The organism is Micromonospora sp. LH3U1 (assembly GCF_028475105.1).
In the GTDB taxonomy this organism is placed as follows: Bacteria; Actinomycetota; Actinomycetes; order Mycobacteriales; family Micromonosporaceae; genus Micromonospora.
Window position 1 is genome coordinate 5242806 of record NZ_CP116936.1, and the last position, 457596, is coordinate 5700401.

A 457596-nucleotide genomic window follows, 5' to 3' on the forward strand; every position below is an offset into this window, starting at 1 on the left:
GTACGCGAACCCGCGGTCGGGCGCGTCCAACTGCAGCGACGAGACACCCAGGTCGAACAGGATCCCGTCGATGCCCGGATAGCCCAGCCGGTCCAACACGTCGGGCAGCTCGTCGTAGACGGCGTGCTCCAGGTGCACCCGGTCGGCGAACCGGGCCAGCCGGACCCGTGCGTGAGCGAGCGCCTCGGTGTCCCGGTCGAGCCCGATCAGGACCGTCTCCGGGTGCGCCTCCAGCACCGCCTCGGCGTGCCCGGCCAGACCGAGCGTCGCGTCGACGTGGACCGTCCGGCCGCCTCGACCCAGCGCGGGGGCCAGTAGCTCGAGACATCGCTCGAGCAGCACCGGCACGTGCGTGCCGCGCAACTCCCCCATGTTGACCCCCACTGGTTGAAACGTCCGTTCTCGTTGTGCGCCTGTCGTCAGACGGCGCTGCCGTCGTACTGCCAGATCCCCATCCGCTCCCGCCTGACACCGAACTCTCGCCCGATGACCGGATCGTGCGCCTGGCACCGGGGAAGGGATGCCAGGAACTCGAAAGCGGCTGGAGATCTCGCAGTACGTCGGGCGCCGTTCCGCCCTACAGACCGCCGGGCAGCACCCCCTCCTCGATGTCGGCGAAGTCGTCTTCGCTCTCGGCGAGGTAGGTCTCCCAGGCGACCTTGTCCCAGATCTCCACCCGCGTGCTCGCGCCGATGACCACCAACTCGCGGTCCAGCGCGGCGTACGCCCGCAGGTGGGCAGGAATTGTCACCCGACCCTGCTTGTCCGGAACCTCGTCGTGCGCGCTGGCGAAGAAGACCCGGCTGTAGGCCCGGGCCGCCTTGTGCGTCATCGGCTGCGCGCGCAACTGCTCCGCGATCCGCTGGAACTCAGGGGTCGGGAAAACGTAGAGACAGCGCTCCTGTCCTTTGGTGACCACGACACCCCCCGCCAGCTCATCCCGGAACTTGGCCGGAAGGATCAACCGGCCCTTTTCGTCCAGGCGCGGAGTGTGGGTGCCGAGAAACATCGGCCCTACCCCCTCGCCCTTGAGCGGCGTTCGCGGCGCCGCTGACCCCCCGGGCCGGTGAGCCCTCCCGGCCTCACCATTGGTCCCCACTCTACTCCACTTCCCTCCACCCGCAACCAGATTCGCCCGCGTGGCGCGTCCGATGCGAGGGCAAAACCGCACGTCACAAGGGGTGGAGTGGAGTGGAGGGCCAGGGCGCCCCTCCGGCGTGGTCCGCTTTCCGACATAGATCGACTCCGTCCGGGGGACGTCCACCCAGCCACCCGCGCAGGCACCACGGCCGAACGGTTCACCGTCGGCGGCGATCTGGTGGGGCGGGCGGTCCGGTAACCTCGCTCGCGTGACGGACGCGAAAATGCCCCTACGGGCCAAGGTGGCCAGCTCCGTGTCCCGGACCGCCGCGGCGCTCTCCCGAGCGGCCGGCCGTGGCGACGGTTCGGTGATCGGCGGGTGGATCGGCCTGAAGATCGACCCGGACCTGCTGGCCCACCTGTCGGCCGGGCGTGCGATCGCGCTCGTCTCCGGCACCAACGGCAAGACCACCACCACCCGGTTGACCTCCGCCGCAGTCGGCGTGCTCGGCCGGGTCGCCACCAACTCGTTCGGCGCCAACATGCCCAGCGGGCACACCTCGGCGCTGGCCAAGGCCGGCAGCACCCCGTACGCGGTGCTGGAGGTGGACGAGCACTACCTCGCTCAGGTGCTGGAGGCGACCGAGCCACACGTGGTCGCGCTGCTGAACCTCTCCCGCGACCAGCTCGACCGCGCCAAGGAGGTCGCCATGATGGCGCAGCTCTGGCGCGCGGCGCTGGTCCGGCACACCAACGTGCGGGTGGTGGCCAACGCCGACGACCCGCTGGTGGTGTGGGCCGCCACCCCGCCGGGCGACCCCGCCCGGGGCATCAACCCGCCGCACGTGACGTGGTTCAGTGCCGGCCAGCGCTGGCACGACGACTCCTGGGTCTGCCCGGAGTGCGGCTCCACGATCCAGCGCTCCGGCGAGCAGTGGTGGTGCACCGGCTGCCCGCTGCGCCGACCGGAGCCGCACTGGGTCGTCGAGGACGAAGGGGTGCTCGACCCCACCGGCGCCTGGCACAAGGTCTCCCTCCAACTGCCAGGCAAGGTCAACCTCGGCAACGCGGCGACCGCGCTGGCGGTGGCCGCCGAGTTCGGCGTCCGCCCGGTCGACGCGGTGTCCCGCCTCGGCATCGTCACCTCGGTGGCCGGCCGCTACGCGCAGGTCGACAAGGACGGGCGCAACATCCGGCTGCTGCTGGCCAAGAACCCGGCCAGCTGGCTGGAGGCGTTCGACATGGCCGACGACGCGCCGACCCTGCTCTCCATCAACGCGCGCGACCCCGACGGTCTGGACACCTCCTGGCTCTACGACGTCGACTTCGCCCCGCTCCGCGGCCGGCAGGTGTTGATCACCGGTGACCGGGCATACGACCTGGCGGTCCGGCTGGACGTCAACGACGTGCCGTTCCAGCACGTACGCACCTTCGACGATGCGCTCCGGTCGGTCCCGCCAGGGCGGTTGGAGGTCATCGCGAACTACACCGCGTTCCAGGACATCCGAGCGGAGTTGGACCGTGTCATCTGAGAGCCTGCGCATCGTCTGGATCTACCCCGACCTGCTCTCCACCTACGGCGACCGGGGCAACGCCCTGATCCTCGCCCGTCGGGCGCGCCAACGCGGCATGCCGGTGGAGGTGCTGGAGGTCCGCTCCGACCAGCAACTGCCCGCGACCGCCGACATCTACCTGGTCGGCGGCGGCGAGGACGGCCCGCAGGCGCTGGGCGCCCAGCGCCTGCTCGCCGACGGCGGTCTGCACCGGGCGGTCGCCCAGGGTTCGGTGGTGTTCGGCGTCTGCGCCGGCTACCAGCTGCTCGGCACCTCCTTCTTCGCCAAGGGCGTGCAGTGCCGCGGCCTGGAGCTGCTCGACCTCCAGTCCGACCGGGGCGAGAGCCGGGCCGTCGGCGAGTTGGCCGGTGAGATCGACCCCCGGCTGGGCCTGCCCCCGCTGACCGGTTTCGAGAACCACGGCGGCCGCACCCACCTCGGTCCGGAGGTCTCCCCGCTGGCCCGGGTCACCGCCGGGGTGGGCAACGACGGCGCCACCGAGGGCGCGTGGCGCGGCAAGCTGCTGGGCACCTACTCGCACGGTCCGGCGCTGGCCCGCAACCCGGCCCTTGCCGACCTGCTGCTGCGCTGGGCCACCGGGGCACACCAGCTCCCGCCGCTGGACGACACCTGGTCGGACCGGCTCCGCAACGAGCGCCGCTCCGCAGTGGCCGCCGCCCGGGCATGACCCGAGCCGTCCGGCGGCTGCGCCAGCAGCCGTCGGTCGCCCGGTTCGCCCTGCTCGTGCTGCTGATCGGCTGCTGCGGGCTGCTGCTGCTCCTGGCACCCCGGCCGGATCCGGATCAGCTGCCGTTGTTGGCCGACCGACTGGGCGACCTCGCCCCGGTGGCGGCGATCCTCGGCGGCGCGTTGCTGCTGGTCGCGCTGGTCCCCCGGACCTTCATCACACTCGCGGCGGGCGCGATCTTCGGCCCGCTGGAGGGCGCCGCGTACGCCCTGGGCGCCGCACTCGTGGCCGCGGCGATCGGGTTCACGGTCGGCCGGCTGCTCGGCCGGGAGTTCGTCGCCGAACGGGTCCGTGGTCGCCTGGCCCGCCTCGATGGCTGGTTCGCCCGGCAGAGCGTGCTCGGCGTGATCACCGTCCGGCTGCTGCCGATCGCCGGCTTCGGGCTGGTCAGCTACGGCTACGGCACGACCGGCGCACGGGTGCTGCCGTTCCTGACCGGCAGCGTGATCGCGTCCGCGCCGACCGCCTTCGGCTATGCGGCGATCGGCGCGGCGGTCAGCTCCCCCGGCCACATCAACTGGTACGCCGCCGCCCCGGCCAGCTTCGGCCTGATCGCCAGCCTGGTGCTCGTACACCAGTGGTGGCGCGCCGAGCGCCGCCGCCGTCGGCTGCCGGTCTGACCGTGCCCGAGCCGACCGACGGCCCCGCCGAGGTGCCACTCACCGGCGGTTTCATCGCCGACGTGGTTCGGGTCGGCGACACGGTACGACGTACCCCGCCCGCCAACCTGGACTTCGTCGGCGCGTTGCTGCACCACTTGGCCGGGGTGGGCGCGGACCTCGCGCCCCGCCACCTGGGCGTCGACGCACGCGGACGGCAGATGCTCGGCTACGTCGCGGGGCGGGTGCCGTGGCGGGATCGGGAGGATCCGGCGTTCTTCGCCGACCCCGCGCCTGTCGCCAAAGAACACGGTGTTCGGGACTTCCCTGCCGGGCCACTTGCCGGTGGCCTTCCTCGACTGGGACCTGGCCGCGCCGGGCCGCCGGATCGAGGACATAGCCTTCGCGGGCTGGCACTGGGCGGCGTTGGGCGAGGGTGCCGATCCGGCCGAGCTGGGCCGGCCCCGCACCCCGCACCCCCGCCCGGGTCGATCATGGAGTTGTGGTGGGGGATCAAACCCCTGTCGAGGGGCGAACCGGGCACCACAACTCCATGATCGACGCTAACAAGGGCGAGCGGGGGTCAGAGGACGACGGAGACCATCCGGCCCTTCACGACGATGACCTTGCGGGGGTCCTTGCCGGCCAGGGCGGCGGCCACCGCGTCCAGGGCCGCCGCGCGGACGGTCTCCTCGGAGGCGTCGGCGGGAACCTCGATGCGGCCACGGACCTTGCCGTTGACCTGCACCGGGTAGGTCACCGTGTCGGCCACCAGCAGCGCCGGGTCGGCGGTCGGGAAGTCCGCGTACGTCAGCGAGGTGTCGTGGCCCAGCAGGCGCCACAGCTCCTCGGCCACGTGCGGGGCGAACGGCGCCACCATCAGCACCAGCGGCTCGGCCACCTCGCGGGGCGTGGCCGACAGCCGGGTCAGCCCGTTGGTCAGCTCGATCAGCTTGGCGATCGCGGTGTTGAACCGGATGGCGTCCATGTCGCCACGGACCCCGTCGATCACCTTGTGCAGCAGCCGGCGGGTCGCCTCGTCGGCCGGGTCCTCGGTGACCCGCAGCGCCCCGGTCTGCTCGTCGACGACGGCCCGCCAGACCCGCTGCAGGAACCGGTACGAGCCGACCACCGCCCTGGTCTCCCAGGGGCGGGACACCTCCAGCGGGCCCATCGACATCTCGTACACCCGGAAGGTGTCCGCACCGTACGCGGCGCACATGTCGTCGGGGGTCACCACGTTCTTCAGTGACTTGCCCATCTTGCCGTACTCGCGGTTGACCGCCAGGTCGCCCAGGTAGTAGGCGCCGTCGCGCTCGAAGACCTCCTCGGCCTGCACGTAGCTGCCGCGCGAGTCGGTGTACGCGTACGCCTGGATCATGCCCTGGTTGAACAGCTTGCGGAACGGCTCGAACGACGACACGTGCCCCAGGTCGAACAGCACCTTGTGCCAGAACCGCGCGTACAGCAGGTGCAGCACGGCGTGCTCAGCACCGCCGACGTACAGGTCGGTGCCCCCGCAGTCTCCCTCGCCGCGCGGGCCCATCCAGTACCGCTCGTTCTCCGCGTCGACGAACCGCTCGCTGTTGGTCGGGTCCAGGTAGCGCAGCTCGTACCAGCAGGAGCCGGCCCACTGCGGCATCACGTTGGTTTCCCGGGTGTAGCGCTTCGGCCCGTCACCCAGGTCCAGCTCGACCTCGACCCAGTCGCGCCGCCGGGACAGCGGGGTCTCCGGGTTGCTGTTCGCGTCGTCGGAGTCGAACGTCTTCGGGGAGAAGTCGTCCACCTCCGGCAGCTCGACCGGCAGCATCTCCTCGGGCAGGGCGATGGCCGCGCCGGTCTCGTCGTAGACGATCGGGAACGGCTCACCCCAGTAGCGCTGGCGGGAGAACAGCCAGTCGCGCAGCCGGTAGGTCACCGCGCCGGTGCCGTGCCCGTTCGCCTCCAGCCAGGCGATGATCGTCGCCTTGGCCTCGGTGACCCCCAGGCCGTTCAGGTCCAGGCCGCGCTCGGGCGCGGCGCTGTTGATCGCCGGGCCGTCCCCGGTGTACGCCTTGCCGTCGAAGCCCTCCGCCGGCTGCACGGTACGCAGGATGGGCAGCTCGAAGACCTCGGCGAACGCCCAGTCCCGCTCGTCCTGCGCCGGCACCGCCATGATCGCGCCGGTGCCGTAGCCGGCCAGCACGTAGTCGGCGATGAAGATCGGGATCTGACCGCCGGTGACCGGGTTGGTGGCGTACGCGCCGATGAAGACGCCGGTCTTCTCCTTGGTGTCGGACTGCCGCTCGACGTCGGTCTTGGCGGCCGCGGCCTTGCGGTACGCCTCGACGGCCTCCCGGGGGCTGGCGTGCCCGCCGGTCCAGGCGTCCCTCGTCTCGTCCGGCCAGGTGGCCGGCGCCAGCGCGTCGACCAGCGCGTGCTCGGGCGCCAGCACCATGTAGGTGGCACCGAAGACGGTGTCCGGTCGGGTCGTGAACACCCGCACCGGCTCCAGGGCGGTCGGGAAGTCGATGTGGGCGCCGGTGGAGCGGCCGATCCAGTTGCGCTGCATCAGCTTGATCGGCTCGGGCCAGTCCAGGGCGTCCAGGTCCTCGATCAGCCGGTCGCCGTACGCGGTGATCCGCATCATCCACTGCTTCAGGTTGCGCTTGAAGACCGGGAAGTTGCCCCGGTCGGAGCGACCGTCGGCGGTGACCTCCTCGTTGGCCAGCACGGTGCCCAGCCCCGGGCACCAGTTCACCGGGGCCTCGGAGACGTACGCCAATCGGTGGTCGTCGACGACCTGGCGGCGCTCGGCGACACTCAGCTCGGCCCAGGCGCGGCCGTCCGGGGTGGGTCGGTTACCGCCCTCGAACTCGGCGATCAGCTCGGCGATCGGGCGGGCCCGGCCCGCGTCGCGGTCGTACCAGGAGTTGAAGATCTGCAGGAAGATCCACTGGGTCCAGCGGTAGAAGTCGGTGTCGATGGTGGCCACCGAGCGGCGCTCGTCGTGCGCCAGGCCCAGCCGGCGCAGCTGCACCTTGTACCGCTCGATGTTCTGCTCGGTCGTGGTCCTGGGGTGGGTGCCGGTCTGCACCGCGTACTGCTCGGCGGGCAGGCCGAACGCGTCGAAGCCCATCGCGTGCAGCACGTTGCGACCGGCCATCCGCTGGTAGCGGGCGTAGCAGTCGGTGCCGATGTAGCCCAGCGGGTGGCCGACGTGCAGGCCGGCGCCGGACGGGTACGGGAACATGTCCAGCACGTACAGCTTTTCCGCGCCGGCGCGGGGGTGGGTCGGGTCGGCCAGCGGGCCGGTCGGGTTCGGTGCGTGGAAGGTGCCCTCGCGCGCCCAGATGTCCTGCCAACGATTCTCGATCTCGTCGGCCAGGGCCGCGGTGTACCGGAACGGGGGAATGTCGCCCGCCGGTGCGGCTGCCTCACTCATCGTCTCTCCTCGCTCGCTTCGCTTCGTCTCGGCACCACCGGGCCGGGCCGGCGGCGGGCACAAAAAAGCCCCTCGCGCAGGAGGGGCCGCCGTGCTGTCGCGCGTTCAGCGCATCAGCACGGCCCGGTAAGAAGCAGGAAGACTCCGGCCATGTTCGGCAGTGTACCCCGTCGGCGGCCCCGGCCCACCGACCCCCGCGATGGTCGAACCCGGTCCCCCGACCTGGCGAATATCGGTGCGTAACCGACGGACTACCTGCGGGGGTCGGCGATAACGACAAACATGGTTAGCCTGAGAGACCAGTGAGATTCCTGCGGCATACGAGGCTCGACGTCGCGAACCCAACGGCGGGTCCAGGTGCTCTTTAGAGAGCTGCCGTATTGGCGACGAGGAGGAGGCCCGTGACACAACAGACCTGGGACGAGGTGGGCGGCCTACTGCCGCACGACGAGTTCCGCGCCGCCAGCGAGGCCATCGTGACCAACATCGAGCAGGTCATCGAGGGTAAGACCGCCACCGTGCGGCTCGCCCTGGCCGTCCTGCTCGCCGAGGGCCACCTCCTGATCGAAGACGTCCCGGGTGTCGGCAAGACCAAGCTGGCCAAGGCCCTCGCGCGGTCCATCGACTGCACGGTGCGGCGGATCCAGTTCACCCCCGACCTACTGCCCAGCGACGTCACCGGGGTCAGCGTCTACAACCAGGAGACGCACGACTTCGAGTTCCGTCCCGGCGCCGTGTTCGCCAACCTGGTGGTCGGCGACGAGATCAACCGGGCCTCGCCGAAGACCCAGTCGGCGTTGCTGGAGTGCATGGAGGAGCGGCAGGTCACCGTCGACGGCGTGACGTACCAGCTGCAGACGCCATTCATGGTCATCGCCACCCAGAACCCGATCGAGATGGAGGGGACCTACCCGCTGCCCGAGGCGCAGCGCGACAGGTTCACGGCCCGCATCGCGATGGGTTACCCGGACGCCAACGCCGAGTTGGCCATGCTCGACGGGCACGGCGCCACCGACCCTCTGCACGAGCTGCGCGCGGTCTCCGACGCCGCGATCGTCCGGCAGCTCATCGCCACCGTCCGGCAGGTGCACGTCGCGGACGCGGTCAAGCAGTACGCGATCGACCTGGTCACCGCCACCCGCGAGGCACCCGACCTGCGGCTCGGCGCTTCCCCCCGGGCGACCCTGCAACTGCTGCGCACCGCCCGCGCGGTCGCCGCCCTGGAGGGCCGCGACTACGTCCTCCCCGACGATCTGCAGGCCCTGGCGGTGCCGGTGCTCGCGCACCGGATCATCCCGACCGCGGACGCGCAGCTCGCCCGACGCACCACCGACGCGATCGTCTCCGAGCTGGTGCACCGCCTGCCGCTGCCACACGACCGGCAGCGCAACCCGTACGACACTCGGCCCGCCACCGGCAACGGCAACGGCCGCGCCCCCTACGAGCCGCGGAGGCCATGACGTGCGTGCCGGGCTGCGCGGGCTGACCACCCGCGGGCGCTCCTTCCTCGCCGCGGCGGTCGCGGCGGCGATCTCGGCCGGCATCCTCGGCGAGAAGGACCTGCTCCGGGTGGCTGTGCTGTTGGCCATCCTGCCGTTGTTGGCCGCGGCCTACGTCGGGCGCAGCCGCTACAAGCTGGCCTGCAACCGTTCACTGGACCCGCACCGGGTTCCGGTCGGCGCCAACTCCCGGGTGGTGCTGCGCCTGCAGAACCTCTCCCGGCTGCCGACCGGCACCCTCCTCCTGGAGGACCGGCTGCCCTACGCGCTGGGCAGCCGACCCCGGGTGGTGTTGGAGCGGCTCGGCGCGCACCAGGCGACGTCCGTGGCGTACACCGTGCGGGCCGACGTGCGGGGCCGCTACGACGTGGGCCCGCTGGTGGTCCGGATGACCGACCCGTTCGGCCTGTGCGAGCTCACCCGGTCCTTCCCCAGCACCGACCACCTGACGGTCATCCCGCAGGTCACCCCACTGCCGTCGGTCCGGCTCCCCGGGGAGTACGCGGGCAGCGGCGACAGTCGGGCCCGCTCGGTGGCGGTGCACGGTGAGGACGACGCGGCGACCCGGGAATACCGGCGCGGAGACGACCTGCGCCGGGTGCACTGGAAGTCCACCGCACGTACCGGCGAGCTGATGGTGCGCCGCGAGGAGCAGCCGTGGGAGAGCCGGGCCACGGTCGTTCTGGACACCCGGGCGTACGGCCACCGTGGCGAGGGTCCGACGGCCAGTTTCGAGTGGGCCGTCTCCGCCGCCGCGAGCATCGCCGTCCACCTGCGGCAGGCCGGTTACAAGTTGCGCCTGGTCACCGGCTCGGGGGTCGATGTGGACGCCTCGGAGGCCGGCGGCGACGGGGCGCTACTCGACCACCTCGCGGAGGTCCGGCTGGATAAGCGCGCTGAGGTGACCGACCTCGTGCAGCGGGTCCGCCAGCGCTCCGACGGCGGTTTGATCATCGCTTTGTTCGGCACGGTGGGCGCGGCCGAGGCCGAGCTGTTGGCCGGGCTGCGGGGCAACGGCGCCACCTGCATCGGCTTCCTGCTGAACAGCTCCACCTGGCTCAGCCTGCCGGAGAAGGCCCGGGCCGAGGCGGAGCAGGCGCACGGCGCGGCAGTCCTCTCCATGCTGCAGAGCGGCTGGCGCGTGGTCGGCGTCGACCACGGGGCTCGACTGCCAGCGCTGTGGCCGCAGGCCGGCCGGGGCTCCCAGGGCTTCGCCCTGCGCGCCGCGCTGGCCGAGACGGTCGCCGGCGGCGTGCGATGAACGGAAGGTTCCCCTCATGAACGCCAGTCGGAACATCGGCCTGGTGGCGGCTGCGGCCACGCTGCTGGCCGCCGCGCCGCTGTCAGCCATCTTCCAGAGCTGGACCTGGTTGATCGAGTCCGTCATCGCGGTCGCCGTGGTGGCCGGGGTGGCCGCGCTGACCCGGCTCGCCCGGGCACCACTGTGGGGTCAGGTGCTGGGCATGCTGGCCGGCCTGGCGTTCGCCCTGACCTGGTTGTTCCCCAGCGGCGAGGAACTGCTCGCCGTCCTGCCCACGCCGGGCACGCTCGCGCACTTCGCGGATCTGCTGGCCGGCTCCATGCAGGACATGCGCTCGTACGGAGTCGAGGTCCCGGACACCGACCCGCTGCTGTTCATCGCCGTGCTCGGCGTCGGCGGGGTCGCCGTGCTGGTGGACGTACTGGCCGTGGGCCTGCGCCGGCCCGCGCTGGCGGGGCTGCCGATGCTCGCCATCTACTCGGTGCCGGTCGCCGTCTACGTGGACAGCGTCCCCGCGACGCCGTTCGTGGTGGGCGCCTCCGGTTACCTCTGGCTGCTGGTCACCGACAACGTCGACCGGGTGCGCCGATTCGGACGCCGGTTCACCGGTGACGGCCGCGACGTCGACGTGTGGGAGGCTTCGCCGCTGGCCTCCGCCGGCCGCAGGCTCGCGGTGGTCGGGGTGGCCCTGGCGGTGGTGCTTCCGCTGGCGGTGCCCGGCATGACCGGCGGGCTCCTCGACTCCCTCAGCCGCTCGCCGGGCAACGGCAGCGGCAACGGGTCCGGCTCGGGCGGCACGTCCGGTCGCATCGACCTGTTCGCCTCGCTCGCCGGCCAGCTCAACCAGTCCGAGGTTGCCGACCTGGTCAAGGTGACCACGTCCGAGCCGAACCCGTTCTACCTGCGCTACGCGGTCGCGGACGAGCTGCGCCCGAGTGGTTTCCAGGCCCGCAACCCGAGCGGCCGGCCGGCCAACCGGGACCTGCCGAACCCGGCCGAGCGGACCGGCCGGGGCGTGCAGCAGACCACCTACCGGGCGACCGTCGAGGTCACCAAGGGCCTGAGCATGTCGCTGATGCCGGTGTACGCCGAGCCGGTACGCACGGAGGACCTCAACGGCAACTGGCTCTACGACCCCAACCAGCAGGTCGTCTTCTCCAACCGGGAAAACTCCCGGGGCCGGAAGTACTCCTTCGACTACATGCGCTCGACATACTCTCCGGCGGCGCTGCGGGCCGCGCAACCGCTGCCGGCCGACCACCCGGTACGCCGGCAGATGACCGCCACCCCCGGGGCGGTGCCCGAGGTGGAGGAGTTGGTCAAGGGGTTGGTCCAGGACAAGCGCACCGACTACGACCGGGTGTTGGCGATCTACCAGCACTTCTCGGCGGACAACGGGTTCAGCTACCGGCTCAGCACCGAGAGCGGCAGCAGCGGGCAGGACATCGTCAACTTCCTGACCAACAAGGTCGGCTACTGCCAGCAGTACGCCGCCGCGATGGCCTGGCTGGTCCGCTCGGCCGGCATTCCGGCCCGGGTGGCGTTCGGTTTCACCAACGGCAGCAAGCGTGACGGTGACACCTTCACGCTGACCAACCTCAACCTGCACGCCTGGACCGAGGTCTACTTCGACGGGGTCGGCTGGGTGCCGTTCGACGCCACCCCGGCGTACGGGGTGCCGGGGTCCACCCGGTCGGCCTGGGCGCCGGACACTGACGCGCCGGAGCCGTCCACGCCGGGCACCGGCGTCACGGACAGCCCGGCGGGCACCGAAGAGTCGGCTGGTCCGGCCGGTCCGGACAACGCCGACCGTGACATCGACGACGGGCTCTCCCTCGGTGGAACGACGCCGGACGAGCAGCCGCCGGTCTGGCCCTGGTGGACGGCGGGCCTGTTGGCCCTGCTGATACTGCTCGCCGTACCCGCTCTGCGCCGGCTCGCGCTGCGCCGCCGACGAGGTGGCCAGGTGCCGAGCGCCGCAGTGGCCGCCGCCACCGTCGATGACGCCAGCGAGCCAGGAACCCGACTGGTGGTGGTTGGCGCGGACGCCAACCGTGCCCGCGCGGACGCGCACGCCGCCTGGGCGGAGCTGCTCGACACACTTGTGGACTTCCGGGTCCCGGTCGATCCGACCGAGACGCCCAGGGCGACCGCGGACCGGCTTGTCCGGGACACCCTCACCGACGACACCGCAGCGATCGGGTCGGCGCGGCTGCTCGGCCGGGCGGAGGAACGGGCCCGCTACGCGCGGGATCCGCTGACCGGTGAGCGGTTGCTTCCGGCGCTACGGGCGGTCCGTGGGGCGCTCGCCGCGCGGGCGGACCGGCGGACCCGCCTGCTCGCCGCCGTGTTGCCGCCGTCGGTGCTGCTGCGGTGGAGGACCACCCTGGCGGACACGTCCAGTCGAATGGTGGCGCTGACCGGGCGGACCCGGTACAGGCTGCTGCGCTGGAACCCCCGACGGCTGCTGGCCGATCGGGCGGCCCGCTGACCAACGCTCGTCCAGGTTTCGGGGCGGCGGTCCACCGACCGCCGCCCCGCCCGGCCGGTCCGGCCGGCGTACGCCTGGATCAAGTGATGCTTGGCAGGTCTGAGCGGCTGGCCATGACTACTTCTCATCGCCTGATCATGGAGGCGCGGCTGCACCACAAGCGCGGGCCGGGTGGCGGCGGGAGAGGGCGCGCGGATACGACGGAGGTCGCCCGGGGCTGTGCCCGGCGACCCGCTCGTCGCGGCGTACGGTCCCGCCTCAGGGGCGGGACCGGCTCAGCGGTGCCCCTCCGGGCGCTGCCGCCACCTGTCCTCCATGCGGTCCAGGATTGACGACCGGCGACCGGACCGGCCACCGCGGGGACGGCGACGACTCGTCGTGCCGCCCACCACGTGCAGGTCGGGTGACTGCGCCCGCCGGTGCGACTGCACCGCGAACGCGGCCGACGCCAGCATGACGACGAAGCCCGCCACCGCCAGCGGTGGAGTCTTGATCACCGCGCCATAGACCAGTAGAGCCAAGCCAGCGATTATGACGCCGGCGGCGACGAGCAGGCGACGCCGCGCATGGAAGCGCGGATCGCTGGCGCGCACGGCCGAGGCGAATTTGGGGTCCTCGGCAAGCGACCGCTCGATCTGCTCGAACAGCCGCTGCTCGTGCTCCGAGAGCGGCACGGCACTCCTCCCCGGTCACGTTGGTCGGGCCCACTCGGGCCGACAGACCGTGGCAGCCAACCGGCTGCTTACCCGCAAGTCTACGAGGGGGGTCGCGCGTCGGAAAGCGGGACGACCTACGGGTGGGGTGGATTTTCATTTCTACGGGGGTCACGGTCGCCCATCAGACTGGCCGGACCTATGACGGACCGCCCGAAACGGGCAGCAGCGGCGTCCGAGGCAGCTTCCGCTTCGCGCCAGCCACGCTCGGGCGCGCCGAGGGTGAGTTGGCGGTGGGCGCCCTGCGACGGGGCGAGCCCTTCCACCCGGACACCGACGAGTCGGATCCGCTCGCCGGGGTCCAAAGCGGTGTAAAGCGCCCAGACCGTGTCGAACATCTCGCGGGCGGTATCGGTGGGCACGTCGAGGGTGCGGGAGCGGCTGACGGTGCGGAAGTCGGCCAGCCGGACCTTCAGTGCGACCGTGCGACCGACCTGCCCGGAGCCTCGCAGCCGGACGCCGACCTTCGCGCTGAGCGCGAGCAGCGTTCGGCGGATCTCCAGCGGGTCGGCCACGTCGACGTCGAAGGTCACCTCGGCGCCGATCGACTTGTCGACGTGCTCGGAGCTGACCCGGCGCGGGTCCCGTCCCCAGGCCAGCTCGTGCAGGTGCGTCGCCGAGGCGGCACCGACCGCTCGGCGGAGCATGCCCACCGGCGCCTCGGCGAGGTCGCCGACGGTGGTCAGGCCGAGCCGGCGCAGCGCTTCGGCGGCGCGCTCCCCCACCCCCCACAGCGCGTCCACCGGCAGCGGGTGCAGGAAGTCGAGCACCTGCCCCGGGGGCACGACCAGCAGGCCGTCCGGCTTGGCCCGGGTGGAACCCAGCTTGGCCACGAACTTGCTCGGCGCCACCCCGACCGAGCAGGTCAGCGCCTGCTCGTCGGCGACCCGGCGGCGGATGAGCCGCGCGATGGTGGCCGGGGAGCCGAAGAGTCGGCGGGCACCGGTCACGTCGAGGAACGCCTCGTCGAGGGAGAGCGGCTCGACCAGCGGGGTGACGTCCTGGAAAATCTGCATGATCGCCCGGGAGGCGGCCGTGTACGCGGTGAAATCCGGTGGCAGGTAGACCGCGTGCGGGCAGCGGGCCCGGGCCTGACTGGTCGGCATCGCGCTGCGCACGCCGTACCGGCGGGCCTCGTAGCTGGCCGAGCTGACCACCCCGCGCGGCCCGACGCCGCCGACGACCACCGGCCGGCCGCGCAGCTCGGGTCGGCGGCGCACCTCGACGGCGGCGAAGAACGCGTCCATGTCGACGTGCAGGATCGGGCTGCCGGAGTCGTCGGCGTCGGGCCCGAAGCGCGGATCGTCGCCCCGGGGCAACGACTGACTGCGGCCCATCCCGGCAGATTAACCCGGGGGTACGACACCACCAGCCGTCGACGGGCCGGACCGTACGCCGGTCAGCCGCGCACGACCAGCAGCGGCACGGTCAGCTCGGCGGCGGTGTCCGACCCGTGGTACGCCACCAGTCGCGACGCCATCGGCCGCTCGGTGCGACTGGCCATGACCGCGTACGTGTCGTTGCAGGTCACCACCACGTCGCCGATCCGCCCCAGGTGCTCCTCGGGCACCGACCCGAACCAGCCGGTGGCCACCACCTCGTCGCGGGTGCGTACCCGCGCCGCGGCACCCAGCACCTCCGACCAGGCAGTCAGCACGTCGTCGACCGCGCCCGGCTCGACGTGCAGGTAGCGCACCCGGGCCTCACCGGCCACCAGCCGCACACCGGCGCGCAGTCGCGGATCGGTGTCCAGGTCGAAGCGGTGCGCGGCGGGAATGTCGAGCTGGCCGTGGTCGGCGGTCACCAGCAGTGCCGCGTCCGGGGGCAGCCCGTCGACCAGCCGGGCGAGCAGCGTGTCCACCTCGGTGGCGGCGATCCGCCAGGGCGCCGAGTCGACGCCGCTGACGTGGCCGTGCCGGTCCAGGTCGGCGTGGTAGCCGGAGACCAGGGTCGGCCCGGAGCCGGCGGCCAGCGCGGCCAGCATGGCGGTGGCCACCGCGTCCCCGCCGGCGGCGCCCCGGAAGTCGCCGCCCCGGTTGGCGGCCAGGGTCAGCCCACTGCCGCCGAACTCCGGCCGACTCACCACGGTCACCGTCACGCCGGCGGCGCGGGCCCGCTCCAACTGGGTGCGCACCGGCTGCCAGCGCAGTGGCGACGGGTCGGCGGCCCAGTCGGTGTGGGTGAGCACCCGGTCGGTGCCGGGCACCCGCACGGTGAAGCCGAGCACCCCGTGCGCGCCCGGCGCGACGCCGGTGCCCAGCGACACCAGACTGGTCGGGGTGGTGGACGGGAAACCGGCGATGAGCGGCCGGGCCACCGTCGCTGCGAGCCCGGCGAGGGTCGGCGCGTACGGCGCGGCGGTCGGCAACTGGTACCAACCGAGCCCGTCGACCAGCAGTACGGCGATCCGGCGCACCCCGGCCAACGCGGGGACGAGCCCGAGCGGGTCGGCGGATCCGGGTACGCCCAGAACGGCGAGCGCGCTGGGCAGCACGTCGGCGAGACGGCCGCCGCCGTGGTCCGGCCCGAGGACCTCCAGCGGCGCTGGCGCACCCCCGGCTCGGCGATCATGCCGGCCGGCGGGCGAACAGGTGCAGTTGGGCGGCCAGGTCCCGGTACGGCGGTTGGGCGGCCAGCGCACGTTCCAACTCGACCAGGGCGGCGGACTGCCCATCGGCGACCGCGGCCGGCAGCAGGTCGGCCAGCACGCGTACCCCGTGGATCTCCTCGACCACGAGCCCGGCGGCGCCGAGCAGCGCGGCGGCGCCGGGGGCGTCGTAACGCCGGCGCAGAGTGTCCCGCGGCCCGGCGGTGCCATCCGGATCGGCGGCGAGGGCGGCAGCGACGTCCAGGTGCCCGTTCATCGCGCGGCCCAGCACGGCGGCGGCCCGGCCGGCCACCAGCACACTGACCGCGCCGCCGGGACGCAGCGCGGTGGCCAGCGCGGCCACCACCGGCGTCGGGTCGTCGACCACTTCCAGCACGGCGTGGCACAGCACCAGGTCGACGCCGGCCGGCTCGACCAGGCCCGCGAGGGCGTCGCCGTCGCCCTGGACGGCGGCGATCCGGTCGGCCACCCCGGCCTCGGCGGCCCGGCGGGTGAGTGCGGCCAGCGCGTCGGGGCTGGCGTCGACCACGGTGACCCGATGCCCGGCGCGGGCCAGCGGGACGGCGAAACCGCCGGTGCCGCCGCCCACGTCCAGCACGGTCAGCTCGTCGCCGCCGCGCCGGTCCAACTCGGCGCGGAGCACCGACCAGATCACGGCGGTGCGGGGTGTCAGCGGGGGCCCGGCGAACCGGCCTCGGGTCTGCTCCACCCGTCGAGCCTAGTCACCCGGTCCATCCATCGTGCGGGCGTGTGGCGGGCGTACCCGCCACCCGTTCGATCGGCGCGCGGTGACGCGGTCGGTCAGGACTCGGTGCCCTCGACCTCGTCCTCCGCCCGGGACCGGCGCTCGTTGGCCACCGGACCGTTGGTCACCTCGTACTCGCGGGGGTCGGCGAGGTGCGACGGCACCCAACCGGCACCCAACCGGGTCCGTCGGGCGTTGGCGATTCCACCGGTGTACGCGTGATTCCCCATCACTGTCATTCCCCCTAAAACGAATCACGGGCCGCTCTGCCCGCTCGGGACGAGTCTCCCGCCCAACGCCGCAGGAAACCGTAATGTGGATCACTCTCTCAGCGGAAGTCACGGGAGGCGGGACTGACCGGTGGCTCGATGGCGTCCAGCCGATCGGCGACGAGGTTGGTCACTCCCTCGTGCCGCTGCAGCCGCCCCCGGACCACCAGTGCGGCGCTGGTCCGGGCGACCCGCCGGTAGCGCTGCCACAGCCCCGGCGAACAGGTGACGTTGAGCATCCCCGTCTCGTCCTCCAGGTTGAGGAAGGTGACCCCACCCGCGGTCGCCGGGCGCTGCCGGTGGGTGACGATGCCGCCGACCCGGATCCGTTGCCCGGGCTCCACCCGGCCGAGCCGGGCGATCGGCACCGCGTCGAGCACGTCGAGCTGACCCCGGATGAACCGGGCTGGGTGGCTCTCCGGCGACAGCCCGGTGGCCCACACGTCGGCGACCAAACGGTCCACCGCCTCCATTCCGGGCAGCGTGGGCGCCGCCGCGCCGGTCACCGTGCCGGGCAGCCGGCCCGGCCGGTCCTGGGCGGCCGCACCGGCGGCCCAGAGCGCCTGCCGCCGGGTCAGCCCGAAACAGGCGAAGGCGTCCGCGGTGGCCAGTGCCTCCAGTTGCGCGGCGGTGAGACCGACCCGCCGGGCCAGATCAGGCATGTCCCGGTACGGCCCACCGGCGGCGCGTTCGGCCTCGATCCGCTCGGCCACGTCAGGGCCGAGGGTACGCACGCCGGACAGCCCGAGTCGGACGACCGGCCCGCCCAGCCCCCAGGCGTGCGGCGGCTCCCCCGGCCCGCTGCCCCACCGGGTGTCCGGGGTGGACTCCAACACCGCCTTGGCCCCGCTGGCGTTGATGTCCGGCCGGCGCACCTCCACCCCGTGCCGGCGGGCGTCGTCGACCAGGGTCTGCGGTGAGTAGAAGCCCATCGGCTGGGCGTTGAGCAACGCGGCCAGGAACGGCGCCGGGTGGTAGCGCTTGAGCCAGGAACTGGCGTAGACCAGGTAGGCGAAGCTCATCGCGTGGCTCTCCGGGAAGCCGTAGCTGGCGAACGCGGTGAGCTTGCGGTAGACGTCGTCGGCCAGCTCGCCGGTGATGCCCCGCTCGGCCATCCCGACGTAGAGCCGGTCGGCGATGCGGGTCATCCGCTCGACCGACCGTTTGGCGCCCATCGCCCGGCGCAGCTGGTCGGCCTCGGCGGCGTCGAAGCCGGCCAGGTCGATGGCGAGCTGCATCAACTGCTCCTGGAACAGCGGCACACCCAGGGTCTTCTCCAGGGCGTTGCGCATCAGCGGGTGCGCGAAGGTCACCGGCTCCTGGCCGTTCTTGCGCCGGATGAACGGGTGCACCGAACCGCCCTGGATCGGGCCGGGCCGGATCAACGCCACCTCGACCACCAGGTCGTAGAACTCGCGGGGCTTGAGCCGGGGCAGGGTGGCCATCTGGGCACGGCTCTCCACCTGGAACACCCCGACCGAGTCGGCCCGGCAGAGCATGTCGTAGACCTCCGGGTCGTCCAGGGTCATGTCACCCAGGTCGAGCCTGGACCCGATCATGTCGTAGCCGTAGTGCAGGGCGGAGAGCATGCCGAGGCCGAGCAGGTCGAACTTGACCAGGCCCACCGCGGCGCAGTCGTCCTTGTCCCACTGGAGCACGCTGCGCCCGGGCATCCGCCCCCACTCCACCGGGCAGACCTCGATCACCGGCCGGTCGCAGATCACCATGCCGCCGGAGTGGATACCCAGGTGCCGTGGGAACGTCTGCAACTCGTTGGCGTACTCCACCACCTGCTCGGGGATGTTCTCGACGTCGACCGTGGCGACCGAGCCCCACCGGTCGATCTGCTTGCTCCAGGCGTCCTGCTGCCCCGGCGAGTAGCCGAACGCCTTGGCCACGTCCCGCACCGCCGACCGGGGCCGGTAGGAGATGACGTTGGCGACCTGGGCGGCGTGCTCCCGGCCGTAGCGGGTGTAGACGTGCTGGATCACCTCCTCCCGACGGTCGGACTCGATGTCCACGTCGATGTCCGGTGGGCCGTCCCGCTCCGGTGCGAGGAACCGCTCGAAGAGCAGCCGGTGCCGGACCGCGTCCACATTGGTGATCCGCAACGCGTAGCAGACCGCCGAGTTGGCCGCCGAACCCCGACCCTGGCAGTAGATGTCCTGGTCACGGCAGAACGTGACGATGTCGTAGACCACCAGGAAGTAGCCGGGGAAACCCAGCTCCTCGATCATGTTCAGCTCGTGGTCGAGTTGCGCGTACGCCGTCGGGTGCGCCTGCGGCGGCCCGTAGCGCTCCCGCGCCCCGTCGGCGGTCAGCTTCCGCAGCCAGCTCATCTCCGTGTGCCCCGGCGGCACCGGGTACGCCGGTAGCTGCGGCGCGACCAGTTGGAGGTCGAAGGCCAACTCGGCGCCGAACTCCGCGGCCCGCGCCACCGCCCCCGGGTACGCGGCGAACCGGGCCGCCATCTCCACGCCGCTGCGCAGGTGGGCGGTGGCCGCCGCGGGCAGCCAGCCGTCGATCTCGTCCAGGCTGCGTCGGGCCCGGACGGCGGCGACAGTGGTGGCCAGCCGACGCCGGCCAGGGCTGGCGTAGTGCACGTTGTTGCTGGCCACCGTCGGCAGCCCGGCAGCGGCGGCCAACTCGGCGAGCGCGTCGTTGCGGTCGGCGTCGACCGGGTGACCATGGTCGGTCAGCTCCACCGCCACCGTCTCCGCACCGAAGAGCGCGGTCAGCCGGTCCAACTCGCGGGCCGCCGCGTCCACCCCCTCGGTGAGCAGCGCCCCCGGCACGTGCCCCTTGCGGCAGCCGGTCAGCACCAGCACATGGTCGCGGAGCTCCTCGGCGACCTCTTCCAGCTCCCCGTAGACCGGGCGGCCCTTCTCCCCACCGCGCAGCTGGGCGCGAGCGATGGTGGTGGCCAGCCGGGCGTACCCCTCATGGCCGTGCGCGAGCACCAGCAGGTGCGCGCCGTGCGGGTCGGGTTCGCCGTTCTGCGGGCCGGGCAGCCCGAGGGAGAGCTCCGCGCCGAAGATGGTCGGCAGGCCCAGCGTACGAGCCGCCTCGGCGAAGCGGACCACCCCGTAGAAGCCGTCGTGGTCGGTGACGGCGAGCGCGGTGAGCCCCAGCCGGGCCGCCTCCTCGGCCAACTCCTCGGGGTGGCTGGCACCGTCGAGGAAGCTGAAGTTGGTGTGCGCGTGCAGCTCCGCGTAGGGCACCACACCGTCGGGACGGGTCAGCTCCGGCGGCTGGTACTGCTCGCGCCGACGGGTCCAGGCCGGCGAGTCCCCACCGTCGGCGTCCACGGCGAGTGGGTCCACCACGTGCAGGTGCCGCTCGCCCCGGCTCCCCCGATCGTCGCGGCTCCCCCAGTCGTCGCCAGGCCGTCCGGAGAGCACCCGTTCCAGCTCCGACCAGGGCATCTTCGGGTTGTGGAAGCTCACCAGCCCGCCCCCGGACCGACCACAACCGGCTTGATCCACTCGACATCATGAAAGTCGGGCTGTCCGAGGAGGTGGGATACCCCGACTTCCGGAATGTCGAGTCGATCATGGCCAGGGCGGCACCCGGCTGAACACTCAGTCATAGATCGCCTCCACCAGCCACTGCCCGGCCTCGACGGCGAGCAGCAGGGCGGTGCCATCGGCCAGGCAGACCTGGAACCGGGCCCGCCGCCGAGCCTCGGCGGGGGCCCACCACCGCTCGTCCACCGGCCACGGACCGACCCAGCCGACGATCTCCGCCGGCCGGCCGGTGCCGACCACCAGCCGGGCGGGCGGAGCACTCACCGCCAACCGCGCGCTGATCACCACCGCCTCGCCAGCGGCGTCGTGCACGGTCGCGGCGAGCGGGCTGGGCAGCACCACCGCCGGTGCGGGCGCGGCAGCCGACCCGGCCACGGCGGAACTTCGCCCCCACTGCGGCCAGCAGGCTGACCGGTGCCCGCAGGCCGACCGGCACCGACAGCCCGGTCGCCGCCCACCGCCCGGCCGCCGCCGGCAGCACGGTCAGCGCTGCCAGCCCGGTCAGCGCCCGCAGCCCGGTCGCCGCTGGCAGCCCGGCCGCCGCCGGCAGCCCGGCCGCCGCCCACAGCCCGGTCGCCGCCGGCAGCCCGGCCGGTGCCGGAAGCCCGGCCAGCGCTGACGGCCCGGTCGGCGCCGCTGGTGATCGGCTCGCCGGGCAGCGGTGGTGGGCCGGGGCGGGCGGGGAGGCGTTCGTCGCCCCACGGCACCAGTCGCACCTGGTCGGCCGGGGAGCGCCCACCCCCGAGCACCGCGGTGACCACCGCTTCCGGGCCGAGGATGCCCTGCACGCGGCTCAACGCCCGGTGCGCTCGTTCCCGCTCCTCGCCGGTCTCCCCCCACAGGCCGGCTTGTAGGCCGGCCTGGGCGATCACCCCGTCCGGGATCAGTCGCAGCCGGATGATGCCGGCCGTCGGTCGGGCCGGTCGGGCGCCGGTGCGGCCGTTGCTGCCGGAGAGCCAACCGTCGAGCTGCCAGCGCACCCGGTCGGCGATGGCCGCGGCGGTGAGCAGGCCATCGTGCCGCCACACCCGGTGCAGCTCCTGCCCGTGCTCGGTGACCGCCTCGATGCCGAGCCGGGTGCAGGCCAGCCCGTGCCCGGCCAGTCGTTCGTGTAGCTGCTCAGCCAGTGCCCGGGCCACGAACGCCGCCGCGTCGACCCGGTCGATCGGCTCGTCGTGCTCGGCGGTCACCGTCAGGTCGGCCGGCGGCTGCCGGACGGCGAGTGGGCGGTGGTCCCGCCCGGCGGCCAGCCGATGGGCCAGTGCACCGTCGAACCCGAACCGGGCCAGCACGTCGCCAGCCGGCAACGCGGCGAAGTCGCCGAGGGTACGCACACCCAGCCGGCGCAGCAGGTCGGCCAACGCCGACCGGCCGAGCGCCTCGACCGGCAGCCCGGCCAGGAACTCCGGTGTCCCGCCCGGTGCCACCACCCGACCGGCGCGGGCGGCCAACCCGGCCGCGAACACCCCGTCGGCGATGCCGACCTGACTCTCCACCAGGCACGACTGGGCGACGTGCTCGATGATCCGCTCGGCGGCCGCCTCCTCGCCGCCGAGGTAGCGGCTCGGCCCCCGGGCGGCCACCGCGCAGGCGCCCGGACGGACCACCTCGACGCCGGCGACCAACTCCTCCACCGCGGCGACCACCGGCTCGAACGCGCGGGCGTCCCGGCCTGGGTCGTACTCCACGACGGTGAGCTGCGGGCAGCGCCCTGCGCCTCCCGCTTGCGCAGCCCTCGACGCACCCCCTCGGCGCGGGCCCGCTCGGAGCAGGCGACCACCCGGTTGGCGTGCAGCACGGCGACCGGGCCGGTCGCCGGCACCCCGTCGACGATCTCGGCGGCGAGCACCGGCCAGTCCGGGCACCACAGCAGCAGAGCCCGTGCCGGCGAGCCGGTCACCGCAGCCCACCCGGGCCGGACTCGCACCTGACCGCCGATGTCACGCCGGACCGACCAGGGTGAGTGCGCTCTGGCGGGCGGTGTCGGTGCGGGCCCGGTCACCGGCTGGTGGCACCGGACGGGGCCGGCCGGCGAGCGGCGCGGCCGGGCGGCCCACGGTCGACGGCACCATGCGGGGGATCACCCGGGTCAGCTCGTCACCCGGGAGCCAGACCTTGATCTCCTTGGGTCGGGCGGCCGCCCCGCGCCCGCGCGCCGAGACGGTGACCTCCCGGCGACGCAGCCGCCCCCGGCCCTGCCCGAGCCCTTCCCAGACTCCACGGACCACCTGCAGTGTCACGTCCGCGCCGTCCCACCGGCCGTACGGGACGAGCACGCTGCCGCGCTGCCGGGCCCGGGCGGCCAACCGGGTGGCGACCGAGGCGGAGACCGAGGCCGGCACGGTGGTGACCACGACGTCCACCCCGTCGATCAGCGCGGCGACCACGGTGGCCCATTCGGGGCCGGGATTCGGCACCAGGGCCAGCCGGTCCAGGGCGATGCCCAGCTCGGCGGCCGCGCCCGCACCGAACGTCGGCACACCGACCACCGCACACCACGAGCCGGCCCGGGACGCCTCGGCGAGCAGGGCCAGCATCAGCGAGGTGCCACCGCTGCGCTGGGACTGGCCGGCGGCAACCGCGATGGTGCTGCCCCGGCGCAGGCCCCGGTTGGGCAACAGACCGGTCAGCTCGGGCACCACCGGCAGCACCCGGTGGCCGCCGACCGGGTCGGGTGCACTCGCCGGGCGCACCAGATCGGCCAGTGCGGCGGAACCGACCACCATGCGGCCCGCCATCGGACCAACCCCCCGTCGTTGCTGTGGTTCAGATCAGGACCGGCACGCCGTGCCACCGGCCGCCCGGCTCCCCGCGGGGCGGCCGGTGGCACGGCGGGATCATGCGGCGAGGCCGTCCAGGGCCGGTTGGTGGGCCACGCCGAGCGCGGTCTCCACCACCGTGACGAACTGTTCGGCAGCGCGGAGCAGATCGTCGGCCTCCCGGGCGCTGACCACACGGGGGATGCCGGCCTCGGCGGCGGCGCGCTTACTGGCCCCGGCGGCGAAGAACCGGGACCACTCGTCGAGCTCCGGAGCGACGGCGCAGAGGAGGACCCAGACGCTGGTGATCCGGTTGCGCCGACTCGGCGCGGGCCGGGCGCGGGCGGCGAGCAGGGCGGCCGCCGCGCGCAGCGCCGCCAGGTGGGCAGCCGCGTAGCGCAGACCGTCAGGTCGGGTCTGGCCGGCCTCGACCAGCCCGCGCCGGGCCAACGTGAGGAGCTGGGCGGGGGTGCGATGTGGCAGCACGTGCGCCGGCACCGTCGGTGCCTGAGCCGGGTTGGTCGGCATGGATGTCTCCTCCACGTGGCCGGGCGTCGACTCGGCGCGCTGGTGCCGCCGATGAGACGCCGAGGTCGGGTGGTGCGGAGGAAGACGCACCGGGTGTGGCCGGCCGGGTGTGGATGCTTCCCCACACCACACCCGGCCGGCGTACCGGCGGGGTCGTCGCCCGCCGCCCGGGGGTCGTGGGCGGCGGACGACGCTCCTGCCTGTCGGGACCAGGCTCGCGACTGCCCGGAAACCCAGGTGCGGCCCGCGGAGCCACACCGCCCGGAGCTGGCGCCGCGAAACGCCGCGCTCCGGCTGGTTGGAACGGGCGTTCGAGGCAATCGAACACTCGTTCTAACTGCTGCTGACAGTACACCTCCCCTCCGACGAAAATGCAACGTGTGACGCGCTGGGCTCGCCGGCCGGGTGAACCTGGGTGAACCGACACCGGCGGACCGGGAAGAATGACGACCATGCAGCCACACCCGAACGTACGAGCGGTGCAGGACGCGCTCACCGCCGCCGGCACGCTCGACGGCGCCGGTGAGCCCAGCACGGTCCGCCTGCTGCCCGACGCGGTGCACACCGCTGCGGTGGCCGCCGAGGCGCTCGGCGTCGAGGTCGGCCAGATCGCCAACTCGCTGATCTTCGACGCGGACGACACGCCGCTGCTCGTGCTCACCTCCGGCGCACACCGGGTCGACACCGCCGGCCTGGCGGCGTCGACCGGGGTCACCCGGCTGCGCCGGGCCACCCCGGAGTTCGTCCGAGCGCACACCGGGCAGCCGATCGGCGGGGTCGCCCCGCTCGGGCACCCGCACCCGCTGCGCACCCTGGTGGACACGGCGCTGGCGGCGTACCCCGAGATCTGGGCCGCGGGTGGCGTACCGCAGGCGGTCTTCCCGACCACCTACGCCGAGCTGCTGCGGGTCACCGCCGGCAGCCCGGCCGAGGTGGCGTGAGCACGGCTCCGGAGCTGGTCACGCTGCACGTGTGGCGGACCTCTCGCGGCGCGCTGCCCCGGGCGCTGACCCGGATGGCGGTGGACCCACGCCGGTTGCGCGCCCTCCCGGGCGTCCGGTTCGGCAAGCTGCTGGGCACCGGGACCGGCACCGACTTCGGGCCGAGGGACGCCGACCTGACCCGGTGGGCGGCGCTGACCGTCTGGGACTCCCCGCCGCGGCGGCCGGCTTCGACGACTCGTCGGTCGGGCGCGCCTGGGCACGCATCGCCCGCGCCCAGGTCCGGATCGACCTGCGCCCGCTGACCAGCCGGGGCGAGTGGTCCGGCCAGCGGCCGTTCGGCGACCCGTCGGGCGGCCGGGTCACCGGCCCGGTGCTGGCGCTGACCCGGGCTCGGCTGCGGGCCCGCCGGGCAGCCACCTTCTGGCGGGCGATCCCCCCGGTGGCCGCCGCCCTGCGCGACGCGCCCGGGCTGCTGGCCCGGTTCGGGGTCGGGGAGGCGCCGCTGGGTTGGCAGGGCACGGTGAGCGTGTGGCGCGATCCGACGGACCTGGTGGCGTTCGCGTACCGTCACCCGGAGCACCGGGCGGCGATCATGCGAACCCCCACCGCGGGCTGGTACGCCGAGGAGTTGTTCGCTCGGTTCGAGGTGCGCGACGTGGTCGGCGACCGGACTGTGCTCGGGTGGGTCGCCGACGGCGGCCCGGAAACGGTGAAGGGTGGAGGGGCATGAGGTTGGTGCGCTGGACGCCGGACGATCTCGTCCGGCGGCTGGACGACGTGGTGGCCGTCTACGGCGAGGCGATGGGATACCGCACCGACCTGCTGGAGGCCCGTCGCGGCTACATCGCCACCCATGTCCGCCGGCCGGGTTTCCGGGCGGTCGCCAGCCTGACCAGTGAGGGTCACCTCGCCGGATTCGGCTACGGCTACCTGGGCGCCTCCGGCCAGTGGTGGCACGACCAGGTGCACCGAGCATTGGACGCTCCGGCCCGTACGCGCTGGCTCACCCACTGCTTCGAGGTGGTCGAGCTGCATGTCCGGCCACCGGCGCAGGGGCACGGCCTGGGCACCGGCCAGCTGCGCGCGCTGCTCGGCATGGCCGAGGGCGACACCACGCTGCTGTCCACCCCGGAGGCCGACGAGCAGACCTCCCGGGCCTGGCGGTTGTACCGGCGATTCGGCTTCGTCGACGTGCTGCGCAGCTTCCACTTCCCCGGCGACGAGCGTCCATTCGGCGTACTCGGTCGGGACCTGCCGCTCGAGCCACCCGCGTCATGACCCGGCGGATCTCCTGGACGCTGCTCGCCGTCCTGGTGCTCGCCCAGATCTGCTACCCGCTCACCACCGGCGCCACCCGGGCCGGGCTCACCGTGGCCACCGTCGTTCTCGGTTGGCTGCTCTCGGTCGGCCACGCGCTGCTCAGCCGGGGTCCGCGCGTCGCGGCGGCGCTGGTCGCGGTGGCCACCGGCGGCGGGTTCGCGATCGAGGCGATCGGGGTGGCCACCGGTGTGCCGTTCGGCAGCTACGACTACTCCGGCGAGCTGGGCCCCAAGCTGGCCGGAGTGCCGCTGATCATTCCGCTGGCCTGGACCTGGATGGCCTGGCCGGCCTGGCTGGCGGCGGTCCGGCTGACCGGCGGCACCGGCTCGCCGGTCGGCAGCGGGTCACCGGTCGGTCGATGGGTGGGGAGGATCGCGCTGGCCACGGTGGGGCTGGCCGCCTGGGACCTCTTCCTCGATCCGCAGATGGTGGCTGAGGGCTACTGGGTCTGGCGGGACGCCACCCCGGCGTTGCCCGGCCTGCCCGGCATCCCGGTCAGCAACTATCTGGGCTGGCTGCTCTTCGCGGTGCTGATGATGAGCGCGCTGCGCCCGCTGGCCGGGCCGGCCGCCGAGCACACCGATCGGCGGGACCACCCGATGATCGCGCTCTACCTGTGGACGTACTTCTCCAGCATCCTGGCCCACGCGGTCTTCCTCGACCTACCCGCCTCGGCGCTCTGGGGCGCGGCCGGCATGTCGGTGACCGCCGTGCCGCTGGCGGTGGCCCTGCTGCGTGCCCGCCGGGGCCGTGACTCCGTTCGGGCGGACCACCAGCCGCACCGCCCCGGCGTCGACGCGACCCGATGATCGTCCTGCTCGCCCTGCTGATCGCCGTCGCCGCGTTGACCGGGCACACCTGGGTCAACGCCGCCCGTTGGCTGCGCCGGCCCACGGACCAGCCCGACGAGGTCGACGAGCCGGTCGCCGTGCTGCTGCCGCTGCGCGACGAGGCCGCCCGGGTCACTCCCTGCCTGCGCGCCCTGCTCGCCCAGCGCGGCGTGCCCGGCCTGCGCGTCGTCGTCCTCGACGACGGCTCCACCGACGGCACCGCCGACGTGGTCCGCGCGGTGGTCGGTGAGGACCCCCGGGTCACGCTGCTCACCGGGGTCGCCCCGCCGCCGGGCTGGCTGGGCAAGCCGCACGCCTGTTGGCAACTGGCCAACCGGGCCGACCCGGACGCCACCGCGCTGGTCTTCGTCGATGCCGACGTGGTGCTCGCCCCGCACGCCGTGGCGCGGCCGTCACCGAGCTGCGCGCCGCCCGCGCGACACTGCTGTCGCCGTACCCCGGATCGTGGTGGCGACGGCGGCCGACCGGCTGGTGCAGCCGCTGCTGCAGTGGCTCTGGCTGACCTTCCTGCCGCTGCGCGCGATGGAGCGCTCGCCGCGGCCGTCGCTGGCCGCGGCGGGCGGGCAGTTCCTGGTGGTGGACCGGGCCGGCTACACCGCCGCCGGCGGGCACGCCGCGGTCGCCGACAAGATCCTGGAGGACGTCGAGCTGGCCCGGGCGGTCAAACGGGCCGGTGGGCGGATCGCCCTGGCCGACGGCTCCCGGCTGGCCACCTGCCGGATGTACGACGACTGGCCGCAACTGCGCGACGGATACTCGAAGTCGCTCTGGGCGTCGTTCGGGCACCCGGGCGCCGCAGCGGCCGTGCTGGCGTCGCTGCTGCTGCTCTACACCGCCCCGCCGCTGATCGCGCTGGGGTTCGCATCGACAGCTCCCCGGGTGTCAATGGTTGCGCTCATCGCATACCTGCTCGGGGTGGCCGGGCGGGTGCTCACCGCACGAGCGACCGGGGGCCGGTGGTGGCCCGACGCACTCGCACACCCCGTGTCGGTCGTGGTCCTCGGTTGGTTGACCCTACGGTCGTACCATCTGCGAAAGCGGCGCCGCCTGACCTGGCGGGGCCGCCCGGTCAGCTAGGAGGCGCGGCATGGCGCGGATCGTGGTCGTCGGCGCCGGGGTGGGTGGCCTCGCCACCGCCGCCCGGCTGGCCTCCACCGGGCACCAGGTGACCGTCTTCGAGCGGGCCGACACGGTCGGTGGCAAGCTCGGCCGGTACGCGCACGACACCCCGGCCGGGTCGTTCCACTTCGACACCGGGCCGAGCCTGCTCACCCTGCCCGAGGTCTTCCAAGACCTGTTCGAGGCCACGGGGGCGAAGCTCGACGAATACCTGGACCTGGTCCCGCTGGACCCGATCGTCCGGCACGTCTTCCCCGGCGGTGGCCCGACGCTGGACTCGTGCGCCGACCCGGTGGAGTTCGCCGCCCGGATCGGGGCCGCCTTCGGTGACCGGGCGGCAGCCGACTGGCAGCGGCTGTGGCGTCGGGCCGCGCGGGTGTGGCACGCCTCTGAGCGGGACATCCTGCGCCGTACCGTCGACTCCCCCCGCGACCTCGCGTCGCTGGCCTGGCGCGTCGGCGACCTGGCCGCCATCGCCCCGGGCCGCACCCTGCGCGGATTGGGCCGTCGACACCTGTCCGACCCGCGGCTGCGGATGCTGCTGGACCGGTACGCCACCTACACCGGCGCCGACCCACGCCGGGCGCCGGCGGCGCTGGTCGCGGTCCCGTACGCCGAGCTGACCTTCGGCGGCTGGTATCTGCGCGGCGGGTTGGGCACCCTCGCCGACGCGCTGCTGACGCGCTGCCTGGACCTCGGCGTGGTCGTGCAGACCGACGCCACGGTCACCCGGATCGACGCCACCGGCGGTCGCGTGCACGGGGTACGCCTCGCCGGCGTCACCGCGCCGGTGCCCGCCGACGTGGTCGTGGCCAACGTGGACGCGCTCACCGTCTACCGTGACCTGCTGCCGCACCCCCGTCGGCTGGCCGGGCTGACCGACCGCAGCCTCGCCGGCTTCGTGCTGCTGCTCGGCGTCTCCGGCGACACCGGGCTGGCCCACCACAACGTCTTCTTCCCGGACGACTACGACGCGGAGTTCGACGCGATCTTCGGCGACCCCGGGCGTGGCGTACGGGCCCGGCCGGCAGCCGACCCGACGGTGTTCGTCACCGTGGCCGACGACCCGATGGTCCGCCCGGCCGGACATGAGGCGTGGTTCGTGCTGGTCAACGCCCCTCGGCAGGGCACCGCGGCAGGTGCGGTCGACTGGCGACGCCCAGGGCTGGCCGACGCGTACGCCGACCGGATCCTGGACGTGCTGGCACGGCGCGGCGTGGACGTGCGCGACCGGCTGCTGTTCCGCGAGATCCGCACCCCGGCCGACCTGGACGCGGCGACCGGGGCGCCAGGTGGCTCTATCTACGGCACCGCCGGCGGGCTGCTCCGCCCCGCCAACCGGGGCCCGGTGAACGGGCTGTGGCTGGTGGGCGGCTCCACCCACCCGGGCGGCGGGTTGCCGATGGTGACCCTCTCCGCGCAGATCGTCGCCGACGAGATCGGCCCCGCCTGGTAGGGCGGGCCGCTCAACAGGGCACGGACGCTCAGCCGGCGTCGATCAGGGCGCGCCGGATGCTGGAGAGCAGTTGCCCCAGGCCGAAACCGGCCAGCAGCACCCACACCGCGGTCGCCATGGTGATGGTGCCGGCGGCCAGGTCCGGCTCGATCAGCCCGGCCAACCCGGCGACCAGCAACCCGACCAGCGCCACCGAGACCCGGGTGGGGCGTTCACCCACGGTCACCGCACCGATGTCGCGCATGCCGGCGGCGACCGCCCGGGCTCGGACGTACTCGTGCAGCCAGGACAGCGCGCCGCCCGCGACGACCAGCGCACCCGGCGCGCCCACCAGCCAGAACGCCAGCAACCACGCCACCTCACCGAGCCGGTCGGCGACCGAGTCGTAGACGTAGCCGAGCCGGGTGGTGCGGCCGGTGGCGACCGCCACCGCGCCGTCCACGCTGTCCGCCACGGCGGCGAGCAGCACGAACAGCGCACCGAGGAACGGTCCGTTCCCCGGCCGGGTCACCAGCAACGGTACGCAGAAGCAGAGCAGCACCCCGGCCACGGTGACCGCCGTGGGGCTGACCCGCAGCCGGCCCAGCACATACCCGACGTGGTACGCGAACCGCAGCCAGGCGCGCACCACCGGCGCGGCGACCCGGGGGTCGAACCCGCCGTGCAACCGCGCCCACGCCGTGGCGTACTGATCCCAGTTCAGCTGTGTGCCCACCACGGATCAACCGTCATGCCGGGCATCAGGTGTCGCAGGCTCAACGTTCACACCCGCGCGCCGGCCTTCAGGTTCTGCCAGACCTCGCGGGTCGCGGTGGACCGGTTGAGGGTGATGAAGTGGATCCCCGGCACACCCTCGTCCAGCAGTCGGCGGCACATCTCACTGGCCTGCTCGATGCCGAGCAGGCGGACGGCCTCCGGGTCGTCGGCGACGCGTTCGAAGCGGGCCGCCAACGCCGGTGGGAACGGCGCACCGGACAGCTGCACGGACCGCTCGATGGTGCCGATCTGGGTCACCGGCATGACCCCGGCCAGGATCGGGGTGTCGCAGCCGGCGGCGGCCACCCGATCACGCAGCCGCAGGTAGTCGTCGGCGTCGAAGAACATCTGCGTGACCGCGAACTCGGCGCCGGCACGGCACTTGCGAACGAACTGCGCGGTGTCGCTGGCCACGTCGGGCGAGCGGGGGTGCTTGTACGGGAAGGCCGCCACGCCGACGCTGAAGTCGCCGGCATCGCGCACCAGGCGGACCAGGTCCTCGGCGTAGTCCACACCGTCGGGGTGGCGGATCCACTCACCGCCCGGGTCGCCCGGCGGGTCGCCGCGGACGGCCAGCACGTTACGCACTCCCACCCCGGCGAGCCGGCCGACCACGTGGCGCAGCTCGGCGACGGAGTGGTTGACCGCGGTCAGGTGGGCCATCGGCAGCAGGGTGGTCTCGGTGGCGATCCGCTCGGTCACCGCCACGGTGGTGTCCCGGGTCGAGCCGCCAGCGCCATACGTGATCGACACGAACGACGGGCGCAGCGACTCCAACTCGCGGATGGCCTGCCAGAGCAGCCGCTCCCCCGCCTCGGTCTTGGGCGGAAAGAACTCGAACGAGAAGGTCGGTTGGCGCTCACGGATGAGCTCCCCGATCGCCGGCTGCGGATTGGGGAGTACCGAGGGGAGACCGAGCGCCACGACCCGACTCTAGCGGGCAACGCCACCATGACCCAGACGCTTCCCACCCCGGCGGCCGATGTCGCCCTACGCGCCCAGGCCCGGCCGGCGGAAAGGCGTCGTACCCCCGGGGTAGGAATGGGTGGTGTGGGAGGGGCGGCGGGGGCGGCCCGGGTCCCGCGCGGGGGTCAGCAACCGAGCGGTGACGCCGGCCCCGCCCGGTCGGGCGGGTGGGTCGTCACCGCGCCGACGCCCGCCAGGAGGACCCATGACCCCGCCCGCATCGCCACGCCCAGCGCAGCTCGGGCCGCTGCTGGCCCGGCGCCGGCTGGCCCGTGGCTGGAGCCAGCAGCGCGCCGCCGCCGAGTTGTGTGCCGCCGCCGGGGTGCCGACGCTGAGCCGGCACGAGGTGTCCCGGTGGGAACGACAGCGACGCGTGCCCGGCGGGTTCTGGCTCGGCTGGCTCGCCGTCGTCCTGGACGTGCCGCTGGTGGCGCTCGCCGAGGCCGCCGCGGCCACCCGTCGGGCCGGCGCGACGCGAGCCACCGGACCGGGCCGCGTCCCGGTGGCCGGCACCCGACCGGCCGGGCGGACCGGCCCCGGCCGCACCGGTGGGACTACGCGTGGCGGTAGCGCGCGGGCTTCGGCGACCCGCTAGCGTCGAGGCGTGACCCACGCTGCTCCCGTGTCTCCCGTCGACCGTGCCGGCCTGCGGCAGCGGGTCGACAAAGCCCTCACCGAGTTCCTGGCCGGCCAACGTGTCCGGCTCGCCGCCGTGGACGACGCCCTGATCCCGGTGGCCGAGGCGATCGAGGCATTCGTGCTCGGCGGCGGCAAGCGGCTGCGTCCGGCATTCGCGTACTGGGGGTTCCGGGGCGCCGGTGGGGTGGACGGCGACCAGGTGCTCACGGCCCTGGCCGCACTGGAGTTCGTACAGGCCAGTGCCCTGATCCACGACGACCTGATGGACCGCTCCGACACCCGCCGCGGCGAGCCCGCGGTGCACCGGCGGTTCGCCACGCGGCACCGGGAGGCCGGCTGGGGCGGTGACCCGGACGGCTTCGGCGACGCCGCGGCCATCCTGCTCGGCGACCTCTGTCTGGTCTGGTCCGACGAGCTGCTGCACTCCTCGGGACTGGACCTGTGGTCGTTGGCCCGGGCCCGGCCGGTCTTCGACGAGATGCGCACCGAGGTCACCGTCGGGCAATATCTCGACGTGCTGACGCAGGTCACCGGCGACACCTCCGTGGAACGGGCCAGCAAGGTCGCCCGGTACAAGTCCGCGAAGTACACCGTCGAGCGTCCGATGCTGCTCGGGGCCGCGCTGGCCGACGCGACGGCCGACGTGCGGACGGCCTACTCGGCGTACGGGCTGCCGCTCGGCGAGGCGTTCCAGCTCCGCGACGACGTGCTGGGGGTCTTCGGTGACCCGGCGCTGACCGGTAAGCCGGCCGGGGACGACCTACGCGAGGGCAAGCGCACCTACCTGGTGGCGGCGGCCGTGGAGGCCACCGACGACGCGGGCCGCGAGCTGCTGCTCAGCCGGCTCGGCGACCCGGAGCTGGACGAACAGGGGGTGACCCGACTGCGCGAGTTGATCTCCGCGAGCGGGGCGCTGGCCCGCACCGAGCAGCGGATCGTCACGCTCACCGATGCCGCCCTGGCGGCACTGACCGCCGTCGACCTCGACACCGAGGCCCGCCAAGCCCTGGTAGACCTGGCCATAGCCGCAACCCGCCGAGCCGACTAACCCCCAACCCCACCCCCGGCCCCCGCGTTGATCATGAAGTTATTGCCACGACACGCCGAGCAAGCTGGCAATAACTTCATGATCGACGGGGGAAAGGGGGGCCGGGGTGGTTAGAAGCCCAGGGCTTGGGCTCGGCGCTTTACCTCTCGGGCCTGGTCGCCGGACAGGGCCGCGGCTGGGGTGGCGCCGGGAAGGGTTTCATCCGGCTCGTAGAGCCAGCGCAGGGCAGCCTCGTCGTCGTAGCCATTGTCGGCGAGCAGGTTGAGCACGCCGGGCAGGTGCTTGAGCACGGTCTGGTTGGCAACCAGGTCCATCGGGATCCGGCGGATGCCGTCGCGGCGGACCGCCAGCAACTCCCGGTCACGGATCATCTGGTGCACCTTGCTGATCGACACGTCGAGGCGCTCGGCGACGTCGGGCAGGGCCAGCCAGCCGGCCGGGTCGGTGGGTCCGGCGGGCTCCAGGCCGGGCGCGGCCTGGTCGGGTACGGGTTCGGTCACCCGACCACCCTGCCACGCCGCCACCGCGACGAGACACCGGCACCCCGGACGATCGATCGCGGCCCACTCTCGTGATCGCCGCTGACCAGCGGATGAGGGGCGGCAAGCGCAGCAGGACCGACCAATTCGGCGTACGGCTGTAGCATCCTGTTCAACCTTCACCCCTTGGACACATAGACTCCCTGCCGATGGACACACAGGTCGCCGACACGTTGCTGGGCTCGCTGATCGACGGGCGCTACCGCATTCGCGGTCGCGTGGCCCGTGGTGGCATGGCGACCGTATACACCGCCACCGACGAACGCCTTGAGCGCACCGTCGCTGTCAAGATCATCCACCCGACCCAGGCGCCCGAGGCTCGAGCCCGGATCGCCAACTTCGTGGCCCGGTTCACCGACGAGGCGAAGACCATCGCCCGGCTGACCCACCCAAACGTGGTGGCGGTCTACGACCAGGGCACGCACGCCGGTCTGCCGTACCTGGTGATGGAGTACGTCCGCGGCCGCACGCTGCGCGACGTGCTCGCCGAGCGACGCCGTCTCAACCCGGACGAGGCGCTGGCCATCGCCGAGCAGATGCTCGCCGCGATCGCCGCCGCGCACCGGGCCGGTCTCGTGCACCGCGACGTCAAGCCGGAAAACGTACTTGTCGCCGAGGCGCCTACCGGTGGCGTCACCAACCTTGTCGACAGCGTCGTCAAGGTGGCCGACTTCGGGCTGGCCCGGGCGGTCGAGGCTAGCGCCGACGAGGAGCAGGGCAACCAGCTCATGGCCACCGTGGCGTACGTCGCCCCGGAACTGGTCACCGAGGGCCGTGCCGACCCGCGCACCGACGTCTACTCGGCCGGCATCGTGCTGTTCGAGATGCTCACCGGCCGTGTGCCGTACGACGGGGACCGCCCGGTGGACGTCGCCTGGCAGCACGTCGACCGGGACGTACCGGTGCCCTCGACGCTGGTGCCCGGCCTTCCGCCGGTCCTCGACGATCTGGTGCAGCGGGCCACTCGGCGCAATCCCGGCGCGCGGCCCGCCGACGCCGGCGCACTGCTGGCCGAGGTTCAGGTGGCCCGGGATCGCCTGGGCGACGACAACACCCGCACCGCAGTGCTCCGCCCGGTGACCGACGACGCACCGCTCTCCCAGCCGACCATGGTGGTCGCGACGGTCCGCCCGTCCAACCGTCCGGCCTGGGCGCGGCTGCCCGAGGGGGCAGCAGCCAGGGGCCGGGTCGGCGTCGGGCCGCTCCGGAGCCGGCGGAGGGCCTGGGGGCCCGGCTCGCCGCGCTGCGCACCACGATGCTGAGCAACCCGCGCAATCGACTGGCCGTCGCGGCCGTGGTGGTGACGCTGGGCCTGGTGGCCGCCGTCGGGGGTTGGTGGTTTGGCGCCGGCCGTTACACGGACGCTCCGCAGCTGGTGAGCCTGAACAAGGCCGAGGCGCAGGCGCTGGCCGACCGCGCCGGGCTCGTCCTGAAGTACGGTGAGCCGCGCTTCGACGAGAAGGCCCCGAAGGACAGCGTGCTGGGGCAGAGCCCGGCGTCCGCCACCAAGATCGTCAAGGGTGGCACGATCACCCTGACCCTCTCTCTCGGCCCGGAGCGTTTCCCCGTGCCGGACGTGATCGGCAAGGAGTTCGAGCTCGCCGAAGCCGACCTGGTCAACGTGAAGCTGGTGGTGGCCAGGGGTGCCGCCCGCTACGACGACAGCCTGCCGGCCGGGGTCGTGGTGGACAGCTCCCCCAAGGTGGGCACCGAGGTCAAACCGGGTGCCAAGATCACCCTCATTCTGAGCCGGGGTCGAGCGCCGGTGACGGTGCCGAACCTGGTCGGCAAGAGCCTGACCGAGGCCCGGACCATCCTGGCCCAGCGCAACCTGGTGCTGGCGGAGACCTACAAGGACTCCGACAAGCCCAGGGACGAGATCCTCGGCCAGAGCCCGGCCGACGGCGCCGGCGTGGAGAAGGGCACCCAGGTCAAGCTGGACGTCAGCAAGGGCCCACCGCTGACCGTCATGCCCCGGGTGATCGACCTGCCCTGCCAGCAGGCCAAGCAGGTGTTGGAGAGCCAGGGCTTCCCGGTGACCATTGCGCTCAACCCGAACGCCGTGGTCCGGATCCAGGTCCCGGGCGAGAACTCGCAGGTGCCGCCGGGCACCCCGGTCGCCATCACGTGCTTCTGATGCCGGCGATCAACTCGCGGCCGGTTGGCGCGCACACTTCGACCTCCGGTGGGCTGGCGAAAGCCGCCCTGCCGTACGCCGACGCGACCGGCGCCCAGGTCGTTCAGGTCTACGTCTCCAACTCGCGGGGCTGGGCGCTGCCCAGCGGTGACCCCGTACAGGACGCCCTGTTCCGCGACGGCTGCGCCGAGCGGGGCATTCCGGCGTTCATCCACGCCTCGCTGCTGGTCAACCTCGGCTCGCCCACCCCGGCCACGGTCGAGAAGTCGGCGCAGACGCTGGCGCACGCGCTGCGTCGGGGCGTGGCGATCGGCGCGCAGGCGGTGGTGTTCCACGCGGGCAGCTCAGTGGACGAGGGGCACGCCGAGGCGGCGATGCGACAGGTCCGCCAGGAGTTGCTGCCGCTGCTCGACTGGGCCGCCGACGCCGGCGGACCGATGCTGCTGGTCGAGCCGAGCGCGGGCGGTGGCCGGTCACTCGCCTCCCGGGTGGAGCAGCTCGGGCCCTACCTGGACGCGGTGGACCGGCACCCCATGCTCGGAGTCTGCTTCGACACCTGCCACGCCTGGGCGGCCGGCCACGACCTGGCGGCCGAGGGCGGCATGACGGCGACCCTGGACACCCTGATCGACACGGTCGGCGCGGACCGGCTGCGGCTGATCCACGCCAACGACTCGAAGGATCTGTGCGGCTCGACCCGGGACCGGCACGAGAACATCGGCAAGGGCACCATCGGGGAGCCCGCCTTCGCCGAGCTGATGGCCCACCCCGCCACCGCCGGCGTCCCGATGGTCGTGGAAACCCCGAGCGAAAAGCACGTCGGCCACGCCACCGACATCACCACCCTCACCCGCCTAACCCCACCTGCCTAACCCCGCCCCCCTGCCCCCATGCACGTCCCCCACCTCCGGTGATCAAGAGGTTTGCGTCAGATTCCGGTCTCCGGATGACGCAAACCTCTTGATCACCGGGCTCGCAGAGGGGGTGGAGGGGCGGGGGCGGGGGCGGGGCGGGGGTGGGGTTAGGCCGCGGCGAGGATTCGGGGTAGGGCTGCGGCGGCGCGGTCGATGTCCGCGTCGGTGAGGCCCAGGTGGGTGACCAGTCGGGCGGTACGGGGGCCGAGCACCGAGATCAGTACGCCCTCGGCCCGCGCGGCGGCGGCCAGGGCACGCGCGTCCAGGGCGTGCTTGGTGAGGTCCAGCGCGACCAGGTTGGTGCGGACCGTGGTGGCCAGCACGCCGAACGGCGCGACCACCTCGGCGAGCCGGGCCGCCCGGGCGTGGTCGTCAGCCAGCCGGTCGACCTGGTGCGCGAGCGCGTACCGGCCGGCGGCGGCGAGGATGCCGGCCTGACGCATGCCGCCGCCCATCCGCTTGCGGATCATCCGAGCCCGTTCGATCTTCTCCGCGCTGCCCACCACCAGCGAGCCCACCGGCGCGCCGAGGCCCTTGGAGAGGCATACCGACAGCGTGTCGAAGAGCCGCCCGTACTCGATCAGGGGCACCCCGTCCGCGACGTGCGCGTGCCAGATCCGGGCGCCGTCGCAGTGCAGAGCGACGCCCGCGTCGTCGGCGACCCCGCGCAGATCCCGCAGGGTGGCCAGCGGAATCACCCCGCCGCCGCCGCGATTGTGGGTCTGCTCGACGGCGATCGCACGGGTGGGGACGGCGAAGTAGCCGTCCGGCCGGATCATCCCGGCCACCGTCTCCGGGTCGATGTCCGCGCCCACCGCAGGCCAGGTCCGCGAGGAAATCCCGCCGTACGCGGCCGCGGCACCAATCTCGTACGTGACCACGTGCGCGTCGGCGTCGCAGAGCAGCTCGTCGCCGGGCGACACCAGCAGTTGCAGGGCGATCTGGTTGGCCATCGACCCGCTCGGGGCGAACAGCGCCGCCTCGTGCCCGAACAGCGTGGCGACCTCGGCCTCCAACGCGTTGACGGTCGGATCCTCGCCGTAGACGTCGTCACCGACCTCGGCGGTGGCCATCGCCTCCCGCATCCCGGCGGTGGGTCGGGTCACCGTGTCGGACCTCAGGTCCACGAACAGGTCAGTCACAATCATCCTTTCCAGTGCCGACTGCGGGGCTCGCAAGCTCACTCCTCGCGTCAGCCACAATCATTCCTTCGGCTACCGACTGCGGGGCTCGCAAGCTCACTCCTCGCGTCAGCCACAATCATTCCTTCGGCTGCCGACTGCGGGGCTCGCAAGCTCACTCCTCGCGTCAGCCACGGAGCATCTCGGCTACGAGGAAAGCCAACTCCAACGACTGCTGGGTGTTCAATCGCGGGTCGCAGGCGGTTTCGTACCGGTCGGGCAGGTCCAGATCCTCGATGCCCTGGGCGCCGCCGAGGCATTCGGTGACGTCCTCGCCGGTCAACTCGACGTGCAGGCCACCGGGGTGAGTGTCCAGCCCCCGGTGCACCTCGAAGTAGCCCAGCACCTCGTCGACGATGCGGTCGAAATGCCGGGTCTTGTAGCCGTTGGACGACTCGTGCGTGTTGCCGTGCATCGGGTCGCACTGCCAGACCACCTTGGCGCCGGAGGCGGTGACCTTGGCGACGATCGGCGGCAGGGCGTCGCGCACCCGGTGGTTACCCATCCGGCTGATCAGGGTGAGCCGGCCGGGGATGTTGTCCGGGTTGAGCTTCTCGCACAGCTCGATCGCCTCGTCCGGGGAGGTGGTCGGGCCGAGCTTGACGCCGATCGGGTTGGCGATCCGGGAGATGAAGTCGATGTGCGCGCCGCTGATCTGCCGGGTGCGCTCGCCGATCCAGAGGAAGTGCCCGGAGAGCCCGTACGCCCGGCGGTCGGAGACCCGGGTGAGCGCCCGGTCGTACTCCAGGGCGAGGGCCTCGTGGGAGCAGTAGAGCGTGACGGTACGCAGCGCCTCGTCGTCGGTCATCCCACAGGCCCGGATGAAGGCCAGCGCCCGGTCGATCTCCCGGGCGATCGCCTCGTAGCGCTCCCCCGCCGGGGAGTTCTTCACGAAGCCCTTGTTCCAGTCGTGCACGGCGTGCAGGTCGGCGAGCCCGCCGGCGAGGTACGCCCGGAGCATGTTCATCGCCGCCGCCGAGTTGGCGTACGCCCGGATCATGCGCTGCGGGTCGGCGACCCGGGCGGCCGGGTCGGCCTCCAGCGAGTTGATCAGGTCGCCGCGGTAGGCGGGCAGGCCGCGGGCGTCGGTGGGCAGTGACCGGGGCTTCGTGTACTGGCCGGCGACCCGGGCGACCTTGACCACCGGCAGCGACGCGCCGTAGGTGAGCACGATCGCCATCTGGAGCAGGGTGCGGGCGTTGGCCAGCAGGTGGCTCTCGGTGTTGTCGACGAAGGTCTCGGCGCAGTCGCCGCCCTGGAGCAGGAACGCCTTGCCCTCGCAGACCAGGGCGAGCTTCTGCCGGAGTTGGTCCACCTCGTAGGGCGCGACGACCGACGGCACGGTGTCGAGCACCTTGCACACCTCGGCGACGGCCGCAGGGTCGGACCACGGCGGGATCTGCTCGCGGGGCAACTCCCGCCAGCGGTCCAGGCCGAGGGCGGCGTCCTCGGCGGAGTCGACGGTCGGACGGCTGGTCTGCAGGCCCGGGCTGCCCACCGCGGGATGGCTCAGCTGATGCCACTCATGGCGCATGACAGAAAGCGTACGGCGACCGGGGGTGTGCCCGGGCGGCGAGGGGGACGGTTCCGGCAGGTGGGAGATCAAGAGCCGGGCGCTGGTCAGGACGCGCGGGTGGGGACGACGCCGGTCGGCGTCGGGGCGGCGGGCGTGCCGCCCGGTGCCTCCCCGGCGATGCACCAGTCGCTTCCGTCGCGAGTGACGGTGAACACCAGCGGCCGGGCGACGGTCCGTTTGCCGGCGGTGACCGAGACCGAGACGCTGACCTCCTGCCCGAGCGGACCGGACCGGATGTCGGTGATGGCCGCCTCGGGCACCTGGAAGTGATCGGCGAAGTCGCCGTTGGGGCCGGTGGCACCCAGGTCGAAGCCGTCGTGCAGCAGAGCGCAGAGCTGGCTACGGCCGGCGGCGACGTCCTTGGCGGTCATCGCGTCGAGGTACGCCTGCACGCGCTCGCGGGAGCGGGTGGCGGCCTCCTCGGCGGGGGCTCGCTGGGGCTTGGCGGCGGGCTCATCCTTGGCATCGCCGCCGATTCCGCAGCCGACCAGGGCGACCGGCAGCAGCACCAGCCCGGCGGCGGTCGCCGCCAGCCTGCGGTGGGTCGGGCGCATGACCACCTCCGTCGACGGTGAGATCGAGACGTGCCGAGCCGCGAGTCTGCCACATCCCGCTGGCCCAGCCCAACGACGGCGGCCCGGCCGACGCTGGGCGTCGGCCGGGCCGGGGTCGTCACGGGCGGGGAGGGACGGTGCGGCCCCTCCCCGCCGTGTGGGTGGTGCGTCGGCCTTCGGCTCAGCCGAGACCGCCCTTGATGGCGCCAATGAGCTCGCCGTTGCCGGTGTCACCGGAGAGCTCCCAGAAGAACGCGCCACCGAGGCCCTGGTTGTTCGCGTACGTCATCTTGCCGTTGATGGTCGACGGGGTGTCGTAGCTCCACCAGTTGCTGCCGCACTTGGCGTACGCGGTGCCGCCGACCGTCCCGGTGGCCGGGCAGGTGTTCTTGAGGACCTTGTAGTCCTCGATGCCCGCCTCGTAGGTGCCCGGTGCCGCGCCGGTGGCGCTGCCACCCGGGGCGGCCTGGGTGACCCCGGTCCAGCCCCGGCCGTAGAAGCCGATGCCGAGCAGCAGCTTGTTGGCCGGTACGCCCTTGCTCTTGAGCTTCTGGATCGCCGCGTCCGAGTTGAAGCCCTGCTGCGGAATGCCGGTGTACGAGGTGAGCGGCGAGTGCGGTGCCGTCGGGCCCTGGGCGGCGAAGGCGCCGAAGTAGTCGTACGTCATCGGCATCAGCCAGTTGAGGCTGCCCATGGCCCCGGCGTAGTCGGTGGCGTCGATCTTGCCGCCGTTGCTGCCGTCCGCGGTGATCGCGGCGGTGACCAGGGCGTTGGAGCCGAACTTCGACCGCAGCGCGCCGACCACGTTCTTGAACGCGTTCGGACCGCTGGTGTCACAGCTCAGGCCGCAGGCGTTCGGGTACTCCCAGTCGACGTCGATGCCGTCGAAGACGTCCGACCAGCGCGGGTCCTCGACCAGGTTGTAGCAGCTCTCGGCGAACGCGGCCGGGTTCTGCGCGGCCTGGGTGAAGCCGCCGGACCAGGTCCAACCGCCGAACGACCAGATCACCTTGAGGTGCGGGTTCATCTGCTTGAGCTTGCGCAGCTGGTTGAAGCTGCCCCGTAGCGGCTGGTCCCAGGTGTCGGCGACGCCGTCCACGCTGTCCGCCGCCGTGTACGCCTTCTCGAAGTCGGCGTAGCTGTCGCCGATGGAGCAGCGGCCACCGGTGGTGTTGCCGAAGGCGTACAGGATGTGGGTCAGCTTGGCGGCGGAGCCGCTGGTCTGGATGTTCTTGACGTGGTAGTTGCGGGCGTAGACGCCCCACTCGGCGAAGTAACCGACGACCTTCTTGCCACCCGGGTTCGGCGGTGTGGTGGTCGGCGGTGGCGTGGTGGGCGGGGTGGTGGTGGGTGGCGTCGTAGTGGGCGGGGTGGTGGTCGGCGGCGTCGTGGTCGGCGGGGTGGTCGGGGTGCCGCCGCCGCACGGTGCGCCGTTGACGGTGCAGTTCAGCGGTGCCTTGAAGGCGCCGGTGCCGTTGTAGCCCCAGTTGAACGAGGCACCCGGGGCGAGCCCGCCGGCCCAGCTCTTCTTGACCGCGACGTAGTGGTTGCCGCTGCTGGTCACGTCGGCGTCCCAGGCGCTGCTGATGGTGGTGCCCGAGGGCAGGTCGAACTCGATGCGCCAGGTGTTGACCGTGGCACTCGACCCGTTGGTGACGGTCACCTTCGTTTCGTGACCGGTCCCCCAGTCCTGCGCCTTGGTGAACGTGGTGGTGACCGTGCCGGCGCCGAACGCGGTGGTCATCGGCACCGCGGCGACGGTCACGGCGACCACGGCACCGGCCCAGAGGGCCCGGCGGAGCGATCTTTTCATAAGGCGTCTCCCGAACTGTTAGGAAACTTTCCAAAAGCGATGGTGAGACGGTACTCACGCCGTCATCACTTCGTCAAGATGTCCATGTTTCGATTTCTTCTGGTGCATCTTGTGCGCGAGGCCCGCCCGCCCCCGAAACCCCGCCCAACCGGCGCGTAGCCTCGGTCCATGACCGTCTTCGACATCCCGATCGGCGCCCTCAACGGCGGCCCTGCCGAGCTGGCCCGCTACCGCGGCAAGGCGCTGCTGGTCGTCAACGTGGCTTCCCGCTGCGGCCTCACCCCCCAGTACGCCGGCCTCCAGACGCTCGCGGACTCCTACGCCGACCGTGGCCTGGTGGTGCTCGGCGTCCCCTGCAACCAGTTCGCTGGGCAGGAGCCGGGCAGTAGCGCCGAAATCAGCGACTTCTGCCAGGTCAACTACGGCGTGACCTTCCCGCTGACCGAGAAGGTCGACGTCAACGGCCCCGAGCGACACCCGCTCTACACCGCGCTGGTGGACGCCCCGGACGCCGACGGGCACACCGGAGACGTCCGGTGGAACTTCGAGAAGTTCCTGGTGGCCCCGGACGGCACGGTCGCCGCGCGCTTCGCCCCGACGGTCGAGCCCGCCGCCGACGAGCTGCGCGTCGCCATCGAAAAGGCGCTCCCCACCACCACCGCCTGAGGCTCACCCCGAGGCGTGTTGATCAAGAGGTTTGCGTCAGCCGAAGGCCCGCTCCAGACGCAAACCTCTTGATCAACGCGTCAACATGATCGTCGACCACCCGGACGAACCGCTCCTCACCGGAGAGTGGCACGTCGCTGGAGAGCCGGTCGACGACCAGCGTGCGCAGTACGTTGTGCAGGACCGGCTCGCGGCACAGCCAGGTGTCGGCGCCCGCGACGAAGGCCGCGAGATCCTCGGTGCGGCAGCGCACGGCACCGGTCCTCGTTCACGGCCAGCGCCCCGGCAACCGGAATAACCCACCACGTCGGTCGGGAATTCGTCGCGGATGGACGGAGTTGGGAACGAACATGACAACTGTGGGACTGATCGGCAGTGGCAACATCGGCAGCGCGTTGGCCCGACTGGCGGTGGACGCCGGCTACGACGTGGTGCTGAGCAACTCGCGCGGCCCGGAGACGCTGAAGGACCTCGTCGACGAGTTGGGCGAGCACGCCAGCGCCGGCACGGCACAGGACGCGGCGGCGGTCGGCGATCTGGTGGTGGTCACCGTGCCGTTGAAGGCGTACCGCGCGGTGCCCGTGGAGCCACTGGCCGGCAAGGTCGTCATCGACACCAACAACTACTACCCGCAGCGTGACGGGACCTTCCCCGAGTTGGACTCCAACGAGACCACCAGCAGCGAACTGCTCCAGCGGCACCTGCCGGGCGCCCGGGTGGTCAAGGTCTTCAACAACATCTACTTCAAGCACCTGGCCGCGCTCCCCCGGCCGTCCGGCGCGGCCGACCGCAGCGCCCTCGCGATCGCGGGCGACGACGCCGCCGCGAAGGCCGAGGTGACGGCCTTCCTGGACCGGATCGGCTACGACGCGGTCGACGTCGGGTCGCTGGCCGAGGGGTGGCGCTACCAGCCGGACACCCCGGCGTACGGCACGCTCTACTCCTCCGACCCGACCAACTGGGAGCACCCGGCCCAGGGCGACGCCGAGAAGGTACGCGCCGCCCTGGCCGCCGCGACCCGCTGAGCAACGCCGCTGCCCTCCCTGCGATCGCCTACCGGGCGCTCGCGCGGAGGGCGGCGGCGATTTCGTCCTCGGACGGGGTGAGGGCGGGCGGCGACAGCAGCGGAGCGGCGGGAAAAACATCGCCTCGGCAACTTGCGCCGCAGTCCCGTACACGGGACCCTGTTCTCTGGGTTGCCGCCCGCTCACCGAAAGTGCTTCCGGAGGCGACATGCACACGCTCCGTACCGCGCCCCGCCGGCTGCTGGCCGGCTCCGGCGCGCTCCTGCTCACCACCGCCCTCGCCGCCGCCGGCGCCCCGGTTCCGGCCAGTGCCGCGACCGGCGCGGGCACCGTCGGATACGTCCGGCTCGCCCACCTCTCCCCGGACACCCCGGCCGTCGACGTCTATCTGGCCGCGCCGGGCGCCGCGAAGCCGAGGGTCTTCCCCGGGGTCGGCTACGGCGTGGTCTCGGACTACCTGGAACTGGCACCCGGCCGATACGCGGTGGCGATGCGCGAGGCCGGCGCTCCCGCCAGCGATCCCCCGGTGCTCACCACCGAGGTCGCGGTGACCAGCGGCGAGGCGTACACGGTGGCCGGTGTCGGCCGGTACGCAGACCTGGGGCTGCGGGTGCTCAACGATGACCTCAGCACGCCCACGCAGGGCCGCGCCAAGGTGCGTGTCGTGCAGGCATCCGTGCGTACCCCCGTGCTCGACGTGGCCGCCGCCGACGGCCCGATGATCGCCGACGGCGTGCAGTTCGCGACGACGACCGAATACCAGGAGGTCGAGCCGGGCAGCTGGCGGCTCCGGTTGACGGGTGCCGGCGGGCCGAGCACCGACGCCGAGGTGCGGCTCAGCGGCGGCGCGGTCTACTCACTGCTGGTGCTCGACGCGAAGCAGGGCGGGCTCACCGCCGAACTGCGCCGCGACGCCGAGGGCGGCACCGTCGTCCCCGTCGGCGGGGTGGACACCGGCGCTGGCGGCACCGCGAGGGCCGGGCTCGGCGCGTACCCCCTGATGGCCGGCGGTTTGGCCGCGGCGGCCGTCGCGGTCACCCTGCTGTTGTGGCGCCGACGGCGGCGCACCACCTGGTGAACACCGGGCCCGACCCGTCGATCCGGCGGCACCGCGACCGCCGGGTGCCGCTGGTCGCGCTGGTCGCGGCAGGCGCGGCGGTCTGCCTGGCCGCCGGCACCGGGGTCGGGCTCGCCACCACCGGTGCCGCGCCGCCGGCGGCGAGCTGGCACCCCGGCTGCGCCGACGACTGCCCGTCGACGGCCGCCGCGCCCGCGCCACAGGGACCACCCACTCGGGTACGCGTACCGCGCATCGGCCTCGACTCCACGCTCACGGTGCTGGGCCTGGACCGCGCCGGTGCGCTGATCCCGCCGACCGACTTCGACACGGCTGGCTGGTACGGCGGTGGCCCGGCCCCCGGCGACACCGGCCCGGCCGTGCTCGCCGGGCACCTGGATTCGCGGCGCGGTCCGGCGGTCTTCGCCCGGCTCGGTGAGCTGCGGCCCGGCGACCGGGTCGAGGTGTGGCGCGGCGGACAGCGGTTGTCGTTCCGGGTGACCGGGTCGCTGCGTACCCGCAAGGATCAGTTCCCGACAGCCGTGGTCTACGGGCCGACGCCCGGCGCGGAGCTGCGCCTGGTCACCTGCGGCGGCGACTTCGACCGGCGGAGCGGGCACTACCGGGACAACGTGGTGGTTTTCGCGGTGACCGAGGCCGCGGGCTGATCACCTCGGGTTCAAGGAAGTCGGGGTGTCCGGCTCGCCGCATGCACCGGTTTCCGGGATCGCGAGTGGATCATCGGGTTAGCCTCACGACCGACGCCAGCATCGGCGTCAGAGCGGGCGGCGGCCGGCGAAGCCGCACTCGGCCCGGTGGTACCAGCGCACATCGGAGTCGCCCTCCAGCCAGCACCAGAGCACGGCGCGGCCGGCCCGCTCGCCGGGGAAGTCGAGCAGCACCGGGGCGATGCCCTTGACCTGGATGTCGTGCTGGTGCAGCTCGTCGACGACGGCATGCAGCCGGGCCTCCAGCGCCTTTACCTCAGCCAGCCCGCCGAGCGCGCTCACGCCGTGGTCGGCCAGGTCGGCGCGCAGCTCGGCCAGGTCGGCCCGGACCCGGATCAGCTCGTCGACACGCGGCTGCAGGGTGGCCACCAGGTGCCGGGCCTGGGCGAGTGTGAACACCGGGCCAGTATGCGGCACGCACGGCCCCGCGAAGCGCCCCGAACGCTCAGTCGGCCTGGGCCGCCAGCTCGCGGGCGCGATCCCGGGCAGCCTCCAGTGCGGCGAGCATCGCCGCCCGTACGCCGTGCTTCTCCAGCTCACGGATCGCGGAGATGGTGGTGCCGGCCGGCGAGGTGACCGCCTCGCGCAGCTTGACCGGGTGCTCGCCGGAATCGCGCAGCATCACCGCCGAACCGATCGCGGTCTGCACGATCAGCTCGTGTGCCACCTGCCGGGGTAGCCCGAGCAGGATCCCCGCGTCGATCATGGCCTCGACCAGCAGGTAGAAGTAGGCCGGACCGGAGCCGGAGAGCGCGGTGACCGCGTCCTGTTGTGACTCGGGCACCCGGATCGTCTGACCGAGGGGCTTGAACATCTCCTCGGCCAACGCGAGGTGCGCCCCGGTGGCGTACGCGCCTGCCGAGATCGCGGTCATCGCCTCGTCGACCAGCGCCGGGGTATTGGTCATCACCCGGACCACCGGGGTGCCATCGGGCAGCCGGCGGCTGAAGAAACTGGTGGGCAGACCGGCGCAGAGCGAAATGACGAGCTTGTCGGCCGGCACCTTGGGGCCGATCTCGTCGAGCAGCGCGGCGGCGTCCTGCGGCTTCACGGAGACCGCGAGCACCGCCGCCTCGTCCACCGCCGTCAGGTTGTCGACCACCCGTACGCCGTAGCGGGCGGTCAACTCCTCGGCGCGGGCTGGCCGGCGGGCGGTGGCCAGCAGTCGGTCCACCGGCCATCCCGAGCGCAGCAGCCCGGAGAGCATCAGCTCACCAATCTTGCCCGCGCCGATCACCGCAACGGTGTGCACCCCAGCTGCCATGTCGCCCGCACCCCTCCCTCACCCCGCCGATCTAGGGCGGATCGTCGTTAGTTGATCTCCCGAAACAGCGATATGCCCTAGATCGACGGGCGGTGGGCGGCGCGGCGCGGCGCGGCGGGCCCGCGGGGCCGGCGCGGCGCGCGGCGCGGCGCCGCGCCGGCGACCGTCGGTCAGCTGCCGAAGAAGACTTCGGCCTCGGCGTACCGCTCCAGCGGTACGGTCTTCAGCTCGCGGGTGGCCTCCGCGAGGGGCACCCGGACGATGTCGGTGCTCTGCATCGCGACCATCTTGCCCCAGTCGCCGTCGTTGACCGCGTCGATGGCCTGCAGGCCCAGGCGGGTGGCGAGCACCCGGTCGAAGGCGGTCGGGGTGCCACCGCGCTGGATGTGGCCCAGCACCACGGTGCGGGCCTCCTTGCCGGTCTTGGCCTCCAGCTGCTCGGCGAGCCACTGGCCGATGCCGCCGAGGCGGACGTGGCCGAACGAGTCCAGCTCCTGATTGGCGAGGACCATCTGGCCGTCCAGCGGCTGGGCGCCCTCGGCGACCACCACGATCGGGGCGTACTGGTGCTGGAAGCGCTTCTCGACGTAGCCGGCCACCTGCTCGACGTCGAACTGCCGCTCGGGCAGCAGGATCACGTTGGCGCCGCCGGCCAGGCCGGCGTGCAGGGCGATCCAACCGGCGTGCCGGCCCATCACCTCGACGACCAGGGTGCGGTGGTGGCTCTCCGCGGTGGTGTGCAGGCGGTCGATGGCCTCCATCGCGATGTTGACCGCGGTGTCGAAGCCGAAGGTGTAGTCGGTGGCACCGAGGTCGTTGTCGATCGTCTTCGGCACGCCGACCACGTGCACACCCAGCTCGTAGAGCTTGGTGGCCACGCCGAGGGTGTCCTCGCCGCCGATCGCGATCAGCGCGTCCACGCCCTGTGCGGCGAGGTTGTCCTTGATCCGCTCGACGCCGTTTTCGATCTTGAACGGGTTGGTCCGGGACGAGCCGAGGATGGTGCCGCCGCGGGGCAGGATGCCGCGGACGTCGGCGATGTCCAGGGGCCGGGAGAGACCCTCCAGCGGGCCCTTCCAGCCGTCCCGGAAGCCCACGAACTCGTGACCGTAAGTGGCGACGCCCTTGCGGACCACCGCCCGGATGACCGCATTGAGACCTGGGCAGTCGCCGCCGCCGGTGAGCACGCCGATACGCATGATCCGCTCATCCTCCTGGAGCATCAGGTAAAGCCCGATTTGCCCCAGGATATGTGTCAGGTCAGACCATCGGCGCCGTTGCCGGCCCGGGGCGGGCCGTCACTGCGCACTGTAGTCGGCCTGCCTGTGCGACGACAGCGCGCCCCGGGGCTACCCGCCCGATGACCGCTGCTCAGAAGGTCACCTCGCGGTTCTCGCCGGCCTTCGGCGGGTGTCCCGTGACCGCGGCCTTCGCGAAGCCGAGCAGGTTGACCATGGCGCTGCTCGCCGAGTCCCAGTACTCGGCGGAACTGGCGTGCACCTTGATCAGCGTGAGGCTGGGGGTGTCCAGCCCGTCAGGGAACCACGCCTTGAGCAACGGGCTCCACAGCCGCTCGGCCCGGGCTCGATCGAAGCCCTCGGTGGCGGTGCCGGAGATCGACACCCAGGCATTGTGCTTCTGGTCGGAGAAGGCGACGTTGACCTCCGGGTTGACCCGGAGCTGGCGGACCTTGGCCGAGTCGGCGGAGGCGAAGAACCACAACTCGCCGTCGAACTCGGCCTCCTGGAGCCCCATCGGCCGGCTCACCTGCCGCCCGTCCAAAGCGATCGTGGTGAGCATGCAGATCCGCGCGGCCCGGGCCAGTTCGGTGACCCGGGCGCGGGCCTCGTCGGCGCTGGTCGGCTGGTTGCTCATGGCACTCTCCCTCGGCTCGGCTGGTCGAACCGATGCCCGGGACAGAACCGGTCAAACCTACGACGGTGCGACCGCATTCAGCGGCTCGTCATCGCCCGCCACCGGGCCAGATTGTGCCGCGCGTCGACCAGTGCGTCGTGCCGGGCCGCGTCCGCGTCGGGCAAGGTCGGCCGACCACGGTCGTCCCAGAGCTGCCGCAGCTCCTTGGTGTAGCGGGGAATCTCCCGGGGCAGCGCCGGCATCGCACCCCAGAGCTGGGCGAGCACCACATGGTCGTACGCGGCGAACCATGCCCACAGCTCCAGTTGCTCGCCCGGCCGGTCGCGGATCGGCTCGACCAGGAAGTCGAACAGGTCGTCGCGGATGCGCTCGCGCGACCGCCAGGCCCGGTCCGCCGGGGAGGGCAGCTTGTCCAGCACGTTGCGACGGACCCAGGGCACGGCGCGGGAATCGTCGAACTCGGTGGAGACCGCGTAGAACTCGCGGCCGTACTCGTCGACGACACCGATCGAGACGAGGTCGACGGTGGTGCCGTCCTCGATGAACTCGCAGTCGTAGAAGTAGCGGTAGACCATTCCGCCCATCCTCGCCCACCGCCGCGCGGCGGTGACCGGCGGGGGCCGGCGGGACGGCACCGGCCCGGGCCAGCGATGACCCGCACGCCGACCGGGACGGACACCCGCAGAACGGTACGCCGCAGCTCGCGACGGTCACGGAAGTGCTTCGAGGGGTGTACAGCAAGCGACCGGACCGTCATGATCTGATGTGTACCGCTACCGGACGCCGAATCGGTGTCAGTTCACCTTGTCGGGGCCCATCAGGTTCGCCCGGTGAGCGAGTTTGTGGTCCATGACCGGGGAGGGGTTGGGCCGTGGAGGTTCGCCTGCCGGAGCCGGGTGACGCGCTCACGGGTGTCGAGATGTTCGCCGGGTTGGAGCCTGAGGTGCGGCAGCGGGTCATCGCCGCAGCCGTCCCGCGCACCTACCGCAAGGGTCAGTTGCTCTTCGTGGAGAACGACCCGGGCGAGTCGCTGATCGTGCTGCGCCGCGGCGCGGTGGCCGTCTTTCGCACCGCACCCACCGGCGAACGGGCCGTGCTGTCGGTAATCCGTCCACCGGACGTGCTCGGCGAGGTCTCCCTGCTCGACGCGTCCACCCGGTCCGCCTCCGCGGAGGCCATCGAGGACTGCGCGGCGCTCGCACTCTCCCGGGGCGCGTTCATGGAGCTGGTGCACTCCAACCCTCGCATCCTGGACGCGGTGATGCGCTCGCTGGGCGGGCTGATCCGCCGGCTGACCGAGCAGAACGCCGACCACGTCTTCCTCGACCTGCCCGGTCGGGTCGCCAAGACGCTGGTCCGGTTGGCGGGCGAGAGCCAGGCACCGATGATCACGATCGAGCTCAACCAGAGTCAACTGGCCGAGATGGCCGGTGGTTCCCGGCAGAGCGTCAACCAGGCGATCGGCTCGTTCGCCAGCCGTGGCTGGCTGCGTACCGAGGGGCGTCGGATCGTGGTGACCGACGTGGCCGCGCTGCGCCGCCGCGCCGGCATGAACGACCGCTGACCAATCCCGACCCGTCCCGGGTCCGCCGCCAACGCGGCACGCGCCGCGGGTGCCCGGACTTGCCGGCCGACCCGTCCCCCACGACCGCACGCACGGCTGCGCCGGCTACCGAAGGCAGCCGGCGTAACCGTTTTCGCGGGTCAGCGCGTCGGGCTCAGCGGGTCGGGCCGATTCAGCGGCTCGCGCCCGGCTGATAGCCGGGGCCGGCCCAGAAACCCGGTCCCGCCCAGAAACCCGGTCCCGCCCAGAAGCCGGGTCCCGCCCAGAAGCCCGGCCCTGCCCAGCCGCTCGTGGTCGTGGTCGTGGTCGTGGTTTCCATGTCGCCTCCCTGGTCGATGTGCGGTGCCTGTCTGCCGAGGACGCTACGGCGCGAAGCAGTGGTACAAAATGGGACAAATCGACATGAATCACTGGCTGAAGGGTGGTTGTTCGCCCTCCTGCCGCGCTGACAAGGTTGCCGCGCCCGTTCGCATCTCAGGGCCCCTGCCGACATATCAGCAGCAGTGAGGAGCCACCAGTCATGTCACTACTCCGCAGCAATGTCGGCTTTCGTCGGTACTGGTCCGCGCGCCTGGTGTCGTACGCCGGCGACCAGCTGGCCCGGACGGCGCTGCTGATCGCCGTCTACGACCGGCACGGCGGCGGCGCGGTTGCCCTGCTGCTCCTGGCGTCGACGGTGCCCCGGCTGCTCGGACCGTTGCTCGGTGCCTTGGCCGACCGGTTCGACCAACGCCGGCTCATGGTCGGCTGCGACACCGCCCAGGCGTTGACCTACCTCGCCGTTGCGCTGCTCGCGCCACCCCTGCCTGTACTACTGGCGCTGATCGCCGCAGCCACCACGGCCGCCACCGCGTTCACCCCGGCCGGTCGCAGTCTGCTGCCCCGCCTGGTCGAACGCGAGCACCTGCCGGCGGCGAACGCACAGCTCGCGACCGGCGTCAACATCGGGATCGCGGCCGGGCCGGCGATCGGCGGCCTACTACTGGCCACCCTCGGGCTGACCACCACGCTGCTCGTCGACGCGGCGACCTTCGTACTCTCCGCGTTGCTGATCAGCGGGGTCCGCACACTGTCGGCAACCGGGGTCAAGCGCCGGTCCGAGCCACTCCACCACGTGCTGCGCGACGGCCTCCGGGTGGTCCGAGGGCACGGCGTCGTCCGCGCCATCTCGGTCGGTTTCCTGATGATGGTGACGTTCGCCGCGCTGGACAATCTCGCGATCGTCCCCCTCGGACGCTCCGAACTGGGCGCGAGCGAGGTGACGATCGGTCTCCTGGCCACGGCCTACGGCGTCGGCATGGTGCTCGGACCGATGTGCCTCGCCCGAACCGGCGTCCGCATCCGAATGGACCTGGTCCTCTACGGCGCGTTGCTCGCGCTGGGCGCCGGAACGCTGGTCACCGGCCTCAGCCCGGTGATCGCGCTCGTGATAGCCGGTCAGGCGGTGGCCGGTGTCGGTGCGGGCTGGCACAACGTGGCCGCCGACACCCTCCTCCAGCAGAACGTGCCCGCCGACCGGTTGGGCGTGGTGTTCGGCACCGTCTACATGTTCCCGTACGGGGCGGAGGCAATGGCCTACGCCGTCGGCGCACCGCTGCTGGCGGCGGTCGGACCACGGTGGGTGCTGGTCATCTCGGGGTTGGGCGTCCTGGCCACCCTGGGCCTCATCGCACCTCTGCTCACCAGGGCCCTGGGGCTACGGCTGCCGACGCGGGGTCGGTTGGCGCCGGCCAACGGATGAGGTGCCAAAAGGGTGCGGCCGGCGGACCAACAGGCCCGCCGACCGCACCCGGCCGATCAGTTGTCCGTGGTGTCGGCCGGCGGCGCGCCCGGCCCCGGACCGATCTTCTTCGGGTCGGTCGGCTTACCAGCCGAGGACGTGCCCGACGAGGTGGTCGTGGTCTCCCCCGACCCGCCCGACTGGCCTTCAGGCTCTTCCACCATGCCCTGCTCCTCCAGCTCGGCGAGAGTGACCGCATCGACGTCGATCGTGTCGCCCGGAGCCCACAGCGTGCCACCCGGATCGGTCCACGAGGCGGACAGTCGCACCTGCACGGCACTCTCCCTGACATGAAACTTCCTGGTACGGAACACTAACCCCGACCGATCGATGACGTCGCCCGTCCGCACGTCGGGTACCCGACTGGCCAACCGGACGCGATACTGTCCTCTCTCGCCCACGGAGCTGAACATCGACCTCAGGTGTGGACACTGCGCACGCGCGGCCGGGCCGGACGACCGCTTCTGCGGCGGGTGTGGCCAGCCGCTCGCGGTCAACTGCGCGCACTGCGGGCACGCCAACAGCACCGAGGTCAACTTCTGCACCAGCTGCGGTCAACCGCTGCGCGACCACGTCGTCGTGGTGCAGGAGGACCGGCGCCAGGTCAGCGTGCTCTTCATCGACATCGTCGACTTCACCCGGTACGCGGAGCGGGCCGACCCGGAACAGGCCCACGGTCTGCAACAGACCTACTTCGGCACGGTGCGACGGATCGTGCACCAGTACGGCGGGGTGGTCGAGAAGTACATCGGCGACGCGGTGATGGCGCTGTTCGGCGCGCCGGTCGCCACCGACAACGATGCGCTGCGGTGTGTTCGCGCCGGCTTGGAGCTGCAACGCAGCCTGGCCCGCCAGCCCACCGGCCCGCAGCCACCGCTCGGCTTCCGGGTCGGCATCGCGACCGGCGAGGCCCTGGTCGACCTCTCGGCCACCCGTGACGGCGGTCAGGCCTTCGTCACCGGAGACGTGGTCAACACGGCGTCCCGGTTGCAGGCGTTCGCCCCGCCGGGTGGTGTCGTCGTCGACGAGAGCACCTGGTCGGCCACCCGGCACGAGATGGAGTACGCCGACCAACCAACCGTCACGCTGCGCGGCCGATCTGCGGTGAGCCGGATCTGGCTGGCCGTTCAGGTCCGGCCGCACCGGGATCCGAGTGCCTCCGAGCTGACTCCGATGGTGGACCGCGAGCACGAACGCGGCCTGCTGGTCAACGCGCTGCACCGGATGGTGACCGAGCGGACCTCCCAGTTGGTGACGGTGTTCGGCCCGGCCGGTCAGGGCAAGAGTCGGCTGCTGCGCGAGCTGGCACGGCACGCCAGCAGCCTGCCGGGACCACCGATCACCTGGCTCGTCGGGCAGTGCCCGCCATTCGGGGAGAACGTCACCTGGGCCGCGTTGGCGGACATCGTGAAAACCTGGGTGGGCGTGCCGGAGGTCGACGACCCGGCCGCCCTGCGCGAACGGCTGCGGGCCCGGCTGGGGCAGCTCGCCGATCCGCACGCGATCCGACTGGCCGAGGCGCTCGGGCCGCTGATCGGCGTACCCGGCGAGCGACTCACCCCCGGCGAGACCGAGGCCGCCTGGCGGCGGTTCCTGCTCGCCGTGGCTGGCACCGGTCCGACCGTGCTGGCCTTCGAGGACATGCACTGGGCGGACCAGGCGATGCTCGCCTTCGTCGAGCAGTTGGGCGCGACGGCGCGCGGCGTACCGCTGCTGGTCGTCGCGACCGCCCGGCCGGAGCTGCGGGAACGGCACCCGGCGTGGACCGGCACGATCAGCGGTGCGATGTCCATCTCGGTGCCGCCGATGCACGACACCGACATCGACACGCTCTACTCCCTGCTCCTCGGGCAGGCGACGCTGCCCTCCAGCTCGCGTACCCCGCTGATCGAGTTCGCCGACGGCAACCCGCTCTACGCCCAGGAGTACGCCCGGATGCTGCTGGACGGCGGCCTGCTCGACGCGGTCGGTTCGGCCGCCCGCCCCGACCTCGACGGTGGCGCGGAGATGCCCCGCACCGTGCAGGCGGTCATCGCCAACCGGCTCGACCTGCTGGACCCGGCCGACCGGGCGGTGCTCCAGGCCGCCGCCGTGGTCGGGGTGGTGTTCTGGGCCGCGCCGGTGGCGATGGCGTTGGGGCGGCCGGTGGAGTGGGTGGAGCGTGCGCTGGACCGCCTGCAACGTCGCGACCTGGTGTACGAGCAGAGCACGTCGACGATGCCCGGCCAGTCCGAGTACCGGTTCCGGCACATCCTGGTGCGGGATGTCTGCTACCAGCGGCTGCCCAGGGCCGAACGGGTGCTGCGCCACCAGCGCACCGCCGACTGGATGGCGCAGCTCGCCGACGGCCGACAGCACGACCTGGCCGAGGTGCTGGCCAACCACCGCTGGGCGGCACACGAGATCGCCCGGACCGTCGGGCTGGACACCGCCCCCTACGCCCCGGCGGCGCGGGCCGCGCTGCACCGGGCGGCCCGCCGGGCGTACGAGCTGCACGCGCTGGACACCGCCGCCGCGCTGGTCGGCCGGGCGCTGGCCCTGGACGTCGGACCGGACCCTGCGCTGGAGTTGTTCGACGCCGAGCTGGCGTTCTACCGCGACGGTGACGCGTTCCTGGTGGCTGGGGGCACAGAGACTCTGACCGGGCTGACCGAGCGACTCACCGCGGGCGGCGACCGGACGGGTGCGGCGCGCGCCTGGACGCTGCTCGCGACCGCCGCGTGGAGTCGAGCCGACCGGTCGGCGACCCTGCACTGCCTGGACCAGGCGATCGGCATCTACAGCGAGCTACCGGACAGCCAGGAGAAGGCGGGTGCCCTGCTGGAACTGGCGCGGGTGCACATGCTGAACGCGGAGACCGACCCGGCGTGCGCGGCGGCCCGGGCCGCGGCGACCCTCGCCGAGCGGCTTCAGCTGCGGGAGGTCCAGGCCAACGCGCGGATCACTCTGGCGGTCGCGCGCTATCTGGCCGGCTCCGCCTCGGCGTACCCGGAGCTGGCCGAGGTGACCGAGCACTGCCGGGTGGAGCGTCTGACCAGTCGGCGTCGGGCGGTGCAGAACCTGGCCTGGGCGTTGCAGGAGGAGGGCGACCTGGCCGGCTCTGCCCGGTTGGTCGACGAGCAGCTCACCCTCGACCTGGGCGGCGAGCACAGCCTGGCCACCAGCTTCGCCGACCAGTGGGCGCGGGCGTACTACGCGGGCGACTGGACGGCCGCACTGGCGATGGCGGCGGAGTCGACCCGTCGACCGACGGCGGAGTGGGACCTGCACATCGTGGCGGTCTCCGGCTGGATGCGCGGGCTGGCCGGCGCCGAGCCGGGCGGGGCAGCGGGTCCGGGCGGGGCGGGTGGGGATCTGGTCGAGCGGGCGCTAGTCGCGGCCCGCCGCAGCGGATTCCACCGGGTGCTGCGTTCCACCCTGGCGCACGCCGCGCTCTGCCGGGCGGTGCAGGGCCGCCGGGACGAGGCGATGGCGCTGCTGACCGAATTGGACGAGGACTGGCGACGGACCAGGATGATCCCGTTCGCGGAGTGGGTGCCGGCTGTCGGGCACGTCGCCGGGGTACTCGGCACCGACGCGGCCCGGCTGGTCCGGGAGATGCTCGACCGGGCGCCCCGGGTGACCCGGTGGGCCCATGCCGCCTGCCAGGTCGCCGACGCCACGTTGGCCCGGCACGCCGGGGACGCGCGTACCGCCGCGGGCTTGCTGCGGTCGGCGGCGGCGAGCTACGCCCGGATGACCGATGTGACCGACGAGATCATCACGATGGCTCTGGCGGTCGGCCCGCTGGCCGAGACCGACCCACCCGCCGCCGCGGCGGCGCGCGCCCGCCTGCACGATTTCGCCACCCGCCACCATGCCCCCACCCTGCTCCACCTGCCCTGATCTTGGGCTCGTGGTGCCCCGGGGTGGGACGGGGTCAGGCAGCGACGGGAGCGGGTTGGATCTTGAGCTTCTGCGCGTAGATGTCGACGTACTCCCGGCCGGAGAGCTCCATCAACTCGTACATGATTTCGTCGGTGACCGCGCGCTCGACGAACCGGTCGCCGGCCAGCCCGGCGTAGCGGGAGAAGTCCAGTGGCGGGCCGAACCGGATCCTCACCCGGTCGATCTTGGGGATGAGCTTGCCCGGCGGCTGGATCTCGTCGGCGTTGAGCATCGCCACCGGCACCACGACCGCGCCGCTCTCCAGGGCGAGCCGGGCCACCCCGGTCTTGCCCCGGTAGAGCCGCCCGTCCGGCGACCGGGTGCCCTCGGGGTAGATGCCGGCGACTCCCCCGGCGCGCAGCACCTGCAACTGGGTGTCCAGGGCGGCGCGGGCGGCCTGCCCACCGGAGCGGTCCACCGGGATCGTGCCGGTGCCGACGAAGAACATCCTGGTCAGCCAGCCCTTGATGCCCTTGCCGGTGAAGTATTCAGCCTTGGCCACGAAGGTGACCTTCCGGGCGGTGATCAAGGGTGTGAAGATCGAGTCGGAGAAGGAGAGGTGGTTGCTGGCCAGGATCACCGGACCGGTCGCCGGCACGTTGTGCAGGCCCTCCACCTGTGGACGGAAGATCAGCTTGAGCAGCGGACCGAGGATGACGTACTTCAACAGCCAGTAGAGCACCGGCGTCCTTTCCCAAAGTGTGCCCGCGACAGCGCCAGCCCGGGAACGCCGTCGTCGTCGACGAGCCTACGAAGCGCGGACTCTCACCACAACGGACGAAGCTCGGGAGCTGACGCATCGACCGGCGCCCGCACTCACCACCACAGCGCGTACTCGCCCAGCCCCTTCTTCCACTGTAGGTACTCGCGGTACAGCCGCTCCTCCCGCCTTCGCGTGGGCGTGCGCAGCACCCGGGCGGCGACGAGGAGCACGGCGCCGCCACCCAGCAGCAGATAGCCGAGGATCCGGTCGTGGAGATCCAATTCCTCATAATCACCAGCAGCCACGCCTGCCCCTCCCTGTCGATCGGTGGCAGTTCAGCAGGGCTGTGCTCGGCGTGGCGAGTCGCCCAGCTGCCAACGATCATCGACATCGCACTTGTCGCGCAAGAACGGACAAAGAAGCCCCGCCGCGACCTGCGGCGGCAGCCGTGACTTTGGAAGACGCGACACAACGCACTCCCGGAACCATGCCCGGACGTGTCACGATTCACGGGGCGTCTGCCGTCCGGCCCGGTCCGGCTCCGTCCGGCTTAGGCCGTCTGACTTCGGCTCCGTCGCCCGACGATCCGGCTCCGTACGGCTCCGTCGCCGCCCGTCCGGCTCCGTTCCCTAGCTCTGGGCCTAACGGCTAGGTGCGTCCTCAGATCAGCTCAAGCCCTGGTTGTAAATGTCGAGCACGACCTTCGTCACCTGAGCCAGGTTGTGCAGGTTCTCCGGAGCACCCTCCAACAGGTCCTTCGCGCGGCCGATCAACCCTTGGACCCAGCTCTTGTTCGGCGCAGCCTTCGCCGCCTCCCGCTCCAGGGCGGTGGCGACCTCCTCGTACTCGGGCTGCTGCTCGGGTGGGAGGAGCTGACCGAACTCGCGAAGGGCCTTCGCGAAGATCGCGAGCGCCTCGACCTGGTTGGTGTTGGTCTGGCTCTGGGCAACGTCCCGGTTCGCCACAGCGAGCTGGCCCTTGTTGTCGCCCATCACGGTGACGTTCACGCCCGCGCCGTCACCCCGGTTCAGGTAGTCCACGACCCCTCCGTACTGCTCGATGCACTCGGTCCCGGCCGGCTCGATGGTCGGGGTCTCGTCGGTCCCGCCCAACAGCCGCCGCTCCCGGAGGAACCGGACCGCCTCCACCAGGTCGGTCGCGCTGAACTGCGCTCCGTTGAACCAGCCATACGGGCTGCTGACGATCTCGGCAATGTCGGTCGGCTCGCCGTTCGCGTCCTGCTCGTATACCCACCGCAGAACCGCGTCCCGGCAGGCACTGCGACGGGCGCGGTTGTCCCTCCGACGCTCGACCCGCTGGGCGGCTTCGCGGTTCCCGACGTCCGTCAAGCTGATGCGTCGGATCATGCCAAACCGCCCCATCGACTTGGCTTCCTTGACGAGGTCGTCCTGAACCAGGGCATCGACCGCGACGTCCACCTGCGACTCGACCATGGGCAGGAACTCCTGGTTGCCGGTCTCCTCCACCAACTGGCTGATGGACGGCCACGCCCCCCGCTGCGCCTTCTGCAGCACGAACAGCCAGTCGAGGAGGAATCCGGCGACAAGGCCCAGTTCGGAGCCTGCGACGACCCCGAGGCCACCTCCACCGCCATCCGCGAGCCCGGCCCTGGCTGTCTCTGCGTTTATCGGCACTCGCACTGGCGTCTTCGCCACCTCCCGCTCGATCTCCTTCATCATCTTCCGGATGCCCTGCTTGTTGATCTTGAACCCGCTCGCCATGCCGGCCTCTCCGGATCGCTCGTGGTCATCGACCAGCACGGTACTGGCTGGGTACGACACCGCAGGCTCGTGACCTGAGCGACTCTCCGGGTTGGAGGAACATCGGCCTAAACGGGCAAGCCCTGCTGCCCGGCGGGGCGACAACAGCCGGCCGGAAACCGTGGGCGGCAGCTACTTGGAGTCGCGCCCCTCGGCCACGAACACACCCTTGCCCTGTCGGCCGTAGACCAGCCCACGGTCATGTAGCAGGCCAAACGCGCGATTGACGGTCGCCCACGAGACATGGTGTTCTTCGGATAGCTCCGAGGTGGACGGCAGTTTGTCGTGCGCCTTTAACTCGCCGGACCTGATCCGCTCGGTGATCAAGTCGGCGATCCGCCGGTACTCCGCCTGCTCGTAGGGCACGGCCCAGACACTAACCGTCAAACCCATCAGTTACCACAAGATCCGACTTAGGTCAAGCTTTGACTTAAGTCATAGTTAGATACAAGCTGTCGAGGAGGCCGCCGTGTTGCCGCAGGTCAGAGAGGTCCCGTTCCTCGTGCAGATCGCCGGGACCCGCATCGACGCCCACCGAGGACAACGGTGCCGGGAGTGCCACCCCGGCGGCTGGTGCCCCGGGTTGGCCATGGCCCGAGCGCAGATCGCCGCGTGGCGGAAGACCCGCCCATGGTGACCGGGTTGAAGGCCGGCGACCTGCTGCACATCGACCGCGCCGCGTCGGTCCAGTTCGCCATCCCGTTCCGGTTCCGGCTAATCAAGGTGCTGGCCGACCGGATCACCTACGACGGTTGGGTCTGGCTGGAGGGGTACCAGCTCGACAGCCGGGGCGAGGCGCTCGCCCGCCGGGAGTTGTTCGTCCGCAAGGAGGGGTTGCGGCTGTTGGCCGAGCCGCCGCCGCAGGGTCGGCCGGTTCCGGTGCGGGGGCGGGCGAACCAGGCCACCCACCGGCACCGGCAACCGGACCCGTCTCGGAAGCCCTCCCCCGCGCCGCGCCGCCCGACCCCGCCCTGACACCCCGCCGGGCGGCGGGAAGCCGCCGGGAGCCACGGGAGACCCCACGACGACCCCAACGGGGACACGGACCGGCCCCCGCCCTGCTGGAAGGAGCAGCAGGAGACGGGGGCCGGAGTCTGTGCCGGTCAGGAGGTCGCGTGCTGCGTACCCTCGACCGTCTTCGTGTGCGCCGCCCGGCCACGGGCATCCGCCGCGTCCTTGGTCGACCGCTCCCGGTCCAGCGCCCGACCGGCCGCCGCGACGTCCTCCGTCGGCTGGACCTTGCCCAGCGGGGTCGCCCTCGCCGAACGCTGACCTCCCCGAACAACCTTGCCCATGGTCACCACTCCTCGTCTTGGTCGTCTTGAACCCGGGCAGCCCGCGCCGCCCAACCCTCCGGCGGCGGCACCGGCTCCCGGTCGAGATTCCGCCCCACACGGCCACCCGCCTTCGTCAGCCACGGGGCGCGCGGGACCTCCGGCGCGTAACTGCCGGCCGGCTCCTTTGCCGCCGCCTCCCGCGCCCACTCCCGGCCGTCCTCGCTGCTGCCGAGCACCTGCCGCATCCCGCGCTCGTTCATCTCCAGGTCCCGGCGCAGCAACTCAGCCGGCGACGGGTGCAGCCGCTCCGTTTGCTCCTGCTGCCCGGCGATGTACCGCCGGACCATCGCCTCCTGCTCGCTCGGCGAGGGGACGTACCCGCTTCTGGTCATCGACACCGTTCAGCCCTCCTGCGGGGCAAGCGCCCACTCGGCCAGGCACTTGACCTGGCGCACCCCGGTCAGTTCGGTGCTCAGGCTGTTGATCTGTCGCGCTACGAACACGTCGGGGACCTCGCGCTCCTGGGCGCGGCGGTTCTCGCACTTCGGGTGCTGCAGCTCGGCCATCTTCGCCTCGACCAGGATCCGCACCTGGTGGGCGACGGCCAGCTCTGCCTGCAACTCCTGCTCTCGGGCGGTCGCCCAGCCCAGGGCGGCGGTCGCGTTGTCTTGCAAACTCATCTGCCTCGCCTCGTCCATATAGTTCGATTGGGTGTTGGGTTGGTTGCCCCTGGGCGACGTGGCGAGGGTGCGAGTCGGGCGGGCTCTGTTGAGCCGGGCCGACCGGCGTTCTGGGCACGGTCTGCGGTTCGGGCGGGGGCCGGTTGTCGTCGTCGCTGCGGGACCTCCGCCGGGCTGGGCGGTGGTGCGGCAACGCTCCGGGTCGACTTAACCGGGGTTCGCACGTCTGTGCTAATTCTACCGCAACATCGGGTTGGGACGCACGGGCCGAGCTGGTCACCGGCCCTGAGGTGGTGCGACGGTCACCGCCGCCGACTACCCGGGACGGTGTCGATCGAGTCGATGAACCCTGCAGGGCGGCGGGGTCGCTTCTTCGGTGGGGTCGGTGTGGGGTCTTCCGTGGCCTCCGGAGCCACAGGAACCGGCTCCCGGGGGTCAGGGCGGGTTCCGCCCGCCGAGCGCTCCGGAGCGGTCTCCCGACGCTTCGGCCTCACCGGCTCTGGCGCGGGCTGCGGCGGCTCCGCCGGAGTGCCCAACAGCGGCGACCACGCCAACCCGGCCCGCAGCTCCTGGTGCCGCTGCGTGACCGCCTGCTCCAGCTCGGCCAACTGTGCGGCGGACTCCCGAGCCGCCCGCTTCCGGGACGCCTCCGTGCACGGCCTCCTCGGCTCCACAAACGGCCCCGGGTCCGGACGGCCCTCCCGGACCGCCACCCGCCGCTGCGCCTCGTGCAACATCGTCATCAGCTCCCGCTCATCCGCCCGGCGGGTCGCCCACCAATCCGGGCAGGTCAACCCGCAGACGTTGTGCGTCGTGCGCCGCTTACCTGGCAGAACGAGCGCCACCGGGCACCTCCAGACCGTTCGCCTCGATCTCCAACGTCGCGATCATGTGCGACGGCCACTTCGCCCCGAGCAAATCGACGCGCTCCCGGTTGCACTGCAACACCAGCCGCAGCACGTTGGACCGCTCGCTCACCGTCAGATTCGGCAGGTCCAACAGGTCGTACGCGTATCGCCGCACCGTGTAGATCTGGTCTTCCGCCTCCCGCCGGACCTGCTCGGCCGTGTCCGACCCGACCCTCTGCAGCGCCTCCTGGTACCGGCGTTCGACCGTCCGCCGGCTGATGCCCATCTCCGCCGCGATCTGCTCGTACGTGACACCCCTGCGGCGCAGCTCCAACACCCGAAGCTCCTGCGTCGCGCGCTCCATTGCCGTCTTCGCAGCCACCTCGCCCCCTCTCAAGATCAACTTGCGCGTCAAGAAAACCACATCCAGACGTCACCGATGGGCACCCAGCACCCCGCCGTGCGGGGGCTCCTGACACGTCCGACCCGGTCTGACCTGCGGCGGAAGCCCCGTTGTTAGGGCAAGCACTAGGCCAAATCCTGCTCGGACCCGCCAGAGAGGGGCACCGACCAGGCCCCGGCCTGCGGCCTGCGAGAAGCCGGCAGCAAGTGCGGTCTACTCGGCGAGGTGCAGTTCTCGGGCTTCGAGGCTTCGTGCCCAGCCTTGTTGGGCGGCCCAGGCGGTGACTTGGTCAAGGTGTTCGCGGCGGATGATTGTCCAGGCGTGCCCGTGGTGGTCGATCGGCCCGTCGTTGACGTAGACGCCGTTGTCGAAGCACCAGCGGATGAGCTGGTGGCGGATTTTGAGTCGGTGCGTCCCAGGCTTGATGTTGATGCAGATGAGTTGGTTCGGGTCGTGGCCGGCGTCTGTTGCCCAGTCGGCCCAGTTGGTGAAGTCGACCCCTCGGACGTTGCCGATCTCTCCGTGCCAGCGGGGGTGGGGCGGTTCGATTTGCATGGGTTGTGGTCCTCCGGCTGGCCTATTCGACGGGGTCTGGCCGTGTGGTGCCGGCTGCTTGGGCGATGTGGTCGATGTTGACCGTGGGCTGGAGGGGCGAGGGCTTCCAGCCGGTGTGTTCCTGAATAAAGCCACCCTTGTCGGCCTGGCCAGGCCGCCAGAGCTTGTCGACTACGGGCAGCCGGGTCCACTGGAGGCGTTCGCGGCTCGTGGGGTCGATGGGCCAGGTGTAGTGGGTGAGGAAGTCGTCGTTGCCGCCGGGGTACAGCCGGCTGTCCCAGGTCTGGAAGGGGGCGGCTTCGGCGGTTCCCGGGCCGTGGACCGACCAGAGGATGCGGACGGTGTGGGGGTCTTGGCGGGCGTCGTTGCGCTGGTCGATGTAGTGCTTGATCCATTGATCCCAAAGTTCGGCGGCGGTGATCTCGCTGAGGAGATAGTCGCCGGTGATGGGGTCGCCTTCGAGTTCCCAATGCAGTTCCAGAGGGACGGTGCGGGTGTAGTTGTTGGGGTGGTAGGTGAATTGCCATTCGCGGTCGGGGTCGTACGTGGTCATCTCGTCTCGCTTTCTCGTGTCGGTTGGGTGCGAGGCTGCGCCTGGTCAGTGTCGCGTGAGTTGGGCGATCTGGTGGGCGAGGATCGCCAGTCGGGCTCGGAGGAAGTGGCTTTCTCGTGCTGGGGCGGGGGTGCGTGTTGGTCAGTAGTCGGGGTCGAGCTTGACGTTGACCTGCTGGGTCTGCGGTGTGAGGTATACGGGCTTGGCGGGGTCGACGGTGACGGTCCCGTTGGCGGTGCTGAATGCGACTCGTTGGCGGGTCCGGCCGGTGGGCTTGACGGCCAGTCTGCGGCGGTCGACGTACAGCTCGGCCTCGGTGACCACCCCGACGGGCAGGTCGCCTCCGGGGTTGGCGATGTGGGCGAGGTTGGCGGGGTGGAAGCCTTGGGTTTCCCAGCGGGTCCAGCCGTCGAGTTCGCAGATTTGATCGATGACGAACTGGTCGGCGGTGCGGTAGTTGCCGTCGTCGTCCTGGGTGGTGGTGGTCTCGGTCCTGCCGACGACCGTCCAGGCGCGGGGCTTGGCGTCCTTGCTGATTCGGGCGAGGCGCGAGGCGAGGTTTCCTACGACCAGTGCCAGTACGACCAGTGCCGGCTGGGGGGTGTCGTCGGTGCCGGTGTCGGTGGAGGTGAGCAGGAATTGGAAGGCGGGTTTGCCGTTGTAGTCGATCTTCCGGGGGTTGTTGGGGGTGCCTTCGAGGACGTGGAGGTTGGTGTCCATGGCTGGGTGTGCTCTTTTCTGGTCGGGTTTTTGGGGTTGGAGTTGTCTGGGCGGGCCAGGTGGGTTGGTGCGGCGCAAGCCATCGGGATCGGGTGGGTGGTGGGTGGGTGGGTTGTCGTTCTTAGACAACCCACCACCACCACTCCCCGTGGCGCGGTGGGTTGCAACCCACCGCAACCCACCGCAACCCACCGACCCACTTAGGTGGTGGGTGGGTGGAGGTGGTGCTTCTTGTTCGCTCCGATGATCTTCTTGAGCCGCCCGGCTTGGACGAGCCTGTCGGCCGCGCTGCGGACGGCCACCTTGTCGCCTCCGAGCCGGTCATGCAGCTCGTTCTTTCCGATCCCGGGCTCGGCGGTGACTGCCGCGATGATGCGGCCGTCGAGTTCGTCGTCTCGGGTCGCCGCGCGGCCGGTCCCCTCGCCCTCGGCGGTCAACCGGCGGGTCTGCTGGTCGAAGCTGAGCCGCTGCTCCTGGACTTTGACGTCTCGCCCGTCGGCCCACAGGAACCGGTGGTCGGTCTTGGTGTCCCGGGTTAGGACCCACCGGGCGTCGGCCCAGTCGTCTAGTCGGGTCGCCGCCCGCGCCCGTTCCTCGCCCCGTTGTTGCTCGGCTCGGCCGGTGTGCAGCGGCAGGATCAGCTCTCGGACGCCAGCCCGGTCCTTGATCACGTCCAGGGTGTCGAGGAACGCCCCGACGGCGGTGTTGTCGTTCTCTTCGCCGCAGCCGACGTACGCCCTGGCGAACGGGTCGACCACCCAGACGGTGACTTCCCGCTCGGACAGCCACCGGACGACCCAGTCTTCAACCTGCGGGCTGGTCAGCGGCAGGCGCTTCCCCCGCAGGTGCAGCGCGACCACCCGGTCGGGGTTCTCGATCTGCTGGTCCCGGAGCCACCGGCGGTACATCGGCTCGGCGACTTCGTAGTTGAAGATCGCGACCCGCCCGCCGTCGGGGTTGACCTGGTACTGACCGAGGAACGGCTGGTTGTCGACCAGGCTGCGGACCAGCTCATTGACCATGGTGGTCTTGCCGGTCTTGTACTGGGCGGTGAGGGTGACGTTTCCGTCGACGGGCATCAGCCGGTCGACCCGGTAGGTGACCTCGGGGTCGGGCAGTAGCAGCTCTTCGGCGAGGGTGCCGTGGCTGGCGGGCTCCCGCCAGGTCTGGGCGAACAGTTCGTCTCGCAGGAGCTTGTCCGCGTCCCGGTCGACCCGTTTGGTCTTGACCTTCTCCCGGACGACTTGGGCGTGCCGTTCCTGCTCCCGGGCGGCTTCCGCTGCGTCCCATACGGCTTGGGCTTCGGGGAGCAGGGCGGGCGGCTGGTTTGGGAACGACTCGGCCCACGACTCTCGCCCCTGCCGGCTGTTGGGGCTGGCAGCCCAACCGGTCCAGGCTCGGAAGAAGCGAAGGGTCTCGTCGGCGGTGCACCCGTCGTAGAAGCTCCACATCTGGGTTTGGTGCTGCCAGTCGTCGTCGGTCGCGTCGGGCCACTTCGTGAGGAATTGGGTCCGCTTCTCGGCAACCCACTCGTCTCGCTGGCGGTGCAGCTCGGAGTACCGCTCGGGTGCGAGCCCGAGCAGACCGTCCTCAGTCGACGTTTGTCCTGGTACAATTGATCTTGCCTCGGTTTCGCCTTGGTTGTCGTTCTGGGTGTTGTTCCAGTCAGCCCTCAGGTGGTCGTTACGGGATCCGGCCATCTGGGGGCTTTCTGCTGCCTGCGGTCGGTCCCGGCTCACTGGGCACCCCCGTCCGGGGTTTCGGTGGCCTCTCCGAGCGCCTGGAGTAGCGCGGCCCGGGTGACGACCAGCCGACGGCCGAGCCGCAGGACGGGGACCGGGAACGCACCTTGCCGGGCGAGGTCGTAGGACAGATCGCGGCCGATGCCGAAGCAACTGCCGGCGGTGCGCAGGTCGACGGTCACCGAGAAGTCGCGGACTTGGTCGATGGTGGGGACGGTGACGTTCACTCGGCCACCGCCTCGAACAGGTCGCCGACCTGGCAGTCGAGCACTTCGGCGAGCTGGAGCAGGACCGGCGGCTGCGGCGAGCGTTGGTTGTTCTCCCACCGGTTGACGTTGGTCCGTCGCGTCCCGAGCTTCTGTCCGAGACTGTCTTGCGTGTAGCCGGCGGTTTTCCGCCTGGCGCGTAGGTTCGCGCCGCTGAACACGTGTTTTGTTGCCATGGAGAGACCCCCGAGGTGTGGCTTCGGGAGCGTGCTTGCCGAGACTCCTGCGTCGTCCTTGGGTGACCGTCTTTGTGGTTCGGCGGGCAGCTCGACGTGGGGGTGTTGCTCTCGGCAGCGGCGTCCGTTCTCTGCAGGACGCTCTCTCTGGTCCGACGCTGGCGGGAGCCCGTTCGTTTGGGCTCGCCACTCTTTGGACCGCTGACGCTCAGTTCCTCGCCGGAACTGCTCCAAGTAAATCAGGCTGCACCGTTCCGGGACCATGTTCGCTAGGCCACGCACAGCGTGTGCCGCGCCGCGTGTTCTGTTCCACGTGAAACGGGCAAACCGCCCCCCTGCAGCGAGTGGTGTGGACCACAAACCGGCGAAACTTCTCCCCTATGTGACTCATCTGTATCTGCACAGGATTGTGTCCGGATGCGATCCAGTGGTGGGATTTTCCTGCGGGGCTCTTGTCGCCTACCCACCCTGGGCGGCAAGGGCTCCGCAAATAGAACCCAATTCGAGGAGCACCGAATGGACCCCACCGAACCGCGCAACGACGCCAAGGTGTGGCTTCTATTGCCCACCCCGATGAAGACCGACCTCGAACAGCTCGGCCAGCAGGACCGACGGCCGGTCAACTTCCTGATCCGCGAGGCGATCACCGAATACCTAAGCCGCCGCGACCAGGAGACCGCGAAGTGAAGGCCGAGCCGCGCGACTGGCTGGCCGAACGGGTCGCCGTCGCGCTCGCGCTGCGGCCCGAACCGCAGCCCACCCCGGCCAGGGCGGCAACGACCCCGCCCACCCCGACCGCCGGCCCCCGTCACAGGAGCAGCAGTTGACCAATCAGCAAGGCAAAGACCCCGCCGACGTTTGGTATCAGCCCGGCCGGCTACTGCCGAAATTCGTGGGCCGGGCCGGTCAGGCGTGCAAGGAGACGGATCCAAGCCTGTTTTTCCGTGCGGCCAAAGAGCACGCCGCGAAAGCGATCTGCAACACCACTCCCTGTCGGTGGAGGGCTGAGTGTCTGCAATTCGTCTTGGTGATGTCCCCTGACAGGGATCGGCACGGTGTTTGGGGCGGCACCACCCCTGCTGAACGGTACCTAATTCGACAGGGAAAGATCCAGCCTGGAGACGCTTGGTCGGGGGCCGTCGCACAAGACGAACTGGATAGCGCCCTGCGCAATGCGGAGATTGAAGTGCATTCCAACCCTGGTCAAAGCAGCTCCCCGCGCTTTGATAAGTCGGAGCGAGCAGCACAAGTTCGTCTCTGTGCCGAACTGCGCCAACAGGGTTTATCGGTTGCGGCGATCTCCGGGAAACTCGACCTCAATTATCGGCTCGTCCTCGTACGGCTGCAGGCCGCCAAAGAAGCCCAACAGGCACCAACCGCGCAGCCCCAATAGAAGACGGCCCCGGGACGGTGCACCACCACCAACCCGGGGCCTTGACCGCCTAACAGGAGGCGACCCGTGGACAACCTACCCACCAGCACGAACTACCCAGTCCCCCGCCACGAACCCGACCACCGGCTGTCGTACGGCCTGCTGCTCGACCTGCGGGTCGTCCTGCTGCGGCACGGCTACCCCGAACTGACCAGCGCCGACCTCGCGGAGCTGATGAACGCCATCGACAGCTTCGCCTACGGCCCCCGACCGGCAGCCGCCGAGTACGGGCACGACCAGGACACCCCCGCCGGGCAGCCCCTCCCGGCAGGAGTCGAAGGCACCCCGATCAACACCCGCAAGACAAGGAGGAACCAGCGGTGAACCGGCCGTTCGTGTACCGCCAGCAGAAGATCGCCGGGGTGTACCAGCGGTGCAACCGCGACTGCCCCGCCAACAGGTGCGCCGAGCACCGCTGGGCGTTCCACATCGAGCTGCCCGCCGGGCCAGACGGCCGCCGCCGGCAGGTCACCAAGGGCGGGTTCCAGACCGGCCGGGAGGCGATGAAAGCCCGCGAGGAGGTTGGGACCGCCGACCGGGACGGGAAGATCAGCGCGAACCCCCGGACGACCTTCGCTGGCTGGTCCGCCGAATGGTTGGCCGGGAAGATCGAACGGGGCGAGCTGAAACCGTCCAGCGCCCGAGCCCACACCGACGCCCTGCGGCTGCACCTGGTCCCCCAGCTCGGCCGGTACAAGCTGACCGAGCTGACCGGGTACCACCTGACCCGGGCGTACGGGGCGATCCTGCGGGACCGGCGGGCGCAGGTCGCGGAGGCGACCAAGGACGGCCGGAAGGTCCCCCCGTCGATCTCCCCCGCCAGCATCGTCCGGATGCACGGGGTGGTGTCGGGTTGCCTGCGCAGCGCGGAGAAAGCCGGGCTGGTCCCCCGGAACGTCGCCCCGCACGCGGAGCTGCCGACGTGGCGACCCACCGAGGTCCGCCCATGGACCCCCGACCAGGCCCGGCAGTTCCTCGACTGGCTCGACCGGCAGTCCGACCGCCTGGCCCCGTTGATCCACCTCGCAGTACACACGGGGCTGCGCCGGGGGGAGCTGCTCGCCCTCGGCTGGGCGGACGTCGACCTGGACACCGGGACAGCCCGGGTGTGGCGGCAGCGGGTGACCGTCGCCGGGGCAGTCTCGGTGGTCGACCACCCGAAGACCCGATCGGGTGAGCGGACCGTCCCGCTGTTCCCGGGGACGGTCGCCGTCCTGCGGCAGTGGCGGGCGCAGCAGAACCGAGAGCGGCTCGCCTGGGAAGGGGCTTGGAACGACCGGGGGTGGGTGTTCACCCACGAGGACGGGAAGCCGCTGTTCCCGGACACGGTCGGGCGGGTGTTCGCGAAGCGGGCTCGGCAGGCCGAGCTGCCGCCGCTGCGGTTCCACGACCTGCGGCACACGTTCGCGTCGATCGCGGCGGACGCGGGGGTGCCGATCGAGATGCTGTCGAAGGTGATGGGTCACGCGAACGTCCGGACGACCCTGCAGCTCTACGCCCACCTGTACCCGGAGACACACCGCCGGGTGGCCGATTTGGTGGGCGAAAAGCTCGCCAGCAGGGCCGCGACCGGCTAGTTCCCTAACGCTCCCCTAGCAAGAACGGACAAAGAGCCCCTGCCGTGACCAGCGGCAGGGGCTCTGACTTTGGAAGACGCGACACAACGCACTCCCGGAACCATGCCCTGACGTGTCACGATTCAGAGCACGGCGTGCGGACGGGCGCCGAGGGGCAGGGGCGGCCGCGCCGGAAGGCGCGTTAAAGGGGGATGTCCGGGTGTCAGCGGGTGGGGCCCGCCGGGGACGGCGGGACAACGGGCTCGACGCGAACGAGTACGCCGTCGTCGGCGACGTCGATCCGCGCGTCGGCGAGCACCTGCTCGACGTGCTGGCCGCCGGCGGGATCGCCGCCTACCTGCAGCCCTCCGCCGACCTCAACCCGGTGACCCGCACCACCACCGTTCCGGCCCGGCCGGTCGACCGGCTCTACGTCGACCGCTCGCACCTGACCACCGCACGGGACTACCTGACCCAACTCTCCGACGAGACCGCTCCGGAGCAGCCGCCAGCCCGCGACGAACCGGACATCGACGCCGAGTGGGCGCGGATCGTGGCGGGCTTCCACACCTCCGCCACGGTCGGCGAACGCCCCTGGCCGGCCTCGGAGGACGTGGACGAACGGGACACCCTCGACGAGCCGACCGCTGGTCCCTTGGCCCGCTCCGGGTCCGACGAGCCCGGTCCGACCGCCACCGACGTCCGCCGGCTACCGTCCGCGACCGACATCTCCGGGATTTCCGTCGGGCGTGGCACGCGGCCGGATGAGCCGTCGCTGCTGGACGGGCTGGACACGTTCGGCGCCGACCTGCCCGACGACGAGGACGACGAGGGATACCACCCGCCCCCGCCGCCTCCGCTGCCCCGCTTCAGCAAGTACGCCGTGGTCGGCGTGCTCGGTGTCGTCGTCGGGTTCGTGCTCTTCCTCTTCCCGTGGCTGGTCCCGGTGGACAAGTCGGCGGTCACCCTGTTCGGGTTCACCGGCATTCTGGCCGGCTTCGTCACGCTGATCTGGCGGCTGCGCCCCGGCGACGAGGACGACGACGACCCGGACAACGGCGCCGTCGTCTGAGGCCGGCCCGCATCCCGGGACAACAGCGACCCGCCGGGGCCGTAACAGTGGTGTAACTTACTGTCAGTAGGAATACCGCTGTACGTCACTTCCCCCGCTGACTGACCGGTTTTTCCTTGCTCGCGGCGGTCAGTCCTCTGCTGATCGGAATGCCCGAGATGCGACAGAGTTCCCTCGTGGTGGTGGCCAACCGCCTCCCCATCGACGACAGCCAGGCGCCCGACGGTGCCTGCGAGTGGCGCCGCAGCCCAGGTGGGCTGGTCAGCGCGCTGCACCCGCTCCTGCGGCACGCCCCGGCGACCTGGGTCGGCTGGGCCGGCGGCACCGGGCCGGCCCCCACCCTGCCGGACGTGGACGGCGTCCGGATGCACACCGTCGCGCTCAGCCCGGAAGACCTGCGCGACCACTACGAGGGATTCGCCAACGCCACCCTCTGGCCGCTCTACCACGACGCCGTGGAGCAACCGCAGCATCACCGCCGGTGGTGGGAGGCGTACCAGCGGGTCAACCAGCGCTTCGCCGAGGCGACCGCCGAGGTGGCCGAGCCGGGCGGCGTGGTCTGGGTGCAGGATTACCACCTGCACCTGGTGCCCGGCCAACTGCGGGCGCTCCGCCCGGACCTGCGCATCGGGTTCTTCCTGCACGTGCCGTTCCCACCGCCGGAGCTGTTCATGCAGCTGCCCCGCCGCGCCGAACTGCTGCGCGGCATGCTCGGCGCCGACCTGGTCGGCTTCCAGCGCGCCCAGGCGGCGCACAACTTCGCCCAACTGGTGACCAAGGTGCTGGAGCTGCCCGCCACCGACCGGCGCATCGGCATCGACGACCGGGTCGTCCGCATCGGCGCGTTCCCGGTCTCCATCGACACCGCCGAGATGGGCGCGCTCGCCGCCCGCCCGGACGTGGCCGCCCGGGCCCGCCGGCTACGTCAGGACCTCGGCGACCCCCGGCAGGTCATCCTCAGCGTGGACCGGATGGACTACACCAAGGGCATCGAGCAGCGGCTCAAGGCATACAGCGAACTGCTCGCCAACGGCGACGTCAAGGTCCGCGACACCGTGCTGGTGCAGGTCGCGATGCCGAGCCGGGAACGCGTCGGCCAATACCAGATCCTGCGGGAGCGGATCGAGCGCGAGGTGGGCCGGATCAACGGCGAGTTCGGCCGGGTCGGCGAGCCGGCGATCCACTATCTCACCCAGCCCTTCGACCGTGCCGAGCTGGCCGCGCTCTACCGCGTCGCCGACGTCATGGCGGTGACGCCGCTGCGCGACGGGATGAACCTCGTCGCCAAGGAGTACGTGGCCGCCCGGGTGGACGACACGGGCGCCCTGCTGCTCAGCGAGTTCGCCGGCACCGCCGCAGAGCTGTCCCAGGCGTACCTGGTCAACCCGCACGACCTGGAAGGACTCAAGCAGGGCCTCCGTGCGGCGCTGCGGGCCAGCCCGGCCGACATCACCGAACGGATGCAGGCCATGCGCGCCCACCTGCACCAGCACGACATCCGGGCCTGGGTCCGCTCCTACCTCCGCGCACTGGACGAGGGAGGTGCCCTGGTCCGCCTCCTGACCAGCACCGACGCCGACCCCGGTGACACCACCAGGGTGCCCCGACCGGCCACCCCGACCGGCAGCCCAGCCAGCCACCACACCAGCGGCTGACCTGGGCCGCCCGGTGGGTCAGTGCGCCGCGGGCTCCTTCTCCAGCCAGTCCAGGATCGCGTCGATCGGCTCGGCCCACCGCGCGTCCAGCATCAGGTCGTGGCCCATACCGGGAAAGAGCAGCGGGGCCGACCCATAGCGGCGGGCCACCCGGGTCAACGTCGACGCCGGCACCACCCGGTCATCCGGGCTGCCCAGCACCAGCACCGGCGGCTCGCCCACGGCCGGCTCGGCCTCCGGCTCACCCAGCAGGGCCCACTGCGCCCGCCGGCCCGCCCGACCGAGTCGTCCGACGTACCGCCGGGCCTCCTCGTCGGGCAACTCGCGGCTGAACAACTGCCCACGGTTGAGCCGGAGCGGCCCGCCGAACACCGCCGGCAGCGTGCCCGCCGGGTTGCGGCGCAGCGCCGCACCCAGCACTCCCCACCCACCGAAGACCGGCGCCACCAGCACCGCGCCGCGCGCCGGGTAGCGGGCCAACGCGTGCGCCACCACCAGGGCCCCGGCGCCGTGCCCCACCAGCACCGCCTGGCGCGGCAGGCCCGCGGCCACCTGGACCACGTCATGGGCGTACGCCCGGAGCGTCGCCTCCGGCGCCGGCTCGCTGCCACCGTGCCCGCGCAGGCTCACCGCGTACGCCGGGAAGCCCCGCGACGCGGCGTGACCCAACCAGTGCTCGGCGAACGCCCACGCGCCGTGCCCGAACCCGGGGACGAAGAGCAGCGGCGGGCGCCCCTCCTCCAGCTCGGGGGTGGCGCTGAGCACCTCCCGACGGGCCGGCCGGACCGGGCGGGACCACTCCCGGCCCCGCATGATCCGCAGCTCAGTCACTTGCCCTCCAGGTCGACCAGGGCGCGCTGGACGGCGCGCAGATAGTCGGCGTGGCCGACCTCGAACCAGTGCCGGCTGCTGTCCTTGACCTGCCCGGAGTAACGCTCCCCAGCCCGTTCGCGCACCCGCTGCGCGAACGCCGCGGCCCGCTCCGGTCGGTCCCGGCGGGCCCGCAGCAGTCGGGCGAAGAGCACCGTCTGCCAGTGCGACAGGGTGAACAAGCCGGAATCCGGCTGCACCAGGCCGGCGACCGCCAGCGTCGGATGCCCCGGGGTGAACGCGTTGAGCCACAGCGTGGGCCGGCCAGCCCCTGCGCTGTCACCGAACACCGACGCGTCGAGGAACTCGAAGCGCGGCAGGTAGCCGGTGGCGAAGATGACCACCTCGGGGTCGATCTCACGGCCGTCGGCCAACTCCACCGCGTACGGGTGGAACCGGGCGATGTCGGGTACCGGGCCGATCCCACCGTGGCCCACGTAGTAGACGAGCTGACTGTTCGCGATCGGGTGCGTCTCGTACACCCGGTGGTCCGGCTTGGGCAGGCCGAAACGGGTCAGGTCGCCGACGGTCAACCGCATCGTCCAGTGGTAGAGCCACTGCCGCACCCGCAGCGGCACGCGCAGCGCCAGCAGGGTGTCGTTCACCTGGTCGGCGGGGCGGCCGAGCACGTACTTGGGTGCGTACCAGTAGCCGCGCCGGGTGGAGTGCCAGCAGCGCGATGCCTGCTGGGCTGCCTCGACGGCGATGTCGCAGCCGGTGTTGCCGGCACCGACCACCAGCACCCGCTTGCCGCGCAGCTGCGCCGGGTCCTTGTAGGACGAGGCGTGCATGATCTCGCCGCGGAACTGCTCCAGCCCCTCGTAGCGAGGCAGCTTCGGGGACCAGTTGTGGCCGTTGGCGATCACCACGGCGGCGTACCGGGAGGTGCGCTCCGGGCCGTACCCGCCGGTGGAGCGGGTGGTCACGTCCCACCGCTCCCCCTCGGCGGGCTCAACCCGGATGACCTCGGTGCCGAACCAGATGTGCGAGCGCAGGTCGAAGTGGTCGGCGTACCGCTCGAAGTACGACAGCAGTTGGCTGTGGTGCGGGTAGTCCGGCCAGGAGTCCGGCATGGGGAAGTCGGGGAACTGGGTGAACGGCTTCGACGACAGCAGGTGGGTGCTGGCGTACACCGGGCTGCGGTCGTGCCGCCAGTTCCAGGCGCCGCCGACTCCCGTCTCCCGCTCGTAGCAGTCGACGCCGAACCCGTGCTCGCGCAGATTCTTGATGGCCGTCAGGCCGCTGGCCCCGGCCCCGATGACGCAGACCGTGTCGCCCCGGTCGGAGACCGGACGGCCGTCGCCGCTCTGCGCGGACGGGGTCGCCTCCGGGTCGGGCCGGCCGTGGTCGGTGGAGGTGGACACCGGGACATCTCCTTTTGTACGGCACGCGTGCCGGTCGCCGCGAAATCCTCTCCACAACCGAGCCGGATGTCCAGCCCTGACGCGGACAAATCGACGGTCGAACCGAGGTTGGGGGTCAGTCGGTGCTGGGCAGCAGCAGGTCGACCAGGACCGGAAAGTGGTCGCTGGCCCGGCGGGTCTGCGGAGTGTCCACCACGTCGTAGTCGACCACGGTGATCCGCGGGTCGACGAAGAGCGCGTCGATGCGCCGGCGCGGGTCGACGCAGGAGTAGGTGAGCCGGTCCGCCCGGTCGGCCGCCACGGCGGCGTCGGTCAACCCGCGCGACACGGTCGCCCACGCAGGCCCGTCCGGACCCTCGTTGAGGTCCGCACCGGCCAGCACCGGGCTGGTCGCCGCGTCCAGCCCACGCTTGAACTCGGCGGCCTGCGCCGGGCGCTCGGTCGGGTCGGTGGACAGGTGCGAGCCGGCGAGGGTGAACCGGGCGTCGCCGACCCGGCATTCGGCGTACGCGGCGCCGCGCAGATGCCGCCCGGGGGTCAGCGGGAAGCGCTGGCATCGGGTGTCCCGCACCTGGACCCGCAGGCTGGTCAGCAGCAGGTTGCCCAGCGCGGGCAGCCCGCCGGCGGCCACCACCAGGCCGAACGACTCGGCCAACGTGGCGGACTTCTGCCGCCACCGGAACCGGCGCGGCCCCTCCTGCACGATCACCACGTCCGGCGTCGCGGCCCGGACCACCGCCGCCAGCGCGGCGGTGTCGTCACGCTGGCTGTGGATGTTGTACGACACCACGCGCAGCGGCACGCCCGTACCCTGGCCCATCCCGGACCGCCTCAGAGCCGGCGGGCCAGATCGGCGGCGCCGATCACCCCGGCGCTGTTGCCCAGCTCGGCCGGGAGCACCTCGGCCACGGGCAGGCGACCGCGCTGGGCGAGCGCGTCGAGGTACGAGCGGCGGGTCGGGCCGAGCAGCAGGTCACCGGCGTCGATCACACCGCCGCCGACCACCAGGGTCTGCGGGTCGAGGATCTGCGCCATGTCGGCGAGGCTGGTGCCCAGCCATCGGCCGATCTGCGCGAACGCCTCGGCGGAGATCGGGTCGCCACCCTGCGCGGCGGCGGTCACCATCGGGCCGGTGATCGCCTCGGCCTCACCGCCGGCCAGGTCCAGCAGCGCGGCGGCCCGGTTGGGCTCCTGCCGGGCGCCGGCCCGGGCGAAGCGCACGAGGGCGCTGCCGCTGGCGTACTGCTCGATGCAGCCCAGCCGGCCGCAACCGCACTGGTGCCCGTCCGGCACGGCCAGCATGTGGCCCAGCTCCGCGGCGATGCCGTGCGCGCCCCGCATCAGCTCGCCGCCGAGGACGATGCCGCCGCCGACGCCGGTGCCGATGGTGAACATGATCATCGAGTCGTCGGCGTCGCGGGCCGCGCCGTAGCGGAACTCGGCCCAGGCGGCCACGTTCGCGTCGTTCTCCACGATCACGGGAAGACCGACCGCCGTGCTGACGTACTCGCGCAGCGGCTCATCCCGCCAGGCCAGGTTGGGGGCGAAGAGCACGGTCGAGCGGCTGGCGTCGATCCAACCGGCCGCGCCGATGCCGACGGCCTCGATCGTCCGCCCGGCAGCCAGCTCGCCGACCAGCTCGATGATGACGTCGCGGGTCTTGCCGACATCATCGGCGGGAGTGTCCCGTCGGGTCTGCACGAGGACCGTGCCGGTGTCGTCCACGACACCGCCGGCCACCTTCGTGCCACCGACGTCGACTCCGATGGTCAGCGTCACCGCTGCGGCTCCCCTCTGCTGTCCGGCCCGCGTCCCGGCAACGTGCCGGTCCGGGTCGGGATGTCCCGCGCTCAGGCGCCGTCGCCCGACGCTTCCGCGCCAGCGTCGTCGGGCACCCGCGATGCGGGCACCACGGGGCGGGTGGTCGGTGCCGGTGCGGTCGCCGACCCGGCCTCGTCGACGGGTGGTGCGGCGGCCGGGGCGAATGGGTTCGCCGTCCGGGTGGCGACCGACCAGACATCCCGCTCCGGCGCCGGCTGAGAATCATGCACGCTACGGGTGGCATCGCGCCACACGTGATCGTCGCCGGCTGCGGTGGACGGGGCGTTCCGGGCCGGCTCCGGAGGCGCATCGCCGGTGCTCGCGGCGGGTGCCGTCGGTGGCGGGGCGTTCGGTTCGGATGCCGGCTCGAATGGGCTCGTCGCGGGCGGCTCCGTCGGGGAGAACGCCCGGAGCAGGCTGGCGACGCCCGCCGCGAGGTCACCGGCGCCGGTCGCGAGGCGTTCGGCGAATTCCGGACTCGGGTCCCGCAACGCGGCGATGCCCCGACAGACCGGGCAGACGCAGCATTCGGCCGAACCGGTGGCGAAAGCACCACCGGTGCCGGGACGCCCGTCGGGGCCGGAACTGTGACCGAGGACACCGGCCAGCACCCCGCCCAACGAGCCCAACGCGCCGCCCGCCGAGCCTGCGGAGGCCAGTCGCGCCCCCGCGAGCAGGGTGGCGACCAACCGCTCCGCCTCTTCCCGGGCCGAACCCGGATCCGTTCCGCCCACCGTCGCTCCTCTACCGTGCCACCGGACACGTCACTGCGCCGCACCGGTTGCTTCTACCCGGCGCTTGAGCTGCTTCAACGCGGTGTCCATGATCATCTTCTCGGCCTTGCGCCGAAACATTCCGAGCATTCCCACCGACAGGTCGACCTCGAGCGTGTAGGTCACCGTGGTGCTGCCATCCGGGTTACCCACCAGGTCGTACGAACCGCGCTGGGTCTTCTGCATCTTCGAGGGGGCGACCAGGTGCCACTCGATGCGGGACACGTCCTCGGCGTACTCGTACGCGAGCACGTAGTCGTCGGCCATCACCCCGGCGTCGATGGTGAAGTGCACCTGGCTGGCGTAGCCGTCCTCGTACTCCTCGACGACCTCGGCGCGGCGCACCGCGTCGGTCCACTCCGGGTAGCGCGCGAAGTCGCAGATGACCGCCGTCACCCGATCCGGTGCGGCGCCGATGATGATCGACTGGGTGGAGGAGTCCGCCATGGGGGGAGGCTACCCGGCGGCTACCGCGCGCCCGCCGCGCCGCCCCAGCCACACCGACGGCGGGGCTCGGGACACGCCCATCGACCCCTGGGCCAGGCGCCCCGAAGCCCCACTGACCATCCTGCTTATCCCACCTGGACCACCGGCCGGGTAGGTTTCGACACAGCCGACGCCCCAGGTGGCGGCCGGCCCCGGCCAGTGCGAGCACGAAGGAGTGCAGGTGCGCGAGTTCTCCGTTCCCCCGATCGTCACCGTTGGCGACACGGCCAACCTCACCGATCCGGTCTGGGACAACGCCGAGGTCGCACCCGATACCGTCCAGTTCGCGCGCCCTACCCCGGGCACCGATGGCACCACCACCGTCTGGACCGAGGTGACCTGCCTGCAGTTCCGTGACGAGGTGGCCGCCGTGGCCCGCGGGCTGATCGCCGCCGGCATCGAACCGGGCGTCCGGGTCGGGCTGATGAGCCGTACCCGCTACGAGTGGACCCTGCTGGACTACGCCATCTGGGCCGTCGGCGCGGTCACCGTGCCGATCTACGAGACGTCCAGCGCCGAGCAGGCCGCGTGGATCCTCGCCGACTCCGGCGCGGTCGCCGTCGTGGTGGAGACCAGCGCCCACGCCGACCTCGTCGCCGGCGTCCGGGATCGGCTGCCCGAACTGGGCCACGTCTGGCAGATCGACCTCGGCGCGGTCGACGAGCTGGTCACGACCGGTGCGACGGTCGAGCTGGCCGAGGTCGAGCGGCGGCGCAAGGCCGTCCACGCCAGCGACCTGGCCACCATCATCTACACCAGCGGCACCACCGGCCGGCCCAAGGGCTGCGTGCTCACCCACCGCAACATGTACGCCGACATCGCCAACGCGGTGCCGGTGCTGCCGAACCTGTTCAACGCCGGCGCGTCCACCCTGCTGTTCCTGCCGCTGGCGCACGCCTTCGCCCGGCTCATCCAGATCGGCGTGGTGCAGGCCCGCGCCACCATGGCCCACTGCGCCGACACCAAGAACCTGGTCGGCGAGCTGCAGGAGTTCCGGCCCACCTTCGTGCTCTCCGTACCCCGGGTGTTCGAGAAGGTCTACAACGCGGCCAAGCAGAAGGCCGAGGCCGACGGCAAGGGCGGCATCTTCGCCCGCGCCGAGCAGGTCGCCATCTCGTACAGCGAGGCGCTGGAGACCCCGCGCGGACCCGGCCTGGCGCTACGCGTCCAGCACGCGGTCTTCGACCGGTTGGTCTACGGCAAGCTGCGTGCCGCGCTCGGCGGTCGGTGCCGGGACGCCATGTCCGGCGGCGCCCCGCTCGGTGCCCGGCTCGGTCACTTCTTCCGCGGCGTCGGGGTGACGATCCTGGAGGGCTACGGCCTGACCGAGACCTCCCCCGCCGCCGCCGCGAACCTGCCCTCCGGCACCCGGATCGGCACCGTCGGCCGCCCGCTGCCCGGCGTGACCGTACGGATCGAGGACGACGGCGAAATCCTGATCTCCGGGGAGCTGATCTTCCAGGGCTACTGGGGCAACGAGACGGCGACCGCCGAAGTGATCAGCAGCGACGGCTGGTTCCGTACCGGCGACCTGGGCCAGCTCGACTCCGACGGCTACCTGACCATCACCGGCCGCAAGAAGGAGCTGATCGTCACCGCCGGCGGCAAGAACGTCGCCCCTGCGGTGCTGGAGGACCTGGTCCGGGCACACCCGTTGATCAGTCAGTGTGTCGTGGTCGGTGACCGGAAGCCGTTCATCGGGGCGCTGGTCACCATCGACGAGGAAGCGCTGCCGGCCTGGCTGGAGAGTGCCGGGATGCCCGCCGGCACCTCCGTCGAGCAACTACGCGAACACGAGGGTCTCCGGAAGGAGATCCAGGCCGCGATCGACACCGCGAACCAGTCCGTCTCCAAGGCCGAGGCGATCAAGGTGTTCCGGGTCCTGCCCCGCGACTTCGCCGAGGCGACCGGCGAGCTGACCCCGTCGCTCAAGGTCAAGCGCCAGGTTGTCCACAAGACGTACGCGGCGGAGATCGCCGATATCTACCGAGGCTGACTACCATCCGTCACGTGCCCGCATCCACAGCCACCGCACCGCACCCGCATCCCCTCGCCGCGGCCGCCCGCCTGGTGATGCTGGCGCTGGTCGCCGTCCTCACCCTGTTCGCCACCCGCGATGTCGCCCAGCTGTGGTGGATCGCGCTGCTGGCGGTGGCCGGGCTCCCGTCCCTGCTGGCCCCGCAGCAGCGGCTGATCGCGCCGCTGAGCCGGGTGGCCGAGGTGGTCGTGCTCGGCCTGGCCGCGAGCCACGTGGCCGCGGTCGCGTCGATCGGCGGCACGGTGGACGGGCTCGGCGCCTCGGCGCTGCTGCCCTACCTGGCGGTCCCGGTGACCGTCACCGCGCTGCGCCGCCGCTTCCGTGAGGGCAGCGCCCTGCTCGCGGTCACCGCCGCGACCCTGCTGGTCAGCGGCGCGCTGACCGAGGTCGGCGGCGGGCTCCAGCTCGGCCAGCCGGGTTACCTCGCGGTCTGCGCGCAATGGCTGATCCTGGCGGCGCTGGGGCTCTACGCCGCCGGCACCCTGCACCGGGTGATGGCGGTCCGCAGTGAGGGCAAACCCCAGCCGTACGCCGAGGCCACCCGGCTGCTGACCCAGTTGCGGACGGTGGCCCGGCAGCTGCCCGGTGCCACCCTGGACCCGGGCGGTATCTCCGAGCACCTGCTGGAGGAGCTGCGCACGGTGGCCCGGGCGGACCGGGGCGCGGTGCTGTCGGCCAGCGGCGGTGGCCGGCTCGTGGTGCTCGCCCAGGCCGGCGTCGACCGGGTGGACTGGGAGACGACGCTGGACGCGGATTCGGCGATCGCCGACGCCTGGGCCAGCCAGCAGGCGCAGACCGCCGCGCGTTCACAGTCCCGCTCGCACCGCGGCGCCGACGTGTCCGCGCTGATCGTCCCGCTGGTCGCCGGAGTGCGCACCGTGGGGCTGGTGGTGCTGGAGGCGGACGTCGCGCACGCGTACCCGCCGCCGGTGGTGTCCCGGGTCACCGCGCTGACCCGCCCGGCCGCGCTGCGGCTGGAGGCGGCGCTGCTCTTCGACGAGGTGCGCTCGCTGGCCACCAACGAGGAGCGGCAGCGGCTGGCCCGGGAGATCCACGACGGGGTGGCGCAGGAGCTGGTGATGGTCGGCTACGGCATCGACAACGCCCTGGCCACAGTCTTCGACGACGCCGACGAGACCGCCGAGGCCCTGCGGACGCTGCGCGGTGAGGTGACCCGGGTGATCCAGGAGCTGCGACTGAGCCTCTTCGAGCTGCGCAGCGAGGTGGACCGCCAGGGCGGGCTGGCCGCGGCCATCGCCGAGTACGCGCGCACCGTGGGCGCGTCCGGCGGGCTGCGCGTGCACCTCTCGCTGGACGAGTCCACCGCCCGGCTGCCGGCTGCCACCGAGGCCGAGTTGCTGCGCATCGCGCAGGAGGCGGTGACCAACGCGCGCAAGCACGCCGGAGCCTCGAATCTGTGGGTCACGTGTGAGGTCGACCCCCCGTACGCGCAAATAGAAGTGTCGGATGACGGTCAGGGGATGGCTGACCAGCGCCCCGACGGACGGTACGGTCTTGCGATCATGGCCGAGAGGGCGGAACGTATCCGGGGCCGGTTGGAGATCAGACCGCGGCAACCCAGCGGCACGACCGTGGCGGTGGTTCTCGGCACCTCGTCCCGGCGCGATAACGTGCGCGACAGCGCAGCACCTGAAGGGAAGTAACCCGAGGATGACCACAAGTCCGACACCGGCCACCCGCACCAAGGTCCTCCTTGTCGACGATCATGACCTGATTCGCAAGGGCCTGCGGCACGCCTTCGAGCGCGACCGTCAGTTCGAGGTCGTCGGTGAGGCGGCCACGGCGGCGGAGGGCGTACGCCAGGCCGGCGCTCTGCAGCCGGACGTGGTGATCATGGATCTGCGGCTGCCCGACGGCAGCGGCCTGGAGGCCACTCGCGCGCTGCGCAAGTCCAGCGCGTCGATGGGCATCGTGGTGCTGACCATGTACGCCGGCGACGACCAGCTCTTCGGCGCTCTGGAGGCTGGTGCGAGTGCCTTCGTGCCGAAGACCGCCCCGGCCGACGAGGTCGTGGCCGCCGCACGGCACGCCGCCTCCTCCCCCAGCGCGTTCACCGCCGCCGACCTGGCCGAGGCGATGAAGCGTCGGCTCGCCCCGTCCGGCCCGCAGTTGTCTCCCCGGGAGGGGCAGGTGCTGCGGCTGCTCGCCGACGGGATGAGCGTGGCGGGCATCGCCAAGCAGCTGTTCGTCAGCGAGTCCACTGCCAAGACGCACATCTCCAAGCTCTACGAGAAGCTCGGAGCGGCCAACCGGGCCCAGGCCCTGATGACCGCGCTCCGGCTCGGCCTCCTCGAGGCACCGGACGCCCCGAAGTTCTGACCTGCCCCCGCTCGTCGAGCGGGACGTCGCGACCGACGGTCCGCGCCAGCTTCTCCCCGGCGCGGACCGTCGCGCATCGACCGACGCCGGCCGGTAACCTCTGGCGCGCTATGGTCTGGCGTGCGTGGCGGGTGCACAATACCCGCGCGGGCGACGGTGCCCGCCTCGCGGACTCGAGGGGTTGACGCATGCAGCGGCCGGACTGGGCACCCGACACCATCGACATCGAGCGCCCGAGCGTCGCGCGGATGTACGACTACTACCTCGGCGGCTCGCACAACTTCGCCGCCGACCGGGCCGCGGCGCAGGCGATGGTCGCGGCGGTGCCCGAGGCGCCGCTGATGGCCCAGGCCAACCGGGCGTTCCTGCGCCGGGCCGTGCACCACCTCGCCGAGGCCGGGATCCGGCAGTTCCTGGACATCGGCTCGGGCATCCCGACCGTCGGCAACGTGCACGAGATCGCCCAACGGCTCGACCCGCAGTCGCGAGTGGTCTATGTGGACGTCGACCCGGTGGCGGTGGCGCACAGCCGCGAGATCCTCACCGGCAACGAACGGGCGGTGGTGGTGCAGGAGGACCTGCGGCACCCGGAGGCGATCCTGGCCCACCCGGACGTCCGCAAGCTGCTCGACCTGAGCCAACCGGTGGCCGTGATGATCGTGGCCGTCCTGCACTTCGTTCCCGACGACGACCGACCGGCGGAGCTGCTGCGGACGCTGCGTGACGCGTTGGCCCCCGGCAGCTATCTGGTGCTGTCGCAGGCCAGCGACGACGGGCGCAGCGACGACGAACGCGTCGAGGCGGAGCGGGTCTACCGGCGTACCGACAACCCGCTGTCGGTACGCAGCCGGGCCGAGCTGACCGCACTCTTCGACGGGTTCGAGCTGCTCGACCCCGGCGTGGTCTGGGTGCCCCAGTGGCGACCGGACACTCCGGAGAGCGCGGAGGACGCCGAGCGCGCGGTCTTCATGGGCGGCGTCGGGCGACTCGGTGGCTGAGCCACCCGGGGCGACCTCCTACCCGGGCACGTTCGCCCGAGCCTGGGCGAAGGCGGTCTCCGGGACCAGCTACCTACCGATGACCCAGGCCCAGCTGGAGACCCTGCTGGACCGGCTCACCGGGCAACTGGCCGGCGCGTTGCTCACGGAGCCGTTCGACCTGCGCGCCGGTCATCGGGTCGGTGCCGAGTTGGTCGCCGCGCACATCGCCTCCGCAGAAGGGCTGGGTCGTACCGTCGAGGTCATCCAGCTCCGGTTGGTGCGCGACCTGGGGTTGGTGGCCGAGGAGGTCGAGGACCGGATGGCCCGGCTGCTGGCGGCCGTCGCCACGGGCTACGCCCGCGCGCTGCGCGACCGGACGCTCGACGAGCAGGAGTCGATCCGTCGGGCCGCGATGAGGGCCCGCACGCAGGCCGAACAGGCGCTGCGAGCCAGCGAGGCCCGGTTCCGGCATCAGGCCACCCACGACCCGCTCACCGGCCTGCCCAACCGGACGCTGTTCACCGAGCGGCTCACCGCGGCGCTCAACGAGCCCGGCCGAGGCGCGCAGCGGGTCGGGGTGTGCTTCCTGGACCTGGACCGCTTCAAGGTCGTCAACGACACCCTGGGGCACCAGGTGGGTGACCTGCTGCTGGTCACGGTCGCCGAACGGCTGAGCCAGGCCGTGGGCGAGCACCTGGTGGCCCGGCTCGGCGGGGACGAGTTCGTCATCCTGGTGCAATGCACCGGCGGCACCGACGACATGGTGGCGGTGGCCGAGACCGCGCTGGCCGCGATCCGGACACCGGCGCTGGTCGACGGGCACGAGCTGCAGATTTCGGCGAGCATCGGCATCGTCGAGCGCCAGGTGGCCGGCGCCAACCCCACCGACCTCATGCGCGCCGCCGACAGCACCCTGCACTGGGCCAAGTCCGCCGGCGGGTCGCGTTGGGCGCTCTACGACGCCGAGCGGAACCAACGGGAGCTGGCCCGGTACGCGCTCTCCGCGGCGATCCCGGCCGCGTTGGAACGGGGCGAGTTCTACCTCGACTACCAGCCGCTGACCTCGCTGCGCGACGGCAGCCTGGTCGGCGTCGAGGCGCTGGTCCGCTGGCGCCACCCGGAGCTGGGGGTGCTTCGACCGGACAGCTTCATCGGGTTGGCCGAGGAGACCGGCCTGATCGTGCAGCTGGGTGGCTGGGTGCTGGCCGAGGCGTGCCGCGAGGCGGAGGCCTGGTCGGCCGGCAGCGTGGCCGCGCCGTTCGTCAGCGTCAACCTGGCGGTACGCCAGGTGCACCGGCCCGGGCTGGTGCAGGAGGTCCGCGCGTTGCTGCGGCAGACCGGCCTACCGCCGGAGCGGCTGCAACTGGAGATCACCGAGAGCACGATGATGAGCACCGCCGAGGAGCCGGTACGCGCCCTGCGGGTCCTGGCCGACCTCGGCGTGCGGATCGCCATCGACGACTTCGGCACCGGCTACAGCAACCTGGCGTACCTGCGGGACCTGCCGGTGACCGAGCTGAAGGTGGCCGGGGAGTTCGTGGCCGGCCTGCGGTCGCCGTCGGTGGGCCGCACCGACGAGCGGATCCTCGCCTCGCTGGTCTCGCTGGCGCACGCGCTGGACCTGACGGTCACCGCCGAGGGCGTGGAAACCGCCGGGCAGGCCGAGCGACTGCGGGCGATCGGCTGCGACGCGGCCCAGGGCTGGCACTTCGGGCGGCCGGCCCCCGCCGACCGGATCCTGGCCCGCATCCGCTGAACGACGCACGACAACGTTCCGGCAAAGAGACGGTCCGTGCTCATTCAGGAATGGTCACACCGGACCGCTGCGCGTAGACAGCGTCTACGCCGTGCTGGTAGACAGCGTCTATGGACGTGGAGGCGGGTCTTCGGGCCCGACTGGTGTCCGTCGGGGTGGACCTCGTGCTGCGCGAGGGCCAGTCGGCGGTGTCGCTGCGGGAGATCGCCCGTCGCGCCGGTGTTTCGCACGGCGCACCGCGCCGCTACTTCCCCAACCACGTCGACCTGCTCTCCGCCATCGCCCGGGAGGGCTTCGCCGACCTCACCGCCCGCATCGAGGAGACGATGCGCGACGCCGGCCCGGACCCGCGTACCCGACTGGCCGCGCTGGCCCGGACGTACCTGGACTTCGCGGCGACCCACCGCGGCATGTTCGAGCTGATGTTCCGCCACGACCTGCTCGACAGCGGCCGGCTGCGGCTACGCGAGACGAGCCTGCCGCTGTTCGCCGTCCTGGCCGACCTGGTGGCCCAGGTACGCCGACCGACCGACGCGCCCGCACCGGTGCTCGCCGGAGCGCTCTGGGCCAACCTGCACGGCATCGCCCAGCTCTGGGCCTGGGGCAGCCTGCCGCTGGCCACCGGCGCCACCGACGACGACGCCCTGCTGCGCGCCGCGCTCGACGCCCATCTCGGCCCGACGCTCGACTGAACCCCGATCCCCGGAGAACACGTGCCCCTGCTGTACGACCTCACCAAGCTGACCGTCGGTGCCACACTGCGGTTGGGCTGGCAGCCCCGCGTGGAAGGGCTGGAGCATCTGCCCCAGCACAGCGGCGCGATCCTCGCCGGCAATCACCTGTCCGTCGCCGACGAGTTGTTCCTGGTCAGCGCGACGCCCCGACACGTCACCTTCTGGGCCAAGGCCGAATACTTCACCGGCCGCGGTCCAGTGGGCTGGCTCAACCGTCGGATCGTCGCCGGCATGGGCGCCATCCGGGTCGACCGCGCCGACGGCCGGGCCGCCCTGCGCGCCCTCGACGCCGCCGTACCGGTGCTGCGCGCCGGCGGCCTCGTCGCCGTCTACCCGGAGGGCACCCGCTCCCCGGACGGGCGGCTCTACCGGGGCCGCGTCGGGATGACCCGGCTGGCCCGCGACGCGGGGGTGCCGATCATCCCGGTCGGCGTGCTCGGCACCGCCGAGGTGCTGCCGGTCGACGCGCGGCTGCCCCGCCGGCACCCGGTCACCCTGCGGTTCGGCCCGCCGATCCCGGTCGCCGAACGGATCAACGGGCCACGCGACATCCGGACGGTCACCGACGAGGTGATGGCGGCGATCCAGAAGCTCACCGGCCAGGAGTACGTGCCGCACTACGCGCCGCCCCGGGAGAACCCCCGCTGAGCGCGGGCGGCGATCAGCCGGCGAGCAGCGCGGCCATCCGTTCCGCCTGCGCCTCCCAGCGCCACTCCCGCTCCACCCACGCCCGGCCCGCAGCGCCCAGTTGGCGAGCCAGGTCCCGGTCGGCGAGCAGCCGGGCGACCCGGTCGGCGAGCTGGGCGACGTCCCGGCCGCGTACGACGTAGCCGGTCTCCCCCTCGCGGACCGCGTCCGGTGCGCCCCCGGAATCACCGGCCACCACCGGCAGGCCGGTCGCCGAGGCCTCCAGGTAGACGATGCCCAGCCCCTCCACGTCGAGGCCACGGTTGCGGGTGCGGCACGGCATCGCGTAGACGTCGCCGGCCGCGTAGTGCGCCGGCAGTTCGGCCGACGGCACCGAGCCGGTGAACACCACGTCCCGTTCCACACCGGTCTGCCGGGCCAGCTTCTCCAGGGTCGCCCGGTACGGCCCGCCGCCGACGATCAGCAGCGCCGCGTCGGGCACCCGGCGGCGGATCTCCGGCAGCGCCCGGATCAGCATGTCCTGACCCTTGCGCGGCACCAGCCGGGACACGCAGACCACCACCGGCCGGTCGGTCAACCCGAGCCGGGCCCGGACCTGTTCACCGTCCACGGTCGGGTGGTAGGTGTCCACGTCGACCCCCGGCGCGAGCCGACGCAGCTCGGTCACCCCGTCCAGTACACGGGCCAACCGGCTACGGGTGTATTCGCCGAGATAGGTGGTGACGTCCACGCCCCGACCGATGCGCCGCAGCGCCGGCCGGGCGGCCGGCAGCGCCGCCCAACCGACCTCGTGGCCGTGGGTCTGCGCCACCACCCGGCGTACGCCGGCCCGACGTCGCAGGCCAGCGGCGAGCAGCCCGAGCGGGGCCGCCGCGCCGAACCACACCGTGTCGCAGTCGTACGCACGGGCCAGCCGCGCCGCCCGACGGGCGATCAACGGGGTGGGCAACAGCACCCTGGTGCGCTCCCGGATCACTTCGAACGGCTGGTCGGCGTCGAACTTCGCCGCCCCGCGCCAGTTCGACGCGTACACGACCACCGAACCGGGCGGTTGACGCACCGCGAGATTGTGCACGAAGGACTGGATCCCGCCCGGGCGGGGCGGAAAATCGTTGGTGATCAGCAGCGTGCGGCTCATCGGCCGGCCTCCCGGGCGTACGCGCGGGCAGCGGCCATCCGCTCCACGGTGGATGGATGCGAGGCCGAGTAGAGATATTCCCAGCGCGGCGGGTCCGGGTCACCGAGGTTGACCGAGCCGAGCCGGCGTTGCATCGACTCGAAGGCCACCGGGTCACGGGTGAGCGCGAGCGCATGCGCGTCGGCGCGCGCCTCCACCCGTCGGGACATCAGGGCCTGCACCGGCGTGGCGATCAGCCCGGCCACCGTGACCAGGGCGAGCAGCAACGGGAACGCGCGTGCTTCGGCGACCGAGTCGACGCCGGCCAACCGCAGCAGCGGCCCCCACGAGCCGAGCAGATAGAGCGCCACCACGGCGGCGGCGGCGCCCAGCGCCCCGGTCAGCGTGCCGACCGTGACGTCGGAGTCCTTGGCGTGCCCCAACTCGTGCGCCACCACGGCGGTGACCTCGGCCGGGGTCGCCTCGCGCAGCAGCGTGTCGTAGACCACCACCCGCCGGGTCGGCCCGAGACCGGAGACGTACGCGTTGACCGCCCTGGTGCGGCGGGAGGCGTCGGCGACCAGCACGTCGCGCACCGGCACCCCGTCGCGGGCGGCCATGCTCATCAGCTCGGTCCGCAGCGGGCCCTGCTCCAGCGGGGTGAACCGGTTGAACACCGGCTCCACCAGCACCGGCAGCACGAACGACAGGAGCACCACCAGCACGGCCGCACCGGCCGCGCCGAAGGCCCACCACCAGCGCGGTGCGAGACGGATGACCGCGTAGAAGCCGAACAGCGCCACCGCGCCGATCACCGCGCTGACCGCGTACGACTTGAGCAGGTCGACCGCCCAGCCGCTCCAGCCGTTGGTGCTCAGCCCGTAGCGGGTGAGCACGCTCTGCCGCCAGGCGGAGAACGGCAGGGTGAGCAGGTCGGCGACGAGCACCACGGCCAGCCCACCGAGCACCGCCTGCGCGGCCCAGTGCCCGCCGAAGGGCCGGCCCACCAGCTCGACCAGGCGGCTGCCCAGCGGGGTCAGCCCGAGCGCGAGGGCGATCAGCAGCCCCACGGCGAGCGCGGTATACCCGCCGGGGCGCAGCGCGGCCCGGAACTCCCGCCCCTTGGCCACCTGCTCGGACGGCAGGTCACCCAGCGCGGCGAGTTGGTCGGCCCGGGGCGCTGGCGGCCGGTGCCAGGGAATGAACAGCGCGGCGACCACCGCCAGCGCGACGGTCAACCCGGCCAGGGTCAGCAGCGCCCACCCGCGCGGGCTCACCCGGACACCGCCGTGCGGTACGCCTTCTCGCCGCTGCGGCGCGCACCGCCGCCGGTCGCACCGCCGCCCGTCCCACCGCCGACGAGTGCAGCGCCGCCGATCTCGCCGTCGTCCCGTCCTACCCCGCTCATCGCGCCGCCCTCCCGCCGTGACCGCTCATCCTATGGCCCGCGAGAAGCCCGCTTCCGGGCGCGGTGTCGCGCTCAGGCGACCCGGCGGACAGCACGGCGGCGAGCCGCGGCGGGACGTGCGGGCGCGGCCAGCACGTCCACGTCGAAGCCGGCACGGGCGAGCACCTCGATGGCCTCGACCTCTGCGGCGACCAGCCCGGACGCCGGGGACGTCTCGTCGAACAGGGCGGTGAGCGGGCAGCCGGAACAGCCGGCATCCCGCCTCGCGCACCCGTCGCAGTCGATGAGCATCACGCCTCCTGATCGGCTCGCGGTGCCCAGCCGGCGCACTGTCGTCGCCGACCGAACACCGTCGGTCACATCGACGCTAACCACCGGGTACGACAGAAACCCCGTCCGACCGGCCGTTTGGGGGCGAGATCGACTCCAGTTCAGCGATATCGGGGCATCCCCACCGGCCGGACACCCCGACATCATGGAACTCGTGTCGATCAACGCCGACGCGCGACGGTGTCAGGAGCGGGCGAGCCGCCGCAGCAGGGAGTCAGCACCCAGCGGATAGGCCCCGTGCCGGCGTACGCCGTCGGCGACCTCGCGGTCCGACGAGACCACGACCACCGGCCGCCCCGACGGCTCGGCGCGCACCAGCCGCCGGATCAGCTCGTCGGCGGTCTCGCCCTTGCGGGAGAAGAGCACCCGTACGCCGCGCGGCGCGGGTGGCAACCCGTGCATCCGCTCGGCGCCGTCGAAGACCACGGTGACCTCGTCGCCGGTCTGCGCGGCGATCCCGCCCAGCCCCGTGATCAGGCGTTTGCGCTGCTGCTCCAGGGACATCTCGCCGAAGCCGCGCTTGGTGACGTTGTAGCCGTCCACCACCAGATGCGCCCTGGGCAGGGCGAGCAGCTGGTCGAGCCGGGCCGGATCGTCGGTGTCCCGGGCACGCGCGGCCGGGCCGGCCGGGGCGGTGCCCGGCTGCTCGGCGAACGCCTCGGCCACGAAATCGGCGGGGAGCTTGTCGACCGGGTCGAGCGCCAGCTCCCGGCGGAGCCCGACGGCGGCCTGGCCGATGGTCTCCAACAGCAGCCAGAGCCGGGCGTCGTCGACGGAGCGCGCCTCCTTGGCGGTGGCGCGAGCCACCCCGGCCACCGACTCGGCCTCGGCCAGCCGGGCGCGGGCGCGGCGCAGTTCGGCGTCCACGTCGGCGCTGGCACGGGCGGCCCGGCCGCGCTCGGTAGCCAGCAGCTCGGTGGCCTTGCGCTCGCGGGCCTGAGTCTCCCGCAGGGTGCGAGTCACCTGGCGGGACTCCTCGCGGAGCTGGCCCAGCTCCTCACGGACGCGGGCCAGCTCGTCGCGGAGCTTCTCCGCCTCGACCCGGGCCACCGCCCGGTCGTGCTCGGCGCGGGTGGCCCGTTGCTCGGCCTCACGGACCAGCTCGGCGACGACGGCGCTGTCCGCCTCGGCGCGCACGGCGGCACCGCTCGCGTCGATCAGCTCCCGCCAGCCGCGCGGCCGGGCCAGGTAGGCCAGCGCGGCGACCTCCACCGGGTCGGCGGCGGCGGGCGCGGTGCCCTCGACGACGGCGGCCCCGAGGTCACCGGCGTCGGCCAGGACGCGGGCGGTGACCCGCTGCCGGAACAGCGGGTCGGCGGTGAGCTGGGCGGCGATGGCTGGCGCACCGAGCCGGGCCCGCCGGTTGGGAGCGAACTTGGCCACCCGGCGCAACGGCACCGGCACCTCGTCGGCGGGCAGGGTGGGCAGCACCGTGGCGGTCAGCGTCACGATCCGCTGCCGGACCGGCTCGGGCAGGGTCGGCTCCGGCTCGAAAGCCGGACCGTCGCCCACTGCGGTCGAGTCGGATGGGCTCGATGTCTCGCTGACTACGTTGTCGTCCGGGTTGCCCAGAGCACCGTCGAGCGCGACCGCATCCTCCTGCGGGAGGTGGTCGTCGTGCGGCTCGGTGAGGGGCATGTGGCAAGTCTCCCACCGCGACCGGGCCCACCGCCCGGTGAGTGAGCCGATCTCTCATCCTAGCCCCATGGTGACTGGTGAGACGGCTGCGACAGGAGTGTCGGACCGGGGCGCTAGCGTGCCGCCGATGGCACAGGCGGAGTACGTCCAGGAGTCCCTCGCTGGTCTCGACCCGGCGGTGGGTGGGGTGGACCCGGCGCTGCCGCTCTACGCGACCACCTTCGTGGTGGTCGACCTGGAGACCACCGGCGGCGCGCCGGACGGCGGCGGCATCACCGAGATCGGCGCGGTCAAGGTGCGCGGTGGCGAGCAGTTGGGCGTGCTGGCCACCCTGGTCAACCCGGGGCAGCCGATCCCGCCGTTTATCACCGTCCTGACCGGGATCACCCAGGCGATGCTCGTGCCGGCGCCGCCCATCGAGCAGGTGCTGCCGAGCTTCCTGGAGTTCATCGCCGACGCGGTGCTGGTGGCCCACAACGCCCCGTACGACGTGGGCTTCCTCAAGGCCGCCTGCGCGAAGCACGGCTACCGCTGGCCCAACCCGCGTGTGCTGGACACGGCGGCGCTCGCCCGTCGGGTGCTGACCCGCGACGAGGTGCCCAACCGCAAGCTCGGCACCCTGGCCGCCTACTTCCGCACCGCCACCCAGCCCACCCACCGTGCGTTGGACGACGCGAAGGCCACCGTCGACGTGCTGCACGGGCTGATCGGTCGGCTCGGCGGGCACCGGGTGGACACGGTCGGCGACGCCATCGAGTTCGCCCGGGCGGTCACCCCGACGCAACGCCGCAAACGGCACCTGGCCGAAGGGCTGCCCAAGGTCCCCGGGGTCTACATCTTCCGGGCCGCCGACGACCGGCCGCTCTACGTGGGCACCTCCGTCGACATCGCCACCCGGGTGCGCAGCTACTTCACCGCCGGGGAGAAGCGCGCCCGGATCTCCGAGATGCTGGCCGTGGCCGAACGGGTCGAGGCGGTGGAGTGCGCGCACTCGTTGGAGGCGGAGGTCCGCGAGCTGCGGATGATCGCCGCACACGCCCCGCCGTACAACCGGCGGTCGAAATACCCGGAGCGGATGGTCTGGATCAAGCTGACCGACGGTCCATATCCTCGGCTCTCGATCGTCCGCGACCTCTCCCCCACCGACACCGCGTACCTCGGGCCGTTCACCTCCCGCCGGGCCGCGGAGCTGGCCGCCGCCGGTTTCCACGACGCCGTACCGCTGCGCCAGTGCACGCACCGGCTCTCGCTGCGCACCGTCACGCCGGCCTGCGCGCTGGCCGAGCTGGGTCGCTGCCCGGCACCCTGCGAGCACAAGATCACCCCCCAGGAGTACGACGACAGCGCGGCCGCGCCCTTCCGCACCGCGACGGCCAGCGACCCGCAGCCGGTGGTGGACGCGCTGCTCGCCCGGATCGACGTGCTCTCCCGGGACCAGCGCTACGAGGACGCGGCGGTGGTCCGGTCCCGGTTGGCCGCGGTGCTGCGGGCCACCGTCCGGATGCAGCGGCTGGCCGCGCTGACCGGGATCGTCGAGCTGGCCGCGGCCCGGCCGGCCGCCCGAGGTGGCTGGGAGTTGGCGCTGGTGCGGCACGGCCGGCTGGCCGGCGCGGGGGTGTCCCCGCCGGGTGCCCACCCGCGGCCCACGCTGACCGCCATCCGGGCCACCGCCGAGACGGTGTCGGGCGGGCACGGCCCGGTGCCGGCGGCCACCGCCGAGGAGTCCGAGCGGATCCTGTCCTGGTTGGAACGACCGGAGACCCGACTGGTCGAGATGTCCTCCGGTTGGTCCTCCCCGGTGGGTGGCGCGGCGCGGTTCCGTGACCTGCTGGCGAAGGCCGAGAGCGGGGCGTCCCACCAACTCTCGACCGAACGCTCATGACCAACTGACCGATCGGACTACGTCGACTCGCTTAGGCTGTTAGAGAAGTGCAGTCCTGCCCGATTCGTGGGCCTGCTCCGTGCCGCCGGCCTTCGGCGACGCGGAGCCGGGGTGAGGAGGTGTCCCTCGTGGACGTCGACGCCGGACACGGCGCCGCCCTGGGGGGCGCCCTGCCGACGCAGCCGGGTGAGCTGCCGCTCGCCCGCCGGCTGCGGTCGTTGCTCAGCTGGCCGACCACCGACTCCGACCCCGTCACCCAGTTGGTTCGCACCCACCGGGGCATCCACGCCGGCACCGACCCCGCAGTGCTGCGACGTGCGTACACGATCGCGGAAAACATGCACCGCGGGCAGTTCCGCAAGAGCGGGGAACCGTACATCACCCACCCCCTCGCGGTGGCGCAGATCTGCGCCGAGCTGGGAATGGACACCACCACCCTGGTCGCGGCACTGCTGCACGACACCGTGGAGGACACCCGCTACACCCTCCAGGCGCTCTCCGAGGATTTCGGCGGCGAGGTGGCCCACCTGGTCGACGGGGTGACGAAGTTCGACAAGGCGTTCTACGGCAAGGCCGCCGAGGCGGAGACGATCCGCAAGATGATCGTCGCGGCCGCCAAGGACGTCCGGGTGCTGATCATCAAGTTGGCCGACCGGCTGCACAACATGCGCACCCTGGGGGTGCGCTCCGCGTCGTCGCGGGAACGGATCGCCCGCAAGACCCAGGAGGTGCTGGTCCCGCTCTGTGACCGGTTGGGCATCCAGACCCTCAAGCGCGAGCTGGACGACGTGGTGCTCATGCACCTGGAGCCCGACGAGCACGCCCGGCTGGCCCGGCACGTGCACGACCGGCCGGGATGGGACGCGTACCTCGACTCGGTGGTCACCCGGACCCGGGTGGCGCTGCGCCGCAGCCGGGTCGACGCGCAGGTCAGCCCCCGCCCCCGGCACCTCTACTCGATCTGGAAAGACACCATCGCCGGCGACCACGCCGCCCCGTACGATCTGCCCCGCATCGTGGTGGTCGTCGACGGCCCGGCCACCGACTGTTACGCGGCGCTGGGCGCGATCCACGGCACCTGGCGGCCGGTGCCCGGCCGCTTCAAGGACTTCATCGCCTCACCGAAGAACAACCTCTACCGCTCGCTGCACACCAGCGTCTGCGGCCCGCAGGACCGCACGGTGGAGGTGCTGATCCGCAACGAGGAGATGCACCGCTCGGCCGAGTACGGCATCGCCGCCGACTTCCGCTTTCCCCGCTCGGGGAGCAGCAGCGCAGCGGCGCGCGCCGAGCAGTTGGACTGGCTGCGCCGGGTGCTCGACTGGGAGCCGGCCGCCGCCGACCCGGCGCAGTTCCTCGAATCGCTGCGCTGCGACCTCGCCGAGGGCCAGATCCAGGTCTTCGCCGAGGGGCGCCAGGTCGTGCTGCCGGCCGGCGCCACGCCGGTCGACCTCGCCTACGAGCTGGGCAACGAACGGGGCGACCACTGCCTCGCCACGCGGATCAACGGTCGGCTGGCCCCGCTGAGCTCGGAGCTGGACGAGGGCGACGTGGTGGAGATCTTCACCGAGAACGACGGCGACAACGGCTTCGAGGCCGGTGTCGCGCCGCGTGGCCCCCGCCGGGAGTGGCTGAGCTTCGTCAAGTCGCCGCACGCGCAGATGCAGATCAACCGGTGGTTCGCCGAGCACACCGAGCCGGGCATCACGATCAGCGACAAGGTCCGCCTCGGTCGGGCCACCATCGGGCTCGCCCTGCGTCAACACAACCGGGGTCTCGCCAGCGACCTGCCGCTGCTGCGCCTCTCCGAGGAACTGGGCTACCCCGACCTGGAGACCCTGCTGGTCGCGGTCTTCGACCGGGTCATCGAACCGGACACCGTGGTACGCCAGCTCATCGACCTGGTCGACCACCGGCAGTGACCGGGCGGGCCCCAGCGCGTCCGAAGGACTTTCGTGACCACTAGCCTGGAGTCATGATCCCCCGCTCCCGCGCCACCGGTCGGGCCATCTTCTACCAGGCTTTCTACCGGATGCCTCTGCCGGTGCGTCGGCGCCTGGTCCGGATGGCCGTGCCCAAGTACATCGTCGGCGCGGTGACCCTGGTCCGCGACGCCGAGGCGACGGGCGCGGGTCGGTTGCTGATGCTGCGCCAGCCACCCGGCAAGGGCTGGTCACTCCCCGCCGGTCTGTTGGATCGCGGCGAGCCCCCGGTGGTGGGCGCGGCCCGCGAGCTGTTCGAGGAGTCCGGCGTCCGGCTCCCCCCGTCCCGGCTGCGTCCGGCGGTGCCGAACGCGATCGTGCACGCCAAGGGCTGGGTGGACATGGTCTTCGAGACGGAGGTGCCGGCGTCCAGCACCGAGCTGGCGGTCGACGGCGCGGAGGTCTTCGAGGCCGCGTGGCACCCCCTGGACGACCTGCCCAAGCTGACCTGGCCGACCGCCCGGCTGCTCGCCTACTACGACATCGGGCCGCTGGCCGGGCAGTTCCCTCCACCGGTCCCCGACAACCTGCCATGACCGGCGCGGCTGACGTGCCTGGGGAGCTGTGCGCGGTGGTGCTCGCCGCCGGCGAGGGCACCCGACTGCGCCCGCTCACCGAACGACTGCCCAAGGCCCTCTGCCCGGTGGGCAACGTGCCACTGCTGGACCGCGCGTTGACCCGGCTGGGCGGGCTCGGCCTGGCCGGCCCCGCCCGGGTCGCGGTCAACGCCTGCTACCTCGGCGAGCAGGTGGTCGCGCACGTCGGCGACCGCGCGCACCTGTCCGTCGAGCCGGGCGACCCGCTGGGCACCGCGGGCGGCGTGGCCAATCTGCGGGACTGGATCGACGGACGGCCGGTGCTGGTCGGCAACGCGGACGCGTACCTCGCCGACCCGGCGGCTCCGCCGGGGCCGGACGTGGCCGCCCTGCTCGACGGGTGGGACGGGCACACCGTACGCCTGCTCGGCCAGCCCGCCGCCGATCCGGCCGCACCGGGCACCTTCAGCGGGCACTACTTCACTGGCTTCTCGCTGCTGCCCTGGCGGCTGGTCCGCGACCTGCCGGCCGTCTTCTCCAACCTGGTCCGCGCCCTGTGGCGGCCGGCCGAGGCAGCCGGTGACCTGGAGGTGGTGCCCTACGCGGGCACCTTCTACGACACCGGCACCCCCGCCGACTATCTGGCTGCCAACCTGCACGCCGCAGCCGGCGGGGCCATCGTGGACCCGTCCGCCACGGTGACCGGTCGCTGCGTGGAGTCGGTGGTCGGCGCGGGTGCGCGGGTCAACGGTGACGTGTGGCGCACGGTGGTGTGGCCGGGCGCGACGGTGCGCGAGGGCGAGCGGCTGCGCGACGCGATCCGAGCCGGGGACGGCTGCACCGTACCCGCCGCCGCGCACGGCTGAGCCTCGACGGCTCCCGACTCCACGCCCGGGCGGAAACATCTAGCATGGGCGACGACGCCGACGAACGGAGAAATGCCCCGTGATCACCGCGATCGTGCTGATCGACTGCGCCACCGACGCGATCCCCGAGGTGGCGGAGACCCTGGCCAACCTTCCCGGCGTCAGCGAGGTCTACTCGGTGGCCGGGCACGTCGACCTCATCGCCATCGTCCGGGTCCGCGAGTTCGACCAGATCGCCCAGGTCATCGCGGGCAGCATCTCCAAGGTGCCGGGTGTGCTGAACACCGACTCGCACATCGCGTTCCGGGCGTACTCCCAGCACGACCTGGAGGAGGCGTTCGCGATCGGCCTGGCCAGCGCCGACTGACCCGCACGCACGGCGGCCGGTCCACCGCGCGGGTGGACCGGCCGTCTGCTGTCGTCGCTACGTCAGCTCTCGCTGGGAGCCGGCGTCTCGGTGGTGCCGCCGCCCGGAGCCGGCGACTCAGTGGTGCCGCCCGGAGCCGGCGACTCGGTGCCGGTGCCGCCCGGGGCCGGCGACTCAGTGCCGGTGCCGCCCGGGCTGGGCGTACCGCTGGCGCTGGTCTGCGGAACCGGGATGCCCAACTGGTTGGCGAGCTGCACCAACTCGTCGTAGTGCGCCTGCAGCGTCGGCAGAGCGGTCTGGGCCAACTGGACCACCGACTGCTCGGAGCCCTGCGAGATCTCCGTCTGGGTGGCCTGGATGGCCTGGACGTGGCCAGCCAACTCACTGGTCACCCAGAGCCGGTCGAATTCCGCGCCGCTGGCGTTGTTCAGCTTGTTGATGACCGCCTGCTGATCGGCACTGGGCTCGTTCGGCAGTTCCACCCCGAGCTGGGACGCGGTCTGCTGCACCGTCTGGTCCAGCTGGGTGTGGTCGGTCTTCAACATCGCGCCCAGGTCCTTGACCCCCTGGTCCTGACCCTTCTGCTGGGCCAGGTCACCAGCGGTGATCTCGAACAGGTTGACCTGGTGTACCGCCTGCAGGTACTGGGTGTCCTGCGTCGACGGCTGTGCCGCGGCCTGCGCGGCCGCAGCCGGCGCGACACCGACCAGTACCAGCGCGGCCAACAGGCCGAGGCGTTTGATACCCAACATGCTTCCCCCCCTTGAGACGTTGGACCGCACGGATACCCGGCTCACGGGGGTTATTCCTGCGATCGCCCGTCGCGCGGGGTCGACCGGTCCCGCCGTGACCGTCCGACTCCTGGTCGGATGGGCGGTGGGGACGGATACGACGTGGCGCCCGCCGGAATCCCGGCGGGCGCCACGTAACGGTGCGTTTGGGCGGTCAGCGGCGGCTCTCGCCGCTGCCGATCTCCTCGCGCTCGGGCCGGGCCTCGACGGGCGGGTGACCCGGCGAGACCGGCGCCTCGACCGGCTTCTCGATCGGGTAGAAGAAGCCCCGGATGGCCGGGCCGAGGGCCCCCAGCCGGTTCATCTTCTTCGGCACGACCCAGCCGACGTACTCCAGCTCGCCGTGACCGTCCGCGTGCCCGTTCGACGCGCTGAGCGGCTGGTGCACCTCGACGAACCGGCCGTCCGGCATGCGCCGGATGATGCCGGTCTCCACGCCGTGCGCGAGCACCTCCCGGTCGTGCTGCTGCAGACCCAGGCAGAGCCGGTACGTGACGTAGTACGCGATCGGTGGGAGCACCAGCAGACCGATCCGGCCAGCCCAGGTCATCGCGTTCAAGCTGATCTGGAACTTGTCGGCGATCACGTCATTGGCGCCGGTGAGCGTCAGCACGATGTAGAACGTGACGGCCATGGCGCCGACCGCGGTCCGGGCCGGGACGTCGCGGGGCCGCTGGAGCAGGTTGTGGCTCTTGCGGTCCTTGAGGTGCCGGGCTTCCAGGAACGGATACATCGTCGACAGGCCCACGAGGATGCCGGGCAGCACGACCGTCGGCCAGAACAGCGGCGGAATGACGTACCCGTCACCGAGCGGGATGTTGATCTCCCAGGCCGGCATGAGTCGGGTCGACCCGTCGAGGAACATGACGTACCAGTCGGGCTGGCTGGCGGCCGAGACCACCCACGCCTCGTACGGGCCGAACAGCCAGATCGGGTTGATCTGGAACAGACCGCCCATCAGCGCGATGACGCCGAAGACGACCATGAAGAAGCCGCCCTGCTTCAACGCGTACCGCGGGAACATCCGCTCGCCGACGACGTTGCCGTTGGTCCGGCCGGGGCCGGGCCACTGGGTGTGCTTCTGCTTGAAGACCAGCCCCAGGTGGACGCTGATCAGCGCAACCAGCAGACCCGGGATCAGCAGCACGTGGGCGATGAAGAACCGGCTGATGATGATCGTGCCCGGGAACTCGCCACCGAAGATGGACGAGGTGACCCAGGAACCGATCACCGGGATGGACAGCATGATCGCCGAGGCGATCCGCAGACCGGTGCCGGACAGGCCGTCGTCCGGCAGCGAGTAGCCGGTGAAGCCGGCCAGGAAGCCGACCCAGAACAGCAGCGAGCCGATGATCCAGTTGGTCTCGCGCGGCTTACGGAAGGCGCCGGTGAAGAAGACCCGCAGCATGTGCACGACGATCGCGGCCATGAACAGCAGCGCCGACCAGTGATGCATCTGTCGCATCACCAGACCGCCACGGACGTCGAACGACAGGTCCAGGCTGGAGGCGTACGCGGCGGACATCGGCGTGCCCTGCAACGGCGCGTAGCTGCCGTCGTAGACCACCTCGGTCATCGCCGGCTCGTAGAAGAGGGTCAGGAACACACCGGTCAGCAGCAGCACGACGAACGAGAACAGCGCGATCTCGCCAAGCAGGAAGGACCAGTGATCCGGGAAGACCTTGTTCAGCAGCTTGCGCAGCGGCGTGGCCACCTGGAAGCGGTCGTCCACTCCCACCGCGGCCTTGCCCGGCGTCGCCGCAAGGTCTAACTTTCGACGCTTCATGGCCGCTCCCAGAAATCAGGCCCAACGGTTTCGGTGTAGTCGGACTTCGCCACGAAGAAGCCCTCGGAGTCCACCTCGATCGGCAGCTGCGGCAACCGCCGGCTGGCGGGGCCGAAGATGGGCCGGGCGTTGTCGGTGATCAGGAACTGGGACTGGTGACACGGGCAGAGCAGCCGGTTGGTCTGCTGCTCGTAGAGGCTGGCCGGGCAACCGGCGTGCGTGCAGATCTTGGAGAACGCCGCGTAGTTGCCCCACATGAAGTCACCGTGGCCGACCCGCTCGTTGGCCCGACGCGACTCCTGCGCGTCGGAGTCCCGAAGGTGGATCAGCAGCGTCGGCGAATCGGCGTGCCTGTTGCTCACACCGTGCTCGATGCCGGGGAAGACGGTCAGCTGCCCACCGGCGCTGATGTCGGCCGGGCGGATCGGGCGACCGTCCTCGCGGACCAGGCGGATCCGCTCGCCGCCGTCGGCTGCGGCGAACCCGGTGGTGAACATCTGGTTGTTCTTGTGCGGCTGGGAGATCATGCCGCCGACCAGCGGCGCCGCCAGGACCGCGCCGACCGGCGCGAGACCGGCCAGCAGCGAGATACCCAGCAGCGGGCGACGCTTCACACCCAGCTCGTCAGCCATGTAGAGCATGGTCTGGCCGGTGATGGTGCGGCCTTCGGAGTCGACCTGGCCCTCGTGCCGGTCCTGGATCGAGACCTCCTTGGGCAGCAACTTCTTGCCCCAGGTCAGGATGCCGAAGCCGACGGCGAGCAGCGCCACGCCGAGGGTGAACCCGAGCAGCGGGGTGTAGAACTTGTCGCCGCCACGGCCCGGCTCGTACTGCCACGGCCACCAGATGTAGATGGCCAGGAAGGCCGTCGCGGCCAGACCGGTGATCAGGAAGAGCCCGGCGACCACCCGGGTCAGCCGACGCTCCGCCTTGGTGCCGGGTAGCACCTGCGGCTCGTAGTGGACGATCTCGATGTCGTCCCGACGCGCGCCCTCACGAACGATGTCGAACCGGGTCAGCTTGGGGTCGTTCACGTCGAGCGGCTCCGGACCCTGCGGGGTCTGGTGCTCGGTGTGGGTGCTCATGCCGTCACCTCGCTACGGGTGGCGCCGAGCGGCACCACAGCACTGAATCGGATGATCCGCTCGGTCACGACTTGCCCGCAATCCACAGGCTGGCGAAGACGAGCGCCACGATGCCAACCAGGAAGATCGCCAGGCCCTCGGTGGACGGGCCGTACCGCCCGAGGTTGAACCCACCCGGGTCCTGGTCGTGCTTCAGCGTCTCCTGGATGTAGGCGATGATGTCGGCCTTCTGCTCCGGCCGAAGCTGGTTGTCGCCGAACACCGGCATGTTCTGCGGGCCACTCAGCATCGCCGCGTAGATCTGACGGTCGGTCGCGGGGTGCAGGCTCGGGGCGAACTTGCCCGAGGAGAGCGCACCGCCGCCACCACCGAACGCGTGGCACTGCGAGCAGTTGATCCGGAACAGCTCACCGCCGGACGCGACGTTGCCGTCCTCGCCGAGATCGTCGCCGTCGGGCACGACCGGGCCGCCGCCAAGCTCCTGGATGTACTGGGCGAGCTGACGGGTCTGCTCGTCGGTGAAGACCGGGGGCTTGCGGTGTGCCTGGGCCTCCTGGCGGGCCAGCGGCATCCGCCCGGAGCTGACCTGGAACTCGACCGAGGCCGCGCCGACGCCGATCAGGCTCGGCCCGCGGCCCTCGACACCCTGGGCGTTGCGGCCGTGACAGGTCACGCAGCTCACGTCGAACAGCGCCTTGCCCTCGGCGGCGGCGCCGGTCAGCTGCGGGTTGTCCTGCGCCTGGGCACCCGGGGCGAAGACGGTGTAGGCGCCGCCGGCGAGCATCAGCGCGGCGATCAGCCGGACCGCGGCGCCCAGCCGGCGGCGGCCCCTGCTGCGCGCGGCGGGCCGCTCGCGCAACCGCGCGAGCAGACCGCGTCGGCGGTCGTTGTCAGAAGTCATGAGCGGTGTCCTTAACCGGTTGGACCTGTCTCAGGGGACGGAGCAGCAGCGCGGAATGTGACGCGCAAGATCACTGGAGCCAGTAGATCATGGCGTACAGCCCGATCCACACGACGTCGACGAAGTGCCAGTAGTACGACACGACGATCGCCGAGGTCGCCTGCGCCGGAGTGAACCGGCCCATGGTCGTGCGGACCATGAAGATGATGAAGGCGATCAGGCCGCCGGTCACGTGCAGGCCGTGGAAGCCGGTGGTCAGGTAGAACACCGACCCGTAACCGTCTCCGTTGATCTTGACGCCGTCGGCGACCAGGTGCCGGTACTCGTTCAGCTGGCCGAGCACGAAGATCAGGCCCATCACGAACGTGACGGTGAACCAGCGCCGCAGCGCGTGCACGTCGCCCTTCTCCGCCGCGAAGACGCCAAGCTGGCAGGTCACCGAGGACAGCACCAGGATCACCGTGAAGGTGGTCGCGTAGGGAATGTTCAGCGACTCGGTGTGCTTCTCCCACTGCTCCGGCGCAGCCGCGCGGATAGAGAAGTACATCGCGAACAACGCCGCGAAGAACATGAGTTCGCTGGAGAGCCACACGATCGTCCCGACGCTGACCATGTTCGGTCGGGTCAGAGAGTGGATCCGGCTCTTGTCAATGGCTGGGGCCGCAGTCACGCCGTCATTATTGCCCCTGACCGGGGCCGGCGATCAGCGGGGTGGCAAACCTGCGCCTTCCGTGGCCCGAGCGTCAGGGTCCGGTTCGCCTGGCCTAGCCTGAAAAGCGTGCTGCACGTCGATCCGATCTTCGCCGCCACCTCGGCCCCGCCGCCGTTCACCGTCGGCGCGGTGCTGACCGAGACCCGGCTGGACAGCTGGCTGGCCCTCGGCCTTGTGCTCGCTGCCGGCCTGTACCTCTACGGGGTACACCGTCTGCGCATACGTGGAGACCGCTGGCCGATCGCCCGTACCGTGTTCTTCATCGGCCCCGGGCTGGGCGGTATCGCGCTGGTCACGGTCAGCGGGCTGCACGCGTACGACACGGCGCTGTTGTCCGTGCACATGATCCAGCACATGGTGCTGTCGATGGTGGCGCCGATCTTCCTGGCGCTGGGCGCGCCGATGACCCTGGCCCTGCGCACGCTGCCGGTCGGGCCGCGTAAGCGCCTGCTCGCGATCGTGCACAGCCGCGTCGCCCGGGTCTACAGCTTCCCGCTGGTGGCGTTCGCCATCTTCGTGGTCAACCCGTTCGTCCTGTACTTCAGCGACCTGTACCGCTTCACCCTCGAGCACGCCTGGGCACACGAACTGGTGCACGCGCACTTCATCATGACCGGCTGCGTGTTCTTCTGGCCGCTGCTCGGCCTGGACCCGCTGCCCGGCCGCTGGCCGTACCCGGCGCGTGCGCTGCTGATGCTGCTGTCCGTGCCGTTCCACACCGTGCTCGGCCTCACCATCATGCAGAGCAGCACGCTCTTCGGCGGCGACTGGTACCCGTCCCTCAACCTCGGTTGGTCCGACCCCTGGGCGGACCAGGTGGTCGCCGGCGGCATCCTCTGGGCCGGCGGTGAGTTCGTCAGTGTGACCATGCTCGCGGTCCTGGTGGTCCAGTGGGTCAAACAGTCCGAACGCGAGGCCCGCCGGGTCGACCGCGAGCTGGATCGCCAGGAGGCCCGCGAGCGCGCCGCCGACGCCGCAGCCGCCTGAGCTGCCCGGACGGTACGCCCCGACGGGCGGCGACGGGCGGGATGTCAGCTACGTCACGCCGAACGGTACGATCGGCGGGCAGCTACGAGGTGGGAGTCAGTCCAGCATGAGCGATCGTCTTTGCACCGTCTTGCTCTACAGCGACGACCCGCAGGTCCGTGATCGGATGCGGATGGCCGTCGGCACCCGGCCCGCGCCCGGGCTGCAGATCGAGTTCGTCGACGCGTCGACCTACGCGGAGACCATCCGGCTGGTCGACGACTACGAGATCGACCTGCTGCTGCTCGACGGTGAGGCGAGCCCGGGCGGCGGCATCGGCATCGCCCGCCAGATCAAGGACGACCGGGACGACGCTCCCCCGACCTGCCTGGTGATCGCCCGCGCCGCCGACCGATGGCTCGCCGCGTACGCCGAGGTCGACGCGACGCTGGTGCACCCGCTCGACCCGGTGACCACCGGAGGCACGGTGGCCGAGCTGCTGCGGACGCACGCACCCGCCTGACGTCCCCACGCTCTCCGGCACCAACACGGCGCCGGACCAGTCGGCGCCGGTTCCAGCCCACCCGCACTTCGCACGCTCGGGAGGCCCGCCATGGGCGATCGGACCTGGCCGCACCTGCTCAACTCGCTGCTGCGCGGCGAGGAGCTGTCCACCGCCGACACCGCCTGGGCGATGGGCGAGATCATGGCCGGGTCGGCGGGCGCCGCGCAGGTCGCGGGCTTCGCGGTGGCGCTGCGGGCCAAGGGTGAGACATCGGCCGAGCTGGCTGGGCTGGTGGAGACGATGTTGAGCCGGGCCGTCCCGGTCGACCTCCCCGACGAGCTGCGGTCCACCGCACTGGACGTGGTGGGCACCGGCGGTGACCTCGCCCACACGGTCAACATCTCCACCATGGCCGCTCTGGTGGTGGCGGGTGCCGGCGTCCGCGTGGTCAAGCACGGCAACCGGGCGGCATCGTCCTCCTGCGGCACAGCCGACCTGTTGGAGTTCCTCGGCGTCCCGCTCGACCTCGATCCGGACGCGATCGTCCGCTGCGTCACCGAGGCGGGCATCGGGTTCTGCTTCGCGGCCCGGTTCCACCCGGGGATGCGGCACACCGGGCCGGTTCGCCGGGAGCTGGGCGTGCCCACCGTCTTCAACTTCCTCGGCCCGCTGACCAACCCGGCCCGGCCCCGTGCCGGCGCCGTCGGCTGCTTCGACCCGCGAATGGCCCCGGTGATGGCTGGCGTGTTCGCCGCCCGCGGTGACTCCGTCCTGGTGATGCGCGGCGAGGACGGGCTGGACGAGTTCACCACGGCCGCACCGACCCGGATCTGGGCGGCCCAGGGCGGCACCGTACGCGAGACCGTGCTGGACGCGATGGACCTGGGAGTACCCCGGGCCACCCTCGCGGACCTGCGGGGCGCTGACGCCGCGTACAACGCTGGGGTGGCCCGTCGTCTGCTGGCCGGCGAGAAGGGCCCGGTCCGCGACGCGGTGCTGGTCAACGCCGCGGCGGCGCTGGCCACGCAGGGCCCGCTCGACGGCGACCTGACCGAGGCGCTGCGCGCCGGTCTGGACCGCGCGGCCGAGTCGATCGACTCCGGCGCGGCCGCCGCGACCCTCGACCGCTGGATCGAGACCGCCACCACCGCCTGACCCACCGCTCCCTGACGCCGGCGTGGGCCGCCCGCGGGTGCCGGGGGTGGTCAGCTCGGAACCCGCGAATCTGCGGTGTTCGGAGGACCAGGATGCACCGGCATCAATGATGTCGAGTGGATCACCGGGGATCTGTCGGACCCGCGTGGAAAACTACAGCCGAGTAGTTCTCCGCTTCCGTTGTGCGCCACTGTCGCATCCGGGGGCGGTTCGTCTGGAGTTGAGAAGGAGACGCCCGTGTCGCACCGCGAGCTCTACTGCGACGTCTGCGAGGGCGTGGCACCGTTCGAGGCGCCGCCCTGCGTCGACGACCACGGCACCGACTGTCCCGAGCTGATCTGCACCGGCTGCGGCGCGGCCGTGGTGATCGCCACGTTCACCGTCCCCGTGACCCGGCTGGCCGAGCGCCGACGCCCCCAGCCCACCCGCCGCCACGCCGCCTGAGGCCCACCGAGCGCCCTGGGGCCTGGTCGGCCCCCGCACAACGACGAAGGCCCGCTCCCCCGGTGGGGATGCGGGCCTTCGAGGCGTACGGGCCGATCGCGACGGCGACCGGGCGGATCAGTGCTCGGCGGTACGCCGGGTGCCGGAGTAGTACTCGAACAGCAGACCGCACGCGGCGAAGATGACCGCCAACAGGCCGGCGCCGATCAGCCAGTACTGCCAGAACACCAGGCCGAGCGCGGCGAGCGCGGCGGCCAGCGCCAGACCGAACGGCCAGTAGCTGCCCGGGCTGAAGAAGCCGACCTCGCCAGCGCCGTCGGCGATCTCGGCGTCCGGGCGGTCCTCCGGGCGCAGGTCGATCCGGCGGGAGACGAACCAGAAGAAGCCACCGCACATCGAGCAGAGCAGGAAGGACAGCAGCAGGGCGACGGTGCCCACCCACTCGACGCCGCCCGACGCACCGTTCGTCCAGGCGCCGTAGAGGATGGTGGCACCGAGGAGGAACCCGGCGATGATCAGGAAGATACGCCACTCGGTCTTCATGCGGCTGCCTCAGCTTCCCGTGCGGGCCGGAACTTTGTCCGGGTTGAAGTTGTCCTGCGTCCGCCGGGTGTCGAACGGCTGCGTGGTCTCCGCGTACGGCTGCTCACCGATCTCGGCCAGCGCGTCCTGGGTGGACTTGCCGCCCTGCTTGGCAGCCAGGAACTTGTCGTAGTTCTCCGGCGAGACCACCCGCAGCTCGAAGTTCATGAACGCGTGGTAGCTGCCGCACAGCTCGGCGCAGCGCCCGACGTAGGCACCCTCGGCGTCCAGGCTGGAGACCTCGAAGACGTTGCGGATCTTGCCCGGCATCACGTCCCGCTTGAACAGCAGCTCCGGCACCCAGAACGAGTGGATGACGTCGCGGCTGGTCTCCTCGAACCGGATGGACCGGTTCGTCGGCAGCACCAGCACCGGGATGACCTCGCTGGTGCCCAGCGTCGACGCGGTGGTGCGGGCCTCCGGGCCCTGACCGTCGCGGTAGTTGAACTGCCAGTTCCACTTGAACGCGACGACCTCGACCGTGACGTCCGGGTTCTTGGACAACTTGTCGACGTCGGTCTGCACGATCGCCGTGTAGTAGAAGAGCACGGAGACGATCAGGATCGGCGCGATGGTGTAGAGGAACTCCATCGGCATGTTGTAGCGGGTCTGCACCGGCAGCGCGTTGCCACGCTTGCGGTACCGCACCACACACCAGAAGATCAGGCCCCACACGAAGATGCCGACCGCGAGCGCCGCGACACAGGAGGCGATCCACAGGTCGTACATCCGCTTGGACTCCGGCGAGATGCCGCCCTGCGGCCAGCCGAAGCCGTCGAACGCCTGTCCCACATCACAGCCCGTGAGCAGGACCAGCAACGCCACGCCACCGAGACCGAGCCCGGCCAACCGACCAGCACCACGCCCCCGGCGTCCACCGACCCCTGAGGAAGCGCTGTGCCGTACGGCCGACGGCCGTACCTCCGAACTCCTTGCGACCACCTGGTCCTGCCTCCCTAGCGCGCCGCGGTGCGTCTTTCGTCAGCACCGGCGGCAAAGGCGTCACCGACGGTCGCAGATTACTCGACCATGACGGACTCGACCGTGGTGGGGTCGCTGTCCACCCCCCATTGGGGGGAACCTGGCCATACCTCCGCGATAACGTAACGATCCGTGAGCGCGAGGAATGAACCGGGGTTGCGAGCCCCGCAGTCGCGAACAGAAGGTGGCACCGTGAGCGCATCCCCGGTCTACCTGGACGCGGCGACCGCCGCGCCGATGCACCCGGTCGCGCGGCAGGCGCTGCTGGCCGCGCTCGACGACGGCTGGGCCGACCCGGGCAAGCTCTACACCCAGGCCCGCCGGGCACGGCAACTGCTCGACGCCGCCCGCGAGGCCACCGCGCTGACGCTCGGCGTCCGCGCCGACGAGGTGTCCTTCACCCCCAGCGGTACGACCGCAGCCCACGGGGCGGTGCTCGGGGGTTTGGCGGGGCGGCGCCGGATCGGGTCGACGCTGGTGCACTCGGCGATCGAGCATTCGGCGGTGCTGCACGCCGCGGAGCGGCACGTCGCCGCTGGCGGGGCCGCCACTGCGGTGCCCGTCGACCGGTTGGGCCGGCTGGACCTGACCGCCTGGTCGGCCGCCGTTCGGGCCCCCGGAGTCGCACTGGCCGCACTGATCACCGCCAGTCACGAGGTGGGCACCGTGCAACCGGTCGCCGAGGCGGCCGCCACCTGCGCCGACGTGGGCGTGCCGCTCTACGTGGACGCCGCGCAGTCGGTCGGGCGGGTGCCCCTGCCGGCCGGCTGGTCGGTGCTCACCGCGAGCGCCCACAAGTGGGGCGGTCCACCCGGGGTGGGCGTGCTGGCGGTCCGTAAGGGGACCCGCTGGGAGTCACCCTGGCCGGCCGACGAGCGGGAGGGTGGGCGTACCCCGGGGTGGTGAACCTGCCCGCGGTGGTGGCGGCGGCGGCGAGCCTGCGGGCGGCGGCGGCCGACGCGGCGGCCGAGGCGACCCGGCTGGACCCGCTGGTGGACCGGATCCGGGCGCGGGTGGCGGCGGAGGTCCCCGACGTGGAGGTGGTCGGCGACCCGGTGCTCCGGCTGCCCCACCTGGTCACCTTCTCGTGCCTGTACGTCGACGGCGAGGCGCTGCTGCACGCACTGGACCGGCGGGGCTTCGCCGTGTCGTCCGGCTCGTCCTGCACCTCGTCCACGCTGCGCCCGTCGCACGTGCTGGAGGCGATGGGGGTGCTCTCGCACGGCAACGTCCGGGTCAGCCTGCATCGGGAGACGACCGAGGCGGACGTCGAGCGGTTCCTCACCGAACTGCCCGGGATCGTCGCCGAACTGCGCGCCGAGGCCGGGGTGGTGGGGCTGTGACGATGCCGGACGAGGTCATCGACTGCCGGGGGCAGCGCTGCCCGCTGCCCGTGATCGCGGCGGCGCGACGGATGCCCGAGGTGCCGGTCGGCACGGTGGTCCGGGTGCTGGCCGACGACCCGGCGGCGGCGGTCGACATTCCCGCCTGGTGCCGGATGCGCGGCCACGAGTACCTGGGTTCCGTCAACGGCCCCGAAGGCCCCGCCCACGACGTCCGCCGCACCCACTAACCCCACCCCACCCCCACCACCCCCAACCCCCGCCTCACCCCGGCGTCGATCATGGAGTTGTGGTGGGGGACGAAAGTCGCAGAAGGCGACTATCCGGCCACCACTACTCCATGATCGACGCGGTGGGTGGGGACTACGACGGGAGGAGGTGGGGGCGGATTTCGTCTGCCGCGGTGTCGCCGTAGGACTCGGCCAGCCGCTTGACGAACAGGTCGCGGCGGACGTCGTACTCCTGGGTCCCGACGGTTTCCAGGACCAGCGTGGCCAGCAACGAGCCGACCTGGGCGGCCCGCTCCAGGTCGACCCCCCAGGAGAGCGCGGTGAAGAAGCCGGCCCGGAAGCCGTCGCCCACGCCGGTCGGGTCGACAGCCCGGATCTCCCGCGCGATCGGTACGTGGATCGGGTCGATGCCACGTCCGGCGATCTCCACACCGTGCTTGCCCAGCGTGGTGACCCGCACCTTCACAAGATCCAGCAGCTGGTCGTCGCTCAGCCCGGCCTTGCTCTGCAACAGCGACTTCTCGTAGTCGTTGGTCATCAGGAACTCGGCGCCTTCGATCAGCGCCACCACGTCCTCGCCGCCCATCCGGGCGAGCTGCTGGGACGGGTCGGCGGCGAACGCGTACCCACGGGTGCGGCACTCGGCCGAATGCCGCAGCATCGCCTCGGGGTCGTTGGCGCCGACGAGCACCAGGTCCAGTCCGCCGAGCCGGTCGGCGACCGGGGCGAGCTCGATGTTGCGCGCCTCGCTCATCGCACCGGCGTAGAACGACGCGATCTGGCACATGTCCGTGTCCGTGGTGCAGACGAACCGGGCGGTGTGCGCCACCTCGCTGATGTGTACCGACTCGCAGTCCACGCCGTGGCGCTCCAGCCAGGAGCGGTAGTCGGCGAAGTCCGCCCCGACCGCACCGAGCAGCACCGGGCGCAGCCCGAGCTGACCCATCCCGAAGGAGATGTTCGCCGCCACGCCGCCGCGGCGGAGCACCAGGTCATCTACCAGAAAGGAGAGGGACACCTTGTGCAGTTGATCGGCGATGAGCTGGTCGGCGAAGCGTCCGGGGAAACTCATCAGGTGATCGGTGGCGATCGAGCCGGTGACGGCGATCTTCATGTCAACCCTCGGGGTCGGAGGCAGGGCGCGGTCAGCCTACCGGCCCGGCAACCCGACGGTCACCGCTCGGTCGGACAACGGCAATGAGCTCGCCACGGCCGCGCCGGGACCGCTCCCAACCGGCTCGACCCCCGACGGGTACGACGACGGGGCCGTCCCGAAGGACGGCCCCGTCTCCGCTGACGCGTGGTGTGTGACTCAGTTGAAGGAGTCACCGCAGGCGCAGGAGCTGCCCGCGTTGGGGTTGTCGATGGTGAAGCCCTGGGCGTCGATCCGGTCGGCGAAGTCGATCGTCGCGCCGGAAAGGTACGGGGCGCTCATCCGGTCGACGACGACCCCGACACCACCGAAGTCGGTGACGACATCACCGTCGAGCGAACGCTCGTCGAAGAAGAGCTGGTACCGCAGGCCGGAGCAGCCGCCCGGCTGCACGGCGACGCGGAGCCGCAGGTCGTCGCGGCCCTCCTGCTCGATCAGGGCCTTGACCTTCTGCGCCGCGACGTCGGTGAGGACGACGGAAGTAGGGGCCTGGGCCTCGGTCGACTCGGTCTGCGCTGGCGTGGTCACGTGGAAGTCTCCCTGCGCGGTTTGGGTCCGGACGCACTGGCCAACGCCGCGCGCCGTCCAGTGATTCCCGATTGTGTTCCTCCGCCGATGGTACGCCGCCCCGGCCGGGCTCACCCGCGTGCCGTGACCCCCGCCGCAGGTCGGCCCGGTCGCGGGCGGGGCCGACCGGGCTGTCGACGTACTCAGCGGCTCCACTGGCGGGCCAGCCGGGCGCCCAGCTCGCGTAAACCCTCCGCGGGCCGACTCATCGCGGCGTCGAGCCCGCCGCCCTCCTCACCGCCGAAGTGCTCGACCAGGCTGTACGCGTCGGTCACCCCGGCCGAGGCGGCCTCCCGCCGGCCGGTGCTCACCTGCCCGGCCACCACCACGCAGGGGACTCCCCGGTCGCGGGCGGCGCCGGCCACCCCGGCGACCACCTTGCCGCGCAGCGACTGGTGGTCGAACGACCCCTCACCGGTGATCACCAGGTCGGCGGTGTCCAGTGCGGCGTCCAGTCGGGTGGCCCGGGTGACGAGGCCGATCCCGGACTCGCAGCCGCCGCCCAGGGCGAGGATGGCCGCGCCGATGCCGCCGGCGGCCCCGCCTCCGGGGAGCGTGCCGAGCCCCGCCGGGCAGCCGGCCAGATCCCGTTCCAGCACCGCCGCGAAACGCTCCAGCGCGGCGTCGAGCAGCAGCACGTCAGCCCGGTCGGCGCCCTTCTGCGGGCCGAACACGTTGCTCGCGCCGTGCAGGCCAAGCAGTGGGTTGTCCACGTCGGTGGCCGCGACGAGCCGGACGCCACGCAGCCGGGGTGCGCCGTCCACCGCGTCGACCGCGGCGAGCGCCGCCCCGCCGTACGGCAGCGCGGCGCCCCCGAGTCGAGCGGGGTCACGCCCAGCGCGGCGAGCATTCCGGCTCCGGCGTCGTTGGTGCTGGAGCCGCCCAGCCCGATCACCACGGTGCGGGCACCGCTCTCCACAGCGGCGGCCACCAACAGGCCCAGCCCGTACGAGGTGGTGGTCTTCGGGTCGCGTTCGGTGGTGGAGAGCAGGTGCAGGCCGCACGCCTGCGCGCTCTCCAGGTAGGCGGTCGCGCCGTCGGCGGTGAGCAGGATCTCACCGGCCGCCGGCCGGCCCAGCGGGTCGACCGTCGACACCGGCACCCGCCGGCCGCCGAGGGCTTCGGCGAGCACCTCCACGAAGCCCGGCCCACCGTCGGCGAGCGGCCGGATCAGCAGGTCGTCCCCATCGGTGACGGTGCGCCAGCCGGCGGCCACCGCGGCGGCCACCTCCGGTGCGGGCAGGGTGCCGGCGAACTTGTCCGGGCAGAGCAGCACGCGCATGCGGAGCAGTGTGGCAGCCCACACCGATGGAAGCGGCGTCGCGCTCGCGCTGTGGGACCATGGGCTACGTGACTTCGACCTGGGTGGAACCCTCCAACACGGCGACGGCTCTGCTGCTGCTCGGCCGGGGTAGCGACCCCGACACCGAGCGTGGCGTCGAGTGTCCGGGCGACCTGCCGGCGCCCAGCGATCCGGATCTCGTGGCCCGCGCCACCGCCGCCAAGGCCAAGCTGGGGAGCAAGGTCTTCGTGCTGGGGCACCACTACCAGCGCGACGAGGTCATCCAGTTCGCCGACGTGACCGGTGACTCGTTCAAGCTGGCCCGGGAGGCCGCGGCCCGTCCGGACGCGGAATACATCGTCTTCTGCGGCGTGCACTTCATGGCCGAGAGCGCCGACATCCTCACCACCGCCGCCCAGCGGGTGATCCTGCCCGACCTCGCGGCGGGCTGCTCGATGGCGGACATGGCGGTCCTGGGCCAGGTCGAGGCCGCGTGGGACACCCTGACCGAGCTGGGCATCGCCGGTGCGACCGTCCCGGTGACGTACATGAACTCCTCGGCCGACATCAAGGGCTTCGTCGGCCGCAACGGCGGCGTGGTCTGCACCTCGTCCAACGCCAAGCGCGCCCTGGACTGGGCGTTCGAGCAGGGGTCGAAGGTGCTCTTCCTGCCCGACCAGCACCTGGGCCGCAACACGGCCGTGCTGGAGATGGGCCTGTCGCTGGACGACTGCGTGCTCTACGACCCGCACAAGCCCGGTGGCGGGCTCACACCGGAGCAGCTGCGCGACGCCAAGATGATCCTCTGGCGGGGGCACTGCTCGGTGCACGGCCGGTTCACGCTGGACAGCGTCAACGACGTACGCGAGCGGGTGCCCGGGGTGAACGTCCTGGTCCACCCGGAGTGCCGGCACGAGGTCGTCACCGCCTCCGACTACGTCGGCTCCACCGAATACATCATCAAGACGATCGAGGCGGCTCCCGCCGGCTCGGCGTGGGCACTCGGCACCGAGCTGAACCTGGTCCGCCGGCTCGCGCTGGCGCACCCGGACAAACAGATCACGTTCTTGGACAAGGCCGTCTGCTACTGCTCGACGATGAACCGGATCGATCTGCCGCACCTGGTCTGGGCTCTTGAGGAGCTGGTCGCGGGCCGGGTCGCCAACCAGATCACGGTGGACGCCGACACCGCGCACCACGCCCGGGTAGCGCTGGATCAGATGCTCGCTCTGCCCGGCGCGGACACCCCACCGCCGGCGGCGGCGTCCTGATCACGATCTGTAGCGCTCTTGGTACGCAAAAGTGCCGGATCACCGATTAATGCCGCACACGCCGATGTGACCGAGTCCTTTTTCGTCACCGAGGGCTATGCTGCCGGAGCGACGACACACGCGGGCCGTTTCGATATGGCCGCATCCGGGGTAGCGAGAAGGTTCAGGCACCCCACCAACAACACGGCAGCACCGACGCGCTGGAGGTTGCGTTGACCGACGACGTCCTGGTCGTTCACGGAGGCACTCCGCTCGAAGGGCGGATCCGCGTGCGCGGCGCGAAGAACCTGGTATCGAAGGCGATGGTCGCTGCGCTTCTCGGCGACAGCCCGAGCCGGCTGTTCGACGTGCCGAAGATCCGCGACGTCGAGGTGGTCCGGGGTCTGCTCGGTCTGCACGGCGTCAAGGTCACCGACGGCGCCGAGGACGGCGAGCTCGTCTTCGACCCGGCGAACGTGGAGAGCGCGAGCACCGACCAGATCAACGTGCACGCCGGTTCCAGCCGGATCCCGATCCTGTTCTGCGGCCCGCTGCTGCACCGGCTCGGGCACGCGTTCATCCCGGACCTGGGCGGCTGCCACATCGGCCCGCGCCCGATCGACTTCCACCTTCAGGCGCTGCGAGAGTTCGGTGCCACGGTCGAGAAGCGGCCGGAGGGTCTGCACCTGTCCGCGCCGAACGGGCTGCACGGCACGAAGTTCGCCCTGCCGTACCCGAGCGTCGGCGCCACCGAGCAGGTGCTGCTGACCGCGGTGATGGCCGAGGGCGTCACCGAGCTGCGTAACGCCGCGGTCGAGCCGGAGATCATCGACCTGATCTGCATCCTGCAGAAGATGGGCGCGATCATCAAGGTCCACACCGACCGGGTGATCGAGATCCAGGGCGTGCCGAAGCTGCACGGCTACACCCACCGGCCGATCCCGGACCGGATCGAGGCGGCGAGTTGGGCGGCCGCCGCGCTGGCCACCCGTGGCCACGTCGAGGTGCTGGGCGCGCAGCAGGCCGACATGATGACCTTCCTGAACGTCTTCCGCTCGGTCGGCGGCGAGTACGAGGTCACCGACGCGCGCGCGCCGAAGCTGGGCGACCCGGGCCAGGAGGGCGGCATCCGCTTCTGGCACCCGGGCGGTGAGCTGAACGCGGTGGCGCTGGAGACCGACGTGCACCCCGGCTTCATGACCGACTGGCAGCAGCCGCTGGTCGTGGCGCTCACCCAGGCCCGCGGCCTGTCGATCGTCCACGAGACGGTCTACGAGCAGCGGCTGGGCTACACCGAGGCACTGAACTCGATGGGCGCCAACATCCAGGTCTACCGGGACTGCCTCGGCGGCACCCCGTGCCGCTTCGGCCGGCGCAACTTCAAGCACTCCGCGGTGATCGCCGGGCCGAGCAAGCTGCACGCCGCCGACCTGGTCATCCCGGACCTGCGGGCCGGGTTCAGCCACCTGATCGCGGCGCTCGCGGCCGAGGGCACCTCCCGGGTGTACGGCGTCGACCTGATCAACCGGGGCTACGAGGACTTCGAGGCGAAGCTCGCCGACCTGGGCGCGCACACCGAGCGTCCGTAACCTCGATCGTCCTTCGTTCGCTGCGACAACTCCAGCTCGGCTGACGGCCATGATTCGGCCTCCGCGCCGCCAGGCGGCGCTCCGGACCGTAGGCCGGTCTGACGCCGCGCTGCGACCTGTAGCGGTCGGCCCGGTGCACCGCGATGTGCACCGGGCGCGAACCGTTGGCTACCCTTGCCGCGTGCCGTCGCTCTTTCGCCGCAAGTCCACTGACCTCGTCGACGAGGCTGCCACCTCCGTGACCTCCGAGGAGGCCGCCGAGCGTTCCCGGGGCTACACCCCGGCCAAGGGTCGGGAGACGCCGAAGCGGCCCACCGCCGGTCGCCGCCCGGCCGGCCCCAGCCGCCCCCTCACCAAGGAGGAGGAGCGGGAGCGTCGCCGCCAACTGCGCGCCGAGGCCGCGTCGGAGTTCCGCCGTGAGGGCGGTCCCCGCGACCGTGGCCCGGAGCGGCTGCTGGCCCGCAACGTGGTCGACTCCCGGCGTACCGTCGGCACCTGGTTCTTCGGCGGCGCGCTGATCGTGCTGATCGGGTCGAACGCGGCCATGCCGCCGGTGGTCCGGTTGATTTCCAACGTGCTCTGGGGCGCGCTGGCGCTGGGCGTGGTCATCGACTCGGTGCTGATCTGCCGCAAGATCAGCAAGCTGGTCCGGGAGCGCTTCCCGAAGTCGGACCAGCGGATGGGCTCGCTCTTCCTCTACGCGGTCATGCGGTCGATCACCTTCCGGCGGATGCGCGCTCCGGCCCCTCAGGTCAAGCTCGGCGCGAAGGTCTGACCCGACTCGGCGCGAGGGTCCCCCACGCACTGACCAAGATCCGCACAACATCAGGGATGATGCTGCCTCCAGCACGCCGGAGGGAGCAGTTTCCCCGGAGTTGTGCGGTTCTTGCTTGAGGCGATCGTGGCTGCTCCCGAGAGGGAAGCACCTCGGGAAGCACCCGAGCGCCAGTTGTTCGTTGTACCGTACGAATGGTTCACCATGCTGAACAGCTGGTGCTGTTCGTCAACCCGAACGCTGATCCGATGGAGCGATTGCATGCCTCCGGAACCCGCTGCCCCGCTGGCCACCATCGCCGCCGCTCTGCGCCGGGAGCGCGAACGGGTCGGCATCTCGCTGACCGAGCTCGCCCGCCGGGCCGGGGTGGCCAAGTCCACCCTCTCGCAACTGGAGTCGGGCACCGGCAACCCGAGCGTGGAGACGATCTGGGCGCTCGGCAAGGCACTCGGCGTGCCGTTCAGCCGGCTGGTGGAGCCCGTCGACGACGGCGTACGGGTGATCCGGGCAGGAGACGGGTCTCACGTCCGCTCCGAGCAGGCCGACTTCACCGGCACGCTGCTCAGCGCCGGCTCGGCACACCTACGCCGGGACGTCTATCTGATCAAGCTGGAACCGGGCGCGATCCGAGCCACGGACGGGCACACCCCCCGCAGTATCGAGCACGTGGTGGTGGCCGCCGGCCGACTGCGCGTAGGTCCCGAGACGGCCCCGGTCGAACTCGACCCGGGCGACTACGCCACATTCCCCGGTGACGCCCCACACCGCTACGAGGCGCTCACTCACGGTACGTTCGCCGTCCTCATCATGGAGCACCCCTGACCAGGGGCGGCGATCCCGCCCGAGTCGAGTCGTCGTCGACTGCGATATCGTCCGAGATGAGATTCGGTTATAGGGCCAAATGTCCGAAACCAATGGGATAACGTTTGCGCCGGTGGTCGGAGCCACAGTGGCGGTGAGCGAGCCCACGCCGTTACCCTCCATCCGCAGCCACGGCCTGCCGGAGCAGCAACCTGACCGGCACGCGAGGCCCCAGCGCGACAATTTGCAACGAGGTGACAACGCGTGAGCGAGCGGACGCGAGCCGGCCACCGGAGCGTGGCAGGCGGCGACCGGACGCCCGGCGGTCACCCGGCTGCGGCTGCGGCTAGCTCACCTTCGGCGACAATCGGCCGCGCGGCCGGGTGTGGCGACGGGCTCGGCGGATGAACGGCCGCTACACCGACCGGTGGCCAGACCCGAACGAACCATCCTGGGTGGTCGAACCGACCTCCGAGTGGCACCCCCAGTTCCCCGGCCAGCGCTACCCCGGCGACATCGGCATGCCCCACCAGCCGCCACCGCGCGGCCGGGCGACGGTGACCGGCCGAGCCGAGGTGCCGCCGCTCGCGCCCACCCGCTCGGACGGCACCTACCTCGGCCGCTCCTGGGCCGACGAACCGCCGGCAGAACCGGCACCCCACAGCCGGTCCTGGGTCGACGACGAGCCGGGCGAGGCACCCACCTACGGCCGGCCCCGGGGCGACGAACGCTCGGCCGACGCGTCCGCCTACGGCCGGCCCGACAGTGCCGACTCCCGCAACTACGACCACGAGCCGTACCGACGGCCACTACCCGAGCCGCCCCGCCGCGACGATCGCCGCTCCCCCGAGTCGGACCGGCGTACCGCCTGGTCCGACCGACGCCCCGCCGACGACCGGGGACCGGCGCGGGAGGCCGCCTGGCACCGGGACCAGCCCGCCACCGAGCGGTACGACAGCCGTCGTCCACGGCAGGAGCCCACCGAGCGGGATCGGGGTTACCTCGGCACGCCACCGGTCTCCCCCGCGCCCCGATCCGATTCCGGTTGGGTGCCGGAGCCGGACGATGCGCCGCACCGGCGCGGCACCCAGGAGCGACCGGCCGCCGGTTACGAGCGGCACCCCGGCGACGGATACGGCGTACGACCCACCCGCGACCACGACGGCCGGACAGCCGACGGAGCCGACCAGTGGGCGCCCGTGGACGGCCGCACGCGGTATCGCGCCGACGGGTACCCGGACCGGACCGCCGACGACGCCCGGAGCCCGGAGCGGCGCTATCGCGCGGACGAGGGGGTCGGCGCAGCACAGTCACCCAATGGTGGACGTCGGCGCCGGCCCGAGCCGGAGATGCCCGAACAGCCCCGCCGCGACGACGATCGACGTCGGCCCGACACCGACCCGCACCGGCAGCAGCCCCGTGAGGCTGCGGCCCGCGCCGAGGCGTACCCGGACCGGCGTCCCCGCGAGGAGGCCCGACCGGACGCGTACCGCGAGGACGGACCTCGTGACAACGGGTACCGCGAAGACGGACCTCGCGAGAACGGTCACCGCGAGCCTCGCCCGCAGCCTGGTCAGCGGCCCGACGGCAGCCTGCCCTGGCCGCCACCGGGTCCGGTGCGTCAGGACCGCACCCGGGAGCCGGGCCACCGCCCCGCGGATCCGCACCGCATCCCGGACCCACAGCGCGCGGCCGACCCACAGCGCGCCGCCGACCCGTACCGCAACGCGGAGCCGGGCATCCCGTCGCGGCCGGCCTCCCAGTCCGAGCGGCCGGCGGTCACTCCGGCCCGCTACGACGAGCGACCGGCGGCAACCCCCTCCCGGTACGACGAGCGACCGGTGCGCCCAGCCGCGACGGCTCCGCCAGCACCAGCCACGTCAGGCCGTGCCACCCCGGTCTCCCCGGAGCGACCGGTATCGCCGGCACCCGTCTCCCCCGCTGCGCCCGGCCGGGACCGACCGGTGTCGGCCGCCCCGGTCTCCCCTGCCTTCGACGTGCCCGTCTCGGGTCCACCTGCCGCACGCCTGCGGCTGGAGTACCTGCCCGCGCCGGTGGACCCGCCGATCTCCGACGAGCGGTCGGATGCCCCCCTGTCGCCGGGGCACGGGACGACTGCCGGCCCGGCGCCGACGACCGGGGCACACCCCACCGCACCGCCGCGTTACCCCGGTCCGGACACCGGGAGCCGCCCGGTGGACCAGCGACGCGGCGAGGAGCCGAGCCCGGACCGCCGCGGGGCGGCGACCCGCTGGGCACCACCGCGCCGACCGAACGCCGCCCGGTCTCGCCGGAACGCCCGCTCCCGCCAGACCGCCCGGCCTACCCGGACCCTTCGGCCTCGCCAGACCGTTCGGCTACGCCGGACCGGCCGAACTCGCCGGACCGCCCGCAGTCGCCGCAGCGCCCGCAGTCGTCGGAGCGGCTGGCCCCGACGGCGGACACACGCCCGTCGGTCGCGCCGCCGCCCGCCTGGCAGGTACCGGACCCGCCGGCGCCCCGCCCCGCCCCAGCGCCCTCGACTCCTGCGGCCCCGACCCCGGCGCCCTCGACCCCGGCGCCCTCGACCCCGGAGGCCCCGACCCCAGCGGCCTCGACCCCGGGGACCCAGCAGCCCTCGGTCGAGGACGTCGACCTGGCGCTCCCGCTGGCCCCTGGTACACCGCGCCGCTACGTACCCCCGCCGCCCTCGGAAGGCCCGGTGGCACCCCTTCACGAGCCGGACGCGGCTGCGGGTACCCGCGGGCCGGACGCGTGGTTCAGCCCCGCTCAGCCGGCCGATTCCGACCAGGACGAGCCAGCGTCGACCCGGCAGTCGTCCGACCAGGACGAGCCGCCGTCGGACCGGCAGTCGTCCGACTCGGCCGACGATGAGTCGACAGCCGGGGACCCCGATCTCTTCACCGCACCAGCCACGGTGGACTGGGAGCCGTCGACACCGACCGCCGACGTCCACCACGAGGTGGCCGACGAGCCCGCAAGCGGCTCCACACCTGTGGACGCCTTCGAGCCGGTGTCCGCGCCACCCGCACGCCCGATCTCCGGCGCCCCACGCAACTGGGCGGACGACCTGGTCGACGACGCAGAGCAAGACGACGCACAGCCAACTGTCGGGCCGGAATCGCTGGAGGAGAACCGGCCCATCTCCGGTGCATCTCCCATGGCGATGCCGCACCACCAGGCCGAAGCCGTCGCCGAGTTCGACCACCAGTTCAGCGCTGGTCCCGTGGAGGACACCGATCCGGTCGAGCACGACCCGACGGATGAGCCCGTGCCGTACGGATCGTCGGAGGCTGCGAGCGGTCCGAACACCGCAGGGCCGATGGACGGTTCGCGGGTCGACGACTGGTCGGTCGCCGCCGCGCTGCCAGCCCCACCCGTCACGTCCTACGACGACTACACCGACGACGCGGGCCATCCTGTCTCGGCAGCACCCGCCGCGGCCCCTCCGGTCTCCGCTCCCCCCGCACCGCCGGTCTCGGCACCGCCCGTAACGCCCATCTCCGCGCCGCCAGTCGCCGCAGCACCCGTCTCCGCGCCGCCCGCGCCGGCACAGCCGGCCTCCGTGGCACCCGTCTCCGCGCCGCCCGCGCCGGCACGGCCCGTGTCCGCGCCACCCGCCGCGGCTCCCGTCTCCGCACCACCGACCTCGTCGGCACCCATGTCGGCAGCGCCCGTGTCCGCGCCACCCGCGTCCACGCCACCGCCCGCCGCGGCTCCCGTCTCCGCACCACCGATCTCACCAGCACCCATGTCGGCAGCGCCCGTATCGGCGCCGCCGGTGTCCGCGCCGCCGGTGTCCGCGCCACCCGCGTCAGCGCCACCCGCGTCGGCGCCACCCGCGTCAGCGGTGCCGACGTCCGGGCCACCCGCGTCAGCGGTGCCGACGTCCGGGCCACCGGCCTCAGCCGTTCCCAATCCCAGGACCGGCTCGGGTGGTGAGAACGTGCCGGTGTCCGCACCACCCGGCGACGCTCCGCCCGTGGTGACCCGCCCGTCGCTGGCCGACCAGGGCGATCCGGAGCAGGTCCTCGCGGCGTACCGCTGGCGGTTGGACCCGGTCACCCTGCGCGAGGAGCTGACGGAGCCGGACGACCTGCGGGCCATCCGGCGGCGACTGACCGCGAAGTTGGGCTCGGCAGCCGACAACCGTGCCCGGGCCCGGTTGCTCAGCCTGCGCGCGGTGGCCTCGCGGATCCTCGGCGACCTGGACGACGCGCTGGCCGACGGTCGGCTCGCCCTCACCTACGCCGAGGCGACCGGCGAGCTGCGCCGGACCGCGCTGGCCCAGGCCCGGCTGGCCCACGTCCTGCGCTGGCGCGGCGACTTCGCCGAGGCCGACCAGCTCTTCGCCCAGGCCAACTCGGTCGAGCTGCCCGACCGGTTGCGGGCCGCACTACACGAGCACGCCGGGCGGTCGTGTTACGACCAGGGACGACTCATGGACGCCTGCCAGCACTTCGAGCAGGCGCTCGACCTGCGCGGTGCCGCCGACGCCGAACTGCTGGACCGGATCCGGGTGGCCCTCGACGCGGTCACCGCGCGGGCCACGGCCGATGGCTTCGGGCCGTACCGCCGGGGTCGTGACGAGGTGCTCGAACGCGACCGACCCCCGCTGCCGGACCGGGACGGGCCGCTGTGGGGTTACACCGGCCCGAACGACGAGCTGGTCATCCCCGCCCGGTACGCCGAGGCGCAGCCGTTCCACGACGGGTTGGCCTGGGTCCGCCGGCCGGACACCGACCGGTGGTCGCTGATCAATCTGCTCGGTACGACGGTGATCCCGCCGTCCTACCGGGCGGCGCGCCCCTTCAGCGACGGCCTGGCCTGGGTGGTCGGCGAGGGCGGTTGGACGGCGATCGACGCGACCGGCGCGGTGCAGGTCGCACCCAACTTCGCTGACGTACGACCGTTCCGCCGCGGGTTGGCCGCAGTACGGCGCGAGGGGTGGGGGGCGGTCGACCGGACCGGCCGGATCGTCGTGCCCACCCGCTACCACGGGTTCGTCACGGAGTTGGCCGACGGCCAGCAGATCGACGGTTTCACCGACGAGGGGCTCGCCGTGGTCGACGTGGCCGGCCGCCGCGGCGTACTGGACCGCACCGGCGCGGTGCTGGTCCCGCCGACACATCCGATGCTGGTCATCCACCCGGTGGCGTTCCTGGTCGGCAGCGGGACCGGGCGGTGGGGCGCGTTGGACCGGCGCGGCGAGCCGCTCATCGACCTGGTGCACCGCGATCGCGCCGAGGTGCTGGCCGAGATCGACCGGCTACTCACCGACGCCAACCCGGTGCTCTGAGCGGCCGATCAGCGCTGTTAATCCGCCAGGGCTAGGGTCGGTACATGGAATTCCGACACCTGGGCCGTTCCGGCCTGATGGTCAGCGAGATCTCGTACGGCAACTGGATCACCCACGGTTCGCAGGTCGAGGAGGACGCCGCGTTCGCGTGCGTCCGGGCCGCTCTCGACGCGGGGATCACCACCTTCGACACCGCCGACGTGTACGCCGGCACCCGGGCCGAGGACGTGCTCGGCAGGGCGTTGCAGAACGAGCGCCGCGAAGGCCTGGAGATCTTCACCAAGGTCTACTGGCCGACCGGGCCGGGCCGTAACGACCGTGGCCTGTCCCGCAAGCACATCATGGAGTCGATCAACGGCTCGCTGCGCCGGCTGCGCACCGACTACGTGGACCTCTACCAGGCCCACCGCTACGACAACAGCACCCCGCTGGAAGAGACGATGGAGGCATTCGCCGACGTCGTCCACGCCGGCAAGGCGCACTACATCGGCGTCTCCGAGTGGACCGCCGCGCAGCTGCGCGCCGCCCACCCGCTCGCCCGGGAGCTGCACATCCCGCTGGTCTCCAACCAACCGCAGTATTCGCTGCTCTGGCGGGTCATCGAGGCCGAGGTCGTGCCGGCCAGCGAGGAGCTGGGCATCGGGCAGATCGTCTGGTCGCCGATGGCGCAGGGCGTGCTCTCCGGCAAGTACCTGCCGGGGCAACCGCCGCCGGCCGGCTCCCGCGCCACCGACGAGAAGTCGGGTGCGGGCTTCATCTCCCGGTTCATGAACGACGACGTGCTCACCCGGGTCCAGCAGCTCAAGCCCCTCGCCGAGCAGGCCGGGCTCAGCATGGCCCAGCTCGCCGTGGCGTGGGTGTTGCAGAACCCGAACGTCTCGTCGGCGATCATCGGCGCGTCCCGCCCGGAGCAGGTGCACGACAACGTGAAGGCGGCCGGGGTGAAGCTCGACGCCGAGCTGCTCAAGGCGATCGACGAGATCGTCGAGCCGGTCATCGAGCGGGACCCGGCGAAGACCGAGTCCCCCGCGCAGCGCCCGTAGCGCTCAACCCCCGACCTCGTCGATCTAGGGCATATCGCTGCCAATGGAGATCAACAAGCGGCGATAAGCCCTAGATCGACGGGGCGTTGGGGTGGCGGGAGGGGGACGCGGGCGGGGGCGCGGGCGGGGGCGCGGGCGGGGGCGGGGGCGGGGGCGGGGGTTAGCTCTGCCAGAAGCGGATTAGGTCTAGGCCGGTGGCGTAGAGCCACGAGGGCAGGCCGAGCACGTCACCGACCGCGAAGACCCCGTCGAAGAACCAGCCACCGACTCGCGGATTCCAGAGCAGCGCGAAGAGCAGAATGAAGCCGTACGGGGCGAACAGGTCGTACATCTTGCGCCACTGCGGGTTGAGCCACGGCTGAATCATGTTGCCGCCGTCCAGGCCCGGCACCGGCAGCAGGTTCAGCACACTCGCGGTGAGCTGCAGGAAGGCGAGCAGCGCCACCCCGGCCCAGAACTCCACCGGGCCACCCGACTGGGTGCCGATCCGCACCGCCGCCACCAACACCAGCGTGAACAACACGTTGGTCGCCGGGCCGGCGAGGCTGACCAGGGTGTGCCGAAGTCGGCCCGGGATGGCGTGCCGGTCCACCCAGACCGCGCCGCCGGGCAGGCCGATGCCGCCGAGCAGCACCACCACCACCGGCAGCACGATCGACAGCAGCGGGTGGGTGTATTTCAACGGGTTGAGCGTCAGGTAGCCGCGGTGGGCGATGTCCCGGTCGCCGGCCCGGTAGGCCACCACCGCGTGGGCGTACTCGTGCAGGCAGAGCGACACCAGCCAGCCGGACACCACGAACAGGAACACGTTGAACCGGGCGTTGCCGTAACCGTTCCAGGCCAGCACCCCGCTGACCGCGAAGAGGGCGACCAGGCCGAGGAAGACCGGGCTGGGCCGGAACGCCGCCTTGGGTACGCCGAGGACCAGCCCGTCGGCGCCCGGCCGGTCGTAGGCCATCACTCGGCCGTGGGCAGCAGGCTCATCCGGTACTCCACCCGGTCGTCCTCCACGAGCGCGACCGAGGTGATGCCGGACGCCGCGAGCTCCCGCCAGGACTGACCGATCCAGGATTCGGCGTCGGCCTGGCTGCCGAACGACTCCGCCGGTCCCTCGACCGTCTGACCGTCCGTGCCCTCGTACCGCCAGCTCCACGCCATGCCGCGTCTCCCCTCGCCGCTGAAGTCCCCGTGGGACGAACCCTCGCCAGCGTAGTCGGCCCGGCGCGTAACGGCCGCTCGCTCGCCCCCGGAGGGGCCCACGGGTGGATCAATCCGTTGGTGCCGGCCGGTACGGTGGCTCGGTGCTGACTCGGGGAGTACTGCTCGGCGACCGCTATCGGCTGGGCGAGCGGGTGGCGACGGGCGGGATGGGCGCGGTCTGGCGCGGCACGGACGTGCTGCTGGAACGCGAGGTCGCCGTGAAGGTGCTGCTGCCGTCGCTGGTCGCCGACCCCGAGTTCACCGCCCGGTTCCGGGCCGAGGCGCGGATGCTTGCCGCGCTGCGGCATCCCGGCGTGGTCCCGGTGCACGACGTGGGGCAGGCCGCGCTCGCCGACGGCAGCCAGGTCGACTACCTGGTGATGGAGTACGTCGAGGGCGAGCCGTTGTCCGCCCGGGTGCGCGCGGCGGGGCGGCTGGATCCGGCCACCGCCATGTCGGTGCTGGCCCAGGCCGCGGACGCGCTGCACACCGCCCACCTCGCCGGCATCGTGCACCGGGACGTGAAGCCGGGCAACCTGCTGGTCAAGGCGGACGGCAGTGTGGTGTTGGTCGACTTCGGCATCGCCCGGTCCCGCACCATGGCCGGGCTCACCGCCGCGAACATGGTGCTCGGCACCGCGTCGTACATGTCCCCCGAGCAGGCCACCGGGCAGCCGGTGTCGGCCGCCACCGACGTCTACGCGCTCGGCGCGGTGGCGTATTTCTGTCTCGCCGGTCAGCCGCCCTTCCACGGCGACAACCCCCTTGCGGTGGCGCTGCGGCACGCCCAGGAGGAGCCGGCGCCACTGCCGCAGGACACCCCACCTGCGATCGCCGCCGTGGTCGCCCGCGCGCTGGCCAAGCGTCCGGCTGACCGGTTCGGCAGTGCCGCTGAGCTGGCCGCTGCCGCCGCCGATGCCCGCGACTCGACCCTCGCGAGCATCCCGGCCTCCGCCCGCCCACCGTGGGCGATGGCCGCCCCCACCCCCGGGACGCCCTCGGCCCTTCCGGCCACCCCGGCCGCTACGCCGCCCGCCCCGACCTCCGCGCCGCCGGCCGCACCGACGCCCTCGGCCGGACCGAGGCCGACCGGGCAGCCCGCGCCGATCGGGGCCGCCGCCGTGCGCGCGTCGGCCGGATTCGCGGCCTCGCCGATGACCGGGCCGGGGTCGACCCGGAAGGACGTGTTCCGGGAGGGGTCGTCCGGCCGACGCCGGCGACTGCTGGTCGGGGCCGGCGCGGTCGCTCTCGTGGCGCTGATCGCCGTGGCCGTGGCGGCTCTGCGGCCCGGCCGGGAGCCGGGTGGGACGGACCGTCCACCGGCTCTGGCCGGCGAATCGGCGGCGGCCCCGGACGACGTCGCGCTGGACGCCGGCGATGCGAGCACCTCGGGCCCCCGCCCAGCGGTATCCCGGGGGCCAGCCGCACCGCGTCCGCCGCGCCGACCGGCTCCGGCGGCCGGACCGACGCGCCGACCGACGACCCGGACCCACGTACCACGACGCCGGGCAGCACACCGACCGGGAAGGCCAGCAGCCGACCGACGCCCACCGGAAGCACGGCCGGCCGGCCCAACCCGTACACGGCGGCGCAGGCGTGCGGCAGCGGCTACCAGGTGATCGACTCGGCGACGCTGACCGGCGGTGACGGCCACCGCAGGGGCCGGGTCTTCCTGATGTACCACTCGGGTACCGGCAACAACTGCGTGGTCACCCTCAAGGACGCCGCGGTCGGCACGAAGTCGGCGGCGTCGGCGTACCTGGAGGTGCAGGGGCGGGCCCGCAGCACCGACAGCGGGTCCTTCGACTACTACGCCGGGCCGGTGCGGGTCAGCGCCGCCGGGGCGTGCGTGAAGTGGGGCGGCGGAACCGGCGGGGTCAGTTACGGCAGCGGATTCGAACACTGCGACTGAACGACGACGAGCACCGGGCCGGCAGGCACCGCAACCCCGGGCGGCCTTAAGGTACGGGCATGTCCGTAGACGGGTGGAACACGGTCCTGGTGCTCGGCGGTATCCGGTCCGGCAAGTCCGAGTTCGCCGAGTCCCTGGTCACCGACGCGCCGGTGGTCCGCTATATCGCCACCGCGCCGGAAGGCGACCCGGAGGACACCGAGTGGGCGACCCGGCTGGCGGCGCACCGCGCCCGGCGGCCCGGCAGCTGGACCACCGAGGAGACCGCCGCGGAGCCACGCCGGCTGGCCGACGTGCTCGAGTCCGCCGAGCCCAACGAGACGCTGCTCGTGGACGACCTGGGCGGCTGGGTCACGGTGCTGCTCGACCCGGATCACCAGCCCGCCGACGACCTGGCGACGATCGCCGAGCTGGCCGAGGCGATTCGCACCTGCTCGGCGCGGGTGGTGCTGGTGAGCCCCGAGGTGGGGCTGTCGCTGGTGCCGACCACTCCGCTGGGCCGGGCGTTCACCGACGCGCTGGGCGCGGCCAACCGCGCGGTCGCCGACGCCTGCGACGCGGTGGCGCTGGTGGTCGCCGGTCAGCCGGTCTGGCTGAAGCCGGTCGCCACCGCGACCGAGCCGGCGGCCCCCGCGACCGCTACCGCGACCGCACGGGCCGGAGCGAGCCTGGCCGACGCCGAGCCCACCCCCGAGGTGCAGCTACCCGACGTGCTGACCCACACGCCGCCGGCCATCCCGAACCAGGAGCCCGGCAACCCCTGGGCCGCGCCGACCATGGCACTGCCGATGGTGGCCACCGGGCTGGTCATCCAGCCGGGCATGGAGCTGCCGATGCCCGACGAGTACGCGGGCCCGCAGGCCGTGGACCGACTGGCCACGCTCGACATACCGGGCGCCGGGCTGGGCGTGCTGGACCGGGTGGTCGGCTTCGCCGCCACCACCCAGGGCACCTCGACCCCCCAGGCCTGGGGTTCGGTGCGGGTGCTGCTGCTGCACGGCGACCACGCCGGCGGAGCGTCGGCCGGCACCGTCGCCGGTGAGTCGGCACGCCGGGCCGCGCAGGCCCGCGCCGGCCGGGGCGTGTTGGCGCGGCTGGCCGCCGAGAGTGGCGCCAGCCTGCAGGTGGTGGACACTCCGGCTGCCGCGCCGATGGAGGACCAGCCGGCGCTCTCGCTCAAGCAGGTGGAGTCCGCGCTGCGCTACGGCTGGAGGCTGGCCGAGCAGGCCGCCGACGCCGGCGTACAACTGCTGGTGCTGGGGGCGTGCGGAGCCGGCACCGAGGCGGCGGCCGCGGCGGTGCTCGCGGCGACCGCGGGCGCCGAGCCGCCCGCCGTGCTGGGCCGGGTGATCTCCGACTCCGGCGAAATCGACGACGCGGCGTGGATGATCCGCTGCGCGGCGGTACGCGATGCCCTGCACCGCACCCGCCGCTCGTCGCGCGGCGCGAAGGACATCCTGGCCGAGTTGGGCGGCGGCGACGTGGCGGTGGCCACCGGTGTGCTGCTCGGCGCCACCGCCCGCCGGTTGCCGGTGCTGCTCGACGGACCGGTCGGGGTGGCCGCCGGCATGGTCAGCCGCGACCTGGCCGGGCAGGCACGGCACTGGTGCCTGCTCGCCGACCACGGCGGGCACCCGGCGGTGCGGCTCGCCGCCGACGTGCTCGGTCTCACCCCGCTGCTCGACCTGCGGCTGGATCTCGGCGAGGGCGCGAACGCGCTGGCCGCGCTCCCGCTGCTGCGCTCGGTGCTGGCGCTGGCCGCGGCGCTGCCGGTCCACCCGTCGCTCGGCGGCGACGAGGACCCGGACCCGGCCGCCGACGAACCGGAGTCCACCGACCCGAGTTACGCCGACCCAGATTTCGCCGACCCAGATTTCGCTGAGCCCGACTTCGCCGAGCCCGAGCCGGCCGGGCCGGGTCCGGCCAGCACCGGCGGGGACGAGCAGCCGGCCTCGGGCTGGCGTGTCGGCTGAGTCACGGTTCCTCGCGGGAACCCGGCTGGCGGTCACCACGTTCACCACGCTGCCGGTACGCGCCGGACGCATCGACCGCCCGGTTGCCGGCACCGCGATGGCACTCGCCCCGGTGGTCGGCGCCCTACTCGGCACCCTGCTGGCCGGTGTGCTGCTGCTGGCCGGCGCGTTCGCTCCCCCGCTGGTGGCGGCCGGCGTGACGGTCGGCGCCGCCGCGCTGTGCACCCGAGGGCTGCACCTGGACGGGCTGGCCGACACCGTGGACGCGCTCGGCTCGTACCGGCGGGGTGCTGCCGCTCTGGAGATCATGAAGAAGCCGGACGTCGGCCCGTTCGGGGTGGTCGCTTTGGTGGTCGTACTCCTGGTGCAGGCGGCGGCGCTCGCCGACCTGGCGGGGCGGTCCTGGCCGGCGTGTCTCGCGGCGGTGGTCGCGGCAACCGCCGCCGGACGGTTCGGCGTCACGGTGGCCTGCCGGCGGGGAGTGCCGGCGGCCCGGCCGGACGGTCTCGGCGCGCTGGTGGCCGGCACGGTCGGCCCGGTGGCACTGGCCGCGGGCGCGGTCGCCGTCGCGCTGCTGGCGGTGCCCGCGGTGCCGGGCCGCCCGTGGCAGGGGCCGCTGGCCGTCGCCGTCGCGCTCGCCGTCGCGCTACCGCTGCTCACCCATGTGGTACGCCGGCTCGGCGGGATAACCGGGGACGTCCTCGGCGCGACCGTCGAGGTGGTCACCACGCTGGTCTACCTGGGTCTGGTGCTGTCCGGCTGAACCGGGCGCGGCGGGCCGGGTAGCGTTCGGCTCGACAGCACCGGCGCGGCCACCGGGGGAACCCAGCATGCTCATCACGGACGACTTCCTGCCCGTACCGGTGCCGGAGTCGCTCAGCGCGACCTACCTGGTGCCGATGACGGGGCTGCCGAAGGTCAGCGCGAAGACCGCGGTGGCGGCCCTGACCGGTCGGCTGGCGGAGCCGGTGCACGGGCTGGCCCGGCAGATGCTGGACAGCCCGCTGATGAGCGTCGACACCCGGTCGATCACCGAGTTCCCCGAGCTGCCGCCGGACCTGCTCACCGCGTTCGGCGCCACCGAGGAGCAGTTGGCCCGGCTGGCGGCGGCGACCCACCTGGTGGTGGTGCAGGCCGAGTACCGGCCCGGCTGGCCGCCCGCGCACGAGTGGGCGGCCCGAGCGGTCGCGGCTGCCGTGGCGGAATCCGTCGACAGCGACGTGGTGGACGTCTTCGGCCTGCAGTTCCTCGATCCGGCGACCGCGCTGCGCTCACTCCCCGACGAGCAGGGCCGCATCCGGCTGGTCGACTGGGTGCTGGTGCCGTACTCCTCGGACACCGAGGGGCTGTGGTTCACCACCAAGGGGCTGCGCCGCTTCGGGCTGCTGGAGTTGCAGACCCAGGGGGTGCCCGACCACCTCACCCGCGCCTGGGGTGCGGTGATGACCGGGGCGGCACGGCGGCTGCTGCGGGACTGGACCGACGGGCTCACCGGCGAGGAGGTGCCGGCGTTCGTGCAGCTGCCGGTGCTGGCCACGGTCACCGGGCACGACATCGCGGTGGCGTACGGCAACCCGGAACAGCACGGCGCCACCGCCCCGGTGCTGCTGCGCCTGGAACTGGACCCGGCGACCGACCCGGAGGCCGACTCGTTCCTCAGCCTGCGCCCGCCGGCCGGGCACCCCGGTCCCGACGGGCGGTACTACGCAGCCGCCTGCGCGACCCTGTTCTCCGGGATCCAGCCGGACGTGCGCTACGCCCGCTCCGGCGACGCGATGAGCCAGGCGGTCGCCACCGCCCGAGCGGCGCTGGATGACGCGCGGGTCCGGTTCGTCGCCGGCCACCTCCCCGCGGAGTCGCAGCTGGTGGTCAAGTACGGCCTGCCCGGCGACGACGGCCCGGAGTACGTCTGGGCGGGCGTCACCTCGTGGGAGGCCCCGGAGCGGATCATCGGCGTGAGCGCCAGCGACGCCGCCACCGACGCGACGGTCCGGATCGGCGCCCCGGTCGTGGTGGCACCGTCCGACGTGGTCGACTGGGCGGTCCTGGACGCCACCGGCGTCATCGAGGGCGGCTGGACCCAAGCCGTCCTAGATTCCGGCGAACCCCCCACCCCAACCCCCTAACCCCCAACCCCACCCCCTCCCCCGCCGCCCCCGTTGCCGCCGCCCCCGTTGATCATGAAGTTATTGCCATGACACGCCGACGGCCGTGGCGATAACTTCATGATCAACGCAGGGGTGGGGTCGGGGGCCGGGGGCCGGGGGCGGGGTGGGTGGGGGCCGGAGGGCGGGGTTACTTCACTGAGGGGTTTACGAACGGGGGTTTCGTGAGCTGGAGGGGGGCTCGGCGTCCGCGGATGTCGATCTCGACCACGTCGCCGTCGGCCAGCTTCGCGTCGGTGTCGAGCAGGGCCAGCGCCACGCCCTGCTTGCGGGTCGGTGAGAAGGTGCCGCTGGTCACCGTGCCTACCTGGGCGTCGCCGACGTGCAGGGTCATCCCGGGCCGCGGAATGGCCCGGTCGACGGCCACCAGGCCGCGCAGCGTACGCCGGGGGCCGGCGGCCTTCTCGGCGAGCAGCGCGTCGCGGCCCCAGAAGGCCGGCTTGTCCCAGCCGACCGCCCAGCCGGAACGGGCCTGCACCGGGCTGATGTCCAGGGAGAGGTCCTGCCCGTGCAGCGGGTAACCCATCTCGGTGCGCAGCGTGTCCCGGGCGGCCAGCCCGCAGGCCCGCAGCTCGAACGCCGCACCGGCGGCGAAGAGCGCGTCCCAGACGGTCACCGCGTGCTCCGCCGGCACCACCAGCTCGTAGCCCAGCTCGCCGGTGTAGCCGGTACGGCAGACGGTCAGCTCCACCCCGCTCAGGCTCGCGGCGGAGAAGCTCATGTAGCCGTGCTCGGTGGGCAGGTCGAGGGCGGTCAGCAACTCGGCCGAGCGCGGGCCCTGCACGGCCAGCACGGCGTACGCCTCGTGCTCGTCGGTGACGGTGACCTGCGCGGGCGCGGCGGCGCGCAACCGGCGCACCACCTCGGCGGTGTTCGCCGCGTTCGGGATGAGGAACACGTGGTCGTCGGCGTACAGGTAGGCGATGATGTCGTCCACCACACCGCCGGTGGCGTCGTCGCAGCAGAGCGTGTACTGCGCCCGGCCCGGGCCGATCCGGCCCAGGTCGTTGCTGAGGCAGGCGTTGACGAAGTCGGCCGCGCCGGGGCCACTCACCCGGGCCTTGCCCAGGTGCGACACGTCGAAGACCCCGACCGCGGTACGCACCGCGGTGTGCTCCTTGAGCACACCGCCGCCGGCGTACTCCAGCGGCATCTCCCAGCCCCCGAAGGGGGCGAACTTGGCGCCGGCGGCGATGTGCCGCTCGTGCAGCGGGGAACGGCGCAGCCGGGTCGCGGCAGCGTCGGAGGTCACTTCGGTCATGGGTGGCAACTTACCGGGGGCAACCTTGCTGGTTAGCATCGGCGGGAGCCCGTTGGCGCCGTCGGCGGGACAGCCATGACGTCCGGCGGGTAGGTTCCGCCGGAGACCTTCACCGCTGGTACGCGACGCCGCGACCGGCCCGGCCCGCCCGGAGTAGCTTCAGTGACTTCACCCCGCACCACCAACCTGAGCCTGGTCGACACCGACCCGGCCGAGCTCGCCGTCGACGCGATCGTGATCGGCGTGCACAGTCAGACCGGAGAGCAGGGCGCCACCAGCGGCCTCGCCGGCACCTTGCTGCTCGCCAGCGGCGCGGAGAGCATCGCCGTCGCGTTCGACGGCAAGCTGACCGAGACCCTGGCGCTGCTCGGCGCGACCGGTGCGCCGGGTGAGGTCATCAAGCTGGCCACGCTGGGCACCGTGACCGCCCCGCTGGTCGCCGCTGTCGGGCTCGGCCCGGAGCCGTCGGGCGCTGCCCCGGCGCCGGAGACGCTGCGCCGGGCCGCCGGTGCGGCGATCCGGGCTCTGGCGGGCGCGCCGAAGGTCGCGCTGGCCATGCCGCTGCCGGACGACGCGGACTCGTCGGCCGCGCTGCGCGCGGTCGCCGAGGGTGCGCTGCTCGGCGGGTACCGGTTCGCCGGCTACAAGACCCGCCCCCAGCCGACCCGGCGGGAGCCGGTGACCGAGGTGCTCATCGCGGTGCCGGACGCCGCCGACGCGGGCGCCCAGTCGGAGGTCACCCGGGCGCAGGTCGTGGCGGGCGCGGTCCGGCTCAGCCGGGACTGGGTGAACACCGCGCCGAACGAGCTGCGTCCGCCGTCGTTCGCCGACGCGGTCGCCGGTGCTGCCCGTGACGCGGGCCTCGGCGTCGAGGTGCTGGACGAGGCGGCGCTGGCCGCCGGTGGGTACGGCGGCATCGTCGCGGTCGGGCAGGGTTCGGAGGCCCCGCCGCGGCTGGTGAAGCTCACCTACACCCCGCAGGGCGGCGGCAACGGCAAGCGGGTCGCGCTGGTCGGCAAGGGGATCACCTTCGACACCGGCGGCATCTCGATCAAGCCTGCGCAGGGCATGTGGGAGATGAAGTCCGACATGGCGGGCGCCGCAGCGGTGGGCGCAGCCATGCTGGCGATCGCCGCGCTGAAGCCGACGGTGGCGGTCAGCGCCTACCTGCCGATGGCGGAGAACATGCCGTCGGGCACCAGCTACCGGCCGGGTGACGTGATCACCATGTTCAACGGCAAGCGGGTCGAGGTGCTCAACACCGACGCCGAGGGCCGGATGATCCTGGGTGACGCCATCGCCCGCGCCTGCGAGGACGGCACCGACTACCTGTTCGAGACCTCCACCCTGACCGGCGGCCAGGTAATCGCGCTGGGCAAGCGCGTGGCCGGCGTGATGGGCACTCCGGAGCTGTGCGACCGGGTGCAGGTGGCCGGCAACGCGGTCGGCGAGCCGGCGTGGCCGATGCCGCTGCCGGACGACGTCCGTAAGGGCATGGAGTCCGATGTGGCGGACATCTCGCAGGTCAACGCCGGGATGGACCGGGCCGGTCACATGCTGCAGGGCGGGGTGTTCCTGCGCGAGTTCGTGACCGACGACGTCGCCTGGGCGCACATCGACATCGCGGGGCCGGGTTACCACTCCGGCGAGCCGACCGGCTACTGGACCAAGGGCGGCACCGGCGTCCCGGTCCGCACCCTGGTGCAGTTGGTCGAGGACGTCGCCGCCAACGGCTGACGGACGTGCGGAGGGCCCCGGCGTTGACGCCGGGGCCCCTCCTTGTGTCTCAGTGCCGCTCGGGTCGACGCTTGCGGCGCTCGTTGAAGTCGCGCATCCGCTGCGGGTAGCCCATCAGCCGGACGTCGTACACCGGGATGCCCATCCGGTACGCGAAGCGTCGGGCGCCGTCCGGGCCGTCGATGCGTCGGCGGGTCCACTCCCCGTCGTCGGCGATCAGGATGACCGTGGTCTCCGTGACCGTCGTCCGGGGCTCGATGTACGCCTCGACGCCGCGCCGGCTCCGGATGAAGTTCTCCAGATGGTCCAGGTCGCCCCGATCGGCCGCACGGTCATGGCTCGGCACAGCCGCCTGTTTGCGGCGCCGGAACAACCCCACCGGACCTCTCCCCCATGCTCCGTCATCGACAACGGTGCCAAGGGTACGTGTCGATGACGTGTCGTTGGGCACCTCAGTACGCAGCCTGTGCCCAGTGGTGACAAGATGACCGAGGTGGGGTGTGTCCCTGTTACACCTCTGTGACCCCCGATGCAGCGACGCGACCTGGGAGTTGGACGTGAGCGAGCCGAACGAAGCGACCTTCGACATCGTCATTCTCGGAGGTGGCAGCGGCGGCTACGCGACGGCCCTGCGCGCCGCCCAGTTGGACCTCTCCGTCGCGCTGATCGAGAAGGGCAAGCTCGGCGGGACCTGCCTGCACAACGGCTGCATCCCGACGAAGGCTCTGCTGCACGCGGCCGAGATCGCCGACCAGGCCCGCGAGTCGGAGCAGTTCGGTGTGAAGGCCGAGCTGATCGGCATCGACATGGCCGGGGTCAACTCGTACAAGGACGGCGTGGTCTCCCGCCTGTACAAGGGTCTGCAGGGCCTGGTGGGCGGCTCGAAGAACATCACCTTCGTCGCGGGCGCCGGCAAGCTGGTCGACAAGAACGTCGTCGAGGTGGCCGGCAAGCGCTACACCGGGCGCAACGTGGTCCTGGCCTCCGGCTCGTACGCGAAGAGCCTGCCCGGCCTGGAGGTCGATGGCGAGCGGATCATCACCAGCGACCACGCGCTCACGATGGACCGGGTGCCGTCGTCGGTGATCGTGCTGGGTGGCGGCGTGATCGGCGTCGAGTTCGCCAGTGTGTGGAAGTCCTTCGGTGTGGACGTGACGATCGTCGAGGCGCTGCCTCGGCTGGTCGCCGCCGAGGACGAGGAGTCGTCGAAGGCGCTGGAGCGGGCGTTCCGCAAGCGGAAGATCAACTTCAAGGTCGGCAAGCCGTTCGAGAAGGTCGAGAAGACCGAGAGCGGAGTCAAGCTCACCATCCAGGGCGGCGACACCGTCGAGGCCGAGCTGCTGCTCGTCGCCGTCGGCCGCGGCCCGAACACCGCCAACCTCGGGTACGAGGAGCAGGGCGTCAAGATGGACCGCGGCTACGTGCTGACCGACGAGCGGCTGCGCACCAGCGTGCCGAACGTCTACGCGGTCGGCGACATCGTGCCCGGCCTCCAGCTCGCACACCGGGGCTTCCAGCAGGGCATCTTCGTCGCCGAGGAGATCGCCGGCCAGACCCCCGCCGTGATCGACGAGGTTGGCATCCCGCGGGTCACCTACTGCGACCCGGAGCTGGCGTCGGTGGGTCTCACCGAGGCGAAGGCCAAGGAGCAGTACGGCGCCGACAAGGTCCAGTCGTACAACTACCCGCTCGGTGGTAACGGCAAGAGCCAGATCCTCAAGACCACCGGCTTCGTGAAGCTGGTCCGAGTGGCCGACGGCCCGGTGGTCGGCGTACACATGGTCGGCGCCCGGGTGGGTGAGCTGATTGGTGAGGCGCAGCTCATCTACAACTGGGAGGCCTACCCGGCGGAGGTCGCCCAGCTCGTGCACGCCCACCCCACCCAGAACGAGGCCCTGGGCGAGGCGCACCTGGCCCTCGCCGGTAAGCCGCTGCACTCGCACGCCTGATCATCCAACCGCGGCGTCCGGCGACGGGCGAAGATCCCACCAGGGGAATGAAGGAGTCTCAGAAAATGCCGGTATCGGTCACCATGCCCCGGCTCGGCGAGAGCGTCACCGAGGGCACCGTCACTCGCTGGCTCAAGCAGGAGGGCGACACGGTCGAGGTCGACGAGCCGCTGCTCGAGGTCTCGACCGACAAGGTCGACACCGAGATCCCGTCGCCTGCGGCGGGCGTGCTGAGCCGGATCGTCGTCGGTGAGGACGAGACTGCCGAGGTCGGCAGCGAGCTGGCCGTCATCTCCGGTGAGGGCGAGTCGACCGGCGGTGGCGAGGCCGCCCCGCAGGAGCAGGCTCCGGCCGAGTCGGTCGAGCCGGCCGCGGAGCCGACGGCCGCCGCCGAGGGCACCGCCGACCAGGTGGCCCAGGACGAGGCCCCGGCCGAGGCACCGGCTCCGGCCGCCGCCTCGTCGGGCGAGGGCACCCCGGTGAAGATGCCGGCCCTGGGTGAGAGCGTCACCGAGGGTACGGTCACTCGCTGGCTCAAGCAGGTCGGCGAGACCATCGAGGTCGACGAGCCGCTGCTGGAGGTGTCCACCGACAAGGTGGACACCGAGATCCCGTCGCCGGTCGCCGGCACTGTGCTGGAGATCAAGGTCGCCGAGGACGAGACCGCCGCGGTCGGCGCCGACCTGGCGATCATCGGCGTTGCCGGCGCTGCCCCCGCCCAGGCGAAGCCCGAGCCGAAGCCCGAGCCCCAGGCGGAGGCCAAGCCGGCGCCCAAGGCCGAGCCGAAGCCGGAGCCGAAGGTCGAGGAGCCGACGCCGGGCATGTCGTACAACGAGCCGGCCGCGGAGACCGAGAGCTCGTCGCAGCCGGTGAAGACCGAGCAGGCCTCGCAGCCGGCCGCGCCGGCCTCGACGCCGCCGCGCCCGTCCGCCCCGGCCCAGGGTGGCGGCGAGGAAGCCGCCGGTTACGTGACCCCGCTGGTGCGCAAGCTGGCCAGTGAGCACGGCGTCGACCTGTCCTCGCTCAACGGCACCGGCGTTGGTGGCCGGATCCGCAAGCAGGACGTCCTCGACGCGGCCGAGAAGGCGAAGGCGGCCAAGGCCGCACCGGCTCCGGCGGCCGCTCCCGCCGCCACGGCGGCCCCGGCCACGCCGGCCGCCAAGCCGCAGCCGAGCGGCAAGCGGGGCACCACCGAGAAGCTGCCCCGCATCCGCAAGGCCATCGCCAAGCGGTTGCACGAGTCGCTGCACGAGATGGCGCAGCTGACCACGGTGGTCGAGGTGGACGTCACCAGGATTGCCAAGCTGCGGGCCCAGGCGAAGGATTCGTTCCTGCAGCGGCACGGCGTGAAGCTGTCCTTCCTGCCGTTCTTCGCCCTCGCCGCCATCGAGGCGCTCCAGACGCACCCGATCGTCCAGGCCAGCATGGACCTGGAAGGTGGCACGATCACCTACCCGGCCGCCGAGCACCTGGGCATCGCCGTGGACACCGAGCGGGGTCTGCTGACGCCGGTCATCCACAACGCCGGCGACCTCAACCTCGGCGGCATCGCCAAGCGGGTCGCCGACCTGGCCGAGCGGACCCGGACCAACAAGATCAGCCCGGACGAGCTGGCCGGGGCGACCTTCACGCTGACCAACACGGGCAGCCGGGGCGCGCTCTTCGACACCCCGATCGTGCCGTCGCCCCAGTCGGCGATGCTCGGCACCGGTGCCGTGGTCAAGCGGCCGGTCGTGGTCAACGACCCGGAGCTGGGCGAGGTCGTCGCGGTCCGGTCGATGGTCTACCTGGCCATGTCCTACGACCACCGGCTGATCGACGGCGCCGACGCCGCTCGCTTCCTGACCACGGTCAAGGAGCGGCTGGAGGCCGGCAACTTCGAGTCGGAGCTGGGCCTGGCCTGATCCTGCGCAACGCCGAAGGGCGCCCCGGTCGTCGACCGGGGCGCCCTTCGTTTGCGATCCTCAGCCCTTCAACAGCGCGGTCGAGACCTCCCAGAGTCGCTCGGCGGCCTCCGGGTCCAGCGCGTACTCCGCGACGCCCGTGCGCGCGTCGGGCCGGGCGGGGGCGGCTTCCTGACAGTCCTCGAAGTAGCGCCCGCCCACGCCGTCGAGCAGCGGCGACGCGGCGACCAGCACCGAGGTCGCGGCACCCTGCTCGACGGTCTTCCAGGCCGCCGCGTTGCCCGCGCGTACGCGGTTGAGCTCCTCTTCGCTGACGTAGCGCTGCAGGTTGGTCTGGATCGCGCCGGGCATCAGCGCGTTGGCCGTGATGCCGTCGTCGGCCCAGCGCCGGGTCGCCTCGACCGCGAACAGCACGTTGGCCGTCTTGGACTGCCCGTACGCCTGCCACGGCTCGTACTCCCGGCGGTCGTACTGGATGTCCTCGAAGACCACCGGTGAGCGCAGGTGGGCGGCGGAACTGACTGAGACGATCCGGGCCCCGTCGCCGGCGGCGAGTGCCGGGCGCAGCCCGGTGGCGAGCGCGAAGTGCCCCAGGTGGTTGGTGGCGAACTGCATCTCCCAGCCCTGCGGGGTGCGGGACAGGGGTGCGGCCATGATGCCGGCGTTGTTGACCAGGACGTGCAGCGGGCCGTCCCAGTTGGCGACGAAGTCCGCGACTGAGTCCTGGTCGGCGAGGTCGAGCGGGGCGACCAGGACACGGTCGTTGCCGGTGGTGCCGGTGATGTCGTCGGCGGCCTTCTGGCCGGCGTCGGTGTTACGGACCGCCAGGGTCACCTCCGCACCGGCGCTGGCCAGGGCGCGGGCGGTTTCCACGCCGATGCCGGACGAGCCGCCGGTGACGATGACCCGCCGCCCGACGAGGTCCACGCCCTGGATCACGTCCATGGCCGTGGAGTGATGGGCGAACGAGGTGCTGATCGGGTTGCTCGGCGTCATTGTCCATCCTTGTCCGGGGTGGGGCGGACCGACCGGCCCGCCGCTGGTGGCCGTAGTCCAGGTGTTTTCCCGACCCGGGCCGGAGGTAACGCTGCACACCGCCGCCATCGCCGTTCGAGCCTCCGACCAGCCCGGACACTGCCAGAGTGGGACCGTGGGCGGCTACCGGCGGGGTGGACAACTGGGACCGGCCGTCCCGATCGCTCCCGGCGCCCGGGTGGACAAGTTCGAGGTCTTCTTCGACCTGGTCTTCGTCTTCTCGTTCTTCATCATCACCCGGGCGACCGCCGCGAACATCTCCGGCCGGCAGTTGCTGCACGCCGGCCTGGTGCTCGCCGTGCTCTGGTGGATCTGGGTGGTGCACAGCCTCGTCGCCACCCGGGTACGGCTCGGCGAGGGCTACGTCCCGGTGCTCATGGTGATCGCGATGGCCGCGCTGTTCGCGTTCGCGCTGGCGCTGCCGCAGGCGTTCAGCGACCCGAAGGGGAGCGCCGCCGGCCCGATGCTGGTGGCCGTCAGCTACGTCGTCGTCCGGGCCGTCCACATGATCCTCTATCAGCATGTGGTGCGGGACAGCCCGCAGGAGCGCCGGCAACTGCGGCGGTTCGCCCCGGAGCTGGCGGTGAGCATCGTGCTGCTGCTGGCCGCCGCGCTGATCCCGCCGCAGATCACCGACCCTGACCAGGCCGCCATGGTCCGCGACGGGCTGTGGATCGCCGTGGTGGTGGTGCAGTACGCCACCGGTTTCATCGTCGGCACCTGGGGCTGGGGGGTGACCAGCGCCGAACATTGGACGGAGCGCTACGACCTCATTCTGATCATCGCGCTGGGTGAGTCCGTGATCTCCACGGGCGTGGGCGGCAACCTGCTCGGCAAGCCGGTCACCTGGCCGGCGGTGGCGGCCGCCACGCTCGGCATCGTGGTCACCGCCGCCCTGTGGTGGGCGCACTTCGACTTCATCGGGCCGGCCGCCCGGATCGCCCTGCACGCGGCGGAGGGCGGCCCCCGGGTGGCGATGGCTCGGGATGCGTACGCGTACTGCTACCTGCCGATGATCGCCGGGGTGATCCTCTTCTCCATCGGTAACGAGGAGGTCCTGCACAAGATCACCGACCCGGCCGGCGGGATCACCGAACGGGTCGAGGGCCCGGCCGTGCCGATGCTCTTCGGCGGGTTGATCTGCTATTTCATCGTCAATATGTTGTTCCAGCTGCGGACCCTGCACACCGTCAGCTGGACCCGCGTCGGCGTCATCGTGGTGCTCACGGTGGCCCTCCCGATCGGTCAGCACCTGCCGGCGCTGGGCGCGCTCACCCTCGCGACCGTGATCTGCGTGGGGCTGGTGGCCGTCGAGGTGCTGGTGATGTCGAGTTCCCGGCACGCGCTGCGGGCCGCCGTCTTCGAGGAACGGACCACCCACGAGGCCCACGAGGCCGCCTGGCGTGCGCGCTGGCACAACGTCCCGGAGCCCGACGAGCCGACCACGCCGTGACCCGTCGGGGTAGACTCCGGCGCAGCGTCGCGGTGCACCCGGCACGAAGGCCGCCGTGGGCATGGAGGCGCGGGGACAGCATGGGATAAACGTGCACCCAACCGGTTCACCGGCCGGCCGGCTCGCCGCCGTCGGCAATCAGATGATCGAGATCCACCTCTGGCTCAGCGCGGAACTGGCCCGGCTCAGGGCAAGCCTCGACACCGCGGGCGGCGCCCTCCCGTTCCGCGATCTGCGGGCGCACTGCCTGACCTTCTGCACCGCACTCGGCCGACACCACACCGGCGAGGACGCGGGCGCATTCCGCTTACTCGCCGAGCAGGTGCCCGAGTTGCGCCCGGTCATCGAAAACCTGATCACTGATCACGAGGTGGTGGCGGGGATCCTGGAGCGGGTCGAGGCGCTGCTGGCCGGTGACATGGCGGTGCCACTCGCCCAGGTGCGCGCCGAGCTGGACGGGTTGGCGGCCCTGCTGGAGTCGCACTTCCGCTACGAGGAGAAGCGGCTGGTCACCGCGCTGAACGCGCTCACCGGTCGATCCGGGACGGCCGAGGAACTCCTCGGCCTGACCGCGCCGCCGCACGTCACCGGCTGACGGCCGTCCTGGTTCAGGTGCCGGCCCGGGTGGCCGCCGTGGCCTGCTCGGCCTCCGGCGCCGGGTCGGTACCAGGCAGCCCTTCGTAGAAGCGGATCTTCTCCCGGAGGTGGTCGTACTGGCGCTGGAGCAGGCGCATCTGCTCCTCGACCCGCGCCGCGTGGTGTTGCAACAACTCGCGCCGCTCGTCGCCGGTGTGCTCGCCCTCGCGGGCGAGTTGCGCGTAGCGGCACATGTGGGCAATCGGCATCCCGGTGTCGCGCAGGCAGCGGAAGAGCAGCAGCCAGCTCAGGTCGTCGTCGGTGAAGACCCGCTGCCCGCCCGCCGTGCGGCCCACGTCGGCGAGCAGACCGATCTTCTCGTAGTACCGCAGGGTGTCGAGGCTGAAGCCGCTGCGGCGGGCGGCCTCCGAGGGGGCGTAACCGCTCATGTCCCGAGATGATAGTGCTTGACCTGGAGCGCACTCCAGGTTGGAGGCTGGTCGCCATGACGACGACACGGACGCTGGGACGCAGCGGCATCGAGGTGAGCGCGATCGGGATGGGGTGCTGGGCCATCGGCGGCCCGCTCTGGGGTGACGACGGACAGCCGTTCGGCTGGGGCGAGGTGGACGACGACGAGTCGATTCGCACCATCCACCGGGCGCTCGACCTCGGGGTGAACCTGTTCGACACGGCCAGCAACTACGGTGCCGGGCACAGCGAGCGGATCCTGGGTCGGGCCCTGGCCGGACGGCGGGACAGCGCGGTGATCGCCACCAAGTTCGGCAACGTCAGCGAGGAAACCACCCGGCGGGCACTCGGCACCGACACCAGCCCGGCCTTCGCGGTGCGCAGCCTGGAGGATTCGCTGCGCCGGCTCGACACCGACTACGTCGACCTGTACCAACTGCACCTCAACGCACTGCCGGTGCCCGCCGCGCTCGATCTGGTCGGCACCCTGGAGGACCTGGTCGACCAGGGCAAGATCCGAGCGTACGGCTGGAGCACCGACGACCCGGCCTCGGCGGAGGCGTTCGCGGCTGCCGGCCCGCACTGCGCCGCGATCCAGCACGACGAGTCGGTGCTGCGCGACAACGCGGCGGTGCTGGCGGTCTGCGACAGCCACAACCTGGCCAGCCTCAACCGTGGCCCGCTGGCGATGGGACTGCTCACCGGGTCGACCCGGACGGTTGGCGCGGACGACGTGCGCGGCCGGGCACCGGAGTGGCTGGAGTGGTTCACCGACGGGCGGCCGACGCCGCGCTGGGCGGCCCGCGTCGAACAGGTCCGCAGGGCGCTCACCGAGGACGGGCGCACGCTCGCGCAGGGTGCGCTGGGCTGGTTGCTGGCACGCAGTCCGCGTACCGTGCCGATCCCCGGCCTGCGCACGGTGGCCCAGGCGGAGGAGAACCTGGCCACCCTGTCACTGGGCCCCCTGAGCCCCGAGTCCTACGCCGAGGTCGAGCGCCTCCTAGCAGACCTACGCCCGGCCCACGCGGCCTGACCCCCACCCACTCCCGCCGATCTTGCAGTTGCTGTCCCGACAGAACGGACTTGGCTGGGCAGAACGGCGACACGAAGTGCAAGATCGGCGAGGAGTGGGGTCGGGGCGCGTCCGGGGGCAGCGTTTTGCACGAAGATGGGGGTATGCGGATCCTTCTGGCCGGCGCGTCCGGCTTTCTTGGCACCCGATTGGGCGACCGGCTTGCGGCGGACGGGCACCAGGTCACCCGGCTGGTCCGTCGGCCGCCGCGCAGCCCACAGGAGCGGCAGTGGGACCCGGCCGCCGCCCAGCTCGACCCGGCCGTGGTCGCCGAGGCCGACGCGGTGGTCAACCTGGCCGGTGCGGGCGTCGGCGACAAGCGCTGGAACGACGACTACCGGCGGTTGATTCGCACCAGCCGGGTGGACAGCACCACCACACTGGCGACCACCCTCGCGGGGCTTCCCGCCGCCGACCGACCCCGGGCGCTGCTCAACTCCTCGGCCGTGGGTTGGTACGGCAACACCGGCGACCGGGTGGTCGAGGAGGACGCGCCGGCCGGCGAGGGCTTCCTGGCCGACGTCTGCCGGGTGTGGGAGGCCGCGACCCGACCGGCCGAGGACGCCGGGGTACGCGTGATCCGCCTGCGCACCGGCCTGCCGCTGCACCGCGACGGCGGGCTGCTCAAACCGCAGTTGCTCCCGTTCAAGCTGGGCATCGCGGGCCGGTTGGGCAGCGGCCGGCAGTGGCTGCCCTGGATCTCGATGGTCGACTGGCTGGACGCGATCCGCTTCCTACTGGACCACGACGACATCGCCGGCCCGGTCAACGTGGTGGGGCCGAACCCCGTCACCAACGCCGAGTTCACCCGCGAGTTGGCCCGGCAGCTGCACCGGCCGGCGATCATCCCGATTCCCGCGCTGGCGCTCAAGGTGGCTCTCGGCGGCTTCGCCCACGAGGCCCTCACCAGCACCAGAGTCCTGCCCAACGTCCTAACCCGAGCCAACTACCCCTACCACCACCCGACCCTCCCCGAGGCCCTCCAGGCGGCCCTCAACCCGCGCTGACCCCCGTCGATCATGAAGTTATTGCCACTCGCCCCGGCGTGTCGTGGCAATACCTTCATGATCAACAAGGGTCGGCGCGGGGTGGGGCGGGGGTGGGGTCAGCAGCCGATCACCCAGTAGTTGGGGGCGGTCTGCTTGAGGGCGCTGGTGTAGAAGGTGTTGTAGAGGCCCATCCGCTGGTTGGAGCCGTTCGCGTAGGCGTAGCCACCCGACTGGTACGCCCGACCGGCGATGACGTGCGCGTAGTTGCTGGCGGTCACGCAGGTCGGCGGCGTGGTCGGGGTTGGCGTGGGGGTCGGGGTCGGGGTGGCCGTCGGAGTGGGGGTCGGCGTGGCGGTCGGGGTTGGGGTTGGGGTTGGGTTGGTGCCGCCGCCGTTCAGGCCGAAGAAGAGCGCGTCACGGTACGTCGAGCAGATGGTGTCCAGGAAGTAGGCGCCGGCGGTGCCGCACTGTTCGGCTCCGGAACCCGGGTCGACCGGCGTGCCGTGGCCCATCCCGGAGACCCGGTAGAGCCGCACGTCGTCGTTGCCGTACACCTCGAGGCTCGTGTTGCCCGGCAGCGACGAGGTGCTGCTCGGCGTCTGCGACACGCCCCGCACGTTGGTCCACTGGTCGCGGGACTCGGTGCCGTTGAGCGGGACGACCGTGGTGTCCGAGGTGCCGTGCCAGATGGCCACCCGGGGCCGCGGGCCGGTATAGCCGGAGTACGCGCCACGGACCAGGTCACCCCAGGCGGCCGGGGTCTTGTCCGCGCCCGGACTCATGCAGCTGAACGCGTTGACCATGCTGGTGGCGCAGCGGTACGGGATCCCCGCGATGATCGATCCAGCGGCGAAGACGTCCGGGTAGGTGGCCAGCATGACCGCGCTCATCGCCCCGCCCGCGGAGAGACCGCTGACGAAGACCCGGGATCCGTTCACCCCGAAGTTCGCCTTGGCGTGGTCGACCATCTGCTTGATCGACAGCGCCTCGCCCTGGCCCCGGGCGGTGTCTCCCGCCTCGAAGAAGTTGAAGCAGGAGTTGGCGTTGTTGCCGGAGGGCTGCTGGGCAACGATCAGGGCGAACTTCCACTGGTCGGCGTACTTCTGCCAGCCGGAGTTGGCGAAGTAGCCAGAGGCGTTCTGTGTGCACCCGTGCAGCAGGACGACGGCCGGGGAGTTGGCCGGCAGGCTGTCCGGCCGGTAGGCGTACATGGCGAGGTTGCCCGGGTTGGAGCCGAACCCGGTGACCTGGGTGAGGGTGGCGGCCTGGGCGGGTGCGGCGATGGCGACCGCGCCGGTTACGGCGAGGGCGAGCCCGGCGACCGCGCCGACAAGCCGGGTGAGGGTGGACGAGGAGCGGCGCACGGCGGCCTCCTGAGGGGGCAGACTGTGAACTGGGTCACGGTCGAATTGCCGAGACGTTACGACGATGTGTCGCCCCTATGACATGGGGCACACTCACACATCTACGGCTGCCGTTGTGTACGCCAAGCCATCGACGCCGTGGAGGGGACCACTCCCCTACCTCAGGCGATAACAGGGGTCCCCTCCTTGCATGTATGACCGGCCCGTCCAGGTCCGGTTGGTAACGTCCGCTGCGTGCCGTCCTCCCCGTCTCTGGCCACCGGGCCCGCACCCGCGTCACCGCCACGCGTCGTCCGGGACCGCCGGGCCGACCTGATCGTCGCGCTGGTGGCGCTCGCACTCGCCGTCTGGGTGACCAGTGGGCTGTGGCGGGACCCGAACACCCGGACCATCACCGTCAACTCCAGCGACCAGGCGCTCTTCGAGTGGCTGCTGGCCTTCGGCGGGCACGCGGTCACCCACGGGGACAACCCGTTCTTCACCTACCTGATCAACGTCCCGGACGGCGTGAACCTCGCGGTCAACACCTCGATCACGGTGTACGCGGTGGTCTTCGCCCCGCTCACGTACCTGATCGGGCCACCGGCGACGTTCCTGGTGATCCTCACCCTGAACCTGCTCGCCACCGCGCTGGTCTGGTACTGGCTGCTCTCCCGGCACCTGGTCCGCAGCCGGCTCGCCGCCGGGGTCGGCGCCCTGTTCATCGCCTACTCCCCCGGCATGGTCTCGCACGCCAACGCCCACCTGAACTGGACCGCCGGCTGGCTGGTGCCGTTGCTGATCTGGCGGCTGTTCGCGCTGCGCCGGTCAGGGCACTGGCTCCGCGACGGAGTGATCCTCGGCGTGCTGGTCGCGGTGGCCTTCTCGATCGCCGCCGAAGGACTCTTCTTCACCGCCGTGGCGCTCGGGGTGTTCCTCGCCGTCTGGGCGCTGCACCCGGCCAACCGGGCCGAGGCCCGCGCCGCGCTGCCCACCTTCCTGCGCGGACTCGGGGTGACCGCCGTGGTGGCCGGCGTGCTGCTGTCGTACCCGCTGTGGCTGCACTTCGCCGGGCCGCAGCGGTTCCACGGCACCGGCTTCGACCCGGTGATCCACTCCGAGGACATCGCCGCGTTCGCCGCCTTCCCGCGCCGCTCGCTGGCCGGCGAGGCGGGGCTCGGTACCTCGCTGGCGCCGAACCCGACCGAGGAGAACTCGTTCTTCGGTATCCCGCTGCTGGTACTCACCGTGGTCTGCTTCGTCGCGCTCTGGCGGCGGGCCGACGCGGGCCGCCGGGCGACCCTCTGGGCGCTGGGCGTCCTCGCGCTGATCTTCACGGTGCTCTCCTTCGGCCCGGTCGCCAAGGTCGACGGACGACGCACCGACCTGCCCATGCCGTTCGACCTGCTCGGACAGCTACCAGTGGTGAACGCCGCGCTGCCGGCCCGGCTGGCGCTGGTGGTCGCGCCGGTGATCGGGCTGCTGCTGGCGTACGCCGTCGACCAGTTGCGCGCCGCACCGCCCCGGCACCGCTCCACGGAGCTGGCCTGGCTGCTCGGGTTCGCGGTGGCCCTGGTGCCGCTGCTGCCCACCCCGCTGCTCACCGACGAGCGGGAGCCCATCCCGCAGTTCATCACCTCCGGCACGTGGCGGGACTACGTCTCACCGGACGGCGTGCTCACCCCCGTGCCGATGCCCGTGGACATCTACCCGGACGGCCAGCGCTGGCAGGCGTACGCGTTGTCGCACCGCCAGGGCGAGTTCAAGATTCCCGGCGGTTTCTTCCTCGGTCCCGGCGGGCCGGACGGGCGCGGCCGGATCGGCCCGGTGCCGCGCACGCTGAGCGCGCTCATGGACCAGGCCGGTCGTACCGGGTTGGTGCCGATCGTCACCGACGGGACCATCCGGGAGGTCCAGTCGGACCTGCGGCACTGGCGGATCGAGACGGTGGTGCTCGCCGACCAGGTGCACGGCGCGAAGTTCGAGATCGACGAGGAGGCGGTCCGGCGCACCGCCACCGCCCTGTTCGGCGAGCCGCAGCGGGTCGACGACGTCTGGCTCTGGCGCATTCCACCCGCTGACCAATAGGCCGCGGCGCGATCGACCGGGGCATCGTGGCCGGCCCTCGTCGCGTCTAATGGGGTGATGCGAGAGACGGGCCGGCGACTGCGGTGCGGCGCTGCGGTCGGCGTCGCGCTGGCGCTCGTGGCGCTCAGCGCGCCAGCCGCCACGGCCGCCGACAGCACCACCGCGGGCAGCACCACCGCCGACAGCACGACCGGCGGCGACACGACCGGCGCGGTGCCGTCCCGGTTGCACGATCCGTGGCTGTGGCAGGCCACCGTCGGGCAGCGCCCGACCGGCCCGGCCGCGTTGGTCTTCTTCACCAGCCGCACCCGCTTCCTGGAGTCGACCGGTGTGCTGGTCGGCCGGGACGGCGGTTACCGGCTGATCCCGCTGCATGTCGCCGAGGACCATGGGCTGCTCTCCTCCGACGGGCGCCACTACCTGCGGCCGTCCGGTGAGCTGCTGGACCTCACCACCGGCCAGCAGCGCCGCACGATCCACACCGGGATGCGGCCGCTGGCCTGGTCGCCGGACGGGCAGCGGGTCCTGAGCACCCGCAGCAACGACGATTCGGTGATCAGCTTCGGGCCGGACAACCAGCAGCTCAACGATCCCGAGAAGCCCGACGATCTGCTCGTCGTCGACCCGTACCGGGGCACCGAGCAGGTGGTCGCCGCCGGCACCTTCGCCTCGCACGCCGCTGCGGCCTGGTCACCCGACGGTGACGTGCTGGCGGTGGCCGGTCCGCCCGACGTGCCCGCGTCAGTCGCCGAGCGACAGCGGCTGGTGGTCGTCGACCCGGACGGCGGTGACCCCCGCTGGCAGGTCGACCTGGGCGACCGGCGGATGCTGGCCGGCCCGGCCGCCTGGCACCCGGACGGCCGGCGGATCGCGCTTCTCGCCTTCGATGGCTGCGCCGGGCCGACGTGCACGGTCGAGCAGGCGGCTGCACGCACCATGCGGATCGAGTTCCTGGACGCCACCACCGGCCAAGCCGTCGGTCAGCCGCTGCCGGTCGACGCCTCGACAAGCCGGATCGTCGGCTGGCGCGGCGACGACCCGGTGGTGCAGCAGGTGAGCGGGACGGGACGGGACGAGGACCGGCGGGCCATCCTCGCCGCGCTGCCGGCTGGTGGCGACCGCGAGGTGCTGGTGACCGCGCCGGTCGGGTCGACCGACCTGGCGGTGCCGGGTGACCTGCTGGCCCGGGCCGCGTTCGGTGGTCCGGAGCGCCGGCCGTCGCCGTTCGCCGCCCCGCTCTGGTTCTACCTGGCGCTGGCCGTGCCGACGCTGCTCGCCGTCGCCCTCCTCGTTCGCCGCGTGCGTCGTCGCCGGGGTTCCGCAACGACCCCGGACACCGGCCTGGCGCCGCGCGCCTGAAGCCGGCCCACCAGGTGCCACCAGGCCCTCGTGAGGCGGCTCACCAGGGATCATCGTCGGTAGCGGGACTAGGCTGGAGGCCGTGACGACGACGACCCCCGGCCTGACGGCCGTCCGTGCCGGCCTGCTCGACTACCAGGCCGCCTGGGACGAGCAGCGGCGCCTGCACGAGTCGGTGGTGGCTGGCGAGCGCGGCGACACCGTGCTGCTGCTGGAGCACCCGAGCGTCTACACCGCGGGCAAGCGCACCGAGCCGTGGGACCGGCCGTCGGACGGCACCCCGGTCGTCGACGTGGACCGCGGCGGCAAGATCACCTGGCATGGGCCGGGTCAGCTCGTTGGTTACCCGATCCTGCGGCTGCCTGACCCGGTGGACGTGGTCGCCTACGTACGCCGCACGGAAGAGCTGCTGATCGACGTGTGCGCCGAGTTCGGGCTGGCCGCCGGCCGGGTCGAGGGGCGCAGCGGGGTCTGGGTGCCCGAGGACGACCGAGGGCCGGCCCGCAAGGTGGCCGCCATCGGCATCCGGGTGGCCCGGGGCGTCTCCCTGCACGGCTTCTCGATCAACTGCGACTGCGACCTGACGTACTTCGACCGGATCGTGCCGTGCGGCATCCGCGACGCTGGCGTCACCTCGCTCACCGCCGAGCTGAACCGCCCGATCACCGTCGCCGACGTGCTCCCGGTAGTCGAGCGCCAACTGTCCACCCTCGTCGCGCTCTGAGCACCGCCCCAACCGCGTCGATCTAGGGACTATCGTCGTTGATTGACCTCTGGACGCTGCCATCTTCCCTAGATCGACGCGTTGGGGGGGCGCGGGGGCGGGGCGGGGGGCGGGGGCGCGGGGGCGGGGTGGGGTTAGGGGGTTAGGCGGTTTAGGTCGCGGGGGAAGGCTGTTACCTCGCGGATGTTGGTTGCGCCTAGTAGGCGGGCTACGAAGCGTTCCAGGCCGATGGCGAAGCCTCCGTGTGGCGGCATGCCGTGCCGGAACGCGTCCAGGTACCCGGCGTACGGCTCGACCGGCTCACCCCGGGCGGCCAACGCCGCCAGGTAGTCGGCGTGCCGGTGCAGCCGCTGCCCGCCGGTGACCAGCTCCAGGCCACGGAAGAGCAGGTCGAAACCGTTCGAGTACGCCGGCCGCGCCGGGTCCGGGTGGGTGTAGAACGGTCGCTTCGCCATCGGGTAGCCGGTGACGAAGAGGAAGTCCGACCCGTGTTCGCGGCGAGCCCACTCGCCCAACGCCCGTTCGTGGGCGGGTGCCAGGTCCGGTTCGTCGGCGGGCGCCCCGGCGATCGTCAGCGCCTCGGCGAAGTGCACCGCCGGGATCTCCGCCGGCACCTCCGGCGGTACGACGTCGAGCGTTGCCAGGGCGGTGCCGGCTCGCTCGCCCACCGTGGCCAGCATCCCGGCCAGGGTGTCACGCAGCACGCGCATCACGTCGCGGTGGTCGGCGACGAAGCCCAGTTCGGCGTCGAGCGACGTGTACTGCGCGAGGTGCCGGACGGTGTCGTGTGGCTCGGCCCGGAAGACCGGCCCCACCTCGTAGACCCGTTCGAAGACGCCGACCATCAACTGCTTGTAGAACTGCGGCGACTGGGCCAGGTACGCGGGCCGACCGAACCAGTCCAACGCGAACACGTTCGCCCCGCTCTCGGTGGAGGAACTGACCACCTTCGGAGTGTGGATCTCCACGAAGTCGTGGGCGTCGAGGGTGGCTCGGAACCCGGCCACCGCCGCCGCCGAGATCCGCAGCGCGGCCGACCGGGTGGGGTGCCGCAGCGCGGCCGGCGCGTTGTCGAGTTGGGTGGGCAGGCTCGCGGTGAGCGCGGGCCGGTACAGGTCGAACGGTGGCGGCACGGCGGGCGGGCCAAGTGGACGTACCGTCGGGTCGGTCAGCTCGACCCCGGCGGGCGCCGTGCCGTTCGCGGTGACCGTCGCGGTGACCTCGACGACCGTCTCCTCGGTGAGTTTCTCCAGCTCGGCGCGGACGGCCGGGTCGGTGACGACCACCTGGGCCAGGCCGGCGGCGTCCCGCACGATCAGGAACGCCACCGACTTGAGCAGTCGTCGGCGGTGCACCCAGCCGGCGATCCGCACGGTGGCACCGACCTGGGTGGGCAGTTGGTGGGACAGGGTTCGTTGCATGGCGGGTTGCTCCTCGGTTGATCGCCACGCCTTCGCCGCCCTGGGGAAGCGATGCGTCGCATCAGCCCCAGGGAGGTGTGGGCGAGCGGGAACCTCGCGGTGCCACCACACCTTCGCTCCCGCCGGAGCGGGAGCCTCGTTCGTCGCCTGATGACCGGGGCCAACCGGGCGGGCTCTACTAGGCGTTGCTGCCGTTCTGCCCGCAGCTCGGGAGGGTCTTCACGCACCGGCACCAGACCGCCTCTCAGCACCGGCGGCTCTCTGCACTGGCGGGTCGGCGCGCTACTCGGCTCCGTCGTCGCTGTTGGCGGTGACCGTAGCACCGGACCCGTCGCGTGTGACGCCGAATTTCAACAGCCCGGTGTCCGGCGTCACAACGTCTGGGGCGTGACGCCGGTCGCCCGACGCACATAGACGATGGCCGTCGGGCGTAGGCTCGTTTTCGTGACGATCGAGCACTCCGCGCCGACGACCGGCCAGGCAGCGCGCACCGCAACGGCCGCCCCCGAGGGGCGGCGTCTGCTGCGGATCGAGGCGCGCAACGCCGAGACGCCGATCGAGCGCAAACCGCCGTGGATCAAGGTCAAGGCCAAGATGGGGCCGGAGTACACCCAACTGCGCGGGCTCGTCTCGCGTGAGGGGCTGCACACCGTCTGCCAGGAGGCCGGCTGCCCCAACATCTACGAGTGTTGGGAAGACCGGGAGGCGACCTTCCTCATCGGTGGCGACCAGTGCACCCGGCGCTGCGACTTCTGCCAGATCGACACCGGCAAGCCGGCCGAGTTCGACGCCGACGAGCCGCGCCGCGTCGCCGAGTCGGTGGTCTCGATGGGGCTGCGCTACGCCACCATCACCGGCGTCGCCCGTGACGACCTGCCCGACGGCGGCGCCTGGCTGTACGCCGAGACCGTCCGACAGATCCACGCCCTGCAGCCCGGCTGCGGCGTCGAGCTGCTGATCCCGGACTTCAACGCCGTCCCCGAGCAGTTGGCCGAGGTCTTCGGCTCCCGCCCCGAGGTGCTGGCCCACAACGTGGAGACCGTGCCGCGCATCTTCAAGCGCATCCGGCCGGCGTTCCGCTACGACCGCTCTCTGGACGTGATCCGGCAGGCTCGCGCCGACGGCCTGGTCACCAAGAGCAACCTCATCCTGGGCATGGGCGAGGAGCGGGCCGAGGTCTCGCAGGCGCTGCGCGACCTGCACGACGCCGGCTGCGAGCTGATCACCATCACGCAGTACCTGCGCCCCACCCCCCGGCACCACCCGGTGACCCGCTGGGTCAAGCCGGAGGAGTTCGTGGAGCTGCGTGAGGAGGCCGAGGAGATCGGCTTCGCCGGGGTGATGAGCGGGCCGCTGGTGCGTTCGTCGTACCGGGCCGGCCGGCTCTACCAGCAGGCCCTCGACGCCCGCGCCGCCACCTCGGTCGCCACCGCCGGCTGACTCCGCCGGCAGCGCCGCACGGCCGTTCGCCGTCCGGGTGCCATGATCCTGTGATGACCGTCGGCGTACGCCAGCAGCCGCGCGGCGCGGACCCCCGCGCCCGCGGCCCGGCGTGCGTCCCGGGTTGGTCGGCTGGCTCACCGGGTTGGCCATGCTCGCCGGGGTGGGTTACCGGCTCTGGCTGCTGGGTCACGCCGCGCCGTCCACGAACAGCGACGAGGCCACCATGGGGTTGGCCGCGCTGCACATCGCCCGGGGTGAGGGCTTCCCGGTCTGGTTCTACGGCCAGCAGTACATGGGCACCCTGGAGGCGTACCTGGCCGCGCCGGTGTTCGCCCTTGCCGGCGGGCCTTCGCTGTTCGGTCTGCGGCTGCCCACGCTGGCGCTGTACGTGCTGTTCCTGCTGCTGTCCTGGCAGTTGACGCTGCGGCTGACCGGGGACCGTTGGTTCGGGCTGCTGGTGGTGACGCTGCTGGCCCTCGGCTCCGACCGCGTCATCAAGAACCAGCTGATCGCTGGCGGCGGCTACCCCGAGATGAACGCGGCCGGCGTGGCGCTGGCCCTACTCGCCGTGGACCTGGCCTCCGGCCGGCCGGGGTGGCGGCTGGCGCGCTGGGCGGCGTGGGGGTTCCTGGCCGGCCTGATGCTCTGGGTCGACCCGCTGGTGCTGCCGTACGTCGTGGCGACCGGGGCGGTGCTCGTCGGGTTCTGCCGTCGGGAGCTGCGCGGGGTGGCCGGGGCGCTGCTCGGGGCGGCCGCCGTGCTGGGTGCGGCTCCGCTGCTGCTGCACAGCCTGGTCGACGGGCGGAACCCGCTGCACGCGGTGCTCGCCGCCAGCGGTGCGAACACCACCGTGGGCTGGGCGGACCGGCTGCACGGTGGCCTGCTGCTCGGCCCTCCGCTGGGCATGGGCTTCTGCGCGCCCGGGCAGTGCGCCACCTGGCAGCTGTGGTGGGCGCTCGCCCTGCCGCTGCTGCTTGCCGTCGCCGCAGCCACCGCCTGGCGGGCGACCCGCCGGCCGCCTGCCTCCCCGGCCAACCCCACCAGCCCGGCCGACCCCACCGCCCCGGACGTCCCAGCGGGCCGTGCGCCCCGGGTGGGGGCGGCGATCCGGCTGGCGCTCGTGCTCGCCGCGGTGGCCACCCTCGGCGCGTACACGGTGAGCAGTGCCGCCGGGCTCACCCCGGTGGAGAGTTCCCGCTACCTGTCCTGCCTGCTCATCTCCCTGCCGGCGCTGCTCTGGCCGGTGTGGACGGCGGCCCGACACGGTCTGCGGTCGTCGGCGACCGACCGACGCGGGTGGACGCTGGCCCGGCCGGTCGCGCTGGCCTTGCTCGCCGCCACGCTGGGCACCGCCGCCCTCGCCACCTGGCAGGCAGCGGAGACCGCCCCGGCGGCGCGGGCCGCCGAGGCCCGACACACCGAGCTGGTGAGCACCCTGCGTCAGCTCGGCGTACGGCACGTGCGCGCCGGCTACTGGACCTGCAACCGGCTCACCTTCGCCAGTGCGGAGCGGGTGGTCTGCGCGGTCGTCGACGACACGCTGCGCCCCGGTTTCGACCGCTACCCCGCGTACCGGCGGGAGGTGGACGGGGCAGCGGCACCGGCCTGGGTCGCACCGGCCGGCTCGCCGCTGGCGAACGCGCTCGACGAGCGGCAGCGCGCCACGCCGGGCAGCCTGGACCTTGTCACGATCGACGGCTGGCGGATCTACCTGTCGAGGTGAGCTGGTCAGCGGGCGCGGCGAGCAGGCCGAGGCGGTGCGCCAGGGCGGCGGCCTCCACCCGGTTGGTCACGCCCAGCTTCGCGATGATCCGGGACACGTGCACGCTGGCCGTCTTCGGGGAGATGAACAACTGCTCGGCGATCCGGCTGTTGCTGTGCCCCTCGGCGACAAGCCGCAGCACCTCCTGCTCCCGAGCGGTCAACAGATCGACGCCGGCCCCGCCCTGACCGGCGGTGCGCAGACCGACCCGCTTCGCCAGGGTGGCGGCTGCCTCGGCGAGGGGCACCGCACCCAGCCGCCGGCCGATCTCGGCGGCCTCGGTGACCGCCGCCGCCGTCTCGTCGCGCTCCCCGGCGGCGGCGGCGGTCTCAGCGAGCGTCAGCAACGCGCGGCCCAGCGGGTGCGGCTGCCCGTCGGCCCGCCAGGCATCGACCGCCGCGCGCCACGCCGGCAGCGCCTGGTCGCCGACCGCGAGCAGTGCGGCAACCTCGGCCGCGTGCGCCCGTGCCGCCGGGTGCCGGACGGGCAGGTCGGTGGCGAGCGCCGCCACGGCGGCTGCCAGCTCCTGGTCCCGCACCCGGGCTGCGGTACGCGCGGCGGCGTTGAGCAACGGCCAGCCCTCGCGCGGCAGCTGCGGCAGGCTCTTGTCGGCCACTGCGACACGGGCCGCCCGGATCGCTTCGACCTTGTCGTCGGCGACCAGCGCCGCCTCGATCGCCAGCTCGTGCAGGGGCAACCGGTGGTTCGGCCACAGGTAGGGCCGGCCGAGGAAGGCGAGCGCCCGGTCGACCAGCTCGTCGGCGCCCGGGTGGGCGCGGGCCAGCCGCAGCCCGGCGCCGAGCTGGAGCCAGTGCAGCACGGTGACGCCGGACAGGTCGATCCGGGCCGCTTCCGCGAAGACCGCCTCGGCCTCGTCCCACCGACCCAGCGCGATCAGCGCCTCGGCCCGGTTGGACAGCAGGTACGCCCCGGTGGAGCGGCTGATCCCCACCCGCCGCGCCTCCGCCACGCCGGCCTCGGCCGCCTCGGCGGACTCGGCGTAGCGGCCCAACTCACAGAGCACGTCCGACTGGAACACCTTGGCGAGCACCAGCGCCGACGTGTCCCCCGCCGCCCGGGCGACTGCCTCGGCCTCGCCCAGCTCGGCCAGCCCGCGCTCCCGCTCGTGGTGGCAGAGCAGGGCGATCCGCGTCGGAAGCAGGACCAGCTCCTCGCCGAGCGCCTCGGCGTCCGTGCTCGCCTCGGCGGCCACCCGGGCCGCCTGCTCAGGATCGATCTTGACCAGGTGGGCGGCGATGTCGGCAAGCAGCCGGACCCGCTCCACGCTGGCCGGGCCACGGGCCGCCAGCCGGTACGCCTCATCCAGCTCGCGGCTGCCGTCACTCTTGCCGAGCAACGCCAGCAGTCGACCCCGCTGGTCCAGCAGGCGTGCGGCGCGCAGCGGCGCGGCATCGGCGTCCACCTCGGCCAGGCCGGCCCGGGTCAGGGTGATCGCCCGGCTGAAGTCGCCGGCGGTGACCGCGGCGTCCAGTGTCTGCTCCAGCAACGCCAGGTGATCCATGCCGAGCAGGGCTGCGGCGTCGGGCACCAGCTCCCACAGCTCCAGCGCCCGCTCCAGCAGCCGGCGCTGCTCGGCGTACGCGTACCGGTCAGCGGCGGCGCAGGCCGCGGCTTGCGCGGCGACGAGGGCACGCGGGTGGTGGTGCGCGGCGTACCAGTGGTGGGCGATCTCGGCCGGGGCCCGGCCGGCGGCGACCAGGTGCGGCTGGGCCTCGATGGCGGCGGCGAAGCGGGCGTGCAGCCGGGCGTGTTCGCCGGGCAGCAACTCGTCGTGCACGGCCTCGCGGACCAGCGCGTGCCGGAACTCGTAGTCACCGTCCCGATCGGCCACCACCAACTGGGCGGCGACGGCGGCGCGCAGTGCGTCCTCCAGCTCGGCCTCGGGGAGCCCGGCGACCTCGGCGATCAGGTCGTGGGCGAAACGGGTGCCGCCGGCGGCGGCGATCCGCAGCACCCGCTGGGCCGGTTCGGGGAGCCGGTCCACTCGGGCCAGCAGCAGGTCGCGCAGCGTTTCGGGGAGCGCGGCGCAGCCGATCGGGCCACCGGCGACGGCCAACTCCTCGATGAAGAAGGGATTGCCCTGGGTGCGGTCATGGATGTCGTCGACGGCACGGGCGGGCGGCTCGGCGCCGAGCAGGTCGGCGAGGATCGCGCTGGTGCCGTCGCGGTCCAGGCGGCCCAGCTCGACCCGCTCCACGCCGCGGGCCCGATCCAGTTCGGCGAGGAACGGGCGCAGCGGGTGCCCGCGCTGCAACTCGTCGGTGCGGTAGGTGCACACCAGCAGCAGCCGGCCCGGCCGGGCCACCCGGACCAGGAAGCCGATCAGGTCGCGGGTGGAGCGGTCGGCCCAGTGCAGATCCTCGATGATCAGCACCAGCGGACGAGCATCGGCGAGCCGTTGGAAAAGCTCGGCGACCAGGTCGAACAGGTAGCCGCGTGGGGCGTCGCCGACCGGCACGGCGCGCGGTGCGGCCAGCGCCGCGGACGCCCGGCCCAGCTCCGGCAGCAGCGGGGCGAACTCCGCCTCGTAGCCGGCGAAGACCTCGGGGCCGTCGGCGCGCAGCACCGCGCGGAGTGCGGCAGCGAACGGGGCGAACGGCAGGCCCGCCTCGCCCAGCTCCAGGCACTGGCCGACCAGCACCCGCGCTGCGCCGTCGGTGGCCCGGCCGGCGAACTCGTCCAGCAGACGGGTCTTACCCACGCCTGCCTCGCCACCGACCAGCACGGTGGTGGGCTCCCCCGCACGTGCCCGGCCCAGCGCGTCCCGCAACGCCGCGATCTCAGGATGGCGGCCGACGAGGACGGAGCTGGCAGCGCGTACGGTCACGGGGTCGAGCATGCCACGACGGCTCCCCACGCCGGCCCCGCCGATCGGCCGGTGGCCGGGCGGCGGGGCGGGCTCGACTCGACCGGCCAGCGCGGCGGGCGCGGTCACCGGCTGGTGTCGTTGGTGCGGGCGGTCTGCTTGCGCCGGCCGAGCCAACCGCGGCCGGCGGGACGCGGCAGCGACCGGGCGAGCCGTTCCGCGGCCGCCTCGGCGCGCAGCTCGGCGGCGTGGGTACGGTGCAGGGAGAGCAGGAAGTCTGCGTCGTTGCCGAACATGTCGGGCTCCTTCGTGGCGTCGTCGTCTTCTGCTGACGACTCTTCGCGCGAAGGCCCCACCCGGGCATGGGCACGGCGCCTCATCTTCCTGACCGCCGCCCTCCTTACGCGCCCCGTCCGGGCGGGTACGGCGACGTAAGGTACTCAGCTACCCGGGCACCCGGACGCGGATCAACGGGGCGAGCGGCGACCACTAGACTCTGCGGCATGGCAAAGCCCCAGGAGAAGGTCTCGTTCGGCCAGCGGCTGAAGCAGATCGGGATGGTGTTCCAGTTCACCGCCAAGCAGGACCGGTGGTTCGCGCCGTTGGTCGCCGCCGCGGTGCTCCTCCCGCTCGCCCTCACCGTGGTCGCGGTCATCCTCTGGGGCTGGATCTGGCTGCCGCTGGGCATCCTGTTCATCCTGCTCGCGGTGCTGATCGTGCTCAACCTACGGTCCAACAAGGCGATGATGAACGCCGCCGAGGGGCAGCCCGGCGCGGCGGCGCAGATCATGGAGAACATGCGCGGCGACTGGCGGGTCACCCCGGCCGTCAGCTCGACCACCCAGATGGACATGGTCCACCTGGTGATTGGCCGCGCGGGCGTGATCCTGCTGGCCGAGGGCAACCCGCAGCGGGTGCGCGGCCTGCTCGGGCAGGAGAAGCGCCGGCTGTCCAAGGTGATCGGCTCCGCTCCCCTGCACGACTACGTGATCGGGCAGGAGGAGGGCGAGCTGCCGATCCGCAAGCTGCGGACGACGCTCCTGCGCCTGCCCCGCGCGCTCTCCGGCAAGGACGTCAACTCGCTGGACAAGCGACTCAAGGCGCTCACCGCCCGGCCGCAGATGCCCAAGGGCGCGATCCCGAAGAACATGCGGCCGCCGGGCGCCTCCCGCCAGTCGCGGGGCCGCTGACCCCTCTGGCGTACGCCTGAAAAGAGCCGGACCCGCGCGGGTCCGGCTCTTTCTCGTTGTTCGGCGGGCTCAGCCGCGCGGCGCGTCGACGATGACCGAGTCGGCGAGCCGGTCGTGCAGGCCGCGACGGTGCTCGTCCATGATCAGTGCGGGGACGACAAGGGCCAGCAGCAGGCCCCGGATCAGCCCCCGGAGCACGCCGATCCGGCCACCGTCGTGCCAGTTCACGCAGCGGACCTTCGTGATGTACATGCCCGGCGTCTGGGCGAACAGGCCGAGGAAGATGCCGTACTCCAGGACCAGCACCAGCACCGGCGCCCAGCCGTCGCGTACCGGGTCGGCGAAGAAGTTGGACACCAGCAGGCAGAGCACCCAGTCGATGATCAGCGCCCCGAACCGCCGACCGAGGGTCGGCGGAGTGAAGGTGGGGTCTGTTGCCGGCGCTGCCGTTGCGTGCGGATTGGTCACAGCGGTCAAGGGTATCCGCGCCGGGATGAGGGCTTGCCAGGTGCCGCCGCCACTGCGTGCCGATTCAGGCCAAAGGCATCAGATGTCATTAGACTGGCACAGTCGGTACGGCCTTCGCGGCGGGCCGAGGGCGTGGACAGGGGCGTCGCTGACGCTCCGCGAGGGACGTAACACGGCAGAAACAACGGAGACACGGCCGGGCAACCGCTTGGCCATAGCGTCGCCAGAAGCCTAGCCACCCCGTGGACGTGCCAGGAGGATGTGTGTTCGCCAATCCCGAGGAACTGCTGCGATACCTCAAGAACGAGGACGTGAAGTTCGTCGACGTTCGTTTCTGTGACCTGCCCGGCGTGATGCAGCACTTCAACCTGCCGGTCGAGTCCGTCAACGACGACCTCTTCACCGACGGCCTCGCGTTCGACGGTTCGTCGATCCGCGGTTTCCAGGCGATCCACGAGTCGGACATGCTCCTGCTCCCGGACGTCGCCACCGCGTTCATCGACCCGTTCCGCGCGCAGAAGACGCTCGCGCTCAACTTCTTCATCCACGACCCGTTCACCCGCGAGGCCTACAGCCGCGACCCGCGCAACGTGGCGAAGAAGGCCGAGGCGTACCTGGCGGCGAGCGGCATCGCCGACACCGCCTACTTCGGCGCCGAGGCGGAGTTCTACATCTTCGACTCGATCCGCCACGAGACCTCGGCGCATCAGTCGTTCTACTACATCGACTCGATCGAGGGCGCCTGGAACACCGGGCGCGAGGAGCCGGGCGGCAACCGCGGCTACAAGACCGCGTACAAGGGCGGCTACTTCCCCGTTCCGCCGGTCGACCACTACGCCGACCTGCGTGACTCGATCGTGCGCCGGCTCGTCGACACCGGCTTCAACGTGGAGCGCTCGCACCACGAGGTGGGCACCGCCGGTCAGTCCGAGATCAACTACCGGTTCTCGACCCTGCTGCACGCCGGTGACCAGCTCCAGCTCTTCAAGTACATCGTGAAGAACGAGGCCTGGGCCAACGGCAAGACCGCGACCTTCATGCCCAAGCCGCTGTTCGGCGACAACGGTTCCGGCATGCACACCCACCAGAGCCTCTGGCTCAATGGTGAGCCGCTCTTCTACGACGAGACCGGCTACGCGGGTCTGTCCGACATGGCCCGCTGGTACATCGGCGGTCTGCTGCACCACGCGCCGTCGCTGCTGGCCTTCACCAACCCGACGGTCAACTCGTACCGTCGCCTGGTGCCGGGCTTCGAGGCGCCGGTCAACCTGGTCTACTCGCAGCGCAACCGCTCCGCCTGCACCCGCATTCCGGTGACCGGCAGCAACCCGAAGGCCAAGCGCGTCGAGTTCCGCGTTCCGGACCCGTCGGCCAACGTCTACCTGGCCTTCTCGGCCATGATGATGGCCGGCCTGGACGGCATCAAGAGCAAGATCGAGCCGCCGACGCCGATCGACAAGGACCTGTACGACCTCCCGCCGGAGGAGTGGGGCGACGTCAAGCAGGTGCCGGGCTCGCTGTCGGCCGTGCTCGACTCGCTCGAGGCCGACCACGACTACCTGCTCGACGGCGGCGTCTTCACCCCGGACCTGATCTCCACCTGGGTGGACTGGAAGCGCGCCAACGAGGTCGACCCGGTGCGCCTGCGCCCGACCCCGCACGAGTTCGCCATGTACTACGACTGCTGAGCACTCTTCACCACCGGCCGGGCCGGCTCCGCGATTCGCGGAGCCGGCCCGGTCCGCGTTCACGCCCCAAGCCCCAAGATCGTGCTCGATCCTGGATGTAGTGGTGTCCGGCACGGGAGATGCCACTACATCCGGGTTCGAGCACGATCTTCGGTTCCGAAGCCCGGTGATCATGAAGCTAGCCGGACGTTTAGTCCCATTTGTCACCCGTCAACCTTGATCGACGGGGTTCGACCCGGAGGCGCCGAGGCGCGGAGGAGCACGGTCAGGAGCAGCGCGGTCATCACCACCGCACCGGGGGCCTTCGTGAAGCGGGCCAGGTTCGTGCCGTCGGGCAGGGCGAGGAAGGCCGCCACCGCCGCCGGCAGCACGAACCAGGTCGCCCTGATGGCGGTGAGTGCGAGCAGCGCCAGGGGCCAGGTCGCGTACCAGGGGTGGAAGACCGGGGACAGGACGACGGTGGCGACCAGCGCCAGCGCCGCCCCCTGCAACGCCACCCGTGGCCTGCGCTGCCCGGCGTCGTTGAAGGCGCGCAGCGCCCGCCAGGCCCGCCACCAGAGCACCACCAGCGCGCCGACGAGCAGGACCAGCGCGACCGTCCGGGCCACCGGCACCGCCCGGGGTCCCGGCCGACCAGCGCGCCGGCGTAGTCCACGACCAGGCCAACGGCGGTGGGCGGCGACGTCCACTGCTCCGAGTCACCGCTGTGGGTCAGCCCGCCCACCCAGCCGAACCCGAGGCCGGACAACGCCGAGGTGACGAGCAACGCGGCGAGCAGCCCGCCGGCCAGCCAGCCGCCGTCGCGCAGCAGCGCCCGTACGGTGTAGCGACCGTGCACCGCGGCCAGCGCGGCGAAGGGCGCCACCACCACAGCGCTGGCCTTGACCGTCACGGCCAGCCCGAGCAGCGCCCCGGCGACCAGCAACGCTGACGGCCGGCCCGGTCGGCGGACCACGACCAGCAGCCCACACAGCAGCAGACCCAGCATCACGGCGTCGTTGTGCGCCCCGGCCACCAGGTGCACCCCGACCAGCGGGCCGGCAAGCGCCAGCCACGCCGCACGCCGGGTCGGCACCCCGCCGGCCCGCGCCAACCCGGGCAGGCAGAACGCAGCCAGCAGCAGCCCCGCCACGGCGATCACGCGCAGCAGCACGACCGTGCCGGTGAGCCCGCCCCCGAGGCCGACCGCGAGTGCTGCGAGCAGCACGAACACCGGCCCGTACGGTGCCGGGGTGTCCCGCCAGATCGGTGCCACCGCGTCCACCCACGGGCAGCCCGCCGCCGCCACTCCCACCGCGTACGGGTCGACGCCATGCGCGTACGTCCAGCCCTGGCAGGCGTACGAGTAGACGTCCCGGCTGCCCAGCGGCGGCGCGACCAGCAGCGGCAGCGCCCACAGCCCGGCGGTGGCGTACGCCCAGCGGGTCGACGGGGCGCCCGCGCGCAACGACCACCATGCCCCGACCAGCAGTGCGGTGCCGACCAGCCAGGAGGTCAGCGTCGCCGGGCCGCCCGGGGCTCGCCAGATCGACACCGGTGTCGCGCCGAGCGGGGCGTCGGGCAGTGCCCCGCCGAGGTACCCGGCCACGGTGAGCAGGACCGCGCCGGCCAGTCCCCCGTACCGGGCGGAGCGAGCCAACCGCGGACCAGGCGGCAGCGGACCAGAAGGCGGACCAGGCGGCGCGCCGGGAGCGGTCACCGGCGCACCTTCCCTCAGTCGGCGGCGACCGGCTGACGGGCCGCCCGAGCCGACCGTATCAACCGGATGACCAGCACGATCACCAACAGCGTCATCAGTGGGGCCCCGACGGTCTTGGTGTAGCGGGGCAGCCCGGTGCCGTCGGGCAGCACCAGGAACGACGAGACCAGGGCGACCAGGCTGAACCACCCGGTCCGCCGGGCGGTGGCCGCCAGCACCGCGAGGGGCCAGATCCAGTACCAGGGGTGGAACAGTGGCGCGAGGGCGACCGTGGCGGCCAACGCCAGGGCGGCGTACCAGAGCGGCTCCCGGGTGCGGGCCCGCCACCAGAGCCAGACCAGCAGCAACGCCAGCACGGCCATGCCGATCCCCCGGGTGACCGGCAGCGCGTCGATGTTTCCGCCGAAGGGCACCGCGAGGTAGCCGATGGTCTGCCCGACGGCGGTGGACGGTGAGGTCCAGGCGATCACGTCGCCGCCTCGGGCCAGCCCGCCGACCCAGCCGAAGTCCAGCCCGGCCGCGAAGGTCACCCCGACCACGACGGCTACCGCGCCGCCGACCACCCATCCGCCGTACCGGAGCAGAGCCCGGATCGAGTATCCGCCGACGATCGCCGCCAGCGCCGCGAACGGGACCACGACCAGCGCCGTCACCTTGATCCCGGCGGCGAGGCCGAGCAGCGCGCCGCCGGCGAGCAGCGGTCCGGGGCGGCCGGGCCGGGAGGCGATCACCGCCAGCCCGGCGACCAGCAGGCCGACCATCAGTGCGTCGTTGTGCGCGCCGGAGACCAGGTGTACGGCGACCAGGGGGCAGCCGAGCGCCAACCAGATCGCCCGACCCGCGGGGACGCCGGTCCGCCGGGCCAGCACCGGCAGGCTGACCGCGGTCAGCGCGACCCCGGCCACCGCGATCACCCGGAACGCCACGATCGCGCCGGTGAGCGAGCCCGTGGCGGTGACCACCGCGCCGGAGAGCGCCACGAACAGCGGCCCGTACGGTGCCGGGGTGTCCCGCCAGATGTACGAGATGGTGTCCAGCCAGGGGCAGGGCAGTGCGGAGACGCCCTGCTCGTACGGGTTGATCCCGGCCGCGTAGCTGGCGCCCTGACAGGCGTACGCGTAGACGTCGCGGCTCGCCAGCGGCGGCGCGATCAGCACCGGCAGCAGCCAGAGCCCGACGGTGATCAGCGCCCAGCGGGTCGACGGCACCGTGTCGCGCAGCGACCACCAGGCGTAGGCCATCAGCGCGGTGCCGACCAGCCAGGCGGCGATGACCAGCGGCCCGTTCGGGCCCTGCCAGATGCTGACCGGGGTGGGGCGCAGGGGTGACCCGGGTAGGGCGCCGCCGAGGAACGCGGCGACGGCGAGCAGCGCCGAGCCCGCCAGTCCGATCCAACGCGCGAGGTGGTGAGGCACGCCGGACATGCTGCCAGTACGGTGGTCGCGGTACGGAGGTGGGCATGCGGCGCAGTCGGGTGGTGGCGATGGCCACCGGTTCCGCCGCCGTGCTCGGCGCGCTCTGGCTGGCTCTGCCGCTGATGGGCTCGGACCTCGCCGCGCAGGTCGCCCGGGCGGACTTCTTCGCCGCCCACGGTGCGGCGCCGGTGGATCTGCGCTGGTACGGCGGGGTGCAGCAGTTCGGCTACAGCTTGGTGTCGCAGCCGGTGATGGCGCTGCTCGGCGTACGGGTGACCGGTGCTCTGGCGCTGGTGGCGTCGGCAGCCGCGCTGGCCGCGCTGTTGACCCGCAGCGCAGTCCCCCGGCCGCTGCTGGGCAGCCTGGTCGGGGTGGTCACACTGGCCGGCAACCTGGTCTCCGGCCGGGTCACCTACGCCCTGGGTGTGGCGTTCGGGCTGGCGGCCCTCCTCGCGCTCGGTCGGGGCGTACCCCCGGGTCGACGGCTCGGGCTGGCCGCCCTCGCCGCGCTGCTGGCTTCGGCGACGAGCCCGGTGGCCGGCCTGTTCGTCGGTCTCGTGGGTGTCGCGTTGCTGCTCACCCGCCGGTACGCCGATGGTCTGGCGCTCGGGGTCGCGGCGGCCGTGCCGCTGGCCGCGACCGCGCTGCTCTTCGGCGACGGCGGCTGGATGAACATCAGTCGCACGGACACGCTGCGCGCGGTGCTGACAAGTCTGGTGGTGGCCGTACTCGTCGCGTACCGGCCGGTGCGGTTCGGCGCGCTGCTCTCCGCGGTGGGGGTGCTCACCGCCGCCCTGGTGCACACGCCGGTGGGGTTGAACGCCACCCGGCTGGTCACGATGTTCGCGCTGCCGCTGCTGGCCGCGGCTGCCTGCCCGCCGGCCTGGCTGGCCCGCCGGGCGGCACGAACGACCCGTTCCCGGCTGGTCGGCGGCGTCGGCCTGACCGCGCTGCTGGTGGCGGTCTGCGTCTGGCAACCGCCGGTGGTCCCCGCCGACCTGCGCGGCATCGGCGATCCGACCAGCGCGCCCGGCTACCACGCGCCGCTGAGGACGTTCCTGGCCGGGCAACGGCTCACCGGCCGGGTCGAGGTGCCGCCGACGCGCAACTACTGGGAGGCGGCCCGGCTCGGTGAGGTGCCGCTGGCCCGGGGTTGGCTGCGGCAGGCCGACATCGACCGCAACCCGCTGTTCTTCACGACCGTGCCCGGTGCCTCAGGCACCGGCGTATCGCTGAACCCGACCACCTACCGGGAGTGGCTGGCCGAGAACGCCGTGCAGTACGTGGCGCTGCCGGACGCCCCGCTGTCCTGGGTGGGGCGGGCCGAGGCGGAGCTGGTCGAGGGCGGCCTGCCGTACCTGACGCCGGTCTGGTCCGGCCCGCACTGGCGGGTCTGGGCGGTGCTCGACCCGACACCGCTGGTCGCCGCCCCCGCCGAGCTGGTCCGCGTCGACGGAGCGACGGTGACCTTCCGCGCCCCGAGCGGGGGCCCGGTGGCGGTCCGGGTCCGGCACAGTCGTTGGCTGACCGCGTCCGGTGGCGCCACCGTCGCCGCCGCCGGTGACTGGACCACCGTCACGGTCCCCCGCCCCGGCGAATACACGCTCGGCAGCTGACGCCCCTACGCCTCCAGCACGCGTTGCGCGGCGGCGCGCGAGCGGCGGGCGGTGCGCAGGTATTCGTCGAGGAACTCCCCCGGGTCGTCCCGGCCGAGCAGCCGGACCACGCCGGCCAGTTCCACCCCGTGCCGGGGCAGTTGGTCGCCGGCCCGGCCCCGGACCAGCATCAACGCGTTGCGGACCTGCGCGGCCAGGGACCAACCGGCGGCCATCTCCGCGGCGTCCGCCGGGTCGATCAGGCCGGCCCGCTCGGCGGCCGCGAGAGCGTCGAGGGTACGCGTGCCGCGTAGCTCCGGGACAGCACCCGCGTGTCGGAGCTGGACGAGCTGCACCGCCCACTCCACGTCGGCGAGCCCTCCGCGACCCAGCTTGGTGTGGGTGGCCGGGTCGGCGCCACGGGGCAGCCGCTCATTCTCCACCCGGGCCTTGATCCGCCGAATCTCGACGACCTGCTCGCGGGTCAACCCGTCGGCCGGGTAGCGCACCGGCTCGATCATCGCCTCGAACTCGGCGCCCAGGTCGGCGTCGCCGCAGACGAACCGGGCGCGCAGCAGCGCCTGCGCCTCCCACACCCGCGACCAGCGGGCGTAGTACTGCGCGTACGCGGCGAGGCTGCGGACCAGCGGACCCTGCCGGCCTTCCGGGCGCAGGTCGGCGTCGACGCCCAGTGGCGGATCGGGGGCGGGCACGCCGAGCAGTCGGCGCAGCTCCTCGGCGATCGCACGAGCGGCGGCGCTGGCGGCGCTCTCGCTCGCCCCGGCGGGCGGGTCGTAGACGAACAGCACGTCGGCGTCGGAGAGGTAGTTCGACTCGTACCCGCCGAGCCGTCCCATGCCGATCACCGCGAACCGCAGCCCGGGCATCACCGGCTGACTGGTCTGGGCGGCGCGCAACGCGGCGGCCAGGGTGGCATCGGTGACGTCGGCGAGCGCCGTACCGACCTCGGTGATGTCGGCCAGCCCGGGAGTGGGCCGGTTCGCGCCGTCCGGCCGGGTGGGGGTGGGGGTGGGCGCGAGCGCGCCCGCCCGGCAGAGCACGTCGGCGCAGGCCACCCGCACCAGCTCCCGACGTCGCAACGCGCGCACCGCGCGGGTGGCCTCGACCGGGTCGGTGTGCCGGGCCGCCGCCGCGAGGAACCCCTCCCGCAACACCTCGCGGGAGCGCGGCACCAGCTCGTTCTCCTCGGCCAGCAGCCGCAGCGCCTCCGGGTCGCGGGCGAGCAGGTCGGCGACGTACCGGGACAGGGCGAGGACCCGGGCCAGCCGACGGGCGACCGGGCCGCCGTCGCGCAGCAGCCGCAGATACCAGGGGGTGCTGCCCAGTTTGTCGGAGACCTTCCGGTAGTTGAGCAGCCCCCGGTCCGGCTCCGGCGCGTCGGCGAACTCGCTGAGCAGCACCGGCAGCAGGGTCCGCTGGATCGCCGCCGTGCGACTCACCCCGCCGGTGAGTGCCTGTAGGTGGCGCAACGCCCCGGCCGGGTCGGCGAAGCCGAGGATCTCCAACCGGTGCCGGGCCGCCTCCGGGGTGAGGCGCAGCCCGTCGGCCGGCACCCGGGCCACCGACTCCAGCAGCGGCCGGTAGAGCAGTTTGGCGTGCAGCCGGCGTACCTCGGCGGCGTGGGTGACCCACTCGGCCCGGAAGCTCTCCACGGCGCTGCGCCCCGGCGTTGCCGTGAAACCCAACGCGGCGGCGAGCCAGCGCAACGCGCCCGGCTCGGCGGGCACGGTGTGCGTACGACGCAGGCCCTGCAGTTGGAGCCGGTGCTCGACGCTGCGCAGGAAGCGGTAGCCGCGCAGCAGCGCCTCTCCGTCTGCCCGACCGACGTAGCCACCGGCGACGAGCGCGCGCAGCGCCGGGATGGTGCCGGGCGCGCGCAGCGTCTCGTCACCGCGGCCGTGCACGAGTTGCAGCAACTGGACGGCGAACTCGATGTCCCGCAGCCCGCCGGGGCCGCGCTTGATTTCGCGCTCCAACTCCTTCGGCGGGATGTGGTCGATGATCCGGCGCCGCATGGCGCGGACGTCCTCGACCGCCTCGGGCCGCTCGGCCGCCCGCCAGACCAGCGGCGCGAGCTCGTCGATCCACTCCTGGGCCAGCGGCAGGTCACCGGCGGCCGGGCGGGCCTTCAGCAGCGCCTGGAACTCCCAGGTGCGCGCCCACCGGCGGTAGTAGGCCAGGTGGCTGGCGAGGGTCCGCACCAGCGGGCCACGATTACCCTCGGGGCGCAGCGCGGCGTCCACCGGCCAGGCCACCAGCCCACAGATGTGGATCAGCCGGGTCGCCACCAGGGTCGCGGCGGACAGGTCGGCGTCCTCGGCGGCCACGAAGATGACGTCCACGTCGGAGACGTAGTTCAACTCGCCGCCGCCGCACTTGCCCATCGCCACGACCGCGAGCCGGGGCCGCTCGGTGCCCTCCGCCAGCTCCGCGACGGCGATCTCGTACGCCGCGGCCAGCGTCGCGTCGGCCAGCGCGGAGAGCGCGGCCATGGTCTGCTCCAGGCCGCGCCCGCCGGTCAGGTCGGCCGCCGCGATCCGCAGCAACGCCAACCGGTACGCGGTCCGCAGCACCGCCACCGGGTTGCCACCGTCGGTCGGCTCCAGCCGCCCCTCGGCGATCGGCGCGAGCCCGTCCGGGGCGGTACGCAGCGTCGAGGAGTGCTCGGGATGGGCCACCAGGTGATCGCCGAGGGCCGACGAGGCGCCGAGCACCGCGATCAGCCGCCGCCGCAGCCCCGGGTCGGTGTGCAGCTCCGCCAACAGCCCTGGCCCGGCGGTAACGCCGTCGGTGCGGCGTTCGGTGCCGCCGCTGGTGCGGCGTTCAGCCTCGACGATGCGGTGCAGCTGACGCAGCGCCAGATCCGGGTCGGCGGCCCGGGACAGGGCGGCGAGCAGTTCGGCGGCCACCTCGTCGACCGGCTCCTGCTCGACCGGCTGCCACAGGCGCAGCCCGTCCGGGCCGAGCAGGTCCGCGGCGCGCCCGCCGTCGTCGCCGTCGGCGGTGCCGAAGCCGTACCGGGCGAGTCGGCCCGGCGCCCTGCTCGGCCGGCTCATCAGTGCCCGAGCAACGGCAGGCCGCGCCGCGTCGTGCTGTCGTCCAGCTCGCCGAGGGCCAGCGCGGCGAACCGGGCGGCGAACGGCTGCCAGACCTCCTCGACGTCGGCCAGCACCGAGGCGCAGGCCGCGACGACCAGCTCCGGGTCGTAGCCCAGCTCGGCGAGCTGGGTCGAGTCGGTGGCCCAGTCGGCGATCATCGCGGCGTCGCACTCGATGTGGAACTGCAACCCCCATGCCCGGTCGCCGAGCCGGAACGCCTGGTGCGGGTAGCGGGTGGACGCGGCCAGCAGCGTGGCGCCCCGGGGCAGCTCGGTGATCTCGTCGGAGTGCCACTGGAGCACGTCCGGGATCAACGGCACGTACCGGAACAACGGGTCACCCTCGGCGGCGTCACGCCGGCCGACCACACCGGGGCCGATCTCCGGCCCGGACGGACTCCGCTCGACCAGCCCGGCGTGCGCGGTCGCGAGCAGCTGCGCGCCCAGGCAGACGGCCAGGGTGGGCACCCGGTACCGGACCGCCTTGCGCAGCAGGCCCTCCACGGCGGGGAACCAGGGTGCGCCGGGCGAGCCGTCCGGCAGCGGGTACGCCTGTTGGTCGCCGCCGAGCACCACCAGCGCCGCGTACCCCTCCAGGTCGGCGGGGAGCTCGTCGCCGGCGTGCGGGCGAACCACCCACAGCTCCAGCCCAGCCTCGGTCAGCCACTCACCCAGCCGGCGCGCATCGTCCGTCGGGTCGTTCTCGATCACCAGCGCGGTTGCCACCCGTCGAGGCTAGCCGGTGCACCACGTGGTGCCACGCCCCGCCACAGGCCCGCGCCGCCGTGGTGCTCGTTAGGCTCTGCGGTTGTGATCAGCGAGGACACCCCCGCCGTCCGCCCGCCCGTGCTGCGCCCGGGTGACACGGTGCTGCTGGTGTCGCCGTCGGGGCCGACCTCGCCGGAGCGGGTGGCCCGGGGCATGGAGTTGCTCATCGGTTGGGGTCTGCGGCCGGTGCCGGCCCCGAACGCGTACGCCCGCCACGGCTACCTCGCCGGCACCGACGAGCTGCGCGCCGCCGACCTGAACGCGGCGTTCGCCGACCCGAAGGTACGCGGGGTGATCTGCACCCGGGGCGGATACGGCGCCCAGCGGATCGTGGACGCCATCGACATGGCCGCCGTGCGCCGCGACCCCAAGGTGGTGGCCGGCTTCTCGGACATCACCGCGTTGCAGTTCGCATTGTGGCGGGGTGCCCGGCTGGCCGGGGTGCACGGCCCGGGGGCGGCCTGGCGGGACGAGCGGACCCCGCTGCGCTCCGCCGAGTCCCTGCACGCGGCGCTGATGACGACCGAGCCGGTGTCGGTCGCCGCGGTGCCCACCGAGGACACCTTCGGCGTACGCGTCCCGGGTCGCGCCACCGGCACCCTGCTCGGCGGCAACCTGTGCATGATCGCCGCGTCGATCGGTACGCCGGACCTGCCCGACCTGACCGGTGCGGTGCTGTTGATCGAGGACGTGCAGGAGCCCCCGTACAAGGTCGATCGGATGCTCACCCACCTGCGCCGGGCCGGAGCGCTGGACGGGCTGGCCGGGGTGGCGGTCGGGCAGTTCACCAACTGCGGCGACGGCTGGGACACCACGATCGCCGACGTACTCACCGAACGCCTGGGCGACCTGGGCGTACCGGTGCTCGGCGGCCTGCCGATCGGTCACGGCCCCAACCAGCTAACCGTCCCGGTAGGCACCCAAGCCACCCTGGACACCACCACCGCCACCCTCTCCGTAACCCCAGCCGTCCGGTAACCCCAGCCGTCCGGTGCCCCCCCCCCCCCGCCGTCCGGTGCCCCCGGTGATCAAGAGGTTTGCGTCATTCCCGGGCGGGATCCTGACGCAAACCTCTTGATCAACTAGCCGGGGTGGGGGTGAGGGTGGGGGTGAGGCGGGCGACTGGGCCGATCTCCAGGGCGGCCCAGACCACACCGTCGGGGGCGACCGTGATGCCGTGCGGCTCGGCGGCCGGGGTGGGCAGGTCGTAGCCGTCGATCCGTCCGGCGTGGTCGAGGTGGCCGATCCGGTTGGCACCCCACTCGGTGAACCAGGCGCCGCCGGCCGGGTCGGCCACGATCGCGTGCGGGCGGGCCGCCCGGTCCGGTAACGGGAACTCGGCCACCTCGCCGTCCGAGGTGATCCGGCCGAGCTGACCGGCGGCGATTTCCACGAACCAGAGCGCGCCGTCACCGCCGAGGGTGATGCCGACCGGGCCGGCGCTCTCGGTGGGCAGCGGGTGCAGGGTCACCGCGCCGGCGAGGTCGATCCGACCGATCGCGTTCGCCTGGTTGAGGGTGAACCAGAGCGCCTGGTCCGGGCCCGCGGTGATCATCGAGGGCATACCGCCGGTCACCGGCAGCGGGAACGCGGTGACCGCGCCGTCGGTGTCCACCCGGCCGATCGTGTCGGAGGTCATTCCGGCGTACCAGAGTGCGCCGTCGGGGCCGACCGCGATGCCGCCCGGCCCGGTGCCGGCCGGCAGGGCGACCGTTCGCTGTTCGCCGTCGACGCTGATCCGGCCGATCCGGTCGTCCCCGGAGCGGGTGAACCAGAGGGCGCCGTCCGGTCCGCTGGTGATGATCAGCGGTCGGCCGCCGGCCGGATCCAGCGGGTAGGTCCGCACCGCGCCGTCGGGAGCCAACCGGGCGATCGCACCGGCGTGGACCAGCGTCAGCCAGAGCGCGCCGTCGGGGCCGACCGTGACGCCGTACGGACCGGCGCCCGCTGCGGCGAGCGGGATCTCACGAATCTCGGCGGTTGTCACGAGGCGTGATCCTTTCGTCGGGGGGTTTTCCACCCTGCCCGCACAAACGACGACGTTGCAACCGGTTTGTCCGGCTGCCGGTCTGGAATTGTCAGCCCGCTGACAGGGTCGCCATGGGCTCCACCCAGACTTCCCGGTCACTGTCGGTGACGTCATCGCAGCACCAACGACAACCTGGAGGACCGATGTTCCGCACGATGTCGAAGAAGCACCTGCTGGCCAGCGTGGCTGCCGCCGGTGTGCTCGGCGTGGGGATCGCCGCCCCCACGATGGCGTTCGCCGCTGACGGGGGCACCCCGACGCCGAGCGCCAGCAGCAGCGAGCAGCCGCAGCAGCAGGACCGGCAGACCGACAAGAAGGGCGACCGGCAGGGCGAGTTCGCCGAGTCGCTCGCCAAGGAGTTGGGCGTTCCCACCGAGAAGGTGACCGCCGCGCTGGAGAAGCTGCGTGAGCAGCACAAGCCGGCCGACCGGCCGGAGCGCCCGTCCGCCGAGGACCGCCAGGCCGCCCTCAAGGAGCGGCTGGACCAGGCGGTCAAGGACGGCAAGATCACTCAGGAGCAGGCCGACGCCATCACCGCTGCCAGCGAGGCCGGCGTCCTCACCGGCCCGGGCGGCAAGGGTGGCCCGGGTGAGAAGGGTGGCCCCGGTCACAAGGGTGGCCCGGGTGGCCACGCTGACAAGGGTGGCGCCGACGGTCAGGGTGCCCCGCAGGGCTCCGACCAGCAGGACGCTCCCGAGGCCACGCCCAGCGAGTGACCCACGGCGGTCCCGCCCCGGCGGATCCGCTTGATCCACTCCGTTCCGCGCGATGGGGCGGTGTCCACGACATGTGGGCACCGCCCCATCCGTCGTCTGGAGTCGATCAGACCGGGATGAGCGGCGGCCACCGATCCCCACCGAGACGCGGCGGTCCGTCGTCCCCGTCAGCCCTGGGTGGGTGGCGGCGTGAACACGCCCAGGTGATTCCCGGCCGGATCGAGCAGGTGGGCGAGCGTGAGCCCGCTCGGCGCGGTGCGTACCGGCACCAGCACCTTGCCGCCGGCCGCCTCGGCCCGGCGGCAGGTCTCTGCCACGTCGGCGACTTCCGCGTAGAACACCGCGTAATTGGGCGACGTCCCGTCGGTGCCCCGGATCGCTCCACCGATCCCGGTGTCGCCACCGGCCCCGGTGACGCGGTAGGACCCGCCGTTGGCCGAGCCCTGCTCCTCGAAGGTCCAGCCGAACAGCTCGCCGTAGAACCGTTCCGCCTCGTCCGGCTGGTTGGTGCCGATCTCGAACCAGGTGATGGGCGTCGTGGACATCTGCTGCCTCCAGAGTTTCCCCGGCCGGTCGTTCGGCCGTCGTCTGGAGCAGTCTCGGGGTCGTCCGCGACACCGTCCTGTCGGTGTTTCCGGATTACCTGACGGGGTCGGTGCCGGCAGGCCCAGGGCCGACAAGGCCCGGCCCAGGGCCGACACGCCCCGGCCCGGGGCCGTCGCACCGGTGCGGCTCAGACCAGGCTCAGCGGCCGCACCCGCTCGGCCGGGATGTCGAGATCCGTCGGGCGGAACTCCCGGACCACCACGTCGGGCAGCGCCTGGACGCTCTGGATCCGGTCGGTACGAAAGCACCGCAGCTCGTCGCGGAGCCGGCACCAGGCGAGCAGGTACCAGTGTCGTGGGTTGCCGAGGTAGCCGAGCGGCTCGACGTCACGAACCGAGTCGGTGCCGGCGCGGTCGGCGTACCGGATGCGCAGCACCCGCCGCGCGGCGACCGCGTCGGCGACGGTGGCCGGGACGGGCGTGGCCGGCCCGTCGCCGACCAGGTGCACGCGGCCGGCGAGCCGGTGCGCCTCGGCGGCGTCGGCGGCCGGCAGCACGGCCACCAGTTTGCGCAGCGCGGTGGCACCCGGCCCGGCGAACGGCGTGCCGGCGAGCCGATGCAACGCGACGGCCATCGCCACCGCCTCGGCGGCGGTCAGGTTGACCGGCGGCAGGGTGCGGGCGCGGTCCAGCACGTAGCCGCCGGTGCGCCCGGACTCGGCCCAGATCGGCACGCCGGACTCCTGTAACGCGCCGAGGTCCCGTTCGATGGTCCGACTGCTCACCTCGAAGCGCGCGGCCAGCCAGCGGGCGCTGCGCGGCCGTGGCGACACCGCCCGCAACTCCTCGACCAGCGCGTAGAGACGGTCCGTGCGGTTCATGCCCGGCACGCTACGGCCGGGGTACGACGGACCGGGGTGCGACGAGCGCGCTCAGGCGATGCAGGCGCAGACGATCAGCGCGGCACCGAAGTGGGTGGCGGCGCTCACCCGGGCCGCCGGGTGCGGCTCGGGCGAGCAGATGACCTCGCCGAGCTTGCCCGGGGTGAGCAGGTCCAGCACCACAAAGGCCAGCGCCATGATGGCCAACCCGACCAGCCCGAACACCACGGTGGAGGCGAGCCCTCTGCCGAAGTCGCTGTAGCTGGTCAGGATCGCGGTGAACACGATCCCGGCGATGCCGAGCTGGTTGGCGGCGAGCAGCAGCCCCGCGTTGGCGTTGCGGTCCACCCAGATCAGGTCCCGCAACCGGCCCGGGGTCAGCAGGTCGACCAACCCGAACCCGGCCGCCATGAGCCCGACGCCCACGATCCCGAACACGACGCTCTGCCAGGCACCGCTGAGCAGATCCTCCAGCACCGACTTGCCTCCCGACTCTCCGCCCGGAGGGGGTACCGGCGCGGTGATCGAGACGATAGCGGCAGCGCGCAACCGCGTCAGCCCCTGCGGCTACAGCGCCAGGTAGCGCTGCCGCTCGTACGGGGTGACCTCGCGGCGGTACTGCTCCCACTCGGCCCGCTTGTTGCGCAGGAAGAAGTCGAAGACGTGCTCGCCGAGCACCTCGGCGACAAGTTCGGAACCGGACATCACGTCGATCGCCTCGGCGAGGTTCTCCGGCAGCGCTTCGTAGCCCATGGCGCGTCGCTCGGCGCTGGTCAGCGACCAGACGTCGTCCTCGGCACCCGGCGGCAGCTCGTACCCCTCCTCGATGCCCTTCATGCCGGCGCCGAGCAGCACCGCGAAGGCGAGGTACGGGTTGGCCGCCGAGTCCAGTGAACGGACCTCGACCCGGGCCGAGTTGGGCTTGCCGTAGGCGGGAACCCGGACCAGCGCGGACCGGTTCAGGTGACCCCAGCAGACGTACGCCGGGCTCTCGGTGATCCGGTCCGGCAGGGCCTGCGGGAAGAGCCGCTTGTACGAGTTGACCCACTGGTTGGTGACCGCGGTGTATTCCCGAGCGTGCACCAGCAGGCCGGCGATGAACGACTTCGCCACCTTGGAGAGCTTCATCGGGTCGCCGCCGTCGTGGAAGGCGTTGCGCTCCCCCTCGAACAGCGACAGGTGGGTGTGCATCCCGCTGCCCGGCTGGTCGGTGAACGGCTTCGGCATGAAGCTGGCCTGCACTCCGGTGGAGAGCGCGACCTCCTTGACCACGTGCCGGAAGGTCATGATGTTGTCGGCGGTGGTCAGCGCGTCGGCGTAGCGCAGGTCGATCTCCTGCTGGCCGGGTGCGACCTCGTGGTGGCTGAACTCCACCGAGATGCCGATCCGCTCCAGCGCGAGCACGCCCTGGCGGCGAAAGTCCCGAGCCACGGCGTGCGTGGTGTGCTCGAAGTAGCCGCCGGTGTCGACCGGGGTGGGCACCGAGCCGTCCTGCGGACCGTTCTCCAGCAGGAAGAATTCGATTTCGGGGTGGGTGTAGAAGGTGAAGCCCTTTTCGGCGGCCTTGGACAGCGCGCGGCGCAGCACGTGCCGGGGGTCGGCCCAGGAGGGACCGCCGTCGGGCAGCAGGATGTCGCAGAACATCCGGGCGCTCTCGCCGCTGACCCCGCCCTCGAAGGGAAAGACCTGGAAGGTGGTCGGGTCGGGCATGGCCACCATGTCCGATTCGAAGACCCGGGCGAAGCCCTCGATGGCCGAGCCGTCGAAGCCGATGCCCTCCTCGAAGGCCGCCTCCAACTCGGCGGGCGCCACCGACACGCTCTTGAGCGTGCCCAGCACGTCGGTGAACCACAGCCGGACGAACCGGATGTCCCGCTCTTCCAGCGTCCGGAGGACGAACTCCTGCTGACGGTCCACTTCCCCAACCCCTCGCGACACTCTTCTGTCCGCCTTGGCCGGGCTGCGCCCGACCTGATCGCCCAGTGTTCCCGGGCCTGGTTACGCAGACGTTACGCGAACTCCCGCCGGCCGTCCCCTCGCGTCCCGCCCCGCGAGCGCGTGCCCCTGCCACCCGACGAACGCCTGCCACCGCAGCGTGGCGGCCATCTCGTCCGAGGGTACGGATTCTCCCGAGGAGGCTGGGGCAAGATGAGGACATGCCCACCCTGCGTCTCGCCCTGTCCCAGGTCAATCCGAGCGTCGGCGACCTCGCCGGAAACGCCGACCTGGTCCGCAGCTGGACTCGCCAGGCCGCCGATGCCGGTGCCCAGTTGGTGCTCTTCCCGGAGATGATGGTGACCGGGTACCCGGTCGAGGACCTGGTCTTCCGGCGCTCCTTCGTCGCCGGGTCCCGGGCCGCCGTGGAGCGGCTCGCGGCCGACCTCGCCGCGGACGGCCTCGGCGACCTGCCGGTCGTGGTCGGCTACCTGGACGCCGACGGACCGCCGCAGGTCAGCGGGGATGCCGAGCCCGGCCGGGGCGCCCGTAACGCCGCCGCGCTGCTGCACCGGGGCGCCGTGGCCGCCCGCTACTTCAAGCACCACCTGCCCAACTACGGTGTCTTCGACGAGGATCGCTACTTCGTCCCCGGTGACGCCCTGACCGTGGTGCGGATCGGCGGGGTGGACGTCGCGCTCACCATCTGCGAGGACCTGTGGCAGGCCGGCGGTCCGTTCGCCGCCGCCCGGCAGGCCGGCGTCGGCCTGGTGGTCAACATCAACGGTTCGCCGTACGAGCTGAACAAGGACGACGTCCGGCTGCCGCTGGTCCGCCGCCGGGCCGCCGAGGCGAACGCGGCCATCGCGTACGTCAACATGATCGGCGGCCAGGACGAGCTGGTCTTCGAGGGCGACTCGATGATCGTCACCGCCGACGGCGAGCTGCTCACCCGCGCCCCGCAGTTCGTCGAACACCTGCTCGTGCACGACGTCGAGCTGCCGGCCGCCACCACACCGCCGACCACGGAGGCCGTCGCGGACGGCATGCGGGTCGTGCGCAGCACACTGGACGGCATTCCCCCCACGCCGTCCGGCCCGGCCGCCAACGGCGGGCTGATCGAGCCGGTGGCCGACGAGGCCGAGGTGTGGCAGGCACTGGTGCTCGGCCTGCGCGACTACGTCAACAAGAACCGGTTCCCGTCGGTGGTGCTCGGTCTCTCCGGCGGCATCGACTCGGCGGTGGTGGCCGCGCTGGCCGTCGACGCCCTGGGGCCGGACCGGGTGGTCGGGGTGTCGCTGCCCAGCCAGCACTCCTCCGAGCACTCGCGGGAGGACGCCGCCGACATGGCCAAGCGCACCGGCCTGGATTACCGCGTCGAGCCGATCCAGCCGATGGTGGACGGCTTCCTGGCCAACCTGTCGCTGTCCGGGGTGGCCGTGGAGAACCTGCAGGCCCGGGTTCGTGGCGTGATCCTGATGGCGCTGTCGAACCAGGAGGGCCACCTGGTGCTGACCACCGGCAACAAGAGCGAGCTGGCGGTCGGCTACTCCACCCTGTACGGCGACTCGGTGGGCGGCTTCAACCCCGTCAAGGACGTCTGGAAGACGCTGATCTGGCGGCTCGCGAAGTGGCGCAACACGGACGCTGCCCGGCGTGGTGAGACCGCCCCGATCCCGGAGAACTCCATCGGCAAGCCGCCGAGCGCCGAGCTGAGCCCGGGCCAACTGGACAGCGACAGTCTGCCCGAGTACGACGTACTGGACCCGATCCTGATCGGCTACGTCGACGGTGACCTCGGCCGCGACGGGCTGGTCGAGTCGGGTCACGACCCGGCAGTGGTGGACAAGGTGCTGCGGCTGGTGGATACCGCCGAGTACAAGCGACGGCAGTCGGCACCGGGCACGAAGATCTCCATGAAGGCGTTCGGCCGGGACCGCCGTCTGCCGATCACCAACCGGTGGCGCGAGCACGGCTGAGCCGTACACCTGGGGGTGCCGGGTCGGTGGCGCGGCCCGGCACCGTCTCGCGGCGGCCTCGCCGGGGGTGGAGTGACATCTTGCACTGGGCCCTGCCGTCACCCCGTCTCGCGGTGCGACGATCGCGACAGAACCCGGGGACCGCGCAGGCGGCCTCGAGGAAGGGAGACAGAGATGGTGGAGTCCACTCCGAACGAGGTGACCGCGTTGTACGGCGGCCCGGCCACCCGACGGGTCCGCACCCGCGACCTGATCGCCGCCAAGGAGCGCGGCGAACGGTGGCCGATGCTCACGTCGTACGACCAGTACACGGCGTCGATCTTCGACCAGGCCGGCGTCCCGGTGCTGCTGGTCGGCGACTCGGCCGCGAACAACGTGTTCGGCTACGAGACGACCCTGCCGGTGACCGCCGACGAGTTGCTCCCGCTGGTGCGAGCCGTGGTGCGGGCGACCCGGCAGGCCCTGGTCGTCGGTGACCTGCCGTTCGGCTCGTACGAGGAGGGCCCGGCCCAGGCGCTGCGCACCGCCGTCCGGTTCATGAAGGAGGGCGGCTGCCACGCGGTGAAACTGGAGGGCGGCCGCCGTTGCGCCGCGCAGATCGCCGCGATCGTCGGTGCCGGCATTCCGGTGATGGCGCACATCGGCTTCACCCCGCAGAGCGAGCACACCCTGGGCGGTTACCGCGTGCAGGGCCGGGGCGACACGGCCGACGAGGTGCTCGCCGACGCGCGGGCGGTGACGGAGGCGGGCGCGTTCGCGGTGGTGCTGGAAATGGTGCCCGGCGAGGTGGCCAAGCGCATCACCCACGAACTGCCGATCCCCACGGTGGGCATCGGCGCCGGCCCGGACACCGACGCGCAGGTGCTGGTCTGGCAGGACATGGCCGGGCTGCGTACCGGTAAGGCGCCACGCTTCGTCAAGCGGTACGCGGACCTGGCCGGTGCCCTCACCGACGCCACCCGTCGTTTCGCCGACGAGGTCAGGGACGGCGAATTCCCGGCCGCCGAACACACCTTCTAGTACGCAGAGCAGCTTGATCGACTCGGTCTTGCCAATATCGGGGTGTCCCAGTGCCAGGGACACCCCGATATCAAGGAAACGGAGTCGATCAGCGGACCTGATCAGAGGTCGGTGACGCGGATGCCGGCGTGTGCCTTGTAGCGCTTGTTGATGGCGATCAGGTTGGCGGTGAACGCCTCGATCTGGTGGGCGTTGCGCAACCGTCCGGCGTAGATGCCGCGCATCCCGGGGATCCGGGCGGCGAGCGCGCCGACCACGTCGACCAGCTCGCGGTCCTCGGTGCAGATCAGCACGTCCAGGTCGATCCGGTCGACTTCGGGGTCGGCCAGCAGCGGCGCACTGACGTGGTTGAACGCCGCGCAGACCCGGGAGTCGGGCAGCAACGCGGCGGCCTGCTGGACGGCGCTGCCTTCGGCGACGGTCAGCGCGTACGGGCCCTGCTTGTCGAAGCCGAGCGGGTTGACGCAGTCGACGACGATCCGGCCGGCGAGCGGCTCGGCGAGGGCGGCGACGGTGGCCGCGTGCCCATCCCACGGCACCGCGATGATGACCACGTCGCTGCGTCGGGCCACCTCATCGTTGGCAGCACCGGTGACGCTGCCGTCGGCCGGCACCCCGGGCAGGGCGGCGATCTCAGCCGCGGACTCGGCGGCCCGCTCAGCGGACCGGGAGCCGATCAGCACCGTCTGCCCGGCCCGCGCGAACCGGTAGGCGAGGCCCCGCCCCTGGTCGCCGGTGCCTCCGATGATGCCGACCGTCAGCCCGGACACGTCGGGCAGCGTGCTCGCGTCGTATGCCATGGGTTCATCCTCGCAAACCGCCCGGCCGGCAGCAGCGCCGAGCGCTGTGACAATCCCCGCTGCCGCCGGCTGACCGCGCGCCCATCAGCGAGGAACCGGCAGCCGGTGCGGCGGACCACAACCCGCAGAGAGCCAGAACGCGCAGCAGACCAGAGCCGGTCGTTGCGTCAGGCCAGCTCGAACAGGACCGTGCGGGCCGTCGGGTCGGCGGTGACGAGTCGGACCCGGACCCGTTCGCCGAGCGGGAGTTGGCCGAGGCAGCGGCCGCGTACCGGCGGGGCGTCCAGTGCGACGGTGCCGCCGGGCGGTCGGGGGCGGGACCGGCCGTTGGGCGGGGCGTCGACGTCGAGCACGGCCGCGTCGAAGGTCTCGCCCACCCGGTCCGCCAGCAGCACCGCCTCGGCCAGCTCGACGGCACCCCTCGCGGCCGCCGAGGCGGTCCGGTCGGTGCTCGCCATCACCTCGGGCAGCCGGGGCAGCGCGGAGCGGGCCCAGTCGGGCACCGGCTGGCCCGCGTACAGGGCCAGGCATACCTCGGTGGCATACCGGTCGGCCAGGCGCCGCAACGGCGCCGTGACGTGGGCGTACGCGGCCGCCACGCCACCGTGCTCCGGTTGCTCCGGCGTCGTCCCGTCGAAGGCGGTGTACGCGGCGCCGCGCATCAGCTCGGCGGCCTGGTCGATGAACGCGGCGGCGCGCGGCTGGGCGGCGTCCAGACCGGCGATCACCTGACCCGGGCCGACATCGTCCGGCCAGTGCACGCCCAGCGGCGCGGCGGCGGCCCGTAGTCGCTGCACCGCCTCCGGTTTCGGCGCCGGCATCGTACGCAGCACGCCGATCCCGCCGGCCAGCATGATGTCGGCGGCGGCCATCCCGGTCAGCAGGGAGATCTGGGCGTTGTATTCCTCCATCGGCACCGGCGCGCGCAGCACCAGCCGCCAGCCCTCGCCGTCGGGCTCCAGATCCTGCTCGGGCAGCGGCAGGTTGATGGCTCCGCGCCGCAACCCTCGGGCGGTCAGTCGGTCGCCGATCTCGGGCAGCAGCGCGATCGGGTCGGGTAGCCGCCCGGCGCCGGCTGCCGCCTGCACGCCGGTGTAGTCGAGTTTGGCCCGGCTACGGACCAGGGCGCGTTCCAGCTCGACGGCCACCGTGGCACCGTCGGCGTCCAGGTCGATGGTCCAGATCACGGCGGCCCGGTCGTCGTCGGGCAGCAGACTGGCAGCGCCCTCACTGAGCGTCCGTGGATGCAGCGGCACGTTCCCGTCGGGCAGGTAGATGGTCTGCCCTCGCCGCCAGGTCTCCGCCTCCAGCGCGCCGCCCGGAGTCACGTGCGCCGCGACGTCGGCGATCGCGTAAAGCACCCGGTAACCCCCACCTGGGCGGCGGGCGAGGTGCATCGCCTGGTCCAGGTCGCGGGAGCTGGCCGGGTCAACCGTGACGAACGGTACGTCGGTGCGGTCGACGGGCGGCTGCGGCAGTGCCGCAGCCGCCTCGTCGGCCTCACGCTGGGCGTCGGTCGGGAAATCCTCGGACAGGCCGAGCTCGCGGCGCAGAGCGCCGAAGTCGATGCGGGGCGCGAGTACGCGTCGGATGACCACGGGGTCAATCCTGACAGTGCCGCGGGTGATCCGCTTCCGGTGACCGGCCGAGAAATCCGCCCGACCCACCACCCGGACGGGCCGGCGTGACCCGCCCTCTCAGCCGGTCGCCTTTCGAGCGGCGCTGCGCGCACCCCGGGGGCGGTGGCCCGTGCGGCGACCGGGCGGGCCGGCGACTTGCGGGCGGTCACCTTGCGGGCCGGGGCCTTGGCCGCGACGGTCTTCTTCGCCGGGGCCTTCTTCGCGGCGGCCTTGCGCGCGGTGGTCGACGAGGTGCCCGTCACCTTCGCGGCCGGGGCCTTCTTCGCGGCGGCCTTGCGGACACCGCCGCTGGGGCGGGTGGACGCGGTCTTCTTCGCCGTCGTCTTCTTCGCCGGTGCCTTCTTGGCCGGTGCCTTCTTGGCGGTCGTCTTCGTCGCGGCCGTCTTCTTCACCGCTGTCTTCTTGACGGGGGACGTCCTGGTCGCGGTCTTGCGCGCTGGCGCCTTCGCCGCGGCAGTGGTCTTCTTCGCCGCCGAGGTCGTGGTCTTCTTGGCCGCGCTCACTGTCTTCTTCGCCGTACCGGTGGTCTTCTTCGCGGCGGCGGTGGTCTTCTTCGCGGCGGACGCCGGGGTCCGCTTGGCGCTGGCGGTCGTCTTGCGGGTGGCGGCCGAGGTCTTCGCCGGCGCCTTCTTGGCCGCGGTGGACGCCTTGGTGGTGGCCTTGGTCGTCGCCTTCTTCGCGGGGGCCTTCGTGGCCGCCGTGGTGGTCTTCTTCGCCGGGGCGCGCCCCGCGCCGCCGGCGGCCTTCCTGGCCGGGGCCTTCGCCGCAGCCGCAGCCGCAGTGGACTTGCGGACGGGGGTGGTCCGGCTCGCCGCAGTGTTCCGCTCCGCCGCGGCGGTCTTCTTCGCGGTGGTGCGTCGGGCGGCCGGGCGGGTGGTGGCCTGCTGTGTCTCGGCCATCGTGGTTCCCTCCTTGGGGACGTGCTCTCGCGTGCGTCCTCGCGGAGCACGAAATACCTCGGCGCGGGCCGTCCCGCGCCGCCTACTTGTCCTCCCCGGCCCAACGAGCGTCCTCGGCATCCCACGCCTCGTTCCGCTCCTGCACTCGCTGCAGGGCGTTCTCCGCGTCGGCCGCCGAGTCGTACGGGCCGAGAACGTGCTTCGCCGGGCACACGTTGGCGTCCGTCTCGACCCGGTGGTGCCGGGTGCACCAGTAGAACTGCCCACTACGTCCGCTGTCGCTCATGGGAATCACTGTGCACCGCGAACCGACCGGCCGCCACCGGATCGCACAAGTCGCCGACCCTCTCCACAGTAGAGCTGGTTACGGCGTCCCGGGCCGGAACACCAAAAGAAGCCCAGGTCGGGATACTTCGCTCGCCAGCCGTCGGCTGCACGGCCACTTCCGGCGTGGGGTCGCGGCCTATGATCGCCGGATGGCGATACCGGACTACATCGTGGGGATGCGCAAACACGTCGGCCCGGAACTGCTCTGGCTGCCCAGCGTCAGCGCTGTGGTCCGCAACGACGCCGGTGAGCTGTTGCTCGGCCAGCGTGCCGACGACGGGCGTTGGTCGGTGATCAGCGGGTTCGTCGAGCCGGGCGAGCAGCCGGCCACGGCGCTGGTCCGTGAGGTGCAGGAGGAAACCGGCCTGGACGTCGCGCCGGTACGGCTGTCCAGCGCTGTCTCGCACCCGCACACCTACCCCAACGGGGACCGCTGCGAATACCTCAACCTGGGCTTCCTGTGCAGGGTGGTGGCCGGCACCGCCCGGGTCAACGACGACGAGTCGCTGGCCGTGGGGTGGTTCTCGTTGGACCGGCTGCCCGAGCTGGACAAGCACGCCCTGCTGGTCATCGCGTACGCGTTGCGCGAGAACCAGGTGACCGGGTACCTGGAGCCGGGCACGACGTGGGACGACGTACCCAGCTGAGCTGCACGGATCAGACCGGGGTCGGGGTTGGCGCGAGGGCGACCGGCGCGGAGGGCGCCGACCGGGCCGCCCGAATGGTGTACGCGAGCGCGTAGGGCATGCACGCCAGGTAGAGCATGGGTTCCGCCAGCACGTGGTTGGTGATGATTCCGAAGATCTCCCACGGGATGGTGGGCCGGGGTAGGCCGATGTTCCAGTCCGTCCAGGCGGCGAGGAGCCACAGCGGCGCGGTGATCCAGTCGACGCTGTGCAATGGCGTCGGGCCGACGACCGGGCCGGCGCGACTGCCCGCCGAGATGGCGTCGACAACAGCGAGAATCACCGCGAGGTCGGCGGCGGCGAGTGCGCCGAGGACACCCACCCACCAGGCTGCGCGGAGGCGATTCCGGGCGGCGAGGCTCGCCGCGGCCCAGAGCGCCAGCGTCAGGCCGGCCAACCAGAGCAGCAGTCCGGGTACGGTGGCGGCCAGCTCGTCCGGGTAGAGGACGTACAGGAACACGACTGCGGCCGCCCCGATGGGGAGCACCACGCCGAGCGCGATGCGTAGCGGGCCGTCGAGTGCGGTGTGCCGGGCCCAGCGCGCGGCGAACACCGCCAGCAGCACCGCCAAGCCGACGGTGAACGCCGTCCAGATCGGCTTCTGCGCCCGCTCCGACCCACTCACTCCGGTCAGCCAGACCTGGATCGGGGACAACGCGTAGGCGCCGCCGACCACGATCCCGATGCAGGCGAGCGGGGACAGCAGCAACGCGGCCGCGGTGCGGCGGGCCCGCCGGTGCATCATCGTGCGGTCGACAAGCGGGGCGCCAGCCCGGCTGACGGCGAGGCTCACCGCGAAGCCGACCATCTTGGTCCGGCGGCCACTCTCGGCGAGTACGTGCAGCTCGGCGGCCCACTCGCGGCGCAGGTCGTCGCGGACGTCGGCCGGCCAGCGGCGCGCGGCCATCTCCAGCAGCAACTCGGCGGCCCGGCGGGTCACCATGCTGGCGCCCCGGTCGGCTCGGTGCCGCCCCACGAGGGACGACCGTCGGGGATCGCGGCACGCAGGTCGGCGAGCGTCCGGCGGGCCTGCGCCACCCCTTCAGCCGTGAGCCGGTAGTAGCGGCGGGCCGGCCGGCCAGCCGCCACGGGATCGATCGCCTCCCAGTCGGCGGCCAGCCAGCCGGCCCCCCGCAGCCGGTGCAGCACCGGATAGAGGGTGCCGCTGGGCAGGCCGGTCAAACGCATCAGGTCCAGCCCGTAGCGCTGCTCGTCGGGCTCGGCGAGCAGCGCCGCGAGCACCTTCGCGACCGGAATGGTGATCCGCATCCGGCCACTGTATCGGAACTCTACATAGGGGTGGGGACCCTTTCGACAGGAATCCACAGCTCGGCGTCCGCCTCGGTGCCGTCCGCGGACACCCGGACCCGGGAGATCTCCGGTCCAGGTCGGCTGCGGTACGGGTTGGACGGAAACCACTGGGTGAACACGTCACGCCACAGGTACTGCACCGCCTGCGGGAACGCGCCCGACGTGGTGAACACTGCCCACGACCCGGCCTGCACCGGCAGCGCGTCCAGGTCCTCCGGTGGCGCGGCGCCGGTCACCACCCCGTGCCAGTAGTCCAGCTCCGTACCCTCCTCCCGACTGCCGGCGAGGTTGTCGCTGACGTTGACGATCCCCTTCGGCTCCTGGTCCGAGAGCGCCTCGATCCGCCCGGTCGTCTCCTTGCCGATGCTCCGGATGAACGCGACGATCGCCGGGTTCATCCCCTCGTGCACCAGCGGGACCCGGGCCTTACGCCCCACCAGCGTGAACGCGTCCTTGCCGACGATTCGGTACTCCATGCTGCCGCTCCCTTCGACGGTGAGTCGGAAGGACATCCGGGGCTGGGCGCGCAGCGCTGCCCCCGTACGCCGAGCCTCTCCGGGCCCCACGCCGTGCACGGCGTGGAACGCCCGGGCGAACGCCTCCGCCGACCCGTAGCCGTAGTGCACCGCGACGTCGAGCAACGTCCGCTCCCCCGCCAGCACGTCCGCACCAGCGACGGTCAGCCGACGTCGACGGATGTACTCCGACAGCGGGATGCCGGCCAGCGCGGAGAACAGCCGCCGGAAGTGGTACTCCGACGTCAACGCGATCCGCGCCAGCTCGGCCACCTCGATCCGCTGATCGAGGTGCCGCTCGATGTACGCCATGGCTTCGTTCAGCCGTTCCAGCACCCGGGCCTCCTTCCCTTTCGAGCGCAACGCTAGGCGGCGGGGCCTCCCGTGCACCCGACATCCGGTGCCCACAACAGTCGGGTCGACGCCCGACTCGACGCAGCGCCGATGTCGTAGCCTGGCGGACTTTGCTTCTTCAGGAGGTTGACGTGGCCGAGTATCCGCAGGACGTCGTGCAGCGCGTCAGTCCTGGCGAGGACATCAATCTGCACGTGTGGCCGCAGGGTGCGCCCGAACCGGTCCGGCACCGGCTCTTCCGCGACTGGCTGCGCTCGCATCCGCACGACCGGGAGCTGTACGCCGCGACCAAGCGACGCCTCGCGCGCGACACCGCGCACCGGCCCCGCGACTACAGCCTGGCGAAGAACGACGTCATCGACGACATCTACGCGCGCATCTTCGCCGCTTGAGGCCAGCCGGCGGTCACGCGTAAATCTTGGACAGTTTCCGTTATCCGGGCGGGCTCAACCGGTGGTTGCAACACTGAGTAGCTGGGTCATCTTCTCACCTGGGGTGGCCCAGCCTAGGGTCATGCGGGGGCGGTCGTTGAGTTCGTCGGCGACGTGGTCGAGGCCGGCTTGGTCGATGGTGGTGAAGTCGAATTGGCCTTTGGGGAAGTACTGGCGCAGCAGTCCGTTGGTGTTTTCGTTGCTGCCGCGTTGCCAGGGACTGTGTGGGTCGCAGAAGTAGACCGGGCAGTCGGTGGCGATGGTGAAGTCACGGTGTCGGGCCATCTCGACGCCCTGGTCCCAGGTTAGCGAGGCTCGTAACCGTTGCGGGAGCCAGGTCATCGCGGCGGCCAGCTGAGACACGACGTGTTCGGAGACCTTGCCCTCGGGCAGCCCGACCAGGATCACGAACCGGGTAGCGCGTTCCACCAACGTGGCGATCGCGGAACCACCGCACCCACCCCGACGGACTCCTTCGAGCAGGTCACCCTCCCAATGCCCCGGCACCGCCCGGTCGGCGACCTCGGCCGGCCGGTCAGCGATGCGCAGGTTCACCCAGGGCCGAGCCGAACGCACCGCCCCAGCGCTCGCTGCCCGACGGCGGCGAGCGGCGCGACCCGATCGCAACGCCACCTGCCGCGTCAACTCCGCGCGTAGATTGCCCCGCGCCTGCAGGTAGATCGCCTGGTAAATCGTCTCGTGCGACACCCACATCTCCGGCGTGTCCGGGAACTGCGCCCGCAGGCGGGCACTGATCTGCTGCGGCGAACGACGTCGCCGCAGCATATCCAGCACTATCTGACGCAACGGCCCGTCACCAGCCAACCGCGGCACCCGCCCGGAGCGGTTATGCCGCAGAAACGACGCCCACTGCGCCATCGACGGCTGATACCGCTGCCCGTAGCGCTCGAACCGGCCTACCTCCCGCGAGATCGTCGACACCGACCGCTCCAACCTGCGCGCGATCGACCGCAACGACTCATTCGCAGCCCGACCCAACCCGATCTGTTCCCGCTCCAGCGGGCTCAACCTCGACGCCATAACCACCCCAACGAAGATCACCGAAGGGTGTTGCAACCACCGGTTGAGCCCGCCCCGCTAACGGAAACTGTCCAAGATCCGGCGGTGGGCCGTGTCGCTGGAGTTGATCCGCCAACCGTTAGGGCGTCCACGCCTCAGCGGGGCGGCTGCTGCATGATCCAGGTGGGCACGGGCTCCGCCAGGGAGTGCACCACCTCCCAACCGGCACGGCGGTACAGCTCGACGTTGGCCGGGTTGCTCGTCTCCAGGATCGCCGGCAGACCATCCGCGGCGGCGCGATCCAGCCCGGCCCTCATGACGGCGCGACCCCACCCGCGTCCGGCGCTGTCAGGGTGCGTGCCCAGGATGCCGAGGTACCAGAACGGAAACGCTGGCAGTGCAGCGTGCACCGCCTCGTCGTAGCCCTGAACCCGGCCCAGCACATCGGCGGGGTAACGAGCGGCGAGACCACCGTCCGGCGATCCGTGGCCGTTTGCCGGTGGCTCCCAGACGGCAACCGAGGCACCCCCACCGATCGTCCAGATCGACGACTTGTGCACCCGCTTGTCGAAGAGGTGCCCGAAGAAGGCCGCGGCGTACCGGGGGTAGGTCTCCTCGTCGGGAAACAGGTATCGCAGGACGGGATCCTTGACGAACGCGGCGACCAGCGAACCCACCACCGCCGGACGATCCGCTGGGGTGGCGATGGTGATCTCGGGCGTTGTCACAGCAGTCGACACTATCGCGGGCCGACGCCTTGACCCTGACACGGTGGCAGGATGAAGAATCGTCTCGTGAATGTCGACGACTACCGGCAACACTCCCCGTACAGCGACCCCGGCCGGCATGCGGCACTGCTCGATGCGGTGCCCACCGACATCGCCACCGTGGCGGCGACCGCCCGGAACGTGATCGTCCACTACCGCGCCGGGGGCGTCGACCTGCCCAGCGACCGGCTCGACGAGGTGAACTGCCGCTGGGTGGACCGCATCCTCGACACCGACCAGTCCCGCTTTCCCCTGCCACTCAGCGCCGAGCGTCCGGCCGCCGACCGGGTGGCCGGCTGCTGTCGGGACCACACGCTGCTCTCGGTCGCGGTGCTCCGCCAGCACGACATTCCCAGCCGCAGCCGGGTCGGCTTCGCCTCCTACTTCACGCCCGGCTGGCACCACGATCACGTGCTGGTGGAGCACTGGAACGGCGAACGCTGGGTCTGGGCCGACCCGGAGATCGACCCGGCCGGCGACTGGCGGTTCGACGGCTACGACATCGACCCGACGGCAGGGCTCTTCGACTCGGCAGCGCGGGTGTGGTTGGCGTACCGGGCCGGGACGATCGACCCCGACGTCTACGGCGTGGCCCCGGAATCGCCAATCCGCGGCGCCTGGTTCATCTACGACTACGTCCTGCACGAGCTCGCCCATCGGCAGAAGGACGAACTGCTGCTGTGGGACGGCTTCGGCGCGATGCCCGATGACTTCGCGGACGCCGACCTCACGCTCGTCGACGAGATCGCCGCCCTGCTGCTCGCCGCCGACGACGGCGACGAGGCCGCGGAGAAGGCGCTCTCCGACCGGTACGCGACCGACACCCGCCTACGCCCCGGCGCTCAGATACGCACCATCTCACCGTTCTCGGGCACCGTCAGCACGATTGACCTGCGCCGCTGATCGGGTCTATCCGAAGGTGAAGGCGTACGCCGCGGCGCCGGGCTCACCGAACGTGATCTCCAGGGTCCGCTCACGGACCGCGTCGTGCTGGCGGACCAGCTGGTAGAGGCGGCCGTCCTGGAGTACGCCGTTGCCGTCCTCGTCGACGTCGACGCCGTGGGACGGGCCGGGAGCGTCGCCGTCGAGAAGCACGCGGAACGGGATCGACTGTCCCGCCCCGGGAGCCAGCACGAGATGCGCGTCGCGGGCGTGGAACCGGAAGGCGATGCGGCCGCCAGCCCGGTCGAGCACGACGTTCTCTGCCCCGATCGTCCACTCGCCCGCCAGGGCCCACTGGTTGAGGCCCAGGCTCCCCGGCAGCTCGTAGGCGCGGCGTTCGTCGAGCGCGGCGCCGTTCGGCGACGCGAAGTGTTCGCCGCGACTGAAACCGAGGTACGTCTCGGGCGTACGCAGGTTGTTCCAGTCGGCCTCTGCCTCCGGGCCGAGACCTTTCACGGCAACGGGTTCGCGCTCGATGCCGAGCAACTGCTGGAGTACGCGCTCGGACTGTTCGTAGCGCCCCTCGCCGAAGTGCTCGTCGCGGATGACACCGTCGGTGTCGACGAAGTAGAGCGCCGGCCAGTAGTGGTTGTCGAAGGCGCGCCAGATCGCGTAGTCGTTGTCGACCGCGATCGGGTAGTCGATCGATCGCACCGCGATCGCCCGGCGCACCCAGTCGACCTCGTGCTCGAACGGGAACTCCGGCGTGTGCACCCCGACGACGACGAGCCCGTCGTCGCGGTAGGCCTGCGACCAGGCGCGGACGTACGGCTCCTGGCGCAGCCAGTTGATGCACGTCAGCGTCCAGAAGTTCACGAGGACGACGCGGCCGCGCAGGTCGGCGGGGCCGAGTGGCTCGGAGTTGAGCCACTCGGCCGCCCCGTCGAGCGGGGGCAGGTGCACGGCCATCTAGCGGAGTGACCGGAAGGCGGTGCGAAGCTCTTCGGAGAAGATCTTCGGCTGCTCCCAGGCCGCGAAGTGCCCGCCCTTGTCGAGCTTGTTGTAGTAGATGAGGTTGGGGTACGCCTGCTCGGCCCAGCTCTGCGGCGCCTCGTAGAGCTCGTCGGGAAAGACGCTCACGGCGACCGGGACGTTCACGCCCTTGGCGGCGAAGAACGAGAGCTTGTTCTCCGCATACAGACGGGACGCGGAAATCGCGGTGTTCGTCAGCCAGTAGAGCGAGATGTTGTCCAGGATGTCGTCCCGGGTGAGACCTGCGGTCGCTCCGTCGAAGACCTGCGCGATCAGGGCCAAACTTTTCGCGTCATGGTCGAGCAGGAAGGACGCCAGTCCGACCGGAGAGTCCGCCAGCCCGGTCAGCGTCTGCGGACGCGTCGCCATCATGAGGGCATAGGCGACGTGCTTCCAGACGTAGTTGACCTCCTCGGCCGCTCGCATCTCGTCGTCGGACAGACCGGATGGCAGGGAACCCATGGCGTTGTTCGCGCCGGTGGTGTCGCCTTGGAACAAGGCGTCGATCTCGGGTGGGACCGCGCCCGCCATGTTGGTGTGAATGCCGAGCAGTTCCGGAGGCGCCTGCACCCCCATCTGATCCACGACGACCGCACCCCAGTCGCCGCCCTGCGCGACGAACCGCGAGTAGCCGAGACGCTTCATCAGCTCGGTCCAGGCGGTCGCGATCTTCTCCGGGTTCCAGCCCGACGAGGTCGGCTTGCCCGAGAAGCCATGGCCGGGCAGCGACGGAATCACCAGGTGGAAGGCATCCGACGCGCTCCCGCCGTGTGCGGTGGGATCGGTGAGCGGCTCGATGATTTTCATCTGCTCGATGATCGACCCGGGCCACCCGTGGGTGACGATGAGCGGCAGCGCGTCCTCATGCTTCGAGCGAACGTGGATGAAGTGGATGTCCACCCCGTCGATGGTGGTCATGAACTGCGGTACGGCGTTCATTCTCGCCTCGACCTTGCGCCAGTCGTACTCGTTCTCCCAATAGCGGGCGACGGCCTGAATCGTCGCGAGTGGCACGCCCTGCGACTGGTCGTCAACGGTTTCTTTTTCCGGCCAGCGCGTGGCCGCGATGCGTCTCTTCAGGTCATCAAGGTCGGCCTGAGGAACTTCGACCGTGAACGGGCGAATCTCCGTGGTGCCTGGACGAGTCTTGGTCTTGACAGCCATGCGTGTTTCCCTCCGTCTAGGTTTGCGCCTCGCGAGGAGAAATCATGGGGTGAAGACACTGCCCGGACTTATGTGCCAATTCGAGATGGGCACGCCGCCGCCATATCTCGGAGCCTAGAACGCCGTACCCCCGAGGCGTGGCGATACGAGCAGCCCTCATTGCTCAGGTCCGGGAGCCGCGACGGCCTGCTCGGCGTCTCGGCTGACCTGCTCCCAACCCGCCCACGTGTCCATCCGTCGGCGGGAGATGTCGAACGCCAGGTCGTACACCATGCTGCCGAGCAGAAGCCGCAGCGGCGGGTCATCGCTGTCGACGAGTCGCAGCAGTGCCTCGGCGGCCAGCCGGGGTTCGCTGTCGATCGAGCCTTCCGCCCACTGTCGCTCCAGGTCGGCGCGGAGCGGCGCGTAGGCCTCCAGCGGGGTGGTGGCGCTCATGCTGGTGTAAAGGTCGGTCCAGTATCCGCCCGGCTGCACGATGCTGAGCTTGACGTCGAAGGCCGCCGCCTCCATCGCCAAGGCCTCACTCATGCCTTCCAGGGCGAACTTGCTCGCGCTGTAGATGCCGGTGCTCGGGAAGCCACCGAGCGCGGCGATGCTGGAAACCTGCACGATGTGGCCGGACCGTTGGGCGCGCAGGTGCGGCAGCACGGCTTGGCTGACCCACAGCGCACCGAAGAGGTTGACCTCGAACTGGGCTCGTGCCTCTGCCTCGGTGAACTCCTCGATCATGCCCATGGACAGGGTGCCGGCGTTGTTGACGACGATGTCGAGCCGTCCGAAGTGCTCGACCGCGGTGGCCACGGCGGCGATGACCGCCGCCCGGTCGGTCACGTCGAGGGTCAGGGCCAGCAGCCGGTCACCGTGCCGCTCGTCGAAGTCGTCCTGGGCGATGGTGCGGGCCGCGGCGACCACCCGGTCACCACGGTCGAGCGCGGCGTCGGCGAATGCGCGGCCCAGACCGCGGCTGGCGCCGGTGATGAGCCAGGTCCGTGGGACAGCGTCAGGTGAGGTGCGCATGTAGGGGTCTCCCTTTCGTCTGATCCGAGACGAGACGGTCCGTCTCGCTATGGAAGGAGATTAGGACGCCCCACGCTCACCGTCAAGACGAGACGGTTCGTCTCGCCACTGGTAGGGTGAGCCCCCATGACGCCCAACACGGCCCGCCGGAGAGAGACCTCTCGACGCGCCATCCTCACCGCGGCCTTCGAACTGCTCCAAGAGATCGGGTACGCGAAGGTCAGCATCGAGGGCATCGCCGCGCGCGCCGGGGTCGGCAAACAGACCATCTACCGCTGGTGGCCGTCCAAGGGCGCGGTCATCTTCGACGCCTTCCTCATGCTCAGCGAGGCTACCGAGGGTGGGCCGCCGACACTGCCGGACACCGGCGACCTGGCAGCCGACCTGACCCTGGTGCTCCGCGCCACGGTCGAGGAGATGAACGATCCCCGGTACGAGCAACCGATGCGCGCGCTGGCCACCGAGATCGCACACGATCCCGAGCTGGCAGCCGCCTACGCCGAACGGTTGGACGGGCCGCTGAAGGAGGCCAAACGGCAGCGCCTGCGCAGCGCCCAACAGGCCGGGCAACTCGCCGAGGACATCGACCTCGATGTGGCGGTGGACCTGATCTGGGGACCCGTGCTCAACCGATGGCTCCACCGCAGCGGGCCGCTCACCGCCGAATACACCGACCTCGTCGTCACCACCGCCCTCAGCGGGTTGCGCCCCCGCCGTTCGGGCGATTGAACCGACGACGAGAGGCCACGGCGCTAGCGAGAGGTACTCCTGCACGTCAGAGATAGAGGCTTTCACCTTCTTTGGTTCTGACTTCGTCCGACTGCTCAGGGCATGCCCGCATATCGCAGTGGGAGTGGCGGTCGTGGCCGTCGCCACGCCACGTAGGTCATGATGGCGAACGCGATCAGCAGTACCACCGCGATGAGGATGATGGACCATCCGGATCGATCGCCGGCCTCGCGCACTCTCAGGCAAGGGTCGCTCTTCGCGTAGTGAACGCGGATGCGCTCACCCGACGTCACGGCACTGTTCGCATCGACCGTCACGCGCATGCGCGGTGAGCACCAACGCAAAGATCAGCCCGAACGCCGAGAACACCCGCAGGAAGCTTCGGCTTGGCCGTCGACGGTCCACAGTCGGACTCTAGAAGGAACGCCGTTCATCCAGGTGGAGCGGCGGTTAGCCAACCCGCCCCGCCCCGCCCCGCCCCCGCCCCGTCGATCATGGAGTTGTGGTGGGCGACAAAGCAACCGCCATAGCGCCAAAATGGGCACCACGCCTCCATGATCGACGCGGGCCGGCCCGTCCCTTTCCGCGATCTTGCACTTGCTGCCTCGACGTAGGGGACATTTCACGCATCTCGGCGACCGAACCTGCAAGATCGGCGGGGTGCGGCGTTCTTGGGGTGGTGAAGCTTGTGCCGTGGCCGCGCGTCTGATCGACGCGCCCCTTGACCACGCTTCAACCGCCCTAACCGAAACGGAGTTGACTCTAGGAGGGATCCACAACTGGTTCCCGGTGACGGCATCGGGGTCGCCTGGCAACGGACGGCCGCCGAAGCGAGGGTCCCCGCGTCACGCCACGTCATGTCATCCTGACCGAATGCGAGTCGCCTCGATTCACACGTACCCGGTGAAGGGGTGCCGCCGGATGGACCGCGACACGGCGCGTGTCGAGCCGTGGGGCCTGGACGGCGACCGACGGTGGCTGATCGTGGACGACCACGGGGTCGGCCTGACCCAGCGCCAGCACCGGGAGCTGGTGACGATGCGGGCGGTGTCACGGCCAGGCGGGCTGACCCTGGACGCGCCGGGGATGACCCCGCTCGATCTGGCCGAACCGACCGGCGGCGAGGCGATCCAGGTCCGGGTCTACCGGGGGCGGTGGCCCGCACCGGTACGCGCCGCCGGCCCCGAGGCGGACGACTGGCTCAACCGGCTGTTGGGGCGTACCGCCCGGCTGGTCTGGCTCGGTGACCCCACCGGCAACCTCGTTCCCTGGCAGGTTGCGGCTGGCGCCGGCGCCGAGCTGAGCTTCGCCGACGGCAGTCCGCTGCTGCTGGCCAACACCGCGTCGCTGGACGCGTTCAACGACTGGTTGCGGGAGTCGGGCAGCACCGAGGGGCCGCTGCCGATGATCCAGTTCCGCCCCAACGTGGTGGTCAGCGGTGCCGCGCCGTGGGCCGAGGGCGAGTGGGTCGGCCGGCGGATCAGGATCGGCGGGGCCATGTTCCACGGCGGCATCGAGTGTGGCCGCTGTCTGGTCGCGACGATCAACCAGGAGACCGGGGAACGGGGGCGGGAGCCGCTGTGGATGCTCGCCGAACGGCGCAACGTCGGCAAGAAGCTTCTCTTCGGTCTCCAGATGTTGGTGCGGACCGAAGCGGACGGACCTACCGGCGAAGGTCGTACGGTCAGCGTCGGTGACACCGTGGAGGTGTTGGACTGACCGGAACGGCCCACTCGGACGTTGTTGCACTGCTGTAGGTGGTGCGGCAACATGAGGCGCCGTGACGGCACCAGGCACGGATTCCGAGAACGACACCCCGGCCGGCGACAGCGGTACGCACCGGCCGAATCGGCGGATCCGACACTGGTTGGCCGGTGCCGGGGTCGCTGCCCTGGCCGCCGTACTCGGCATCACCCTCGCCGTGCGCTCCGGCGCCACCCCGGCCTGCGCTGCCCCACCGACGGGAAACACCGTCCACAAGGCAAAGGCCAGCTTCTACGACGCCGGCCGCTCGGGCGGCAACTGCTCCTTCCCGAGCCCACCGGCGGACCGGCTCTACGTGGCCCTCGGCTCGTCGGCGTACTCCGGGGCCGCGGCCTGCGGCAGCTACCTGGACGTGACCGGCCCGAAGGGCACCGTCCGAGTCATGGTCATGGACCAGTGCGCCGGGTGCGGGCCCGGCAAGATCGACCTCTCCGACGAGGCGTTCGCCAAGATTGCCGACCGGGCGCAGGGCATAGCGCAGGTGACGTACCGGGCGGTGGTGAGTCCGCCGCTCGACGGAGGGCTCACCTTCCGGATGAAGGCGGGCGCGTCTCAGTGGTGGTTCGCGGTGCAGGTGGGCAACCACGGCAACCCGCTCCGCTCGGTCGAGGCGCAGGGGCCGGGCGGCGGCTTCCGCAAGGCGGCCCGCCAGAACGACAACTACTGGACCGTCGAGGGCGGGCTCGGCCCCGGGCCCTACAGCATCAAGGTCACCGACGTTTACGGGCGACAGGCAACCGCCGCCACCATCCGGATGATCGCGAAGCAGGTCCAACCCAGCACGGTCTTCCTCACCGCCCCTACGCCCAGCAGTTCACCCTCGGCCCCGCCGACCCCCACCATCGCGCCCTCGCCGACCCCGGCGGAGTCGGTCGCCCCGGCGACCACCGTCGAAGCCCGCGCTGGTGCCGCCCCGCTCAACGCCCACCGCTGCTGACCCAGCCCTAGTCAGGGCGAGTGAACCGGCACGGAAACCTAGAGTCGATGTGGCCGGCGAGGCCTGCGGGTCAGGGACAACCACCCGAGGAACCTGGCGTGCATCGTGGGAGAGCGTCCGGAATGAGGCGCTACCACGCCGGCAGTCGAGACGGCAGCTGACCCAGCCTGATCAGCGGCGCCGGCCCGGGTCGCGACGATGCCGTTGAGCTTGAACGGCACGACACCACCGCCAGGCCTCGGCCCTCGCACCCGCCGTACCATCCCACGATGATCTCGGACACCTTCGTTACGCGCGGCGGGCTCACCTACGTTGACCGCCGCGACTTCACCCGAGGCGACACTCTCAGCGCTGTCCGACGACTGGCCTGGCCGACGGTAAAGCTCCACGCCGACGACAGCACGCTGACCTTCTCGTCGCGTACCGGCTCGGACACCTTGCAACACGCCCAGGTGACCGCACTGCCGCACCGACCGTTTCACGGACGGTTCCCTCTGCCGGCGTCCGCCGTTTCTTTGGAGGTCGAAGGACGCGACCAGGTCCTGCTCTTCTGGACTCCCTGCGTGGGCGCGGTACTGCGTGAACTCGCCGAGTTGGGCTGGGACGCCGAAGACCCTGGGCACTAAGGTCGCAGCCTTGATCGAGGCTGCGACCTGGTGGGCGACGGACGAGTCGACCTGTACGCCGGATTCTGTGCGCGGCGCGTACCCCTAAGGGTTTGCGCCGGCGGCGGCCATCCATCTCGGCCTGCCGTTGCCGGCAGGCTCTAGCGGCCTACCCGCAGACATCGGGCGGGCAGCCCTCAAGCGTCTGCGCCGGGTCGTCATCTTGCGGTGACGGCCCTTGCTTGGCCTTGCTCCGGGCGGGGTTTACCGAGCCACCCCGGTCACCCGGGGTGCTGGTGGGCTCTTACCCCACCGTTTCACCCTTACCGTCCCCGATGGGGTCGGCGGTCTGTTTTCTGTGGCACTGTCCCGCGGGTCGCCCCGGGTTGCCGTTAACAACCACCCTGCCCTGTGGAGTCCGGACGTTCCTCGGCGGCGGGCCGAAGCCCGCCGACGCGACCGCCCGGTCGACTCGTCCGTCGCGCTCCCATCCTAACGACGGGGTCTCCGCCGGTATTGCCGCCCCGCCTGGGCAAGATCGCGCAGCTCAAGGGCGGTAGGTCCGGCGGATTCGCCGCACGAGGCGGGGGCTAGCCTCGTGGGGCTATGGATCTCTCCCACGCCGCGCTGCTGCTCGCCGCCGGTCTCGCCGCTGGCACGGTCAACGCGGTAGCCGGTGGCGGTTCTCTGATCACCTTTCCGGCGCTGATCGCGGTCGGGTTGCCCCCGGTTCCGGCGAACGTCAGCAACTCGGTCGCCGTCTTCCCCGGGTACCTGGCCAGCGTGGCAGGCAGCCGGCAGGACCTCCCGCGCCCGCGCGCGTTGGCCACGCTGGTGCCCACCACCATCGTCGGCACGATCCTCGGGGCGCTGCTGCTGCTGGCCACCCCGGCCCGCGCGTTCGAGCTCGTCGTACCGTTTCTGGTTCTCGGCGCGACCGCGGTCCTGGCCTTCCAGGACCCGCTGCGCCGGCTGGTCGGTCACCCCCGGGACCTGTCCCCCCGCCGACGGACGGTCGCGGTGCAGACGATGGTCGCGCTCGGTGCGGTGTACGGCGGGTACTTCGGTGCGGCGCTCGGGGTGATGCTGGTCGCCGGACTGGCCCTGGTGCTGGACGCGACCCTGGCGCGGGTGAGCGCGATCAAGAATCTGCTCTCCGCGGTGGTGGGGTTCACCACGCTGGTGGTGTTCGCCCTGTTCGGCCCGGTGAACTGGGCGGCCGTCGCGGTGGTCGCGCCGGCCACGCTGATCGGTGGGTACGCCGGCGCCCGGCTGGTCCGCCGGCTGCCGTCGGTGGTGCTCAAGGCGGTCATCGTGGTGTTCGGCACGGCGATCGGGCTCTACCTGCTCTGGCGCGCCTTCAGCTGAGCCCGCCCGACGCCCCGCGCGGGCGCAGGGGCGAGGAGGCCGGGTCAGTACGTCTCGCCTACCGGCTCGTGCTCGGTGTTGGAGGCGGCGCGGTTCCAGCGGGACCAGAGCACCCGCTCGCCGTAGCCGGCGGCCATCAGGTGCGCGAAGGCCAGGTAGACCAGCACGCCGACGGCGAGCACCCCGAAGCCGACCCAGAACGGCAGCGACAGTGACTGCTCGGCGAGCTTGCCGGAGATGATCGGTGCCGGTGCGGCCGCACCCCAGCGGACCAGGTTGAACGCGCCGGTGGCGACGCGCCGGTCGCTGGAGCCGAGGCCGAGCGCCAGGTCGGTGAGGTTGGCGTTGGCCAGTCCCATGCAGAGCCCGGAGAGCACCAGCACCACGAGCGCCTCCGCGGTGCTGGTGGAGGTGGCGAAGAGAACCATGCAGACCAGCAGCCCGGCGATGGCCACACCGACGGTCTGCACCGCGCCGATCCGGTGGGCCAGCCGGTGGCCGATCACCAGGATGCCGGTGGCCAGGCCGAGACCCCAGCCGGTGAACGCCAGCCCCAGCGGGATGATGTCCAGGCCCAGGAAGAGCGGCGTGTAGCCGAGCACCACGAAGAACACGAAGTTGTACGCGCCGGTCACCGCGCAGAGGGCGATGAACGCCGGCCGGCGGTAGGTGGCGAAGATCTGGCCGACGCGTACCGGGGCCTGGCGGTTGGTGGGCTCGCGGAGCTTGCGGGAGGCCACGCCGAGGGCGAGGACCATGAAGACGCCGCAGACGAAGAACGGCAGCCGCCAGCTGATCTCGCCGAGCAGGCCGCCGATCAGCGGGCCGACGGCGAAGCCGAGGCCGAGAGCGGTCTCGAAGAGGCCGACCACCCATTCCCGGTCGACGGCCAGGTTGACCAGCACCACCATGGCGGTGGCGAAGAACATCGCGTTGCCCAGACCCCAGACGCCGCGCAGCACGGACAGCTGCACGATGTTGTTGCTGAACGAGGCGAGGATCGCGGCCAGGCCGACCACGGAGACACCGGTGATGAGGACCGGCTTGAAGCCGAACCGGCCGCTCGCCAGCGTCGCCGGGATCATGCCAAGGGCCATGACCGCGATGTACGCGGTGAACAGCAACTCGACCTGCCAGGCGGTGACCCCGATCGCGTCACCGATGGCCGGCAGGATCGGGTCGACGACGGCAATGCCGGCGATGGCGAGGAAGGCCACCAGCGTGGTGGCGTAGATGGCACTGCGGTTCGGTTCGGAACGCCGATCCACTCCGACTCCTCAACTAGCTGTATCATGCAGGTAATCACCCTGTATCGTACAGCTATGACCGATGACCACGAGCGCACCCTCGGCCAGATCGAGACGGAGGTGGCCCTGCTGATGCGCCTCGGCGAGGCGACCCGGCGGGCCACCGGCAGCGCCGAGCACCGGGTGCTCGACCGGGCGGCGTACGTGATCCTGCGCCACCTGGACACCGCCGGCCCGCAGAACGTCTCCGCACTCGCCGCCCGGCTCAACCTGGACGGCTCGACCGTGACCCGGCAGGTGTCCGCGCTACAGCGGGACGGCCTGATCACCCGTACCCCGGACCCGTCCGACGGACGAGGCACGGTCATCTCCCCCACCACCGCCGGCCTGCAACGGATGACCGCGGTGCGGGCCGCGCGGACCCGGCTCTACGGCGAGATGCTCGGCGACTGGCCCGCCGAGGACCGGGAGACCCTCGCGCTGATGCTGCGCCGCCTAAACGAAGCCCTAGAGTCCCGCAACCGCCCCCACTAACCCCCTGCCCCCTGTCCCCTCCCTCCCCGCGCCCTCCCCGTCGTCGATCTAGGGCAAATCGATGCTCGTGGAGATCCACAAACGACTGTTTGCCCTAGATCGACGAGGGGAGAGGGCGGGGGGCGGCGGGCGGGGGCGGGGGCGGGCGGGCGGGGGCAGGGGCGGGCGGGGGCGGGCGGGGGCGGGCGGGGGCGGGCGGGGGCGGGGGCGGGTTAGGCGACTGGCTCTCGGGTTGCGTTGGCGTCGCGATCGGTGCCGGGGGTGACTCGGGGGTCGCCTTCGTCGGCGAAGTAGTCGTCCGGTGTGGTGCCGTCGACCCCTTCGGCCACCTTGCCGGCCCGCAGCGCGAGCGTCACCAGCGCCGCGACGGCCAGGTTGACCAGCACCGCAACGATGCCGACGTAGATCGTCCTGGCGGTGTCGAACCCGAACTCCGACAGCGGGAACGCGGAGCCACCGAAGTGCTTCCGGGTCGGGCTGGCCACCTGGTAGAGCATCCACATACCCAGCCCCATGCCGGCCGCCCAACCGACGATCAACCCGGTGCGGTGGAACCAGCGGGTGTAGAGGCCCAGCGCCACCGCCGGCAGCGTCTGAAGGATGATCACGCCACCGATCAGCTGGAGGTCGATGGAGAACTGCGGGTCGAGGAACACGATGCAGGCCACGGCACCGACCTTCACCACCAGTGAGGTGATCTTCGAGACGTTGGCCTCCTGGGCCGGGGAGGCGTCCCGCTTCAGGTACTCCTTGTAGATGTTGCGGGTGAACAGGTTCGCCGCCGCGATCGACATGATGGCTGCGGGCACCAGCGCGCCGATGCCGATCGCCGCGTACGCGACACCGGCGAACCAGTCCGGGAACTGCTGGTCGAAGAGCAGTGGAACGACCGTGTTGTTGTCCACACTGCCGGCCGATGCCCCGGACAGGGGCTTCACGCCGGCCGCGATGGCCATGTAGCCGAGCAGCGCGATCAGCCCGAGCAGCAGGCTGTACGCCGGCAGCGCCGACATGTTCCGCTTGATCACGTCGCGGTTCCGGCTGGCCAGCACACCGGTGATGCTGTGCGGGTAGAGGAAGAGCGCCAACGCCGACCCGAGCGCCAACGTGACGTACTGAAGCTGGTTGTTGCCGTTGAGCAGGATGCCGTCGTTCGGGTTGGGTGAGGCGTCGAACTTCGCGTCGGCGGCGGCGAAGATGTCACCCCAGCCGCCCAGCTTGTACGGCAGGTAGATGATCGCCACCAGGATGACGATGTAGATCAGGATGTCCTTGACGAACGCGATCAGCGCCGGCGCGCGCAGCCCCGACTGGTACGTGTAGGCGGCCAGGATGGCGAACGCGATGATGATCGGCAGGTGCCGGGCCAGCACGTTGTCGCCGGTGACCCCCATCGTCTTGAGCACCGCCTCGATGCCGATCAGCTGCAACGCGATGTACGGCATGGTGGCGACGATGCCGGTGATCGCGATCAGCAGCGCCAGCACCGGCGAGTCGAAGCGCTTGCGGACGAAGTCGGCCGGCGTGACGAACCCGTGCCGGTGTGACACCGACCAGAGCCGGACCAACACCAGGAAGACCAACGGATAGATCACGATGGTGTACGGCACGGCGAAGAACCCGGCCGCTCCGGCTCCGAACATGAGCGCCGGCACCGCCACGAAGGTGTACGCGGTGTAGAGGTCACCGCCGACCAGGAACCAGGTGATCCAGCCGCCGAAGCTGCGCCCGCCCAGTCCCCACTCGTCCAGGTGCCCCATGTCCTTCGGGGCGCGCCAGCGGGCGGCCACGAACCCCATTCCGCTGACCAGGAGGAACAGCGCGGAGAAGACGATGATCTCGGTGAGATGGTCACGCCACATCAGCGGCCACCCCGCTTCTTCGTCATCTGGTAGACCAGCGTCGTGGTGGCGACGCCGAGCAGGATGTACGCCAGTTGCAGCCAGTAGTAGCGCGGGAACCCGAAGACCCGGGGCGAGTCGCCATTGAAGAAGACCGGGATCAGCGGCACCACGATGGGGATGAAGAGCAACCAGTTCCAGGGGCTGTGGTCCTTAGCCCTGGTCGGCGCCGTGGTGGGCGCCTCCGGTTCCGGTGCAGCCATCTGACACACCTCCGGGGAGTCGTGACTCTCGATGTAACGGCCGGAGGCTACGACTTTGTGACGGCCGTCACGCGACCCGCGCGGAGGGTGCTGCGCCGAACGGCCGACCGGCTGCGCCAAACGGCGCGGCCGACCAGCCGGGCAGGTGATCTCAGATGCGCCGGCTCAGAGCGCGGCGAGGTGGGCGGTGTCGTTGACCGTGCGGACGGCGACGCCGCCGTCGGGCCACATGTCGAGCACCGAGATGCCGGCCGCGTCCAGGAAGAGCCGATGCAGGAACCCGTCGCCGGCGGCGAGCGCGTCGCGCAGCACCAGCTTGATCGGCGAGACGTGCGAGACGACCACCACGGTCTCCCCGGGGTACGCGGTGAGGAGCCCCGCTATGACGCGGTGTGCGCGTTCGGCGACGTGGGTGAACGACTCCCCGCCCGGCGGGGCGATCCGGGGTGAGGCGAGCCAGGCGTCCATCTCCCCCGGCCACTGCTGGCGTACCTCGGTGAAGGTACGCCCCTCCCACTGGCCGAAGTCGCACTCGATCAGGTCGTCCTCGGTGCGGACCGGCACGTCACCGAGCGCCCCGGCGATCGCCGCCGCGGTGGTCGTACACCGGGACAGCGGTGAGCTGAGCACGGCCGCGACGGAGGGTGCCAGCGCGGCCACCCGAGCACCGGTGGCCCGGGCCTGGGCCCGGCCAGTCGCGGAGAGCGGCACGTCGCCGCGGCCGGAGTAGCGGCGCTGCTCGGTGTACTCGGTTTCGCCGTGCCGGACCAGGATCAGGCGCGTGGCGGTGAAGCTCGGCCGCGGCTCCCACGAGGCCGGCGCGGTCGCCGGGTCGCTGCCGGTCGCGGGCGTCGCCGGGGGCTGACCCGTGGCCGGCGTTGCCGGAGGGCGACCGGCGGCGGCGTCCATGGCGGCGTTGGCGAGCGCGTCGGCGTGCCGGTTCTCCTCGCGGGGGATCCAGGTGAACCGGACCGCCGTGAACCGGCCCACCAGCCCGGCGGCCTGGGCGGCGAGGGGTCGCAGGCCGGGGTGCTTGATCTGCCACCGGCCGCACATCTGCTCGACCACCAGCTTGGAGTCCATCCGGACGTCCACCTCGGCGGCACCCAGCTCGGCGGCGGCGGTCAGCCCGGCGATCAGCCCTTGGTACTCGGCGACGTTGTTGGTCGCCGTGCCCAGCGACTCGGCGCGCTCGGCGAGCACCTCACCGGTCTGCGGGTCGCGCACCACAGCGCCGTAGCCGGCGGGGCCGGGGTTGCCCCGGGATCCGCCGTCGGCCTCGACGGCGACCACGCGCGGCGCCACGACCTACAGACCCGACTCGTTGGTGCGGACCATGATCCGTCGGCAGTCCTCGCAGCGGACCACGTCGTCCGGGGCGGCTTTGCGGATCCGGGCCAGGTCGGCACCGGACAGCTCCAGCCGGCACCCACCGCAGCGGTGCGCCGTGAGGAGCGCGGCACCCAGGCCGGTATCCGCGCGGATCTTGTCGTAGAGGGTGACCAGGTCGCTCGGGAGATCGGCGGCGAGCGGCTGACGGGCCCCCCGCTTGAACTCCTCGTCCTTGGCGATCTCGGCCATCGCCTCGTCGCGGCGCTGCTCGGTCGCGGCCCGCTTGTCCCGGGTGTCGGCCAGCCGCTGCTCCACGCCGTCCAGTACGCCCTGCGCGGTCTCCCGCTGCTCCATCAGCTCCAGCTCGGCGTCCTCCAGGTCGCCCTGGCGCCGGTTCAGCGAGACCAGTTCGTGCTGGAGCGCCTCCAACTCCCGGGCCGGTCCGGTGCCGGCCGCCAGCCGGTTCTCGTCCTTCTCCTTACGGGCCCGGACCTGCTCGACGTCCTTCTCCAACCGGGCGATGTCCCGGTCCAGGTCGTCGACCGCCACCTGGGCGCGGACCCGCTCGTCCTCCAGCGACGACAACTCCCGGGCCAGCGACTCCAGCTCGGCCCGCTCGGCAAGCGTTCGCCGACGGTGGGCGAGCTGTGCGAGGTTGGTGTCGATCGCCTGGAGGTCGAGCAGGCGGCGCTGCACCTGAGGGTCAGCCTTCACGGTCGGGCTCCTTGTCGTCCACAACTGGTGCGGCGGCGTGCACGGTCCACGGGTCGGTGTCCAGGTCGGACACCAGCGTCTCGACGCCCAGCGCCTCCCGGAGGAGGGCGGCCAGGTCGTCCAGCCACGGTCGTTCGGTCGCCCAGTGGGCGGCGTCGATCAGGGCGGGACCATCGGCGGCGAGGTGCTCGCCGGCCGGGTGGTGCCGCAGGTCGGCGGTGAGGAACGCGTCCACCCCGGCGGCGGTCGCGGCGCCGAGGAAGCTGTCCCCCGACCCGCCGCTGACGGCGAGGGTACGAACCATACGCCCGGGGTCCCCCGCGGCGCGAACTCCCCAGGACGTGACGGGGAGCACGGCGGCGGCGTGCCGGGTCAGCTCGGCGAGGGTCATCGGCCGGGGTAGCTCGCCGACCCGACCGAAACCCCGGTCGTCGCCGTGAGCGGGTGAGCCGGGCGCGGGTCGCTGCAGTGGGCGCAGCCCGGTGAGCCCGAATCGGGCGGCCAGGGCGTCGGAGACGCCCGGGGAGGCCACGTCGGCGTTGGTGTGTGCCGCGTAGAGCGCCACCCCGGCCCGGATCAGCTGGTGGATGATCCGGCCTTTGAAGGTCGTCGGCGCGACCGACGAGACCCCGCGAAGCAGCAGCGGGTGATGCGAAACGATCATGTCCACATCGGCGGCCAGCGCCTCGGCGACCGTCTCGGGCACCACGTCGACCACACAGAGCACCCGGCGGACCGGCGCGGCCGGCTCGCCGAGCACCAGGCCCACCCGGTCCCACTCCTCCGCCCAGACCGGCGGATAGCGCCGCTCCAGCTCGGCCACCACGTCGATCACCGTGGGGGCGGATCCGCTTATGCTCACGGCGGGCCAGCTTACCGGCGTGAGGGCTGCCGGGCGGTGACGCCCGGCCCGGCCGCGTCGAGCGGAAGCCCCACCGGGAACGCTAGGCGGCGCTCCAGGAAACGGCGTGCAGCGCGGCCAGCGGCATCGCCCACGGGAAGGCGTGCAGGTGCTGCTCCCCTGTTCCCGGCGGATGCAGGGCGATCACGTCATCACCGAAGAGCACCGTGATGCCCCACTCGGCCAGCCGTGCCACCCCGGCACGAAACGCCGGGTGACAGGCCATCGCGGCGTTCGTGTAGGGCACCGCCACGATGGGGACTCCCTTGCCCTGCGCCTCGACCAGCAGCCCGAGCGCGAGGGTGTCGGTGATCCCGACCGCCCACTTGTTGACCGTGTTGACGGTGGCCGGGCAGACGATCATGGCGTCGGCGGGCGGCAGGACGTCCGGGTCACCGGGGTTCTTGTAGTGCGTCCGCACCGGGTGGCCGGTCTGCCGCAGCAGGGCCGACTGGTCGACGAACTTGGCGCCGTCCGGCGTGGTGACCACGCAGACGTCCCAACCATCCTGTTGGGCAAGGTCGACCAGACGGCCGACGTGCCGTGCCAGCGGCGAACCGCAGGCGATGACATAGAGCACCTCGCGGTGCCCGCTGGTGCGCGGTGAACCGGCCATCAAACCGGCTCCGCGCTCATACCCCTACTCCCATGTGCTCAGCCAACTCCGCTACCGGAGAAGGCGGCGCACCACGTGTGCGACGGAGGATGTCCGACATCACCTCGTGCGCGATCGGCCGGCAGCGGATCTCCGACGGGGCGAGTCGATCACCTAGGAGCAGCATCTCGCCGGCGTTCGCCACGTCGCCTATCTGGGCGTACCCGCGAGCGATGTCGAGCAGGTGGTGGGCGCGGCGTTCGGGCAGCAACGCGTTGAACGAGGGTTCCGCGATGCGCAGGTGGTGCACCTCCACGGCCCGACCCCCGTCACCCAGCTCCACCGCGGCAGCGGCCCGGTGCAGTTCGACATTGGTCGGGCCGAACGACGTCCAGTAGTGGTTGTAGTCGCCGCCGAGCAGCGTGGCGGCCTCCTGCGCACAGTTGATCAGGTCGTCGACGCTGGCGGAGTCGCCGATGCGGGACGCCGCCATCGCACCCTGGAGCAGCAGCATCCCGTAGACGGAGAGCCGGGCCGCGGAAACCTCGTTGCTCCCGCCCGGTGCCAGGCGGTTGGCGATCTGAACGTTCAGCTCCAGCGCCGGACGGGCCCGACCCATCGCGACCAGGGCGTTGCACACCCGGGTGGTGGCGATGCCGGCCAGCAGTGGGTCGTCGGCCCGCTGGGCAACCGCCATCGACCGGTCCGCGGCCAACCAGGCGAGCTCGCACTCGCCGAGCTTGCGCAGCACCGAGGAGGCGATCTGGTAGACCTGCCCGAGAAGGTGGGCCGCCTCCGCGGCCTGCTCGCCGCCGTAGGCGGCGTCGGCCGCCTGGGCATCCCGGAGCAGCTTGGGTAGCGCCCGGGTGAGCATTCCGTAGCGGCCGTACTGGTAGGTGAGCCAGGCGTGGTTGACGGCCTTGCGCATGTCGTCGAGCGGCGGCGGGCACGGAGCCGCGTCGAAGTACGCGCTCATCGAGTCGTAGCGTTCCAGCGCCGCCCGGATCTCCTGCACCTCGACCTGGTCGATGCAGTTCAGCGCGTCGGTGCGGCGCTCCGGGTCCTTACCCATGAGGAGTTGCACGTCCATTTGGAGGATGTCGGCGATCTCGTACAGGACGGAGAACTTGTCCAACCGGCGGACGCCGCGTTCGACCTTGTCCACCCAGCTCTTCGACTTGCCCAGCCGGTCCGCGAAGACCTGCTGCGACATCTTGCGTCGCCCCCGCCAATAGGCCACTCGCCGTCCTATGGGTAGCTCGTCCATCTCCCCATTCCTCCCCCTGCCGCCAGCGACCTATCGAGTCGGGGCGATGTCCACGGGTGCGGCAGCCTTCGTTCAGTTTCAGGTTTTCGCTGGTCGCACAGGATGTACGTCAGCCGTACAGCCAGTCCTCGTACTTTTCGTGCAAGTTGCACGAGCCGTTCGTCAACCTCAACGATTGTGGGTTACGGCAGTGACGGTGCTCGACATGCGACCTGGCGACCGCCGGGCCCGACGAGGGGAGATGGCACACATGTGGGGGAACGTCGGACCGCGCGTGGCCGAACTGTCGCCGCTGGAACGGGTCCGGCTGCGCCGGGTCGCCATGCGGTACGCCGCACACGGGTGGGAGGTGACTCCGGGTGCCTGCCTGGCCCGCAGCCGCTTCGTCTGCGGCCGGGCCGGCTGTCCCACTGTGGGCTGCCACCCCGCCCTGGAAAACTGGGAGTTCGCTGCCAGCGCCGACCCGTCCCGGGTGGCCACCTGGTGGCGGAACCGCCCACACGGGGTGCTGCTGCCCACCGGGCGGGCCTTCGACGTGCTGGAGGTGCCGGCCCACCTCGGCCGACACGTGCTCGACGCGGTGCAGATCCACCCGGCCGGCACCGGCGTACGCGGGCCGGTGCTGGTCACTCCCACCGGGCGGTGGATGTTCCTGGTCCGCCCCGGCGACCCGCTCCGACCGGAGCTGGAGCACTGCTTCCACGTGGTCCGGCACGGGCCGGGCTCGTGGATCCCCGCGCCGCCCACCCGGCTGCCGGAGGGAACGGTCCGCTGGGCGGTCGCTCCCGAGCAGGCCCGCTGGCAACTTCCGGATTCGTACCTGGTGCAGAACACGTTGATCGGGGCGCTGCGCGCCAGCGGGGTGACGCTCGCCCCCGACCTGCTCCCCGGTCACCTGCCACTGCCCCGACGAGGCATGTGAGACAGGCCCGGTCGACGATTCCATCCGGTGCCCGACAGCGTCGCCGGGGCGCCGGTCCTCGTTGACAGGGAGACGGCGCGAACGCGCGCCACGAACGGGGGAACGATGTCCACCAACGACAGAGCGCCTCATCCCGGCGGCACCGAACCGCCCCGGCGCAGCCACCCACGGCACCGCTGGGCCGGCACCCGGCCCTCCGGCTCGCGCCCCGGCCGCCCACGCCCCACGGGCTCCCGCCCGGCCGGCACCAACCGCCCGCTCCGCTAGTCCAGCCCCCTCACCCTCGCGATCTTGCACTTGCTGCCTCGACAATTCTCGTGAGAAGGGGCGAAAGAGCGACCGAAACTGCAAGATCGCGGGCAGTACGCGGGGTTTGCTAGTCCGTTTGTGGGAGGTCGGTGGAGTAATGCTGGCGGGCGTTGTCGGTGATCACGGCGTACGTGTGGCCGTCGAGGCGGTCCAACCAACCGAGGCCGCTGGTGCCCATGGCCAGGGCGGCGGTGGCGTACGCGTCGGCCACCCCGAGGTCGGTGCCGACCACGGTCACCGAGCGCAACCCGGTGGCCGGGGCGCCCCGACGCGGATCCACCACGTGCCGGCCCCGTTCGTAGACGCCGGACGTGGCCACGGCCAGGTCGGTCCCGGCCAGCACCAGGCAGGTCGCCATCGGGTCCCACGGGTGTTGGATGCCGATCCGCCACGGCTCTCGCGACGGGGAGAGGCCACGCACCCGCACGTCGCCGCCAGCGTTCACGAAGTGGTTCGCCGCGCCAGCGGCGAGCAGCCGGTCCGAGGCGACCTGAGCCGCCCAGCCCTTGACGAACCCGGACGGGTCGAGCCGGCCGGTGGCGTACGCGTCGAAGAACCCGTCGGTGGCGCCCCACAGGTCGGCGCAGGCCTCCAGCACGAACCGCAGGTCCGGTGACGCCTCGGAGAGCAACACCTCGCCCCGGTCGAAGCGGCACACCTCGCTGTCCGTCTTGTACGTACTGAACCGCGCGTCGACCGCACGCATCCAGGCGAAGACCTCATCGGCCAACTCGTGCAGGCGTTCCGGTGGCAGGTCGTCGGCGATGTCCAGGCTGATCGTCGTACCCATGATGTGTTCGACCCGGCGTAGCCCGGGTCGGGTCATCGCGGCCGGCACGTCAGAATGCCTCCTCGATCGCCGCCCGCAGGGACTGCTTGTAGGCGTTGCTGGTCGCGGTGGCACCGGAGACGGTGCTGAGGTTGGCGCTCTGCTTCGTCACCACCTCGCCGCCGGCACCCTCGTACTTGCGACGGACGTCGCTGCTGTGGAATTCGGACTCGCCCTCGTTGGGCATCTGCACCGCGTTGGCCTCGATGATCCGGTTACCCGAGACCACGATCTGCACCTGCACCTCCCCGCGTTCGGCTCCGGTGTTGTCGACCGCCGTGACCGGTGGCCCGGTGAACCGGCGGGTCGTCGGCTGGGGTGCCTTGGTGGTGCGTGGCGCGCTGGGGGCCTTCGTGGTGGTGCTGGTGCCCGACGGGCGCGGGGTGCTCTTGGTCGGTTTGGGCGATGCGGGCGCCTTCCCGGTCACCGACGGCGTCGGTTCCGCCCCGGCCGGGTCGGCCCCGGGGGCGGCATTCGGGTCGACATCCTGCGGGGTGGGGTTGACCGGCTGGGCGGTGGGCAGGTTCTGGGCGACCTGGTTGGTAGCCGGGGAGCCCTTGAACACCACCAGCGCGGTGGTGCTGGCGGCGAGGCCGGTGATCGCGAGCAACGCGCGACGCATGGGATGCCCTTCCTACAACTCGAACGTGGCCAGGTGGATCTGCCGGCGGGGTACGCCGGCCCGGCGCAGCGCGCGCACCGACTGCTCCACGAGCCCGGGCGGCCCGCACAGGTAGACGTCGCGCCGGGCCACGTCGGGCACCAGTTGACGTAACCCGTCCGGGCTCATCAGTTGACGGGGGCCGGGGTCGTCGCGGGAGCCGATGACGTACCAGACCGAGGTGTCGCGCTCCTGGGCCAGCCAGTCCAGCTCACGGCTGAGCAGCACGTCGGCCGGGGTACTGGCCCGGTAGATCAGGGCGGCGCCCGGCGGCAACTCCTCCAACATGGCCCGGATCGGCGTGATGCCGCTGCCACCGGCGATCAGCAGCGTGCGCTCGCGGACCCGGTGCGCGGCGGTGAAGGTCCCCGACGGGCCCACCGCCCAGACCCGGGTGCCGGGCTCCAGGTCACGCAGGTCCCCCGTATGCGTGCCGACCACCTTCACCGTGATCCGTAGCCAGCGACCGTTCGCGGCGGCCGAGACGGAGAACGGGTGCGACTGCCACCAGCAGCCCCGGGTGAGGAAGCGCCAGCGGAAGTGCTGACCGCCGAGCATCGCCAGCCGGTCCAGCCGCTCGCCCGTGAGGTAGATGGAGATGGTGTCCGGGCTCTCCGCGACCACGTCGGCGACCCGCAGCCGGTGCCGCAGGTTGAACGCCAACGGCGCGATCACCCGACCCCAGAGCAGGGCGGCGACCACCAGCACGTACAGGGCGATCCAACCGGTGCGCACCGGGCCGGGCTTGTACAACTGGGTGCCGTTGCTGAACTGGTGCCCGAAGCCGAGCAGCAGTACCAGGTAGCTGGACCGGTGCAGCAGGTGCCACAACTCGTAGGGCAGTGCCCGCCGGATCGCGCGGATGCTGCTGAAGCCGATCACCATCATGATGCCGGCGGCGACGAACGCCGAGACCATGTCCTCGTAGTCGCCGAGCAGCGTGCCGACCTCGGCGAGGATCGAGTGTTTCCGCAGGTCCGCGTAGCCAACGAGGATCAGCGACAGGTGCGCCAGCACGGCGACCAGCAGGGTGGCACCGACGTCGCGGTGCCAGCGGCTCAGGTGTTCGCCGCCGATCCACCGCTCCAACACCGGCAGTCGGCTCATCATCAGCACCTGCACCAGCAGCAGGTAGCCGGCGACCAGGCCGGCGATCCGCCCCGCCGAGATCACGGTGATCGCGGTGGTCTTCAGCGAGCCGGCGGGGGTGTCCAGCCACCACGGCAACACGCTGGCGAGCAGGCCGACCAGGAGCAGCACGGCCAGCAGCCGTCGGCCGCCGGGTCCGCGCCGGTCCGGGATCTGCGGGGGTACGGGCGCAGCCGACCGGCCGCCGTGCCGGGACGAGGTCCCGGTACGACGGCCGGCGGAGTGGGTGTGCGAATGCGTCACGCGTACAGCTTCATCGGGGCGTACTTCTGGCGGGGGAAGACCTTGTCGACCTCCGCGTTGGTGAGCCCGAAGCGGCCCTGAGCCACCGCGCCGTAGACGTTGAACATGTTGTTGTACTCCGGCACGTCACCGGAGTCGAGCTTGTCCAGGCCGTTCCAGGTGCCGAGCAGCGAGCCGGCCAGCTTCTTGCCGGAGAGCAGGGTGACCACCCCGCCGTGCCCGTGGTCGGTGCCGCCGCCGTTGGAGCGGACCCGGCGGCCGAACTCGCTGGACACCATGATCGTCACGTCGGCGGCCTGCGGGCCGAGGTCGGTGAAGAAGGCGGCCATCGCGCTGGCCAGCTCGTTCAACCGACGGTGCAGTTGGCCGCCGTCACGGGTGCCCTGGTTCTCGTGGGTGTCGTAACCACCCATGCCGACGGTGGCGACCCGGACGTTGGCACCACCCTTGATCAGCTGGGCGAGTTGCTGGAACGCGTTGCCGACGCCCTCGTACTTGACGCCCGCGGCGGCCTGGTACGGCTTGGCGGCCAGCTTCTGGGCGGTGGTCAACGCGCCCATGCCCTCCTGCACGGCCTCCTCGACCGGGTGGTTGATCCCGGTGAAGAGCCCCTTGATGGCCTTCTCGGTGGCGGCCCGGAACCGGTCGTCACCGTTGAGCCGCAGCGAACCGACGTTGTTCAGCGACAGCGCGCCGTTGTTGCCCACCAGCGAGCGGGGCAGCGTGCTGCCGATGCCGACGCTGCGGAACGCGGTGCCCTTGCCCAGGTTGTCGACCAGGCCGTCCAGCCAGCCCCGGCCGCCGGTCTCGTTGGGCAGCCCGCCCAGGTTGCAGGCGTCCGCGGCCTGGAAGTGGCTGCGCGAGAGCCGCTCGTCGGAGACCGCTGGGATGAAGCCCAGCTGACCGGCCGTGAGCCACTTCTCGAGGGGCTTGAACGCGCTGGTCAGCTTGAAGCCGCGGCCCAGGGCCAGCGAGTCGTTGCCGAGCAGCAGGTCGGGGCGGTCCTTGTTGAGCACCGCGTCGTTGTCCGGCGCGATCAGGCTCAGCCCGTCCAGCCCGCCGTAGAGGAAGACGTGGATCAGGGTGCCGGTCTTGGTCGCCGCGAACGACGCCGACGTGGTGACGAACTGGGCGGTGGCGAGGGCGGTGGCGGTCGCCGCTGCACCGGCGACGAAGGTCCGCCGGGTGACGCCGCGACCGTCCTGCTGCGCCTCCTCCAGGTTCTCCAGAGTGCGGTAGCGGTCGAACTCGGCGGCGTTCTCGGCGGCCACGATGTCGGCCTCCGCGCGCAGCAGCGCCTCGGCCGGGTTGTCGGCCAGCCGCCGCACGTCGGGGCATTCGGGGTGCAGGGGGAAAGAGTTGTACACAGTCTTCTCCATCGGGTGCCTCACCTGAGGTGGTGCTGGGGGGAAGCGAGGATCGCCCGCGCGACGGCGGTGATGGCCCCGTTGAACGTGGCGTCGACCTTGGCGGTCGCCGGCACGCCGGCCACGCCGAGGATCAGGTTCTTCTCCCGCGTGCTCAGCTTCTGGCCCACCAGGCGCAGGGAGAGCGCGTCCACGTACGCCCCGGCGGTGGCCGGCGGCTTGCCGACCAGCTTCTCCGGTGCCGTGTACGTGAAGGCGGTTCGGTAGCCGGCGAGGATCTCGCCCGCCTCGTTCCAGCCGTTGACCATGGTGCCGGCGGAGGTCCAGGCGATGTAGACGTCCGGGTAGCCGTCCGGGGTGGGCTGACCCATCGGGAAGTGGCCCATCTCGCGCAGCTTGTCGTGGATCTGCCGCAGGCCCCGGGCGTACGGCGTGCGCTTGCTGTCGCCGTTGTTGTGCTTCGGCGACGGGTCCGGCGAGACGCCCAGGGTGCGGTACGTGGCGGCCATGTACTCCATCGGCCGGCGCACCTTCTGGCCCACACCGGCCCAGAACTCCGAGGAGCAGAACAGCGTCATCAGTACCGGCTTGATCATGCCCTTGTTGGCCGTGTACGTCTTGGCCAGCCGGTCCACCAGAGACTTCGGCGGGGTGTCCGAGACGAACCGGGTCGCGAGGCTCTGCGCCACGTACTTCGCGGTCGACGGGTGCACCGCGATGTAGGTGATGTACGCGTCGATCGCCTTGTCCATGGCCGCCGCGACCTTCGCCACCGCGGCCTTGTCTCCCTGCTTCGGCAGGGTGAACGCGTTCGCGTGGGTGAAGCCGAGGATCTTCACCTTGCCGATGTAGTGCTGGAAGGGATTGAGGACGTACTCACCCTTGTCGTTGACGCCGCGGCCGGTCTGCAGCATGGCCGCCTGCCGGACGTCCGGCTCCTTGTAGCCGCCGTCGACGCCGACCGAGTAGAGCTCGAGGTTCTCCCGGGCGAGGTTCTCGTTGATCGCGTCCTTGCGGGAGTCCTTCTGGTTCAGGTAGATCAGCAGCGCGGGGTGCTTGTTCGCGGCGATCAGCATCTCCGGGTAGCTGCCCAGCGCGTGCTTACGGATGACGTCCTGGTCGAACGAGTTGCGGTACACCTCGCCGCCGTCGAAGTCGGAGGCGACGTGCAGGAAGTCGTTCCAGAAGTCGACCATCACCTCGAACAGCTGGCGCTTGGACCAGATCTGCCGGGCGATGGTGGCGTCGATCATCTCCCGCTCCGGCTGCGCGCCCTGGTCGTTGAGCTGGTCCCGCTGGTCGCGCAGCTGCTGCACGGTGAGTTTCTGGGTGGGCAGTTCGGCGAGCTTCAGCTCGGCCTTGCTCGGCTCGATCTTGTCCGGTTCCATCTGGGCACGGATCCAGGCGTCGATGCCCTGCTTCTTGATGTCGGCGACGACTGCGGGGGTCGCCCCGAAGGTGGCCCGCCGGGCCAGATGCAGGATCGGGTCCTTGGCCAGCACCGTCTTCACGGTCACCTGGGTCGCCGCCGCGGCAGCGGCGGGGCCGGAGAAGGTCCGTCCGCCGGCCGGCGCGTTCTTCTTCAGCGCCTCGCCGGCCCGGGAGCCCATGTAGCTCTCGTTCTGCTCGGTGTACGTGCGCACCGTGCTGGGCTGCTGGCCACTGGGCCGCGCCGCGGTGCCGTCGGTCACCGTGCTGCCGGTAGCGTCGCCAGCCGCCTCGTCACCGAAGAGACCGCGGATCTGCGGGGTCATGGCGAGCGCCGCGCCACCGGCGACGACAGCGGCGGTGCCGCCGAGGGCCACCAGCGCCTTGCGCCGGCCGACCTTGCGACCCGACTCGTCGTCATCGTCCAAGGTGGGCAGTCCGGTGCCGGCGGGCCGCGCCGGAGCTGGACGGCCGAGACCCTCCGGGCCGACCCACTGCGGCCCGCGCGGGGCTGGGGCTGGCTGCCCGGCGTGCGCGTAACCGTCGCCGTACTGCTCGCGCGGGTCGGCCTGCGCCGGGTGGCCGCCCTGGTAGGGGTTGGGCGAGTCGTACCCGTAGGGCGCGGCCGCGTTTGGTTCGGCGTAGTCGTCCGCGCTGTGGTGCTGGCGTCCGTCCCAACCGCGGTCGTCCCGCGGTCGGCGTGGTGGCACATTCTGGTCGGCCATGTACCAATCCCGATTTCTGATGAGCGCCGGAAGCTGCGACCGGGCAGGTGCGGCAGGTGCGGCGACTGTTGCCTGAGGGGGTTGCTACGGCAAAGTAACCAAGGCCCCACGGGGCTTCAAGGTGGGCTGAACACCCCCGTGAGGGCACTTAAGACAGCGCTCAGTGCGGCGTCGGCGGCGGGTCGGGAGCCGGCGGCGTGCGCGGACCTTCCCAGCAGGGCGTACGCGCGGCAGCCGGGCACGGATCGGACCTCGCCGCCTTACGCGACACGTTCCGCGCTGTTCACCACCACAGGCAAACTTAAGGTTCCAGTAAGCCGGACATGAGGTGTCCTCGCGTGGAGGAAAGTAGCAGCAGCGGGTGAGCGTTAGCCCCCACCGCAGCGGGTATGCCGCCGAACCGCTGGACGCGTGAGGGGAAGGCAGCGCCATGCTCAGCAAAGAGGATCAGCGCAGATTCGACCAGATCACCCGTCAGCTCCGGGAGAGTGACCCGGCCTTCTTTGCCAGACTGGACCATCGGGTCCGAGCCCGCAGGGGCCGCTACCTGATGTTGTTGACCATCGTGCTGTGGGCGTCGCTGCCAGCGATAGCCGTGTTCGCCGGTCGACTGACCGGCGCGATCTGCGCGGTGGTGCTGGTGGCCAACGCCGCGATCATGTGGCGGTTCCGCCGCCGCTGGACGTGACGGCTCACCGTTCGGCCGGACCAAACGCCCGGTACGCGCGGCGCAACCGTTCGAGTAGTCCCGGCCCGCCGATGGCCGGGGCTGGCGCCCCAAGTTGGCGTAGCAGCAGGTCCGGGCCGGTCACCAGTCGTGGTGGCCGATCGGGCAGCGGCACCGGTGGCATCCAGAAGCGGTCCGCCGCCTCCGCCAGCGGTGTCGCCGACAGCCCGACGAGGGCACGGGCCGCGCCGACCGGCGCCACCACATCCACGGTTGAGCCACGACCGTCCGAATCGGACGGAGGATCGACGGGTTGGGGTGGCAGGGCGACGCCGGTGGCCTCGACCCGCCGGGCGCGGAGCTCGTCGAGCAGCTCCGCGCGGGACCGACCTCGCCAGTGCAACAGCTCGAACGGGTCCGCGTCGAACGCTTCGGCCAGCAGGTAGAACGTCGCCGCGAGGTGCTTGCAGGGCACCGCGAAGTCGGGGCAGTTGCACCGCTGGGTCAGCTCGTCCACGCCGGCTGGGAAAAGCGGCGCGCCGACGGCGACGAACAACTCCTCCAATTCGTCGGGAAGGTCCCCGGCGAGCAACCGGGCGCTGAAGAACGCCTGCCCGGCCAGCTCCGCCTCGATTCGGGACCAGAGCGCGGCCGGAAACGGCTCCAGCGCGATGGACACCTGGTACGGCTGCGGCCGGGAACCCTGCACCACGGCGCTGACCCGTCCGGGTGTGATGCCGAGCGTGAGCACCTGACCGGCCCGTGCGTACGAGCGGCCCCGGGTCAGCCGGGTGCCGAGCGCGAACGACTCCAGCACCTCCAGGAAACGCCGGGACCACCAGGAACGGCCAATCGCACCCCGGGCGCTGCGTGCCCGCAGACCCCCGTCGACCCGGCGGGGGCGCCCGTAGTCGGCGAACCGGTCCGTGCTCACGCCAGCGCTCCGTTCGCTCACTACTCCACCACCGCCCCGGCCTCCAGGGCGAACAGCTCACGCAACTGGCCGGTGGACAACTCGGTGATCCACTGCTCGCCGGTGCCGACCACCCGCTCGGCGAGGCTGCGCTTGTCCGCGATCATCGCGGCCACCTTCTCCTCCACCGTGCCGGCGCAGACGAACTTGCGGACCTGCACCCGTCGGTGCTGCCCGATCCGGAACGCCCGGTCGGTGGCCTGGTCCTCCACCGCCGGGTTCCACCACCGGTCCACGTGCACCACGTGATTGGCGGCGGTCAGCGTGAGCCCGGTGCCGCCGGCCTTGAGCGACAGGACGAACAGCGGCGGCCCGTCCGCCGACTGGAAACGCTGCACCATGGCGTCCCGCTCGGCCTTGCCGAGGCCACCGTGCAGGAACAGCACCTCCCGGCCGAACCGCGCCGACAGGTGACCGCGCAGCATCGCACCGAACTCGGCGTACTGCGTGAACAGCAGCGCCCGCTCCCCCGCCGCCAGCACCTCTTCCAGGATCTCGGTCAGCCGAGACAGCTTGCCGGAGCGGCCCTCCAGCGGCGAGCCGTCGCGCAGCAGCTGAGCGGGGTGGTTGCAGACCTGCTTGAGCCGGGTCATGGTGGCCAGCACCAGGCCGCGTCGCTCGATGCCGTCGCTGGTCTCGATCCGGGCGAGCATGTCGTCGACCACCACCCGGTACAGGGCGGCCTGCTCGGCGGTGAGGTTGCAGAGCACCTCCATCTCGAGCTTCTCCGGCAGGTCCGAGATGATCGACGAATCGGTCTTGAGTCGGCGCAACACGAACGGGCCGGTGATCCGGCGTAGCCGCTCGGCAGCCTCGGCATCGCCGTGCCGCTCGATGGGCTCGGCGAACCGCTTGCGGAACGTCGCAGCCGGCCCGAGCAGGCCCGGGTTGGCGAACTGCATGATCGACCACAGGTCGGCGAGCCGGTTCTCCACTGGCGTACCGGTCACCGCCACCCGCTGCCGGGCGGGCAACGCACGGACCGCCTCGGCCTGCCGGGTCGACGCGTTCTTGATCGCCTGCGCCTCGTCCACCACCACCCGATGCCAGTCGATGCCGGCCAGGTCGGCGGCATCGCGGGCCGCCACCGAGTAGGTGGTGAGGACCAGGTCCGCGCCGTGCGCGGCCGCGGTGAACTCCTTCCCCCGCGCCCGCTCCGCACCATGGTGTACGTGCACACGCAGCCCCGGGGTGAACCGCGCCGCCTCCCGCTGCCAGTTGCCGACCAGCGACATCGGACAGACCAGCAGGGTCGGTCCGGCCTCCGGTGGATCCCCGGCCAGCAGCGCGAGCAGTTGCACGGTCTTGCCCAACCCCATGTCGTCGGCGAGCACGCCACCCAGGCCGAGCGAGCGCAGGAAAGCCAGCCAGGCCAACCCACGCTGCTGGTACGGCCGCAACGTCCCCTGGAAGCCCGGCGGCGGATCGAGCGGAGTGAGGCGTCGCTCGACCGCACCGGCGAGCAGGTCGCCCAGCGCCCCGTCGGCGGTCACCTCCAGCACCGGCAGTGCTCCGGTGGCCTCGCCGTCGGCCAGGCCCAGGCGCAGCAGGTCGGCGACGCTCAGCTCGCCGGTGGAGCGGAGCAGACGCAGACCGGCGGCGAGCCGCCCCGGGTCCAGTTCCACCCACCGGCCGCGTAGCCGCACCAGCGGGGTCTTCAACTCGGCCAACGCCGCCAACTCGTCGGCGGACAGCGGCTGGTCACCGAGCGCGATCTCCCAGCGGTAGTCGACCAGGGCGTCCAGACCAACACCGGCCTCGGCGCCGCCCACCGTGCCCGGCGCGGTGCGACTGCGGGCACGCAACCGTGCGCCGAGCCGCGCCGACGGGCGCTGCCACCAGGAGGGCAGCAGCACCCCGAAGCCGGCCGCGTGCAGCACCGGGGCACCCTCACTGAGGAACCGGTGAGCCCCCTCGACGTCGAGTTCCATCGCCTCGGGCGCGGCGGTGCGCAGCGCGGCGTCCAGGTCCGGCCAGAGCCGGCTGGCCCGGCCCAACTCGGCGAGCAGCGTCTCCTGCGGGCTGGTCGTACGGCCGACCAGCCCACCGAGCGTCTGCGGAGCCCGCCAGACCTGCCCGGCGTCGACGTGCAGGCCGGGCTCGTCGGCCGCCTGCAACCCGAACTCCAGCCGCCAGCGCGCCCCGCCGGTCGGCTCGACCACCACCGGCGACATGTCGCCGGGCACCGGGCGGGTGGCCAGGATCGGTTCGGTGACCTCGTCGGGAGCCGGTTCCACCAGGCGGAAACTGGCCCGCACGGGGCCACCGGCAGCGTCGCGCTGCCACACGTCCAGTTCGGCTTCGAGGGTGGCCAACGCCGCCGGGTCGACGGTGAAGTCCCGCTGCGGGCCGGCGAGCGCGGCCAACCACGCCGGCGCCGGGCCACCCGGCCGCAGCCCTCGGGCCAGCGTCGTGGTCGCCAGAGCTGCCCGCGCGGCAGCGTCGGTCAGCGCGTCGAGCGCATCCGCAACCACCTCGGCGGCGGTCAACTCGGTGCCGGTCAACCCGTCAGTCGCCAGCGCGGCGGTGGGTGGGCTGATCACGTCCAGCGGGGCGCTCGCGGTGGGTTGCACGGCAGCGGCCGGCACGATGACGGCTCGGGCGGCCGGTGGCAGGGCCAGCGCCAGCGACCGCGCCCAGCCGGCGTCGGTGCCGGTCAGCAGGGGACGCCAGACCGCCCGCGCCAGCACCTGCGCGCCGCCGCCCGACGCCGCCACGGCCACCGGCGTCGCGCTCGCCGAGGTCGTGCTTGCCGGGGTCGTGCGGGCTGGAGTCGTGCTTGCTGGAGTCGTGCTTGCCGGGGTCGTGCTTGCTGGAGTCGCGCGGGCTGGGGTTGTGCGGACGCCGGGGAGTACGCGGCCACGGATCACCAGGTCGGCGGCGAAGTCGGCCAACTCGGCGAAGTGGCGCAGGGTCGCCCCGGGCGCCGCCGGGAGTTCGTCCAGGGCGCGCAGCAGCGACAGCGCGTCGTCCGGGGCGTACACCAGCACGGGGACCCGCCACCCGGCCAGGGTGAGCCGGCCGCGGGCCGCAGGTGCGACGGCGGTCCGGATCAGCTCCGGCGAGTCCGTCGGCGCGCCGGACCGGGTGGGCAGGGTGAGCAGCGCGGTGGCGGGGCGGGCCGGCTCGGCGGCGTCGGCGAGGACGGCGGCCAGGTCGGCGTGCCCGGCGGCGAAGGGGTGCGGACGGTCCCGGGGCGCCCGGCCGGAACGGGCCCGCGCGGCGCTGTCCTCAGCCCAGAGGGCGGCGCTGTCCTCAGCCCAGAGGGCGGCGCTGTCCTCAGCCCAGAGGGCAAGGCCGCCGGCCGAGCCGTCGCAGGGCAACCACAGCCCGTGGATGACCAGCACCTGCTCCCCCTCGTCGCCGCCCGCGCCCAGGATAGGCGGCCCCGCCGACCAACCAACCCATCACACCCACACCCACATCCCACAACCCGGCCCCCCGCGCGCCCCCCGCGCGTCCCCCTGCGCGATCTTGCAGTTCGAGTCGGAGATGCGTGATTATTTGCCCCTTATGTCGGGGCAGAAAGTGCAAGATCGCGGGGTGACGGCTTACAGCGCGCCGGTCGAGCCGTCGGTCAGCTCACGGAGGATGTCGGCGTGACCGGCGTGGCGGGCCGTCTCCTCGATCAGGTGCACGAGGATCCAGCGCAGCGACACCTCGCCGAGCTGCGGGTGCGGCACCACATGGTCGAGGTCGAAGCTCGCGGCGACCGCCCGGGACCGGACGCAGGCCCGCTCGTACGCCTCGGTGAGCCGGGCAACGCTGTCCTCGTCGCCGAGCGTGAAGTGCGCCGCCGCGTCCTCGTCCGAGGTCAGGTAGACATCGCCGGGCTCGGGAGCCAGCAGGGTCGGGAACCAGTTCCGCTCGACCATGGTCAGGTGCTTGACCAGCCCGGCGAGCGTGGTCGCCGAGGGCACCAGCCGGCGGCCGGCGTCGGCGTCGGAGAGACCGCGCAGCTTGCGCAGCAGCACGGCCCGGTGGAAGTCGAGGAACGAGTCCAGTACGGCGCGCTCGTCACCGGTGCGGGCGAGCACCGGACCGAGCGTCGGATCAATCGTCTGCTCCATCTGCCGACCCTAGTCACGGACCGGGTCACCCCGCTGCCCCGCTATCCCCTGCGGGCGGGCGGCACGACGGGCAGGATGGGCGCATGGCTTCATCCGTGCAGATCCTTCTCGTCGGCGGCACGGCGGACGGGCAGACCATCACCGTCGAACTGGACAGCAACGGCCGTCCGCCGCTGACGCACCATCACCTCGGCTCGGGTGGGCTGGCCGACGCGCAGATCTACGAGCTAGAGACCGCCCGCGAAGAGGCCCGCGAGTGGCGCTACCGGTGGACCGGCCCGGCGGTGTGACCGCCTGACTCAGACCCGGATGAGGGTCTGACTGCGCAGGCTCTCCAACACGCCGCGGGTGACCTCCGAGGTGCCCCGCGCCTGCTCGCACACCTCTGCCACCCGTCGGGCGGTGGCCTCGGCACGTTGCTCCCGCTCGTCCCAGAGCCGGTCGACCTCGGCCAGCAGCGGCCCCTCGACCTCCCGCTCCACGCCGCGTAGCGCCGGCACGCCGAGCCGCTGGGCCAGGTCGAAGACCTTGCCGGCGTACGGCAGGGGCAGGAACGGTGTGCCGACCATCGCCGCGAAGATCAGGAAGTGCAGGCGCATGCCGACGGCCAGGTCGAAGTGGCGCATCAGCCCGAGCACCTGCTGCGGTGAGTAGGTGCCGTGCAGGATCCGGCCCCGCTCCGCGGCGACCATGTGTGACAGCACGCCGTGGGCGTGCCGGATGTCGTCCCGCTCCATCGGTACGAACAGCACGTACGCGTCGATCCGATGCACCAGGAAGTCACCGATCTGGGCCAGCAGCCGGTGGTAGCCGTCCACGTCGAGCCGTTCGGCGGCCCGCCCCGGCTCCCGCACGCTTATCCCGACCAGCCGCTTACCGACCGGCACACCCTCCTCGGCCAGCAGGTGAGCCGGGAAGTCCTCCGGCTGCAAGAGAAACGCCGGGTCCGCGGTGACCGTGATCGGGTTGAGCAGGCCGGCCTCCTCCAGCACCATCCGAGACTCCTGGTCACGGACGGTCACCTGAGTCGCGCCGGAGAGCGTCTCCCGGACCATGCCGGTGTCCACCGCGTCGCTGAGCGGCCCGACCCCCACCGCGTACGTGATCAGGGGCAGGCCACGCTCCTGAGCGACCCGGACCACCCGCAGGTAGCGGCGGGCCTCCCGGTCGTACAGGATGCCGCCGCCGCCCAGGATGAGCAGGTCGAGCTGGGCGAGGACCAGGGCCGAGTCGGTACGGCTGACGCCCTCCCAGGGCACCGCCTCGACGTCCGGGTGAGCGGCCCGGGTGTGCTCCGGGTTGCGGGAGAAGACGATGATCCGAGCATTCGGTTCCTGCGTACGCAGATCGGTGAGCAGGCCGGTGAGGATCGCCTCGTCGCCGAGGTTTCGCCCACCGTACGAGCCGAGCACACCAATGGTCAGTCCGTTGCCGTGCGTCATCCGTCGCTCCTCCCCAGGTGCGGTCCGCGCCGGTTTCCCGCTGGGCAGGTGAACAGTCCTACCGGGGGGACTGTCCTGGATCGGGTTGCCGGCTCAGGCCGCCGGGTCGATTCGCTTCGCCATCTGCTGTGCGGTGACCTCGAAGCCCAGGCTCCGGTAGAGCCCGATCGCCACGGTGTTCGTACCGAAGACGTTCAGACCCAGCTCGGGCACCTTGAGCTGGGCAAGTTCGGCCTCGATGAGCTGGATCATCCGACGTGCGTGCCCGCGTCCCCGGTGCGCCGAGTGCACCTCGATGTTGTGGATCCAGGCGCGCTGGGAGCCGGCAGTGTCCGTCGCGCCGGCCGTCCCGGGCACGGTCACCCAGATCCAGCCGACCTCGGTGTCGTCGACCCGGCCCACCCGCAGCAGCACCCCCTCGGTCGCCACGCCCGCCGGCAGCAGCTCCCGTAGCTGGCTTGCCGACCGCTCCCGGGCCGCCTCCAGGGTCAACCCCCGGGCCGCCGCCAGGTCCTCGGCGTACCCCTGCTCCAGCGACCCCAGCAGCCGGGCCAGCTCCTGTGCCGTCATCGGCGTCAGCGTCAACTCCACCGCGTCTTCCCCTTCGTCGTTGCCAGCGGGTAGTGCAGCACGACCGACCCGGACACGGCAACGGAATCCTCGCGCCCCATCATCGCCGGGCCGGGCGGGGACGGAGGGGCGGGGAAATTGGTTGTCCGGCGGGGCGGGGTAGGGGCACCGTGGCGGGATGGTGGAGCGGGCTGCGGGCCGTATCGGATGGGCGGACCTGCCGGAGCGGGTCCGGGCGTCGGTGCAGGACATCATCGGCGATCGGGTCGTCGAGGCGGTGTCCCAGCCGGGCGGCTACTCGCCCGGCACGGCGGACCGGGTCCGCACCGCGACCGGCTTGCGGGCGTTCGTCAAGGCGATCAGCCCGGCGCAGAACCCGGACAGCCCCACCATGCACCGCGCGGAGGCCCGCACCGCCGCCGCGCTGCCGGTCTCGGCACCGACGCCCCGACTGCTGGGCTGTCACGACGACGGCGAGTGGGTGGCGCTGGTCTTCTCCGACGTGGACGGTCGGCACCCGGCCACCCCGTGGGCGGCCGACGAACTGACCCGCGTGCTGAATGCCCTGGAGGTGATGGCCACCGCGCTCACCCCGAGCCCGGTGACGCACGTGCCGACCGCCGCCGAGCGACTGGCCTGGGACTTCGCCGGCTGGCACCGGATCGCCGCCGACCCACCGGACGTGCTGGACCACTGGGCCCGGGAGCACCTGGACCAGCTGGGTGCCGCCGCCGACCAGGGCATCGCGGCGTTGACCGGTGACACGCTCTGCCACGCGGACGTACGGGCCGACAACCTGCTGCTCGACGCGACCGGCACGGTCACCGTCGTCGACTGGCCGTGGGCCTGCCGGGGGCCGGCCTGGCTGGACACCGCGCTGTTGCTGGTCAACGTCCGGCTGCACGGCGGGCACGACACCGAGGCGCTGCTGCGTCGGCTACCCCTCACCGCCGAGGTCGACCCGATCGCGCTCACCGGGGTGTACGCCGGGCTGGCCGGGTTCTTCGCCGACAGCGCTCGCCGCCCGCCGCCGCCCGGCATCCCCACCGTCCGCGCGTTCCAGCAGGCCCAAGCCGACGCCCTGCTCCCCTGGCTGGCCGCCCGCCTCCGTTGACGCGCCGGGTTGGTCAGCGTGCCGTCGGCGCCGACTCCAACTGGCGGGCCAACTGCGCCAGGTCGTCGAGGCGCAGGTCGCCATCGAACCCCTTCAGCGCCGCGGTCATCGCGCCGGCCGCGCGCCCGGCCCGCAGGCCGACCTCGGCGTCCTCGACGACCAGGCACCGCGCCACGGGTACGTCCAGCAGTGCGGCGGCCCGCAGGTAACCCTCCGGGTCCGGCTTGCCGACGCTCACGTCCTCCACCGTGACCAGCACCGGCGCAACGATGCCGGCGGCACCGAGCCGGGCCTCGGCCAGCCGGGCGTCGGCACTGGTCACCACCGCCCAGGGCAGCCCCAACCGGGCCAGCGTGGCCAGCAGTTCGTGCGCCCCGAGGGTGGCCGACACATCGGACAGGTCGTCGTACTGCAACGCGAGCTGCCGTGCCGCCGCAGCGGCGACCGTGGTGTCGTCGAGCGCGGGCAGCAGCCGGCGAATGGTCTGGTCGGCGGGTCTGCCATGCGCGATCGCCAACGCCGCAGCAGGATCGACGGCGTACTCGGCGGCCCACCGCGCCCAGGCCCGCTCGACCGCGGCGTCGGAGTCGACCAGGGTGCCATCCATGTCGAACAGCACCGCGCCAATGCCTGCCAGTTCCACGATCACGCTCCCCGCCGCTCGTCAGACGACAATGAGAACAAATCCACCGCGTCGACCGCTCCCCCACCCCCAAGATCTGAGCAACTTCGGGGATCCTGCTGTCTCGCCCGCCGCTGAGGCAGCAACATCCCTGACGTTGCCCGGATCTTGACTCCCGCGCGGGTCCACGGGCGATCGCGGATATCGGACCTGGGGGTGGGAACGAGGGGTCCGATAGCCGCCAGACAGGGAGGTCGGCGCGGCCACATGATCGTTTGCATGACGACACTCAACGACAAGGTCGCCCTCGTGACCGGTGGGTCCCGGGGCATCGGGGCCGGCATCGCACTGCGCCTGGCACAGGACGGGGCCGACGTGGCGCTGACCTACCGGCAGGACGCCGAGCGGGCCGCGACCGTGGTGAAGCAGATCGAGGCGCTGGGCCGCAGAGCGCTGGCAATCCAGGCGGACGGCGCCGACCCGACCGCCGTGCGGAGCGCGGTCGACCAGGCGGCCGCCACACTCGGTCGGCTGGACATCCTGGTGAACAATGCAGCGGTCTTCCTGGTCGGCGCCATCGACGAGCTCGGCTCGGCAGAGATGGAGCAGACGATCGCCGTGAACATCCGGGCACCGTACGTCGCCGTCCAGGCGGCACTGCGGCACCTGGGCGAAGGCGGACGGATCATCAGCATTGGCAGCAACGTCGGTGAACGGGCGGTCTTTCCCGGGCTGGCGCTCTACTCCATGAGCAAAACCGCACTGGTCGGGCTGACCCGGGGCCTGGCCCGCGAGCTGGGCCCACGGGACATCACCGTCAACCTGGTCAACCCCGGGCCCACCGACACTGACGCCAACCCGGCGGACGGGCCGAACGCGGCGGCCATCAGCGGATTCACCGCCGTCGGCCGGTACGCTCGCCCCGCCGACATCGCGGCCACCGTCGCGCATCTGGCCAGCCCCGAGGCCGGCTACGTGACCGGCGCGGTGGTCAATGTGGACGGCGGTTTCACCAGCTGAGCAGACCGGGCGGCGCCGCCGAACCATCCGGCGCCGCCCGGCCTCAACCGCCTGCCGGCTGCCCGTGGCCGCCCCCGCTCGTCGGCGTCAGGCAGCGCGATCCAACACCGGGCGTACAGGCGACGTGGCCGTCGGGGCGTAGCAGGACGCACGGAACACCCAGTACCCAAGTGGGATCGCCGAGGTAATCGACCCGGTCCGGACCAGCCGCCGACGGTCAGGCGTTCGGTGCGGTCCAGCAGCAGGCCACGTCCGCGATGCAGCAGACCGTAGAAGTGGCCCTGTTTCACGTCGATGTCGCGCAGGCGGCGGCCGAGCAGGTCGGGGCCTGCGCCGAAGTCGTAGCGGATGCCGATCGCGGTGGCCCTGTTCTCGAACCCTCGAGTGGCCGCCAGCCAGCGCTTGCCGGGGCCGTCTACGGTGCCGGGCATGTCCCTTCGCGCGGCACGCCTACTGAGCTGGCCCTTCGTCGTGGCCGCGCTCGTCCTGCGGGTCTGCCTCGAGCTGTGGTTCAAGCCGGTGACCTGGCGGATCGATCCGAGCGGCGTCGCCTTCCTGGCCTGGGCGGCCGCCCTGGCCGCCTGTTTCCTGGTGCCCTGGGTCGGTCATGCCCTGCTCACCAGAGGGGTCCGCCAGCGGCCGGCGACCTGGGAGGTGGCGGTCGGGTCGAAGAGCTTCGTCGCGTCGGCCAGCCCGCGCTGGACCGGCCCCTGGTCGATCCTCCTCGGCTGGCTGGCCGGCGGCGCCGTGCTGACCGAACGGGTCCCGGGCGAGGAGCGCGTGCGGCTCGCCGAGATACCCGGCACCGTCGCGATGAGCATCGCCATCCCGGCCGTCGTCCTGGCGGGCACCGCGGCGGTGCTGCTGCTGAACCGGCCGCGACTGACCCTTGCCCCCAACGGCATCACCAAGCAGGGACTGACCCGACGCACCTTTCTCCGCTGGGACCGACTGCTCCCCGGCGGCCCACCGCCACCCCGGGGCACCGCGAACGTCACCCTCCAGCGGCACCCGGCGACGCCGGGCGGGCCACCCGTCCCGTCTCTCCTGCCGACGGTCTCACTACACGTGGATCCGGCCTTCCTCGCAGACACGATCCGCCACTACGTCGAGCACCCCGAGCACCGGTCGGCCATCGGCACGCGACACGAGCTGGACCGACTCCGCGAGGCCCTGACCTGAGCGCGGCCGATCGCGGCGCTGGTGCTGAAGATGAAGGGTGGGCGCGGCAGGTTTCGAACCTGCGACCCCCCGCTTGTAAGGCGGGTGCTCTCCCACTGAGCTACGCGCCCGGATCGCCCGTGTGGCGGGCCGGTGGCTGGCAAGCTTACCTTGCTCGCCGCCGGCCCGGTCGCACGGCGTACTCCGGTCAGACGGTCGCTTCGGCGATGGCCTTGCGCCAGCCCTGCTGGTCGCGGGCCTCGCCCGGGCCGTTCATCTCGGCGAAGCGGACCACACCGGTCTTGTCGATGACGAAGGTGCCCCGGTTGGCGAAGCCGGCGACGTCGTTGAAGACCCCGTACGCCTGGGCGACGGCACCGTGCGGCCAGAAGTCGGCCAGCATGGGGAACTGGTAGCCCTCACGGTCGGCCCAGATCTTGTGGCTGTAGGCCGAGTCGACGCTGACCGTCAGCACCTGGACGTCGTCGTTCACGTACTCGTCGAGGTTGTCCCGCACCTCGCTCAGCTCGCCCTGGCAGGTGCCGGTGAAGGCGAGCGGGTAGAAGACCAGCAGCACGGTGCGCTTGCCCCGGAAGTCCGAGAGCCGGACCTCCTGGTTGTTCTGGTCCTTCAGCACGAAGTCCGGCGCCTCGGCACCAACCTCGATCGGCATGCGAACTCTCCTCGGTCGAGTCGGGGAAACGGCACGAGCCTGCCACCCGGCGGTACGTACCGCCGGGCGCGCGAAGCGGCGCGGGCTACTTCTTGGCCTTGGCCCCTCGGCGCAGCACCAGACGTGCGCCGCTCCAGTCCCGGCCGGCGTTGACGGTCGAGGTCTGCTGAAGGCCGGCGGTGGGCGCGGACTCCGCGACCTCACTCGGCTCGACGTGCCCGTCACGCCCCGCCTTCGGGGTGAGCAGCCACACGACCCCGTTGTCGGCCAGCGGGCCGAGGGCATCGACGAGAAGCTCGAAAAGGTCACCGTCGCCGTCGCGGTACCAGACCAGCACCGCGTCGACCACCTCGTCGGTGTCCTCGTCGACCAGCTCTCCACAGCGGTCGGTCAGGGCGTCCCGGAGATCCTGGTCGACGTCGTCGTCGTACCCCATCTCCATGACGACCATCCCCGGTTCCATTCCGAACCGGTCCGCCAGGCTGCGTACCCCGTCGGCGGCCTGACCAGCGGTCGCGCTCACTGTCGCGTGCCTCCTCATCTCGTCCCTGCTCGCGGCGTCGGTGCGACGCCGTCAGGCAGAGTCCACACAGTTGTGCGTCCCCGCGCAAGTGGCGCACCGGGTGGAACGGAATTTACCGTGCCAGCAGCGTACGGGCACCGTCGGTAATGGCTTCCGCGGAGACCAGAACCTGACGTGCTGCCGGACCTAATGGTACAAACGAGTCAACTCCCGCTACTCGCCGCGCCGCACCGACATATCCGGCGTCGACCAGCGCGGCGATCACGCCCTCGCCGACCCCGCCGGAGCGGCGCGTCTCGTCCACGACCAGCACCCGGCCCGTCGCCGAGGACTCTCGGATGATGTCGGCCACCGGCAGCGGGGCCAGCCAGCGCAGGTCCACCACCCGGGTGCCCACCCCCTCCTCGGCGAGGACGGCGGCGGCCCGCAGCGACATCCGCACCCCGTTACCGAAGGTGATGATGGTCAGGTCGTCGGCCGAACCGACCTGGTAGACCCGGGCGCGGCCGATCGGCACGTGCCCCGCCACCCACGAGCCCGGCTCGGGATAGCCGGCCAACCACTCCCCGTCGCCATCGGCGTACAGGTCACGGGTGTGGTAGAGCGCGATCGGTTCCAGGAACACGCAGACGCTGCCGTCCACCGCCGCGCTGGCCAGGCAGGTCCGCAGCATGGGCGCGGCGTCGTCCGGCCGCGCCGGCACCGCGACCACCAGACCGGGCACATCCCGGAGTACGGCCACCGAGTTGTCGTTGTGGAAGTGCCCGCCGAACCCCTCCTGGTACGCCAGCCCGGCCACCCGCACCACCATCGGGTTGCGGAACGCCCCCTGCGAGAAGAACTGCATGGTGGCCGCCTCGCCGCGCAACTGGTCCTCGGCGTTGTGCAGGTACGCCAGGTACTGGATCTCCGGCACCGGCAGCATCCCGGCCAGCCCGGCGCCGAGGCCCAGCCCGAGAACCGACGTCTCGTCGAGCAGGGTGTCGAAGACCCGGGCCGGCCCGAAGCGGTCGCGCAACCCCTTCGTGACCCCGTACACACCGCCCTTGGCGGCCACGTCCTCACCGAAGATCGCCATCTGCGAGTGGTCGAGCATCCCGTCGGCGAGCGCCGCGTTGATGCTCTGCGCCAGGGTCATCGGACCGGCCAGCTCCGGCGGCTTGCCGCCGAACGCCTCCGCCCGGGCACCCGCGCCCGGCCCGCTGGCCCGCGCCGCAGCGTCGGCCACCGCCCGCGCCACCCGCACCGGACGCCGGGGCGCGAGCGCCGACACCACGTCGGCCGCGGAGGTCAGCTTCGGCTCGCCCAGCACCTCCTCGGCCAGCCGGCGTACCTGCCAGCCGGTCTCGTCGTACCGGGCCAGCAACTCCTCGCCGGTCGCCACGCCGGCGTCGACGAGCAGCCGCGCGGTGGCGGCCACCGGGTCCCGGTCCAGGTCGTCGGCCAGTTCAGCCGGGCTGCGGTACGCCGACTCCGCGTCCGCCCCGGCATGCCCCATCAGCCGTACGGTGCGCAGGTGCAGCACCGCCGGCCGCCGGTTCCGGCGTACCCAGGCCGCGGCTTCAGCCGCCAGCGCGTACGTCTGCACCGGGTCGGCCCCGTCCGCACTCAGGTAGCGAATGCCCGGCTTGGCCCGCAGGGTCGCCTCGACCCAGCCCTCCGGCGAGCGGACGCTGATGCCCAGCCCGTTGTCCTCGCAGACGAAGAGCACCGGGATGCGCAGCCCGGCGTGGTCGTACCAGCCTGCGGTGTTGAAGGCGGCGGTGGCGGTGGCGTGGTTGACCGAGGCGTCGCCGAAGGAGCAGACCACGATCGCGTCCGGTGGCCACGGGGCGTGCGCTGCGCCCGCCCCGCTGCCGGCCCGCATCCCGGTCCCGGTACGCCGCCCGGCGCTGTCCATCCGGCGTAGCCGCTCCACGGCCAGCCCCATCCCGACCGCGCGGGGCAGGTGCGAGGCGATGGTGGAGGTGGTCGGCACGATGGCAAGGTCGGCCCGGCCGAACACCTTGTGCCGGCCGCCGGCGATCGGATCCTGACTGGAGGCGACCATCCCGCGCAGCACGTCCCGGGCCGCGTCCGCGTACGCCGCGAAGCCACCGGCGGTCGGCGCGGCCAGGGCCGACTCAGACTCGGACGGCTCGGATTCGGACGGCTCGGATTCGGACGGCTCAGACCCGGACGGCTCGGGTCCGGACGGCTTGGGCTCGGACGGCTCGGATTCGGACGGCTCGGGTCCGGACGGCTCAGGCCCGGACGGCTCGGATTCGGACGGCTCAGGCCCGGACGGCTCGCCGTTGTCGGTCGGTGCCGGGTCGGTGGCGGCCTGCGCGGCGCGGAGGCAGTAGAAGGCGCCGGAGCGGTAGTGCAGCAGCGCCGGATCGGTGGGGCGCAGCGCGGCGGCGACCGCGGCGTTGCCCTCATGCCCGGCCGAGCCGATGGTGTAGAAACCCTCCCCGAAACTGCGCAGCCAGCGGCCGGCCAGGTCGAGCTGCCGGCTTGTCACCTGCGCGTCGAACAGGTCCAGCGCCTGCGCGCCGGTCAGTAGGGCGTCATCGGTGACCGGGTCGGCGGGGTCGCGCCGCCGCTCAGCGGCGGGCAGCGCCGCCAGCGTCTCCCGGAACCGGTCGTCGAGGTCTTGCGGGGTGGTCACGTCGGACAGCATTACCGACGGGAGCCCTGGTCGCCCAGTGGGACACGACCGGCGCGGGTCGACTCACTCCGGCCCGCAGGGCTCCGGACAGCCACCGTCGGACACCTTCCAGACCAGGTCACGAAGGGTGTTCAGCTCCCGGTCGGTCAGCCCGGAAAGGAGTCGAGAGTCGGACATCACTTCGACAACCCGGTCCCGCACACCGCGACCTTTCCCCGTCACGACCAACGTCTTCTGCCGACGGTCCGCCGGGTCGGTGCGACGCTCGACCAGCCCGGCCTGCTCCAGCTTGTCGACGAGCACCGTCACGTTCGACCGGTCGCAGCTCAGCCGCTCGGCGAGGTCGCGGGCCGGCAGCGGGTGGTCCGGGTCCAGCTCGTGCAACGCCCGGGCCGCCGCCGGGGTGAGCCCCAACTCGGCGAACTCGGAGCCCTGCCGGTGTCGCAGGGCTGCGGTCACGTGCGCCATCCGGCGCACCACATCGGCGGCGAGACCGACTCGATCCCCCGGTCCACCTGCTGCGGAACCCACCTCCTGCGTCACGGCCACATCGTACGCAGCACACCACAACGCACGGTTCCTTCAGCTCAGCGATCGGGTTCGGTCACGGCGACAGGCCCCGCCCCACGCACGCCCCACCTCCGCGCGGCCCACCCCAGGCGCGCCCTGCCCCCGTCGATCTAGGGCATATTGTCGCTCATAGAGATCAACTGACGGCAATATGCCCTAGATCAGCGGGGCGGGGGCGGGGGCGGGCGGGGGCGGGGGCGGGGGCGGGGGCGGGAGGGCGGGTCAGCCGGGGAGGAAGGAGAAGCGGACCTGGCGGGTCGGGTTGTCGCGGTTGGTGTCGACCAGGCAGATCGACTGCCAGGTGCCCAGCGCCAGCTGCCCGCCGAGCACCGGCAGCGTGGCGTACGGCGGGACGAACGCCGGCAGCACGTGGTCGCGGCCGTGGCCGGGCGAGCCGTGTCGGTGCCGCCAGCGGTCCTTGGTGGGGAGCAGGTCGTCCAGCGCGCTGAGCAGGTCATCGTCGGAGCCCGACCCGGTTTCGATGATCGCCAGGCCGGCCGTGGCGTGCGGCACGAAGACGTGCAGCAGGCCGTCGCCCTCACCGGAGACGAACTGTTGGGCCTCTGCGGTGATGTCCCGGACGGTCGGCCGGGACCCGGTCTGAACGGTGATCACGTCGCTGCGCATACGTCGCATTCTGCCGCAGTGCGGGGTCAGGAGCCGCCGCCACCGCCACCGGAGTCGCCACCTCCGCCACCGCCGGAGTCGCCACCGCCTCCGGACCAGTCCCAGCCGCCCGAGTCGCTCCCGTAGTACGTCGACGGGCTGCTGGTGTCCGCGTGCCTGCGGCGCTGGCCGGGCACGGGCCGAGCCCTCCGGCCAGACGGAGCCCGCAGGCCCCCGCGCAACCGGGCCGCGCCGAATGCCACGGCGGCCAGACCGAGGATGATGATCGGGAGTGCGGCGGGATCACCCGACAGCAGCACCCGCGTCGCGGGGATCGCCACGAGCACCCCGACCGTCAGAAGCACGCCGCCGACAACCACTCGTCGCCCGTTCATGCCACCACGGTAGGGAGCTCGATCAAGAGCAGAGGCGGGCCGTAGCGCTAAGTTACCGACGGGTACCTGTGTTCAGCATCGCGTCCGGGGGACCTAGACGTGACGACGGGTGCCAGCAGGGGGCAGGATGGCGCTAGAGACCTATCCCACACACAACCGAGGGAACGCCTGTGGCTACGGAACGCAAGCGCCCGGTGATCAGCGACGGCCTACCGAGCCAGCTTCCGGACATCGACCCTGAAGAAACCAGCGAATGGGTCGAGTCGCTTGATGGAGTCATCGACGAACGCGGTGCCAAACGCGCCCGTTACGTCATGCTGCGCCTGTTGGAGCGGGCCCGTGAGCGCCAGGTCGGCGTTCCGCCCCTGACCACCACCGACTACATCAACACCATCCCGTCGGAGCGCGAACCGTGGTTCCCGGGTGACGAGCACGTCGAGCGGCGGATCCGGGCGTACGTCCGGTGGAACGCCGCCATGCTGGTGCACCGGGCGCAGCGCCCGGAGATCGGCGTCGGCGGGCACATCTCCACCTTCGCCAGCTCGGCGTCGCTCTACGAGGTGGGCTTCAACCACTTCTTCCGGGGCAAGAACCACCCGGGCGGCGGGGACCACATCTTCTACCAGGGTCACGCCTCCCCCGGCATGTACGCGCGGGCGTTCCTGGAGGGCCGGCTCAGCGAGCACCAGCTCGACGGGTTCCGCCAGGAGCTGTCGCACCCCGGTGGTGGGCTGCCCTCGTACCCGCACCCGCGGCTGATGCCGGACTTCTGGGAGTTCCCCACCGTCTCGATGGGTCTCGGCGGTCTGAACGCGATCTACCAGGCCCGGTTCAACCGGTACCTGCAGCACCGCGGCATCAAGGACACCTCGCAGCAGCACGTCTGGGCGTTCCTGGGCGACGGCGAGATGGACGAGCCGGAGACGCTGGGCGCCATCGGCCTGGCTGCCCGCGAGGAGCTGGACAACCTCACCTTCGTGATCAACTGCAACCTCCAGCGGCTGGATGGCCCGGTCCGGGGCAACGGCAAGGTCATGCAGGAGCTGGAGTCGTTCTTCCGGGGTGCCGGCTGGAACGTGATCAAGGTGGTCTGGGGCCGCGAGTGGGATCCGCTGCTCGCCGCGGACACCGACGGCGCGCTGGTCAACCTCATGAACACCACGACCGACGGCGACTACCAGACCTACAAGGCGGAGTCGGGCGCGTACGTGCGGGAGCACTTCTTCGGCCGTGACGCGCGTACGCGCAAGATGGTCGACCCGCTCAGCGACGACGAGATCTGGAACCTCAAGCGGGGTGGGCACGACTACCGCAAGCTCTACGCGGCCTACAAGGCGGCCACCGAGCACACCGGTCAGCCGACCGTCATCCTGGCGAAGACGATCAAGGGCTGGACGCTCGGCTCGCACTTCGAGGGCCGCAACGCGACCCACCAGATGAAGAAGCTGACGCTGGAGGATCTGAAGACCTTCCGCGACCGGCTCTACCTGGACATCCCGGACTCGGCGCTGGAGGACAACCCCTACCTGCCGCCGTACTACAACCCGGGTGAGAAGTCCGAGGAGATCCAGTACCTCAGGGAGCGGCGCGAGCAGCTCGGCGGGTACCTGCCGACCCGGCGGACCAGCACCAAGCGGCTGGCCATCCCCGGTCCGGAGCGGTTCGCCGACGTCAAGCGCGGCTCGGGCAAGCAGAAGGTGGCCACCACGATGGCCTTCGTCCGCCTGCTCAAGGACGTCATGAAGGACAAGGAGTTCGGCAAGCGTTGGGTGCCGATCATCCCGGACGAGGCCCGCACCTTCGGCCTCGACTCGATCTTCCCGACCGCGAAGATCTACTCGCCGCACGGCCAGCGCTACACCTCGGTCGACCGGGAGCTGTTCCTGTCGTACAAGGAGTCGACCACCGGGCAGATCCTGCACGAGGGGATCAACGAGGCCGGCTCGGTCGCCTCGTTCACCGCGGCCGGCTCGGCGTACGCCACCCACGACGAGCCGATGATCCCGATGTACATCTTCTACTCGATGTTCGGGTTCCAGCGGACCGCCGACGGGCTGTGGGCGGCCGCCGACCAGATGGCGCGGGGCTTCCTGCTCGGGGCGACCGCGGGGCGCACCACGCTCAACGGTGAGGGCCTGCAGCACGAGGACGGCCACTCGATGCTGATCGCCGCCACCAACCCGGCGGTGGTCGCGTACGACCCGGCGTTCTCGTTCGAGATCGCGCACATCCTGGAGCAGGGCCTGCACCGGATGTATGGGGACGCGCAGGAGAACGTCTTCTACTACCTGACGGTCTACAACGAGCCGATCCTGCAGCCGGCCGAGCCGGCCGGGGTGGACGTGGAGGGCCTGCTCAAGGGCATCTACCGCTACTCCCCGGCACCGCAGGTCGACGGCCCGAAGGCCAACGTGCTCGCCTCCGGCACCGGCATGCAGTGGGCGCTCAAGGCCCAGCAGTTGCTCGCCCAGGACTGGGGGGTGGCCGCCGACGTCTGGTCGGTGACCTCCTGGACCGAGCTGCGCCGCGACGCGGTGGAGGCCGAGGAATACAACCTCCTCAACCCGGGCGCCGAGGCGAAGGTTCCGTACATCCAGCAGAAGCTGGCCGATGCGGACGGGCCGAAGGTCGCGGTCAGCGACTGGATGCGGGCGGTGCCTGACCTCATCTCCCGCTGGGTGCCCGGCGACTACACGTCGCTCGGCACGGACGGCTTCGGCATGTCGGACACCCGGCACGCGCTGCGCCGGCACTTCCACGTCGACGCCGAGTCGATCGTGGTGGCCACGCTGCGGCAGCTCGCCCGCAGCGGCGCGGTGGCGGTGACCGTGCCGGCCGAGGCCGCCAAGAAGTACGCGATCGACGACGTCAACGCCGCCCCGGTCGGCGAGACCGGCGGCGACAGCTGACCCAGCACGACGAGGAAGGGCCCGGCGCACCCGCGCCGGGCCCTTTTCGGTACGACCACCACACCACACCTGCTCCGAAGAGCGGGTGGGCGGAAGCGGCGGTGGCCCCGGGTCCCTGGCGGGGATCCGGACCACCGCCGTCGCGGGTGACGCCGGGAGGATGGGCGCTCGTCAGCCGACGGCGGCCAGGTCGGTGAGCCGGGCCAGCGAGTCCTCCAGGTCGGCGCCGACCCGACGCAGTCCGAGGCGCAGCATGGCCGCCTTGACCGGGCCGGCCGGCCAGCGGACCACGATGAGCCGCACGATGGTGCCGCCCTCCTCCTCGTCGGAGGTGAGCTGGACGTAGATCTCGGTGCGCGCCTCCGCCCGAGCACCGGCCCCCCTGGCCCGCTCCCGCCAGCCGATCAGCGTCGGCTCCTGGTAGGCGATCACCTCGGCCTCATGCGCCGAGCCGCGCCCCGCCTGGACCAGTTGTCGCCGCCCGAAGCCCTCTCCCGAGAGCACTTCGGCCGCGCGGACCCCCGCCAGCCAGGCCGGCAACTGCTCGGCCCGCTGGACGACATCCCAGACCACTTCCATTGGCGCCGCCACGTGCGCACTGCGTTCAACGAGGATCATTTCCGTCTTTCCTCCGGTGAGGACATCCCACGATATCGGCACTCTATGCGTTAAATCGGACTTACCAGGACGGGTTCGGAAAAAGACACGCCGATCAACCATTGCGGATTGCGCCATACCGGCCTATGGCGCATTCATCGAGAGCGCCCTAAAGTCCCGAGCACGTTTCACGTTGACCGGGAGGGCGCATGTCGACCGCACCGATGCCCCAGTTCCCCACCGGCTTCCGCTGGGGCGCCTCCACCTCGGCCCACCAGATCGAGGGCGCCACCACAGCCGACGGACGCGGTCCGTCCATCTGGGACACCTTCGCGCACTCCCCCGACCGGATCAGCGACGGCAGCAGCGGCGAGGTGGCCTGCGACCACTACCACCGGCACACCGAGGACGTCGCGCTGCTGGCCGGGTTGGGTGTCTCCGCGTACCGGTTCTCCATCGCCTGGCCCCGGGTCCAGCCGACCGGCGCCGGCCCGGCCAACGCGGCCGGCCTGGACTTCTACGACCGCCTGGTGGACGAGTTGCTGGCCGCCGGCGTCGACCCGGTGGCCACCCTCTACCACTGGGACCTGCCGCAACCCCTCGAAGACGCCGGCGGCTGGCTGCACCGCGACACCGCCGCCCGCTTCGCCGACTACGCCGATAAGACCGCCGCCCGGCTCGGCGACCGGGTCCGGCTCTGGATCACCCTCAACGAGCCGTTCATCCACATGAGCCTCGGCTACGGCATGGGCGTGCACGCCCCCGGCCGGATGCTGCTCTTCGACGCCTTCCCGGTCGCCCACCACCAACTGCTCGGGCACGGGCTCGCCGTCGCCGCGCTGCGGGCCCACACCGCCAGCCCGGTGGCGATCGCCAACAACTACTCGCCCGTGCGGGTGCTCGGCGACCGCGACGCCGACCGGGCCGCCGGGGAGGCGTACCAGGCGCTGCACAACCGGCTCTTCACCGACCCGCTGCTCGGCCGCGGCTACCCGGAGCTGCCTGGCTTCGACCCGAGCGTCGTCCACCCCGGCGACCTCGACACGATCGCCGCACCGATCGACGTGCTCGGGGTCAACTACTACAACCCCACCGGCGTACGGGCCGCCGAGGAGGGCTCGCCACTGCCGTTCGACCTGGTGCCGCTGGACGGCTATCCGCGGACCGCCTTCGACTGGCCGGTGGCCCCCGACGGGCTGCACGAGCTGCTCGGCTGGCTGCGCGACACGTACGGGGACGCACTGCCGCCCATCGAGATCACCGAGAGCGGCTGCGCGTACGACGACGCACCGGACGCGGACGGGCAGGTGGCCGATCCGGAGCGGATCGCGTACCTCGACGGGCACCTGCGGGCGGTCCGGGACGCCATCGACGACGGGGTGGACGTGCGCGGGTACTTCGTCTGGTCGCTGCTGGACAACTGGGAGTGGGCCGAGGGGTTCACCAAGCGCTTCGGCCTGGTACACGTCGACTACGCCACCCAGACCCGTACGCCGAAGTCCTCGTACACCTGGCTGCGGGGCGTGATCGCGGCCTCCCGGGACGGGTCGGCGCGGTGACCACCCTCGACCCGACGCCGGCGTCGCTGCCGGCCGCGCTCGCCGATCCAACCGTGCCGGTACGACGCGGCTGGATCGGGTTGATCTTCGCGGCCAACCTCGGGGTCTGGATGGCGTTCTTCACGCCCATCCAGGTGCTGCTGCCGCAGCAGATCGAGCAGATCGCGCCCGGCGACAAGGAGAACATGCTGGCCGTGGTCACCGGCCTGGGCGCGTTGGCCGCGGTGCTGGCCAACCCGCTCGCGGGCGCACTGTCGGACCGGACCTGCCTGCGGATCGCCGGACGGGAGTTCGGCCGCCGGCACGTCTGGACCGCGGGCGGGGCCGTGCTCGGCGCGGCGGCCCTGGTGTTGCTGGCCCAACAGCGGACCATCCTCGGGGTCGCCCTCGGCTGGGTCGCCGCCCAGGTCTGCTTCAACGCGATGCTGGCCAGCCTCAGCGCCGCCATCCCGGACCGGGTCCCGGTGACCCAGCGCGGCGGTGTCTCGGGTTGGGTGGGCATCCCGCAGGCGCTCGGGCTGGTGCTCGGCGCGGTACTGGTCACCGCCGTGGTCACCGGCAACGCCGCCGGCTACCTGGCCATCGCCGTGGCCATCCTGCTGCTGTCGCTGCCGTTCGCCCTGTTCACCGCCGACGAACCGCTGCCGCGTACGCACCGACCGGCGCTGCGGACGCGGGCGCTGCTGGCCTCGATGTGGATCAGCCCGCGTCGGCACCCGGACTTCGCCTGGGCCTGGATCACCCGGTTCCTGGTCCAGCTCGGCAACGCGCTGGGCACCCTCTACCTGCTGTACTTCCTCACCGACGGGGTGCACCACCCCGATCCCGAGGCCGGCCTGCTGGTGCTGATCCTGCTCTACACGCTCGGCATGATGCTGACGGCGGTGATCGCCGGCCGATTGTCGGACCGTTCCGGGCGCCGCAAGATCTACGTGATCGTCTCCGGGCTGATCATGGCGGTGGCGGCGCTGCTGCTCGCGGTCGCACCGGTCTGGCCGATGGCGATCGTCGCGGCGCTGCTGCTCGGCGCCGGCTACGGCGTCTACCTCGCGGTGGACGCCGCGTTGATCACCCAGGTGCTGCCCCGGGCCACCGACCGGGCCAAGGACCTCGGCGTCATCAACATCGCCAACTCGGCGCCGCAGGTGCTCGGCCCGGCGCTCTCCGCCCCGCTCGTGGTGTACCTGGGCGGTTACCCCACGCTCTACGCGGTCACCGCCGTCGTCACCCTGATCGGCAGCGCCCTGGTCGTCAAGATCCGCTCGGTCCCCTGAGTCTGCGGGCCATGGCGGCAGGGGGGCCTGAGGGAATCCGGTCGACGGTCGCCGTAGGCTGGGGACGTGACAGTCCGTGTGCGTTTCGCCCCTTCCCCGACCGGTATGTTCCACGTCGGCGGCGCCCGCTCGGCGCTGCAGAACTGGATCTACGCCAAGCAGCAGGGCGGCGTGTTCGTGCTGCGCATCGAGGACACCGACGCGGCGCGCAACAAGCCCGAATGGACCGAGGGCATCCTCTCCGCGCTGGACTGGATCGGCATCTCCCGGGGCAGCTACGAGGGCCCGTACTTCCAGTCGGCGAACGCCGGCGAGCACCGGGCCGCCGCCGCCCGCCTCCACGACTCGGGCCGCGCCTACTACTGCGACTGCACCCGCGAGGACGTGCAGGCCCGCACCGGCTCGCAGTACCAGGGCTACGACGGCTACCACCGCGACCGTGGCCTCGGGCCCGGCCCGGGGCACGCGCTTCGCTTCCGTACGCCCGACGAGGGCGTGACCGTGGTGGTCGACCTGATCCGCGGTGAGCCCACCTTCGAGAACAAGCTCATCGAGGACTTCGTCATCGCCCGGGGCGACGGCTCGCCGGTCTTCCTGCTGGCCAACGTCGTCGACGACATGACCATGGGGATCACCCACGTGATCCGGGCCGAGGAGCACCTGCCCAACACCCCCAAGCAGCAGCTGCTCTGGGAAGCCCTCGGGGTCAAGCCGCCGATCTGGGCGCACGTGCCGGTGGTGGTCAACGAGAAGCGGCAGAAGCTCTCGAAGCGCCGGGACAAGGTCGCCCTGGAGGCGTACCGCGACGAGGGTTACCTCGCCGGCGCGATGCGCAACTACCTCATGCTGCTCGGCTGGGCACCCTCCGGGGACCGGGAGATCGTTCCCTGGTCGGTCATCGAGGACGAGTTCCGGCTGGACGAGGTCAACCTCTCCTCGGCGTTCTTCGACGAGAAGAAGCTGCGCGCGTTCAACGGTGAATACATTCGCGCGCTGCCGGTGGCCGAGTTCATCGACGCCTGCCAGCCGTGGCTGACCGGCTCCGGGACCATCGCGCCGCCGCCGTGGCAGCCGGAGGAGTTCGACGCCGACGCGTTCGCCGCGGTCGCCGCGCTGGCCCAGACCCGGATCACGGTGCTCAGCGAGATCGTGCCGAACGTCGACTTCCTCTTCCTGGCCTCGCCGCTGATCGACGAGGCCGCCTGGGCCAAGACGATGAAGGACGGCTCCGCCGAGCTGCTGGACGCCGCCGTCGCGGCGTTCGAGACGCTGGAGTCCTGGGATGCCGAGTCACTGAAGTCGACGCTGGAGGCGGTCGGCGCCGAGCGTGGCCTCAAGCTCGGCAAGACGCAGGCGCCGGTCCGGGTCGCGGTCACCGGCCGCACGGTGGGCCTGCCGCTGTTCGAGTCGCTGGAGGTGCTCGGTCGCGAGCGCACCCTGACCCGGATGCGCGCCGCCCGGCTCCGCCTGGTCTGACCGCAGGCAGGGCGGAGAGTCGGGCCCCGACGACCCCTCCGCACAGCCTTTGCTCTGCTTCACTCCAGGCAACACCGACCGTTCGAATATCGGACGGTCGGTGTTGCCTGCGTTGAAGCAGAGCAAAGGGCGGCACGAGAGCCGCCGGTGAGTCACCGCGCAACGCCCGCCGCTCAGCCGCGGGCGGAGCGGCGGCGGAGCACGAGGCCGGCCCCGAGGGCGGCGAGCAACACCAGGCCGCCGAGCGCCCAGAGCAACCAGCGACCGCCGGAGTCGGACTGCTCCCGCGCCACCGGCACAGTGGACGTCGTCGGGCTGCCGGGGGTCGCCGACGCAGGCCCGGCAGAGGGTGAGCCGGTGGCTGACGCGCCGGCCGAGGGCGGCCCGGCCTGGCCGGTGTCGTCAGTGGCCGACGGCGAGGCGGACGGGTCGGCGGCGGTGCCTGTGGTGAGGGTGAACCGCACCTCACCCTTCACCGGGTGCCCGTCGGTGGACGCGAGCTGGTAGCCGACGATGTAGAGCCCTGCCGCAGCCGGCTTGAACGGCACGCGCACGCGACTGCCGTCGAATGCCGGCGGGCCGCCAGCGACCACATTGTCCGGCCCCGTTATTGTGATCTTCGTCGTAGCCGGTGCCGGCTTGGCCAGGAACCGCAGCTCGATCCGGGCGGGTGCCGTCGCCACTCGGGCACCGTCGCGCGGGTCGCTGCCGGTCAGCGAGTTGTGCGCGGCGGCCGGTGTCGCCGGCATCAGAAACGACACACCGAACGCCACGCCGAGCACCACTGGCACGACCCGGGCCGTACGTGTAACCCTGCCCCCCATGAACCCCTCCGTAAGGGTACGATCCGCCCGCTGATCAAACGGCTCCTCATTAGTCGAGCAGAGATCGCAGATAGTTCCAATTACTGTTCGACAAGCTGCAACTTATCGACGTTTTGCGGAGTCTGTAGGTAGTGAGCCCGACCATCCGGTCGGCGCCGCACCGGTGGACCGGTCCGGACGTCACAACGAAGCCATCCATCGAACGGGGCGAGGAGGCGGGATGGTCCGACAGATGAGGCGGTTGGCCGCCGTGCTGGCGGGGGCGCTGGCGGCGGCACTACTATCGATCGGCAGCGCAGGCACGGCCTCGGCGGCACCGAAGCCGGCACCCGCCGGAGTGGACATCACCGGCGTGGGGTTGTCCGAGCCGCTGCGGCTGCGCGCGGACACACAGCCCGCGCACGTGGGCGCGGTCATCGACCAGGTCAACTTCCTCGCACGCATCGGCACGCCGACCGGCCCGAAGCCGGCCGACCTCGGTCCGAAGTACACGGTCGTCGTGCTCGCCGGTGAGACGCCGAAGCAGACGTACGACCTCTATCCCAAGGCGGCCGGTGGCCCGCGGATCTACCGGCCGGCGAAGCAGCCGGACACCCGAAAGACCAGCGCCGGTTGGTTCCTCGGTCGGCTCAGCATGTCCGAGACCCTGCGCACCGCCGGTGTGCCGCTGGAGCGGCAGTTCGACACCGTCAGCGGCGGCGTGGGCGGCGGCGAACGGGTGCTCCCGGAGGACACGCTCGACCCCGCGAAGGACCTCGACGAGGCACTCGGCGACTTGCAGCGCCTGCTGCTGCTCAACGTCGGGGTGATGCTGACGATCACGGTTGGCCTCGCCGGGATCGCCCTGCTGATCCGCCGACGCACCCGCTGACCTGTCCCACCGCTGACCTGCTCCGGGTCGGCGATGGGGCATCAGCCGTGCCGGCCTCGCGGATCGTTCTCTCGCGCGACGGTGGTCAGCACCAGCGGCGCGGTGGGCGCTCCCGCCTGGTGGCCCGCGGACGCGGCCGGACCGGGCCGTGCCGGTGCGCCCCGGCCCAGCCGGGAAGTTCGCTCAGGCAACCAGCCGGGACGTCTGTGCCGTGCTCGGCGAGGGCTGCGGGCTCGGCGGAGCGCTGGCGCGGGAGCGTGGTCTCCTCGTCGGTCCGGCCGACGAGCGGCTCCACCGGGTGCGACGGCGCACCGCCGACCGGCCGGCGGTGCTTGCCAGCCGCCTGCGGGTCGTGGTGTCCCGGCCGGCAGGGCTCCCCCTGGGCGCAGCCCTGCTCGGCCTCCCCGTGCGCCATTCCCGGTCTCCTCACGCTCGCCTCACCCCCGGGTGCTCCCCCCGACGTGCCCTGTCACCGTACTGGCCGGGACCGACGGGCCGCGCGCAGCGTACCTGCGGTCAGGACCGGCCAACCCACGACGAACGCGGTGAGTGCGGGATCCGGTTGCGCAGTTCACAGCTTCTTTTCGCGTCGTTCACCCGGAGGGTCGCGCTTGGGGGTCGCGGCGGTCAGCGAGTCCGGTGGGCCTCCAGGTCCGCCCGACTGAAGAGCGCCCGCAGCGCCACCCCGTGTCCGGCGAGCGCCTCCGCGCCGCCCTCGGCCCGGTCGATGACGCACAGGGCGTGCTCCACCCGCGCACCCAGGTCGCGTAGCTGGCCGGTGGAGATGACGACCTGGCCGCCGGAGGTGACGACGTCCTCGACCACCAGCACCCGCCGGCCGACCAACTCCGCCCCCTCGGCCAGCCGGGCCGTCCCGTACGGCTTCGCGGTCTTGCGGACGAAGGCGCAGGGCAGCCCGGTGTGCCGGCCGAGCGCGGTCACCACCGGGATCCCGCCCATCTCCAGCCCGGCCAGCACCTCGGTGTCCGTCGGGACCAGGGGCGTCAACTGGGCGGCCACCCGGTCCAGCAGGCGGGGATCCGCCTCGAAGCGGTACTTGTCGAAGTACTCGTCGGCGGTCCGGCCGGAGCGGAGCACGAACGTGCCGGTCAGCCGGCAGGTCGCGTCGATCTCGCGAGCCAGCGCGGCCCGGGTTTCCACATCAGTCATGATGATCATTCTCGCGCTTCCGGGACACGGTGCGCGTACGCCTTTCGGCGCATGTCGACGCCGTCGGGCTCCTCCTCCGGTCGGTGTCCGGGCGTCTGCGGCTGTGGTGGGATCGTGGGATGCGACCGCCAGCCTGGCTCGGCTCCGGCACCCTTGCCCGCGACCTCGCGCTCGCTGGCGCGTCGCTCGCCGGCGGCCTGGTGCTGTACGCCCTGGGTTGGCAACCGCAGATTCGTCCGAACGCGGACGCGCCGTCGGCGCTGTTCCTGCCCCCGCTGCTGGCGATGTGTGTGGCCGTGGGCCTGCGCAGAGTCGCCCCACGCACCAGCCTGGCCACAGGCACCGGGGCGCTGGTCGTGGACATCGCGCTCGGCGGCTCCCTGGGGACGATCCTGATCTACACCCAGGTGCTCTACGACGCCTGCGTGTACGGCCCGCCACGTCTGTGGCGGTGGTTGCTGCGGGTGACCATCGGGCTGAGCCTGGTCGGCGCGGTCGTCGGCGTACTCGTCTTCGGCCAGTGGCGCGGGGTCGCCGTCGGGGTGCCGGTGGTGCTGGCCGGGCTGCTGCCGGTCCTGACCGGAATCAGCGTGCGGCAGTACCGCGACCAGGCCGCCGCCGAGCGGGCGCGGGCCGAGCAGACCGCCCGGCTGGTCGAGTTGGATCGCAGGCAGGCGGTCAGCGCCGAGCGGGCCCGGATGGCCCGGGAGCTGCACGACGTGGTCGCCAACCACCTCAGCGCGGTGGCCATCCACGCCACCGCGGTGCTGTCCGTACCCGGGCTCGATCGCGGCCAGGTCGAGTCGGCGTTGCGGGTGATCCGGGAGAGCAGCGTGCAGGGCCTGACGGAGATGCGGCAGATGATCGAGCTGCTGCGCGAGCCCGGGACCAGCGGTGGGTCGGCGACGGCGGGCGACGGCGCGGCGATGTCGGAGGCGGTCACCGCGCGGCTCGCCGAGGCGGACAGGTTGGTCGAGCGGATCAGGGCCGCCGGTCTCGCGGTGCGGGTCCGCACCGATGGCACGCCGGGTCCCCTGCCGGTGGGGGTGGACCTCGCCGCGTACCGGATCGTGCAGGAGTCGCTGACCAACGCGCTCAAGCACGGCACGGGTGAGGCGGAGCTGACGATCGCGTACCAGCCGGCGGAGGTGGTGCTGACGGTGGAGAACCCGGTGCGCCGGGGCGGGGCCGGGTTGCCGGGCGCCGGGGCCGGGCTGATCGGGATGCGGGAGCGGACCACGCTGCTGGCCGGTCGGTTCACCGCCGGGCCGCGGGACGGCCGCTGGCGGGTCCGGGCCGCACTACCCACCGGGGAGGGGCGGTGACCGGGCCGGCGGGGTCACCGAGCGACGCGCTCGCGGCGACGGTACGGGTGGTGCTCGCGGACGACCAACCGGCGGTACGAGCCGGACTGGCCCTGATCCTGGGCGGTTCGCCGGGCCTCGAAGTGGTCGGCGAGGCGGCCGACGGTGACGAGGCGGTACGGCTGTGTCGGGAGTTGCGTCCGGACGTGGCGGTCCTGGACGTACGCATGCCCCGTCGGGACGGGATCTCCGCGACGCGGGCGATCGTCACCGACGGGCTCGCCGACGTGCTGGTGCTCACCACCTTCGACCTCGACGAGTACGTCTTCGGCGCGTTGCGCGCCGGCGCGGCCGGGTTCCTGCTCAAGGACACCGACGCCGATGGTCTGGTCAGCGCGGTGCGTACGGTGGCGCGTGGCGACGGCTTCATCGCCCCCGCGGTGACCCGCCGGTTGATCGCCGCCTTCGCGGCCACCGCGCCGGGCGCGTCGGCGGGCACCCGGGCGGCGCTGGGCACACTCACCCCGCGCGAGCGTGACGTGCTGGCCTGCCTCGGCCTGGGCCTGTCCAACCAACAGATCGCCGATCGACTGGTGCTCGCGGAGAGCACCACCAAGACGCACGTGAGCCGGATCCTGGCGAAGCTGGACCTGCGCAGCCGGGTGCAGGCCGCGATCCTGGCCCAGGAGTTGGGCCTGCCCACTCCCCCGGAACCCTGAGCGGGGTCGGCGGGCCCGCCGACCGTGGCGCGCGCTCCGGCCCAGCTGACCGGTGCCGACGTGGTTGGCCTGCTCACGACGTGTCAGGCTAGGGCGGTGAGCGCGCCGAGCGGTGGAGAGCTGTCGGCCACGCTGCGCCGGATCGAGCGTTCGGCGGGGGCGTTGGCCACCTCCAGCGTGGCCCGGATGGACGAGACGCTGCCGTGGTTCCGGGCACTGCCGGCCGACCAGCGCTCCTGGGTGATGCTGGTGGCACAGGCGGGCGCCCGGTCGCTGGTGCAGTGGCTGCGCGATGGCGGCGGCACGGCGGACAGCACCCAGGAGGTCTCGGACGAGGTCTTCGCCGCCGCCCCGCAGGCGCTGGCCCGGTCGATCACCCTCCAGCAGACCGTGGCGCTGATCAAGGTGACCATCGACGTGGTCGAGGAGCAGGTGTCGCACCTGGCCGCGGAGGGCGAGGAGCAGCAACTGCGCGAGGCGGTGCTGCGCTTCTCCCGGGAGATCGCGTTCTCCGCCGCCCGGGTGTACGCGCGGGCGGCCGAGTCACGCGGCGCGTGGGACGCCCGGTTGCAGGCCCTGCTGGTCGACGCGCTGCTGCGCGGTGACTCGCCGGACGTGCTGGCCAGTCGGGCCGCCGCGCTCGGCTGGGCGGATGCGCCGCCGGTGGCGGTGGCGGTCGGCCGATCGCCCGGCGGGGAGGTCTCCGCGGTGCTGCACGTGGTCTACCGGCAGGCCCGCCGGATCGGCGTGGAGGTGATCGGCGGGGTGCACGGTGACCGTCTGGTGATCGTGCTGGGTGGCGCGGCGGACCCGCTGACCGCCACCGCCAAGCTGCTGAGCGCATTCGGGGACGGCCCGGTGGTGGTCGGTCCGGCCGTACCCAGCCTGGACGAGGCGACCGAGTCGGCGCGGGCCGCGCTGTCCGGTTTCCGGGCGGCGCCGGCCTGGCCCGGTGCTCCTCGGCCGGTGCCGGCCGGGGAGCTGTTGCCGGAGCGTGCCCTCGCTGGCGACGCCGAGGCCCGTCGGCGGCTGCGGCACGACGTGTACGCGACGCTGGTGCGCGCCGGCGGCGAGCTGCTGGCGACCCTGGACGCGTTCCTGGCCGCCGGTGGCACGCTGGAGAGCGCCGCCCGGGCGCTGTTCGTGCACCCGAACACGGTGCGTTACCGGTTGCGTCGGATCGCCGAGGTGACCGGGTTCTCGCCGTTGTCTCCCCGGGACGCGTTCGCCCTCCAGGTCGCGCTGACCGTCGGTCGGTTGGATCCGGTTGCCCCGCTCACCTCGCCTGTCCCGACTCAGACAATGACCCCGGCCAACCGGAAAACCACCCAAATTGAGGATGATCCCCGCCGATCTTTGTAGGAAACCTCCAAAGGTCCTAGTGTGGTTTGGTCGGAGGCGGCACAGCGTTACCCGCGCGTATCCAGGAGAGTCATAGGCGTGCTCGCCGTACTTAGTCCCGGCCAGGGTTCTCAGAAACCCGGCTTCCTGACCCCCTGGCTCGACCTGACCGGCACTGAGGCGCGGCTGCGCGAGTGGTCGGCGTTGGCCGGGGTCGACCTGATGCATCTGGGCACCGCCGCCGACGCCGACGAGATCAAGGACACCGCCCGCACCCAGCCGTTGCTGGTCGCCGCGGCGTTGCTCGCGGCCGAACACCTGCCGCTGGACGGCGTCACGCTCGCCGCCGGGCACAGCGTCGGCGAGTTGGGCGCCGCCGCCCTGGCCGGTGTGCTGTCGGCGGAAGCCGCGATCACCCTCGCCGGCGTCCGCGGCCGGGAGATGGCCGCCGCCTGCGCGCTGGAGCCGACCGGAATGGCCGCGGTGCTCGGCGGCGACCCCGACGAGGTGCTCGCCGCGATCGAGAAGCACAACCTTTACCCGGCCAACCGCAACGGCGCCGGGCAGATCGTCGCCGCCGGTGCGCTGGACGGGCTCGACAAGCTCGCCGCCGAGCCGCCCACCCGGACCCGGATCATCCGTCTCCAGGTGGCTGGCGCGTTCCACACCCCGTACATGGCCCCTGCCGAGACCGCGCTCGCCGCGGCCGCCGCCGGGATCACTCCCGCCGACCCGGCCCGGACCCTGCTGTCGAACCTCGACGGCACCGCGGTCGACAACGGCCCCGACCTGGTGCGGCGCCTCGTCCGCCAGGTCACCGCGCCGGTGCGCTGGGATCTGTGCATGCGTACGCTGGCCGACCTCGGGGTCACCGGCGTGATCGAGCTGCCACCGGCCGGCACCCTCGCCGGGCTGGTAAAGCGGGAACTCAAGGGCGACGGCGCCCCGGAGATCGTCACCCTGAACACCCCGGACGACCTGCCGGCCGCACGGGACCTGATCGCCCGCATCGGAGGTCGCTCATGACTGGCAGTCGCATCGTCTCGATGGGGCACTACCAGCCCTCCCGGGTGGTGACCAACGACGACATCGCTCAGCTCGTCGACACCAACGACGAGTGGATCCGGGACCGGGTCGGCATCGTCAGCCGGCGGATCGCCGACAGCGAGACGGTGGCCGACATGGCTGCTGCCGCTGCCGGCAAGGCACTGGCCAACTCGGGCCTGACCGCCGCCGACATCGACCTGGTCGTGGTCGCCACCTGCTCCTCCATCGACCGCAGCCCCAACGTGGCCTGCCGGGTCGCCGCCAAGCTGGGCATCACCGCGCCGGGCGCGTTCGACGTCAACACCGCCTGCTCGGGCTTCGCGTACGCGCTGGGCATCGTCGACCACGCCATCCGGGCCGGTGCGTCGCGCAACGCGCTCGTCATCGGCGCGGAGAAGCTCTCCGACTTCACCGACTGGACCGACCGCTCCACCTGCATCATCTTCGCGGACGGCGCCGGCGCCGCGGTGGTCACCGCCGCCGCCGACGACGAGCCGGCCGGGATCGGCCCGGTGGTGTGGGGTTCGGCGCCGGAGAAGAGCGACGCGGTCCGCATCGAGGGCTGGCGCCCGTACATCCAGCAGGAGGGGCAGTCGGTGTTCCGCTGGGCCACCACGGCGATCGCGCCGCTGGCCCTACAGGCGTGCGAGCGGGCCGGCGTCGACCCGTCGGAGCTGGCCGCGTTCGTGCCGCACCAGGCCAACGCCCGGATCATCGACGGCATCGCCAAGCGGCTCAACATCCCCAACGCGATCATCGCGAAGGACATCGTCGAGTCCGGCAACACCTCCGCCGCGAGCGTGCCGCTGGCCCTGTCCAAGCTGGTCGAGCGCCGGGAGGTGCCCTCGGGCGCACCGGTGCTGCTGTTCGGCTTCGGCGGCGGCCTGACCTACGCCGGGCAGGTCGTCCGCTGCCCCTGATGACCCCCTCGGACGCGCATGCGTCGAGGAGTGACGGTCGGCGACGCCGCCCGTCGGACAACCCCCGATGAAAGGAACCAACCGCAATGACCCGTGACGAGATCACCACCGGCCTCGCCGAGATCCTCGAAGAGGTTGCCGGAGTGAACCCGGACGACGTGGCCGAGGGGAAGTCCTTCACCGACGACCTCGATGTCGACTCGCTCTCCATGGTGGAGGTCGTGGTGGCCGCCGAGGAGAAGTTCGGTGTCAAGATCCCGGACAACGAGGTGCAGAACCTCAAGACCGTCGGTGACGCTGTCAGCTACATCGCGGCGCAGTCCTGATCATGAGTCGTCCTGACGTCGTCGTCACCGGGCTCGGCGCGACGACCCCGCTTGGCGGGGACGTCGCGTCGACCTGGGACGCCATGCTCGCCGGCCGCTCCGGGGTGAGTGCCCTCACCCAGGAGTGGGCCGAGCAACTGCCGGTCCGGATCGCCGCCCAGTTGGCGGTGGAGCCGTCCGAGGTGCTGGACCGGGTCCGACTGCGCCGACTGGACCGTTCCGAGGCGATCGCGATCATCGCGGCGCAGCAGGCGTGGGCGGACGCCGGCCTCGCCGGCTCCGACCTCGACGGGGAGCGGCTGGCCGTCAGCGTCGGCTCCGGCATCGGCGGTGCCACCACCCTGCTCGCCCAGGACGACATCCTCGAGGCGTCCGGGCCACGGCGGGTCTCCCCGCACACCATCCCGATGCTGATGCCGAACGGTCCGGCCGCCTGGGTCGGGCTGGAGCTGGGCGCCAAGGCCGGCGTGCACTCGGTCGCCAGCGCCTGCGCCACCGGCGCCGAGGCGATCGCCCTCGGCCTGGACATCATCCGCTCCGGCCGTGCCGACGTGGTGGTGGCCGGCGGCACCGAGGCGGTCATCCACCCGCTGCCGATCGCCGGCTTCAGCTCGATGCGGGCCATGTCGACCCGCAACGACGATCCGGAGCGCGCTTCCCGCCCGTGGGACCGGGGCCGCGACGGCTTCGTCCTCGGTGAGGGCGCCGGCATCCTGGTGCTGGAGCGGGCCGAGCACGCCGCAGCCCGGGGCGCCCGGGTGTACGCGCGCCTCGCCGGTGCCGGCATCACCTCCGACGCGTACGACATCGTGCAGCCGCACGCCGAGGGCGAGGGCGCCATCCGGGCCATCGCCAAGGCGATCGCGGACGCGGGTGTGGCCAAGCAGGACATCGTGCACGTCAACGCGCACGCCACCTCGACCCCGGTCGGGGACATGCTGGAGATCGGCGCGCTGCACAAGGCGCTCGGTGACCACCCGGTGCTGGCCGCGACGAAGTCGATGACCGGTCACCTGCTCGGTGCGGCCGGCGCACTGGAGTCGATCGCCACCATCCTGGCGATCCGCGACGGTGTCGTCCCTCCGACGATCAACCTCGACGACCCGGAGCCCGGCCTCACCCTGGAGGTCGCCGCGCACAAGCCCCGCCACATGGATATTCCGGCCGCGTTGAACAACGCGTTCGGCTTCGGCGGCCACAACGTGGCACTCGTCTTCGCCCGGCCCTGAGAGCCGGGGACGACTCGCGGGAGGACCGCTGACGGTCCCGCTCTGGACGTAGGGCCTCTCCTCACCGAGGAGGGGCCCTACGTCCGTTCAGGCTCTGTTGCGGGGGTGCTGCTTCGCGGTGCGCTCGTTGCCGTGGCGGTAGTTGCCCGTCCAGCGGGCCATCACCAATTGCGGGTCGTCGTCGACCTCGGCCAGGAACTCTGCTGCCCGAGCACCGCGCAGGGTGCCGGCCACCCGCCCGTGGTGGGTGATCACCACCGTGCCGTCGGCCCGTTCCACGTGCCGGAATCCTTCTGCCGCTCCCATCCGTGGAGGTTCTCAGACCGACCGGGGGCGAGGCGACCCGATTTTGGTTCGGCGCGAACGTGATCCCGATTGACGTCGGGACACCGCACGGCTTAGATGGGCCGACTGAAGATCGACTGACGGGGATCGACACTATGGACACTCGTACCCGCGTTGCCGTGTCGGCGGCGCTCACCCTCGGCCTGCTGGCCGGCTGCGGCGACGATGCCGACGCCCCCGCCGGGCGTACGGCCGGCAGCCCGACCCCGCAGGCCACGGGCGAGCCGTGGTACGACGAGGAGGCCTCCGCCTCGCCCAGCGGCACGACCGGTGGAACGGGCTCGCCCTGCCCGGTACCGGTGTCGTTTCCGCTGGCCGACGGGTGGACGGCGAAGGTGGTCGAGCCTCCCAAGGGCGAGCTGGCCGAGCTCGTCGGCGAGGCGCTCACCAAGCGTGGCGGCACCACTGTGCGCTGCGAGGTGGACGGCCGGAAGGCCGGCGGCGGATTCCTGCGGATCTGGGCGGCCGATGCGCCAGCGGTCGCGCCGCGCGCCGCGCTGGAGGGTTTCGCCACCGGGACCGAGGAGACGGTCAGTGGCCAGCAGTTCCGGGACCTCCGGGCCGGCGCCTTCGACGCCACGGAGATCACCTGGTTGACCACCAGCTCGTTGACCGAGGAGACGTCGCGGAGCTGGGCGCTGGCCGTCCAGTCGGCGGGGCAGACGCTGGTCTTCACGGTCGACGAGGGCCTGATCACCGAACGGACCGACGTGCTGCCGGCGTACCGGCTCGCGGTGCAGGGGCTCGCGACCGCCGGCTGAGGTCACCCGGAGTGCGGCGGGGTCAGCTGCTGGGGCAGGTCGTCGCGGGCAGGCCGGGCACGGTAACCGGGGACCGGCCGCCCGGCCGGGCCTTGCCGGCCAGCACGGCGGCAAGACCGGTCATCGACGCCTGGCTGGAGGAGTACGTGGCCAGCAACGTCGGTGACTTCGCTCCGGCCAGCACGTACGGGGTGTCCATGGCGACCGTGACCGCCGCGTCGGCGCGCAGGTCGCTGGCGCCGTCGCCGTAGCCCACCAGGTGCACGATCGTGCCGCCGCTGGGCTTGACCGGCACCCCGGCGGCGGTCAGTGCGGCGGTGAGCGCGGCCCGGGTGCCGTCCCGACCGGCGGAGGAGGTGACGGTGACCGGCCCAGGTACGGCGCCACCGCAGGTGCCCCGCAGCACGGTGACGGCGGCGGCGGCCAGCGCGTCGGCCGCCGCGCGGTGGGCCGGGGTGTTGAGCGTGGACATCTGCGCCGGCGGAAGTTCCGCGAGCCGGAACTTCATGGTCAGCACCCGGGTGACCGCCTCGACCAGCCGGGTCCGGGGCAGTGAGCCGCCGCGCAGCGCGGCGAGCAGCCCGTCGTACGCCTGACCGACGTTCGGGGTCATCAGGATGAGGTCGTTACCGGCGTTCAGCGCGCGCACCGCCGCCTCGCCGGGAGCCCACTGCTTCGCGGGCGGCATGTTCATCCCGTCGGTGATCACCACGCCCTTGAAGCCGAGCTGGCCGCGCAGCACGTCGGTGAGCAGCTTGTGCGAGAAGGTCGCCGGGGTGCCCGGGTCGATCGCGCGTGCGTCCAGGTGACCGGACATCACCGCCATCGCCCCGGCGTCGATCCCGGCGGTGAACGGCGGCCAGGCACCGCTCTGCAACGCCGCGGCGGACTGGGTGAGCACCGGCAGATCCTGGTGCGAGTCGTCGGCGCTGTGGCCGTGCCCGGGGAAGTGCTTCAGGGTGGCCGCGACTCCCACCGCCTGGAGGCCACGGACGGCGCCGCCCACCTGCACGGCGGCCTGCTTCGGGTCGGCGCCGTACGACCGGGAGCCGATCACGGTGCTGCGGGTGGCCAGCACGTCGGCCACCGGGGCGAAGTCGACGTTGATCCCCATCGCGGCCAGCTCGGTGCCGGCAGCCCGCCAGGCGGCCTCGGTGAGCTTCGGGTCGCCGGCCGCGCCCGCCGCGAGGGCGCTGGGCAGCACGGTGACGCCGTCGGTCACGCGGGTGACGACGCCGTACTCCTGGTCGGTGCCGATCAGGAGTGGCGCGGGGCCGGTGGCGAGCCGGCCGGCGGCGGCACGCAGCCCGGTGGTGAGCTCGTGCACCTGCTTCGGATTGTCGACGTTCGTGGTCTCCTGGTTGCCCTTGGTCGGGTCGTCGGCGCTGAAGCCGACCAGGATCAGGCCACCCAGCCGGTACTTGGTGATCATGTCGGTGGGGGTGTCGACCCCGGCGAGCGCCTGGTTACCGGCCGCCGAGCCGGCGGAGACCTTCGTCGCCGAGTCGCCGTAGGCGTACGGCATCAGCACCTGGCCGGCCAGGTCTTCGTCGGACAGCGTGGCGACCAGCGCGGCGGCACGGGCGGCGGGGTCGGCTGCCGGCGGCGCGGCGGAAGTGCTCGGGCCGGCGGAGGTGCCGGACGGGCTCGGCGTCGGTGTGGGGCGGTCCGGGGAACCCGAGCAGCCGGCGACGAGCAGGACGGTCAGGGCGGCGACAGCGACACGGGCTCGCCACGGGCGATTCGGCACGCCGTCTATCCCACCAGTTCCCCCTTATCGGGGCAACTTGACCCTACCGCCCGTGCATCCACAAGGGCGGCATGCGGGCAGGTGGCCGACCCGCGCACATCCGGATCAGCCGACCCGGGTGAGCAAGGTCACCGGGGCGCCGTCACCGGCGTACCGGTAGGGCTCCAGGTCAGCGTCCCACGCCGTGCCGAGGGCCTTGTCCACGGCATGTGCCAACGCCTCCGGGGCCCGGGAGGCGGCCATCAGCGCCCGGAGCCGGTCCTCGCCGAGCTGGATGTCGCCGGCCACACCGACGGTGGCCCGGAACAGGCCACGCGCGGGCACGTACATGAAGCGCTCACCGTCGGCGCCGGGACTCGGCTCCTCGGTGACCTCGAAACGGATCATGGGCCACTGCCGTAGGGCAGCAGCCAGCTCGGCGCCCGTTCCCGGACGACCGGTCCACCCGCACTCGGCCCGGCGTGCGCCGGGGTCGACGGGCTGAGCCGTCCACTGCAGGTTGACCGGCGCGGCTAGGACGCGCGCGATCGCCCACTCGACGTGTGAGCACACGGCGAGCGGGGTTGAGTGGACGTATACGACGCCACGCGTTGGCACGGTGACCTCCCGGAGAGCGAGGTGCGTCTTCCCCTACGACCTCGTCCACCCAGGTGGTTGCTGCAACACATGATGACTCCTGTGACGCGTGGTGCGCCAGGGAATCGGAAAAAACGCCGGGTGGAATAGCCGGACGGGTGGTCGCCGTTACCTCTCAGGACACCGCGACGACCAGCATGATGTCGTGGTCATGTACAGTTCCATCGGCGGCTTATGCCGCGTTCCACCTTCGCGAGCCGAGTCAAGTCTGGCCCGCACACAGCCCCCGGACGTCCAGTCCTCCCGTACGTCTTGCAAGGAGTACCTCCGTGGCGAGCAACACCTCTAAGACCGCGCGCGCGTCCGTCCGGGCCGGCCAGGCTGGCCAGGGTGGCGCCCTCAGCGTGCTGGGCGAGTTCAAGTACCTCATTCCGCTCAACGGCGGCAAGCACGCCTACGTGCGGAACCTGACCAACGGCAAGACCGCGCACCTGCGCACGGACTCCGACGCCTTCGTCGAGGAGATCCGCGTGCTGGCCGCCGCCGGCCACGCCAACAAGATCCGGGCGGAGATCAACAACCTTGCTGCCACCCACCCGGGTGACGGCTGGGAGGCCACCGAGAAGCGCCTGGTCGCGGCCGGCGTCTTCGAGGGCTGAGCCTCTCCCCCACCGCATCATCTGAAACCGCCCGCCGGGAGTTCCCGGCGGGCGGTTTCGCGTCTGTGCGGGTTCACTGCCGGGTAGGTTCAGCCCGGTTCGAGCAGAGCGACCTCGCCGGTGGCCAGGTCGTAGAGGCCACCGACCACGGCCACCCGGCCGGCGGCTACCGGCCCGGCCAGCAGGTCATCCTCGCGCAGGGTGTGCACGGTGCGCCGGACGTGCCGGCGGATCGCCAGCGGGAGCACCGCCGGATCGTCGATCCCCGCCTCGGTCACCGCCGGGGCGATCTCGTCCACCAGGTGTGCCAGCGAGCCCCCGGGACGCCCCCCGGTGCGCAGCGCGTCCACCGCGGCACCCACCGCGCCGCACCGCTCGTGGCCGAGGACCATCACCAGCGGTACGCCGAGCTGACCGACCACGTACTCGATCGAACCGCACACCGCGCGATCGAGCACATGACCACCGGTACGGATCACGCAGATCGCACCGAAGGTCTGGTCGAAGATCGCTTCCAGCGGCACCCGGGAGTCGATGCAGCCGAGCACCACGGCGTACGGCTGCTGGTCGCCGGAGGCCGCGGCCGCGGCCGTGACGTCGTGCCCGTGCACCGGCTGGCCGCTGACGAACCGCCGATTGCCGGCGAGCAGATCGGCGAGCGCCGCGCGGGGCGTGCCGCCGGCCTGCCGCCCCTGTCCCGACGGCCCGGTCATGGGTGCTCCCGACGACCCCATGCCGTTCAGCTTGAACCGCCGCCGGCAGCCACGGGCGAGGTCGGGAATCTTGGCCAGGGCGCGATTGGCGAGGTGTCCTGGCGGGTAGCCGGTGTTACCACCGGGTATGCCGGTGCTGGTGGTGCCGGTCGACCCTGGGGAGGTGGCGATGCCGGAGCGGTTCGAGCTCGGTCTGCCGGACGGCGTGCGGCTCAACGTCGAGGCGACGGGACCGACGGACGCCCAGGTCACCGCCATCCTGTTGCACGGCTGGACGCTGGATGGGCGCGCCTGGCACCGGCAGGTCGACGCGCTGACCACGGCAGCTCTCGGCGGAACGGTGCGGGTCGTCACCTACGACGCGCGCGGGCACGGCCGGTCCAGCTGCATGGCGCTGCCCACGGCCACCCTGGCCCAGCTGGGCGACGACCTGGCCGCGGTGATCGACGCGGTGGCGCCGTCCGGTCCCCTGGTTCTGGTCGGGCATTCGATGGGCGGCATGACGATCATGGAGTACGCCCACCGCCACCCCGCGCACTTCGCCGCCCGTACGGCCGGACTGGTCTTCGTCTCGACCACCGCCGAAGGGCACACGCACACCGTCTACGGGCTCTCGCCGCGGATCGCCCGGCTGATCCGACTCGCCGAGACGACCGGTGCCGGCGTGCTGGCCCGGTGCGGCTCGTGGCGAGCACCCCGGGCGCTTTTGAACGCGTTGCGGCCGAGCATCCGATGGATGCTCTTCGGTGACCGCTGCGAGCCGGCCGACATCCGCCTGGTGACGTCGGCGGTGGCTCGTGCCTCACTGCGCTCGATCGGCGGGTTCCGCGCCTCCATCGGCACTCAGCACCGGCTGGACACTCTCGCCGCGTTGGCCCACCTGCCGGCCGCCGCGCTGGTCGGCGACCGGGACCGGCTGACCCCACCGCCGTGCGCCGAGTCGATCGCCGCGGCCCTGCCGGCCACGGACCTGACCGTGTGCCCCGGTGCCGGGCACATGCTGATGATGGAACGCCCGGACGAGGTCAACGCCGCGCTGACCGGCGTCCTGCGCCGCGTGCTCGCCGAACCGCCGTCCCACGTCCGTGGCGCCACCCCCGCCGGGACGGGTGCCTGACCACGTTCCCGCACCTCGGGCGCGGCCGGCCAGGCGCGGGGCCGTACCCTTCTGCGGTTGGCCCGCGCGGTTCCCGCCGCCTGCCAGCGACCTCTGAAGGAGCGTGCGTTGACCGACCAGACCGGCCTGGAGCAGGAGATTGCCGTCGAGCAACGACACCTCGACCGGGTGTACACCCGACTGGCCGAGTTACGGCAGTCGGCGGTCCGCGCCGAGCGCGACGGCTACCGGATGGCCCGGGTGGGCACGTTCGGTGCGCTGGTCGAGCGCGACGCGATGGTCTTCCACGCGGCGCAACGGCGACACACCCTGGACGCCGAGCACGAGGGGCTGGTCTTCGGCCGGCTGGACCTGCACGACCGTCAGGTGCTGCACGTCGGGCGACTCGGGATCCGTGACGAGGACGCCACCACGCTGGTCGTCGACTGGCGGGCGCCGGCCGCCGCCGCCTTCTACCAGGCCACCCCGGCGCAACCGCTGGACGTCGTGCGCCGCCGCACGATCCAGACCCGCGCCGAGCGGGTCACCCGGATCGAGGACGACCTGCTGGACCCGACGGCCGCCCCCGAGGGGATGACGGTCGTCGGCGACGGCGCGTTGCTGGCTACCCTGTCCAAGGCCACCGGCCGGGGCATGCGGGACATCGTGGCGACCATCCAGCGGGAGCAGGACGAGGCGATCCGCTCGCCCGGCTCCGGGGTGACGATCGTCGCGGGTGGCCCGGGCACCGGCAAGACCGCGGTCGCCCTGCACCGGGCCGCGTTCCTGCTCTACTCCGACCGCAGCCGGTACGCGGGCGGCGGCATCCTGGTGGTCGGCCCGTCCTCGGTCTTCGTCGAGTACATCGCCTCGGTGCTGCCGTCACTGGGTGAGGACACCGCCACCCTGCACTCGCTGGGCACCCTCTTTCCGGGGATGACCGCCACCCGCACCGACCCACCCCAGGTGGCGGCGGTGAAGGGCTCGCTGCGGATGCGGCAGGTGCTGGAGCGGGCTGCTCGCGACGCGGTGCCGGGGGGCCCGGGTGAGCTGCGGCTGCTCTACCGGGGCACGTTGCTGCGGCTGGACCGGGCCGCGCTGGACCGGATCCGGGACCGCGCCCTGCACCGGGGCGCCCGACGCAACGAGGTGCGCCGGGCCGGCTTCGACGGGGTGTTCGCCGCGCTCTGGGCGCAGGCCCGTGCGGTGGGGATCACTCGGCTGCCGGAGCAGCGGGCCTTCGAGGGCGAGATCGCCGAGCGGTCGGAGTTCCGGGAGTTCCTCAAGGCGTGGTGGCCGCGGCTGCACCCCCGGCACGTGCTCGACTGGCTGGCCCGGCCGGACCGGCTGCGCCGCTACGCCGGGGGGATCCTCTCCTCCGCGGAGATCCGGCTGCTCACCGCCGCGTACCAGGACCTGGACTCGGCCGGGCTGACCATCGCCGACATCGCGCTGCTGGACGAGCTGGACGCGCTGCTCGGTAAGCCGGCGCAGCCGGCCAAGTCCCGGCGCGACCCGTTCCAGCTTGCTGGCGGCGTCCGCGAGTTGAGCACCTTGGGCGAGCGGCAGCGGGCTGCCCGCGCGGCGGCCCGGGAGCGCCCGGCGGACTACCGGGACTACGCGCACGTGGTGGTGGACGAGGCGCAGGACGTCTCACCGATGCAGTGGCGGATGGTTGGTCGACGTGGCCGCCTGGCCTCCTGGACCGTGGTGGGCGACCCCGCGCAGACCGCGTGGACCGGCGATCCGGAGGAGCTGAACCGGGCTCGCGACCAGGCGTTGGGCCGGCGCAAGCGGCACGATTTCACGCTCACCACCAACTACCGCAACTCGTCGGAGATCTTCGCGGTGGCGGCGGCGGAGATCCGCCGGATCTACCCTGACCTGCCGCTGCCGAGCGCCGTCCGCTCCACCGGGGTCGATCCGGTCGAGCTGGTGGTGCCCGCGACGGGGTTGGAGACCGCGACCGTGGAGGCGGCCGCCGGCCTGCTGACCGAGGTGGAGGGCACCGTCGGGGTGATCACGCCGGTCCCCCGCCGCGACGAGGTCGCCGGTTGGCTCGACGCGCTCGGCGCATCGAGGCTGCAGGTGGTGACCAGCCTGGAGGCCAAGGGCATGGAGTACGACGGGGTGGTGCTGGTCGCCCCGAGCGAGATCCGGGCGGATCCGGGCGCCGGGGTGCGCACCCTGTACGTGGCGCTCTCCCGGGCCACTCAGCGACTCACCACCATCGACCCGATCGGCTGATCCGCGCCAGATGGCCTGGTCGGGAGCGGTCGACCCCACACTTGCATACATAGCGATGTGAGCATACATTTGACCGTGTCCCGACTGGCGGCGGAAGGTGGACCTCGTGGGCGCAGGTCATGACCACCACCATGCGTCGGTCGCCAATGCCGCACACCAGCACCGGGGCCGACTCTGGGCGGCTTTCGGGCTGCTCGCCGCCCTGATGGTGGTCGAGGCGGTCGCCGCGCTGCACACCGGCTCACTCGCCCTGCTCTCCGACGCCGGGCACATGTTCACCGACGTGCTCGGCATCGGGATGGCGCTCGCCGCGATCACCGCGACACGGCGGGCCACCACCGACCCGCAGCGCACCTTCGGGCTCTACCGACTCGAGGTGCTCGCCGCGCTGGCCAACGCCGTCCTGCTCTCCGGCGTCGCGGTCTACGTGGTGATCGAGGCGATCCGCCGCTTCGGCGACCCGCACGAGGTCATCGCCGGCCCGATGCTCGTGGTGGCCGTGCTCGGTCTGCTCGCGAACGTCGTCGCCTTCGCCCTGCTCCGCGCCGGAGCCCGGGAGAGCATCAACCTCCAAGGCGCCTACCTGGAGGTGCTCGGCGACCTGCTCGGCTCGCTCGGCGTCATCGGCGCGGCGCTTCTCATCACCATCACCGACTGGTGGTGGGCCGACCCACTTGTCGCGGTCGCCATCGGCGCGTTCATCCTGCCGCGTACCTGGCGGCTGGCACGTGCCGCCGTCCGCATCCTGGTGCAGGCCGCACCGGAGCATCTTCAGGTGACCGCCGTACACGACCGGTTGGCCGCGGTCCCCGGTGTCGTCGAGGTGCACGACCTGCACGTGTGGACGCTCACCTCGGGCATGGACGTGGCCTCCGCACACCTGACCATGGCACCCGGCGCGGAGGTCGGCGCGGTGCTCACCGCGGCGCGTACGGCCTTGCACGACGACTTCCGGATCGAGCACGCGACGTTGCAGATCGAGCCCGGCGCGGCCTCCGGCGCCTGCGGCTCGATCGAGTGGTAGCAGTAATTCATCGTGACGACGCACGCACCGTCCGTCACATTGGCTGCAGCGGCCCCACCGGCAACGGTAGGCTCGGTCCCGGCCTCCACCAGGCGGCGCCTCCCGGCGCCGGTGGCGGTCGCCGCCTAATCACCCGAGAGGGCGAACCGGGGAACCATGTTCCTGGGGTGCATCCGCGTCAGCGGTAGGGATCTTCCGTCCCGAACCCGTCAGCTAACCCGGTCGGCGGCTAACGGAAGGACATGCGCAGTGGCACCAGCACGACCACCCGCCGCCCGCCTGGCGGCCCTGATCGTCGCGATGTTCGCCCTCGGCGTCGCGCTCCCGGCCGGCACCGCCTCGGCCGCTCCCCCGACCGGCCTGCGGGCCGCCGCACCCGACTCGGACGAAGAGGGCGGCACCCCGGCGCTGCGAGCCCAACTCGATGCGGCCAGCAAGGGCTATCTGGACGCGAAGCGCGCCCTGGACACCTCCGTGCAGCGGCAGCAGCAGCTCGCCACCCAACTGAAGACCATCGAGGTCGAGCTCGCCCAGCGCAACGGCAAGGTGGGCGAGATCGCCGACGTGGCGTACCGCACCGGCCGTCTCGGCGCGATGTCGGCGCTGCTCAACAGCAACACCCCGGAGGGCTTCATGGACCGGGCCGCCGCCCTGGACGCGGTGGCCGCCAACGAGGACCGGGTGCTGCGTGATCTGCTCGCCACGAAGGACCAGTCCAACCGCACCCGGGTCGCCCTGGACGGCGAGATCAACGAACAGCGCAAGCAGGTCACGGTGATGGCCAAGCGCAAGGAGCAGGCCGAGCGGGCACTGACCGTGGCCACCACACCCAAGCCGCAGACCACCACCGACACCGGCTCCAACCGGGGCACCTCCGCCGCCAACGCGACGGCGGCCCCGCGCAACTCCGACGGCTCCTGGCCGTCGGAGTCGTGCAGCATCAACGACCCCACGCCGGCCAGCGGCTGCGTCACCCCGCGCACCCTGCACGCGCTCAACCAGGCCAAGGCCGCCGGGTTCACCCGGTACGTCTCCTGCCACCGCCCCAGCGGCTCCGGCGAACACCCGAAGGGCCGGGCCTGCGACTTCGCGGCGCAGAAGAGCGGCTTCGGCGGGAACGCCACCGGCGGCGACAAGACGTACGGCAACAACCTGGCCGCGTACTTCATCCGCAACGCCGACCGGCTCGCCGTGCTGTACGTGATCTGGTACCGGCAGATCTGGCTGCCCAGCAGCGGGTGGAAGTCGTACAGCGGGGCGGGCGGCACCCCGTCCACCGACCACACCAACCACGTGCACCTGTCGGTCTACTGACCCCACCCGCGTGCTGCCGGTGAGTCAGCAGGATGACTCACCGGCATCACGTTGTGGAGACCCACAGCAGGAACACGATCGTCACGACAACCCCGGCGACCGCGACCAGACCGGCCACCACAGCCGCCCGAGGAGAGTTGCGCCCACGCAGCTCGAAGGCCGTAGTGATGGTGAAGAGCAACGCGAATATCTCGAACGCGGCGAGCCAGAGAAGTCCGAGGAAGCTCAGCAGGCCCTCGACCATGTCGCGGCCACGAAAGATCAGCAAGCCGCCGTATGCCGCGCTCACCCAACACAACGTCGCCAGGCCCGCCAACACGTACGCAGCTCGATAGGAGACGGGGGCGGGACGGCCATCCCCCGGTCTCACAAGGGGTATCCCTTCGGGATCGTCGGGCGGGGTCAATGGGTGAGGCGTCGGCGAGGGGGTCATACGCGGACGCTAGCCGGGTCGCTGTGCCCCGGGAATCGGTCGACAGGGCTCGCGGCTACGTCGCCGGGCGTACCCCTGATGTCGCTGGCGGTCGGACGACCCGGCAGCAATCGGCGGGCAGCATCGCGGTATGCCTCGGATCCCACCCACGGCCCGCAAGGGGCTGCTCACCCTGCACCTGGTCACCTCGCTCGGCTGGCTCGGCGCCGACCTGGTGCTGCTCACCCTCGGCATCGCCGTGCAGCGTGGCGCCGACCCGGCGGTGGTCTACCCGGTCGCGGCACTGGTCGGCACCAGGCTGTTCGCGCCGCTGAGTGTGCTGGTCTGGCTGATCGGTGTCGCCAGCGCGCTGCTCACCCCGTGGGGCCTGGTGCGCTACCGCTGGGTGCTGGTCAAGCTGGTGCTCACCACGGTGATGGTCGGGCTGGTGCTGTTCCTGCTCACCCCGAATCTGCGGCACGCCGGTGTGTTGGGGGCCGCGCTGCCCGCGCGGGATCGCGCCGACCTGGTGATCGCACCGGCGGTGTCGACCAGCCTGATGATCATCGCGACGGTGCTGTCCACCTACAAGCCGTGGGGCCGGCGTCCCGCCGCGCGAGCCGCCCTCGCGAGCCGTGATCGCGCTGCAACCAGGATGTAGTGGCCTCCTGGCGCCCACAGGCCACTACATCCACGATCGAGCACGATCATGACGCGGGGTGCGGGGTGCGGGGTGCGGGGTGCGGGACGGTCAGGCCGGGGGCGGGGGGTCGCCGGAGCGGTCGAGGGCCGCGCCGAGCCGGGTGGCCAGGGCGAGGTGAGCGACGCGGGCCTGACGGAACGCGTACCGGAACAGTGGGGTCGGCGCGGTCAGGGTGATCTCGACGTCGATGCGGACCAGTCCGTCCGGCTCGGGGCGCAGTCGGGTGTGGTTGCGCACCGTGGTGGACGGCCACTGGCGGGCCACCGTGACGATCTCGTCGTCCTCGCTGACCAGAACGTCCGCGTGGTAGGTGGTGCGGAAGCGCACTGGGCCGGCCGCCAACCGGTCGTTGATCGTGTAGCTGGCCCGGGCGCCGGGTCGAGGCGGAAGTCGGCGGACCCGGACGATCAGTGGGTGCAGCTCACCCTGCCGGGTCAGGTCGCTGAGCATCGCCGCCGCCTCGGCCGTCGAGCACCGGGCCTGGACGGTGTAGCTGAAGGTATCGCTGCTGAGCACACCGTCTCCCGCCGTCGATGGTCGCACGATCGTCCCGTACCGATGTCTGGCTGGCAACGCCCGGCGGCAGCCAACGTCCGGACGAACCCGGTTCGATGAGATGCGTGCCGCAAAATGTCCCATTAGTGTCGGTTGGTGAGGAATCACCCGACCATGCTGGAGGGCGGACATGAACGGTGACGACCGGTGAGCGGGCACGTGATGGTCTTCGCGCCCACTCCGCAGCTGACGGTGACCGTGGACCAGCCGAACGACCACCCCGAGCTGCACCTGCACCCCGGCGGGCAGGGCGTCTGGCAGGCCCGGATGGTGATGTCACTCGGTGTCGACGTGGTCCTCTGCGCGGCCCTCGGCGGCGAGATCGGTCAGGTGTTGGAGCCGCTACTGGTCAGCGAGGGCGTCGACCTCAAGGTGGTGGTCCGTGACTCCGGCAGCGGCGGGTACGTGCACGACCGCCGGGACGGTTCCCGGCAGGAGATCGCCGACGTGCCCGGGCAGCCGCTGAGCCGGCACGAGCTCGACGAGCTGTACAACCTGGCCCTCGGCGAGGGCCTGCGGGCCGAGGTGAGCATCCTCAGTGGGCCGAACGAGCCGTGGCTCGTCCCGGCCGACCTGTACCGGCGCTTCGCCGCCGACCTCGGCGCCAACGGTGGCCGGGTGGTGGTCGACCTCTCCGGTGATCACCTCGGCTCGGCGCTGGAGAGTGGCGTGTTCTTCCTCAAGGTGAGCCACGAGGAGCTGATCCGCGACGGCCACGCCCGCAGCGCCGACAGCCTGGAGCTGACCCGAGTGATGTACGAACTGCACGCGGCCGGCGCCGAGACGGTGGTGGTGAGCCGGGCCGACCAGCCGGCGCTGGCGCTCATCGACGGGGAGCTGTTCGAGGTCCAGATGCCCCGGTTGGAGGCCGCCGACCCGCGCGGCGCGGGCGACTCGATGACCGCCGGGGTGGCAGCCGTCGTGGCCAGAGGCGGCGACATCCGGACCGCCATCCGGACCGGCGCTGCCGCCGGCGCGCTGAACGTGACCCGGCACGGCCTGGGCACCGGACGGTTGGACTCGATCACCGGCCTCGTGGACCGGGTCCGGCTGGTGCCGGCGGACAGCCGACCCCAGGAGCGGACCACCCCGGACGAGCTGGCCGACCGGGTGGTCGAACGATGACGCTGCGGGTGCTGATCACCAACGACGACGGGATCGCCGCGCCAGGCATCCAGGCGCTGGCCTGGGCGGCGACGCAGCGGGGCCTGGATGTGGTGGTCGCCGCGCCGTTGGAGGAGGCGAGCGGCACCAGCGCCGCGATGAGTGCCACGGAACGGGACGGTCGGGTCGTCGTGAACGACCACCCGCTGCCGGACCTGGCGGGCGTGCCGGCGTACGGGGTCGCCGGGTCCCCCGGCTTCATCACGCTGATCGCCCTGCATGGCGCGTTCGGCCCGCCGCCGTCGGTGGTGCTCTCCGGCATCAACCGTGGCGCCAACGCCGGCCGGGCGGTGCTGCACTCCGGGACGGTGGGCGCCGCGTTCACCGCCGCCACGAACGGCTGCCGGGCGATGGCGGTCTCACTCGACGTGCTCTCCGCAGGCGAGGCGACGGCCGCGAGCGGTGGCGCCGCGGTGGACGCCGCCGCCCGGGTACGCGACGCCGAGCGGCACTGGAGCACCGCCGCGCGGGTCGCCCTGGACCTGCTCCCCCGGTTGACGTCCGCGCCGATGGAGAGCGTGCTCAACGTGAACGCACCGGACCTGCCACACGGGCGGCTGCGGGGGGTGCGCCGGGGCACGCTGGCCAGCTTTGGTCAGGTGCAGATGGCGGTGGCCGAATCTGGCCACGGCTTCGTCCGTACCTCGCTACAGGAGCCGGGGCAGGCCGCACAGCCCGGCACGGACGTGGCGTTGCTGGCCGCCGGGTACGCGTCGGTGACGGCCATCCGGGCGGTCACCGAAGCGACCGACATCGACCTGACCGGGTTGGACGAGCAGCCCTGACGGGATGCCTGGCGCGCTCAGGCGCCGGGCAGCACCTCGGGTGTGGCGGCGCCGGCGAAGTAGGGCTCCGGGGCACCGAACAGACCGAGCAGGCCGGTCACCCAGAGCTGCCGGTGCACGAACCGGCTCGGCTCGGTGACCACCAGCTTGACGTCGCTGACCTCGGCCGTCTGGAACCCGGCAACCATGGCGCTGATGCCGACGGAGTCGATGAAGGTGACCAGCCTCATGTTGAGCTCGATGCGGAGCGGACGGCCTTTGGCCAGCACCTCCGCGATCGCCTCGCGCACCTCGTACGCTGTGTCGACGTCGATCTCGCCCCGCGGGGCGATCTCCACGACACCACCGGACAGAACCGACTTCACGATCGACAGGCTCACGCGAGCACCTCCACCCGCCCGTCCCCCGGGCGCCTCATCAGTACGCGGGCCGCGACCGAGAGTATTCCTCTGACGGCCTCGGTCGCCACCCCTCGGGATGAGCAATTCGCGGATCCGGGCCCACAAAGCCGCCCATATCCGGACTTTTCAGTATCTGATTACTCAACACTTTTCGTTATCTGACCTTCGACGATCGGTCGTGACCGACGCGCCGCCGGACCAGGGTAGCGGTCCGGACCCGGCCCGCCCGACAACCGACCCGCGACGGACGCCGGCCCCGTGTGCCATCGGCGTGTCGCCCCACGCGGCACCGCCCGGATCCACGACCACGGTTGCCAAGGACACATAGCATCGGGCCGGGACAGCCACCGTGACGGAGAGGATCTTCGATGATCAAGCGACTTGCTGGCCTGGCCGGCGTCGGTGTTCTGCTCGCCCTCGTACTGGCCTGCGGTTTCGGCGGTGGAGACGACGACGATGACGATGACGACGACTTCGCCCGGGGCGCCGCCGTGGTGGCGGTGCGCTGAGTTTCCGGTGAGCCGCCCGGGCTGTGTTTGCGCCCGGGCGGCCCGGGGCACTGCGGGGTAGGCGAACCGTGACGCGCTGAACAGACGCCGAAGTCCGAAGTGGCCCGCGGATTCGGCACCCAAGGAGGTAACCACGATGTTCGGAACCAACCTGCTGGACCGCCGCAGCAAGCCGGAGCGGATTGCGGACCAGGCGTGGGAGCACCTGATCTCCGCTGTCAGCTCCGCCGGAGACAGCGTGCGGGACACCGCCCGCTCGGCCCGTCGCAACAGCACCGACCTCGCCGACGGGGCGGGTGACCTGGTGGGCTCCGCCGCCGAGGAGGCGCGACGCCGTGCCTCGCTGGCCTTCGACGCGCTCGCCGGCCGTCAGCCGGCGCTGCCCTGGACGCTGCTGATCGGCGCCGCGCTCGTCGGCGCGGCGGTCGGCTGGGCCGTCGGCTCCGCCGCACGCGCCGCCGGCAGCCGGGACGACCGCGCCGTCGACGACGTGGAGTTCGTCGACGTCGACCGCCCCAGCTCCCCCGCAGTCTGAACGACTGCCCCGCAGCAACACAAAGGCCCCGCCCGACCCCCGGTCAGGCGGGGCCTTCCGCGCGCGGGCGCGCACCCGCTGCGGTGATCAAGAAGTCTCGGTCACCTGCGTCCGGTTATCTGACCGAATTCTCTTGATCACCGGGATGGGCTGAGTGGGCTGAGATGAGCTGGGTGGGCTGGGTGGGCTGGGGTTGGGGCCGGCCCGCCAGGTGCCGGACCCCTCAGGCAGCCCGGCGGGCCGGTGTTCGGGTGGCGATCCGGGCGCCACCGCTACGCTCGGATCAGCCGGCCGGCGACTCGTGCAGGTGAGGTGACCGCCACGTGTCGGCCCCGCCGTCGTACACGGAGGCTTGGTTCCTCTTCGGGTGGAGCCCCGGGGGACGGGGTCGACCCGGTGGTGCCGCCGTGGCCCGGGGGACGGGCGCGACGACGGGGACGGACGGAGCTGCCCTGGCTCCCACCACCCGACGCGACGGCTCCCGCGATCGAGGAACGTGTTTACGGTAACCGATCCCCGCCCGCCATGGAAGCGCTCCCATCACATTCGTGTTCATCCCCGTTTTTGCCAGAGCCGCCCAGGCCCGGCCGTGCCGTCACCCGTTCTGGGCGAGGACGGTTCACCCGGGGCGGCGGCAGGATCGGACCCCGGCGGACCTCCGGCCGCAGCCGCCACCCGGTCCGCCATCCACGCACCGGAGGAGGGGCAGATGGCCATCGCGGAGATCAGCCGCACCGACCAGGACATCCAGTCCGCCGTGCTCGACGAGCTGACCTGGGAACCGCGGGTGCAGCCGCACGAGATCGGCGTGACCGTCGCCGAGGGCGTCGTCACGCTGACCGGCCGGGTGGACAGCTACGCCAAGAAGTGGGCCGCCGAGCGGGCCACGCACCGGGTCGCCTGGGTCCGAGCGGTCGCCAACGACATCGCGGTGCAGTTGGCGAGCGGTGCTGAGCGCGCCGACCCCGACCTGGCCGCCGCGGCCAGCCACGCGCTGGAATGGGACGCGTTCGTGCCCATCGAGAAGCTTCAGGTCACCGTCTCGGCCGGCTGGGTGACGCTGCACGGCGACGTCGAGTGGGAGTACCAGCGCCGAGCCGCCGAACGGGCGGTCTGCCGGCTGACCGGCGTACGCGGGGTGAGCAACGGCATCACCGTTCGACCGGCCGCCGCGCCGGACGGCCGGAACCTGGCCGATCGGATCGTCGACGCCCTCGCCCGAGCCGGGGCGACCGAGGCGGAACGGATCAGCGTCCGGGTGCACGGCGACACCGCGGTGCTCGCCGGGTTGGTGCACTCGATGCCCGAACGGGCCGAAGTGGAGCAGGTGGCCTGGTCCGCGCCGGGCATCCGAGAGGTACAGAACCACATCGCGGTCGCCCCGGTGCTGCGCTGAGCGAGCGCGGAACCACCCGGGGTGGGTGAGCCGACCTCACCCACCCCGGGCGCAGGCTGGGGGCATGAGTGATCCGAACGGGCTGATCCAACCGGGGCACCCCGCGCCCGGTTTCACCCTGCCCGCCACCCCGGACGGGGGCCAGATCGGCCCCGAGCAGTTCCGTGGCCGGCCGGTCGTACTCGCCTTCTACCCCGCCGACTGGAGCCCCGTCTGCGGCGACCAGATGTCGCTCTACCAGTCGGCGGCACCCGTCTTCGCCCAGTACCAGGCGGTGGTGCTCGGCCTCTCGGTAGACAGCATCTGGTCACACCGGGCATTCGCGGAGAGCCGGGGCATCGAGTTCCCGCTGTTGGCCGACTTCGAGCCCAAGGGCGAGGTGGCCCGCCGCTACGGCGCGTACCTGCCGCAGGGTGAGGCGGCCCGCGCGCTGGTGGTGCTCGACCCGGCGGGGAAGGTGACCTGGAGCCACCTTTCCCCGCCCGACGTCAACCCGGGCGCCGACGGCATCTTCGACGCGCTGGACCAACTCGCCGCCGATCGGAAGGTGACGACCGGATGACCACGCCACTACAGGTCACCGCCCGACTTCGGGACCCGGTGACCACCGAGGACCACATCCGGGGACCGGCCGACGCGTCGGTGACCATCGTCGAGTACGGCGACTTCCAGTGCCAGTTCTGCGGCGCCGCGTACGCGAACCTGCACGAACTGCAGCGGCAGAGGGCCGACATTGTCCGACTGGTCTACCGCTACTTCCCGATCGCCAACGTGCACCCGTACGCCGAACGCGCCGCTGAGACGGCCGAGGCCGCCGCGGTCCGGGGTCGGTTCTGGGAGATGCACGACTGGCTCTACGAGCACCAGGACCAGCTCGACCCGGTGCATCTGTCGCTCGGTGTCGAGCAGGTCGGACTGGCGACGGAGGAGTTGAACGCCGAGGTGGAGAGCCATGCCCACGCGGACCGGGTGCGCCGCGACTTCGTGGGTGGGATCCGCAGCGGGGTGAACGGCACCCCCACCCTGTTCGTCAACGGCGTCCGGCACGAGGGCGGGTACGACCTGCCGGACCTGCTGGCTGCCGTGGACGCCGCGACCGACGCCTGACCGCCATCCCGCTCAGATCAGCCGCAACTCGCGCGCCCGCCGGACCGCTTCGCGCCGGCGGGTCGCGTCGAGTTTGCGGTAGATGTTGCGGACGTGGGTCTTCACCGTGTTGACCGAGAGGGACAGTTCGCTGGCGATCTCCACGTTGGACAGGATGCTCTGCAGGTAGCGCAGGATGGTCAGCTCCCGCTCGGTGAGCGGCTCGTCGAGCGTGCCCCTCGGCTCGGTGGCCGGGCGGGTGCTGCTCTGCCCGGCCGCTTGCACCAGGTCACTGACCAGCTCGAAGTGCGCGGTTCCGGCGTCCAGGTGCGCGGCCAGCAGGTCGCGTACCGGTGGTGCGGCGCGGGTGAAGACCCGCCGGCAGCCCTGTGGGCCGGCCAGGTCCAGCACCTGCTCCAGGATCCGCCCCGCCCGACGCCCATCCCCCGCCTGCTCGGCCAGCACCGCGTCCAGCAGGCCCGCGTCGAGGCGTACCGGGAGGGGCCAGGCCGTGGCCGCTGGCGCCTGCCAGCCCGGCAGGGTCCGCCCAGCGGCAGCGACTTCGCCCGCGAAAAGCTCCACCTTCGCCAACGTCACCGCGAGCACCGGATCGCTCCCACCGGCGGCGGTTCCGCTCAGCAGGTCGCGGGCGGTGTCCAGGTCGCCCCGCTCCGCACGCAGTTCGGCCTCGGCGGCCCGCAGCAGGCCGGCCAACTCGGCGGCGGACGGCCAGTCGGCCAGCGCCTCCCGGGCTCGGACGAGCAGCCGTTGGCCGGCCGCTGGATCGCTGGCATCGCGGTGCAACTGCGCCCGGCACAGCGCGGCGACCGCCGCCGCCACCGGTTCGCCGGGAACGGACAGCCACCCGTCGCCGACCTTGTCGTCGTTGCCGCCGCCGAGCGCCGGGCCGGCGAGGGCGAGGTTCGCCGCCGCCTCCTCGGGCTGGTCGCGCAGCAGCGCCACCAGGGCCAACGCCAGGTACGCGTAGGCGCAGTCGAGCCGACAGGACCAGCCCCGGCAGGGTGGCATGCCCAACGCGTCCCGGGCCGCCTGCTCGGCCGCCCGCAGCTCACCGCGTACGGCGAGCAGCAGCGCGGCGCGGCTGGCGCCGACCAGCTCGGTGCGGGGCCGGCCGGCCTCCCGCGCCGCCGCCCGGGCCCGAACGAACCGGGCGGCCGGCAGCGCGCCGTCGGCCAACTCGACCAGCCCCAGAGCGGTGCCAATAAACGCCCTCAGGTCCGCGTCATCGGCCGCGCCGCCTCCACCGGCCGTCGGGGCGGAACTCGTCGCCCCGGTCGGCGCGAAGTCCGGCACCCGGGTCGGTGTGGCGCCCGCCGGGCGGGTCCGCAGGAGTCGGGCGGCGGCGGCCCGGACCTCCGCCGGGTCGTCGGCGAGCCGGGCCACGGTCAACTCCAGCGCGGTGACCATCCGCAGGAATCGGTCCCGGCGCGGCACCGGCAGGCCCGCGGCGTGCTCGGCAGCCGCGCGCAGGTGGCCGGTGGCGGCCGGAAGATCGCCGACGTACGCGCGCTCGGCGGCGCAGGCCAACGCCACCTCCGGGTCGGCGCGGATCACCTCCGCCGGCGGGGCCATGGGCGCCGGGGCGTGCACCGGGTCGCGGTCGTACCGGGTCAGCTCCGGCCAGTGCGCGACGAACAGGTCGCCGGCCAGGTCCCATCGGCCGGCGGCCAGCGCATGCCGCAGACCGTCGGCCGGCCGACCCTCGCCCGTGAACCAGTGGGCGGCCCGTGTGTGCAGCTCGCGCAGTTCGTCGCTGGGCAGCCGGGCCAGGTCGGCGCGGAGCAGGTCGGCGAGCAGTGGCTCGCAGCGGTACCAGGGCGGGCGGGTGTCCTCCCGGTGCAGCAGACCACCGGTCCCGGCCAGGTCGGCCAGCACCTGCCCGGCGTCCGCGCGGCCGGTCAGCGCCTCGGCCAGGTCGGCGCAGACGGTCTCGACGACGGCGGTTCGGCGCAGCAACTCCTCCTCGGCCGGGTCGAGCGTCGCGAGGACCTCCTCGTGCAGGTATCCGGCGATCTCCGGTTGGTCACCACCGAACTGCCCCACCCAGCGCTCCGGGTCGGCCTGCGCCCGCACCGCCAGTGCGGCGATGCGCAGCGGGGCTGGCCAGCCCCCGGTCCGATCCCGCAGCCGGTGCACGGCGGCCACCGGCAGCGCGGCGCCGTGCGCGGTGAGCAGGTCGGCCACCTCGTCGTCGGTGAACGCCAGCTCGTCCGGGCCGATCTCGGTCAGCTCACCGGCGAGGCGGAGTCGGTGCAGGGGCAGGTGCAGCCCGGCCCGCGCCCCGATCACCAGGTGTAGCCGCTGCTCGGCATGCCGCAGCAGGAACTCCAGGCCGGTCAGCGCTGCCGGGTCGGCGACCCGGTGCAGGTCGTCCAGGACCAGCAGCACCGGCCGGTCCGCAGCAGCGAGCGTGGCGGCCAGCAGCTCCAGCTGGTCGGGGCGCGGCGCCCGGTCGGGCACGGGGCCGTCCTCCGCCGAGCCGGTCGCCGAGCGCAGCGCCGCCGCGAGGTATGCCCAGAGCCGATCCCCGTCGTCGCCGGCCTCGACGGACACCCACGCCGAGACCGGGCCGGCCTCGGACGGAACGGACAGGTGGCCGGAGTCGGGCACGACCGCGCCCGGCTCGGCGTCAGTGGCGCTGCCGCCCAGCCGCACCCAGGAGGCGAGCAACGTGGTCTTGCCCCAGCCAGCGGGGGCGGTGAGCAGGGTGACCGGTCCGGCGCTGCCCTCGTCCAACCGGCGCAGCAGTCGAGGGCGGGCCACCACCGGCTCCGGCGGCACAGCCGGCGTCAGCCGGGACGCCAGCAGCGGTGGCTCCGCCGGGCGTCGTGGTGCGGTGTCGACCCGTACGCGATTCTGCTGTTCTGGCACCCAGCCCCACCCCCACCACACGTTCCGCCCCCGGTCGGCGAGCGGTTACCCGACGCGGGCCGGTTCACCCCTTCCGGGCGAGCACGCTTCACCCGGCCGCGACCGACGATCGGGGGACGTGAACCGGGAGGACGGGTGGGACCGATGGGACGGTTGGCGCGGGCGGGACCCGCCCTCGGCAACGCCGCGCTGAGCGGGGCGTTGCGGTTGCTGCGCGTACCCAGATGGGGCGACCGGACCGGCGCGGACGGCGACCCTGCCGCGCCGGCCCGCTGGGAGGTGGTGACGGTCGACCGGCCTCCGGAGCAGGTGCTCCCCGATGGCCGCTGGCCCGAACCGCTGCGCCGCCTGGACGGCGCGGTCGAGGTGCGGGCGCGGCCGGCGCCCGGCGACCGTGGCACCGAGCTGGCCGCCCGGCCACTGACCGGCGCCACTCCACCCACCGGGCTCGCCGCGCACCTGGTCGGCGACGACCCGGGTCTGCTGATCCGCCGGACGCTGCGCCAGATCAAGCAGCGGGTGGAGGCCGGCGAGGTGCTACGCGCGGACCGCTCCGCGCTGGACCGCCCCGAGGTCCGCGGGTGAGGGCGCTGTGCTGGGTGGCTGCCGGCGAGCTGGCGGTACGCGAGGTGCCCGACCCGGAGCTGCGCAACGAGCGTGACGTCATCGTCCGGGTACGGCGCAGCGCCACCTGCGGCGGGGACCTGCCGTTGCTGGCCGGCCAGGACCCGCTGCTGCGAGACGGCGACGTGCTCGGCGCCGAGTTCCTGGGTGAGGTGATCGAGGTCGGCCCCGCGGTCCGTCGGCACCGCCCCGGTGACCGTGTGGTCGTCGGCGCGAGCGTCGCCTGCGGTGGCTGCTGGTACTGCCACCAGGGCCTGCACTCCTGCTGCGACAACGCCCATGCCGACCCGGCGAGCGCCGACCCCGACTGGGGGCGCCCGGACGCCGGATGCTTCGGCCGACCCCGTGCGGCGGGCGGCTTCGCGGGCGGTCACGCCGAGTACGTGCGGGTGCCGTACGCCGACGTGAGCGCGTTCCAGGTGCCGGACGCGGTCGACGACGACCGGGCGCTGTTCGCCGCCGACGCGGCACCGACCGGGTGGCTGGCGGTCGAGTTGGGAGCGGTGCGGCCCGGTGACGTGGTGGCGATCTGGGGCGCCGGCGCGGTGGGCCAGTTGACCGCTCGGGCGGCGGTGCTGCGCGGCGCCGCCCGCGTGCTGGTGGTGGACCGGCACGAGGAGCGGTTACGGATGGCCGAGCGGCACTCTGGCGCGGAGCCGATCGACTACCGCCGTACCGACGTCGCGGCCGAGCTGCGCGACCGCAGCGGTGGGCGCGGACCGGACGTGTGCGTGGTGGCGGTTGGCCCGCCGGCCCGGTCGACGCACGACCGGTTCGGCGGCCACACCGCCGACCAACCGGACGCGGGACGTGAGGCCGTGCACGCCTGCCGCAAGAGCGGTGTGGTGGTGCTGCTCGGCGGGACGGACGGGTTCGTCGATGCCTTCCCCCTGGGCGTGGTGACCGACAGACGACTCACGCTGCGCGGGGCCCGCCGGCCGGACCTGCGGGACGTGCCGATGCTGCTGGACCGGATGGCCCGCGACGAGCTGCGCACCGAACACCTGGCCACCCACCGACTGCCGTTGGAGCACGGCCCCCAGGGGTACGCGCTGTTCCGGGACCGGGCGGACGGCTGCGTACGGGCCGTGTTCACGCCGTGACGCCCGACTCCTGACCACCCCATCGTCGGCGGTAGATGGCAGACTCCGGGGATGGCCGTGGAGCGAACGTACGACGTGGTGCTGTTCGGGGCGACCGGGTTCACCGGCGGTCTGACCGCTGAATACCTGGCCCGACACGCGCCGGCCGGGCTGCGCTGGGCGCTGGCCGGGCGCAATCCGGACCGCCTCGCCGCCGTACGGGGTCGGCTCGCCGCCATCGACCCGACGTTGGCCGATCTGCCGCTGCTCACCGCCGACGTGACCGACCCCGAGTCGCTGCGCGCGGTGGCGGACAGCGCCCGGGTGGTGGCCAGCACGGTCGGGCCGTACGTCCACCACGGGGAACCACTGGTCGCGGCCTGCGCCCGGGCCGGCACCGACTACCTGGACATCACCGGCGAGCCGGAGTTCGTCGACCTGATGTACGTGCGCCACCACGCCGAGGCGACCCGCACCGGCGCTCGGCTGGTGCACGCCTGCGGGTTCGACTCCATCCCGCACGACCTGGGCGTCTGGTTCACCGTCAAGCAACTGCCCGCCGACGTTCCGATCACCGTGGACGGTTATGTGCGCGCCGGTGGCCGGTTCTCCGCCGGCACCTACCATTCGGCGCTCACCGCGTTCTCCCGGACCGGGCAGGCCAGCCAGGCCGCCCGGGACCGCCGGGCGGTCGAGCCGCGCCCCACCGACCGGCGGGTCCGGGCGGTGCCCGGCCGGCTGGCCCGCTCGGCCGAGCTGGGCATCTGGACCGTGCCGCTGCCGACCATCGACCCGCAGGTGGTCCGCCGTTCGGCGGCGGCCCGCCCGGAGTACGGCCCGGACTTCCGCTACCGGCACTTCGCCGCGGTGAAACGGCTGCCCACCGTGCTGGCCGGCGCGGCCGGGCTCGGCGCGCTGATCGGGCTGGTGAAGCTGCCGCCCAGCCGACGCTGGCTGCTCGGCCGGCTCGCCTCCGGGCAGGGGCCCACCGCGCAGCAGCGGGCGGCGTCCTGGTTCCGGGTCCGGTTCGTCGGCACCGGCGGCGGGCGGCGGGTGGTCACCGAGGTCGCCGGCGGTGACCCCGGCTACGACGAGACGGCGAAGATGCTCGCCGAGTCGGCGCTCTGCCTGGCGCTGGACGAGCTGCCGCCGACGGCCGGACAGCTCACACCGGTCGCCGCGATGGGTGACGCGCTGCTCGACCGCCTCATTCGGGCCGGGCTCACCTTCCGGGTGCTCACGCAGGAGACGTCGGAGCGCTCGGCTTGACCCTCGACCGGGTCGAGGGGGCAGGATGCCCGGCGTGAGTGACCTGCACAGCATCGGCGAGCTGGCCCGGGCCAGTGGCCTGACCGTCAGCGCACTGCGCTTCTACGACTCGGCGGGGGTGCTGGAGCCGGCCCTGGTCGACCCGGTGACCGGTTACCGCTGGTACACCGACGAGCAGATCACCCCGGCCCGGTTGGTGGCCGGGCTGCGCCGGATCGGCATGCCGGTGCCGGAGATCGCCGCTGCGGTACGCGCCGAGCCGACGGCGGTGCACCAACTGCTCGACACACACCTGCGCCGGCTGGCCGACGGGCTCACCGACGCCCGCCGCGAGGTCGCCCGGCTCCGGGCCCTGGTGACCCCGACCCCGCCCGCCACCACCACGCTGCTGCTCTCCCCCGCCGGCCTGGCCGCCGCGCTCGACGCGGTGCGCTTCGCCGTCGGCGCCGACCCGGAGTTGCCGATGCTCTCCGGTGTGCTGCTCGACGTCGAACCGGACGGCGTCCGGCTCGTCGCCACCGACCGGTACCGGCTCGCGCTGGCTCGGGCCGGGGCGGACGTCGACGGTCCGCCGGTGCGGGTGTTCGTTCCCGTGGCCCTCATCGACCAGCTCCGGATGCTGCTCGACGCCGCCGACACCCGGCCGGTGCGGCTGACCGTGGCGGGCGCGGACCTGCTGGTGCTGGTGGCCGGCCGGACGCTGACCGGCACCGCACTGCCGTCCGACTTCCCGGACTACCGCCGACTGCTGCGCGAGGCCGTCGGTGACCGGCCGACAGCTCGCCGGATCCCGGTGGACGTAGCCGCGCTGAGCGCCGCGCTGGCCGACCCGGCGGCCCCCACGGTGTCCCGCGACCACGACGGCAAGCCACTGGCGGTCACCGTGCTCGGCCTCGACGACCAGGGCGGCCTGCGCCTGCTCCCCGCCGCCGACCTGACCACCGACGCGCTGCGGGTCGGGGTAGACGGCGGCTACCTGCTGGACGCCCTGAACGCGGCCGGCGCGCCCCAGCTGGTGCTGGAGCTGGACGGGCCGATCGCCCCGCTGGCCGTACGCCGCACGGACGACGCCGACACCTACTCCGTACTCATGCCGATCCGGCTCTGAACCGGGGCCGTCACTCCCCGTCCCGGGCCGAAAGGGGCGCGACGGTAGCATCTGGTGGTCCACCTGACCCCGGACGGAGGCATACGGAGCAGCATGCTCGACATGGAGTTGATCCGGAAGGATCGCGAGGCGGTGGCGACCGCGCTGGCGAAGCGTCTGGATCCCGCCGAGGTCACCCGGGCCCTGGACGAGATCCAGCGGCTCGACCAGGAACGCCGCACCCTGATTACGGAGATCGACGCCGAGCGGCAGCGCCGCAAGGCGGAGGCTCGGGCGTACGCGCAGGCGAAGCGCGCCGGCGAGGAGCCGCAGGTAGCCGCACCGGAGGCCGAGCGTAAGCAGCTCGCCGAACTGGAGTCCCAGTCGGACGAGGTGCAGGCGCGGCTGCGCACGGCGATGAGTGAGCTGCCCAACCTGCCTGCCGACGACGTCGTGGCCGGCGGCAAGGAAGCCAACCGGGTGGTGAAGACCTTCGGCGAGCCGCCGGTGATCGAGAAGGTCCGCGACCACGTGGAGCTGAGCCGCGCGCTGGGCCTGGTCGACTACGAGCGCGGGGTCAAGCTCGGTGGGTCCGGTTTCTGGATCTACACCGGCGTCGGTGCCCGGCTCGAGTGGGCGCTGCTCAACTACTTCATCGACCAGCACATCAAGGCCGGGTACGAGTTCCTGCTCCCGCCACACCTGCTGCTCGACTCGGCCGGCTTCGCCGCCGGTCAGTTCCCCAAGTTCTACGACGACGTCTACCACCTGGACCGGGAGTCCGCCCCGCGCGGGCAGTTCCTGCTTCCCACGTCGGAGACGGCGATCCTCGGCGCGTACCAGGACGAGATCCTGGAGACCCCGAAGCTGCCGCTGAAGGCTTTCGCATACACCCCGTGCTACCGGCGGGAGTCGGCCGGATCGCACTCGGACGAGCGCGGCACGGTGCGGGGGCACCAGTTCAACAAGGTGGAGATCTTCCAGTTCACTCTGCCGGAGCAGGCCGATGCGGCACTGGACGAGATGCTCGCCCACGCCGAGAGCCTGGTCGAGGGGCTGGGCCTGCACTACCAGTGCACCCTGCTCTCGGCCGGTGACGCCAGCGCGTCGATGAAGAAGACCCTCGACATCGAGGTGTGGATGCCGAGCACCGGCAAGTACAAGGAGGTGTCGTCGGTTTCCTGGGCCGGCGACTACCAGGCCCGTCGGGCGGCCATCCGCTACCGCGAGCCGGGCGGCAAGCAGACGCGCTTCGTGCACACCCTCAACGGCTCGGCGCTGGCCACCAGCCGGCTCTTCCCGGCTATCCTCGAGCAGTACCAGCAGGCCGACGGCAGTGTCCTGGTCCCCAAGGTTCTTCAAGACCGCCTAGGCACAGACCGCCTAACCCCGCGCTAGACCCGCCCGTCCTCGCCCGGCCTTCCGGCGTTCCGGCGTTCCGGCGTTGATCATGAAGTTATTGCCCCTCGCCTCGGCGTGTCAGGGCAATAACTTCATGATCAACAGGGCTGGGTGGGGGGTGGGGGCGAGAGCGCCTCACCAGGGCTGCTGTTAGTAGGAGGGTTGCCAGGGCTGCTAGCAGCGGTGTGGGGCCGATGGCGTCTAGGGCGTTGGCCAGGGTTTGTTGGAGCTGGGATGCCGTCTGGATGACCGGGTCCTGTAGGGCGTCGCGGCGGCCGGCGGCCAGTCGTAGCTCGTACCAGCCGTACCAGGCGACGTAACCGCCGGCGAGCAGCAGCACCAGGCCGCTGAGGCGGGGCACCAGCGCGCCGGCGACGCGCAGCCGGGCCACCAGTCCGTCGCGCAGCAGCGCCACGCCGAGCGCGGCGACCGCGACCACCAGGCCCATCCCGAGGGCGTACGCGCCGAACAGCGCCAACCCACGGGCGGTCGAGCCGGCCTGGAGGCTGGTCACCACGATGGCCAGGAACGGTGCGATGGCGCAGCCGAGCGACGCCAGCGCGTACGCCGCGCCGAACAACGCCATCGACGGCCAGGAACGCGTGAGCCGGGGCGCCCGTGCGGACCAGCCGGGGGCGGGCAGTCGCCGGCCGGCGAGCAGCCAACAGCCGGCCACCACCAGCAGCACGCCGAGCGCCACGGTCAGCCACGGCAGCCGGGGCCGCAGCCAGCCGGCCAGCGGCGCGAGCGCCAGGCCGAACGCGCCGAAGACCACCACGTACCCCAGGGTCAGCCCGGCCGCCGCAGTGAGCGCGCGCCCGACCGCGCCGCGGACGTCGGAGGCCCCGGCGACCAACAGCGAGAGGTACGCGGGCAGCAACGCGAAGCCGCACGGGTTGACCGCGCCGAGCATGCCTGCGGTCAGCGCGAGCAGCAGTGGGCCGGTCACGCCCCGGCCAGCGCGGAGACCCGGGCGGTGAGCGCCTCACCGTCCAGGAAGCCCTGGTGGACCACCTTGCCGTCCCGGTCGATGATCACGAAGATGCTCTGCTCGGTCACCTTGAACCGGCGCCAGAGCGCGCCCGCGCGGTCGTCGATCTGGGGCATCCCGGCGAGGTCGAACTCGGTGACGAACTCCTTCATGGCCTTCTGCTCGCCGAGCCCGGCGACGCCGACGATCGGCACGGTGTCCCGATACTGGGGCGCGATCTCGGCCACCGTCCACGCCTGACTGGCGCAGGTGGCGCACCACGGCGCCCAGAACCACAGCACCACGGGCCGGCCGGCGAACTGCGCCGCGTCGAACGCGGCGCCGGTGAGGGTGGTCCCGGTGAAGCGCAGAATGTCCGGGACCTGCGCCGGGGCTGCGCTCGGCGAGCCGGCCGGGGTGGCGGTGGCGGGTGCGGTGGCTTCCGGTGTGGCACCTGTCGTGGCCGGCGCGCTGCCGGCGACCGCCGGTGGTGAGGTGGCCGTACCGGTGCAGGAGACCGCGCCGAGCAGAGCGGCGGCCAGCGCCGCAGCGGTGGCGGCCCGACGGGCCGCACCAACCCGGGACGGTCGCCTCCGTGCGTGCCAGCTGCGCATCCGCGTCTCCGTTCCTGTTGGGGGTGCCCCTTCTTACTCGGCCTTGGCGAGTCGGAGAGCCAGCTCCGGGCACACCTTGACCGCCTTCAGCGCGCCCTCCCGCAGCCAGGTCGGCACGGGGGTGGTCGGGAAGGCGGGATATCCGTTCGCGTCGAGCCGGATGAAGTCTGGTACGACATGCGCGCAGAGGCCGTGCCCGTCGCAGCGCGACCAGTCGAGGGTGAGCTTCTGCGGGTTGAGGTCCGGTGCTCCGGGCAGCCCCATCACGCCCTTGACCCGCCGGCCACAGCCGTCGCCGGTGCTGTGCAGCCGCAGGTCGTCGGCGAAGACCTCGATCGCGGAGAGAGCGAACCGGGCGGTGCCGTCCGGGTGGCTGCACGCGCCCCGGCCCTTCACCTCGCCAGCGGCGGCCCGCACCACCTCGGCCGGCTGGCTGCCGGCCACGGCCAGGTCCACCGCGCGGGCCAGGTCCGGCAGGCCCATCTTGCACGGCCCGCACTGGCCGGCGGACTCGCCGGCGAGATAGCGCACCACCTGCGCGGCTTCACCGAGCGGGCAGGTGTCGGCGGCGAGCGGGATGATGATGCCCGCGCCGAGCGTGCCACCGACCGCGGCCAGGCCCTTGCGGGAGACATCGGCCTTCTCCGCCGCCTCCGGCGTGATCCACTTGCCGTGGTAGCCGCCCGTCAGGATGCCTGGCCCGTCCGGCACCTCGCACAGGTCGAGAACGTCGCGCAGCGGCATGCCGGCGGTGCACTCCACCACGGCCGGTCGCCCCGCCGCGCCGGTCACGGTGAGCAGCATGGTGCCGGGCTCGTCGTCGGTGCCGAGCGCCGCGTACTCGTACGGGCCGAGTCGTGCCCCGACGGCGAGTTGGGCGTACGTCTCGGCGTTGGACAGCAGGGTGGGCAGGCCGCTGACCCCGGAGTCGCTGGAACGCTTCTTGGTGCCGGGCGGGATGTGCGGCAGCCCGTTGATCCCGTTGACCAGCGCGCCGCCCTCGCCGGATATGAACCGGTGCGGCACGGTCACGATGGTGGTCGGCACCGGCATCCGGCGTTCCTCCAGCGCCTCCATCAGCGAGTCCCGGCCGACCCCGTCGTCGGCCACGCCGATCACGATCTCGTCGGCGTCCAACGCGTACGCGGCCAGCGCCGCACCGTCCAGGATCAGGTGCGGGGCGCGGGTCAGCAGCACCTTGTCCTTCCAGCTGGCCGGCTCTCCCTCGGTGGCGTTGACCACCACCACGGCCGCGAGGTCCTGCCGTTCGCAGGACTCCAGCACGGCGCGCAGTTTGCGGGCGAACGGGAAACCCGCCCCGCCCTTGCCCTTGAGCTGCATGCCTTCGGCGAGCCGGAGCAGTTGCGCCGGCTCCATCGGGCCGATCGGGCCGTGTACCTCCTCGTGTGCGGCCAGGTCGAGCCGACCGAAATCGGCGAAACCGGCGGTGAGCCGGGGCTCGCCCACGCAGGCGACCGGCGGCACGGCCGTCCGCATCACTTCGCCTCACCCCGCAGTCCAGCCCAGTACGCCCCGTCCACCGCGTCCGCGCTGGCCTTGCGGCGCTTGGCGGACCGGCCCTCGCCGGCGGCCCGCTTGGCGCGGCGGGACGCCAGGTCGACCAGGGTCGGGGTGTCGTCGACGGGTGGCGGCACCTCGTCCGGCACGTACCGGGCCGGCGGGCGCCAGTAGTCCGGCTCCTCCGGCAGGTCGTCCTCGACGCTGTGCCGGCCGCTGCCGCTGCGCGGCGTCGCGGAGATCGGCTCGGCGGAGACCGGGCCGGCCGAGATCGGCTCGGCGGCCTGCCACCGGCGCGGGCTGTCCCACGGCTCCTCGGGCTCGACCGTCCGCTGCGGCGGCGCCGAGTATTGGCTGCCGTCGTCCTCGTTGCGGGACCGGCGGCTGGACCGTTCGGCGACCGGCTCCTCGGCTCCTCGCCGCCCGGACGGAACAGCCTCGTCCCGGGTACGCGATCCGCGTCGCCGGGCCACCGGCTCCAACTCCTCCTCGTCGCGTCGACGGGTGCTGGTCTCCTCGGCGCTGCGGCCGGTCGAACGGCGGGCCGCGGGCTCTTCCTCACGTCGGCGTCGGCTGGGCCGGGTCGGCTCGACGAGGGAGCCGGGCTCGGGCACCACCGGGACGGTGAACCGGTCGGGGTCGCGCCGCCCGGCCGGCGCGGCCCACGTGGCGGTGGTGGTCTCCGCCCAGGCGGGACGCTTGTCCGCGTCGGCGTTGCGGCGTCGGCTCAGCCCGGCCAGCACCGGTTTGCCACGGCTCGCCTGGCCGGCCCGGCCGGCCATCGCCGCGTTCCGCACCGCGGCCTGGTGCTGCTCGCGGCTGCGCCGACCGATCGTGACCGAGAGCCGGACCAGCAGGGCCAGCACCACCAGCAGGATGCAGCCGAGGTAGCTGAGCACCACCCAGGACTTCGCGACCCGGCCGGCGTTGAGGCCGTGCAGCACGGCGAACGGCCAGGCCAGGTACGCGGTGGAGTGCAGCGTGCGCCACAGCCACTTCGGACCGACGCCGGCGAAGCGGGCTCGGATGATGCCGGTCCAGATCACGCTGACCATCAGCAGGGCGGCCACCGTGCCGAGCCCGACGTAGAGCCCTCGGCCGCCGACGAACGGCACCACCGCGTCGGTCGCCGCGGCCCGCCCCGTGGCGATCTTGGTGAGTACGTGGAAACCGAGCCCGGCGACGCCCAGCACGCCGGTGGCCCGGTGCGCCGACTGCATCAGCACCCGGTGCGAGATGCGCAGCACCAGCCGATCGGTGGCGAGCAGGCCGAGCATCACGGTGAGGCTCAACGCGACCAGGGAGATCACCCCGGCGAAGAACTCGGTGAAGAAAAAGCCGTACGCGTACGCCGTCTGGCCGGCACCGGTCAGCATGATCGCCGCCCAGAGCGCGGCGAGGACCGACGCGATCAGCAGGGCGGTCGCCGACCGCGACGGGGCGCGTACCCCCCGACTGCTGGCGCTGGTCCGGACGGTGGCCGCCTTCTGGTCCTGCTGTGCCCGGGCCATCTGCTCCTCGATCGTCTCGCGGCGGCGTACCACCGGCCGACCCCTTCTTCCTCATCCAGTACGGACCGGCGGGGCGTGCGGATCACCTGTGGGCGGAAATTTCTGGGCCGGAATCGAACCGAGTGGCGCCGACGTGCGTTGTAACCGCCCCCACGCGTCCGACGAGACAACGACAAATGTCCATGCATTGACAGTTGTTGCAACACGCTTGTAATATTTCGGCAAATTTCAGCATGGGTTGCAAGATTCGAGCAGCCCGGCGCTCCCCCGCACCGCCACCCCCACCCCCGCTCCCGTCAGGAGTCCCGATGCACCGACGTCGACGCGGGTCAGCGATCCTCGCCCTCGGCCTGATCGCCGGCCTACTCGTCCCCACCGCCGTGACGGCACCCCCGGCCGTCGCCGCCCCGTCCGGCAACAAGAAGGTCAACGTCCAGCTCTTCGAGTGGAACTGGCCCTCGGTGGCCAGCGAGTGCCAGAGCACGCTCGGCCCGAAGGGCTACGGCTACGTCCAGGTCTCGCCCCCGCAGGAACACGTGCGGGGCAACCAGTGGTGGCTGGCGTACCAGCCGGTCAGCTACCGGATCGAGTCCCGCAAGGGCACCCGGGCCCAGTTCCAGTCGATGGTGAACACCTGTCACGCCGCCGGGGTCAAGGTGATCGTCGACGCGGTGATCAACCACATGTCCGGTCAGGCCAACGGCGGCACCGGCTGGGCCGGCTCCTCCTACTCGCACTACGACTACCCGGGCATCTACCAGACGCAGGACTTCCACCACTGTGGGCGTAACGGCGGCGACGACATCGCCAACTACAACGACCGCTACGAGGTACAGAACTGCGAGTTGGTCAACCTCTCGGACCTGAAGACCGAGTCGGACTACGTCCGTACGAAGATCGCCTCATACCTCAACGACCTGCTCTCCCTGGGCGTGGACGGCTTCCGGCTGGACGCCAGCAAGCACATGCCGGCCGCCGACATCGCCGCGATCAAGGGCAAGCTCTCCCGCTCCGCGTACATCGTGCAGGAGGTCATCTACGGCGCTGGTGAGCCGATCCAGCCGACCGAGTACACCGGCATCGGTGACGTGCACGAGTTCCGCTACGGCAAGGACCTGGCCCGGGTGTTCCGCTCGGAGCGGCTGGCCTACCTGCGCAACTTCGGCGAAGGCTGGGGGCACCTGCCCACCGGGCCGGCCTCGGTGTTCGTCGACAACCACGACACCCAGCGCGACAGTGGCGGGGTGCTCACCTACAAGGATCGTGGGATCTACTCCCTGGCGAACGCGTTCATGCTGGCCTGGCCGTACGGCTCGCCGACCGTCATGTCCAGCTACACCTTCAGCAACCGGGATGCCGGCCCGCCGTCCGACGGTGCCAACAAGACGCTCAACGCCACCTGCTACTCGGGCTGGGAGTGTGAACACCGCTGGCCGGTGATCGCCAACATGGTCGGCTTCCGCAACGCCACCGAGGGCGCCGGTGTGGCCAACTGGTACGACAACGGCAACAACCACATCGCGTTCAGCCGTAGCGGCAAGGGTTTCATCACCGTCAACGACGAGGATGCCGCGGTGAACGGCCGCTCCTACTCAACGGGGCTGCCCGCAGGGCGGTACTGCGACGTCATCCACGGCACGTACGCGGGCGGCACGTGCAGCGGGCCGGTGATCACGGTGGACGGTGGCGGCTGGTTCGCGGCCAACGTGCCGGCACACGACGCCGTGGCCATCCACATCGGCGCACGGGTCTGAATCGGCTGGGGCCTCCGGTCGGCGGGTATCACCGAACCGGGGGCCCCGAACGATCCGCCACCATAGAGTGGTTTCGTGTCGTTTGACCGAAAGTCTCCGTACCGCCGCCGCGGCATCTGGGTGGCCGCCGCCATCGCCGTACCCGCGCTGCTGGTGACCGCGCTACTGGTCGGCCAGGCTCTCACCCCGAGTTCGACGGCCCCCGAAGACCGGGTCGTGGCAGCCGACCCGACCCCGAGCAGTGTCGAGCAGAACCCCGAGGAGCCGGTCCCCCCGGCCGCGCCCGCCCCCGCCGGGCTGCCGGTGGTCGAATACGAGCCCGCGCCCGGAGGGTTCCCCGCCGATCCGGCCACGATGGACACCACGCCGCTGACCGAGGGCGCGCACCCGACCAGGCGGATCGCCGCGTACGACGCGCCCGGTGGTCGTCCGCGAGCCTTCCTCGAACCGACGATCCGCGGTGTCGAGCTGACCATGCCGATCGCCGACCGGCGCGCCGGCTGGACGGCCGTCCTGCTGCCCTCGGCCAACCGGCGGCTCGCCTGGTTGCCCCCCGGTGGATTCGACACCGTGCCGCTGCGTGACCAGATCGTGGTGGAACGCAAGGTCCACCGGCTCACCTGGTACCGGGCCGGCAAGGCGGTGCGCTCCTGGGAGATCAGCCTCGGCCAGTCGGGGCAGGACACTCCGCTCGGGCGGACCTTCATCCTGGGCCGCACCCCACCACCGGAGGAGGTCTACGGCGGGGTGGACATCTACGCCCTCGGGTCGATCCCCGACGACCCGGAGTCGGTGCCGGCCGGGCTGCGCGGTGCGCACATCGGGGTGCACACCTGGCAGGACGACGACGACCTGGGCGAGAACGTCACCAACGGTTGTATCCGGCTGACCCGCACCGGCCAGCGGGAGCTGCTCGCCGAGGTCCGTCCCGGCAGCAGCCTGGTCGTGGTCGACCGACTGCCCACCCCGCCACCGACCGCCTGAGCGCCGGCACGCTAACGCACCGCGCTCACTCGCCGAGCAGCCAGCCGTTCTGCTCGGCGACCCGGATCGCGTCCGCCCGGTTGCGCGCACCGGTCTTACCGATCGCCGCCGAGAGATGGTTGCGCACCGTCCCCTCGGACAGATGCAGCGCCCTGGCCAGATCAGCGGCCGAGCCACCGCCCCGGGCCGTCCGCAGCACCTCGGCCTCCCGCTCGGTCAGCGGACTGATCCCGGCGGCCAGGGTCTCCGCCGCCAGCGTCGGGTCGACCACCCGCAGGCCGGCGTGCACTCGACGGACCGCATCGGCGAGCTGCCGGGCCGGGGTGTCCTTGACCACGAAGCCACCCGCGCCGGCCTCCATCGCCCGGCGCAGGTAGCCGGGCCGGCCGAAGGTGGTCACCACCAGCACCCGACACGTCGGCAGCGCGGCCCGCAGCGCGGCGGTGGCGGCGATCCCGTCCAGGCCGGGCATCTCCACGTCGAGCAGGGCGACGTCGGGGGCGCTGCGTCGGGCCTCGGGCACCACCTCGTCGCCCCGGCCGACCTCGGCCACCACGGTCAGGTCGTCCTCCAGCGAGAGCAGCGCGGCCAGCGCGCCCCGGACCAGCGCCTGGTCGTCGGCGAGCAGCAGCCGGATCTGCGTACCGGGGCCGCTCACCGGGACTCCGCCGGCACGAGCACCCGGAGCAGGAAGCCACTGCCGTCCGGCCGACGACCGACGCTCACCACGGCGTCCAGCTGCCGCGCCCGCTCACGCAGGCCGATCAACCCGTGCCCGCTGACGTCGGGAGTGGACGGACCGTGACCGTCGTCGCTCACCTCGACCCGGTCCGCGTATACCCGGACCGTGCAGCACCGCGCCCCGCTGTGCCGGACCACGTTGGTCACCCCCTCCCGAACCGCCCACCCGAACAACCGGTCCCACTCGGCCGGAAGGTCCGGCACCTCGGCCGGCAGGTCCGCCGCAATGCCTGCCGAGACCAACGCGGAACGGGCGCCGGCCAGCTCCGCGGCAACGCTGACCTCGCGGTACGCCCCAACCGTCTGCCGTACGTCGGCCAGCGCCGCGCGGGCCAGCCCCTCCACCTCGGCGATCTCGGCGGCGGCCCGGTCCCGGTCCACCTCGATCAGCCGCCCGGCCAACTCGGCCTTGATCGCCACCACGGTCAACGAGTGCCCGAGGATGTCGTGCAGATCGCGGGCGGCGCGGGCCCGCTCCTCGGCGACGGCGAGCCGGCCGATCTCCTGCTGGGCGGCCTGTAGCTGACTGTTGCGCTGCGCCAACTGCGACACCCCGAACATGGCGAACGAGGCGAGCAGCACCGCGAAGACGATCCCGCTCTCCGCCTGCCATCCCGTCACCAGCCAGGACGCGAGCGCGGGGGTCAGCGCGCAGAGCACCACGGCGGCCAACGCCTCCCACGGAGGCAGCAGGAACACCGCCGCCGCCGCTACGTAGACCAGGGTGGCCAGCCAGTCCCCGTCGGTGCCCGGGATGCTGGCCAGGCCCACCGCGAGCAGCAGCAGAAGCCCGGCCCGCGCCCGGCCCCCGGGGATCGGCAGCAGGGACTGGCGCAGCCGGCGGGCCCACTGGAACAGCAGCACGTAACCGATGCCGAAGGCGACAAGTGTCGTCACGCCCACGACCCGCCGCCAGGGTTGTGGCTGGTGCAGCGCGGTGGAGAGCGGCACGTTGAGGAAGAACAGCCACACGGTGGCCAGCAGCCAGCCGGTGTACCGCCAGTGGCGGTCCGCCGGCCGGCGCTGCCCCGTAGAGAGGTCCATCGGGTTCACGCTAGCGGTCCGGGCGGTCAGACCCGCGCGGTGTCCCGGCGGAACAGCCGCGCCGCGCCGACGCCGAAGACCAGCGCCCAGACGACGAGGTTGGCCACCGCCGCCATGCTCACGCCATCGCCGGTCAGTGGGGCGCGGGCCAGCACACCCATGCCGTACACCGGGGTGAACTTCGCGACCTGCTGAAGCACCTCCGGCAGCACCTCGACCGGGACGAACAGCCCGCCGAACATGGCCAGCACGGCCAGGATCGGGCCGATGAACTGCATGACGTTCTCGGCCGGCACCAGGTAGCCGATGAACAGACCGAAGGCGGCGAAGACCAGCGAGCCGATCCAGGCGGCGAGCCCGGACAGCAACCAGACGTAGACCGGGATGCGGACGCCGGCCGCAGCGCCCACCAGGAACTCGACGACGACCGCGAGCAGGCCGAGAGTCATCGCGGTGATCAGCTTCGTGGCCACGTACGCGGTCGGGCGCAGTGGGGTGAGCCGCAACTGGCGGCTCCAACCCAGCGCCCGCTCGGTGGCCACCGCGCCACCGGCGCTGGTGGTCGCCACCATGGCCGCGTAGACCGCCAGGCTGATCATGACGTACGCCGTCACCGGGCGGCCGTTGTCCAACAGCTGCCCGCCCTGTGGCAGGCCGAAGATGAGGAAGAAGACGCCCGGCATGATCAGCGTGAAGGCGAGGGTGCGGCGGTTCCGTAGCACCCGGCGAAGCTCGATGCGCAGGACGCCCGGTGCGAACCCACCCAGGGCAGGCAACCGACGGTCCGGCTCAACGGCACGGGTGGGGGTGGGGGTGGGGGTGGCCCGCAGGGTGGTCATCTCAGGCTCCGGTCTGCGCGGTGGTCAGGGCGAGGAAGGCGTCCTCGAGGTTGCGGGAGGTGATCTCCAGGTCCCGGGCGGCGGTCCGGGTGAGCAGGTGCCGGGCGATCGCGTCCGAGTCGCCGGTCCGCACGAGCACGCTGTCACCGCGTACCTCCACGGCGTCCACGCCGGGCAGCGCGGCGAGCGCGGCCTGGTCGGCGCCGGGCAGGGTGGCCCGCACCGTCCGGCCGGCGGCCAGGTTCTTGATCTCCGCGGTGGTGCCGTCGGCGACGATGCGCCCCTGCCGGACCAGCACGATCCGATCGGCGTACGCGTCCGCCTCGTCCAGGTAGTGGGTGGCGAAGATGACGGTCCGACCGTCCCCGGCGTCGCGGCGTAGGGCCTGCCAGAAGTCCCGGCGGCCCTCCACGTCCATGCCCGTGGTCGGCTCGTCGAGCACCATCAGGTCCGGGTCGGGCAGCAGGGCCAGCGCGAAGCGCAGCCGCTGCTGCTGGCCGCCCGAGCAGCGCCCGACCACCCGCCCGGCGATGTCGGCGATGCCGGCCCGCTCCAACACCTCGGCAGCCGGGCGGGTGTGCCGGTAGAAGTGCGCGGTCATCTCGACCGTCTCGCCCACTGTGAGGTCCTTGAGCAACCCGCCGGTCTGGAGTACGGCGGCGACCCGGCCCCGGGCCACCGCGTCGTCCGGGGTGCCGCCGAGGATGCGGACGGTGCCCGCGTCCGGGCGGGCCAGCCCGAGCAGCATGTCGATGGTGGTGGTCTTGCCCGCCCCGTTGGGGCCGAGGAAGGCCACCACCTCGCCGGGCTGCACCCGCAGGCTCAGCCCGTCGACTGCGGTGACCGCGCCGAAGGTCTTGGTGAGGCCGTCCAACTCGACAGCCAGATGGGTACTGGTCATGTCAACGATGCTCCGGTGGCGCGTACCCCGATGCCCGGAGCGGTCGTCACGTCCCCGCCGTGACATTTGTCAGGGGTCACCGCTCGACCGGCGAAGGAATTCCCCGCCCGGCAACGGGTACCCGCCGGGCCGAACGCCACGACACGGGGAGGACGCGATGGGTACCACGCCGCAGGGCCAGGTCGACACGGTCGTACTGATTCACGGGCTCTGGATGACCCCGCGCAGCTGGGAGGGGTGGGCCCAGCGGTACACCGAACGCGGCCTGCATGTCATCGCCCCCGCCTGGCCCGGCATGGACCGATCCGTGGAGCAGCTGCGCGACGATCCCAGCCCGATCGCCGAACAGAGCATCGCCACGATCGTCGCGCACTACGACAAGATCATCCGGGCGCTGCCACGACCCCCGATCATCATGGGGCACTCGTTCGGTGGCCTGTTCACCCAGATCCTCGTCGACCGGGGCCTCGGCGCGGCGGCGGTCGGGGTGCATCCCGCAGCGGTGAAGGGGGTGCTCAAGGTGCCGCTGAGCCAGTTGCGCTCAGGCTTCCCGATCCTGCGCAGCCCCGCCAACCGAAACAAGGCCGTCCCGTTCACCCCCGACGACTTCGCCTACACCTTCGGTAACGCGATGAGCCGCGAAGACTCCGACCGGGCCTGGCAGCGCTATGCCGTCCCCGGTGCCGGGCGGGTCTTCTTCGAGGGCGCCTTCGCCAATGTCGACCCGCGCTCACCGGCCCGCGTCGACGTCGGACGAAACGACCGGGCGCCGCTGCTGCTGATGACCGGCGAGCTCGACCACGTGGTGCCGCCGTCGGTGGTCCGCTCCAACGCGGGGCTCTACCAGAAGTCCCGGGCTCTCACCGCTTTCGAGGAGTTCCCCGGGCGGTCCCACTTCACCGTCGGGCAGGACGGCTGGGAGGGCATCGCCGACTACGCCCTGGACTGGGCGCTACGCGCGGCGGCACTGCCCCGAGATGTGACCATCGCCAGCGAAAGCCCTCGCCGCTGAACCGTCCCGAACCGAGTGCCCCTGGCCATCCTGGGCGAGACGGGCGTCAGCGCCCCTCGGCGACCGGCTCCTGCCATCGGTCACCGGTGTGGGTGTGCTGGCGTGGCGGCACCGCTGACCCGGGTTGTGGCGTGCTCAGCTTCCGCCAGAGGAACTCCAGCGTCAGCGCCCAGAGGAAGGCTCTCTGCTCGTTGTTCGCCGCTGCCCCGTGTCCACCATCGACGTTCTCGTAGTAGGACACCTCGTGGCCGTGATCGCGCAGCCGGGCCGCCATCTTGCGGGCGTGCCCGGGATGCACCCGGTCGTCTCTGGTCGAGGTGATGAGCAGGACCGGCGGGCACGACCGGTCACCGTGGATGTTGTGGTACGGCGAATAGTCGCGCAGGTACGCCCAGTCCGCCTCCCGATCCGGGTCACCGTATTCGGCCATCCAGGACGCGCCGGCCAGCAGCCGGTGGTACCGCCGCATGTCCAGCACCGGCACCTGCGCGACGACAGCGCCGAAGAGTGACGGGTAACGGGTCAGCATCACCCCCATCAGTAGGCCGCCGTTGCTGCCGCCCTCGATGCCGAGCTGCGCCGGTGTGGTGATGCCACGCCTCACCAGATCGGCCGCCACCGCCGCGAAGTCCTCGAACGCCCTGGGCCGGTTCTCCCGCAGCGCGGCCCGGTGCCACTCGGGGCCGTACTCCCCACCGCCCCGGATGTTCGCCACCGCGTACGTGCCGCCCCTCGCGAGCCATCCCCGACCGATGACGCCGCCGTACTGCGGGACCAGCGAATGCTCATACCCGCCGTAACCGGTGAGCAGCGTTGGGCCGCCGGGCGCGTCGGGGTCGCCCACGACGAAGTACGGCACCCGCGTGCCGTCTGCCGAGGTGGCGAAGAACTGACGAACGGTCAGGCCCTCGGCGGCGAACATGGCCGGTTCCCGCTTGAGGATCTCGACCGCCCCACCGATCTGTCCGAGCCGCAACGTCGCCGGTTGCAGGAACCCTTCCGAGGCGAGCAGGTAGGCATCACTGTGCTCCGGGTCGGTCGCCACGATTCGGCTGTGGTCGAGCTCCGGCACTCCCGCGAGCGGTTCCCGCTGCCAGCCAGTCTCGCCCGGCGTCAGCACCTCCAGTCGGCTTCTGACGTCGGCGAGGGTGCCCAGGATCAGATGGTTCCGGGTCCAGGAGTAGTAGCTGAGCGCCGTACGATCGTCCGGCCGGAACAGCACCGTCATCTCCCGGTCGCCGGTCAGGAACGCGTCGAACCGGGTCGCCAGCAGGGCACCGGGTGGATACGTGATTCCCCCAGCCACCCACGCCGACCGCAACCGGATCAACAACCAATCCCGGTGTACGTGCCAGCGGGCGTCCTCCGGCACCGAGATGCGGGTCAGCTCACCCGCCTCCGTCAGCAGGTAGTTTTCGCTGCGGTAGAAGTCCAGGAAGCGGCCCACGAAGTCGCGCTCGAACCCGGGCGTCGGGTCGTGCGAGGCGTACACGGCGATGTCGTCGGTTCGCGCCTCGTGGACGGTGGTGGCCTCGGCCAGGGCGATGCCGCGCCGCCACCGCTTCACCACCCGGGGGTAGCCGGATGCGGTCAGGGAGCCGGGCGCGAAGTCGGTGGCGACGTAGATGGTGTCGACGTCGATCCAGCAGACGCTGCTCTTCGCCTCAGGAAGCGTGAAGCCGTCCGCGACGAACTCACGGCGCCCGAGGTCGAACTCGCGCACCACGACCGCGTCCGCACCACCCCGGGAGAGGCTGACCAGGCAACGCTCATAACCGGGCCGCAGCACTGCCACAGTGCTCCAGATCCAGTTCTCGCCTTCCTCGGCTGCCAACGCGTCGACGTCGAGCAGCACGTCCCACTCCGGCTCGGGGCGGCGGTACTGGTCGAGCGTCGTCCGTCGCCAGATCCCGCGAGGATGCGCCCTGTCCCGCCAGAAGCCGTAGTAGAAGTCGTCCCCGCGCCAGCCCGGGTAGGGAATCCGATCCTCGGCGTCGAGCACCTCCCTGATCTCGGCCCGCAGACCCGCGAACGCCTCACCGGGGGTCAAGGTGGCGACGGCCTCCGCATTTCGGCTCCGAACCCACCGGGCGGCATTCGTACCATCAAGTTCTTCCAGCCAGAGGTACGGGTCATCGCCGGTGTCGGTCAGCCTCGCCACCCTCGTAACTATCCCGACGGGCGACCCGCATCCACCTTGAGATGTCAGCATGGCGACTCAGCCCGGGTTGATATCAAATTCGTGCCTGATTGATATCACCGACGCTGATCGCCCACCTGAGGAGGCACCGTGAGCCGGACGATCCTTGACGTAGATGACGAACTACTCGCCGAAGCCGGCCAGATCCTCGGAACCACGACGAAGAAGGCCACCGTCAACGCCGCCCTCAAGGCTGTCGTGGATCGGGAGAAGCGGCGGCAGTTCGCCGACTGGCTCAAGAGCGGAGGACTGCCCGATCTGACGGGCCCCGTCGAGACCGCCGAGCCGGACGCGGCGTGAACCACGAGCACTACCTGCTGGACAATTCGGCCCTCGCCCGCTGACCCAAGCGTCGAGTGGCTCCGGTGCTCGGTGAGCTCTCCGACCGAGGACTGCTCGCGGTGTGCGGGGCGGTCGAGATCGAGGTCATCCACAGCGCCCGCACTGCCAAGGATGCGCTGCGTGCCCGGTGGTTGATGGGCGGTTTCCGGTGGCTGTCGATGCCTGACGAGGTCTGGGATCGAGCGGTCGACGTGCACCTGCAGGCCCTGCACAAGGGCAACCATCGGGCCCTGTCCAGGGCGGATCTGCTGATCGCCGCCACCGCCGAGCGACACGGGGTCACCGTCCTGCACCACGACGGCGATTTCGACGTCATCAGCGCGATCACCGGACAACCCAGCGCCTGGATCGTCCCACCCGGCACCGCTGACTGATCACGCGGTAGCGCCCGACTCCTCGGCATGCCTGCGGCCTGGCGGGGTATGTCCGTGGGATGAGGGCCAGTTTCCGGCTTGGCCGGGTCGCGGGGGTGCCGGTCGGCGTCAACTGGAGCGTTCTGGTCATCTTCGCGTTGATCACGTGGGGGTTGGCCGCCAACCAGTTCCCCCGCTCGTACCCTGACCGCTCAGTGGTGGCGTACACCCTGGCTGGGCTGTCCGCTGCGGTGGTCTTCTTCCTTGGTCTGCTCGCCCACGAGGTGTCGCACGCGGTGGTGGCCAAGCGCAACGGGCTGACCGTCGACGGCATCACGCTCTGGTTGTTCGGCGGCGTGGCCGAGTTGCGGGGCGAGCCGCGAGACCCGGGCGCGGAGCTACGGATCGCGGGCGTCGGCCCGCTGGTCAGTCTGCTGATCGGGGCGTTCTTCGGTGCCATCGCCGCGCTGCTGGCGCTGGCCGGGCAGGACGGGCTGCTCTTCGGGGCGGTGGCGTGGCTGGCGGGCATCAACGTGCTGCTGGCCATCTTCAACGTGCTGCCGGCCGCACCCCTGGACGGCGGCCGGTTGCTGCGCGCCGCGGTGTGGAAGGCCACCGGTGACCGGACCCGGGCGTCCGTGGTCGCCGCCCGCGCCGGCTGGGTGCTGGGTGTGCTGCTGATCGGTCTCGGGCTGTGGCAGTTCCTGTCCGGGGTCGGTTTCGGTGGGCTCTGGCTGGCCCTGATCGGCTGGTTCCTGATCGGCGCCGCAGGGATGGAGGAGCGGCAGGCCCGCACCGGCAGTGCGCTGCGCGGTATTCGAGTGGGCGACGTGATGACCCCGCAGCCACAGACCGCCTCGGCGGAGATGACGGTCGCCGACTTCGTCGACCACTACCTGTTCGCGTACCGGCATTCGGCTCTGCCGTTGACCGAGGAGGGCCGGCCGACCGGCCTGGTCACCGTCGACCGGGTGCGGGGCGTACCGGCCGAGCGGCGGGCGTCGACGACGCTGGCCGAGGTGGCCTGCCGGGCCGACCAGCTGGTCCTCGCCGAGCCGGGGGAGCAACTCAACGACCTGCTCCCCCGGCTCAGCGAGTGTGCCGACGGCCGCGCCCTCGTGGTAACGGACGACGGCCGCCTGATGGGCATCATCTCCCCCAGCGACATCAGTCGCGCCGTCCAACGCAGCACCCTGCAACGCCCCACCCGATCCACCCCCACCCCACCCACCCCACCCCGTTGATCATGAAGTTATTGCGCCGACACGCCGCGCCGGGTGGCAATAACTTCATGATCACCAGTGGAGGGGCGGGGCGGGCGGAAGGGGCGGGGGCTGTGGTTAGGAGTGTGGGCAGGTGTCGCGGTATTCCTGGATGGTGGAGGCTTGGGGTGCGGGGCAGAGGAACTGCTCGTAGCGGGTGTCGTCGTCGACGAAGCGCTTCAGCCAGGAAATGCTGTACTTGGCGACCGTCACGTTCGACGACGTGGGCGCCGAGTGGCTCGCGTTGTTGAGCTCCAGGTACGCCTTGTCCAACGTGGACGGCAGGCTGGTGTAGAACGGCTCCGAGTGCGACGCCACCGGCGCCACCGAGTCGTTCTCCGCGCCGATCACCAGCGTCGGCACTCGTACGCCCGACCAGTTCTTGACGGAGTGCCAGCCGGTCAACGGAATCGCGGCCTGCAACTGCGGCCGTGAGTTCGCCGCCGAGAGGCTGCCGCCGCCGCCCATCGAGTGGCCCATCACGGCAAGCCGGTTGCGGTCGATCCGGGTTCCCACGCTGCTGTTGTTGGTCAGGTAGTCCAGGGCTGCCAGCAGTTGCGTGCCCCGGCTGGCCGGCTGGTCGTAGCGGGACAGCGTGTCGATCGTGATCACGACGAAGCCCTGCGAGGCAAGGCGCGGCCCGAGCCACGCCACGCTGGACTGGGTGGCGGTGTAGCCAGGTGAGATCGCCACCGCGCCGAAGGTGCCCTCGGCGGTGCTGGTCGGGTAGTAGACCGTTCCGCCGCGGAAGCCAGTGACGCTGGTGGCGGCGACGGTGCTCTGGGCGATGGCGAACGCGCCCCGGCTGGCCTCGATGCTGGCCACGGTGGGGGCAGGGCCGCGCTGATACGGGCTGGCGGCGGCATGAGCGGCCGGCGCGGCGCCCAGTCCGGCGCCGAGCACGACCAGGGCGAGCGCCCACCGCAGGCCACGATGAGTGCGGCGGCGGGCGACTGGGCCGGGGATGTTGGCGGGTACGAGTTGCATGTCTCGCTCCGAGGGGTGGAGCCGACGGTCCCGGGACGGGGACCGGTCAATGAGACCCATCGACATCGATCAGTGTCTGTCGAGGTGCGCCACCCCACCAATCCCACCCGACCCCTGCCATCGCGCTATGGCAGGGGTGGGTCAGCGGCGGAAAGGGGGTGGGTCAGCGGGGAAAGTAGCGGTCCAGCAGGTCGGTGCGGAACTTCCCGGTCGGGTCCAGGTGGGTCAGCAGGGCGGCGAAGTCGGCGTACCTCGGGTAGCGCGCGGCCAGCTCAGCCGGGTCGGTGACGAAGACCTTGCCCCAGTGCGGGCGGGGCGCGAACGGTGCCAGGCGCTCCTCCACCGCGGCCACCACCGGCAGCACGGCTGCGGTGTCGTCGATCCAGGTGAAGTGCAGCACGAAGCTGTCCCGCCGGTGGTTCGGGCTGAGCCACAGCTCGTCCGCCGCCACCGTACGCAGCTCGCACACCAGCAGGACCGGGGCGATCAGGTCCGCCAGGTCGTCCAGCGCGGCGAGCGCCTCGGCTGCCGCCGTACGCGCAAGGTGGTATTCGGACTGCAACTCGTCGCCGCTGCTCGGGGTGAAGCCGAGCTTGAAGTGCGGCAGACGCTCGTGCCACGGACCCGGCTCGCCGAGCTGCGGGGTGCAGTTCTCCGCCGGCATCCCGAGCACCGGGTGCCGTGGCTCGTCGGCGGCGGTGGTGCCGAGCCAGTCCGCCGAGGGCGGCGGCTGGTCCGTCACCTGCTTGCGCCACACCTCACGCAGCCGAGGCGTACGCCAGTCGGTGAAGACACTCACGCTGTACGCCGAGCCGAGCGCCTCGTCCAGCGCCTCCCGACGCAGGTCGAGTCGCACGTACTGGCGCAGCTCGAAGGCCGGCACCACGTCCAGGGTGACCCGGGTGACGAGGCCGAGCGCGCCGAGCCCGACCACCATGCCGGCGAAGGTGTCACCGTCGGCGTCGCGGTCGACCCGCAGCAGATCGCCGTCGGCGGTGACCAACTCCAGGCCGGCGACGGCGGTGGCCAGGTTGCCGTGGGTCTGGCCGGAGCCGTGGGTGGCGGTGGCCACCGCGCCGGCCACCGAGATGTGCGGCAGCGAGGCGAGGTTGGCCAGCGCGTACCCCTGGGTGTGCAGTTGTCGGGCGACGTCGCCGTAGCGCATCGCGCCGGTCACGGTGACCTGCCGACGCTCGTGGTCCACGTCGACCACCGGGGGCAGCCCGGCGAGGCTGACCAGGTCGCCGTCGGTGTCGCCGAAGCGGTTGAAGGAGTGACCGCTGCCCACCGCCCGGATCCGGGTGCTGCCCGCGACAAGTCGGCGCAGCTCGTCGACGGAGGTGGGTCGGTGGAACGCCTGCGCGGCGTACCGAACGTTGCCGGCCCAGTTGCGACGCGGAACGTCGGCCGCGGTGGCCGAGGTGGCGTTCTGTCCCTGCGCGGTCATGTGGCGGTCTCCCGATCCGTGGACTGGTGGTCGGCCAACGCGGCGACGAGGGCGTCCAGAACCGGATCCGTCTGTAGCCGGCCGTAGCCACGCTGGGCGACCGGCAGGCCGGCCGCGCAGACGCGTTCGATCTCCCCCCGGGCCGCCTGCCGGGTCTGCGCGTCCCCGGACACCAGGGCGTCCTGGCCGCGCCGGATCAGCTGGTCGATCCGGTCCATCTGGTAGCCGCGCAGACCGGTGGGCAGGTCCGGGTCGGCGAACGCGGCGCGGCGCAGAGCGGGCAGGTCGACGAAACGGCCTCCGGCGAGGCGGGTGAGCGCGGCGGACACCTGCTCGGGCTGTTCGCGGACCTGATCGAGGACGAGCAACTCGATGGCGGGGCGGCCGTCGAGCGGATGGCGGGCGGTCACCGGCTCAAGCGTCACACCCGGCACAGGGACCAGCAGCAGCCTCGGCCGTTGCGGATGGCCGTCGCGTCGGGGCGGCTCGTCGAGGACCAGCGCGTCGACCTCGGTCCAACGGATCACCCGGCGCAGGCCGGGCCGTCGGATGCTGAGCCCTTCCGCGCTGATCTCGAACCGGAACGGTCGCAGCGCGCTGACCAGTGCCACAACGCCGAGCGCGACAGCGCCCACGGCGATGATCGTCCGTAGCAGGGCGCCGTCGCTCGGCAGCGCCAGCAACACCACCCCACCGAGTACGCAGACCAGGGCGAGCACACGGGCGCCCCGACTCCGGCGCAATTCCACGCTCGGACCCCCGTTCATGACCGTGGCGTCGGTCCCAGCATCGTGCGCCAAAACGGGCAGGGAGGACACCGGTCGATCGGGCACGGTTGTTCTCGTCATCGTCGGGGAACCCTACGCTCATGAGCAGCTACCGTGATCCGGCCCTACGGGGCGACGTCTTCCCCTCCGAGGAGGAGCTGGACCCCACCGGCATCGGGGTCGAGCAGGCCAGCGCCCCGCCGGCCGGCGGGTTGCCGAGCCACCCGGCGCCCACGCCCGGGCCCCGACCCACACCGGCGCCCGCTCCGGCCCCGACGCCGGTGCCGGCACCCGGCCCGCCGCCGCGCGCACCCGGAGCGCAGTCGATCGTGACCTGGCACCTGGACGGCTCGGTGGAGGTGGTCACCGACCTCGACGGCGACGGCGTCGCCGACGTCGTCCAGATCGACGTGGACGGCGACGGAATTCCGGACATCACCTATGTGGACAGCGACGGGGACGGGCGGCTGGACACCGTGCTGGGTGACCCGAACGCGGTCGGGACGGGCACCCACCGGGCCTGACCGACGGTGCCGTCTTACGACCACCCAGCCAACTCAGAGCTTCGCCATCACCTCGGTGGCGACCAGCTCAAGGTGCTCCAGGTCGGTGAGGTCGAGCACCTGGAGATAGATCCGCTGGCTGCCGATCTCCGCGTACCGGCCAATGGCGTCCAGGACCTCGCCCGGCGTCCCGGCCAGGCCGTTCGCCCGCAACTCGTCCGGTTCGCGGCCGATGGCGGCGGCCCGGCGGGACACCTCGGCGTCGTCCCGACCACAGCAGAGCACCAGGGCGTTGGACCAGACCATCCCGGTCGGGTCCCGGCCGATCTCGACGCAGGCCGCGCGGACCCGATCGAACTGCGCCGCCGTGTCCGGCACCGAGGCGAACGGCAGGTTGAACTCGTCGGCGTAGCGGGCGGCCAGCCGAGGGGTGCGCTTCGGGCCCATCCCGCCGAGCAGGATGGGTGGACGCGGCTGCTGCACGGGCTTGGGCAGTGCGGGCGAATCGCTGACCGGGTAGTACCGACCGGCGTGCGCGAACCGCTCCCCCGCCGGCGTGGACCAGAGCCCGGTGATGACCGCGAGCTGCTCCTCCAGCCGGTCGAACCGCTCGGCCAGAGGCGGGAACGGAATGCCGTACGCGGTGTGCTCCTCGGCGTACCAGCCGGTGCCGATGCCCAGCTCCACCCTGCCGCCGCTCATCTGGTCGACCTGCGCCACGGTGATCGCCAGCGGGCCGGGCAGCCGGAAGGTGGCGGCGGTCATCAACGTGCCGAGCCGGATGCTGCTGGTGTCCCGGGCCAGGCCGGCGAGGGTGGTCCACGCGTCGGTGGGGCCGGGTTCGCCGGTCGCGTCACCCATCATCAGGTAGTGGTCTGACCGGAAGAACGCGCCGTAGCCAGCGTCCTCGGCGCACCGGGCGACGGCGAGCAACTGGTCGTAGGTGGCGCCCTGCTGGGGTTCGGTGAAGATCCGCAGTTCCATGATCCGAGCATAGGCAGCCGATCCGGGTGTCGAGCCCCGGACGAGAAGGCCCGCGACGCGTACGCCGAACGGCTCGGCGAGGGCTGACCGGCGACCCCCGGCCCGGGGGGCCGCCGGGGATGGATCAGACGTACGGCCGGGTGGCGTACGCGGAGCGGAGCGCGGCCAGTCCGACCGCCTTCGGCGTCAGGGTGCCCCATCCGGAGTTGAAGTAGTTGGTCCGCACGATCCGTGGCCCACGCTCGGCGTTGAGCTGGGCGATCGCCGCCGGCACGGTGGCGATCCAGGCCGGCTGGTTCGGGATCTCGGCCGACCTGACCCCCCACTCCGCGATGATCACGGGCCGGGACAGCGCCACCGGGCCGAGATCCGCCACCGCCCAGTCCTTGGTGCGCCGAAACCGGGCCAGCGCGGTGTGGCTGGCGTTGGTGCCGTACGCGTTCCACTGGAGGAAGTCGAGTCGGGCCATCAGCGACTCCGGGTGGGTACGCCGGAAGCAGTCCCGGTCGAAGCCGCCCAGCCCCACTGAGAAGGTCGTCGCGGCGGGCAACGTCCGCGCCTTGAACCACGTGAGGATGTAATTCATCGCCTGCACCGCCCGAGCATCCGACTCGGCCCAGGTGTACGCCTTGCCGTCCTCGGTGGTGCCGAACTCGTGGTCGGTGTCCAACTCCGAGGCGAGCTGGATGTTCACCCCGAAACCGAGCGTCCGGTACTGCGACAGGGCGCGGGCGAACAACCCGTCACACTGCCCGCTGATCACCTGGCCGTACCCGTACGCCCTCGGCCAGGTCGCACCGGTTCGCTGCTGGATGGTCATCGACGGCGCCGGCACGGTGTAGCTGGTGCCGTCCACCACGAAGCTCTGCGGCCCGAAGTTCGAGGAGCCGTAGTGCTTCAACTCCAGGACCATGTTCATCTGCACCCCGGCCTTACCCAGACTGATCAGCCAGGGCCGGTTGTAGCCGGGAAAGATGTAGCCGTCGGCGAAGCTGCGGTACTGGGTGAGCGACCGGAAGTTGCCCCCGGCCATGTCGGCGGTCGGGTCCGCGCCGCCGGACAGGTAGTAACCACCGAGCACCGGCTGGCTCAGGCTGTAGTCGGCGGTGGCCGTCGCGGTGTTTCCGGTGGCGTCGCGAACCTGGACGGTGACCCGGGGCATCACGCCACCGACCGATACACGGCCACGGCGCCGTTGTCGGAAACCCGGGTCCAGGTACGCCCGGAGTTGTCGCTGATGTTGATGGTGAGCGGGTCGATGATCGCGGTGACCTTGACCGGCGCGCTGCTGTTGCCCTGCGCGTCGGTGACCACGATGGTGACGGTCAGCGGTTTGGTGTCGGCGTCTGAGTAGGTGATGGTCAGCAGCATCTGGTCACCCGGCGCGAAGACGGATGCGTTCAAGGCTGCGGTTGCGGTGGGAGCGGCCATGTCGGGCCCTTTCTGGCTCGGTCGCCAGGGCGCGGCGCGCGGTTGAGCGACGCCGGACCCGGCGGGGTCCACAGTGCGAAAGGCCGGCGGGGCACGGGGACGGCAGGCACGGCCGGTGGGCGGCGTCGCCTGACTGGCGGCGGTGCTGACGTCCTTGTCCCGGTGGGCGGAGGCACCTCGGCGGGCGCCCGCGGAGGTGTCGGTGGCAGCCACGGCCTGTCGTACGCGTGATCGGCACGGCAGCTGTGCCGTGACCGCCGCGGCGTGGAGGCCGGACTGGGTGAGGGCGGCACCGGTGCGGACGATGGTGTCCCCGCCGGGCCGGAGGATCGGGATGTGGCCCGCCACCCGTCTACCTCCACCTGCCTCCAACAGTGCTCTACCAGGGGCTTTACCGTCTTGTCCGGTTCGTGACAGCGCCGCTGGCGGGCTCGACGCGGTGGACGACTGATCAACTCGGGTTCACTGATATCGCGCTATCCCCAGCACCCGCACACCCCGATATCAGCAATACCGAGTCGATCACCACTGCCCGGGCGCGACACCTCGACTCAGCGACGTCGGCGTGCCGCGTCGAGCAGAGCGGGCGGGGTGTCGAACTTCTCGTGTGCGGCAAGGTCGACGCCGGGTGCGACGATCGCATCGATCGCGTCGAGTACGTCGGCGGTGAGCACGGTGTCCGCGGCGGCGAGCTGGGTGTGCAGGTGGTCCATGGTGCGGGGGCCGATGATCGCGCTGGTCACGGCGGGGTGCGCGGTGACGAACCCCAGCGCGAGCTGGATCATGGTGAGGCCGGCCTCGTCGGCGACAGTGGCCAGTCGCTCGACAGCATCGAGCCTGGCCCGGTTGGCCGGGATGGTGGTGTCGAAGCGCTCGGGCAGGATCGCCGAGCGGCTGGTGGTGATCTCCCGGCCCGCGCGGACCGCGCCGGACAGCCAACCCGAGGCCAGCGGGCTCCACGCGAGGACGCCGAGGCCGTACTGCTCGGTCACGGGCAGGACGTGGGCCTCGATCCCGCGCTGGAGGATCGAGTAGCTGGGCTGCTCCGTGACGTAGCGGCTGAGGTGGTGCTCCCGCGCGGCCCACTCGGCCTGCACAAGGCGGTACGCGGGGAAGGTCGACGCGCCGAAGTAGCGGATCTTCCCCGCTCGCTGCAGATCGGTCAGCGCCGACAGGGTCTCCTCGTCGCTGGTGGTCGGGTCCCAACGGTGGATCTGGTAGAGGTCGACATGGTCGACGCCGAGGCGGCGAAGGCTGTTGTCCAACTCCGTGACCAGCCAGCGGCGCGAGCTACCCCGATGAGCGCGCTCGTCGCCCATGGGCATGCCCGCCTTCGTGGCCAGCACGACGTCGTCGCGGCGGCCGGCGATGGCCTTGCCGACCATTTCTTCCGACTCGCCCTGGCTGTACATGTCGGCGGTGTCGATCAGATTGATCCCGCCCTCCAACGCGGCGTCGACGATCGCCGTCACCTCATCCTGGGTGGTGCGCCCGAGCTTGCCGAAGTTCATCGCGCCGAGTACGAGTGTGCTGACCTGTACGCCGGTGCGACCCAAGGTGCGGTATTGCATGACTGTTCCTCCAGGAGACGGACGCGTGGTTTGGCTCTGGCCACCTGCTCTGACATCCTGAGCAAGTGGAACCATGTTCCGCTAACAACCATACGGAACATGGTTCCGTTTTGCCAACCTGAGTGATGGAGGTAGCGGCGCAGTGGTCGACAGCGACAGCGGACCAGGGCAGCCGGCCCCGCGGAAGCGGGCTGACGCCCGGCGCAACGAGGCGACACTGCTGGACGCCGCCGCCTCGACTTTCATCACCTCCGGCGTGGACGCGCCCGTGCGCGACATCGCCGCCAGGGCCGGCGTCGGTGTCGGGACGATCTACCGCCACTTCCCGACGCGCGCCGACCTCATCGTCGCCGTCTACCGACACCAGGTCGAGGCGTGCGCGGAGGCCGGCCCGGCACTGCTGGCCACCAGCGACACACCGCACGCCGCCCTGGCGCAATGGATCAACCTCTTCGTGGACTTCCTGGTCACCAAGCACGGCCTCGCCGAGGCGCTACAGTCCGACAACGCCGCCTTCGAGACGCTGCACGCCTACTTCCTGGACCGCCTCGTCCCCGCGTGCGCCCAACTGCTCGACGCCGCTGCCGCGGCGGGTGAGATTCGGGCCGACGTGACTGCCTTCGAGTTGCTGCGCGGCGTCGGCAACCTCTGCATCGGCGCGGCCGAACCCCGCTACGACGCGCGCCGCCTGGTCGGACTCCTCGTCGCCGGGCTGCGCTTCCGCTAGAGCCAACGCCATTCAGCTAGGGCGGCGAGGGGCGCTCCCAAGGGCCGGGTCAATCAGACGCGGAGATCTCGGCACGCCACGCCGATCTTGTAGTTTCGGTCGCCTAAATGTGCGAAATGTCCCCTACGTCGAGGCAGTAAGTGCAAGATCGCGGAAGGGCAGACCGTGCTGCGTGGGCTGCTGGAGCAGTGCGACCGCGATGGCACCCTGATCCGGCTGAACGTGTTGCAGGGCAGTCCGGCGCGGCGGTTGTACGAGCGGCACGGATTCACGCTTGAGACCGAGGATCCGGTCGACGTGTTCATGGTGCGCGAGCCGGCCCCCCAGCCGGAGCGCCCCGAGACAGGCGTGACGTCAATGTAATGTTGACACGTGACGTCGGAGCTGGCTCAGTTGGCGGACGTTCGCGCCGCCCGCGCCCGGCTGGACGAGCGGGAGCTGGAGCTCATCGACCGGGCGCGCCACGAAGGCGCGACGTGGGCGCAGATCGCGACGGCGCTGGGCCTCGGCAGCCGGCAGGCCGCGGAGCAGCGCCGGCAGCGCCTGGTGACGGCGCGATGGTCGCGACGACAGCACCTCGATCTCGACTTCGCACCGAGGATTGCGGCGCTGCGGACCGCCGTCGCCGACCTCGGGCGGTGGATCGCCGCGGACCGACGATGGGACAAGCGGTTTCGTCGAGCGGCGCTGGTGCGGAGCACGGTGCAGGCGGCACTGGATGCCGCCCCGGGCTCGCTGTACGCGTTGGCCCTGCATCTCGCCACCGATCTCGCCGAAGCGGGCGAGCGGCTGCCGGCGCCCGTCCGCGCCACCGCAGCGAAGATCCGCACTGCATTGTCAATCGATGATTGACAGGCATGCAGCAGCATTGCCTGCACCAGGCGCAAGCTTGAGGATATGAGTCAACCCGACTCAATCTGGAGAGCTCATGCGTCGCAACGCCGGACTGTTCGTGGCGATCTCACTGCTGTCCGGCTTCGGCGGCAGCGCCATGTCCCTGGTGGCTGGCATCTGGATCCTGGACCTCACCGGTTCCACCGGCCTCGCGGCACTCGCCGGGCTCTGCGTGTACACGCCGGTCCTCGCCGGTCCGTGGCTGGGCGGCCTGCTCGACCGGGCGCCCCGCCGCCCCCTGGTCATCGCCGTCAACCTCATGTTGGCCGCCACCCTGCTGGCACTCTTCGCGGTACGGGGTCCGGGGCAGACCTGGCTCATCTTCGCCGTCTCCGGTGCCTACGGCGTCAGCTACGTGCTGATCGACGCCGGCGAGACGGCGCTGCTGCCGTCCGCGTTGTCGCCGACGGAACTCGGCGACGTCAACGGGTGGCGCTCAAGCGCGCAGGAGGGCATGAAGCTCGTCGCTCCCCTGGCCGGGGCGGGCCTCTACGCATGGCGTGGCGGCCACGCGGTCGTCGTCCTCAGCGCGGCCATGCCGGTCCTGGTCGCCATTCTGTACGCGGCGGTGCGTCTGAACCGGACGCCACCCGACCAGCCGACACAGCGGCGCGGCGGCCTGCGTACCGCAATGTCTGTCGTGTTTGAACAGCGAGTGACGGGTGTGCCGATCGTGCTCGCGGCCGTGTCGATTGCCATGTCCGGTTTCACGACTGCGGCGATCTACGCGATCGTCGTCACGGACCTGCGCCTACCGACGACGTTTCTGGGTGTGCTGGCCAGCGCGCAGGGGGCCGGTTCCATCGTCGGTGGCCTGATCGTGGGCCGGCTCATCGCCCGACAGGGTCCCGTTGCTGTCGGCGTCGCCGGGACGGTGCTGTTCGCGGTCGGCTGCCTGGCACGTTGCCTGCCGTGGGTGCCGGCCACGGTGGTCGGCGCGGTGGTCGCCGGCGTCGGCCTGCCCTGGACCCTGGTCGCGGCGGTAACCGCTGTGCAGACGCACACACCGGCGGCGCTGCTGGGCCGGGTCTCCGCGACGGCCAACACCGCGATGTTCGGACCTCTCGTGCTGGCGATCCCCGTCGGCTCCGCGGCTGTCCACCTCGGCGCCCGCCCACCGCTCATCGCCGCGGCCGTGATCTGCCTGACGGCCGTGGCCGCTGTGTCCCGTCGCCCGCTGACACTCAGGAACGCCCACCGGACGGCAGGACGGGGTCCAGCGACCCGCTGAAGAGTTAACCGTCACTTGTCGCGTACCGGATGGGTTGCCTGGAACGCGAGCCTGCGGTCCGCGTCGGCGGCGATCCGGTCGAGGATGTCGTCCAGGTCCAGAAACACCGACCACCGCTCGCGGCCGGTGGCGTCGGCAAGGCAGTCCACGAGCAGCCCTTCCAGGTCGGTGACCCGCTTCCCCTTCCACACCTTGTCGGCCACGCTGACCAGCAGGTCGTCGACGCCGATGCCGTCCTGCTGCCAGGACGCGTGATTCCGCGCGAACCGGGCCAGCGATTCGACGACACCGTGCCGTAGCAGCAGGTCGTAGCCGGCGGGCTCGTGTGCGGAGCCGGGACCGGACAGCTCCTCCGGATGCCGGACCTTGCCGATGTCGTGGGTGGCGGCGCCGAAGAGCACCGCCTCGCGATTGAACGGGAGCTGCGGGAACCGATCCGCCATCGCCTCGGTGAGCTGCGCGGCGACGTCGTGCACGGCCCGCAGGTGCGCGGCCAGGCGCGGCGGCGCCTGCAGAGTCTCCAGCAGGGCCACGACCTGGTCAGGGAGGGGCCGTAGCGGCGGGTCTCCCGACGCGGTGAGGGCGCGGCGCAGGGGGTCGGACATCACCGCAGCAAGGGTACGACCACTCCGCCCTCGACAACTACTGGTCATCGAGTAATCAGCCGACGGTCGGTACGGGCAGGCAGCGCTGCGCTGTAGCGTGCGCCTCATGACGTTGACGCCGCTGTGCGTCCCTGCGCAGGGCTCTCTGTGATGCGCCGTCGCCGGCTCCTGGTCGCCGCGACTCTGGCTGTCGCACTGTGCGCCGGGTACCTGTCGACCACCACCCGCCATCGCCTCGACCACGGCAACTCGTGGTGGCACGGGGCCGACGCGAAGTCCCGTACCGAGGGGCCGACGACGGAGGTGCGATTCGCCTTCGATCCCGGCCGGCAGATCACGTTCGGCGCGACCATCCACAATCCCGGTCCGTGGCCGGTCACGCTCACCGGCATCGCGGTCGATGACGGTCCAGTGGACCAGCACATATTCACGATCGCACGCCTGGCGGTCAATCATGCCGACGAGGCCACCGCCGCCCTGTTCGACCCGGGTAGCGCGACACCGTTCCGGTCGACCACAGTGCCGGCGGGCACGGAGCTGCCGGTCTTCGTCACGATCACGATCCCGGACGTGGAGATGGCCCCCGATGGTGGGCTGTTCTTCGATGACCTCGCGGTCGACTACGCGGTGCTCGGACTGCCTCGTCACCAACGGGTACCGATGGGCTTCCGGCTGCTGGTCCACTCCGCGAGTGGCTATGTTCCCGTGAACTGAACCAGAATCGCCAGCTGGTTCGCTCGCGCTACGCTCCCCCGCACCACGAAAAGGGGTCCTTCGGTGAGACATCGACTACGGCAGGTCGCGATGGTGCTGCTCGGCGCAGTGCTGGTCGGCACGGTCGGCCTGAGCCTCGGCTCCTGGTACGGCGGCCGCGGCACAGCGCCGTTCGACACCGACCGAGCGCAGAGCATGGCGGCAGAGCTGTTCCCCGGCACCGAACCAACCGAGTCGAACATCGGCCGTAGCTACCTGTACGGCTTCCTGGCCCCCGACGACTTCGGCTCAGCGTTCGCGGTGTTCTACTACCGCGACACCGCCGACTGCGCGCACGTCGAATCGGTACGACGCAACGCCACGTCGCTGGGGTGGCAGGGCGGTCACCGGGTATCGGGCACGCCATGCGATGGCTGGCGGGCCGAGCGGGACGGGCTGACGGCCACGCTCACCCAGGGCGACCGCAGGGCGATACTGAGCTTCGCGCCAACTGCGCCCGACGGATACGTCGCCATCACGGTCGCTGCCACCGTCCTTGGTGCGGCGGTTGGTGCGGCGCTGTTCTGGCTGGTGGGACGGCAACGTCCACCCGTACCCAGGTTGGTTGGCACGCTGGTGACGATCGTTCTCCTTCCGGGCGTCGCCCTCACCTGGCGTGGCCTGATCCTGGATGGGTTGGCTGAGCCGGTGTGGCCGGTCTGGCGGGCCCTCGCTCCCCTGCTGGTGCCGCTGTCGCTCGTGCTGCTGCTGGTGGTGGGGCTGCTCATCCACGTGGGTCGACGGGACCCGAGCCGGGTTTCCCCACCGAGCACGAGTCGACTCTGAACCGTTCGCCGTTCGCGTGGATACTGTCGAACCATGCCGCTCAGTCCGGACGACGTCGAGCTGTTCGAGCACTCCAGGGCTCGCCTGGAGGCGATCGCCTATCGCCTGCTGGGCTCGGCGAGCGACGCTGAGGACGCCGTCCAGGACGCGTTCCTGCGCTGGCAGGCCGCCGACCGGGAGCGCGTCGAGACGCCCGAGGCGTGGCTGACGAAGGTGCTCACCAACCTGTGCCTCAACCAGTTGACCTCCGCACGGGCCCGGCGGGAGACCTATGTGGGCACGTGGCTGCCCGAGCCGATCCTCGCCGGAGACCGGATGCTCGGCCCGGTCGACACCGTCGAGCAGCGCGAATCGGTCTCGATAGCGGTACTCACCCTCATGGAGCGGCTGTCGGCCAAGGAGCGGGTGGTGTACGTGCTGCGGGAAGCCTTCGGCTACTCGCACGGTGAGATCGCGGAGATCCTCGGCGTCACCGAGTCGAGCTGCCAGCAGACCTACCGGCGCGCCAAACAGCATGTCGCCGGCGACCGTGCCCGCGCGGAGGTCGACGAGGCCGCCGCGCGGAGGATCGTCGCGGAGTTCCTGGCCGCCGCCACCAGCGGGGAGATCAACCGACTGGTCGAGTTGTTGAGCGACGACGTGACGAGCACCGGCGACGGCGGCGGCAAGATCCCGGCCCGGACCACGCCGGTCGTCGGCGCGCTGGCGGTGGCGAGGTTCCTGCGCGGCCTGTTCAAGCCGACCGACGTCAAGCGGAACGTCGCGGGCGGCAGCCCCGCCTTCTACGCCGAAGTCGTCAACGGCGGCCCTGCCGTGGTTGTCGTGATCGGCGGCCAGGTCTTCGGCGTCATGTCCCTGGAGGTGACGGCGGAGGGTGTCACGGCCGTCCAGAGCCAGGTCAACCCCGACAAGCTCGTACGGGCCACGCGCCAGTGGGCCGCCTCCGACCATGGGGAACCCCTGCTCCATGCCTGGTGACCCAGGTCATAGCCCACTTCTGTCAGGAATCGCGTCGCTGTCCGGTTCAGGAAGCGACCACCACCGAGACAGGAGTGCCACCATGAAGCACCGCATCGTCGTCCTCGGGGCCGGATACGCCGGGACCATCGCCGCCGGGCGCCTCGCCAGGCGACTCCACCCGGGAGACACCGAGATCACCATCGTCAACGCCGACGCTGATTTCGTCGAGCGGGTCCGCATGCACCAGCTCGCGACCGGACAGGACCTCCAGCGCCGAACGCTGAGCGACGTCTACGCGGGCACGGGAGTGCAGCTACGACTGGCACGGGTCACCGCCGTCGACACCGACCGCAGGGCCGTCGCGCTCGTCGACGAGCAGGGCACCGACGAGATCGCGTACGACACGCTCGTCTACGCCCTCGGCAGCACGTCCGCGGACCACGGCGTCCCCGGCGCCGTCGAGCACGCGTACGACATGGCAGGCAGGCCCTCGGCGCTTCGGTTGCGCGACCGCCTCGACCAGCTCGCGGCCGGCGGGACCGTGCTCGTCGGCGGCGGCGGCCTCACCGGCCTCGAAGCGGTCACCGAGATCGCCGAGGCCCGGCCGGACCTCGACGTCGCGATCGCCACCCGCGGCGGCCTCGGCGACTGGCTCAACGAGAAGGCGCAGCAGCACCTGCGCGGCGTCTGCGACCGGCTCGGCATCACCGTCCACGAGCACGCCGACATCGTGCGGGTCGAGGCGACCGGTGCGGTCACCGCCGACGACCGGGAGATCCCGGCCCAGGTGACGGTCTGGACGACCGGCTTCGCCGTCCACCCGATCGCCGCCGCCACGACCCTGGCGGTCGCGGAGACCGGGCAGATCATCGTCGACGCCACGATGCGCTCGGTCTCACACCCCGAGGTGTACGCGGTGGGCGACGCCGCACTCGCCGAGGGGCCGGGCGGCAAGCCACTGCGGATGTCCTGCGCCTCGGGGGTCCCGATGGCCTGGCAGGCCGCCGACGCCATCGCCGGGCGCCTGACCGGTCGGAAGATCCCCAAGGCCTCGCTGCGCTACTACAACCAGTGCATCAGCCTCGGCCGCCGCGACGGCATCATCCAGTACGTGACCGCCGACGACCGGGCCAAGCCGTCCCTGCTCACCGGGAAGCTGGCGGCCCGCTACAAGGAGGTCGTCTGCAGGGGCGCGGCCTGGGGGATCTCCCACCCGACGCTGTACCCGGTCCGCCGCCACCGCATCGGCGCGAACCGAACGAAGAGCCTCGCGGCCGCTTCCTGACGAAGCGCGCGCCAACCCTAGGCTGTCGCAATGGCATCGGAGCATGCAGTGATCGATCCTGCCGCCGGCCTGATGCCCTCGTTCCCGTCGCGCATCCCGTCCGCGATGAGGTCGTTGATGCGGGCTTGGGATGGTCCGCCGAAAGCGTGGAATCCCGCTCCGCGTCGACCGGGGAGGTCGCTGCGGAGCGGGATCGTCAGCGGCCTAACCGGCTAGAACCCGCCCCATTGTTGGGCCGAGCATTTCCAGGTCTTCCCGCCATTCTGCGAGACGCAGAACACGAGGATCTTGCCGAGGATCGGAAGGTTGAGGGTGAAGAGGTGGCCCTTGGTCTTCGCGTACACAACGGCGGACTTCTCGGCGATGTCGGCCAGCGCCCACCCGGGGTCCGGTCCGTCCAGGGTCGCCACCCGGCGCAGCGACTCGATGTCCTTGCCGTCGAGGAGCATCTTGATCTCTTCCGCCGAGGGTTCGCCGTCGCCGATCAGCGTCTCCACGGTGTACGGGCCGCCGACGGCGACACCATTGGCCTTCTCGAAGGCAGCCTTCGTCCCGCCCACCGTGGTGTCGCCAGCGAGGGTGAGGGTGAAGATCTGGTCCGGGTTTCGACGCGACAGGATGCATTCCCAGACGGATTTGCCCCCGGCGATGCACATGGTCAGGCACCAATCCCGGCCGTCGGGGGTGGACGAGGCGAAGAGCAGGGACGTCGCTGTCCCGCTGTCACCTCTGCCGTCGTACACCCCGTCGGCGAGGTCGGCCATGGTCGTGCCGAGGACGTCCCGGTTGCCCGGAATCGTGCCGACGACCTTGACACCGTCGACCTCTTTACCGGTGGCGAGCGCTTCGAGTTGGTCGCCGGTGAGGTTCCGCCCGCCGGTGTCGACGGCCAGCACCTTGTCCAGGTCGCCGACGGGCCGGCCGGTCAGGTCCTCGAACCGTTGAAGCATCGTCCCCGGAGCACCGGAATGGTCGGTGATCGTCGTCCGGGCCTCACCGTCGGCGGCCTGCGACGGGGCGTACGAAGCTGTCAGCCCGACGATCAGGGCGGTCGTGACGATGGTGGCGCGCCTGGTGATGTCCCGCAGAGCTGTCATCCTGTCCTCATCTCGGTGGTCGGTGTCGGCGGGGTCGGACGGGCTACCAACGACACGTGACCACGTCGCCCACGTCGTTTGGGGACCCCAGGTCGCAGTGGTCGTCGATCCACTCACCGATGTCGCCGATCGTGTCCACGATCCAGGCGAACACCGACTTGATCGCGCCCCAGAGGCTGAAGTAGACGACGGTCGACTCGGGTGTGCCGCCGGCCTCGTCGATGACGTCGTTCGTCGACATGGCGGCGTTCGGCTTCTCAATGATGTCCAGCACCCGTACGCCGGTGTTGTCCTTGCCGGCCAGCAGCGCCTCGACCTGCTCCGGGGTCCGCTCCTTGCCGTCGTCAACCGCCACGATCGCGCGGTCGATCAGCACCTCTCGGCTGCCGCTGACGGCCTGGGCGATGCCGGCGATCTCGCCCACCGTCAGGTCGTTGCCGAGCGCGGGGCCGGTGAACCGCCGGACCGACACGGCGCCGGCCGGGTTGATCTGGACCTCGTCGGCCGTGATCATGTCGTCCGCTCCGAAGGGCTCCCAGGCGAACGTCCACTGCCCGGCGACACAGCGGAACTGGCCGTGCACCCGGCCCTCAGGCTCGGTCTCGGTATGGACGATCCCACCGCGGTCGTCGACGTACTGGACCACACAGTCGGTGCCTTTTTTCGGCGGCTTGTCGGTCTGGGCCACGGCAGCGGAGGACATGGCCAGCACCGTCCCGCTGACCACCCCGATCACCGCGAGGCGGCGTGCCAAGCGACTCATCGAACGCTCCATTCCTAGCGAAGGAAACTGGTGCCCGAAGAGTGGCGGGCCGCGCTGAAGCGGCCCGGAAACCGCGCTGAAAGCGGGGTGCGTCAGCGGAGTCGAGTGGCGTCGAGCTGTTCGAGGTCGGAGCGGATCGAGTCGGCGTCGGCATCGCCGAGCTCGTCGAGGATCGTCAGGGCTCGGCACCACGCGGCGCGGGTGGCACCGAGGTCGGCGAGGGCCCGGTGGCTGCCGCCGAGATTGACGTACGTACTCGCTTCGGCGTACCGGTCGTTGACCTGGGTGAAGAGTTCGAGTGCGTGCTCATAGCAGGCGATCGCGCGCCGGTCGTCTCCGAGCTGGTGATGGGCGTGGCCGAGGCTGTCCCACGTATCGGCCTGTCCCTGGACGTCGTCCACCTCCTGGAGCATTCTCAGCGCCTCGCCGCACGATTCGAGGGCACGGTGGTAGTTGCCGAGCAGCGCTTCCTGCCAACCGACCGCGTTGAGGGTGTACCCCTGCCCGGCCTGGTTTCCAGTTCGCCGGAACAGGCTCAGTGCCCGCCGAGAGTGGTGGAGCGCCTGCTGGTGCTGGCCCTGCCGCTCCGCCAGCTGACCAAGGTTCAGGCAGGTGTGTGCCCGCCCGGCGTCGTCGCCAACGTCAGTGAACAGGTCGAGCGCGCGCCGCAGGTGGTCGTCGGCCTCGTCGTACCGGCGGAGTCGGGAGCAGGCGAGACCGAGACTGCGGTGCGCGTGTGCCTGCCCCGCCTGATCCCCGATGTAGGAGGCGGCGGCCAGAGCGATGCGTTGCGTGCCGAGCCAGTCCTGCCAGTGCCCTTGCCGGTGCAGGAAGCCGGCCATGGTCCAGGCGAGTTGCCAGGCGTGGCCCTCGAACCCGGACCGGGCCGCAAGCGGCACCGCGGCGAGCAGGACGGGGACCTCGGCGGCGAACCACGCCGCGGCGGCGGACCGGCTCTTGGGGCTTTCAGGCGTCACGCCCGCCCGGGGTGGCGAGAGGCTGATCTCGCTGAAGTGCGGGTGCAGTGCGAGGTCGGCGGCGTGTGCGGTGTGCAGGCAGTGGTCGAGCAGCCGGTGGACGGCGGCACGGCGGTCGGCCGGTGACTCAGCCTCGTCGGCGAGGCTGACGGCGTACGCGCGCAGCAGGTCGTGGAACGCGTAGCGCCCGTACGCGTGCTCGGTGAAGAGGTTCGCCCGGGTCAACTCGGAGAGCAGAGGATTGATCGTTTGCGGGGCGACGCCGGCCAGGCTGGCCACGGCCGGGGCGGAGACGTCCGGGCCGGGATGCAGGCTCAGCAGCCGGAACAGCTGGACCGCGGGTGGGCTGAGTGTCCGGCACGACCAGGAGAATACCGCCCGGACGTCGGTGGCCTCGTCGCCTCCGTGGAAGGCGTCCAGATCGCTCAGCTCACCGGCGACCGCGGCCAACGAGAAGTGCCGGTTGGTGGCGGCTCTGGCCGCGACGATGGCCAGGGCGATGGGCAGCCGCGCGCACCGGTCGGCGATGTCGTCGGCTGCGGCGGGCTCGGCGGCGACCTGGCGCGCCCCGAGCCGGCGGACCAGCATGTCGCGGGCTTCGTCAGGGCTCAGCAGGTCGAGGATCACCGGCTGGGCGCTTTCGGTGACGACCAGCGGGATGAGTGGGTCGCGGCTGGTGACGATCGCGAGGCAGTCGGGTGAGCCGGGCAGCAGTGGCCGGACCTGTTCCGCGTCGCGCGCGTTGTCCAGCACCACCAGCAGACGCTTGCCGGCCACCGCCGTGCGGTACAGGCTCACCATCATGTCGGGTTCGCTCGGCATCCGTGCCGCCGGAACGCCGAGCGCTTCCAGGAACCCGTGCAGCGCGCGCGCCGGTTCGGTCGGTGTGGCCGCCGGGTCGAAGCCGCGCAGGTTGACGTAGAGCTGCCCGTCGGGGAAGCGCTCGGCGGCGCGGTGCGCCCAATGCACGGCAAGCGCGGTCTTGCCGACTCCCGCGGTGCCGGAGACCACCACGGCACCGCCCCGGTCGACGAGCGCGTCAAGGGCGACGAGTTCCGCGACGCGCCCGGTAAACGTCGGTACGGAGGGAGGTAGCTGCGCCGCCACCGCCACCTGTGCCGCCGCAGCCGGGGCGGGCGCGGCGATCGCGGTGTCCTGGCGCAGGATGGCGCTTTCTAGATCCCGTAGCCGCGGACTGGGGTCGATGCCGAGGTTTTCACGAAGGGTGTCGCGCAGCCGCCGGTACGTGGCGACCGCTTCGCCCTGTCGGCCGTCGCGGTACAGGGCAAGCATCAGCTGTGCGTGCAGGTGCTCGTCGAAGGGGTGCTGCCGGACGAGCCGTTCCAACCCGGGGATGAGCCGAGAGTGCTCGCCGACGGACAGCCGGGCCTCGGCGAGCGCTCGGTCGACCTCCAACCGCAGGCGTGCCAGGTGTTCCGCCTGCTCCTCAAGCCAGGCAGACCCGGCCACGTCGGCCAGCGGCGGTCCACGCCACAGTGCCACCGCAGCCGTCAGATGATCCACCTGCTCGGTCCGGTCCGCCGACCGTCGGGCCAGTTCGAGGAGGCGCTCGACGGCCTGCACATCCGTGGACTCCGGCCCGGTGTTGAGCACATAACCGGGCTGGCGCGCCACGATCGAGCCGGGCTCGCCGAGCACCCCCCGTAGATAGGAGACGTGGCGCTGCAACGTGTTGGCCGCGGTGGCCGGTGGACGCTCGCCCCAGACCACATCAATGAGCCGGTCGACGCTGACCACCCGGCCCGCATGCAGCGCCAACGTCGCCAGCACCGCCTTGCGGCGCTGGCCGTTCACCGCCTGCGGACTGTCGGCGACAACCACCTCCACCGGTCCGAGCAGCCTGACGCGTACGCCCGTGCCAACCATCGAAATCACCGAATCAGGCTAAATCTCCAGCCCAGCAGGCTCGGTCTGTTCGTCGCGCAATGGACACGAGCCACGGCCAGCCCGGGTGACGGTGGACGTGGCAGGGACCCGCCGTCGTCGGCGTCGTCAGCCGGTGTACTTGCCGTTGCGGGTGTCCCCGACGTGCCGTCGGTAGCGGTGCACCGAACCCTCCTTGACCGCCTGCCAGTGGAAGGGCGCCACCTCGTAGTCATGGTGCTTGTAGTAATCACCGAACGACTTGTAGTAGATCCGGTGCCGGGCGTACCCGCCACAGCCGGCGAGGTAGCTGTAACTGCTGACATCAAGTTGCCCGCTCCGGTGGCCTATGCGCCTGGCAGCAGAGACGCCTCTCGACATCTCTCAACGCTTCCCCACCGTCCGTCGACCTCTTGCGGACTGGTGCAGACCGTTGACGGTCAGGAGGCGGCCGTGTGCCGAGCTGCGCTGGGGGCTCGATCCACTGTCACATCGGCACCGTCAGTTGGTCTGTCCGGTCGGTAGGTGCCGGCCGATGTAACCGACGTAGATGCAACCGCTCTGCGCCGTGTCATCGTGGTAGTGCATCCGAGGGCTGATCATCGCGAACTGAGCGATCTTGAAGTGCGCTCCCATGAAGATCTTGCCCACCTGCGCGACGGTAGTTGGCACGGGGAGCACACGCCGCTTCCGGAACGTCGTGTTGGTCCGGACCTCCTCGCTCTCGTCGCGGGCGTGCCGTCGCGTCGGCCACTCGTGGCAGCCATCCGGCGTGTGTTCAAGGAAGCCGTGCACGTCCCGGTCCCAGCGCCCGTCCGCCTTCGCGGCCGCGTAGTCCTGAAGCACCAACAACGCATCCCATGTCCTTGATGCCCAGGTCCCTAGCGGGTCTCTGCTGTCGAGATATTCAGCGTGGTCAGGATCGCCGGTGAACGCGACGTGCTCGAGCTTCGGCAGCCAACGGAGCAACTCGCCGAAGCTGTCCGGCCGGGCGACGTCTTCTTCGGCTGGCTGGGCCGTCCAGGCCACCTCGGCTTGCCCCATTGAGGTCAGCCGGCCGCGTAGCGTCCTTACGGTCTCCTCGGACCGGATCAGGAGGTCGACGTTGTCCCGGTTCTCGAGCTGCTCATCGTCCAGCTGCCATTTGACGTCGCGATGCGCCTTCTGCGTCTCATCGAGTTCGGTCTGAAGCTGCGCCAGTCGGGACGCGATGTCTTCCTGTGCCTCCTGCGAGGATCTGCCAACCTCGATCCAACGCACGATCTCGTCGACCCGGTCGACGGTCAGATCATCAATCCCTACCTTGACCTTCAGGTAGTCGAGCAACATGCCCTGCTGCACGTTGATGTCGTCCTGGCGATGATCACTCATCGGTACCTCGGCAGCCGTTGCCCGGGGTTGCGACGGTACGAGCGATGCCGGCTTCAGGCCCACATCGCCGAGCCGGTTGACCAACATGTCGTCGGCGATACGTTCCAGCATTCGATGTACCCGCGCCACCGATGCGTGCAACGGCTGTTCGAGAGCCTGAAGCTGGGCGTTGGAGGCGAGGACTCGTGCGAGCCGGGCCTGTTCGCCGTCGTCGGCGATCCGTTCGGCGCTCAGGACCCGGTGCCGTAGTCCGTCGACGACCGAGTCCGGCTGAACCTGCGAGCGATAGGTACGTAGCCGGCCGGGCAATACAACGTGGGCCTGGCCGAGCCGGTCGTTGAGCAACTGCGTGGCCTCGCCATCGAGCACGTAGCAAGAGGCCACGCCCGTGGTGAACCGGGTCAACGTCGCGATCCGGTTCGTCCACGGGACTGACGGCAGCGAGTCGTCGTTGCCTGCGACGAAGACGACACCTCGCCGGTCCGTGTCGATGAGCGCTCGGTAGACCTCGGCGACTTCGTCGCCGCGGATGACGATTGGCCGCGTCGTGAGGCGGGCGGCACCGTCCCAGGCGTCGATGATCTCGAGAGTCGGGGCAAGAAAGCGGGGGGTGCCGGCGCGGCGTGGGCGGCTGCGCGGGTCCTCACTATCGGGGTCGGGAGACTCGATGTCGACCCAGGCCCACGCCGCACGCTCCCTCGCGTTAGGCACATGTACGGTCAGCTGGGTGATCCACCGGCCGTCCGGCTTCGTCTCGACGATCCGTACGCGGGCTGACGTCGAGCCATCCTGTCCTTGGTGCTGCAGGAGAAGCGCCCTGACGTTGTCGCCGATGGTGGCCCACCGGTTTCCCTGGAGCGCGGACGGATCCCAGCCCTTGGGGTCCGCGATCCACCGGTCGAGTTGTTCTCGTACCAGCGGTAGCAGACGGTTCCGTTCGTGATGGGTCGTAAACACCGACCTGAATCCGAGCACTTGTGCCGTCCCGAGGGGTTTCGGCGAGGGGCGCAGCCGGAGGCCTCGCCGTACTCGCTCGATGCGGCCCTCGGCCCCTACTCGAGCACCTGATTCGGAGGTGGTGGTAGCGGAGGGGGTCGAGGGCGGCATCTGGACAAGGAGGGGTCGAACCGCTTGCTGATTGGCCTTGGTGGAGGCTGCGATCAGGGCGCGGATTCCAGGTCGTTGAGAAGAGCGTGTACAGGCGCCCAACACATCCGCACCGTGTCCAGGTCGGGCACGAGCCCGTATTCGATCTGGTGCCGGGGGTGGACGAAGTTGCGGTAGTCCCGCACCTTTTCCATAAAGTCCTTGGCGTCGGTCTGGACCCACTTCTGCTGATGTGCGTATTCGAGCAGGAGTTGCAGGCCGGCGCGTTCGGCCGGGATCCTCCGACCGTTACGGCCTGCGAGTCCATTGCTGCGGACGTTCTCGTCGCGGCCGGTCACCACGACGTGCAGCAGCCCTTCAACGAAACTACCGATTCCGATGATCGCCAGAGCGTAAGCACCGTTGTTCTGGCAGATCGATGCCTCGTCGGCGCGGGCCATGAGGATCTCGATATCAGCGGCCTTGCTGTTCGCGGTGAGTCGTCGCACTCGCTCGTGAAGGTCGGGCGGTGGCCCATACAGGGGCGTGTCGCCGGATTGGCTGAGCTGGCCGAGCACCGGGCGCCCACCGACATACGTGATGGTGAGCTGCTCGGGAGCCAGGATGCGATTCAGCTCCTGCGCGATTGGCTCTGCGGCTTCGACACCGCCGTCGTACTCGAGCGGATCACAGATGCGGCACAGCAACCGGTTGAGCGCGGCGGCGTCGTCGTCGACGTTGGAGATCAGCACCTCGATGAGCCAGGGCACTCGCGGCGAGCCGTCGTACTGCGGATTGCCAGGCCACCGGACCCGGTGCAAGAACCGCTCGACCTGTGATCCGGTCCGCTCGTACGGACCGTCGACGTCGCAGATCAGGCGAGCCACTCGTTCCAGAGTGAGCAGGTCGAGGGCGAGCATCAATACACCTCCCGGTCGGCGCGCTGCTGCGCGATGTCGAGTGCTTCGGTCAGACGTTGGAGGATGATCGAGCCCCGCTTGCGGAACCCGAGTTCAGTCATGGCTTCCTGCAGGCGCTCATCCCGGTCGCGCTGAAGCTGGTCGCTCACCAGCCAGGTGCAGATTCGCACCAGTTGGTCCCGCGTGTAATCGGTGATCTTGAGTCCGATCGGTACCTGAGGGCGTGGGCCACGACGCGACGCCGGGGGCGACGGTCGCTGGTTGACTCGCGGCGGAGCCGTTGGCGCGGGCGGAGCCTTCGTGGCGCGGTCAGCACGATCGACCGCCTGCTTCCATCTCGCCACGAGCCGGGCCGTCTGGCCTGCTGGGTCGACGTACCAGTCAGTCGACCAGATCCGGTGAAACTCCCATCCGAGCCGTTCCAGGTGCTGCTGACGCAGCCGATCACGATCCCGGGCGCTATGTGCTTCGTGGTACGAGTGTCCGTCGGTTTCGACGGCGAGCACCATGCGGCCGGGTTGATCCGGGTGAGCGAGTGCCAGGTCGATGCGGTAACCGGAGACGCCCCACTGCGGCACCGCGTTGATGCCCTCTTGCTGAATTGCCCTCAGCACGCTGCGTTCGAGGCCGTTGAGGTCGACCCCGGTGTGCTGTCGCCCGCCGACGTCGCCGCCGAGATCGACGAACTCCAGGTAGCGGCGGAGCAGCTCCGGCCCACGGTTCCTCGTCGCTGCGGTCTGGTTTGGGTCCATGTCGTGGTGCGAAAAGGCGCTGACGACAGTCATCCGACGCCGCGCGCGGGTGACCGCGACGTTGAGACGCCGTTCGCCGCCATCCTGATTGAGTGGTCCGAAACGAAGCGGAAGGCGGCCATCTTGGGTCTTGGCGTAGCCGATGCTCAGAATGATGGCGTCCCGCTCATCGCCCTGGACGTTCTCCAGGCTCTTGATGAAGAAGCGCTGACTCGCTGCCTGGTCCTGCGAGAAGAAGTCGTCGAGGTGCTCCTGCTCGCGGCGGCGGCTGCGGAGCGTTCCCTCGATGCGCAGAGCATGTTTCTGCCCCATGGTGATGACGCCGAGGCTCTCGTTCGGTCGCTGCTCGGCGTGCTCGAGGATGAGCTCGACAGCCCGGTTGACTTCTTCAGTCGAGGAGCCGCTCTGCCCGGGAGAGACGCGACCGTCCACCGTCTCCAGGCGCAGCGGGCTGTCGACCTGCACGCCGGGGAATGTCACGAGCGATCGGTCGTAGATCTCGATGTTTGAGAACGCGATCAGCCGCTCATCGCGACTGCGGTAGTGCCAGGTCAAGCGGTACCGGTCCGAGAGCATGCCGCTGAGGACGTCAAGAACAGACTCGTAGTCCTCAAGGCTCTCGTCGCCAGGATCCTCGTCCTCACCTGTTGGGGTCTGCTGGACGAGGCGTCGGAAGAACGGTGTGGGCGGGAGTTGCTTGGGGTCACCAGCCACCACGAGTTGCGCGCCTCGCATGATCGAGGCGACCGCGTCGTGCGGCTCGATCTGACTCGCCTCGTCGAAGACAACCACGTCGAATGATTGCGTGGCCGGCAGGATCCGGCTGACCACGAGTGGCGACATGGCCCAGCACGGAAACGCAGCGAGTAGCACCTCCGGGGCGCTGCCGAGCAGCTTCCGCAGGGGCAGGTGTCCCCGCTTCTTGGCGGCCTCCCGCCGGACGAGGTCATTCTGGTCGGGATGCGCATCCCGGGTCTTGCGTAGGTTCACGGCCACGTTGCGTCGGACGCGGCGGGCTGCCATCTCGATGTGCCGGCTGTCCGCGGCACGGTAGTCCTCGACCACCGCACCGTGCTGCTGTCCCACGAACTGACCGAGGTACGGGACCCGCATGCGCATCTCGTCGAGGACCACCTGCAACCAGGCACGCAGTAAGGTATCGGCTGCTTCATCGCTCTGGACGTGCCGCCTGGCCAGGTCATCGAGCAGGTGGGTCAAGCCCAGCGACCGAAAGATCTGCTGCTGCTTGTTCAGGTCGGGCATCAGAAACAGCGTTTCGCGGTCGGCATTCAACTCGGCGAGTGCGTTCGCCGCGATGGCGGTCGATCCACGGTCGAGACCGTCGATCCGGGCACATGCCGCCACTGCGGCGAGGTGGTTGCGCACCCGCGTGAAGGACGACATGCAGAGGTTGGCACCCGCCAGAGCGGTGGGTGCGCTGTCCTGACGGCTGAGCTTCCGCCAGCGCTCACGCTGGTCCACTGCGGCGAGCAGGCCCTCGTACATCTCGGATCGCTTCCGGGGAGCGGCTGGACAGGTCCGCCGCAGCTCACGGCGCAACTGAAACCGACGGAAGAGCCCGATCGGTTCGGGCCGACGGGGCCGGGAACGCCCTGGGGCCGTCGCGTAGACGTAGTCGTCCAGATCCGGGCCGAACACCTGCTCGCCGTAGCCGCCGATGGTGCGCTCGACTTCGCTGAGCAGGTCGAACAGGTTGGTCCAGGCGGCGAGGTCATCGGGTACGTCCAGCCCGGCCCCGTCGACCAACTCCCGGATCTGCCGCTGCGCACCCTGAAGGGCACCGGCCGCGAGTCCCTCCAGATGAACCAGCACCTTCCTGACGTCGTCCGGGGTGTGGATCGCGGCATTCGCCCATGGCGACTCCCTACGCCAAATCCGCAGGCCGCCACGATCCACGAACATCCGGAGGTCGTCCCGCGCGGACTCGATCACCGACCGATCGAGGTTTCGCAGCTCGGATGAGCGCAGGTTGTATCCACTCACGTCATACGAGGGTAGGGCGAGCATTTGCTCGATCACCTGGAAAGCGCTCATCCCCCAGGGCTGCCGCACCTCGTGCAGCTCGACTGGGTGCCGCTGTGCCGCAGCCCGCCGGCCGTGTAGTCGCCGATGCAGCTCGGTCGTTTCCACCGGCGGCTCGGCGCCGGCCTGAGCCAGGACGTTGGCGATGCGCTGTGCGACCTGACGCTTGTTGATTTTTCGCTCGTGCAGGTCGAACACCAGATTGTCGAGCCCGACATCGCCGAGGCGGTTCATAACCGCTTCGATTGCGGCCCGCTTCTCGGAGACGAACAGCACGCTGCGACCCATCGCGGCCATGTACGCGATGATGTTCGCGATCGTCTGGCTCTTTCCGGTGCCGGGCGGGCCCTCGATGACCACATTCCGACCGGATAGCACCGCGTCGATCGCCGCCTGCTGCGACGAGTCGGCGTCGTGGACCAAGAACTCCTTGGCCGGATCGATCCGGTCGGCGCTGGAGCTAGGCCCATGAGCTGGCTGGGTGCGCAACTGCTGCCGAGCGTCGCGGTCGCCCGCCATCGCACCGATCACCGAGTGCGATGCCAGCAGCTCGGCGGAGCTGCGCAGATCCTTCACCATCGCCAACTTGTCGAAACTGAAGACACCGGCGAGCACCGCAGGCTCGAGCCGAAGAGACAGGCCACTCGGCGCCACAGCTTTGGAGATGAGCTCGTAGGCGGCGCTCAACTGCTGGTCCGGGTCAACGATCTCGGTCAGCATCGCGTTCAGCTTGTCGCCGAGGGCGTTGACGTCTGCCTCCACGCCGTACTGCCGCTCCAGTGCGTACAGGAGGACGGGATTGATTTCGGGTGACTCGGACAGCTCCAGCGTGAAATCGCTCTCGGTCGCCGTCCGGGTGTCCAGCGCCAACTGCTGCAGGATCAGTGGCGCGCGCAGCGGTTGCATCGGAACGGACCCGCGGGTGTACGAGCCGACCATGCAGAGCAGACCGCGAGTCACCCACCCGGCCTGGATGCCCTGCTCCTCCTCCAGCTCGACAAGTTTCCGGCGAAGACTGCGGGCAGTGTTGCAGGCGGTGCTGTGGCGGTCTTGGTCCGGGAACAGTGTCCGCAGGCGAACCTTCTGGCCCCGAAGCAGCCCGGCGACCCCGTCGGCAGCCGCCTCTGCGAGATCGAGCGTGGTGGCTTGCCGCTCCTTGGAATAGAGCAGCGTATTGCGCGGGCCGAAGTCGATCAGTTGGTCTGCCCACCGGCCGGCGGCCTGCTGGACGAGGGTGAGCACATCCGGTTGGGTCAACAGCATCTCGTCTCCAAGTCAGTCGACGTACGGCAGTGCTGTTCCGCCGGGCCGTCGGCCCGAGGCAAAGCCCTCCAGGATAGGGCGCGTGAGGTCGGTCTATGGATCGGATTTCCGACAGCAGCGTCAACGGGACGACACCAGCCAGTAGCTTTCAGCTTCTTCTCGACGCCGCTGCGCTGTCGCATCAAGCAGGGTCACACGTCTTAGTGCTTCAGAGAGCCCCGATGCAAGTGGAGCCAACCCAAACACGTGGTAGCCGGGAGACGCCACGCCAGGCCGTCTGCGCGAAAAAGATCGAGTCACCGCCGATGATGGACAGAACCGCGATCAGGTATTGCTCTACGGGGCGTAGTGCAAAGGTCAGGGCGATCCAGTTGCATTGGATGCACAGCTTCCCCAAGGGCAGGCGCGTTAGCGAGGCGCAGCCATGCTGCCAGAAAGCTGCGAATGCTCGGGATGATTGCGGCCACACAGGCTTTCTGCGTGGCTAGTTCAACAGCTGCGTGTAAGCCGACGGCGACTCCTTGGTATGCGAGTGGCTCGGTTGATGCTTGCTGCTGGAATGCGCTAGGTCAGGAGCGTTGTCGGCTTGGCGACAGGCGTTTTGGCCGCTCGGCGCGCAGGATGCCACGGCAGCAGGCCCGGTCGAACCGGACAGTCTGGACGCCACAGCGGCAGGATTGAGTCAGCCGCCGAACGGGCCTGACCGGCATGCTCACCGCGCGGAAGGACCCAACCGAACCTCGCCCACCTGCGCATAAGGCCGAATGGTCGGAATATCGTCAAGGGGTCAATTCACAGTGAGAGCGACTCACATATGCCCCCACCCGCCGCGCGAGTCAGTCCGCGCGGCGTTCAAGCTGGACGCGTCCAATCGCGGAGTCGCACAGCTGCGCGATCCGCTGCTCGTCCACGTGTCGACGTCTTCCCAGTCGACTGTCTCGACCGCACCGGGAATGAGGCGGATCACGTCTGCTTCGGAGTCGACATAGATCCATCAACCAAGATCCGTCGGTCCGTGAAAAATTGTGGTGGAGGTCGGTTCGTCGCCGAGAACAAGCGTCTGCCCATCACCAACACTGCGCGGGCCGGGGCGGCGAGTCAGTGCGGCAGCTTGATGCTGCCGACGAACGCGTCCCAGGCGGCGATCTTGAAGCTCAGCATCCCGGCGTCGGGGGCCTTGGAGTCGCGGACGTCGACCGCGGCACCTCGTTCACGCACCTCCACGCACTGGCCGTTGTTGCCGGAGCGGCTCGACTTGCGCCAGGCGTTACGTTCCATGCGTACTCAGCTCCTTGATGAACTTGATCGACTCGGCGGGCGACCGCGCCAGCGTCTTCAGATTGTCGTACGCCGCCGACAGCCGCGCCAGGTCGCGGCTCGACTCAAGGAACAGCTCGCCGGCCAGGGTTTCGATGTAGCCCAATGGCGGCTCGTCCTGCTCGAAGCTGAGCAGGGCGAAGCCGCTGCTAATCGCCAGGTGGGCACCGGCTTCGAAGCGCAGCACCTGGATTGTCACGTTCGGCAGCCGGCTCAGCGTGACCAGGTGGTCGAGTTGCTCGCGCAGCACATCCGGGCCTCCGACCTCGGTGCGCAGTGATGCCTCGGAGAGGATGGCGTGCATCCGCAGCGGAGTCGGTTGCCGGCGCAGCACCTCCTGCCGGGTCATTCGGGCGGCAACCCGCTGGCCGATGGTCTCTGGGTCGGTCTCCCGGCCGATGACGTTGACCTCGCGGGCGTAGCTCTCGGTCTGCAGTAGACCGGGCACGAGCATCGGCTCGAAGTTCTTGAGCTCCACGGCCTCGGTCTCGTACGCGATGTAGGTGGCGTACTTGCCGCCGAGGCGCTGCCACCAGCCGTCCTCACGCAGACCGCGCGCCTGATCGAGCAGCGAGGTCCCCGGCTCCTCGTCAATCTTGACGCCGTACGCGACCAGCAGTTCCATGACGTCACCGACGCGAGGTCTGATCTCGCCCGACTCGATCCGACTGATCCGGGACGGTGAGCAGTCGACGATGTCGGCGGCTCCATCACCGGTCAGGCCCTTGGCTTCGCGGAGCTTGCGTAGCTCCCGGCCAAGTCTGCGGGAGCGCGGTGTCGCGGGCGTAAATCGAGGCATGTCGTGATTCTGCACCCACTCAGCGCTTCTACTTGCCTTGACTCACATGCTCGTGGTGTCGATCATGCGGAACTCCTTGCATTGCATCACATGATGCGCAACCCTGGCTACCGTCGGCCACGGAGCGTCACCGCAGCGTGCACGGCTGGCAGAGAGTCATGGGCGCGGCGACCCCCCGGCCTTCGGCTTCGTCAGAAAGCGAGCGTGCGCATGGTGTCCGAAGTCGTGTCGGTCGTGTTCGGCGGCTTGGTGCCGGGCTTCCTGTTCGGACTCCTCGCGTTCCGGGTCAAGTCCCGATGGTGTCCGAGCTGCGGGGCCAGCACTGAAGCCCTCCCACCGCCGACGGCGCGGAAGTGATGACCGGGCCTGGCCGGCGCAACGACAACGAGCCGCCGATCGGGCGGCGGATGGCGGAGCTGCGGATGCGTCGCGGAATGAGTCAGCAGGTCTTCGCCGACCGGATCCGCAAATCGAAGAGCTGGGTGGACAAAGTCGAGCGAGGGGTGCGTACCCTCGACCGACTCTCGGTGATCGAGACGGTCGCCGCAGCCCTCGGCGTCGCCCCAGACGTCCTGCTCGCGGGCAAGGTCGCGCGCGAGCCCGTCACCGACACCGGCGGCGACGTCGAACGCGTCCGAGCTGCGCTGGCCCGCCACGACATACCCGGCTCCGGCAACGACGGCCGGCCGGCGTCGTCGTTGGCTCAGCTCGACGACCAGGCGGGGTACGCGTGGGCGGCGTACCGTCACGGTCACCATCCCCGGGTGTTGCGACTGCTGCCCGACCTGCTCGATGCCAGCCGCCAGGTCTGCCACACGCAGACGGGAAACGCGTGCGCCGCCGCCCTGCTGGTGCGCGTGTACCGGCTCGCCGCCCAGGTGCTGGTCAAGGTCGGCGAGGCCGACCTGGCCTGGCTGGCCGCCGATCGGGCCATGAGCGCCGCCGCTGGCGACCCCTGGCGTGCCGGCCTCGCGACGATCTCTCTCGCGCAGGCACTGCGGGCTCTTTGCCAAGGCAGGTTGGCGATGACGGCGGCCGTCACGGCCGTGCACCAGCTCGACCTGGCACCGTCCCAGGTCTCCCGGCCGGACGGAACCGTCCTGACGGGAACCCTGCTGATCGAAGCCGCGCTCGCCGCCGCCGTTAGCGGAGACGCCAGCGCCGCGGGCGAACTCACCGAGCGCGTGGCTCACCTCGCCTGCGCTGACGGCGAGCGTCACCACGACGGCACCGCGTTCGGCCCCACCCCGGTCGACCTCGCCCGCGCCCTGGTCGCGATGTGGATCGGCGACCACCAACTGGCCGTTGTCATCCACCAACGGGCCACCAGCGGTAACGCCTGGCACCTACTGCCCGCCGAATACCGAGCCGCTCACCTGATCGACGTCACCCGCGCGCACCTCGACCTCGGCGACCCCCACGCCGCCGGCCGCGCCCTGGTCGCCGCCGACCGTATCGCCCCCATGGAGACGCGGATCCGCCCCGCCTCCCGGGCAGCACTCACCGCCGTGCTCCGCGCCGGCCCCACCGCAGCCGACGTGGCCCGCCTGGCCGCCACCATGGGACTGAGCGCAGCGTCACGCTGAACAGCCGCTACTCGGCACCGGATGAGTTCCGTCTCGTTGCCGGTGCGCCAGATCAGCCCTTCACCGCGCCTGCGGTGAGCCCTTCGGTTAGGAAGCGCTGCCCGAATGCGTACATGACCACCACGGGGATGCTGACGAGCAGCGACGCCGCGGCGAGTTGTCCTTGCGGCACGACGTCTCCAGCGATCATCGATTGCATCCCCACGGGGAGCGTCTTGTACTCGTCCTTCGTGATGAACACGAAGGCGAAGAGGAATTCGTTCCAGGCATTGGTCAGGGTGAAGAGCGCGACCGCCAGCAGCCCTGGCTTGGCGAGGGGCAGCACGACCCGGCCGAACGCCTGGACGCGAGTACAGCCGTCGACCAGCGCTGCCTCCTCCAGCTCGATGGGGATCGACGAGAAGTACCCCACCAGCAGCCAGGTGGCGAACGGCAGCGTGAAGGTCGGGTACGTCACCACCAGAGACCACAACGAGTCGGTGAGCCGCGCGCCGATGAGCATCTGGTACAACGGGATGAACAGCAGCGCGCCCGGCATCACGTAGGTGAGCAGCACCGTGACGGTAAAGCCCTGCGCCCCGCGGAATCGCAGCCGGGCCAGCGCGTAGCCGGCCAGGGCGGCGCAGACCAGTGCCACCGCCGTGGACGCCGCGGACACCAGCAGAGTGTTGAGGTACCAGCGGCCGAACGGCTGGTTGGCGAAGAGGGCACCGAACTGCTCCAGGGTCCACGGCGTTGGCCACAGGTCGTCGGTGCGCATGACGACCTGGCCCTCGGACTTGAAGGCCGTGACGGCGATCCAGTACAGCGGGCCCAGCACGAAGAGAAGCAACCCGGCCAGCGCGACCCAGGACCCCAGGCCCGACACCAGGGACGACGACCGACGACCGCCTCGCGACTGGAGGGTCGAGACCACCCGGCCGACCGCCGCCGCGATCAGCAGAATCACCCCGAGGACCACCGCCGCCTTCCAGAAGATCTGCGGCGATGCCCAGGCCAGCAGACCGGTGACCACCGCGGCGACGACCCACGGCAGCGCCTTCCGCGCCGTCGGAGCCCACCGCCGCGTTCCGATCCACCGCGCTGCCCGGCTTCTCCGAGGAAGTTTGATGTTGGTGTCCTGGCGCAACAACCGGACCAGGATGAACACCAGCCCGCCGATGATCGGCAGCATGACGAGCGTGACCGCAGCCCCCGCGCCATACTGCAACTGCAAGATCGCCTTCGAGTACGCGATGAGCACGTACGGCGCGGTTACGTCGCCCGGGCCGCCCTGGGTCAACAACCAGACGAGGTCGAAGTTGTTGAACGTCCAGATCGACGACAGGGTCACCGTCACGGTGATCACGTGGCGCAGTCCGGGCAGCGTCACGTTGGAGAACCGCTGCCACGACGAGGCTCCGTCGATGGTCGCCGCCTCGTACAGGTCCGCCGGGATGGCCTTCAGCCCCGCGAGGAAACACACGGTGAAGAACGGCACCCCCTTCCAGACGTTGACGAGGATCACCGACGGCATGGCCAGCGACGGGTCGGACAGCCAGCCCGCGGGCCAGCTGTCGACCAGGTGCGCGCTGGCCAGCAGCGGCCCGATCCCGGTAGCGGTGAGCAGAGTGTTGACGCTGCCGAAGATTGGGTCGAGCAGCGCGCGCCAGCTGAACGCCGTCACCACCGTCGGCACCACCCACGGCACCAGGAGCAACCCGGCCAGCACGGCCCGCCCACGGCGCCGATGGTGCAGCAGCAGGGCCGCGGACAGGCCCAGCACGACCTTGAAAACCTCGGCGTACGCGGTGAAGACGAACGAGTTCACCACGCCCGTGTGGAACTGCTCATCGCCGACGAGCGCGAGGTAGTTGTCCAGGCCGACGAACACGGCGTCCTGCCCGTGCCGTTCCGTGGTGCTGGTGATGATCGACCGGGCGATCGGCACGAGAACGAGACCGCCGACCAGCACGGCCATGGGCGCCAGGAACAGTGCCGCCAGCCGCCAGTCACGGCCCAGCCGTCGCTGGATCGCGGTGAGAGAGCCGGGTCCCGGCGGCGGGGAGTTCCTCGCCGCCGGGACCCGCGCAGGACGGACAGACCTCACTGCGGCAGCCCCTGCTGGTTGAAGATCTGCACCATCTTCGCGTGGGCGGCCGTCACGGCCTGCGCGGGCGCCGCGCCCTGGACGATCTGCTGCATCATGTCGGTGAGGACATAGGCCGCACCGACGGCCTGCTGGCCCGCACTGGCCTTCTGCGGGAAGGCCAGGCCGTTCGTCGTGGACAGCGGCAGCGACAGTTGGGTGATCTTGCGCAGCATGGGGAACGCCGGGTCGCCGCTGGTGAAGAACGGGTCGGCGTCCCAGACCTTCTCCCATGCGGGCATCACCAGGCCGGGCGCCTCCTTCGCCACCCCGAGCAGCGCGGGCGCGCTGACCAGGTACTGCGCCAGGAGCTTGGCGAGCGCGGGGTTCTTGGCACCCTTGAAGACAACGAAACCTTGAGACTGGCCGAGCAGCAAAGGCTTGTCGGTCGCCGGCCCGATGCAGTCGGAGAACACGTGGGTGTTTGCGTAGACCGGGTTCTTCTTGGTCCTGGAGTCCGCGTAGACGCTGAACTGGTTGCGGGTGTAACCGAGGACTCCAGCGAGCCAGTTCTCGTTGTTGCTGGTGTCGGTCCAGCTGGCCACCCCCGGCGGCAGCATCGGCTTGTACTTGGGATTGGTGTAGATGTCGCCCAGGAAGGTCACCGCCTGCACCGTCTCGGGCGAGTTGAACGTGACCTTCCTGCCGTCGTTCGAGGCGATCGACCCGCCGTAGGCGTTGATCAGTGCCTCGATCATGCCGTTGGCGTCACCGGACCGGTTCACCGTCATGCCCCAGCCGAACCGGCGTTTGCCCGGATCGGAGATTTCCAGGCACAGATCCCGCAGCTCTTCCCAGCTGTAGATGTCCTTGGGGGAGATGCCCTTGTCCTGCATCCAGTCCTTGCGCAGGAACGACCCGATTCCGATGAAGTGGTACGGGATCGCGAACCACTTGCCGTCGAAGACGCAGAAGTTCTTGGCCTCGGCGCAGGGTTCGCCGTACTTGGCCGTCAGCACCTTGACGACGTCCGTCACGTCCTCCAGGTCACCCAGCGCCTGAAACTGCGCGACGAACCGTGAGTCGGTCATGAACGCCAGGTCACGCGCCACCCCACCCTTGACCTCGGCGTCGATCTTGGCCACCACATCACCTGCGTCGGCCTGAACCAGGCTGTTCTCGATCTTCGTCCCGGTGGTGTCGGCGAACTTCTTGATCGAGCTGTCGAGGGCATCGTTCGCCGCCGTCGAGTACAGCTTCTGCGACAGCATCCCCATCGAGGAGCCCTTCAGCGCCGCTGCGGCGTCGATCAGCTCCTGCGGAACTTCCGGCTGCACCCTGGTGGGCGATTCGGAGCTGCCCCCACACGCGGCCAGACCTGCCGCGCCGAGCACCCCCACCCCCACCCCCAGAAAGCCACGCCGGGACCACACCGGGTTGTCCTCCATGGACATTCGCCTCCTTTATTTTCCGGCGCCGCTGCACGCCGAAGGCGTACTTGACGACGCTGCGATCCTCGTGCTCCAGGTGTGTCTCTTTGTCGGCGACCACGGACACGTCGCCCACGTTGATCAATGCGTTCGCACGCTCGTCGTTGCAGTTGGTGGGGTTGCCACGGTGGCGTCGGGCCCGCCCTTGCCGCCCTCGACGAACAGCGTCGACACGCCGCTCGCTGGGCGGCGCGACACGCATGAGGGGATCGGGGACTGGGTCGAGAAAGCGGCGCTGACGCTCCAGGTCGGTCGGGTCACGGACCACCGCCGTTCGAGATTTCGAACTGAGTTCGAGATACCGTATCGAGTGGACGCGACGCTAGAGCAATGCCGTAAGGAATGTCAATGTTTCAATGGCGTTTCGGTCCGAGAACGGCGAACCGGCTATCGAGACTGGGCCCGGTAGCCCATGCGGGCGGACAGCGTGGCCGCGCCCTCGCGGACCAGCTCGGTCCACTCCACGTGCGCCTGGGGGGTCCAGCGAATGATCGGCGCGGAGAGGCTCATCGCAGCGATGGTTGCGCCAGAATGGTCTCGGATCGCCGCAGCGACGCAGCGCATGGCGCTGTCCGACTCGCCGATGTCGACCGCGACGTTCTCCGCCCGGACACGATCGAGATGCGCGCGTAGGCAGTCCGGGTCGGTGATGCTGTCCGACGTCATGCCCGGCAGGGCGCCCTTCGACAGGACGGCGTCCAGGCTTGCCTTATCGAGTCCCGATAGCAATATCTTGCCGACCGCCGTGCAGTGGGCCGGCAGCCGCCGCCCGACCGCAGAGACCATCCGGACGGGGTGCGTGCTGTCGAACTTGACGAGGTAGATGACGTCGGCACCGTCGAGCACGGCCACGTGGACCGCCTCGTCGCACGCGGCGGCCACGTCCCGTGCGACGCCCTGCGCCTCACGGACCAGGTCAAGCCGGCCGGCAAACGCCGCGCCGAGCTGGAACAGCGGCATGCCGAGCCGATACTGCACCGGCTGGCCCGGGACGGAGATCAGGTACGAGCGAGCCTCAAGCGTGACGAGCAGTTCGTGGACCGTGGTGCGGGGCAGGTCGAGCCGCTCCATCACCTGGCGGGCCGACAGTTGGGGGGTGTCCAGGAACAGTTCGAGGATGTCGAGTGCGCGGATGACCGCCGGTACCACACGGGGCATGTCGATAGTCCCTTCGAAATGCCGGACTCGTGTCAACGATCTTCACGGACCAACACCTGAAGAGGATAACCGCGTCAGCCCCGACTGCCCGGTCAATACCTGGACGGCGCACGGCTTGGTGCCCGCCGCGCTTCGGCACGCGTCTGGATACCGCGTTGCGCCTGCTATGTACCGCTCGTGCGCTGGATCTTCGCCAGTGCCGCCGCGAACTCGGCGTCGGTGAGCGCACCACGCTGGTGTTGCCGGGTCAGCGCGTGAATGTCCCGCCGCTGGTCAGCGGATGGACCACCACGGGTGATATCGGTCCTGCCGACGCCGACGGATTGGCTCGTCGTCCCGGCACCGGCGGTGGAGGGCGACGCAGGCACACCGGTCTGCGCACGATGCCGGGGCTGCGCGTCGCGGTGGTGTTCCCGCAGAGTCGCCAGGATCTCGTCGTAGTGCTCTGGCCAGGTGGCCAGCCTCCCCAGCTCGGGCCGGAACGTGAACGGCCGAAGCAGGTCACCGCGCTGGAGCGCAGTCTGGACCGACACCCCGTCTGTCCGCTCGATGATGATCGCGGAGCGGCCCATGTCCAGACCTGCGATGGTGGCGATACCGCTGCGGATGGCCGACACCGATTCCCAGGGCACCGTGATGGTGCTCAGGAGGGTCCGGGAACGGATGCCGTCCGCGCTGACGTAGACGCCAAGCATCGCCTGCCGTACGGCGACGGCGAAGCAAACAGCCAGCCACGCTCCGAAAAGGACCGCGACCGGCGCGGGCACCGCCCGCTCGCGCACGTACACGATCGCGAGGAACGTGGCGAAACCAGCCACCCCGACCAGCCCCAGCATTGCGAGGGCGGTCGCGGCGTCGAGAGAGTACGGGCGTTGCCATCTCCTCATACCGACAGGGTGACCGGCGGCGTCCAGCCGCCGTCAGAGCGTGCTCAAGTGGTCGCTCCATAGGGTCGGCAGATAATCGAATCTGTCCACATGCTGCCCCTACCCAGCATCGGTGGCGAAACTCCGTAGCCAGCACCGGATCTGATCGGGAAACTGCCGGGATGGAACCGACACAGACGGCGCTCATCGTGCCGATACCCGAGGCCGAGGACGCGGTAGGTCGGTTTCGGGAATCTCTCGACCCGGCCGCCTCATGGGGCGTGCCGGCGCACGTGACCGTCCTCTACCCGTTTCTGCCTCCGCAGCAGATCAACGACCAGACCCTGACCGTGCTGCGCGCGACCATTGCCGGCATACGGCGGTTCGACGTTGCGCTGACTCAGATCGGCTGGTTCGGCGACACTGTCGTATGGCTTGCACCGCAGCCAGACCGTCCGTTCCGGAACCTCACTGCGGCGGTGTGGCAGCGGTTGCCCGAGACCACCCCATATGCCGGGGAACACACCGAGGTAGTGCCGCACCTGACCATCGGCCAGGACGCCCCCAAGCCCACACTGAGCCACGCTGCGGAAACCGTCTCCGCGCAGCTGCCGATCAACGCGGCCGTCGACATGGTTCACCTCATCGCCGGAACGTCGGGCCTAAGCCCGTGGCGCACCGTCTGCGAGTTCCCACTGGGGCGGATCTCCTCGTCGGCAGCATGACTGACCAGGGGAATTGTGTGGTAGGCCGGGACTCGAACCCGCGACCGAGGGATTACGAGATCAAGACGGGCGATCCTGCGACCTGCACAAGTGGCCTCCCACCAGCGGAAACACCTCTCGACATCTCTCACCGCTCCCCCACCGCCCGTCGACCTCTTGCGGACTGAATGCGGACTGCTCGCTGCCACGAGGTGGTCAGGTTGGCCGGCCTCTGCCTTGCAGGTCGCCGGTCAGCGCCAGTGGCAGCACTCCTGGCAGTCTGGTTGCATGGTGTTTTCCGACGATCAAGAGCTGGGCACGGCGATCAGGAATGCCGACTCGCCTACCTGGTCGGTTCGCGCCGCAGCCGGGCGGCATCTTGCGAGATCTCGCGGAATCGACGAGGTAGCTGACGTCCTCCATCGCCTGCTCCTAGATTCCCAAGACACTGCGGTGACTTGGGAAACGGCCGAGGCGCTGCTGGAACGCAAAGACGCCATGGGCCTACGCCTTGTGCTGTTAGCCCGTAGCTATGCCGCCGCCGAAGCCACCGCCGAAGAGATCCAGGCTGCTCTTGACTGCAACCCTGACTGGATGACGGCCGCGGGCGCAGACCGCCTGACCAAGCAACTTCGGGACCTGGCGACGGATGAAGACGCCGGGGTGCGCGACGAGGCCCGAAGGATTCTCGGGCGCCTGCGATCTGTATAGACGGGCTACCGCGTGCTCGGTCAGGCACTCAGACCCAGTTCTCACTGCTGCTGGCGCTGGCGCTCCGGGATGGCCGGTTGACTCGCAACGTCGCGGCAGGTGTGCGGCTGCCCCGGGTCGGACACTCCGAGAAGGTGTTCCTGACCCACGTCCAGGTGGGCGAGCTGGCGACGGCGGCAGAGCCGCACGGGCTGATCATCCGGGTGCTGGCCTATACCGGGCTGCGGTGGGGTGAGCTGGCGGCGCTTCGGGTGCGTCGGGTGGACCTGGTGAAGCGACGGCTGCTGGTCGCGGAGTCGGTGACGGAGGTCAACGGTCGGGCGGTGTTCGGTACGCCGAAGACACACCAGCGCCGGTCGGTGCCGCTCCCCCGGTTCCTGGTCGAGCCGATCGCCGCACAGATCGCCGGCCGCACGGGTGACGAGCTGCTGTTCACGTCCCCGGCCGGCGAGGTGCTGCGCAACAACAACCTCCGTCGCCGCGTCTTCGATCGGGCTGCGAAGTCGATCGGGCTCGCTGGCCTGACGCCGCACGAGCTGCGGCACACAGCGGCCAGTCTGGCGGTGGCCGAGGGTGCCAACGTCAAGGCGGTGCAGCGGATGCTCGGGCACGCCTCGGCGGCCATGACGCTGGACGTGTACGCGGACCTGTTCGAGGACGACCTGGACCAGGTGGCGGACCGACTCGACCGGGCGGCGGGTCGTGCTGCTGCGGACTCAGTGCGGACTGAGGGTGTCGGCCCAGAGCTCGATGCGGTGCGTCCGGGTCGTCGGCAGCATGGCTGACCAGGGAAAACGGCTGGTGGGGCGGGCGGGACTCGAACCCGCGACCGAGGGATTATGAGTCCCCTGCTCTAACCGGCTGAGCTACCGCCCCGATACCGCGCCGGATCTTATCCCGCTCGGCGATCAGCAGCCAGCACCGAGCCGGCCGGTGCCCACGCCTGTACCAGCACGATGGGCTACAGGAATATAACAGCGCGCTCGGGTCAGCCCGGGAACGGCGGTCAGCCGACGCGCAGCTCGTCCAGCACGGCTCCGGCCGCGCGCCAGCCGCTGGCGAGCGCGCCCTGGATCGATGGGCTGTCCCGGTGGTCACCGGCCACGAACAGCCCCTCCTCCAACGACACGGGTTTACGCAGCCGCCCTTGTGGTGGCGGCGCGGCGGGCAGCGCGTTCGGGACGGCCACGGTGGTGAGGTGGGTCCAGTCGGCGGTGGATCGGCCGTACAGCCGGGTCAACTCGGCCCGTACGGTCGGCTCCGGTGGGGGGGTCGCGCCCACCACGGAGGTGGCGATCAGGTGCCGTCCGGCGGGCGCGTAGGTCGGGGCGGCGTTGCTGAGCACCACCGTGTTGGCGACGATTTCCCGCCGGTCGCCGTCGACGAGCAGGATCGGCTCGGTGAGCGGCGGCTCGGGCGCGCTGTGGTAGTAGGTGGTGTAGCTGTGCATGCGTACCGTCGCCAGGGCCGGCAGCAGCGCGGACGCGGCGGGTGGGTCGACGGCGACCACGACGGCCCGGCAGTGGATGTCGCCGGCCTGGGTGCGGACCCGGCCGGGGGTGACCTCCGCAACTCCGGTGTCCAGGTCGAGCAGGTCGGCCGGCAGCGGGTCGGCGATGGCCCGGGGCAACGCGGCCATCCCCTCGGCGGGCAGGCCGATCCGGCCGCGGGCGAAGGAGCGCAACACCATCGCCAGTACGTGGCTGGAGGTGGCCAGCTCCCGATCGATGAACACACCGGACAGGAACGGTCGCAGCAATTCCTCGATGATGGCGTCGGAGAGGCCCGCCCGGCGCAGCGCGGTCTCGGCGCTGGTCTCCGGCGCGGTGAGCAGCCGGGACGTGGGCAGGGTGGCGCAGCCGGTGGCGAGCGCGGCGAAGCGCAGCCGGTCGAGCAACGAGCCGATCCCGGCGAGCACGGTGGCCGGTCCTCCGGTCGGTTCGCGCAACGGATTGACCAGCCGCAGCAGGTCGTCGCCCTTGCGCACCAGCACACCGGAGGTGAAGTACCCGAGGTGGAGCCGGTCGGTGTCGAGCAGCGTGCCGAGCCGGGGGTAGGCGGTGTTGAGCACCTGGAAACCACGGTCGATGAGGTAACCGTCGACCTCGTCGGTGGCGACCCGGCCGCCGAGTCGACCGCTGGCCTCCAACAACCGCCAGGGCACGCCGGCGCGGTGCAGTCGGCGGGCGGCGGCGAGGCCGGCCAGGCCGCCGCCGACGATGACCACGTCGGTCTCAGCCACCACCGCGCGCCTCCCGCTCACCGTTCGCCCGGGACAACCGGCCCGGCCACCAGATCTTCGGCCCGATGTCGTACGCGAGTGCGGGCACCAGCAGCGACCGGACGATGATCGTGTCGATCAGTACCCCGACCGCGACCGCGGTACCCAACTCGACCAGCACCACGAGTGGCAGGACGGCGAGGGCGGAGAAGGTCGCGGCGAGCACGATGCCGGCGGAGGTGATCACCCCGCCGGTGACGGCGAGGCCGGCGAGCACACCGGCGCGGGTGCCGCGCTTGACCGACTCCTCGCGGACCCGGCTCATCAGGAAGATGTTGTAGTCGATGCCGAGTGCGACCAGGAAGACGAACGCGAACAGCGGGAACGACGAGTCCACGCCGGGGAAGTCGAAGACGTGGCGGAACAGCAGCGCGCAGAGGCCGAGGGTGGCCCCGAAGCTGAGCAGCACGGTGGCGATCAGGAGCACCGGGGCGAGGAGTGCCCGCAGCAGCAGGGCCAGGATGACCGCGATGACCACCAGCACCACCGGGATGATGACGTTCTGGTCGCGTTTCGCGGCGTCGGACGTGTCCACGTTGATCGCGGTGAAGCCGCCGACCACCGCGTCCGCGCCGGGCACCTGGTGTACGGCCACCCGCAGCTCGCGGATGGTCCGCTCGGCGCCGTCGCTGTCGGGCGGGTCGGCCAGGGTCGCCTCCAGTTGCACCCGCCCGTCGACGACCTTCGGTGTGGCGTTCGGGTTGGGCGGGCCGGTCTGCGGGCCGGCGGTGAGCGGGCGGACCTCGGCGACGCCGGGTACGCCCTGCGCCACCTGGGTGACCTGCCGGGCGGTCTGCTCGGTGGTGAAGATGGTGGCCGGGCTGCCCGTGCCGGCCGGGTAGTGCCGGGAGATGACCTCCTGGCCGTCCACCGAGTCGGTGCGTTGGGTGAACAGGTCGGACTGGCCGAGGGTGGTGGCGCCGAGCTGGGTGAGGCCGAGCGTGAGGATGGCCAGTACGACCGCGGTGCTCAACCAGATCGGTCGGGCGTGCCGGGCCACGAAGCCGGCGATGCGGCTCCAGATGCCGTGCTCGGCTCGTGGGTCGGCCTGATCCTCCCGGGGCCGTCGGGGCCAGAACGCCCACCGGCCACCGAGCACCAGCAGCGCGGGCAGGAAGGTGAGCATCACCAGCAGGGTGGCGGCGATCCCGATGGCGGCGACCGGGCCGAGCGCTCGGTTGGAGTTGAGGCTGGACAGCAGCAGGCAGAGCAGGCTGACGATGACCGTGCCACCGGAGGCGATGATGGCCGGTGCGGCGCCCTTCCACGCGGTGCGCATGGCGTCCCAGGGGCGGTCGTGGCGGTGCAGCTCCTCCCGGTAGCGGGCGATCATCAGCAACGCGTAGTCGGTGCCCGCCCCGAATACCAGCACGGTGAGGATGCCCTGGGCCTGCCCGTTGAGCTTGACCACGTCCGCGTCGGCGAGCAGGTAGACGAAGACCGAGGCGAGGGCGTACGACATCCCGGCGGCGAGCAGCGGAAAGATCCAGAGCACCGGGCTGCGGTAGACGACCAGCAGGATGATCAGCACCACGACCAGGGTGACCAGCAGCAGTGGCCCGTCGATGGCGGAGAAGACCTCGATCAGGTCGGCGAGCAGGCCGGCAGGGCCGGAGACGTCCACGGCGAGCCCGTCCCGGTCGCCGCCGGTGATGTCGCGGAGCTGTTCGACGACCGTGCCGATCTCCTCGCCTTCGGCGTCGTCCACCGGCACGACGACCTGGAGTGCCTGGCCGTCCTCGCTGGGGATGGGCGGGGGCAGCGGGGTGACCACTCCGGGCAGTTGGGCGAATCGCGCGGCGTCGGCGCTCACCCGCTGCCGGTCGGCGTCGGTGATCCCGGAGGGCCGCTCGTAGACGACCAGAGCCGGGATGGTCTCCCGGTCGACGAACTCGCCGGCGAGGTCCTGGGCGCGCGTCGCCTCGGCGTCGGTGGGCAGGAAGGCGGCGTTGTCGTTGGTGGCGACCTCGCTGAGGCGCCCGGCGTACGGCCCGGCCACGCCGCCGATGACCAGCCAGGCCAGCACGACCGCCACTGCGATCAGCGTGGCCCTGCCGCCTCGTCCGGACATCCGCACTCACCTCATGGATCGACGCATCAATCGACGCAGCGGGAGTCCGGGTCGACATTGACCATCCTGCCGGGCGAGCAGGTCGAGGGAGGGCGAAACCGGGCCACGTACACGAAAACGCCCGTCGGCGTACTGTCGACGGGCGCTGGGTGGAGAAGCTCCCCCGATTGGACTCGAACCAATAACCTGCCGGTTAACAGCCGGCTGCTCTGCCAATTGAGCTACAGGGGACCGTGCACCGCGCGACTCCGGATCTCACCGACGCCGTGCGACGGGACAAGAGTACAGGACATTGCCCGGTGGTGGTCCAGTGGGTTCCGCCCATCCACCGATGATCAAGACGTCCCAGGTCAGGACCGCGACGCATCGATAATCGGGGTAAATCGCCATCCGGGCACAAGCATGCTTGAGCGGAGAGCAGGATGGGTAGTTAGCTGCGGACAGAGGACGCAGGCGCGGATTGGTCGCCGTCCGACGGGGCAACTCGACGGAGGCGACGGCGCGTCAGGTACGGAAGGAGCCGCCATGCGCGGAAAGATCATGTTTCTTGGCGGGCTGGCTGCGGGATTCGTCCTGGGCGCCCGTGCCGGCCGGGAAAAGTACGAGGAGCTCGTTGTTCGGGGCCGCAAGGTGCTCGACCACCCGACCGTCCAGGAGGCGGCCGGAGTCGCGCAGGCCCAGGCCAACAAGTTCTACAGCGAGGGTAAGGACAAGCTCGGCCAGACCAAACTGGGCGAGAAGCTGGGCACCGGCAACGGCAGCACCGGCAAGCAGGAGCTGACCGCCGCCGACGACGCGTTCGCCGGCACGCCCGCCACCGTGGGCGCCAAGGCGGGCACCAGCACGGTCGGCACGACCTCCGGGTCGCCGTCGGCCACCACCCCCCGCACCAAGCCGTCCGGCTCGGGCACGAACGCCAGCACGCTCTGACCGATCGCACGTCGACGGGCCGGTCGCCGCAAGGCGACCGGCCCGTGGTCTGTCCGGAGTCCGGTCAGTCCTTGCTGCTGAACGCCGCGTCGAAGGCGGCGGTCGGGGCGTCGAAGGCGAGCCGGCGGACGAACTGCAGCGCCTCCGGGGCACCGACCAGCCGGTCCATCCCGGCGTCCTCCCACTCGACCGAGATCGGGCCGGTGTAGCCGATCGCGTTCAACGCGCGGAAGCAGTCCTCCCAGGGCACATCGCCGTGCCCGGTCGAGACGAAGTCCCACCCGCGGCGCAGGTCGGCCCAGGGCAGGTGCGAGGCGAGCCGCCCACGCCGGCCATCTCCGGTGCGGACCTTCGCGTCCTTGCAGTCCACGTGGTAGATCCGGTCGGCGAAGTCGAAGATGAAGTTCACCGGGTCCAACTCCTGCCAGACGAAGTGCGACGGGTCCCAGTTCAACCCGAACGCGGGCCGGTTGCCGATCGCCTCCAGCGTCCGCTTCGTCGTCCAGTAGTCGTACGCGATCTCACTCGGGTGCACCTCGTGCGCGAACCGCACCCCCACCTCGTCGAACACGTCGAGGATCGGGTTCCACCGGTCGGCGAAGTCCTGGTAGCCGCGCTCGATCATCGACGGCGGCACCGGCGGGAACATCGCCAGGGTGTGCCAGATCGACGAACCGGTGAAGCCGACGACCGTCTTCACCCCGAGCTTCGCCGCCGCCCGCGCGGTGTCCTTGATCTCCTCGGCGGCCCGCTGACGGACCCCCTCGGGCTCCCCGTCGCCCCAGATCCGACCGGGCAGGATGTCCTGGTGCCGCTCGTCGATCGGGTGGTCGCAGACCGCCTGGCCAACCAGGTGGTTGGAGATCGTGAAGACCTGAAGGTTGTGCTTCGCGAGGGTCTCGCGCTTGCGCTCGACGTACGAGTCGTCGGCGAGCGCCTTGTCGACCTCGAAGTGGTCGCCCCAGCAGGCGATCTCCAGACCGTCGTAGCCCCACTCGGAGGCGAGCCGGCAGACCTCCTCGAACGGCAGGTCGGCCCACTGGCCGGTGAAGAGCGTGATGGGTCGCGCCATTGTCCTTCTCCCCTGTTGTGATGGGGATTCCTTGTGCGGACCAGGGCGAGGGTGACCGGACGTACGCGACGCCGGGGCAGTCACCGGTGGGTGCGGAACACACCTGGGCCCGGCGGGTTGCGCCTCCCACCGGGTCACCGGCCACCAGCACGGTCGCCGCCCCCACCCTATTTCCGCAGCACCCCATCGCGAAAGCCCCGCAGCCGGATCATCATTCCGCCAGCTCCTCGGGCGCTGGCAGGACGGCCCGCACGGTGAAGCCGCCACCGGCGCGAGGGCCGGCGGAGAACGTGCCGCCGAGCCGCTCGGCGCGCCTGCGTACCCCGAGCAGACCTCGCCCGGCGCTCTGGGTGCCCCCGCCTGACGGCGGGGGGCCGGCGCCCTCGTCGCGTACCTCGATGGTGATGCCGGTGGGGTCGTAACGCAGGCGGACCGCGACCGGCGCGCCCGGCGCGTGCCGGCACGCGTTGGTCAGCGATTCCTCGATGATCCGGTACGCCACGACGTCGACGGGGCCGGGCAGTGGCCGGGGTTGGCCAGCCAACTTCCAGCGCACCGGCTGGCCGGCGGCGAAGCCCTCCACCAGCGCGTCGAGACGGTTCAGGCTGGGCGCCGGCGTGAGCGGATCGTCCGGCTCCTCGGCCTGGCGCAGCGCACCGCGCAGCCGGTGCCCCTGCGCCAGCACCATCCCGCGCCACTGCGCGAACCGCCCCATGCTGGTCAAGGTACGGCAGCGGACTGTGAACCCCACCACGCGCCGCCGATCTTGCACTCTCTGTCGGGACTAGTGCCGCAATAGCGACATCTGCACGACCGAAAGTGCAAGATCGGCGAGCATGGGGGCGTTGGTTAGGGCAGGGTCCACTTTTGGTTGGCCGCACCTAGGCAGGTCCAGAGGTGCACGACGGTGCTGTCCGCCGAGTTGTTGCCGGAGACATCCAGGCACTTGCCCGACGACGGGTTGCGCAGGGTGCCGTCGGACTGGGCCGCCCAGTTCTGGGCCCCACTGCCGTTGCAGGTCCAGAGCTGGATCTTGGTGCCGTCGGCGGTGCCGCTGCCGGAGACGTCCAGGCACTTGCCGAGTGCCTTGATCGTCGAGTTCGGCGTCACGGTCCAGGTCTGCGCCGTGCTGCTGTTGCAGGTGTAGATCTGGACCTGGGTGCCGTCGGCGGTGCCGCCGCTGCGCACGTCCAGGCACTTGCCGGCGAGACCCTTGATCGGGCCGACCCCGGGCGTGCCACCGCTCCCCTTGACCAGGGTGAAGTCGTCCACGTCGAAGAGCCCCGTGCCGCTACCGGTGAAGGTGAGGTAGAGGTTCTGGGTGCCGGACGGGACGTTGGACAGCGTGGTGGTGACGTTGGCGAAGGTCGTCCAGCTGCCGGTGTTGGGCACCGCGACCGAGCCGAGCACCGGGCCGGTGGCCGAACCGGTACGCACCTGGATGGTGCCACCCGCTCCGCCGGAGACGACCCGGGACGTGAACGAGGTGACCCCGGTCAGGTCGACGCCGTTGTACGCGGCCCAGTCGCCCGGGTCGATGTAGCCGATGGTCTGCCCACCGTTGGCGCCGGCCTTGGTGAACGGGGTGACCCCGTTGGCCGAACTGAACGCCTCGGCCTGGACCGTGGTGTTCCCGGTCGGCGGCGGCGTGGTGCCCAACTCCTTGATCCGGATGTTGCGGAACGAGGCGTCGTCACCGGTGCCGTGGTTCTGGATGCCGATGTGGCCAGCCAGCGAGCGAACCGGGTTGGTGTTGGTGAAGTCGTTGATCTTCACCCCGTTGAGGAAGATCTGCAGCCGCTCGCCCTCGACCAGCAGTTCGTAGGTGTTCCACTCCCCCGCCGCGTTGAGCGCCGCGTCGCGGGCAGCGATGTCGGCGGACTTGAAGGTGTAGACCGACCCGGTCGTGCGGTCAGCGGCGTCGGTGGCGTCGATCTGGATCTCGTAGCCGTTGTCCACGGCGGACCACGGGTCACTGGACGGCGGAAAGCCGATGAAGATGCCGGAGTTGTCGTCCCCGGCCAGCTTCCAGTCCAGCTTCAGCGAGTAGTTGGTGAACTGCTTGGTGTTGTACCAGTACAGCCCCATGCCGCCCACCGAGGTCAGGGTGGCGTCGGAGTTGCTGAAGCTGCCCGGGCCGGCCTGCGACCAGCCGGCCGTCGAGCCGTTGAAGATCGGCGTGTAGCCGGTCTCGGGCCGGCAGTCGGCCTTGCTCCGACCGGAGGCGTACCGGATGCCGCCGAGCAGGTGGGTCCGGAACGCCGGCTCCGCGTACGACGCCTGGGTGTGCCCGGCGCCGGTGTAGAAGGAGCGACCGCCGCTGTAACTCTTGCACCAGCTGAGCGGGTGGTCGGCGCCCATGCCGCCACCGGAGTACGACGACTCGTCCAGCGTGGCCAGCACGTGGGCGGTCGACCGGGCGTTGGTCCGGTAGTTGTACCACTCGTCGGTGCGGGTCCAGGTCTGCGGCAGGTGCCCGGTCGCCGCGTGCCCCCGGTCCTCCACCTTGATGTTGGCCTGCTGGATTGCCGGGTGCGAGGCGAACCACGCGCCCACGAGGTTGCCGTAGAACGGCCAGTCGTACTCGGTGTCGGAGGCCGCGTGCACACCCACGTACCCGCGACCCGAGCCGATGTACGACTCGAAGGCGGTCTGCTGGCTGGCGTTGAGCACGTCGCCGGTGGTGTTGAGGAAGACGACCGCCTCGTACTGGGCGAGGTTGCCGGTGGTGAACGCGGCAGCGTCCTCCGTGGCGGTGACGGTGAAGTTGTTCGCCGCACCCAGGTCGCGGATGGTCTGGATGCCGACCGGGATCGCGTCGTGCCGGAAGCCGGCGGTCTTGGAGAAGACCAGCACGTCGTACGGGGCGTCGGCGGCGCTGGCGGGGCTGGCCGGGGTGGTGCAGGCGATGACGGCGAGGGCGGCCATGGCCGCACCGAGGACGGGTCGCAGGAGTCTGCGCATATCGCTCTCCTAATTGCGGTTAGGAGGGGCCCCTTGCCCAACACTAGGCGGTGACAAGGGGCCCCCTACCTCTCAGCTCAGGGCAGGATCCACTTTTGGTTGGCGGCGGCGGAGCAGGTCCAGAGGTGGACCACCGTGCTGTCGGCGGAGTTGTTGCCGGAGACGTCGAGGCACTTGCTGGACGCAGCGTTGCGTAGCGTGCCGTCGGCCTGTGCGGCCCAGTTCTGCGCCCCGGTCCCGTTGCAGGTCCAGAGCTGGATCTTGGTGCCATCGGCGGAGCCACCACCCGAGACGTCCAGGCACTTGCCCAACGCCTTGATCGTGGAGTTCGGGGTGACAGTCCAGTTCTGTGCCGCACTGGCGTTGCAGGTGTAGATCTGGATCTGCGTGCCGTCGGCGGTCGCGCCACTGCGCACGTCCAGGCACTTCCCGCCGAGACCCTTGATCGGGCCACCCCCGCCGGTGGGGGTTCCGGTGACGAAGGTGAACGCGTCCAGGTCGTAGAGCGCCCCGGTGCCTGACCCGGCGAAGGTCAGGTAGAGCGTGGTCGTGCCGGTCGGCGGGCTGGCGATCGTCCCGGTCACCGTGGCGAAGGTCTCCCAGCTGCCGGTCACGGGGACCGTGGCCGAGCCGAGCACCGTGCCGGTGGCCGAGCCGGCCCGGACCTGGAGGGTGCCACCGGCACCTCCCGAGGAGACCCGGGCGTTGAACGAGGTCACGTTGCCCAGCCGGTACGGCTGGAACGCGATCCAGTCACCGTTGTTGATGTCGCCGACGGTCTTGCCGCCCTCGGCCGTGGTCTTGCTGAACACGTTGATCCCGGACGAGGTGCCGTAGAACTCGGCCTGCCGGTGCCGCGGTGGCAGCGTGTGCTGGGTGTGCGTGGTCAGCCCACCCGCGTCGGTGTACTCGGCGTCGAAGATCGCGAAGATGTTCGCCGCGTCGTCGTGCTCACCGTCGACCGGGATGGTGATCGAGCCCGAGCAACCGGTCTGCGAGGTGATCTGGTGCCCGTGCTGGTCGTGCCCGAGCACGTAGGTCATCTTGACCTTCGTGCAGTCGATCGTGCCGTCCTCCGGGTCGGTCACGGTGATGCTGAACGGCACCGTGTCGCCGAAGCTGAACAGCTGACCGTTGCCGGGGTTGTTGATGGTCACCGTCGGCGCGGTGTTGCCCACGTTGATCTGCACGCTGCTGCTGCCGGTGGCGCCCTGCGGATCCCGGACCGTCAGCGTGGCGGTGTAGGTGCCGTTGGCGCTGTACGTCTTCGACGGATTGGCCGAGGTCGAGGTGGTCCCGTCACCGAACGCCCACGAGTAGGTCAGCGTGCCACCCTCCGGGTCGGACGAGCCGGCCGAGGAGAAGGTCACCGCGAGCGGGGCCGCACCGGAGGTGCGGTTGGCGCTGGCCACCGCGGTTGGCGCCCGGTTGCCGCCACCGACGTAGTCGAAGCGGTAGAGCGCCGAGTTGGCGTCACCGTTGAAGTAGCCGGTGCCGTAGTCGAGCACGTAGTACGCGCCGTCCGGGCCGAACGCCGAGTCCATCACCTGCTTGCCGACCCAGGGGAAGGTGTCGATGGTGCCCCGGGAGCCGTCGGAGTTGACGTGGATCGGCTTGATCCAGCCTCGGCCGAACTCGGTGGCGAAGAACTGCCCGTCGAAGGACTGCGGGAACTTGGTGGTGGAGGTCGACGAGGCGTTGTACCGGTAGACCGGGCCACCCATCGGGGACTCGGAGCCACCGCCGAACTCGGTCGGGGTGCCGGCGTCGCCGGCGTACCGGATCCAGGCCGGTTGGGCGGGCGGCAGGGTGGTCAGACCGGTGTTGCGGAACGAGTTGTTGGTCGGACCGCCGGTGCAGTTGTACTTCGCACCGGTGGTGTTGGCCGCGAAGTCCCACTCGTTGTACGTCTCGGTGGAGGTGTTGGTGCCGGTGCAGTACGGCCAGCCGTAGTTGCCTGGCGCGGCGACCCGGTTGAACTCGACCTGACCCGACGGCCCACGGGTGGAGCTGGTGGTGCCGGCGTCCGGCCCGTAGTCACCGACGTAGACGACCCCGGTGGCCTTGTCCACGCTGATCCGGAACGGGTTGCGGAACCCCATCGCGTAGATCTCCGGCCGCGTCTTGGCCGTGCCGGCCGCGAAGAGGTTGCCCGCCGGGATGGAGTAGGTGCCGTTGGTGTTCACCTTGATCCGCAGGATCTTGCCCCGCAGGTCGTTGGTGTTGCCGGCGCTGCGCTGCGCGTCGTACCCCGGGTTGCGGTTGGTCCGCTCGTCGAGGGGCGAGTAGCCAGCCGATTCGAAGGGGTTGGTGTCGTCGCCGGTGGACAGGAAGAGGTTGCCGGCGGCGTCGAAGTCGATGTCCCCGCCGACGTGGCAGCACAGACCGCGGCTGGCCGGGACGTCGAGCACGTCGACCTTGCTGGCCTGGTTGATCGTGAAGTCGCTGTTGAGCGTGAACCGGGAGAGCCGATTGACGCCGTTCCAGGCCGAGAAGTCGGTGCCGGTGGCGGGCGCGTCGCCGGCGGGGGTGGACAGCGGCGGGGCGTAGTACAGGAAGATCTGCCGGTTGGTGGCGAAGCCCGGGTCGACCCCGACGCCCTGTAGGCCTTCCTCGTCGTGGTTGTAGACCGCCAGGGTGCCGATCAGGGAGGTCGTGCCGTTGGCGTCGGTGCGGCGCAGGGTGCCGTTGCGAGCGGTGTGCAGGACCGAGCGGTCCGGTAGCACCGCCAGCGACATCGGCTCACCCATGTCGGTGACGCCGCGGGCGAGCTCGACCTGCTGGAAGTCGGTCGCGTTGATCGTGTGCGCCTGCGCGGGGGTCGGGCCGGCGGCGAGTGCGACCGTGCCGGCGGCGACCACCAGCAGCGCTGCCGATCCGGCGGAGAACCATCGTCGGGATCGATGTTGTGGAGCGTCCTTCATGGACATCTGTGCTGCCCCTTCCTGACGAATGACTGCCAGGCGGGCGCGCGCCGTCGCGCCGGATGCCGTAGCGGTGATGGTGGGGGTCGATGGGTTACCGCGCCGCCGGTTCACCTCGACGAAACATTGTCGTGTTGGTCACGACACTAAATTGCACGTGTCGATGTGTCCATACCTTCCGGTGATTCAGCATCAACTTTTGTCGATCTGATCGAAAGTCACCGGTCAGGCGCGGCGGTCGATCGCCTGTGCGGCCAGCGCAACCAGCGCCGCGCGAGCCTCGTCGGCCACCATCGCGGTCTGCAAGGCGGCGAGCGCGGCCTCGGTCCGAACCCGGATCATCTGCTCGATCCGCTCCCGCGCGCCGGTCGCGTCGATGATCTCGCGCAGCTCTGCCGCGCCGTCGCCGTCCAACGCCGGGTTGCCGAACAGCTCCCGCAGCCGGATGCTCTGCGGCCGGTCGGCGGCGCTGCGGGCCAGCGCCATCATCACCGTGGGCTTGCCCTCACGCAGGTCGTCCAGGACCGACTTGCCGGTGACCGCCGGGTCCCCGAAGACACCCAACACGTCGTCGCGGAGCTGGAACGCGTCGCCCAGCGGGTCACCGAACTCGCCCAGCGCGGCGAGCAGCTCCGGCCCCGCGCCGGCCAGGGCCGCGCCGATCTGCAGCGGCCGGGTGACCGTGTACCGGGCAGCCTTCATCCGGATCACGGTGAGCGCGCTGGCCACCGAGCCGTCACCCACGCCCGAGACCAGGTCCAGGTACTCACCAGCGATCACCTCGGTACGCATCAGCGCGAACACGCCGTATCCCCGGTGCACCTGTTCGGTGCTCAGCCCACACTCGTGGAACATCTGATCCGACCAGGCGGCGCAGAGATCACCGCAGAGCAGGGCGGTGTTGCGGCCGTACGACTCCGGGTCACCGCGCCACGACGAGCGGGCGTGCAGATCGGCGAAGAGCCGGTGCACCGACGGCTCACCCCGGCGGCGGTCGCTGCCGTCCAGGATGTCGTCGTGGATCAGCGCGAACGCGTGGAACAACTCCAGGGCCGCCGCGGCCACCACGATCGGGGTGCCGTCGGGCGCTCCCGTCCCGCGCCAGCCCCAGTAGCAGAAGAGCGGGCGTATCCGCTTTCCACCGGCCAGCACGAACCGATGTAGCGCGGTGAACACGCCGCGCGGGGCGCCGTCCGGCCAGTCCGGGCCCTGCCGGTCGAGGAACCCGGCCAGTTCGGCGTCGAAGCGCGCCCGCAGCCCGCTCGCGTCGGTGGGCGCGACGGTGACCGTCATGTCCTCTCCCCCGGCCCGCCCGTACCGCCGGTGCCCAGCCCGGCCAACTCCAGCAGCAGCGCCTTGACCTCGGTGGCCGCGATCTTGTCCCGGGCGGCCGTCGGGTCGGAGCAGAGCAGCACCGGGGCGTCCGCCGGGTCGTCCGGCAGCCGGCCGTGCGAGCCCCGCACGGCCCGCGCACCGGCGTCCAGGCCGACCGCGCTCATGAGGTAGCGCATACCGAGCTTCTTGCGGGCCAGGGCCACCCCGGCGCGGGCCTTCGCGGCACCGGGGTTGGCCGGGTCGAAGAACAGCTCCGCCGGGTCGTACCCCGGCTTCCGATGAATTTCCACGAGCCGGGCGAAGTCCGGCGCCACAGCGTCGTCCAGCCAGTAGTAGTACGTGAACCAGGCGTCCGGCTCGGCCACCAACACCAACTCACCGGCGCGCGGATGGTCCAGCCCGTGCGCGGCCTTGCCGTCGGCGTCGAGCACCTCGGCAACCCCGGGCAGGCTGGCACAGAGCTTCGCCACCGCCGGCACGTCGGCCGGGTCCTTGACGTAGACGTGGGCGACCTGATGGTCGGCGACAGCGAACGCCCTCGACGTCCAGGGGTCGAGGTATTCCATGCCCGCCTGGGTGTGCACCCGCAGCAGCCCTTCGGCGCGCAGCAGCCGGTTGACGTCCACCGGCCGGGACACGTCGGTGATGCCGTACTCCGACAGCACCACCACGGTGGCGTCCCGAGCCCGTGCCGCGTCCAGCAGCGGCCCGAGCACCGCGTCCAGCTCGGCCGCCGCGGCGGCGGCCTGGGCCGACGACGGGCCGAACCGTTGCAGGTCGTAGTCCAGGTGCGGCACGTAGACCAAGGTCAGGTCGGGTGACACGTCAGCCAGGATCTGCTCGGCCGCCTGGCAGATCCACCGCGATGACGGCAACCCCGCCGTCGGCCCCCAGTAGGTGAACAGCGGGAAGGTGCCCAACCGCCCGGTGAGCGCGTCGTGCAGCTCCGGCGGGTCGGTGTAGCAGTCCGGCTCCTTGCGTCCGTCCGCGTAGTAGACGGGGCGTGGGGTGACCGTCCAGTCGACGTCCGCGCCCATCGCGTACCACCAGCAGACGTTGGCGACGGTGTAGCCCGGCTCGGCCCGGCGGGCCGCCTGCCAGAGCTTCTCCCCGCCGACCAGCGCGTTGTGCTGCCGCCACAGCAGCACCTCACCCAACTCCCGGAAATACCACCCGTTGCCGACGATCCCGTGCCCGCTGGGCGGCTCGCCGGTGAGGAAGGTGGACTGCACCGAGCAGGTCACCGCGGGCAGCACGGTGCCCAGCTCGGCCCGGAAGCCGCCGTCGGCGACGCCCCGCAGCCGGGGCATGTGCGCCAGCAGTCGCGGGGTCAGCCCCACCACGTCGAGCACTACCAGTCGCCGGCTCATCGCGTCACTCCCGCAGTCACAGTGCTTTCCGGGGTCAGCCCCAGGCCGACCAGTTCGTCGCGGGCGAAGGCCAGCTCGGCGGCGATGCCGGCGGCCAGCTCCGCGTCGGTGCCAGGCCGCCGCGCGGCCGGCAAGACCCCCCAGGTGTACGTCTCGACGTCGAGGTGGTCGCACCCGGCGGCCGGGCCGTTGTAGAGCGCTCTCAGGGCCGCGCGGAGCACGGGCAGGGTGGAGCCGAGCGGTTCCTCGGGTGGGGCGTGCAGGGGCACGTGGTAGTGCACCCGCCACGGGCCGGGCAGCTCCCGATCCAGTGCCGTGTCCAGGTCGTCGGCCGCGTACGCCGGGTCGGCCGGGTCGGCCAGGCCGGCGCACCCGGCGCCCCGGGTCTGGTGCAGGAAACGGGGCTCCACCCAACGGCGCAACGCGTCGGCCCCACCCTCCGGGTCGGCCGCCTCGACGGCGGCGGAGACCTGCACCTTCACCACGGGCAACCCGGCCACTTGCAGTCGTTCCAGCGCCGCAGCCGGTTCCTCCCAGGCACATGCCAGGTGGGCCAGGTCGAGGCAGACGCCCAACCGCTCGGTGTCCATACCGGACAGTAACGTAGCGGCCTGGCTCGTGCTCTCCACCACACAGCCGGGCTCCGGTTCGAAACCGACCCGCACCTCACGGCCGGTGTCCCGCTGCACGGCGGCCAGGCCGGCGGCCAGTTGGTCCAGCCGGCGTCGGGCCGCATCGGCCCGATCGGTGTCCCACGGCTGCCGCCAGGCCAGCGGCAGCGTGGAGATCGAGCCCCTGGCGGCGTCGTCGGGCAGCAGGTCGGCGAGCACCCGGGCCAGATTCAGGGTGTACGTCAATCGCTGCTCGGTGGTCCAGTCGGGGTGGTACACGTCGTGCTTGACCACCGGCGCCTGGAAGGCCGCGTACGGGAAGCCGTTGAGGGTGACCACCTCCAGCCCGCGCGCGTCCAGCTCGGAGCGCAACCGGCGACGCAGCGTCGGGTCGCCGGCCAGCTCGGCGGCGACCGGGGCGGCCAGCCACAGGCCGAGCCCGAGCAGGTTACTGCCGAGCGCCTCGCGGACCGGCACGGCGTAGGTGTCCAGTTGTTCGAGGATGCCGGTGAACTCCTCGGCGGGGTGCACGTTGGTGCAGTAGCCGAGGTGGACGGTGTCGCCGCCGGCGTGTCGCAGCCGCATCAGCTGCCGCCGCGCAGGATCGAGTTGCCGGTCTGCGGGTCCACGGCGGCGGCGACGTCCAGGTCGCTGAGGTCGAGCCGGCCGGACTGCCCGTAGAACTCCACCGGGTTTCGCCACAGCACCAGGTCCACGTCGTCGTCGCTGAACCCGGCCAGCAGCATCGCCTCGCCGGTGGCCCGGGTCAGCAGGGGGTCGGAGCGCCCCCAGTCGGCGGCCGAGTTGACCAGCATCCGATCCGTGCCGTACTCCCGCAGCAGCTCCACCATCCGCAGCGGGGTCATCTTGGTGTCCGGGTAGATGGAGAAACCCAGCCAGCAGCCGCTGTCCCGGACCAGCTTGACGGTCACCTCGTTGAGGTGGTCGACCACCACGCGACCCGCGTCGATGCCGGATTCGGCGACCACCGCGAGAGTGCGTTCGACACCTCGCGCCTTGTCCCGGTGCGGGGTGTGCACCAGCGCCGGCAGGTCGTACGCCACAGCGAGGGCGAGCTGCGCGGCGAACGCCTCGTCCTCCTCCGGCGTCATCGAGTCGTACCCGATCTCACCGACCGCCACCACCGCGTCCTTGTCGAGGTAGCGGGGCAGCAGGTCGAGGACGGACCGGCAGCGCGGGTCGTTGGCCTCCTTGGGGTTCAGCGCCACGGTGGCGTGGTGTCGCACCCCGAACTGACCGGCCCGGAACGGCTCCCAGCCGATCAGCGAGTCGAAGTAGTCGGCGAACGAGGCGGCGCTGGTACGCGGCTGGCCCAACCAGAACGCCGGCTCCACCACCGCGCGCACTCCGGCGGCGGCCATCCGTTCGTAGTCGTCGGTGGTGCGTGAGGTCATGTGGATGTGTGGGTCGAAGATGCGCATTCACGCCTCCCGGGGCAGTGCGGCGGTGAGCCGGTCGAGCAGGTCGGTGGCGTCGGCGGGCAGTTCCCGGCCGGCGGCGTGCCGCTCGGCGGCGAGCGCCGACAGCATCGCGGCCAACTCCCCGTCGGCCCGAGCGTCCAGGTCGGCCACCGTGGCGAGGGGGACGCCGCTGAACACGCACTTGAGCACCGCCTGCCGCCAGGCCGCCGGGTCGAGGTGCCGGGCGTACGGGCCCAGGGCCGCGGCGACGAGCCGGGTGTCGTTGGTCCGGATCGCGTCGTGCAGCAACGGCACCCCGGCGTCGCCGATCGGCAGCAGCGGCAGGGCCCGCAGCACGGCTCGGCGCTCGGCCGCGTCGCCGTGCTGGTAGAGGCTGTCGGCGTACGTCGCGTGGTCGCCGGGCAGGCTGGTGAGCAGCAGCACCCGGGCCGCGTCGTCGGCGGTCCAGCCGGGGGCGTCGGGCAGCGCGGCCCGACCGCAGCGCCGGCCGGCGGCAGGGAAGAGCCGGGTGATCGCGGTGGGCTCGGCCGTGACCCGGCGCAGCGCCGTGTCCAGCCAATCGGGATCGGGTACGCCTCGCAGCGCGGCCCGTAGTGAATCCGGTGTCATCCCGTCTCCTCCCCTTGTGCTGCTCCGCAGGCGCCCCAGGCACACCCTTTGCTCTGCTTCACTCCACGCGACGGCCACTGTCCGAATAGCGGACGGTCGCTGTTGCCTCCGCTGAAGCAGTGCAAAGGGCGCCTGGGAGCACCTCGTCCTCGATGGGCCGCGCGCCGGCCACCGCGGTCGCGGCGGCGGCGCGCAGGAACTCGATCGACCGGGCGGCCACGGCGGGCGCGGCGTGCGAGTCGCGGGGCAACTCCACCGCGACAAGGCCCTCGTACCCGGCTGCGGCGAGGGCCGCCAGCACCGGCGGGAAGTCGATCTCGCCGATGCCGAACTCCAGGTGCTCGTGCACGCCCCGGCGCATGTCGTCGATCTGCACGTTGACCAGGTGCCCGGCCACCTCGGCGACGCACTGTGGCACCGGCCACGGCTCCAGGCAACGGCAATGGCCGATGTCGAGGGTGATGCCGAAGCGGGCCGGGTCACCGAGCGCGGCGTGCAGCCGACGCCAGTCGGCGATGTCCTGCACCAACATCCCCGGCTCCGGCTCGAAGCCGAGGGTGACGCCTGCGGTGTCGGCCGCGTCGACCACGCTGGCGCAGCCCGCGACCAGGCGGTCCCAGGCGCACTGCGGTGACACCGCATCGGGCCGGACACCGGCCCAGAACGAGACCGCCTCCGCGCCCAGGTCGGCGCCGATCCGGACAGCCCGGCGCAGGAACTCGAGCCGCCGGGTCGGGTCGTCGTGCAGCAACGTCGGAGCGTGCTTGTGCCACGGGTCGAGCAGGTAGCGGGCGCCGGTCTCGATCACCACGGCCAGACCCAGCGCGTCCAACCGTCGGCCGACGGCGGCGACCCTGCGCGTGAGCCCGGGCGCGAACGGGTCCAGATGGTCGTGGTCCAGCGTGAGCGCCACACCGTCGTAGCCGAGATCGGCGAGCACGGCGAGCGCATCGTCGAGACGGTGGTTGGCGAAGCCGTTCGTGCCGTACCCGAGGCGCAGGGTCGTGGCGTCACCGGCCGGCACAGCGGGTCGAGGCTGGGGAACGGTCATGTCGGAGAGACTTTCCGGGCCAACCGGCGCCCCAGCGGCGCGGCCGCCGCGACGGCCACCCCGAGCAGGCCCGCTCCGCCCCGCGCGGTGAGCGCCCCTGCAGGGCGGGCAGCCCGGTGATCCCGGCGCCGACGGCGGCGCGGACCCGCCCGGCCGACGGGTCCCGGACCACCTCGGCCTGGGCCGCGCCGTAGCGGGCCGCGTACCACCCGGCCAGCACGGCGGGCAGCACGGCTCCCCGCCGGGGCGCGGCGACGACCGCACTGGCGGCGACGACTGCGGTGCCCGCCAACGTCCGCATCGGCAGGGTGGCATCGGCGCCGGTGACCTCCCGGCGGGACAACGCGGTGACCGTCCAGGTGTGCGCGGCGACGGTCGCCGCCGCCGGCAACGCCCGGATCACCCGGCCACCGGACGCGCCGAGCAGCACATCCAGCCCTCGGCAGGCGGCCATCACGGCCGGACCGGCGGCGGTGTTCTTGGCCAGCAGGTCGTACCCCCAGATGGTGGCGGCCAGCGGCACGGCGAGCGCGGCGGCACGGCGACCGCCCACGGCGGCGGCCAGGCCCACACCGGCGGCCGTGAGGCCAGCCGCGAGACCGACCGCGGCGGCCGGGGTGATCCGCCCGCTGGGGATCGGCCGCTCGGGCCGCTCCACGGCGTCCAGGTGCCGGTCGGACCAGTCGTTGGCGGCCATGCCGGCCCAGTAGAGCAACACCGAGGCGCCGGCCAGAGCAGGGGTACGCCGGCTCAACGCGCCGGCCGCCGCCGCTCCGGCGATCACGTCACCGGGCACCGAGAGCGCAGCCGGCGCCCGGACCAGCTCGGCGAGGTCAGCCAGCGAGGTCATGGGCACCGTCCCCGCCGGCGTGCAGTTTCCGGGCGAAGTTGGTCAGCCGGGCCCACTGCTCGCCCAGCGAATGGGTGGGCGCGCCGAGCGGGTCCTTGAAGAAGAAGCCCAGCTCGGTCAGCGGCCCCACCTGCCCGGCGGCATGGGCGGCGGCGGTGAGCCGGGCCAGGTCGAGCACCAGCGGCGCGGCCAACGCGGAGTCGCAACCGTGCCAGGTGAACTCCATCCGCATGCCGGTGCCGAGGAAGCCAGCGAAGGTGATCAAATCCCAGGCGGTCTTGAAGTCGCCCAGTTCCTCGACGTACTCGATGCGTGTGCCGCCCTGCGGGACGTAGCCCAGTGTCTCGCCGAGCACCCGCTGCTTGCTCTGCACCTTCGCCGCGTTCGCGGCCGGGTCGGCGAGGGTGGCGCCGTCGCCACCGCCGAGCAGGTTGAACCCGGACCAGGAGCGCACGTCCAGGTTGCGCATCGCGAACATCGGCGCGAGCACCGACTTGACCAGGGTCTCCCCGGTCTTGCCGTCGTGCCCGGCGTACGGCAGCCGAGCCTCTTCGGCCAGCGCGGTCAGGGCCGGCAGTCGCAGTCCGGCGGAGGGGGTGAAGTCGACGTACGGGCAACCGGCCAGCAGTGCCGCGTACCCGTAGAGGGAGCTTGCCGGCAGCACCTCGTCCGGACCGGCGAGGGCGGCGCGCAGCGCGGCCGGGTCGACGTGCCCGGCGTGCGGTCGAGGGCCGGCTCGGTGGCGGAGACGTTGACCACCACCACCCGGTCCAGCTCGTGTCGCTCGCGGAAGTGGGTGAGGTCGCGGACCACGGCGGCGGCCCGATCGGCCTGGGTGGCGCCGACCGGTGCGGGGCGCAGCTCCTGCTCGACCGCGCCCAGCTCGTCGCGGAGCGCGGCGACCAGCCGCCAGGGGATGACACCGGCGTCGGCCAGTGCCTCGGCGCGCTTGCACAGGGGGGTGGTGGCCAGGTCGTGCCCGCCGAAGACGAGGTCGGCGAAGGCGGGCAGGGCGGGGCCGCGCAGCTCGGGCAGCTCGGTGACGCAACCGGTCGGTCCAACCAGGCCGGCCCGCAGCGCGAGCCCTCCGACGATGCTGGTGGTCGCGACGGAACCGCGCGCTCCTACCAGCCAGACACCTGTTCGCATGGTGCTCCTTCAGTCCAGGAGAAACCGTCGGTACCGCTAAATATAGGAATATCAGAATATGTTTCGGAAAGATACGGCCTGGGTGGATGGGCCCCGCCCGCCCGCCCCGCACCGGGACGGCACCGGATTCCGACGTCGGCGTCGGCGGCGACGACGCCGGACCGGTTCCCGGTACGGGTGCGAGCAGACGGGGCTGGTAGACAGGGTCGGGTCGGCGTCTCGACCCTGTCTCCCCCGCATCCGACCGGTCAGGGCGTTGGCGTGCCCCGACCGGGCGTCTCAGGCCGCCGTGCCCACCGATTCACCGACCAGAGCACGACTCGCCGGAGATCGGCGAACGGATGCGGTACGGGTGGGGGCAACGGCGGGCGGTGCCATCAGGTCCTCCGGATCTCCACCGGTGGTGGCGGTCCTCCGGTGCGGCCGGGGAATCCCGGTCCGGTCGCACCGGACGACCGTCCTGCTCGTGCGCCACCGGGCCGTACGGCCCGGCTGCACGCTCTCCGATGCCGACCTCGTCCCGACCGCGGGGCGCAATCCGCGGTCGGTCCCTCGCCGGTCGGCTTCGGAAAGCCAGTCGGGCGATGGCGGTGCGAACACTGCCATCGCGGATGGTCAATGGTCAGACAGCCGCCGCGATCAGCGCCGGTTCCACCTCGGTCCAGGATGAGCCGAGCTCCGCCGAGCGGGTCACCGCTTCCAGCACCAGCTGGACCTGCAACGCGTCGGCGAACGAGGGAGCCGGGTCGACGCCGGTGGCGACCGCCTCGATGAAGTCGCGCATCTGGTGCGTGAACGAGTGCTCGTAGCCGATGATGTGGCCCGGAGGCCACCACGCCGACATGTACGGGTGCTCGCCCTCGGTCACCAGGATGCGGGTGAAGCCCTGCTCCACGCCCGGCCGGGTGGCGTCATAGAACTCCAGCTCGTTGAGGCGCTCCAGGTCGAAGACCACGCTGCCCAGCGAACCGTTGATCTCGACACGCAGGGCGTTCTTGCGGCCGGTGGCGAACCGGCTCGCCTCGTACGTGGCCAGGGCGCCACCGTCGAGCCGGGCCACGAAGACCGCGGCGTCGTCGACGGTGACCGGCCCGGTGGGCGACGTGTTGCCGTCCACCGTGGCCGCCAGACCGCTCGACTCGGCCGGCAACGGCCGCTCCTTGACGAAGGTCTCGGTGACCGCGCTGACCCCGCTGATCCGCTGACCGGTGACGAACTGGGTCAGATCGATGATGTGCGCACCGATGTCACCGAGCGCGCCGGAGCCCGCCCTGTCCTTCTGCAACCGCCAGACCAACGGGAACTGCGGGTCCACGATCCAGTCCTGCAGGTACACCGCGCGGACGTGTCGAATCACCCCGAGTCGTCCGTCGGCGACCAACTGGCGCATCATCGCGACTGCGGGGACCCGGCGGTAGTTGAACCCGCACATCGACCGCACTCCGGAGGCCCGGGCGAGGTCCGCCGCAGCGGCCATCGCCCGTGCCTCCGCCACCGAGTTGGCCAACGGCTTCTCGCACAGGACGTGCTTGCCGGCGGCCAATGCGGCGAGGGCGATCTCGGCGTGGCTGTCGCCCGGGGTGCAGACGTCGACCACGTCGATGTCGTCCCGGTTGATCAGGTCACGCCAGTCCGTGGTGTACGCGTCCCAGCCGAGACGGTCGGCGGCGTCGGCCACCTTCGCTGTGTCTCGACCGCAGATCAACGCCATCCGGGCCCGCGCCGGCAGGTCGTACACGCGGTTCGCGGTGCGCCACGCCTGTGAGTGCGCGGCGCCCATGAACGCGTAGCCGACCATGCCGACCCGCAGTTCTTTGTCTGTCGTGGACAAGGTGGGTCTCCCCCCGTATGTCAGAACCCGAGCTTGTCGTAGCTGCTCGCGTTCTCCTTGGTGATCGTCTCGGAGGTGAGGGTCACTTCCTTGGGGACCTGCAGCTCCGTCAGGTCGCCCAGGCCCCGGCCCTGCGCGACGAGCCGCGCGAGGGAGATTGCCGACGAGGCCATCGACGGGTTGTACGTGACCGTCGCCTTGAGCACCGTGTTGTCGGCCTTGATCGCGTCGATCGCGAGCTTCGAACCCGCGCCGCCGACCATGAAGAACTCGGTCCGGTTGGCCTGCTTGATGGCGGCGAGCACACCGATGCCCTGGTCGTCGTCGTGGTTCCAGATCGCGTCGATCTTCGGCAGCGCCTGGAGCAACTGGGCCGCCTCGCGCTGACCGCTGTCCGAGGTGAACTCGGCCGAGCGACGGTTGTTCACCTTGAACCCGTAGGTCGCCAGGGCAGCCGCGAAGCCGGCGCTGCGCTCGACGGTCAGCGGGATCTCCAGACCGGCGATCTCACCGATCACCGGGTTGGCGACGCCCTTGTCCTTGAGCTGCTTGCCGATGAAGTGCCCGGCCGAGACGCCCATGCCGTAGTTGTCGCCCTTGATGACCAGCCGCGAGGCCAGCGCGTCGGGGAAGGCCCGGTCGAGGTTCACGATCGGGATGCCCGCCTGCATCGCCTGGAGCGCGACGGCGTTGACCTCTTTGCCGTCGTGCGGCAGCACGACGATGATGTCCGGCTTCTGGGCGATCAGCGTGCCGAGCGTGGAGCGCTGGGCCTCGGAGTTCGACCCACCGTCGACCTCCTTGAACTCCACGTCCGAGTACGCCGCGGCCTGCGCCTTGGCGTTGGCGTGGATCGCGCCCATCCAGCCGTGGTCGGCGGCCGGGGCGGAGAAGCCGATGACGACCTTCTTACCCGGGGCGTTGTTGCCGGCACTGTCTCCGGCGGCCTTGGTCTGGGTGCTGGCGGCCGGGGTGTCGTTACTTGTGCAGGCGGTGAGGAGGGTGGCGGCGCCGACTGCGGCTCCACCGAAGAGCAACCGGCGGCGCGACAGGTCGCGACTGTGCTGGGTCATGAATGACCTCCTGGGAGCGGGATTTGAGGTGATGAGGGTGTGCGGGGCCCGGCCACTGTCGAATATCTCGACGTCGCCAGGACAACGGGTGCGGTGCGTCAGGTTGCGGTGGTGACCCTGTTCCGCGCGAGGAGCCGAGTGACTGACTTGAACTGGAACTGCTGGACGAGGACGGCGGCGACGATGATGCCGCCCTTGACCATGTTCTGCGCCTCGATGGAGAGGCCGTTGATGGCGAAGAGGTTCGTGATCGTGGCGAAGATGATGACGCCGAGCAGCGAGCCGACGATGGTGCCCCGACCACCGCTGAGCAGCGTCCCACCGATGATCGCCGCGGCGATCGCGTCCAGCTCGTACAGGTTGGCCATCGCCGCCTGCGCCGAGGTGGCCTGGGAGGTGAGCATGATGGCGGCGATGCCGCAGCAGAGACCGGAGAGCGCGTAGAGAAGCATCGTGTGCCGACGGACGTTGATGCCGGCCAACCGTGCCGCCTCCGGATTGCCGCCGACGGCGATGGTCCGCCGACCGAAGGTCGTCCGGTTGAGCACGATCCACCCGGCCACCACCACCGCGCCCAGGATGTAGACGAGGATCGGAATCCCGATCACCTTGCGCGCCGCGATGTCGTTGATGAAGGTGCTGCTCGACACCTGGGTCTGCTTGTTGGAGATCGACGCCGCGAGCCCTCGCGCGGCCACCAGCATCGCGAGGGTCGCGATGAACGGCACCAACCGCCCGTACGAGATGAGTACGCCGTTGACCAGGCCGACGCAGATGCCGACCACGAGGGCCGTGAAGATCATTCCAGCGGCGCCGTAGCTCTGGGTGGCCACCGTGGTGCACCAGACGCCGGCCAGGGCGACGATCGCCCCGACCGACAGGTCGATGCCACCGCCGATGATCACGAAGGTCATTCCGACCGTCACCACGCCGACGACCGAGGCGAGCTGCAGGATGGCCAGGACGTTGTTCCAGACCCAGTTCGGGTCGCCGTAGAGGTCCGGCTTGGTGACCGCACCGACCAGGATCAGCGCGGCCAGCACACCGATCAGACCGAGGTTGCGCTTGGCGCCGTCGCCGCCGTCCCCCCGCCACCAGGAGAGCCGACCCGTGGACCCTGCCTTGTCGCTGGCCACCGCCGTCTCCGCCGGGTCCACCGGCGGCGACTGCGCCGGAAGCTGCGGGCGCTCCGGTGTCGCGGTGGGAGTGGGAGTCGCGTCGCTCATGCCGGTGCGCCTTCCATCAAGGACCCCGCCATCACGAGGTCAAGCACTGTGTTCTCGTCGAGTTCGCCGGCCGCGGCCTCGCGGACGACCCGCCCTTCCCGCATCACCAGCACCCGGTCGGACAGACCAAGCACCTCAGGCACCTCGCTGGAGACCAGCAGCACCCCGACGCCCTGAGCGGCCAGCGCCCGGATGACCTGGTAGAGCTCAGCCCGGGCGCCCACGTCCACGCCCCGGGTGGGCTCGTCGAGCAGCAACAGCTTGGTGCCGCCGAGCAGCCACCGACCGACCACGACCTTCTGCTGATTGCCGCCGGACAGCGTGCGTACCGGTCGGCTGACGTCCCGGGGCCGCAGCTCCAGGCTCTCGGCGATCCGGTCCGCCTCGGCGCGTTCCTTGGCGGCGTTGGTGAAGCCGAGCCGCGCGTACCGGCCGAAGGTGGCCAGCGTGACGTTGCGGTAGATCGGCTCACCGAGCAGCAGCGCCTGGCTCTTGCGTTCCTCCGGGGCCATCCCCATGCCGGCCCGCACCGCCGCGCCCACGCCGGAACGCAGCACCCGCCCGCCCATCCGGACCGAACCGGCATCCGCGACACGGGCACCGTAGATCGTCTCCAGCAGCTCGGAGCGACCGGAGCCAACCAGTCCCGCGATGCCGACGATCTCCCCGGCGCGCACGTTCAACGAGACGTCGGCGAACTCACCCGTGCGGGTCAGCCCCTCCACCTGGAGCAGGTCGGCACCGACAGCGTCGTCGGTCGGCCGGTCCGGGAAGACGTACTCGATGGTGCGGCCGGTCATCCGGCTGACCAGGTCGCGGGTCGGGGTTTCGCGCGCCGGCAGGTTGGCCGCCGTGGTCCGGCCGTCCTTGAGTACGGTGACACGGTCGCCGATCTCGCGGATCTCCTCCAGGCGGTGGGAGATGTAGATGACGGCGATGCCCTGCGCGGTCAGCTCCCGGATGATCCGGAACAGGTTGCCGACCTCATCGTGGGCCAGCACCGCGCTCGGCTCGTCCATGATGATCAGTCGGGCCTCGTGCGACAGCGCCCGCGCCATGCTGACGATCTGCTTACCAGCGGCCGGCAACGACCGGACCATCCGCCCGGGCGGGATCTCACCGTGGCCGAGCCGACTGAGGATCTGCCGGGTGTGCCGCGCCATCCGGCCGCGCCGGACGAACCCGAAGCTGCGGTACTCGTGGCCGAGGAAGGCGTTCTCCGCCACCGAGAGATCCTCGACGAGGTCGAGTTCCTGATAGATCGTGGCGATGCCGGCGCGCATGGCGGCCTGCGGGTTGGCGAAGGTGGCCGGCTCACCGCGCCACTCCACCTGCCCGGAATCCGGTTGGTGCACCCCGGCGAGCACCTTGATCAGCGTGGACTTGCCGGCGCCGTTCTGCCCGAGCAGGCAATGCACCTCGCCGGCACGCACCTCCAGCTGCACGCCGTCCAACGCGCGTACGCCGGGGAAGGTCTTGACCACATCGGTGAGGCGCAGGACCACCTCGCCCGCGACGGTATCGGCGGGAGCCTCCAGCAGCGGCGCCTCGGCGACGGCCTCGGCCGACGCGGCGGTGGGGGCATCCTCGGGCAGAGCCACGGTCTCCTCCTCGCTCACGATGCTTCCCCGAAGGCGACGTCGCTCGCGAGCACCGCCGCGCCGGTGACACCGGCACGACCGCCCAGCTCGGACAGCACGACGGGCAGGTTGCCGGTGGCCAACGGCAGCGACCGGCGGTAGACCACGCTGCGGATCTCGGCGAGCAGGATGTGCCCGAGCTGGGCCAGCCCGCCGCCGATCACGATCATCGACGGGTTGGTGAAGCTGACCAGACCGGCGAGCACACCGCCGACCCGCCGTCCGCCGTCACGGATCAGCTGGATACAGGTCACGTCGCCCTCGACGGCGCCCTCGGCGACGTCCAGTGCGGTCACCACACCACGCAGGGTCAGCCGCTCGGCCAACGCCGGCGACGCCCCACTGCGGGCGGCGGCGGTAGCTTCCTTGGCGAGCGCGGCGCCACTGAACAGCGCCTCCAGGCAGCCGACGTTGCCGCAGGAGCACATCGGACCGTGCGGGTCGACCTGGATGTGGCCGATGTCGCCGGCGCAGCCGTCGGTGCCCCGGTAGACCTCGCCGGTGAGGTAGATGCCGCACCCGATGCCGGTGCCGATCTTCACGAAGAGGAAGTCGTCCACCGAGTGCGCGACCCCGCCGTGCCGCTCACCGATCGCCATGATGTTGACGTCGTTGTCGACCACCGCCGGGCAGCCGTGCTCCCGGCTGAGCAGCTCGCGCACCGGGAACCGGTCCCAGCCCGGCATGATCGGTGGCGAGACCGGGACGCCGTCGCGGAAGCTGACCGGGCCGGGCACGCCGACGCCGACCGCGTCCAACCGCTCGTACGCGCCGTCGACCCGGGCCTTGTGCAGCAGCTCGTTGACCCGTTGCAGGGTCACCTTCGGTCCGTTGCGGATCTCGGCCGGCTCGGCGTAGTGCGCGACCGGTTCGAGGCGACCGTTGACCACCTCGACGTCGATCGAGCTGGCACCGAGGTCGACGGCGGCGAAGCGCAGCTTCGGGTTCAGCTCGACCAGCGTCGAGCGACGCCCACCCCGGGAGGCGGCGAGCCCCGCCTCGGCGACATAACCCAGCGCGACCAGGCGATCCAGCTCGGCCAGCATGCGCGGGCGCGGCATCTGGAGTCGGTCGCCCAACTCGGCCCGGGACACGGCCCCCTCGTCGCGGAGCAACCGCAACAGTCGCACGTGCAGGGGATCGACGGTCCGCACCGGGGCGCCACCTCTTCATCGGACTGGTTCACATCGACGCAATGTCGATGTGTTGTGTCCGACACAGTAAGAGCGTTCCGTACCGCCTGTCCAGAGCTTCAACCGTTCCGAGACCAACTTTTGTCCGAAAGAACAAAAGCTACTAGTCGATCAAGAAAAGGATCACGGGCGGCCCGCGGCCGCTCGCCCGCAGTGCCATCGACGAACACCAAATCGCCCCGCCAGCCGATCTCCGGTGGCGGGGCGATTTGGGCGGGGCAGTTTGCGCGAGGCCCGTCAGCGGCGGCCGGCGGAGTTCCGCTTCTTGCGGAGCTTGCGGTCGTCGCGTAGCTCGACGTACGGCTCCTCGTCGACGTCGTGGCCGGCCGCGATGGCCCGGCCCCGCTCCAACTCGGCGTCGAACTCGGCACCCAGCAGGATCGCGATGTTGCTGAGCCAGAGCCAGACCAAGAAGATGATCACGCCGGCCAGTGCCCCGTACGTCTTGTCATACGAGCTGAAGTTACTCACGTACAAGGCGAACAGGCCGGAGATCACCAGCCAGATCACCACGGCCAGCACACCGCCCGGGCTGACCCAACGGAACCCGCCGTGCCGTGCGTTCGGCGAGGCCCAGTAGAGGATCGCGAACATCAGGCTGACCAGGATCAGCAGCACCGGCCACTTCGCGATGTCCCACACCGCGACGGCCGTCGAGCCGAGGCCGACCACATCACCGACCACCTCAGCGAGGCGGCCGGTGAAGACCACGATCACCGCGCAGAGCAGCAGGAGCACGCCGATCACCGCGGTGACACCGACCCGGATCGGCAGCGTCTTCCAGATCGGCCGGCCCTCCTGCACGTCGTAGATGGTGTTCGAGGCACGCATGAAGGCGCCGATGTAACCGGACGCGGACCAGAATGCGGCCAACAGACCGGTGATCGCCGCGACGCTGGCCAGACCACCGTTCTGCTGGGCGGTGTCGATCGCGCCCTCGATGATCTTCTGGATGCTGTCGTTCGGCACCGCCTGGTTGACGGTGTCCTTGACGCCCTCGGTGGCACTCTTGCCGAGCAGGCCGAGGATCGAGATCAGCACCAGCAGGCCGGGGAAGATCGACAGCACCCCGTAGTAGGTCAGCGCCGCCGCCCAGTCGGTCAGGCTGTCGTCCTGGAATTCGGAAACAGTGCGGCGCAGCGCCGCCTTCCAGCCGCTGCCGGGCAGGTCGGCAGGGCTGTCCGGCCCGTCGTCGGGTCCGACCGGCGCGCTGGCGGGATCACGCTCGTGCTCCCGGTGGGCGGAAGACTCGTTCGAGGCCATCGCCCCTCCTCTTCGTCTGCGGTGTCACCTCCGGACATGCCCCGTGGACGGGCGCGGGTAACCCCTACTTGTAGAGCAACCTGCCCATCCGGCGAGAGGCCACCAGCAGGCCGACCGCCACCATCACCAGCAGGTAGAGCACGTCCAGCAGCCAGGCCCAGCCACCGCTGCCCAGCGCGACCCCGCGGATCAGGTGCACCGACCGGTACAGCGGGGTGATCTCGATCAACCAGTGCAGCAGAGTCGGATAGGCCTGCGCCGGCACGAACGTGCCGGAGAAGAGGAAGAGGGTGAACTGCGCCGAGCCCATCAGATCGAAATCCTGCCAGCTGCGCATGAAGGTGGAGATCGCCATGCCGAGCGCCCCGAACGCGAACCCGACCAGCACCGCCGCCGGAAGGGCGGTCAGCGCGCGGGTGATGCTGGTCAGATCCAGCGCGACCATCACCCCGAGGAACGCGGCCGAGTAGGCGCTCCCCCGCAGCATCGCCCAACCCAACTCACCGAGGGCGATCTCGAACGGCCGTACCGGGGTGGCGATCATCCCGTCGTACAGCTTCATGTATTTCATCTTGCCGAAGAAGTTGAACGTGGTCTCCGCGAGCGCCCCGGTCATCGCCGAGGAGGCGAGCATCGCCGGAGCCACGAACTCGGCGTACGAGACGAGCCGCCCGTCAGGCAGCGGCAGGTCGCCGATCAGCGCCCCGACGCCCACGCCGATGGAGAGCAGGTAGAGCAGCGGCTCCACGAAGCCGGAGAGCAGCAGCAGCCAGTAGACCGACTTCAGCGCCGTGACGTTGCGCTCGACCACCGACGCCGACCGCCGGGACGCGGCGGAGACGTCGACCAGCCGGGGCAGGATCAGCGTGACCACGACAGCCTCCCTAGATGACGAGATTGCGACGGAACGCGCGCAGCGCCAGCAGCCAGCCGGCGACAGCCCAGGCGGCCAGGTAGAGCAGGTGCCCGGCGATCGACCACTGTGGGGCGACGCCGAGCGTGGCCGCGCGGCACAGGTCGACGGCGTGCCACAGCGGCGTCACGTACGCCAGCCACCGCAGCGCGTCGGGCAGCGACTCGACCGGGAAGAACACCCCGGCGAAGAGCGTCATCGGGATGACGGCGAAGCGGAAGAGCATCGCGAGCCAACTGTCGCTGGTCACCGACGCGGTGTACGCGAAGGTCGGCGCGGCGACGGCCAGCCCGAACAACGCCACCACCGGCACGGTGGCCACCGCCCACGGCGACCGCAACGCCCCGAACAACCCGGTGACCAGCAGGAACGCCGCGATCGTGGTGAGCACCCGGAACAGCACGAAGGCCAGGTGCCCGGCCAGGATGTCGCCCACCCGCAGCGGTGACGCACTCTGCGCGAAGTAGGTCTTGACCCATTGGAAGTTGCTGAACACCGGCCAGGTCGAATCACCGACGGTCACCTGGAGTGCGGTCGAGGCGATCAGCCCGGGGACCAGCCAGTCGAGATAACGCACCCCGCCGACGCCCTGGTCGATGTAGGCGCCGACGCCCAACCCGAAGCCGAGCACGGTCAGCACCGGCAGCAGGAACGAGGAGAACACCCCGGCCCGCCAGGTGCGTCGTAGACCCACCAGGTAGTGCTCGAACACCGCGTACGCCGGCACCCACGGGAGCCCTGGGCGAGCCCGCTCCCGCGTCGATCCCGCCACGCTCATCACGACCACCCCGCCCCACCGCGCCGGCCACCACGACCTGTCTACCCCCGGGGTACGACAGGCCGCCGGTCACCCTACGACGGCCTCATCGACGTGTCGCCCGGGTTTCGCCACCTTGATCGACACGGCTTCCGGGAAACCGGGCCGTCCGCCCCGCCACGTCACCCCGACTTCCAGGAAGCCGAGTCGATCAGCCGCAGGCCGGGCGGTGCGTGCGTGCCGGTCAGGCCGGGCGACACGCCGGGAAGGTTGTTGCTGAGCTGCCAACGATCACCCGTGACCCGTCAGTCGACCAGGGTGCGACCGGTCAGGTGCAGGAACACGTCCTCCAGGCCGCTGCGCCGCACCAGCACGTTGGCCGGGGTGAGCCCCAACGCGGAGACCTCGACGACCGCCTCGTCGCCGTCGGGCACGTAGAGCAGGACCCGGTCGGGCAGCACCTCGACCCGCTCCCCCAGACCGTCGAGCTTGCCCGCGAACGGCTCCTGTGACTCGGCGGCGAAGCGCAGCTCGACCACCTCGCGGGTGGAGTGTTGCTCGATCAGCGCCCGGGGTGAGCCCTCGGCCACGATTCGCCCGCCGTCCATCACCACCAGCCGGTCGCAGAGCTGCTCGGCCTCGTCCATGTAGTGCGTGGTGAGCACCAGCGTGACGCCCTGCTGCTTGAGCCGGAACAGCCGCTCCCACACCAGGTGCCGGGCCTGCGGGTCGAGCCCGGTGGTCGGCTCGTCGAGCAGCACGATCTCCGGTTCGTTGACCAGCGCGCGGGCGATGGTCAGCCGACGCTTCATTCCACCGGACAGCGGATCGACCTTGCTGTCGGCCCGCTCGGTGAGCTGGACGAAGTCGAGCAGCTCGTCGGCCCGCTCCCGAGCCGCCCGGCGCGAGATGCCGAAGTAGCGGGCGTAGACGACCAGGTTTTCCCGGACGGTCAACTCCGGGTCGAGATTGTCCAGCTGTGGGCACACGCCGAGCCGGGCCCGGATCGCCGGCCCGTCAGCGACCGGGTCCATGTCGAGGATGCGCAGTTCGCCCCCGCTGGGTGGGGAGATGCAGCCGACCATCCGCATGGTGGAGGACTTGCCGGCACCGTTGGGCCCGAGGAAGCCGAACGCCTCACCCGAGTGCACCTCGACGTCGATGCCGTCCACGGCGGTGAAGTCGCCGAACCGCTTCACCAGCCCGCGAGCCTGAATGAGTGGTCGCCCCGAAGTCACCGCCCGACCCTAGCCGCCGGGTCCGACACGTCCCACCGACTTATGTCGAGGTTCAGAGGTCGCCGGGGACGGTGGCGGCGCGGGCAGCGGTGACCAGACGGTCGGTTTCGGTGAGCAGGGCCTCGTCGTCCGCCGGGGTCCCGGGGTCGAGTCGGACCGTCCAGGTGAGACCGTCGACCCCGGCCACGCGCCGGGCCGCGACCCGCGCCGCGCCGCCGGGCACCGGGTGGTGCTCGGTGTACGCGACGGAGCGGGTCACCCGTGCCCGCACCTGGTGCGGCAGCTCACCCGGGTCGAGGAGGAGGTACGTCTCGGCCGGGCCGTCGACGACCAGCGTGTAGCCGTCGCGTTCGACGACGGTCTCGGCGGGCGTGACGGTCAACTCCCTGCCGGACCAGACCGCCTTGAGGATGGTGTGCCAGCCGAGCCGGTGCCCCCGACCGGGCAACCACAGCCCGAGGTTGGAGGCGACCACCACCCCGTCGCCCTCGCCGTTACCGGCGGCTGCCCACGACAGCACCCGTTCGTCGGGTGTCAGCGGCGGCCGGTCGGCCGGTGGCAGCTTCGGCTTGCGGCTGAACAGTCCCATCTAGAGGCCTCCCGCGGCCTGCTCGCGCAGCGCTCGGGCGTGCTGCTCCAGGGACAGCAGCTCACCGAAGGCGGCGAAGTACTCGTCCTTGTTGTTGACCGGGTTGATCCGTTGGATGCGTGACTTGAGGTCCCGGACCCGGGCGGTCACCGACCCGAACTGCACCCGCGCCATCGTGATCGACACGTAGCGCGGGTCTGGTTCTGCGTCGATCCGCAGCGGCTCCACCGCCAGCTCGCCGACCAGCGCCGCCGACGCCAGGTCGTCGCAGGCGTCGCGGACCGACTCGATCCAGACCGCGCCGCCGGTCGCCGATGCGGCCCCACCGGCCGTCGCGATGGCCGTACGCACCCCGACGTGCACCGGGTGGCGGTATTCCGTGGCCTCGACGGCGTCGAACATGGGCCCGGCCAGAACCGGCTGCTGGAGGGCGAGCTTCAGCGCCTCCCGCTCGACCATCGACAGCGGGCTGTCCAGTGCCGGTTCGGGGCGGGCCGACGCGGGTCGGGCGGCGGGTGCGGCATCGCGGGTGCCGGGCGGTGGGGTGTTGGCGGCGGCGAGCACCGCCCGCTGCACCGGCTCGATCTCCATGCCGAGGTCCATGGCGAGTTTGCGGACGTACTCCGGGCGCTTTTCCCGGTCCTTGAGTCGCGCGACCAGCGGCGCGGCGTGGCGCATCGCCTCGACCCGGCCGTCGACGGTGTCCAGGTCGAAGCGGCTGATCACGTGTCGCAGCGCGAAGTCGACAAGCGGCTCGCGGCGGGCGACCAGGTCACGCACCGCCAGGTCGCCCTTTGCCAGCCGCAGATCACACGGGTCCATGTTGTCCGGGCTGACCGCGATAAACGTCCGCCCGACGAACCGCTGGTCATCTTCGAAGGCGCGCAGTGCGGCCTTCTGGCCGGCGGCGTCACCGTCGAAGGTGAAGATGATCTCGCCGGCCACCTCGTCACTGTCGAACAGGAGCCGACGCAGAACAGATATGTGGTCGGCGGCGAAGGCGGTGCCGCAGGTCGCCACCGCCGTGGTCACCCCGGCGAGGTGGCAGGCCATCACGTCGGTGTAACCCTCGACGATCACCGCCCGACCCTGCTTGGCGATCTCCCGTTTGGCCTGGTCGATGCCGTAGAGCACGTGCGACTTCTTGTAGATCGGCGTCTCGGGGGTGTTCAGGTATTTCGGGCCGTCGTCGTCGTCGAAGAGCTTGCGGGCGCCGAAGCCGATCACGTCGCCGGCGAGGTCACGGATCGGCCAGAGCAGCCGACGGCGGAACCGGTCGATCAGTGAACCGGAGCGGGACTCCCGGGACAACCCGGCGGTGACCAGCTCCTGGTGGGTGAAGCCCTGCTGGCGCAGGTGCTTGGTGAGCAGGTCCCAGCCGTCCGGCGCGAAGCCGCAGCCGTAGCGCTCCGCGGCGGCCCGGTCGAAGCCCCGTTGGGCCAGGAACTCCCGGGCCGCCCGGGCGCCCGCGGTGCTGAGCTGCGCCCGGTAGAACTCGACCGCGGCGGCGTGCGCGGCGACAAGGCGCTGGCGCTGGCCCTGCTGCGGGCGTGGGCGCGGGGTGCCCTTGTCGTCCTCGATGTAACGCAGTTGGATGCCGGCGCGGCCGGCCAGCCGCTCGACGGACTCCACGAAGCTGAGGTGGTCGGCGTCCATCAGGAACTTGATCGCGTCGCCGCCGGCCCCGCAGCCGAAGCAATACCAGACGTTGCGGGCCGGAGAGACGTTGAACGACGGACTCTTCTCGTCGTGGAACGGGCACAGGCCCTTGAGGTTGCCGCCGCCGGCGGACTTCAGGGTGACCGTCTCGGAGATCACATCCCCGATGGAGGTGCGTTCCCGGACCAGTGCGATGTCCTCGTCCCGGATCCGCCCAGCCATGCGCCACCCCCTCGCCGTACATCCTGCCCTGCCGGACCGACGACACGCCGGCCGGGGGACGCCGGTGTGGCGGCGGCCGCTGCCGGCTGGGCGGTTCCGGCCCGGGAGCCGGGCCCGCCCGGGGACCATGACCAGATGCGCAGGGTACGGACCGAAGCCCCCCACCTGCCGAGATGGTTGGCCACACGGATGGGGATACGCGGAGAGGCCCCGCAGACCGACGACGCCGGCCACCGCCACGCCACCTGGCTGGAACTCTTCCTCGACCTCATCTTCGTGTACGCGTTGGCGGCGGTGGTGGCCCGACTGGGCGACGACCCGACCCCTCCGCCGACCGCCGTGCTGGCCGTGATCGGGCTCTTCGTGGTGATCCAGTGGGCCTGGGTGGGGCAGGTCTACTACGACACCCGCTTCGACCCGGATGACGCGCTGCACCGGCTGCTGGTGCTTGTCGCGTTGGTCGGCGCGGGCGCGATGACACTCGGTGTCGACGAGGTGCCGGAGAGCGTGCTCCTGCCGGTCGGCTACCTGATCGTGCGGGGCGTACTGCTCCTGCTGTACCTGCGTGCCCGGCCGACCAGCCCGATGGCCCGCATGGTGACAACGATCTACCTGATCGGCTTCGGGACGGGCTGGCTGATCTGGCTGGTGTCGCTCGCCGCGCCCACCGAACTGCGCCCGGTGCTGTGGATCGTCGCGATGGTCATCGAACTGGCCACGCCCTGGGTCGGTGCGCGGTGGCTCAACCGCTGGCCGGTGGACAACCGGCATCTGCCGGAACGGATCGGGCAGTTCACCATCATCGTGCTGGGTAGCGCGCTGGCCGGACTGCTCTTCGCGGTGCCGGACCACCCCCGGCCAAACATGATCCTCACCGCCGGGTTGGCCTTCCTGATACCGGCGGCCGTCTGGTGGGTCTACACCACCTTCGTCACCACCCGCCTGACCCAGAGTCGGCTGCGCGGGGGGCAGGCGTACAGCTACCTGCACATTCCGCTCGGTGGTGCGCTGCTGCTGCTCGGCTGGGCGCTCGGGCAGGTGGTCCGGCTGGTCGATGACGACGCGACCCGACTGCCGCTGGAGCTGCGGCTGCTACTGGCGGCCTCGATGGTGGTCTGGACGCTCTGTGGCCTGGCCCTGTACTGGCTGTGGACCCGACCGAACACCGCCCGGTTGGCGATCGCCGCCTACGGGGTGGTCTCGGTCTGCGTGATCACCTCGACGGTGCACGAGCCGAGGTTGATGCTGGCCCTGCTCGCCGCGGCGATCGTCGGGTACGCCGTGCTGCTCAGCCGGCGACTCGCCCGAGCCAGGGAGTCGAGAGAAGCATCCGAGGGATGAGTGACGCTCAGGCAGCGGTCGGCTCCTGGGCCGCTACCGCGGCGGTCGGCTCCTCGGCGGCCACCTGCCGGTTCCAGTCGGCCTTGCTGGAGCGCCAGCCCTCGTCGTCCATACCCCGCCGCCAGTAGCCGGAGATGGAGAGACGATCGACGGGTACGCCCCGCTCGGCGCGCAGCAGTCGGCGCAGTTCCCGGACGAAGGCGGCCTCGCCGTGGACGAAGGCGTGCACCTGGCCGGCCGGGAACTCCAACTCGCGCACCGCCGCGACCAGCGCCTCACCCACCGGGCGTTCGCCGCGGTGCAGCCAGGTGAGCTGAACCGCGCCAGGGCTGAGCAGCTTCTGCTCCTCAGCCGGGTCGGCGACCTCCACGAGGACGTGGGCCGGGGCGCCCAGTGGCAGCCGCTCCAGGGCCGCGGCGATCGCCGGCAGGGCACTCTCGTCGCCGACGAGCAGGTGCCAGTCCGCGTCCGGGCTCGGGGCGTACGCGCCGCCGGGGCCGACGAAGTGCACGGGATCGCCCGGGCGCAACGCGGCGGCCCACGGGCCGGCCAGCCCCTCGTCGCCGTGGTGCACCACGTCCACGGTCAACTCCTCGGCCAGCGGGTCCCAGCGTCGCACCGTGTACGCGCGCAACCGGGGCCACTGCTCCCGGGGCAGGTCCCGGCGGATCGCGGCGAGGTCCAACGGCTCCGGGTACGCGACGCCGGGCTGCGGGAACACCACCTTGATGTAGTGGTCGGTGAACTCGCCCACCGGCAGGTCGGCCAGCTCGTCGCCACCGAGGACGAGGCGGATCAGGTGCGGGGTGGGCCGCTCGGTGCGCAGCACCCGGACCGAGGTGACGTTCCTGGGGCGTTCCGTCATGCCACTTAGGTTAGCCTAATCTGCCTCGTGGCCTGTCCCCGGTGCACTCCTGCCGACCAGGCGGGCGTGCCACGTCACGGCCGCCGGGTCGGTGAGTGAGGCGACCTGGTCGATCACCACCCGCAGTCGGGCGGTGTCGTCCGGGGCGGCCCGCCACAGCGGGGCGAAGATCGGGTCGAGCCCTTCCGGCGCGCGCCGGACCAACGCGGCGACCAACTCGGCGAGCATCGTCCGCTGCCGCTCGTAACGGCCCCGGAAGCCAGCTCGACGCATCACGTAACGCAGCGCGATGCCCTTGAGTAGCGCGCACTGCGCCCGGACCCGCCGGGGCACCACCAGGTCCGCGGCGTAACGGCGGTGCGGACCGGGCCCGAAGCGCTCCTCCGTGGCAGCCACCGCAGCGGACACGAACCGCCCGGTCACCCCGCTGGTGGTGGCCTTCAGCGCGACCTGCGCGCGATGGCTGCCGTCGTACCCGGCCAGTGGGGCGAGCAGCGGATCGGCCAGCAGCTCGACCAGCACCTCGGCCAGGTCGGCCGCGGACTCCCCGGAGTAGGCGCCGGCCACGTCGGCACAGAGCGCGGCACGCTCGTCGGCGTCGGTGCGCAGGGGGTGCAGCGTGACGTACCCGCCGTGGATGCCGTCCTCGACGTCGTGCACCGAGTACGCGACGTCGTCGGCCCAGTCCATCACCTGCGCCTCAAGGCAGCGCCGGTCGCCTGGCGCACCGGCCCGGAGCCAGTCGAAGACGGTCAGGTCGTCGGCGTACACCCCGAACTTGCGCTCCCCGGGCCGGCGCGGCCAGGGGTACTTGCCGATCGCGTCGAGCGACGCCCGGGTCAGGTTCAGCCCGGCGGACGACCCGTCCGGGGCGAGCACCTTCGCTTCCAGGCGGGTCAGCACCCGCAAGGTCTGCGCGTTGCCCTCGAAGCCGCCGCACGGTGTGGCGAGCAGGTCCAGGGCGGCCTCGCCGTTGTGCCCGAACGGCGGGTGCCCGAGGTCGTGGGCGAGCCCGGCGACGTCCACCACGTCCGGGTCGCAGCCCAACCGGGCGCCCATTTCCCGGGCGATCTGCGCCACCTCCAGCGAGTGGGTCAGCCGCGTACGCAGGAAGTCGTCCGTGCCGGCGGTGTGCACCTGGGTCTTGGTGGCCAGTCGACGGAACGCCGCGGAGTGCAGCACCCGCGCACGGTCACGCTCGTACGGTGACCGGCGGTGCCCGGTGTCCTTGGGCGACTCCTCGACCAGTCGGGCGTCCGCCGACTCATTCCTCACGGGCATGCAGCACGCAGAACTCGTTGCCCTCCGGATCGGCCAACACCGTCCACTCGACGTCGCCCTGACCGACGTCGACGTGCCGGGCGCCCATGTCGACCAGCCGCTCGACCTCGGCCTCCAGGTTGGCGGGGCGCAGATCGAGGTGCAGTCGGTTCTTGCGCTCCTTGCCGTCGGGCACCGGCACGAAGACCAGGCCGGGCAGGCGGTCGGCGGACTGGCGGATCTCCACCTCGTCCGGCTTCTCGGTGACGACCTGATAGCCGAGCGCCTCGGCCCACCAGCGGGCCAGTCGGGCCGGATCGAGGGCGTCGACGGTCAGGCTCTCCCAGACACTGGTCATGCAGTCACCCTTCCCGTTCGACGGCGTACGCAATCGGCCGTGTGCGAGCGAGCCAAGATTACGCCCGCCACCGCTGCTCGACCCGTCTCCGACGCCTCGGCGACGGGTCCACAACCGCCGATTGGCCCGGAGTTGTCAACCGATTGCCGAGGGTTACGGGCTCGCGGGTCGAAGTGGCCACCGGTAACGTTCCCAGCGCGGAACGTGACCAACCGACTGACACGCAGAGCCCAACCGGTTAGGGGAAACGCTCGTGGACGCAGAAACGGTGGTGGGAACGGAGCTTGCCGGGCTGCGCCGACGCCGACCCGAGGTCGCCGGGACGGTGCTGGCCGGCACCGATGGGCTCCTCATCTCCAGCGATCTGCCCAGCACCGACGCGACCCATCTCGCCGCGCTCGCCGCAGCCAGTTTCGGGCTCGGCCACCGGGTGGCCGACACCGCCCGGCGGGGTGCTTTCCGGGAGTCGGTCGTCTGCACGACCGCCGGCTGCGTGGTGACCTATCCGGCCGGGCGTACGGCCCTGCTGACCCTGGTCACCGTGTCGGCGGCGGAGGATCTGGAAGCGCTGCACGAGGAGGCGCGGGCCGTGGCCCGCCGGGCCGGCTCGGTGTTGGACTTTCGCGGCGGCGGGATCGGCGCGACCTCCGTTCCGGACGCGCACGCGCCGCTGGCCGTGCGTACCCCGATGGCCACCCTGCCGACGCAGTTGCGCCGCTCGTCCCGGCCCACCTGGCGTCGCCCACCGATCTGAGTGCCGGCGGCGGCCGGGTTACCGGGCCGCCGCCGGCCTGCGTCAGCGGCTGTCCGAGCCTCCGGTCTCCACCACCGCCCGGCCGGCCTCCAGTCGGGCCACCGGCACCCGGAACGGCGAGCAGGACACGTAGTCCAAGCCGACCTCGTGGAAGAAGTGCACCGAGTCGGGGTCGCCGCCGTGTTCGCCGCAGACGCCGAGCTTCAGCCCGGGCCGGGCCGCCCGACCCTCCTCGGCGGCGATCCGCACCAGCCGGCCGACGCCGTCGCGGTCGATCGACTCGAATGGCGAGATGCCGAAGATGCCCAACTCCAGGTACCGCCAGAAGAAGGCGCCCTCGACGTCGTCACGGGAGAAGCCCCAACCCATCTGGGTCAGGTCGTTGGTGCCGAAGGAGAAGAACTCGGCCGCTTCCGCGATCTGCCCGGCGGTCAGAGCCGCCCGGGGCACCTCGATCATGGTGCCGATCAGCACCTCGACCCCGCTGTCCCCGACCACCTCCGCGATGATCTTCTCGGCCTCGGCGCGCACCGTCTCCAATTCCTGCACGGCCCCGACCAGCGGCACCATGATTTCCGGTTTCGCTACGCCGCCGCCACGGGCGCAGGTGACGGCCGCCTCCGCGATGGCCCGGACCTGCATCGCGAACAGGCCGGGGATGACCAGGCCGAGGCGAACGCCCCGCAGCCCGAGCATCGGGTTCTCCTCGTGCATCCGCCGGACGGCGGCGAGCAGCGCCTCCTCCTTGGCGACGTCCTCGCCACGCTCCTGTGCGACCGCGACGTTGACCGCGAGCTGCTCCAGCGGCGGCAGGAACTCGTGCAGCGGCGGGTCGATCAGCCGGACGGTGACCGGCAGACCGTCCATCTCGCGGAAGATCTCCTCGAAGTCGGCCCGCTGCAGGGGCAGCAGCGCCTCCAGCGCCGCTTCCCGCTCGCCCTCGGCCCGGGACAGGATCAGCCGCTCGACCAGCTCCCGCCGGTCACCGAGGAACATGTGCTCGGTGCGGCACAGCCCGATGCCCTCGGCGCCGAAGCGCCGAGCCCGGGCGGCGTCCGCGCCGGTGTCGGCGTTCGTGCGGACCGCGAGCCGCCGCTTACTGTCGGCGTGCGTCATGATCCGGTGTACGGCCCGGACCAACGCGTTGTCGATGTGCTCGGGGTCGAGGCTGCCCTCGAAGTACTGCACCACCTCCGACGGCCGGACCGGCACCTCGCCCAGGTAGACCTTGCCGGTGGTGCCGTCGATCGAAACGACGTCGCCCTCGCCGATGGTCTGTCCGGCCACGGTGAACCGCTTCGCCGGCACGTTCACCTCGATGTCGTCCGCGCCCGAGACGCAGGTCTTACCCATGCCCCGGGCCACGACGGCGGCGTGGCTGGTCTTGCCGCCGCGTGAGGTGAGGATGCCCTGGGCGGCGATCATGCCGTTCAGGTCGTCGGGGTTGGTCTCCCGGCGGACCAGGATCACCGACTCGCCCTCGGCAGCCAGCTCGACGGCCCGCGCGGAGGTGAAGACCACCTTGCCGGACGCCGCGCCGGGCGAGGCGCCGATGCCCGTGGCGACCGGCTGGAACTCGTGGTCGAGCTGGAACCGGGGGAACATCAGCTGGGCCAGCTGCGCGCCGTTGACCCGGTGCAGCGCCTCGTCCAGGTCGATCAGGCCCTCGTCGACGAGTTGCCCGGCGATGACGAACGCGGCGGCGGCGGTGCGCTTGCCGACCCGGGTCTGCAGCATCCACAGCTTGCCGCGTTCGATGGTGAACTCGATGTCGCAGAGGTCCTTGTAGTGCTCCTCCAGCCGGGCCATGATGCCGAGCAGCTCGTCGTAGGAGGACTTGTCGAGCTGCTCCAGCTCCTGCAGGGGCACGGTGTTGCGGATCCCGGCGACCACGTCCTCGCCCTGGGCGTTGGCCAGGTAGTCGCCGTAGATGCCCTGCGCGCCGCTGCCCGGGTCGCGGGTGAACGCGACACCGGTGCCGGAGTCCGGGCCGAGGTTGCCGAAGACCATGGTCACCACGTTGACCGCGGTGCCGAGGTCGGCCGGGATCCGCTCCTGGCGACGGTAGAGCACGGCCCGCTCGGCGTTCCACGACTCGAAGACCGCCCGGATGGCGAGGTCGAGCTGTTCGCGCGGGTGCTGCGGGAACTCCCGACCGGTGTGCTTGACGAAGATCTTCTTGTACGCGTCGACCAGCCCACGCAGATCGTCGGCGTCCAGGTCCAGGTCGTTGTGGGTGCCCTTGGCGCTCTTGATCCCGTCGAGCGCGTGCTCGAACTCCTCGCCCGGCACCTCGCAGACGGTCTTGCCGAACATCTGGATGAGGCGGCGGTAGGAGTCCCAGGCGAACCTGTCGTTGCCTCCGGCTTGTGCGGAGAGCCCCACCACGCTCTGGTCGTTGAGACCGACGTTGAGGACGGTCTCCATCATGCCGGGCATGGAGAACTTGGCGCCGGAGCGGACCGACACCAGCAGTGGGTCCTGCGGGTCGCCGAGGCGTTTGCCCATCGCGCGCTCCAGCGATTCCAGGTGCGCCTCGATCTGACCGGCGAGCCCGTCCGGCTCCTGTCCCGTCGCGAGGTACGCCTTGCATGCCTCGGTGGTGATCGTGAAGCCGGGCGGAACGGGCAGGCCGAGGTTGGTCATCTCGGCAAGGTTCGCCCCCTTGCCGCCGAGCAGATCCTTGAGATCCCTGTTGCCTTCGGAGAAGTCGTAGACGTACTTGTGATCAACGGTCTCTTGCGCTGCCACCAGAGCCTCCACACACGCGCCGGATTGACCCTTAACGAAGGTTCAGTTTCTTTTACCCCGGGGCGGACCACCGGTAATCCCGGGGTCGACGCCGATCGGTGGGCGAAGGTTAAGCGACCATCGGGTGACCTGGGACCGTTCGGTGACAATTGGCACAGCCATCACGACTATCCGTGTTCGTACCGGTTTTTGGGAACGCTTCCATGCGCACCATCACGCATCAGGGCCGAGCGCCGTACGCTTGACGGCACGCCACCCGGTGAACGTCACTTTTGCCATAACCGACGCGAATACACCCCCGGAGTCGCCGCCGTGTCGACCATCCCCTCTCCCCGCCCCGACGCCACCCCCGCCAGCGACCAGGTGCCGCTGCAGTCGCGGGAACCGGACGCGGCCACGTTGGCCAGGGCGGCCGAGCGGGCCGCCGGCAAACTGCTCGCCCCCGCAGCCCCGCACCGGCTGGCCGACGTCGTGCCCGCCCCGCAGCAGGTCCAGCCGGACCCGATCGAGGACTGGGTGCTGCCGGCCGAGGCGGTCATCGTGGCCAGCGCCGACCCCGCCGCATTGGCGGTCGCCGCGCAACTCGCCGAGTTGCTCCGACCGGCCACCGGCTACCCGCTGCCGGTCACCGACGCCACCGCGCCGGAGCCCGTCGGCGGCATCGCGCTCGTGCTGGACGACGCCGCCGACCTCGGCGCGGAGGGCTACCGACTCGACGTCACCACCGACGGGGTACGCCTCACCGCCGTCACCGCAACCGGCCTCTTCTACGGCGTGCAGACCCTGCGTCAACTGCTGCCACCGGCGATCGAGAGCCCGACCCCGGTCACCGACCACTGGGCGCTGCCCGGCGGGACCATCACCGACGCACCCCGGTTCCCGTACCGGGGCGCGATGCTCGACGTCGCCCGGCACTTCTTCGCCGTCGAGGACGTACTGCGGGTGATCGACCACCTGGCCCGCTACAAGCTCAACCACCTGCACCTGCACCTCACCGACGACCAGGGCTGGCGGATCGCTGTCGACTCCTGGCCAAAGTTGACCACCGTCGGCGCGACGACCGAGGTCGGCGGCGGCCCCGGCGGGCACTACACGAAGGCCGACTACCGGCGGATCGTCTCCTACGCGACCGCCCGCCACATCACCGTCGTCCCGGAGATCGACCTCCCCGGGCACACCAACGCGGCACTTGTCGCATACCCGGAGCTGGCACCGGACAAGGTCGCCCCACCGCCGTACACCGGCACCGAGGTCGGCTTCAGCTACGTCGACCCGGCCGACGAGCGGACGTACGACTTCATCGCCGACGTGTTGGGCGAGGTGGCCGCACTCACCCCCGGGCCGTGGCTGCACATCGGCGGCGACGAGGCGTTCAAGGTGACAGGCGAGGTCTACACCGGTTTCGTCGAACGGGTCCAGCGCATCGTGGCTGACCTCGGCAAGACCGTCGTCGGTTGGCACCAGCTCGCACCGGCCGCCCACGTCGACGAGCGGGTGCTGCAATGGTGGGGCACCAACGGCGAAGACCCCACCACCGTCGACGCCGTACGCCGGGGTGCCCGACTGATCCTCTCCCCCGGCAACCACGCCTACCTGGACATGAAGTACGCCCCGGACACCCCCATCGGGCACGACTGGGCTGGCCTGATCGACGTGCGAAAGGCGTACGACTGGGATCCGGACACACACGTCGCCGACGTGCCCGCCACCGCCGTTCTCGGTGTGGAGGCGCCGCTCTGGACCGAATCGGTCACCTCGCTGGCCGAGATCGAGTTCCTGCTCCTCCCACGGCTCCCCGCCATCGCCGAGTTGGGCTGGTCAGCCCGGACGACGCACGACTGGGACAGTTTCCGCGACCGACTGGCGGGCCAGGGCCTGCGCTGGGCGACGGCCGGGATCTCCTTCCACCGCGCGCCCGAGATCCCCTGGCCACCCGCACCAACCACGACCACAGCCACCACCTGGACCACCGCCGCCCCCTCAACCACACCCGCCACGTCGACCACCCTGACCACAGGGACCACCTCCACCGCCGCCACGTCGACCACCCTCACCACAGCGACCACGTCGACCGTCGCCGCCACGCCGACCGCCTCGCCCACCCCGTCGCAGCGCCGCCCGAGCCGGGCCGACACCACGACACTTTGACCCTGGACCATCCGCGCGGGCCGGCGTGAACCGGACGGACGGCCATGATCCACTCGGTTTCACTGACATCGGGGTATCCACGGCAACGGGATACCGCGATATCGCCAAATCCGAGTGGATCACTGCCCGTGGTCCGATATGCCCTGCTCAGGTCTGACCGATAAGCTCTGTTCGACCGAATTGCCCAGTGGTCGGGGCCACCCTGATCGTGGAATCGGCGGCGGGTCGGGGGCGTTATACCTGGCATGCCACCACAGCCCCCGGGCTTTGGCGTGCGGCGCCCGAGCCGGGAACACCCTGCGGGCCGCCACGGTTATACCCCCGTAGCCGCCGCGAGCCACGATGGTTGCGAGCCGCCGGGAACACCCGCCGGGTCGCCACGGTTACATCCCCCGTAGCCGCGAGCGACGATGGTTGCGCCCAGCCGGGAACACCCGCCGGGCCGCCACGGTTACATCCCCCTGAGACACCCGACGCCGGCCCCCGGGCCGCCGGGCAGATCCCCTTTGAACTTCTCCGCACGGTCGCCTTGACCCCCCTTGAAGTGCCGTGCGTATCCCCCGATGCAGAGGAGCACGCCATCATGCGTACCGATCTGATCCGTAAGACCGCACTGACCGCTGCTGGACTCGCCTTCACCGGCGGCGCCATCGTCGGCCCCATCACCGCCGCGTACGCCGCGTCGGACGCCAAGCCGACCACCCAGACGCAGACCGACCGCAAGCCCTCGGGCGAGCGGCAACTGGGCGTGCGCTACGAGGCGCAGCCGAACTTCTACTACTGCGGCCCCGCCGCCGCGCGTAACGCCCTGTCCGTGCAGGGCAAGAACATCAGCGTCGACGACATGGCCAAGGAAATGGGCACCACCGAGGACGGCACCAACTCCATCAACGACATCACCCCGGTCCTGAACAAGGAAACCGGCAAGAACGACGCCTACCACTCCGTGGAGATCAGCAACCCCAACGCCGATGACAAGCAGACCGACAAGCTGCGCACCGACATCGTCAAGACCGTCGACGACGGCCGCGCCGTGGTCGCGAACATCGCCGGCACCACCACCGACACCGACGGCACCACCCACTCCTTCGAGGGCGGGCACTACATCAGCGTCGTCGGCTACCGCGACAACGGCACCGTGGTCACGATCGCCGACTCCGCCAACCCGAACACCGCCTCCTACCAGATCAGCGTCGAGCACCTCGCCGACTGGATCGCCACCCGCGGCTACTCCACCAGCTGACCCACAACACACAACACCGAAGGGCCGGACCCCCACCACGGGGGCCCGGCCCTTCGGCATGACCAGGTCATTGCGCGCGCTGGTCCGGACCGGGCAGCCGGCCGACCGGACCAGGCGAGGCCGCGCCAGCCAGGCAAGGCCGGGCCCCGTGCCTCACTGGTCCTTTGGAGCTGATGTCGTAGACGAATCAGGCCTCACCGAGGTCGCGCTCCGGCTCACCCCGGACCGGGGGTCAGCCGCCGGAGTCGTCCATTTCGGCGCCCTCGGGGACGGTGTCGTCGTCCCGGTTGGCCAGCCAACCGTCCGGCAGGAAGACCTTGCCCGGCGAGTTGGTGCGTCCGCGCGGCTGGCCCAGGGCGGTCACCGGGAACGGCTCCGTCAGGTCGAGCTTGCCGAGCAGGTCGTCCAGCTGGGCCAGGCTTTCGATCATCGCCAGCGAGCGGCGCAGTTCGCCGCCGACCGGGAAGCCCTTCAGGTACCAGGCGACGTGCTTGCGGAAGTCGGTGCAGCCGTCCCGCTCGCCCCGGGCCGGGTTGCGGGCGCCGGCCACGAACTGGTCGACCAGCAGCTCGGCGTGCCGGCGCATGGTCACCGCCACCTCGCCGAGGGTGGGCAGCCGCCGCTCCGACCGACCGTTGAAGGCGGCCTCCAGGTCGGCGAAGAGCCATGGCCGACCCAGGCAGCCACGCCCGATCACCACGCCGTCGACGCCGGTGTGCGCGACCATCCGCAGCGCGTCGTCGGCCTCCCAGATGTCGCCGTTGCCGAGCACCGGCACGTCGAGGGCCTGCTTCAAGGTGGCGATCGCGTCCCAGTCGGCGGTGCCCGAATAGCGCTGCGCGGCCGTCCGCCCGTGCAGGGCCACTGCGGCCACGCCGGCGTCCTGGGCGGCGAGCCCGGCTTCGACGTACGTCAGGTGGTCGTCGTCGATGCCCTTGCGCATCTTTACCGTGACCGGCACCCCGGACGGTGACGCGGCAGCCACCGCGGCCCGCACCAGCCGGGCGAAGAGCCGGCGCCGCCACGGCAGCGCCGCTCCGCCGCCGCGCCGGGTGACCTTGGGGACCGGGCAGCCGAAGTTGAGGTCGATGTGATCGGCCAGGTTGCGTTCCACGACGATCCGCACGGCGGCGGCGGTGATCTCCGGGTCGGTGCCGTAGAGCTGGAGGCTGCGCGGCTTCTCATCATCGCCGAAAGTGATCATGCGCAGCGTCTTCGGGTTCCGCTCGACCAGCGCCCGCGTGGTGATCATCTCGCAGACGTAGATGCCGCCGCCCTGCTCCCGGCAGAGCCGGCGGAAGCCGACGTTGGTGATCCCGGCCATCGGCGCGAGCACCACCGGCGGCCACACCTGATGCGGCCCGAGAGTCAACGGGCGCAGCGCAGGCATGGTCGAGGCAGTCACCGGACAAGTGTACGGGGCCCCAACCGACGCTTTCCGCGTCGGCCGAGGCCCCGTACGCAGAGTCTCAGCAGCCGGGGAGGCGCTCGATCAGGTAGCGCTCGACCTGGTCCAGGGAGACCCGCTCCTGGGCCATGGTGTCCCGGTTGCGCACCGTCACGGCGTTGTCGTCCAGGGTGTCGAAGTCGACCGTCACGCAGAACGGGGTGCCGATCTCGTCCTGCCGGCGGTAACGGCGGCCGATCGCCTGCGAGTCGTCGAACTCCACGACCCAGCGCTTGCGCAGCAGCGTCGCGAGGTCCTTGGCCTTCGGCGACAGCGCCTCGTTGCGGGACAGCGGCAGCACCGCCACCTTGACCGGGGCGAGCCGCGGGTCGAACCGCATCACGGTGCGCTTGTCCACGCCGCCCTTGGTGTTCGGCGCCTCGTCCTCGTCGTACGCCTCCAGCAGGAAGGCGAGCACCGCGCGGGTCAGACCCGCGGCCGGCTCGATGACGTACGGCATCCAGCGCTCACTCTTGGTCTGGTCGAAGTACGACAGGTCGACGCCGGAGTGCTTGCTGTGCGTGGAGAGGTCGAAGTCGGTGCGGTTGGCGACACCCTCCAGCTCGGCGAACTCGGTGCCGCCGAACTGGAAGCGGTACTCGATGTCCACCGTCCGCTTCGAGTAGTGCGAGAGCTTCTCCTGCGGGTGCTCGAAGAGGCGCAGGTTGTCCGCCGACAGGCCGAGGTCGAGGTACCAGTTCCAGCGCTCCTGGAGCCAGTAGTCGTGCCACTGCTCGTCGGTGCCCGGCTCGACGAAGAACTCCATCTCCATCTGCTCGAACTCACGGGTCCGGAAGATGAAGTTGCCCGGGGTGATCTCGTTGCGGAACGACTTGCCGGTCTGCGCGATGCCGAACGGCGGCTTCTTGCGGGCGACCGTCTCGACGTTCTTGTAGTTGACGAAGATGCCCTGCGCCGTCTCCGGGCGCAGGTAGTGCATGCCCTCTTCGCTCTCCACCGGGCCCAGGTAGGTCTTCATCAGGCCGTTGAACATCTTCGGCTCGGTGAAGGTGCCCTTGTTGCCGCAGTTGGGGCAGTTCAGCTCAGCGAGCGACGTCAGCGGCTTGCCGTGCTTGGCCTCGTACGCCTCTTCCAGGTGGTCCGCCCGGAACCGCTTGTGGCAGGACTGGCACTCGGTGAGCGGGTCGACGAACTCGGCGATGTGGCCGGACGCCTCCCACACCTTGCGGGCCAGGATCACGGCGGAGTCGAGGCCGACGACGTCGTCGCGCTGCTGCACCATCGTCTTCCACCACTGACGGCGGACGTTCTCCTTGAGCTCCACGCCGAGCGGGCCGTAGTCCCACGCCGATCGGGTGCCTCCGTAGATCTCGCTGGAGGGGAAGACGAAGCCTCGTCGCTTGGCGAGGCTGACGACGGCGTCGATACGGTCGGCTGGCATGTTTCCTCCTACGCCGGCTGGCGGTCGGCGGGGGCGAGATGTGGATGGAACGGTCAGTTCGGGACAACGGTACGACGACCGTCGCCCTGAGCCCAGCAGAATACCGGGGGCGGGTCAGCTGACCCCGCAGACCTCCACGCCACCGGTCTGACCGTCCTGGCCGAGGCTGACCTGCTGCCGCTCCCGGTCGCCGCCGGCAAGCGTCACGTCGACCGGCACGGTGAGGTTGGTGGTGTCCACCTCGCCCACCCGGAACCCGGCGACCTGAGGTTCGGCTGCGGCGCGCCGCTCGAACTCGGGCCGTGACTCGCGCCGCTGTGCGTCGTCGCAGAGCTGCTCGTACGCCCGCCCGTAGTTCCGCTCGACCAGGGCCTGGTAGTAGTCGCCGGTCACGGTGCGAGCCTGCTCCCGGATCGCCTGCACGCCGCTGACGGCCAGGCCGACGACGGCGGCGCCGCCCCCGCCACAGCAGAGCAGCACGGCGAGCGCGCCGACGCCGAGGCCGATCCAGAGCCGAGTCCGGCGGCCCTCGGTGGGTGGCGCGGCAAACGGCGGAGCCACCCCGGGACCGGGTGGCGGGGCGGGTGCGGTCATAGGAGCAGCGTAGTGTCCAGCGGCTCAGCGGTAAGGACCCGCAGCCCGATCACTCTCGGCGACAACCACGGCCCCACCGGGTGCCGCGGTGGCCAGCGCCTCGTACGCCGAGGGTTCGTCGACCGACTCGGCGAGCAGCGGCACGGCGCTGACCTTGACCTCGAAGGCACCGAGCGCCCGCCGGTACGTGCCGACCGACTCCCACTCGGTGACCAGTGACCAGTACCGGGGATCGTCGAGCGCCCGGACCAGTTGACCGCGCAGGTAGCCGGGGCGGGCGGCCAGTGCGGTGAGGGCGGCGTGCGCCCGTTCGGTGAAGTCCTCGGCGACATCGACGTCGACCACGAACCGGTTGGTCACCAGCAACGGGGGTCCCTCCTCGTAGAGTCTGTGGGATGCAGCGTACGCAGCGCCCCTTGCTGGCCCGGCTGGCCGGGGCCAACCCCACGTCGGTGTTCCTGCTCACCCTGGTGGTGGTGCTGGTGGCGTTCTTCACGCCCGGGGTGATCGGCGGGTTGCTGACGCTCGCCCTCGCCGCGGTCCTGATCACCCTGTTGGCGACGACCTGGGCGGTTCAGGCGCCACAGACCCGGGTGATTCGACTCGTGATGCTGACCCTGCTCGTGACGGTGGGCCTCGCGAAGCTGCTCTGACATGCAATCATGCGTTTTTGACAATCATTATCGTTGCCACGGACAGTTGACGACATGACCAACCGCACCACGTCCCGTGTCCTGGCCGCCGCGACCGCCCTCCTCGCCCTGGGTGCCGGGGCCGGCTGCTCCGTCGGCGGTGCCGCCGGCGCCGACCCCCAACGGGTCGACGTGGTGGCCGCGTTCTACCCCCTCCAGTTTCTGGCCGAGCGGATCGGCGGCGACGCGGTCCGGGTGACCAACCTGGCCAAGCCCGGTGCCGAGCCGCACGACCTGGAGCTCAACCCGAGCCAGGTCGGTCAGGTCGCCGAGGCGGAGCTGATCGTCTACCTCAAGGGTTTCCAGCCCGCGGTGGATGACGCCGTCGCGCAGAACGGTGGCGACCGGACGTTCGACGTGACCACCGTGCAGCCGCTGTTGAACGCGACCGCTGGCGGGCACAACCACGAGGGCGAGGAGGGGCACGCCGAGGAGGGCAACGGCGGCAAGGACCCACACGTCTGGCTCGACCCGACCCGGCTGGCCGGCATCGGTGACCAGCTCGCCCAACGGCTTGGCAAGGCCGACCCGGGCCACGCCGCCGACTACACCGCCCGTGCCGCGGCGCTACGCGCCGACCTGACGACCCTGGACGGCGAGTTCACGCACGGCCTGGCCACCTGCCAGCGGCGGGAGATCGTGACCAGCCACGCCGCGTTCGGCTACCTCGCCGACCGCTACCAGCTCGACCAGGTCGGCATCACCGGGCTGAGCCCCGACGTCGAGCCCTCGCCGCAGCGGCTCGCGCACGTGATCGAGGAGGCGAAGGAGCACCACGCCACCACGATCTTCTTCGAGACCCTGGTCAGCCCGAAGGTCGCCGAGACCATCGCCGGTCAGGTCGGCGCGAAGACCGCTGTGCTGGACCCGATCGAAGGACTCGCCGCCGGCAGCAACGGGGACTACCTTTCGGTGATGCGTACGAACCTGCAGACCCTGCAGACGGCCTTGAGCTGCTCGTGACCTCACCTGTCATCACCGTCGAGCACGGCGTGGTCGGCTACGACGGCCGCCCCGTGCTCCGGGACATCTCGCTCACCGTGACCGCCGGTGAGGTGGTCGCGGTGCTCGGTGCCAACGGCTCCGGCAAGTCCACCCTGATCCGCGCCGTGCTCGGGCTGGTGCCGATCAGCGCCGGCTCGGTCACCCTCTTCGACCGGCCGTTGCGCCGCTTCCGGCAGTGGGCACGCATCGGGTACGTCCCGCAGCGCCTGGGCGCAGGTGGCGGCGTACCGGCCACCGTCCGCGAGGTGGTGGCCTCCGGCCGGCTGGCCCGCCGGGGTGCTCCGCCCGCCGGGTCGAGCCGACCGGGCCGCCGTCGACGCCGCACTTCTGGCGGTCGGGCTCGCCGACCGCGCCAGCGACCCGGTGTCCACGCTCTCCGGGGGCCAGCAGCAGCGCACCCTGATCGCCCGCGCACTGGCCGGTCAACCGGAGCTGCTGGTCCTCGACGAGCCCACCGCCGGGGTCGACGCGGCCAGCCAGGAGGCGTTCGCCGACGCGCTGCGCGACTTCGTCGGCGACGGCGGGACGGTGCTGCTGGTCGCCCACGAGCTGGGCCCGCTGCGACCGGTGATCAGCCGGGCTGTCGTCGTCCACGAGGGCGGCATCTGTCACGACGGCGCGGTGCCGGACCCGGCCGGCCATCACGCGGAGCCCGACCACGACCACGTGCACCCGCACGGTCCCGACGAGCCCGCCGGGCTGTGGAGCAACTGACGCATGGAACTCTTCCAGTACCCCTACATGCAGCGCGCCCTGATCGGCGCGCTGGTGATCGGCCTGGCCGCGCCGGCGCTCGGCATCTACCTGGTGCAGCGCCGGCTGGCGTTGATCGGTGACGGTGTCGGGCACGTGGCGTTGACCGGCGTCGGCGCCGGTTTGCTGCTCAACCGCTCGCCGGTGCTGGTCGCGGTGATCGCCGCCACCATCGGCGCGATCGCCATCGAGGTGGTCCGCGCCCGCGGGCGTACGTCCGGTGACCTGGCCCTGGCCCTGCTCTTCTACGGCGGCATCGCGGGCGGCGTGCTGCTGGTCGGCCTCTCCGACGCGACGAGCGCGAACCTCAACGCGTACCTGTTCGGGTCCCTGACCACCATCTCGCCCGGCGACCTGGCCACCATCGGGGTGCTCGGCGCGGCGATCCTGATCACGATGATCGCGTTGCGCCCGGCGCTCTTCGCGGTCAGTCACGACGAGGAGTACGCCCGGGTCTCCGGCCTCCCGGTGCGCACGCTGAACCTGTTGATCGCGGTCGCCACCGCGGTCACCGTGACCATCGCGATGCGGGCCGTCGGCGTGCTGCTGATCAGCGCACTGATGGTGGTGCCGGTCGCCACCGCCCAGCAGGTCACCCGGGGCTTCCGCAGCACCATGGCGGCCGCGATGGCGCTCGGGTTCTTCGCCGCCGGCTCCGGTGTCTGGGTGGCGGCCACGGCGGACACCGCGCCGGGTGCCTCGGTGGTGCTGGTGGCGATCGCCTCCTTCCTGGTGGTGGCCGTGGCCGGCGGCGTCTGGCGGGCGCTGCGCCGCCGGGCGACACCGACCGCCGCGATGACACCGGAGCCGCACGAGGTCGTGCTGGGTTGATCCTGATCAGCGAAAGGCTGGCGGTATTGGTTACCGTTGCGGAATGACCAGCGCCACGGGCTACGACGGGTTCGACGGGGCCAGCGAGTTGCTCCGCGCCCTGTCCGCGCCCATCCGGCTGGCAATCGTCAGCGAGCTGGCCGGCGGTGAGCGGTGCGTGCACGAGCTGGTGGAAAAGCTCGGCGCCGCGCAACCGCTGGTCTCCCAGCACCTGCGGGTGCTGCGCGGCGCGGGCGTGGTGCGGGGTTCCCGCCGAGGTCGGGAGATCGCCTACAGCCTGGTCGACGAGCACGTCGCGCACATCGTGGCAGACGCCGTCAGCCATGCCGGGGAGGGACCATGAGCGAGAGCAGCGCAGCGCTGCGCAACACCCGGCAGCGCTCGGCGGTGAGCGCGCTGCTGGCCGAGATGGAAGGCTTCCACAGCGCCCAGGACCTGCACGCGATGCTGCGGCAGCGCGGCGAGCGGGTCGGCCTGACCACCGTCTACCGCACCCTGCAGGGGTTGGCCGACGCGGGTGAGATCGACGTGATGCGTCCGCCGGGCGGCGAGCACCTCTACCGTCGGTGCAGCGAGGGCCACCACCACCACCTGGTCTGCCGGGCCTGCGGGCGCACCGTGGAGGTGGCCGGCCCGGCGGTGGAGAGCTGGGCCGACCGGGTCGCCGCGCAGCACGGCTACGCCGACGTCAGCCACACCCTGGAGATCTTCGGCACCTGCCCGACCTGCGTCCACTGACACCCGCGCCCCGGCCGCCAGCGGCCCGGACCACCTTCGTAAATCGCGCTCGATCAAGGATGTAGTGGCCTCCGGAGCACAGCGACGCCACTACTTCCTCGATCCAGCACGATCTTGCTGCGTCGATGGTCGGTCGCCGCCCCCGGGTTGACGGGTGCCCCGCCGGGTCCGTTCGTGGCACGCTGTCCGGCGTGAAGATCTACGCCGATCGGTTTCCGACCGCCGCCCGCCAGTTGCTCACCGACCTGCTCGTCGTCGCCTGGGTGTACGTCGCGATCCGCGGCGCGCTCTGGCTGCACGACCTGGTGCAGAAGCTCGCCGTACCCGGGCAGAAGCTGGAAGGTGCCGGCAGCGGGCTCGCCGACAACCTCGGCGAAGCCGGCAGCAAGGTCGGCCGGGTGCCGCTGGTCGGCGACGAGCTGACCGCACCCTTCCAACGCGCCGCCGACGCCGCCCGGTCACTCGCCGACGCGGGCCGCGACCAGCAGCAACTGGTCGACCAGCTCGCCCTCGCCCTCGCCATCGCGGTGCTGATCTTCCCGCTCGGTCTGGTGCTCTTCGGTTGGCTGCCGCTGCGGGTCCGGTGGATGCGCCGGGCTGGGTCAGCCGCGAAGCTCGCTGCCGGCCCGGCCGGCCGGGACCTGCTCGCCCTGCGCGCGCTGGCCACCCAGCCGCTGGGCCGGCTGACCCGGATCGCTCCGGACGTCGCCGAGGCGTGGCGACGTGGCGACGACGAAACCGTCGACGCCCTGGCCGCGTTGGAGCTGCGCCAACTCGGCCTGCGCGGTAGAGGCCGCTAAGGTCTTCGGGTGTTCTACTTCCTGATCGTCATCGCCGTCCTGCTGCTCGGCTACGCCGCTGTCCTGGTCAGCTTCGTGCGCCGGGGCAAGAAGATCCCACCGTCGGCGTACCTGGGTCTAGCCGCGCTCAACGGTTTGATCCTGGCGGCGGTGCTGGCCTGGGCGATCTCCCGCTGACCTGCGCCGTCGACGCCACCGCCGGCTACACGCCGGTCGACGACGCCGAAGATGGCCCGCCCGGAGCGGAGCAGCGCCGGGCGGTGTGGGTCACGGCTTCGGCGGAATGCGGCGGCGGACGTCCTCGGCGGTCGACGGGCCGGGCGACCAGCCGGCCACCCAGGGCAGCTCGTCGGACGGCGTGATGACGCCCTCCTCCAGGCTCGCGTAGCGGCCGGCGAGGATCCGCTTCGCGGCGGCGGTGTCGACCGAGTCGGTGTTGTCCCAGAGTGCCGTGAACAGGGCGTCCACCCGTACCCGCGCCTGCCGGCAGAACAGGTCCGCCAGCTCGACGTTCTCCGGTCGGCTGTCCCGCTCGGCGACAGCCCGGACGCAGACCGCGGACATCGCGAACAACTCGGCGCCGATGTCCACCACACGGCCGAGGAACGCCTGCTTACGCTCCATCTTTCCCTGCCAGCGGGACATCGCGTAGAACGTCGACCGGGCCAGCTTGCGTGACGACCGCTCCACCTGACGCAGGTGCGCGGCGAGCGGCCCGAAGTCGGCGTACGCCGAAGGTCTCTGCCCCCGGCCCACGGCCAGCGTGGGCAGCCACTTCGCGTAGAAGGCGCCAGCTCGTGCGCCGGCTCGTGCCTTGCGCCCGAGCCCAGCCTCCGGGTCGATGATGTCTCCGGCCACCGACAGGTGGGCGTCGACCGCCTCCCGGGCGATCAGCAGGTGCATGATCTCGGTGGAGCCCTCGAAGATGCGGTTGATCCGCAGGTCACGCAGCATCTGCTCGACGGCGGCGGGGCGTTCGCCGCGGGCGGCCAGCGAGTCGGCGGTCTCGTAGCCGCGCCCGCCCCTGATCTGGATCAGCTCGTCGGCGATCTTCCAGGCCATCTCGCTGGCGTACAGCTTGACCAGCGCCGCCTCGATCCGGATGTCGTTGCGGTCGTCGTCGGCGAGCAGGCAGCAGAGGTCGAGCATGGTCTCCATGCCGTAGGTGGTGGCGGCGATGAAGGAGAGCTTCTGCGCGACCGCCTCGTGCTCGCCCACCGGCCGACCCCACTGGACCCGGTCGGCGGCCCAGTCCCGGGCCACGTTCAACGCCCACTTGCCGGCGCCCACGCACATTGCCGGCAGGGAGAGACGGCCGGTGTTCAGCGTGGTCAGGGCGATCTTGAGCCCCTTGCCCTCGCCGCCGATGACGTTCTCGGCGGGCACGAACACGTCGTGGAACCGGGTGAGGCTGTTTTCCAGGCCGCGCAGGCCGATGAACTCGTTGCGCCGCTCGACGGTGATGCCCGCGCTGTCGCCGTCCACCACGAACGCGGTGATGCCGCCTCGGCGCCCCTCGGTGGCGGGCACCCGGGCCATCACCACCAGCAGGGTGGCCACGATGCCGTTGGTGGCCCAGAGCTTCACCCCGTTGAGCCGGTAGCCGGTGCCGTCCTCGGTCGGCTCCGCGATGGTGGCCAGCCGGGCCGGATCGGAACCGACGTCCGGCTCGGTGAGCAGGAACGCGGACACCTCGCCGGCGGCGAGCCGGGGCAGAAAGAGCTGCTTCTGCTCGGCGGTGCCGAACATCTTCAGCGGTTGCGGCACCCCGATCGACTGGTGCGCCGAGAGCAGCGCGCCGATGGCCGGGCTGACCGAGCCGGCCAGCATCAGCGCCCGGCAGTAGTGCAGGTTGCTCAGGCCGAGCCCGCCATACTTCCGGTCGATCTTCATGCCGAACGCGCCGAGGTCGGCCAGGCCGTGGAACACCGAGTCCGGAATGGACGCGTCGCGTTCGATGGCCGCGCCGTCCACCTCGGAGGTGAGGAAGGCGCGGAACCGACCAAGGAACTCCTCGGCGCGGGCCACGTCGTCCGGATCGGGTTGGGGCCACGGGTCGATCAGGTCGAGCCGGAACCGGCCGAGGAACAGTTCCTTGCCGAAGCTGGGCCGGTCCCAGGTGGACTCGCGAGCGGCCTCGGCGACCTGCCGGGCCTCCTTCTCGGTGACCTGCCCGGCCTCCGCCGGCAGTGGCGCGGCGGCACCGGCGGTGTGGGGGGTGATCTCGGAATCGGGGTCTTCCGGTGCTGGTCGGCCGTCCTGCGTCGTGGTCACGGCTGCCCCCTCGAACCTCGGTGCGGCTGCGTCGGCGTACGCCCTCAACGCCACGCTACCCCCGGTTGTTACCCAGGGGTAGCGCTGCGTGAAGATCTGCTTCTGCCCGCCCGCCTCGATCAGCGGCCGACGATCGTGTCCGGGTCGTCGTCATCATCGTCGATGTCGTCCTCGCCCCAGTTGCGCCGGGCAGCCGGCAGGATCACCCAGAACGTGAGGAACCAGAGGCCGGCCAGCGCACTGAGCACGAAGGCGATCGGTCGGTCCAGCACGAAATCGGTGATCAGCAGCACCGCGCTGACCATCGCGATCAGCATGAAGGCGAGGCCACCGGTGGCCATCCGGTGGGCGAACCGCACCAGCTCCGGCTTACGCCCCTGTCGGAACAGCGCCCGGTGGAACGCCACCGGCGAAATGATCAATGCGGTGGCGGCCGCCGCGGCGAGCAGCGCAACGATGTAGACATCCCGCTGGAACTCGCTGGTCCGGGTGAACCCGTTGCTGAACGGCAGGGTGAGCAGGAAGGCGAAGAGGATCTGCACGCCGGTCTGCGCGACCCGCAGCTCCTGGAGAAGGTCAGCGAAGTTGCGCTGCCAACGCTGCTTGTCGGTTTCCTTGGACACGCGCTACCTCCGGTACGACGTTACTGCCGGCGGTCCCGGCCGCGGCAGCAACGCCAATGCCCCACCCGGCCGAGCGCGAAACAGATTCACGCCATCTCCCGGCCAGCTGCCGGACAGGGGCGGCGTCAGGACCCGCGTCGGATCCGGCCCGCGTACCGGGCTTCGAGCGCCGTGTTGTGCGCGTCACCGTCCGGGATGTTCGCCGACAGGTAGACCGGCGGCCGCTCCCCCGCCGCCAGCAACCGCGCCACCACCTCCACGGTGATCTGCTGGGCCAGCAGCGCCGCAGTGATCGAGGAGACCGCGCCGACCGCACCGCCATCGGGAAGCGGCAGCGTGGCGTCCCCGTAGGGCGCGCCGTTGTCGAGCACCACGTCGGCGAGGTCACTCAGCTTGCGCCCGGACGGGTGGCGGGAGGTCATCCGGCCGGAGTGCTGCGCGGAGGTGATCGCCACCAGCCCGTGGCCGCGTTCCTTGACCAGGGTGGCGAACTCCACCATCGCGCCGTTGACCCCGGAGTTCGAGGCGAGCACGAAGACGTCGGTGGGCCGCACCGGAGCCAACTCGTAGAGGCGGTGCGCGACCGCCGGGTCCCGTTCCAGCATCGGGCCGAGCCGCTCGGCCGGTTCGCCGCCGAGCAGCACCAGGTCGCGTAGCGCGATCCGGTTGGTCGGCACCAGACCGCCTGCCCGGCCGGCGATCTCCATCGCCAGGGCCTCCGAGTGCCCGGTGCCGAACGCGTGCACCACGCCATCGGCGCGCACGGCCTCGGCGATCAGGTCGGCGGCCCGCCCCACCGCCTCCCGCTGACTCGCGGCCACCCGGCCGATCGTCTCGGTCACCACGGCCAGGTAGTCCTCGGCACTCACCGTCATGCGTCCTCCGTCGTCCGATTACGGGCCAGCCAACGCACCGCGAAGTCGACGGCGGCCCGTTGGCGCATCAACCTGCCGGTCCCGGCGCCGACCGGTCCGGTGCGAACCGCCCCGGTGGCCTCCAGGTCGGCGCCCAACGCGCCGAAGTCGTCCGCGTCGAGCCGTACGTCCTGCCACCACATCCATTCGCGGCCACCGTCGGAGGTGCGCACCGAGGCACCGATGCGCTCCCGCGGCGAGCCCGTGCGGCGGTACTCGGCCAGGTGCAGCGAGGTGCTCACGGAGTGGTCCACGCCGAGCAGCAACACGTCGGCGTCCAGGTCGTAGAGCCGGGCCAGCGGGGAGCCCTCGCCGAGCATGTCGACAAGCGTGTGCCCGGCCACCACCTGCTCGGCGGCCGGCCCGAGCGCGGCGAACGACACGTGCGGATGCGAACTGCGCAGGGCACCGGGCCAGCCACGGACCGTCTCGGCGAGCACACCCATGAACCGGCTCGGCGTGACGGCCGGGTCGAAGCCCGGCATCTCCGAGCGGATCAGCGGCCACCAGTCCGCCGGCACCGGCGGGTTGCGCCACTCGGCGGGATCGCTGTTGTCCGGCGTGTGGGTGGGCACCACGATCGTGCCGTCCGGGCCGAGCGCGTCGCGCAGGGCGAGCACCACCGCGTGCGGCCCGCCGATGACGAAGCCCAGCGGACGCAACGCGGCGTGCACCAGCAGCGTCGCACCGGGGCGTACGCCCAGCAGGCGCAGCTGCGCGGCGATCGAACGCCGGCTGCCCGGCCCGCTGGCGTCCGTCGTCATCGTTGCCCTTCCTCGCTGACCCGCACGGTTCAGGCCGTCGCGCCGGCTCGGGCCAGGATCGCCTCGGCGAGCGGGCCCGGTGCCGCGTCCGGGATCCAGTGACTGACCTCGGGCAACTGCACGAAGCGGTAGTCCCCGGTGACGTGCGCCGCACACGCCTCGGCGGCGGTCCGGCCGATCGCGACGTCCCGGTCACTCCAGACGTACGTGGTGGGCACCGCGACCGGGCCCACCGCGGCCAGGTCGGCGCGGGACATCGCCCGGTACCAGTTCAGCGCGGCGGTGAGCGCCCCCGGCTCGCGCATCGGGGCGGCGTAGCGGTCCACCCGGGACGCGTCGCCCACCCCGCCGAGCAGCTTGCGCAGCGCGGTCGCGTGCCAGGCGAGCAGCACCTTCTCCGCCTTGTCCGGCTTACGGAACAGCGCGATGTACGACGAGCGGGCCTTCTGCTGGCCGTCGGTGGCCAGGGCGTGCGCCATGGCCGCCGGATGCGGCACGGACACCGCGGTCAGCGTCCGGAGCCGCTCGGCGTGCCCCGCGGCGACCGCCCAGGCCACGATCGCGCCCCAGTCGTGGCCGACCAGGTGGACGGCGTCCAGCCCGAGAGCGTCGAGCACCGCCACCACGTCGGCGACCAGCTCGGGGATCCGGTAGTCGGCCACCGCCGCCGGCCGGGCGCCCGGGGAGTAACCGCGCTGGTCCAGCGCGTACGTGCGCAGCCCGCCGGCGTGCAGCGCCGGCACCACGTCGTCCCACTCGCCGCTGTGCTGGGGGAAACCGTGCAGCAGCAGGACGGGCACGCCGTCCGGCGGACCGCCCACGGTTACCTCGAACGTGAAGCCTCGCGCGTCAACCCGCATGATCGGAAGCGTACCCAGCCGACGGCGCGCTGGTCGCGCACCGCAGGTCAGGCGGATGCCCTGCTGGGCCAGCGGCCCTGGTCGGTGTTAGCGTCAGCGAGACAACTTCACATCCGACAGGGGAGCGCACAGCGCTGAGAGTGCGGGCACGCCCGCAGACCCTCGAACCTGATCTGGGTAATGCCAGCGCAGGGAGTTCGGTCGACCTCCAGCCGCGCCGCCGTCCGGTGCCACCGGACGCGCGGCGTGCGTCTTCTCCTGGTTCGCACTCACGAACTGGGAGTAACACATGAAATCCACCACCGACACCAACCGTTGGCGGACCATCGACATCGTGGTCGCCTCGGTCATCGCGGTCGCCTTCGGCGTCATCTTCTGGGCGTGGGGCCTGGTCTGGAGCGCCACCGAGGGCGCGTTCGCCTTCTTCCCGCCGGCGCAGACGCTGCTCTACGGCGTCTGGCTGATGCCGGCCGTGATCGGCGGTCTGGTCATCCGCAAGCCGGGCGCCGCGCTCTACTGCGAGACGGTCGCCGCGGTCCTCTCCGCGCTGCTGGGCAGTCAGTGGGCCGGCACGGTGATCCCGCAGGGCATCGTGCAGGGCATCGGCGCCGAGCTGGCGTTCGCCGCCTTCCGGTACCGGTCGTTCCGCCTGCCGACCGCGGTGCTGGCCGGCGCGCTGACCGGTCTCAGTGCCGCGCTGTTCGACTTCTTCATCTGGAACGTCGACTACGCGCTGACCGACTACCGCATCCCGTACGCGCTGCTCACCATCGTCAGCGCCACCGTGATCGCCGGCGCGGGCGGCTGGCTGCTGACCAAGGCCCTGGCCAACACCGGCGTCCTGGACCGCTTCCCAGCAGGCCGCGACCGCGCACTGATCTGACCGCACGGCACCCGGCTGCGTTGATCAAGAGGTTTGCGTCAACGGGAGGCGATGTTCTGACGCAAACCTCTTGATCAACGGATGCGATCGCGACCCGGAGGGAGGTCAGGTGGGCGGGGTACTGCTGCGGGGGTTCGGGTGGCGCCACGCTGGGCGGCGCGCCTGGGCGGTGCGGGGGGTTGATCTGCGGATTGAGGCTGGGGAACGGGTTCTGCTGCTCGGGCCTTCGGGCGCCGGCAAGAGCACCTTGCTCAGCGCCCTTGCCGGGCTGCTGCCGGATGACTCCGGCGAGCAGGAGGGCACCGTCGAGATCGACGGGCTCGACCCGCGCAAGGGGCGGGAACGGGTCGGCATCGTCTTCCAGGACCCGGAGACCCAGCTGGTGATGGCGCGCTGCGGCGACGACATCGCGTTCGGGCTGGAGAACCGGGGAGTACCAGCCGCCGAGATCTGGCCGCGGGTGGACGAGTCGCTGCATCGCGTCGGCTTCCCGTACTCCCGGGACCGCAACACCGCCGCGCTCTCCGGCGGCGAGCAGCAACGCCTCGCCCTGGCCGGCGCGCTGGCCCTGCGCCCCGGCCTGCTGCTGCTCGACGAGCCGACCGCCAACCTCGACCCGACCGGGGCCGACCTGGTCCGACAGGCGGTGACCGGCGCGCTGGACGCCGACACCACGCTGATCCTCGTCGAGCACCGGGTCGCCGAAGCACTGCCGCTGGTCGACCGGGTGGTCGTCCTGGAACCCGGCGGCGGGGTCCGCGCGGACGGCACACCCGAGGCGGTCTTCGCCGCGCACGGTGCCACTCTGGCCGCCGAGGGGGTCTGGGTGCCCGGTCACCCCATCGCACCCCGGCCGGCAACCTCCGCGCCCGGGGAGCGCCTGCTCACCGCCGACCGGCTCGGCCTGCCGCCGCGGCTGGGCTCCACAAACCTGGCGGTACGCGCCGGCGAGGTGCTCGCCGTACGCGGACCCAACGGTGCCGGCAAGTCCACCCTGGCGTTGCTGCTCGGTGGGCTGCTCCGGCCGGGCACCGGACGGGTCACGGCGTCCGCCGAACTGGCCGGCGCCGACCATCGCACTCCCCCGCACCGCTGGCGCGCCCCCGCGCTGGCCCGGAGGATCGGGTCGGTCTTCCAGGATCCGGAGCACCAGTTCGTCACCAGCACCGTCTTCGACGAGCTGGCGCTCGGCCCGCGCCGGACCGGTCAACCCGAGGCGGCCGTCAAGGAGACCGTGGCCGGGCTGCTGGAGCGGCTGCGACTGGCCCGGCTCGCCGCAGCCAACCCGTACACCCTCTCCGGTGGTGAGGCGCGGCGGCTGAGCGTGGCGACCGCCCTGGCCACCGCGCCCCGCCTGCTCATCTGCGATGAGCCCACCTTCGGCCAGGACCGACGGACCTGGCGGGAGCTGGTCGATCTCTTCGCCGACCTGCGCGACGCCGGCCACGGCGTGGTCGCGGTCACCCACGACGCGGACTTCGTCGCCGCGCTCGCCGACCGCACAGTCACCCTCCAGCGGACCGTGACCGGCCCGGACGGCAACCGATGATCAGCATCGAGCCGATCGCGGCGCCCGACGCGCCATTGGCCCGCCGCAACCCGGTGGCGAAGGTCGCCGCCGCAATGGCCTTCTCGTTCACCCTGCTGGCCACCCTGGACCCGGTGGCCCCGGCGATCGCCATCGCAATCGAACTCGCCGTGCTGCCGCTGTTCGGCATCGGCTACCGGGCGTTGGCCCGCCGGGCCTGGCCACTGCTGCTCAGCGCCGCCGGCATCCTGGTCACCCTGGTGCTCTTCGCCGCCGACCAGTCCGGCCGGATCCTGCTGGACGCCGGACCGGTGCTGGTGAGCACCGGCGTGCTGCTCACCGCGCTCGGCCTGGTGCTGCGAGTGTTCGCGGTGGCCCTGCCCGGTGTGATCGTCTTCGCGACCACCGACCCCACCGATCTCGCCGACGCGTTGATCCAGAACGTGAAGGCACCGGCCCGGTTCGCCATCGGGGCACTGGCCGCGTTCCGGCTGGTGCCGCTGCTCGGTCAGGAGTGGCAGATGATCAGCATGGCCCGGCGCGCGCGGGGCGTCGACGCGGGACGCAACCCGGTGGCGAAGCTGCGACTGTTCGCCTCCACCGCATTCGCGCTGCTGGTCGGGGCCATCCGCCGGGGCACCCGCCTGGCCGTGGCGATGGACGCGCGCGGCTTCGACGCCGGTACGCCTCGCACCGTGGCCCGCCGCCAACGCTTCGGACGCGCCGACGGGCTGCTCATCGCCGGGGCTGTCACCCTGGCCGCCGCCGCCCTGACGACGAGCGTCCTCCTCGGGACCTTCCGCCCCCTGATCAGCTGACCACCGTCCCCGGGCCGTGCCGGGCCGGATCTGCACAACATCAGGGATGGTGCTGCTTCGTTGGGCGGTGAGGCAGCACCATCCCTGATGTTGTTATCTGCCTCACCGCCCACGGCGTCGGGACAGCGCGCCGGGTGGGTGCGGGGTCGGTCAGCTGCGGCGGAAGGCGTAGCGGCGGCTCTGGCCGGCTTGTTGACCACGCCCGCCGGCCGACCGTGTCCCGCCACCCTGCGGCGGTCCGGCGGTCGGTGCCTTCGGTCGCCCGGCAACCTTCGGCAGGTCTGCCACCACCGGCGCGTCGACTGCTGCCGGCACGTCGAACGGCGGCACCAGCTCACCCGGCGGAGCCGGGTTATTCAGCACCGCCGGCAGCGCCGGCTCGACCAGCACTGCCGGCTCACCCAACTCCGCCGGAAGTGCCAGCTCGACCATGAGCGCCGGTTCGACCGCGAGATCGAAGTCGGGGCGGGCCGGTAGGAGCGCGTCATGGCCGGCCGCCGGGTCGGTGCCGGCGGACGTGGGTGCGGCTGTACGGGATTTCTTCCGGTTGCGCCTGGCAGGCATCCGGGCCTCCTTCGGTGCCGACCGTCACGGCCGGTCCCGCGCACCGGCGGTCGGTCGGATCGGCTGGTGACCGCCGCGGCGCGACGGTCGAACGGGGAGGGACAGCTCACCGGGATGGGGCAGAGTCAGCACCGCCGAACGGCGGGTGGGATGCGGACGCCCGGGAGCGCACGGACCGCGACGCGGGGCGGCGGGCCGGCTCGGAGAAGGGGCGTCAGTTGCGCATGCCCGAACACTATCGGGTGGGCGTACGCCGGCGCAGCCGATTTTCCTGGCACCATCGGCGGCATGCTGATCGCGTTCTCGGTAACCCCGCTCGGTGTCGGTGAGTCCGTCGGTGACCTGGTCGCCGAGGCGGTACGGGTGGTCCGTGACTCGGGCCTGCCCAACCGCACCGATGCCATGTTCACCACCATCGAGGGCGAGTGGGACGAGGTGATGGCGGTCGTGAAGCGGGCGGTCGACGTGGTGGCCGCGCAGGCGCCCCGGGTGAGCGTGGTGCTCAAGGCTGACGTACGGCCGGGAGTGACCGATGCGCTCACCGCGAAGGTGGCTCATGTGGAGGATCGCCTGGCCCAGGGCTGAGCGCCATCGACTGATTACCGGCTGTCGACGACACGCCCCCGCTCCCCTGCGCCCGCGATACCGTCGCAGCACGGCAGTACGACGGCGAGAGGTGGCGGCACGAATGGCTGAGCAGGCGACGGCGCAGATCGGCGTGACCGGGCTGGCGGTGATGGGACGCAATGTGGCCCGCAACCTGGCCCGCAACGGCTTCACAGTGGCGGTGCACAACCGTTCACCGGAGCGCACCCGCAGCCTGATCGCCGAGCATGGTGACGAAGGCACGTTTCTGCCCGGCGAGTCGATGGCCGATTTCGTGGCGTCACTGGAACGACCTCGCGCGGTCATTGTGATGGTCAAGGCCGGCGCGCCCACCGACGCGGTGATCGACGAGTTGGTGCCGCTGCTGGACGAGGGCGACATCATCGTCGACTGCGGTAACGCCCACTTCGCCGACACCCGTCGTCGGGAGGAGGCGCTGCGCGCGCAGGGGCTGCACTTCAGCGGCACCGGCGTCTCCGGTGGCGAGGAGGGCGCGCTGCTCGGGCCGAGCATCATGCCGGGCGGCTCCGCCGAGTCGTACGCCAAGCTCGGGCCGATGTTCGAGAAGATCGCCGCCCACGTGGACGGTGTGCCGTGCTGCATGCACGTCGGGCCGGACGGCGCCGGGCACTTCGTCAAGATGGTGCACAACGGCATCGAGTACGCCGACATGCAGCTCATCGCCGAGGCGTACGACCTGCTCCGGGCCGGCCTGGGCGCGGAGCCGGCGGAGATCGCGGAGATCTTCCGCGACTGGAACAACGGCGAGTTGGAGTCGTTCCTCATCGAGATCACCGCCGATGTGCTCGCGCACACCGACGCGGCGACCGGCCGACCGTTCGTGGACATCGTGCAGGACCGGGCCGAGCAGAAGGGCACCGGACGGTGGACGGTGCAGAGCGCCCTGGACCTTGGCATTCCGATCACCGGGATCGCCGAGGCAACCTTCGCCCGCTCGCTCTCCGGGCACGTCGACCAGCGGGAGGCGGCCCGCCGGGCGTTCCCGGACGCGGGTGAGAAGTGGCAGGTCGCCGACCGGGAGGCGTTCGTCGAGGACGTCCGCCGGGCGCTGCTCGCCTCCAAGATCGTCGCGTACGCGCAGGGCTTCGACCACATCCGCGCCGGCAGCCAGGAGTACGACTGGGACATCGACCTGGGCGGCACGGCGACGATCTGGCGGGGCGGCTGCATCATTCGGGCCCGCTTCCTCGACCGGATCCGCGAGGCGTACGACGAGCAGCCAGACCTGCCGACGCTGCTGGTGGCGCCGTACTTCGCCGAGGCGGTCGGCGCTGGCGTGCCAAGCTGGCGGCGGGTGGTGGCCGACGCGACCCGGGCCGGTGTGCCGACGCCCGCGTTCTCGTCGTCGCTGGCGTACTTCGACGCGCTGCGTGCCGAACGGCTGCCCGCCGCGCTGATCCAGGGTCTGCGGGACAACTTCGGCGCGCACACCTACCAGCGGGTGGACCGCGAAGGCTCCTTCCACACCACCTGGGCCGCCAACCAAACCGAATCCCCCGCCTAATCCCCCCCCCCCCGGCACCCTCCACCGTCGATCTAGGGCGTATCGCTGCGAGTTGATCTCCAAGTGCAGCCATACGCCCTAGATCGACGAGGGCAGACGCCGGAGGAGGGAGGGGGAGGGGCGGGGGCGGGGGGTCAGGTGGTGGTGGCGTGCATTTCCCAGACGAGGATCTCGGCCGGTTCGTCGGCGGTGACCCGTCGGCCGCCGGTCATGGTGAGCCGGGCCGCGTCGCCGGTGGCGAGCGGGCCGCTGCCTTCCAGGGTTACCGTGCCGTTGGGAACGTACAGGTGCACGAAGGGCGCGTCGGGGATGGTGACCTCGTCGCCGGGGTTGAGCCGGGCGGCGTGCAGGGTCGCGTACCGGTTACGGATCCGGATCGCGGACGCGCCGTCGTAGCGGTCCATCCCGGAGGCGATCGGCACCAGGCCGCCGCGGAGCAGTTCGTCCTCGATCTCCAGCTGCTCGTAACCGGGGTCGACGCCCTGCTCGTCGGGGAGCACCCACATCTGCACGAAGTGGACCGGGTCGGTGTGCGGCTCCTGATTGTCGAGGCGCCAGGCGTCGTTCTTCTCCGAGTGCAGGATGCCGGTGCCGGCGCTCATCCGCTGGGCCAGGCCCGGGTAGATCACCCCGGAGTGCCCGGTGGAGTCCTGGTGCACCAGGGAGCCGCGCAGCACCCAGGTGATGATCTCCATGTCCTGGTGCGGGTGGGTTTCGAAGCCGGCACCCGGACGCACCACGTCATCGTTGTTGACCAGCAGCAGACCGTGGTGGGTGTTGGCCGGGTCGTAGTGCCGGGAGAACGAGAACGAGTGCTTGGAGTCGAGCCAGGAGATCCGGGTGGCGAAGCGGTCCTCGGCGCGGCGTACGTCGACCGCGGGGGCGGGCGCGGTCACCAGGCACGCTGCCCGGCGTCGGGGGTCGACGGCGCCCAGGTCAGGGCCGGCTCGCCGGTGGCCAGTTCGGCGATCTCACCGGTACGAAGCTGCGGCGTGTGGCCGAACTCGGCGCAGTGCTGCTCGGCGATTTCGGCACAGATGTCGGCGACCTGCTCGCAGATCGGATCGCCAAGATCAGCCGCGCTCAACGCCATGATCATCTTGTACCGAAGATCCCGCATATCCACCCCAACCGCCCGTCATCCCGCCACCTCCGGACCCTACCCGCCCCCCTTCCACAGAACCCCAAAACCACCGCACCCCCGCTTCCACCACGGGGGCGGGGCGGTGTGGACACAGTCAGGCGCCGCCCGCACGGGTGCGGGCGGCGCCTGAGGGTCGGGGGTTAGAAGAACCGGCGACGCTTGGCCTTCTGCGGGCGGATCATGTCCGCGCCCCTGGTCAGCAAGCGGGTGGCCCCGGAGGGACCACGCCGGGACTCCAGCGTGTGGCTGAGCCGACGTGCACCGGCAGCCGCCAGTGGCACCGCTACCGCCATCACCGCCCACTGGGCAATGCGCTTCTGAATCATGTGGGTTCACCTCCGTCAGTGGCTTCTGACGTCTCTGATACCCAGAGTGACGCGAGCGTAAGCGCGTTGGCTCAGAGAACCGGGGCGACCGGGTTGGGCAGCGCGCCGCCGAAGCGCCGGTCCCGCTGCGCGTACAACTCGCACGCATACCAGAGGTGGCGGCGGTCGAAGTCGGGCCAGAGCGTGTCCAGGAAGACCAACTCGGCGTACGCGGCCTGCCAGAGCAGGAAGTTGGAGATCCGCTCCTCCCCGGAGGGGCGCAGGAACAGGTCCACCTCCGGGATCTCCGGGTGGTAGAGGTACTTCGCCACGGTCTTCTCATTGACCTTCGCCGGATCCAACCGGCCGGCCGCCACGTCGCGGGCGATGGCGGCGGCGGCGTCACCGATCTCGGCCTGCCCGCCGTAGTTGACGCAGAACTGCAGGGTCAACGTCGAGTTGTCGCCGGACATCTCCTCGGCGGTCTGCAACTCGGAGATGACGCTCTTCCACAACCGCCCGGGCCGACCCGACCAGACCACCCGGACGCCGAGGTCGACCAACTGGTCGCGGCGGCGACGGATCACGTCCCGGTTGAACCCCATCAGGAACCGGACCTCGTCGGGCGAGCGCCGCCAGTTCTCGGTGGAGAACGCGTACGCCGACAGGTACGGGATGCCCATCTCGATCGCACCCTCGATGGTGTCGAAGAGGCTGTGCTCCCCCGCCTCGTGACCCTTGGTGCGAGGCAGCCCGCGGTCCTTGGCCCAGCGACCGTTGCCGTCCATCACCACCGCCACGTGCCTGGGCACCGCCTCGGTGGGCAGCGCCGGCGGCCGGGCGCCGGACGGGTGTGGCGTCGGTGGCGTCGGCTCGCGCCGGCCGGCCTTCTTCGATCGGATCACTCGGTCACTCCCTGCTCGCGCCGTCCGCCCCGGCCTCGACGTCGCCATGTGGCCGGAGCACCACGGCCCCGGCGCCTTCCGGCGGCGAGGCCGCGCCGGCCGCCGAGGGACCCCGGTCGACCAGCGGCAGCGAGCGTAACGCGCGCTCCAGATGCCACTGCAGGTGAGCCGCGACCAGTCCACTGCACTCCCGGCGTACGCCGGATTCGGTGGCATCGGCGACCACCCAGTCGCCGGTGGTCAGCGCGGACATCAGGTCGATGGTGGCCGGCGCGGGATGGGCCGCGCCGGGCGGCCGACAATCCGGACAGACCGCGCCGCCGGCCGGCACGGAGAACGCACGGTGCCGGCCGGGCGTGCCGCAGACCGCGCAGGCGATCAGCGCCGGCGCCCAGCCCGCGAGGGACATCCCGCGCAGCAGGTACGCGTCGAGCACCAGGGTGGTGGCGTGTTCGCCCCGGGACAGCGCCTTCAGCGCGCCCACGGTGAGCTGGAACAGCCGCAGCGACGGCTCCCGTTCCACCGGGGTCAGCCGCTCGGCGGTCTCGGCGATCGCACTGGCCGCCGTGTAGCGCGGGTAGTCCCCCAGGAACCGCTTGCCGTGCAGGTCGATGGCCTCGACCTGGCTGACGGTGTGCAGGGAGCTGCCGTGGTTGCCCTTCGGGTCCCCGGCGAGCTGGAGGTCGACGTGGCCGAACGGCTCCAGCCGGGCGCCGAACTTACTGGTGGTGCGGCGGATCCCCCGGGCCACCGCGCGTAGCCGGCCGTGTCGGCGGGTGAGCAGGGTGATGATCCGGTCGGACTCGCCGAGCTTCTGCACACGCAGCACCACCGCGTCGTCGCGGTAGAGCTGTCGGCGATACCCGGCCATCGGGCCATTCTCCCTCGGGGTGTGAAATCAGGGTTGGTTCGGGGTGGATGCGCGGACGAACCCCGATGCGCCCGACTCGTCACCGGCCGTAGCGTGCTGGCCATGGCATTGCACCCCACCACTCACGCTTCCCGTCGTCGCGCCGCCGCGCCCGTCGCCCTGGGCCTAGCAACCACCCTCATCCTGCTCGCCGGGTGCGACAACCTGGCCATGCGCCGGCTCGACTACGACGACACCGAGGCCGTGAAGATCACCAGCATCAAGGTGCTGCCGGGTGCGGGGGACGTGATCGTCCGGGGCAGCGGCGCGGCCGGCGAGGCGCGCATCAAACGGGTGGTGCGCTACCAGGGCGGCGAACCCGACGCCCGGTACGAGATCAAGGGCAGTGAGCTGGTGCTGGACACCGACTGCGGCGACCGGTGCAGCATCTCCTACGAGGTGGCCGTGCCGGAGGGGGTGACACTCCAGGGCGAGTCCGGCTCCGGCGACGTCGAGCTGAGCCGGGTCGGCGCGGTGGAGCTGCGGCTGGGCTCCGGCGACGTACGGATCACCAACGCCTCCGGCGCGGTCGGTGTCGAGACCGGCTCCGGCAACATCGAGGTGAGCGAGGCCAGCGGAGCGGTCCGCCTGCGCGCCGGGTCCGGGGACATCACCGCACGCCGACTGGGCGGCGCGGTCGACGCCGAGGCCGGCTCGGGCAATGTCACCGTCGAACTGGAGAAGTCCGCCTCGGCCCGGGCACACGCCTCCAGCGGCGATGTCACGCTGCTCGTGCCGGCGGGCAGTTACCGGGTCCGGTCCAACACCGGCTCCGGCGACGCGCGGATCTCCGTCACCGACGACCCGTCCGCGACGCTGGTGCTCGACGGCTCGGCCGGCAGCGGCAACGTCACCATCAGCCAGCGCTGACGGTGCCCACCTCCTCGGGCATCCGTTGCCCCGGCACCACCGCCCGTCCGACAGCGACCCCGGTCGGCTCGCCCACCGGCTCCGTACCGGAACGGCCGGGCCGCTCGGTGTCGGACCGGCCGGCCTGCTCGGTGTCGGACCGGCCGGCCTGCTCGGTGTCGGACCGGCCGGCCTGCTCGGTGGACCGCACCGGGCCGCCGGGGATCAACTCCGGAGGGCGGCGGGCGGCGACGTCCTCGACCCAGCCGACGGCCAGGGTGACCAGCCCGACCAGTGCGAAGACCAGCAACACCCGGATGGCCAGGCCCACCGGGTCCTGGTGGGACCAACCCACCACGTCGACCAGCGGAGTGAGCGCCACCACGAACGGCATGTGCCAGAGGTAGACGGTGAGCGCCCGCCGGTTGACCACGGTCACCGCCCGGTCAGCCAACCTGCTGCGGCCCAGCCAGGCCAGCCCGGACGGCGCCCGACCGAGCACGATCAGGATGAACGCGGCCGACCAGAGGGCGTTGCCCAGGTGGTTGTCGTTCAGGTCGTACCCGCGCGGGCCGGGATGCCCGACGATCCAGGCGCCGCCGCCCACCGCGAGTGCGAGCGCCAACGGGTACAGCACTCGGCCGGAGAGTCGACGCAGCATCCCTGAGTGATGGGCGAAGCCGAGCGTCCACGCTCCGAAGTAGAGCCCGAACTCGCGCAGCACCGGCGGGGGTGCCTGGTAGATCCCCACCTCGATCGCCACCAGCAGCAGGTACGGGGCGAGCAGAGTGGGTAGCGGGGCACGCCGGAACAGCCAGAACGCGACCGGTGAGGCGAGCACGAACCACAGGTAGTCGCGCAGGTACCAGATGATGCTCAGCGCCAGCGCACCCCAGTAGTTGGCCGGCGGGTCGGCTATCGGGAACAACCACAGCAGCAACCGGGGGGTCACCGGCAGCCCGGAGAAAAGCATGGCCGGCACGAAGACCACCGCGAGCACCCACAACGACGGCAACAGCCGACGCAGCCGACGCCCGACCGCCGCCGGCCCGGAGCGGGTCAGTGACGCGGCCATCAGCGAACCGGCCAGCGCGAACATCACCGACATGGCAGGGAAGACGAGGGTGAGGGTCGCCCACCCGGTGACGTGGTAGACGACCACTCGGACGATGGCCAGGAAACGGAGCAGATCGAGATACCTGTTGCGCATCAGCCTGCATCTGGGTTGGGGACGCTTGGCGTACCTCCCCTACCCTGCGCGGTGCCCGCGCCAAACGGCTGCGGCCCCGACCAAACGTGAAGCACCCCATCCGCCCGACCGAAGACGATCATGCCGCCGGTCGGGCAAACGCCTCGACGGGGTAGGTCAGAAGCCGAGCTTGCGCAACTGCTTCGGGTCGCGCTGCCAGTCCTTCGCGACCCGCACGTGCAGGTCGAGATAGACCCGGCTGCCGAGCAACTCCTCGATCTGCCGGCGGGCGTTGGTGCCGACCTCCTTGAGCCGACTCGCCTTGTGACCGAGCACGATCGCCTTCTGGCTGGGCCGTTCCACGTACAGGTCGGCGTAGATCTTCATGACCTGACCCTCGGGGATCATCTCCTCCACGATCACCGCGATGGAGTGCGGCAGCTCGTCACGGACCCCCTCCAGGGCGGCCTCCCGGATCAGCTCCGCGACCATCACCTGCTCGGGATCGTCGGTCAGCATGTCGTCCGGGTAGAGCTGCGGCGACGGCGGCAGGTAGCTGGTCATCACGTCGACCAGCGTGTCCACCTGATGCCCGGAAACCGCGCTCACCGGCACGATCTCGGCGAACTCGCCCATCTTGCTTACCGCGAGCAACTGCTCCGCCAGGCGACGCTTGTCCACCAGGTCGGTCTTGGTGACAACTGCCAGCACGGTGGCCTTCAACTCGGCCAACTCGCCGCTGATGAACCGGTCACCGCGCCCGACCGGCTCGTCCGCCGGGATGCAGAGGCCGATCACGTCGACCTCCGTCCAGGTGGACCGGACCAGGTCGTTGAGGCGCTCACCGAGCAGCGTACGAGGGCGGTGCAGGCCCGGTGTGTCGACCAGGACCAGCTGCGACTCCGGCCGGTGCAGCACGGCCCGGATGACGTGCCGGGTGGTCTGCGGCTTGTTCGAGGTGATCGCGATCTTGGTGCCGACGATGGCATTGGTCAGCGTCGACTTGCCGGCGTTGGGTCGGCCGACGAAACAGCCGAACCCGGCCCGGTACGGCCGAGCCTCCGGGTCCTGCACGGGGCTCACTGAGTCACCGTGCCGAGGACCGTGCCGTCCGGAGCGGCCACGTGGATCGGCGCGTCCACCGCGAGGTCACGCACCGCCGCGTGCCCGGCGCCATCCAGCGTCGACGCCTCGGTCACCACCACCGCGGCCTCCAGCCGGCTCGCCCCGGCCGCCACGGCCGATGCGACCGCCAACTGCAACGCGGTGAGGGTCAGCGAGGGCAACGCGACACTGGCCGCCGCGTACGTCCGGCCGTCCTGGTCCCGGACCGCGGCGCCCTCCACGGCGCCGACCCGTCCACGGGCTCCCCGGGCCAGGACGACGAGCTTGCCGTCCTCGGCGCTCAGCGGGGCCGACGCGGTGGGGGCGGTCGGGGCGGCAGGCGCGGCGGGTGTGTCAGGCATCGGCGGATTGCCTCTCGTCGTCTCGATAGTTGTCGGTGTCGTCCCCGGGGCCAGCGTGCTCGCCACGCCCCGCGGTGTCCTGCTCATGGCCCGACTCCACCCGGCTGACCAGGACGGTGTCGATCCGGTTGCGCCGGCCGGTGGTGCCCTCGGCGATCAGCCGGAGGCCGGCGACCTCGGCTTCCGCACCGGGGATCGGCACCCGCCCCAGCGACTGGGCGAGCAGGCCACCGACCGTTTCCACCTCGTCGGTGGGGAGATCGGTGTCGAACATCTCGCCCAGGTTCTCCACCGGCAGGCGGGCGGTCACCCGCACCGAGGAGTCCCCCAGACGTTCGACGGGCGGGCGCTCGACATCGTACTCGTCGGTGATCTCACCGACGATTTCCTCCAGGATGTCCTCGATGGTGACCAGACCGCCGGTGCCGCCGTACTCGTCGACCACGATGACCAGGTGGTTGCGGGCCGCCTGCATCTCCGACAGCAGGTCGTCGACCGGCTTGGACTCCGGTACGAAAGTCGCCGGGCGCATCAGCTCGGCCACCGGCACCTGCTCGGCCTCCGGGTCACCGCCGCGGGAACGCCGGATCAGGTCCTTGAGGTAGAGCACACCCAGCACGTCGTCGACACTCTCGCCGATCACCGGAATGCGGGAGAAACCGGAACGCAGGAAGAGCACCAGCGCCTGCGCGAGCGTCTTGCCCTCCTCGATCCACACCATCTCCGTACGAGGCACCATCACCTCACGGGCGATGGTGTCGCCGAGCGCGAAGACCGAGTGGATCATTTGGCGCTCGCCGTGCTCGACCACGCCGCGCTGCTCGGCCAGGTCGACCAGCTCACGCAACTCCACCTGGGTGGCGAACGGGCCCTCCCGGAAGCCACGCCCCGGGGTGACCGCGTTGCCGATCAGGATCAGCAGCGACGCGAGCGGGTTGAGCGCCCGGCCCAGCCAGCGGACCAGCGGCGCCACGGCCCGACCCACGGCGTACGCGTGCTGCCGGCCGATGGTGCGCGGCGCGACGCCGACCACCACGAAGCTGACCACGGTCATCGCACCGGCGGTCACCAGCGCGGCTCGCCAGCCGGCGCCGAAGCTGTCCACCGCGACGAGCGCCACCAGCGTGGTGGCGGTCAGCTCGGCGAGCAGCCGCAACAAAAGGAGAAGGTTGAGGTGCCGGACGACGTCGCCGGCGACGACCTGGAGGGTACGGGCGCCCCGCACACCGTCGCGGGCCAGCTCGGCGGCCCGGGCCGGCGAGACCGCGGCGAGCGCCGCCTCGGTCATCGCGATCAGACCGGCCAACACCACCAGGCCGGCCGCGAAGACGATCAGCTGCAGGTCGGGAAGGCCGGCGGTGGCACCGGCCGCGAGTAACGGAGGAGTGGACATCACTGGGTGCGGGTCGACCGCCAGCTCGCCAGCAGTCGGGCCTGGAGCGCGAACATCTCCCGCTCCTCCTCCGGCTCGGCGTGGTCATAGCCCAGCAGGTGCAGCACACCGTGCACGGTGAGCAGGTGCAGCTCGTCGGCCGGTGCGTGCCCGGCGGTCGCCGCCTGCTTGGCCGCGACCTCGGGGCAGAGCACGATGTCGCCGAGCAGGGCCGGCTCGCCACCGGCCGGTGCGGACTCGCCCGGGCCGTGGTCGACGCTGCCCTCATCCATGGGGAAGGCGAGCACGTCGGTCGGGCCGTCGCCACCCATCCAGCGGTGGTTCAGCTCGGTCATGTAGTCGATGTCGACCAGCAACACGGACAACTCGGCGAGGGGGTTGACCCCCATCTCGTCGAGGGCGTGCCGGGCGACGGCGAGCACGGCGTCGGTGTCAACCTCGACACCGGACTCGTTGGCGATCTCGATGGACAACTGCTTTCCTCTGCTTTAGCGGCGGCGGCCGGCTCGGCCGCCCTGGGCGGGTCGCCCCGGCACGGCGTGAACGCCCTGCGCCTGCTGGTTTTCCCGCTCGGCGTCCCAGCGGGCGTACGCGTCGACGATCTCCCCGACCAACTGGTGGCGGACCACGTCGGTGCTGGACAACTGGGAGAAGTGCACGTCCTCGACGTTCTCCAGGATCTCCCGGACAACCTTCAGGCCGCTGCTCGTCCCGCCGGGAAGGTCCACCTGGGTGATGTCACCGGTCACGACGATCTTGGAGTTGAAGCCGAGCCGGGTGAGGAACATCTTCATCTGCTCGGGCGTCGTGTTCTGCGCCTCGTCCAGGATGATGAACGCATCGCTAAGGGTCCTACCACGCATGTACGCGAGTGGCGCGACCTCGATCGTCCCCTGGGCCATCAGCTTCGGGATCGTCTCCGGATCGAGCATCTCGTGCAGCGCGTCGTAGAGCGGGCGCAGGTACGGGTCGATCTTGTCGTTGAGCGTGCCGGGCAGGAAGCCCAGTCGCTCACCCGCCTCCACCGCCGGCCGGGTCAGGATGATCCGGTTGACCTGCTTGGCCTGCAACGCCTGGACGGCCTTCGCCATGGCCAGGTAGGTCTTTCCGGTGCCGGCCGGGCCGATGCCGAAGACGATGGTGTGCGTGTCGATCGCGTCGACGTACCGCTTCTGCCCCAGGGTCTTGGGACGGATGGTACGGCCGCGACGGGAGAGGATGTTGAGGGTCAGAACCTCGGCGGGCCGCTCGGCACTGCCCTGCTCGAGCATGCCGACGGTACGCCGGACGGCGTCACTGGTCAGGGTCTCGCCTTTCTCGATGAGTTCGAGCAGCTCACTGAAGACCCGCTCGGCGAGGGCGTTGTCCGCGGGGTCGCCGGTGATGGTGATCTCGTTGCCGCGGACGTGCACGTCACTGCTGACCGAGCGTTCGACGAGTCGTAGGATCTCGTCGCCTGCGCCGAGGAGATTGACCATGATCTTCGAGTCGGGCACGGTGATCCTGGTCTGCACCCGGGGCGGGCCGGGAGGTGGGGTGCCGGTCATAGGTTGGGCCGAAGGGCCCTGCGCCACCTGCTCTCGATCTCGGCGCCGGCCTGCTGGCACGGCGTGCGGACGTTACACCCATCGTATCGGTTCAACGCAGGCCGCATCGCGCCCATTTCCGCTGGCCGCGATCAACGCCCGGCCCGGAAGTCGTACCGGTCGAAGGTCTCCTGCTGGCGGGTGAACCGGTACGTCGCCCAGTGCATCCGAACCACCGCGCCGGCCCCGTCCCGGGTCAGCCGCAGCAGCTCACCGGCCTCCCGACCGGAGACCGTGCGGAACACGTCTGGCTGGTCAGTCAGTGGGGTGAAGATCGCCGGGGGGCGTCCTGCCGGGTCGCCGGCCCCGCGCGCCCGCAGGGCGCCGTCGTGCCAGGAGAAGACGTACTCGAAGCCTTCGCCCCACCAGCGACCGAGCACGCCCCGCAGGGCCGCCGGTGCGGGTGCGCCGGGCTGCCATGGCTCGATCTCGGCCGGGTCGTGCTCGACCGCTGCGGCGAGCAGTCTGTGCGGCAGGTCGAACAGTTCGGCCGCCGTGCCGGACGAGCCGAGCACCGCAGCGCCCATCGCGCCGGCCGTTCCGTCGCCGCCCCGCCGGCCGTACACCGCCGCGAGGAAACCGGGCATCGCCCCGTCGTGCCCCACGTGCACCACCCGCTCCCCCTGCGGGACCAGGATCAGCCCGAGCCCGAAGCCCGCGCCCCACAGCGTCTCGTCGGTGGTGGTCACCGGCCAGCGCATCTCGTCCAGGGTGGCGGGGGCGAGCACCGCGCCGGACGGGTCCAGCGCCGCCGGATCGGCCAGGAACGCGGCCCAGCGGGCCATGTCGGTCGCGGTGCTCCAGAGCTGGGCGGCCGGTCCGACCGCACCGAAGTCGGTCGGCGGCTCCGGGTGCGCCTCGTCGGAGTACGCGTCGACCAGGAACCCGGTGGCCGCCGTCGACCGAGGCGTCACGGTGGTGTCAGTCAGCCCCAGCGGCGTCAGGATCCGCTCGGTGAGCGCCTGCGCCCAACTCTCGCCGCGTAGCCGGGCGACCAGTTGGCCGAGCACGGCCAGTCCCAGGTTGGAGTAGTGGAACCGGCGGGCGGTCGGCAGCACCCGCTCAGCCCGGTCCAGTTCCGCGAGCAACTGGTCGGTGTCCGGGGCGCGCAGGCTGTCCCAGACGTCGCCGAACGGCTCGCGTTGCAGGCCACCGGTGTGCGACAGCAACCGGCGGATAATCAGCTCGCCGTGCGCCGGAAGGTCCAGGTGCCGGCCCACCGGGTCGTCCAGGTCCAACAGCCCGTCGTCGCGGCACTGCAGGACCAGCACCGCGGTGAAGGTCTTGGTGACCGAGCCGATCCGGAACTGGGTGCCCGGCTCCAGGGAGCTGTCGGTGCCGGTCGCACCGACGGTGCAACTCCAGAGCGGCCGGTCGGCTCGGTGCAGCGCCGCCGACACCGCAGGCACCCGGGCGTCGGCCTGCACCCGCCGAACCAACCGGCCCAACCGCTCGTCCACGCGGGCGTCGGGCGTCGGACCTGCGTTCACGCCAGGTTCCGGGCGAGCATCGGGCCGAGCGGCGCGCCACCGAGCAGGTGCGCGTGCACGTGGAACACCTCTTGCCCGCCGTACGCGCCGGTGTTGAACATCAGCCGGAAACCGTCGCCGAGCAGGCCCTCGTCCTCGGCGACCGCGGCGGACGTCGCCAACACATCCGCAGCCAGCGCCGGGTCACCCTGGACGAGCGTGGCCACATCGGCGTAGTGCTCCTTCGGAATGACCAGCACGTGCACCGGCGCCTTCGGATCGATGTCGCGGAAGGCGAGCGTGGTGTCGGTCTCCCGAACCACGGTGGCCGGGATCTCCCCGGCGACGATGCGGCAGAACAGGCAGTCGGATCCCATCGGGGCAGTGTAAGGACTAACGGGCCGGGGGCGCTCCGGCGCAGCGCGCCCCCGGCCCGTTCGCAGTGCCGCCGGCTGGGGCAGGATGGCCGGCATGACGGATCGGGCGGTACTCGTGACCGGGGCCTCGCGCGGAATCGGCCGGGCGGTGGCGACGGCGTTCGCGGCCAGCGGTGACCGGGTGGCAATCCACCACCGAGACTCCGCGGACGCGGCCGAGGAGCTGCGCGCGCAACTGCCCGGCGCCGGGCACGTGGTGGTCCGCGCCGACCTCACCGATCCGGACGCGGTCCGGGCCATGGTGGACCGGGCCGCCGAGCTGCTCGGCGGGCTCGACGTGCTGGTCAACAACGCCGGGGTGTACGGCGACCGGGACGACCCGCACCCGATCTTCGGCGCCTCCTACGAGCAGTGGCAGAAGCGCTGGCGGCAGGTGCTGGAGACCAACCTGACCGGCGCCGGCAACGTCACCTGGTGCGCTGCCCAGCACATGCGGGAACGCGGCGGGCGGATCGTCAACGTCTCGTCCCGCGGCGCGTTCCGGGGCGAGCCGGACCAGCCGGCGTACGGTGCCAGCAAGGCGGGGCTGAACGCACTGGGCCAGTCCCTCGCCGTGGCGCTCGCGCCGTACGGCATCGCGATCGCCACCGTCGCGCCGGGCTTCGTGGCGACCGACATGATCACCGAGCACCTGCGCGGCGAGCAGGGCGCGGCGATTCGGGCGCAGAGCCCGTTCGACCGGGTGGCCCGGCCGGAGGAGATCGCCGCCGCCATCCACTGGCTGGCCTCGCCACAGGCCGAATGGGCCTCCGGTGCCATCGTCGACCTCAACGGCGCCTCCTACCTGCGCAGCTGACGCCCCCTCCCCGTCGCTGAATTCCCCGTCGATCTAGGGCATAGCGTCGTTCCAAGAGATCCACTAGCAACGATATGCCCTAGATCGACGGGGACGGGCGGCGGGGACGGGCGGCGGGGACGGGCGGGGGGCAGCGGGGGCGGGTTACCAGCGGCTGAGGCGGGTGGCTAGCACGCTGAGCGCCGCCACGCCGGCGGTGGAGGTGCGCAGCACGGCCGGGCCGAGCCGGACCGGTCGCCCGCCGGCCTCCCGGAAGGCGGTCAGCTCGGCCGGGTCGATGCCACCCTCGGGGCCGACCACCAGGACGATCTCACCGGCGGACGGCAGCTCGGCGGTTGTCAGCCGTTCGTCGGCCTCCTCGTGCAGCACGAACCCGGCGGCGGCACCAGCGATCCGGCGGGCCACCGTGGCGGTGGACTCGTCCGGCGCACCGGCCACCACCGGCAGCCAGGGACGGCGAGCCTGCTTGGCGGCCTCACGGGCGGTGGCCACCCACTTCTCCCGGGCGCGTACGCCCCGGTCGCCCCGCCACTGGGTCACCGAGCGGGCGGCCGCCCAGGGCACGATCTCGTCGACCCCGACCTCGGTCATCGCCTGCACGGCCAGTTCGCCCCGGTCGCCCTTGGCGATGCCCTGCACGGTCACCAGACGGGGTACGGGTGCGTCCGCGTACCCCCGGGTGGTGATGGTCAGGTCCAGGCTGCCCCGGCCGACGGCGGTGACCACGGCGGCGGCCGTGCCGCCCCGGCCGTCGGCGAGCAGCAGCTCCTCGCCGACCCGCAGCCGCTGCACGGTTGCCGCGTGGTGCCCCTCCGGGCCGTCCAGGGTCAGCGCGTCGCTGGTGGGCAGCGCCTCGACCAGGAACAGCGGCGCCGACACCTCAGGCGTGCCCGTTGAACGCGTCGCGCATCCGGGAGAAGAAGCCGCCCTGCTTGGACAGCTCGGCGACCTCTTCACCGCGGGTCTTGGCGAAGTCCCGCAGCATCTTCTCCTGGTCCGGGTCGAGCTTGGTCGGCGTCCGCACGTCCAGGTGCACGTAGAGGTCACCCCGGCCGGTGCCGCGCAGGTGCGGCACGCCCCGGGCGCGCAGTCGCAGCGTGCTGGCCGGCTGGGTGCCGGCCTTGACGTCGAGCGTCTCCTCGCTGTCCAGGGTCTTGATGGTCAGCCGGGTGCCGAGCGCCGCCGCGGTCATCGGAACGGTGACGCGGCAGTGCAGGTCGTCGCCCTTGCGGGAGTACACGTCGTGCGGCCGCTCGTGGATCTCCACGTAGAGGTCGCCGGCGGTGCCGCCACCCGGGCCCACCTCGCCCTGCTGGGCCAGCCGGATCCGCATGCCGTCCTCGACGCCGGCCGGGATCTTGACGGTCAGTGAGCGGCGGGTGCGCACCCGGCCGTCCCCGGCGCAGGTGGGGCAGGGGTGCGGGATGGTGGTGCCGTAGCCCTGGCACACGGTGCACGGCCGGGCGGAGACCACCTGGCCGAGGAAGGTGCGCTGCACCGATTGCACCTCGCCCCGACCGGCGCACGCCTCGCAGGTCGCCAGGTGGGTGCCGGCGGCCGTGCCGGCGCCGGAACAGGTGGTGCAGAGCACCGCGGTGTCGACGGTGATCGGCGCTTCGACGCCGAACGCCGTCTCGTGCAGGTCGAGCTCAAGCCGCAGGATCGCGTCCGCGCCCGGACGGGTGCGCGGACGGGGCCACGGGCGCCGCCCGCCGCGCCTCCGAAGAACGCGTCCATGATGTCCTGGAAACCGACGAACGGACCGGCTCCGCCGGGGCCGCCCGGGCCGCCGGCACCGCCGCCACCGGGTGCGAGCGGGTCGCCACCCAGGTCGACGATCTGCCGCTTCCGGTCGTCCGAGAGGACCTCGTACGCGGCGTTGATGTCCTTGAACTTCTCCTGAGCCTCCGGGTCCGGATTGACGTCCGGATGGAACTGGCGCGCCAGCTTGCGGTAGGCGCGCTTGATCTCGTCATCGGAGGCTTCTCGGCTCACACCGAGAATGCCGTAGTAGTCCCTGGCCACTGCGTTCCGTGTCCTCATGTTCGTCTCGCGTTGCGCCGATCCGGCGGCAGCAGCCGGCCGTCGGCCCTGACTGATCAGTTCTGGGCCAGCAACTCGCCCACGTAGCGTGCCACGGCGCGCACCGTGGCGATGGTGCCGGGGTAGTCCATCCGGGTGGGCCCCAGCACCCCCAGGCCGCCGACGATGGTGGCGCCCGGGCCGTACCCGGTGCTGACCACGGAGGCGGCCCGCAGGTTGTCGAACTCGTTCTCGTCGCCGATCAGCACCCGGGTCGTGCTCGGCTCGGTCTCGCCGATGAGCTTGAGGAGCACGACCTCCTCCTCCAGCGCCTCGAGGATCGGCCGCAGGGAGCCTTGGAAGTCGAGCAGGCCACCTCGGGTGAGGTTGGCGGTGCCGGCCAGCGCGATGCGCTCCTCGTGCCGCTCGACGAGCGTCTCCAGGAGCACCGTGGCGAGTGTGGTCATCGCCGGACGCAGCTCGGCGGCTGCCTCCTCGACCAGCGCCTGCACCAACGGCGGCGTATCGGACAGCCGGGCGCCGGCGAGCTTTTCGTTGACCAGCCGACGCAGGTCGGTGACGTCGTCGACGGGCACCGGCCCGGGCAGCTCCACCAGCCGCTGCTCCACGCGCCCGGTGTCAGCGATCATGACGAGCATCAGCCGGGTGGTGGAGATCGGCACCAGCTCCAGGTGACGCACCGAGGAGCGGGCCAGGCTCGGGTACTGCACGACGGCCACCTGCCGGGTCAGCTGAGCGAGCAGGCGTACGGTGCGGTGCACGACGTCGTCGAGGTCGACCGCGCCGACCAGGAAACGCTCGATGGCCCGGCGCTCGGCCGGGCTGAGCGGCTTGACCCGGGACAACCGGTCGACGAAGAGCCGGTAGCCACGGTCGGTGGGCACCCGGCCGGCACTGGTGTGCGGCTGCCGGATGTAGCCCTCCTCCTCCAGCACGGCCATGTCGTTGCGGACCGTGGCCGGGGAGACCCCGAGTTGGTGCCGCTCGACCAGCGCCTTGCTGCCGACCGGCTCCTGGGTGGAGACGTAGTCCTCGACGATCGCGCGGAGCACGGCGAGTTTCCGGTCGTCGAGACCCATCCTCCGCACCTCCTGTCGCACGTCGGCTGCCGGCGCCGTGGGCCGGCCGGGCCGTCCTGGCACTCGACTGTAGCGAGTGCCAGTCTACGTCGGCGCACCCGCCAGCGCGATGATCAACGGTGGCTCGTCGGTGCGGCCCCCGCCACCCGGCTGGGCCGATCGGCCCACACTGCCGGTCGGTGTCGCTCTGGTGCGGCGTTGCCACTGGCCCCTACCGTGACACCCATGACTGAACCTCCTCGCCCTCCCGGAGCGGGTGACCCCGGCAACTACCCGCCGGAGCCGACCTCTCCGGGCCCGTTCCCTTCGGCCGAGCCACCCACCGCACCACTGTCCGGGGCACCCGGCCCGGGCGGCTATCCCCCGGCCGGTGGCTATCCGCCGCCCACCGGTGACCAACCGCCGTCAGGTGGCTACCCTCCGGCGGGTGGCTATCCCCCGGCCGGGGGCTATCCGCCGCCCGGGGGCTATCCGCCGCCCGGGGGCTACCCCCCGGCTGGCGGCTATCCGACCGGTGGCGCCTACGGCGGCCCCGGCGGCGGCTACGCCAACAACGAGGACAAGACCTGGGCACTGGTCGCCCACTTCGGCGGCGCCCTCGGCGCGCTGATCAGCTTTGGTCCTCTGGGCTTCGTCGCCCCGCTCATCGCCTACCTGGCCCGCGGCAACCAGTCGCCGGCCGTCCGGGCGCACGCCCTGGCCGCCCTGAACTTCCAGATCCTCTGGTCGATCATCGCGTTCGTGCTGCTCTTCGTGAGCTGGTGCCTGCTCTTCCTGCCCAGCATCGCCGTTGTGGTGATCCAGATCCTGTTCGGGATCATCGCGGGCATGAAGGCCAACGAGGGTGCCCCCTACCGCTACCCCATGTCGGCCAGCTTCATCAAGTGAGCCAGCCGGCCGCTCCCCCGGCCGGCCCGTCGCACCCGCTGCCCCGTTCCGGGGCAGCGGGCCCGCTCAGGGCAGCAGGTCGCGGACGACCGCGTCGGCGAGCAGCCGCCCGCGCAGGGTCAGCACCGCCCGGCCGGCCGCGTACGCCTCGGCGTCCAGCAGGCCGTCGGCCAGCGCCCGCTCGGCACCGACCCGGCCGGTGGCGTCGAGCACCGCCAACGGCAGGCCGCTCGCGAGCCGCAGCCGCAGCATCACGTCCTCCATGTGCCCCTCGTCGACCGTGAGCACCTCCCGGGCCAGGCCGGGAGACGCGCCCGCGGCCAGCCGCTGGGCGTACGCCGAGGGGTGTTTGACGTTCCACCAGCGGACCCCGCCGACGTGGCTGTGCGCCCCCGGCCCCAGCCCCCACCAGTCCGCGCCGGTCCAGTAGAGCAGGTTGTGCCGGCACCGGGCCTCGTCGGTGCGAGCCCAGTTGGAGACCTCGTACCAGGACAGGCCGGCCGCGTCGAGGGCGGCCTCGGCGGCCAGGTAGCGGTCCGCTGCCACGTCATCACTGGGGTACGCCAGCTCGCCGCGCCGCATCCGGGCGGCCAACCGGGTGCCGTCCTCGACGATCAGGGCGTACGCGCTGACGTGGTCCACCCCAGCGGCGACGACCTGGTCCAGCGAAGCGGCGAAGTCCTCGGCCCGCTCCCCCGGTGTCCCGTAGATGAGGTCCAGGTTGATGTGCTCGAAGCCGGCGTCCCGCGCCTCCAGTGCGGCGGCGGTGGCTCGTCCGGCGCTGTGCTTGCGGTCCAGGATCGCCAACACCCCCGGGGAGGCGGACTGCATGCCGAGCGAGATCCGGGTGTAGCCGGCGGCCCGCAGCCGTTTCAACGATTCCGGGGTGACCGATTCCGGGTTGGCCTCGGTGGTCACCTCGGCGTCGGCGGCCAGCCCCCAGGTGCGGTCGATGCCGTCGAGGATGCGGGCCAGGTCGTCGGCGGGGAGCAACGTGGGCGTGCCGCCGCCGACGAACACGGTGTCGACCTGGGGCGGCGGGCTGTCGCCGAGCACCCGGGACGCGAGTGCAAGCTCGGCGAGGACGGTGTCGGCGTACCCCTCGCGGCTGGCGCCGCCGCCCAACTCGGCCGCCGTGTAGGTGTTGAAGTCGCAGTAGCCGCAGCGGCTGGCGCAGAACGGGACGTGCACGTACACGCCGAAGCCGCGCGCGCCGACCGCCGCGGTGGCGGTAGCGGGCAGCGATCCGTCGACGGGGACGGTCTCACCATCTGGAAGGACGCCGGGCATGGCCACTAGTGTGCCCGGCATGACCTCTCCCGACGTCCTCGTGCGGGTCGCCACGGCCCGCGGGGTGACCACCCTCACCCTGGACAGCCCACACAACCGCAACGCGCTCTCCACCGGTCTGATGACCCAACTGCTGGCCGGGCTGGCCGACGCGGTCGCCGACGAGGCGGTCCGAGTGATCGTGCTCGACCACACCGGCCCGGTCTTCTGCTCGGGTGCGGACCTCAAAGAGACCGCCATGGCGTACGCCAGCGGGACGGTGCCGGCCGGGATGCTGGGCGACGTGCTCGCCGCGCTCTGGGACTGCCCGAAGCCGGTGCTGGCCCGGGTGGCCGGGCCGGCGCGGGCCGGTGGGCTGGGTCTGATCGCCGCCGCCGACCTGGCGGTCTGCGCCGATCAGGCGACGTTCGCGTTCACCGAGGTGCGGATCGGGGTGATCCCGGCGGTGATCTCGGCGACGGTGCTGCCCCGCCTGCACCCCCGCGCCGCCGCCGAGCTGTACCTCACCGGGAACACCTTCGATGGGCGGCGGGCCGCCGAGATCGGCCTGGTCACCGCCGCCGTGCCGGCGGACGAGCTGGACGCGGCGGTGCAGCGGTACTGCGACTCACTGGTGCGGGGCGGGCCCGGCGCGTTGGCCGGCGCGAAGGAGTTGCTGCGCCGGCCGGGCACCGCCGAGCTGCGGGACGACCTGGCTCGGCTGTCCGCCCTCTCGACCGGCTACTTCCTGTCCGACGAGGGGCGCGAAGGGGTCATGGCGTTCCGGGAGAAGAGATTGGCTCAATGGGTGCCCGCTCTGGACGGCGGTTCCAGCGACCAGGCCGGCTAGGCACGGGCCACCGGATTGAAACGGGTGACCGCCGGGACGCCGCCTCGGGCGACAAGGCGACACGGCAGGTGAGATCACGACCAGAGCGGGAACGTCGCCAACCGGTACGCGACAGCGGAGCCGACCCCGAACCGGCCAAGCCGGACCCGAATCACTCGGACGACTCGGAGAGGGCCAGCGGGGACGTACGCTTGTCGGACTGTCGATCTGGGGGTGTGAGTGCGAACTCGGGCAGCCGTGGCGGGTGGAGTCGTGCTCATCCTCGTCGCCGTGATCGCGATCTGGCTCGTCGTACGGCAGGTCGGTGACCGCCTCCAGTTGCCGCTGGCAGCCCGGAAGTGCACCGTGCAGGCCGACGGCCGGGTCGCGCTGGACGCCGACCAGATGGCCAACGCGGCAACGATCGCGGCGATCGGCGCGAAGCGCGGAATGCCCGAGCGGGCCGTGGTGGTCGCACTGGCCACCGCGTACCAGGAGTCCGGGCTGCGCAACCTCTCCGACGGCGACCGCGACTCGGTCGGCCTGTTCCAGCAGCGACCGAGCCAGGGCTGGGGCACTCCGGCGCAGATCCGTGACCCGCGCTACGCCTCCAACCGGTTCTACGCGGCGCTCAAGAAGGTGCGCGGCTGGGAGAAGATGCGCGTCACCGACGCCGCCCAGCGGGTGCAGCGCTCGGCCTTCCCCGAGGCCTACCAGAAGTGGGCCGACGACTCCGAGGTGCTCAGCCGGGCCCTGCTCGGCGACGCCACCGGCGCGGTCGCCTGCACGGTGGGGCGTACCCCGGTGATGCACGGAGCGGCGGCGGCCGCGCAGCTGACCCGCAACCTGGTGTTGGACTGGGGGTTGACGGGCACCGACCCGACGGACCCCAACGGGCTGGCGGTGACTCCGGGCGACCAGCGCGACGGCTGGCGGTACGCGCACTGGCTGGTGTCACACGCCCAGGACCATGGGGTGAAGCGCGTCAGCTTCGGCGACCTGGAGTGGACCGCCCGGGACGGCACCTGGGAGCGGGTCGCCGGCCAGCAGAGCGCCGCCGGCCAGGTGGTGGCCGAGGTGTTCAACGAGGGTTGACCGACCCGGATCTCTTAACCGGCAGTAAACGCACAATCGGACAAAGTTCCGCAAAGACCCCTATTGATCACGGAAATCTCACTCTACGCATCTCCCTCGCTGCACCGGGTCCCACTGGGGTCAGCTCGCGCGACACGCCTTCCCCGATGCCACGGCCACCGCGTTACGATCGGCGGCCTGTGCCAGAAAAGGTTTCACCTCATGGGGAGGGGTACGACGCGGTGTTCGATTACGGCGACCGGACCGGTTACGAACCGATCAGCGACACTGACCGCAAGGAGTTCCACGAGCAGGGCTTCCTCCTGCTGCGCAACGTCCTGACGGAGGACCACCGGGCGGCGCTGGAGGCGGCGGTCGACCGCGTCTACGCGGAGGAGCAGGCAAAGGGCACCACCAAGAAGGACGGCACCCTGCACCTGCTGGGCTTCCTGGAGCGCGACGAGCTCTTCGGCGAGCTACTGACCCACCCGATCGCCTTCCCGTACATGTGGGGGCTGGCCGGCTGGAACATCTACACCCACCACAACCACCTGGACGTCACCCCGCCGGCCGCCGAGCCGGAGAAGCCGTACTGGGGTTGGCACCAGGACGGGTACCGGCAGAACTCCGACCCGGAGACGATGGACCCGAACCTGCCCCGGCCGATGTTCTCGCTGAAGGTCGCGTACGTCCTGTCGGACCTCTCCGAGACCGGCCGCGGCGCCACCAAGGTCATCCCGGGCAGCCACCTGAAGAACTCGCTGCCCCGGCCGGCGGACCTCACCGTGCAGAACCCCGACCCGGAGGGCACGGTGGAGATCACCGCCAACCCGGGCGACGCCTTCATCTTCGACCGCCGGCAGTGGCACTCGCGGTCGACGAACCTGTCGACCATCACCCGCAAGATGCTCTTCGTCGGCTACACCTACCGGTGGATCCGTCCGCTGGACGAGCTGCACCCCGACGTGGACGGCGAGTGGTACCGCAACCGCACCCCGGTGCAGCGCCAGCTGATCGGTGAGGGCACCCACACCGCCAACTACTGGGGCATCAACTGGGACGGGTACGTCGACGACGAGATCCCGCTGCGCAAGGAGCTCAAGGAGCGCGGCCTGCTCGACCGCAACATCCCCTGGCTCCGCTGACCTTCCGCCGATGAGAACGCCCCCTGTCGTGTCGACAGGGGGCGTTCTCATCTGAGCTCCGGCCCCACGGGTCAGCCGCGGGAGGCGAGGCGGCGGCGTGCCTTCTCCCGGATCGGTTCCGGCAGGCCCTCCGCCTCCAGCAGCCGGGGCAGCAGCTCCGGCTCCAGGCTGGTCGCCCGGAACACCTCGCCGATGGTCACTCCGTGCGCGGGCCGCTCCACCACCTCGACCGGGTCACCCGGGCCGACCTCGCCCTCCCGCAGCACCCGCAGGTACGCGCCTGGCAGCGCCCGGGCGGTGAACCGTTTGATCAGATCCGGTACGCCCCAGAACCCGGCGAAGGTGGTGCAAGGCGTACGCGGCTTGGTGACCTGGAGCAGGGCGGAACCGACCTGCCACTGCTCGCCGATCACCGCGCCGGTCACGTCGACCGCGTAGGTGGACAGGTTCTCACCGAAGCCACCGGGTCGTACGGCGCGGCCCAGCTCGGCCGCCCACCAGGCGGCGTCCTCCTCCGCGTAGGCGTAGACCGCCTGGTCAGGACCACCGTGATGGGCTCGCTCGCCGATGAAGTCACCGATTACCCCGTCGACGCGGACCAGCACCGGGCCGTCCACCGGCCGCTTGTCGATGCCGCTGCGACCGCTCGCGTCGCCGGCCCACTGCGCCTCGGTCACGATGCCGAGGTTCACCGCTGCCACCCTGCCCGTCATGACCGTCAGCCTAGGTGAATTCGCGATGCGGGCTTGACCTTGACGCTGCGTCAACCCTCCATGCTGGCTGCCATGAGCATCCCGCCAACAACCGATCAGGTCGAGCCGCCCGTGATACACGTGCGGGGCCTGGAGAAGTCGTTCAAACAACTGAAGGTGCTGCGCGGTGTGGACATCGACGTGGCGCGCGGCTCCATCTTCGCCCTGCTCGGCTCCAACGGAGCGGGCAAGACCACGGTGGTGAAGATCCTGTCCACGCTGCTCAAGGCCGACGCGGGGACCGCCCGGGTCAACGGCTTCGACGTCGCGGCACAGGCTGCCGAGGTGCGCGAGTCGATCAGTCTCACCGGGCAGTTCGCGGCGGTCGACGAGGTCCTCACCGGGCGGGAGAACCTCGTCCTGGTCGCTAAGCTCAGGCACCTCAAGGACCCGCGCGCGATCGCGGACGACCTCCTGAGGCGCTTCTCGCTGACCGAGGCGGGCACCCGGCGGGTGGCGACGTACTCCGGTGGCATGCGCCGCCGTCTGGACATCGCGATGAGCCTCATCGGTAGCCCACCGGTGATCTTCCTTGACGAGCCGACAACCGGGCTGGACCCGGAGGCGCGCATCGAGGTGTGGCAGGCCGTCAAGGAACTCGCCAAGGGCGGTACGACGGTGCTGCTCACCACTCAGTACCTCGACGAGGCAGAGCATCTCGCCGACCGGATCGCGATCCTGCACGAGGGCCGGATCATCGTGAACGGCACCCTCGACGAGCTCAAGCAGCTCCTCCCACCCGCGAAGATCGAGTACGTCGAGAAGCAGCCCAGCCTCGAGGACGTCTTCCTCACCGTCGTCGGCGCCCACACGAGCAAGGAACAACGATGAACAAGCACTTCGTCGGCGACACCGCCGTTCTCCTGGGACGCTCGCTGCGCCACATCGCCCGCAGCCCGGACACCATCATCACCACCGCGATCATGCCGATCGCCTTCATGCTGCTGTTCGTCTACGTCTTCGGCGGCGCGATCGAGACCGGAACCGACTCCTACGTCAACTACCTGCTGCCCGGCATTCTGATCATCACGATCGCCTCGGGCATCTCCTACACCGCCTTCCGGCTCTTCCTGGACATGAAGGGCGGCATCTTCGAACGGTTCCAGTCCATGCCGATCGCCCGATCATCCGTGCTGTGGGCGCACGTCCTGACCTCGCTGGTCGCCAACCTGATCTCGCTCGTCGTCGTCATCGGCGTCGCCCTGATCATGGGCTTCCGTACGGGGGTAGGCGTGCCGGGGTGGCTCGCGGTCGCCGGCATCCTCGTCCTGTTCACCCTGGCGCTGACCTGGATCGCCGTGATCCCCGGCCTCACCGCGAAGACCCTGGACGGCGCGAGCGCGTTCTCCTACCCGCTCATCTTCCTGCCGTTCGTCAGCTCCGCCTTCGTGCCCACCGACTCCATGCCCGGCCCGGTACGCGCCTTCGCCGAGCACCAGCCGGTGACCTCAATCGTCAACGCAATCCGGGACCTGTTCACCCAACAGCCGGTCGGCACCGACATCTGGATCGCCCTCGCCTGGTGCGCCGGCATCCTCGTCCTCGCCTACCTGTTCGCCAACCTCACCTACCGTCGCAAGATCTCCTGAACCGGTGTCGACCAGAGCTGGGCGAACTGCGGGCAGGATCAGGGCATGCTGACGATCGGCCAACTCGCGGCGTACGCCGGCGTCACGGTGCGGGCGGTGCGGCACTATCACCAGATCGGACTCCTGCCCGAGCCGGAGCGGGACGCTTCGGGCTACCGGCGGTACGGCGCAACGGCAGTCGTGTCGCTCATCAAGATCCGCACCCTCGCCGACGCCGGCGTGCCACTGTCGCAGATCAGTCGGATGCTCGAAGCCGACGCCTCAGCCTTCGCCGAAGCGATCCGGACCATCGACAACCACCTGCGCGACGAGATCCAACGGCTGGAGACCAGCCGCAGACACATCGCGCAGCTCACCGCCGGGGACAGCCTGGCCCTCCCACCGGAGGTCGCCGCCTATCTCGACCGACTCCGGGGCATCGGGGCGTCCCAGCGGATGGTGGAGGCCGAACGGGACGGGTGGATCCTGGTCGCGGCGCGCTGGCCCGACCGCATCGTCGAGTGGATGCCCGGCAAGACCGCCCACCTCGATGATCCGCAGGTCGTCCGGCTCTATCGGGTGCTCTCGGAGATCTTCGACGGTGACGAGGAGGACGACCCGCGGCTGGCGGAGGCCGCCGACATCATGGCCTGCCTGGCAGAGCAGGCGTACGCCGCCGGCGAGGTCATTCCCGGCGAGGAGGTCAACGACGATCTCCCGCACGACCTGATCGACGCGCTTGCCGTCGAGTCCGACCCGCGGGTGCGGCGGCTGCGGGAGCTGATGCGCGAGCGCGGCTGGTCCGGTTGGAACCGGATGGAGCGGCTGCCGAAGCCGCCCCCCGGCTGACCGCCGGGCGTCGTTTCCGACCGCTCAGCCCTTGACGGCGCCGGCCACCAGGCCGGAGACCATCCGGCGCTGAACCAGCAGGAAGAAGATGATGACCGGCAGAGTGAACAGAGTGGACGCGGCCATCACCGGCCCCCAGTTGGTGTCGTCCCGACCGAAGAAGAACGTCATCGCGACCGGCAGCGTGTAACTCCCCTGGTCGTTGATGAACGTCAACGCGAAGATCAGTTCGTTCCACGCGGTGATGAAGGAGAAGATGCTGGTAGCCACCAGGCCGGGTGCGACCAGCGGAAAGAGGACCCGGCGGAAGGTCTGGGCCCGGCTGGCCCCGTCGATGGCCGCCGCCTCCTCCAGCTCCTTTGGCACCGCGGCGACGAAGCCCCGCAGCATCCAGACCGCGAACGGCAGCGAGAAGCCCAGGTACGTGAGGATCAGGCTGGGCAGGGTGTTGTAGAGACCCAACCGCTGGATCATCAGGAACAGCGGGATGACCAACGCCTCCAGCGGAATCATCTGCACCACGAGCAGCATGATCAGGAAGCTGGTTCGCAGCCGGAAGCGGAACCGGGCCACCGCGGTCGCGGCGAGCAGAGCGACCAGGCCGCTGAGCACCACAGTGGAGACCGCGACCAGCGCGCTGTTGAGGAAGAAGTCGAAGAAGCTGACGCCGGGGATCAGGTTGCCGGTCAGGATCTCCCGGTAGTGCTCCAGCGTCGGGTGGGCCGGCACCGGCTGCGGGGTGGACGAGAAGATCTCGCTGCTCGGCTTCAGCGAGGTGGAGATCATCCAGTAGACCGGGAACGCCGCGAAGAGCGCGACCAACAGCCCGGCGACATTGAGGGCGACCTTCTTCACGACTCGTCCTCCTGCCTGAGCACCATCCGTACGTAGAAGCCGGTGACCACGAGCAGGATCAGCGTGAGGATCACCGCGATGGCCGCGCCGAGTCCGTACTTCGGCGGTGGAGAGAAAGCTTCGGCGTACGAGTAGATGGCGAGCATGAACGTCGGACGGTCCTGCGTGCCGCCGGCCAAGACGAACTGCTGGGTGAAGACCTTGAAGTCCCAGATGGTGGAGAGCACGATCAGGATCCCGAAGACCGGGCGCAGCAACGGGAAGGTGATCTTCCAGAAGACCCGCCACGGGCTGGCGCCATCCACCCGGGCCGCCTCGTGCAACTCGCTCGGCACGCTCTTGAGACCGGCGAGCACGCTCACCGCGATGAACGGGAACGAGTGCCAGACGACCACCAGGGTGAGGATGGCGAAGAAGAGCAGTGGTGAGTTGAACCAGCCGTAGCCGGTCCAGTCGCTACGACCGAACAGACTGGTGGAGAGCCCGTCCGGCAGCGCGTTGAACAGCCACGTGACGAGCCCGCTCGTATCGTCGAAGATCCATTTCCAGACGATGGTGCCGGTCAGCGCCGGCGTAGCCCAGGCGAGCATCACGCAACTGGCCACGAAGGTCGCCATCTTGCGACCGAGCCGGTTGAGCAGCAGCCCGACCAGGGTGCCGAGGACCATCGTGAGCAGCACGTTGGCCACGGCGAACAGAACCGTGTTGCGCAACACGGTCAGGAAGAACGGATCGGAGAGGATGTCGCCGTAGTTGCTCAGCCCCACCCACGGCCACTCCCGGTCGCCGCGCAGTTGCCGGACATTGTTCAGCCGGTAGAAGGACATCACCACCACCTGGCCGAGCGGCCAGAGCAGCAGCACCCCGATGATCAGCAGGGCGGGCAGGAGCAGCAGGTACGGCAAGCGGTCCACTCGGCGACGCCGCCGCACGGGGGTCTCCCGCGCGGCGGCCGTCTCCGGCACTTTTGTCAGTGAGCTCACTTGCTGTTCAAAATGCCTTCCATCTCACCGGCCGCGTCGGCGGTAGCCTTCTCGACCGTCTTCTGACCCTTCATCACCGAGCTGTTCATCGCCTGGGTCACCGTCTTGGTCCGGCTGACCTCCACCCACTTCGGGGTGAGCGGCGTGAGCTTGGTGTTCTGCATGGTGGTGGCGAACGCCGCCATCACCTTGTCGTTGGCGTACGTGTCGCCGGCGACCAGGTCCTGGTAGACCGGGAAGAAACCGAGGCTGCTCGCGAAGCTCTGCGCGTTCTTCTTGTTCAGCAGCACGGTCAGGTAGTCCCAGGCCAGGTCCTGCCGCTCACTGTCCTTCCAGATCGCCACGTCCGAGCCGCCCGCGAAACCGGGTGCCGCCTTGCCGTCCGGGCCGGGGATCGGGAACGTACCCCAGACCTTCTCGATCTCGGGGTTGTCCTTCTTCATGGCACCCTGCTGCCAGCTGCCGGCGAAGGCCATCGCGGCCTTGCCGGTGGCGAACTGGGTGCGGGCGTCGACCTCGTTCCAGCCCGCCGCCGCTGGCGGGGCCACCTTGTGCACGGTCACCAGGTCGGTCCAGAACTTGACGGCCCGCTGCGCCTCGGGCGTGGTGTAGCCGGACTTCCAGGTGCCGCCCTGGTTGCTGGCGATCTCGCCGCCGGCACCCCAGAGGAAGGAGTAGAAGGGCAGCTCGGAGTTGCCCGGCAGGGCGATGCCGTAGGTGCCCTTCTTCTTCGCCTGCACGGTCTTGGCCACGGTGACCAGGTCGTCCCAGGTCTTCGGTGGCTGCACCCCGGCCTCGGCGAACCAGTCGGTGCGGTAGTAGACCGCGCGCACACCGGCGTACCAGGGCACGCCGTACTGCTTGCCGTCGAGCTGCGCGTTGCGCACCAGGTCGGGCAGCAGGGCCTTGCCGTCGGCCCAGCCGCCCATCCGACCGCTCACGTCGGCGAGCGCCTCCTGGGCCGCCCAGCCCTGAGTCTCAGTGTTGCCCAGCTCGGTGATGTCCGGGCCCTCACCACCGGCGAGCGCGGCCTGGAACTTCTTGGGCGCTTCGAGCCAGGGAATGTATTGCACCACCACGTCGGTGTCGGGGTGCTTCTGGCGGAACTCGGTTTCGACCCCGTCGAGGAAGGTGTTCTGTGCCTCGCCGCCCTCACCCATCATCCAGACCGTGAGCTTGCTGTCGTCCGCCGCATCGTCGCCGGAGCCCCCACAGCCGGTCAGCACCATCGCGGCCGAGGCCACCATGGCGGTGACCGGGGCCAGCCGCTTCCACCTGTTCACGCCACTTCTCCCTCGCGCCGTTTGGAACTAACCTTCTCCGCCGCACCCTAGTACGGAGAATTCCTTTACGACAGTGGGCGGGACTGGCCGAAGCGTGGCGACCGTACCGCAGAGCCCCGACGGACCGCGCCGTGGCGTCGGGGCGAAGTTGGGCACTTCGGCACGAAAGAGCGCCCGGCCGATGGCCGGGCGCTCTTTCAGTAGTGCTGTCTTGCCAGGTGATGCTGGGTCGTTATCGGGTGACGCTGCGGCGGCGACCAACGCCCGCCACCAGCGCGACCGCGATCGCGGCCACGACGACCTGCACCAGCAACTCGGCCCAGTCCACGCCGTTGGTCTCGGTGGCGATGCCGATGGCCCGCGCCAGCACCGTGCCCAGCAGGGCCGCGCCGACACCGATCAGCAGGTGCAGCCAGATCGGCATGTTCTGCCGGCCCGGAACGACCAGGCGGCCGAGCGCGCCGACAATGAGACCAACAACGATCGCAGTGATGATGCCCCACACGGTGAGCTCCACGGCCACCCTCCTTCATAAAAATGTCTGACACACGTTGTGTGTGCTTCCTGTCGTGACCGCTAATTGCCCGACCCAGCGGAAATCCAAACCGACTCCGCGCACCAAACGATCACGACTTGGCCAACAAGCACACGTACCACCGGCCGTCGCCGCTCACCACCGAACCCGGGTTGGCGGGGAGGAACGCCGATGGGCGCCCGGCCTGTCGGCCGGGCGCCCATCGAGGTGTCGCGGTGGTACGGGGTTGGTGCTTGGTGTTACCGGGTCACGCGGCGGCGGCCACCCACGCCAGCCACCAGCGCGACCGCGATCGCCGCCAGGACGACCTGAACCAGCAGCTCGCCCCAGTCGACGCCGTTCGTCTCGGTCGCGATGCCGATGGCCCGCGCCAGCACGGTGCCCAGCAGGGCCGCGCCGACACCGATCAGCATGTGCAGCCAGATCGGCATGTTCTGCCGGCCCGGAACAACCAGGCGGCCGAGCGCGCCGACGATCAGACCAACAACGATCGCAGTGATGATGCCCCACACGGTGAGCTCCACGGCCACCCTCCTTCAAAGAATGTCTGACACACGATGTGTGCGCTTCCTGTCGTGACCGCTAAGTGCCCGGCCGGCAGAAAACCCAAACCGACTCACCTCAAAAGACAACGCCCAGCATCAATGGCTGACGGGTGCGTCGGTTGGCGCGGGAGCACATCGACACAGGTGGGAGCCCATCTCGCCGGCCCATCCACCCCACGAGGGCACCAAAAAAATTTCCCGCCCCCCACGGTTGCGCCACCCAGCCAGCAACCACGACGGGTTCACAGACCGGACGGGGCCTGCCGGGACAGGCCGGCCGGGGCCAGCAGACCGAGACAAGGCAGGTCAGGACAATGCGGGCCGGGGCCCGCACCGCTGACACGCGCAAGATCCGCGCAACTTCAGGGAAACTGCTGCCTCAAGACGACTCAAGGCAGCACTTTCCCTGAAACTGCGCGGATCTTGGCCACGCCCGGCGGGGCCGGGCGCCGGGAACTACTTCTTTCCGGCGGCCTTGCCGTCGGTGGTGGAGTCGGAGGAGAGGGCGGCGATGAAGGCCTCCTGCGGCACCTCGACCCGGCCCACCATCTTCATCCGCTTCTTGCCTTCCTTCTGCTTCTCCAGCAGCTTGCGCTTACGGCTGATGTCACCGCCGTAGCACTTGGCGAGCACGTCCTTGCGGATCGCCCGAATGGTCTCCCGGGCGATGACGCGGCTGCCGATGGCCGCCTGGATCGGCACCTCGAACTGCTGACGCGGGATCAGGGTGCGCAGCTTGGCGGCGATGGTGACGCCGTAGTTGTACGCCTTGTCCTTGTGCACGATGGCGCTGAATGCGTCCACCGGCTCGCCGTGCAGCAGGATGTCGACCTTCACCAGGTCGGACGCCTGCTCGGTGGTGGGCTCGTAGTCGAGCGAGGCGTAGCCCTTGGTACGGCTCTTCAACTGGTCGAAGAAGTCGTAGATGATCTCCGCGAGAGGCAGGGTGTAGCGCAGCTCCACCCGGTCGGCGGAGAGGTAGTCCATGCCCAGCAGGCTGCCGCGCCGGCCCTGGCAGAGCTCCATCACCGCGCCCACGTAGTCGTTGGGCGTCAACACGGTGGCCCGCACCACCGGCTCGTACACCTCGGCGATCTTGCCGGTGGGGTACTCGCTCGGGTTCGTCACGACGATCTCCTCGCCGTCGTCCGTGATCGCCCGGTAGACGACGTTCGGCGCGGTGGAGATCAGGTCGAGGTTGTACTCACGCTCCAGCCGCTCCCGGATGATCTCCAGGTGGAGCAGGCCGAGGAAGCCGCAGCGGAAGCCGAAGCCGAGCGCACCGGAGGTCTCCGGCTCGTAGTCCAGGGCGGCGTCGTTGAGCTTGAGCTTGTCCAGAGCCTCACGCAGGTTGGGGTAGTCGGACCCGTCGATCGGGTAGAGGCCGGAGTAGACCATCGGCTGCGGGTCCTTGTAGCCACCCAACGCCTTGGCCGCCGGCCGGCTGTTGATGGTGACCGTGTCACCGACCCGGGATTGCCGGACGTCCTTCACGCCGGTGATCAGGTAGCCGACCTCGCCGACGCCGAGCGCGTCGGCCTTCACCATCTCGGGCGAGATGACGCCGATCTCCAGCAGCTCGTGCACGGCCCCGGTGGACATCATCTTGATCCGGTCCCGGGCGCTGATCCGGCCGTCGATGACCCGGACGTACGTGACGACGCCGCGGTAGACGTCGTACACCGAATCGAAGATCATCGCCCGGGCGGGCGCCTCGGCGTCGCCGACCGGCGGAATGAACTGCCGGACGATCTCGTCGAGCAGGTATGGGACGCCTTCGCCGGTCTTGCCGGAGACCCGGATGCAGTCGGCGGGGTCGCCGCCGATCAGGTGGGCCAACTCCTCGGCGTACTTCTCCGGCTGGGCGGCCGGCAGGTCGATCTTGTTGAGCACCGGGATGATGCGCAGGTCGTTCTCGAGCGCCAGGTAGAGGTTGGCCAGGGTCTGCGCCTCGATGCCCTGCGCGGCGTCGACCAGCAGCACGGCGCCCTCGCAGGCGGCCAGCGACCGGGACACCTCGTAGGTGAAGTCGACGTGCCCCGGGGTGTCGATCATGTTGAGCACCGCTTGCTCGCCGGCCCGCTCACCCTCGCGGATGGTCCACGGCATGCGGACGGCCTGGCTCTTGATGGTGATGCCGCGCTCGCGCTCGATGTCCATCCGGTCCAGGTACTGGGCGCGCATCTGCCGGGGGTCGACCACACCGGTGAGCTGCAGCATCCGGTCGGCCAGGGTCGACTTTCCGTGGTCGATGTGGGCGATGATGCCGAAGTTCCGGAGGCGACCGGGGTCGGTGGCACCAGGAGCATTCGCGCCGGGATCGAGCTTCGGTGGCACAGCGGTCCGTTCTGGTCGGCTGACGTGAACAGGCCGGCGCGCCGCCGACCCCCTCTATGTTCCCACGCCGCCGGGGTGCGTCGGCTGCGCGGGCGACGGATCGGCCCGAGGACCCCTCACTCCATCGGCGGCTCGACGAAGAGCGCGGCCAGCCGGGGCAGCCGACGACGCGCCTCCTCCTCGTCGTCGAAGTCCCAGAAGTCGTTGAGGTCCGGCGTACGCACCGGGTCGCGGTCCGCCGGCAGTTCGGTCGCGGTGGCCTTGCGGTACGCGTCCCACGGCACCGACAGCATCTGCTCGGCGGAGAACTCCTCACCGCTGAGCGAGGCCGCCCGCACCTGGGGCAATTCAGCCAGCGAGTCCGGTTCGGTGACCGCTCGTGCGAACACCGCCCGGCCCTGGGTCATCAACCAGCCCCGGAAGTGTTCGAAGCCGTCCGCCGAGGCGCCACCGTTGATCAGATACGCCGCACCCCACAGATCCGCCTTGTGGGAGGCGGCCAGCACTCGCGTCTGATGCCGGGCGTACCCGACGATGTCCTCCGGGTCGCGCTCGGCGAGCAGCGCGACGGCCCGCGCGGCGACCGGGCCGGGCTCTCCCCGCCGCCGGCCCGAGCCTCGTCGATCAGCTGCCAGAAGTCCTCGGTCCTCATGGCTTGGCAGTCTGGCAGTGTCGCCGTGCGTCGCGCACGTACCCCGGGGCAGCATGGTGGGGTGTCTCCTCCCACGCTGCCGCCGGTGCCGTACCACGCGAGCGCGCTGCGCCCGTCGTGGCCGGCGTTGCCGGCGGCGCTGCGGGCCGCGGTCGCCGAACGGCTCGGCGCGCCGGTGGTCACCGCCCGGGTCGCGGGGGCGGGCTTCACCCGGGGTTCGCCGCCGTGCTCGGCACCGCCGACGGTGGTCGGGCCTTCGTCAAGGCGGCACCCGCCGCCGAGCAACCGCACCTGGTCGACTGGTACGCCCGAGAGGCCGCGATCCTCGATCGGCTGCCGGCCGACCTGCCGGCGCCCCGCCCCCGGTGGACCCTGTACGAGGCTGGCTGGTTCGTGCTCTGCACCGACGCCGTCGACGGCCACACCCCGCGCCTGCCCTGGGTGCCCGCCGAGTTGAACGCCACCCTTGCCGGGTACGCGGAGATCGCCGCCGCCCTGGCCGACCCGCCCGCCGAGCTGACCGCCCTCGGTCTGCCGCACCTGGCCGACCTGGCCCGGTCGGACATCCTCTGGTGGGAGGAGGTCGCCGCCGACCGCGAGCCGACCCCACCGCTGCCCGCTCCGGTACAGGGCCGGCTCCCCGAGTTGGTGGCGTTGGAGTCCCGCCTCCCCCGGTACGCCGCCGGGGCGACCAGCCTGATCCACGGTGACCTGCGGGTCGACAACGTGCTGATCGACGCGGACGGCCGAGCCTGGTTCTGCGACTGGACCTGGGTCTGCTCCGGGCCGGCCTGGTTCGACCTGGCGGGCCTGCTGCTCACCGCGTACGCCAGCGGGCTGGACGCGGACCGGCTCTTCACCGCGCACCCGGCGACCGTGGGCGCACCCCCGGACGCGCTGGACGCGACCCTGGCGGCGCTGGCTGGCTACTACCTCACCGGTGCCGCGGCGGCACCGCCGACGGCCTCACCGCACCTGCCCGCCCACCAGCGGTGGAGCGGCGAGCAGGCACTCGACTGGCTGGCCCACCGCCAGGGCTGGCGCTGAACGGCCGAGGGCGTAATCTGGTCCCTGACGGGCCGGGTCCGTCCGCGCGGAGACCGAGCCGTTTTGGCTCGTCCCGGGCGACCTGGTAACCTGGCTCTTCGCGCAGCGATGACGCATGTTCGTCATGCCGCGCATAAGCTGACCAACCCGAGCTATCAAGACGAGGCTGTCGCGTGGCGAACATCAAGTCCCAGATCAAGCGCAACCGGCAGAACGAGAAGGCCCGGCTGCGCAACAAGTCGGTCAAGTCGTCGCTGAAGACCGCCGTCCGGAAGTTCAACGAGGCTGCTGAGGCCGGTGACGTCGAGAAGGCCACCGCGCTCATGCAGGACGCCTCGCGCAAGCTGGACAAGGCCGTCAGCAAGGGCGTGATCCACTCCAACCAGGCCGCGAACCGCAAGTCCGCGATCGCGAAGCGCGTGGTGTCGCTCTCAGTCTGACGACTACATCGTCAGACTGATTCGGAAAGCCCCGGACCTCGGTCCGGGGCTTCCGTGTGCCCGCAGGCTGACGGCAGCTGCGCAGGGATGTCCGCCAACCTCGGCGCTCAGCCGGATGGGTCGGGCGCTCAGTCTGATGGCTCGGCGCGGCGGGCGTGTGGCACCGGATCGGCGGTGATCACCACGCCGGTGACGCTGTGCGAGATCCACTCCACCTGGGCGCGGCCGACCGCCGGTTCCATCTGCCGGCGAAAACGGTCCCGTTCCTGCTCGGGTACGAGTGCGGCGGAACGGACCACGATCGCGGCCACCATGTCGTTGAGCTTGACCATCGCCGCCACCACGGCGGGCAGCACCAGCACCGCCCACCAGGTGACCAGCTCGGCGAGGGCGAGCAGCACCGCCAGGGCGATGGTGCCCTCGAAGAAGAGGAAGCACAGCACGCCGCCGGGGTTGACGAACCGCAGGCCCAGGAGTCGGGCGTAGAGCGGTCGGAAACGCTCCTCGTCGACGGGGATGGTGGCCCACACTGGGCGGTTCGCTCCCGTCACCTGGCGCTGCCCTGCCGGGCCGCCGCGACCGAGAAGACCGCGCGCTCCAGGGCGTACGCCCGGTCGTCGGAGCCGCCCTTGACGGCCGCGTTGCACTCGGCGGCGACCTGCATGGCTCGGACCAGGCCCTCCGGCGTCCAGCCGCGCCCCTGTCGCTGCGCTCGTTCGATCTTCCAGGCGGGCATGCCGAGGCTGCTGGCCAGCTGGTACGGGTTACCCCGCCCGGCCGACGCCACCCGGGCCACCGTGCGCACTCCGTCGGCCAGGGCGTCGGCGATGGGCACCGGGTCGACCCCGACGTGCAGGGCCCAGCGCAGCGCCTCCAGCGCCGCCGGCACGTCGCCGACCATGGTGGCGTCCGCCACCGTGAAGCCGGTCACCTCGACCCGGCCCCGGTAGTAACGGCTCACCGTGTCGGCGCTGATCCGCCCGTCGGTGTCGGCGATCAGTTGGGAACAGGCGGCGGCCAGCTCGCGCAGGTCGTTACCGACTGCGGCGATCAGCGCCTCGGCGGAGTCGTCGGTGCACTTGCCGCCGGCTCGGCGGATCTCGTCACGAACGAAGGCCACCCGGTCGCGGTGCCCTTTGAGCTTGGCCGCCGGGACCACAGTCGCGCCGGCCGCCCGCAGACCGTCGGCGAACGCCTTGCCCTTGGCTCCGCCCAGGTGCAACACCAGCAACTGGACCTCAGGGTCGGGGTTCTTGGCGTACGCCACCAGCGCGGCGACCAGATCTTTGCGGGCGTCCTGACCGGAGCGCAGGATCAGCAGGCGACGCCCGCCGAACAGTGAGGGGCTGAGCATCTCGGCGATCTCGCCGACGGTGAGCGCACTCGCCTGGTACTCGCGGACGTCCACCTCGGGGTCGACGCTGCGGACCTTCGCGACAGCTTCGGTGACCGCGCGCGTGGCGAGCAGCTCCTCGTCACCGAGGACGAGCAGAATGGGGGCGAGGCTGGCGGGGGTCACGCCGCCCATATTCGCACGGCCCACGGCGGGATCGTGCCTGCTCATTCGCTGCTTGGTCGGCGCAGCCCGCACTCAGTGCAAATCCAGACATTAATCTCAATTCACCATTTAATTCGTGAGTCGCCCAATTAATAGGGCCCATGTGAGGCTGGCTCGACGTCCGACCGACCGGTTCACGAAGACCCCTCGCTTGATCCGCACGAGATCAGCGAAATCGCGGCATCAGACCGTCGCTGATACCCCGAGGTCAACGATCCCGAGTCGATCAGGATTGTCGGCCCGGTGGGATCCCTCGGCGGACCACGGCCAGGCCGCCGCCGGCCCGGATCGCCGCCAGGTCACCATCGGTGTCGGTGCGCAGCACCCGCGTTCCTCCCCTGCTCAGCCGAGCGAGCAACCCCGGATTTGGGTGCCCGTAGGTGTTACCGGTGCCCACCGGCACCAGCGCGACGGCCGGCCTCACCGCGTCGAGGAAGCCCGGGTCCTGATACGCCGAACCGTGGTGGGCGACCTTCAACACGTCCGCCCGTAGCTGCCCGGGTGCCGCCCGCGCCAGCATCGCGTGCTGCTCCTCGGTCTCCGCGTCCCCCGACAGCAGGATCCGTACACCGGCCACCGTGGCGAGCAGCACCAGCGAGTTGTTGTTCGGGTCGGACCTGGTCCCGGCCAGCGGGTACGGCGGGCCGAGCACCAGCAGGTCGACCCCGCCCACTGGATGGCGAGCGCCGGCCACGGTGGTCAACAGCGCGGCCCGTCCACCGGCCGCCGCTGCCCGGACCAACTCCCGGCCGCTCTCCAGATCGGTCGATGGCGGCGTCAGCACCGCGCCCACCCGCCGCCCCCGGAACACCCCGGCGACCCCGCCCACGTGGTCCGCGTGGAAATGGCTGACCACCAGCAGCGGCACCTCCCGGACGCCGAGCCGACGTAGGCACCCGTCCACCGCCCCCGGCTCGGGCCCGGCGTCCACGACCACCGCCCGGCCCGGGGCGACCGGCAGCACCAGGGCGTCGCCCTGGCCCACCGCGCAGGCCACCACCACCCAACCGGAGGGTGGCCAGCCGGAAGCAATCAGCCGGACCGGGAGGGAGCCCAGCAGCGCGCCGACACCCACCACCGCCACCAGCCGGCGTACGAGTGGTCGTCGCACCGCGATCAGCAGCGCCACGGTCAGCCCGGCAAGCAGCAGTGCCCCCAACACCCCGCCCGGCCAGGGCAGATTGCCGGCCGGCAGTCGAGCGCCCTGCTGGGCGATGACCACCAGCCACCAGGCCGGCCAGCTCGCCAGCCACGCGGCGAACTCGGCACCGGCCGGCCAGATCGGGGACACCATGGCCGCTGCCACGCCCAGCACGGTCGCCGGTGCGATGGCCGGCACCGCCAGCAGGTTGGCCGGCACAGCCACCAGACTGACCGTGCCGGAGATGCCCGCGCCGACCGGCCCGCAGGCCAGTTGCGCCGCCGCCGGCACGGCCAACGCCTCGGCCAGCCCAGCCGGTACGCCCCTCCGCCGCAGCCCGTCCCGCCAGCGGGGTGCGAGCAGCAACAGACCGCCGGTGGCCATGACGGAGAGCGCGAAGCCGGGATCGCCGGCCAGCTCCGGATCGGCCAGCACCAGCACGGTGACGGCGGCAGCCAACGCGGGCAGCGCGGCCCGGGGGCGGCCGGCAGCCAGCGCGGCGAGCCCGATCGCCCCCATCGTGGCGGCCCGTACGACACTCGGGGACGGACGGACCAGAATGACGAAGCCGACCAGCGCCAACCCGCAGAGTCCGGCGGCGAGCCACGGGCCAGCGCGCCCCCACCGGGCCAACAGCAGCACCGCGCCTACCACAATTGCGACGTTCGATCCGGAAACAGCATTGAGGTGTGTCATTCCGGTAGCCCGGAAGTCTTCCTCGACTTCGGGTGGCAGCCGACTGGTGTCGCCCACCACCAGCCCGGGGAGCAGACCACCCGGCTTGTCGGGAAGCGGCCCGCAGGCCCGTTGCAGCCCGACACGCAGCGTCCCGGCGGCGCGCTGCGCCCAGGAGGGCACACCGTGCCGCACGGGTGGGCCGGTGGTGCTGAGCACCGCCGCGGTGAGATCACCTCCGCGCGGTACGCCGAGTCGGCCGTCGGCGGTGACGCGCTGCCCCGGCAACAGTCCACGCCAAGCCGGATCGGTGGCCAGGGTCAGCAGCCGCACCGGTGCCCGGACCCGCCGGCCGTCCGGGCCGGTGAGCCGGACCAACTCGGTCGACACCAGCAGCATGCCCGGTCGCCCGGCGGAACGGATCGGGCGCGGATCGTCCCGAACGATCAGGTCGGCGGTGACCGGCGCGCGTTGCTCGGCCAGGGCACGGATCGGCGGTGCGTCCCGGACGGCGAGCCGGGCGGCGGTGGCCGCGCCGCCGCAGACCACGCCGAGGCCGACCGCGACGGCGATCCAGCCGTAACGGCGGGCAGCGGCCCGAGGACGGCCGAGGTGGCCCAGCAGGTGCAGGGCACTGCATGCCGTCAGGAAGGCCGCCGCCCCGGCCACCAGCAGGAGCGGGCGGCTGCCGAGGTGCAGGCCGGCGAGCGCCGTGAGCCAGACGGCCACGGCCAGCCCGGAGAGCCGCAGATCCGGCGGTGCAGGCTCCGCTCGGGTGGCCTGCGGGGGTACAGCGGACCCGCTCACACCGTCACCAGGTCTTTGAGTTGCTCGTAGCGTGCGTCGCCGATCCCGTCGACCTGGCGCAGGTCGCCAACGGACTTGAACCCGCCGTGCTGATCCCGGTGGGTGAGGATCCGTTGGGCGAGCACCGGCCCGACCCCGGGCAGCGTGTCGAGCTGCGCGAGCGTGGCGGTGTTGAGATTCAGCGGCCCGGCGGCGGGTGCCACCCCACCCGCCGCCGGCCCGGCCGCACCGCCCGGCACCGGCGGCGGCGTCACCCCGACCACGATCAGCTCGCCGTCAGTGACCTTGCGGGCGGGATTGAGCAGTGCCACGTCGACCCCGGGCAGCGCGCCCCCGGCCGCCTGCACCGCGTCGGCGAGGCGGGCCCCGGCCGGCAACCGCACCAGCCCGGGCCGGCGCACCTTGCCCGCGACCGCCACCACCAGCTCTCCCCCGCCGGGCGAGCTGGAGTCGCCCGGCGAGGCGGCCGGCGTTGCCGCGCTGGCCAGCGGGGCGACCGGCTCCGCGTGCGGCCTGGACCGCCAGGCCCAACCAGCGGCGACCACCACGACCACCACGGCGACGACCGCCAGCGCCCGTACGCCGCGCCGACCGGGGTCGAACGCCCCAGGCCCGGGCAGCCGTGAGGCCGCGATGCCTTCCGCTGCAACGGGTACGCCCGCGCCCGGCTCGGTGAGCGGCACACCAACCCGGGGCGGTAGCGCGTCAACCAGCGGCACGTCCACGAGCGGCGCCCCTGCCGTAGGTGGCGGCACACCCACCGGTGGGTCCGTCAGACGGCGCAGGCGCTGGCGTACCTCTGTCTCCTCGTCGTGCGACACAGGGCGACGCTATGGCGACGGTCGGGACGGTGGGGTGTGGCGGCGCTGCCCTGTGGACAACCCTCACCACTGTGGACAACGCCCTGATCAAGCCTCGATCTGCTATAGAAAACGGCCCGTGGTTCAGGAGTCCGGGCGGGGCGAGGGCTCCACCTGCGCACCGCCGGAGGAGCGGTGATCACTCTTACCCCGACGGCGCTTTCGCCGTGGTCGAGTGCCGGTTGTGGCAGCAGAGCGTTTGGCTGGTCGTCGGCGACGGCGCGAGTGGGCCGTTCCGCCGTCGTCGTTCAGGGGCCGCCCGGCCAGCATGCAGAGCACGGCGACAACGACGAAGACGCCCGGTCCGATGATGAAGGCGCCCTCGTTGTCGGCGACCTCCTCGGGCAGGCGCGGATCGACCAGTCCCTGGGGGTCCCGCACCACCGTGACGCGTTGCCCCACTGCCCCTTCCGGGTTGCCCGAGGCACCAATGCTGCTCCCCGGCCACAGCCCCAGTTCCCCCGGAATTCGCTGATCGCGCGGATCGGCGAGGGTGTAGTAGAGGTGGCGACCTTTCTCCGTGCCGTCTCGCACAGCGATGACGGTTGCCACGACCCGTTCACCGCGTTGCGCGAGCACCACCGAGCACAGTCCCTCGGCAGCCACGAACATGAGGAGGGGACTGACCACCCAGGCCACCGACAGCATGATCATTCGGGGAGGCGGCGAGGCCACCAGCACCGCCACCATCAGAGAAACGCACCACAGCAGGGTGCCCGGCACCGCGACGCTGTCGGCTCGAATCCAGGTTGTTCCCGCCAGGGCACCGATCGCCCCGGCGACGGTGAACACCGCCAGATACACCAGGCCAAGCGGGTTGATCAATCGACGACCACCGCGAGGCCTCATGGGCAGCAGAGTAGGCCCGGTAGGCAAAGGCCCCTGCCGAGGAAAGTGGCGCCGGCACCGGTGGACAGACCACCAGGGCCGACACCCGTCCTCGACGAGCGGTTCAACCGCCGTCGACGCCGACTCCTACAGGTACGGCCGTGTGATGATCTCGATCGCGTGTCCCGACGGGTCCATGAAGTAGAAGCCCCGCCCACCGTGCTCGGTGTTGGTCTCCCCCTCCCGCTTCAGCTGCGGGTCGGCCCAGTACGTGATGCCTCGCGCTTCGACAAACGCCAGGCACCGCGGGAACAGCTCGTCGTCAACAAGGAACGCGTAGTGCTGCATCTGGATGTCCACCGGCGGCTCGGCGAACTGGAGGAGTACGCCCTCGTCCAGCAGGAGGTTGACGAACGGCCCCCACGACGGCGCCTCCGGCAGCTCGAACAACTCCCGGAAGAACGCGGCCGAGGCGTGCTTGTCCTTGGTGGCGATGATGGTGTGGTTGAACGTGACTGTCATACGTACCGTCTTCCCGGTCGATCCGAAGACCCGACCGGAAGCCCACAGCGTTCACCCAGCCACACCGATGACAAAACCCCGAGGGCACCGACGCCCCGGATCCCGCGCGAGAGACGCGTGCATCGCGTCAATCTCGGCGTAGTGGCTGAAGTAGCCAGAACCTCCGGGGGTAGGCCCATCTGGGGCGCGCACGGAGGCTAACACAGCGGCGCGGGCAGGATCGGATAACTCAGGAGTGCTGAAGTCCAAGAGCATCCGACCGTTCGACCACGGCTCGGCCGACACCGCGACCGCCCCGGTCACCACACACGACGTGGGCACTGTTCAGCTCTTGAGTCGGCGGTGGACGACCACGCAGGCCAGGCCCGGGCCGGCGTGCGCGGCGACGACCGCGCCCGCCTCGGAGACGTACGTGTCGTGCAGCCGGTCACCGAGCCGCTGGGTGAGTGCGGCGAGCAGCGCCTCGGCCCGCTGCGGCGCGGCCAGGTGGTGCACCCCGAGATCCACGTCGTCGTCCCCGGCAGCCTCGACGGCCAGGTCGACCAGCCGGGACACTCCCCGGCTGGCGGTGCGGACCTTTTCGCGCAGCACGATCGCCCCGTCCGGCATATGCATGATCGGCTTGACGGACAGTGCGGTGCCGAACAGCGCCTCGGCCGCGTTGATCCGGCCGCCCCGGCGGAGGAACTCCAGCGTGTCGACGTAGAACCAGACGGTGGTGCGGGCGACGGCGGCGAGCGCCGCGTCGCGTACACCGGCAAGGTCGGTGCCGGCCTCGGCGGCGGTGGCGGCGGCGATGGCCGGGAAGCCCAGCCCCATGCCGGCCGAGCGGCTGTCCACGACCTCCACCCGGCCGTTCAGGTCGGCGGCGGCCAGGCGGGCGGCCTCGACCGTGCCGGACAGGGCGGCGGAGATGTGCACCGAGACGATCCCGTCGGCGCCGGCGTCGAGCAGTTGGCGGTACGTCCGGGCGAACTGTTCGGGTGCCGGGCGGGAGGTGGTAGCGGTGACCCGGCGGGCGCTCAGCGCCAGGGTGGCGTCGGCCGGCTGGGTCTCCACCCCCTCCAGCCCTTCCGCTCCGTTGAGCACGACGGTCAACGGAACGACGGTCAGCCGGTGCGCCTGCACCAGCTCGGGCGGGAGGTAGGCGGTGGAGTCGATGACAACCGCGACGGGCATGCCCGGCACGCTAGCCGATCGAGGCCCCCAACGCCGAGGCGGAAGCGCTCAGATCGCGTCGACGACCACTGGGGCGGTGACCAGGCCGACGTTGTGCGCCCGCAACTGCCAGCCACGAACGTCCTGCGGACGTCCGACAGCCGGCGCGCGGTCGTCGTGCCGTAGCTCGCTCCAGTGGCAGTTGGCCAGCGAACCGATGGTGCGCAGCACGCCGGTGTCCCAGCCGAGCAGGTGACCGATGCCCTGGCGGGAACCGCCGCCGTGGGTGGCGATCACCACGGTGCCGCCCGGCGCCGCGGCGGCCGCGTCCCGCAGTGCGGCGCCGACCCGCTCGCCGAGGTCGTGCAGGGGCTCCAGATCCGCGCCCGGATCGGGGTCGCCGGCCCGCCAGCGGGCGTACTCCTCGGGGAAGCGCTCGGCGACCTCGGTGAGGTGCAGACCCTGCCACTGGCCGAAGTGCCGCTCGCGCAGCCGGGCGTCGGTGCGTACCGGAAGCCCCGTCAGCGCGGCGAGCGCGGCGGCGGTCTCCGCGGCGCGGCTCAGGTCGCTGGCCACGATGGCGTCGGGCCGCAGCGCCGCGAGCAGCGGCGCGGCAGCGCGAGCCTGGTCGCGACCCAGCTCATTGAGGGGTACGTCGGTCTGCCCCTGGACGCGGTTGGCGGCGTTCCAGTCGGTGTTGCCGTGCCGCCAGACGATCAGGCGGGTCATTCGGCGGCGGCGGACCCGCTGGCGTCGGCCTCGACGAGGTCGCGGTCGACGAACGGGATGGTGGGGCAGTCCTTCCAGAGGCGGTCGAGCCCGTAGAACTCGCGCTCCTCCGTGTGCTGGACGTGCACCACGATGTCGACGTAGTCGAGCAGCACCCAGCGGCCACCACGCTCGCCCTCGCGCCGGACCGGCTTCGCCTTCTCCGGGAGCTCCAGCAGGCTCTCCTCGATGGCGTCGACGATGGCCAGCACCTGACGCTCGTTGGGGGCAGCGGCGAGCACGAACGCGTCGGTGATGGCGAGCTGGTCGCCGACGTCGATGATCGCGATGTCCTGCGCCTTCTTGTCGGCGGCGGCCTGGGCGGCCGCGATAGCCAGCTCGTGAGCGCGTTCGGAAACTGTCACCGTTCTCCTTCGATCAAGCGTGCGATCCTCCAAGCGTCTCATACCCGGCGACACCCCGACCGTGCAGTTCTGGTCGGTCGAACGCACAAATCGTCCCAAACCGGGCGTGATCAGCGTTGATAGAGGCTCCGCTTGGCGATGTACTGCACCACACCGTCGGGCACCAGATACCAAACTGGCTCGCCCCGGGCGACCCTCGCCCGACAGTCGGTCGACGAGATGGACATCGCGGGCACCTGGATCAGGCTGACGGTGTCCGCCGGAAGGTGCTTGTCGGTCAGCGGGAAGCCGGGCCGGGTCACGCCGACGAAGTGGGCCAGCTCGAAGATCTCGTCCAGATCCTTCCACGACAGGATGCGTTGCAGGGCGTCCGCGCCGGTGATGAAGAACAGCTGCACCTTGGGGCCGTACTCAGCCTGGAGGTCGCGCAGGGTGTCGACCGTGTAGGTCGGCCCACTGCGGTCGATGTCGACCCGGCTGACCTGGAAGCGGGGATTGGAGGCCGTGGCGATCACGGTCATCAGGTAGCGGTCCTCGGCCGGGCTGACCGGCTCGTCGGCCTTCTGCCACGGCTGCCCGGTGGGGACGAACACCACCTCGTCCAGGCCGAACCGGTCGGCCACTTCGCTGGCCGCGACGAGGTGCCCGTGGTGGATCGGGTCGAAGGTGCCACCCATGATCCCGATCCGCCGGATGTCTTCCTCCACCCAGTGATCGTAGGCCGGGCGTCCTGGCCGACCGTCCCGGCCCGGCCTGGGGGTCGCGGATCTGTTACTCGTCCCCATATACTCGCCAACAAGTAATCGAGTACGAGGACAGGAGGGCGTCGTGCCGAAGCGGCGCAAGGTCGGCAATCTGCTGGCACTGGCCGTGCTGTCCGCCCTGGTCCAGCGGCCGATGCACCCCTACGAGATCGCCACCGCACTGCGCGCCTGGGGCAAGGACCAGGACATGGAGTTCAAGTGGGGGTCCTTCTACACGGTGATCCGCAACATGGACAAAAATCACCTGATCGACGCGGTGGAGAGCGTCCGCGAGGGCCGACGCCCGGAACGCACCGTCTACCAGATCACCGACGCGGGGCGCGCCGAGCTGGTCGACTGGGCCCGCGAGCTGGTCTCCACCCCGCTGCCGGAGCATCCCCGTTTCCGCGCCGGGCTGTCCGTGCTCGCCGCACTGCACCCCGACGAGGCCACCGACCTGCTCCGGCAGCGGCTCGACCTGCTCGACGACGCGCTCCGGCAGGACCGCGAAACGCTCGACGCCCACCTGCGGGAGGTCCCGCGACTGTTCCTGGTGGAGTCGGAGTACGACCTGGCCATGCGGGCCGCGGAGGCGGCCTGGCTGCGGGCGCTGCTCGACGAGCTGACCTCGGGCAGCTATCCGGGTCTGGACATGTGGCGGGCCTTCCACGAGACCGGCGAGATACCGGCCGAGCTGACCGAACTGGCCGAGAGGACCAGCGGCAACCCCGGCACCACCGACTGACGAACGGCTCCGGCGGGGTGCGCCAACACCCCGCCGGAGCCCTTACCCCGAACCGACACCTGGGAAGGCGCCCGGCCCGAAGCGGCAATCAGAGGATAACCGGGCTCCCTCCCAGGTCCGTGCGCCCGCGCACGGACCACGACACCCAGGGAGAGAGCATGACCACGGTACGAACAGCGATCGTCATCGGCGGCGGCATCGCCGGGCCGGTAGCGGCACTCGCGCTGCGCCGCGCCGGCATCACCGCCACCGTCTACGAGGCGTACCCCGCCACGACCAGCGGGGTGGGCGGCATCGGCGGCACCCTCGCCCTCGCGCCCAACGGCGTGGCAGCCCTGCGCACGGTCGGCGCGGACGAGGCGGTGACGGCGATCGCCACCCCGATCGAGCGCAGCGTGATGGCCGTCGGCCGCCGCCGCATCGACCTGCCCACGCTGGCCGGGGTGCCACCACTGCGCGTGGTGCACCGCGCCGAACTGCACCGGGTGCTGCACGACCGGGCGGTCGCCGAGGGCGTCCCGTTCGCGTACGGCAAACGGCTGGTCGACGCTGAACAGACCAGCAGCGGCGTGACCGCCCGGTTCGACGACGGCAGCACCGCGACCGCCGACATCCTCGTCGGGGCGGACGGCATCCGGTCCACGACCCGGGGGCTCATCGACCCGGCCGCGCCCGGCCCCCGATTCACCGGGCTGCTCAGCTTCGAGGCGGTCGCCCGACACGAGGTGGACGCCGCACCGGGCACGATGACGTTCGCGTTCGGGCGACGCGGCTACTACCTGTACTGGCCGGAGCCCGGCGGCGGCACCCGGTGGGGGGTCAACCTGCCGCAGGAGCGGCCGATGAGCCTCGTCGAGGCCCGCGCGGTGCCGGCCGCGCAGTGGTTGGACACGCTGCGCACCAGCTACGGCGACGACGACCCGGGCCGGGAACTGATGGCGACCAGCAACGCCGACGAACTCCAGGTGGTCGGGTCGTTGCAGATCATGCCGCCCGTGCCGCACTGGTACCGGGGCCGGATGGTGCTGGTCGGCGATTCGGCGCACGCGCCGTCGAACAGCTCCGGGCAGGGCGCGTCGCTGGCCATCGAGAGCGCGGTGCAGCTCGCCCGCTGCCTGCGTGATCTGCCGGACGTGGCGTCGGCGTTCGCCGCGTTCGAACGGCTCCGCCGCACCCGGGTGGAGAAGGTCGCCGCCCGCGCGGCGCGGATCAACCACGCCAAGGCGCCGGGGCCGGTGGCCCGGACGCTGATGCCCTTGCTGATGCCGCTGATGGTGCGCACGGTGATGGACCCGGAGAAGACGGTCGCCCACGAGCAGCGTTACGTCATCGACTGGGACGCCCGGTCACGACCGAGCCCGCGCTGCGCTGAATCGCGGGCGCGGGGTGGCACGCCAGCCACCCCGCGCCCGACCAGCCGCAGGCCACAGCGGCGGCCCAGCCTTTCGCCGCCGCTACGGCCCAGCTCACGCCGCCGCGGCGGCCACCGCCGTCCGGGCGACCAGCGCGCGGCGCAGGTCGTCGTCGGCGTCCGTGACCACCCGGCGCAGGCCGGGGGTCAGGTCGTCACGGGCCAGCAGCGCGGCCGCCTCCCGGGTCGGTTGCGTCACGGCGTAGCGGGGGAACGCCAGGGCCGCCACCCGGTCGGCCGTCCACGGGGTACGCCGACGCGCGGCGGCCGGCAGGTCCGCGAAGTACCGCTCGACGTACGCGGCAGTCAGCTCGGCCTGTTCGGGTTGCCAGAAGCCCTCGGCGGTCGCCTCCAACAGCCGGTTGGACAGCTCGGTGTCCCGGGCGATGATCTCCCAGGCCGCCTGCTTCGCGACCGGGTCGGGCAGGGCCGCCCGGCAGCGGGCAGCCCGTTCCGCGCCCGTGGAGCTGTTGTCGGCCGCCACCTCGATGGCGATCTCCGCCTCGCCCGCGACGCCCAGCACCACCAGGCGGCGCAGCACCGCCCAGCGCAGCTCGGCGTCGACCTTCAGACTGGCCGGCACGTCCCGACCGGCGAGCCAGCCGACCAGCAGATCCGCGTCGGTGGTCGCGGCGATCCAGCCCCGCGCGGCGGCGAGCTGCAACGACTCCCCCGCCGGCGCGCCATCGAGCAACTGCTGGCACGTCCCGGCGACCCTGGCCAGCGCCGCGGACCGGGTGAGCGGATCGAGGTAGCGGTCGACCAGCGACCGGCTGAGCGTCAGCACGTCCTCCGCGATGATCACCTCGGTCTCGGCGGGCAGCGCGGCCACCATCAGGTCGATCAGGCCGGTGACCGGCCGCTCCCCGTCGGTCGCCGCGTCCAGCGCCTCGCCCCAGAGCACCGCCCGTGTGAGGGGGTCGGCCAACCCGGGCAGCACCAGCGGGACGGCCTCCGCCGACGCCGGGTCGAGGCGCACCTTGGCGAAGGTGAGGTCACCGTCGTTGAGCAGCAGCAGCCGGGGCGCCGGCGCGCCGGTCAGCTCAGCGAGCACCGTCCGGCCACCGTCGGCGGTCGCTTCGATATCCACCTCGTCGCGCTGCACGGTGCCGTCCACCGAGTAGCGGCCCACGCCGATCCGGTGCGGGCGCAGCACCGGGTACGACTCGGGCGCGGTCTGCACCACGGCCACCTCGGTGTAGCGCCCGTCGGCGTCGACAGCGACCTCGGCGCGCAACGTGTTGACCTGCGGTCGGCGCAACCACAGCTCGGCCCAACCGGACAGGTCCCGCCCGCTGGCGGCAGAAAGGCTGCTCAGCAGGTCGGCGAGGGTGGCGTTGCCGAAGCGGTGCGCGGCGAAGTGCGCGTTCAGGCCGGCGAGGAACGCCTCGTCACCGAGCCAGGCGACCAGCTGCCGCAGCACGCTGGCCCCCTTGGCGTACGAGATGCCGTCGAAGTTGAGCAGGCCCTCGTCGGTGTCGGCCACCCGTTCCGGGGCGACCGGGTGCGTGGAGGGGCGCTGGTCGGCGGCGTACCCCCAGGCCTTGCGGCGCATGGCGAAGGTGGTCCACGCCTGATCGAAGCGGGTCGCCTCGGCGGTGACCCTCGTGCCCAGGTATTCCGCGAAGGACTCGTTGAGCCACAGGTCGTCCCACCACCGCATGGTGACCAGGTCACCGAACCACATGTGCGCCATCTCGTGGGCGATGGTGGTGGCGCGCTGCTCGCGTTGCGTGTCGGTGACCGCTGAGCGGAACACGTAGTCGTCGCGGAAGGTGACGATGCCCGGGTTCTCCATCGCGCCGGCGTTGAACTCGGGGACGAACGCCTGGTCGTACTTGCCGAACGGGTAGCGCTCGGTGAAGAGCTGGTGGAACCGATCCAGGCACTGCCGGGTGACGGTGAAGATCTCCTCGGCGTCGGCGTCCAGGTGCTCGGCGAGCGACCGGCGGCAGTAGATGCCCAACGGCACGCCGTCGTGCTCGGCCCGCCGGACGTGGTACGGCCCGGCGATCAACGAGAAGAAGTATGTGGCCAGCGGCGCGCTCGGGGCGAACTCCCAACGACCGGGAGCCGGATTGGCAGTCACCTCGGCGTTGCCGGAAACCGTCCACTCCGGAGGCGCGGTGACCGAAAGGACGAACGGGGCCTTGAGGTCGGGCTGGTCGAACGCGGCGAAGATGCGCTGCACATTGTCGAGGAAGCTCACCGCGTAGAGGTAGGTCTCGCCGTCGGCCGGGTCGACGAAGCGGTGCATCCCCTCCCCCGCGTTGGAGTACGCCATCTCCGCCTCGACGACCAGCGTGTTCTCCGCGGCCAGGTCACTCAACGGCAGCCGGTTGTCGGCCAGCAGATCGGGATCGAGGTCGCGGTCGTTGAGGCGTACACCCAGCAGTTTGGCGGGCTTGACCTCGGCGAAGGTCGCGGTGCCGGCGGTCGCCCGGAACCGGATCTCGACTCGGGAGCGGAACAGCTCGGCGCCACCGGTCAGGTCGAGGTCCACCTGATAGGACTCGACAGTAATCGCCGCGCCACGCGCGGTCGCCTCTACACGGGTCAGGCTCGGCATCCGCTTATCCTGCCCGATGGGGATCGGCACCCGGTCACCACACGACCCTCGGCACTGGAGGAAAGAACCATGGCGCAGCACCCCAAGGGCGACTTCGACCTCTCTCGGGCGGTCTGGCAGCGGGCCGAAGGGGACACCTCCGACAGCGCCGTTGAGGTCGCCTTCGTCGACGATCTGATCGGGATGCGCAACTCGGCCGAGCCGGAGGGACCGGTGCTGGTCTTCACCCAGGCCGAGTGGGACGCGTTCGTGGCCGGCGCGCAGGACGGCGAGTTTGACCTGGACTGATCGTGCCCGCCGGCTCGCCGGTGTCCGTTTCCGTGCCGGTGCCCGTTGTCGGGACACCGGCACGGCAACGCGGCGCAACCGCCCGAGCTGCGCCCGGCGGGCTGGTGGTCAACCATGACCGGGCCCGTCGCCGTCGCCCCAGCCGAGGCCACCGGGGCCCGGGGCGTGGTGGAAGCCGGGATGCCCGGCCACGTCGGCGCAGCGCTCGCCGTCCGGGCCGACCGCCCCGCAGAACAGCCGCTCGGCCCGATGCCAGGCGTCGGCCGGCGACAGGGCCGCCGCGCCGAGCGCCACCTCCGGGCGGAGCAGGTTCAGCGCCTCCGCATACCCCACTGCCAGCTCGCGGGCGTCGGCCGCGTCGGGCGCGGTGAAGCCCAGGTGCACGGTGAAGAACCGGTGCGGCCGGGTGGGCCGCCGTGGCGGCCCGATCAGCGACCGCGCGTCGCGGTCTCCTCCCAGCGCGCCGACGGCTCGCCGCTGCCGCCAGAACGGTGATCTGTTGTCGCGCATCCGCCCTCCCCGTGGTTGCCCCACCAGCAGCTAACCAGGTTCCGCCGCCCCTGGGAGGGGCCAGCCGACGCGGGGATTCAGCGGCGGCGACGGGGGTACACGCAGCCGGCCGGCGGTGTCCGCCCGCACCCGCGCGTGAGGAGACCCGATGGCGACCATGCCGGCCGACCGCAGCCCGGACAGCACCCTCGCGCTGCTCCGCGCCGGCTACCGGTTCATCGGCGAACGCTGCGAGCGGTACGGCAGTGACATCTTCCAGACCCGGGTCCTGCTCGCCCCGACCATCTGCCTGCGCGGCCGGCCGGCGGCGGTGTTGTTCTACGACAACGAACGCTTCCAACGGACAAACGCGATGCCGCTGCGGGCGCAGCGGACCCTCACCGGTCGGGGCGGCGTGCAGGGGCTGGACGGGCCGGAACACTCCGACCGCAAGGCGATGTTCATGTCGATCATGACGCCGGCCGCCATCCGGCAGCTCGGCCAGCTCTTCGACGACGAGTGGCAGACCCGGATCCCCGCCTGGGAGCGTGCCGGCCCGGTGACGCTCTACGACGAGCTGGGCCGCCTGCTGACCCGGGTGGTCTGCGCCTGGGCCGGGGTGCCGCTGCCCACATCGCAGGTCGAGCGCCGCGCCGTCGAGCTGCACGCCATGATCGAAGCTCCGGCGGTGGTCGGCCCCCGGCACTGGCGGGGACGGCTCGCCCGCCGCAGCGCCGAACGCTGGCTCGCCGACCTCATCGAACGGACCCGGGTCGGCATCTCTCCGGCGCCGGCCGGCAGCGCCCTGGCCGTGATCGCCGAGCACCGCGACGGGCACGGCAAGCTCCTCCCCCGGCGGATCGCGGCGGTGGAGCTGCTGAACGTGCTGCGCCCGGTGGTCGCCGTGGACCAGTACATCGCCTTCGCCGCGCTCGCCCTGCACGACCACCCGGCCTGGCAGGAGCGGGTCCGCGACGACGACGAGGCCACCGAGCACTTCGTGCAGGAGGTACGCCGCTACTACCCGTTCTTCCCGATCGCGGCGGCCCGGGTCCGCCGCTCCTTCGACTGGCAGGGCCATCACTTCCCCCAGGGCCGACGGGTGCTGCTCGACCTCTACGGCACCAACCACCATCCGACGCTCTGGCCACAACCGGAGCTGTTCCGCCCGGAGCGCTTCGCCGACCGACGCGTGGACCCGTTCGAGCTGATCCCGCAGGGCGGCGGTGACCACTGGACCGGGCATCGCTGCGCGGGCGAATGGATCACCATCGACCTGATGAAGCGGGCGGTCGCCAACCTGACCACCAGCATGCGTTACGACATCCCCGCGCAGAACCTGGCCCTGGACCTGCACCGGATGCCCGCGCTGCCACCCCTCGGCCTGACCCTCACCAACATCCGCCACACCGCCTGACCCATGTTCCGCCAGGAGGCGTCGATGTCCCTCTTCAGCCCTGCCGGTGACGCCCGGCGCACGGCGCGTCGGGCGGACGGCGGACACGACGGCGCCAGCACATTGCCGGCCCAGCTACCGATGACGTACGTGCTGCCGCTGCGCTGGCACAGCGACACCGGCCTGGCCGAGCTGACCGGCTACCTGCGATGGTTGGCAGGCAGAGTCGAGGTGCTCGTGGTCGACGGCTCGGCACCGGACCTCTTCGCCCGGCATGCCGACGCGTGGCGCGGACTGATCCGGCACCTCCCACCCGACCCCGCCGAGCGTGGGCTCAACGGCAAGGTGATCGGCGTACGCACCGGGCTCCGCGCGGCGGGCCACGACCACGTGGTGATCGCCGACGACGACGTCCGGTACGACGAGGCCGCGCTGACCGCCGTGCACCGACTGCTGGATCGGGCCGATCTGGTACGACCCCAGAACTACTTCGACCCGCTGCCCTGGCACGCCTGGTGGGACACCGGCCGGACGCTGCTCAACCGGGCGCTCGGCGCGGACTACCCGGGCACCCTCGCCGTGCGTCGCAACACCTTCCTCGCCATGGGCGGCTACGACCCGGACGTGCTCTTCGAGAACCTGGAGCTGATCCGCACCATGCGCGCGTACGACGGCATCGAGGCCGCGCCGGCCTGGCTGTACGTACGCCGACTACCACCGGACGCCACCCACTTCCGCGGCCAACGTGTCCGCCAGGCGTACGACGATCTGGCCCAGCCGGCCCGCCTGCTGACCGCGCTCGCGGTCCTGCCGGCGCTGGCCGCGGCGATCGCGGCCCGGCGGCCCGCGCTGTTACTCGGCGCGGCGGCCGGCACCGTCGCGCTTGCCGAGCTGGGCCGCCGCCGTGCGGGCGGCACCGCGGTCTTCCCGCCGGCAACGGTGCTGGCGGCTCCCGTCTGGCTGCTGGAGCGCGGTGTGTGCGGCTGGCTCGCGGTGGCCCAGCGGTTCCTGCTCGGCGGCGTCCGCTACGGCGACACCCGAATCCGCCGAGCCGCCCACTCGACCCACACCCTGCACCGCCGCCCCCGACCACACTGAGCACTCTCAGGGGGAAGACGCGACAGCTCGCGGTCACCGGAGTGGCCGCGAGCTGTCGCGATTGCAGTGGGATGGGGTGGGGTCAGGGGCTGACCTGGTGCCGGGCCTCCTGGGCCTGGCCCTTGACGTCCTGCGCCGCCGACTTCGTGTCGTCCTTGACGGCGTGCACGGCGTCCTGAGCGGTGGACTTCACCGACTCGGTGGCGTGCTGAACCGGCTCGCGCAGCTCGTCCTTGAGCTCGCTGGCCACCTCGCCCAGCTTCTCCTTCACCGCACCGCTGTGCTCGCTGACCCGCTCCTTGAGCTGGGTCGCCGCCTGCTGCTCCCGACGGGAGGCCGGGATCAGCGACGAGGCAAGCCAGCCGACGCCGAACGCGATCAGCCCGGCGGCGAGAGGGTTGCCCTGGGACTTCTGCCGGATCACCCGCGGCGCGCTGTGGGCGGCGTCGCTGACAGTGGCCGCCGCCGAGTGCGCGGCGTCGCTGACGCTGGAGGCCGCCGACGAGGCGCGGTCACCCACCGAATGGGCGGCCTGGCCGGTGCCGTGGCCGAGGTCAGACGCGGTTCCCATGACCTTGTCCCTCACATTCTGCAGAGCGGAACGGGCCCGCTGCTTACGGTCGTCGACGATGCGGCTGGGGCTGACCTTGTACGCCAACGCGTCCACATCGGAGCTGAGGCTGTTACGGGTGGCTTCGATCTCCCGGCGGATCTGTTCGGGATCGGTGCTCATCGGGTGACTCCCTCCGGGTGCGGCTTGAGCGCGTCGGGGATCCGCTGCACGCTCTCGTTGGTCTGCTTGAGCCCGCGTACGTGCTGGGCGTTCTTCTTGCCCATGGAGTAGAGGACCGCGGCGATCGCGGCCCAGATGACGGCCACGATCAGCGCCGCCCAGCCGCCGTCCATCACGTTGGACAGCCCGGCCCAGAGGGCCAGCGAGAGGAACAGCGCCACCATGTAGCCGCCGAAGCCGGCACCGCCGAAGAGCCCAGCGGCCTTACCGGCCTTCTTGCCCTCCTGGCGGATCTCAGCCTTGGCCAGCTCGACCTCCTGACGCATCAGCGTCGACAGGTCACTGGTCACCTGGCCCATCAGCTCACCGATGGAGCTGCCCTTGACCTCCGCCGCGGTGTGCGGTGCACCCGCGGTGGGGTGGTACCCGGAGTCCAGGCCGGACCCCTGCGTCGGCATGCTCATGCCGTCGCCTCCCTTCGGATGACTCGGTGGCTCACGGGCGGGTGCTGCCGCTGGACGGCACGCCCGGCAGCGGGTCGGTCTGGCTCACCGGCGGGAGCGGCTGCCCGGTGCCGGAGTGCTCCGGGTAGTCGCCCCGGGTCGGGTCGGCGTAGCCACCGGGTGCCGGGTCGGCGTAGTCACCGGACGCCGGCCCGGTGTGCGTGCCGGGGGTCGGGTCCAGGTAGCCGCCCTGCGGGACGGCGTCCGGCACCGCGCGGGGCGCCGGCGGCGTCGGGATCACGGCCGTCCGCTCCGGGTCGTACGCCCCAGCGCCCCGGTAGGTCGAGGATCCGTTGCCGGAGTCGTCGCCAGCGGCGGAGATGCTGCGGGTCAGCCGGCCGGCCAGCACGCCGAGAACCGCCGCGCCGACCAGGAAGGTGCCCGGGTTGCGCCGTGCGTAGTCGCGTACCTCGGTGAGCAGGTCGCCGGGCTCACGCTCCTCGAGCCAGCCGGCGACGCCGTGTACCCGGTCGGCGGCCTGGCGGGCCAGCTCGCTCACCGGACCGGCCTGGCCACCCTGCTCGGCCATCGAGCGCATCTCGTCGGCCAGCGAACGCAGCCCACCGGCGGCCCGGCGCTGCTGCTCACCGGTCTGGCTGGCGAGCTGGGTGCGGGCCTCGCCGTACAGGTTGCGGGCCTGCCGGGCCGCCTCACGGCCGACCTCGGTGCCCTGCTCCTTGGCGGTCTGGGCGACCGCACCGCCAGCCTGTGCGGCCTCGGATCCGACCTGACGGGCCTGGTCGCGAACGCCACCGCCGTTGGTCGACTCCTGCCCGTACGTGGAAGACGTAGGTGAAAGATCGTAAGACATGATGTCCCTTCCGCTCGGAAAGTCGTCGCGGTTGTGCTGGGGGGATGCGGTTGCGTTGCCGCAGCCGCTGACCATTCACCTACCCTGCGTTTTGGCTTCCATACCTCTTCGTGCATTTCTCTGCGCGGGGGCCGGATGAACTTCAAAATGGAGGATCGTCGGGCTGCGTCACGTCGCCGCTGCGGACAGTGAGGTTCGCGAGGGCTGGCAGATCCACGGAGGGGGCAGCGATGGCACGAGACGCGCGAGGTGGCCGACCGACGGGCCCGCGACCCCGGGTCCAGTTGGCCGCGCTGGTCGTGGCCGGGGTCTTCCTGCTGATCGGTGTCCTCGGCTTCATTCCCGGCATCACCACCGACTACGGCGAGCTGCGGTTCGCCGGGCATCACTCGGAGGCCCGGCTGCTCGGGCTGTTCCAGGTGTCGATCCTGCACAACGCGGTGCACCTGCTGTTCGGCCTGGCCGGCCTGGTGCTGTCCCGCAGCGTCGCCGGCGCCCGGCTCTTCCTGGCCGGCGGCGGCGCGATCTACCTCGTCCTCTGGCTGTACGGCCTGGCGATCGAGGCCGTCGACGCGGAGGGCGGGGCGAACATCCTGCCGGTCAACGACGCCGACAACTGGCTGCACCTCGCGCTCGGCTTGGGGATGATCGCGCTGGGGCTGCTGCTGTCGAACCAGGTGGGCACCGGCGGGCGCCTGGACAATCCCGCCGACCGGCACTGACCTGGCGGTTCGTCGGTGTGGCGGTCGTCACGCACGCCGCGAGCGACGCCGGGCCGGCGACGTCAGAGCGGCGGCGCGGCCGTCAGGCCGCGACCGGCAGCCGCTTGGCGAAACACACGCTGTACGGGTTGCCCACGTACTCGCCGTAGACCGGAATCCGGTCGTAGCCACACGACGTGTACAGCGCGATGGCGGCCGGCAGGTAGGTGCCGGTCTCCAGGCAGACCACCGAGTGCCCCTGCCGGAACGCACATTCCTCCAGCGCGGCCAGCAACTGACGGGCGATCCCCCGCCCCCGGTACGCGGGCCGGACGTACATCCGCTTGACCTCGCCGGTCTCGACATCGATCGACTGGAGTCCTCCGCAGGCGACCGCCCGACCGTTCACCACCACCGCCAGGTAGCGGACGTCGTCATGGGGGACGAAGACCTGCCCGTCCAAGCCGCCATCGGCCTCGCGCAGCTCACGCTGCTGCGCGATGAGAAGGGAGGCGATCTCTGGATCGATGGCAGGCCGGGACTCGATCAGCATCACCCCACGCTAGGACGGGTGGATTTCGCGGAGGTTTCCGGAAATCAACCCGATCACGGAGCGCAACGGACTACTCGGCGTCGTCCTCGTCGTCGATGTCGTCGAACTCGTCGGGGTCGTCGGACGCGTCCGCACCCACCTCGTCCGCCGACCGCACCCGGCGGGCCTTCCGGGCAGCGAGCCGGTCCGCCGCGGAAGCCCGGTTCGACTTCTCCTCCAGGCGGACGTCGGTGCCCCGGTTGCCGGGTACGAAGTCCGCGCCGGCGTAGAGCGTCGGCTGCCAGTCGAACTCGCGTGCACCGATCCGGACCAGGTCACCGGGCTGCGCGCCGGCCTTGGCCAGCTTGTCCTCCACCCCGAGCCGGGCCAGCCGGTCGGCCAGGTAGCCGACCGCCTCGTCGTTGTCGAAGTTGGTCTGCTTGACCCAGCGCTCCGGGCGTACGCCCCGCACGGTGAACGAGCCGTCCGCGTCGGCCGTGATGGTGAAACCGGCGTCGTCCACGGCCATCGGTCGGATCACGATCCGGGTCGGCTCGGCCGGCGGCGCCGCCTTGCGCTCCGCATCGACCAGCTCGGCCATCGCGTACTTCAGCTCCTTGAGCCCTTCCCGGGTGGCCGCTGAGACCTCGAACACCCGGTAGCCGCGCTCCTCCAGGTCGGGGCGCACGATCTCGGCGAGGTCCCGGCCGTCCGGCACGTCGACCTTGTTCACGGCCACCAGCCGTGGGCGATCGGTCAGCCCGCCGTACTGACTCAGCTCGGCCTCGATGGCGTCGATGTCGGCGACCGGATCACGGCCGGGCTCCAGGGTCGCCGAGTCGATGACGTGCACCAGCACCGAGCAGCGCTCGATGTGCCGCAAAAACTCCAGACCCAGCCCCTTGCCAGTGGCCGCGCCCGGGATCAGGCCCGGCACGTCGGCGACGGTGAAGGTGTGGTTGTCCATCCGGACCACACCGAGGTTGGGCACGAGGGTCGTGAACGGGTAGTCGGCGATCTTCGGCTTCGCGGCGGAGATCACCGAGATCAGCGACGACTTACCGGCCGACGGGAAGCCCACCAGGCCCACGTCGGCGACGCTCTTCAGCTCCAGCACGATGTCCAGCTGGTCGCCGGGCTCCCCCAGCTCAGCGAAGCCGGGAGCCTTGCGCTTGGCGTTGGCCAGCGAGGCGTTGCCCCGCCCGCCGCGCCCGCCCCGGGCCACCTCGAAGGTGGTGCCCGCGCCGACCATGTCTGCCAGCACGGTGCCGTCGGTGGTCTGCACCACTGTGCCGTTGGGCACCTTGAGCACCAGGTTGTGGCCGTTGGCCCCGTCCCGGTTCGACCCGGCACCGCCCTTGCCGTTGTCGGCCTTGACGTGCGGGTGGAAGTGGAAGTCGAGCAGCGTGGTCACCTGCGGGTCGACGACCAGCGACACGCTGCCGCCGTGCCCGCCGTTACCGCCGTCCGGCCCGCCGAACGGCTTGAACTTCTCGCGGTGGATCGAGGCACAACCGTGCCCGCCATCGCCGGACTGCAGATGCAGAACGACCCGGTCAACGAACGTTGCCACGGCGTCAATCCTTCCAGCGAGGTCCGACCCCGCACTTCGAAAAAAACTAAGCGGGCCGGGACCCGGAGGTCCGCGGCCCGCTTAGCCCGAGAGCTACTGCTGCGGAACGATGCTGACGGTCTTGCGACCGCGCTTGGTGCCGAACAGGACCGCACCGGCGGACAGCGCGAACAGCGTGTCGTCGCCGCCACGGCCGACCAGGTCACCGGGGTGGAACTTGGTGCCGCGCTGCCGGATGAGGATCTCACCGGCGCTGACAACCTGACCACCGAAGCGCTTCACGCCGAGTCGCTGGGCCGCGGAATCACGACCGTTACGCGAGCTGGACGCACCCTTTTTGTGAGCCATTGGAGGACGACCTACTTCCCGCTGGAGATGCCGGTCACCTTGACCTGGGTCAACGGCTGGCGGTGACCCTGGCGCTTGTGGTAGCCAGTCTTGTTCTTGAACTTGTGGATCCGGATCTTCGGGCCCTTGGTGTGCGCGGCAATTTCGCCGGACACCGCGACCTCGGCAAGCTTTGCCGCATCGGTCACCAGGTCGTCACCGTCGACGAGGAGCACCGCGGTGAGCTTCACCGCGTCACCGGGGGCACCGGTGAGCTTCTCGACCTCGATCACGTCGCCCTCGGCGACCTTGTACTGCTTGCCGCCGGTCTTGACGATCGCGTACATCGGAGGCGGACTCCCTGTCGTTGAGGCTGCTGGCGGTCGTCCCCGCAGCGGCTCGCCGGGTAGCAGTGCACGGCGGCGCGGGCACACGGGAACTCGGCACACCAAAAGTGCGCCGCAGGCAAGAGTACGCCATTGCTGGCCCGGATCTCAAACCGGCCCGCCCTGGTCAGCGCGCGCAGAGCTGGTCGAGGCGCTGCTGGAGCCGGTCGAGCTCGGTCTCGTCGATCGACTCGACGTCGGCGCCGAGCGCGGACACCTCGGTGCCGAGGTCGGTGAGCAGGGTCTTGAGCTGCGGATCGGTGGTCCGCTCCGACTGCTCCCGCAGCTTGGTCCGCCAGCCGGCCAGCGCCGCCTCGGCCCGCCCCCGGGCAGCCTCGGCCGCGCTGCTGTCCCCGGCGCCCACCGCTGCGATCATCTGGCCCAGCTCCGCCACATACGTCCGGACGGCAGTGGCGCTGGCCTGCTGGGCGTCGGCGCAGACCTGCGTGGCGTTGCCGCCCGCCACACCACCACTGGCCGGCATACCGGTCGGCCCGGGGGACATGCCACCGGCCGCCGGGCCGGAGCCCTCTGCGGTCACGCCGGTCGGACCCGGACCCACACCCTCGGGCCGGTCGGTGGAGCAGCCGGCCACACCGGCGAGCACGGTGACCAGCGCGGTGACGGCGAGCAGACGACGCATCTTCTTCTCCTGACCCGGGACGGCCGATCCTGGACCGGATGGCCGGAACGGCGAGGTCCCTCCCCCGTCACTTTGCCGGGGAAGGGACCTCATCAAACACTTGGCCGGTCAGGCGGTCAGGGGCGCGTCCGCCTACGGGCGCCGCCCCGGCGCGACCGGCGACGGCCGGCGCCACCCTCGGTGGTCTCTTCGTCGCCTTCACCGTCGGCGAGCGCGTCCGGATCGTCCGCCGCGGCCAGCCGAGCCGACTCTCCCTGCTGGCTGTCGGAGATCGCCGGCCCGGCGGCGGTGTCCGACTCGTAGCGGGACAGGTCGTAACCCATGGTGTCCTGGTAGTCGGCGTTCGGTTCGACACTGGTGTCGGTGTCGGTGTCGACAACCTCGACCACGGCCCGCTCGGCCGGGGCGTTCTTGCGCGCCCGGCGGCGCGACGACGCGGTGCCCTGCTCGGCGGCGGGAGCGGCGGCCACCGACGAGGCGACCGCCTTGACCTTCTCCCCCGCACCGGCAGGACGCGGCTTCTCCGGCACCGGCTCGGTGTGCATGATGACGCCTCGACCCTTGCAGCACTCGCAGGTCTCGCTGAACGCCTCCAGCAGGCCCGCGCCGATCCGCTTTCGGGTCATCTGCACCAGACCGAGCGAGGTGATCTCGGTGACCTGGTGCTTGGTGCGGTCCCGGCCCAGGCACTCGGTGAGGCGGCGCAGCACCAGCTCACGGTTCGACTCCAGCACCATGTCGATGAAGTCGATCACCACGATGCCGCCGATGTCGCGTAGCCGGAGCTGACGGACGATCTCCTCCGCCGCCTCCAGGTTGTTGCGGGTGACGGTCTCCTCAAGGTTGCCGCCGGAGCCGGTGTACTTGCCGGTGTTGACGTCGACGACCGTCATCGCCTCGGTCCGGTCGATCACCAGCGAGCCACCGGAGGGCAGGAAGACCTTGCGGTCCAGGCCCTTGATGATCTGCTCGTCGATCCGGTACTCGGCGAAGACGTCGCTCGTGCCGACGTGCCGGCGCACCCGGTCGACCAGATCCGGGGAGACGTGCGACAGGTACGACTCGACCATGTCGTACGACTGCTCGCCCTCGATCACCAGCTCGCGGAAGTCCTCGTTGAACAGGTCCCGGACCACCCGGATGACCAGGTCAGGCTCCCCGTAGAGCAGCACCGGAGAGCCGCCCTCGGCGGCCTTGGCCTGGATGTCCTCCCACTGCGCCTGGAGACGCTTGACGTCGCGGGCCAGCTCGTCCTCGGTGGCGCCCTCGGCAGCCGTACGGACGATCACGCCCGCGCCGTCCGGGACCAGCTTCTTGAGCACGTCCCGCAGCCGCTTGCGCTCGTTGTCCGGCAGCTTCCGGCTGATCCCGGAGGCGTTGCCGTTGGGCACGTAGACCAGGTGCCGGCCGGAGAGCGCGACATGGCTGGTCAGCCGAGCGCCCTTGTGCCCGATCGGGTCCTTGGTGACCTGGACCAGCACCGAGTCGCCGGAGCGCAGCGCCTGCTCGATCGAGCGGGCCCGCCCTTCCAGGCCGGAGGTGTCCCAGTTGACCTCACCGGCGTACAGCACCGCGTTGCGGCCCCGGCCGACGTCGACGAACGCCGCCTCCATGCTCGGCAGCACGTTCTGCACCTTGCCCAGGTACACGTTGCCGGCCATCGTGCCGGAGGAGTTGCGGGTGACGTAGTGCTCGACCAGCACGCCGTCCTCCAGGACGGCGATCTGGGTGCGGTCACCGCGCTGGCGGACCGCCATCACGCGGTCGACCGCCTCCCGGCGTGCCAGGAACTCCGACTCGCTGAGGATGGGCGGCCGGGTACGCCGCTGCTCCCGGCCGTCCCGGCGACGCTGGCGCTTGGCCTCCAGCCGGGTCGAGCCGGACACGCCCTGCACCTCGTCGACGGTCCGACGCGGCTCGCGGATCTTCACCACGGTCGGTACGCCGTCGTCGGCGGCACTCTCCGTGTCGCCGGCACCGCGGCGACGACGACGACGGCGACGACGGGTCAGGCCGTCTCCGCCCTCGACCTCCTCGTCCTCGTCACCCTCGGCCTCGACCTCGGCGGTCTCTTCCTCATCGGCCTGCGCCGCCTCGTCGGACTCCTCGTCCTCGGCGTCGTCGGCCCCACCCTTGCCCCGGCCCCGGCCGCGACGGCCACGCCGGCGGCGGCGGCGCGCGGCGGCGCTGTCCTCGTCGTCCTCATCCGCCTCGGAAGCCTCGTCGGCCTCGTCGATCGGCTCTTCTTCAGCCTCGATCGCCTCGATCGGCTCCACCGGCTCGACCTCGCGGCGACCACGCCGGCGGCGGCGGGACGGCTCGGCGGCTTCCTCGACGGCCGGCTCCTCGGCAACCGGCGCGGGCTCCACCGGTCGGGTCACCGGCACCGCGTCCGGCTGGGGCGCCATGAACAGCACGGTGGGCGCGGAGAGCGCGGCACGCCGTCGACGGGTACGCGGCTGCTCCGGCTCGACCTCGGCCGGCTCGTTCGGCTCATCTGTCACACCGGAAACGGCCACACCCGGTGACACCTCACCGGAGCGCTCCTGCGGGCCACTGGTCCAGGCCAGCTCGGCAGCGGTCGCGCTCGGGATGGCCGCCGTGTCGTTCAACTCGGCCTCGGCCTCGCGCAGGTCGGACTCCGCCGCCTCCTCGTCGACGACCGGCTCCTCGACCGCGGGCACCTCTTCGGCGGCGGCCGGCTGCTCGGTGGCGGGCGGCTCCTCGACGGCAGCGGGTGTGGCCTTCTTGCGCCGGGTACGGGTCACCTTGACCGGCGGAACCACCTCGGCCGAGGCGGCCTCCGCGGAGGCCGCGACAAGCGGTTCCTCGGCGGTCGTCTCGACGGCGGTGGCCTTGCGGCGGCGCCGGGGGGTCTTCGGGGCGACGTCCAGGTCGCCGGAGACCGGAGCGAAGACCTCCGCCTGCGGCGACTCGGCACTGCCGGCCCCGCCGGTGGACGCCTCGATCGGCGCGTCGGTCTGCTCGGGCTTGTTGAGCGGGGCGGCCCGACGCCGGGTCGTCCGGGTGCGCCGCACGGGCGCGGCAGGCTCGGCGCTCTCCGCGCCGGCTGGTTCCACCGAGGCCGAACCAACGGCCGTGGTGGGGGGCGCGACGGTTGCGCCGTCGGCCGTGGTGCTCTGGTCGGCGGTCTCGCTGGCCGGCTGTGAACCGGTCCGTTCGCCGCCCTCGGGCTCGTTCTCGAGCATGGACGTTCTCCAGTTCTGGCTAGCCCGGGCGCGGGTGAGCGCTGCCACGCAGGGTCGCCGCAAAAGTGTTTCCGCCGGGCGCGCGTGGTGCGCGACCGCCGAAGTCTGCCTGCCAGAACACCGACCGTCGGTCAGTGCCCAACGATGGCTGCCCCGTCGCGGTCCGCATCCAACGGATCCACGATCGCACCCTGCGCGGTCAACGTGCCCTGAGCCAGCCGGGTCACCCTCGGCGAAACCGGCGGCTCCAGGTCGGCCACCACGCGGAGGCCGGAAAGGACGTCATCGGGCCGTACGGACGGGGTGACCTGCCGCACGACCAGTTCGAGTATCGCACACGGTACGGCCGGCGCCCCGGAAGGCGTCGGCGTTGGCGCGAGGACATCGATGGACATCACGGCAGCGCGGGCGTCGAACGTGCGTCGGCCCTGCTTGGTCATCCGCTCGACCAGCACCTCCTCGGCCGCGACGAACGCGTCCACCGCGGCGCGCAGCACCGCCGTCTCGACCTCGGGCAACTCGATGTGCCAGAGCGACGCCTCGATCCGGTCCGGGAGGTTGCCCCCCTCGGCGATCACGGCGTCCAAGACGTCCAGCCCCGGAGAGAGCGCGGCGTCCAACGCGGCGCGCAGCGCCTCCGGGTCGACCGCCGTCTGAAGGCCGATCTCCAGGTACTCCGCCTCACTTGCCACCCCGGTGGGCGCGGCGCTGGCGTAGGAGATCTTCGGGTGCGGGTGGAAGCCCTGGGAGTAGGCGATCGGCACAGCGGCCCGGCGTAGGGCGCGCTCGAACGCCCGGGCGAAGTCCCGGTGCGAGGTGAACCGCAGCGGCCCACGCTTGGCGTACCGGATGCGGACGCGCTGGACGACCGGTGCCTGGCCGCCCTCGGGTTGAGGCTTTCTGGCGATCGTGGGCTCCTCGGGTGGACCTGCGTGTCCGCCCATCCTGGCGCAGGGCTCGTGACGGTACGCGACCGGGGCGGTCGAATCGCCCGGCAGACCGGTTCAAATCGGTCGGCAGGGCCATGACCACCCGCCGGAAAGGCCGATGGCCGGCCAGTGACACGGAGGTCACCGGCCGGCCACCACGATCAGGACCGGTCACCGCTCCCTGGGCGGGGCGGGCGGCGCTCCGCCAGGTGGGCCGTACCCGGGGGGCGGGGCGTACCCCGGCGGTGGCCCGTACCCGGAGGGCGGGGCGTACCCGGTTGGCGGCGGCGGGTAGCCGGGCGGCGGGGCGTAACCCGCGCCCGGCGACGGGTACGCGCCGGGGGACATCTGGTCGAGCAGTTCGTCCGGTACGTCAGCAGCCGCCCGGGCCGCCTCACGCCGGTACCGACGGCGGTTCCAGACGAGGAACACCACCAGCCCCAGCAGCAGCACCAGCACCACGGCGACACCGATGACCACCACCATGACCTGCTGGTCGCTGGGGCCGCCGCGGTCGCCATGCTGGGTGACGTCGAACTCCTCGTCCGCACCCCCGGTGCGGGCGGGGCCCGGGTCGGTCGCCGCGGCCGGATCGAGCAGCGGATTGGCGGTGACCGGCGGCACGTTCGCGGTCAGCGCGGCCACCGGGTCGATCACACCGAAGCCGTACTGCGGGTCCCGCCCGGATGGGCCGGCATCCCGGGACGTCCGGATGATCCGGTTGATCACGTTGGGAGCGTCGAGGTCCGGGTACTTCGCCCGGATCAACGCGGCGAGACCGGAGACGATCGCGGTGGAGTCGGAGGTGCCGTCGCCCCAGCCGTAACCCTGCTCGTTGGCGACGTTGTAGATGCCGTCGCCCGGAGCGGCGACCACCGCCTCCGGCCCCTGGACGGAGCCGGACCAGAACCTGCCGCCCCGAGTCGTCCCGGTCACTGCGATCACGCCCGGAGTGTTGGCAGGGCTGTCCACAACCTTGCTGCCCTTGGCGGTGTTGCCGGCCGCCGCGACCACCACTACGTCATGGTCCAAGGCGTACTTGATCGCGCTCTCCTCGGCAGGACTGGCCAGACCCGGACCACCAAAGGACATGTTGATCACCTTGGCGCCGCCGTCGACGGCCATCCGGATGCCGAGGGCCACCGCCGCGTCACTGTTGGTCCCGGTGCCCTTGCGCAACTTGATGGGCAGGATCTTCGCGCCGGGAGCGACGCCGTCCACACCGTCGCGGCTGGCGTTCGTCGCCGCGATGATGCCGGCCATGTGCGTGCCGTGCCCGTCCTCGTCGGCCCGGCCGTCTCCGGAGGCGCCGTAGCTGCGGTCACCGGGCAGCACCTGACCCCGCAGGTCCGAATGGGTGGCCTCGACGCCACTGTCGAGTAAGCCCACGACAACGCCACGCCCGGTCGAGATCTTGTGGGCCTGGTCGATCCGGAGCTCGTCCAGATACCACTGCTCGGCCCGCCGAGGCGCGGCGGCCGCCGGTTGGGCGGCCCCCACCACCAGGAACCCCGCCAGCAGGCAGGCGACTACCGGCCGAAGCGTTCCGACGTTCACCCTCATCCGTCCGTCCTCATCGAAGGATGCCCGGAGACGCCCCGTCACCGGGGCCCCACGGATCGTCGTCCTCAGTCAACCACGACGAGTGCTCGGAGCCGGTGCTGCCGCCCTGCCCGGCGCCACCCGCGCCGCCCATGCCGCCGCCCATCATCCCAGCGCCGCCGACTCCGGCACCGCCACGCGCGCCGCCCGCCATTCCGGCGCCACCGCCTGCGGCGGTGCGCAACGCATTGGCCGCGCTCGTCATCGGCGGCACCTTTCCGTTGCCGCCGCCCACCATGCCGGGGATGCCACCCACGCCGACCCCGGCGCCTGCGCCCAGGCCACCGCCTGCGCCGATCCCCCGGCCGCGCCAACGCCGGGGCCGCCCCCGAAACCACCGCCGGCGCCACCGAGACCGGCGCTACCGACTCCGCCGCCACCGATGCCACCGCCCAAGCCGCCGACGCCGCTCGGGGTAGCGCCAGCCAGACCGCTGGTGTAGCCCTCGTCGCCATCCGGGTAGCCCGGGTATCCCGAACCGGTCGGCGGGGTCGTGAGCTGGCCGGAGCCGCCGGGCGGTGACCCTTCGCCAAACTGACTGGAGGAGGGCGGGGAGAACGGGTCGACGGTGGACGTGGGACCGCCCGTTTCGCCGAGGCTCGGTGGTCTGCTGCCGATCGTGGGGCCACCACCGATGTCGGGCTTCCCGTCGAATCCCCCGCCATCACCAATGTCGGGCCGACCCGTAGGCGGAATCCGGGGGTCACGACGAATGTCGTCAGTGTCGCTTCGTCCATCCGGCGCGACCACGGTCAGCTTGGGACGCTCGGTATACACCGCCTGGGGCAGCGGCGCCATCGCCGTGTTCGCGGCCTGCTGGTTGTCCCGGTACCAGTTGTCCAGGTGGGACTTGGTGTCCCACCAGCCGCCCCGCTTGTCGTCGCCGGCCTGGCCGTCGACCTTCATGGTCGCTTCCAGGTCGTCGGCCTTGTCCCGGAACGCGCCGTCGGCGTACGAGGCGGGGTTGCTCTGGTAGTCCTGCCGCAGCGCGGCGAGGAACCCCGACGAACTCTCACCGTCGCGGGCATCGTCGAGCTCGGTGCCGTTGGGCAGGCTCCACTCGTTGAAGCCGAAGTCGTCCATCAGCGGGATCGGGATCGTGGAGACCGACTTGCGGATGTCGCCCTCGATCCGCGTCAACGCGCCACTGACGTTGGTCGCGTCGGTGATCAGATCCTCGATCTGCTTGCCGATCGTGCCCAGGTGCTCGCGGTACGCGTCGCCACCGCTGCCCTTCCAACCGGCGAGCATCCCGGGCAGGCCGCCGACGTGCGGGCGTTCCTGGCCCGTCGCGATCGGGCCGACGAACGATCGACCGACGAGCGCGTCCCGCAGTTGTTGCAGGCCGCTGGACAGATTGCTCCAGCCCGCTCCGACCGATCCGACCGTTTCCGGGTCCGCGGAGAGCGTCACCTCGCGGACGCACCGCTCCCAGGTTCCTCCAGCCATGACATCCCCCTCAGGCCGTGTACGGGTAGGTGGGTGCGCCGCTGGCAGTGGGCGGCGGCGCCGCCGATTCCAGCAGCCGCTCGATCTCCTTGCCGTTGGCGCCGTTACGCGCCTCGGTGTCGCGGAACGCCTTGGCGATCTCCTCGGTGCCCTCCTTGAGCGCGGTGAGCTTCTGGGAGAGCGTCGCGAGATGGGCCTCCATGTTGGCCGTGGACGTGGTCAGGGCCGCCCACTGCATGCGGGCGTCCTCGTAGGCGCCGAAGGGGGTGCCGTTCGGAACGGTCTGGGCGTTGTTGCTGTCGCCCTTCATCCGCTCCTTGATTCGTTCCATCTCGTAGCTGATCGTGTCGTCGACGTACTGCTTCAGCCGCTCGACGTACGCCGCGGCGGCGTCCAGATCCTCGACGCTGACGTGCAGATCGCCGGTGTTCGGCGGCGGGATGCTCCCCATGCGCTTCCTCCCCCGTTCCCGACCCGCCGGGTCGGTCCATGTCAGACGCAGCGTATCGAGTCTGACCTAGTCGGGGCAGCCCCAGCCACCACCATGCGGTACAGATGGCGGCCGATATCGGAAAGGCCCGGTGCGGGCGACAGCGCGGCGAAGCCCTAAAACGCCAACGGGCCCGCGGGACGCGGACCCGTTGGGCGACATGTCGGATGTGGAGGGTGGTGGGGCACCGTCACCGGCGCTGCCCGGAGGCAGCCCGGTCAGGGGTGCGAGTGGCCCGACGGAACCTTCATGCCATTGCCGGCCAGTGGGGTGAGCGGCAGCAGCTTCTTGCCGGTGGGGCCGATCTGGATCTCGGTGTCCATCGAGGGGCAGACGCCGCAGTCGAAGCAGGGCGTCCACCGGCAGTCGTCCTGCTCGAACTCGGTGACCGAGTCCTGCCAGTCCTGCCAGAGCCAGTCCTTGTCCAGGCCCGAGTCGAGGTGGTCCCAGGGCAGGACCTCCAACTCGTCGCGCTGACGGGTGGTGTACCAGTCGAGGTCCACCCCGAACGCGGGCAGCGTCTCGGCCGCCGCGTCCACCCAGCGCTGGTACGAGAAGTGCTCGCTCCACCCGTCGAACCGGCCGCCGTTCTCCCACACCTTGCGGATCACCGAACCGACCCGGCGGTCACCCCGGGAGAGCAGGCCCTCGATCAGCGACGGCTCGCCATCGTGGTAGCGGTAGCCGATGGCCCGGCCCAGCGAACGGTCGGAGTTGATCGCCTGCTTGAGGATCCTGAGTCGGTGGTCGATGACCTCCGGACGTTCCATGGCGGCCCACTGGAACGGGGTGTGCGGCTTCGGCACGAACCCGCCGATGGAGACCGTGCAGCGGATGTCCTTCGAGCCGGTGGCGGCCCGACCGGCCTTGATCACCTCGTGCGCCATGTCGGCGATCTCGAGGACGTCCTCGTCGGTCTCGGTGGGCAGGCCGCACATGAAGTAGAGCTTCACCTGCCGCCAGCCGTTGCTGTACGCGGTGACGACGGTGCGGATCAGGTCTTCCTTCGACACCATCTTGTTGATGACCTTGCGGATCCGTTCCGACCCGCCCTCGGGGGCGAAGGTCAGGCCGGTGCGCCGCCCGTTGCGGGACAGCTCCTGCGCGAGGTCGATGTTGAAGGCGTCCACCCGGGTCGACGGCAGCGACAGCGAGACGTTGGTGCCCTCGTACTGCTGGGCGAGGCCCGAGCACATGTCACCGATCTCGGAGTGGTCCGCCGAGGAGAGCGACAGCAGGCCCACCTCGGAGAAGCCGGAGAACTCCAGGCCCTCGCGGACCATCTGCCCGACCGTGGTGATCGACCGCTCCCGCACCGGCCGGGTGATCATGCCCGCCTGGCAGAACCGGCAGCCCCGGGTGCAGCCCCGGAAGATCTCCACCGCGTACCGCTCGTGCACCGTCTCGGCGAGCGGGACGAGGGGCTTCTTCGGGTACGGCCAGGCGTCCAGGTCCATGGTCGTGCGCTTGTGCACCCGGAACGGCACGTCCGCCCGGTTCGGCACGACCCGCTGGATCCGCCCGTCCGGCAGGTAGTCGACGTCGTAGAACCGCGGCACGTAGACGCTCTCGGTGCGGGCCAGCCGCAGCAGCAGCTCGTCGCGGCCGCCCGGGGAGCCCTCGGCCTTCCACTCCCGGACGATCGCGGTGATCTCCAGGACCGCTTCCTCGCCGTCGCCGAGCACTGCGGCGTCGATGAAGTCGGCGATCGGCTCCGGGTTGAACGCGGCGTGCCCGCCGGCCAGGATCACCGGGTCGGCGTCGGTGCGGTCGGCGGCCAGCATCGGGATGCCGGCCAGGTCGATCGCGGTGAGCATGTTGGTGTAACCCAGCTCGGTGGAGAAGGAGATGCCGAACACGTCGAAGTTACGGACCGCGCGGTGCGCGTCGACGGTGAACTGCGGCACGCCGTGCGTGCGCATCAGGGTCTCCAGGTCCGGCCAGACCGCGTACGTCCGTTCGGCGAGGGTGTCGGGCAGCTCGTTGAGCACCTCGTAGAGGATCTGCACGCCCTGGTTGGGCAGCCCCACCTCGTACGCGTCGGGATACATCAGCGCCCAGCGCACGGTCGCCGCGTCCCAGTCCTTGGTTACCGCGCCCAGCTCGCCCCCGACGTACTGGATGGGCTTGGAGACCTGGGGCAGCAGCGGCTCAAGCTGGGACCAGACCGACGGCTCCAGGTCGCGGCGCGGCGTCAGACCCGCCGAGCTGGAGTCGTCGCGAGAGTTGGTCGCGGCCGCGCGCGGCGTCGTGGACGGGGCAGTCATGATGCCCAAGGGTACGCGCCCACCCGGCGGTGACCGCGCGCACGCCCAATCGGCGGTGGTGGCGGCGCGGTACTAGCCTCGGACCGGCGCGAGAGGAGATTGCCGCGATGCCCGAGCCTCAGCCGGGAGCACAGCCGGCCGACGGGAGCACCCCGGGCGCGGAGCCGGACCGGGATCCGGCGGCCGCCGACGAGCCGACCTCCCCACCCGTACCGCCGGACCAGCCGGAACCCACGGCGCAGCCCACGGCTCCGGACCAACCGGAGCCGTCGGACCGGCCCGAGCCCGCCACCGCGCAGGCCCCCACGCCCAGGTGGAGCGGTTCGGCCCCGGTGCCGCCTCCGCCGCCGCGCCGACCCGCCTGGGGCGAGTCGGCCGAGCCGACCCCGCCACCGCCCGTGCCCGTCGGCCCGCCGGAGCACCAGACCCCGGTCGACCCGTGGGCCGGCGTGGACACCGGCGGCTGGGACCTGCCATCCGCCGAGCTACCACCGCTGCCCTCGACGATGCACTACCCGGCACCGCCGGCGACCCGGCAGTGGCCTGCCCCGCCCGCTCCCCCGGTCGGGCCGCACCCGGTGTCTCCGCCGGCTGCCCCGAGACCACCACAGGCCGCCGGGCCCGCGATGCCGGCCCGGCCGATGTCGCCGCCCGCGCCGCCGCCGACAGCACCACCGACGAAGATGCCGAAGCAGCGCCGGGGCCGGCGATCCGCCCCGCCACCGCTAGCGCCGCCATCGACGCCGCCGCCGGGCTGGCAGGCCCCCAAGGGGTACGTGCCGGTGCCGGTCCGCCGACGGCGCCGCTGGCCCTGGCTGCTGCTACTCACCCTGGCCTGCTGCTGCGGCTGCCCCGCCTACTACGGGTTCCCGATCTCGGCCCAGTACCCGGTGCAGGTGGCACTGCCCGCGCAGGTGAACGACCTGAGCCTGCGTCAGGACAAGCGCAGCGAGGCCGCCGCCCGGCAGTTGGAGGGCGAGGTACGCCAGGAGCACTGGCTGGCCGAGGACACCTTCGCCGGCGTCTACTCCACCTCCGCGGGCAAGCAGGTGACGGTCTTCGGTGGCACCGGATTCCGGCTGAGCCCGGAGTCGGACGCGGAGGCCGAGATCAGCCGGCTCACCGAGCGCTACGCGCTGGAAGCCGCCGAGAGTGTGGACACCGGTGTGCGGGGCAGACACGAGCGCTGCGCGGTGGGTCGACTCGACGGCAGCGACGTGGTGGTCTGCACCTCGGTCGACCACGGCAGCATCGCGACCGGCGTGTTCACCCGCCTCTCCGTCGCCGACAGCGCCACCCTGCTGAACACCCTGCGCAGCGAGATCGTCCAACCCAAGGCCTAACCCCAACCCCCAACCCCAACCCCCGACCGACGTCGATCAAGAGGTTTCGGTCAGTTCCAGCCCCGCCGATGACGCAAACTTCTTGATCACCGCGGGTGGGAACGGGGGTGGGGGTGGGGTGCGGTGGGGTGGGTGGGGGTCAGGCTTCGCGGGTTGGGTCTGGGTGGGCGCGCGGCGGGGCGTAGCGGGGTACGTACTCCTGGCCGGTGAGCTTCTGGATCTCGCTCATCAGCTCGTCGGTCATCTGCCGCAGAGAGGCGCGGTCGTCCGGCCGGCCGCTGAAGTCCAGTGGCTTGCCGAAGCGAACGGTGATCTTGGCAGTGCCGGGGCGGGGCACCCGGGCACCGATCGGCTGCGCCTTGTCCGTGCCGATCATGCCGACCGGAATGATCGGCACGCTGGCGGAGATCGCCAGCCGGGCAGCTCCGGTACGCCCCCGGTACAGCTTGCCGTCCGGCGAGCGAGTGCCCTCCGGGTAGACCACCACCAGGTCGCCGCCCTTCAGCGCCGGGATGGCCGCGTCGAACGCGGACAGCGCGGCCCGGCCGCCGGCCCGCTCGACCGGGATGGCGCCGAGACCAGTGAGGACGAACTTGGAGATCGCACCCTTCACACCGGTGCCCTTGAAATACTCCGACTTCGCCCAGAACGCCAGATGCCGGGGCACGACCGTGCCGAGGAACAGCTCGTCGGCCACCGAGAGATGGTTGCCGGCGAAGATCGCACCGCCGATCTCCGGCACGTGTTCCAGCCCCTCCACGGTCGGGCGGAACGCCAACCGCAGCGTGGGCGCCACGGTGAGCTTGCCGATGGTGTAGAGCAGGGGCACTGGTCCTCCGGCAGATGAGGTGCGAACAGGCGGTGTCACGGTAGCGGACGCCTCCACACCTCCCGGACTGAGGTGGGAAGGCGTCCGCTACCTGACGATGGTCCCTACACCCGGCGGACGGTGACCGTCACCCGCTCACCCTCGCCGACCTCCCCGGCGAAGCCGTCGAGGCCCTCGGCGAAGTCCACCGAGTCGGCCAGCACCTCCCCGGAGACGAAGTCGACGTACGCGGCCACTGCGGCACGCACCTCGTCGGAGGCCGACACCGACACCACGATCCGGTCCGAGACGTCCAGATCGGCGTCCCGTCGGGCCTGCTGCACCACCCGCACCACATCGCGGGCCAGCCCTTCGGCGGCCAGCTCCGGGGTGACCTCGGTGTCCAGCACCACCACGCCCTCACCGCCGGGCAGTGGCGCGGAGTGCTCGGCGTCGGCGGCGACCAGGCGCAGCTCGTACTCGCCCTCGGCCAGGGTGACGCCAGCGGCCACCGGGGCGCCGTCGACCAGCTCCCACTCGCCCGCCTTGACCGCCTTGATCACCTGCTGGACCTGCTTGCCGACCCGCGGGCCGAGCGCCCGGGGCACCACGGTCAGGACCTGCTCGCAGTACGCGGACAGCTCGGCGCTGAACTCCACCGCCTTCACGTTGACCTCGTCGGTGACCAGGTCGGCGAACGGTCGCAGCTGCTCCGCCGCCGGTGAGGCCACGGTCAGCTTGGACAGCGGCAGCCGTACCCGCAGCCCCTTGGCCTTGCGCAGCGACAGGGCCGCCGAGGCGACCGCCCGGGTGGCGTCCATCGCGGCGACCAGGTCATGGTCGGCCGGGAACTCGCTCGCCTCCGGCCAGTCGGTCAGGTGCACCGAACGCTCCCCGGTCAGCCCGCGCCAGATCTCCTCCGCGGTCAGCGGCGCGAGCGGCGCCACCACCCGGCAGAGCGTCTCCAGCACCGTCCAGAGCGTGTCGAAGGCGTTCGCGTCACCGGACCAGAACCGGTCCCGGGACCGACGCACGTACCAGTTGGTCAGCGCGTCCAGGTAGGACCGGACGGTGGCGCAGGCGCCGGAGATGTCGTACGCGTCCATCTGTGCGCCGACCGTCGACACCAGTTCGTTCGTCTTCGCCAGCACGTACCGGTCGAGCAGATGGGTGGAGTCGGTGCGTCGCCGCGCCTGGTGCCCGTCCGCGTTGGCGTAGAGCGTGAAGAAGTACCAGACGTTCCACAGCGGCAGCAGCACCTGCCGGACGGCGTCGCGGATGCCCGCCTCGGTCACCGCCATGTCGCCGCCGCGCAGCACCGGCGAGGACATCAGCATCCAGCGCATCGCGTCCGAGCCGTACGCGTCGAAGACGTGGTAGACGTCCGGGTAGTTGCGCAGGCTCTTGGACATCTTGCGCCC

417 protein-coding genes, 3 tRNA genes, 1 other RNA gene, 23 pseudogenes and 2 riboswitches (2 of these 446 running past the window's edge) are annotated in these 457596 nt (G+C 71.5%); of the genes and pseudogenes, 183 read left to right on the plus strand and 261 right to left on the minus strand.

The features are described 5' to 3' along the window. Window positions 1–372: pseudogene (gene rsmH / locus PCA76_RS23865) on the minus strand (16S rRNA (cytosine(1402)-N(4))-methyltransferase RsmH) (it extends 738 nt beyond the left edge of the window). A gap of 205 nt (window positions 373–577) precedes the next feature. Further along, entirely contained in the window at window positions 578–1009 is a 432-nt protein-coding gene (gene mraZ, locus PCA76_RS23870) for a division/cell wall cluster transcriptional repressor MraZ (protein ID WP_030488958.1), read from the minus strand. 355 nt (window positions 1010–1364) lie between these two features. On the opposite strand from mraZ, the gene PCA76_RS23875 reads away from it, so the two are divergent. The 4 genes from PCA76_RS23875 to PCA76_RS23890 are packed head-to-tail and all read left to right on the plus strand — an operon-like array spanning window position 1365 to window position 4537. Next, window positions 1365–2612: a MurT ligase domain-containing protein gene (locus PCA76_RS23875; protein ID WP_238682881.1), complete on the plus strand. Its 1248-nt coding sequence runs from the start codon at window positions 1365–1367 to the stop codon at window positions 2610–2612. Continuing rightward, window positions 2602–3321, plus strand: a complete 720-nt coding sequence (locus tag PCA76_RS23880; RefSeq protein ID WP_184177097.1) for a type 1 glutamine amidotransferase — start codon at window positions 2602–2604, stop codon at window positions 3319–3321. The genes PCA76_RS23875 and PCA76_RS23880 overlap by 11 nt, the downstream gene beginning before the upstream one ends. Beyond that, window positions 3318–4001, plus strand: a complete 684-nt coding sequence (locus PCA76_RS23885) for a TVP38/TMEM64 family protein (RefSeq protein ID WP_272612693.1) — start codon at window positions 3318–3320, stop codon at window positions 3999–4001. Before PCA76_RS23880 ends, PCA76_RS23885 begins: the two co-directional genes overlap by 4 nt. A 2-nt stretch (window positions 4002–4003) precedes the next feature. Continuing rightward, window positions 4004–4537 (plus strand): hypothetical protein, encoded by a 534-nt coding sequence (locus PCA76_RS23890; protein ID WP_272612694.1) that lies wholly within the window; start codon window positions 4004–4006, stop codon window positions 4535–4537. Window positions 4538–4563: 26 nt separating this feature from the next. Here PCA76_RS23890 and leuS read toward each other — a convergent pair whose 3' ends face one another. Continuing rightward, window positions 4564–7404: a leucine--tRNA ligase gene (gene leuS, locus PCA76_RS23895; protein ID WP_272612695.1), complete on the minus strand. Its 2841-nt coding sequence runs from the start codon at window positions 7402–7404 to the stop codon at window positions 4564–4566. Between the two features lie 401 nt (window positions 7405–7805). Between leuS and PCA76_RS23900 the strand changes: the two genes are divergently transcribed. Genes PCA76_RS23900 through PCA76_RS23910 form a run of 3 tightly spaced genes read left to right on the plus strand, consistent with a single transcriptional unit; the run spans window position 7806 to window position 12655 of the window. Continuing rightward, window positions 7806–8864, plus strand: a complete 1059-nt coding sequence (locus PCA76_RS23900; RefSeq protein ID WP_272612696.1) for an AAA family ATPase — start codon at window positions 7806–7808, stop codon at window positions 8862–8864. Window position 8865: 1 nt separating this feature from the next. Beyond that, window positions 8866–10164 (plus strand): DUF58 domain-containing protein, encoded by a 1299-nt coding sequence (locus tag PCA76_RS23905; RefSeq protein WP_272612697.1) that lies wholly within the window; start codon window positions 8866–8868, stop codon window positions 10162–10164. A gap of 16 nt (window positions 10165–10180) precedes the next feature. Continuing rightward, on the plus strand, window positions 10181–12655 hold the full coding sequence (locus PCA76_RS23910) for a transglutaminase TgpA family protein (protein WP_272612698.1): 2475 nt from the start codon (window positions 10181–10183) through the stop codon (window positions 12653–12655). A gap of 275 nt (window positions 12656–12930) precedes the next feature. On the opposite strand, the gene PCA76_RS23915 is transcribed toward PCA76_RS23910, so the two are convergent. From PCA76_RS23915 to PCA76_RS23945, 8 genes and pseudogenes are all read right to left on the minus strand, one after another. Next, complete coding sequence (locus PCA76_RS23915) at window positions 12931–13329, minus strand: DUF3040 domain-containing protein (protein ID WP_030334542.1); 399 nt, start codon at window positions 13327–13329, stop codon at window positions 12931–12933. Window positions 13330–13445: 116 nt separating this feature from the next. After that, complete coding sequence (locus PCA76_RS23920) at window positions 13446–14705, minus strand: DNA polymerase IV (protein ID WP_272612699.1); 1260 nt, start codon at window positions 14703–14705, stop codon at window positions 13446–13448. Between the two features lie 62 nt (window positions 14706–14767). Continuing rightward, complete coding sequence (locus tag PCA76_RS23925) at window positions 14768–15907, minus strand: alkaline phosphatase family protein (protein ID WP_272619571.1); 1140 nt, start codon at window positions 15905–15907, stop codon at window positions 14768–14770. Between the two features lie 28 nt (window positions 15908–15935). After that, complete coding sequence (locus tag PCA76_RS23930; protein WP_272612700.1) at window positions 15936–16685, minus strand: methyltransferase domain-containing protein; 750 nt, start codon at window positions 16683–16685, stop codon at window positions 15936–15938. A gap of 92 nt (window positions 16686–16777) precedes the next feature. Continuing rightward, window positions 16778–16951, minus strand: a complete 174-nt coding sequence (locus PCA76_RS23935) for a hypothetical protein (RefSeq protein WP_272619820.1) — start codon at window positions 16949–16951, stop codon at window positions 16778–16780. Window positions 16952–17049: 98 nt separating this feature from the next. Further along, the gene (locus PCA76_RS23940) at window positions 17050–20436 is read right to left on the minus strand and encodes an error-prone DNA polymerase (RefSeq protein WP_272612701.1); all 3387 of its coding nucleotides are present in this window, start codon (window positions 20434–20436) and stop codon (window positions 17050–17052) included. Between the two features lie 135 nt (window positions 20437–20571). Beyond that, window positions 20572–21088, minus strand: a pseudogene (locus PCA76_RS32885) (DNA polymerase Y family protein); the annotation flags it as partial. A 73-nt stretch (window positions 21089–21161) separates the two neighbouring features. Then, window positions 21162–22339 (minus strand): annotated as a pseudogene (locus tag PCA76_RS23945) (DNA polymerase Y family protein); the annotation flags it as partial. Here PCA76_RS23945 and PCA76_RS23950 point away from each other — a divergent pair. Next, entirely contained in the window at window positions 22242–22448 is a 207-nt protein-coding gene (locus PCA76_RS23950; RefSeq protein WP_272619822.1) for a hypothetical protein, read from the plus strand. The pseudogene PCA76_RS23945 and the gene PCA76_RS23950 overlap by 98 nt on opposite strands. A 9-nt stretch (window positions 22449–22457) precedes the next feature. Here PCA76_RS23950 and PCA76_RS23955 read toward each other — a convergent pair whose 3' ends face one another. Next, window positions 22458–23255 carry a hypothetical protein gene (locus PCA76_RS23955; protein ID WP_272612702.1) on the minus strand — a complete coding sequence of 266 codons (798 nt, stop codon included), beginning with the start codon at window positions 23253–23255 and terminating at the stop codon, window positions 22458–22460. Window positions 23256–23354: 99 nt separating this feature from the next. Beyond that, on the minus strand, window positions 23355–23804 hold the full coding sequence (locus PCA76_RS23960) for an SAV_6107 family HEPN domain-containing protein (RefSeq protein ID WP_007463070.1): 450 nt from the start codon (window positions 23802–23804) through the stop codon (window positions 23355–23357). 452 nt (window positions 23805–24256) lie between these two features. Here PCA76_RS23960 and PCA76_RS23965 point away from each other — a divergent pair, with 452 nt between their 5' ends. The 6 genes and pseudogenes from PCA76_RS23965 to PCA76_RS23990 all read left to right on the plus strand — a co-directional run bounded on the left by PCA76_RS23965 (window position 24257) and on the right by PCA76_RS23990 (window position 29494). Next, the gene (locus PCA76_RS23965; protein WP_272619573.1) at window positions 24257–24745 is read left to right on the plus strand and encodes a YbaK/EbsC family protein; all 489 of its coding nucleotides are present in this window, start codon (window positions 24257–24259) and stop codon (window positions 24743–24745) included. Further along, window positions 24742–25478, plus strand: a pseudogene (locus PCA76_RS23970) (monooxygenase). Before PCA76_RS23965 ends, PCA76_RS23970 begins: the two are co-directional and overlap by 4 nt. Beyond that, the gene (locus PCA76_RS23975; RefSeq protein ID WP_272612703.1) at window positions 25475–26026 is read left to right on the plus strand and encodes a GNAT family N-acetyltransferase; all 552 of its coding nucleotides are present in this window, start codon (window positions 25475–25477) and stop codon (window positions 26024–26026) included. The pseudogene PCA76_RS23970 and the gene PCA76_RS23975 overlap by 4 nt, the downstream one beginning before the upstream one ends. After that, on the plus strand, window positions 26023–26877 hold the full coding sequence (locus PCA76_RS23980) for a carotenoid biosynthesis protein (RefSeq protein WP_272612704.1): 855 nt from the start codon (window positions 26023–26025) through the stop codon (window positions 26875–26877). Before PCA76_RS23975 ends, PCA76_RS23980 begins: the two co-directional genes overlap by 4 nt. Beyond that, window positions 26874–27996 (plus strand): annotated as a pseudogene (locus PCA76_RS23985) (glycosyltransferase). Before PCA76_RS23980 ends, PCA76_RS23985 begins: the two are co-directional and overlap by 4 nt. A gap of 10 nt (window positions 27997–28006) precedes the next feature. Continuing rightward, complete coding sequence (locus PCA76_RS23990) at window positions 28007–29494, plus strand: phytoene desaturase family protein (RefSeq protein ID WP_272612705.1); 1488 nt, start codon at window positions 28007–28009, stop codon at window positions 29492–29494. A 28-nt stretch (window positions 29495–29522) separates the two neighbouring features. On the opposite strand, the gene PCA76_RS23995 is transcribed toward PCA76_RS23990, so the two are convergent. Then, window positions 29523–30212 carry a CDP-alcohol phosphatidyltransferase family protein gene (locus PCA76_RS23995; protein WP_272612706.1) on the minus strand — a complete coding sequence of 230 codons (690 nt, stop codon included), beginning with the start codon at window positions 30210–30212 and terminating at the stop codon, window positions 29523–29525. A 44-nt stretch (window positions 30213–30256) separates the two neighbouring features. Continuing rightward, complete coding sequence (gene metF / locus PCA76_RS24000) at window positions 30257–31174, minus strand: methylenetetrahydrofolate reductase [NAD(P)H] (protein ID WP_272612707.1); 918 nt, start codon at window positions 31172–31174, stop codon at window positions 30257–30259. A 247-nt stretch (window positions 31175–31421) separates the two neighbouring features. On the opposite strand from metF, the gene PCA76_RS24005 reads away from it, so the two are divergent. Together PCA76_RS24005 and PCA76_RS24010 are read left to right on the plus strand one after the other, a co-directional pair. Beyond that, complete coding sequence (locus tag PCA76_RS24005; protein ID WP_272612708.1) at window positions 31422–31811, plus strand: helix-turn-helix domain-containing protein; 390 nt, start codon at window positions 31422–31424, stop codon at window positions 31809–31811. Window positions 31812–31820: 9 nt separating this feature from the next. Next, entirely contained in the window at window positions 31821–32903 is a 1083-nt protein-coding gene (locus PCA76_RS24010; RefSeq protein ID WP_272612709.1) for a polyprenyl synthetase family protein, read from the plus strand. Window positions 32904–33013: 110 nt separating this feature from the next. On the opposite strand, the gene PCA76_RS24015 is transcribed toward PCA76_RS24010, so the two are convergent. Further along, the gene (locus PCA76_RS24015; RefSeq protein WP_272612710.1) at window positions 33014–33403 is read right to left on the minus strand and encodes an Rv2175c family DNA-binding protein; all 390 of its coding nucleotides are present in this window, start codon (window positions 33401–33403) and stop codon (window positions 33014–33016) included. A 188-nt stretch (window positions 33404–33591) separates the two neighbouring features. Between PCA76_RS24015 and pknB the strand changes: the two are divergent. Continuing rightward, window positions 33592–35579, plus strand: a pseudogene (gene pknB / locus PCA76_RS24020) (Stk1 family PASTA domain-containing Ser/Thr kinase). Beyond that, window positions 35579–36451, plus strand: coding sequence for a deoxyribonuclease IV (locus tag PCA76_RS24025; RefSeq protein ID WP_272612711.1), 873 nt, complete (start codon window positions 35579–35581; stop codon window positions 36449–36451). Before pknB ends, PCA76_RS24025 begins: the two are co-directional and overlap by 1 nt. Window positions 36452–36600: 149 nt before the next feature. Here PCA76_RS24025 and PCA76_RS24030 read toward each other — a convergent pair whose 3' ends face one another. From PCA76_RS24030 to PCA76_RS24045, 4 genes are all read right to left on the minus strand, one after another. After that, window positions 36601–37641, minus strand: coding sequence for a threonine aldolase family protein (locus tag PCA76_RS24030; protein ID WP_442930153.1), 1041 nt, complete (start codon window positions 37639–37641; stop codon window positions 36601–36603). A gap of 160 nt (window positions 37642–37801) precedes the next feature. Further along, window positions 37802–39208 (minus strand): class II 3-deoxy-7-phosphoheptulonate synthase, encoded by a 1407-nt coding sequence (locus PCA76_RS24035; RefSeq protein ID WP_272612713.1) that lies wholly within the window; start codon window positions 39206–39208, stop codon window positions 37802–37804. 86 nt (window positions 39209–39294) lie between these two features. After that, on the minus strand, window positions 39295–39804 hold the full coding sequence (locus PCA76_RS24040) for a nuclear transport factor 2 family protein (protein WP_272612714.1): 510 nt from the start codon (window positions 39802–39804) through the stop codon (window positions 39295–39297). 181 nt (window positions 39805–39985) lie between these two features. Next, entirely contained in the window at window positions 39986–41617 is a 1632-nt protein-coding gene (locus PCA76_RS24045; RefSeq protein ID WP_272612715.1) for a glycosyl hydrolase family 18 protein, read from the minus strand. A 168-nt stretch (window positions 41618–41785) separates the two neighbouring features. On the opposite strand from PCA76_RS24045, the gene PCA76_RS24050 reads away from it, so the two are divergent. Next, on the plus strand, window positions 41786–42283 hold the full coding sequence (locus tag PCA76_RS24050; protein ID WP_272612716.1) for a glutathione peroxidase: 498 nt from the start codon (window positions 41786–41788) through the stop codon (window positions 42281–42283). A gap of 22 nt (window positions 42284–42305) precedes the next feature. On the opposite strand, the gene PCA76_RS24055 is transcribed toward PCA76_RS24050, so the two are convergent. Continuing rightward, a complete protein-coding gene (locus PCA76_RS24055; RefSeq protein WP_272612717.1) occupies window positions 42306–42536 on the minus strand; it encodes a hypothetical protein in 231 nt (76 codons plus the stop codon). 97 nt (window positions 42537–42633) lie between these two features. On the opposite strand from PCA76_RS24055, the gene PCA76_RS24060 reads away from it, so the two are divergent. The 3 genes from PCA76_RS24060 to PCA76_RS24070 all read left to right on the plus strand — a co-directional run bounded on the left by PCA76_RS24060 (window position 42634) and on the right by PCA76_RS24070 (window position 45033). After that, window positions 42634–43308 (plus strand): NADPH-dependent F420 reductase, encoded by a 675-nt coding sequence (locus PCA76_RS24060; protein WP_272612718.1) that lies wholly within the window; start codon window positions 42634–42636, stop codon window positions 43306–43308. A gap of 208 nt (window positions 43309–43516) precedes the next feature. After that, a complete protein-coding gene (locus PCA76_RS24065) occupies window positions 43517–44386 on the plus strand; it encodes a DUF4397 domain-containing protein (protein ID WP_272612719.1) in 870 nt (289 codons plus the stop codon). Next, window positions 44356–45033, plus strand: coding sequence for a class F sortase (locus PCA76_RS24070; protein WP_272612720.1), 678 nt, complete (start codon window positions 44356–44358; stop codon window positions 45031–45033). Before PCA76_RS24065 ends, PCA76_RS24070 begins: the two co-directional genes overlap by 31 nt. 108 nt (window positions 45034–45141) lie before the next feature. Here PCA76_RS24070 and PCA76_RS24075 read toward each other — a convergent pair whose 3' ends face one another. The 5 genes from PCA76_RS24075 to PCA76_RS24095 all read right to left on the minus strand — a co-directional run bounded on the left by PCA76_RS24075 (window position 45142) and on the right by PCA76_RS24095 (window position 48807). Then, window positions 45142–45492 carry a DUF2203 domain-containing protein gene (locus PCA76_RS24075; protein ID WP_036412622.1) on the minus strand — a complete coding sequence of 117 codons (351 nt, stop codon included), beginning with the start codon at window positions 45490–45492 and terminating at the stop codon, window positions 45142–45144. Between the two features lie 46 nt (window positions 45493–45538). After that, complete coding sequence (gene proC / locus PCA76_RS24080) at window positions 45539–46357, minus strand: pyrroline-5-carboxylate reductase (protein WP_272612721.1); 819 nt, start codon at window positions 46355–46357, stop codon at window positions 45539–45541. A gap of 170 nt (window positions 46358–46527) precedes the next feature. Continuing rightward, window positions 46528–47556, minus strand: a complete 1029-nt coding sequence (locus PCA76_RS24085) for a 6-phosphofructokinase (RefSeq protein WP_088949424.1) — start codon at window positions 47554–47556, stop codon at window positions 46528–46530. Window positions 47557–47728: 172 nt separating this feature from the next. After that, window positions 47729–48232 carry a pyridoxamine 5'-phosphate oxidase family protein gene (locus PCA76_RS24090; RefSeq protein WP_272612722.1) on the minus strand — a complete coding sequence of 168 codons (504 nt, stop codon included), beginning with the start codon at window positions 48230–48232 and terminating at the stop codon, window positions 47729–47731. A 77-nt stretch (window positions 48233–48309) separates the two neighbouring features. Next, on the minus strand, window positions 48310–48807 hold the full coding sequence (locus tag PCA76_RS24095) for a polyadenylate-specific 3'-exoribonuclease AS (RefSeq protein ID WP_272619576.1): 498 nt from the start codon (window positions 48805–48807) through the stop codon (window positions 48310–48312). A gap of 296 nt (window positions 48808–49103) precedes the next feature. Between PCA76_RS24095 and PCA76_RS24100 the strand changes: the two genes are divergently transcribed. Then, window positions 49104–49796: a Crp/Fnr family transcriptional regulator gene (locus PCA76_RS24100; protein ID WP_030337710.1), complete on the plus strand. Its 693-nt coding sequence runs from the start codon at window positions 49104–49106 to the stop codon at window positions 49794–49796. A 520-nt stretch (window positions 49797–50316) separates the two neighbouring features. Beyond that, entirely contained in the window at window positions 50317–51537 is a 1221-nt protein-coding gene (locus tag PCA76_RS24105) for an MFS transporter (RefSeq protein WP_272612723.1), read from the plus strand. 56 nt (window positions 51538–51593) lie between these two features. Here PCA76_RS24105 and PCA76_RS24110 read toward each other — a convergent pair whose 3' ends face one another. After that, a complete protein-coding gene (locus tag PCA76_RS24110; protein WP_272612724.1) occupies window positions 51594–51851 on the minus strand; it encodes a hypothetical protein in 258 nt (85 codons plus the stop codon). A gap of 55 nt (window positions 51852–51906) precedes the next feature. On the opposite strand from PCA76_RS24110, the gene PCA76_RS24115 reads away from it, so the two are divergent. Continuing rightward, window positions 51907–55461 (plus strand): ATP-binding protein, encoded by a 3555-nt coding sequence (locus tag PCA76_RS24115; protein WP_272612725.1) that lies wholly within the window; start codon window positions 51907–51909, stop codon window positions 55459–55461. A 34-nt stretch (window positions 55462–55495) separates the two neighbouring features. Here the strand turns inward: PCA76_RS24115 and PCA76_RS24120 are convergent, their stop codons facing one another. The 4 genes from PCA76_RS24120 to PCA76_RS24135 form a co-directional block, all read right to left on the minus strand. Next, the gene (locus tag PCA76_RS24120; RefSeq protein WP_272612726.1) at window positions 55496–56185 is read right to left on the minus strand and encodes a lysophospholipid acyltransferase family protein; all 690 of its coding nucleotides are present in this window, start codon (window positions 56183–56185) and stop codon (window positions 55496–55498) included. A gap of 134 nt (window positions 56186–56319) precedes the next feature. After that, window positions 56320–56511 carry a hypothetical protein gene (locus PCA76_RS24125; RefSeq protein WP_272612727.1) on the minus strand — a complete coding sequence of 64 codons (192 nt, stop codon included), beginning with the start codon at window positions 56509–56511 and terminating at the stop codon, window positions 56320–56322. 360 nt (window positions 56512–56871) lie between these two features. Further along, window positions 56872–57948, minus strand: a complete 1077-nt coding sequence (locus PCA76_RS24130; RefSeq protein ID WP_272612728.1) for a hypothetical protein — start codon at window positions 57946–57948, stop codon at window positions 56872–56874. A 171-nt stretch (window positions 57949–58119) separates the two neighbouring features. Next, window positions 58120–58353 (minus strand): GntR family transcriptional regulator, encoded by a 234-nt coding sequence (locus tag PCA76_RS24135; RefSeq protein ID WP_272612729.1) that lies wholly within the window; start codon window positions 58351–58353, stop codon window positions 58120–58122. Between the two features lie 264 nt (window positions 58354–58617). Here PCA76_RS24135 and PCA76_RS24140 point away from each other — a divergent pair, with 264 nt between their 5' ends. Further along, window positions 58618–58962: a hypothetical protein gene (locus PCA76_RS24140; protein ID WP_272612730.1), complete on the plus strand. Its 345-nt coding sequence runs from the start codon at window positions 58618–58620 to the stop codon at window positions 58960–58962. A gap of 128 nt (window positions 58963–59090) precedes the next feature. On the opposite strand, the gene PCA76_RS24145 is transcribed toward PCA76_RS24140, so the two are convergent. The 11 genes from PCA76_RS24145 to PCA76_RS24195 form a co-directional block, all read right to left on the minus strand. Beyond that, window positions 59091–59282: a hypothetical protein gene (locus PCA76_RS24145; RefSeq protein WP_272612731.1), complete on the minus strand. Its 192-nt coding sequence runs from the start codon at window positions 59280–59282 to the stop codon at window positions 59091–59093. A gap of 2 nt (window positions 59283–59284) precedes the next feature. Next, complete coding sequence (locus tag PCA76_RS24150) at window positions 59285–59662, minus strand: hypothetical protein (RefSeq protein WP_272612732.1); 378 nt, start codon at window positions 59660–59662, stop codon at window positions 59285–59287. A 3-nt stretch (window positions 59663–59665) separates the two neighbouring features. Continuing rightward, a complete protein-coding gene (locus PCA76_RS24155; protein ID WP_272612733.1) occupies window positions 59666–59944 on the minus strand; it encodes a hypothetical protein in 279 nt (92 codons plus the stop codon). Between the two features lie 302 nt (window positions 59945–60246). Then, on the minus strand, window positions 60247–60789 hold the full coding sequence (locus tag PCA76_RS24160; protein ID WP_272612734.1) for a hypothetical protein: 543 nt from the start codon (window positions 60787–60789) through the stop codon (window positions 60247–60249). Then, entirely contained in the window at window positions 60767–61156 is a 390-nt protein-coding gene (locus PCA76_RS24165; protein ID WP_272612735.1) for a helix-turn-helix domain-containing protein, read from the minus strand. Before PCA76_RS24165 ends, PCA76_RS24160 begins: the two co-directional genes overlap by 23 nt. Before the next feature lie 252 nt (window positions 61157–61408). Further along, a complete protein-coding gene (locus PCA76_RS24170) occupies window positions 61409–61750 on the minus strand; it encodes a hypothetical protein (RefSeq protein WP_272612736.1) in 342 nt (113 codons plus the stop codon). Window positions 61751–61772: 22 nt separating this feature from the next. Then, a complete protein-coding gene (locus PCA76_RS24175; RefSeq protein WP_272612737.1) occupies window positions 61773–62303 on the minus strand; it encodes a hypothetical protein in 531 nt (176 codons plus the stop codon). A 141-nt stretch (window positions 62304–62444) separates the two neighbouring features. Then, window positions 62445–63023, minus strand: a complete 579-nt coding sequence (locus tag PCA76_RS24180) for a hypothetical protein (protein ID WP_272612738.1) — start codon at window positions 63021–63023, stop codon at window positions 62445–62447. A 200-nt stretch (window positions 63024–63223) separates the two neighbouring features. Next, window positions 63224–64723, minus strand: coding sequence for an AAA family ATPase (locus PCA76_RS24185; RefSeq protein ID WP_272612739.1), 1500 nt, complete (start codon window positions 64721–64723; stop codon window positions 63224–63226). 35 nt (window positions 64724–64758) lie between these two features. Further along, entirely contained in the window at window positions 64759–64992 is a 234-nt protein-coding gene (locus tag PCA76_RS24190; RefSeq protein ID WP_272612740.1) for a DNA-binding protein, read from the minus strand. After that, entirely contained in the window at window positions 64989–65207 is a 219-nt protein-coding gene (locus tag PCA76_RS24195; protein ID WP_272612741.1) for a helix-turn-helix domain-containing protein, read from the minus strand. The genes PCA76_RS24190 and PCA76_RS24195 overlap by 4 nt, the downstream gene beginning before the upstream one ends. 516 nt (window positions 65208–65723) lie before the next feature. Between PCA76_RS24195 and PCA76_RS24200 the strand changes: the two genes are divergently transcribed. The 7 genes from PCA76_RS24200 to PCA76_RS24230 all read left to right on the plus strand — a co-directional run bounded on the left by PCA76_RS24200 (window position 65724) and on the right by PCA76_RS24230 (window position 70922). Then, complete coding sequence (locus PCA76_RS24200; protein ID WP_272612742.1) at window positions 65724–65894, plus strand: hypothetical protein; 171 nt, start codon at window positions 65724–65726, stop codon at window positions 65892–65894. Continuing rightward, window positions 65891–66034, plus strand: a complete 144-nt coding sequence (locus PCA76_RS24205; RefSeq protein WP_272612743.1) for a hypothetical protein — start codon at window positions 65891–65893, stop codon at window positions 66032–66034. Before PCA76_RS24200 ends, PCA76_RS24205 begins: the two co-directional genes overlap by 4 nt. Beyond that, window positions 66031–66600 (plus strand): WhiB family transcriptional regulator, encoded by a 570-nt coding sequence (locus PCA76_RS24210; RefSeq protein ID WP_272612744.1) that lies wholly within the window; start codon window positions 66031–66033, stop codon window positions 66598–66600. Before PCA76_RS24205 ends, PCA76_RS24210 begins: the two co-directional genes overlap by 4 nt. Before the next feature lie 66 nt (window positions 66601–66666). Further along, window positions 66667–66963 carry a hypothetical protein gene (locus PCA76_RS24215; RefSeq protein WP_272612745.1) on the plus strand — a complete coding sequence of 99 codons (297 nt, stop codon included), beginning with the start codon at window positions 66667–66669 and terminating at the stop codon, window positions 66961–66963. Beyond that, window positions 66960–68216 (plus strand): site-specific integrase, encoded by a 1257-nt coding sequence (locus PCA76_RS24220; RefSeq protein WP_272612746.1) that lies wholly within the window; start codon window positions 66960–66962, stop codon window positions 68214–68216. The genes PCA76_RS24215 and PCA76_RS24220 overlap by 4 nt, the downstream gene beginning before the upstream one ends. A 199-nt stretch (window positions 68217–68415) precedes the next feature. After that, on the plus strand, window positions 68416–69267 hold the full coding sequence (locus PCA76_RS24225) for a DUF308 domain-containing protein (RefSeq protein ID WP_272612747.1): 852 nt from the start codon (window positions 68416–68418) through the stop codon (window positions 69265–69267). A 158-nt stretch (window positions 69268–69425) separates the two neighbouring features. Further along, a complete protein-coding gene (locus PCA76_RS24230; protein ID WP_272612748.1) occupies window positions 69426–70922 on the plus strand; it encodes an alpha,alpha-trehalose-phosphate synthase (UDP-forming) in 1497 nt (498 codons plus the stop codon). Window positions 70923–70940: 18 nt separating this feature from the next. On the opposite strand, the gene PCA76_RS24235 is transcribed toward PCA76_RS24230, so the two are convergent. The 6 genes from PCA76_RS24235 to PCA76_RS24260 all read right to left on the minus strand — a co-directional run bounded on the left by PCA76_RS24235 (window position 70941) and on the right by PCA76_RS24260 (window position 76197). Then, entirely contained in the window at window positions 70941–71735 is a 795-nt protein-coding gene (locus tag PCA76_RS24235) for an alpha/beta hydrolase (protein ID WP_272619578.1), read from the minus strand. Window positions 71736–71749: 14 nt separating this feature from the next. Then, window positions 71750–73156 carry a flavin-containing monooxygenase gene (locus PCA76_RS24240; RefSeq protein ID WP_272612749.1) on the minus strand — a complete coding sequence of 469 codons (1407 nt, stop codon included), beginning with the start codon at window positions 73154–73156 and terminating at the stop codon, window positions 71750–71752. Between the two features lie 115 nt (window positions 73157–73271). Continuing rightward, complete coding sequence (locus tag PCA76_RS24245) at window positions 73272–73976, minus strand: endonuclease/exonuclease/phosphatase family protein (protein ID WP_272612750.1); 705 nt, start codon at window positions 73974–73976, stop codon at window positions 73272–73274. An 11-nt stretch (window positions 73977–73987) separates the two neighbouring features. Beyond that, window positions 73988–74935 (minus strand): ROK family glucokinase, encoded by a 948-nt coding sequence (locus PCA76_RS24250; protein WP_272612751.1) that lies wholly within the window; start codon window positions 74933–74935, stop codon window positions 73988–73990. A gap of 71 nt (window positions 74936–75006) precedes the next feature. Beyond that, the gene (locus tag PCA76_RS24255) at window positions 75007–75711 is read right to left on the minus strand and encodes a hypothetical protein (protein ID WP_272612752.1); all 705 of its coding nucleotides are present in this window, start codon (window positions 75709–75711) and stop codon (window positions 75007–75009) included. Window positions 75712–75741: 30 nt separating this feature from the next. Further along, complete coding sequence (locus PCA76_RS24260) at window positions 75742–76197, minus strand: SRPBCC family protein (RefSeq protein ID WP_272612753.1); 456 nt, start codon at window positions 76195–76197, stop codon at window positions 75742–75744. A gap of 220 nt (window positions 76198–76417) precedes the next feature. On the opposite strand from PCA76_RS24260, the gene PCA76_RS24265 reads away from it, so the two are divergent. From PCA76_RS24265 to PCA76_RS24295, 7 genes are all read left to right on the plus strand, one after another. Further along, the gene (locus tag PCA76_RS24265) at window positions 76418–78232 is read left to right on the plus strand and encodes an AMP-dependent synthetase/ligase (protein ID WP_272612754.1); all 1815 of its coding nucleotides are present in this window, start codon (window positions 76418–76420) and stop codon (window positions 78230–78232) included. Between the two features lie 14 nt (window positions 78233–78246). Then, window positions 78247–79938 carry a sensor histidine kinase gene (locus PCA76_RS24270; RefSeq protein WP_272612755.1) on the plus strand — a complete coding sequence of 564 codons (1692 nt, stop codon included), beginning with the start codon at window positions 78247–78249 and terminating at the stop codon, window positions 79936–79938. Between the two features lie 7 nt (window positions 79939–79945). After that, window positions 79946–80614 (plus strand): response regulator transcription factor, encoded by a 669-nt coding sequence (locus tag PCA76_RS24275; protein ID WP_007072219.1) that lies wholly within the window; start codon window positions 79946–79948, stop codon window positions 80612–80614. A 188-nt stretch (window positions 80615–80802) separates the two neighbouring features. Further along, window positions 80803–81612, plus strand: coding sequence for an SAM-dependent methyltransferase (locus tag PCA76_RS24280; protein ID WP_272612756.1), 810 nt, complete (start codon window positions 80803–80805; stop codon window positions 81610–81612). Between the two features lie 79 nt (window positions 81613–81691). Beyond that, the gene (locus PCA76_RS24285) at window positions 81692–83350 is read left to right on the plus strand and encodes a putative bifunctional diguanylate cyclase/phosphodiesterase (protein WP_272619580.1); all 1659 of its coding nucleotides are present in this window, start codon (window positions 81692–81694) and stop codon (window positions 83348–83350) included. A 110-nt stretch (window positions 83351–83460) separates the two neighbouring features. Next, window positions 83461–84042 carry a TetR/AcrR family transcriptional regulator gene (locus PCA76_RS24290; protein WP_272612757.1) on the plus strand — a complete coding sequence of 194 codons (582 nt, stop codon included), beginning with the start codon at window positions 83461–83463 and terminating at the stop codon, window positions 84040–84042. A 21-nt stretch (window positions 84043–84063) separates the two neighbouring features. After that, window positions 84064–84732 (plus strand): lysophospholipid acyltransferase family protein, encoded by a 669-nt coding sequence (locus tag PCA76_RS24295; RefSeq protein ID WP_272612758.1) that lies wholly within the window; start codon window positions 84064–84066, stop codon window positions 84730–84732. Window positions 84733–84745: 13 nt separating this feature from the next. Here the strand turns inward: PCA76_RS24295 and PCA76_RS24300 are convergent, their stop codons facing one another. From PCA76_RS24300 to PCA76_RS24320, 5 genes are all read right to left on the minus strand, one after another. After that, complete coding sequence (locus PCA76_RS24300; RefSeq protein WP_272612759.1) at window positions 84746–85870, minus strand: glycosyltransferase family 4 protein; 1125 nt, start codon at window positions 85868–85870, stop codon at window positions 84746–84748. Next, entirely contained in the window at window positions 85867–87126 is a 1260-nt protein-coding gene (locus PCA76_RS24305; protein WP_272612760.1) for a M48 family metallopeptidase, read from the minus strand. Before PCA76_RS24305 ends, PCA76_RS24300 begins: the two co-directional genes overlap by 4 nt. Further along, window positions 87123–87257, minus strand: coding sequence for a hypothetical protein (locus PCA76_RS24310; RefSeq protein WP_272612761.1), 135 nt, complete (start codon window positions 87255–87257; stop codon window positions 87123–87125). Before PCA76_RS24310 ends, PCA76_RS24305 begins: the two co-directional genes overlap by 4 nt. Window positions 87258–87329: 72 nt before the next feature. After that, window positions 87330–87548 carry a hypothetical protein gene (locus PCA76_RS24315; protein ID WP_272612762.1) on the minus strand — a complete coding sequence of 73 codons (219 nt, stop codon included), beginning with the start codon at window positions 87546–87548 and terminating at the stop codon, window positions 87330–87332. A 222-nt stretch (window positions 87549–87770) separates the two neighbouring features. After that, complete coding sequence (locus tag PCA76_RS24320) at window positions 87771–89225, minus strand: NYN domain-containing protein (protein WP_272612763.1); 1455 nt, start codon at window positions 89223–89225, stop codon at window positions 87771–87773. 127 nt (window positions 89226–89352) lie between these two features. Between PCA76_RS24320 and PCA76_RS24325 the strand changes: the two genes are divergently transcribed. The 5 genes from PCA76_RS24325 (at window position 89353) to PCA76_RS24345 (ending at window position 94858) form a co-directional block, all read left to right on the plus strand. Beyond that, window positions 89353–91107: a DEDD exonuclease domain-containing protein gene (locus PCA76_RS24325; protein WP_272612764.1), complete on the plus strand. Its 1755-nt coding sequence runs from the start codon at window positions 89353–89355 to the stop codon at window positions 91105–91107. A 128-nt stretch (window positions 91108–91235) separates the two neighbouring features. After that, the gene (locus tag PCA76_RS24330) at window positions 91236–93029 is read left to right on the plus strand and encodes a RelA/SpoT family protein (protein ID WP_272619582.1); all 1794 of its coding nucleotides are present in this window, start codon (window positions 91236–91238) and stop codon (window positions 93027–93029) included. Between the two features lie 53 nt (window positions 93030–93082). Then, window positions 93083–93625 carry an NUDIX hydrolase gene (locus PCA76_RS24335; RefSeq protein WP_272612765.1) on the plus strand — a complete coding sequence of 181 codons (543 nt, stop codon included), beginning with the start codon at window positions 93083–93085 and terminating at the stop codon, window positions 93623–93625. Next, complete coding sequence (locus PCA76_RS24340; protein ID WP_272612766.1) at window positions 93622–94491, plus strand: nucleotidyltransferase family protein; 870 nt, start codon at window positions 93622–93624, stop codon at window positions 94489–94491. The genes PCA76_RS24335 and PCA76_RS24340 overlap by 4 nt, the downstream gene beginning before the upstream one ends. A 79-nt stretch (window positions 94492–94570) precedes the next feature. Beyond that, window positions 94571–94858 (plus strand): Lrp/AsnC family transcriptional regulator, encoded by a 288-nt coding sequence (locus tag PCA76_RS24345; RefSeq protein ID WP_272612767.1) that lies wholly within the window; start codon window positions 94571–94573, stop codon window positions 94856–94858. A 62-nt stretch (window positions 94859–94920) separates the two neighbouring features. Here PCA76_RS24345 and PCA76_RS24350 read toward each other — a convergent pair whose 3' ends face one another. From PCA76_RS24350 to ctaE, 5 genes are all read right to left on the minus strand, one after another. Beyond that, on the minus strand, window positions 94921–95610 hold the full coding sequence (locus PCA76_RS24350) for a DUF4142 domain-containing protein (RefSeq protein WP_272612768.1): 690 nt from the start codon (window positions 95608–95610) through the stop codon (window positions 94921–94923). Window positions 95611–95803: 193 nt separating this feature from the next. Continuing rightward, window positions 95804–97435, minus strand: coding sequence for a cytochrome bc1 complex cytochrome b subunit (qcrB, locus tag PCA76_RS24355; RefSeq protein ID WP_272612769.1), 1632 nt, complete (start codon window positions 97433–97435; stop codon window positions 95804–95806). Then, complete coding sequence (gene qcrA / locus PCA76_RS24360) at window positions 97432–98520, minus strand: cytochrome bc1 complex Rieske iron-sulfur subunit (RefSeq protein ID WP_272612770.1); 1089 nt, start codon at window positions 98518–98520, stop codon at window positions 97432–97434. Before qcrA ends, qcrB begins: the two co-directional genes overlap by 4 nt. 64 nt (window positions 98521–98584) lie before the next feature. Further along, a complete protein-coding gene (gene qcrC / locus PCA76_RS24365; protein ID WP_272612771.1) occupies window positions 98585–99421 on the minus strand; it encodes a cytochrome bc1 complex diheme cytochrome c subunit in 837 nt (278 codons plus the stop codon). 70 nt (window positions 99422–99491) lie between these two features. Then, window positions 99492–100091 (minus strand): aa3-type cytochrome oxidase subunit III, encoded by a 600-nt coding sequence (ctaE, locus tag PCA76_RS24370; protein ID WP_204941347.1) that lies wholly within the window; start codon window positions 100089–100091, stop codon window positions 99492–99494. Between the two features lie 108 nt (window positions 100092–100199). On the opposite strand from ctaE, the gene PCA76_RS24375 reads away from it, so the two are divergent. The 4 genes from PCA76_RS24375 (at window position 100200) to PCA76_RS24390 (ending at window position 103203) form a co-directional block, all read left to right on the plus strand. Next, window positions 100200–101120, plus strand: coding sequence for a cytochrome c oxidase assembly protein (locus PCA76_RS24375; RefSeq protein ID WP_442930154.1), 921 nt, complete (start codon window positions 100200–100202; stop codon window positions 101118–101120). Between the two features lie 106 nt (window positions 101121–101226). After that, window positions 101227–101622, plus strand: a complete 396-nt coding sequence (locus PCA76_RS24380) for a hypothetical protein (protein ID WP_145779657.1) — start codon at window positions 101227–101229, stop codon at window positions 101620–101622. A gap of 90 nt (window positions 101623–101712) precedes the next feature. Next, the gene (gene trpD, locus PCA76_RS24385; RefSeq protein ID WP_272612772.1) at window positions 101713–102759 is read left to right on the plus strand and encodes an anthranilate phosphoribosyltransferase; all 1047 of its coding nucleotides are present in this window, start codon (window positions 101713–101715) and stop codon (window positions 102757–102759) included. Between the two features lie 237 nt (window positions 102760–102996). Then, the gene (locus tag PCA76_RS24390; RefSeq protein ID WP_272612773.1) at window positions 102997–103203 is read left to right on the plus strand and encodes a hypothetical protein; all 207 of its coding nucleotides are present in this window, start codon (window positions 102997–102999) and stop codon (window positions 103201–103203) included. A 117-nt stretch (window positions 103204–103320) separates the two neighbouring features. Here the strand turns inward: PCA76_RS24390 and PCA76_RS24395 are convergent, their stop codons facing one another. Both PCA76_RS24395 and ctaC read right to left on the minus strand, forming a co-directional pair. Then, window positions 103321–103746 (minus strand): cytochrome c oxidase subunit 4, encoded by a 426-nt coding sequence (locus PCA76_RS24395; RefSeq protein ID WP_272612774.1) that lies wholly within the window; start codon window positions 103744–103746, stop codon window positions 103321–103323. Between the two features lie 9 nt (window positions 103747–103755). After that, entirely contained in the window at window positions 103756–104727 is a 972-nt protein-coding gene (ctaC, locus tag PCA76_RS24400; protein ID WP_272612775.1) for an aa3-type cytochrome oxidase subunit II, read from the minus strand. A gap of 231 nt (window positions 104728–104958) precedes the next feature. Here ctaC and PCA76_RS24405 point away from each other — a divergent pair. Continuing rightward, window positions 104959–106109: pseudogene (locus tag PCA76_RS24405) on the plus strand (cysteine desulfurase family protein). Then, complete coding sequence (locus PCA76_RS24410; RefSeq protein ID WP_272612776.1) at window positions 106106–106339, plus strand: sulfurtransferase TusA family protein; 234 nt, start codon at window positions 106106–106108, stop codon at window positions 106337–106339. Before PCA76_RS24405 ends, PCA76_RS24410 begins: the two are co-directional and overlap by 4 nt. Before the next feature lie 133 nt (window positions 106340–106472). On the opposite strand, the gene PCA76_RS24415 is transcribed toward PCA76_RS24410, so the two are convergent. The 3 genes and pseudogenes from PCA76_RS24415 to PCA76_RS24425 all read right to left on the minus strand — a co-directional run bounded on the left by PCA76_RS24415 (window position 106473) and on the right by PCA76_RS24425 (window position 109341). After that, window positions 106473–107453 carry a carbohydrate kinase family protein gene (locus tag PCA76_RS24415; RefSeq protein ID WP_272612777.1) on the minus strand — a complete coding sequence of 327 codons (981 nt, stop codon included), beginning with the start codon at window positions 107451–107453 and terminating at the stop codon, window positions 106473–106475. Window positions 107454–107651: 198 nt separating this feature from the next. Next, window positions 107652–108020: an iron-sulfur cluster insertion protein ErpA gene (gene erpA, locus PCA76_RS24420; protein WP_124774267.1), complete on the minus strand. Its 369-nt coding sequence runs from the start codon at window positions 108018–108020 to the stop codon at window positions 107652–107654. A 182-nt stretch (window positions 108021–108202) separates the two neighbouring features. After that, a pseudogene (locus PCA76_RS24425) lies at window positions 108203–109341 on the minus strand (glycerate kinase family protein). A gap of 68 nt (window positions 109342–109409) precedes the next feature. On the opposite strand from PCA76_RS24425, the gene nadA reads away from it, so the two are divergent. From nadA to PCA76_RS24445, 4 genes are all read left to right on the plus strand, one after another. After that, complete coding sequence (gene nadA / locus PCA76_RS24430; RefSeq protein WP_272612778.1) at window positions 109410–110612, plus strand: quinolinate synthase NadA; 1203 nt, start codon at window positions 109410–109412, stop codon at window positions 110610–110612. A gap of 212 nt (window positions 110613–110824) precedes the next feature. Next, window positions 110825–112180 carry a UDP-N-acetylglucosamine 1-carboxyvinyltransferase gene (gene murA, locus PCA76_RS24435; RefSeq protein WP_336298020.1) on the plus strand — a complete coding sequence of 452 codons (1356 nt, stop codon included), beginning with the start codon at window positions 110825–110827 and terminating at the stop codon, window positions 112178–112180. Window positions 112181–112361: 181 nt separating this feature from the next. Next, entirely contained in the window at window positions 112362–112955 is a 594-nt protein-coding gene (locus tag PCA76_RS24440; protein WP_272612779.1) for a DUF3043 domain-containing protein, read from the plus strand. A 261-nt stretch (window positions 112956–113216) separates the two neighbouring features. After that, a complete protein-coding gene (locus PCA76_RS24445; protein ID WP_272612780.1) occupies window positions 113217–113777 on the plus strand; it encodes a helix-turn-helix domain-containing protein in 561 nt (186 codons plus the stop codon). Window positions 113778–115066: 1289 nt separating this feature from the next. Here the strand turns inward: PCA76_RS24445 and PCA76_RS24450 are convergent. Then, window positions 115067–115306, minus strand: a complete 240-nt coding sequence (locus tag PCA76_RS24450; RefSeq protein WP_272612781.1) for a hypothetical protein — start codon at window positions 115304–115306, stop codon at window positions 115067–115069. Window positions 115307–117303: 1997 nt separating this feature from the next. Here PCA76_RS24450 and PCA76_RS24460 point away from each other — a divergent pair. Beyond that, window positions 117304–119055: pseudogene (locus PCA76_RS24460) on the plus strand (WG repeat-containing protein); the annotation flags it as partial. Between the two features lie 44 nt (window positions 119056–119099). After that, complete coding sequence (locus PCA76_RS24465) at window positions 119100–120098, plus strand: aldo/keto reductase family protein (RefSeq protein WP_272612784.1); 999 nt, start codon at window positions 119100–119102, stop codon at window positions 120096–120098. Window positions 120099–120258: 160 nt separating this feature from the next. On the opposite strand, the gene PCA76_RS24470 is transcribed toward PCA76_RS24465, so the two are convergent. Both PCA76_RS24470 and PCA76_RS24475 read right to left on the minus strand, forming a co-directional pair. Beyond that, window positions 120259–121056, minus strand: a complete 798-nt coding sequence (locus PCA76_RS24470; RefSeq protein ID WP_272612785.1) for a site-2 protease family protein — start codon at window positions 121054–121056, stop codon at window positions 120259–120261. Then, on the minus strand, window positions 121056–121256 hold the full coding sequence (locus PCA76_RS24475) for a hypothetical protein (RefSeq protein ID WP_272612786.1): 201 nt from the start codon (window positions 121254–121256) through the stop codon (window positions 121056–121058). The genes PCA76_RS24470 and PCA76_RS24475 overlap by 1 nt, the downstream gene beginning before the upstream one ends. A 143-nt stretch (window positions 121257–121399) precedes the next feature. Here PCA76_RS24475 and PCA76_RS24480 point away from each other — a divergent pair, with 143 nt between their 5' ends. From PCA76_RS24480 to PCA76_RS24500, 5 genes are all read left to right on the plus strand, one after another. Further along, window positions 121400–122917, plus strand: coding sequence for a serine/threonine-protein kinase (locus PCA76_RS24480; RefSeq protein WP_272612787.1), 1518 nt, complete (start codon window positions 121400–121402; stop codon window positions 122915–122917). After that, complete coding sequence (locus PCA76_RS24485; protein ID WP_272612788.1) at window positions 122914–123210, plus strand: hypothetical protein; 297 nt, start codon at window positions 122914–122916, stop codon at window positions 123208–123210. The genes PCA76_RS24480 and PCA76_RS24485 overlap by 4 nt, the downstream gene beginning before the upstream one ends. A 59-nt stretch (window positions 123211–123269) precedes the next feature. After that, window positions 123270–125183, plus strand: a complete 1914-nt coding sequence (locus PCA76_RS24490) for a bifunctional adenosylcobinamide kinase/adenosylcobinamide-phosphate guanylyltransferase (RefSeq protein ID WP_272612789.1) — start codon at window positions 123270–123272, stop codon at window positions 125181–125183. Beyond that, window positions 125173–125946 (plus strand): adenosylcobinamide-GDP ribazoletransferase, encoded by a 774-nt coding sequence (locus PCA76_RS24495; protein WP_272612790.1) that lies wholly within the window; start codon window positions 125173–125175, stop codon window positions 125944–125946. Before PCA76_RS24490 ends, PCA76_RS24495 begins: the two co-directional genes overlap by 11 nt. A gap of 67 nt (window positions 125947–126013) precedes the next feature. Then, complete coding sequence (locus PCA76_RS24500; RefSeq protein ID WP_272612791.1) at window positions 126014–127309, plus strand: DUF2314 domain-containing protein; 1296 nt, start codon at window positions 126014–126016, stop codon at window positions 127307–127309. Between the two features lie 169 nt (window positions 127310–127478). On the opposite strand, the gene gcvT is transcribed toward PCA76_RS24500, so the two are convergent. Beyond that, entirely contained in the window at window positions 127479–128609 is a 1131-nt protein-coding gene (gene gcvT, locus PCA76_RS24505) for a glycine cleavage system aminomethyltransferase GcvT (RefSeq protein WP_272612792.1), read from the minus strand. 162 nt (window positions 128610–128771) lie between these two features. On the opposite strand from gcvT, the gene PCA76_RS24510 reads away from it, so the two are divergent. After that, window positions 128772–130346, plus strand: a complete 1575-nt coding sequence (locus PCA76_RS24510; protein WP_272612793.1) for a leucyl aminopeptidase — start codon at window positions 128772–128774, stop codon at window positions 130344–130346. A 49-nt stretch (window positions 130347–130395) separates the two neighbouring features. On the opposite strand, the gene PCA76_RS24515 is transcribed toward PCA76_RS24510, so the two are convergent. After that, window positions 130396–130725: a hypothetical protein gene (locus tag PCA76_RS24515; RefSeq protein ID WP_272612794.1), complete on the minus strand. Its 330-nt coding sequence runs from the start codon at window positions 130723–130725 to the stop codon at window positions 130396–130398. 178 nt (window positions 130726–130903) lie between these two features. Here PCA76_RS24515 and lpdA point away from each other — a divergent pair, with 178 nt between their 5' ends. Both lpdA and sucB read left to right on the plus strand, forming a co-directional pair. Next, window positions 130904–132295: a dihydrolipoyl dehydrogenase gene (gene lpdA, locus PCA76_RS24520; RefSeq protein ID WP_272612795.1), complete on the plus strand. Its 1392-nt coding sequence runs from the start codon at window positions 130904–130906 to the stop codon at window positions 132293–132295. A 65-nt stretch (window positions 132296–132360) separates the two neighbouring features. After that, complete coding sequence (gene sucB, locus PCA76_RS24525; protein WP_272612796.1) at window positions 132361–134199, plus strand: 2-oxoglutarate dehydrogenase, E2 component, dihydrolipoamide succinyltransferase; 1839 nt, start codon at window positions 132361–132363, stop codon at window positions 134197–134199. 60 nt (window positions 134200–134259) lie between these two features. Here sucB and PCA76_RS24530 read toward each other — a convergent pair whose 3' ends face one another. Beyond that, window positions 134260–135195: an SDR family NAD(P)-dependent oxidoreductase gene (locus PCA76_RS24530; RefSeq protein ID WP_272612797.1), complete on the minus strand. Its 936-nt coding sequence runs from the start codon at window positions 135193–135195 to the stop codon at window positions 134260–134262. Window positions 135196–135349: 154 nt separating this feature from the next. Here PCA76_RS24530 and PCA76_RS24535 point away from each other — a divergent pair, with 154 nt between their 5' ends. Continuing rightward, window positions 135350–136687 carry a low temperature requirement protein A gene (locus PCA76_RS24535; protein ID WP_272612798.1) on the plus strand — a complete coding sequence of 446 codons (1338 nt, stop codon included), beginning with the start codon at window positions 135350–135352 and terminating at the stop codon, window positions 136685–136687. A gap of 91 nt (window positions 136688–136778) precedes the next feature. Next, on the plus strand, window positions 136779–137282 hold the full coding sequence (locus PCA76_RS24540; protein ID WP_272612799.1) for a hemerythrin domain-containing protein: 504 nt from the start codon (window positions 136779–136781) through the stop codon (window positions 137280–137282). A 13-nt stretch (window positions 137283–137295) separates the two neighbouring features. Here PCA76_RS24540 and PCA76_RS24545 read toward each other — a convergent pair whose 3' ends face one another. Further along, entirely contained in the window at window positions 137296–137712 is a 417-nt protein-coding gene (locus tag PCA76_RS24545; RefSeq protein ID WP_272612800.1) for a MerR family transcriptional regulator, read from the minus strand. A 56-nt stretch (window positions 137713–137768) separates the two neighbouring features. Here PCA76_RS24545 and PCA76_RS24550 point away from each other — a divergent pair, with 56 nt between their 5' ends. After that, the gene (locus PCA76_RS24550) at window positions 137769–138767 is read left to right on the plus strand and encodes an aldo/keto reductase (protein WP_272612801.1); all 999 of its coding nucleotides are present in this window, start codon (window positions 137769–137771) and stop codon (window positions 138765–138767) included. A 143-nt stretch (window positions 138768–138910) separates the two neighbouring features. Next, on the plus strand, window positions 138911–139813 hold the full coding sequence (locus tag PCA76_RS24555; protein WP_272612802.1) for a TIGR01777 family oxidoreductase: 903 nt from the start codon (window positions 138911–138913) through the stop codon (window positions 139811–139813). A gap of 98 nt (window positions 139814–139911) precedes the next feature. On the opposite strand, the gene PCA76_RS24560 is transcribed toward PCA76_RS24555, so the two are convergent. Continuing rightward, the gene (locus tag PCA76_RS24560) at window positions 139912–141159 is read right to left on the minus strand and encodes an extracellular catalytic domain type 1 short-chain-length polyhydroxyalkanoate depolymerase (protein ID WP_272612803.1); all 1248 of its coding nucleotides are present in this window, start codon (window positions 141157–141159) and stop codon (window positions 139912–139914) included. A 234-nt stretch (window positions 141160–141393) separates the two neighbouring features. On the opposite strand from PCA76_RS24560, the gene PCA76_RS24565 reads away from it, so the two are divergent. From PCA76_RS24565 to lipB, 3 genes are all read left to right on the plus strand, one after another. Beyond that, window positions 141394–143226, plus strand: a complete 1833-nt coding sequence (locus PCA76_RS24565) for a DUF2079 domain-containing protein (RefSeq protein WP_272612804.1) — start codon at window positions 141394–141396, stop codon at window positions 143224–143226. A gap of 57 nt (window positions 143227–143283) precedes the next feature. Next, the gene (locus PCA76_RS24570; protein ID WP_272612805.1) at window positions 143284–144585 is read left to right on the plus strand and encodes a TolB family protein; all 1302 of its coding nucleotides are present in this window, start codon (window positions 143284–143286) and stop codon (window positions 144583–144585) included. A gap of 82 nt (window positions 144586–144667) precedes the next feature. Next, complete coding sequence (gene lipB / locus PCA76_RS24575; protein ID WP_272612806.1) at window positions 144668–145309, plus strand: lipoyl(octanoyl) transferase LipB; 642 nt, start codon at window positions 144668–144670, stop codon at window positions 145307–145309. A gap of 134 nt (window positions 145310–145443) precedes the next feature. Here lipB and aspS read toward each other — a convergent pair whose 3' ends face one another. Continuing rightward, window positions 145444–146730, minus strand: coding sequence for an aspartate--tRNA(Asn) ligase (gene aspS, locus PCA76_RS24580; RefSeq protein ID WP_272612807.1), 1287 nt, complete (start codon window positions 146728–146730; stop codon window positions 145444–145446). Window positions 146731–147147: 417 nt separating this feature from the next. Here aspS and lipA point away from each other — a divergent pair, with 417 nt between their 5' ends. After that, on the plus strand, window positions 147148–148170 hold the full coding sequence (lipA, locus tag PCA76_RS24585) for a lipoyl synthase (protein WP_272612808.1): 1023 nt from the start codon (window positions 147148–147150) through the stop codon (window positions 148168–148170). A 112-nt stretch (window positions 148171–148282) separates the two neighbouring features. After that, entirely contained in the window at window positions 148283–149896 is a 1614-nt protein-coding gene (locus PCA76_RS24590) for a hypothetical protein (protein ID WP_272612809.1), read from the plus strand. Here PCA76_RS24590 and PCA76_RS24595 read toward each other — a convergent pair. Beyond that, window positions 149859–152795, minus strand: coding sequence for a helix-turn-helix transcriptional regulator (locus PCA76_RS24595; protein ID WP_272612810.1), 2937 nt, complete (start codon window positions 152793–152795; stop codon window positions 149859–149861). The two genes, PCA76_RS24590 and PCA76_RS24595, sit on opposite strands and share 38 nt — an antisense overlap. A gap of 92 nt (window positions 152796–152887) precedes the next feature. Then, the gene (locus tag PCA76_RS24600) at window positions 152888–153058 is read right to left on the minus strand and encodes a hypothetical protein (RefSeq protein ID WP_272612811.1); all 171 of its coding nucleotides are present in this window, start codon (window positions 153056–153058) and stop codon (window positions 152888–152890) included. 207 nt (window positions 153059–153265) lie between these two features. Here PCA76_RS24600 and PCA76_RS24605 point away from each other — a divergent pair, with 207 nt between their 5' ends. Continuing rightward, window positions 153266–153952, plus strand: coding sequence for a DUF4191 domain-containing protein (locus PCA76_RS24605; protein ID WP_272612812.1), 687 nt, complete (start codon window positions 153266–153268; stop codon window positions 153950–153952). Between the two features lie 69 nt (window positions 153953–154021). Here PCA76_RS24605 and PCA76_RS24610 read toward each other — a convergent pair whose 3' ends face one another. Beyond that, a complete protein-coding gene (locus PCA76_RS24610; protein WP_272612813.1) occupies window positions 154022–154420 on the minus strand; it encodes an RDD family protein in 399 nt (132 codons plus the stop codon). 263 nt (window positions 154421–154683) lie between these two features. On the opposite strand from PCA76_RS24610, the gene glnA (PCA76_RS24615) reads away from it, so the two are divergent. Beyond that, window positions 154684–156108 carry a type I glutamate--ammonia ligase gene (gene glnA / locus PCA76_RS24615; protein WP_272612814.1) on the plus strand — a complete coding sequence of 475 codons (1425 nt, stop codon included), beginning with the start codon at window positions 154684–154686 and terminating at the stop codon, window positions 156106–156108. Between the two features lie 203 nt (window positions 156109–156311). Here glnA (PCA76_RS24615) and mptB (PCA76_RS24620) read toward each other — a convergent pair. Continuing rightward, a pseudogene (mptB, locus tag PCA76_RS24620) lies at window positions 156312–157807 on the minus strand (polyprenol phosphomannose-dependent alpha 1,6 mannosyltransferase MptB). 14 nt (window positions 157808–157821) lie between these two features. Continuing rightward, window positions 157822–159231, minus strand: coding sequence for a polyprenol phosphomannose-dependent alpha 1,6 mannosyltransferase MptB (gene mptB / locus PCA76_RS24625; protein ID WP_442930155.1), 1410 nt, complete (start codon window positions 159229–159231; stop codon window positions 157822–157824). A 35-nt stretch (window positions 159232–159266) separates the two neighbouring features. Between mptB (PCA76_RS24625) and PCA76_RS24630 the strand changes: the two genes are divergently transcribed. Next, entirely contained in the window at window positions 159267–160838 is a 1572-nt protein-coding gene (locus PCA76_RS24630) for a hypothetical protein (RefSeq protein WP_272612816.1), read from the plus strand. 5 nt (window positions 160839–160843) lie between these two features. Here the strand turns inward: PCA76_RS24630 and PCA76_RS24635 are convergent, their stop codons facing one another. After that, entirely contained in the window at window positions 160844–163894 is a 3051-nt protein-coding gene (locus tag PCA76_RS24635) for a bifunctional [glutamine synthetase] adenylyltransferase/[glutamine synthetase]-adenylyl-L-tyrosine phosphorylase (protein WP_272612817.1), read from the minus strand. Then, window positions 163894–164661 (minus strand): type 1 glutamine amidotransferase, encoded by a 768-nt coding sequence (locus PCA76_RS24640; RefSeq protein WP_184177285.1) that lies wholly within the window; start codon window positions 164659–164661, stop codon window positions 163894–163896. Before PCA76_RS24640 ends, PCA76_RS24635 begins: the two co-directional genes overlap by 1 nt. A gap of 84 nt (window positions 164662–164745) precedes the next feature. On the opposite strand from PCA76_RS24640, the gene PCA76_RS24645 reads away from it, so the two are divergent. Further along, window positions 164746–165681 (plus strand): S66 peptidase family protein, encoded by a 936-nt coding sequence (locus PCA76_RS24645; RefSeq protein WP_272612818.1) that lies wholly within the window; start codon window positions 164746–164748, stop codon window positions 165679–165681. Between the two features lie 100 nt (window positions 165682–165781). Here the strand turns inward: PCA76_RS24645 and PCA76_RS24650 are convergent, their stop codons facing one another. Then, a complete protein-coding gene (locus tag PCA76_RS24650; protein WP_272612819.1) occupies window positions 165782–166690 on the minus strand; it encodes a Vgb family protein in 909 nt (302 codons plus the stop codon). A 185-nt stretch (window positions 166691–166875) separates the two neighbouring features. Between PCA76_RS24650 and PCA76_RS24655 the strand changes: the two genes are divergently transcribed. Beyond that, on the plus strand, window positions 166876–167448 hold the full coding sequence (locus PCA76_RS24655; RefSeq protein ID WP_272612820.1) for a hypothetical protein: 573 nt from the start codon (window positions 166876–166878) through the stop codon (window positions 167446–167448). A gap of 167 nt (window positions 167449–167615) precedes the next feature. On the opposite strand, the gene PCA76_RS24660 is transcribed toward PCA76_RS24655, so the two are convergent. From PCA76_RS24660 to glnA (PCA76_RS24675), 4 genes are all read right to left on the minus strand, one after another. Further along, on the minus strand, window positions 167616–167993 hold the full coding sequence (locus PCA76_RS24660) for a VOC family protein (protein ID WP_272612821.1): 378 nt from the start codon (window positions 167991–167993) through the stop codon (window positions 167616–167618). 188 nt (window positions 167994–168181) lie between these two features. Continuing rightward, complete coding sequence (locus PCA76_RS24665; protein WP_272612822.1) at window positions 168182–168874, minus strand: helix-turn-helix transcriptional regulator; 693 nt, start codon at window positions 168872–168874, stop codon at window positions 168182–168184. 51 nt (window positions 168875–168925) lie between these two features. Next, window positions 168926–169351, minus strand: a complete 426-nt coding sequence (locus tag PCA76_RS24670) for a DUF350 domain-containing protein (RefSeq protein WP_272619588.1) — start codon at window positions 169349–169351, stop codon at window positions 168926–168928. A 90-nt stretch (window positions 169352–169441) separates the two neighbouring features. Further along, a complete protein-coding gene (gene glnA / locus PCA76_RS24675) occupies window positions 169442–170791 on the minus strand; it encodes a type I glutamate--ammonia ligase (RefSeq protein WP_272612823.1) in 1350 nt (449 codons plus the stop codon). 239 nt (window positions 170792–171030) lie between these two features. Here glnA (PCA76_RS24675) and PCA76_RS24680 point away from each other — a divergent pair, with 239 nt between their 5' ends. Together PCA76_RS24680 and panB are read left to right on the plus strand one after the other, a co-directional pair. After that, window positions 171031–172788, plus strand: a complete 1758-nt coding sequence (locus PCA76_RS24680; RefSeq protein WP_272612824.1) for an NAD+ synthase — start codon at window positions 171031–171033, stop codon at window positions 172786–172788. A 174-nt stretch (window positions 172789–172962) separates the two neighbouring features. After that, on the plus strand, window positions 172963–173808 hold the full coding sequence (gene panB / locus PCA76_RS24685; RefSeq protein WP_272612825.1) for a 3-methyl-2-oxobutanoate hydroxymethyltransferase: 846 nt from the start codon (window positions 172963–172965) through the stop codon (window positions 173806–173808). Window positions 173809–173909: 101 nt separating this feature from the next. Here the strand turns inward: panB and npdG are convergent, their stop codons facing one another. Both npdG and PCA76_RS24695 read right to left on the minus strand, forming a co-directional pair. Next, a complete protein-coding gene (npdG, locus tag PCA76_RS24690; protein ID WP_272612826.1) occupies window positions 173910–174608 on the minus strand; it encodes an NADPH-dependent F420 reductase in 699 nt (232 codons plus the stop codon). Between the two features lie 167 nt (window positions 174609–174775). Beyond that, window positions 174776–176206: an RNB domain-containing ribonuclease gene (locus PCA76_RS24695; protein WP_272612827.1), complete on the minus strand. Its 1431-nt coding sequence runs from the start codon at window positions 176204–176206 to the stop codon at window positions 174776–174778. Between the two features lie 144 nt (window positions 176207–176350). Here PCA76_RS24695 and PCA76_RS24700 point away from each other — a divergent pair, with 144 nt between their 5' ends. Together PCA76_RS24700 and PCA76_RS24705 are read left to right on the plus strand one after the other, a co-directional pair. Beyond that, window positions 176351–177505 carry a hypothetical protein gene (locus PCA76_RS24700; protein WP_272612828.1) on the plus strand — a complete coding sequence of 385 codons (1155 nt, stop codon included), beginning with the start codon at window positions 176351–176353 and terminating at the stop codon, window positions 177503–177505. Window positions 177506–177623: 118 nt separating this feature from the next. Continuing rightward, window positions 177624–178121, plus strand: coding sequence for an NUDIX hydrolase (locus PCA76_RS24705; protein ID WP_272612829.1), 498 nt, complete (start codon window positions 177624–177626; stop codon window positions 178119–178121). 10 nt (window positions 178122–178131) lie between these two features. On the opposite strand, the gene PCA76_RS24710 is transcribed toward PCA76_RS24705, so the two are convergent. Genes PCA76_RS24710 through PCA76_RS24720 form a run of 3 tightly spaced genes read right to left on the minus strand, consistent with a single transcriptional unit; the run spans window position 178132 to window position 180322 of the window. Then, entirely contained in the window at window positions 178132–179136 is a 1005-nt protein-coding gene (locus PCA76_RS24710; RefSeq protein ID WP_272612830.1) for a hypothetical protein, read from the minus strand. Continuing rightward, window positions 179097–179429, minus strand: a complete 333-nt coding sequence (locus PCA76_RS24715) for a PadR family transcriptional regulator (protein ID WP_272612831.1) — start codon at window positions 179427–179429, stop codon at window positions 179097–179099. Before PCA76_RS24715 ends, PCA76_RS24710 begins: the two co-directional genes overlap by 40 nt. A gap of 20 nt (window positions 179430–179449) precedes the next feature. Continuing rightward, window positions 179450–180322 (minus strand): AraC family transcriptional regulator, encoded by an 873-nt coding sequence (locus PCA76_RS24720; protein WP_272612832.1) that lies wholly within the window; start codon window positions 180320–180322, stop codon window positions 179450–179452. A 149-nt stretch (window positions 180323–180471) separates the two neighbouring features. Here PCA76_RS24720 and PCA76_RS24725 point away from each other — a divergent pair, with 149 nt between their 5' ends. Beyond that, on the plus strand, window positions 180472–180732 hold the full coding sequence (locus PCA76_RS24725; RefSeq protein ID WP_272612833.1) for a GrpB family protein: 261 nt from the start codon (window positions 180472–180474) through the stop codon (window positions 180730–180732). 54 nt (window positions 180733–180786) lie between these two features. Here the strand turns inward: PCA76_RS24725 and PCA76_RS24730 are convergent, their stop codons facing one another. Then, entirely contained in the window at window positions 180787–181812 is a 1026-nt protein-coding gene (locus PCA76_RS24730) for an IS30 family transposase (RefSeq protein WP_272611387.1), read from the minus strand. A gap of 134 nt (window positions 181813–181946) precedes the next feature. Further along, window positions 181947–182519, minus strand: coding sequence for a GNAT family N-acetyltransferase (locus PCA76_RS24735; protein ID WP_272612834.1), 573 nt, complete (start codon window positions 182517–182519; stop codon window positions 181947–181949). 51 nt (window positions 182520–182570) lie between these two features. On the opposite strand from PCA76_RS24735, the gene PCA76_RS24740 reads away from it, so the two are divergent. Continuing rightward, on the plus strand, window positions 182571–183461 hold the full coding sequence (locus PCA76_RS24740; RefSeq protein WP_272612835.1) for a transglutaminase domain-containing protein: 891 nt from the start codon (window positions 182571–182573) through the stop codon (window positions 183459–183461). A 6-nt stretch (window positions 183462–183467) separates the two neighbouring features. On the opposite strand, the gene PCA76_RS24745 is transcribed toward PCA76_RS24740, so the two are convergent. From PCA76_RS24745 to PCA76_RS24755, 3 genes are all read right to left on the minus strand, one after another. After that, window positions 183468–184409, minus strand: a complete 942-nt coding sequence (locus PCA76_RS24745; RefSeq protein ID WP_272612836.1) for a redoxin domain-containing protein — start codon at window positions 184407–184409, stop codon at window positions 183468–183470. After that, entirely contained in the window at window positions 184410–185636 is a 1227-nt protein-coding gene (locus PCA76_RS24750; RefSeq protein ID WP_272612837.1) for an epoxide hydrolase family protein, read from the minus strand. A gap of 156 nt (window positions 185637–185792) precedes the next feature. Then, the gene (locus PCA76_RS24755; protein WP_272612838.1) at window positions 185793–186653 is read right to left on the minus strand and encodes an SDR family oxidoreductase; all 861 of its coding nucleotides are present in this window, start codon (window positions 186651–186653) and stop codon (window positions 185793–185795) included. A 126-nt stretch (window positions 186654–186779) separates the two neighbouring features. Between PCA76_RS24755 and PCA76_RS24760 the strand changes: the two genes are divergently transcribed. The 4 genes from PCA76_RS24760 to PCA76_RS24775 all read left to right on the plus strand — a co-directional run bounded on the left by PCA76_RS24760 (window position 186780) and on the right by PCA76_RS24775 (window position 190709). Next, complete coding sequence (locus PCA76_RS24760; protein ID WP_272612839.1) at window positions 186780–187382, plus strand: TetR/AcrR family transcriptional regulator; 603 nt, start codon at window positions 186780–186782, stop codon at window positions 187380–187382. Window positions 187383–188255: 873 nt separating this feature from the next. After that, window positions 188256–189101 (plus strand): MOSC domain-containing protein, encoded by an 846-nt coding sequence (locus PCA76_RS24765; protein WP_272612840.1) that lies wholly within the window; start codon window positions 188256–188258, stop codon window positions 189099–189101. 61 nt (window positions 189102–189162) lie between these two features. Beyond that, a complete protein-coding gene (locus PCA76_RS24770; protein WP_272612841.1) occupies window positions 189163–190083 on the plus strand; it encodes an expansin EXLX1 family cellulose-binding protein in 921 nt (306 codons plus the stop codon). A 269-nt stretch (window positions 190084–190352) separates the two neighbouring features. After that, on the plus strand, window positions 190353–190709 hold the full coding sequence (locus PCA76_RS24775) for a hypothetical protein (RefSeq protein WP_272612842.1): 357 nt from the start codon (window positions 190353–190355) through the stop codon (window positions 190707–190709). Between the two features lie 38 nt (window positions 190710–190747). On the opposite strand, the gene rnpB is transcribed toward PCA76_RS24775, so the two are convergent. After that, window positions 190748–191163: RNase P RNA component class A (gene rnpB, locus PCA76_RS24780), an RNA gene on the minus strand. Window positions 191164–191294: 131 nt separating this feature from the next. Here rnpB and PCA76_RS24785 point away from each other — a divergent pair. Continuing rightward, window positions 191295–192056 (plus strand): sulfite exporter TauE/SafE family protein, encoded by a 762-nt coding sequence (locus PCA76_RS24785; protein WP_272612843.1) that lies wholly within the window; start codon window positions 191295–191297, stop codon window positions 192054–192056. Between the two features lie 44 nt (window positions 192057–192100). Here the strand turns inward: PCA76_RS24785 and PCA76_RS24790 are convergent, their stop codons facing one another. Then, window positions 192101–193324, minus strand: coding sequence for an MFS transporter (locus tag PCA76_RS24790; protein WP_272612844.1), 1224 nt, complete (start codon window positions 193322–193324; stop codon window positions 192101–192103). A gap of 54 nt (window positions 193325–193378) precedes the next feature. On the opposite strand from PCA76_RS24790, the gene PCA76_RS24795 reads away from it, so the two are divergent. Beyond that, a complete protein-coding gene (locus PCA76_RS24795) occupies window positions 193379–193837 on the plus strand; it encodes a MarR family winged helix-turn-helix transcriptional regulator (RefSeq protein WP_272612845.1) in 459 nt (152 codons plus the stop codon). 212 nt (window positions 193838–194049) lie between these two features. Here PCA76_RS24795 and mctP read toward each other — a convergent pair whose 3' ends face one another. The 7 genes from mctP to PCA76_RS24830 form a co-directional block, all read right to left on the minus strand. After that, window positions 194050–195699, minus strand: coding sequence for a monocarboxylate uptake permease MctP (mctP, locus tag PCA76_RS24800; protein WP_272612846.1), 1650 nt, complete (start codon window positions 195697–195699; stop codon window positions 194050–194052). Continuing rightward, the gene (locus PCA76_RS24805; RefSeq protein WP_272612847.1) at window positions 195699–195941 is read right to left on the minus strand and encodes a DUF3311 domain-containing protein; all 243 of its coding nucleotides are present in this window, start codon (window positions 195939–195941) and stop codon (window positions 195699–195701) included. Before PCA76_RS24805 ends, mctP begins: the two co-directional genes overlap by 1 nt. Window positions 195942–196106: 165 nt before the next feature. Then, complete coding sequence (locus tag PCA76_RS24810; RefSeq protein ID WP_272612848.1) at window positions 196107–197246, minus strand: bifunctional RNase H/acid phosphatase; 1140 nt, start codon at window positions 197244–197246, stop codon at window positions 196107–196109. Between the two features lie 3 nt (window positions 197247–197249). After that, a complete protein-coding gene (locus PCA76_RS24815; RefSeq protein ID WP_272612849.1) occupies window positions 197250–197987 on the minus strand; it encodes a zinc ribbon domain-containing protein in 738 nt (245 codons plus the stop codon). Then, window positions 197977–198813: a Nif3-like dinuclear metal center hexameric protein gene (locus tag PCA76_RS24820; protein WP_272619590.1), complete on the minus strand. Its 837-nt coding sequence runs from the start codon at window positions 198811–198813 to the stop codon at window positions 197977–197979. Before PCA76_RS24820 ends, PCA76_RS24815 begins: the two co-directional genes overlap by 11 nt. Window positions 198814–198931: 118 nt before the next feature. Continuing rightward, on the minus strand, window positions 198932–199504 hold the full coding sequence (locus PCA76_RS24825) for a flavoprotein (RefSeq protein ID WP_272612850.1): 573 nt from the start codon (window positions 199502–199504) through the stop codon (window positions 198932–198934). 16 nt (window positions 199505–199520) lie between these two features. Continuing rightward, entirely contained in the window at window positions 199521–200750 is a 1230-nt protein-coding gene (locus PCA76_RS24830) for a helix-turn-helix domain-containing protein (protein WP_272612851.1), read from the minus strand. Window positions 200751–201000: 250 nt separating this feature from the next. On the opposite strand from PCA76_RS24830, the gene PCA76_RS24835 reads away from it, so the two are divergent. Continuing rightward, a complete protein-coding gene (locus tag PCA76_RS24835; RefSeq protein ID WP_272619592.1) occupies window positions 201001–201672 on the plus strand; it encodes a bifunctional DNA primase/polymerase in 672 nt (223 codons plus the stop codon). Window positions 201673–202048: 376 nt separating this feature from the next. Here the strand turns inward: PCA76_RS24835 and PCA76_RS24840 are convergent, their stop codons facing one another. Genes PCA76_RS24840 through PCA76_RS24860 form a run of 5 tightly spaced genes read right to left on the minus strand, consistent with a single transcriptional unit; the run spans window position 202049 to window position 208383 of the window. Then, the gene (locus PCA76_RS24840) at window positions 202049–202771 is read right to left on the minus strand and encodes an FAD:protein FMN transferase (RefSeq protein WP_272619594.1); all 723 of its coding nucleotides are present in this window, start codon (window positions 202769–202771) and stop codon (window positions 202049–202051) included. 49 nt (window positions 202772–202820) lie between these two features. Continuing rightward, complete coding sequence (locus PCA76_RS24845) at window positions 202821–203432, minus strand: FMN-binding protein (protein ID WP_272612852.1); 612 nt, start codon at window positions 203430–203432, stop codon at window positions 202821–202823. Window positions 203433–203444: 12 nt separating this feature from the next. Continuing rightward, a complete protein-coding gene (locus PCA76_RS24850) occupies window positions 203445–204863 on the minus strand; it encodes a ferredoxin reductase family protein (RefSeq protein ID WP_272612853.1) in 1419 nt (472 codons plus the stop codon). Then, window positions 204860–206242, minus strand: a complete 1383-nt coding sequence (locus tag PCA76_RS24855; protein WP_272612854.1) for a DUF1501 domain-containing protein — start codon at window positions 206240–206242, stop codon at window positions 204860–204862. Before PCA76_RS24855 ends, PCA76_RS24850 begins: the two co-directional genes overlap by 4 nt. Window positions 206243–206250: 8 nt before the next feature. After that, a complete protein-coding gene (locus tag PCA76_RS24860) occupies window positions 206251–208383 on the minus strand; it encodes a DUF1800 domain-containing protein (protein ID WP_272612855.1) in 2133 nt (710 codons plus the stop codon). A gap of 430 nt (window positions 208384–208813) precedes the next feature. Between PCA76_RS24860 and PCA76_RS24865 the strand changes: the two genes are divergently transcribed. Continuing rightward, window positions 208814–209071, plus strand: coding sequence for a DUF3040 domain-containing protein (locus PCA76_RS24865; RefSeq protein ID WP_110565672.1), 258 nt, complete (start codon window positions 208814–208816; stop codon window positions 209069–209071). A gap of 4 nt (window positions 209072–209075) precedes the next feature. Here PCA76_RS24865 and PCA76_RS24870 read toward each other — a convergent pair whose 3' ends face one another. The 4 genes and pseudogenes from PCA76_RS24870 to PCA76_RS24880 form a co-directional block, all read right to left on the minus strand. Next, a complete protein-coding gene (locus PCA76_RS24870; RefSeq protein WP_442930156.1) occupies window positions 209076–210005 on the minus strand; it encodes an SWIM zinc finger family protein in 930 nt (309 codons plus the stop codon). Next, window positions 210005–212170: pseudogene (locus PCA76_RS24875) on the minus strand (DEAD/DEAH box helicase); the annotation flags it as partial. The gene PCA76_RS24870 and the pseudogene PCA76_RS24875, both read right to left, overlap by 1 nt. A 71-nt stretch (window positions 212171–212241) precedes the next feature. Next, window positions 212242–213370 (minus strand): annotated as a pseudogene (locus PCA76_RS32890) (ATP-dependent helicase); the annotation flags it as partial. Between the two features lie 204 nt (window positions 213371–213574). Continuing rightward, window positions 213575–214093, minus strand: coding sequence for a DinB family protein (locus tag PCA76_RS24880; RefSeq protein WP_272612857.1), 519 nt, complete (start codon window positions 214091–214093; stop codon window positions 213575–213577). A gap of 83 nt (window positions 214094–214176) precedes the next feature. On the opposite strand from PCA76_RS24880, the gene PCA76_RS24885 reads away from it, so the two are divergent. After that, complete coding sequence (locus tag PCA76_RS24885; RefSeq protein WP_030488784.1) at window positions 214177–214383, plus strand: hypothetical protein; 207 nt, start codon at window positions 214177–214179, stop codon at window positions 214381–214383. Window positions 214384–214392: 9 nt separating this feature from the next. On the opposite strand, the gene PCA76_RS24890 is transcribed toward PCA76_RS24885, so the two are convergent. Both PCA76_RS24890 and PCA76_RS24895 read right to left on the minus strand, forming a co-directional pair. Continuing rightward, window positions 214393–215535: a polysaccharide pyruvyl transferase family protein gene (locus PCA76_RS24890; protein WP_272612858.1), complete on the minus strand. Its 1143-nt coding sequence runs from the start codon at window positions 215533–215535 to the stop codon at window positions 214393–214395. 93 nt (window positions 215536–215628) lie between these two features. After that, window positions 215629–216126: a GNAT family N-acetyltransferase gene (locus PCA76_RS24895; RefSeq protein ID WP_272612859.1), complete on the minus strand. Its 498-nt coding sequence runs from the start codon at window positions 216124–216126 to the stop codon at window positions 215629–215631. A gap of 157 nt (window positions 216127–216283) precedes the next feature. Here PCA76_RS24895 and PCA76_RS24900 point away from each other — a divergent pair, with 157 nt between their 5' ends. Next, window positions 216284–217219: a phosphotransferase gene (locus tag PCA76_RS24900; RefSeq protein ID WP_272612860.1), complete on the plus strand. Its 936-nt coding sequence runs from the start codon at window positions 216284–216286 to the stop codon at window positions 217217–217219. Between the two features lie 13 nt (window positions 217220–217232). Here PCA76_RS24900 and PCA76_RS24905 read toward each other — a convergent pair whose 3' ends face one another. Beyond that, window positions 217233–217862 (minus strand): HAD-IA family hydrolase, encoded by a 630-nt coding sequence (locus PCA76_RS24905; protein ID WP_272612861.1) that lies wholly within the window; start codon window positions 217860–217862, stop codon window positions 217233–217235. A gap of 258 nt (window positions 217863–218120) precedes the next feature. On the opposite strand from PCA76_RS24905, the gene PCA76_RS24910 reads away from it, so the two are divergent. Then, window positions 218121–218861 carry an SDR family NAD(P)-dependent oxidoreductase gene (locus PCA76_RS24910; protein WP_272612862.1) on the plus strand — a complete coding sequence of 247 codons (741 nt, stop codon included), beginning with the start codon at window positions 218121–218123 and terminating at the stop codon, window positions 218859–218861. 118 nt (window positions 218862–218979) lie between these two features. Here the strand turns inward: PCA76_RS24910 and PCA76_RS24915 are convergent. After that, window positions 218980–219229, minus strand: a pseudogene (locus PCA76_RS24915) (aromatic-ring hydroxylase C-terminal domain-containing protein); the annotation flags it as partial. Window positions 219230–219290: 61 nt separating this feature from the next. Between PCA76_RS24915 and PCA76_RS24920 the strand changes: the two are divergent. Then, window positions 219291–220043 carry a hypothetical protein gene (locus PCA76_RS24920; RefSeq protein ID WP_272612863.1) on the plus strand — a complete coding sequence of 251 codons (753 nt, stop codon included), beginning with the start codon at window positions 219291–219293 and terminating at the stop codon, window positions 220041–220043. A gap of 38 nt (window positions 220044–220081) precedes the next feature. On the opposite strand, the gene PCA76_RS24925 is transcribed toward PCA76_RS24920, so the two are convergent. The 8 genes and pseudogenes from PCA76_RS24925 to PCA76_RS24955 form a co-directional block, all read right to left on the minus strand. After that, a tRNA-Val gene (locus tag PCA76_RS24925) sits at window positions 220082–220153 on the minus strand. A gap of 77 nt (window positions 220154–220230) precedes the next feature. Beyond that, entirely contained in the window at window positions 220231–220695 is a 465-nt protein-coding gene (locus PCA76_RS24930) for a peroxiredoxin (protein ID WP_272612864.1), read from the minus strand. An 85-nt stretch (window positions 220696–220780) separates the two neighbouring features. Then, the gene (locus PCA76_RS24935; protein WP_272612865.1) at window positions 220781–221218 is read right to left on the minus strand and encodes a DUF3052 domain-containing protein; all 438 of its coding nucleotides are present in this window, start codon (window positions 221216–221218) and stop codon (window positions 220781–220783) included. 112 nt (window positions 221219–221330) lie between these two features. Further along, window positions 221331–223301: pseudogene (locus PCA76_RS24940) on the minus strand (thiamine pyrophosphate-dependent enzyme); the annotation flags it as partial. 233 nt (window positions 223302–223534) lie between these two features. After that, window positions 223535–223880: pseudogene (locus PCA76_RS32695) on the minus strand (transketolase); the annotation flags it as partial. Window positions 223881–223931: 51 nt separating this feature from the next. After that, window positions 223932–224336 (minus strand): MarR family winged helix-turn-helix transcriptional regulator, encoded by a 405-nt coding sequence (locus PCA76_RS24945; RefSeq protein WP_272619598.1) that lies wholly within the window; start codon window positions 224334–224336, stop codon window positions 223932–223934. A 324-nt stretch (window positions 224337–224660) separates the two neighbouring features. Then, a complete protein-coding gene (locus tag PCA76_RS24950; RefSeq protein ID WP_272612867.1) occupies window positions 224661–225065 on the minus strand; it encodes a YjbQ family protein in 405 nt (134 codons plus the stop codon). Between the two features lie 26 nt (window positions 225066–225091). Next, on the minus strand, window positions 225092–225439 hold the full coding sequence (locus tag PCA76_RS24955) for a hypothetical protein (RefSeq protein ID WP_272612868.1): 348 nt from the start codon (window positions 225437–225439) through the stop codon (window positions 225092–225094). A gap of 170 nt (window positions 225440–225609) precedes the next feature. Between PCA76_RS24955 and aceE the strand changes: the two genes are divergently transcribed. Beyond that, the gene (aceE, locus tag PCA76_RS24960; RefSeq protein ID WP_336298021.1) at window positions 225610–228348 is read left to right on the plus strand and encodes a pyruvate dehydrogenase (acetyl-transferring), homodimeric type; all 2739 of its coding nucleotides are present in this window, start codon (window positions 225610–225612) and stop codon (window positions 228346–228348) included. A 171-nt stretch (window positions 228349–228519) separates the two neighbouring features. Here aceE and PCA76_RS24965 read toward each other — a convergent pair whose 3' ends face one another. After that, the gene (locus tag PCA76_RS24965; RefSeq protein ID WP_272612869.1) at window positions 228520–228966 is read right to left on the minus strand and encodes an SRPBCC family protein; all 447 of its coding nucleotides are present in this window, start codon (window positions 228964–228966) and stop codon (window positions 228520–228522) included. Between the two features lie 188 nt (window positions 228967–229154). On the opposite strand from PCA76_RS24965, the gene PCA76_RS24970 reads away from it, so the two are divergent. From PCA76_RS24970 to gltX, 3 genes are all read left to right on the plus strand, one after another. Then, entirely contained in the window at window positions 229155–230504 is a 1350-nt protein-coding gene (locus PCA76_RS24970) for a GH1 family beta-glucosidase (RefSeq protein ID WP_272612870.1), read from the plus strand. Continuing rightward, complete coding sequence (locus tag PCA76_RS24975) at window positions 230501–231778, plus strand: MFS transporter (protein ID WP_272612871.1); 1278 nt, start codon at window positions 230501–230503, stop codon at window positions 231776–231778. The genes PCA76_RS24970 and PCA76_RS24975 overlap by 4 nt, the downstream gene beginning before the upstream one ends. 66 nt (window positions 231779–231844) lie before the next feature. Continuing rightward, the gene (gene gltX, locus PCA76_RS24980; protein WP_272612872.1) at window positions 231845–233254 is read left to right on the plus strand and encodes a glutamate--tRNA ligase; all 1410 of its coding nucleotides are present in this window, start codon (window positions 231845–231847) and stop codon (window positions 233252–233254) included. Between the two features lie 173 nt (window positions 233255–233427). Here the strand turns inward: gltX and PCA76_RS24985 are convergent, their stop codons facing one another. Beyond that, window positions 233428–234078, minus strand: coding sequence for a copper resistance CopC family protein (locus PCA76_RS24985; protein ID WP_272612873.1), 651 nt, complete (start codon window positions 234076–234078; stop codon window positions 233428–233430). A gap of 220 nt (window positions 234079–234298) precedes the next feature. On the opposite strand from PCA76_RS24985, the gene PCA76_RS24990 reads away from it, so the two are divergent. Then, window positions 234299–234949, plus strand: coding sequence for a hypothetical protein (locus tag PCA76_RS24990; protein WP_272612874.1), 651 nt, complete (start codon window positions 234299–234301; stop codon window positions 234947–234949). A gap of 85 nt (window positions 234950–235034) precedes the next feature. Here PCA76_RS24990 and PCA76_RS24995 read toward each other — a convergent pair whose 3' ends face one another. Continuing rightward, window positions 235035–235364 carry a hypothetical protein gene (locus tag PCA76_RS24995; RefSeq protein ID WP_272612875.1) on the minus strand — a complete coding sequence of 110 codons (330 nt, stop codon included), beginning with the start codon at window positions 235362–235364 and terminating at the stop codon, window positions 235035–235037. Window positions 235365–235576: 212 nt separating this feature from the next. After that, the gene (locus tag PCA76_RS25000) at window positions 235577–236119 is read right to left on the minus strand and encodes an orotate phosphoribosyltransferase (RefSeq protein WP_272612876.1); all 543 of its coding nucleotides are present in this window, start codon (window positions 236117–236119) and stop codon (window positions 235577–235579) included. A gap of 119 nt (window positions 236120–236238) precedes the next feature. On the opposite strand from PCA76_RS25000, the gene PCA76_RS25005 reads away from it, so the two are divergent. The 7 genes from PCA76_RS25005 (at window position 236239) to fabF (ending at window position 243005) form a co-directional block, all read left to right on the plus strand. Beyond that, a complete protein-coding gene (locus tag PCA76_RS25005; RefSeq protein ID WP_272612877.1) occupies window positions 236239–237444 on the plus strand; it encodes a sensor histidine kinase in 1206 nt (401 codons plus the stop codon). Beyond that, window positions 237441–238142 carry a response regulator gene (locus PCA76_RS25010; protein ID WP_272612878.1) on the plus strand — a complete coding sequence of 234 codons (702 nt, stop codon included), beginning with the start codon at window positions 237441–237443 and terminating at the stop codon, window positions 238140–238142. The genes PCA76_RS25005 and PCA76_RS25010 overlap by 4 nt, the downstream gene beginning before the upstream one ends. A gap of 24 nt (window positions 238143–238166) precedes the next feature. Continuing rightward, window positions 238167–239504: a PucR family transcriptional regulator gene (locus PCA76_RS25015; protein ID WP_442930157.1), complete on the plus strand. Its 1338-nt coding sequence runs from the start codon at window positions 238167–238169 to the stop codon at window positions 239502–239504. Between the two features lie 78 nt (window positions 239505–239582). Next, entirely contained in the window at window positions 239583–240509 is a 927-nt protein-coding gene (locus PCA76_RS25020) for an ACP S-malonyltransferase (RefSeq protein WP_272612880.1), read from the plus strand. Continuing rightward, the gene (locus tag PCA76_RS25025) at window positions 240506–241450 is read left to right on the plus strand and encodes a beta-ketoacyl-ACP synthase III (RefSeq protein WP_272612881.1); all 945 of its coding nucleotides are present in this window, start codon (window positions 240506–240508) and stop codon (window positions 241448–241450) included. The genes PCA76_RS25020 and PCA76_RS25025 overlap by 4 nt, the downstream gene beginning before the upstream one ends. 86 nt (window positions 241451–241536) lie before the next feature. Beyond that, on the plus strand, window positions 241537–241776 hold the full coding sequence (locus PCA76_RS25030) for an acyl carrier protein (RefSeq protein WP_030330276.1): 240 nt from the start codon (window positions 241537–241539) through the stop codon (window positions 241774–241776). A gap of 2 nt (window positions 241777–241778) precedes the next feature. After that, on the plus strand, window positions 241779–243005 hold the full coding sequence (fabF, locus tag PCA76_RS25035) for a beta-ketoacyl-ACP synthase II (RefSeq protein ID WP_272612882.1): 1227 nt from the start codon (window positions 241779–241781) through the stop codon (window positions 243003–243005). 87 nt (window positions 243006–243092) lie between these two features. On the opposite strand, the gene PCA76_RS25040 is transcribed toward fabF, so the two are convergent. After that, window positions 243093–243311: a hypothetical protein gene (locus PCA76_RS25040; protein ID WP_272612883.1), complete on the minus strand. Its 219-nt coding sequence runs from the start codon at window positions 243309–243311 to the stop codon at window positions 243093–243095. Between the two features lie 134 nt (window positions 243312–243445). Between PCA76_RS25040 and PCA76_RS25045 the strand changes: the two genes are divergently transcribed. Continuing rightward, window positions 243446–244111 (plus strand): lipoprotein, encoded by a 666-nt coding sequence (locus tag PCA76_RS25045; RefSeq protein WP_272612884.1) that lies wholly within the window; start codon window positions 243446–243448, stop codon window positions 244109–244111. A gap of 22 nt (window positions 244112–244133) precedes the next feature. Here PCA76_RS25045 and PCA76_RS25050 read toward each other — a convergent pair whose 3' ends face one another. Beyond that, entirely contained in the window at window positions 244134–245870 is a 1737-nt protein-coding gene (locus PCA76_RS25050) for a glycoside hydrolase family 3 protein (protein ID WP_272619602.1), read from the minus strand. A 96-nt stretch (window positions 245871–245966) separates the two neighbouring features. Continuing rightward, a complete protein-coding gene (locus tag PCA76_RS25055) occupies window positions 245967–246458 on the minus strand; it encodes a DUF3145 domain-containing protein (protein WP_272612885.1) in 492 nt (163 codons plus the stop codon). Between the two features lie 308 nt (window positions 246459–246766). Here PCA76_RS25055 and PCA76_RS25060 point away from each other — a divergent pair, with 308 nt between their 5' ends. Beyond that, window positions 246767–247096, plus strand: coding sequence for a hypothetical protein (locus PCA76_RS25060; RefSeq protein WP_272612886.1), 330 nt, complete (start codon window positions 246767–246769; stop codon window positions 247094–247096). Window positions 247097–247185: 89 nt separating this feature from the next. Here PCA76_RS25060 and PCA76_RS25065 read toward each other — a convergent pair whose 3' ends face one another. Further along, window positions 247186–247809 carry a carbonic anhydrase gene (locus tag PCA76_RS25065; protein ID WP_272612887.1) on the minus strand — a complete coding sequence of 208 codons (624 nt, stop codon included), beginning with the start codon at window positions 247807–247809 and terminating at the stop codon, window positions 247186–247188. A 169-nt stretch (window positions 247810–247978) separates the two neighbouring features. Here PCA76_RS25065 and PCA76_RS25070 point away from each other — a divergent pair, with 169 nt between their 5' ends. The 4 genes from PCA76_RS25070 to PCA76_RS25085 all read left to right on the plus strand — a co-directional run bounded on the left by PCA76_RS25070 (window position 247979) and on the right by PCA76_RS25085 (window position 253490). After that, window positions 247979–248926, plus strand: a complete 948-nt coding sequence (locus PCA76_RS25070; protein WP_272612888.1) for an alpha/beta fold hydrolase — start codon at window positions 247979–247981, stop codon at window positions 248924–248926. A 108-nt stretch (window positions 248927–249034) separates the two neighbouring features. Beyond that, window positions 249035–251152 carry a HelD family protein gene (locus PCA76_RS25075; RefSeq protein ID WP_272612889.1) on the plus strand — a complete coding sequence of 706 codons (2118 nt, stop codon included), beginning with the start codon at window positions 249035–249037 and terminating at the stop codon, window positions 251150–251152. Window positions 251153–251258: 106 nt separating this feature from the next. After that, on the plus strand, window positions 251259–252176 hold the full coding sequence (locus PCA76_RS25080; RefSeq protein ID WP_272612890.1) for a cation diffusion facilitator family transporter: 918 nt from the start codon (window positions 251259–251261) through the stop codon (window positions 252174–252176). A gap of 112 nt (window positions 252177–252288) precedes the next feature. Then, a riboswitch (cyclic di-AMP (ydaO/yuaA leader) is annotated at window positions 252289–252420 on the plus strand. A gap of 5 nt (window positions 252421–252425) precedes the next feature. Continuing rightward, complete coding sequence (locus PCA76_RS25085; RefSeq protein ID WP_442930158.1) at window positions 252426–253490, plus strand: coiled-coil domain-containing protein; 1065 nt, start codon at window positions 252426–252428, stop codon at window positions 253488–253490. Between the two features lie 46 nt (window positions 253491–253536). Here PCA76_RS25085 and PCA76_RS25090 read toward each other — a convergent pair whose 3' ends face one another. Beyond that, window positions 253537–253779, minus strand: a complete 243-nt coding sequence (locus PCA76_RS25090; RefSeq protein ID WP_272612891.1) for a hypothetical protein — start codon at window positions 253777–253779, stop codon at window positions 253537–253539. Window positions 253780–254053: 274 nt separating this feature from the next. Here PCA76_RS25090 and PCA76_RS25095 point away from each other — a divergent pair, with 274 nt between their 5' ends. Then, on the plus strand, window positions 254054–254563 hold the full coding sequence (locus PCA76_RS25095; protein ID WP_272612892.1) for a hypothetical protein: 510 nt from the start codon (window positions 254054–254056) through the stop codon (window positions 254561–254563). A 90-nt stretch (window positions 254564–254653) separates the two neighbouring features. Here the strand turns inward: PCA76_RS25095 and PCA76_RS25100 are convergent, their stop codons facing one another. Next, complete coding sequence (locus tag PCA76_RS25100; RefSeq protein ID WP_272612893.1) at window positions 254654–255121, minus strand: SRPBCC family protein; 468 nt, start codon at window positions 255119–255121, stop codon at window positions 254654–254656. A 201-nt stretch (window positions 255122–255322) separates the two neighbouring features. Between PCA76_RS25100 and PCA76_RS25105 the strand changes: the two genes are divergently transcribed. After that, the gene (locus PCA76_RS25105; RefSeq protein WP_442930278.1) at window positions 255323–256285 is read left to right on the plus strand and encodes a PfkB family carbohydrate kinase; all 963 of its coding nucleotides are present in this window, start codon (window positions 255323–255325) and stop codon (window positions 256283–256285) included. Continuing rightward, window positions 256282–257109, plus strand: coding sequence for a 5'/3'-nucleotidase SurE (gene surE / locus PCA76_RS25110; protein WP_272612895.1), 828 nt, complete (start codon window positions 256282–256284; stop codon window positions 257107–257109). The genes PCA76_RS25105 and surE overlap by 4 nt, the downstream gene beginning before the upstream one ends. Window positions 257110–257126: 17 nt before the next feature. Here surE and PCA76_RS25115 read toward each other — a convergent pair whose 3' ends face one another. Next, entirely contained in the window at window positions 257127–257489 is a 363-nt protein-coding gene (locus PCA76_RS25115; protein ID WP_030330302.1) for an STAS domain-containing protein, read from the minus strand. 389 nt (window positions 257490–257878) lie between these two features. On the opposite strand from PCA76_RS25115, the gene PCA76_RS25120 reads away from it, so the two are divergent. The 5 genes from PCA76_RS25120 (at window position 257879) to PCA76_RS25140 (ending at window position 261057) form a co-directional block, all read left to right on the plus strand. Continuing rightward, window positions 257879–258019 carry a hypothetical protein gene (locus PCA76_RS25120; protein ID WP_234589220.1) on the plus strand — a complete coding sequence of 47 codons (141 nt, stop codon included), beginning with the start codon at window positions 257879–257881 and terminating at the stop codon, window positions 258017–258019. A gap of 136 nt (window positions 258020–258155) precedes the next feature. Further along, on the plus strand, window positions 258156–258554 hold the full coding sequence (locus PCA76_RS25125; RefSeq protein ID WP_272612896.1) for a hypothetical protein: 399 nt from the start codon (window positions 258156–258158) through the stop codon (window positions 258552–258554). 709 nt (window positions 258555–259263) lie between these two features. Further along, window positions 259264–259950: a BON domain-containing protein gene (locus PCA76_RS25130; protein ID WP_272612897.1), complete on the plus strand. Its 687-nt coding sequence runs from the start codon at window positions 259264–259266 to the stop codon at window positions 259948–259950. 64 nt (window positions 259951–260014) lie between these two features. Then, the gene (locus PCA76_RS25135; protein WP_272612898.1) at window positions 260015–260512 is read left to right on the plus strand and encodes a redoxin domain-containing protein; all 498 of its coding nucleotides are present in this window, start codon (window positions 260015–260017) and stop codon (window positions 260510–260512) included. Continuing rightward, window positions 260509–261057, plus strand: a complete 549-nt coding sequence (locus PCA76_RS25140) for a DsbA family protein (RefSeq protein WP_272612899.1) — start codon at window positions 260509–260511, stop codon at window positions 261055–261057. Before PCA76_RS25135 ends, PCA76_RS25140 begins: the two co-directional genes overlap by 4 nt. Before the next feature lie 12 nt (window positions 261058–261069). Here the strand turns inward: PCA76_RS25140 and PCA76_RS25145 are convergent, their stop codons facing one another. Then, a complete protein-coding gene (locus PCA76_RS25145; protein WP_272612900.1) occupies window positions 261070–263928 on the minus strand; it encodes a LuxR C-terminal-related transcriptional regulator in 2859 nt (952 codons plus the stop codon). 144 nt (window positions 263929–264072) lie between these two features. Here PCA76_RS25145 and PCA76_RS25150 point away from each other — a divergent pair, with 144 nt between their 5' ends. From PCA76_RS25150 to serS, 5 genes are all read left to right on the plus strand, one after another. Then, window positions 264073–264513, plus strand: a complete 441-nt coding sequence (locus PCA76_RS25150; RefSeq protein WP_442930159.1) for a hypothetical protein — start codon at window positions 264073–264075, stop codon at window positions 264511–264513. Further along, complete coding sequence (locus PCA76_RS25155; RefSeq protein ID WP_272612902.1) at window positions 264510–265655, plus strand: alcohol dehydrogenase catalytic domain-containing protein; 1146 nt, start codon at window positions 264510–264512, stop codon at window positions 265653–265655. Before PCA76_RS25150 ends, PCA76_RS25155 begins: the two co-directional genes overlap by 4 nt. Before the next feature lie 51 nt (window positions 265656–265706). Continuing rightward, window positions 265707–266903, plus strand: a complete 1197-nt coding sequence (locus tag PCA76_RS25160; protein ID WP_272612903.1) for a saccharopine dehydrogenase family protein — start codon at window positions 265707–265709, stop codon at window positions 266901–266903. Window positions 266904–266946: 43 nt separating this feature from the next. Then, complete coding sequence (locus PCA76_RS25165) at window positions 266947–268011, plus strand: MerR family transcriptional regulator (protein WP_442930279.1); 1065 nt, start codon at window positions 266947–266949, stop codon at window positions 268009–268011. Window positions 268012–268104: 93 nt separating this feature from the next. Continuing rightward, the gene (gene serS, locus PCA76_RS25170) at window positions 268105–269388 is read left to right on the plus strand and encodes a serine--tRNA ligase (protein WP_272612905.1); all 1284 of its coding nucleotides are present in this window, start codon (window positions 268105–268107) and stop codon (window positions 269386–269388) included. Window positions 269389–269446: 58 nt separating this feature from the next. Here serS and PCA76_RS25175 read toward each other — a convergent pair whose 3' ends face one another. From PCA76_RS25175 to PCA76_RS25190, 4 genes are read right to left on the minus strand one after another with little or no spacing between them, the layout of a single operon-like run. Next, window positions 269447–270340, minus strand: coding sequence for a cytochrome c biogenesis CcdA family protein (locus tag PCA76_RS25175; protein ID WP_272612906.1), 894 nt, complete (start codon window positions 270338–270340; stop codon window positions 269447–269449). After that, on the minus strand, window positions 270337–270975 hold the full coding sequence (locus PCA76_RS25180) for a TlpA family protein disulfide reductase (protein WP_272612907.1): 639 nt from the start codon (window positions 270973–270975) through the stop codon (window positions 270337–270339). Before PCA76_RS25180 ends, PCA76_RS25175 begins: the two co-directional genes overlap by 4 nt. 33 nt (window positions 270976–271008) lie before the next feature. Beyond that, a complete protein-coding gene (locus tag PCA76_RS25185) occupies window positions 271009–272472 on the minus strand; it encodes an NADH-quinone oxidoreductase subunit NuoF family protein (RefSeq protein ID WP_272612908.1) in 1464 nt (487 codons plus the stop codon). After that, on the minus strand, window positions 272472–274037 hold the full coding sequence (locus PCA76_RS25190; RefSeq protein ID WP_272612909.1) for a ferric reductase-like transmembrane domain-containing protein: 1566 nt from the start codon (window positions 274035–274037) through the stop codon (window positions 272472–272474). Before PCA76_RS25190 ends, PCA76_RS25185 begins: the two co-directional genes overlap by 1 nt. A gap of 275 nt (window positions 274038–274312) precedes the next feature. Here PCA76_RS25190 and PCA76_RS25195 point away from each other — a divergent pair, with 275 nt between their 5' ends. Continuing rightward, entirely contained in the window at window positions 274313–275758 is a 1446-nt protein-coding gene (locus PCA76_RS25195; protein ID WP_272612910.1) for an alpha-amylase, read from the plus strand. A 75-nt stretch (window positions 275759–275833) separates the two neighbouring features. After that, the gene (locus tag PCA76_RS25200; RefSeq protein ID WP_272612911.1) at window positions 275834–276742 is read left to right on the plus strand and encodes a L,D-transpeptidase; all 909 of its coding nucleotides are present in this window, start codon (window positions 275834–275836) and stop codon (window positions 276740–276742) included. Window positions 276743–276767: 25 nt separating this feature from the next. Here PCA76_RS25200 and PCA76_RS25205 read toward each other — a convergent pair whose 3' ends face one another. Genes PCA76_RS25205 through PCA76_RS25220 form a run of 4 tightly spaced genes read right to left on the minus strand, consistent with a single transcriptional unit; the run spans window position 276768 to window position 280267 of the window. Beyond that, entirely contained in the window at window positions 276768–277400 is a 633-nt protein-coding gene (locus tag PCA76_RS25205) for a response regulator transcription factor (RefSeq protein ID WP_272612912.1), read from the minus strand. Continuing rightward, the gene (locus PCA76_RS25210; protein ID WP_272612913.1) at window positions 277397–278527 is read right to left on the minus strand and encodes a sensor histidine kinase; all 1131 of its coding nucleotides are present in this window, start codon (window positions 278525–278527) and stop codon (window positions 277397–277399) included. Before PCA76_RS25210 ends, PCA76_RS25205 begins: the two co-directional genes overlap by 4 nt. A gap of 26 nt (window positions 278528–278553) precedes the next feature. After that, window positions 278554–279366 carry an ABC transporter permease gene (locus PCA76_RS25215; RefSeq protein WP_272612914.1) on the minus strand — a complete coding sequence of 271 codons (813 nt, stop codon included), beginning with the start codon at window positions 279364–279366 and terminating at the stop codon, window positions 278554–278556. A 1-nt stretch (window position 279367) separates the two neighbouring features. After that, the gene (locus tag PCA76_RS25220; protein WP_272612915.1) at window positions 279368–280267 is read right to left on the minus strand and encodes an ABC transporter ATP-binding protein; all 900 of its coding nucleotides are present in this window, start codon (window positions 280265–280267) and stop codon (window positions 279368–279370) included. A 157-nt stretch (window positions 280268–280424) separates the two neighbouring features. Between PCA76_RS25220 and PCA76_RS25225 the strand changes: the two genes are divergently transcribed. Next, window positions 280425–281279 carry an alpha/beta hydrolase gene (locus PCA76_RS25225; protein WP_272612916.1) on the plus strand — a complete coding sequence of 285 codons (855 nt, stop codon included), beginning with the start codon at window positions 280425–280427 and terminating at the stop codon, window positions 281277–281279. Window positions 281280–281325: 46 nt separating this feature from the next. Here PCA76_RS25225 and PCA76_RS25230 read toward each other — a convergent pair whose 3' ends face one another. Then, window positions 281326–283440 (minus strand): prolyl oligopeptidase family serine peptidase, encoded by a 2115-nt coding sequence (locus PCA76_RS25230; RefSeq protein WP_272612917.1) that lies wholly within the window; start codon window positions 283438–283440, stop codon window positions 281326–281328. A gap of 129 nt (window positions 283441–283569) precedes the next feature. Here PCA76_RS25230 and PCA76_RS25235 point away from each other — a divergent pair, with 129 nt between their 5' ends. The 3 genes from PCA76_RS25235 (at window position 283570) to PCA76_RS25245 (ending at window position 285418) form a co-directional block, all read left to right on the plus strand. After that, the gene (locus tag PCA76_RS25235) at window positions 283570–283779 is read left to right on the plus strand and encodes a type II toxin-antitoxin system VapB family antitoxin (RefSeq protein ID WP_272612918.1); all 210 of its coding nucleotides are present in this window, start codon (window positions 283570–283572) and stop codon (window positions 283777–283779) included. Between the two features lie 65 nt (window positions 283780–283844). Next, window positions 283845–284195, plus strand: a complete 351-nt coding sequence (locus PCA76_RS25240) for a PIN domain nuclease (RefSeq protein ID WP_272612919.1) — start codon at window positions 283845–283847, stop codon at window positions 284193–284195. A gap of 59 nt (window positions 284196–284254) precedes the next feature. Then, a complete protein-coding gene (locus PCA76_RS25245; protein ID WP_272612920.1) occupies window positions 284255–285418 on the plus strand; it encodes a site-2 protease family protein in 1164 nt (387 codons plus the stop codon). A gap of 96 nt (window positions 285419–285514) precedes the next feature. Here PCA76_RS25245 and bdeA read toward each other — a convergent pair whose 3' ends face one another. From bdeA to PCA76_RS25260, 3 genes are all read right to left on the minus strand, one after another. Further along, window positions 285515–286423 (minus strand): bis(hydroxyethyl) terephthalate hydrolase, encoded by a 909-nt coding sequence (bdeA, locus tag PCA76_RS25250; RefSeq protein WP_272612921.1) that lies wholly within the window; start codon window positions 286421–286423, stop codon window positions 285515–285517. A gap of 163 nt (window positions 286424–286586) precedes the next feature. Then, a complete protein-coding gene (locus tag PCA76_RS25255) occupies window positions 286587–287870 on the minus strand; it encodes an FAD-binding protein (protein ID WP_272612922.1) in 1284 nt (427 codons plus the stop codon). Further along, window positions 287867–288619 carry a hypothetical protein gene (locus tag PCA76_RS25260; RefSeq protein ID WP_272612923.1) on the minus strand — a complete coding sequence of 251 codons (753 nt, stop codon included), beginning with the start codon at window positions 288617–288619 and terminating at the stop codon, window positions 287867–287869. The genes PCA76_RS25255 and PCA76_RS25260 overlap by 4 nt, the downstream gene beginning before the upstream one ends. A 119-nt stretch (window positions 288620–288738) precedes the next feature. Between PCA76_RS25260 and PCA76_RS25265 the strand changes: the two genes are divergently transcribed. Then, the gene (locus PCA76_RS25265; protein WP_272612924.1) at window positions 288739–289161 is read left to right on the plus strand and encodes a hypothetical protein; all 423 of its coding nucleotides are present in this window, start codon (window positions 288739–288741) and stop codon (window positions 289159–289161) included. A gap of 33 nt (window positions 289162–289194) precedes the next feature. Here PCA76_RS25265 and PCA76_RS25270 read toward each other — a convergent pair whose 3' ends face one another. The 4 genes from PCA76_RS25270 to PCA76_RS25285 form a co-directional block, all read right to left on the minus strand. Beyond that, on the minus strand, window positions 289195–290124 hold the full coding sequence (locus PCA76_RS25270; protein WP_272612925.1) for an LLM class F420-dependent oxidoreductase: 930 nt from the start codon (window positions 290122–290124) through the stop codon (window positions 289195–289197). 124 nt (window positions 290125–290248) lie between these two features. Beyond that, on the minus strand, window positions 290249–291286 hold the full coding sequence (locus PCA76_RS25275; RefSeq protein WP_272612926.1) for a hypothetical protein: 1038 nt from the start codon (window positions 291284–291286) through the stop codon (window positions 290249–290251). Further along, window positions 291286–291555 carry a hypothetical protein gene (locus PCA76_RS25280; protein ID WP_272619606.1) on the minus strand — a complete coding sequence of 90 codons (270 nt, stop codon included), beginning with the start codon at window positions 291553–291555 and terminating at the stop codon, window positions 291286–291288. The genes PCA76_RS25275 and PCA76_RS25280 overlap by 1 nt, the downstream gene beginning before the upstream one ends. Before the next feature lie 551 nt (window positions 291556–292106). Continuing rightward, window positions 292107–293126: an aldo/keto reductase gene (locus PCA76_RS25285; protein WP_272612927.1), complete on the minus strand. Its 1020-nt coding sequence runs from the start codon at window positions 293124–293126 to the stop codon at window positions 292107–292109. A gap of 142 nt (window positions 293127–293268) precedes the next feature. Here PCA76_RS25285 and PCA76_RS25290 point away from each other — a divergent pair, with 142 nt between their 5' ends. From PCA76_RS25290 to PCA76_RS25305, 4 genes are all read left to right on the plus strand, one after another. Further along, window positions 293269–293853 (plus strand): TetR/AcrR family transcriptional regulator, encoded by a 585-nt coding sequence (locus PCA76_RS25290; RefSeq protein WP_272612928.1) that lies wholly within the window; start codon window positions 293269–293271, stop codon window positions 293851–293853. 165 nt (window positions 293854–294018) lie between these two features. Further along, complete coding sequence (locus PCA76_RS25295) at window positions 294019–294216, plus strand: GNAT family N-acetyltransferase (RefSeq protein WP_272612929.1); 198 nt, start codon at window positions 294019–294021, stop codon at window positions 294214–294216. A 9-nt stretch (window positions 294217–294225) separates the two neighbouring features. Further along, window positions 294226–294705 (plus strand): hypothetical protein, encoded by a 480-nt coding sequence (locus PCA76_RS25300; protein WP_272612930.1) that lies wholly within the window; start codon window positions 294226–294228, stop codon window positions 294703–294705. 76 nt (window positions 294706–294781) lie between these two features. Then, complete coding sequence (locus tag PCA76_RS25305; RefSeq protein ID WP_272612931.1) at window positions 294782–295978, plus strand: MFS transporter; 1197 nt, start codon at window positions 294782–294784, stop codon at window positions 295976–295978. Window positions 295979–295989: 11 nt separating this feature from the next. Here the strand turns inward: PCA76_RS25305 and PCA76_RS25310 are convergent, their stop codons facing one another. Then, window positions 295990–296583 carry an HD domain-containing protein gene (locus PCA76_RS25310; protein WP_442930160.1) on the minus strand — a complete coding sequence of 198 codons (594 nt, stop codon included), beginning with the start codon at window positions 296581–296583 and terminating at the stop codon, window positions 295990–295992. Between the two features lie 150 nt (window positions 296584–296733). Here PCA76_RS25310 and PCA76_RS25315 point away from each other — a divergent pair, with 150 nt between their 5' ends. The 4 genes from PCA76_RS25315 (at window position 296734) to PCA76_RS25330 (ending at window position 300367) form a co-directional block, all read left to right on the plus strand. Continuing rightward, window positions 296734–297297 (plus strand): hypothetical protein, encoded by a 564-nt coding sequence (locus tag PCA76_RS25315; RefSeq protein ID WP_272612933.1) that lies wholly within the window; start codon window positions 296734–296736, stop codon window positions 297295–297297. A gap of 63 nt (window positions 297298–297360) precedes the next feature. Next, window positions 297361–298122: a hypothetical protein gene (locus tag PCA76_RS25320; protein ID WP_272612934.1), complete on the plus strand. Its 762-nt coding sequence runs from the start codon at window positions 297361–297363 to the stop codon at window positions 298120–298122. Window positions 298123–298155: 33 nt separating this feature from the next. After that, a complete protein-coding gene (gene sigJ, locus PCA76_RS25325; protein WP_272612935.1) occupies window positions 298156–299100 on the plus strand; it encodes an RNA polymerase sigma factor SigJ in 945 nt (314 codons plus the stop codon). 82 nt (window positions 299101–299182) lie between these two features. After that, window positions 299183–300367 (plus strand): NAD(P)/FAD-dependent oxidoreductase, encoded by a 1185-nt coding sequence (locus tag PCA76_RS25330; RefSeq protein ID WP_272612936.1) that lies wholly within the window; start codon window positions 299183–299185, stop codon window positions 300365–300367. A gap of 212 nt (window positions 300368–300579) precedes the next feature. Here the strand turns inward: PCA76_RS25330 and PCA76_RS25335 are convergent, their stop codons facing one another. The 9 genes from PCA76_RS25335 to PCA76_RS25375 all read right to left on the minus strand — a co-directional run bounded on the left by PCA76_RS25335 (window position 300580) and on the right by PCA76_RS25375 (window position 314639). Then, on the minus strand, window positions 300580–301464 hold the full coding sequence (locus PCA76_RS25335; protein ID WP_272612937.1) for a hypothetical protein: 885 nt from the start codon (window positions 301462–301464) through the stop codon (window positions 300580–300582). 43 nt (window positions 301465–301507) lie between these two features. Then, window positions 301508–302227 carry a hypothetical protein gene (locus PCA76_RS25340; protein WP_272612938.1) on the minus strand — a complete coding sequence of 240 codons (720 nt, stop codon included), beginning with the start codon at window positions 302225–302227 and terminating at the stop codon, window positions 301508–301510. Between the two features lie 92 nt (window positions 302228–302319). Then, on the minus strand, window positions 302320–305091 hold the full coding sequence (locus PCA76_RS25345) for an AfsR/SARP family transcriptional regulator (RefSeq protein ID WP_272619608.1): 2772 nt from the start codon (window positions 305089–305091) through the stop codon (window positions 302320–302322). A 126-nt stretch (window positions 305092–305217) separates the two neighbouring features. Further along, window positions 305218–305469 (minus strand): hypothetical protein, encoded by a 252-nt coding sequence (locus tag PCA76_RS25350; RefSeq protein ID WP_272612939.1) that lies wholly within the window; start codon window positions 305467–305469, stop codon window positions 305218–305220. A gap of 120 nt (window positions 305470–305589) precedes the next feature. Beyond that, window positions 305590–307416, minus strand: coding sequence for a hypothetical protein (locus PCA76_RS25355; RefSeq protein WP_272612940.1), 1827 nt, complete (start codon window positions 307414–307416; stop codon window positions 305590–305592). A gap of 203 nt (window positions 307417–307619) precedes the next feature. Further along, window positions 307620–308465 (minus strand): hypothetical protein, encoded by an 846-nt coding sequence (locus PCA76_RS25360; RefSeq protein ID WP_272612941.1) that lies wholly within the window; start codon window positions 308463–308465, stop codon window positions 307620–307622. Further along, entirely contained in the window at window positions 308465–312523 is a 4059-nt protein-coding gene (locus PCA76_RS25365; RefSeq protein ID WP_272612942.1) for an AAA domain-containing protein, read from the minus strand. Before PCA76_RS25365 ends, PCA76_RS25360 begins: the two co-directional genes overlap by 1 nt. A 1098-nt stretch (window positions 312524–313621) precedes the next feature. Continuing rightward, window positions 313622–313801, minus strand: coding sequence for a DUF397 domain-containing protein (locus PCA76_RS25370; RefSeq protein WP_272612943.1), 180 nt, complete (start codon window positions 313799–313801; stop codon window positions 313622–313624). After that, a complete protein-coding gene (locus tag PCA76_RS25375; RefSeq protein ID WP_272612944.1) occupies window positions 313791–314639 on the minus strand; it encodes a helix-turn-helix domain-containing protein in 849 nt (282 codons plus the stop codon). The genes PCA76_RS25370 and PCA76_RS25375 overlap by 11 nt, the downstream gene beginning before the upstream one ends. Before the next feature lie 356 nt (window positions 314640–314995). On the opposite strand from PCA76_RS25375, the gene PCA76_RS25380 reads away from it, so the two are divergent. Beyond that, the gene (locus PCA76_RS25380) at window positions 314996–316225 is read left to right on the plus strand and encodes a helix-turn-helix domain-containing protein (protein ID WP_272612945.1); all 1230 of its coding nucleotides are present in this window, start codon (window positions 314996–314998) and stop codon (window positions 316223–316225) included. A 52-nt stretch (window positions 316226–316277) separates the two neighbouring features. On the opposite strand, the gene PCA76_RS25385 is transcribed toward PCA76_RS25380, so the two are convergent. From PCA76_RS25385 to PCA76_RS25400, 4 genes are all read right to left on the minus strand, one after another. Continuing rightward, window positions 316278–318314: an ABC transporter permease gene (locus PCA76_RS25385; RefSeq protein ID WP_272612946.1), complete on the minus strand. Its 2037-nt coding sequence runs from the start codon at window positions 318312–318314 to the stop codon at window positions 316278–316280. Beyond that, window positions 318311–319747 (minus strand): extracellular solute-binding protein, encoded by a 1437-nt coding sequence (locus PCA76_RS25390; RefSeq protein WP_272612947.1) that lies wholly within the window; start codon window positions 319745–319747, stop codon window positions 318311–318313. Before PCA76_RS25390 ends, PCA76_RS25385 begins: the two co-directional genes overlap by 4 nt. A gap of 423 nt (window positions 319748–320170) precedes the next feature. Then, the gene (locus PCA76_RS25395) at window positions 320171–320941 is read right to left on the minus strand and encodes an IclR family transcriptional regulator (RefSeq protein ID WP_272612948.1); all 771 of its coding nucleotides are present in this window, start codon (window positions 320939–320941) and stop codon (window positions 320171–320173) included. 164 nt (window positions 320942–321105) lie between these two features. Continuing rightward, complete coding sequence (locus PCA76_RS25400) at window positions 321106–321828, minus strand: hypothetical protein (RefSeq protein WP_272612949.1); 723 nt, start codon at window positions 321826–321828, stop codon at window positions 321106–321108. A gap of 161 nt (window positions 321829–321989) precedes the next feature. Here PCA76_RS25400 and PCA76_RS25405 point away from each other — a divergent pair, with 161 nt between their 5' ends. The 3 genes from PCA76_RS25405 to PCA76_RS25415 all read left to right on the plus strand — a co-directional run bounded on the left by PCA76_RS25405 (window position 321990) and on the right by PCA76_RS25415 (window position 324007). Continuing rightward, on the plus strand, window positions 321990–322532 hold the full coding sequence (locus PCA76_RS25405) for a 2'-5' RNA ligase family protein (protein ID WP_272612950.1): 543 nt from the start codon (window positions 321990–321992) through the stop codon (window positions 322530–322532). Between the two features lie 267 nt (window positions 322533–322799). Further along, a complete protein-coding gene (locus tag PCA76_RS25410; protein WP_272612951.1) occupies window positions 322800–323222 on the plus strand; it encodes a hypothetical protein in 423 nt (140 codons plus the stop codon). 77 nt (window positions 323223–323299) lie between these two features. Next, complete coding sequence (locus PCA76_RS25415) at window positions 323300–324007, plus strand: tyrosine-type recombinase/integrase (RefSeq protein WP_272612952.1); 708 nt, start codon at window positions 323300–323302, stop codon at window positions 324005–324007. A 14-nt stretch (window positions 324008–324021) separates the two neighbouring features. On the opposite strand, the gene PCA76_RS25420 is transcribed toward PCA76_RS25415, so the two are convergent. The 4 genes from PCA76_RS25420 to PCA76_RS25435 form a co-directional block, all read right to left on the minus strand. After that, window positions 324022–324098, minus strand: a tRNA-Ile gene (locus PCA76_RS25420). A 130-nt stretch (window positions 324099–324228) separates the two neighbouring features. Further along, on the minus strand, window positions 324229–325467 hold the full coding sequence (locus PCA76_RS25425) for an NAD(P)/FAD-dependent oxidoreductase (RefSeq protein ID WP_272612953.1): 1239 nt from the start codon (window positions 325465–325467) through the stop codon (window positions 324229–324231). Continuing rightward, a complete protein-coding gene (locus tag PCA76_RS25430) occupies window positions 325457–327574 on the minus strand; it encodes an MMPL family transporter (RefSeq protein WP_272612954.1) in 2118 nt (705 codons plus the stop codon). The genes PCA76_RS25425 and PCA76_RS25430 overlap by 11 nt, the downstream gene beginning before the upstream one ends. A 158-nt stretch (window positions 327575–327732) precedes the next feature. Further along, window positions 327733–327805 (minus strand) — tRNA-Asn (locus tag PCA76_RS25435). 294 nt (window positions 327806–328099) lie between these two features. Here PCA76_RS25435 and PCA76_RS25440 point away from each other — a divergent pair. Next, a complete protein-coding gene (locus tag PCA76_RS25440; protein WP_272612955.1) occupies window positions 328100–328504 on the plus strand; it encodes a hypothetical protein in 405 nt (134 codons plus the stop codon). Between the two features lie 64 nt (window positions 328505–328568). Here PCA76_RS25440 and PCA76_RS25445 read toward each other — a convergent pair whose 3' ends face one another. From PCA76_RS25445 to dnaG, 23 genes and pseudogenes are all read right to left on the minus strand, one after another. Then, window positions 328569–329576: a sugar phosphate isomerase/epimerase family protein gene (locus tag PCA76_RS25445; protein ID WP_272612956.1), complete on the minus strand. Its 1008-nt coding sequence runs from the start codon at window positions 329574–329576 to the stop codon at window positions 328569–328571. Window positions 329577–329787: 211 nt separating this feature from the next. Beyond that, the gene (locus PCA76_RS25450) at window positions 329788–330291 is read right to left on the minus strand and encodes a sensor histidine kinase (RefSeq protein WP_272612957.1); all 504 of its coding nucleotides are present in this window, start codon (window positions 330289–330291) and stop codon (window positions 329788–329790) included. Window positions 330292–330425: 134 nt separating this feature from the next. Then, on the minus strand, window positions 330426–332540 hold the full coding sequence (locus PCA76_RS25455; RefSeq protein WP_272612958.1) for a ThuA domain-containing protein: 2115 nt from the start codon (window positions 332538–332540) through the stop codon (window positions 330426–330428). 77 nt (window positions 332541–332617) lie between these two features. Continuing rightward, window positions 332618–335470, minus strand: a complete 2853-nt coding sequence (locus PCA76_RS25460) for a PQQ-dependent sugar dehydrogenase (RefSeq protein WP_272612959.1) — start codon at window positions 335468–335470, stop codon at window positions 332618–332620. Between the two features lie 219 nt (window positions 335471–335689). Further along, on the minus strand, window positions 335690–336757 hold the full coding sequence (locus tag PCA76_RS25465) for a polyprenyl synthetase family protein (RefSeq protein WP_272612960.1): 1068 nt from the start codon (window positions 336755–336757) through the stop codon (window positions 335690–335692). Further along, complete coding sequence (locus PCA76_RS25470; RefSeq protein WP_272612961.1) at window positions 336754–338169, minus strand: alkaline phosphatase family protein; 1416 nt, start codon at window positions 338167–338169, stop codon at window positions 336754–336756. Before PCA76_RS25470 ends, PCA76_RS25465 begins: the two co-directional genes overlap by 4 nt. Next, a complete protein-coding gene (gene eboE, locus PCA76_RS25475) occupies window positions 338166–339365 on the minus strand; it encodes a metabolite traffic protein EboE (RefSeq protein WP_272612962.1) in 1200 nt (399 codons plus the stop codon). The genes PCA76_RS25470 and eboE overlap by 4 nt, the downstream gene beginning before the upstream one ends. Then, on the minus strand, window positions 339365–340222 hold the full coding sequence (locus PCA76_RS25480; RefSeq protein ID WP_272612963.1) for a TatD family hydrolase: 858 nt from the start codon (window positions 340220–340222) through the stop codon (window positions 339365–339367). The genes eboE and PCA76_RS25480 overlap by 1 nt, the downstream gene beginning before the upstream one ends. Further along, on the minus strand, window positions 340223–340831 hold the full coding sequence (locus tag PCA76_RS25485) for an EboA domain-containing protein (RefSeq protein WP_272612964.1): 609 nt from the start codon (window positions 340829–340831) through the stop codon (window positions 340223–340225). It abuts the gene before it with no gap. A gap of 58 nt (window positions 340832–340889) precedes the next feature. Continuing rightward, complete coding sequence (locus tag PCA76_RS25490) at window positions 340890–341882, minus strand: sugar phosphate isomerase/epimerase family protein (RefSeq protein WP_272612965.1); 993 nt, start codon at window positions 341880–341882, stop codon at window positions 340890–340892. Continuing rightward, window positions 341842–342732 (minus strand): SCO3242 family prenyltransferase, encoded by an 891-nt coding sequence (locus PCA76_RS25495; RefSeq protein WP_272612966.1) that lies wholly within the window; start codon window positions 342730–342732, stop codon window positions 341842–341844. Before PCA76_RS25495 ends, PCA76_RS25490 begins: the two co-directional genes overlap by 41 nt. After that, a pseudogene (locus tag PCA76_RS25500) lies at window positions 342716–343881 on the minus strand (inositol-3-phosphate synthase). The gene PCA76_RS25495 and the pseudogene PCA76_RS25500 overlap by 17 nt, the downstream one beginning before the upstream one ends. Window positions 343882–344503: 622 nt before the next feature. Next, entirely contained in the window at window positions 344504–345679 is a 1176-nt protein-coding gene (locus tag PCA76_RS25505) for a Gfo/Idh/MocA family protein (protein ID WP_442930280.1), read from the minus strand. Between the two features lie 53 nt (window positions 345680–345732). Further along, window positions 345733–346785, minus strand: a complete 1053-nt coding sequence (locus tag PCA76_RS25510; protein ID WP_272612968.1) for a substrate-binding domain-containing protein — start codon at window positions 346783–346785, stop codon at window positions 345733–345735. A 98-nt stretch (window positions 346786–346883) separates the two neighbouring features. Continuing rightward, window positions 346884–348011, minus strand: a complete 1128-nt coding sequence (locus PCA76_RS25515; protein ID WP_272612969.1) for an ABC transporter permease — start codon at window positions 348009–348011, stop codon at window positions 346884–346886. Then, window positions 348008–349516: a sugar ABC transporter ATP-binding protein gene (locus tag PCA76_RS25520; protein WP_272619610.1), complete on the minus strand. Its 1509-nt coding sequence runs from the start codon at window positions 349514–349516 to the stop codon at window positions 348008–348010. Before PCA76_RS25520 ends, PCA76_RS25515 begins: the two co-directional genes overlap by 4 nt. 110 nt (window positions 349517–349626) lie before the next feature. Then, a complete protein-coding gene (locus PCA76_RS25525; RefSeq protein WP_272612970.1) occupies window positions 349627–350805 on the minus strand; it encodes an ROK family protein in 1179 nt (392 codons plus the stop codon). A 276-nt stretch (window positions 350806–351081) separates the two neighbouring features. Further along, window positions 351082–352107, minus strand: coding sequence for a YihY/virulence factor BrkB family protein (locus PCA76_RS25530; RefSeq protein WP_272612971.1), 1026 nt, complete (start codon window positions 352105–352107; stop codon window positions 351082–351084). A 64-nt stretch (window positions 352108–352171) separates the two neighbouring features. Continuing rightward, window positions 352172–352981, minus strand: a complete 810-nt coding sequence (locus PCA76_RS25535) for an ABC transporter permease (RefSeq protein WP_272612972.1) — start codon at window positions 352979–352981, stop codon at window positions 352172–352174. A gap of 10 nt (window positions 352982–352991) precedes the next feature. After that, window positions 352992–353798, minus strand: a complete 807-nt coding sequence (locus PCA76_RS25540; RefSeq protein ID WP_272612973.1) for an ABC transporter permease — start codon at window positions 353796–353798, stop codon at window positions 352992–352994. A gap of 284 nt (window positions 353799–354082) precedes the next feature. After that, window positions 354083–355015, minus strand: coding sequence for an ABC transporter ATP-binding protein (locus PCA76_RS25545; RefSeq protein WP_272612974.1), 933 nt, complete (start codon window positions 355013–355015; stop codon window positions 354083–354085). A 52-nt stretch (window positions 355016–355067) separates the two neighbouring features. After that, on the minus strand, window positions 355068–355604 hold the full coding sequence (locus PCA76_RS25550; RefSeq protein WP_272612975.1) for a hypothetical protein: 537 nt from the start codon (window positions 355602–355604) through the stop codon (window positions 355068–355070). Beyond that, window positions 355605–357507: pseudogene (dnaG, locus tag PCA76_RS25555) on the minus strand (DNA primase). A gap of 167 nt (window positions 357508–357674) precedes the next feature. Here dnaG and PCA76_RS25560 point away from each other — a divergent pair. Then, a complete protein-coding gene (locus PCA76_RS25560; protein WP_272612976.1) occupies window positions 357675–358826 on the plus strand; it encodes a low temperature requirement protein A in 1152 nt (383 codons plus the stop codon). Between the two features lie 7 nt (window positions 358827–358833). Here the strand turns inward: PCA76_RS25560 and PCA76_RS25565 are convergent, their stop codons facing one another. From PCA76_RS25565 to PCA76_RS25575, 3 genes are read right to left on the minus strand one after another with little or no spacing between them, the layout of a single operon-like run. Further along, entirely contained in the window at window positions 358834–359691 is an 858-nt protein-coding gene (locus PCA76_RS25565; RefSeq protein WP_272612977.1) for a siderophore-interacting protein, read from the minus strand. A gap of 15 nt (window positions 359692–359706) precedes the next feature. After that, complete coding sequence (locus PCA76_RS25570; RefSeq protein ID WP_272612978.1) at window positions 359707–360972, minus strand: deoxyguanosinetriphosphate triphosphohydrolase; 1266 nt, start codon at window positions 360970–360972, stop codon at window positions 359707–359709. Next, complete coding sequence (locus tag PCA76_RS25575) at window positions 360956–361309, minus strand: VOC family protein (RefSeq protein WP_272612979.1); 354 nt, start codon at window positions 361307–361309, stop codon at window positions 360956–360958. Before PCA76_RS25575 ends, PCA76_RS25570 begins: the two co-directional genes overlap by 17 nt. Before the next feature lie 253 nt (window positions 361310–361562). Here PCA76_RS25575 and PCA76_RS25580 point away from each other — a divergent pair, with 253 nt between their 5' ends. Further along, entirely contained in the window at window positions 361563–362063 is a 501-nt protein-coding gene (locus tag PCA76_RS25580) for a roadblock/LC7 domain-containing protein (protein ID WP_272612980.1), read from the plus strand. 42 nt (window positions 362064–362105) lie between these two features. Here the strand turns inward: PCA76_RS25580 and ppdK are convergent, their stop codons facing one another. Beyond that, window positions 362106–364814, minus strand: a complete 2709-nt coding sequence (ppdK, locus tag PCA76_RS25585; RefSeq protein WP_272612981.1) for a pyruvate, phosphate dikinase — start codon at window positions 364812–364814, stop codon at window positions 362106–362108. 312 nt (window positions 364815–365126) lie between these two features. On the opposite strand from ppdK, the pseudogene PCA76_RS25590 reads away from it, so the two are divergent. Together PCA76_RS25590 and PCA76_RS25595 are read left to right on the plus strand one after the other, a co-directional pair. Next, window positions 365127–366794, plus strand: a pseudogene (locus PCA76_RS25590) (beta-N-acetylhexosaminidase); the annotation flags it as partial. A gap of 751 nt (window positions 366795–367545) precedes the next feature. Beyond that, the gene (locus tag PCA76_RS25595; protein WP_272612982.1) at window positions 367546–368205 is read left to right on the plus strand and encodes a C39 family peptidase; all 660 of its coding nucleotides are present in this window, start codon (window positions 367546–367548) and stop codon (window positions 368203–368205) included. Between the two features lie 232 nt (window positions 368206–368437). On the opposite strand, the gene dusB is transcribed toward PCA76_RS25595, so the two are convergent. From dusB to PCA76_RS25615, 4 genes are all read right to left on the minus strand, one after another. After that, window positions 368438–369595, minus strand: a complete 1158-nt coding sequence (gene dusB, locus PCA76_RS25600; protein WP_272619612.1) for a tRNA dihydrouridine synthase DusB — start codon at window positions 369593–369595, stop codon at window positions 368438–368440. 79 nt (window positions 369596–369674) lie between these two features. Beyond that, window positions 369675–371054 carry a glycine--tRNA ligase gene (locus tag PCA76_RS25605; protein ID WP_272612983.1) on the minus strand — a complete coding sequence of 460 codons (1380 nt, stop codon included), beginning with the start codon at window positions 371052–371054 and terminating at the stop codon, window positions 369675–369677. Between the two features lie 114 nt (window positions 371055–371168). Continuing rightward, entirely contained in the window at window positions 371169–371648 is a 480-nt protein-coding gene (locus tag PCA76_RS25610; RefSeq protein ID WP_272612984.1) for a hypothetical protein, read from the minus strand. Between the two features lie 24 nt (window positions 371649–371672). Further along, a complete protein-coding gene (locus PCA76_RS25615; protein ID WP_272612985.1) occupies window positions 371673–372014 on the minus strand; it encodes an antibiotic biosynthesis monooxygenase family protein in 342 nt (113 codons plus the stop codon). Window positions 372015–372043: 29 nt separating this feature from the next. On the opposite strand from PCA76_RS25615, the gene PCA76_RS25620 reads away from it, so the two are divergent. The 8 genes and pseudogenes from PCA76_RS25620 (at window position 372044) to PCA76_RS25655 (ending at window position 376644) form a co-directional block, all read left to right on the plus strand. Continuing rightward, window positions 372044–372301, plus strand: a complete 258-nt coding sequence (locus PCA76_RS25620) for a hypothetical protein (RefSeq protein ID WP_272612986.1) — start codon at window positions 372044–372046, stop codon at window positions 372299–372301. Between the two features lie 54 nt (window positions 372302–372355). After that, a complete protein-coding gene (locus PCA76_RS25625; protein ID WP_272612987.1) occupies window positions 372356–373303 on the plus strand; it encodes a metal ABC transporter substrate-binding protein in 948 nt (315 codons plus the stop codon). Then, window positions 373300–374059, plus strand: a pseudogene (locus PCA76_RS25630) (metal ABC transporter ATP-binding protein). Before PCA76_RS25625 ends, PCA76_RS25630 begins: the two are co-directional and overlap by 4 nt. A gap of 3 nt (window positions 374060–374062) precedes the next feature. After that, window positions 374063–374929, plus strand: coding sequence for a metal ABC transporter permease (locus PCA76_RS25635; RefSeq protein ID WP_272612988.1), 867 nt, complete (start codon window positions 374063–374065; stop codon window positions 374927–374929). A 43-nt stretch (window positions 374930–374972) separates the two neighbouring features. Then, window positions 374973–375272 (plus strand): ArsR/SmtB family transcription factor, encoded by a 300-nt coding sequence (locus PCA76_RS25640; RefSeq protein WP_272612989.1) that lies wholly within the window; start codon window positions 374973–374975, stop codon window positions 375270–375272. Continuing rightward, window positions 375269–375667 carry a Fur family transcriptional regulator gene (locus PCA76_RS25645; protein WP_272612990.1) on the plus strand — a complete coding sequence of 133 codons (399 nt, stop codon included), beginning with the start codon at window positions 375269–375271 and terminating at the stop codon, window positions 375665–375667. The genes PCA76_RS25640 and PCA76_RS25645 overlap by 4 nt, the downstream gene beginning before the upstream one ends. 191 nt (window positions 375668–375858) lie before the next feature. Then, complete coding sequence (locus PCA76_RS25650; protein ID WP_272612991.1) at window positions 375859–376467, plus strand: hypothetical protein; 609 nt, start codon at window positions 375859–375861, stop codon at window positions 376465–376467. A 9-nt stretch (window positions 376468–376476) separates the two neighbouring features. Continuing rightward, window positions 376477–376644 carry a hypothetical protein gene (locus PCA76_RS25655; protein WP_272612992.1) on the plus strand — a complete coding sequence of 56 codons (168 nt, stop codon included), beginning with the start codon at window positions 376477–376479 and terminating at the stop codon, window positions 376642–376644. A 90-nt stretch (window positions 376645–376734) separates the two neighbouring features. Here the strand turns inward: PCA76_RS25655 and PCA76_RS25660 are convergent, their stop codons facing one another. From PCA76_RS25660 to PCA76_RS25680, 5 genes are all read right to left on the minus strand, one after another. Continuing rightward, complete coding sequence (locus tag PCA76_RS25660) at window positions 376735–378741, minus strand: acyl-CoA dehydrogenase family protein (protein ID WP_442930161.1); 2007 nt, start codon at window positions 378739–378741, stop codon at window positions 376735–376737. Window positions 378742–378860: 119 nt separating this feature from the next. Continuing rightward, complete coding sequence (locus PCA76_RS25665) at window positions 378861–379364, minus strand: DUF6328 family protein (protein WP_272612993.1); 504 nt, start codon at window positions 379362–379364, stop codon at window positions 378861–378863. A 125-nt stretch (window positions 379365–379489) separates the two neighbouring features. Beyond that, window positions 379490–380239, minus strand: coding sequence for an SIS domain-containing protein (locus PCA76_RS25670; protein ID WP_272612994.1), 750 nt, complete (start codon window positions 380237–380239; stop codon window positions 379490–379492). Then, a complete protein-coding gene (locus PCA76_RS25675) occupies window positions 380236–381042 on the minus strand; it encodes an aminoglycoside N(3)-acetyltransferase (protein WP_272612995.1) in 807 nt (268 codons plus the stop codon). The genes PCA76_RS25670 and PCA76_RS25675 overlap by 4 nt, the downstream gene beginning before the upstream one ends. 29 nt (window positions 381043–381071) lie before the next feature. After that, window positions 381072–381902: an alpha/beta fold hydrolase gene (locus tag PCA76_RS25680; RefSeq protein ID WP_272612996.1), complete on the minus strand. Its 831-nt coding sequence runs from the start codon at window positions 381900–381902 to the stop codon at window positions 381072–381074. 108 nt (window positions 381903–382010) lie between these two features. Continuing rightward, a riboswitch (TPP riboswitch) is annotated at window positions 382011–382115 on the plus strand. Between the two features lie 76 nt (window positions 382116–382191). Here PCA76_RS25680 and PCA76_RS25685 point away from each other — a divergent pair. From PCA76_RS25685 to PCA76_RS25695, 3 genes are all read left to right on the plus strand, one after another. Next, on the plus strand, window positions 382192–382785 hold the full coding sequence (locus tag PCA76_RS25685; protein ID WP_272612997.1) for an ECF transporter S component: 594 nt from the start codon (window positions 382192–382194) through the stop codon (window positions 382783–382785). Between the two features lie 109 nt (window positions 382786–382894). After that, the gene (locus PCA76_RS25690) at window positions 382895–384334 is read left to right on the plus strand and encodes an ABC transporter ATP-binding protein (protein WP_272612998.1); all 1440 of its coding nucleotides are present in this window, start codon (window positions 382895–382897) and stop codon (window positions 384332–384334) included. Beyond that, window positions 384331–385131, plus strand: coding sequence for an energy-coupling factor transporter transmembrane component T family protein (locus PCA76_RS25695; RefSeq protein ID WP_272612999.1), 801 nt, complete (start codon window positions 384331–384333; stop codon window positions 385129–385131). The genes PCA76_RS25690 and PCA76_RS25695 overlap by 4 nt, the downstream gene beginning before the upstream one ends. A 150-nt stretch (window positions 385132–385281) precedes the next feature. On the opposite strand, the gene PCA76_RS25700 is transcribed toward PCA76_RS25695, so the two are convergent. Beyond that, entirely contained in the window at window positions 385282–385695 is a 414-nt protein-coding gene (locus tag PCA76_RS25700; protein WP_272613000.1) for a hypothetical protein, read from the minus strand. 288 nt (window positions 385696–385983) lie between these two features. On the opposite strand from PCA76_RS25700, the gene PCA76_RS25705 reads away from it, so the two are divergent. Together PCA76_RS25705 and gndA are read left to right on the plus strand one after the other, a co-directional pair. After that, window positions 385984–386280, plus strand: a complete 297-nt coding sequence (locus tag PCA76_RS25705; RefSeq protein ID WP_272613001.1) for an MTH1187 family thiamine-binding protein — start codon at window positions 385984–385986, stop codon at window positions 386278–386280. Between the two features lie 103 nt (window positions 386281–386383). After that, window positions 386384–387826 (plus strand): NADP-dependent phosphogluconate dehydrogenase, encoded by a 1443-nt coding sequence (gndA, locus tag PCA76_RS25710; protein WP_272613002.1) that lies wholly within the window; start codon window positions 386384–386386, stop codon window positions 387824–387826. Between the two features lie 134 nt (window positions 387827–387960). Here the strand turns inward: gndA and PCA76_RS25715 are convergent, their stop codons facing one another. From PCA76_RS25715 to recO, 5 genes are all read right to left on the minus strand, one after another. After that, on the minus strand, window positions 387961–388722 hold the full coding sequence (locus PCA76_RS25715; RefSeq protein WP_272613003.1) for a pirin family protein: 762 nt from the start codon (window positions 388720–388722) through the stop codon (window positions 387961–387963). After that, window positions 388719–388946: a thioredoxin reductase gene (locus PCA76_RS25720; protein WP_272613004.1), complete on the minus strand. Its 228-nt coding sequence runs from the start codon at window positions 388944–388946 to the stop codon at window positions 388719–388721. Before PCA76_RS25720 ends, PCA76_RS25715 begins: the two co-directional genes overlap by 4 nt. A 164-nt stretch (window positions 388947–389110) precedes the next feature. After that, on the minus strand, window positions 389111–389296 hold the full coding sequence (locus PCA76_RS25725) for a hypothetical protein (protein WP_272613005.1): 186 nt from the start codon (window positions 389294–389296) through the stop codon (window positions 389111–389113). A gap of 71 nt (window positions 389297–389367) precedes the next feature. Continuing rightward, complete coding sequence (locus tag PCA76_RS25730) at window positions 389368–390180, minus strand: isoprenyl transferase (protein ID WP_272613006.1); 813 nt, start codon at window positions 390178–390180, stop codon at window positions 389368–389370. Between the two features lie 4 nt (window positions 390181–390184). Continuing rightward, the gene (gene recO / locus PCA76_RS25735; RefSeq protein WP_272613007.1) at window positions 390185–391051 is read right to left on the minus strand and encodes a DNA repair protein RecO; all 867 of its coding nucleotides are present in this window, start codon (window positions 391049–391051) and stop codon (window positions 390185–390187) included. 102 nt (window positions 391052–391153) lie between these two features. Here recO and PCA76_RS25740 point away from each other — a divergent pair, with 102 nt between their 5' ends. Next, window positions 391154–391960, plus strand: coding sequence for a DUF4097 family beta strand repeat-containing protein (locus PCA76_RS25740; protein ID WP_272613008.1), 807 nt, complete (start codon window positions 391154–391156; stop codon window positions 391958–391960). On the opposite strand, the gene PCA76_RS25745 is transcribed toward PCA76_RS25740, so the two are convergent. From PCA76_RS25745 to PCA76_RS25780, 8 genes are all read right to left on the minus strand, one after another. Next, window positions 391947–393149 carry an acyltransferase family protein gene (locus PCA76_RS25745; protein WP_272613009.1) on the minus strand — a complete coding sequence of 401 codons (1203 nt, stop codon included), beginning with the start codon at window positions 393147–393149 and terminating at the stop codon, window positions 391947–391949. The genes PCA76_RS25740 and PCA76_RS25745 overlap by 14 nt on opposite strands. Before the next feature lie 156 nt (window positions 393150–393305). Further along, window positions 393306–394202, minus strand: a complete 897-nt coding sequence (gene era, locus PCA76_RS25750; protein WP_442930281.1) for a GTPase Era — start codon at window positions 394200–394202, stop codon at window positions 393306–393308. Window positions 394203–394207: 5 nt separating this feature from the next. Next, a complete protein-coding gene (locus tag PCA76_RS25755) occupies window positions 394208–394594 on the minus strand; it encodes a cytidine deaminase (RefSeq protein ID WP_272613011.1) in 387 nt (128 codons plus the stop codon). Continuing rightward, window positions 394587–396011 carry a hemolysin family protein gene (locus PCA76_RS25760; protein ID WP_272619616.1) on the minus strand — a complete coding sequence of 475 codons (1425 nt, stop codon included), beginning with the start codon at window positions 396009–396011 and terminating at the stop codon, window positions 394587–394589. The genes PCA76_RS25755 and PCA76_RS25760 overlap by 8 nt, the downstream gene beginning before the upstream one ends. Continuing rightward, the gene (gene ybeY / locus PCA76_RS25765) at window positions 395987–396460 is read right to left on the minus strand and encodes an rRNA maturation RNase YbeY (protein WP_272613012.1); all 474 of its coding nucleotides are present in this window, start codon (window positions 396458–396460) and stop codon (window positions 395987–395989) included. Before ybeY ends, PCA76_RS25760 begins: the two co-directional genes overlap by 25 nt. Before the next feature lie 15 nt (window positions 396461–396475). Beyond that, window positions 396476–397534: a PhoH family protein gene (locus tag PCA76_RS25770; protein ID WP_272613013.1), complete on the minus strand. Its 1059-nt coding sequence runs from the start codon at window positions 397532–397534 to the stop codon at window positions 396476–396478. Window positions 397535–397665: 131 nt separating this feature from the next. Further along, a complete protein-coding gene (locus PCA76_RS25775) occupies window positions 397666–399063 on the minus strand; it encodes a serine hydrolase domain-containing protein (RefSeq protein WP_272613014.1) in 1398 nt (465 codons plus the stop codon). Beyond that, complete coding sequence (locus tag PCA76_RS25780) at window positions 399060–399419, minus strand: histidine triad nucleotide-binding protein (protein ID WP_272613016.1); 360 nt, start codon at window positions 399417–399419, stop codon at window positions 399060–399062. Before PCA76_RS25780 ends, PCA76_RS25775 begins: the two co-directional genes overlap by 4 nt. A gap of 94 nt (window positions 399420–399513) precedes the next feature. Here PCA76_RS25780 and PCA76_RS25785 point away from each other — a divergent pair, with 94 nt between their 5' ends. Next, entirely contained in the window at window positions 399514–400275 is a 762-nt protein-coding gene (locus PCA76_RS25785; RefSeq protein ID WP_272613017.1) for an SDR family NAD(P)-dependent oxidoreductase, read from the plus strand. Window positions 400276–400419: 144 nt separating this feature from the next. Here PCA76_RS25785 and PCA76_RS25790 read toward each other — a convergent pair whose 3' ends face one another. The 3 genes and pseudogenes from PCA76_RS25790 to hrcA form a co-directional block, all read right to left on the minus strand. Next, the gene (locus PCA76_RS25790) at window positions 400420–401154 is read right to left on the minus strand and encodes a 16S rRNA (uracil(1498)-N(3))-methyltransferase (protein WP_272613018.1); all 735 of its coding nucleotides are present in this window, start codon (window positions 401152–401154) and stop codon (window positions 400420–400422) included. 1 nt (window position 401155) lies between these two features. After that, a pseudogene (dnaJ, locus tag PCA76_RS25795) lies at window positions 401156–402300 on the minus strand (molecular chaperone DnaJ). 74 nt (window positions 402301–402374) lie between these two features. Continuing rightward, on the minus strand, window positions 402375–403397 hold the full coding sequence (hrcA, locus tag PCA76_RS25800) for a heat-inducible transcriptional repressor HrcA (protein ID WP_272613019.1): 1023 nt from the start codon (window positions 403395–403397) through the stop codon (window positions 402375–402377). A 225-nt stretch (window positions 403398–403622) separates the two neighbouring features. Between hrcA and PCA76_RS25805 the strand changes: the two genes are divergently transcribed. Then, on the plus strand, window positions 403623–404285 hold the full coding sequence (locus tag PCA76_RS25805; protein ID WP_272613020.1) for a DUF4870 domain-containing protein: 663 nt from the start codon (window positions 403623–403625) through the stop codon (window positions 404283–404285). 66 nt (window positions 404286–404351) lie between these two features. Here the strand turns inward: PCA76_RS25805 and hemW are convergent, their stop codons facing one another. Next, the gene (hemW, locus tag PCA76_RS25810) at window positions 404352–405575 is read right to left on the minus strand and encodes a radical SAM family heme chaperone HemW (protein ID WP_272619618.1); all 1224 of its coding nucleotides are present in this window, start codon (window positions 405573–405575) and stop codon (window positions 404352–404354) included. 19 nt (window positions 405576–405594) lie between these two features. On the opposite strand from hemW, the gene PCA76_RS25815 reads away from it, so the two are divergent. The 3 genes from PCA76_RS25815 to PCA76_RS25825 all read left to right on the plus strand — a co-directional run bounded on the left by PCA76_RS25815 (window position 405595) and on the right by PCA76_RS25825 (window position 408602). Further along, window positions 405595–406404 carry an enoyl-CoA hydratase-related protein gene (locus PCA76_RS25815; RefSeq protein ID WP_272613021.1) on the plus strand — a complete coding sequence of 270 codons (810 nt, stop codon included), beginning with the start codon at window positions 405595–405597 and terminating at the stop codon, window positions 406402–406404. Between the two features lie 219 nt (window positions 406405–406623). Beyond that, the gene (locus PCA76_RS25820) at window positions 406624–407478 is read left to right on the plus strand and encodes a hypothetical protein (protein ID WP_272613022.1); all 855 of its coding nucleotides are present in this window, start codon (window positions 406624–406626) and stop codon (window positions 407476–407478) included. 221 nt (window positions 407479–407699) lie between these two features. After that, window positions 407700–408602 carry a phytanoyl-CoA dioxygenase family protein gene (locus PCA76_RS25825; protein ID WP_272613023.1) on the plus strand — a complete coding sequence of 301 codons (903 nt, stop codon included), beginning with the start codon at window positions 407700–407702 and terminating at the stop codon, window positions 408600–408602. A gap of 71 nt (window positions 408603–408673) precedes the next feature. Here the strand turns inward: PCA76_RS25825 and PCA76_RS25830 are convergent, their stop codons facing one another. Beyond that, the gene (locus PCA76_RS25830) at window positions 408674–409315 is read right to left on the minus strand and encodes an MOSC domain-containing protein (RefSeq protein WP_272613025.1); all 642 of its coding nucleotides are present in this window, start codon (window positions 409313–409315) and stop codon (window positions 408674–408676) included. A 72-nt stretch (window positions 409316–409387) separates the two neighbouring features. Here PCA76_RS25830 and PCA76_RS25835 point away from each other — a divergent pair, with 72 nt between their 5' ends. The 3 genes from PCA76_RS25835 to PCA76_RS25845 are packed head-to-tail and all read left to right on the plus strand — an operon-like array spanning window position 409388 to window position 411771. Beyond that, window positions 409388–410185, plus strand: coding sequence for an ABC transporter ATP-binding protein (locus PCA76_RS25835; protein WP_272613026.1), 798 nt, complete (start codon window positions 409388–409390; stop codon window positions 410183–410185). Then, complete coding sequence (locus PCA76_RS25840; protein WP_272613027.1) at window positions 410182–410943, plus strand: ABC transporter permease; 762 nt, start codon at window positions 410182–410184, stop codon at window positions 410941–410943. Before PCA76_RS25835 ends, PCA76_RS25840 begins: the two co-directional genes overlap by 4 nt. A 45-nt stretch (window positions 410944–410988) precedes the next feature. Continuing rightward, the gene (locus tag PCA76_RS25845) at window positions 410989–411771 is read left to right on the plus strand and encodes a MerR family transcriptional regulator (RefSeq protein ID WP_272613028.1); all 783 of its coding nucleotides are present in this window, start codon (window positions 410989–410991) and stop codon (window positions 411769–411771) included. A gap of 24 nt (window positions 411772–411795) precedes the next feature. On the opposite strand, the gene PCA76_RS25850 is transcribed toward PCA76_RS25845, so the two are convergent. The 7 genes and pseudogenes from PCA76_RS25850 to PCA76_RS25880 form a co-directional block, all read right to left on the minus strand. After that, window positions 411796–412626, minus strand: a complete 831-nt coding sequence (locus tag PCA76_RS25850) for a carbohydrate ABC transporter permease (protein WP_272613029.1) — start codon at window positions 412624–412626, stop codon at window positions 411796–411798. Further along, complete coding sequence (locus tag PCA76_RS25855) at window positions 412623–413609, minus strand: carbohydrate ABC transporter permease (RefSeq protein WP_336298022.1); 987 nt, start codon at window positions 413607–413609, stop codon at window positions 412623–412625. The genes PCA76_RS25850 and PCA76_RS25855 overlap by 4 nt, the downstream gene beginning before the upstream one ends. Next, window positions 413606–414892 (minus strand): sugar ABC transporter substrate-binding protein, encoded by a 1287-nt coding sequence (locus PCA76_RS25860; protein WP_272613032.1) that lies wholly within the window; start codon window positions 414890–414892, stop codon window positions 413606–413608. The genes PCA76_RS25855 and PCA76_RS25860 overlap by 4 nt, the downstream gene beginning before the upstream one ends. Before the next feature lie 232 nt (window positions 414893–415124). Beyond that, window positions 415125–415409, minus strand: coding sequence for a GlsB/YeaQ/YmgE family stress response membrane protein (locus PCA76_RS25865; protein ID WP_272613034.1), 285 nt, complete (start codon window positions 415407–415409; stop codon window positions 415125–415127). A gap of 257 nt (window positions 415410–415666) precedes the next feature. After that, on the minus strand, window positions 415667–415951 hold the full coding sequence (locus tag PCA76_RS25870; RefSeq protein ID WP_272613035.1) for a GlsB/YeaQ/YmgE family stress response membrane protein: 285 nt from the start codon (window positions 415949–415951) through the stop codon (window positions 415667–415669). 477 nt (window positions 415952–416428) lie between these two features. Next, window positions 416429–418309, minus strand: a complete 1881-nt coding sequence (gene lepA, locus PCA76_RS25875; RefSeq protein WP_272613036.1) for a translation elongation factor 4 — start codon at window positions 418307–418309, stop codon at window positions 416429–416431. A gap of 116 nt (window positions 418310–418425) precedes the next feature. After that, window positions 418426–418961 (minus strand): annotated as a pseudogene (locus PCA76_RS25880) (DUF4240 domain-containing protein). Between the two features lie 61 nt (window positions 418962–419022). Here PCA76_RS25880 and PCA76_RS25885 point away from each other — a divergent pair. Continuing rightward, window positions 419023–420008: pseudogene (locus tag PCA76_RS25885) on the plus strand (phosphotransferase family protein). 173 nt (window positions 420009–420181) lie between these two features. Beyond that, window positions 420182–420448: a 30S ribosomal protein S20 gene (gene rpsT / locus PCA76_RS25890; RefSeq protein ID WP_272613037.1), complete on the plus strand. Its 267-nt coding sequence runs from the start codon at window positions 420182–420184 to the stop codon at window positions 420446–420448. 128 nt (window positions 420449–420576) lie between these two features. Here rpsT and PCA76_RS25895 read toward each other — a convergent pair whose 3' ends face one another. From PCA76_RS25895 to nadD, 10 genes are all read right to left on the minus strand, one after another. Continuing rightward, window positions 420577–420999 carry a hypothetical protein gene (locus tag PCA76_RS25895; RefSeq protein ID WP_272613038.1) on the minus strand — a complete coding sequence of 141 codons (423 nt, stop codon included), beginning with the start codon at window positions 420997–420999 and terminating at the stop codon, window positions 420577–420579. Beyond that, window positions 420996–421976, minus strand: coding sequence for a DNA polymerase III subunit delta (holA, locus tag PCA76_RS25900; protein WP_272619620.1), 981 nt, complete (start codon window positions 421974–421976; stop codon window positions 420996–420998). The genes PCA76_RS25895 and holA overlap by 4 nt, the downstream gene beginning before the upstream one ends. Window positions 421977–422232: 256 nt before the next feature. Next, entirely contained in the window at window positions 422233–424629 is a 2397-nt protein-coding gene (locus PCA76_RS25905) for a ComEC/Rec2 family competence protein (protein WP_272613039.1), read from the minus strand. Continuing rightward, entirely contained in the window at window positions 424626–425450 is an 825-nt protein-coding gene (locus PCA76_RS25910) for a ComEA family DNA-binding protein (RefSeq protein ID WP_272613041.1), read from the minus strand. Before PCA76_RS25910 ends, PCA76_RS25905 begins: the two co-directional genes overlap by 4 nt. Before the next feature lie 123 nt (window positions 425451–425573). Next, on the minus strand, window positions 425574–426314 hold the full coding sequence (locus tag PCA76_RS25915; RefSeq protein ID WP_272613042.1) for a hypothetical protein: 741 nt from the start codon (window positions 426312–426314) through the stop codon (window positions 425574–425576). Window positions 426315–426464: 150 nt separating this feature from the next. Beyond that, the gene (locus PCA76_RS25920; RefSeq protein WP_272613043.1) at window positions 426465–426839 is read right to left on the minus strand and encodes a VOC family protein; all 375 of its coding nucleotides are present in this window, start codon (window positions 426837–426839) and stop codon (window positions 426465–426467) included. A gap of 324 nt (window positions 426840–427163) precedes the next feature. Continuing rightward, window positions 427164–428018: a DegV family protein gene (locus PCA76_RS25925; RefSeq protein WP_272613044.1), complete on the minus strand. Its 855-nt coding sequence runs from the start codon at window positions 428016–428018 to the stop codon at window positions 427164–427166. 48 nt (window positions 428019–428066) lie between these two features. Then, window positions 428067–428726: a histidine phosphatase family protein gene (locus tag PCA76_RS25930; protein ID WP_272613045.1), complete on the minus strand. Its 660-nt coding sequence runs from the start codon at window positions 428724–428726 to the stop codon at window positions 428067–428069. Further along, on the minus strand, window positions 428723–429130 hold the full coding sequence (gene rsfS / locus PCA76_RS25935; protein WP_130403715.1) for a ribosome silencing factor: 408 nt from the start codon (window positions 429128–429130) through the stop codon (window positions 428723–428725). Before rsfS ends, PCA76_RS25930 begins: the two co-directional genes overlap by 4 nt. 110 nt (window positions 429131–429240) lie before the next feature. Beyond that, on the minus strand, window positions 429241–429837 hold the full coding sequence (gene nadD, locus PCA76_RS25940; protein ID WP_124817466.1) for a nicotinate-nucleotide adenylyltransferase: 597 nt from the start codon (window positions 429835–429837) through the stop codon (window positions 429241–429243). Window positions 429838–429958: 121 nt separating this feature from the next. Here nadD and PCA76_RS25945 point away from each other — a divergent pair, with 121 nt between their 5' ends. After that, window positions 429959–430618, plus strand: a complete 660-nt coding sequence (locus PCA76_RS25945; RefSeq protein WP_272613046.1) for a PadR family transcriptional regulator — start codon at window positions 429959–429961, stop codon at window positions 430616–430618. A gap of 158 nt (window positions 430619–430776) precedes the next feature. Beyond that, a pseudogene (locus PCA76_RS25950) lies at window positions 430777–431679 on the plus strand (FAD-dependent monooxygenase); the annotation flags it as partial. A 405-nt stretch (window positions 431680–432084) separates the two neighbouring features. On the opposite strand, the gene pepN reads toward PCA76_RS25950, so the two are convergent. Beyond that, window positions 432085–434598: an aminopeptidase N gene (gene pepN / locus PCA76_RS25955; RefSeq protein WP_272613047.1), complete on the minus strand. Its 2514-nt coding sequence runs from the start codon at window positions 434596–434598 to the stop codon at window positions 432085–432087. 69 nt (window positions 434599–434667) lie between these two features. Between pepN and PCA76_RS25960 the strand changes: the two genes are divergently transcribed. Beyond that, window positions 434668–434886 carry a DUF397 domain-containing protein gene (locus PCA76_RS25960; protein WP_030491749.1) on the plus strand — a complete coding sequence of 73 codons (219 nt, stop codon included), beginning with the start codon at window positions 434668–434670 and terminating at the stop codon, window positions 434884–434886. 108 nt (window positions 434887–434994) lie between these two features. Here PCA76_RS25960 and PCA76_RS25965 read toward each other — a convergent pair whose 3' ends face one another. After that, window positions 434995–435396 carry a hypothetical protein gene (locus tag PCA76_RS25965; protein WP_272613048.1) on the minus strand — a complete coding sequence of 134 codons (402 nt, stop codon included), beginning with the start codon at window positions 435394–435396 and terminating at the stop codon, window positions 434995–434997. Between the two features lie 148 nt (window positions 435397–435544). Between PCA76_RS25965 and PCA76_RS25970 the strand changes: the two genes are divergently transcribed. Both PCA76_RS25970 and PCA76_RS25975 read left to right on the plus strand, forming a co-directional pair. Further along, window positions 435545–436792: a cytochrome P450 gene (locus tag PCA76_RS25970; RefSeq protein WP_272613049.1), complete on the plus strand. Its 1248-nt coding sequence runs from the start codon at window positions 435545–435547 to the stop codon at window positions 436790–436792. A gap of 24 nt (window positions 436793–436816) precedes the next feature. Then, window positions 436817–437869 (plus strand): glycosyltransferase, encoded by a 1053-nt coding sequence (locus tag PCA76_RS25975; RefSeq protein WP_272613050.1) that lies wholly within the window; start codon window positions 436817–436819, stop codon window positions 437867–437869. 82 nt (window positions 437870–437951) lie between these two features. Here the strand turns inward: PCA76_RS25975 and PCA76_RS25980 are convergent, their stop codons facing one another. The 3 genes from PCA76_RS25980 to PCA76_RS25990 are packed head-to-tail and all read right to left on the minus strand — an operon-like array spanning window position 437952 to window position 439916. Next, the gene (locus PCA76_RS25980; RefSeq protein WP_272613051.1) at window positions 437952–438602 is read right to left on the minus strand and encodes a DUF3618 domain-containing protein; all 651 of its coding nucleotides are present in this window, start codon (window positions 438600–438602) and stop codon (window positions 437952–437954) included. Next, complete coding sequence (locus tag PCA76_RS25985; RefSeq protein WP_272613052.1) at window positions 438599–439066, minus strand: phage holin family protein; 468 nt, start codon at window positions 439064–439066, stop codon at window positions 438599–438601. Before PCA76_RS25985 ends, PCA76_RS25980 begins: the two co-directional genes overlap by 4 nt. Before the next feature lie 31 nt (window positions 439067–439097). Beyond that, complete coding sequence (locus tag PCA76_RS25990) at window positions 439098–439916, minus strand: hypothetical protein (protein WP_272613053.1); 819 nt, start codon at window positions 439914–439916, stop codon at window positions 439098–439100. Between the two features lie 230 nt (window positions 439917–440146). Between PCA76_RS25990 and PCA76_RS25995 the strand changes: the two genes are divergently transcribed. Next, a complete protein-coding gene (locus tag PCA76_RS25995; RefSeq protein WP_272613054.1) occupies window positions 440147–440638 on the plus strand; it encodes a DUF4383 domain-containing protein in 492 nt (163 codons plus the stop codon). Between the two features lie 82 nt (window positions 440639–440720). Here PCA76_RS25995 and PCA76_RS26000 read toward each other — a convergent pair whose 3' ends face one another. From PCA76_RS26000 to PCA76_RS26055, 12 genes are all read right to left on the minus strand, one after another. Then, window positions 440721–441170 (minus strand): GNAT family N-acetyltransferase, encoded by a 450-nt coding sequence (locus PCA76_RS26000; RefSeq protein WP_272613055.1) that lies wholly within the window; start codon window positions 441168–441170, stop codon window positions 440721–440723. Between the two features lie 70 nt (window positions 441171–441240). After that, on the minus strand, window positions 441241–442722 hold the full coding sequence (gene obgE, locus PCA76_RS26005) for a GTPase ObgE (protein ID WP_272613056.1): 1482 nt from the start codon (window positions 442720–442722) through the stop codon (window positions 441241–441243). 93 nt (window positions 442723–442815) lie between these two features. After that, window positions 442816–443070, minus strand: a complete 255-nt coding sequence (rpmA, locus tag PCA76_RS26010) for a 50S ribosomal protein L27 (RefSeq protein WP_074313740.1) — start codon at window positions 443068–443070, stop codon at window positions 442816–442818. Window positions 443071–443081: 11 nt separating this feature from the next. After that, the gene (rplU, locus tag PCA76_RS26015; RefSeq protein ID WP_007464063.1) at window positions 443082–443396 is read right to left on the minus strand and encodes a 50S ribosomal protein L21; all 315 of its coding nucleotides are present in this window, start codon (window positions 443394–443396) and stop codon (window positions 443082–443084) included. Between the two features lie 166 nt (window positions 443397–443562). Beyond that, on the minus strand, window positions 443563–444078 hold the full coding sequence (locus PCA76_RS26020) for a hypothetical protein (protein WP_272613058.1): 516 nt from the start codon (window positions 444076–444078) through the stop codon (window positions 443563–443565). 116 nt (window positions 444079–444194) lie between these two features. After that, on the minus strand, window positions 444195–447287 hold the full coding sequence (locus PCA76_RS26025; RefSeq protein WP_272613059.1) for an Rne/Rng family ribonuclease: 3093 nt from the start codon (window positions 447285–447287) through the stop codon (window positions 444195–444197). Window positions 447288–447418: 131 nt separating this feature from the next. Beyond that, on the minus strand, window positions 447419–448231 hold the full coding sequence (locus PCA76_RS26030) for a TIGR03936 family radical SAM-associated protein (RefSeq protein WP_272613061.1): 813 nt from the start codon (window positions 448229–448231) through the stop codon (window positions 447419–447421). A gap of 156 nt (window positions 448232–448387) precedes the next feature. Then, window positions 448388–449779: a type VII secretion-associated serine protease mycosin gene (gene mycP / locus PCA76_RS26035; protein WP_272613063.1), complete on the minus strand. Its 1392-nt coding sequence runs from the start codon at window positions 449777–449779 to the stop codon at window positions 448388–448390. Between the two features lie 10 nt (window positions 449780–449789). Then, the gene (locus PCA76_RS26040; protein WP_272613064.1) at window positions 449790–450023 is read right to left on the minus strand and encodes a hypothetical protein; all 234 of its coding nucleotides are present in this window, start codon (window positions 450021–450023) and stop codon (window positions 449790–449792) included. Continuing rightward, window positions 450020–451267, minus strand: a complete 1248-nt coding sequence (locus PCA76_RS26045) for a hypothetical protein (protein ID WP_272613065.1) — start codon at window positions 451265–451267, stop codon at window positions 450020–450022. Before PCA76_RS26045 ends, PCA76_RS26040 begins: the two co-directional genes overlap by 4 nt. A gap of 10 nt (window positions 451268–451277) precedes the next feature. Beyond that, a complete protein-coding gene (locus PCA76_RS26050) occupies window positions 451278–451718 on the minus strand; it encodes a hypothetical protein (protein WP_272613066.1) in 441 nt (146 codons plus the stop codon). A 257-nt stretch (window positions 451719–451975) separates the two neighbouring features. Then, on the minus strand, window positions 451976–454024 hold the full coding sequence (locus PCA76_RS26055) for a TIGR03960 family B12-binding radical SAM protein (protein WP_272613067.1): 2049 nt from the start codon (window positions 454022–454024) through the stop codon (window positions 451976–451978). Window positions 454025–454131: 107 nt separating this feature from the next. On the opposite strand from PCA76_RS26055, the gene PCA76_RS26060 reads away from it, so the two are divergent. Continuing rightward, on the plus strand, window positions 454132–455367 hold the full coding sequence (locus PCA76_RS26060) for a hypothetical protein (protein ID WP_272613068.1): 1236 nt from the start codon (window positions 454132–454134) through the stop codon (window positions 455365–455367). 139 nt (window positions 455368–455506) lie between these two features. Here the strand turns inward: PCA76_RS26060 and PCA76_RS26065 are convergent, their stop codons facing one another. After that, window positions 455507–456196, minus strand: a complete 690-nt coding sequence (locus PCA76_RS26065) for a lysophospholipid acyltransferase family protein (protein ID WP_272613069.1) — start codon at window positions 456194–456196, stop codon at window positions 455507–455509. Window positions 456197–456300: 104 nt separating this feature from the next. Then, a protein-coding gene (gene ileS, locus PCA76_RS26070) for an isoleucine--tRNA ligase (RefSeq protein ID WP_272613070.1) crosses the window boundary here: on the minus strand, window positions 456301–457596 show its 3' portion. It continues 1851 nt past the right edge of the window; 1296 of the gene's 3147 nt are visible here — the last part of the coding sequence; the start codon falls outside the window, past its right edge; it ends in the stop codon at window positions 456301–456303.

Bases quoted from the DNA above. Each gene is read 5' to 3' on its own strand.
- PCA76_RS25350 (WP_272612939.1), bottom strand. From the start codon at position 305,469: ATGTCGAGAGGCGTCTCTGCTGCCAGGCGCATAGGCCACCGGAGCGGG.
- PCA76_RS25840 (WP_272613027.1), top strand. From the start codon at position 410,182: ATGAACAAGCACTTCGTCGGCGACACCGCCGTTCTCCTGGGACGCTCG.
- PCA76_RS25575 (WP_272612979.1), bottom strand. From the start codon at position 361,309: ATGACCAGTGTCTGGGAGAGCCTGACCGTCGACGCCCTCGATCCGGCC.
- PCA76_RS24045 (WP_272612715.1), bottom strand. From the start codon at position 41,617: ATGAAAAGATCGCTCCGCCGGGCCCTCTGGGCCGGTGCCGTGGTCGCC.
- PCA76_RS25780 (WP_272613016.1), bottom strand. From the start codon at position 399,419: ATGGGATCCGACTGCCTGTTCTGCCGCATCGTCGCCGGGGAGATCCCG.
- PCA76_RS25070 (WP_272612888.1), top strand. From the start codon at position 247,979: ATGCCGGAGCGGTTCGAGCTCGGTCTGCCGGACGGCGTGCGGCTCAAC.
- PCA76_RS25805 (WP_272613020.1), top strand. From the start codon at position 403,623: ATGACTGAACCTCCTCGCCCTCCCGGAGCGGGTGACCCCGGCAACTAC.
- PCA76_RS24115 (WP_272612725.1), top strand. From the start codon at position 51,907: ATGACGTCGCCCGTCCGCACGTCGGGTACCCGACTGGCCAACCGGACG.
- PCA76_RS24300 (WP_272612759.1), bottom strand. From the start codon at position 85,870: ATGAGCCGCACGCTGCTGATCACCAACGATTTTCCGCCCCGCCCGGGC.
- qcrA (WP_272612770.1), bottom strand. From the start codon at position 98,520: ATGAGCACCCACACCGAGCACCAGACCCCGCAGGGTCCGGAGCCGCTC.
- PCA76_RS24395 (WP_272612774.1), bottom strand. From the start codon at position 103,746: ATGAAGACCGAGTGGCGTATCTTCCTGATCATCGCCGGGTTCCTCCTC.
- PCA76_RS25025 (WP_272612881.1), top strand. From the start codon at position 240,506: ATGACTGGCAGTCGCATCGTCTCGATGGGGCACTACCAGCCCTCCCGG.
- PCA76_RS25450 (WP_272612957.1), bottom strand. From the start codon at position 330,291: ATGGGGCGGTTCGCGCAGTGGCGCGGGATGGTGCTGGCGCAGGGGCAC.
- rpmA (WP_074313740.1), bottom strand. From the start codon at position 443,070: ATGGCTCACAAAAAGGGTGCGTCCAGCTCGCGTAACGGTCGTGATTCC.
- trpD (WP_272612772.1), top strand. From the start codon at position 101,713: ATGGGCGATCGGACCTGGCCGCACCTGCTCAACTCGCTGCTGCGCGGC.
- PCA76_RS25540 (WP_272612973.1), bottom strand. From the start codon at position 353,798: ATGAGCGTGGCGGGATCGACGCGGGAGCGGGCTCGCCCAGGGCTCCCG.
- PCA76_RS25215 (WP_272612914.1), bottom strand. From the start codon at position 279,366: ATGACCACCCTGCGGGCCACCCCCACCCCCACCCCCACCCGTGCCGTT.
- PCA76_RS24785 (WP_272612843.1), top strand. From the start codon at position 191,295: ATGGATCTCTCCCACGCCGCGCTGCTGCTCGCCGCCGGTCTCGCCGCT.
- PCA76_RS23965 (WP_272619573.1), top strand. From the start codon at position 24,257: ATGCAGCCACACCCGAACGTACGAGCGGTGCAGGACGCGCTCACCGCC.
- PCA76_RS24530 (WP_272612797.1), bottom strand. From the start codon at position 135,195: ATGACGCCGAGCAACCCGATCAGCACCTCGTTCGCCCATCACTCCACG.
- PCA76_RS26025 (WP_272613059.1), bottom strand. From the start codon at position 447,287: ATGCTCGAGAACGAGCCCGAGGGCGGCGAACGGACCGGTTCACAGCCG.
- PCA76_RS24745 (WP_272612836.1), bottom strand. From the start codon at position 184,409: ATGGCCGTGCACCTGCCCCCGCTCGACGGGGCGGCCGAGTGGCTCAAC.
- PCA76_RS24170 (WP_272612736.1), bottom strand. From the start codon at position 61,750: ATGCAAATCGAACCGCCCCACCCCCGCTGGCACGGAGAGATCGGCAAC.
- PCA76_RS25315 (WP_272612933.1), top strand. From the start codon at position 296,734: ATGCGCCGTCGCCGGCTCCTGGTCGCCGCGACTCTGGCTGTCGCACTG.
- PCA76_RS24095 (WP_272619576.1), bottom strand. From the start codon at position 48,807: ATGGTCTACCGCTACTTCTACGACTGCGAGTTCATCGAGGACGGCACC.
- PCA76_RS24760 (WP_272612839.1), top strand. From the start codon at position 186,780: ATGACGCCCAACACGGCCCGCCGGAGAGAGACCTCTCGACGCGCCATC.
- PCA76_RS25610 (WP_272612984.1), bottom strand. From the start codon at position 371,648: ATGACCGCACCCGCCCCGCCACCCGGTCCCGGGGTGGCTCCGCCGTTT.
- PCA76_RS25255 (WP_272612922.1), bottom strand. From the start codon at position 287,870: ATGACCGCGCAGGGACAGAACGCCACCTCGGCCACCGCGGCCGACGTT.
- PCA76_RS24245 (WP_272612750.1), bottom strand. From the start codon at position 73,976: ATGGGCCAGGGTACGGGCGTGCCGCTGCGCGTGGTGTCGTACAACATC.
- proC (WP_272612721.1), bottom strand. From the start codon at position 46,357: ATGGCAGCTGGGGTGCACACCGTTGCGGTGATCGGCGCGGGCAAGATT.
- PCA76_RS24805 (WP_272612847.1), bottom strand. From the start codon at position 195,941: ATGGCTGCACCGGAACCGGAGGCGCCCACCACGGCGCCGACCAGGGCT.
- PCA76_RS24105 (WP_272612723.1), top strand. From the start codon at position 50,317: ATGTCACTACTCCGCAGCAATGTCGGCTTTCGTCGGTACTGGTCCGCG.
- PCA76_RS25925 (WP_272613044.1), bottom strand. From the start codon at position 428,018: ATGCCCGTCGCGGTTGTCATCGACTCCACCGCCTACCTCCCGCCCGAG.
- PCA76_RS24910 (WP_272612862.1), top strand. From the start codon at position 218,121: ATGACGACACTCAACGACAAGGTCGCCCTCGTGACCGGTGGGTCCCGG.
- mraZ (WP_030488958.1), bottom strand. From the start codon at position 1,009: ATGTTTCTCGGCACCCACACTCCGCGCCTGGACGAAAAGGGCCGGTTG.
- PCA76_RS25285 (WP_272612927.1), bottom strand. From the start codon at position 293,126: ATGCAATACCGCACCTTGGGTCGCACCGGCGTACAGGTCAGCACACTC.
- PCA76_RS24705 (WP_272612829.1), top strand. From the start codon at position 177,624: ATGGCGATACCGGACTACATCGTGGGGATGCGCAAACACGTCGGCCCG.
- PCA76_RS24465 (WP_272612784.1), top strand. From the start codon at position 119,100: ATGGAATTCCGACACCTGGGCCGTTCCGGCCTGATGGTCAGCGAGATC.
- PCA76_RS26020 (WP_272613058.1), bottom strand. From the start codon at position 444,078: ATGCGTCGTCTGCTCGCCGTCACCGCGCTGGTCACCGTGCTCGCCGGT.
- PCA76_RS24555 (WP_272612802.1), top strand. From the start codon at position 138,911: ATGCGGATCCTTCTGGCCGGCGCGTCCGGCTTTCTTGGCACCCGATTG.
- PCA76_RS25310 (WP_442930160.1), bottom strand. From the start codon at position 296,583: ATGTCCGACCCCCTGCGCCGCGCCCTCACCGCGTCGGGAGACCCGCCG.
- PCA76_RS25835 (WP_272613026.1), top strand. From the start codon at position 409,388: ATGAGCATCCCGCCAACAACCGATCAGGTCGAGCCGCCCGTGATACAC.
- PCA76_RS24065 (WP_272612719.1), top strand. From the start codon at position 43,517: ATGCACACGCTCCGTACCGCGCCCCGCCGGCTGCTGGCCGGCTCCGGC.
- PCA76_RS25095 (WP_272612892.1), top strand. From the start codon at position 254,054: ATGCCTCGGATCCCACCCACGGCCCGCAAGGGGCTGCTCACCCTGCAC.
- holA (WP_272619620.1), bottom strand. From the start codon at position 421,976: ATGGGCGGCGTGACCCCCGCCAGCCTCGCCCCCATTCTGCTCGTCCTC.
- PCA76_RS25740 (WP_272613008.1), top strand. From the start codon at position 391,154: ATGGCATTGCACCCCACCACTCACGCTTCCCGTCGTCGCGCCGCCGCG.
- PCA76_RS24470 (WP_272612785.1), bottom strand. From the start codon at position 121,056: ATGGCCTACGACCGGCCGGGCGCCGACGGGCTGGTCCTCGGCGTACCC.
- PCA76_RS25560 (WP_272612976.1), top strand. From the start codon at position 357,675: ATGGGGATACGCGGAGAGGCCCCGCAGACCGACGACGCCGGCCACCGC.
- PCA76_RS25565 (WP_272612977.1), bottom strand. From the start codon at position 359,691: ATGACGGAACGCCCCAGGAACGTCACCTCGGTCCGGGTGCTGCGCACC.
- PCA76_RS23980 (WP_272612704.1), top strand. From the start codon at position 26,023: ATGACCCGGCGGATCTCCTGGACGCTGCTCGCCGTCCTGGTGCTCGCC.
- PCA76_RS25700 (WP_272613000.1), bottom strand. From the start codon at position 385,695: ATGCCTGCCAGGCGCAACCGGAAGAAATCCCGTACAGCCGCACCCACG.
- PCA76_RS23935 (WP_272619820.1), bottom strand. From the start codon at position 16,951: ATGGGGAATCACGCGTACACCGGTGGAATCGCCAACGCCCGACGGACC.
- PCA76_RS25275 (WP_272612926.1), bottom strand. From the start codon at position 291,286: ATGCCCCGGGTCACCGTCCAGGTTCGCGACGCCACCGGAAACACCGCG.
- PCA76_RS23885 (WP_272612693.1), top strand. From the start codon at position 3,318: ATGACCCGAGCCGTCCGGCGGCTGCGCCAGCAGCCGTCGGTCGCCCGG.
- PCA76_RS25990 (WP_272613053.1), bottom strand. From the start codon at position 439,916: ATGTCTTACGATCTTTCACCTACGTCTTCCACGTACGGGCAGGAGTCG.
- panB (WP_272612825.1), top strand. From the start codon at position 172,963: ATGGTGGAGTCCACTCCGAACGAGGTGACCGCGTTGTACGGCGGCCCG.
- PCA76_RS24855 (WP_272612854.1), bottom strand. From the start codon at position 206,242: ATGGAGAAGACTGTGTACAACTCTTTCCCCCTGCACCCCGAATGCCCC.
- PCA76_RS25605 (WP_272612983.1), bottom strand. From the start codon at position 371,054: ATGCCAGCCGACCGTATCGACGCCGTCGTCAGCCTCGCCAAGCGACGA.
- PCA76_RS25180 (WP_272612907.1), bottom strand. From the start codon at position 270,975: ATGCGCAGCTGGCACGCACGGAGGCGACCGTCCCGGGTTGGTGCGGCC.
- PCA76_RS25970 (WP_272613049.1), top strand. From the start codon at position 435,545: ATGGCGACCATGCCGGCCGACCGCAGCCCGGACAGCACCCTCGCGCTG.
- PCA76_RS24230 (WP_272612748.1), top strand. From the start codon at position 69,426: ATGCGACAGAGTTCCCTCGTGGTGGTGGCCAACCGCCTCCCCATCGAC.
- PCA76_RS25120 (WP_234589220.1), top strand. From the start codon at position 257,879: ATGATCAAGCGACTTGCTGGCCTGGCCGGCGTCGGTGTTCTGCTCGCC.
- PCA76_RS24165 (WP_272612735.1), bottom strand. From the start codon at position 61,156: ATGGAGCGCGCGACGCAGGAGCTTCGGGTGTTGGAGCTGCGCCGCAGG.
- PCA76_RS24320 (WP_272612763.1), bottom strand. From the start codon at position 89,225: ATGCCCCTCACCGAGCCGCACGACGACCACCTCCCGCAGGAGGATGCG.
- hrcA (WP_272613019.1), bottom strand. From the start codon at position 403,397: ATGGGTCTCGACGACCGGAAACTCGCCGTGCTCCGCGCGATCGTCGAG.
- PCA76_RS25745 (WP_272613009.1), bottom strand. From the start codon at position 393,149: ATGCGCAACAGGTATCTCGATCTGCTCCGTTTCCTGGCCATCGTCCGA.
- PCA76_RS24570 (WP_272612805.1), top strand. From the start codon at position 143,284: ATGCGAGAGACGGGCCGGCGACTGCGGTGCGGCGCTGCGGTCGGCGTC.
- PCA76_RS25305 (WP_272612931.1), top strand. From the start codon at position 294,782: ATGCGTCGCAACGCCGGACTGTTCGTGGCGATCTCACTGCTGTCCGGC.
- PCA76_RS24140 (WP_272612730.1), top strand. From the start codon at position 58,618: ATGGTGACCGGGTTGAAGGCCGGCGACCTGCTGCACATCGACCGCGCC.
- eboE (WP_272612962.1), bottom strand. From the start codon at position 339,365: ATGCGGCTGCGACACGCCGGCGGCGACACCGTCCACCTCGGCTACTGC.
- PCA76_RS25430 (WP_272612954.1), bottom strand. From the start codon at position 327,574: ATGTCCGGACGAGGCGGCAGGGCCACGCTGATCGCAGTGGCGGTCGTG.
- PCA76_RS24990 (WP_272612874.1), top strand. From the start codon at position 234,299: ATGGTCCGACAGATGAGGCGGTTGGCCGCCGTGCTGGCGGGGGCGCTG.
- PCA76_RS25445 (WP_272612956.1), bottom strand. From the start codon at position 329,576: ATGGCGCGACCCATCACGCTCTTCACCGGCCAGTGGGCCGACCTGCCG.
- PCA76_RS24740 (WP_272612835.1), top strand. From the start codon at position 182,571: ATGAAGAATCGTCTCGTGAATGTCGACGACTACCGGCAACACTCCCCG.
- PCA76_RS24845 (WP_272612852.1), bottom strand. From the start codon at position 203,432: ATGCGTCGCGCGTTGCTCGCGATCACCGGCCTCGCCGCCAGCACCACC.
- mycP (WP_272613063.1), bottom strand. From the start codon at position 449,779: ATGAGGGTGAACGTCGGAACGCTTCGGCCGGTAGTCGCCTGCCTGCTG.
- PCA76_RS24660 (WP_272612821.1), bottom strand. From the start codon at position 167,993: ATGTCCACGACGCCCATCACCTGGTTCGAGATCGGCACCAACCAGCCG.
- PCA76_RS26050 (WP_272613066.1), bottom strand. From the start codon at position 451,718: ATGGGGAGCATCCCGCCGCCGAACACCGGCGATCTGCACGTCAGCGTC.
- PCA76_RS25505 (WP_442930280.1), bottom strand. From the start codon at position 345,679: ATGGTCGGCTACGCGTTCATGGGCGCCGCGCACTCACAGGCGTGGCGC.
- PCA76_RS24260 (WP_272612753.1), bottom strand. From the start codon at position 76,197: ATGGCGGACTCCTCCACCCAGTCGATCATCATCGGCGCCGCACCGGAT.
- PCA76_RS24340 (WP_272612766.1), top strand. From the start codon at position 93,622: ATGACCGGCGCGGCTGACGTGCCTGGGGAGCTGTGCGCGGTGGTGCTC.
- PCA76_RS24655 (WP_272612820.1), top strand. From the start codon at position 166,876: ATGTTCCGCACGATGTCGAAGAAGCACCTGCTGGCCAGCGTGGCTGCC.
- PCA76_RS25770 (WP_272613013.1), bottom strand. From the start codon at position 397,534: ATGACCGGCACCCCACCTCCCGGCCCGCCCCGGGTGCAGACCAGGATC.
- PCA76_RS25670 (WP_272612994.1), bottom strand. From the start codon at position 380,239: ATGACGGTGAGTGCCGAGGACTACCTGGCCGTGGTGACCGAGACGATC.
- PCA76_RS24955 (WP_272612868.1), bottom strand. From the start codon at position 225,439: ATGAACGGGCGACGAGTGGTTGTCGGCGGCGTGCTTCTGACGGTCGGG.
- PCA76_RS25755 (WP_272613011.1), bottom strand. From the start codon at position 394,594: ATGCCTGACACACCCGCCGCGCCTGCCGCCCCGACCGCCCCCACCGCG.
- PCA76_RS25405 (WP_272612950.1), top strand. From the start codon at position 321,990: ATGGAACCGACACAGACGGCGCTCATCGTGCCGATACCCGAGGCCGAG.
- recO (WP_272613007.1), bottom strand. From the start codon at position 391,051: ATGGCCGGGTATCGCCGACAGCTCTACCGCGACGACGCGGTGGTGCTG.
- aspS (WP_272612807.1), bottom strand. From the start codon at position 146,730: ATGCAACGAACCCTGTCCCACCAACTGCCCACCCAGGTCGGTGCCACC.
- PCA76_RS25675 (WP_272612995.1), bottom strand. From the start codon at position 381,042: ATGACGACGGACGCCAGCGGGCCGGGCAGCCGGCGTTCGATCGCCGCG.
- PCA76_RS24475 (WP_272612786.1), bottom strand. From the start codon at position 121,256: ATGGCGTGGAGCTGGCGGTACGAGGGCACGGACGGTCAGACGGTCGAG.
- PCA76_RS25460 (WP_272612959.1), bottom strand. From the start codon at position 335,470: ATGTCCATGAAGGACGCTCCACAACATCGATCCCGACGATGGTTCTCC.
- PCA76_RS25530 (WP_272612971.1), bottom strand. From the start codon at position 352,107: ATGGCCTCGAACGAGTCTTCCGCCCACCGGGAGCACGAGCGTGATCCC.
- PCA76_RS25210 (WP_272612913.1), bottom strand. From the start codon at position 278,527: ATGGACCTCTCTACGGGGCAGCGCCGGCCGGCGGACCGCCACTGGCGG.
- PCA76_RS24750 (WP_272612837.1), bottom strand. From the start codon at position 185,636: ATGGCTGTCAAGACCAAGACTCGTCCAGGCACCACGGAGATTCGCCCG.
- PCA76_RS24380 (WP_145779657.1), top strand. From the start codon at position 101,227: ATGAGCGATCGTCTTTGCACCGTCTTGCTCTACAGCGACGACCCGCAG.
- PCA76_RS24985 (WP_272612873.1), bottom strand. From the start codon at position 234,078: ATGGGGGGCAGGGTTACACGTACGGCCCGGGTCGTGCCAGTGGTGCTC.
- PCA76_RS23960 (WP_007463070.1), bottom strand. From the start codon at position 23,804: ATGCCGACCAACCCGGCTCAGGCACCGACGGTGCCGGCGCACGTGCTG.
- PCA76_RS26045 (WP_272613065.1), bottom strand. From the start codon at position 451,267: ATGGCTGGAGGAACCTGGGAGCGGTGCGTCCGCGAGGTGACGCTCTCC.
- rplU (WP_007464063.1), bottom strand. From the start codon at position 443,396: ATGTACGCGATCGTCAAGACCGGCGGCAAGCAGTACAAGGTCGCCGAG.
- PCA76_RS25930 (WP_272613045.1), bottom strand. From the start codon at position 428,726: ATGACCCGCCTGATCGTCTGGCGGCACGGCAACACCGACTGGAACGCC.
- PCA76_RS25975 (WP_272613050.1), top strand. From the start codon at position 436,817: ATGTCCCTCTTCAGCCCTGCCGGTGACGCCCGGCGCACGGCGCGTCGG.
- PCA76_RS25220 (WP_272612915.1), bottom strand. From the start codon at position 280,267: ATGACCAGTACCCATCTGGCTGTCGAGTTGGACGGCCTCACCAAGACC.
- PCA76_RS25345 (WP_272619608.1), bottom strand. From the start codon at position 305,091: ATGGTTGGCACGGGCGTACGCGTCAGGCTGCTCGGACCGGTGGAGGTG.
- mctP (WP_272612846.1), bottom strand. From the start codon at position 195,699: ATGTGGCGTGACCATCTCACCGAGATCATCGTCTTCTCCGCGCTGTTC.
- PCA76_RS25280 (WP_272619606.1), bottom strand. From the start codon at position 291,555: ATGGCCGCTCCCACCGCAACCGCAGCCTTGAACGCATCCGTCTTCGCG.
- PCA76_RS25135 (WP_272612898.1), top strand. From the start codon at position 260,015: ATGAGTGATCCGAACGGGCTGATCCAACCGGGGCACCCCGCGCCCGGT.
- PCA76_RS24600 (WP_272612811.1), bottom strand. From the start codon at position 153,058: ATGTTCGGCAACGACGCAGACTTCCTGCTCTCCCTGCACCGTACCCAC.
- bdeA (WP_272612921.1), bottom strand. From the start codon at position 286,423: ATGCAACTCGTACCCGCCAACATCCCCGGCCCAGTCGCCCGCCGCCGC.
- gcvT (WP_272612792.1), bottom strand. From the start codon at position 128,609: ATGACCGAAGTGACCTCCGACGCTGCCGCGACCCGGCTGCGCCGTTCC.
- PCA76_RS23975 (WP_272612703.1), top strand. From the start codon at position 25,475: ATGAGGTTGGTGCGCTGGACGCCGGACGATCTCGTCCGGCGGCTGGAC.
- PCA76_RS24730 (WP_272611387.1), bottom strand. From the start codon at position 181,812: ATGGCGTCGAGGTTGAGCCCGCTGGAGCGGGAACAGATCGGGTTGGGT.
- PCA76_RS24830 (WP_272612851.1), bottom strand. From the start codon at position 200,750: ATGGACGAGCTACCCATAGGACGGCGAGTGGCCTATTGGCGGGGGCGA.
- fabF (WP_272612882.1), top strand. From the start codon at position 241,779: ATGAGTCGTCCTGACGTCGTCGTCACCGGGCTCGGCGCGACGACCCCG.
- PCA76_RS25980 (WP_272613051.1), bottom strand. From the start codon at position 438,602: ATGAGCACCGATCCCGAACAGATCCGCCGGGAGATCGAAGCCACCCGT.
- PCA76_RS24195 (WP_272612741.1), bottom strand. From the start codon at position 65,207: ATGGCAACAAAACACGTGTTCAGCGGCGCGAACCTACGCGCCAGGCGG.
- PCA76_RS24235 (WP_272619578.1), bottom strand. From the start codon at position 71,735: ATGCGGGGCCGGGAGTGGTCCCGCCCGGTCCGGCCGGCCCGTCGGGAG.
- qcrB (WP_272612769.1), bottom strand. From the start codon at position 97,435: ATGAAGCGTCGAAAGTTAGACCTTGCGGCGACGCCGGGCAAGGCCGCG.
- PCA76_RS24545 (WP_272612800.1), bottom strand. From the start codon at position 137,712: ATGAGCGGTTACGCCCCCTCGGAGGCCGCCCGCCGCAGCGGCTTCAGC.
- PCA76_RS24130 (WP_272612728.1), bottom strand. From the start codon at position 57,948: ATGGCGAGCGGGTTCAAGATCAACAAGCAGGGCATCCGGAAGATGATG.
- PCA76_RS25570 (WP_272612978.1), bottom strand. From the start codon at position 360,972: ATGCCCGTGAGGAATGAGTCGGCGGACGCCCGACTGGTCGAGGAGTCG.
- PCA76_RS24945 (WP_272619598.1), bottom strand. From the start codon at position 224,336: ATGGCGCACGTGACCGCAGCCCTGCGACACCGGCAGGGCTCCGAGTTC.
- PCA76_RS24930 (WP_272612864.1), bottom strand. From the start codon at position 220,695: ATGCCGATCGAGGTTGGTGCCGAGGCGCCGGACTTCGTGCTGAAGGAC.
- PCA76_RS26060 (WP_272613068.1), top strand. From the start codon at position 454,132: ATGCCCGAGCCTCAGCCGGGAGCACAGCCGGCCGACGGGAGCACCCCG.
- PCA76_RS24865 (WP_110565672.1), top strand. From the start codon at position 208,814: ATGCTCAGCAAAGAGGATCAGCGCAGATTCGACCAGATCACCCGTCAG.
- PCA76_RS24630 (WP_272612816.1), top strand. From the start codon at position 159,267: ATGCGGCGCAGTCGGGTGGTGGCGATGGCCACCGGTTCCGCCGCCGTG.
- PCA76_RS24445 (WP_272612780.1), top strand. From the start codon at position 113,217: ATGCCTCCGGAACCCGCTGCCCCGCTGGCCACCATCGCCGCCGCTCTG.
- PCA76_RS23910 (WP_272612698.1), top strand. From the start codon at position 10,181: ATGAACGCCAGTCGGAACATCGGCCTGGTGGCGGCTGCGGCCACGCTG.
- qcrC (WP_272612771.1), bottom strand. From the start codon at position 99,421: ATGACTTCTGACAACGACCGCCGACGCGGTCTGCTCGCGCGGTTGCGC.
- PCA76_RS25635 (WP_272612988.1), top strand. From the start codon at position 374,063: ATGGAACTCTTCCAGTACCCCTACATGCAGCGCGCCCTGATCGGCGCG.
- PCA76_RS25550 (WP_272612975.1), bottom strand. From the start codon at position 355,604: ATGGGACTGTTCAGCCGCAAGCCGAAGCTGCCACCGGCCGACCGGCCG.
- PCA76_RS23955 (WP_272612702.1), bottom strand. From the start codon at position 23,255: ATGGCGGGCCGCATGGTGGTCGGTTCCGCCGCACTGGCCGATCTGGTG.
- PCA76_RS24145 (WP_272612731.1), bottom strand. From the start codon at position 59,282: ATGGGCAAGGTTGTTCGGGGAGGTCAGCGTTCGGCGAGGGCGACCCCG.
- PCA76_RS25410 (WP_272612951.1), top strand. From the start codon at position 322,800: ATGGTGTTTTCCGACGATCAAGAGCTGGGCACGGCGATCAGGAATGCC.
- PCA76_RS25195 (WP_272612910.1), top strand. From the start codon at position 274,313: ATGCACCGACGTCGACGCGGGTCAGCGATCCTCGCCCTCGGCCTGATC.
- PCA76_RS24180 (WP_272612738.1), bottom strand. From the start codon at position 63,023: ATGGACACCAACCTCCACGTCCTCGAAGGCACCCCCAACAACCCCCGG.
- PCA76_RS24835 (WP_272619592.1), top strand. From the start codon at position 201,001: ATGTGGGGGAACGTCGGACCGCGCGTGGCCGAACTGTCGCCGCTGGAA.
- PCA76_RS24890 (WP_272612858.1), bottom strand. From the start codon at position 215,535: ATGACGCACGGCAACGGACTGACCATTGGTGTGCTCGGCTCGTACGGT.
- PCA76_RS24860 (WP_272612855.1), bottom strand. From the start codon at position 208,383: ATGGCCGACCAGAATGTGCCACCACGCCGACCGCGGGACGACCGCGGT.
- PCA76_RS25340 (WP_272612938.1), bottom strand. From the start codon at position 302,227: ATGAGTCGCTTGGCACGCCGCCTCGCGGTGATCGGGGTGGTCAGCGGG.
- sucB (WP_272612796.1), top strand. From the start codon at position 132,361: ATGCCGGTATCGGTCACCATGCCCCGGCTCGGCGAGAGCGTCACCGAG.
- PCA76_RS24060 (WP_272612718.1), top strand. From the start codon at position 42,634: ATGACAACTGTGGGACTGATCGGCAGTGGCAACATCGGCAGCGCGTTG.
- PCA76_RS24175 (WP_272612737.1), bottom strand. From the start codon at position 62,303: ATGACCACGTACGACCCCGACCGCGAATGGCAATTCACCTACCACCCC.
- PCA76_RS24310 (WP_272612761.1), bottom strand. From the start codon at position 87,257: ATGAGCGGGGTAGGACGGGACGACGGCGAGATCGGCGGCGCTGCACTC.
- PCA76_RS25845 (WP_272613028.1), top strand. From the start codon at position 410,989: ATGCTGACGATCGGCCAACTCGCGGCGTACGCCGGCGTCACGGTGCGG.
- PCA76_RS24550 (WP_272612801.1), top strand. From the start codon at position 137,769: ATGACGACGACACGGACGCTGGGACGCAGCGGCATCGAGGTGAGCGCG.
- lipA (WP_272612808.1), top strand. From the start codon at position 147,148: ATGGCCGTCGGGCGTAGGCTCGTTTTCGTGACGATCGAGCACTCCGCG.
- PCA76_RS25005 (WP_272612877.1), top strand. From the start codon at position 236,239: ATGCGACCGCCAGCCTGGCTCGGCTCCGGCACCCTTGCCCGCGACCTC.
- PCA76_RS25040 (WP_272612883.1), bottom strand. From the start codon at position 243,311: ATGGGAGCGGCAGAAGGATTCCGGCACGTGGAACGGGCCGACGGCACG.
- PCA76_RS24595 (WP_272612810.1), bottom strand. From the start codon at position 152,795: ATGCTCGACCCCGTGACCGTACGCGCTGCCAGCTCCGTCCTCGTCGGC.
- PCA76_RS25830 (WP_272613025.1), bottom strand. From the start codon at position 409,315: ATGACGGGCAGGGTGGCAGCGGTGAACCTCGGCATCGTGACCGAGGCG.
- PCA76_RS24635 (WP_272612817.1), bottom strand. From the start codon at position 163,894: ATGAGCCGGCCGAGCAGGGCGCCGGGCCGACTCGCCCGGTACGGCTTC.
- PCA76_RS24950 (WP_272612867.1), bottom strand. From the start codon at position 225,065: ATGCGCAGCGACGTGATCACCGTTCAGACCGGGTCCCGGCCGACCGTC.
- PCA76_RS25465 (WP_272612960.1), bottom strand. From the start codon at position 336,757: ATGACGGTCACCGTCGCGCCCACCGACGCGAGCGGGCTGCGGGCGCGC.
- PCA76_RS25695 (WP_272612999.1), top strand. From the start codon at position 384,331: ATGATCAGCATCGAGCCGATCGCGGCGCCCGACGCGCCATTGGCCCGC.
- PCA76_RS24920 (WP_272612863.1), top strand. From the start codon at position 219,291: ATGTCCCTTCGCGCGGCACGCCTACTGAGCTGGCCCTTCGTCGTGGCC.
- PCA76_RS25720 (WP_272613004.1), bottom strand. From the start codon at position 388,946: ATGCGGGATCTTCGGTACAAGATGATCATGGCGTTGAGCGCGGCTGAT.
- PCA76_RS24885 (WP_030488784.1), top strand. From the start codon at position 214,177: ATGGCTTCATCCGTGCAGATCCTTCTCGTCGGCGGCACGGCGGACGGG.
- PCA76_RS24085 (WP_088949424.1), bottom strand. From the start codon at position 47,556: ATGCGTATCGGCGTGCTCACCGGCGGCGGCGACTGCCCAGGTCTCAAT.
- PCA76_RS24200 (WP_272612742.1), top strand. From the start codon at position 65,724: ATGGACCCCACCGAACCGCGCAACGACGCCAAGGTGTGGCTTCTATTG.
- PCA76_RS25265 (WP_272612924.1), top strand. From the start codon at position 288,739: ATGAGCAGCTACCGTGATCCGGCCCTACGGGGCGACGTCTTCCCCTCC.
- PCA76_RS25685 (WP_272612997.1), top strand. From the start codon at position 382,192: ATGAAATCCACCACCGACACCAACCGTTGGCGGACCATCGACATCGTG.
- PCA76_RS25395 (WP_272612948.1), bottom strand. From the start codon at position 320,941: ATGCCCCGTGTGGTACCGGCGGTCATCCGCGCACTCGACATCCTCGAA.
- PCA76_RS24040 (WP_272612714.1), bottom strand. From the start codon at position 39,804: ATGCGCCCGACCCACCGCAGGCTGGCGGCGACCGCCGCCGGGCTGGTG.
- PCA76_RS25510 (WP_272612968.1), bottom strand. From the start codon at position 346,785: ATGACCCAGCACAGTCGCGACCTGTCGCGCCGCCGGTTGCTCTTCGGT.
- PCA76_RS25400 (WP_272612949.1), bottom strand. From the start codon at position 321,828: ATGAGGAGATGGCAACGCCCGTACTCTCTCGACGCCGCGACCGCCCTC.
- hemW (WP_272619618.1), bottom strand. From the start codon at position 405,575: ATGCCCGGCGTCCTTCCAGATGGTGAGACCGTCCCCGTCGACGGATCG.
- PCA76_RS24500 (WP_272612791.1), top strand. From the start codon at position 126,014: ATGCTCATCACGGACGACTTCCTGCCCGTACCGGTGCCGGAGTCGCTC.
- PCA76_RS23920 (WP_272612699.1), bottom strand. From the start codon at position 14,705: ATGGGCCGCAGTCAGTCGTTGCCCCGGGGCGACGATCCGCGCTTCGGG.
- PCA76_RS24185 (WP_272612739.1), bottom strand. From the start codon at position 64,723: ATGGCCGGATCCCGTAACGACCACCTGAGGGCTGACTGGAACAACACC.
- PCA76_RS24795 (WP_272612845.1), top strand. From the start codon at position 193,379: ATGACCGATGACCACGAGCGCACCCTCGGCCAGATCGAGACGGAGGTG.
- PCA76_RS24680 (WP_272612824.1), top strand. From the start codon at position 171,031: ATGCCCACCCTGCGTCTCGCCCTGTCCCAGGTCAATCCGAGCGTCGGC.
- mptB (WP_442930155.1), bottom strand. From the start codon at position 159,231: ATGTCCGGCGTGCCTCACCACCTCGCGCGTTGGATCGGACTGGCGGGC.
- PCA76_RS24665 (WP_272612822.1), bottom strand. From the start codon at position 168,874: ATGAACCGCACGGACCGTCTCTACGCGCTGGTCGAGGAGTTGCGGGCG.
- PCA76_RS25370 (WP_272612943.1), bottom strand. From the start codon at position 313,801: ATGGAACGTAACGCCTGGCGCAAGTCGAGCCGCTCCGGCAACAACGGC.
- PCA76_RS25625 (WP_272612987.1), top strand. From the start codon at position 372,356: ATGACCAACCGCACCACGTCCCGTGTCCTGGCCGCCGCGACCGCCCTC.
- PCA76_RS24765 (WP_272612840.1), top strand. From the start codon at position 188,256: ATGCGAGTCGCCTCGATTCACACGTACCCGGTGAAGGGGTGCCGCCGG.
- PCA76_RS25480 (WP_272612963.1), bottom strand. From the start codon at position 340,222: ATGCGCATCTTCGACCCACACATCCACATGACCTCACGCACCACCGAC.
- PCA76_RS25000 (WP_272612876.1), bottom strand. From the start codon at position 236,119: ATGACTGATGTGGAAACCCGGGCCGCGCTGGCTCGCGAGATCGACGCG.
- surE (WP_272612895.1), top strand. From the start codon at position 256,282: ATGACGCTGCGGGTGCTGATCACCAACGACGACGGGATCGCCGCGCCA.
- PCA76_RS25030 (WP_030330276.1), top strand. From the start codon at position 241,537: ATGACCCGTGACGAGATCACCACCGGCCTCGCCGAGATCCTCGAAGAG.
- PCA76_RS24995 (WP_272612875.1), bottom strand. From the start codon at position 235,364: ATGGCGCACGGGGAGGCCGAGCAGGGCTGCGCCCAGGGGGAGCCCTGC.
- PCA76_RS25680 (WP_272612996.1), bottom strand. From the start codon at position 381,902: ATGCGGGTTGACGCGCGAGGCTTCACGTTCGAGGTAACCGTGGGCGGT.
- PCA76_RS24880 (WP_272612857.1), bottom strand. From the start codon at position 214,093: ATGGAGCAGACGATTGATCCGACGCTCGGTCCGGTGCTCGCCCGCACC.
- PCA76_RS24275 (WP_007072219.1), top strand. From the start codon at position 79,946: ATGACCACAAGTCCGACACCGGCCACCCGCACCAAGGTCCTCCTTGTC.
- PCA76_RS25485 (WP_272612964.1), bottom strand. From the start codon at position 340,831: ATGACACCGGATTCACTACGGGCCGCGCTGCGAGGCGTACCCGATCCC.
- PCA76_RS25140 (WP_272612899.1), top strand. From the start codon at position 260,509: ATGACCACGCCACTACAGGTCACCGCCCGACTTCGGGACCCGGTGACC.
- PCA76_RS25125 (WP_272612896.1), top strand. From the start codon at position 258,156: ATGTTCGGAACCAACCTGCTGGACCGCCGCAGCAAGCCGGAGCGGATT.
- PCA76_RS25360 (WP_272612941.1), bottom strand. From the start codon at position 308,465: ATGCTCGCCCTCGACCTGCTCACTCTGGAACGAGTGGCTCGCCTGATC.
- PCA76_RS23990 (WP_272612705.1), top strand. From the start codon at position 28,007: ATGGCGCGGATCGTGGTCGTCGGCGCCGGGGTGGGTGGCCTCGCCACC.
- PCA76_RS26055 (WP_272613067.1), bottom strand. From the start codon at position 454,024: ATGACTGCCCCGTCCACGACGCCGCGCGCGGCCGCGACCAACTCTCGC.
- PCA76_RS25365 (WP_272612942.1), bottom strand. From the start codon at position 312,523: ATGCTGTTGACCCAACCGGATGTGCTCACCCTCGTCCAGCAGGCCGCC.
- PCA76_RS25995 (WP_272613054.1), top strand. From the start codon at position 440,147: ATGGCACGAGACGCGCGAGGTGGCCGACCGACGGGCCCGCGACCCCGG.
- PCA76_RS24900 (WP_272612860.1), top strand. From the start codon at position 216,284: ATGGTGGAGCGGGCTGCGGGCCGTATCGGATGGGCGGACCTGCCGGAG.
- PCA76_RS25985 (WP_272613052.1), bottom strand. From the start codon at position 439,066: ATGAGCATGCCGACGCAGGGGTCCGGCCTGGACTCCGGGTACCACCCC.
- PCA76_RS25065 (WP_272612887.1), bottom strand. From the start codon at position 247,809: ATGACCGGGCCGTCGGGACAGGGGCGGCAGGCCGGCGGCACGCCCCGC.
- PCA76_RS25495 (WP_272612966.1), bottom strand. From the start codon at position 342,732: ATGACCTCGCTGGCTGACCTCGCCGAGCTGGTCCGGGCGCCGGCTGCG.
- sigJ (WP_272612935.1), top strand. From the start codon at position 298,156: ATGCCGCTCAGTCCGGACGACGTCGAGCTGTTCGAGCACTCCAGGGCT.
- PCA76_RS24030 (WP_442930153.1), bottom strand. From the start codon at position 37,641: ATGATTGTGACTGACCTGTTCGTGGACCTGAGGTCCGACACGGTGACC.
- PCA76_RS23875 (WP_238682881.1), top strand. From the start codon at position 1,365: ATGCCCCTACGGGCCAAGGTGGCCAGCTCCGTGTCCCGGACCGCCGCG.
- PCA76_RS25440 (WP_272612955.1), top strand. From the start codon at position 328,100: ATGCGCGGAAAGATCATGTTTCTTGGCGGGCTGGCTGCGGGATTCGTC.
- pepN (WP_272613047.1), bottom strand. From the start codon at position 434,598: ATGCCGAGCCTGACCCGTGTAGAGGCGACCGCGCGTGGCGCGGCGATT.
- PCA76_RS25705 (WP_272613001.1), top strand. From the start codon at position 385,984: ATGCTGATCGCGTTCTCGGTAACCCCGCTCGGTGTCGGTGAGTCCGTC.
- PCA76_RS24970 (WP_272612870.1), top strand. From the start codon at position 229,155: ATGTCGACCGCACCGATGCCCCAGTTCCCCACCGGCTTCCGCTGGGGC.
- PCA76_RS25330 (WP_272612936.1), top strand. From the start codon at position 299,183: ATGAAGCACCGCATCGTCGTCCTCGGGGCCGGATACGCCGGGACCATC.
- PCA76_RS24965 (WP_272612869.1), bottom strand. From the start codon at position 228,966: ATGATCCTCGTTGAACGCAGTGCGCACGTGGCGGCGCCAATGGAAGTG.
- PCA76_RS24155 (WP_272612733.1), bottom strand. From the start codon at position 59,944: ATGAGTTTGCAAGACAACGCGACCGCCGCCCTGGGCTGGGCGACCGCC.
- PCA76_RS25245 (WP_272612920.1), top strand. From the start codon at position 284,255: ATGAGGGCCAGTTTCCGGCTTGGCCGGGTCGCGGGGGTGCCGGTCGGC.
- PCA76_RS25815 (WP_272613021.1), top strand. From the start codon at position 405,595: ATGACCTCTCCCGACGTCCTCGTGCGGGTCGCCACGGCCCGCGGGGTG.
- PCA76_RS24325 (WP_272612764.1), top strand. From the start codon at position 89,353: ATGGCACAGGCGGAGTACGTCCAGGAGTCCCTCGCTGGTCTCGACCCG.
- PCA76_RS24350 (WP_272612768.1), bottom strand. From the start codon at position 95,610: ATGTTGGGTATCAAACGCCTCGGCCTGTTGGCCGCGCTGGTACTGGTC.
- PCA76_RS25725 (WP_272613005.1), bottom strand. From the start codon at position 389,296: ATGATTCAGAAGCGCATTGCCCAGTGGGCGGTGATGGCGGTAGCGGTG.
- PCA76_RS25375 (WP_272612944.1), bottom strand. From the start codon at position 314,639: ATGCCTCGATTTACGCCCGCGACACCGCGCTCCCGCAGACTTGGCCGG.
- PCA76_RS24840 (WP_272619594.1), bottom strand. From the start codon at position 202,771: ATGGGTACGACGATCAGCCTGGACATCGCCGACGACCTGCCACCGGAA.
- serS (WP_272612905.1), top strand. From the start codon at position 268,105: ATGCTCGACATGGAGTTGATCCGGAAGGATCGCGAGGCGGTGGCGACC.
- PCA76_RS24335 (WP_272612765.1), top strand. From the start codon at position 93,083: ATGATCCCCCGCTCCCGCGCCACCGGTCGGGCCATCTTCTACCAGGCT.
- PCA76_RS25185 (WP_272612908.1), bottom strand. From the start codon at position 272,472: ATGCGGACGGCCGTGCCGCCGGTCGCCTGCGTGGGCGAGCCCCGGCTC.
- PCA76_RS25595 (WP_272612982.1), top strand. From the start codon at position 367,546: ATGCGTACCGATCTGATCCGTAAGACCGCACTGACCGCTGCTGGACTC.
- PCA76_RS24290 (WP_272612757.1), top strand. From the start codon at position 83,461: ATGGACGTGGAGGCGGGTCTTCGGGCCCGACTGGTGTCCGTCGGGGTG.
- PCA76_RS24035 (WP_272612713.1), bottom strand. From the start codon at position 39,208: ATGCGCCATGAGTGGCATCAGCTGAGCCATCCCGCGGTGGGCAGCCCG.
- PCA76_RS24755 (WP_272612838.1), bottom strand. From the start codon at position 186,653: ATGCGCACCTCACCTGACGCTGTCCCACGGACCTGGCTCATCACCGGC.
- PCA76_RS25620 (WP_272612986.1), top strand. From the start codon at position 372,044: ATGCAGCGTACGCAGCGCCCCTTGCTGGCCCGGCTGGCCGGGGCCAAC.
- PCA76_RS25105 (WP_442930278.1), top strand. From the start codon at position 255,323: ATGGTCTTCGCGCCCACTCCGCAGCTGACGGTGACCGTGGACCAGCCG.
- PCA76_RS24285 (WP_272619580.1), top strand. From the start codon at position 81,692: ATGACCCAGGCCCAGCTGGAGACCCTGCTGGACCGGCTCACCGGGCAA.
- PCA76_RS25130 (WP_272612897.1), top strand. From the start codon at position 259,264: ATGGCCATCGCGGAGATCAGCCGCACCGACCAGGACATCCAGTCCGCC.
- PCA76_RS25490 (WP_272612965.1), bottom strand. From the start codon at position 341,882: ATGACCGTTCCCCAGCCTCGACCCGCTGTGCCGGCCGGTGACGCCACG.
- PCA76_RS25390 (WP_272612947.1), bottom strand. From the start codon at position 319,747: ATGTCCATGGAGGACAACCCGGTGTGGTCCCGGCGTGGCTTTCTGGGG.
- PCA76_RS25150 (WP_442930159.1), top strand. From the start codon at position 264,073: ATGGGACGGTTGGCGCGGGCGGGACCCGCCCTCGGCAACGCCGCGCTG.
- PCA76_RS25270 (WP_272612925.1), bottom strand. From the start codon at position 290,124: ATGGAACTGCGGATCTTCACCGAACCCCAGCAGGGCGCCACCTACGAC.
- leuS (WP_272612695.1), bottom strand. From the start codon at position 7,404: ATGAGTGAGGCAGCCGCACCGGCGGGCGACATTCCCCCGTTCCGGTAC.
- PCA76_RS24415 (WP_272612777.1), bottom strand. From the start codon at position 107,453: ATGAAGATCGCCGTCACCGGCTCGATCGCCACCGATCACCTGATGAGT.
- PCA76_RS24050 (WP_272612716.1), top strand. From the start codon at position 41,786: ATGACCGTCTTCGACATCCCGATCGGCGCCCTCAACGGCGGCCCTGCC.
- PCA76_RS24005 (WP_272612708.1), top strand. From the start codon at position 31,422: ATGACCCCGCCCGCATCGCCACGCCCAGCGCAGCTCGGGCCGCTGCTG.
- PCA76_RS26000 (WP_272613055.1), bottom strand. From the start codon at position 441,170: ATGCTGATCGAGTCCCGGCCTGCCATCGATCCAGAGATCGCCTCCCTT.
- PCA76_RS26030 (WP_272613061.1), bottom strand. From the start codon at position 448,231: ATGGGCGGACACGCAGGTCCACCCGAGGAGCCCACGATCGCCAGAAAG.
- PCA76_RS25380 (WP_272612945.1), top strand. From the start codon at position 314,996: ATGACCGGGCCTGGCCGGCGCAACGACAACGAGCCGCCGATCGGGCGG.
- PCA76_RS24605 (WP_272612812.1), top strand. From the start codon at position 153,266: ATGGCAAAGCCCCAGGAGAAGGTCTCGTTCGGCCAGCGGCTGAAGCAG.
- PCA76_RS25785 (WP_272613017.1), top strand. From the start codon at position 399,514: ATGACGGATCGGGCGGTACTCGTGACCGGGGCCTCGCGCGGAATCGGC.
- PCA76_RS24315 (WP_272612762.1), bottom strand. From the start codon at position 87,548: ATGCTCATCGACTGCGACGGGTGCGCGAGGCGGGATGCCGGCTGTTCC.
- PCA76_RS25640 (WP_272612989.1), top strand. From the start codon at position 374,973: ATGACCAGCGCCACGGGCTACGACGGGTTCGACGGGGCCAGCGAGTTG.
- PCA76_RS24280 (WP_272612756.1), top strand. From the start codon at position 80,803: ATGCAGCGGCCGGACTGGGCACCCGACACCATCGACATCGAGCGCCCG.
- PCA76_RS26040 (WP_272613064.1), bottom strand. From the start codon at position 450,023: ATGACGAGCGCGGCCAATGCGTTGCGCACCGCCGCAGGCGGTGGCGCC.
- dusB (WP_272619612.1), bottom strand. From the start codon at position 369,595: ATGCCTGCGCTGCGCCCGTTGACTCTCGGGCCGCATCAGGTGTGGCCG.
- PCA76_RS24490 (WP_272612789.1), top strand. From the start codon at position 123,270: ATGTCCGTAGACGGGTGGAACACGGTCCTGGTGCTCGGCGGTATCCGG.
- PCA76_RS24825 (WP_272612850.1), bottom strand. From the start codon at position 199,504: ATGGCCGGTTCACCGCGCACCAGCGGGCACCGCGAGGTGCTCTATGTC.
- PCA76_RS25965 (WP_272613048.1), bottom strand. From the start codon at position 435,396: ATGCGCGACAACAGATCACCGTTCTGGCGGCAGCGGCGAGCCGTCGGC.
- PCA76_RS25455 (WP_272612958.1), bottom strand. From the start codon at position 332,540: ATGCGCAGACTCCTGCGACCCGTCCTCGGTGCGGCCATGGCCGCCCTC.
- PCA76_RS25645 (WP_272612990.1), top strand. From the start codon at position 375,269: ATGAGCGAGAGCAGCGCAGCGCTGCGCAACACCCGGCAGCGCTCGGCG.
- gndA (WP_272613002.1), top strand. From the start codon at position 386,384: ATGGCTGAGCAGGCGACGGCGCAGATCGGCGTGACCGGGCTGGCGGTG.
- PCA76_RS25470 (WP_272612961.1), bottom strand. From the start codon at position 338,169: ATGAGCCGGCGACTGGTAGTGCTCGACGTGGTGGGGCTGACCCCGCGA.
- PCA76_RS25960 (WP_030491749.1), top strand. From the start codon at position 434,668: ATGGCGCAGCACCCCAAGGGCGACTTCGACCTCTCTCGGGCGGTCTGG.
- PCA76_RS25920 (WP_272613043.1), bottom strand. From the start codon at position 426,839: ATGACAGTCACGTTCAACCACACCATCATCGCCACCAAGGACAAGCAC.
- npdG (WP_272612826.1), bottom strand. From the start codon at position 174,608: ATGGCATACGACGCGAGCACGCTGCCCGACGTGTCCGGGCTGACGGTC.
- PCA76_RS25515 (WP_272612969.1), bottom strand. From the start codon at position 348,011: ATGAGCGACGCGACTCCCACTCCCACCGCGACACCGGAGCGCCCGCAG.
- PCA76_RS25045 (WP_272612884.1), top strand. From the start codon at position 243,446: ATGGACACTCGTACCCGCGTTGCCGTGTCGGCGGCGCTCACCCTCGGC.
- PCA76_RS24090 (WP_272612722.1), bottom strand. From the start codon at position 48,232: ATGAGCAACCAGCCGACCAGCGCCGACGAGGCCCGCGCCCGGGTCACC.
- PCA76_RS24715 (WP_272612831.1), bottom strand. From the start codon at position 179,429: ATGCGGATCACCATTCCGGTCGCGAAGGTGCTCGCGGCGCTGCTCGCC.
- PCA76_RS24025 (WP_272612711.1), top strand. From the start codon at position 35,579: ATGCCGGCGATCAACTCGCGGCCGGTTGGCGCGCACACTTCGACCTCC.
- PCA76_RS25160 (WP_272612903.1), top strand. From the start codon at position 265,707: ATGGCCGTGGAGCGAACGTACGACGTGGTGCTGTTCGGGGCGACCGGG.
- PCA76_RS24775 (WP_272612842.1), top strand. From the start codon at position 190,353: ATGATCTCGGACACCTTCGTTACGCGCGGCGGGCTCACCTACGTTGAC.
- PCA76_RS25335 (WP_272612937.1), bottom strand. From the start codon at position 301,464: ATGACAGCTCTGCGGGACATCACCAGGCGCGCCACCATCGTCACGACC.
- PCA76_RS25225 (WP_272612916.1), top strand. From the start codon at position 280,425: ATGGGTACCACGCCGCAGGGCCAGGTCGACACGGTCGTACTGATTCAC.